The sequence below is a fragment of the Burkholderia sp. BCC1998 genome (assembly GCF_905339875.1).
In the GTDB taxonomy this organism is placed as follows: Bacteria; Pseudomonadota; Gammaproteobacteria; order Burkholderiales; family Burkholderiaceae; genus Burkholderia.
Map to the genome: position 1 here is coordinate 172,114 of NZ_CAJPHE010000003.1, position 327,831 is coordinate 499,944.

Genomic DNA, 327,831 nt, shown 5'->3' on the forward strand with positions numbered 1-327,831 from the left:
GTACGTTCTCGCACGTCGGCATCTATATCGGCGACAACAAGTTCGTGCATTCGCCGTCGACGGGCAGCACGATTCGCGTCGACGATCTCGACAGCGGCTACTGGGAAAAGCGTTTCACCGGTGCGCGCCGGCTCGAGTCGGAGTTCCCGATGAAGGCCGACGACCTGCGCCAGCGCGTGCGTGCCACGATCGGCGACGACGCGGCGAACGGCAGCAACTGACCGACGCTCGCCGGCGAACCGCCGGATCCAAAAAACCCTGTCACCGGAAGGCGGCAGGGTTTTTTGTTTTGGGGCGTGCGCCAAGCGGCTGGTGGCGGGGCCATCGTCGGTGGCGCGCTCGCTGTCGCGCGCCGCGCGCCGCGATGCGCCGCTTATGCCGCCGCGACGCCGCGGGCCGCCGCGAGCTTGCGCTGCAGCTCGGGCATGACGCGCGCGACGGCTTCCTCGCCCGCGAGGATCGCCGCGTTGCGCTGGTTGAAGTCGCTGCCGCCCATCGCCGCGAGGTTCGGGCGGATCACGACGTCCGCGTATTTGTCGAGCTCGTAGGTCTTGATCGTCTGGCCCATGATCGTGAAGGTCTGCAGCAGCATCTCGATCGGGTTGTTGGTCGCCGCGCCGTCCGGCCGCGACGAGATGTCGACCGCGATCACGAAGCTCGCGCCCATCTTGCGCGCGAACGACGCGGGCACCGGGCTCACGAGGCCGCCGTCGACGTATTCGCGGTTGCCGATCTTCACGGGCTCGAACACCGACGGCACGCTGCACGACGCGCGCACCGCGAGCCCCGTATTACCCTGCTGGAACAGGATCGGCTGGCCGTTCTGCAGGTCCGTCGCGACGATGCCGAGCGGCTTCGCCATCTTTTCGATCGGCCGGTTGTTGAGCGTCTTGTTCAGGAAGTTCTGCAGCGCCACGCCCTGCAGCAGCCCGCGCGAGCGGAACGGCAGCGCCCAGTCGCTGATCGCCGCCTGATCCATGTCGAGTGCGATCTTGTTGATCTGCAGCCCGCTCATCCCGGCGGCATAGAGCGCCCCGACCACCGAGCCCGCGCTCGTGCCCGCGACGATCTCGACCGGGATGCCGCGTGCCTCGAGCGCTTTCAGCACGCCGATGTGCGAGAAGCCGCGGGCGGCGCCGCCGCCGAGCGCGATGCCGATCTTCACGGGCTTCTCGCGCGACTGCGCGGGATTCGCGGCGTTGTCGGGGTGGGACTTGTCGCCGAACGACGTGCAGGCGGCGAGGCTGGCGGATGCGCAAGCGATCGTGAAGTGACGGCGCGACAGGCGAGGGGACGACATCGAATGGTTCTCCGGCGGCTTGGCGGCGGGCCGTGCGGCCCGCGGCGGCGATAGGTTCCGAGCGGCCGCGCGGCACAAACCGCGCGGCCGGCGCGGCGCCGGCTGGCGGCCGCGGCGCGCACATCATAAAGCAAGCGGCGCGCTTGGCGCGAAGGGCGGCGCGAGTATAATTCCGGCTTCTTTCCCGTTCCGGGCGCGGCCGGCCCCAGTGCTGTCCGGGCTGTCGCCGTCGATCCCGCGTCGAATCATTCATGCGCCCCAGGCGTTCGAGTTACCGTTTATGACCCGTCCTGTCCGTACCCGCTTCGCGCCGAGTCCCACCGGCTTCATCCACCTCGGCAACATCCGCTCCGCGCTCTATCCGTGGGCGTTCGCGCGCAAGATGAAAGGCACGTTCGTGCTGCGTATCGAGGATACCGACGTCGAGCGTTCGTCGCAGGAAGCCGTCGACGCGATCCTCGAGGGGATGCAGTGGCTCGGCCTGGATTTCGACGAAGGCCCGATCTACCAGATGCAGCGGATGGACCGCTACCGCGCGGTGCTCGCGCAGATGCTCGAGCAGGGCCTCGCGTACCCGTGCTACATGTCGGCCGAGGAGCTCGACGCGCTGCGCGAACGCCAGCGCGAGGCCGGCCTCAAGCCGCGCTACGACGGCACGTGGCGTCCGGAGCCGGGCAAGGTGCTGCCCGAGCCGCCGGCCGGCGTGAAGCCGGTGCTGCGGTTCCGCAACCCGCTGACCGGCACGGTCGTGTGGGACGACGCGGTGAAGGGGCGTGTCGAGATCTCGAACGAGGAACTCGACGACCTCGTGATCGCGCGCCCGGACGGCACGCCGATCTACAACTTCTGCGTGGTCGTGGACGACATGGACATGAACATCACGCACGTGATCCGTGGCGACGACCACGTGAACAACACGCCGCGCCAGATCAACATCCTGCGCGCGCTCGGCGGCGAGCCGCCCGTCTACGCGCACCTGCCGACCGTGCTGAACGAGCAGGGCGAGAAGATGAGCAAGCGGCATGGCGCGATGAGCGTGATGGCGTACCGCGACGCGGGCTTCCTGCCGGAGGCCGTCGTCAACTACCTCGCGCGCCTCGGCTGGTCGCACGGCGACGCGGAGATCTTCTCGCGCGAGCAGTTCGTCGAATGGTTCGACCTCGAGCATCTCGGCAAGTCGCCCGCGCAGTACGACCACAGCAAGCTGAGCTGGCTGAACGCCCATTACATCAAGGAAGCAGACAACGCGCGCCTCGCCGCGCTGGCGAAGCCGTTCCTCGACGCGCTCGGCATCGACGACGCGGCGATCGCGACGGGCCCCGCGCTCGATGCGGTGGTCGGCCTGATGAAGGACCGCGCGACGACGGTCAAGGAGATCGCCGAAGGCGCCGCGATGTTCTACCGCGTGCCGGCGCCGGATGCCGACGCGCTCGCGCAGCACGTGACCGATGCGGTGCGCCCGGCACTGGCCGATCTCGTCGCCGCGCTGAAGGCGGCCGACTGGACGAAGGAAGCGGTGTCCGCCGCGCTGAAGGCGACGCTCGGCGCGCACAAGCTGAAGATGCCGCAGCTCGCGATGCCGGTGCGCCTGCTGGTGGCGGGCACGACGCATACGCCGTCGATCGACGCGGTGCTCGTGCTGTTCGGTCGTGACGTCGTGGTGTCGCGTATCGAGGCCGCGCTGGCCTGAGGTTGGAGCGGATGCGAAGCCGCTCGCGCAGGGTGTCACGGCGGCTTCGCAAAAAATTTCGCTCGAATCGCAAAAAGGGTATTTACAAGTTCAAATTCGGTCCATATAATCTCATTTCTGTTCTGCAAGGGGGTATAGCTCAGCTGGGAGAGCGCTTGCATGGCATGCAAGAGGTCAGCGGTTCGATCCCGCTTACCTCCACCATCAGAGCGGAACGAATTGATTTGCGAAGCAGCGGTAGTAAGTAATAAATGCTTCACAAAATGATTTAAAGCAGTTAGAATTTCGGCCTTCGCTGTTGATGATGAGTGAATAGCGAAAGTCAGACAGATCTGAAAAGATCATGTCCCCTTCGTCTAGAGGCCTAGGACATCACCCTTTCACGGTGAGTACAGGGGTTCGAATCCCCTAGGGGACGCCAGATTCAGCGGCGTTTCATAGAAGTGTCGCGAGGCTTGCAGGAACGTAACCGACGTCCTGCAGGTAACGGTGCAGAAAGTTGGAGCGGTAGTTCAGTCGGTTAGAATACCGGCCTGTCACGCCGGGGGTCGCGGGTTCGAGTCCCGTCCGCTCCGCCAGAACGAAGCCCGTTCAAGACGTTTTTGAGCGGGCTTTTGTATTAAAGATGTAAGCAGTACGTTGTCCCCTTCGTCTAGAGGCCTAGGACATCACCCTTTCACGGTGAGTACAGGGGTTCGAATCCCCTAGGGGACGCCAGGATTCAGCGGCGTTTCGTAGTAGAAGTGTCGCAACGCTTGCAGGACGTGAACGAGGTCCTGCAGGTGAGAGTAAAGAAAGCTGGAGCGGTAGTTCAGTTGGTTAGAATACCGGCCTGTCACGCCGGGGGTCGCGGGTTCGAGCCCCGTCCGCTCCGCCAGAACAAAGCCCGTTCAAATGAACGTTTTGAGCGGGCTTTTGCGTTAAAGATGTAAGCAGTATGTTGTCCCCTTCGTCTAGAGGCCTAGGACATCACCCTTTCACGGTGAGTACAGGGGTTCGAATCCCCTAGGGGACGCCAGATTTCGGCGTCGTTCGAACAAACGATGCGCCGGCAGGAAGTAACCGACGCCTGCCAGGCAAGAAGCAAGACTGGAGCGGTAGTTCAGTCGGTTAGAATACCGGCCTGTCACGCCGGGGGTCGCGGGTTCGAGTCCCGTCCGCTCCGCCAAAAATGAAAAAGCCCGCCTTGTGCGGGCTTTTTCATTTGCGTCGTTGATCGTGCCCGCTCGCGGGCGCGTGACTGCGGAGCGGAGGAAGCCGCCTGCGCGGCTTCCGGCGGGACGCGAAGGGCTGCGCGTGCACGCGCAGCCGCGGCCTGCAGAATGTAGGCGAGTCCCGTCCGCTCCGCCAGAAAATGAAAAAGCCCGCCTCGTGCGGGCTTTTTCATTTGCGTCGCCGATCCGGCGCCACTACGAGAAATTCGCGATTGCATCCGCCCGCGACTGCGCTATCGTGGCGGAATGCGTTTTTGACCCCTGCGCGATGCTCGATCCGACCGACCTGCGATTGCTGTATCAGCTCCGGCCCGCGGAGCCTGGCGATTTTCCGTTTGCCGAGGCGCTGACGCACGGCAACATGGGCGGCTATTACAAGCGCCATGGGCTCGTCTGGCGCAGCGACCTGTTCTATGCGAGCTGGCGCGAATCCGAAAACTTCATCCTGGAAGCCGACGGCGAACGTATCGGCGTGCTGCGCGTGACCGAGGAGGGCGATTCGCTGCACATCCGCGATGTGCAGATCGCGGCCGGCCATCGCGGACAGGGCGCCGGCACCTACATGCTCGACATGTCGCATCGCTGGGCGCGCGCCCGCGGGCTGCACGAACTGCAGTTGCGTGTGTTCGTCGACAATCCGGCCGCGCGCCTCTACCTGCGGATGGGCTACCGCGTCACCGGGCCGAGGCTGGCCCAGCTCGGCTCGATTCGCCACATGGTGCGTCCGGTTTGAGCGCGTAACGGTTACCCACGCGGGGGCCACGCGGCGACGGTCAGCGGGCGGCGTCGATCGCGTCGTCGTCGGGGGCGTCGTCGATTGCGATGCCGTCTTCCGCGCCGCGATGCTCGTAGCCGCGCAGCATGAACGCGCGCGGGCTTTCGCCGAACGCGCGCCGGAACATCGCCGAAAACGCGCTCTGGCTCTGGTAGCCGAGTTCGCGGGCGATATGCGACAGCGGGCGCCCCTGGTTCAACAGCGGAATCGCGCGCGCGAGCAGCGCCTGCTGCCGCCACTGCGAAAAACTCACGCCCAGTTCCTGCTTGAACAGCCGCGAGATCGTGCGCGTGCTCGCACCGACCTCGCTCGCCCAGTGTTCGAGCGATTCCGCATGCGCCGGTTGCGCGAGCACCGCCTCGCACAGCATGCGCAGCCGCTTCTCGTCGGGCATCGGCACCGCGAGCGGCAGCGGTTCGGCGCGGCTCAGCTCGTCGAGCACGAGCCCGCACAGCAGCCGTTCGCGGGTGCCGCTCAGGTCGCGCGCGTCGAGCGCGACGATCAGTTCGCGCAGCAAGCCCGTCACCTCGACCACCCGGCATGCGTCGAGCCCGTCCGGCACGACCGACTCGTCGATGTACAGCGTGCGCAAGTACGCTTCCTCGACGATCACGACCTCGTGCGTGACGTGCGGCGGCACCCAGATCGCGCGGGACGGCGGCACCATCCACGTCGTCCCGGTCGTCGCGACGCGCAGCACGCCGCGCGATGCATACGCAAGTTGCGCCCACGCGTGCGTGTGCAGCGGGATCCGGCGGCCGGCGTCGACCTGCCGTGCCCGGACACGCATCGGGTGGACGCGGGTCGGCGCGAACTCGGGCGGGATGTCGATGACGTCGTACGGGTTCGATGCGTCGGCTTGGGGTGGCGGGTTCATGGACGATTCGGTCGGCGCGGCGGCGATGCCGTCATTTTAGAAGGCGCCGCGCAGGCGCATGCGGCGGTTTTTCGGCCGATAATGCACGGTTCAAATGAACTTTGTATGGGGCAGCACGTGTGCCGGCCGGCGCAAGCCCGGGCCAGCGTGATGCGTCGCGCCGACAAGAACCATCGTGCCGCCGGCGCGGTCTATCGATGCGGGCGCGTTTTCGCACAAGCAGCGCCCCGACGACGCCGGCGCCCGCGGCACGGCCGCGACGGCCCGGCACGGCAACACCTGAATCGAAGAGGAGGACCACGATGCGCCATGTATTCGTCTACGGCACGTTGAGAGCGGGGGAAGCCAACGACATCGGCCAGGCGGCCGCGCGGCACGGGATCGCCGCGCCGACGCTGCTCGGGGCGGCCGCACTGCCGGGCGAACTGTACGATTTCGGCACGTATCCGGGCATGGTGCCCGGGCCGGCCGGCCGGTCGCTCGTGTGGGGCGACGTCTACGAGATCGACGAGCGACTGGTGCCCGTGCTCGACGAGATCGAGCGCGTCTATCCGGGCGTCGACACGCTGTTCCGGCAGGAGCCGGTGACCGTCGAACTCGGCGGTCGTCCGTATGCGTGCGTCTACTATCCGGTCGCCGCGCATGCGGCAGCCGACCGTCCGCGCATCGCGTCGGGCGACTGGGTCCAGCACCGGCGCGAGCGGGAAGCCGCCGCCGCATCCGCATAGCGAACCCGCTGCGCAGCAAAGGAAAAGCGCCCCGCGGGGCGCTTTTTTCATGCCGCCGTGTCGTGCGACCGGCGGCGGGCAGGACCGGCGAGCCGGCCCGCGTCGTCAGATTTCCTCGTACAGCGGCAGCGTCAGGAATTCGGTGAAGCCTTCCGACGTCGACATCTGTTCGAAGATCGCCGCGGCACGCTCGTACGGCTGCGTGTTGCCGCCGACCGACCGCTTCACGTTGTCGAGCTCGGCCTTCGCGAATTCGCGCACGAGCTCGGCGGTGACCTTGCGGCCGTCGTCGAGCACGCCCTTCGGCGAGCGGATCCACTGCCACACCTGCGAGCGGGAGATCTCGGCGGTCGCCGCGTCTTCCATCAGGTTGTGGATCGGCACGCAGCCGTTGCCGTCGAGCCAGGCGCCGAGATAGTGGATGCCGACGTTGATGTTGTTGCGCAGGCCGGCTTCGGTGATCGGCGCTTCAGGCTGGAAGTCGAGCAGGTTCTTGCCTTCGATCTGCACGTCGTCGCGTTGCTTCGCGATCTGGTTCGGCTGGTCGCCGAGCACCTTGACGAATTCCTCCATCGCGATCGGCACGAGGCCCGGGTGCGCGACCCAGCCGCCGTCGTAGCCGTCGGTCGCGTCGCGCTGCTTGTCCGAGCGCACGCCGCCCATCGCCTTGTCGTTCGCTTCCGGATCGTTCTTGATCGGGATCAGCGCGCTCATTCCGCCGATCGCCGGCGCATTGCGCTTGTGACAGGTCTTCAGCAGCAGCAGCGCGTACGCGCGCATGAACGGCACCGTCATCGTGATCTTCGAGCGATCGGCCAGGCAGAAGTCGCGGTCGTTCTTGAACTTCTTGATCGCCGAGAAGATGTAGTCCCAGCGGCCGGCGTTCAGGCCTGAGCTGTGTTCGCGCAGTTCGTACAGGATCTCGTCCATCTCGAACGCGGCGAGGATCGTCTCGATCAGCACCGTCGCGCGGATCGTGCCGCGCGGCACGCCGACGGCCTCCTGTGCCGCGACGAAGATGTCGTTCCACAGGCGCGCTTCGAGATGGCTTTCCATCTTCGGGAGGTAGAAGTACGGGCCCGAGCCGCGCGCGATCAGTTCCTTCGCGTTGTGGAACAGGAACAGCGCGAAATCGAAGATGCCGCCGGACACGCGCTGGCCATCGACCGTCACGTGCTTCTCGTCGAGATGCCAGCCGCGCGGACGCACGATCAGCGTCGCGACCTTGTCGTTCAGCTGGTACGACTTGCCGTTCTGTTCGAGCGAGATCGTGCGGCGCACCGCGTCCTTCAGGTTGATCTGGCCGTCGATCTGGTTCGTCCAGCTCGGCGCGTTCGAATCCTCGAAGTCCGTCATGTACGAATCGGCGCCCGAGTTCAGCGCGTTGATGATCATCTTGCGCTCGACGGGGCCGGTGATCTCGACGCGGCGGCATTGCAGGTCGGCCGGCAGCGGCGCGACCTTCCAGTCGCCCTCGCGGATCGCCTTCGTGTCGGCCAGGAAATCGGGGCGCTCGCCGGCGTCGAGGCGCTTGGTGCGTTCGACGCGGGCCTGCAGCAGCGCCTGGCGGCGCGGCTCGAACGCGCGGTGCAGCGCCGCGACGAGCGCGAGTGCTTCAGGCGTCAGGATCGCTTCGTAACCCGGCTTGATTTCGCCGGTGATCGCCATGCCTTGCGGCAGCGTGATCGGGGTGCTCATGAGTCTCATCTCCTTGGTCGGTCAGTTGCGGTTTCGGTGAAGGGGGAAGGCGGCAGCGCAGCGAACGTCATGCGCCCGGGCCGGGGCGCGCGCGGTTCGCGGGTCTGCCGGACGGAGCCGGGGTGGCGAGGAATGCGAGCAGGTCGGCCATGCCGCTGCCGGTGCCGTCGGGCGGCGCGCCGAGTTCCTCGGCGGGCGCGCCCGTGCGGTTGAGCCAGAACGTCGTGTAGCCGAACCAGGCGGCCCCCGCGACGTCCCAGGCGTTCGACGACACGAACACGATGTCGCGCGGGTTCGCGCCGAACGCGGCGGTGCCGAGTGCGTACGCGACGGGGCTCGGCTTGTACGCGCGTACCGCGTCGGCCGACAGCACGCGATCGAACAGGCCGGTCATGCCGGCGCTCTTGATCGCGATGTCGAGCATCTCCGGGTTGCCGTTCGACAGGATCGCGAGCGGCGGGCGCGGGTCGAGCGCGCGCAGCTTGCGCAGCGCGGGCACCGTGTCGGGATAGGTGGACAGGCACGCGTATTCGTCCATCAGCCGCTTCTCGGCTGCGCTGTTCAGCGCGAGCCCGAGCCTGCGCGCGGCGAACCGCAGCGCGTCGAGCGTGATGTCGCGGAACGGGCGATAGCGGGCGCCGGACGGATCGGCGAGCGTGCGCAATTGCGAGTATTCGATTTGCTTGCGTCGCCACAGCCGCGACAACCGGTCCCCGTGACCGGGAAACATCTGCTCTGCCGCGGCCACGACCGCATGCACGTCGAACAACGTGCCGAATGCATCGAAGAGGATTGCGTCGGGAGAGGAGAGTGTCGTTGTGGCCGACATAGCCTTGCGCTCCAGTTTCAGAGGTCGGAAACGATTTTATTCGTGCTCGCCAGTGCTAAAAAAGACGCTAAACATCACTTGATCTTTTACTTTCATATACCTAATCTTGACCGCTCAAGCTATTTGAAGGGCGGGAACGCCGCCCTTGCGAGTCATGGACCGGTTCAAACAGATCGAAACGTTCGCCGCGGTCGCGGCGAAGGGCAGCCTGTCGGCGGCCGCGCATGCGGAAGGCGTCGCGCCGGCGATCATCGGCCGCCGCCTCGACGCGCTCGAGGAGCGGCTCGGCGTGAAGCTGCTGGTGCGGACCACGCGCAAGCTCACGCTGACCTTCGAGGGTTCGGCCTTCCTCGAGGATTGCCAGCGGATCATCAACGACATGCAGAACGCGGAGGCGAGCGTGTCCGCCGGCGGCGTGAAGGCGAGCGGCCACCTGCGCATTTCCGCGCCGGCCGGCTTCGGACGGCGCCACGTCGCGCCGCTCGTGCCCGAGTTCAGCGGCGCGCATCCGGACGTGTCGGTCACGCTCGACCTGTCCGACCGGATGGTCGACCTCGTCAACGAAGGGTTCGATTGCGCGGTGCGGCTCGGCGAGCTGCCCGATTCGTCGCTGGTGTCGCTGAAGCTCGGCGAGAACCGGCGCGTGTGCGTCGCGTCCCCCGCGTATCTCGCGCGGCGCGGCACGCCGGCCACGCTTGCGGAACTCGCGCGCCACAACTGCCTCGCGCTTGCCGCGAATGCGAACCAGCAGCGTGGCTGGGCGTTCCAGGAGGGCGACAAGGTGGTGTCGATCCGCGTGAACGGCACGATGGAATGCTCGGACGGCGCGGTGCTGCACGAATGGTGCCTCGCCGGCTACGGCCTGGCATGGCGATCGTGGTGGGAGGTCGGCGACGATATCGCGGCCGGCCGCCTCGTCACCGTGCTCGACGCATTCGCGGCGCCACCGATCGGCATCCACGCGGTGTTTCCGCAGCGCCGTCACCTGCCGCTGCGCGTGCGGCTGTTTCTCGATTACCTGAAACATACGTACGAACGGCCGGGGTATTGGGGCGAGTAGGGCGGGGGCGAGCAGGGCGCACCGGCCCGCGCGTTTCCGATATGAGGGCGAACCCGCTGCCGGCGCCGGTCGCCCGGTTTCGCGCACTACAATCGAAACTGGCATGCGCGACGCGCCGGAGCCGGCCCGCATGGGTTCGCGGTGCGCGCGGTGCGTCTGACGCAGGAGGGCGCGATGTTCCGGCACATCCTCGTTCCAACCGACGGTTCCGAACTGTCGCAGAAGGCGATCGACGGCGCGATCGACCTGGCGCGCGCGGTCGGCGCGCGGGTCACGGCCTATGCGTGCCTGCCGCAGTATCCGTACTCGCCGTTTTCCGAAGTGATCATCGAGCCGCCCGCCGATTTCCGGGCGCGCAGCGAGCGCGAGGCGCGCGCGCACCTGGACGACGTGCAGGCAGCCGCGAAGGCGGCCGGCGTCGATTGCGACAGCTGGACGAGCGTGCATCCGTCGCCGTACCTCGGCATCATCGAGGCGGCCGAACGTGGCGGCTGCGACGTGATCTTCATGGCGTCCCACGGACGCCGCGGGCTCGGCAGCCTGCTGATCGGCAGCGAAACGCAGCGCGTGCTGACCCATACGAAAATTCCGGTGATCGTCTATCGATAGACGCGGCGCCCGTCGTTCGTAGCCGCCCGGGCGACAGCACGGCGGCGCCGCTGAAAAAAGGGCGCGCCGGACGAAGCCGGCGCGCGTCGTTGCTGGCGGCCACTGGCCGCGCGCGACCGGTCGCGCGACGTCGATCGCGCGCCAGCCGTCTCCTCCCTGATTGTTGTCCGGTGCCGCCGATGCCGCGCCGTCGCGTGACGGGCCGGCATCGGCGTGACGCTTGCGCGCGTTACGCGACCTTCTTGCCGTCGAAGAACTGTTCGTCTTCGGTCGAGCCGTGCAGCGCGGTCGTCGAGGCTTCCCGCTCGACCGTCTGCGTGACCGCGTCGAAGTAGCCGGTGCCGACTTCGCGCTGGTGCTTGACGGCCGTGAAGCCCTTGTCGGCCGCCGCGAACTCGGCCTGCTGCAGTTCGACGAACGCGCTCATCTGCGTGCGGGCATAGCCGTGCGCGAGGTTGAACATCGAGTAGTTCAGCGCATGGAAGCCGGCCAGCGTGATGAACTGGAACTTGTAGCCCATCGCGCCGAGTTCCTTCTGGAACTTCGCGATCGTCGCGTCGTCGAGGTTCTTCTTCCAGTTGAACGACGGCGAGCAGTTGTACGACAGCATCTTTCCGGGGAACTGCTTGTGGATCGCTTCCGCGAATTTCTTCGCGTACTCGAGATCCGGCTTGCCCGTCTCGCACCAGACGAGGTCGGCGTACGGCGCATACGCGAGGCCGCGCGAGATCGCCTGCCCGATGCCCGGCTTCGTGCGGAAGAAGCCTTCGACCGTGCGCTCGCCCGTCAGGAACGGCTTGTCGTTGTCGTCGATGTCGGACGTGATCAGGTCCGCCGCTTCCGCGTCGGTCCGTGCGACCAGCAGGGTCGGCGTGCCCATCACGTCGGCCGCGAGACGCGCCGCCGACAGCTTCGCGACCGCTTCGCGGGTCGGCACCAGCACCTTGCCGCCCATGTGGCCGCACTTCTTTACCGACGCGAGCTGATCCTCGAAGTGCACGCCCGAGGCGCCGGCCTCGATCATCGCTTTCATCAGTTCGAACGCATTCAGCACGCCGCCGAAGCCGGCTTCCGCGTCCGCGACGATCGGCGCGAAGAAATCGACGTAGCCTTCGTCGCCCGGATTCTTGCCTTCCGACCACTGGATCTGGTCGGCGCGCGTCAGCGTGTTGTTGATGCGCTTGACGACGAGCGGCACCGAGTTCGCCGGGTACAGCGACTGGTCCGGGTACATTTCGCCCGCGACGTTCGCGTCGCCGGCCACTTGCCAGCCCGACAGGTAGATCGCCTTCAGGCCGGCCTTCACCTGCTGCATCGCCTGGTTGCCGGTCAGCGCACCGAGTGCGTTGACGAACGGCTCTTCGTTGATGAGGCGCCACAGCTTTTCCGCGCCGCGCTTGGCCAGCGTGTGCTCGACGGCGATCGAGCCGCGCAGGCGCACCACGTCCTCAGCCGTGTAGCTGCGCTTGATGCCCTTCCAGCGCGGATCGGTTTCCCATTGCTTTTGCAGTTCCTGTGCCTGTTGCTGTCGCGACATGATGAGCTCCTTGATGCGGTGTGTTGCCAGATCGGTCGAACCGGACGGTGCTGATGCTGTTCTCGAAGCGGGGCGCGGTGCGTGCCGCTTTGAGAAGTCTTGTATAAGAGTCTAGGCAAACCGATCCGAGTGAAACAGGGGCTATACCAGGAAGTTTGAAACTTTTTAATCGTTGTTAATCAATAACTTGCGTTTTGTGTTTCACAATGAGAAACGATCTTTCCCATCTCGCAATTGTAAGGTTGTGCCGCGCAGCATGATTTTTTACGACGCAAAAAAATTTTCCGCATCGTGAAATTTGGCGCGGGACGAAAAAAAACCGGCGCGGGTGCGCCGGTTTGCCGGATGGGCGGGCGGCCACGGGGGCCGCCGGGGCGTGCTTACGACGCCGAATTGCTGCGACGCGGGCCGCCGCTGCGCTGGCCGTCGCGACGCGGGCCGCCGTCACGGCTGCCGCCCGGCTTGCCGCTCCAGCCGCCGCCATTGCCGCCGCCGTAGCTGCGGCCGTTGCCGCCATGACCGCCGCCCGGCTTGCCGCCGAAACGACGACCGCCGTTACCGCCGCCCGGACGGCCGCGGCCGCCGGTGCCGCGATCGTTGCGCGGGGGTGCCTTGCGGGGCTCGAAGCCTTCGATCACGTTGACCGGCAGCGGCGAGCGCACGAAGCGCTCGATGCGCTTGAGCGCGCCTTGCTCGGCGTGGTGCACGAGGCTCACCGCGGTGCCCGAACGGCCGGCACGGCCCGTACGGCCGATACGGTGCACGTAGTCTTCCGCGAACTTCGGCAGGTCGTAGTTGAACACGTGCGTGATGCCCGGGATGTCGATGCCGCGGGCTGCGACGTCGGTCGCGACCAGCACGCGCACACGGCGCTCGCGCAGCGCACGGATCGTGCGGTTGCGTGCGCCCTGCGGCAGGTCGCCGTGCAGCGCGGCCGATTCGAAGCCGGCGTCGGCGAGACGGCCGGCGAGCTGGTCGGCATCGATCTTGGTCGCCGTGAAGATGATCGCCTGGTCGAGCGCGTCGTCGCGCAGCAGGTGATCGAGCAGGCGGTCCTTGTGGTCGCGGTCGTCGACGTAATGGACAGTCTGCGCGATGTTCGCGCGCGATTCGAGGCGCTGCTGGATCTCGATGCGTTCCGGATCCTTCAGCAGGCGGCTCGTCAGCGAACCGATCTTGCCGTCGAGCGTGGCCGAGAACAGCATCGTCTGGCGCGACTCGGGCGTCGCGGCGACGATCGTTTCGATGTCTTCGATGAAGCCCATGTCGAGCATGCGGTCGGCTTCGTCGAGCACGAGCATCTTCAGTTCGGACAGGTCGATGCGGCCGCGCTCGAGGTGATCGAGCAGACGGCCCGGCGTGGCGACCAGGATCTCGGGGTTCTTCGCGAGCAGCATCAGCTGCTGGCCGTAGGCGACGCCGCCGAGGATGCTGACCGTGCGCAGGCGCTTCAGGTGCTTGCCGTAGGTCGACGCGGCCGTGGTGACCTGCATCGCGAGCTCACGGGTCGGCGTCAGCACGAGCAGGCCCGGGCGGGCGACGGGCTGCGGGCGGCGCGCACGGCGGTCGCCCTGGTTCGGTTCGCGCGGCGCGCGCGGTTGCTGCGCCTGCGCCTTCTGGAGCTGCGCGAAACGTTCGATCGCGGGCAGCATGAATGCGGCCGTCTTGCCCGAACCGGTCGGGCTCGACACCAGCAGGTCCCGACCGGCGATGCCGGCCGGAATCGCGCGCTGCTGGACCGGCGTCGGCTTGGCGTAGCCGGCGGCCTGCAGCGCGGAGACGATCTCCGGCGACAACCCGAGCGACGCGAAAGTCGGCTCGTCCGACGCCGGTTCGACCGCGGCCGGTGCGGCGGCGTTCTCGAGACCGAGCGCCTGGTCGGCGATCGCGTTGAGCGGGCTGGAGTTGATGCTCGAAGTCATAACAATCCTTGAAACACAGTGGGTGAAACGTCGGCGCCAATCGCGCATACCCAAGTCGTCGGATTCAGCGAGCAAATCGGGAAACGGGTGCAATCCGCCGAACCGTCGGCGGATGAGGCATTAGAAGCTGTTTTGGGTGCGGCGCGCTTCTGGAGCGGGGGCCGCCAGCCTAGTTGACGACCGCGAGGGTCGAAGCAGGAGGGGACAGGTTCTAAACCGGATTGGAGCTTAACGCTACGAGGCGTCGGGCCGGAACGGCTTGCGAGCCGAGCGCGGGAGGTGACGCAGCCAGCATTATAGAGATATTTGCTGCGCTGCGCCACTGATTTGATTGCCTATTGATTGCCTGTCTCGGCAGGCGGGACAGATCAGGACGCCGTGCCGTTCTTCAGCGATTCGACGAGTTCGATGTATTGTTGCTTCGCCGCATCCTGGGTCGTGCCTTTCAGCGCTTCCCACGCGTCGTACTTGTACTTGCCGACGATGTCGGTGAAGCCCGGCTTGTCGCCGTGCGCGTCGCCGTCGGTCGCCTGCTTGAAGAGCGCATACAGGCGCAGCAGCGTCAGGTTGCCCGGTCGCTCGGTCAGTTGCTTGACGTCGACCTGGGCCTGGTCGAATTGGGCGGTGAGTTCGCTCATCGTGTGTCTCCGTAAGGGTTTCAGGTCGGGCGATCTTAACAAGCGCCGCGCCGCGCGGGGTCGAGCGATCCTTCCAAACCGCCGGCCGCGCGGCGCGCGCATCGCGATCGGGTCCGATCGCCCGTGGGAGCGGGGCGCCGCATTACAATGTCGGCCATGACGCAAACAGTGCTCCTCGCCATCGATACGTCGACCGAATACTGCTCGGTCGCGCTGCTGCGCTCGGCTTTCGCCGATGACGCCGTTTCCACCCCGCAAACCTGGGTCCGCCACGAGCTGACGGGCGCCGTGTCGAGCACGCGCGTGCTGCCGGCCATCCAGGAGCTCTTCGCCGAATCGGGCCTCACGTTCGCCGATTGCGACGCGATCGCGTTCGGCGCGGGCCCCGGCTCGTTCACCGGGCTGCGCACCGCGACCGGCATTACGCAGGGGCTCGCGTTCGGGCGCGGGCTGCCGGTCGTGCCGGTCAGCACGCTGCTCGCGTGCGCCGAGCACGCGCGGCTGCGCGCACCCGGCACGACGCGCGTGCTGGCCGCGCTCGACGCGCGGATGGACGAAGCGTACTGGGCCGACTTCGCATGGGACGAGCAGGCGGGCGACTGGCGCACGCTGCATCCGGCGTCGCTCGATGCACCGGGCGCCGTCGGCGTGCCCGACGCGCCGTTTACGCTCGCGGGCAACGCGGCCGCCGCGTTCGGCGCGCAACTGCCGGCGGCGGCGGCCGCGGCCGTGATCGACGGCGATGCGCTGCCGCATGCGCTGGCGGTCGCGCATGCCGGGCTGCGGGCGTTCCGCGCCGGCCGGACGGTGCCGGCCGACCAGGCCGCACCCGAATACGTGCGCGACAAGGTCGCGCAGACCACCGCCGAACGCATGGCCGCGCGTGCCGCGCAGACGGACGGAGCAAAAGGATGACGGGCGTCCTGTTGAGCGACCGCTATTTGTCGCCGATGACCGACACCGATCTCGACGAGGTCGTCGCGATCGAGCAGGTCGCGTACGAATTCCCGTGGAGCCGCGGCAATTTCCAGGATTCGTTGCGCAACGGCTATTTCGGCGTGTGCCTGCGGCACGTGACGGGCGCGCTCGTCGGCTATTGCGTGCTGATGCCGGTGATCGACGAAATGCACCTGCTGAACCTGTGCGTCGCGCCGGCCGCCCAGCAGTCGGGCGCGGGCCTCGCGCTGCTGCGCGAAGCCGTGCGCATCTCGCGCGCGGAGGGGCTCGACGGCGTGCTGCTCGAGGTGCGGCCGTCCAATCCGCGGGCGATCCATCTGTACGAGCGCTTCGGCTTCGTGACGATCGGCCGGCGCAAGAACTACTATCCGGCGCGGCATCGCAGCCGGGAGGACGCGATCGTGATGCGTCTGACGATGAACAAGGACGAAGGGGACGCGCATGGCGTGGGCTGAAGCAGCGCTTGAGGAAATGGGGCTCGCGCAGATCTGGGTGCGGCGCGGCTCGCGCGCGGAAGGCGCCGAAGCGGGTGGCGCGGCGGACGATGCGTCCGCCGTTGCGGCCGCAACCGTCGCGCCCGCGTCGCGGCCGACGTCGGAGCAGTCGCGTGACACGCAGGCGCCTGCACGCGTGTTCCCGCGCGGCGATATGCCGCTGGCGGATACGCCGCCCGCTGGGGGCGCCGCGCGCTCCGCGCCACCGGCTGCGGAAACGGGTAGCGGCGCGCGTGCCGCGATCGACGAAACGGGCGGCGGCGCGCGTGCCGCGATCGACGACGATCGCGCGTCCGCCGGGCCGGCATCGTCCACGGCCGCCGCCGCCGCGGACGACCTGCCGCCGCTCACCGAAGACGATTTCGCGTGGTTCGACGCGGCGCCGCCCGGCGATCCGCTGCCGCCGGCCGAAGCGCGTCCTGCTGCAACGCCGGTCGCGATGCTCGACTGGGATGCGCTCGCCGCACGCGTCGCCGGCTGCACGAGCTGCCGCCTGTGCGAGAAGCGCACCAATACCGTGTTCGGTGTCGGCGATCGGGAAGCGGACTGGATGCTGATCGGCGAAGCGCCGGGCGAGAACGAGGACAGGCAGGGCGAGCCGTTCGTCGGCCAGGCCGGCAAGCTGCTCGACAACATGCTGCAGTCGCTCGCGCTCAAGCGCGGCGACAACGTCTACATCGCGAACGTGATCAAGTGCCGCCCGCCCGGCAACCGCAATCCGGAACCGGACGAGGTCGCGCACTGCGAGCCGTACCTGCAGCGCCAGGTCGCGCTCGTGAAGCCGAAGCTGATCGTCGCGCTCGGCCGCTTCGCCGCGCAGACGCTGCTGAAGACGGACGCGAGCATCGCATCGCTGCGCGGCCGCGTGCACACATACGAAGGCGTGCCGGTGATCGTCACCTACCACCCGGCGTACCTGCTGCGCAGCCTGCAGGACAAGTCGAAGGCGTGGGCCGACCTGTGCCTGGCGCGCGATACGTTCCAGCGGGCGGAGGGCGCCGCCGCGCACGGGCCGGCCGGACAATGACGCGCGGCGCGGCGTTCGCGTTCGTCGATACGCTGCACGATGCCGCGGTCCGCGATCTGGGCTGGCTCCTCGCGAGCCCGAGCCTGCTCACTGCCGCGCCCGGCGCGCCGCTCGCGCATCCGTGGGCGGATGCGGTCGAGCGGGTGGCGGTCGAAGCGTGGCTCGTCGCGCTCGATGCCGCGCCCGAGCCGCTGCACCGCGCGCTCGACGGGCTGCGGCCCGTGCGACTCGGCCGTTATGCCGAATGCCTGCTGGAGTATTTCCTCACACACGGGCCGTCGCTGCGGCTCGTCGCCGCCAACCTGCCGCTGCGCAGCAACGGCAAGACGCTCGGCGAGGTCGATTTCCTCGTCGATGCGCCGGGCGGGCTGCGCCTGCACTGGGAACTCGCGGTCAAGTGCTATCTATGCGCGCCGGTCGACGGCGACGCGTCGCTCGCGGATTTCGTCGGGCCGAATCTCGTCGACCGCCTCGACCGCAAGCGCAGCCGGCTGCTCGAGCATCAACTGCGGCTGAGCGATCGCCACGGGTTCGCGCTGCTGGGCTACGGCGCGCCATCCGATGCGCAGATGTTCATCAAGGGCTGGCTGTTCTATCCGCACGGCGTGCCGCTGCCGCCGGTGGCCGCGGAAATCGCGGCCGATCATCCGCGCGGGTTCTGGCTCACGCACGCGCAGTGGCCGGCGTGGGCCACCGCGCAGCCCGACGGTGCGGCGTGGAACGTGCTGCCGCGGCTCGCATGGCTCGCGCCGCGGCGGGTGGCGGCCGACGCCGCGCCCGAACCGCTGGCGCGTTCGCTCGAATTGCCGTCCGCATTGACGGCGCGCCAGGCGCCCGCGCTGATCGGCGTCCATCGACAGGACGGCAACGGCGTATGGCGGGAGACGGCGCGTGGCTTCATCGTGCCGGACGACTGGCCCTCGCGTGCGCAGGCGTTCGCTGCCCAGGACCACTGACGCCGCGTCAGCCGGTGCTTACCACCAGCGATGGAAGTGATGGACGGGGCCGACGCCGTGGCCGACGTCGAGCTGGCCGCTCGCGGCGATCGCGCCGGTCAGGTAGGCCTTCGCTTCGCGCACCGCGCTGTCGAGATCGGGCCGCTGCGGCAGCAGCGCGGCGATCGCCGACGACAGCGTGCAGCCCGTGCCGTGCGTGTTGCTGACCGGCACGCGCGTGCCGTCGAACCGCACCGCATGCGCCGCATCGACGAGCCAGTCGGGGCTCGCGGCCGCGTCGGGCAGGTGGCCGCCCTTCATCAGCACGGCGCGCGCGCCGGTCTTCAGCAGTGCCTGGCCTTGCCGGACCATGTCGTCTTCGGTCATCGCGGGCGTGTCGCCGAGCAGGGCGGCCGCTTCGGGCAGGTTCGGCGTGACGACGGTCGCGAGCGGCAGCAGCGCGTCGCGCAACGCGTCGACCGCATCGGGTGCGAGCAGCGCGTGCGAACTCTTCGAAATCATCACCGTATCGAGCACGACGAAGCGCGGCGCATGGCGCCGCAGCGCGTCGGCGACCGCGTGCACGATCGCCGCGTTCGCGAGCATGCCGATCTTGACCGCGTCGATGCGGATGTCGTCGAACACCGCGTCGAGCTGCGCGGTCACGAACGCGGCGTCCGGCGCGTGCACGCCGGTCACGCCGCGCGTGTTCTGCGCGGTCAGCGCGGTGATCACGCTCGCGCCGTACGCGCCGAGCGCGGAGAAGGTCTTGAGATCGGCCTGGATGCCCGCGCCGCCGCCCGAGTCGGAGCCGGCGATCGTCAGGACGTTGGGTATCGGGTGCGTCATGATGGCAAGGCGCCGGTTCGAAGACCGGCGCCGACGGACGGAAACAGGAAGTGTAGCGTCAGTGCCGCGATTCGCCGATCAGCGCGACCGAGTCGAACTGACGCTGGTTCGCCTGGTGGCGGCGCATCACGAGCCACATCGTCAGGCACACGAACGTGCCGAACAGCACGATCACGACGCCGACCGGCACGTCGAGCCAGACCAGCACCGCGTACAGGCACAGCATCACGAGCACCGACAGGTTCTCGTTGAAGTTCTGCACCGCGATCGAATGGCCGGCCGACAGCAGCACGTGGCCGCGATGCTGCAGCAGCGCGTTCATCGGAACCACGAAGTAGCCGGACAGCGCGCCGACGCAGATCAGGAAGATGTACGCGACGATCAGGTACACGGGCAGGCGCAGGTGGCCGAAATGCACGGCCCAGTGCGCCGGGAACAGGTCGCGCGTGTAGAACGCCATCAGCATGACCGCGATACCCATGATGATGCCGACCGGCAGCACGCTGAGCGACTTCTTCAGCGGGATCCGCGCGGCGGCGGCGATCGCACCGCCCGCGACGCCGACCGCGACCACCGCCTGCAGGATCGCGCCTTCGGACAGCGACATGTTGAGCGACACTTCGGCCCACTTCAGCACGATGAACTGCAGCGTCGCGCCCGCGCCCCAGAACAGCGTCGTGACCGCGAGCGAGATCTGGCCGAGCTTGTCGCGCCAGAGCACCATGAAGCAGTCGGCGAAGTCGGTGAGGAGCTTGACCGGGCCGCGCTCCTGCTTCGGGTAGCGCGCGCCGGTATCGGGGATCCGCAGATTGAAGATGGCGGCGATCACGTAGATCGCCATGATGATCACCATCGCCGCTTCGGCGGGCGTGGCGATCCAGGCTGGCGTGTGCGCGATCACGTGCGACGCGATGTGCGGGCTGATCAGCGCGCCGCCGAGCACGGTGCCGAGGATGATCGAGCTGACGGTCGTGCCTTCGATCCAGCCGTTCGCGGCGACGAGCCGGTCGGCCGGCAGCAGCTCGGTCAGAATGCCGTACTTCGCGGGCGAGTAGGCCGCGGCGCCGAACCCGACGATGCCGTATGCGATCAGCGGATGGGCGCCGAGCAGCATGATCAGGCAGCCGACCACCTTGATCGAATTGGTGATGAACATCACGCGCCCCTTCGGACGCGAATCGGCGAACGCACCGACATAGGCCGCCAGCACCACATACGACAACACGAAGAACAGCTTGAGCAGCGGTGTCATCCAGTTGGGGGCGTGGAGGTCTTTCAGCAGGGCGATGGCGGCGATGAGAAGCGCATTGTCGGCCAGCGACGAGAAAAACTGCGCGGCCATGATGGTGTAAAAACCTTTTTTCATCTGATGCGATGCTTTCGTCGCTGCGGCAGGGCCGCGTAGGCCGCCTGGTATGCGATCGGCTTATTCCGTTCGAAATGGGTTGTGCGCACGGCTTTATAACACGAAAATACGGCAATTCGGACTAGCAAGATTCCCCGATCGTTCCGCAAATTGTCGGCTTCGGTGCTCAAAAGGCGCGGTAAGCTGATGATTCGCAAGCGTCTTTACGTAAATTTCCCATGCCGCGCCCGATCTCCGCCACCATCCACACCGCCGCCCTCGCGAACAATCTCTCCGTCGTCCGCCGCTTTGCCGGCCCGTCCAAGGTCTGGGCGGTCGTCAAGGCCAACGCGTACGGCCACGGTCTCGCGCGCGTGTTTCCCGGCCTGCGCGGCACCGACGGCTTCGGCCTGCTCGACCTCGACGAGGCCGTGAAGCTGCGCGAGCTCGGCTGGGCCGGCCCCATCCTGCTGCTCGAAGGGTTCTTCCGCTCGACCGACATCGACGTGATCGACCGCTACAGCCTCACGACCACCGTCCACAACGACGAGCAGATGCGGATGCTGGAGACGGCGCGGCTGTCGAAGCCCGTCAACGTGCAGCTCAAGATGAACAGCGGGATGAACCGGCTCGGCTACGTGCCGGAGAAGTACCGCGCCGCGTGGGAGCGCGCCCGTGCGTGCCCCGGCATCGGCCAGATCACGTTGATGACCCATTTTTCGGACGCCGACAACGAGCGCGGCGTCGCCGAGCAGCTCGCGACGTTCGAGCGCGGCGCGGCAAGCATCGCGGGCGGGCGCAGCCTCGCGAATTCGGCGGCCGTGCTGTGGCATCCGGATACGCACTTCGACTGGGTGCGGCCGGGGATCGTGCTGTACGGCGCATCGCCGTCGGGGCTGTCGTCCGATATCGCCGACACGGGCCTGAAGCCCGCGATGACGCTCGCCTCCGAGCTGATCGCCGTGCAGACGATCGCGAAGGGGCAGGCGATCGGCTATGGCTCGACGTTCTCCGCGCAAGCACAGATGCGCATCGGCGTCGTCGCGTGCGGCTATGCGGACGGCTATCCGCGCGTCGCACCCGAAGGCACGCCCGTGATCGTCGACGGCATCCGCACGCGGATCGTCGGCCGCGTGTCGATGGACATGATCACCGTCGACCTGACGCCGTGCCCGCAGGCCGGCGTCGGCGCGCGGGTCGAGCTGTGGGGCAACGCGCTGCCGATCGACGACGTCGCGCGCCATTGCGGGACCATCGGCTATGAACTGATGTGCGCGGTCGCCGCCCGCGTACCGGTGCGCGCGGAATAAGGGCAGCACGCGTGGCCAAACAGAAAACCGTCTACGTCTGCAGCGAGTGCGGCGGACAAACCCCGAAGTGGCAGGGGCAATGCCCGTCGTGCCAGGCCTGGAACACGCTCGTCGAATCGGTCGCCGAGTCGCCGGCCGCCCATCGCTTCCAGTCGCTCGCGAAACGCGCGCCCGTGCAGCGCCTCGTCGACATCGAGGCGGCCGACGTGCCGCGCTTCTCCACCGGCATCGGCGAATTCGATCGCGTGCTGGGCGGCGGGCTGGTCCCGGGCGGCGTCGTGCTGATCGGCGGCGATCCCGGCATCGGCAAGTCGACGCTGTTGCTGCAGTCGCTCGCGGACATCGCGAGCGAGCGGCGCGCACTCTATATCAGCGGCGAGGAATCGGCCGCGCAGATCGCGTTGCGCGCGCAACGGCTCGCGCTGCTCGACGGCGGCGCGCCGGCGGCCGAGCTGAAGCTGCTCGCCGAGATCCAGCTCGAGAAGATCCAGGCCGCGATCGACGCGGAACGGCCGGACGTCGCCGTCATCGACTCGATCCAGACCGTCTATTCCGAAGCGCTGACATCGGCGCCCGGCTCGGTCGCGCAGGTGCGCGAGTGCGCGGCGCAGCTCACGCGCATCGCGAAGCAGTCCGGCACCGCGATCATCATGGTCGGGCACGTGACGAAGGAGGGCAACCTCGCGGGCCCGCGCGTGCTCGAGCACATCGTCGACACGGTGCTGTACTTCGAGGGCGACACCCATTCGTCGTTCCGGCTCGTGCGCGCGTTCAAGAACCGCTTCGGCGCGGTCAACGAGCTCGGCGTGTTCGCGATGACCGAGCGCGGGCTGCGCGGCGTCGCGAACCCGTCCGCGCTGTTCCTGTCGCAGCACGAGCAGGTCGTGCCGGGTTCCTGCGTGCTCGTCACGCAGGAGGGCACGCGTCCGCTGCTCGTCGAGATCCAGGCGCTCGTCGATACGGCCCACGTGCCGAACCCGCGCCGGCTCGCGGTCGGCCTCGAGCAGAACCGGCTCGCGATGCTGCTCGCGGTGCTGCACCGGCACGCGGGCATCGCGTGTTTCGACCAAGACGTGTTCCTGAACGCGGTGGGCGGCGTGAAGATCACCGAGCCGGCCGCCGACCTCGCGGTGCTGCTCGCGATCCATTCGTCGATGCGCAACAAGGCGCTGCCGAAGGGCCTGATCGTGTTCGGCGAAGTGGGGCTGGCGGGCGAGATCCGGCCGTCGCCGCGCGGCCAGGAACGGCTGCGCGAGGCGGCGAAGCTCGGTTTCACCGCGGCGCTGATCCCGAAGGCGAATGCGCCGAAACAGCCGATCGAAGGACTGAACGTGATGGCCGTCGAGCGGATCGAGCAGGCGATCGACCGTGTGCGCGATCTCGAATAGCCGTGGCGGGCCAGCGCCGGCGTGCGCTGGCCCGCGGTGATCTGTCGCGTAATTGACTGTAATGAATATGTAGGCTGATGTAACCCGCCGGACATCGCTTTTCCCTATCCTTTGCCGGATCGTCGAACCGCACAATGCGAAGGGAACCTATGTTTAAACAGTATGGGGAAGCGCCGAGCGGACGCAGTTACAACCTGCGCGGCTGCCGTGTGTCGGAGCCGATCGTTCAGCCGTGGGGCGGCGGATGCCGGATCGTCGAATGGATCGACGACGAAGGGCGCCTGGCGCGCCGGGTCGTGTCCGAGGACGTGACGGAAGCGGAGGTCGCCGCGGCGATCCGCCGGCCGACCGAAGGGCGGCGTCACCTGATGGGCGATGACGAGCAGATGCCGCGCGATACGTTGCCGCGGCGTTGAGCGGTTGGCGCGGCCGGCACACGACCGACGCGATCACGTCGAACGCAACAATGACAAAGAGGCCGGGCCCGGGCGCCCGGCCTTGTCGTTTCCGCACCCGATGCGGCCGGGCGGGTTCGCAGGTCGTCGATCATAGACCGTGGATCGTGCCGAGGACGTCCGGCCGCCGCTGAAACGACCGGCCGACGGCGCCCGGCGCGCGTTCAGCCGATCTGCTCGAGTTCTTCCTGCACGGCGAGCCAGTCCGCCTCGACCGTTTCGAGCCGGGCATTGACCTCGCCCAGCTTGCGGATCGCTTCGGTCAGTTCCGTCTTGCGCGCGGCTTCGTAGCTCGCCGGATCGGCGACGAACGCGTCGAGGCGCGCCTTCTCCGCGTGCAGCGTTTCCATTTCCCTTTCGAGCTTCGTGATGCGGTTCTGCAGCGGTTTCTTCAGCTGCGACAGCCGCTGGCGCTCCTCGGCCGCCTGACGCTTCTGGTCCTTGCGGTTGACGCCCGGATCCGCGCCCGCTGCCGCCGCGCTGTCGGCCTTCGCGGCCGCGCGTTGCTCGGCCGCATGCTGCAGCAGCCAGTCGCGGTAATCGTCGAGGTCGCCGTCGAACGGCTGCAGCCGGTGCTTCGCGACGAGCATGAACTGGTCGGTGGTCGCGCGCAGCAGGTGGCGGTCGTGCGAGACGAGGATCAGCGTGCCTTCGAACTGCGCGAGCGCCATCGTCAGCGCGTGACGCGTCTCGAGGTCGAGGTGGTTGGTCGGCTCGTCGAGCAGCAGCAGGTTCGGTTTCTGCCAGATGATCAGCGCAAGCGCGAGCCGCGCCTTCTCGCCGCCCGAGAACGGGCCGACCGGGCTCGTCGCCATGTCGCCGGAGAAATTGAAGCCGCCGAGGAAGTCGCGCAGTTCCTGCTCGCGCGTATCGGGGGCGAGCCGTGCGAGATGCGCGAGCGGCGAATCGTCCTCGCGCAGGGTTTCGAGCTGGTGCTGCGCGAAATAGCCGATCGTCAGCCCCTTGCCGTCGCGCACGTGGCCCGACAGCGGCGCGAGCGTGCCGGCCAGCGTCTTGATCAGCGTCGACTTGCCCTGGCCGTTCGCGCCGAGCAGGCCGATGCGCTGGCCGTTCTGGATCGACAGCGCCACGCGTTCGACGATCGGGATGTCCGTGCCGTCCTCGGCGTGGTAGCCGCAGCGGACGTCTTCCATCACCATCATCGGGTTCGGCGCGGCGTCGGGCGTGCGGAACTCGAACGTGAACGGCGACGCGATGTGCGCGGGCGCGATCAGCTCCATCTTCTCGAGCGCCTTCATCCGGCTTTGCGCCTGCTTGGCCTTGGTCGCCTTGGCCTTGAAGCGGTCGACGAAGCTTTGCAGGTGCTCGATCGTCTTCTGCTGCTTTTCGTACGCGCTTTGCTGCAGCGCCAGCTGCTGCGCACGCAGCACTTCGAACTGCGAGTAATTGCCGCCGTAGCGCTTCACCTGGCGATTTTCCAGATGCAGCGTGACGTTGCAGATCGAGTCGAGGAATTCGCGGTCGTGCGAGATCACGACGAGCGTGCCGGCGTAGCGGTGCAGCCAGTCTTCGAGCCAGACGATCGCGTCGAGGTCGAGGTGGTTGGTCGGTTCGTCGAGCAGCAGCAGGTCGGAGCGGCACATCAGCGCCTGCGCGAGGTTCAGCCGCATGCGCCAGCCGCCGGAGAAGCTGGCGACCGATTCGCGCGTCTGCGCGAGCGTGAAGCCGAGGCCGAGCAGCAGCGCTTCGGCGCGCGCGGGGGCCGTATAGCCGTCGGCGTCGGCGAACGCCGCGTGCGCGTCGGCTTCGGCCGCGCCGTCGTGCGCGGCCGAGGCGGCGGCGATACGCGCCTCGATCTCGCGCAGCGCGGTGTCGCCGTCGAGCGTGTAGTCGAGCGCGGAGCGGTCGACGGCGGGCGTTTCCTGCGACACGTGGGCGATCCGCCACGACGGCGGCATCGCGAAATCGCCGCCGTCGGAATGCAGCTCGCCGCGCAGGACCGAGAAGAGCGTCGATTTGCCGGCGCCGTTCGCGCCGATCAGGCCGGCTTTCTCGCCGGGATTGAGCACGAACGAGGCCGACTCGAACAGCGGCTTGGTGCCGCGCGCAAGGCTGAACTGATTGAAACGGATCACGGCGGGAATGACTGACCAAAACCGCTATTCTAGACTGCGCGCGCGTCGCCCCGGATATCGGCCGTTCGGCAGGTGCCGCAACGACGCGATTTCGCCTAGACTCCACGTCGATACGGTTTCGTAAAAGGAGTGCCCGATGTCCACCCTGTATTCGTTCAGCGCAGAGACGCTCGCGGGCGCACCCGCGTCGCTCGACGCGTATCGCGGCAAGGTGCTGCTGATCGTCAATACCGCGAGCGAGTGCGGTTTCACGCCGCAGTACGCGGGCCTGCAGAAGCTGTATGAGCAGTACGCGGCCCGCGGTTTCTTCGTGCTCGGCTTCCCGTGCAACCAGTTCGGCAAGCAGGAGCCGGGCGACGCCACGCAGATCGGCGCGTTCTGCGAGCGCAACTACGGCGTCACGTTCCCGATGTTCGCGAAGATCGACGTGAAGGGCGACCACGCGCATCCGCTGTACCGCTACCTGACCGACGAGGCGCCCGGCATCCTCGGCCTCAAGGCGATCAAGTGGAATTTCACGAAATTCCTGATCGACCGCGACGGGCGGATCGTCAAGCGCTACGCGCCGTCGACGAAGCCCGAGGAAATCGCCGCGGATATCGACAAGCTGCTTTGACGGTTCGATGCGGCGAGCGGGCGGTTCGGATCGAGCCTGCCTGGGTCGCGCCGTGCGAAAGCATGCGCCGCCGGGCGGCGGCGCGGGGCCGGCGCTCGCGCAACTTCTACAGGATCGGCGCGAACAGGCGCGCGACGTGCATGGCGATACGCCGCCACGCGGGCGAGTGCCGATACTCGTTCGCATCGACTTCGTAGGCCAGCGCGAAATCGGCGTCGAGCATCGCTTCGACTTCGGCGGCGAACGCGCGGTCGACGGTCAGCACCATGATTTCGAAGTTCAGCCGGAACGAGCGGTTGTCGAGATTCGCGCTGCCGATGGCGGCCGCGACGCGGTCGATCAGCAGCACTTTCTGATGCAGGAAGCCGGGCCGGTAGCGAAACACCTTGACGCCAGCGTCGACGAGATCGCGCGCATAGAGCTTCGACGCCTCGAACACCACGTAGTGATCGCGCCGGCTCGGAATCAGGATGCGCACGTCGACGCCGCGCATCACCGCGAGCTTCAGCGCGGCGATCACCGCTTCGTCGGGCACGAGATACGGCGTCGTGATCCAGACCCGTTCGCGCGCGGCGTTGATCGCCTCGACGAAGAACAGCGAGCCGGTTTCCTGCTTGTCGGCCGGCCCCATCGGCACGGCGAGGCAATGCATCGCGTCGTCGGGCAGCGCCTCCGGCGGCGCGGCGAGCGGCGGCAGCGTCTGCGTGGCCCAGTGCCAGTCTTCGGCGAACACGTACTGGATGCTGGCAACCACCGGGCCGCGAATCTCGATATGGGTGTCGCGCCACGGCGACAGGCGCCGGTTCGCACCGAGATATTCGACGCCGACGTTGAGGCCGCCGACGAACGCGCGATTGCCGTCGACGACGACGATCTTGCGATGGTTGCGGAAGTTGAGCTGGAAGCGGTTGACGAACTTGCGGTGGGTCGCGAACGGATGGACCTCGACGCCGCCGCGGCGCAGCGAGTCGACGTAACCGCGCGGCAGGTCGAAGCTGCCGATGCTGTCGTACAGCAGGTAGCAGCGCACGCCGGCCGCCGTGCGGGCGAGCAGCGCGTCGCGCAGCATCTGGCCGAGCGCGTCGTCGCGCACGATGAAGAACTGGACGATCACGTAGTCGCGCGCGGCGTCGATCGCCGACAGGATCGCCGAGAAGGTTGCGTCGCCGTTCACGAGCGTGCGCACCGCATTGCCGCCGACGAACGGCATTCCGCCCAGCCGCGTGAGCGCGAGCACGGCGGCCCGGCCGATCGCGTCGGCGGCCTGCCCGTCGGTTGCGTCCGCAGCGGGCCATGGCGCGCGCGGTGCGTGCGTGCGCAGCGCTTCCATCTCGTGGCGCCGCGCGTCGACATAGCCGGAGAACTTGCTGCGGCCGAGGAACAGGTACGGGATGAGCGTCAGGTACGGCATCGCGGCGAGCGACACGGCCCATGCGATCGCGCCTTGCGACGTGCGGGTATTCATGAGCGCATGACACGCCGCGATGATCCCGAGCACATGGATGGCCAGGACCAGGGTGCCGAGATGTAGCCAGTCGAGGGTCATGGGCGCGTGACGGACTCCTGAAGTCGTGCGGCGCGACGGCCGCTTACGCGCATCTTACCCAACCGTGCGGGACAGCGGTGTGCCGTACCGCACGGTTCGGTCGCGGCGCGCCGTCAGGCCTTGCGCGGCAGGTCCGACGCCTGGATCAGGAACACGGCGTCGTCGCCCGCGCTGGTGGGCAGCCACGTGAGCTCGAGGCCGCCGAACGCGGCTTCGACGTGCTCGCGCTCGTTGCCGATCTCGACGACGAGCACGCCGTCGTCGTGCAGCCAGTTGTGCGCTTGCCCGATGATGCGCCGCACGATGTCCATCCCGTCGTCGCCGCCCGCGAGCGCCATTTCCGGCTCGTGCCGGTACTCGGGCGGGAGGGCCGCCATCGACGTCGCGTTCACGTACGGCGGGTTCGTCAGGATCACGTCGTAGCGCGTGTCGGGTTCGGCGCGGAACGCGGGCAGCGGCGTGTAGAGGTCGCCGCGATGCAGCGTGATGCGATCGTCGAGGCCATAGTCGCGCACGTTGATCTCGGCGACTTCGAGTGCCTTCTCGGACAGGTCGACCGCGTCGATCTCGGCATTCGGGAACGCGCTGGCCGCGAGGATCGCGAGGCAGCCGGAGCCGGTGCACAGCTCGAGCACAGCGCCGACCTGCTCGGGATCGGCGACATACGGCTGCAGCCCGTCGTCGAGCAGTTCGCCGATGAACGAGCGCGGCACGATCACGCGCTCGTCGACGTAGAAGCGGTGGCCGTGCATCCACGCTTCATGCGTGAGATACGCGGCCGGCACGCGGTCGGTCGCGCGTCGCTCGATCACTGCGAGCACGGCCGCGATTTCGTCGGGCAGCAGGCGGGCATCGAGGAACGGCTCGAGCGTGTCGAGCGGCAGGTCGAGCGTGTGGAGTACGAGGTAGGCGGCTTCGTCGTATGCGTTGTCCGAGCCGTGGCCGAACGCGAGCTTCGCCTTCGAGAAGCGCGTGACCGCATAGCGCAGCAGGTCGCGAACAGTTGCAAAAGGTGTCGTCATGCGAGGCTCCGTCAGGCGATCAGTTGTTCGAGCACGCGGCGGTACACGTTCTTCAGCGGGTCGACGAAGCGCACGTCGATGTGCTCGTCGATCTTGTGGATGCTGCCGTTCGGCGGACCGAACTCGATCACCTGCGGGCAGATGCGCGCGATGAAGCGCCCGTCGGACGTGCCGCCCGTCGTCGACAGCTCGGTCGTGAGGCCGGTCTCGGCGCGGATCGCGTTCTCCAGCGCGTTCGACAGGTCGCCGCGCGGCGTGAGGAACGGCAGGCCGCTCACCGACCACTTCAGCGAATATTCGAGGCCGTGCTTGTCGAGGATCGCATGCACGCGCGCCTGCAGGCCCTCGACGGTGCTCGCCGTCGAAAAGCGGAAGTTGAACATCAGGTCCGCGTGGCCGGGGATCACGTTGGTCGCACCGGTGCCTGCATGCAGGTTCGACACCTGCCAGGTGGTCGGCGGGAAGTATTCGTTGCCTTCGTCCCACTGTTCGGCGGCGAGCTCGGCGAGCGCCGGCGCGAGCAGGTGGATCGGGTTCTTCGCGAGGTGCGGGTACGCGATGTGGCCCTGCACGCCCTTGACGATCAGCTCGCCCGACATCGAGCCGCGGCGGCCGTTCTTCACGACGTCGCCGAGTTCGGCGGTCGACGTCGGCTCGCCGACGATGCAGTAGTCGAGACGTTCGCCGCGCGCTTCGAGCAGCTCGACGACTTTCACGGTGCCGTCGGTGGCCGGGCCTTCCTCGTCGCTCGTGATCAGGAACGCGATCGCGCCGCGGTGGCCGGGGTGGGCCGCGACGAATTCCTCGGAGGCGACGACGAACGCCGCGAGCGACGTCTTCATGTCGGCCGCGCCGCGGCCGTACAGCTTGCCGTCACGATGCGCGGGAATGAACGGCGGCGAGGTCCACTGCTCGAGCGGGCCGGTCGGCACGACGTCGGTGTGGCCCGCGAACGCGAGCAGCTTGCCGTCGCGGCCGTCGGCGCCGCGCTTGACGGCCCACAGGTTGGTCACGCCATGCGACGCGATGGTTTCGCATTCGAAGCCGAGTGCGGCGAGGCGCTCGGTCATGATCTGCTGGCAATGCTGGTCGTCGGGCGTGACGGACGCGCGGGCGATCAGCTGTTCGGTAAGGGCTAGGGTGGCGGACATGGTTCGGACCACTTTCGATAAAAAATGCCGGCGCGGTGGCCGGCAGCGATGAGGCGTCGTGTGCAGCGCGGGCGCCGCGCGGGCCGCCTAGGCGGCAAACAGCGCCGCGTACTGATCGGCCACGAAGCCGAGCGATTTCACGCGGCCGTTGACGACGAGCACGGGGCGCTTGATGACCGACGGCTTGTGGATCATCAGCGCAACCGCGCCGGACTTCGTTTCCGCAGCCGCCTTCATGGCGTCGTCCAGGCCGCGCCACGTCGTGCCGCGCTTGTTCACGAGCGCGTCGAGCGATACGTCCTTCAGCCAGTCTTCGACCAGCGGTGCGCTGACGCCGAGCTTCTTGAAGTCGTGGAACTCGAACTCGACGCCGTGATCGTCGAGCCACACGCGGGCCTTCTTCACGGTGTCGCAGTTCGGAATGCCGTAGACGACCACGGTGTGCGGCTTCGCCATCAGTCGCCTCGCAGCAGCTCGTTCAGTCCGACCTTCGCGCGGGTCTTCGCGTCGACCTTCTTCACGATCACCGCGCAGTACAGGCTGTGCGAGCCGTCCTTCGACGGCAGGTTGCCGGCGACGACGACCGAGCCCGCCGGGATGCGGCCGTAGCTGACTTCGCCCGTTTCGCGATCGTAGATCTTGGTGCTCTGGCCGAGGTACACGCCCATCGAGATCACCGAGTTCTCCTCGACGATCACGCCTTCGACGACTTCCGAGCGCGCGCCGATGAAGCAGTTGTCTTCGATGATGACCGGGTTGGCCTGCAGCGGCTCGAGCACGCCGCCGATGCCGACGCCGCCCGACAGGTGCACGTTCTTGCCGATCTGCGCGCACGAACCGACCGTCGCCCACGTGTCGACCATCGTGCCTTCGTCGACGTATGCGCCGATGTTGGTGTACGACGGCATCAGCACGACGTTCTTCGCGATGAACGAGCCGCGGCGCGCGATGGCCGGCGGCACGACGCGGAAGCCGCCCGCGGCGAAGTCTTCGGCCGTGTAGTTCGCGAACTTCGACGGCACCTTGTCGTAGAACTGCGAGTAGCCGCCCGCCGGCATCGGTGCGTTGTCCTCCAGGCGGAACGACAGCAGCACGGCCTTCTTCAGCCACTGATGGACGGTCCAGTTGCCGTCGATCTTCTCGGCGACGCGCAGTGCACCCTTGTCGAGCTGCTCGATCGCGTGAGCGACGGCTTCGCGGACGTCGGCGGGCGCGGCCTTCGGCGACAGCTCGGCGCGGTTTTCCCAGGCGGTATCGATGATTTGCTGAAGTTGTTGCGACATGTTCGTTTTCGCAGGAGATGAATGGAATTGATCGGGATGGACGTCTTACCGCGCGAGAGCCCGGCAGAAATCGACGATGCGTTGCGCGCCCTCGACGCATTCGGGGGTGCCCGCGACGAGCGCGATCCGGATGAAATCGCGGCCCGGATTGGTGCCGTGCGCATCGCGCGCGAGGTACGAGCCGGGCAGAACCGTCACATTATAGTCGGCGTACAGGCGGCGGGCGAACTCGGTGTCCGACAGGCCGGTGCGCGCGACGTTGGCCCACAGGTAGAACGCGGCGTCGGGCAGCTTCACGTCGATCACGTCGGCCAGCATCGGCGTGACCGTGCTGAACTTCTGCAGGTACAGCGCGCGGTTCTCGCGCACGTGCGCCTCGTCGTTCCACGCGGCGATGCTCGCGTGCTGCCAGACCGGCGACAGCGCGGCGCCGTGGTACGTGCGGTACAGCAGGAATTTTTTCAGCAGCGCGGCGTCGCCGGCGACGAAGCCCGAGCGCATGCCCGGCACGTTCGAGCGCTTCGACAGGCTCGACAGCATCACGAGCCGCTCGAAGCCGCGGCCGAGGCGGTGCGCGGCCTCGAGGCCGCCGAGCGGCGGCGCCGCTTCGTCGAAATAGATCTCCGAATAGCACTCGTCGGACGCGATCACGAAACCGTGGCGGTCGGACAGCGCGAACAGCTCGCGCCAGTCGTCGAGCGTCAGCACGGCGCCCGTCGGGTTGCCCGGCGAGCACACGTACAGCAGCTGGGTGCGCGCCCACACTTCATCGGGCACGGCCGCGTAGTCGCACGCGAAGTTGCGGAGCGGGTCGCTGTTCGCGAAATAGGGTTCGGCACCGGCCAGCAGCGCCGCGCCTTCGTAAATTTGATAGAACGGATTCGGACAGAGTACGATCGCCTTCTTGCCGTCCGCGCGCGGGCGCGCGTCGATCACCGTCTGCGCGAGCGAGAACAGCGCCTCGCGGGAGCCCGATACGGGCAGCACCTGCGTCGCCGGGTCGATTGCCGGCAGCCCGTAGCGGCGCTCGAGCCAGTGTGCGATCGACGTGCGCAGCGCGTCCGAGCCGGCCGTGGCCGGGTACGACGCGAGACCGTCGAGCGCGGCCACCACGGCGTCGCGGATCAGCGCCGGCGTCGGGTGCTTGGGCTCGCCGATGCCGAAGCTGATCGGTTTCAGGTCGCCGGAAGGCGTCACGTCCTTGAACAGGGCGCGCAGCTTTTCGAAGGGATAGGGCTGGAGCGAGTCGAGTCGAGGGTTCACGGGCGAAGCGGCCATCGCGGCCGGTTGGAGCGAAAGGGCGAAAGGGGCGGCGCGGGTGCCGCACGGCTGCGGGCGGGCGCCGACGGCGCGCGGCTCGCAGCGGACGATTATAACGTGACGCAATGCGGTCGCGGCCCGCCGGAACGGCGGCCGGGCCGCTCGAATAAAGGGTAGCGAATCAAATGAATAACGCGGTACGCGGCAGCCTGCCGACGCTGGCCATCCTGATCGGCGCGTCGGTATGGGGCCTGATCTGGTATCCGCTGCGGATTCTCGCGTCGCTCGGGCTCACCGGCACGCTGGCGAGCGCGCTGACGAGCGTGGTCGCGTTCCTGTTCGTGGTCGTCGTGCGGCACCGCACGATCGCCACGCTGCGCTGGCACTGGGTGCTGCCGGGCATCGCGATCACGGCGGGCGTGACCAATCTCGGTTTCGTGTGGGGCACGATCCACGGCGAAGTGCTGCGCGTGATGCTGCTGTTCTACCTGACCCCGGCATGGACCGCGATCTACGCGCATTTCCTGCTGCGCGAGCGGCTGACCTGGGCCGGCGCGGCGCTCGCGGCGCTGTCGATCGGCGGCGCGATGCTGATGCTGTGGTCGCCGCAGCTCGGCGTGCCGCTGCCGGCCAACCCGGCCGAATGGGCGGGGCTCGCGGCCGGCCTGAGTTTCGCGATGAGCAACGTGCTCGTGATCAAGGCGAGCCGCGAGCTGCCGGAGATGCGCGCCGAGATGCGTACGGCGACGCTGTTCGGCGGCGCGGCGGTGTTCGGCGCGGTCGCGTCGCTGTTCGAGGGGCTGCCGGCCGCGCCGGCGGGAAGCCAGCTCGGCGTCGCGGCAGCGATCATCGCCGCGATCGGCGTGACGATGGCCGCCAACAACCTGCTCGTGCAATACGGGCTCGCGCGCGTGCCGGCGAACCGCGCGTCGATCATCATGCTGTTCGAGATCGTGATCACCGCGCTGTCGGCATGGGTGTTCGCGAGCGAACTGCCGAGCGCGCGAGAGTGGGCGGGCGGCGCGTGCATCGTGCTGGCGACGTTGCTGTCGAGCCGGGTCCATCGTGCCGCGCCGGCAACGGGCAAACCCGGCGACGGGCGGGACGGCGCACGCGCGATGGTATGATGGAAGCCGTTTGCGGGGCCAACGCTTGAGATGCGCGCGGCCCCGCTTTTGAATTCCGGGGCGCATCGCGCACACGGGCCGTCCGGCCCCGCGCGTCGCGGCCCCGTCCGTTTCACCTCTTCTTCACATCCGATACCGCCGTGCGTCTGAGCTCGATCAAACTCGCTGGCTTCAAATCCTTTGTCGATCCCACGCATTTCCAGGTTCCGGGCCAGCTTGTCGGCGTGGTGGGCCCGAACGGGTGCGGCAAGTCCAACATCATCGATGCCGTGCGCTGGGTGCTCGGCGAGTCGCGCGCGTCCGAGTTGCGCGGCGAGTCGATGCAGGACGTGATCTTCAACGGCTCGACCGCCCGCAAGCCCGGCAGCCGGGCCAGCGTCGAACTGATCTTCGACAACTCCGACGGCCGCGCGGCCGGGCAGTGGGGCCAGTACGGCGAGATCGCCGTGAAGCGCGTGCTGACGCGCGACGGCACGTCGAGCTACTACATCAACAACCTGCCGGCGCGCCGCCGCGACATCCAGGACATCTTCCTCGGCACGGGCCTCGGGCCCCGCGCGTACGCGATCATCGGGCAGGGCATGATCGCGCGGATCATCGAGGCGAAGCCGGAAGAGCTGCGCGTGTTCCTCGAGGAAGCCGCGGGCGTGTCGAAGTACAAGGAACGCCGCCGCGAGACCGAGAACCGCCTGCACGACACGCGCGAGAACCTGACGCGCGTCGAGGACATCGTCCGCGAGCTCGGCGCGAACCTCGAGAAGCTCGAGGCGCAGGCGGTCGTCGCGACCAAGTACAAGGAACTCGTCGCCGACGGCGAGGAGAAGCAGCGCCTGTTGTGGCTGCTGCGCAAGAACGAGGCCGCGGGCGAGCAGCAGAAGCAGCAGCGCGCGATCGAGCAGGCGCAGATCGACCTCGAGGCGCAGACGGCGAAACTTCGCGAGGTCGAATCGCAGCTCGAGACGCTGCGGGTCGCGCATTACTCGGCGAGCGACGCGATGCAGGGCGCGCAGGGCGCGCTCTACGAGGCCAACGCCGAAGTGAGCCGCCTCGAGGCCGAGATCAAGTTCATCGTCGAATCGCGCAACCGCGTGCAGGCGCAGATCGCCGCGCTGAACGCGCAGCGCGAGCAATGGCGCGCGCAGGCCGAGAAGGCGCAGGACGAGCTCGAGGAAGCCGAAGAGGCGCGCGCGATGGCCGACGAGAAGGCCGCGCTCGCCGAAGACAACGCGGCCGCGAAACACGACGCGCTGCCGGCGCTCGAGGCGAAATGGCGCGATGCGCAGGCGCAGCTCAACGACGAGCGCGCGCGGATCGCGCAGACCGAACAGTCGCTGAAGCTCGAGGCTGCGCACCAGCGCAATGCCGACCAGCAGCTCCAGCAGCTTCAGCAGCGCCACGAGCGCCTGAAGTCCGAGGCGGGCGGGCTCGACGCGCCCGACGAGGCGCAGCTCGAAGAACTGCGCATGCAGCTCGCCGAGCAGGAAGAAATCCTCGCCGAAGCGCAGGCGCGCCTCGCCGATGCGCAGGAAACGGTACCGCGCCTCGACGGCGAGCGCCGCGCGGCCCAGGAGCGCGTGCAGGCCGAAAGCGCGCAGATCCACCAGCTCGAGGCGCGGCTCGCCGCGCTCAAGCAACTGCAGGAGAACGTGCAGACCGAAGGCAAGATCCAGCCGTGGCTGGACAAGCACGAGCTCGGCGCGCTGCCGCGTCTCTGGAAGAAGCTGCACGTCGAGGCCGGCTGGGAAGCGGCGCTCGAGGCCGTGCTGCGCGAGCGCCTGGCCGCGCTCGAAGTGTCGAATCTCGACTGGGTGAAGGCGTTCGCGACCGATGCGCCGCCCGCGAAGCTCGCGTTCTACGCGCCGCCCGTGGCCGGCGAGCCGCCGGCCGCCGCGGCCGGGCTGCGCCCGGTGCTGTCGCTCGTGCGCATCGACGATGCAGGCATCCGCGCGGTGCTGAACGACTGGCTCGGCAACGTGTACGTCGCCGACGACGTCGCGCAGGCACTCGCGACGCGCGCGCAACTGCCGGCCGGCGGCGCGTTCGTCGTGAAGGCCGGCCACATCGTCACGCGTGTCGGCGTGCAGCTGTACGCGGCCGATTCGGAGCAGGCCGGGATGCTGGCCCGCCAGCAGGAGATCGAGAACCTCACGCGCCAGGTGCGCGCGCAGGCGCTGCTCGCCGACGAGGCCCGCACGGCGGCGGTGCGCGCGGAAGCCGCACACACGCAGGCCACGCAGGCGCTCGGCGACGTGCGCGCGCAGGCCGAACGCGCGACCCAGCGCGTGCATGCATTGCAGATGGACGTGCTGAAGCTCGCCCAGGCGCATGAACGCTACACGCAGCGCAGCACGCAGATCCGCGAGGAACTCGAGGAGATCGGCGCGCAGATCGACGAGCAGCGCGCATTGCGCGCGGAATCGGAAGCGAACTTCGAGCGCTTCGACGGCGAACTCGCGGAGCTGCAGGCGCGCTTCGAGGACAACCAGCTCGCGTTCGAGGCGCTCGACGAATCGCTGACGCAGGCGCGCCAGGAAGCGCGCGACCTCGAGCGCGGCGCGAACGACGCGCGTTTCGCCGCGCGCAACGCGGTCACGCGCATCGACGAACTGAAGCGCAGCATCCAGGTCGCGCACGAGCAGAGCGAGCGCGTCGCCGCGTCGCTGGAAGACGCGCGCGCCGAACTCGAAACGATCAACGAGCAGACCGCGCACACGGGCCTGCAGGACGCGCTCGAAATTCGCGCGGTGAAGGAAGAGGCGCTGCAGGCTGCGCGGATCGAACTCGACGACCTGACCGCGAAGCTGCGCGCGTCGGACGAGCAGCGTCTCGTCGCCGAGCGTTCGCTGCAGCCGCTGCGCGACCGCATCACCGAGCTGCAGCTGAAGGAGCAGGCCGCGCGCCTGTCCGTCGAGCAGTTTGCCGAGCAGCTCGCGGCGGCCGAGGTCGACGAGGAAGCGCTGCGCGAGAAGCTGACGCCGGACCTGAAACCGTCGTACCTGCAGGGCGAGGTCACGCGCCTGAACAACGCGATCAACGCGCTGGGTCCGGTCAACATGGCCGCGCTCGACGAGCTGAAGGCCGCGAGCGAGCGCAAGGTGTTCCTCGATGCGCAGTCGGCCGACCTGACCGACGCGATCACGACGCTCGAGGATGCGATCCACAAGATCGACCAGGAAACCCGCACGCTGCTGCAGGGTACCTTCGACGAGGTCAACCGTCACTTCAGCGACCTGTTCCCGCGCCTGTTCGGCGGCGGCCAGGCGAAGCTGATCATGACGGGCGACGAAATCCTCGATGCGGGCGTGCAGGTGATGGCGCAGCCGCCGGGCAAGAAGAACGCGACCATCCACCTGCTGTCGGGCGGCGAAAAGGCGCTGACCGCCACCGCACTGGTGTTCGCGATGTTCCAGTTGAACCCGGCGCCGTTCTGTCTGCTCGACGAGGTCGACGCGCCGCTCGACGACGCGAACACCGAGCGTTTCGCGAATCTCGTGCGCGCGATGTCCGACAAGACGCAGTTCCTCTTCATCTCGCACAACAAGATCGCGATGGAGATGGCGCAGCAGCTGATCGGCGTGACGATGCAGGAGCAGGGCGTGTCGCGGATCGTCGCGGTGGACATGGAAACCGCCGCGGGTTTTGCCCAGAATTGACGTTTGAAGAAACCGGACCGCGTTCGCGCGGCGCATGGGCGCCCGTTCGCGGTTCCGACGAACAAGAATTGCTGATGGAGCGTGCATGGACGAGTTGACACTCGGTTTGATCGGCGCGGGCGCCGTCGTGGTGGGCGGCGTCGTGGTCTACAACGCGTGGCAGGGTGCGAAGGTGCGGCGCAGGATGCCGCGCCCGATGCCGGAAGAGGCGGTCGAGGCGATGAATCGCCCCGAGCGCGACGAAGAGCTGCCGTTCATCGAGCCGGTGCGCCAGCCCGCACGCCGCGAGCCCGCGGCGCCGGCACCGGCCGCCGCCGCCGCGAGCGCGCCGGTCGAAGCCGCGCGCGTCGAGCCGACCTTCGGCGGCGTGGCGCCTGCCGACACGCCGGCCGACCTGCAGGCCGAAGCCACCGGGGGCGACGCGCCGTCGGGGTCGACCGAGTCGGCCGAGCAGGCCGTCGACGATGCCGCCGCCGCCGCGCAGGAAGCGCCGGCCGCCGCCGCATCGCACGAACCGGCCGAACCCGTGCTGCCGGCCGCCACGACGATTTCGTCGGCGCCGCCCGCGATCGTCGACCGCCGGATCGACTGCATCGTGCCGATTCGCCTCGGCGCGCCGCTGCCGGGCGACAAGATCCTGCCGGCCGCGCAGCGGCTGCGCCGCGCGGGCAGCAAGCCCGTGCATATCGAAGGCAAGCCGGAAGGCGGCCAATGGGAGCTGCTGCAGAACGGCGTGCGCTATGAAGAGCTGCGCGCGGCCGCGCAGCTCGCGAACCGCAGCGGCGCGCTGAACGAGCTCGAATTCTCCGAGTTCGTGACGGGCGTCCAGCAGTTCGCCGACACGATCGACGGCGCACCGGAATTCCCCGACATGATGGAGACGGTCGCGATGGCGCGCGAACTCGACGGCTTTGCCGCGCAGTGCGACGCGCAGTTGTCGATCAACGTGATGTCGGACGGCGCGCCGTGGTCGGCGAACTACGTGCAGGCCGTCGCGTCCCAGGACGGGTTGCTGCTGTCGCGCGACGGCACGCGGTTCGTGAAGCTCGACGCGAAGCAGAACCCTGTGTTCATGCTGCAGTTCGGCGACACGAACTTCCTGCGCGACGACCTGACCTACAAGGGCGGCAACATGATCACGCTGGTGCTCGACGTGCCGGTCGCCGAAGAGGACATCCTGCCGTTCCGGCTGATGTGCGATTACGCGAAGTCGCTGTCCGAGCGGATCGGCGCGCGGGTCGTCGACGATTCGCGCCGGCCGCTGCCGGAATCGACGCTCGTCGCGATCGACCAGCAACTGATGAAGCTGTACGCGAAGCTCGAGGAAGCGGGCATCCCGGCCGGTTCGCCGGTCACGCGCCGTCTCTTCAGCCAGTAACGCGTTGCACGGGCGGCGGCCTGACGTGCCGTCGCCCGTCGGTCGCTGCTGCAGTGCACACACACCGCCTGGGTGCGCCGCAGCGGGCCTGCGCGGCATGCATCGCGCGCCCCCGTCGCGGCGTCATCGCGAGCCCCCGTCGCGGCGTCAAACTGAGATAATCGAACATCCGATTTTTCAGAACGAATCTGCCGCCAGCATGGCCCGAACCCAAGCCGAACCGCCAGCCAGCCAGCCCGACGCGCGTGCCGCGTGGCTGCGCGACCAACTCGAGCGGGCGAATTACGCCTATTACGTGCTCGACCAGCCGGACCTGCCCGACGCCGAATACGATCGGCTGTTCGGCGAGCTGCAGCAACTCGAAACCGATCATCCCGAACTCGTGACGCCCGATTCGCCGACGCAGCGCGTCGGCGGCGAAGTGGCGGGCGGTTTCACGCCGGTCGTCCACGACGCGCCGATGCTGTCGCTGAACAACGGTTTCGCCGACGAGGACATCGTCGCATTCGACAAGCGCGTCGCCGATGCGCTCGACAAGACGACCGATCTCGCCGGCTCGGTGACGGACCCGGTCGAATACGCGTGCGAGCTGAAGTTCGACGGGCTCGCGATCTCGCTGCGCTACGAGCGGGGCGTGTTCGTGCAGGCGTCGACGCGCGGCGACGGCACGACCGGCGAGGACGTGACCGAGAACGTCCGCACGATCCGCTCGATCCCGCTGAAGCTGAAGGGCAAGCATGTGCCGGCCGTGCTCGACGTGCGCGGCGAGGTGCTGATGTTCAAGCGTGATTTCGCACGCCTGAACGAACGCCAGCGCGCGGCCGAGCAGCGCGAATTCGCGAACCCGCGCAATGCGGCGGCCGGCAGCCTGCGCCAGCTCGACCCGAAGATCACCGCGCAGCGTCCGCTGTCGTTCTTCGCGTACGGGGTCGGCAGGCTCGACGGGATGCCGATGCCGGACACGCACAGCGCGCTGCTCGACTGGTACGAAACGCTCGGCCTGCCGGTGAACCGCGAACGCGCGGTCGTGCAGGGCGCCGATGGCCTGCTCGGCTTCTTCCGCAAGGTCGGCGAGAAGCGCGAGTCGCTGCCGTACGACATCGACGGCGTCGTCTACAAGGTGAACCGGCGCGACGAGCAGGACCGCCTCGGCTTCGTGTCGCGCGCACCACGCTTCGCGCTCGCGCACAAGTTCCCCGCGCAGGAAGCGCTGACGAAGCTGGTCGCGATCGACGTGCAGGTCGGCCGCACGGGCGCGATCACGCCGGTTGCGCGGCTCGAACCCGTGTTCGTCGGCGGCGCGACGGTGACCAACGCGACGCTGCACAACGAGGACGAAGTGCGCCGCAAGGACATCCGGATCGGCGATACCGTGATCGTGCGGCGCGCGGGCGACGTGATCCCCGAGGTCGTCGGTGCGTTGCTCGAGCGCCGGCCGGATGACGCGGCCGAGTTCGTGATGCCGACCGAGTGCCCGGTGTGCGGCTCGAAGATCGAGCGCCTGCCGGACGAGGCGATCGCACGCTGCACGGGCGGGCTGTTCTGCCCGGCTCAGCGCAAGCAGGCGCTGTGGCACTTCGCGCAGCGCCGCGCGCTCGACATCGACGGGCTCGGCGAGAAGATCATCGATCAGCTCGTCGAACTGAATCTCGTGCGCACGCCGGCCGACCTGTTCAATCTCGGTTTCGCGACGCTTGCTGAACTCGACCGGTTCGCGGAGAAGTCCGCGCAGAATCTGCTCGACTCGCTCGAGAAGGCGAAGCACACGACGCTCGCGCGCTTCATCTACGGGCTCGGGATCCGCCATGTCGGCGAATCGACCGCGAAGGATCTCGCGAAGCATTTCGGGTCGCTGACGCCGATCATGGACGCGTCGATCGAGGAACTGCTCGAAGTGAACGACGTCGGGCCGATCGTGGCCGAGTCGATTCACCAGTTCTTCGCGGAAGAGCACAACCGCACGGTGATCGAGCAATTGCGCGCGCCCGGCAAGGTCACGTGGCCCGAAGGCCCGCCCGCGCCGAAGGCGCCGCAGGGCGTGCTCGCTGGCAAGACGGTCGTGCTCACGGGCACGCTGCCGAACCTCACGCGCGACGCGGCGAAGGAGATGCTCGAAGCGGCCGGCGCGAAAGTCGCGGGCTCGGTATCGAAGAAGACGGATTATGTGGTCGCGGGCGCCGACGCCGGCAGCAAGCTCGTGAAGGCCGAGGAACTCGGCATCCCCGTGCTGGACGAAGACGGACTGCACCAACTCCTGGAGGGCAACACGCCATGATTCGCGAGATCCTGAAGATGGGCGATCCGCGCCTGCTCGAAGTCGCCAAGCCGGTCGAGCGGTTCGACACCCCCGAACTGCACGAGATCGTCGCGGACATGTTCGAGACGATGCATCACGCGAACGGCGCGGGGCTCGCCGCGCCGCAGATCGGCGTCGGGCTGCAGATCATCATCTTCGGCTTCGGCAGCAACAACCGTTATCCGGACGCACCGCCGGTGCCCGAGACCGTGCTGATCAACCCGAAGCTCGAGTACATGCCGCCGGACATGGAAGAGGGCTGGGAAGGCTGTCTGTCGGTGCCGGGCATGCGCGGCGTCGTCAGCCGCTACGCGAAGGTGCGTTACAGCGGCTTCGACCAGTTCGGCGCGAAGCTCGACCGTGTCGCGGAAGGCTTCCATGCGCGGGTCGTCCAGCACGAATACGATCACCTGATCGGCAAGCTGTATCCGATGCGGATCACCGACTTCACGCGCTTCGGCTTCACCGAGGTGCTGTTCCCGGGGCTCGATCCGGCCGCCGACGACTGACCTTGATGCGGCTGCGCGCGCCGCGTTGCGCGTGGTTTCGTACCGGATATGAAAAAGCCCGCTTGCGCGGGCTTGTTTCATGGTGCGGCACGCAGCGCGTGCCCGCTGTCAGAACGACTCGTCGGCCGACAGGTAGCGCCATTGCCCCTGCGGCAGCGCGCCGAGCATCACGCGGCCCATCCGCACGCGCTTCAGGCCGATCACTTCGAGACCGACCAGTTCGCACATGCGGCGGATCTGGCGCTTCTTGCCTTCACGCAGCACGAAACGCAGCTGTTCGCCGTTCTGCCAGCTGACCATCGCCGGCTTCAGCGGGACGCCGTCGAGTTCGAGGCCGTGGCGCAGCTTCGCGAGCGATTCCGCGGGGAAGTGCTGGTCGATGTCGATCAGCCGTTCGCCGAAGCGCACGCGCACCAGATACTCCTTGTCGATGTCCGACTGCTCGCCGATCAGCTGCTTCGCGATCACGCCATTCTGCGTCAGTACGAGCAGGCCGGTGGAGTCGATGTCGAGCCGGCCGGCCGGCGCGAGCGCGTGCAGGTGCTGCGGCGAGAAGCGCAGCGGCGAGCGGTCGCCGCTCCACTGGTTGGCGCGCGTGATCAGCACCGATGCCGGCTCATAGCCGTCTTCCGCCTGACCCGACACGTAGCCGACCGGCTTGTGCAGCAGGATCGTCACCTGCGCGGCCTGCGCGGCGCTCGCGCGCTCGTCGATCTCGATCTTCTGGTCCGGGCGGACCTTGGTGCCGAGCGTGTCGATGCGTTCGCCGTCGACGAGCACCCAGCCCTTTTCGATCCATTCGTCGGCTTCGCGGCGCGAGCACAGGCCGAGTTCGGACATGCGCTTCGACAGGCGCATCAGGCCGGTTTCGTCGCCGTGGTCGACGTCGGCCGCCGCGCGCTTGACCGGTTGCGCGGTCTTGACCGCACCGAACGAGCGGCGTTCGCCGTCGCGTGCGGGGCGCGCCGGGCGGTCGCCGAAGCTGCGCTTCGCGCCTTCGCCGGATGCCTTGTCGCGATAGGACGGGCGTTTGCCTTCATCGGCGCCTGCGCGGCGCGGGCGGGCGTCGTCATCACGACGCGGCGGGCGATCGGACGACGTGCGACGGTCGCCGAAGCTGCGTTTTGCGCCTTCGCCGGATGCGTTGTCGCGATAGGGCGCACGTGCGCCGCCTTCGCCACCCGCGCGACGCGGACGTGCATCGTCGTCGCGACGCGGCGGGCGATCGGACGACGTGCGACGGTCGCCGAAACTGCGTTTTGCGCCTTCGCCGGATGCGTTGTCGCGATAGGGCGCACGCGGGCCGCCTTCGCCACCCGCACGACGCGGACGTGCATCGTCGTCACGACGGGGCGGACGATCTGAAGACGTGCGACGGTCGCCGAAACTGCGCTTCGCCCCCTCGCCGGATGCGTTGTCGCGATACGGCGCACGCGGGCCGCCTTCGCCACCCGCGCGACGCGGACGTGCATCGTCATCGCGACGCGGCGGGCGATCGGACGACGTGCGACGGTCGCCGAAGCTGCGCTTTGCGCCTTCGCCGGACGCGTTGTCGCGATACGGCGCACGTGCGCCGCCTTCGCCACCTGCGCGACGCGGACGTGCATCATCATCGCGACGCGGCGGGCGATCCGACGACGTGCGACGGTCGCCGAAGCTGCGCTTCGCCCCTTCGCCGGCTGCGTTGTCGCGATACGGCGCGCGCGTGCCGCGTTCGGCACCGCCCTCACGCGGCGCACGCTTGGCCGGTGCGCGATCCGCGCCCGGGCGCTCGGCGCCTGCCGCGCCGCGCGGCTTGAACGAGCGTTCGCCGGCGGCGGCCGGCGCGGCCTTCTTCGGGCGCGCCGGCTTGTCGCCTGCGGGTAGCGCGGCGGGGCGCACCGCCTTGCGGGCGACGAGGCTGCCGGAGCGGACAGGGGCGCGGGTCGGCGACGCCGGCTTCGGATTCTTGACGGTTAATTTGGTGCGCATAAACGCTGGGATTCATTCAGACTGCGATCGCGCGCAGCAATTCGGTTTCGAGCTGGATCTGCAGGCGGTTGTCGGACAGGCCGGCACCGTCGAGCAGGAAGATGTCCTCGACGCGTTCGCCGAGCGTATTGATCCGCGCCGCGTGGACGCCGACCTGATGCTCGGCCAGGACGCGCGCGATCGAATAGAGAAGGCCCGGCCGGTCGTTGGCGGACACGGACAGGATGTAGTACTGGCCGCGCTCGTCGGCCCGGAGGTCGACGCGCGGCGTGATCGGAAACGTCCGCGACAACCGCGACAGGCGGCCCTTGGACGGCTCCGGCAGCGACGCGGTTTCGGCAAGGCGCGCCGCGAGTTGCTGTTCGACGAGATTCGCGATGTCGCGGTAGCGCACGTCGCGTTCGGTCTGCGTGACGATGAAGTTGTCGAGCGCATAGCCGTGCCGCGTCGTGCTGACGCGCGCATCGAGCACCGACAGCCCGTTGCGGTCGAAGTACGCGCAGATGCCCGCGAACAGGTCGGGGCGGTCCTTCACGTACACGAGCACCTGCAGCGCGTCGCCGATCGGCGACGGCCGCGCGCGCACGATCGCGGTCTCGGCGTTCACGTGCCGGTACAGCACGCGCGTCTGCCATGCGATGTCGGCCGCGTCGTGACGCAGGAAGAAGCCGACGTCGAGCTGGTCCCACAGCGCGCGGTGCGCGTCGTCGGGCACGGTCTCGAGGCGCAGCAGCGCGAGCGCCTGCTCCTGCCGCGACTTCAGTTCCGAATGCGCGTCGGGGTTCGCTCCGCCGAGCACCGCGAGCGTGATGCGGTACAGGTCCTCGAGCAGCTTGCCCTTCCACGTGTTCCACACCTTCGGGCTCGTGCCGCGGATATCGGCGACGGTCAGCAGGTAGAGCGCGGTGAGGTAGCGCTCGTTGCCGACGACTTCGGCGAAGCGCTTGATGACTTCCGGGTCGCTCGTGTCCTGCTTCTGCGCGACCTGGCTCATCGTCAGGTGATGCTGGACGAGCCACACGATCAGCGACGCGTCGTCGCCGGTGATCCCGTGCTCGCGGCAGAAGCGCCGCGCGTCGGCCATCCCGAGCGTCGAGTGGTCGCCGCCGCGGCCTTTCGCGATGTCGTGGAACAGCGCCGCGACGTATAGCACCCACGGGCGCTCGAAGTTGCCGATCAGCTGGCTGCAGAACGGGTACTCGTGCGCATGCTCGGCCACCGCGAAGCGGCGGATGTTGCGCAACACCATCAGGATATGCTGGTCGACCGTGTACACGTGGTACAGGTCGTGCTGCATCTGGCCGACGATGCGGCGGAAATTCAGCAGGTAGCGGCCGAGCACGCTCGTCTGGTTCATCAGCCGGAACGCATGCGTGATGCCTTCGGGCTGCTGCAGGATCTGCATGAACGTGCGGCGGTTCTGCGGATCGCGCCGCCACGTGTGGTTCATGATCTCGCGCGAGTTGTAGAGCGCGCGCAGCGTGCGGGCGGACAGGCCCTTCACGCCGCGGGTCGCCTCGTACAGCAGGAACGCCTCGAGGATCGCGTCGGGATGGCGTTCGAACACGCCGTCGTCGACGATCTCGAGCATGCCCTGCTTCTCGACGAAGCGATCGGGCGACAGCACGCGCGTGATGCCGCTCGTCGCGGGGAACAGCTGCGCCTCGATGTTCTGGATCAGGATCGTCGCCAGCTGCGTGACCGCTTTCGCGGCCCAGTAGTAGCGGCGCATCAGCTGCTCGCTCGCGCGCTTGGCCTGCGTCGGCCGGTAGCCGAAGCTCTCGGCGGCCTGCGTCTGCAGGTCGAACACGAGCATGTCCTGGCGGCGCCCGGCGATCACGTGCAGCCGCGCGCGCAGGGTCTTCAAGAATCCTTCGTTGCGGCGCAGCTCGCGCGCCTCGCGATCGGTGATGAGGCCGCGCGTGTCGAGCTCGCGCCAGCTGCTGCCGAAGCCGGCCGCGCGCGCGATCCACAGGATCGTCTGCAGGTCGCGCAGCCCGCCGGGGCTCTCCTTCACGTTCGGCTCGAGGCTGTACGGCGTGTCCTGGAACTTCGCGTGGCGCTGGCGCATCTCGAGCACCTTCGCGGTGAAGAAGGCGCGCGCGTCGAGCGCCTCGTGATACCGCACGGTGAAGCGTTCGAACAGCGCGGTGCCGCCGACAATGCGGCGCGCTTCGAGCAGCGAGGTCTGCACGGTGACGTCCTGCGACGCCTCCTCGATGCATTGCTCGACCGTGCGCACGCTGCTGCCGATCTCGAGGCCGAGATCCCACGCCATCCCGATGAAGCGCTCGATCCGCGCGTCGAGCGCCGGGTCGTGCGCATCGGGCAGCAGCACCAGGATGTCGACGTCGGAGTGGGGCGCGAGCTCGCCGCGCCCGTAACCGCCGACGGCGACGAGCGCGAGCGTCGCGGGCAGCCCGCAGTCGTCCCACACGCGCTTGAGCGCATCGTCGGTGAGTCTCGACAGCGCGTGCATCAGCGACGTGACGTTCGTCGCGCTGCGAAAGCGCTCGAGCAGGTCGGCCTTGGCGGCCTTGAATTCGGCGCGCCGCGACAGCGCTGCGGGCGAGGGGGCGGCGTGAGCGCTCATGGGCGGCCGTTCAGGTCAACAGGTGAGAGGTGGGCGGGGCGGGCGCGACGGCGCTCAGACCGCGGCGGCCGGTTGCGCGAACACCGGGCGTGCCGGCGTGCCGGCGGACACGGTCAGCACCTCGTAACCCGTTTCGGTGACGAGCACCGTGTGCTCCCATTGCGCGGACAGGCTGCGATCGCGCGTCTTGACCGTCCACTGGTCGGGCATCGTGCGGATGTCGCGCTTGCCGGCGTTGATCATCGGCTCGATCGTGAAGATCATCCCGGCCTTCAGCTCGATGCCGGTGCCCGGGCGCCCGTAGTGGACGACCTGCGGATCCTCGTGGAACACCGTGCCGATGCCGTGGCCGCAGTATTCGCGCACGACGCTGTAGCCCTGCGCTTCGGCATGCTTCTGGATCGCGTAGCCGATGTCGCCGAGGTGCGCGCCGGGCTTGACCTGGTCGATGCCGAGCCACATGCACTCGTAGGTGGTCTGCACGAGGCGCTTCGCGAGGATCGAGCCTTCGCCGACGATGAACATCCGGCTGGTGTCGCCGAAGTAGCCGTTCTTGATCACGGTGATGTCGATGTTCAGCGCGTCGCCGTTCTTGATCACCTTCTCGCCGGGAATGCCGTGGCAGATCACGTCGTTGACCGAGATGCAGGTGGCCTTCGGGTACGGCGGATAGCCGGGCGGCTGGTAGTTCAGCGGCGCGGGGATCGTGCCCTGCTCGTTGAGCATGAATTCGTGACAGAGCCGGTCGAGTTCGGCGGTCGTGATGCCCGCGACGACGTGCGGCGTGATGAAGTCGAGCACTTCGCTCGCGAGACGGCAGGCGACGCGCATCTCGGCGATGTCGTGTTCGTTTTTGAGCGTAATAGCCATCGAGGTATGCCTGGAATGCGGTGAATTGACGGATTATCGCACCTTATGGCGGGCCTCGCAGCCCCTGCCGGCGGTGCCGGTGCGGGTTTTCGCGGATTGTCCGGCCGGCTGCCGCGCGGCAAGCGAAAGTGGCGGGCGACTTGAGAGCCGACAAATCGGCGTGCTATACTCTTTGGCTAAGTCGACATCCAAATGCCGAACATGCCCCGATGTGGGGCGGTATCGCGACGGCATCAGGATGAAAGGCTTGCGGCACGGGCAGTTTCGCACGTGCCGAATCGCAAGCCGGCGCAACCAGGGTGCCGGCCGCGCGGAACGCGCGGCGGTACGGCAGCCGGCTTAAGACCCAACCCTCGTGGAGAATTTACATGGCAGTCACGATGCGCCAAATGCTGGAAGCGGGTGTCCACTTCGGTCACCAGACGCGCTTCTGGAACCCGAAGATGGCTCCGTTCATTTTCGGTCACCGCAACAAGATTCACATCATCAACCTCGAAAAGACGCTGCCGATGTTCACGGACGCACAGAAGTACGTGCGCCAGCTGGCAGCGAACCGCGGCACGATCCTGTTCGTCGGCACGAAGCGCCAGTCGCGTGACACGATCGCCCAGGAAGCGCAACGTGCGGGCATGCCGTACGTCAACGCACGCTGGCTCGGCGGCATGATGACCAACTTCAAGACGCTGAAGGTATCGATCAAGCGCCTGAAGGACATGGAAGCGGCAGTCGAGGCAGGCGAGCTCGAGAAGATGAGCAAGAAGGAAGCGCTGCTGTTCGAACGCGAAATCGCCAAGCTGCAGAAGTCGATCGGCGGTGTGAAGGACATGGGCGGCATTCCGGACGCAATCTTCGTCGTCGACGTCGGCTACCACAAGATCGCCGTCACGGAAGCGAACAAGCTGGGCGTGCCGGTCATCGCCGTGGTCGACACGAACCACTCGCCGGAAGGTGTGGACTACGTGATCCCGGGCAACGACGACTCGAGCAAGGCAGTCGCGCTGTACGCTGAAGGCGTGGCCGACGCGATCCTGGAAGGCCGTGCGAACGCGGTCAACGAAGTGGTCCAGGCAGCGCGTGGCGACGACGAGTACGTCGAGGAAAACGCGTAACTGGCCCCGAGCCGGCGCAAAAAGGGGGCTCTCAACAGGCCCCCTTTTTTTAAGCTTGTGCGCCGGACCTGATCGCGCCGAATCGGCGCGGGTCCGGAAACGATTTTCGGCCGTTCGCGTCCAAGCGGGCGGCGTTGTGAATACAGACTCAAGGAGCGAATGATGGCGGCAATTACCGCAAGCATGGTGGCAGAACTGCGCGCAAAGACCGACGCACCGATGATGGAGTGCAAGAAGGCGCTGACGGAAGCCGACGGCGACCTGGCCAAGGCTGAAGAGCTGCTGCGCGTCAAGCTCGGCAACAAGGCGAGCAAGGCGGCATCGCGCGTGACGGCAGAAGGCGTCGTCGCATCGTTCGTCGGCGGCAACGCGGGCGCGCTGGTCGAGCTGAACTGCGAAACCGACTTCGTCGCGAAGAACGACGACTTCCTCGCATTCTCGAAGACGGTCGCAGAACTCGTCGCGACGCAAAACCCGGCCGACGTGGCAGCGCTGTCGGCACTGCCGCTCGACGGTTCGACGGTCGACGCAGTCCGCCTGGCCCTGATCGGCAAGATCGGCGAGAACGTCTCGATCCGCCGTTTCGTCCGTTTCGAAACCGCGAACAAGATCGCAACGTACCTGCACGGCGCGCGTATCGGCGTGATCGTCGAGTACACGGGTGCGGAAGAGCAGGTCGGCAAGGACGTCGCGATGCACATCGCCGCGATGAAGCCGGTCGCCCTGTCGTCGGCCGACGTGCCGGCGGAACTGATCGAGACGGAACGCCGCGTCGCCGAGCAGAAGGCTGCCGAATCGGGCAAGCCGGCTGAAATCGTCGCGAAGATGGTCGACGGCAGCGTCCAGAAGTACCTGAAGGAAGTGTCGCTGCTGAACCAGACGTTCGTGAAGAACGACAAGCAGACGATCGAGCAGATGCTGAAGGCAGCGAACGCGACCGTGCAGAAGTTCGCGCTGTTCGTCGTCGGCGAAGGCATCGAGAAGCGCCAGGACGACTTCGCCGCCGAAGTGGCCGCGCAAGTCGCAGCAGCAAAGCAGCAGTAAGCAGTCAGGCAGTATCCGCGGCGGGCGTCCGCTCCGCCGCGGCCGGCGGCGCCGCCGGCCGGCCGGGAAACCCGGTCCGGTCGCCGGCGCTTGCCCGAATCAGTATTTCGCCCCTACAGTTCGTGGTTGTCATCCTCTCGTCGCTCGGAAGCCCCTATGTCCAATGCCTATAAACGCGTCCTCCTCAAACTCTCCGGCGAAGCGCTGATGGGCGACGATGCCTTCGGCATCAATCGCGCGACGATCGAACGGATGGTGGCGGATATCGCCGAAGTCGTGGGTCTCGGTACGCAACTCGCGGTCGTGATCGGCGGCGGTAACATTTTCCGCGGTGTCGCGGGCGGTGCGGCCGGCATGGACCGCGCGACGGCCGACTACATGGGGATGCTGGCGACGATGATGAACGCGCTGGCGCTGCAGGACGCGATGCGCCACGCCGGCATCGTCGCGCGCGTGCAGTCCGCGCTGCGCATGGATCAGGTCGTCGAGCCGTACATCCGGCCGCGCGCGATCCGCCAGCTCGAGGAAGGCAAGGTCGTGATCTTCGCGGCCGGCACGGGCAACCCGTTCTTCACGACGGACACGGCCGCCGCGCTGCGCGGTTCGGAAGTGGGCGCCGAGGTCGTTTTGAAGGCGACCAAGGTCGATGGCGTATATTCTGCCGATCCGAAGAAGGATCCGTCGGCCACGCGCTACACGACGATCAGCTTCGACGAGGCGATCAGCCGCAATCTGCAGGTGATGGACGCGACGGCCTTCGCGCTGTGCCGCGACCAGAAGCTGCCGATCCGCGTGTTTTCGATCAACAAGCCGGGCGCGCTCAAGCGCATCGTGCTGGGCGAGGACGAAGGTACGCTCGTCCACGTGTAAACTCCCGCGGATGCGGGCAAGCGGCGCGGGTCGCCGGCCGTGGTGCGTGGCGCACCGGGCGCGGCCCGCGTTCATTGAAGGTTGGAAGGTTCGGAGGTTGAAATGAGTGTCGCTGATGTCAAGAAGGGCGTAGAGCAGAAGATGCAGCGCTCGATCGAAGCGTTCAAGAACGATCTGGCGAAGATCCGTACGGGCCGTGCGCATACCGGTCTGCTCGATCACGTGCAGGTCGACTACTACGGTTCGATGGTGCCGATCTCGCAGGTTGCGAACCTGACGCTCGTCGACGCACGCACGATCGGCGTGCAGCCGTGGGAAAAGAACATGGTCGCGAAGGTCGAGAAGGCCATCCGCGAAGCCGATCTGGGCCTGAACCCGGCCACGGCCGGCGACCTGATCCGCGTGCCGATGCCCGCGCTGACGGAAGAGCGCCGCCGCGAGCTGACCAAGGTGGTCAAGAGCGAAGGCGAAACGGCCAAGGTCGCGATCCGCAACCTGCGCCGCGACGCGAACGAAGCGCTCAAGAAGCTCGTTAAGGACAAGGAAATCTCGGAAGACGACGAGCGCCGTGCGAGCGACGACGTGCAGAAGCTGACCGACAAGCACGTCGCCGAAGTCGACAAGCTCGTGCAGAGCAAGGAAGCCGAGATCATGACGGTCTGACGACCGTCCTCGCGCGCCGCCTTCTTCCCGCAACTGTCTCAACGGCCATGACCTATACCAGCTCTACCGTTCGCGTGCCTGACGTCGGCGCCGTGCCGCGTCATATCGCGATCATCATGGACGGCAACGGCCGTTGGGCGACCGAACGCCGCTTGCCGCGCGTCGCGGGGCACACCTGCGGCGTCGACGCCGTGCGGTCGGTGGTTGAAGGCTGCGCGCGCGCCGGCGTCGAATATCTGACGCTGTTCGCGTTCAGTTCGGAAAACTGGCGCCGGCCGAACGACGAAGTGTCGTTCCTGATGCGGCTGTTCATCACCGCGCTCGAGCGCGAGATCGGCAAGCTGCATGCGAACGGGATCCGCCTGCGCGTCGTGGGCGATCTCGAGCGTTTCGAGCCGCGCATCCGCGAACTGATCCGCCGCGCCGAAACCAAGACGGCGCGCAACACCCGCCTGACCCTGACGATCGCCGCGAACTACGGCGGCCGCTGGGACATCCTGCAGGCGACGAAGAAACTCGTCGAGCAGGCCGTGCGCGAGGGCCGCGAGGTCGAGGTGACCGAAGACGCGTTCGCGCCGCACCTGGCGATGGCCTATGCGCCGGAGCCCGATCTCTTCATCCGCACCGGCGGCGAGCAGCGCGTCAGCAATTTCCTGCTGTGGCAGCTCGCGTACGCCGAATTCTATTTCACCGACAAATACTGGCCGGATTTCGACGGCGCGGCGCTGGCCGACGCGATCGCGTCGTATACCGAGCGCGAGCGCCGTTTCGGGCGCACCAGCGCGCAGCTCGAACCGCAATCGCAGAACGCCGATTCCCTTTCATGCTGAAGACCCGTGTGATCACGGCGGTCGTGATGCTGGCCGTGTTGCTGCCGGTGACGCTGTTCGCGCCGCTCGCGGCCTTCGGCGCGCTGATCGGCGTCGTGCTCGTGTTCGCCGCGTGGGAATGGGCGCGCCTGCTGAAGCTCGGCGCGGCCGGTTCGGTCGTTTATGCGATCGTCGCCGCGCTGGCGCTCGCGGCGACCGCGCCGCTCGGCGTCGAGGCCGCTTCGTCCCGTCCCCTTTTCATGGCGGCCGGCGTGTTCTGGCTGCTGGTCGGCCCGTTCTCGCTGCGGCGCAAGCCGGAACTCGCGGGCGGCGTGTGGCGGCCGTTCCTGCTCGCGGCCGGGCTCGTGGTATTCGCGGCCTGCTGGCACGCGGTCGTCGCGGCGCGTGCGCAGGGCGTTCCGTTCGTGCTCTCGCTGCTGCTGGTCGTGTGGCTGGCCGATATTGGTGCATATTTCGCGGGCAAGGCCTTCGGAAAGCGTAAACTGGCCGTGACGATCAGCCCCGGGAAGAGCTGGGAAGGCGCGATCGGCGGCTGGCTCGCCGTGATGGTCGTCGCGGGAGCCGCGATGGCCGCGCACTGGTTCGAGCCGACCCTGTTTTCCGCATTCGCGACGCGCTACGGGATGCCCGGCGCGTGGGCCGCGCTGACGCTGCTGGTTGCGTACAGCGTGATCGGCGACCTGTTCGAGTCGCTGCTCAAGCGTCAGGCGGGCGTGAAGGATTCGAGCGGTCTGCTGCCCGGTCACGGCGGCGTGCTCGACCGCGTCGACGCGCTGCTGCCGGTGCTGCCGCTCGCAATGCTGCTGCTTGGTTAAACCACTATTTCTGTTATGCAAAAACGTCTGACACTGCTCGGTTCCACGGGCTCGATCGGAGACAGCACGCTCGACGTGGTCGCCCGCCATCCCGAGCGTTTCTCGGTCTATGCGTTGACCGCGCACCGCAATGGCGACAAGCTCGTCGAGCAGTGCCTGCGCTTCGCACCCGAAGTCGCGGTGGTCGGCGATGCGAACACGGCGGCACACGTCGAGGCGCAGCTGCGCGCGGCGGGCAACAAGACCACGGTGCTGTACGGGCCGCAGGCGCTCGTCGACGTGTCGAACAGCGACGGCTGCGACACGGTCGTCGCGGCGATCGTCGGCGCGGCCGGCCTCGCGCCGAGCCTGGCGGCCGCGCGCGCCGGCAAGCGCATCCTGCTCGCGAACAAGGAATCGCTCGTGATGTCGGGCGCGATCTTCATGGACGCCGTGCGCGACCATGGCGCGATCCTGCTGCCGGTCGACAGCGAACACAACGCGATCTTCCAGTGCATGCCGCGCGACGCGAACGAGCACGGCGGGATCTCGAAGATCATCCTGACCGCGTCGGGCGGCCCGTTCCGCACGCGCGAGCCGGCCACGCTCGTCGACGTGACGCCGGACGAGGCCTGCAAGCATCCGAACTGGGTGATGGGTCGCAAGATTTCCGTCGATTCCGCGACGATGATGAACAAGGGCCTCGAAGTGATCGAGGCGCACTGGATCTTCGGCCTGCCGGGCGACCGGATCGACGTGCTGATCCACCCGCAGAGCGTGATCCATTCGCTCGTGTCGTACCGCGACGGCTCGGTGCTCGCGCAGCTCGGCAACCCCGACATGCGTACGCCGATCGCGCACGCGCTGGCGTTCCCGGAGCGCGTCGACGCCGGTGTCGAGCAACTCGACCTCGCGCAGATCGCCCAGCTGTCGTTCGAGAAGCCCGACTACACGCGCTTCCCGTGCCTCGCGCTCGCGCTGAAGGCGCTCGAGGAGGGCGGCATCGCGAGCGCCGCGTTGAACGCGGCGAACGAAATCGCGGTCGAAGCGTTTCTCGAGCGCCGGATCGGCTTCATGGCGATCGCGGCGACGGTCGACGCGGTGCTCAACGCACTGCCGAACCGCAACCCGAACGGGCTCGACGACGTCCTTGCGGCGGATGCCGAGGCACGCCGCCTCGCCGCCGAGATCATTGCGAAAGCGCCTGCGCCACGCGTGGAGCGCACTGTCTGAATGAGGTGCTCATGAACGTGCTGGTCGAACTGATCGCGTTTGCGGTGGCGATCGGGGTGCTGGTCGTCGTGCATGAGTACGGACATTATCGCGTCGCGCGCTGGTGCGGCGTGAAGGTGCTGCGTTTCTCGATCGGCTTCGGCCAGCCCGTCGCGCGCTGGGTCAGCCGCAAGACGGGCACCGAATGGACGCTCTCCGCGCTGCCGCTTGGCGGCTACGTGAAGATGCTCGACGAGCGCGAGCCGGGGGCGGGCGTCAAACCCGAGGAGCTCGGCCAGGCGTTCAACCGGCAATCGGTGTTCAAGCGCATCGCGATCGTCGCCGCCGGCCCGATCGCGAACTTCCTGTTGGCAATCGTCCTGTTTTCCGCCGTATTCGCGACCGGCGTGACCGAGCCGGCCGCGGTGCTCGCGCCGCCGGCCGCCGGCACGGCGGCGGCCCGCGCGGGCTTCGACGGCAGCGAGACGATCGTATCGATCCGCGATGCGCAGGGCGGCGACGCCGTGCCGGTGCGCTCGTGGTCGGACCTGCGCTGGAAGTTGCTGGCCGCCGCGTTCGATCATCGCGAGGTCGTGCTCGGCGCGCGCGACGGCGGCGCGGCGACGTTCGACTTCCGCGTCGACCTGCGCAATGTTCCCGAAAGCGCGCTCGACGACGATTTCATGCTGCACCTGGGCTTCGAGACCGGCGGCGGCGCGCTGTCGGTGGCGTCGGTGCAGCCCGGCAGCGCGGCCGAGCAGGCGGGCCTGAAGGCCGGCGACAAGCTGCTCGCGCTCGACGGCAAGCCCATCGGCGGCGCCACGCGTTTCATCGACGCGGTGAAGCACCATGCGGGCCAGGCGGTCGAACTGCAGATCGAGCGTGGCGGTGCCTCCCGGACAGTGTCGATCGTGCCGAAGGCGCAGCGCGACGACGAAACGGGACAGCAGGTCGGTCGCATCGGCGCGGCGCTGTCGATGCACACGCCGTCGGTGGACGTTCGCTACGGGCCGATCGAGAGCCTGCGGCTCGGCGCGCACCGCACGTGGGACATCGCCGTTTACTCGCTGAGGATGTTCGGGCGGATGATCACGGGCGATGCGTCGCTGAAGAACCTGTCCGGCCCGGTGACGATTGCGGACTACGCGGGCAAGAGCGCGCGGCTCGGTCCGTCGGCCTTCCTGTCGTTCCTCGCCCTTGTCAGCATTAGCCTCGGGGTGCTGAACTTGCTGCCGATTCCCGTTTTGGACGGGGGGCATCTGTTATATTATCTGGTTGAAGCCGCGACCGGGAAAGCCGTATCGGAGCGCTGGCAGCTGATTCTGCAAAGAGCCGGGTTGATCTGCATCGTCGCGTTGTCGGCGATCGCGCTGTTCAACGACCTGGCTCGGTTAATCCATTTCTGAAGCGTCAGGCGGCGGCCAGTCGGCCGCCGCCTGATTTGATGCAGCTAAATATTGGGGATGCACGTTGTTCAAACCTCATCGCTTTGTACCTAAGACAGTTGCAGCGGCCGCGCTCGCCGCGCACGGCCTCGCGGCGCATGCAGCGGCACCGTTCGTGGTGCAAGACATCAAGATCGAGGGGTTGCAGCGCGTCGAAGCCGGTTCGGTGTTCGCCTACCTGCCGATCAAGCAGGGCGATACCTTCACCGACGACAAGGCATCCGAAGCAATCCGCGCGCTGTACGCGACGGGCTTCTTCAACGACGTGCGCATCGCCACCCAGGGCAACGTCGTGATCGTGCAGGTGCAGGAGCGTCCGGCCATCGCGTCGATCGACTTCACCGGCACGAAGGAATTCGACAAGGACAATCTGACGAAGGCGCTGCGCGCGGTGGGTCTGGCCGATGGCCGCTACTACGACAAGGCGCTCGTCGACAAGGCGGAGCAGGAGCTCAAGCGTCAGTACCTGACGCGCGGCTTCTATGCGGCCGAGGTCAAGACGACGATCACGCCGGTCGACGCGAACCGCGTGTCGATCCTGTTCGCGGTCGCCGAAGGCCCGAGCGCGAAGATCCGCCAGATCAACTTCATCGGCAACAAGGCGTTCAGCACCAGCACGCTGCGCGACGAAATGCAGCTGTCGACGCCGAACTGGTTCTCCTGGTACACGAAGAACGACCTGTACTCGAAGGAAAAGCTCACGGGCGACCTCGAGGCCGTGCGCTCGTACTACCTGAACCGCGGCTACCTCGAGTTCAACATCGAATCGACCCAGGTGTCGATCTCGCCCGACAAGAAGGACATGTACCTGACGGTCACGCTGCACGAAGGCGAGCCGTACACGGTGTCGGGCATCAAGCTGTCGGGCAACCTGCTCGATCGCGAAGCCGAACTGAACAAGCTGATCAAGATCAAGCCGGGCGATCGCTTCTCGGCCGAAAAGCTGCAGCAAACGACGAAGTCGATCGTCGACAAGCTCGGCGAATACGGCTACGCATTCGCGACCGTCAACGCGCAGCCGGACATCGACCAGGCGAACCACAAGGTGAACCTGAACCTCGTCGTCGATCCGAGCCGCCGCGTGTACGTGCGCCGCATCAACGTGGTCGGCAACACGCGCACGCGCGACGAAGTCGTGCGCCGCGAAATGCGCCAGCTCGAAAGCTCGTGGTTCGATTCGAACCGCCTCGCGCTGTCGAAGGACCGCGTGAACCGTCTCGGCTACTTCACCAACGTCGACGTGACGACGGTGCCGGTCGAAGGCACGAACGACCAGGTCGACGTGAACGTGAAGGTCGACGAAAAGCCGACCGGCGCGATCACGCTGGGCGCGGGCTTCTCGTCGACGGACAAGGTGGTGCTGTCGGCCGGCGTGTCGCAGGACAACGTGTTCGGCTCGGGCACGAGCCTGTCGGTGAACGTCAACACCGCGAAGAGCTACCGCACGCTGACCGTCACGCAGGTCGACCCGTATTTCACGGTCGACGGCATCAAGCGGATCACGGACGTCTACTACCGCACTTACCAGCCGCTCTACTATTCGACCAGCTCGAGCTTCCGGATCATCAGCGCGGGCGGCAACCTGAAGTTCGGCATCCCGTTCTCGGAAGTCGACACCGTCTACTTCGGCGCGGGCTTCGAGCAGAACCGTCTCGACGTCGACTCGAACACGCCGCAGAGCTACCAGGATTACGTGAACGAGTTCGGCCGCGTGTCGAACACGGTGCCGCTGACGGTGGCATGGTCGCGCGACGCGCGTGACAGCGCGCTGATCCCGAGCCGCGGCTACTTCACGCAGGCGAACGTCGAATACGGCGTGCCGGTCGGCAAGATCCAGTACTACAAGGCCGACCTGCAGGCGCAGTACTACTATTCGTTCTCGCGCGGCTTCATCCTGGGCCTGAACCTGCAAGGCGGCTACGGTAACGGCATCGGCAACCCGTACCCGATCTTCAAGAACTACTACGCGGGCGGTATCGGCTCCGTGCGTGGCTACGAGCCGAGCTCGCTGGGCCCGCGCGACACGAAGACGAACGACCCGATCGGCGGTTCGAAGATGGTGGTCGGCAACATCGAGCTGACGTTCCCGCTGCCGGGCACCGGCTACGACCGCACGCTGCGCGTGTTCACGTTCCTCGACGGCGGTAACGTGTGGGGCAACGCGCCGGGCGGCACGAGTACCGGCGCGAACGGCCTGCGTTACGGCTACGGTGTGGGTCTCGCGTGGATCTCGCCGATCGGCCCGCTGAAGCTGAGCCTCGGCTTCCCGCTGCAGAAGCACGAAGGCGACCAGTACCAGAAATTCCAGTTCCAGATCGGGACGGCGTTCTGATCGAACGCATGACAACAGTAACGAGAGGGTAATTTTGCTAACCGGTAAGTTTTCGAAACGAGTGATGTGTGCGCTGACCGTTGCGCTGGCCTTGGGCGCGGCGACGGCGCATGCTCAGGACGTCGCCCGCATCGCGGCGGTCAATTCGGATCGGATCCTGCGCGAGTCGGCGCCCGCCAAGGCGGCGCAGACGAAGCTCGAAGCCGAGTTCGCGAAGCGCGACAAGGATCTGCAGGACCTCGCGGCGCGCCTGAAGTCGATGTCCGACTCGCTGGACAAGAACGGTGCGTCGCTGTCGGCGGCCGACCGCGCGCAGAAGCAGCGCGATCTCGCGCAGCTCGACACCGACTTCCAGCGCAAGCAGCGCGAGTTTCGCGAAGACCTGAACCAGCGCCGCAACGAGGAGCTCGCGGCCGTGCTGGAGCGTGCGAACAAGGTCATCAAGCAGATCGCCGAGCAGCAGAATTACGACCTGATCGTGCAGGAAGCCGTGTACGTCAGCCCGCGCATCGACATCACCGACAAGGTGCTCAAGGCGCTCGCGTCCGGCTCGACGAACTGAACGGAGCAGACGACGAATGGCATTGACGCTTGAGGCACTCGTAACGCGGTTCGGCGGCGAGATCGCCGGCGACGCCCAGTGCAAGGTGGGCGGCCTCGCGCCGCTCGACCAGGCAGGCCCTCAGCAACTCGCGTTTCTCGCGAACCCGAAGTACCTGTCGCAGGTCGAGACGACCCGCGCCGGCGCGGTGCTGATCGCGCCGAAGGATCTCGAAAAGCTGGGCGCGGCCGCTGACGGCCGCAATTTCATCGTGACGCCGAATCCGTACGCGTACTTCGCGCGCGTCGCGCAGATGTTCATCGATCTCGCCACGCCGCCGCGCGCGGCCGGCGTGCATCCGAGCGCGACGATCGATCCGGCCGCGCAGGTCGCCGCGAGCGCCGTGATCGGCCCGCACGTGACGGTCGAGGCCGGCGCGGTGATCGAAGACGACGTGCAGCTGGACGCGAACGTGTTCGTCGGCCGCGGCACGACGATCGGCGCCGGCTCGCACCTGTATCCGAACGCGTCGGTGTACCACGGCTGCAAGATCGGCCCGCGCGCGATCATCCACGCGGGTGCCGTGATCGGTTCCGACGGCTTCGGCTTCGCGCCGGATTTCGTCGGCGACGGCGACGCGCGCACCGGCAGCTGGGTCAAGATTCCGCAGGTCGGCGGCGTGTCGATCGGCCCGGACGTCGAGATCGGCGCGAACACGACGATCGACCGCGGCGCGATGGCGGACACCGTCATCGAAGAATGCGTGAAGATCGACAACCAGGTGCAGATCGCACACAACTGCCGGATCGGCGCCTACACGGTGATCGCCGGCAAGGCGGGCATCGCGGGCAGCACGACGATCGGTCGCCACTGCATGATCGGCGGCGCGGCGGGGATCGCCGGCCACGTGACGCTTGGCGACTATGTCATCATCACGGCGAATTCGGGCGTGTCGAAGTCGCTGCCGAAGGCCGGCATCTATACGAGCGCGTTCCCGGCCGTCGACCACGGCGAATGGAACCGGAGCGCCGCGCTCGTGCGCAACCTCGACAAGCTGCGCGACCGCATCAAGGCGCTCGAAACCGCGCTGGCCGCCCAGGGCGGCACGCACGCCTGACCGACACCATGCGAGACCACGAACCGGGCACGGCCAGCGCATCCGGCCCGGTTTGCCAGACTGGGCCGTACGGCGGCCCGCTTCAGCCTTTGCATCACCACCGCGCAGCCTCTGCGTGAGACGAACCATCATGAGCACTGAAAAAATCAATCTCGACATCCACAAGATCCTCACGCTGCTGCCGCATCGCTACCCGATTCTGCTCGTCGATCGCGTGCTCGAACTCGAGCCGCACAAGGGGATCAAAGCGCTGAAGAACGTGTCGATCAACGAGCCGTTCTTCCAGGGGCATTTCCCGAAGCGGCCGGTGATGCCGGGTGTGCTGATCCTCGAGGCGCTCGCTCAGGCGGCCGCGCTGCTGACGTTCTCGGAAGAGCAGCCGAAGGATCCGGAAAACACGCTGTACTACTTCGTCGGGATCGACGGCGCGCGCTTCAAGCGCGTGGTCGAACCGGGCGACCAGCTGATTCTGAACGTGACGTTCGAACGTTACATCCGCGGCATCTGGAAGTTCAAGGCAGTGGCGGAAGTGGACGGCAAGGTGGCGGCGGAAGCCGAACTGATGTGCACGGTCAAGACGGCCGACGCGGCGCCCTGAGCGACGCGGCACGCATGGGTAACGTAACGCGGGCAACGCGACACATCACATCGAGAGGCAACGGCGCATGACCAGGATTCATCCTACCGCGATCGTCGAACCGGGCGCACAGATCGACGAGTCCGTCGAGATCGGGCCGTACGCGATCGTCGGGCCGCACGTCACGATCGGCGCGCGCACGACGATCGGCTCGCACAGCGTGATCGAAGGTCACACGACGCTCGGCGAGGACAACCGCATCGGCCATTACGCGTCGGTGGGCGGCCGTCCGCAGGACATGAAGTACAAGGACGAGCCGACGAAGCTCGTGATCGGCAACCGCAACACGATCCGCGAATTCACGACGATCCACACCGGCACCGTGCAGGACGTCGGCGTGACGACGCTCGGCGACGACAACTGGATCATGGCCTATGTGCACATCGGCCATGACTGCCGCGTCGGCAACAACGTGATCCTGTCGAGCAACGCGCAGATGGCCGGTCACGTCGAGATCGGCGACTTTGCGATCGTCGGCGGGATGTCGGGCGTGCACCAGTTCGTGCGCATCGGCGCGCACTCGATGCTGGGCGGCGCCTCGGCGCTCGTGCAGGACGTGCCGCCGTTCGTGATCGCGGCCGGCAACAAGGCCGAGCCGCACGGCATCAACGTCGAAGGCCTGCGCCGGCGCGGTTTCTCGCCCGACGCGATCTCGGCGCTGCGCAGCGCGTACCGCCTGCTGTACAAGAACGGCCTGTCGCTCGAGGAAGCGAAGGTGCAGTTGCGCGAGCTGGCGGCCGCGGGCGGCGAAGGCGACGCCGCGGTCACCGCGCTCGTCGAGTTCATCGACGCGTCCCAACGCGGCATCATCCGCTAAGCGATGTCGCTCCCGACCAATCAGCTCCGGCTCGCGATGGTGGCCGGCGAGCCGTCGGGCGACCTGCTCGCGGCGTCGCTGCTCGGCGGGCTTCAGGCGCGGCTGCCCGCATCGACCCGCTACTACGGGATCGGCGGGCAGCGGATGCTCGCGCACGGCTTCGACTCGCACTGGCAGATGGACAAGCTGACGGTGCGCGGCTACGTCGAGGCGCTGGGCCAGATTCCCGAGATCCTGCGGATTCGCGGCGAGCTGAAGCGCCAGCTGCTCGCGGAGCGGCCCGACGCCTTCATCGGCGTCGACGCGCCCGATTTCAACTTCAGCGTGGAGCAGGCCGCGCGCGACGCGGGCATCCCGTCGATCCACTTCGTGTGCCCGTCGATCTGGGCGTGGCGCGGCGGCCGGATCAAGAAGATCGCGAAGTCCGTCGACCACATGCTGTGCCTGTTCCCGTTCGAACCGGCGATCCTCGACAAGGCAGGCGTCGCGTCGACGTATGTCGGCCACCCGCTGGCCGACGAGATTCCGCTCGAGCCCGACACGCACGGCGCGCGCATCGCGCTCGGCCTGCCGGCCGAGGGCCCTGTGATCGCGGTGCTGCCGGGCAGCCGGCGCTCGGAGATCGGGCTGATCGGCCCGACGTTCTTCGCCGCGATGGCGCTGATGCAGCAGCGCGAGCCCGGCGTGCGGTTCGTGATGCCGGCGGCGACGCCCGCGCTGCGCGAACTGCTGCAGCCGCTCGTCGACGCCCATCCGCAACTCGCGCTGACGATCACCGACGGCCGCTCGCAGGTCGCGATGACGGCTGCCGACGCGATCCTCGTGAAGAGCGGCACCGTCACGCTGGAAGCCGCGCTGCTGAAGAAGCCGATGGTGATCTCGTACAAGGTGCCCTGGCTGACCGGGCAGATCATGCGCCGGCAGGGCTATCTGCCGTACGTCGGCTTGCCGAACATCCTGGCGGGGCGCTTCGTCGTGCCCGAGCTGCTGCAGCATTTCGCGACGCCCGAGGCGCTCGCCGATGCGACGCTCACGCAGCTGCGCGACGACGCGAACCGCCGCACGCTGACCGAAGTGTTTACCGAAATGCATCTCTCGCTGCGGCAGAACACGGCCGCGAAGGCGGCCGAAGCGGTCGTGCGCGTACTCGAGCAACGCAAGGGGCGCGCATGACGGCAGCCCGTGCACCACGCCGCCGCGCGTCGACCGACGTGCAGGGCGGCTTCGACTTCAGCCGGCCCGACGAGATCGTCTGCGGCGTCGACGAAGCGGGCCGCGGCCCGCTCGCGGGGCCGGTGGTCGCCGCCGCGGTGATCCTCGATCCCGCGCAGCCGATCGACGGGCTCGACGATTCGAAGGCGCTGTCCGCGAAAAAGCGCGACGCGCTGTACGACCTGATCGTCGCGCGCTCGCGCGCGTATTGCGTCGCGTCGGCCAGCGTCGACGAGATCGACACGCTCAACATCCTGCACGCGACGATGCTCGCGATGAAGCGGGCCGTCGAAGGCCTGTCGGTGCTGCCGACGCTCGCGCAGATCGACGGCAACCGCTGCCCGACGCTGATGGTGCGTGCCGAGGCGATCGTCAGCGGCGACGCGCTCGTGCCGAGCATCTCGGCCGCGTCGATCCTCGCGAAGGTCGCGCGTGACCGCATGCTCGTCGAGCTGCACGAACGCTTCCCGGTGTACGGGTTCAACGTGCATGCGGGCTACGGCACCGAGAAACATCTTGCCGCGCTGCGCGAGCACGGCCCGTGCGAAGCGCATCGGCGCTCGTTCGCACCCGTGCGCGCGGCACTCGACCTGATTCGATGAAAAGCATTACTTCCCGCGACAACCCGCTGTACAAGCGCCTGAAGGCGCTTGCGGGTTCGACGTCCCAGCAGCGCCGCGGCGGCCAGGCGCTGCTCGAAGGTTTTCACCTCGCCGGCGCGTATCTCGATACGGGCGCGATACCCGAGCTGTGCGTCGCCACCGAAGGCGCGCTCGCGCACGACGAAGCGCAGGCGATCATCGCGCGCGTCGACGCGCAGCGGGTCGTCACGCTGCCCGATGCGCTGTTCGGACAACTGTCGAACGTGGTCAGCGGCGTCGGTTTCCTGCTGCTCGTCGAGCGTCCCGCGCAGCCGCTGCCGGAGCGTGTCGCGCACACGTCGGTCGTGCTCGACGGCGTGCAGGACGCCGGCAACGTCGGCTCGATCCTGCGCAGCGCGGCCGCGGCCGGTGTGCGGCACGTGTTCTGCGCGCCGGGCACCGCCTATGCGTGGTCGTCGAAGGTGCTGCGCTCGGGAATGGGCGCGCACTTCCTGCTGTCGATCCACGAGGATGTCGAGGCCGGCGCGCTCGCCGAACGCCTCGACGTGCCGGTCGCGCTGACCGATTCGCACGGCGCGCAGGCGATCTACGACTGCGACCTGGCCGGCCCCGTCGCATGGGTGTTCGGCAACGAGGGCGCCGGCGTGTCGGCGTTCTGGCGCGACGTGGCCACGCATCGCGTGACGATCCCGCAACCGGGCGGCATGGAGTCGCTGAATGTGGCGGCAGCGGCGGCGGTGTGCCTGTTCGAGCAGGTGCGGCAGCAGCGGCCGCATGACATGACGACGTGACGCGCGGCGTTGCCCGCGCGGTATCCCGCAGCACGAAAAAAGGCCGCGTTCGACGCGGCCTTGTTGCTTCTGGCGACGGCGGCCCGGCGGCCGCCCGTGCGCCGGTCGTCAGTACGACTGCCGGTCGAGGCGGATTTCCTGCAGGATCGTCGTCGCGATCTCCTCGATCGACTTGTGCGTCGACGACAGCCACTTGATCCCTTCGCGGCGCATCATCGCCTCGGCCTCGTTGATCTCGTAGCGGCAATTCTCGGGCGCCGCGTACTTGCTGCCGGGGCGGCGCTCGTTGCGGATCTCCGACAGGCGCTGCGGATCGATCGACAGCCCGAACAGCTTGTCGCGATGCGGCGACAGCGCCGACGGCAGCTTGCCGCGCTCGAAGTCTTCCGGAATCAGCGGATAGTTGGCGGCCTTCACGCCGTACTGCATCGCGAGATACAGGCTCGTCGGCGTCTTGCCGCTGCGCGACACGCCGACCAGGATCACGTCGGCTTCCGACAGGTTGCGGTTCGACTGGCCGTCGTCATGCGCGAGCGAGAAGTTGATCGCCTCGATCCGCGTCTTGTATTCCTCGGTGTCGGCGTTCTGGTGGCCGCGGCCCATCGCGTGGCTCGACTTCAGCTCCAGTTCCTGCTCGAGCGGCTCGACGAAGCGCTGGAACATGTCCAGTACGAGCGCGTTCGAGCGCTTGACGATGTCGTTCGACTCGCTGTCGACGAGCGTCGTGAACACGATCGCGCGGCGGCCGTCGTGCACCGCGGCTTCGTTGATCTTCTCGACGGTCGAAAAGGCCTTGTCGAGCGAGTCGACGAACGGCACGCGCACGAGGCGGAATTTCTGGTCGAACTGGGAGAGGATCGAGTGCGCGAAGGTTTCGGCAGTGATCCCGGTGCCGTCGGAGACGATGAAAACGGTAGGCAGCATGAATCTGGGCGTCGAGCGTGAAGGGCGGTTGCGCGGGCGGCTGGAGGTCCGCCTCCAGGCACAGTGACAAGGTCGCGCCACATCCGGCAGCCGGCACGGTAGAATAGCGGCAACCTGTTGGATAAGCAATTGCGGGGGCGGGGTGCGAACGGCACGCCAGGCTTGCCGCGAACGTTCCAGAACTCCCGGCAAGTTCGGCGATTCGTCTGAATATATCGCCCTTCTGCCGGGATTTTTGCAAATCGGGTCGGAAGATTTCCCGCCTGCGATTGTTTCTCCAACAGGTTGCGCAAGACGCGCCGCGCCTTTTTGCAAGCGCCCGCGTCCGAGCCCACTTGCGCAATCGAGCATTTTTTTCACACTTAGGGGCTTGTATGACTAACGCAGCAAACGTCGCAAAGGACCAGGCGTATGTAATCCCGTTCGAGCAGTTGCGGATGACCGATGTGGAGATCGTGGGCGGCAAGAATGCGTCGCTCGGCGAGATGATCAGCCAGCTTTCCGAAGCAGGCGTTCGCGTCCCCACCGGTTTCGCCACGACCGCGCTCGCATTCCGCGATTTCCTCAAGCACAACGATCTGACCGATCGCATCGCCAAGCGCCTCGAGTCGCTCGACATCGACGACGTGAAGGCGCTCGCCGAAGCCGGTGCCGAAATCCGCAAGTGGATCGTCGACGCGCCGATGCAGGCACGTCTCGAGCAGGAAATCCGCGCACAGTTCGAAATCCTGAAGAACGGCTCGCCGGGCGAGCTGTCGTTCGCCGTGCGTTCGTCCGCGACCGCGGAAGACTTGCCCGACGCGTCGTTCGCCGGTCAGCAGGAGTCGTATCTGAACGTCGTCGGCATCGACGACGTGCTCGACCGTATGAAGCACGTGTTCGCGTCGCTGTACAACGACCGCGCGATCTCGTACCGCGTCCACAAGGGTTTCACGCACGCCGAAGTCGCGCTGTCGGCCGGTGTGCAGCGCATGGTCCGCTCGGACGTCGGCGCGGCCGGCGTGATGTTCACGATCGACACCGAATCGGGCTTCAAGGACGCCGTGTTCATCACGTCGAGCTACGGCCTGGGCGAAACCGTCGTGCAAGGCGCCGTGAACCCGGACGAGTTCTACGTGTTCAAGACGACGCTCGCACAGGACAAGTACCCGATCATCCGCCGCTCGATCGGCTCGAAGCTGATCAAGATGGAATTCACGCAGCCGGGCGAGCCGGGCCGCGTGAAGACGGTCGACGTGCCGCACGAGCAGCGCAACCGCTACTCGATCACCGACGAAGACGTGATCGAGCTCGCGAAGTACGCGGTCATCATCGAGAAGCACTACCAGCGTCCGATGGACATCGAGTGGGGCAAGGACGGCCGCGACGGCAAGATCTTCATCCTGCAGGCGCGTCCGGAAACGGTGAAGAGCCAGGCGAGCGGCAAGGCCGAGCAGCGCTTCAAGCTGAAGGGCCAGTCGCAGGTGCTGGCAACGGGCCGCGCGATCGGCCAGAAGATCGGCGCGGGCCCCGTGCGCGTGATCCAGGACCCGTCGGAAATGGAACGCGTGCAGCCGGGCGACGTGCTGGTGGCGGACATGACCGACCCGAACTGGGAGCCGGTGATGAAGCGTGCGGCGGCGATCGTCACGAACCGTGGCGGCCGCACCTGCCACGCGGCGATCATCGCGCGTGAGCTCGGCGTGCCGGCAGTGGTCGGCTGCGGCGACGCGACCGACATCCTGAAGGACGGCGCGCTCGTCACGGTGTCGTGCGCGGAAGGCGACGAAGGCAAGATCTACGACGGGCTGCTCGAGACGGAAGTCACCGAAGTGCAGCGCGGCGAACTGCCGGAAATCCCGGTCAAGATCATGATGAACGTCGGCAACCCACAGCTCGCGTTCGACTTCTCGCAACTGCCGAACGGTGGTGTTGGCCTCGCGCGTCTCGAGTTCATCATCAACAACAACATCGGCGTGCACCCGAAGGCGATCCTCGAGTACCCGAACATCGACCAGGACCTGAAGAAGGCGGTCGAGAGCGTCGCGCGCGGTCACGCGTCGCCGCGCCAGTTCTACGTCGACAAGCTGACGGAAGGCGTCGCGACGATCGCCGCGGCGTTCTATCCGAAGCCCGTGATCGTGCGTCTGTCCGACTTCAAGTCGAACGAGTACAAGAAGCTGATCGGCGGTTCGCGCTACGAGCCGGACGAGGAAAACCCGATGCTGGGCTTCCGCGGCGCGTCGCGTTACATCGCTGAGGATTTCGCGCAGGCGTTCGAGATGGAATGCCGTGCACTGAAGCGCGTGCGCGACGAGATGGGCCTGACCAACGTCGAGATCATGGTGCCGTTCGTGCGTACCGTGAAGCAGGCGGAGCGCGTCGTCGGCCTGCTCGAGAAGTTCGGCCTGAAGCGCGGTGAAAACGGCCTGCGCCTCGTGATGATGTGCGAAGTCCCGACCAACGCGATCCTCGCCGAAGAGTTCCTCGAGCACTTCGACGGTTTCTCGATCGGTTCGAACGACCTTACGCAGCTCACGCTCGGCCTCGACCGTGACTCGGGCATGGAACTGCTGGCCGTCGACTTCGACGAACGCGACCCGGCCGTCAAGTTCCTGCTCAAGCGCGCGATCGATACCTGCCGCAAGATGGGCAAGTACGTCGGTATCTGCGGCCAGGGCCCGTCCGATCACCCGGACTTCGCGCAATGGCTGACCGACGAAGGCATCGTGTCGATCTCGCTGAACCCGGACACGATCATCGATACGTGGCAGGCACTCGCCAACCGGAAGTAACGGTCGGTAACGCTTATTCGGCGCAAGCGCGGTACGCCGCGCTTGTGTTGAAGGCAAAATGCAAGGTTCGTGTTATAAACACCCCGGTAAGCGCCGGGGTGTTTTTTTTCGTCGGTACGCGCCGCGTTGCGTCATGCGTGTCGACCGCGACCCACGGGCGGGCGCGCAGCGAATATAGTGAGCAGCGGGGACGTTTTTCGGGAGACCACAATGATGTCGGGGCATCTGTTCTGGTGGGTCGGAGTCGGCGTGCTGGTCGTCGCCGAATTGCTGACCGGCACGTTCTATCTGCTGATGATCGCGCTCGGCTTTCTCGCGGGCGCGCTGCTGCAGCTCGCCGGTTTCGCACCGCACGTGCAGTTCGGTGCGGCCGCCGCGGTCGCGATCGTCGCGATGATCGTGCTGCGCCGCTCGGGGCTCGGGCGCAAGCAGAAACGCGACACGTCGACGAATCCGGACGTCAATCTCGATATCGGCGCGACCGTCACGGTCGACGCGTGGCATGACGGCCGCGCGCGCGTGCAGTATCGCGGCGCCGACTGGGACGTCGAACTCGCGGCCGGCGAGCGCGACGATGCACGCGTGTATCAGGTGCGTGCCGTGCGCGGCAACAGTCTCGTCGTCATCGCGAAACCCGCGGGCTGATCGTCCACTGATACAACAAGGAGGGAATATTTCATGGATTCGCTGATCATCTGGGTCGTCCTGCTCGTCATCGCCATCGTGATCGTGTCGAAGACGGTGAAGATCGTGCCGCAGCAGCATGCGTGGGTGCTCGAACGCTTCGGGCGCTATCACGCGACGCTGTCGCCCGGTCTCAATATCGTGCTGCCGTTCGTCGACCGGATCGCCTACCGGCACGTGCTGAAGGAAATCCCGCTCGACGTGCCGAGCCAGGTCTGCATCACGCGCGACAACACGCAGCTGCAGGTCGACGGCGTGTTGTACTTCCAGGTGACCGATCCGATGAAGGCGTCGTACGGGTCGAGCAACTTCGTGCTCGCGATCACTCAGCTCGCGCAGACGACGCTGCGCTCGGTGGTCGGCAAGCTCGAACTCGACAAGACCTTCGAGGAGCGCGACTTCATCAACCACAACATCGTGTCGGCGCTCGACCAGGCTGCCGCGAACTGGGGGGTGAAGGTGCTGCGCTACGAGATCAAGGACCTGACGCCGCCGAAGGAGATCCTCCATGCGATGCAGGCGCAGATCACCGCCGAGCGGGAAAAGCGCGCGCTGATCGCCGCCTCCGAAGGCCGCAAGCAGGAGCAGATCAACCTCGCGTCGGGCGCGCGCGAGGCGGCGATCCAGAAGTCGGAAGGCGAGCGGCAGGCCGCGATCAACCAGGCGCAGGGCGAGGCGGCCGCGATTCTCGCGGTGGCCGAGGCGAACGCGCAGGCCATCCAGAAGATCGCGAACGCGATCCAGTCGCAGGGCGGGATGGATGCGGTGAACCTGAAGGTCGCCGAGCAGTACGTCGGCGCGTTCTCGAACCTCGCGAAACAGGGCAATACGCTGATCGTGCCGGCGAACCTGTCGGATCTCGGCACCGCGATCGCGTCGGCGCTGACGATCGTCAAGAACGCGGCACCGGCGGCGAGCGGGCGGGGCTGAGCGGCAAGCGCGGGTTACGCGTGCCGGCGGTCGCCGCGAGCGTCGCCGGGTGCGCGCCGCTCGTGCGCTCGTCGTGCGCTCGTCGTGCGCCCGGCATGCGCCCGGCATGCGCCCGGCATGCGCCCGGTACGTGCCCGGTACGTGCCGGTCATGTGCTCGTCATGTGCTCGTCATGTGCTCGTCATGTGCTCGTCATGTGCCCGGCATGCGGCGAATCGTCGCGCGACCTCGGGCGCGATCACGCCCGCATGTCAGCAGCGCAGGCTGCGCAGCGCTCGTCCCGGAAGGCGAGCGGCGGTCCGGCCGCTGCTCATGCGCTTCGCATCGCACACAGCAACACGGCCCGCTTCGAGCGGGCCGTGTCGTTTGCGAGGCTGGCTTTCCTGAGCGTCAGGTGCCGGCGCGCATGATGCGCGCCTTTTCGCGTTCCCAGTCGCGCTTCTTCTCGGTTTCGCGCTTGTCGTGCAGCTTCTTGCCCTTCGCGAGCGCGATGTCGCATTTCACGCGACCGCCCTTGTAGTGGAAGTTCAGCGGCACGAGCGTGTAGCCACGCTGCTCGACCTTGCCGATCAGTTTCTTGATTTCGTCACGGTGCAGCAGCAGCTTGCGCGTGCGGACCGGATCGGGCTTGATGTGCGTCGAGGCTTCGGGCAGCGGGCTGATGTGGGTACCGATCAGGAAGATCTCGGCGTTCTTCACCACGACGTAGCCTTCCTTGATCTGGCCGCGCCCGGCGCGCAGCGCCTTGACTTCCCAGCCCTCGAGCACGAGCCCCGCCTCGTAGCGTTCCTCGATGTGATAATCGAAGTGCGCTTTCCTGTTGTCGATGATGCTCATGAAAGGATCGGGCCAACTCGTTTAAAATCACGATTTTAGCAAAGCAGGGCGGGAATCGCCCGGCTTGCGTTCTCACCTTGAGCGATGCCGCGCGATTTATGGCAGATGTCCAGAAAACCGTATTGATCCGTCATTCGGCGGAACAGATGTTCGACCTCGTCACCGACGTGGCCGATTACCCCAATTTCCTGCCCTGGTGCGGCGGCGTCGAGATCCGCCGTCAGGACGACAGCGGGATGGAAGCGCGCATCGACATCAACTTCAAGGGCATCAAGCAGCATTTCGCGACGCGCAACACGCAGCAGCGCCCGACGCGGATCGACATGGAGTTCGCGGACGGCCCGTTCCGGAAGTTCACGGGCTCGTGGCGCTTCATCCCGCTGCGCGCCGATGCATGCAAGATCGAATTCGCGCTGCACTACGAGTTCTCGAGCATCCTGCTCGAGAAGATCATCGGGCCGGTGTTCAGCCATATCGCGAACACGTTCGTCGATTCGTTCGTCAAGCGCGCCGACCAGCGCTACGGGAAAGGGTGACGCGATGCTGTCGATCGAAGTCTGCTACGCGCTGCCGGATCGCCAGACGCTGATTCCGGTGTCGCTGCCCGAAGGCGCGACCGTGCGCGCGGCGATCGACGCGAGCGGCGTGCTCGCGCTGCACCCGGAAATCGACCTCGCGCACACGAAAACCGGCATATTCGGCAAGCTCGCGCCGCTCGACGCACCACTCGCCGACCACGACCGCGTCGAGATCTACCGCCCGTTGATCGTCGATCCGAAGCTCGCGCGTCAGCGGCGCGTCGACAAGACCCGCCGCGAGGGCTCCGTCGAGGGCCGCAAGTGGATGCACAAGGACGCGCGCTGACGCGTCGCGTCGGCGTCGCTGCATCTTCTCCGTTCCGATTCGTCAGACCACGCGCGGCGGCGCTCAGTGCGCCGTGACGTTCGCGTTCACGGCCGTGCTGCCGGGCGTGTTGCCGCCCGCATGCGTGTCGTTGTGCCGGCGCACCGACCCGTAGACGCCCGCCAGCAGCAGGGCGAGCGCCACGATCTCGAGTACGCGCGGCATCCGCTGATCGTAGACGAACGCATAGAGCATCGCGAACACGGTTTCGAAGACGATCAGCTGGCCGGACAGCGTGAGCGGCAGCCGCTTCGACGCCGCGTTCCACAGTCCGTTGCCGAGCCACGACGCGCCGATCGCAAGCACGAGGTTCAGCAGCCAGAACAGGTGCCAGCGCGATGCCGGAACGGCGGCCTGCACCGTGCCGGCCGGCAGCGCGAGGATCGCGAGCCAGCAGAGGCCGCCGATCAGCCCCGTCACGACACCCCACAGCACCGACCACTCGTTGCCGCCGAAATGAGGGTGGCGCTGCAGGTAGCGCGTGTTCGCGACCGCGTACCAGGTCCAGCTTGCGAGCGCGCCGCTTGCGCACGCGATGCCCGCGAGCTTCTGGCCGAGCGTCGTTGCCTGCGCGGCTTCCGACGTGAAGAGGTCGACGTTGATGCAGACGATGCCCGCGATCACCAGCGCGAGCGGGGCGGCGAGGCGCCGCAGCGGCATCGCGCCGTGGTCGCCGAGGCCCGCGAGCGTGACGGTCACGGGCAGCACGCCGACGATCAGCGAGCTGGGAGCGATGCCGATCAGGTGCACGGCCCCGGACAGCAGCATGTAGTACGCAACGTTGCCGATCAGCGCGAGCTTCGCGAGCGCGACGAGGTCATCGCGGGTCAGCCGGGCGAGCAGCGAGCGGGCGGCCGGCAGGGCCGCCGCCAGCGACACGAGGCCGTACATCGCATAGCGGCCCGCGCTCAGCAGCAGCGGAGAGAAGTCGGTCATCAGCCGCGGCACGAGAAAGACCATGCCCCACAACGCGCCCGCGAGGACGCCATACACCACACCGCGCTGCATCGACTGCTCCGAACGAAAGACTGACGAGCGCGCATCTTAACGACGGCGGCGCGACCGCGTCTTGTTCATTCCTGCACTCGGGAGCGGGGTGGGGCAGGGATCGGCTGCAAGCGCCGCCGCGCCCCGGTCCTGTTTAACCGGGGGCTGCGGCGGGTCGCGTTGCCCTTCTACGATCGACTGATCAGCGCTCGACCGGCTCGGCCGCCGCCGCACCGTCGCCCGCCGCGCGTGCCCGCGCGGGGCGGCGCACGGCGCGCAGCTTGCCGCTGCTGCCACCGCCGCAGTAGAAGAGGTCGCGGCCGTCGGACTCCAGCCCCGACACGCCGACGCCGGGCGGCATGTCGACCTGTTCGAGCACTTGCCCGCTGCGCGGGTCGATCCGCCGCAACGCGCTCTCGTCCGCTTCCCAGGTGCCGTGCCACAGCTCGCCGTCGACCCACGTCACGCCGGTGACGAAGCGGTTCGATTCGATCGTGCGCAGCACGGCGCCCGATTGCGGATCCACCTGGTGAATCTTGCGTTCGCGGTACTGGCCGACCCACAGCGTGCCTTCCGCCCAGGCCAGCCCCGAATCGGCGCCGCCGCCGGGCGCGGGGATCGTCGCGAGCACGCGGCCGGAGTCGGGATCGATCTTCTCGATACGGTCCTCGACGATCTGGAACAGGTGGCGCCCGTCGAACGCGGTGCCTGCGTGCGCGGCGACGTCGAGTGCGCGCACGGTCGTGCCGCGCTCCGGGTCGAGCGCGTTCAGCTTGTCGCCGGACGCGAACCACACGTGCCGCCCGTCGAACGTGACGCCGTGTACGCCGTCGACGCCCGGAAACGGGCCGTATTCGCGGAGGATGTCTGCGGGGGAGCGTTTCATGTTTGTCACCTCGTCGTTGGTATCCCCATCCTAGTCGCCCGGCAGCGGCGCGGGGAGTAACAAGGTCGTCGCGAATCCGGGCAGCGGCGGCGTCATCCAGCGGCGCGCGCGACCGCGGCCGACCGCCTGCACCTTGTCCGCTTCGGCGAGCGCATCGAGCGCGCGCTGCACGGTGCGCTGGTTTGCGCCGAGTGCGAGCGCCAGCGCGGAGCTCGACCACGCCTCGCCGTCCGCGAGCAGCGCGAGCACGGCCGCGTGGCGGTCGTCGACCGGACGCGCGAGCACGACGGCCTCGTGCGGGCCGAGCGGTTCGAGCGCGAAGCCGCTCGGCGTCGCAGTGATGTTCGCGAGCGGCCGCAGCACCGCGCGCAAGCGGCCGATCTCGACGCGCAGGCGGGCGCGATGCGATTCGTCCGCGTGTCTCGCGCGAAACGCCGCGGCGACGAGCGCGTTTCTCGACACGTCGCCGGGCCACGCCTCGCCCAGTGCGCGGGCGAGCACGAACAGCACCGGGCGGCGTGCGAGCGACACGGTCGTGCGCGCGTCGCGCACCGCGTGGCGGCATGCATCGACGACCAGCGCGTTCGATGCCAGCAGCGCCTCGACCTCGTCGAGCAGCACGAGCCGCGACGCACCGCGCGCGATGAGTCGCGCGGCCGGCGTGTCGAGCATGCGGGCGGCCGTATCGACTTCGGCCGTCAGCGCGGCGATGCCGGCGTCCCGTGCGGCCGCGCGCGCACGGGCGAGCGCCAGGCGCGCCGCGTGCGGGCGGATGCGGCGCATCGCGATGCCGGCCGCGATCAGTTCGTGAGCCGCGCGCGATGCGGCGGGCAGCGGTGCGGGATCGAGGCTCGCGAGCCGCTGTTCGGCATCCCCGACGTGCCCGATCAGCAGCAGCCGGCGCACGCCGAGATAGCGCGCATGCGCGGCGTTCGTGCGGTCGCCGTGTGCGTCGAGCGTCGCGCAGGCGGCGTCGAGGGCGCGCGACGGCCAGCCGAGGTCGCGTGACGCCAGCGCGATCTCGGCCTCCGCGACGACACAGCGCGCCCGCGCGACGGCTTCCTTCGCGCCGAACGCGCGAGCCGCGCTGCGCACGAGCGCGCGTGCGCGCTCGAAATCGCCGAGCTGGGCCATCGCGATCCCGCGCAACGCGAGCGCCGGTGCGTCGTCGCGCAACGCGACGCGGTTCAGCGCGCCGAGCGGGTCGCCCGCCGCGAGCGCCCGCGCGGCGGCCGTGATCAGCGAATCCATCCGAATCCCGACACAGTTGTCACTCCCTCCGGTTCGACGCCCGGTCCTAATCTAGCACCACGCACACGGCAGATGCGCCGTGCCCGGATATCCATCGAAAGGAGGAACCCGTAATGACGAACCATCTCACCGGAACGCGCGCCGAATGGCTGGCTGCGCGCCGCGCGCTGCTCGATGCGGAAAAGGCGCTGACCCGGCAGGGCGACGAACTCGCGCGGCGGCGCCAGGCGCTGCCGTGGGTGCGCGTCGACAAGGCCTACCGGTTCGACACCGAACGCGGCCCGGCGACGCTCGACGATCTGTTCGGCGGCCGTTCGCAACTGCTCGTCTATCACTTCATGTTCGGCCCCGACTACAAGGCCGGCTGCCCGTCGTGCTCGGCGCTCGCCGACGGCTTCGACGGTTTCGCGGTCCACCTCGCGAACCACGACGTGACGCTCGCGGCGGTGTCGCGCGCGCCGCTTGCGAAGCTGCTGGGATACCGGCAGCGGATGGGCTGGCACTTTCCGTGGGCGTCGTCGGACGGCGGCGAGTTCAACTTCGACTTCAACGTGTCGTTCACCGAAGCGCAGCAGCGCGCCGGCGACGTCGAATACAACTATGCGCGGGCCGGCCACGCGATGGACATGGACCCGCCGCCCGCCGCGCTCGCCCAGTTCGCGGCGACGTGCGGCACCGACGCCGCGACGTACGCGCGCGACCGGCCGGGGATGAGCGCGTTCGTGCGCGAGGACGGCATCGTCTATCACACGTACTCGACGTACGCGCGCGGGCTCGACGGGCTGTGGGGAATGTACCAGTGGCTCGATCGCGCGCCGCTCGGGCGCAACGAGACGGGCGTGTGGTGGCGCCGTCACGATGAGTACGCACGCGGTTGAGCGCGGCCCGGCGCGCCGCGGGAGCGGGCGATGAGCACGGCGACGAAACGGGCTGCGGCCGCTGCAGCGGGCGGCGGCCGGCGGGTGTTCGGCGCCGCGCTCGTCGCGGTATGGGCCGCCGCGATCTGGGCGATGCTCGCGCAGCACGCATCGATGGACGCGATGGGCGGCATGCCGATGGCCGGCGGCTGGACGCTGTCGGCCGGGTGGCTCAGGCCGTGCGGATGGCAGGCAGGGCGCGCGTTCGCCGCATTCGCCGGGATGTGGGGCGCGATGACGGTGACGATGATGCTGCCGGTGCTGGCGCCGGTGCTCTGGCGATATCGGCAACGTCTCGGCGCGGTGGGCGACGCGCGTGCGGCATGGTTCGTCGCGGTCGCGGGCGCCGCGTATTTCTCCGTGTGGATGGCGCTCGGCGCGCTGGTGTTTCCGGTCGGCACTGCCTGGGCGGCGGCCGCCGCGCGGCTGCCCGCGCTCGCCGCCACGGTGCCGTTCGCGGCTGGCGCGATCGTGCTCGGCGCGGGCGTGCTGCAGTTTTCCGGCTGGAAGGCGCGCCGGCTCGCTTGCTCCCGACATGCACCGGACGACGCATGCGCGCCGCGGGCGGCAGCCCGCGCCGCAGTCGCGTGGCGGTACGGCGTGCGTACCGCGCTACGGTGCGGCGCCTGCTGCGGGAACCTGATGGCCGTCGCACTGGCGGCCGGCATGATGGACCTGCGCGTGATGGCCGTCGTGACCGTGGCGGTCGCCGCCGAGCGGCTGGCGCCGGCTGGCGTTCGCGTCGCGCGGATCGTCGGCGGTGTCGCGATCGGCGCCGGCGCGGCGATGATCGCGTGGGCCGCGGCCGGGCTGGCCTAGCGGCGCCCGGGGCTGCCGGCGCGCGTCGAACGGGGCCGGCGCAGGCACCGTCGGCAGGTCCGGCGTCGTACGGCAACGGCGGGCGATCGGCCCGATTCCGGCCGGCTGCGCGAATGGGCCGATGCGGGGGTGAAACGAAAGGCGATCGAAAACGAACCGAACGGCGATCCGAACGATTCGGCCCCCGACTGCCGGGAAACGGCTAACCCGTTGTTCGTGTTGTGAAAATTCGCAGCGCTTCGCGTATAATTCGCTTTTGCGCCCATAGGATTTGCCATGCGTCTGATCCAAAAAGCACTCACTTTCGATGATGTGCTCCTCGTTCCCGCCTTTTCCGACGTTCTCCCGCGCGACACCAGCCTGAAGACCAAGCTGACCCGCAACATCTCCCTGAACATGCCGCTCGTGTCCGCCGCGATGGACACGGTCACCGAAGGTCGCCTCGCGATCGCGATGGCGCAGCAGGGTGGTGTGGGCATCGTCCACAAGAACCTCACGCCGGCCGAGCAGGCTCGCGAAGTCGCGAAGGTCAAGCGTTTCGAATCGGGCGTCGTGCGCGACCCGATCACGGTTCCGCCGCAGATGAAGGTGCGCGACGTGATCGCGCTGTCGCGTCAGCATGGCATCTCGGGCTTCCCGGTCGTCGAAGGCCCGCAGCTCGTCGGCATCGTCACGAACCGCGACCTGCGTTTCGAATCGCGCCTCGACGAACCGGTCAAGTCGATCATGACGCCGCGCGAGCGTCTCGTCACCGTCAAGGAAGGCACGCCGCTCGCCGAAGCGAAGGCGCTGATGCACAGCCACCGCCTCGAGCGCGTGCTGGTCGTCAACGACGCGTTCGAACTGCGCGGCCTGATGACCGTGAAGGACATCACGAAGCAGACCGAACACCCGGATGCGTGCAAGGACGAACACGGCAAGCTGCGCGCAGGCGCGGCGGTCGGCGTCGGCCCGGACAACGAAGAGCGCGTCGAGCTGCTGGTGCAGGCCGGCGTCGACGTGATCGTCGTCGATACCGCGCACGGCCACAGCAAGGGCGTGCTCGAGCGCGTGCGCTGGGTCAAGCAGAACTTTCCGCACGTCGAGGTGATCGGCGGCAACATCGCGACGGCCGCCGCCGCGAAGGCGCTCGTCGAATACGGCGCGGACGCGGTCAAGGTCGGTATCGGCCCGGGCTCGATCTGCACGACGCGGATCGTCGCGGGCGTCGGCGTGCCGCAGATCAGCGCGATCGCGAACGTCGCGGAAGCGCTGAAGGGCACCGGCGTGCCGTGCATCGCCGACGGCGGCGTGCGTTTCTCGGGCGACGTGTCGAAGGCCCTCGCGGCCGGCGCGAACGCGGTGATGATGGGCAGCATGTTCGCGGGTACCGAAGAGGCGCCGGGCGACGTGTTCCTGTACCAGGGCCGCCAGTACAAGTCGTACCGCGGCATGGGTTCGGTCGGCGCGATGAAGGACGGCGCGGCGGACCGCTACTTCCAGGACAACTCGGCGAACATCGACAAGCTCGTGCCGGAAGGCATCGAGGGCCGCGTCGCGTACAAGGGTTCGGTCAACGCGATCCTGTTCCAGCTGGTCGGCGGCGTGCGCGCGAGCATGGGCTACTGCGGCTGCCGCACGATCGACGAACTGCACGACAAGGCCGAATTCGTCCAGATCACCGCGGCGGGCATGCGCGAGTCGCACGTGCACGACGTGCAGATCACGAAGGAAGCACCGAACTACCACGTGGACTGATCCGCCGATGAAACCGCTGCTGCGAGCCGTGCTGATCGTCGATGCCGTGCTGCTGCTGGCGTTCGGCGTGCTGTTCGTGCTGACGCCCTGGCAGGCGCTGTTCAACGCGCTGCAGCTGGCGAACATCCAGCCGGCGATGCTCGGCCAGGCGTTCGGCATCGCGCTGCTCGGCCTCGCGTGGCTCGCGTTTCATGCGGCGCTCAACGGCGATCTCACGGCGCCCGTCGCACGTGCGGTCGGCCATGTGAACTGGCTGATCGGCGTGCTGGCGGTCGTGTGGTCGTTCGGCACCGGCAACGGTCCCGCGCTCGCGGCCGCCGGCCGCGTGCTGTCGGCGATGGCCGGGGTCGCGCTGATCTTGCTGGGCCTCGGCGGCGTGCGGCTGGCATCGACCGTGCGGCGGCGCGAGAAGGCGGAAAGGGTGGAGCGGGCGCAGGCGCCCGACGCCCGGGACGCGAAGCGCCCGGCCGAACCGGCGGTGGCCTCTGCGCCGCGGCAGCGGGTCGAACCGGTCGTCAGCCGTCCGGCGGCGCCCTCGGCGCCGGCCGCGGCCACCACGTCGGCCGCATCCGACCGCGCGTCAGGCAGCGTCGCATTCGACGCCCGCCCGCCGTTGCAGGATTGACCGGCGATGCGTCGCGCGAGCCGCCTGCCGCCCGACGCCGCTGTCCATGCTTTTGACGCAGCGCTTCGTGCGCTGCTTTTCTTATTCTCTTCATCCCGTCCGCAGCCATGCACGACAAAATCCTGATTCTCGACTTCGGTTCGCAAGTCACCCAACTGATCGCGCGCCGCGTGCGCGAAGCGCACGTCTACTGCGAAATCCACCCGAACGACGTGTCCGACGACTTCGTCCGCGAGTTCGCGCCGAAGGCGGTGATCCTGTCGGGCAGCCACGCGAGCACGTACGAAGACCACCAGCTGCGCGCGCCGCAGGCCGTGTGGGATCTCGGCGTGCCGGTGCTCGGCATTTGCTACGGCATGCAGACGATGGCCGTGCAGCTCGGCGGGAAGGTCGAGTGGAGCGACCATCGCGAATTCGGCTATGCGGAAATGCGCGCGCACGGCCATACGCGCCTGCTCGATGGCATCGAGGATTTCAAGACGGACGAAGGCCACGGGATGCTGAAGGTCTGGATGAGCCACGGCGACAAGGTTGCCGAGCTGCCGCCGGGCTTCGCGCTGATGGCGTCGACGCCGAGCTGCCCGATCGCCGGCATGGCCGACGAGGCGCGCGGCTACTACGCGGTGCAGTTCCACCCGGAAGTCACGCACACGGTGAAGGGCCGCCAGATCATCGAACGCTTCGTGCTGCAGATCGCCGGCGCGAAGCCCGACTGGATCATGAAGAACCACATCGAGGAAGCAGTCGCGAAGATTCGCGAGCAGGTCGGTGACGAGGAAGTGATTCTCGGCCTGTCGGGCGGCGTCGATTCGAGCGTCGCGGCCGCGCTGATCCACCGCGCGATCGGCGACCAGCTGACCTGCGTGTTCGTCGACCACGGTCTGCTGCGCCTGAACGAAGGCCAGATGGTGCTCGACATGTTCGAGGGCCGCCTGCATGCGAAGGTCGTGCACGTCGACGCATCCGAGCAGTTCCTCGGCCACTTGGCCGGCGTGACCGATCCGGAAGCGAAGCGCAAGATCATCGGCCGCGAGTTCGTCGAGGTGTTCCAGGCCGAGGCGAAGAAGCTGTCGAAGGCGAAGTGGCTCGCGCAAGGCACGATCTACCCGGACGTGGTCGAGTCGGGCGGCACGAAGACGAAGAAGGCGACGACGATCAAGAGCCACCACAACGTCGGCGGCCTGCCGGAAACGCTCGGCCTGAAGCTGCTCGAGCCGCTGCGCGACCTGTTCAAGGACGAAGTGCGCGAACTCGGCGTCGCGCTCGGCCTGCCGCCGGAGATGGTGTACCGCCATCCGTTCCCGGGCCCGGGCCTCGGCGTGCGGATTCTCGGCGAAGTGAAGCGCGAATACGCGGACCTGCTGCGTCGCGCGGATGCGATCTTCATCGAGGAGTTGCGCGGCACGACCGCCACCGCGCAGGACGCGGCGGCGGGCCTGTGCGGCGAGGCCGACGTCGGCAAGACCTGGTACGACCTGACGAGCCAGGCGTTCGCGGTGTTCCTGCCGGTGAAGTCGGTCGGCGTGATGGGCGATGGCCGCACGTACGACTACGTGACGTCGCTGCGCGCGGTGCAGACCACCGACTTCATGACCGCGCACTGGGCGCACCTGCCGTACGCGCTGCTCGGCCGTGCGTCGAACCGGATCATCAACGAGGTGCGCGGGATCAACCGCGTGGTGTACGACATCTCGGGCAAGCCGCCGGCGACGATCGAGTGGGAGTGAGCGTCGGCGTCGAGGCGTGCCTCGATGACCCTCGATGACCGATAGCGGCATCGGATGATGCGCAACGCCCGGCAGGGGAACCTGCCGGGCGTTGTCGTTTGTGCGGTTGGCGGCCGTGATTCGATGGTCGCCGGTGCGCAGCGTTTTCCTTGCCTGCATGCCGGGTCCGGGCGCGGAGGTGCGGGACAGCCCGGCCGCTACAAGCGACGCGCCTGCATGTCGCGCGCTAGGGCAGCCGACGACCGCCGGCATCGATCATCCTGATCGAGCCCGAAGTCTGCCCCTCTCCTTGTCGAATGCTGAATTCGATGATGTCCTCGTAGAGTTCCTGTTGTCCGGCGGGCAGGACCGGCAGCAACGTCTCGCGCCGCTTGTCCGCATCGAACATCGATTCCACGAGCCATCCCGTCAGATAGAGCGCCGCCACGCAGCCGCCCGCCGTCGCAACATTGCCGTGGCACACGAGCGGCTGGTCCGGCACATGCAGCCCGCGATCCGTCAGCCCGTGTCGCGCGTCGGGGTGCGTCGTTGCGCGACGGTCCGGCAAAAGCCCGAGCCGCTCCAGGACGAAAGCGCCCGCGCAGATCGATCCGATGTATTGGCGCGCCGGATCGAGATCGAACGACGGCAGGAAATCCGGGCTCGCGAGCGCGGCCGGGATGCCCAGCCTGCCGCTCGAGAACAGCACGGCGTCGGCGCGATTGGCTTCCTCGAGCGGGCCGTGCACGGGGATGGCCAGACCATGCGCGGAACGCAGCAGCGGCTGCGCGCCGAGAATCCGGACACGCCAGTCCGCGGTGTTGCGGCCGAGGATGTCCCACATCAGGAACAGGTCGATGTCGGTGAACTGGTCGAATGCGACGAGAGCGATGTCTTTCAACGTGAACTCCGTGAGTCGTGGCGCCTTGCCGGAAGCGGTGGCGGCCGTGATAGAGTTCGCAGCCTATCTGCCCATGCCGCGCCATACACAGCCTGTATGGCGATACCGATGCGCACATTGACTCGAAACGACTGGATCGCCGCGGGCTTCGACGCCCTCGACGGGGAAGGGTATGCGGGGATTTCGGCCGAGCGTCTCGCACGACGGCTGAACGTGACCCGCGGCTCGTTCCATCACCACTTCCGGAATCGGGAGGACTTCGTCAGGACGTTGCTGACCGCGTGGGAGGACGATTACACCGCACGCATGCTCGCCTACGCGGCGGACGGCCGCGGCGCGGGCGACACGCTGACGCGCTACCTGCGCATCGCGGCGGAGAAGCGACCGGGGCGCGAAGTGGCGATCCGCGCCTGGGCAATGCAGGACGCGCTGGTCGCGGAATTCCAGCAGCGCGTCGATGCCACGCGTCTCGCATTCGCGCTCGAGACGTCCCGTCGGTGGGTCCCCATGCCGGGCGAAGCCGAGATCGTCGGGCAGGTCGCGCACCTGTGTCTGATCGGCGGCCAGCAGGCCGGACTGCGGCGCGATGCCGAGCGGTTCAACCACTTCATGCAGCGTGCGTTCGCGTTCGCCGAGCGCATGCTGCCACGCCGACGCGCGTAGCGGTGCGATGCCCGCGATGCCCGTGCTGCACGGATGGCTCGCGTATCGCAGAGCAGAAGGCGGGCGGGTGCTCCGTTGTAGCGTCGGTGGAAAGCGCGGCTTTCGATGCAGCGCAAGGCGACGTCACGCGCTGTCCCGATCCTGCTCAGTCTTGTCCGCCACTACGATAACGAAGATGAATCAGCGGATAAGGCCGCCCTTGTCCATCGAGCGCCGATCGCTCGCAGCGCTCGAATCCGAGCCGTTCGTAGAATCCCGCCGCCGCTTCGTTCTGCTCGTTGACGTCGGTCGACAGGTCGGGATGGCGTCCGAGGGCCGCTTCGACCAGCCGCCGCCCGACGCCCGCGCCATGGTGAGCGGGATCGACGAACAGTGCTTCCATGTGACTGCCGTCGAGCAGCATGAAGTCGACCGGACGATCGTGCTCGTCGACGGCCAGATCGAGCTTCGCCGACGGTCAGTTCGCGGGATGGCCGGATGCGGGCACGTCGGGCGCTGCGGCGCCCGCATCCGTCTCGTATGCGCCGAGTTCCGCCAGAAACGCCCACGGATAGATGCCGCGCGCGTGACCGTCGCCGAACAGCAGGCGGATGCCGTAGCCGGCCGCTTCCACGCCGTCCAGCGTCTGGTCGGGTGGCGCGTCGACCTGCCCGCCATCGAGTCGGATCTTCCGGCATGCGGCGCACGGGCAAGCGCTGCGCAAGCGCGCATAGCCGATGCGCTGCGTGTCGCCGTCCGGCCAGCACAGCGTCAATGCGCGGGCCGCATGATCGAGCAGGATCTCGGTCGGCGGCGTCATCGTGCATCTTCCCCGATCTGCGCGATCGCGATCCGCACGGCCTTGCGTACTTCGGGATCGCGATCGTCGAGCGCGTCGTGCAGCGCGGGCAGCGTCGCAGGATCGCGCAGTTCGCCGAGCGCGAGCGCGGCCTCCTTGCGCAGGTTGCTGATCGCGTGCGACAGCAGCGCGGCGACGGCCTGCGCCGCGGCGGCGTCGCGCAATTGCCCGAGTGCGCGCACCGCACGCAAGCGCACCTGCCAGTAATCGTCGTCGAGCGCGGCGACGAGCGGTGCGCGCGCGGCCGCGACACGCAGCTTGCCGAGCGTCGCGGCCGCCTCCTCGCGGACCTGCCATTCGGCGTCGCGCAGCGCCGCGAGCAAGGCGGTGACGACGGCCGTGTCGGCGGACGCCGCGAATCCGACCGCGCCGACCGCGATACGCCGTACGTCCGCATGCGTGTCGGTCGTGGCGATGCGTGCGAGCGGCGCCAGCGCGCGGGCGTCCTTGAGCCAGCCGAGCACGGCGACGGCCTCGGCGCGCACGGCCGACGCCGGCGCGTCGAGTGCGCGCAGCGCCGGCGCGAACGCGTCGGGGTCGCGCAGTTCACGCAGCGCGCGCAGCACGGCGCCGCGCACGAAGGGTTCGGCGTGCTCGACCCAGCGGCACAGCGCGGCGCCGGATGCGACGTCCTTCAGTTCGGACAGGCTGTGTGCGGCGGTCGCGCGCACGTCGTCGTCCGGATCGAGCAGCGCGCGGCACAGCGCGTCGACGACGTCGGGCTGCTCCCAGGCGGCGAGCATGCGCGCGGCTTCGCCGCGCACGTCGGCGGACGGATCGTCGCGCAGCGCGGCTACGAAGATCGGCACGAGATCGGGATCCTCGAGATCGGCGAGTTCGAGCAGCGCGATCCGGCGCACCGATGCATCGGGTGCGGCAACGCGCGCGACGAGCGCGGCATGGTCGGAAGCAGGGTTCATGTGTCGTGAGTCCGGTAGTGGGGAAGCGGCGCGCCACGTCAGCGCAACAGGTACGGGATGTCGACCTTGACCGCGCCGGTCGGGCAGTCGCGTTCGCACGGCATGCAGTACCAGCATTCGTCGAACTGCATGTAGGCCTTGCCCTTGGTCACGTCGATCGCGAGCAGGTCGAGCGGGCACACGTCGACGCAGACGGTGCAGCCCTTGTCGGCGATGCAGCGGTCCTCGTCGATCGTCACGGGCGCGCTGCTGCGCAGGAAGATGTCGTGCGGGGTATGGGGCACGGTAAGGCTCCTCGGAGTCAGAGGGCGGCCGCGTGTGCGGCCGGTTCGCGGATGCGCAGGTGCGCGTAGGCGCTGCGTTCGTCGTCGGCGAGCGGCACGACGTAGGGTTCGACCGGTCGTTTCTCGCTGCGCATCGTGCCGTCGGCACCCTTGCGCAGCCACGTGTGGCAGAACCACTCGGCATCGTTGCGATGCGGAAAGTCGACGCGATGGTGGTACAGCCCCCAGCGGCTCTCGGTGCGGAACAGCGACGCGCGCGCGGCCATTTCGGCGCAGTCGCGGATCGCGCGCACTTCGGCCGCGCGCATCAGTTCATGAGGGTGGCTCGCCTTGATTTCTTCGATATCCTCAGTAATGCCGTCAAAACGTTGCAGCCCGATTTCCATCTTGCGCGTCACCTTCGGCGGTTGCAGGTAATCGTTCACCATGCGGCGCAGCTTGTATTCGACCTGCGCCGGCGCGAGGCCGCGCTCGCGCGTGAGCGGCGCAAGCACGCGGGCGCGTTCGGCGGCGACCTGTTCGTCGTCCACCGGCGCGTGAGCGCGACCGGCCACGTAGTCGGCCGCGTTCTGTCCGGCGAACCAGCCGTAGGTGAATGCGCCGAGCATGTAGTTGTGCGGGACCGCCGCCATGTCGCCGGCCGCGTAGAGCCCCGGCACGGTCGTTTCCGCGCGGGCGTTCACATAGACGCCGGATGCGCTGTGGCCGCTGCAGAAGCCGATCTCGGAGATGTGCATCTCGACCATCTGGCGCCGGTAGTCGGTGCCGCGCCCCGCGTGAAAGCGGCCGCGGCTCGGCCGCTCGTTGGTGTGCAGGATCTGCTCGATGGTCTGGATCGTTTCCTCCGCGAGATGGTCGAGCTTCAGGAACACCGGGCCGTTGCCGCTTTGCAGTTCCTGGTAGAACTCCCACATCATCTGGCCGCTCCAGTAGTCGCACTCGATGAAGCGCTCGCCCTTGCCGTTCGCGGTGAAGCCGCCGAGCGGGCCCGTCACGTATGCGCAGGCCGGGCCGTTGTAGTCCTTGATCAGCGGATTGATCTGGAAGCACTCGAGGTTCGCGAGCGCCGCGCCCGCGTGGTACGCCATCGCGTAGCCGTCGCCCGCATTGGTCGGGTTCTCGTACGTGCCCATCAAGTAGCCGGACGCCGGCAGCCCGAGCCGGCCGGCCGCGCCGCAGCACAGGATCACGGCCTTCGCGCGGATCACGTGGAACTCGGCCGTGCGGCAGTCGAAGCCGAGCACGCCGCTCGCGCGGCCCTGCGCGTCGGTCAGCACGCGCGTCGCGACGATCCGGTTCGTGATCGCGATGCGCGCGCGCTTCAGCTGCCGGTACAGCACCTTCTTGATGTCGTGGCCTTCCGGCATCGGCAGCACGTACGAACCCATGTGGTGGACCTTCTTCACCGCGTAGTCACCGGTGCCGTCCTTCTCGAACTTCACGCCCCAGCGGTCGAGCTGCTCGATCGTCGCAAAGCTGTGCGTCGCATACGCGTACACGGCTTCCTGATCGACGATCCCGTCGTTGGCGATCGTGATCTCGCGCGTGTACTGCTCAGGTGTCGCGTGGCCCGGGATCACCGCGTTGTTCAGCCCGTCCATCCCCATCGAGATCGCGCCGCTGCGCTTCACGTTGGCCTTCTCCAGCAGCAGCACGCGCAGCGACGGGTCGCGCTCCTTCGCCTTGATCGCCGCCATCGGGCCGGCCGTGCCGCCGCCGACCACGACGATGTCGTATTCGAGTACATGGGTGTTCATTGAGGATTCCTTGCAGGTTGGCGGGTCTTCTGCCGGTCGATGCGCAGCCGGTACTGGAAGGCGTCGCCGCGGAAGTACAGGTGTTCGTAGTCGATCGGCGTGCCCGACGCGTCGTGCGTCAGGCGCTCGATCCGCAGCACGGGGCTGCTTTCCTCGACGCGCAGCGCGTCGACGATTTCATCGTCGGCGAGGATCGCGTCGATCGATACGTCGGCGTGGCCGAGCGGTACGCCGCAGTCGTTCTCGAGGATCAGGAAGATGTCGCGGGTCGCGAGATCGGCGCCGGCGAGCCGCTTGCCGAGCGCCTCGGGCACCCACGTCTGCTCGAGCGACACCGGCTCGCGGTTCAGCAGCCGGACGCGGTGGATCTCGACGAGCGGCGCGCCTTCCGGCACGTTCAGCTTCGTCGCGAGGTGCCGATCGGCCTTCACGGTGCGAAAGCTGCGCAGCTGGTTGACGATCTCGTAGCCCATCGACGACATCGCCTCGGCGAAGCCCTGCAGCGACGTCACGTTCTGGAACGCCTTCGGCTTCGACACGAACGTGCCCTTGCCGTGCAGCTTGAACAGCAGGCCTTCCTTCTGCAGGTCGCCGAGTGCCTGGCGCACCGTGATGCGGCTCACGTCGAACATCGCGCAGAGTTCATGCTCGGACGGCATCCGGCTGTGTGGTGCATAGGTGCCGTCGAGGATGCGCGTGCGCAGCGTGTCCTTGATCTGCACGTAGAGCGGCGCCGCCGACAGCGGCACGACGTTGGGTGGGGTCATCGTTCAACTTGTTATGACAAGACGGCTCGAGTGTAGTGAGCGCGCTCGCGCGTCCCAACCAACTATTTCTGATTTCGACTTTCCGATTCCGGAAAAGCGGGGCGGCGGCGACCCGCGCGAAAATAAAAAAGCGGGGCCCGGCATGAACCGCGCAAACGGCGCCGAATCCGCGCGGAGCCTGCTGCGGCGCAGCACAGCGGCAAGTCGCGGCGATCGGCACGCATGCGCGCCGATTCGGCCCCTAAAAACACAATATCGAGCATGCGTTCGAAGGGCCTGTCATACGCACGTCACCCTGCTAGAATTCGGCTGCCGCATTTGTTCCGATTGACTGATGAGATTGCTTGACGCACTGGTCGAACAACGCATTGCCGCCGCCGCCGCGCGGGGCGAGTTCGACGATTTGCCGGGTACCGGCGCGCCGCAGGCGCTGGATGACGACCTGCTCGTACCCGAGGAGGTGCGGGTGGCCAACCGTATCCTGAAGAATGCGGGCTTCGTGCCGCCGGCCGTCGAGCAACTGCGCGCGCTGCGCAACCTGCAGGACGAACTGCAGGCGGTCAGCGACCGCGCCGCGCGCTGCCGGCTGCAGGCGAAGATCCTCGCCCTCGACATGGCGCTCGAATCGCTGCGCGGCGGCCCGATGGTGATGCCGCGCGACTATTGCCGGCGCATCGCGGAACGTCTGTGCGAGCGCGGGCTCGACGACGCGCCCGCCGAAGCGGGGCCGATGTGAGCGCCGACGCGTTGCCCGACGCGGCAGCCGGACCGGCTGTCGTTCCCGATGCTCCTGTTCCCGAAGCCGCGCCGGTGTCGGCGCGCGACCTGCATTTCATGCGGCTCGCGCAAGCTGCCGCCGAAGAGGCGCGCGCGGCCGGCGAAGTGCCGGTCGGCGCGGTGCTCGTGCGCGGCGACGAAGTGATCGCACGCGGCTTCAACCATCCGATCGGCGGGCACGATCCGTCGGCCCACGCGGAAATGGCCGCGCTGCGCATGGCCGCGCAGCATCTGCAGAATTACCGGATGCCCGGCTGCGAGCTGTACGTGACGCTCGAGCCGTGCCTGATGTGCGCGGGCGCGATCATGCACGCGCGCATCGCGCGGGTCGTCTACGGCGCCGCCGACCCGAAGACGGGCGCGTGCGGCAGCGTGATCGACGCGTTCGCGAATCCGCAACTCAATCACCATACCGACGTGACCGGCGGCGTGCTCGCCGACGAGTGCGGCGCCGCGCTGAAATCGTTCTTCGCGGAGCGCCGTCGCGCGCTGCGGGAAGCACGGCTTGCCCGCGACGCCGCATCCGGCGCGTCGTAGCGCGCCCGCCGTGCCTGTCGCCCGGAGCGGGGCGGGCCGCGTAGTTCCGTGAACCGGAGACGGTTCGGACCCTCTAAGCAGGTTTGACGATCCCGATATCTTTCGCCATGTCCTTCCAGCCCGCCGCGTCCTACACCATCCGCCTGCTGGCGCCGTCCGGTTATCCGCACGACCCCGATGCGATCAACCGCGCGCTCGAGCGCCTGAGCGGCGCGCAGCAGCGCATCGAGAACATCGAGGCGACGCAGCGTCGCTTTCAGCGCTTCGGCGGCACCGACGGCGAGCGGGCCGGCGACCTGAACCGTCTCGCGGATCCGGAGCGCGCGCTGCCGGATATCGCGCTCGCGGTGCGCGGCGGCTACGGCGCCGCGCGCATCCTGCACGGGCTCGACTATCGCGGGCTCGAGCGTAGGCTGCGCGACCAGCCGATCGCGCTCGTCGGCCACAGCGACTTCACCGCGATCCAGCTCGCGCTGTACGCGAAGGCGCGCATCAAGACCTTCGGCGGCCCGATGCTGTCGGCCGACTTCGGCGCGGAAACGCCGAGCGATTTCACGATGCAGCACTTCTGGCGGACGCTGTCGCAGCCGACCACGACGATCGTCACCGAGGCGCCGCAAGTGCAGACCGTGAACGTGACGGGCACGCTGTGGGGCGGCAACCTCGCGATCCTCACGTCGCTCGTCGGCACGCCGTACATGCCCGACATCGAGGGCGGCATCCTGTTCATCGAGGACGTGAACGAGCAGCCGTTCCGGATCGAACGGATGATCTACCAACTGCATCTGTCGGGGCTGCTCGCGCGCCAGCAGGCGCTCGTGCTCGGCCAGTTCACGGGCGCGCGGCCGTTCGAGTACGACAACGGCTACGACATGCAGGCGATGATCGACCAGGTGCGCTCGGTGGTCGGCATTCCGGTCGTCACGGGGCTGCAGTTCGGTCACGTGCCCGACCTGCTGACGCTGCCGTTCGGCGCGCAGGCGCAGCTCGTCGCGAATGCGCACGGTTTCCGCCTCACGCTGTCGGACTATCCGCATCTCGGCTGAGGCGGGCGCGGACCATCGAAAGGCGGGGCTTCCCGCCTTTTTCTTTAAGTAAATGTGCAACTAACGGTCGGAAATTTTCATCGCCGCCGATCGGGTTGGTGTCGTGGCACGCACCATTTTTGTCAACAAAATGGCCGGGAGGGTATACACCGTGAGCCGCCATGGGCAAGCGCGAGAGGCTTGTCGTGCCTGGATATCGGGCGCAGCGCACCGCTCTGGCACAGGCCGATGCACACCGATTGTGCGCATTCTCCGAAAAGAATTGTTGACAATCTTTATGTCCGTCCTAGGATGAGGACCATCACACGATGCAGAACATGAACGACTCCGCTACCCATCCGTCCGGCGCCGCCGGTCCCGAAGCGATCGCCGAGCGGATCCGCACCGCGATCCTCGAGCATCGGCTCGCGCCCGGCGCGAAGCTGACGGAGGCGCAGCTCTGCGACGTGTTCGGCGTGAAGCGCGGGACGATCCGCCAGGCGCTTTCGCAGCTCGCGGCCGACAAGCTGGTCGATCTCGAGCCGAACCGCGGTGCGTTCGTCGCGAGCCCGACGCTGCAGGATGTGCACGAGGTGTTCGAGATGCGCCGGATCATCGAGCTGGCCGTCGTCGAGCGGCTCGCGACGGGGCCGGGCGCGAAGCGGTTGAAGGGCGTCGCCGCGCTGATCGACAGGGAACGCAAGGCGTTCGAGCGGCACGACTTCGCGGCGTGGATCCGCCTGTCGGGCGAATTCCATACGGCGCTCGCGGCGCTGACGGGCAACGCGACGCTCTGCGAGTGCCTCGACGGGCTCGTCGCACGCTCGACGCTGATGTCGGCGCTGTACGAATCGCACGGGCGCAGCCCGTGCTCGTGCGACGACCATGACGAGATCCTGACCGCGCTGGAAGCGGGCGATTCGAAGCGGGCGGTGACGCTGATGGCGCACCACCTGCAGCATGTCGAACTGAAGATGCTGGACCGGCCCGCGCAAGGGCAGGTCGATTTGCGCGAAGTGTTCGGCGGCGCCTGAGCGGCGACGCGAACCCGGCCGCGCGCCACACGACGAGAGCAATGCAGGCCGGCGGTTCGCGCCGCCGGCCGCCAGTCCGACTCCGGACGACGATCCGGAGCGATATCGATGACGGTGGAGCGGCTGCCAGGCCGCGTCAAGGAGAAGTCATGGCTCAGTTCAGTGTGGCGCACGACAGTGCGTATCCGGCGGAAGAAGGCGGCGAGGGCGGCGGCCCCGTGTTGCCGGACGGCTACAGCGAACGTTTGTACAACGAAGATTTGGCACCACTAAAGAATCAGACGTGGGGCTCGTACAACATCTTCGCGTTCTGGATGTCGGACGTGCACAGCGTCGGCGGCTACGTGTTCGCGGGCAGCCTGTTCGCGCTCGGGCTGACGAGCTGGCAGGTGCTGATCGCGCTGATCGTCGGCATCACGATCGTGAACCGGCTGTGCAACCTGATCGCGCGGCCGAGCCAGCAGATCGGCGTGCCGTATCCGGTCGCGTGCCGCGCGACCTTCGGCGTGCTCGGCGCGAACGTGCCGGCCGTGATCCGCGGGCTGATCGCGATCGCGTGGTACGGCATCCAGACCTATCTCGCGTCCAGCGCACTCGTGATCGTCGTGCTGAAGTTCTTTCCGCAATGGCTGCCGTACGCGGACGTCCATCGCTACGGCTTCCTCGGGCTGTCGGCGGTCGGCTGGGCCGGCTTCATGCTGCTGTGGGTGCTGCAGGCGCTCGTGTTCTGGAACGGGATGGAGACGATCAAGAAGTTCATCGACTTCGCGGGCCCGGCCGTCTACGTCGTGATGTTCATCCTGGCCGGCTACATGGTGTGGCGCGCGGGCTGGCGCAACATCGGCCTCAACCTCGGCGGCGTCAAGTATCACGGCGCGGAAGTGATTCCGGTGATGATCACGGCCGTGTCGCTCGTCGTGTCGTACTTCTCCGGGCCGATGCTCAATTTCGGCGACTTCTCGCGCTATTGCCGCTCGTTCGGCGACGTGAAGCGCGGCAACTTCTGGGGGCTGCCGGTCAACTTCCTCGCGTTCTCGCTCGTCACGGTGATCACCACCGCCGCGACGCTGCCGGTGTTCGGTGAACTGATCACCGATCCCGTCGAGACGGTCGGCCGCATCGACCATCCGACCGCGGTGATCCTCGGCGCGCTGACCTTCACGATCGCGACGATCGGCATCAACATCGTCGCGAACTTCGTGTCGCCCGCGTTCGACTTCTCGAACGTCGCGCCGCGGCTGATCAGCTGGCGCGCGGGCGGGATGCTCGCGGCCGTCGCGTCGATCTTCATCACGCCGTGGAACCTGTTCAACAACCCGGCCGTGATCCACTACACGCTCGACGTGCTCGGCGCGTTCATCGGCCCGCTGTACGGCGTGCTGATCGCCGACTTCTACCTCGTCAAGCGCGGCCGGCTCGTGCGCGACGACCTGTACACGATGTCGGAGCGCGGCACCTACTGGTACACCGGCGGCGTGAACCGCCGCGCGCTCGCCGCGCTGCTGCCGGCCGCGGTGATCGCCGTCGTCTGCGTGATGGTGCCGGGCTGGCAGGCCGCCGCGAACTTCTCGTGGTTCATCGGCGCGGGGCTCGGCTTCGTGTTCTACCGGCTGCTCGCGAGCACGAAGGCCTGAGGAGCGCGCGATGAAGATCAAGCTGATCAATCCGAACACGACGCAGCGGATGACCGACGCGATGGGCCGCTGCGCGCGCGAAGTCGCGGCGGCAGGCACTGAGATCATCGCGGTGAGCCCGCCGATGGGGCCGCCGTCGATCGAAGGCTATTACGACGAAGCACTCGCGACGCCCGGGCTGCTCGCCGAGATCGCGCAGGGCGAGCGTGACGGCTGCGATGCGTACGTGATCGCGTGTTTCGGCGACCCGGGCCTGTATGCGGCGCGCGAACTCGCGCGCGGGCCGGTGATCGGGATCGCCGAGGCGGCGATGCACGCGGCGAGCGTGCTCGCGCCGGGCTTCTCGGTCGTCACGACGCTCGCGCGCACTTGCGGGATGGCATGGCATCTCGCCGAGCGCTACGGGATGAAGCGGTTCTGCCGCAACGTGCGGGCGATCGACGTCGCGGTGCTCGAACTCGACCGGCCCGGTTCGGCCGCGCGGCGGATCATCGTCGACGAATGCCGGCGCGCGCTCGACGAGGACGGTGCCGACGCGATCGTCCTCGGCTGTGCCGGGATGGCCGAATTCGCGCACGAGATCGAGCAGCAGATCGGCGCGCCGGTCGTGGAAGGTGTCACGGCAGCCGTCAAGTGGGCCGAGGCGCTCGTCGCGCTGCGCCTCGCGACCGCGAAGCGCGGCGACTATGCGCGGCCGCTGCCGAAGCGCTACGACGGCGAATTCGCCCATTTCAGCCCGCCGGAGGGCGCGCCGGCCGCCGCCGCGGCGCGCAGCGGGAGCGCCGCACCGGAACCGGTCCCGCCTTTGCCGCAACCGCACATACACGCCGTCTGACCTGCACTATCTGCGCCGCTGTATGGGCGCGTATGAACCTTTTCGCTACACTGGGCCGTCATCGCATCGGCCCGTGCGGCCGGCCTCCGGCACCCGCGCGGGTCGATGCGAACCCATTATTTCAGCACGCTTTCGCGGCACTTCGAACCCATGTCACTCGATCCCAACTATCCTCGCGACCTGATCGGCTACGGCCGCCATCCCGTGCAGGCGAACTGGCCCGGGCGCGCCCGCGTCGCCGTGCAATTCGTCCTGAACTACGAGGAGGGCGGCGAGAATTGCGTGCTGCACGGCGATCCGGGCTCCGAGCAGTTCCTGTCCGAAATCGTCGGCGCGGCCGCCTATCCGGACCGCCACATGAGCATGGAGTCGATCTACGAGTACGGTTCGCGTGCGGGCGTGTGGCGCATCCTGCGCGAATTCGAGAAGCGCGGGCTGCCGCTGACGGTGTTCGGTGTCGGCATGGCGATCGAGCGTCATCCGGAACTCGCGCGTGCCTTTGTCGAGCTCGGCCATGAGATCGCGTGCCACGGCTGGCGCTGGATCCACTACCAGAGCATGACGCCCGAGCTCGAGGCCGAGCACATGCGCCTCGGGATGGAAGCGATCGAGCGCGTGACGGGCGAGCGTCCGCTCGGCTGGTACACCGGCCGCGACAGCCCGAACACGCACCGCCTCGTCGCGGAATACGGCGGCTTCCTGTACGACTCCGACAACTACGGCGACGACCTGCCGTTCTGGATGGATGTCGAGGTGTCGGGCGGCAGCACGTCGCCGCAGCTGATCGTTCCGTACACGCTCGATACGAACGACATGCGCTTCGCGACGCCGCAGGGCTTCAACACCGGCGACCACTTCTTCGAGTACCTGCGCGACGCGTTCGACGTGCTTTACGCGGAGGGCGACGACGCGCCGAAGATGCTGTCGATCGGCATGCACTGCCGGCTGCTCGGCCGGCCGGGGCGTTTCCGCGGGCTGCAGCGTTTCCTCGATCACATCGAGAAGCACGATCGCGTATGGGTGACGCGGCGTGTCGATATCGCGCGTCATTGGCGCGAACATCATCCGTACCAGCCCAGTCATCGAAACGAAGGGAAAGCATGAAGGCGATGCGTTACACGTTGGAGCAACTGAACACGATGGCGCCGAGCGCATTCGTCGCGGCGCTGTCGGGGATCTTCGAACATTCGCCGTGGGTGGCCGAGGTCGCCGCGGGCAAGCGGCCGTTCGCGAGCATCGACGCGCTGCACGAGACGATGTCGAACGCGGTGGAGACGGGCGGCGAAGTCCGCCAGCTCGCACTGATCAATGCCCACCCGGAGCTGGCCGGCAAGGCTGCCGTGCGCGGCGAGCTGACGGCCGAGTCGACGCGCGAGCAGAGCGGCGCGGGTCTCGACCAGTGCACGCAGGAAGAGTTCGACAAGCTGCTGACGCTGAACCGCACGTATCGCGAGAAGTTCGGTTTCCCGTTCATCCTCGCGGTGCGCGGCTATGACCGGCACGGCATCATCGCGAACTTCGAGTCGCGCGTGAATCATTCGCGCACCGAGGAGCTGCGTGCGAGCCTCGACCAGATCTACCGGATCGCGCGCTTTCGCCTCGACGACCTGATCGACGCCTGACACCTCACGACGGCCTGCTGCGTCGCAGCGGCCTGATCGCATCACTGAAACAAGGAAACATCATGGCTGTTCCGCTTCTCGATCCCGACGCACCCGACTTCACGCGGCGCTACGTGAACCTCGGCGACCCGCGTCTCGGTGCGCAGGCGCTCGAGGCCAGCGACGACTTCTTCGCGCCGAAGGAGCGGATGCTGAACCCCGAGCCGGCGGTGTTCATCCCCGGCAAGTACGACGACCACGGCAAGTGGATGGACGGCTGGGAGACGCGTCGCAAGCGCACGACGGGCTACGACTGGTGCATCGTCAAGCTCGCGCGTCCGGGCGTGATCAAGGGCTTCGACATCGACACGAGCCACTTCACCGGCAACTTCCCGCCGGCCGCGTCGATCGAGGCCGCGTACGTGGCCGACGGCGCGCCGACGCACGCGACCGAATGGGTCGAAATCGTGCCGTCGACGACGCTGCAAGGCAACAGCCACCACTACGTCGCGGCGAGCGACGCGCGCACGTTCACGCACCTGCGCGTGAACATCTATCCGGACGGCGGCATCGCGCGCCTGCGCGTGTACGGCCAGTCGCAGCTCGATTGGGCCGGCGCCAGCGCGACCGAGCAGTTCGACCTCGCGGCGATGGAGAACGGCGGTTACGTGGTGGCGGCGAACAACCAGCACTTCGGCGTTGCGTCGAACCTGCTGCTGCCGGGCCGCGGCGTGAACATGGGCGATGGTTGGGAAACCCGCCGTCGCCGCGAGCCGGGCAACGACTGGGCGATCATCGCGCTCGCGCAGCCGGGCGCGATCCGCAAGATCGAAGTCGATACCGCGTTCTTCAAGGGCAACTATCCGGACCGCTGCTCGATCCAGGCCGCGTACGTGTCGGGCGGTACCGACAGCTCGCTGATCACGCAGTCGATGTTCTGGCCGGTGCTGCTCGGCGAACAGAAGCTGCAGATGGACAAGCAGCACTATTTCGAACACGAGATCGCATCGCTGGGCCCGGTGACCCACGTGCGCCTGAACATCATTCCGGACGGCGGCGTATCGCGCCTGCGTCTGTGGGGGACGCTCGACAAATGAAGACGCTCGCAATCGAACCGCTGACCAAGGAAGCCTTCGCGGCGTTCGGCGACGTGATCGAAACCGAAGGCGCGAAGCAGATTCCGATCAATCTCGGCACGACGATCCGCTTTCACGATCTTGCGAAGGTCGACGTGAGCGACGAAGAAGGCCGCACGCTCGTCAACCTGTTCCGCGGCCAGCCGCGCACGCTGCCGTTCGAGGTGAAGATGCTCGAGCGCCATCCGCTCGGCAGCCAGGCGTTCGTGCCGCTGAACGACCAGCCGTATCTTGTCGTCGTCGCGCCGGCCGGCGATCTCGATCCGTCGAAGATCCGCGCGTTCGTGACGAGCGGCTGGCAGGGCGTCAATTATGCGAAGGGCGTGTGGCATCACCCGCTGATCGCGCTGGGCGGCGTCAGCGACTTCATCGTCGTCGATCGCGGCGGCGACGGGCTGAACCTGAACGAGCAGGACCTGCAGGAATCGCTGTGGCTCACCGAGGACGCGCTGGATGCGCTGACGGCCTGAGTCGCCGGCGTACTCGCGACTGACAGGCGGTTTGCCTACCTGCCGAAACCCGCGCAACGTGCGCGGGTTTTTTTACGTGCGGTCGCTTTCTCCCGACTCAGGTTGCGACGGCTTTGCGCGTGTCGCGCGAACCGCCGCCGCGACGCCGGTTCGAGACCGGCGCATGCTGCGCCATCAGGCTGTCGACCCAGTCGACGAAGACACGCAGCTTCGCGCTGACGTGGCGGTTCGGCGGGAACGCGACGTACATCGGCATCGGTTCGAGTTGCCATGGCTCGAACAGCGGCACCAGTTCGCCTCGTTCGCGATACGCGGCGGCCATGTAGTCGGGCAGCCACAGGATGCCGAGCCCCGCGAGACCGGCTTCGAGATACGCATTGCCGTCGTCGACCGCGAGCACGTAGCGTCCGCGTACGGTGATCTGCTCGCCGTCACGCTCCATCGCAAACGGCAACGCCTTGCCGGTGCGTGCCCACAGAAAGCCGACGATGCGGTGATGCGTGTCTTCGAGTTCGCCCGGATGCAGCGGTGTGCCGGCGCGCGCGAGATAGGCCGGCGACGCGTACACGCCGAGCCGAAGGTCGCCGACGCGACGCGCGACCAGCGAGCGGTCGGTCGGCTCGCCACCGCGCACGACGCAGTCGACGTTCTCGCCGATCACGTCGACCACGCGGTCGCTCACGCCCAGGTCGAGCTGGATGTCCGGATAACGCGCATGGAACACGGGCAGCGCGGGGATCAGTATCAGGCGCGCGAACGGGCTCGGCACGTCCACGCGCAGCCGCCCCCGTGGCGATGCCGACGCGGCGGACAGGCTCGTTTCGGCATCGTCCATGTCGGCCAGCAGGCGCACGACGCGGTCGTAATACGCGGCGCCGTCGGCCGTGACGACGACCTTGCGCGTCGTGCGGTTGAACAGCTTCACGCGCAGTCGCGCTTCGAGCTGCTGCACCAGTTGCGTGACGGTGGTGCGGCTCATGTGCAGCGTGTCGGCCGCCTTCGTGAAGCTGCCGGCTTCCACCACGCGGGCGAACGCCTGCATTGCGTCGAATCGATCCATCGGGTCAGGGCTCCGCGTTGCTCGGACATTGTTTGGAGGGCGCAAACAGTGTTGGACAAGGTTGCCGGTTTATCCCCCCGGCAATGGTCCTTAAAGTGCTTTCATCGTTGATACAGGGGCGGTTTCGCCCCGCAGACCGATGGAGGTGTTGAGTGACAAAGCGTAGCGTAGTTTTTCCGCCGGGTCGCCAGGCGCTGTACGACCGCAACCGCTATTCGCCGGCCGTGCGCTCGAACGGTTTCCTGTTCGTGTCCGGGCAGGTCGGCAGCCGCGACGACGGTTCGCCCGAGCCGGAACTGGCCGCGCAGGTCCGCCGCGCGTTCGACAACCTGAATGCGGTGCTGCGTGCGGCCGGTTGCACGTTCGACGATGTCGTCGACGTGACGGTGTTCCTCGTCAATCCGGAGGCGACGTTCGAGCGGATCTGGGAGATCGTCCCCGAATACTGGGGCGATGCGCCGCATCCGACGCTGACCGCCGTCGGCGTGACCTGGCTGTACGGCTTCCAGTTCGAGATCAAGGTGATCGCGCGGCTGCCGGAGACGGTCGACGGGTAGCCGGGCGTGCGCGTCACGGCGCGAGGGGCGGCTCCTGTTCATAGGCGCGATGCAGCAGCGCGGCGAGCGATGACGAATCGGGCAGCGTCGCCGTGCCGAGCCTGCGCACGGCGATACCCGGCGTCCACGAATTCATCACGACGGCGCCGGCCATCGACGGCAGGTCGGCCGGTGTCACTTCGCGGTCGTGCTGTGCGATGCCGAGGTGGGCCAGTTGCCGGCGCAGGATGCCCATCGTGACGCCGCCGAGCATGTCGGCCGCCGGCCACACGACCGAATCGCCGGTCCAGAACACCAGATTCCAGATCGAGCCTTCGCTGATGCGCCCCTGACGATCGATGAACGCCGCATCGTCGAAACCCTGCGCGACCGCACGGCGCAGGAAGTGTGTCTTCGCGACTTCGCCGACGTGCTTGATGCCAGGCAGCACGCGCTCGTGTTCGAACAGCGCGAAATCGAGCGGGCCGACCGGCCCCGACGACGGCGGGGCGGTGCGTACCAGCACGTCGAGCGCTTCGTCGTCGCGCGGCGCGACGAATTCGCCCGTCGTCGCATGGATCGTCGCGGTCAGCGACAGTGCCGACGGTGCACGATCGAGCGCGGCGCGCAGGAACGTGAGTATCCGCTCGTCGGGCAGTGCATGACTGAACAGCGCGTTCGACGCGTCGCGCAAGCGCGTGAGGTGCAGGTCGAGCCCGCGTACGCGGCCTTCGCGGATCTGCATCGCGGTGAAATGCGCGTGGCCCGCGAATGCTAGCGCGGCGAGCGCATCGGGTGTAGCGGCTACGCCGTTGATCTGGACTACGGACGGGAACGGTGCAGCGGACATCGGCGAATCTCCAGGTTGGCCGCGGGCACGGGGCGGCGCGCGGCATCTTCAAGAAAGCCTATTGTTTGCCGATTGATGGCGTCATGAAAAACGAGTAGTTTTGGAACCGTCATCAAATTCTTTTTGAAGATCGATGGAACGCATGTGGCCCGGTACGCGCGCGCTGAGGACGTTCGATGCGGCGGCGCGGCACCTGAATTTTTCGCGGGCGGCCGACGAGGTCGGACTGACGCCGGCAGCCGTCAGTCACCAGATCAGGGAGATCGAGGCGCAACTCGGCATGGAACTGTTCGTCCGCACGAGCCGCAGCATCCGGCTGACGCAGGCCGGCGCGTTGCTGGCCGCGGCCGCTGCGGATGCGCTGGCGGGCCTCCGGCACGCGACCGCACGGGCGCGGCGCCTCGCGCGCGAACAGACGGAACTGCGCGTGTCGGTCGGCGCGCGCTTCGCGACGCACTGGCTGCTGCCGCGCCTGCCGCGATTCAAGGCCGCGCATCCGGCGCTCGAACTGACGTTCGACATCACCGATCGCTTGCGCGATTTCGACGGCGACGATGTGGATGTCGCGATCCGCTTCGGCACCGGGCGTTATCGCGACGCGTATACGCAGCGCCTGTTCGGCACGTCGGTCGTCGCGATCGGCAGCCCCGCGCTGTTGTCGGTCGGCCCGCCGTTACGCAAGCCGCGCGACCTGCTGCGCCACACGCTGTGCCACGCCGACTGTGAAGTCGACGGCGTGGTCTGGCCGCGCTGGTCGGCCTGGATGGCGGCGGCCGGCATCGACGGTTTCGACGACAGCCGGTGTGTCGCGTTTCCGGATTCGAGCCATGTCGTGCAGGCCGTGATGGACGGTACGACGGTCGGGCTGGCGGAGCCGCACATGATCGCGCGTGATCTGGCGGACGGGCGCCTCGTGCGGTTGTTCGACGTGAACGTCGAGGTGGCGCCGGGGCTCGCGTATCACGTCGTGTATCCGGCGCACACGCAGGACGATTCACGTATCGTTGCATTGCGTGACTGGCTCGCGGACGAAGTGGCGATCGCGCATGCGTAGCGGTGGCGGCACGCATGCTATCGTGCCCGCATCGCCACCGCACGACGTCCGGTTCCGGGCGCGCCCCTCCGATGAGCCAACCTGAAAACGACCTCATGGTCCTGCTGCGCACGATGCAACCCGAACTGCATCCGGGCGCGTTCGCCTTTGTGTCGCTGCCGGCCGATGCAGATGTATCGTTGTCCGAAGTCATTGCGACGTTCCGCGAAGCGGAAGGGCTGACGGTCGTCGTCGACGAAGAAACAGCGGCACGTCGCGGCTGGCCAGTGCTGTTCCGCTCGGCATGGATCACGCTGACCGTGCACTCCGACCTCGCGGCCGTCGGCCTCACGGCTGCATTCGCGCGGGCGCTCGGCGCGGCCGGCATCAGCTGCAACGTGATGGCCGCCGCGTATCACGATCACGTCTTCGTGCCGTTCGACGACGGCCCGCGCGCGGTCGATGCGCTCGTCGCGCTGCAGCGCGACGCGATGCGCGGCTAGCGTACGACGCGCATTTCGCACCCGCAAAAAAACGGGCCCGTTTCCGGGCCCGCGAACGGAGAGGATCGCGCCGGCAATTGATAGCCGGCGCACCGCGGCTTACTTGACCGCGCCACCCTCGAACCAGGCGGCGAGCTTCACGCGCTCGTCGTCGGTCATGTGCGTGACGTTGCCGATCGGCATCGCCTTCAGGCGCACGGCTTGTTCGTAGATGCGCTGCGCGTTCTTCGACACTTCGTCCGGCGTGTCGAACATCACGCCGGCGGGTGCGCTGCCCATCAGCGTCGGCTTGGCCGAGTGGCACTCGACGCAGCGCTGCTGCAGGATCGGCATGATGTCGTTGATCACGATCTTCGGTGCGTTCGCCGCTTGCGCTTCCGGTGCGACCGGCTTCGGCATCGTCCACACCAGCGCGCCCGACAGCAGTGCGACGCCGCCGATCGGCAGGTACCACAGCTGCTTGCCGCGGTGACGCATCACGAAGAACTGACGGATCAGCGCGCCGGCCAGCATGATGAGCACGAGCACGACCCAGTTGAACTTGTTCGTGTACGTCATCGCATAGTGGTTCGACAGCATCGCGAACACGACCGGCAGCGTGAAGTACGTGTTGTGCACCGAGCGCTGCTTGCCGCGCTTGCCGTAGATCGGGTTCGGCTCCTCGCCCTTGAGCATCTTGTCGACCATTTTGCGCTGGCCGGGGATGATCACGAAGAACACGTTCGCCGACATGATCGTCGCGAGCATCGCGCCGACGATCAGGTACGCCGCACGGCCCGAGAAGATGTGGCACGCGAGGTACGCGGCGACGACGACGTAGAGGCCGACACAGATGCCCAGCACGCGATCGTTGGTGCCGAGGATGCGGCACAGCGAGTCGTAGACGATCCAGCCGGCCGCGAGGAAGCCGAGCGCTGCCGCGACGGCGACCACCGGGCCCATGTCGAGCACGCTCTTGTCGATCAGGTAGGTGTTCGGCGCGAGCAGGTACAGCACGAAGAACAGCGAGAAGCCCGACAGCCAGGTCGTGTACGACGGCCACTTCGACCAGTGCAGGTCATCCGGCATTTCCGGCGGGGCGACCGTGTACTTCTGCATGTTGTAGAAACCGCCGCCGTGGACGTGCCACAGTTCGCCGAACACGCCGCGCTTGCGCTGGTTCGCGTCGGTCGGCGGTTTCAGGCTGTTGTCGAGCGCGACGAAATAGAAGGACTCGCCGATCCACGCAATGGCGACGATGACGTGCAGCCATCGCAGCGCGAGGTTCAGCCAGTCGGTGATGAAGCCTTCCATGAAACTCCTCCAGACTCAGATCGTTGTCTTTGATGCGGGCGCCGATGCGTGTGTCAGCTGCCGCGATAGGTGCTGTACGACCACGGCGACACGAGCAGCGGCACGTGATAGTGCGATGCGGTGTCGGCGATGCCGAAGCGCAGCACGACGCGGTCGACGAAGCGCGGTTCGGGCACCTTCACGCCGAGCGACGCGAAGTAGTCGCCGGCATGGAACACGAGTTCGTATTCGCCGGCGGCGAGCGCGGCACCTTCGAGCAGGGGTTCGTCGCAGCGGCCGTCGCTATTGGTCAGCACGGTCTTGATCGCGCGGCGCGATTCGCCGTCCAGCGCGTAGAGGTCCACCTTGATGGCGGCGCCGGGGCGGCCGTGCGCCGTATCGAGTACGTGGGTAGTGAGCTTTCCCATTCGCAATTGTCCTTGTGTGAATGCGAGGTTCGGCGGCGACTCGATCCATGACTGTGCGGCGGATCGAGGCTCCACGTCACGTGGCTACATACCCGTCGGCGAGATTGAAGCGAGCGCCGTGCAGGCATTGTAAAAAGGTTCCCCGCGCAAATACGGGCGCGATATCAAAGATAATGCGCCGCGCATGAACCGCTGTCGACGGCGGGAAAAAACCCGCCGCGCCGCGCCCGGCGGGCCGCTGCACGGCCCGCGCGCGTACCATATCGAAACCGTGAAGCGCAGTATTCGGCGTCGCGCATTGTGCGGCGCGCGCGCATCGGCGATCCTCCCGCCGTGCGCGTCGGCCCGAGGCCGGTGCGCACCCCGAAGACGGCGAGCACGCCGGGTAACCGGGCCAGGGCGTTCGAACGGACGCAGGCACCGGGGCGTGCCGCGAATCAGCGTTCGAACGGCTTTGCGACCGCCCGAAAGGGCTGACCGACGCGGAGAACGCATGAATCCCGAGCAGCACTCCGGCGCGCACGCACGCGCGCCGCACCCATCCTCATCCCGCCCGAAAACCCTGCTGGTCAAGCACGCCGACGTGCTCGTGACCATGGACGACACGCGCCGCGAACTGCGCGACGCGGGGCTCTATATCGAAGACAACCGGATCGTCGCGGTCGGCCCGAGCGCCGAGCTGCCCGATACTGCGGACGAAGTGCTCGACCTGCGCGGCCACCTCGTGATCCCGGGGCTCGTGAACACGCACCATCACATGTACCAGAGCCTCACGCGCGCGGTGCCGGCCGCGCAGAACGCCGAGCTGTTCGGCTGGCTCACGAACCTGTACCGGATCTGGGCGCACCTGACGCCCGAGATGATCGAGGTGTCGACGCTGACCGCGATGGCCGAGCTGCTGCAGTCGGGCTGCACGACGTCGAGTGACCATCTGTACATCTATCCGAACGGCAGCCGGCTCGACGACAGCATCGGCGCCGCGCAGCGGATCGGCATGCGCTTTCACGCGAGCCGCGGCGCGATGAGCGTCGGCCAGCGCGACGGCGGGCTGCCGCCCGATTCGGTCGTCGAGCGCGAGCCCGACATCCTGCGCGATGCGCAGCGCCTGATCGAGACCTATCACGACGACGGCCGCTACGCGATGCTGCGGGTGGTCGTCGCGCCGTGCTCGCCGTTCTCGGTGAGCCGCGGCCTGATGCGCGACGCGGCCGTGCTGGCGCGCGACTACGGCGTGTCGCTCCACACGCACCTGGCCGAGAACGTCAACGACATCGCGTACAGCCGCGAGAAGTTCGGGATGACGCCTGCCGAATACGCGGAAGATCTCGGCTGGGTCGGTCACGACGTGTGGCACGCGCACTGCGTGCAGCTCGACGATGCGGGCATCGGCCTGTTCGCGCGCACCGGCACCGGCGTCGCGCACTGTCCGTGCTCGAACATGCGGCTCGCGTCGGGCATCGCGCCGGTGAGGAAGATGCGTCTCGCGGGCGTGCCGGTCGGCCTCGGCGTCGACGGTTCCGCGTCGAACGACGGCGCGCAGATGGTCGCGGAAGTGCGGCAGGCGCTGCTGCTGCAGCGGGTCGGTTTCGGGCCCGATGCGATGACCGCGCGCGAAGCGCTCGAGATCGCGACGCTCGGCGGCGCGAAGGTGCTGAACCGCGACGACATCGGCGCGCTGAAGCCCGGCATGGCCGCGGACTTCGCCGCGTTCGACCTGCGCCAGCCGCTGTTCGCGGGCGCGCTGCACGATCCGGTCGCGGCGCTCGTGTTCTGCGCGCCGTCGCAGACGGCGTACACGGTGGTGAACGGGAAGGTGGTGGTGCGGGAAGGGCGGCTCGCGACGCTCGACCTGCCGCCGGTCATCGAGCGCCACAACGCGCTGGCACAGGCACTCGTGGAGGCGTCGCGCTGACCGCGTCGGCGTGAGGTGAAGGCCGCGCCCGCACGGCGCGGATCGGGCGCGCGGCCGTGGCTACGGCTGAGGCTACGGCTACGGCTAAGGCTAAGGCTAAGGCTAAGGCTAAGGCTAAGGCTAAGGCTAAGGCTAAGGCTAAGGCTAAGGCTAAGGCTAAGGCTAAGGCTAAGGCTAAGGCTAAGGCTAAGGCTAAGGCTAAGGCTAAGGCTGAGGCTGAAGCTGAAGCTGAAGCCGCCAAGCGCCGCGCCGCGTGTCACACCGGCCCACCCCGCAATGGCGTGGCCGGCGCGCGCGTCGCATGCGCTTACGCCTCGATCAGCGTGCGGGTCGCTTCGGCGACGAGGCTGCGCAGCCAGCGCACCTCGTCGGAGTAGTGGCAGCGTTCGTGCCACAGCTGGTAATACTGCATCGGCGGGAAGTCGAGCGGTGCCGGCACGACCGACAGCGGCAGGAACTTCGCGTAGTGATCGGCGAACAGGCGCGTCGTCGTGAAGATCAGGTCGGACTTCACCAGCACGTACGGCGCGAGGTTGAAGTACGGCAGCGTGACGACCACGTGACGCTTGAGCCGTTCGCGCGCGAGATGCACGTCGATCGCGCCGCGCTGGCCGACCGAGTACGGCGTCGGCGCGAGATGCGGCGCGTTCAGGTACTGGTCGAGCGTGAGCCCGCCGCGCTTCGCGAACGGGTGGGTGTTGCTCATCAGGCAGACGATTTCGTCGACGAACAGGTTCGACAGGTGCAGCTGCTCGGGCGGCTCGGGCCAGTTGCCGACGACGATGTCGAGCTTGCCGTCTTCCAGCGCGAGCTCGTAATCGAACGCGGGGCCGAGCGAATGGAACTCGAGCGTCGCGTTCGGCGCCGCCTGGCGGAAGCGTTCGACGACGGTCGGCACGAACAGCACGTTCAGGTAGTCGGGGCAGCCGATCCGGTAGCAGCGGATCGACGTGGCCGGGTCGAAATTGTGCTGCTGGAACTTGATGCGCTCGATTTCACGCAGTGCGTTCTGCACCGGCTCGAGCAGGCGCAGCCCGTATTCGGTCGGGACCATGCCGGACTTGCCGCGCACCAGCAGCGGATCGCCGGTGATGTCGCGCAGGCGCCGCAGCGCGGCGCTGATCGCCGGTTGCGACTGGTTCAGTTTGACGGCCGCGCGCGTGACGCTGCGCTCCATCAACAAGGTGTGCAAAACGCGCAAGAGGTACGTGTCGATCGCCTCGCGTTGCTGACTCATGATTTCTCCGGTTTATATGGCTGGGCTGATCGATGGGGGAGGTGGGTATATGGTTTTTAATATGAACGAAAGTCAGCGTCAAGAGATGGATACCCGCAGACACCCGTCGCCGGGCCTCGCCAAGCGGGCTGAAGCGGGCTGAAAAGGGCCGAAGCGGGCTGAAAAGGGCCGAAGCGGGAACGGGTGAAGGGGGCGGAAGCGGGCGTGCGCGGTACCGCGCGGATGCGCATTGCACGCATCCGGTGGTCAGGGCACCGCGCGTGACACGCGGGCGTCAGTCGTCGATGCGCATGCCGACTTTCAGCGTGACCTGCCAGTGGATGACCTGGTCGCCTTCGATGTGGCCGCGCGTTTCGGTCACCTGGAACCAGTGCAGGTTGTGCAGCGTCTTGCCGGCTTTCGAGATCGCGTTGCGGATGGCGTCGTCGCACGATTGCCGCGACGAACCGGTCAGTTCGATCAGCTTGTAGACGTGGTCGCTCATGATGCGCTCCCTGGGATGTCGGTGTGTGTGCGGCCGGCGCAAGCGGCGGGCCCGAAGCGGCGCCGCGCGTGTCCGGCTTCTTGAGTGATAGGTATGATGGGCGGCAAGTGCAACCTCAATTGGAGACGAGGAAGATCGTGGAAGTCGGATTTTGCGGACCGGGATTGATGGGCGCGCCGATGATTCGGCATTTGCTGGCGGCGGGCCACCGGATCAGCGTATGGAACCGCACGCGCGGCAAGGCCGAGGCGCTTGAAAAGGACGGTGCGCAGGTGGTCGACACGCCGCGCGAACTGGCCGAGCGCGTCGACACGGTATTCGTGTGCGTGCTCGACGGCCGTGCGGTCGGCGACGTCGCGTTCGGCGAGCACGGGCTGTTTGCCGGCGATGCGCATGCACGCCGCCTGAAGCGCATCGTCGATCACTCGAGCATTCCGCCTGCCGCGACGCGCGACTACGCGGCGCGTGCCGCCGTGCTCGGCGTCGGCTGGATCGATGCGCCGGTGTCGGGCGGCGTGCCCGGCGCGCAGGCCGGCACGCTTGCGGTGATGGCGGGCGGCGGCGCGGCCGACCTCGCTGCGGTGCGATCGCTGATCGACACTTACGCGTCGCGCGTCACGCACATGGGCGACGCAGGCGCGGGCCAGACCGCGAAGCTGTGCAACCAGGCGATCGTCACCGCGACGGTGACCGCGATCGCGGAAGCGGTCGGCCTCGCGCAGGCGAGCGGCATCGACGCCGCGCGTCTGGCCGACGCGCTGGCGGGCGGCTGGGCCGATTCGGTGCTGCTGCAGACCTTCGTGCCGCGCATGACGTCAGGCGGTCACGCGCCGATCGGCGCGCTCAGTACGTTCCAGAAGGATGTCGATGCGATCGCCGACGCCGCGCGCGACACGGGTGCGGTGATGCCCGTATCGGCCACGGTGCAGCAGGTGCTGCGCCTGGGCGCTGCGCAGGGGCTTGCCGGCGCCGATTTCGCCGCGTTCATCGACATCGTCCGGCCCGGCAACGGGCGCGGGACGGCGCAGTGAGCGCGCCGCGACGCTGAAGCGGGAAGCTGAATGACCGATGGGCCGCCCGGAGGCGGCCCATCGTGTCGGTGTCGGTTCAGCCGAGGGAGCGCGGTGTCGTGTCGCCGGCGTTCTGGCGTCCCAGCCCGCCGCGCAGGCTCGCTTTCGTGCCTGCACCAAATTCGGGCAGGATGCGCGCGCGGGCGCGGCTCGCGAACACGAGGAAGCCGAAGCCGTTCGCCTCGTACCAGTACCCGCCGTTCTCGAGGCCGTCGAGCGGCTGTTCGAGTGCGTTGGCGATCGATTCGAGGCAGCGCTTGCGCAGTTCGGCGATGGCCGGATAGGGCGGCTGTGCGCCGCGCACGCTGCACAGAAGCACGTCGAGGCCGGGTAGCACGTGCGCATAGAGGACGGGTTCGTCCTGCGCACGGGCGCGGGCAATCTTGGTGTCGAGCTGCGCGAACGGTTTCGAATGGCGCAATACCGCGAGGAAGGACTCCTGGCCATCCTGTTGCGCACGTCGACGTTTTTTCGGGAAGGACATAAACACTCGCCTGAAAAACAATTGCAAGAAATGCGGCACTTTCATGCGACCCACTCCCGGCTATGTACGCCGCATGTCGATCCTTTATAGCACACGAAAATGCTGCACTCCGCACTCGTGCGGTACGACGATCAATGTCTCCCGTCGACCCGCATGCCACGATGATCGACACAGCCAGCGTCTTGGCGCCCGTACTGTCGTTTAGTCTCCATCATAGACCTGCTTTTCCCGCGCGTGCATTCGCGCGTCACAAAAAAGTGAGATAGGCGCTCGCACGACGGTGCACGATGCGTGCCCATGAAAAAGGCCCGCACATGGCGGGCCCGGCAGTCGCAGCGTGGCGCGGTGCTCAGCGTTGCTTGAGCGAATCGCGGATCTCGCGCAGCAGCACGATGTCTTCCGGCGTCGCGGCCGGCGCCGCTTCTTCCGGCTTGCGCAGCTTGTTGATGAATTTCACCATCAGGAAGATGATGAACGCGAGGATCACGAAGTTGATCGCCACGGTGATGAACGAGCCGTAGCCGAATGCGGCGACGCCCGCGGCCTGCAGGTCCTTGAACGAATCGGGATTACCCTTGAACGTCGGGGGGATGGTGCCGAGCAGAACGAACTTGTTCGAGAAATCCAGACCGCCCGTCAGCACGCCGATGACCGGCATGATGAGGTCTTTCACGACCGAGTCGACGATCTTCGAGAACGCGCCGCCGATGATCACGCCGACGGCGAGATCCATCACGTTGCCTTTGACGGCGAACTCCTTGAATTCCTTGATTATGCTCATGAGCGGCTTTCTCCTGGTTGGGCGAGAGGAGGCGTGCCGCGACGCGCAGGGCTGCGAAGCGTCTGATGGGTCGGATCGGGGGCACGCCGATGGCCGCATGATAGCGAACGTGCCCCATTGCCGGTAGCCCATCTTGAAATGATTAACAAATCACCGGGCCGGCGCGAGGAGAAATGAAAGAAAGCGCGGTGTCGGGCGCGGGCGCGGCGCGATGCGTCGACGCCCGCGCGAGCCATGCTCAGGTGTTGTCGTCGGTCCAGCCGTCGTCGTTGCTGCCGAGATCGACGCCGCCGCCGCCATTGCCGTCGCTCCAGTTCGAATCGTCGCCGCGGCCGAGGTCGAAGCCCGGATCGTTGTTCTCCTGGCGCCGGCGCTGGTCGTCGACGATCACGTCGCGTTCGACCACGCGTTCGCGGCCGCCGGACATCGCTTCGCCGAGCAGCACGCCGGTCAGCAGCCCGCCCATTCCGCTGCCGAAACCGCCGCCTTGCTGAACCACGACGGGCGGCTGTTGTTGCGGATACGGTTGCGGCGGATACGGCTGTTGCGGGTACGGTTGCTGCTGATACGGCTGCCCTTGCATGCCGGTCACGCGATCGGCTTCCTGCGCATACACGGAGCCGCTGCCGTTCGCGGGCGCAGCGGGCGGCGCGCTCGGATCGGGGCGGCCTTCGACGCGCGCCTTCACGCTCGCATGCCGCTGTTCGAGTTCGTCGATGCGATACGGCGGCACCGGGTTCTTGCCGTTCGACAGCGCTTCGACGAGCGCGCGTGCATCGGTCTCGATGCCTTCGAGTTCGCTGGTGAGCGCCGCGGCACCGGGCGCCGTCGACAGTTTCGCGTCGAGTTTCAGCGGACGGATGTCGTTCAGCACGTCGGTCGCGCGTTTCAACTGCGCGCGGCGTTCGTCGCCGGCACGGCTGTCGTCGGCCGAGCGTGCGCGCCGCAACGTCCAGCGCAGCACCAGCGCGATGACCGCGACGAGCAGCCCGAGGCCGATCCACATGCCGGTCGACGGACCGTGTTTCGCAACCGGCGCGGCAGGTGCGAGCGACGACTGCAACGAACCGGCCTGCGTGGCCGACGGTGCGTTGCCGCTCGCGCCGCTCACGCGCGCGGCGTCGGCGCGAATGCGCGATTCGGTCTGCGCGAAATGCGACGCGTCGGTGAAGCGCAGTTGCGGATCGAGCGACTTCGCCCGCTGCAGTTGCGCGAGCGCGTCGGACGCGCGGCCTTCGCGATCCAGCACCTGTGCGTACAGATAGCGCGCATGCGCATTGTTCGGATGGGCGTCGATGACTTGCGACAGCTGCGTGTCGGCGCGCTGCCAGTCACGTTGCGCGATCGACTGCTCGACTTGCTGCAGCGACGGAACCGCAAAGGCGGCGGACGACAGCAGCATCAGCGAGAAGCCGAGTGCGGCGAGAGATTTCTTCATGGTCGAACCGGGCGCGGGCGCCCGTCTCCTGACGATCGGTGCGCGCCGCGCGCCCGGCGGGCCGCGGCGCGGTTGCCTGCCGTTACTGCGCGGGCGTGTCGAGCTGCTTCTTCAGCGCGGCGAGGCGGTCCTCGACCGACGGGCCCTTGTTCAGCGCGGCGAGCTTGTCGTCGAGCGCCTTGCCGCTCGACGTGTCGGCCGAATTCAGGCGGGCGTCCGAGCGCGCATTCTGCAGCGCGACCTTGTCCTCGAGCTTCTGGAAGTCCTCGGACAGGTTCTTGCCGCCGATGCCGCCCAACGCGCTTGCCGCGACGTCCTTCGCCTGCGCGATTTCCTGCTTGGCCTGCAGGATGTTCGAGCGTGCGTTCAGGTCGTTGCGGCGCTGACGCATGTCGGCGATCTGCCCCTTCAGCTTGTCGACCGACGGCTCGAGCGTCGTCAGCTCCGCCGCGAGCGCATCGCGCTCGGCTTCGGCGTTCGACTGCGCGGCGAGCGCCTCGCGTGCGAGCGCTTCGTCGCCCGCCTGCAGCGCGCGCTTCGCGCCGTCCTCGTACTTCTTCACCTTGTCGTCGGCCGCATCGCGCTTGCTGCGCTGGGTCGCGACTTGTGCCTCGATCTCGATCAGCGAATTCTCGGCACGGCCGATGCTGTCGTCGAGCTCCCGCACGATCTGCCGTGCGTCGCGCGACGGATCCTGTACCGAGTCGGCCGCATCGTTCAGCAGGCCTTTGATCGTGCGCGAAACAGAGTCGAAAAGCGACATGAAATCCTCCGTGGTTGAAAGGTGCCGCGTCGGCGGCAATGCCCGTCGCGAATCGGTTCCGACCCGCGTGAGCCGGCGGATATTACACCGCCGGCCCCTTAAATACGGCTTAAGCGCCGGAGTTCAAGCGCCGTACGTGTGCAGGTTTCCACCTTTCGCATCTGAAAGAAACGCCGCGGCACGCACCGGGTCGCGAGTCCATGATAGGCGGAGCATGGCGCCAATACGTTCCGCAATTCACGCTTGTGCGGGAATTTTTACAAAAAATCGCGAAGCCGATCGGTCGATTTCATTAAAATGCGCTGTCACGTCGCGGGAACGGATCGCCGCGCGGCGGGGTCTGTCGACGTGACAGTTGCCACGATGCACCCACTCTGATTCATCCGCTTGCATTTTCCGCATGCGTCCGAGGGCGCCACGCCGCCCGCCATTCCGACATGCCAATCATCAAACGACCGTCTTCTCCTTCCGACCGGAACGAACCTCACTACACGTTGCGCCGTTCGCCGTCTGGAGCTTATTACCCCGATGACGACGAGCGCAGCGACGACCGGCGCGCGCAGCGCCGCGGCGGCGGGGACGGCGCGCGCCGCTCGTTCGGCTCGCGCGTCGCGCTGTGGTTCGTCGGCCTGATCGCGACGCTCGCGATCGTCGGTGCGCTGATCGTCGGCTACGCGCTCGTCGTGATGGCGCCGCAACTGCCGTCGCTCGATGCGCTGACCAACTACCAGCCGAAGGTGCCGCTGCGCGTGTTCAGCGCCGATCACGTGCTGATCGGCGAGTTCGGCGAGGAGCGCCGCAGCCTTGTGCGCTTCCAGGACATTCCCGACGTGATGAAGAAGGCGGTGCTCGCGATCGAGGACTACCGCTTCTACGAACACGGCGGCGTGGACTTCCTCGGCATCCTGCGCGCCGGCGTGGCCGACCTGATGCACGGTGGCGCGCGCCAGGGCGCGAGCACGATCACGATGCAGGTCGCGCGCAACTTCTTCCTGTCGAGCGAGAAGACGTATACGCGCAAGATCTACGAGATGCTGCTCGCGTACAAGATCGAGAAGGCGCTGACGAAGGACCAGATCCTCGAGCTGTACATGAACCAGATCTACCTGGGCCAGCGCTCGTACGGTTTCGCGGCCGCCGCGCGCGTGTATTTCGGCAAGGACCTGAAGGACATCACGCTCGCCGAGGCGGCGATGCTCGCGGGGCTGCCGAAGGCGCCGTCCGCGTACAACCCGGTCGTCAATCCGAAGCGCGCGAAGGTGCGCCAGGAGTACATCCTGAAGCGCATGCTCGAGATCGGCTACATCACGCAGCCGCAGTACGACCAGGCGGTGAAGGAAGAGATCCGCGTGCGCACGCCGGGCAACCAGTACGCGGTGCACGGCGAATACGTCGCCGAGATGGTGCGGCAGATGATGTACCAGCAGTACAAGGACGAAACCTATACGCGCGGGCTGACCGTCACGACGACGATCAACTCGGCCGACCAGGAAGCCGCGTACCAGGCCGTGCGCCGCGGCATTCTCGATTACGAGCGCCGCCACGGCTATCGCGGGCCGGAAGGCTCGATCAACCTGCCGGCGGCCGGCGACGATCGCGACGAGGCGATCGACGACGCGCTCGCCGATCACCCGGACAACGGCGACCTGCAGTCGGCGGTGGTGCTGTCGGCGTCGCCGAACGCGGTCGAGGTGCAGTTCGTCGGCGGCGCCACGACGACGATCGGCCCGGCCGGCCTGCGCTTCGTGTCGGCCGCGCTGAGCCCGCGCGCGAACGCGACGCTGCACATCAAGCCGGGCTCGATCGTGCGCGTGCTGAAGGACGGCAAGACGGGCTGGCAGATCGTGCAGCTGCCGCAGGTCGAAGGCGCGCTCGTCGCGATCGCGCCGCAGGACGGTGCGATCCGTTCGCTCGTCGGCGGCTTCGACTTCAACAAGAGCAAGTTCAACCACGTGACGCAGGCGTGGCGCCAGCCGGGTTCGTCGTTCAAGCCGTTCATTTATTCGGCGTCGCTCGACAAGGGCCTCGGGCCGGCGACGATCATCAACGATGCGCCGCTGTACTTCCCGCCGAGCGTGCCGGGCGGCACCGCGTGGGAACCGAAGGACGACGACCAGCCCGACGGCCCGATGTCGATGCGCACCGGCCTGCAGCGTTCGAAGAACCTCGTGTCGATCCGGATCCTCGCGTCGATCGGCACGCAGTACGCGCAGGAGTACGTGACGCAGCGCTTCGGCTTCGATCCGGCGAAGACGCCGCCGTACCTGCCGATGGCGCTCGGCGCCGGCCTCGTGACGCCGCTGCAGCTCGCGACCGGCTATGCGGTGTTCGCGAACGGCGGCTACAAGGTCGATCCGTACCTGATCGCCGAAGTCGACGACGCGCGCGGCCAGCCGCTGCAGAAATCGCAGCCGGTGATCGCGGGGGGCACCGCGCCGCGCACGATCGAAGGCCGCAACGCATACGTGATGAACAGCCTGCTGCACACGGTCGCGACGGCCGGCACGGGCGCGGGCACCAACGCGCTCGGCCGCAGCGACCTGCAGGGCAAGACGGGCACGACGAACGATGCGAAGGACGGCTGGTTCGCCGGCTACCAGCAGTCGCTCGTCGCGGTCGCGTGGATGGGCTTCGACCAGCCGAAGAGCCTCGGCAGCCGCGAATTCGGCGCGCAGCTCGCGTTGCCGATCTGGGTGAATTACATGCGCACCGCGCTGAACGGCGTGCCCGAGCAGCAGATGCCGATCCCGGACGGCCTGACCTCGATCGACGGCGAGCTGTACTACGCCGATCGCACGCCGGGCAACGGCTTCGTCGGCAGCGTGGACATCAACCCGGCCGCGAACGCGATCAGCGCGAACGACGCGCTCGGCTCGGCCGGCTCGGAGGGGCTCGCGCCGCCGCCCGTCACGCAGCAGGAGAAGCAGCAGATCATGGACATGTTCGAGAACAAGTAAGCGATACGCGGATGTGTCGCATGCGGCGGGCGCCTTCGGGCGCCCGTTTTCTTATGTGTCGTCGCGTTCGCGCGTCAGTCGGGAAGGACGAATCAGAACGACGCGCAGGCCGGTACGAGCGTGATGCCGACCGAGTCCTGCCGGAAGCGCTCGCGGTACGCGTGCCGGATCGCCGCGAGCCGCGCGTGCGTATCGGCAGTATCGTCGGCGACGATACGGATCACGAAACTCGCTTCGCCGATGATCCGGCCGGTGGCGCGGTCGCGCCATTGGCCGCGGGTGTCCCAGACCGTGAAACCGTCCGGAAAGCGCGGCGTGACGACCTCGGCAAGGAAGGCCGCGCGTTCCGTTTCGGTGACGGGGCCGCGTCCCGCGATATCGCGCCCGAACAGCAGGTCGGCCTGCAGCATCCGGTGCATGTCCGGCTGCAGGCAGCCAACGGAAGCGTCGACGACGGGCGAGGGCGGGGCCGCGCAACCGGCAAGCAGCGCGACCGCTGCAGCGCCGATCACCTGCCGCGTACGACGTGGCCACGTCGCGGGCCATGCGTTCGGCGGCGCTATCTGCCTATTTCGCGTCCGGCGCGCTTCGCGCGCGTAAAACGCTGCGCGCTCAACCACTTGCGTGCTTGTCCGGCGGGTTATCAACAGGGCTGTCAACATAAACTGGGGATAACCCTGAGTATCGTGCGCGGGTTCAGTGCTGCAGTTTTGCGTGCGCGAGATGCATGCCGAGCGTCGCGGGATCGGTGTTCGTGCCCGACAGCAGCACGCCGACCCGCTTGCCCTGCAGCGTTTCGCGCAGCGGGCCGAGCAGCGCCGCGAGCGCTGCCGCGCACGCCGGCTCGACCGACAGCTTCAGTTGCGAGAACAGGAACAGCATCGCCGCGCGCAGCGCGTCGTCGGACACCGTGACGATGCGGTCGACGTGGCGCCGGCACAGCTGGTAGCTGTACTCCTCGGTGTGCGGCGCCATCAGCGAGTCGGCGATGGTCTGCATCGCGCTCATCTGGATCGTGTGATTCGCCGCGAAGCTGCGGCTCATCGCGTCGGCGCCTTCCGGCTCGACGCCGTACACGTGCACGCGCGGATTCGCGAGCCGCAGCGCGGTCGCCATGCCGGCCGCGAGCCCGCCGCCGCCGATCGGCACGATCACCGCGTCGAGATCGGGCGTCTGCGTCGCCCATTCGTAGCCGAGCGTCGCGGTGCCGAGAATCGTGTGATAGCCATTGAACGGATGGATGAAGAAGCGACCTTCCTCGGCCTCGATCCGCCGCACGACGTCGAATGCCTGCGACGCGCTGCCGGCGAGCACGACTTCCGCGCGGTACTGCTTGCACTGCGCGATGCGCGCCGGGCTCGCGGTATGGAACATCACGACCTTCGCGCTGCTGCCGAGCCGCATCGCCGCATACGCGACGGCCGCCGCGTGATTGCCGGCCGACACGCACGTGACGCCGGCGTTCTTGCGCGCTTCGTCGAGGGCCAGCAGGTTCGTGAACGCACCGCGCGCCTTGAAGCTGCCGCTCACCTGCAGCAGCTCGAACTTGAAGTTGACGTGCGTGCCCTCGAGGGACGGCAGGTCGGCGCGCTCGAACACCGGCGTGCGCGCGACCCACGGCGACAACGCGAAATGCTGCGCGGCGATTTCGTCGAGCGTCGGAATCGGTTCGCCGTCGATCGTCGTATGGGCAGTGCGCTGTTGGTCAGTCGACATGACGTGGCGGGTGGCGGGAGTGGCCGGCCCGCACACGCAGGCCGGCGTGGCGGGAGCAGTCAGTGTGCGTCGACCGACATGCTGCGGATGAACTTGCGCAGGAACTGCTCGCAGGCGGCGAGCTGCGCGAGCTCGACATATTCGTTCGGCTTGTGCGCCTGTTCGATGTTGCCGGGCCCGCAGACGATGCTCGGGATGCCCGCGCGCTCGAACAGGCCGGCTTCCGTGCCGTAGGCGACCTTGCGCTTGTCCTGGTCGGCCGTCAGCGCGCGCACCAGCTGCGTGATCGCGGCCTGTTCGGTCGCGTCGAGCCCGGGCGCCGCGGCGATCTTCGAGAACTCGATCGCCGCGTTCGGATGCTCGCGAAGCATCTGCGGCAGCAGCGTTTCCCGCGCATACGCTTCGATGCGCGCGAAGATCTGCTCGGGATCGAGCGTCGGCAGGTTGCGGAACTCGAAGTCGAACCGGCATTCGGCCGGGACCGTGTTGATCGCGTTGCCGCCCTGGATCGTGCTCGTCTGCGCGGTCGTGAACGGCACGTCGTACAGCGCGTCGAACGGGCCTTCGGCGCGGAAGCGCTCGGCGATGTCGCGGATGTGGCAGATGAGGCGTGCCGCGTATTCGATCGCGTTCAGGCCCTTCGGCGTCAGCGACGAGTGCGCCGCGTGGCCGCGCACGCAGCAGCGGTACGCGTTGATGCCCTTGTGCGCGATGATCGGCCGCATGCTGGTCGGCTCGCCGACGATGCAGCCGGACGGCTTCACGCCGCGCTTGACCAGATCGGCGATCAGCAGCGGGGCGCCCGCGCAGCCGATTTCCTCGTCGTAGGAGAGCGCGAAATGGATCGGCTTCGCGAGCTTCGTCGCCTGCATCTCCGGCAGCAGCGCGAGCGCCGCGCCGATGAAGCCCTTCATGTCGCACGTGCCGCGGCCGTACAGGCGGCCGTCGCGCAACTCCGGCTCGAACGGGTTGCTGTCCCACTGCTGGCCGTCGACCGGCACGACGTCGGTGTGCCCCGACAGCACGATGCCGCCGTCGGTCGAGCCGTCGTGCGCGGGCACGGTCGCGAACAGGTTGGCCCAGCCTTCGCGCGGATCGTGCGTGAGCGTCGACTGGATGCCCTTCGCGGCGAGCGCGTCGCGCACCGTTTCGATCAGGCCGAGGTTCGGCACGCGGCTCGTCGTGTCCATCGACACCAGCTGCTTGATCCAGGGCAGGCTGACGAGCGAGGCGTCGCCTTCGGTTGCGGCGGACGGCGCCGGCGCGTCGAGAGTGGACATGGCAAAACTCCGTCTGAGGAATGGGAAAATCATACTCAAAAACGCGCCGGCCCGCCTTCGCCGGCCGCGATGCGGTGCAGCATCGCGGCCGTGCCGTCAGCGTGCGGCGCTCGCCGCGTCGGCGCGCGGGGCGAGCGCGCGCAGCGTTTCCTTGATCGTCGACACGCGGATCGCGAGATCGGGCGAGCGCGTCTCGATGCGCAGCTTGTCCTGGCCCGCGAGCTTGATGTGCCGGTGCTTCTGCACCATCTCGATGATCCGCATCGGATCGATCGGCGGGTTCGGCTCGAACTGCAGCCCGATCGCGGCCTCGCTCGCGTCGATCTTGACGATGCCAAGCGGCTTCGCGGCGAGCCGCAGCCGGTGCGTCTCGACGAGCGCGTGCGCCTGCGGCGGCAGCTTGCCGAAGCGGTCGATCAGCTCTTCCTGGATGCCGTCGATCGCGTCGCCGTGCTCGCAGTTCGCGAGCCGCTTGTACAGCGACAGCCGCTCCTGCACGTCCACGCAGTAGTCGGCCGGCAGGATCGCGGGCGCGTGCAGGTTGATTTCCGTCGTCGCGGCGAGCGGGGCGGTGAGGTCGGGTTCCTTGCCGTTCTTCAGCGCCTTCACGGCGTCGTTCAGCATGTCGGTATACAGCTGGAAGCCGATCTCGTGGATCTCGCCCGACTGCTTGTCGCCGAGCACCTCGCCGGTGCCGCGGATCTCGAGGTCGTGCATCGCGAGATAGAAGCCCGAACCGAGTTCCTCCATCTGCTGGATCGCCTCGAGGCGGCGCTGCGCCTGCTTGGTCAGCGACTGCGGGTCGTGGACCAGCAGGTATGCGTACGCCTGGTGGTGCGAACGGCCGACGCGGCCGCGCAGCTGGTGCAGCTGCGCGAGGCCGAACTTGTCGGCGCGGTGCATGATGATCGTGTTCGCGCTCGGCACGTCGATGCCGGTCTCGATGATCGTCGTGCACAGCAGCACGTTCGCACGCTGCGCGACGAAATCGCGCATCACGCGTTCGAGTTCGCGCTCGTGCATCTGGCCGTGCGCGATCACGATCCGCGCTTCGGGCACGAGCTCCTCGAGCATCGCCTTGCGGTTCTCGATCGTCTCGACCTCGTTGTGCAGGAAATACACCTGGCCGCCGCGCTTCAGCTCGCGCAGCATCGCCTCGCGGATCACGCTTTCCTCCTCGCGGCGCACGAAGGTCTTGATCGCGAGCCGCTTCTGCGGCGCGGTCGCGATCACCGAAAAATCGCGTAGCCCTTCGAGCGCCATCCCGAGCGTGCGCGGGATCGGCGTCGCGGTCAGCGTCAGCACGTCGACTTCCGCGCGCAGCGCCTTCAGCGCTTCCTTCTGGCGCACGCCGAAGCGGTGTTCCTCGTCGATGATCACGAGGCCGAGGCGCTTGAACTGCACGTCCGACGACAGCAGCTTGTGCGTGCCGATCACGATGTCGACGCTGCCTTCGTTGATCTGCGCGATCGCCGCGTTCACTTCCTTCGCGGTCTTGAAGCGCGACAGCTCGACGATGCGCACCGGCCAGTCGGCGAAGCGGTCGGCGAAGGTCTGCGTGTGCTGCTCGGCGAGCAGCGTGGTCGGCGACAGCAGCGCGACCTGCTTGCCGCCCATCACCGCGATGAACGCGGCGCGCAGCGCGACCTCGGTCTTGCCGAAGCCGACGTCGCCGCACACGAGGCGGTCCATCGGCTTGCCGCTCGTCATGTCGCCGATCACGGCCGCGATCGCCGCGGCCTGGTCGGGCGTTTCCTCGAACCCGAAGCTTTCCGCGAACTTCACGTAGTCGCGCGGCTCGAGCGCGAACGCGTGGCCCTCGCGGGCCGCGCGGCGCGCGTACAGGTTCAGCAGCTCGGCCGCCGTATCGCGGATCTGCTGCGCGGCCTTGCGCTTCGCGCGCTCCCACTGGCCCGAACCGAGCGCGTGCAGCGGCGCGCTGTCGGGATCGGCGCCGCTGTAGCGCGAGATCACGTGCAGCTGCGCGACCGGCACGTAGAGCTTGCTGTCGCCCGCGTATTCGAGATGCAGGAATTCGGTCTCGCCTTCACCGAGATCCATCGACACGAGGCCCATGTAGCGGCCGATGCCGTGCTGCGCATGCACGACCGGATCGCCGACCTTCAGCTCCGACAGGTCGCGCACCATCGCGTCGACGTTGCTCGCCTGTTCCTGGCGGCGGCGCCCGGCGCGGCGGCCGAGCGCGCCGTACAGCTCGGTCTCGGTGACGATCGCGTAGCCTTCGCCCGGCACCGCGAAGCCGCTCGCGAGCGGCGCGACGCCGAGCGCAAAGGGCGCGTCGCTTTCGAGCCAGCCCGCGAAGTGGTCGTTCGACGCCGGACGCAGGCGATGCTCGGCGAGCAGTTGCAGGATCGTTTCGCGGCGGCCGGCCGATTCGACCGTCAGCAGCACGCGCTTGCCCGACGATTCGACGAAGGTGCGCAGCGCGGCGAGCGGATCGTCGGCATGGCGATCGACCGTGAGCTCGGGCAGGCCCGTCGCCCAGCCGCCGGCCGGCTGCGCGGGCAGCACGACGCGCGCGAACGGCTTCGCGAACGCGAAGAAATCCTCGTCGGACAGGAACAGCCGCTGCGGCTCCAGGATCGGCCGCTCGCGGTCGTGCGCGAGGAACGCGTGACGCTGCTTCGTATCGGCCGTGAAGCGGCGGATCGACGCTTCGAGGTCGCCGGCGAACACGAGGTGCGCATCCTGCGGCAGGTAGTGAAACAGCGTGGCCGTCTCGTCGAAGAACAGCGGCAGGTAGTACTCGATGCCGGCCGACGGCACGCCGTTGCCGATGTCCTTGTAGATCGGCGCGCGGCTCGGGTCGCCTTCGAAGGTCTCGCGCCAGCGGCTGCGGAAGGCCGTGCGCGCCGCTTCGTCGAACGGAAACTCGCGGCCGGGCAGGAGGCGCACGTCGCGCACCGGATAGAGGCTGCGCTGCGTATCGGGATCGAACGCGCGGATCGAGTCGACCTGGTCGTCGAACAGGTCGATCCGGTACGGCAGCGGCGAGCCCATCGGGTACAGGTCGATCAGCGAGCCGCGCACGCAGTATTCGCCGGGCCGCACGACCTGGCTCACGTGCTCGTAGCCGGCCAGCGTGAGCTGCGCCTTCAGCTTCGCCTCGTCGAGCCGCTCGCCCTGCGCGAACGCGAACGTGTACGCGGCCATGAACGACGCGGGCGGCATCCGGTACAGCGCGGTGGTCGCGGGCACCAGCAGGATGTCGCAGCGGCCCTCGCCGAGGTCGTGCAGCGTCGCGAGCCGCTCGGAGACGAGATCCTGGTGCGGCGAGAACGTGTCGTACGGCAGCGTCTCCCAGTCCGGCAGCAGGCGCACGCGCGCCTCCGGCGAGAAGTAGCGGAGTTCCTGCGACAGCCGCTGCGCGTCGACCGCGTTCGCGCAGATCACCGCAAGGAGCGGGACCGCGTCGCGGTTGTCGGCGAGATAGCGGGCGATGGCGAGTGCGTCGGCGGAGCCGTGTGCGCCGTCGAAGGCGAACCGCTGGCCCGGCTTGACGCGGGCGACGGGCGAGGCGAACGGGGTGGAAGCGTTGTCTGGCATAGGGACGGCAGGGGTGGCGGGCACGGGCGCGACGCGGCGCGCCGGTCGAGACGAAAGACCTATTATAAAATCCGCTTCTCGATTTCATCTTTCCGGCGTTTCCCCTTCGTGACTCCCCGACTTTTCGCCCTGATTCCTTGCGCCGGCACGGGCAGCCGTTCCGGTTCGGCCGTGCCGAAGCAATACCGCACGCTGGCCGGCCGCGCGCTCCTGCATTACACGCTCGCCGCGTTCGACGCGTGCAGCGAATTCGCGCAGACGCTCGTCGTCCTCGCGCCCGACGACACGCACTTCGATGCGCGCCGCTTCGCGGGCCTGCGCTTCGCGGTGCGCCGCTGCGGCGGCGGCTCGCGGCAGGCGTCGGTGCTCAACGGGCTGCTCGAGCTGGCCGAATTCGGCGCGACCGAGCAGGACTGGGTGCTCGTGCACGACGCCGCGCGCCCCGGCATCACGCCCGAACTGATCCGCACGCTGGTCGCGACGCTGAAGGACGACCCGGTCGGCGGCATCGTCGCACTGCCGGTGGCCGATACGCTCAAGCGCGTGCCGGCCGGCGGCGACGCGATCGCGCGCACCGAGTCGCGCGACGCGCTGTGGCAGGCGCAGACGCCGCAGATGTTCCGCATCGGCATGCTGCGCGACGCGATCCTGCGCGCGCAGCGCGAAGGGCACGACCTGACCGACGAGGCCAGCGCGATCGAATGGGCCGGCCATACGCCGCGCGTCGTGCAGGGCAGCCTGCGCAACTTCAAGGTCACGTACCCGGAAGATTTCGCGCTCGCGGAAGCGATCCTCGCGCGCCCCGCGAACGCTTCCTGACTTTCACCTCATCTCAAACCGGATTACGCATGGACTTCAGAATCGGACAAGGCTACGACGTGCACCAGCTCGTCCCGGGGCGCCCCCTCATCATCGGCGGCGTGACGATTCCGTACGAGCGCGGCCTGCTCGGCCACTCGGACGCGGACGTGCTGCTGCACGCGATCACCGACGCGCTGTTCGGCGCGGCGGCGCTCGGCGACATCGGCCGCCATTTCTCCGACACCGACGCGGCGTTCAAGGGCGCGGACAGCCGCGTGCTGCTGCGCGAATGCGTCGCCCGCGTGAAGGCGGCCGGCTTCACGATCCAGAACGTCGACAGCACGGTGATCGCGCAGGCGCCGAAGCTCGCACCGCACATCGACGGGATGCGCGCGAACCTCGCGGCCGATCTCGGCCTGCCGCTCGAGCGCGTGAACGTGAAGGCGAAGACCAACGAGAAGCTCGGCTACCTCGGCCGCGGCGAGGGCATCGAGGCGCAGGCCGCCGCGCTGCTGGTGAAGCAGGGCGCGTGAGCGCCTGACGCCGGTCCGAAGCGGCGCGCAGGTTGCGCCGCCGGAATGAAAAATGCCACGCGCTTGCGTGGCATTTTCGTTTTGCGGCGCGATCCGGCGCGCTTGGCCGCCGTATCGCGCTGCCGCTTATTCGCCTTCGGCGGCGATCACCTGCGCGGCGGCGTTGATCACCGACGCGATGCGGCCGACGTCGCGCAGCTGCGTCGTCGTCATGCCTTGCTCGTTCTTCAGCAGCGCGTAGTGCGACTTCACGCAGAAGTGGCACTTGCCGACGATCGACGCGGCGAGCGCGTACATCTCGAAGCGGCGCTTGTCGACGCCGCCGTGCGACGCATACGCGCCCATCCGCAGCTCGGCGCGCTGCGTCTTCAGGTCGGCATCGTCGGCCATCTCGACATACGGATACCAGGTGTTGTTCATCCCCATCAGCGCGGCCGCCGTCAGCACGGCGTTCGTCTCTTCGGGCGACAGCACGCCGGCTTCGCGGATCGTCTTCACGAGCACGGTGCTCTTCGCCGCGACCGCCGCCGCCAGCGCGACGCCCACTGCATCGGTGCCTTCGAGCGACGAGCGCGAGATCGTGCCGTCGAGGTTCAGGCGAATGTCCTTCGCGTAGTCGGGGATACGTGCCTTAATCGAATCGATGAATTCCATTGATATCTCCTATGGGTTGGCCGTTAAAAAAGCCCGCAGGCAGGACGTGCGCCGCGGGCTTCGTGCATCGATGCGCTTACAGCGTTGCGCCGCCGACTGCACGGTTGCACGGGCACAGTTCGTCCGTTTGCAGGCCGTCCAGAATGCGCAGGACTTCTTCCGGGCTACGGCCGACGTTCAGGTTGTTCACCGAAACGTGCTGGATCGTGTTGTCCGGATCGACGATGAACGTTGCACGCAGGGCCACGCCGGCTTCCTTGTCGCGCACGCCGAGCTGGTCGATCAGCTCGCCCTTGACGTCGCCGAACGAGTAGTGGTTCAGCTTGTCGAGGTCCTTGTGCTCACGGCGCCATGCGAGCTTCACGAATTCGTTGTCCGAGCTGCCGCCGAGCAGGACGGCGTCGCGCTCTTCGAACTGCTTCGTCAGCTTCGCGAACTCGACGATTTCCGTCGGGCACACGAACGTGAAATCCTTCGGATAGAAGTAGATGATCTTCCACTTGCCCGGGAACGACGCTTCGGTGACGGTCTCGAACGCCGACTGGCCGTTTTCCTCGTGATTGTTGAAGCCCGGCTTCGCGGCTACGACGGTGAATGCTTCGAGTTTATCGCCCACGGTTTTCATGCGGATACTCCTGTGTGAGTTGGGAAGAAGACTGAGTCAAGCTACCTCGGTGCTGCAACGTTGATGTGACAGCATGGGTACGACTATAACACTATTAATAAGTCGCTTCAATAGTTTTTGACTAACGATTCCCATAGTTTTTTTCAACCGCGCCGATAGTGTGACGCGCAAGAAGCGTGCGCGAACGCGTCACGCCGTCGCACGCGCCTTGCCGGCGCCGGGGAATTCGAGCGTGACTTCGAGGCCCGCTTCGGGGCTGCGGTTGCGCAGGCGCAGCGCGCCGCGATAGCGGCCGACGAGGCGCAGCACGATCGCCATGCCGAGCCCCGTGCCGTCCGCCTTGGTGCGCGCCGTGTCGACGCGGTAGAACGGTCGCATCACGAGCGGCAGCTGATCCTCGGGGATGCCCGGGCCCTCGTCGCTCACCGACAGCTCGACACGCGCGTGCGTCACGCGCGTCTCGAGCGTGATGCGGGATACGCCGTCGTCGCGGCTCTGGCCGTATTTGCGCGCGTTCTCGACGAGGTTGCCGATCACGCGGCGCATGTCGGTTTCGTCGGCTTCGATCACGGCGGTCGGCGCGAGCCGCGTGCGGATCTCGACGCCGTCCTCGCCCGACACGCGCGCGGCGACTTCGTGCGCGATCGACGACAGGTCGACCGGCTCCGGCTTGCGCTGGGTCGGACGCGCGTAGTCGATGAAGGCCGCGATGATGCGATCCATCTGCTCGATGTCGTCGACCATCGCGTCCTTGGTCGCCTGGTCGGACGGGCTCATCTCGGTCTCGAGCCGCAGCCGCGCGAGCGGCGTGCGCAGGTCGTGCGAGATGCCCGCGAGCATCAGCGCGCGGTCGGCCTCGAGCTGTTCGAGGTCGCGCACCATCTGGTTGAAACTGCGGTTGGTGTCGGCCGCGACGCCCATCCCGCGCTCGGGCAGCAGCTCGGGCGTCTGGCCCGAGCCGATCTGCCGCGCGGCGAGCGCGAGCCGCGAGAACGGCCGGTTCACGAGGCTCGTGATGAACGCCGAGCCGAACAGCGACAGCGCGAGCGCGAACAGGCCCCAGCCGGCCCACTGCAGACCCGTGACGCTGTCGAGCTGGTCGCGGTCGAGCGCGACCCAGTAATCGTCGTCGTCGATCTTGAAGCTGATCCACACGCCGGGGATGTCGTTGACCGACTGCGCGATCACGGTATCGTCGCCGAGCCGGCTGCGGATGTCGTGTTCGATCAGGCGGTTCAGCGATTCGTCGGGCTGCAGCTTGAACTTGTCGGTCTTTTCGCGCGGGTACACGCGCACGCCCTCGTTGCTCTCGAGATCCTGCAGCAGCGCGCGCCGCAGATCGGGATCGGAATAGAGCAGGGCGGTGCGCGTGAGCTTCACGATCGCGACGAGCTGGAGCGCGACGCGCTGCGCGCGCGGCTCGCGCTCGATCACGCGAAAGCTCTGGAACCACGCAGCGAGACTGACCGAGATCAGCAGCGCGATCAGCAGGAAGGTGCGCCAGAACAGCCCGCCGAACGCGAGCTGCAGGAGGCGCCGGTCGATACGCATGGGACGGGCCGTGGACGGGCGAAACCGGAAAGAGAAAAGATCAGGCGGCGCCGTCCGGAATGAACACGTAGCCGAGGCCCCAGACGGTCTGGATGAAACGCGGGCTGCCCGGATCCGGTTCGATCAGCTTGCGCAGACGCGAGATCTGCACGTCGAGGCTGCGGTCGAACACTTCGTATTCACGGCCGCGGGCGAGCTCCATCAGCTTTTCGCGCGACAGCGGCTGGCGCGGGTGGCGCGCGAATACCTTCAGCACCGAGAATTCGCCGGTCGTCAGCGGAATTTCCTGGCCCGACTTCGTCAGCGTGCGCGTCGCGAGGTTCAGCGAGAACTCGCCGAACTCGAACACCTCGGTGGTTTCCGACGGTGCGCCCGGCAGTTCGGCCGGCGCCTGGCGGCGCAGCACCGCGTGAATGCGCGCGACGAGTTCGCGCGGGTTGAACGGTTTCGGCAGGTAGTCGTCGGCGCCCATCTCGAGGCCGACGATGCGGTCGACGTCTTCGCCCTTCGCGGTGAGCATGATGATCGGCGTGCGGTCGTTGCTGCCGCGCAGGCGGCGGCAGATCGACAGGCCGTCTTCACCCGGCAGCATCAGGTCGAGCACCAGCAGGTCGAAGCGCTCGCGCACCCAGAGCTTGTTCATCGCGGTCGCGTTCTCCGCGACGTACACGTTGAAACCCTGCTCGCCGAGATAGCGGCGCAGCAGATCGCGCAGGCGCGGGTCGTCGTCGACGACGAGAATCTTGGAGGGGTTTTTCGTTTCCATGAGCGGCATCTTATCGCGAATGGGAAATCACGCACGGTCGCGTATTTTCGCGCGTTACAGTCCGTTACAAAATTTACCCGTAGTGTCGCGCGGAGTAAAGGCAGGCTATAGAGATTCCTTTACTCGAAGCTGAAATTCGGTAGATACTCCCCTGCACTCCATCTTTCATCTTTGTACACCCGAATTCCGCAGGGTTTTTCAAGTACCAGAGGTAACCGGTTGCCGCGTGACGAAGGGAACAAATCGACCAAAGAAGCGAGGACGGTCATGCGATCTGCCCGGATTGCACTGATGCTGACGATCGCACTTGCCGGTCCATATGCGTCGAACTTCGCGTATGCGCAGCGCCCCGAGCAGGGCGCCTCGTCGCGCAAGCTGCCGCGCGGCAAAGCGCCGCAGCCCGACCGCGCCGCCGACATGGCGGTCCGTTCCGCCGTGCCTCCCGATCTCGATCAGCACCGTCGCGACGGGCACATGACGCCCGAGGAGCGCCACCTGCTGCGCCAGCACATCGAGGACGCCGTTCGCGAGCTGTACAAGCGCTGACACGCACGCGCGTTCGCACGGCGCGGAAAGATTCCGTAGCAATTTTTCGGTCAACTTTCGGATGCGTGCCGCCGTTGAACCCGCATCCGCACCGCCGGTGCGCTCCGGGAGTCCACGACGATGAAAGCGAACGCTGCCGCCCCGGCGCCGTCGCCTGCCATGCAGTCGCCGCTCGATGCCGACGACGCACTGTTTTTCCTCAGCCGCACCGGTTTCTCTCCCGCGCCCGCCGACGTCGCGCGCGTCGTCGGCATGACGCGCGCGCAGGTCGTGGCCGACACGCTCGGCAGCGTGCGGCGCGAGCCCGTGACGACGTGGCCCGACTGGATCGCCGAGCTGCCGCCGACGCGCGCGCAGCGTCAGGCGCTGACGCCCGACATGCGCCGCGACGAGCAGCGCGAGCGCAATGTCCGCTACGATGCGCTGCGCGCCGCGTGGGTCAACGAGATGATCGTCACGCCGTCGCCGCTCACCGAGCGCATGACGCTGTTCTGGCACGGGCACTTCACGTCCGGGCAGGACAAGGTCCCGTATCCGCAGACGATGGCCGCGCAGAATGCGCTGTTTCGCCGCGAGGCGCTCGGCAACTTCGGCACGCTGCTGCATGCGGTCGCGAAGGATCCGGCGATGCTTCAGTATCTCGACGGCGCGAGCAACCGCAAGGGCCGCCCGAACGAGAATTTCGCGCGCGAGGTAATGGAGCTGTTCACGCTCGGCGAAGGGCATTACTCGCAGCGCGACGTGACCGAAGCCGCGCGCGCGATGACCGGCTGGAGCGTCGATCCCGATACGCTGCGCTTCGTGGTGCGGCCCGAATGGCACGACGCGGGCGACAAGACGATCCTCGGCGAGACCGGTGCGTTCGACGGCGACGGGTTTCTCGACATCCTGCTGAAGCGGCCTGACACGGCAAGCTTCATCGCCGGCAAGCTGTGGCGCGAGTTCGTGTCCGATACGCCCGACGCCGGCGCGCTCGATGTCGTGGCCGAGCGGTTTCGCGCCAGCGGCTACGACATACGCGCGGCGCTCGCCGCGCTCTGGTCGACCGACGCATTCTGGGATCCGCGCAATCGCGGCGTGCTCGTGAAGTCGCCGGCCGAGTTCGTCGTCGGGTCGGTGCGGCTGTTCGACGTCGCGTACGGCGATCCGCAGATGCTCGCGAATACCGTGCGCACGCTCGGGCAGAACCTGTTCTATCCGCCGAACGTGAAGGGCTGGCCGGGCGGCGCGATGTGGATCAACAGCACCACGCTGCTGGCGCGCAAGCAGTTCGTCGAGCAGTTGTTCCGCGCGACCGAGACGGCCGGCATGCGCTCGCCCGCGCATGCGATGGCGCCGCCGTCGCCGAATGCGCGGGGGCAAGCGATACCGGTTGCGGACGCTGCGTCGGTTGCCGGCATGCGCGGCGCGCCGGTCAAACCCGCGCGCGGCGGCCTGCGATTCGACCTCGAACGCTGGCTCGCGCAGTATCGTGCGCGGCCGCAGGCGATTGCGGGATTGTCGACCGAGCTGCAGCTGCAGCATGCGGTGTTGCCGGTGTCGCCGGTCGCGGCGATCGATACGGACTCGACCGGCAGCGCGTATCTCGAGGCGCTGCTGATGGATCCTGCCTATCAACTGAAATGACTGAAACGACCGAAACGACGACGAACAGGCACGCTGCCGCGGTGGCCATACCGCACGGCGAGCCGAAGGATGCACGATGAACCGACGTGATTTTCTGACGCTGACCGGCGCCGCGGCCGCGGCGGGCGTGTCGTTGTGGCAGCCGCCCGCGCAGGCGGCATCGATGGTCGCGGCCGGGCGCCAGCCGGCGGCCGGTTACGCGAACGTGCTGATCCTCGTCGAGCTGAAGGGCGGCAACGACGGCCTCAACACGGTGGTGCCGTATGCGGATCCGCTTTACTACCAGTTCCGCCGCAGCATCGGCATCAAGCGCGACCAGGTGCTGCAGCTCGACGCGCAGACGGGGCTGCACCCGTCGCTCGCGCCGTTGATGCCGCTGTGGCGCGACGGACAGGTCGCGATCGTGCAGGGCGTCGGTTATCCGCAGCCGAACCTGTCGCATTTCCGCTCGATCGAGATCTGGGACACCGCGTCGCGCTCGGACCAGTACCTGCACGAAGGCTGGCTCACGCGCACGTTCGCGCAGGCGCCGGTGCCGCCCGGCTTCGCGGCGGACGGCGTCGTGCTCGGCAGTGCGGAGATGGGACCGCTCGCGAACGGCGCGCGCGCGATCGCGCTCGTCAATCCCGCGCAGTTCATCCGCGCGGCGCGGTTGGCCGAACCGTCGTCGCTGCGCGAACGGAACCCGGCGCTCGCGCACATCATCGAGGTCGAGAACGACATCGTGAAGGCGGCCGACCGGCTGCGCCCGCGCGGCGGGATGCGCGAGTTCAGGACGGCCTTTCCGGCCGGTACGTTCGGGACCTCGGTGAAGACCGCGATGCAGGTGCTCGCGGCATGCGAGGCGTCGGGACCCGGCGCGCAGGACGGCGTCGCGGTGCTGCGGCTCACGCTCAACGGTTTCGATACGCACCAGAACCAGCCGGGGCAGCAGGCGGCGTTGCTCAGGCAGCTCGCGGAAGGGATGAGTGCGATGCGCGGCGCGCTGGTCGAGCTCGGGCGCTGGAACCAGACGCTCGTGATGACGTATGCGGAATTCGGGCGGCGCGTGCGCGAGAACCAGAGCAACGGCACCGATCACGGTACCGCCGCGCCGCATTTCGTGATGGGCGGCCGCGTGGCCGGCGGGCTGTACGGCGCGACGCCGGCACTCGGGCATCTCGACGGCAACGGCAACCTGCCGGTCGCGGTCGATTTCCGCCAGCTCTATGCGACCGTGCTCGGGCCGTGGTGGGGGCTCGATGCGACGCACGTGCTGCAGCAGCGCTTCGAGACGCTGCCGCTGCTGAAGGTGTGAGGCGGTCGTGCGTGACGGGGCGGATCAGCGGCGGCGTGCGGCGCGCCACGCGATCCACAGCTTGCGGATCGGCGTCAGCGCGATACGCTGGTGCAGCACCTGGTAGCCGTCGCGCTCGATTTCGTCGAGCAGCGCGCCGGCCAGTGCGATCTGCGCACGCAGCGTGCGTTGCGCGCGGCGTTCGGACGCGGGGATCGCCGCGTCGGCGGCGGTGAGCGCTTCGCGCGCGCGGGCCGTCTGAAACTGCAGCAGCTCGCTGAAGGCCGGGCTGTAGCGGCGATTCAGCAGGTCGGCGGCGGTCACGTTGTAGCGTTGCAGTTCGTCGATCGGCAGATAGATGCGGCCGTGGCGCGCATCGTTGCCGAGTTCCTGCACGAATTGCGCGAGCATCAGCGCGTGGCCGGCCTGCGCGGCCCACGGTTGCGGTTCGGCCGGATTCGCGGCGCTTGCGCGCGCGACCAGCGACGCGAAGGTGCCGCCGACCTGCGTGATGTAGCGCTGCAGGTTCGCGAAATCCAGGTAACGCGCCTGTTCCAGATCCATCCCGTAACCGTTGACGAGCGTGCGCAGCGCGTCGGTTTCTGCGCCGATCGCCGGGTGGTGCTGCGCGAGCGCCTTCGTGACCGGGTGCGACGGTTCGCCGGCGGCGAGCGCCGCGAGTTCCTTGTGCCACCACGCGAGTTTCGTGTGTCCGACGGTCGGATCGCTGGTTTCCTTGACGGTTTCCTCGAGTTCGCGGCGCAGCGCGAACAGGGCCGTCAGGCGCGGTGCGGCGGCGAGCGGCGCCTGGCGCAGCGCGTAGTAGACGCTGGAGCCCGCGGGGGCGGCCTTTTGCTGACAGTAGTCGTCGAAGTTCACGGGTGGGGTCGTGGCGGAGGCGGGTTCGGGGGACGCGTGCCGGCGCGTGGCCGGCACGTCGAGCGCGGCATTCTAGCACCGCTGTCCGACGGGCGCCGGCGGGGCGAGACAATGCTGCGCAGATCGGGTAGAATCTCGCGCTCGCCTGATCGGGCGTGCCGGTTTTCGGGTTTTCGGGCCGGCATGACGCCCGGGCGCGTGGAGCACGCTTCTTGCGTGCCGCGCGGTCAGGCGACAGGAATGCGCGTGAGTGGCGAAATTGGTAGACGCACCAGGTTTAGGTCCTGACGCCCGCAAGGGTGTGCCGGTTCGAGTCCGGCCTCACGCACCACATATACTCCCAAGCAATCCCATGTTTGGCCAAAAAGCCCCGTCAGTCAAGCACTTACGGGGCTTTTTGTTGCCAGCGTTGCCCAGCGTTTCCCATTGACACCCACGGAACCCGGGGGCATCGTAGGGGGCAGTTTTCTCCGATCAGGGGCATCGAAATGCCCCCGTGCTCAAATGCCCCTTACCGATGTCGCTGTCCGTGCGGCCAAGCCCCGCGAAAAGTCCTACAAGCTCGCCGACGGCCAAGGCATGTACCTCGAGGTCATGCCGAACGGCTCGAAGTACTGGCGGTTGAAGTATCGCATCGACGGCAAGGAGAAACGGATGGCCCTCGGGGTCTATCCGGCGGTGACCTTGCTGTCCGCTCGGAAGGCCCGTGACGAGATTAAAGACCAGTTGCGCGGCGGCCTCGATCCATCGCATGAAAAGAAACGCGTGAAGGCGCAGCGCAGCCTTGACCGAGCGAACTCGTTCGAGCCGATCGCGCGGGAGTGGCATGAGCAGAAGAAGGGCGCCTGGAGCGTTCGGCACTCGGATCGCATCATGAAGCTGCTCGAGCGAGAGCTGTTTCCGGTGCTGGGCGCGCGACCGATCGCCGAGATCACGGCGCCCGAGTTGCTCGCTGTGATTCGAAAGATCGAGTCGCGCGACGCGATCGAACTCGCGCACAAGGCGATCCAGGCAACGAGTCAGATCTTCCGGTATGCGATTGCCACCGGCCGGGCGGAGCGCGACCCAGCCCCGGATCTCCGCGGCGCACTGAAGACCCGTGCCGTCGTGCACATGAAGCGTGTGAGCGAGGCCGAGCTGCCGGAGCTCATGCAGAAGATCAGCGCGTACGACGGCGACTACCGGACCCGCCTGGCGCTGCAGTTCATGGCGCTGACGTTCGTGCGTACGAGCGAACTCCGGTTCGCTGAGTGGACAGAGATCGACGAGAAGAAAAAGGAGTGGCGCATCCCTCCCGAGAAGATGAAGATGCGCTCGCCACACATCGTGCCACTGTCAAAGCAGGCGCTCGAGGTGATCGCGAAGCTGCGCGAACTGAACGGCCAAAGCCAGTTCGTGTTCCCCAGCCGTTCGAGCTCGAAGAAGCCGATGAGCGAGAACACGATCCTGTACGCGCTCTACCGGATGGGCTACCACTCGCGGATGACGGGGCACGGCTTCCGCGGCCTTGCGTCGACTATCCTCAATGAACATAGCTTCAACCGGGACTGGATCGAGCGCCAGCTGGCGCATAGTGAGCGCGACGGCGTTCGAGCGGCTTACAACCACGCCGAGTACCTGCCCGAGCGCCGGAAGATGATGCAGTGGTGGGGAGATTACTTGTCTGGACAATTGGATGGGCGAGACTGAGGCAGTGTCGTCTAGCCGACCAACGCAGGGTTATCCAGTGTGCTAATCTACCCTCGCTAGAGTTATCATCATTTGTAAAATTACAAGGTCATCACAACCATGTCCGACGTCACCAACGCTCCGATGCAGCCCGGTACCCCGCCTCCAGACGAGTTCTTGCGGAGGCTGTCGTCGGCGGGTGTGCCGCATCTTTATTGCAACGGATTTGGCATTGCATATTCGCCCAGCGATGCGACCATATTCCTGAATCTAAATGATAGTGTGGTCGGGCGTGTCAGTTTGTCGCATGAGACGCTGCGCAGCTTGGCGATAAAGCTACGAGAAGGGATCGACCAGTTTGAAAAGGCGGTGGGGATGTCCCTGCCATCATCAGATGAGCTGAGCGAACGCCTACAAGTCTCTGGGACTGCTACAAATCCGAGCTCAAAATGAATCTCTATTTTTTTGAGCACAGCGCGCCGACAGTGTCTGAGACGGCCTTGGCGGAGCGATTAGAGCGCCTCCGCTACGTTGAGGACAAGATTATTTCGTTCGCTAGGTTGCCAGATGGTTGGCATTTCGGTCGAGGTCGTGCACCGGCCAGCATGGCGTTGGTTGGTGCTCTTAACCTGGTGAAGGCCGGGGTAAGGAATGGCCTTTGGCGAGCGAATGCGTTTCCTGGTAGTGAGGGATCCGTCCTTGTTAGCTTCCGACATGGCGACAATCTTATTGAGACCGAGGTCGACGCACGGTATCAAGTGACGTTTAGTTACGACGTTGCGGACGATGAGATTGAGTTCGAAGAGGGGATGTCGGTATCGCAGGCTATCGACAAATTAGTAACGCACGCTAAAAAAATATGTACGTCCGCGCCCTACACCCTAAGCATTTCGACGAACTCGAAGGATGCTGGAATGGAATGGCTTTCGAGCCATCGAATGACGGCGGAACGTCTGTATTTTGCGCAAACTGCGCAGAGCAAGCGTCTGGAGGAATCTGCGATCATATCCGTCGGTTCTACGCCCTTCAATCCTCTGATCCAGCGATCTACTGGCGATTTACGGAACTGCCGGAGCGTACTGTGGCAGCATTCGAAAAATCGGAAGGAAACGATGACCCCTGCCATATGAACATTCGGTCGGCTGATGGGCAAGGGGTAAGCGGATTTAAGAAGCGCATTAAAAAGTATTTTAGAGAGGGGTTCGGATCAGCCTTTAATCAGTTTGTGTACTGTCATCCTGACGGTGATCGGCCGCCGACACTCGAAGAGCTGAAGGAGTTGGCCCGCGCAAGTTGAGCCGATAGCCTTAATGTGCACTGTTAAAGTTTCAGCCCCGCCACGAGCGGGGCTTTTCACATCAGCAGGGCATGCTCCGATTAACGCATCCCCGCGCGCTGCATCTCCTCGCGCAGCAGGTGCATCAGTCGATGCAACTGCCCCTGTGCGCCGGCTAGATCGCCCTTGTTGGCGACGTTCTTGTCGGTATACGTGTACCACTCCTCGACGCGCTCGAGCGATTTTCGAAGGGCGCGGATCTCGAGAATCAACCATCGGACTTGAAGGTCGGTGTACTGGCGCCATAGCGCGCGCAGTTCGTCCTCGGTCGGCGCGTCAAATTCCGGCACCGCCGGCCGCAGCTTGAACCGCGGATCTGTGAGCGGGACGCGGTTGCGGTCGATCCTGGTCGCTTCGATTGGCATGGATGTGACTAGGGCACTCGACCTTGGATCCTTGTCGAGCCAAAACTCAAATTCACGTTTCGTGAGCTCGATCGGGGTCCTCAGGCGGTTCTTGTCGCCCTGGAATCCGTACTCCCAAATGTAGGCCCACTGTGGCTTGATCACGGTTGAAATACTGTATAAAAACACAGTATATTTCGAGATAAGCTACTGCGGTCAAGACCAAAATTGGGGGAGACGGGCGATGTGCACGAACTACGTGGCCCCGGGCGAGGATCCCGGCCTCAGCGAGCTCCGGATCGACAGCTTCGTCGACCTGTACCGCTGGACGCCCTGGAAGCAGGAGATCTATCAGGACTATGACGCGCCTATCGTCGCGAGCATCGATGGACAGTTCACACCATTGATTGCCGGCTTCGGATTCTGGCCGCGAGCGCTACAGAAGGCGAACGTCGAGAAGGCGAAGGAGCAGGGCCGCAAGCCGCCGATCATCCGCAGCACGATGAACGTGCGCGACGACAACCTGGGCAAGTCCCCCTTGTATGGACCCTCATGGCGCGCCGGCAAGCGATGCCTCATCCCCGCCAAATGGATCTACGAACCGAATTGGGAGACCGGCAAGCACGTGCGCTACAGGATCGGTCTCACCGGCTGGCGGCCCTTGTGCGTCGCCGGCATCTGGCGCACGCTGCAGTATCCGGACGGCACCGAGAGGCACACGATGGCGATGATCACGGTCAACGCCGACGAGCACCCGATCATGAAGCACATGCACCGGCCGGGAGAGGAAAAACGGTCGGTCGTGATCTTGCGGGCGGACGACTGGGAGGAGTGGTTGACGACGTCGAACGTTGAGGCGGCGCGTGCGATGCTGCAACTGTATCCGGCGGGCGAAATGGCAGCCGAGCCATATCAAAATATTTTACCCGACAAGACTGCCTCATGACGCGGACGTCGCGATTGCGCTCGTATTTGCCAGTCGCCGTCGAACATAGATACTGCTGGGGCGCGGTCTATTTGTGCGGGCTCGTAATGGGCAACGGCACTATGAGTTGTCGGGAAAGCACTAGATCTCCAAGGTTGCGATGTCTTGATCCGCGTATAAGCTTGATAGGCCCGGGAAGGATTACCAGGCGTCCTTGCTGTATGGGGATCCACGAGTCAAAAACGAAAAAGGACAAAAAAATGAACCGCACCGCAATCGCTTTATCAGGGGTAGTGCTGGCACTCACAGCATGTACATCGGATCGCCCGCTCGTTTCCGGTCTTATGGTAACGGATCGAGGGTTTGTTACTACTGACGGAGGTGGGAAAGATACCGGTGATCGCAATACGACAATCGTTGCCTGGAATGCGAATAACAATGTTGCGCTGTTCGATGGGCATGGACAGGGATGCTTTGAAGCTGCCGCGGCCTTCAAGAGCCAGGATCGAGAGACAGGTTTGTCCGCAACGCTCCCGAAGCTGCTAGGTGAGAGTGGAGACATCAATGCGGTGAACCGAGTATTGGAAAATGTCAAACTGCTAAATGATAAGGATAACGCGGTAACGTTTCTGGACACGGCACTATCCAACATCTGCATCATCGCGATGAATCAGCTTAATCACAAGGTTGAAGGGACAGTGCTGAAGCGGGAAGATTTGATCGACCTGATCAAGTACTCGATCGACAATGCCGTAAAATTGGGCACGAAGCAGGCACAAGCGCAGGCCGACAGCCACCGGCTAACAGAGGGGCAAGTGCAACCCGGTAAGCAGCCCGATAAGCCGCAATCCCCCGCTGTTGCCACAACCGGGGGCACCAAGACTGTCGCGGGGAATTGAGTATCATTGGAGCACCGAGCCACTATTTTGGCTCGGTGCTCGGTTCACGTACTTTAAGGGCTTTGGTAGCTAATCGGGGACCCACTTCCTTCCGTGAAACGTCTCGTACTCCTTCACAGCGACAGCGCGCTGCTTGTCGATGTAGAGTGCGAGGTCCATGATGTAGACGCCTTTGGCAGTCTTCTGTGATTTGTCCATGCGCACGAGCGGGAGAGCGATGTCTCCGGCGGAGATCTTTCGCATGAGGTTGGGTAACGTGAGCGGCGCGAAATAGTCTCGGCATACATCCTCGATCGGGATAATCGCGCGCGCCCCATACTGCGCCATCAGCAAGAAGACAGTGTTCATAGATTGAGGCCCGGTAAAGTTGCTGTGCTGCCAGTCAATTCGATTGCGGCGGGCATGTCGCAGCCGCCAATGCGACAACTTCCGATGGAGAGTATTTCATGCATGGCGAACCCCTTGTATATCGCATCCATATCGCAATGGAGAAACTCGGTCTGTCTCGGGCAACAATCTACCGAATGGCCGCTCGAGGCGACCTGAAACTCATCAAGCTTGGTCGACGGGCAAGCGGGATCACTGCCGACAGCATCAAGGCGTTGATCGAGCGCGGGAGCGCTTCGTGACGGGCCACATGCGCTTGTCAGCATAGCCTATGCGGCGTCGGCGATACAGATCCACGTCAGGCGCCGCTAATCATTCTCTAGATCAAATTATCTCAGCAGACCTCATCAATTGGGATGGCTGCGTGGGAACCGTACAGTGCCATGAGAATGAAGGCGGTGTTCACGTTCAGTCCGTCTTCAGAGTGCCGTCCGGATTCAACTTCAATGTCCCGTCGGGATTGAGGGCCTTAGGATGCGATTTCGGCTTCGGAGGCGTTTCTATCTTCTTCTCTCCCGTGATTCTCACGCGTGCAATGATTGGGCGGCCGCGCGCGTTCACCCAGAAGGGGATCCCCGACGTCCGAAGCCATTCGACTTGCAACGCTTCTCGCGATTTGCCTCGGCGCCCGGTCAGAACGCCAGTCAGTTCACCGACCTCCTCGGCCGTGAGGAACAAGTCGCTCTTGGTTTCTTGCGTCGGCATTAGCATCTCCCAGTCTGTTGACCATATGTTCTCACCGTGGCGAACAGTTTACAAAATTCCCCTTGACCGAGGGTTTTCTCGGGGCTACTCTGGTTACATCGCTGAAACAACAGCGATCGGGTTTGGCGACCCGAGACGAAGGCGGACAAAACCGCCGCCCTAGGCGGTATTTTTTCGTCCGTTGTATCATTGCATCCATCCTCTATGGGCGGGCTGCAGTGGGGAGACCTTCGGGTCTGCCGGTTCCTTCGTTCCGGTTCGCCAACCTCGCTGTATGCCTGCCCACCACTCCGTTTGGCGACGGACAGGGCAGGTTCCTTAAACGAAGGAGCCATCATGTCTTCCAATGCATCTGCTCGCCCTCAGAGCACCCAAACCCTTATCGACCAGATCACGCGAGATGCACTGCGTAATGCAGCCCTCGCACATACCTATCAGGAATCGCTGGACATCACCGGCGCCGCGCTCGTTGCTATCGCTATGCTCGTCCGCATGGAGGCGCGTCATGGATAAGCGTCCATCTCTGACTGCAGATCGCTGGGTCGCTGTCGACGAACCGGAGTTCATTCGGGTAAGGACCGGCGCAATAAACGAGATAGCACGTGCGTCCCGGGCTATCGCCGCGATCGGTCGCATTCTTCACAACTCGATCAGCGATGACGATGACGGGATAGAGATCGCCAGCTTGGACAACTGGACAAAGCAAAACTTGGCTGGCGCAGTCGAATGCCTGAGCGATTTTATATATGACTTCGTCGAAGACGCGGGGTACACGGGCCGGGCCGAGGCGCAAGGTACTCGGGAGGAGCGCCATGACTGACATCGTGACCATCGAAGCCGCCGCGGCGGTGATCCTCAGGATTTGCGTGGATGAAGTTGACGTGCGGACGAAGCTCGAGCGTATCTCGTACGCGGCTGCGATCATCCAACGGGAAGCGATTGTAGGTCTTGCTCAACTCAATTCATCGACGGAGGTGGGGCATGGCTGAGATCATCCACATGCCGACGCGCCAACTTCGGAAAGGCCGACGCCGTGAGAAACCCATTCAGGGTGCCCCGTTGGCGGATGTCATCGATGGTATTGATTTCCGCGCGGCCAGCAAGCCGACGTACGAGGAGATCAAGGCATCGCTCGATAAACTTGCGTATCACCTCAAATGGGCGTCCAGAGCGGCGAAGGAGATATTCCCGGCATACGAATGATGCTGATTCGTCTTTGCGGTCTGTGATGACCGCGGTGCGAGGCCAAGGAGGACTCGATGAAATCGCTGTTTTTACTTATGGGTCAGTTCGACTGCAAATTGGTACTCTCGCTGGACGAAGTCTGCGAGGCGATCGGCTATGCGAAGCAGACTGCATACAATGAGATATGCGCCGGACGGTTCCCGATTCCTATGCAGAAGCGTGCGAATAAGTGGGTAGCGGATATTCGCGACGTTGCGCAATTTCTGGACGATGAGAGAGTGGCGGCCCGAGTGAAATTCGACGAGCTACGGGTCTCCCTTTCTCGGAGTGCTGGGCAGTTCTGACAATTGTTACAACCGCGCCTAGCCCGACGGGGCGAAAGCAGGGCACCCTTACCCTGTTGGCGCGGTTCCTCTCTTAGGGGTGCGCGAGGGCGCATATGAAGACATCGGAAACAAAGGACTTCGGGAAAATCACGCTTCGAGCAACCTACCGATCGAAAGAGTGGACTGCCCTTGTCAAATCCATCGTGAAAGCCGAAGGTGATTTGCAAACGGTGATGGACTCCCTGAACCACGACGAAGTGGAAAAATTCTATAAAGTCGTGGAAGGGAAGGCTCGGTGCAACACGTTCGAGTTAGTTATCGAAAAAACCGCAATCGACGGCTCTGACCGAAGCTCGGTATCGTTCAATAACGCATATGTACCTGATTTTATCACCGGGAGGTTAGAGACTTTTCCGGCAAACCTTCCTGAAGAAGACCGTCTTCGAATACTGGAGCAGACCGAGATCGTCGAGCTCAGCGAATGGCAAGTGAAAAGGGGGTATTGCTACCTTCTTGCTCGGGTGAATATTGAGGCGTCCAAGGACTGTGTGAAGAGACGCCGCTTCTCGTCGGCGATGAATTATCTGTGTCAGGCGCTAATGCAGATCGGCGCTGCCTCGGCAAAGGATCCGGCGGAAATTGAGAAGATGGTACGCAGTAGGAAAGGCCTCGAGGCAGCAAAAGCACGGCTCCTGAAAGACCCGAAGCAGTCGGACAAGAAGAAGGTCAGAGAATATTGGGATAGGTGGCAGAGGGAGCCAAATCTATACAAGAACCAAGATACGTTCGCTCGCGATATGCTGGAAAAGTTCGGCGAAGAAGAGGGGCGTGGCAATCTCACTAGCACCGCTACGATCATCAAAAAATGGATCCCGCAGTTCAGGGCTGATGCCCCTGAAAAGTAACTTATCGCGCTCAGTTACCACCCAACAAGCTGAGTGGTAACTGAGCATGCATGGTTCATTTATCAAAAGTCGAACGCGCTCTACCATCCGCTCATCGCCAATATCTACCAACGGTGAGCGAACGTGAAGAAGACAGCAGCGCCAGCCGATTCCGGCAAGCCGATCGAGCCGATCCTCCCGCGGGTCGGCCTCTCCAAATGGGCACAGATCGCGCCCTTTATTCCGATGTGCCGCGAGTCCTGGCGAAAGCTCGGGCTCGCCGGCAAGGCGCCCCAGCCCATCCGCATGAGCCGTACGCATTCCTGCTACAGCAACGCCGAAGTGCACCGGTGGTTGGCGGATCCGCTCGGCTACCGAGTTGATACTGGCCTCGGCGAGGCTGCTTAAGTGGCCTTGCGAGAATCAAAAAATGGAACCGATCATAGAGGGCAGTGAACTGCCGAAGATCGCCGAGAACACCAACAAGCCGACACCCGGACTGTTCGTGAACATGGTGATCTTCGCGAACAAGGTCATCAAGGTGTATCCGGCATTCCGTGAACTCTACGGAATGGAGAAAGTGATCGAGCAGGTGGTCGCGACCGTCGAGATGTTCAAGAACACCACGGTCTGGATCGGCTCCGTGACAGTTTCAAGATCATCGAAAGCACCGGTGTTTCGACTACTTCCAAGGCTTTCGCCCAGTTCCAGAAAGGCGTTGGCGGCTTTATTGGGCGCGCTTGGAGCACGCCAAGACGGCCTCCTTAACCTACATACCTGCTCGGGGCCAGCGTTTGAAGAGAAGATAATTTATCGTGGTCTGTGAGGTTGCTTGATCCAGACCACTATCACTCACCTTGGTTGACGGCGCTCGCATGTGCCGGAAATAGCCGGGAAACCGCGTTAGATTATGTCTGTCGACTGCCAATCGATGGACGAAGAGGGAAGCCCCGCTTGGGGAGAGTTGAGGTAAGCCGAACCCTCCGGCAAACCGAACCGGCTTGGCCGCCGGCAGCTTTCCCCAAGCGGGGTTTTTATTTGTCCGTTTAGGAATCCTTAATGGATTGTGGGCAGAGGTGGTGAGCATGAATCGTGTTGAATCTGACGTCGTTTTAAGTAATCCCCCGTGTCAGGGTTATCGATCCGTTTCGCGGAGCCGGTGGTTTGTTCGTCCGGATCTTCGACTCTGGTCCATCAACTTGCTCGAGGAAACCGAATTGACGGGCCAGCGCCGACATGACGCCGAGCGCGAGGCTCGCATTTCGCAGATTGGCCGCTTGATTGATTCCGATGCCGCCACGCCACTCTGGCAGCGCGTATGCAAGCACGCGATGTACAGCGAGATCCGCCTCGGGAGCGACGACCAGCGGGTCGCGATGGAGTTGGCGACCCTGGAGTCGATGCGATGAGCGTTCAGGCGATGACATGGGCCATCGAGCAACAGGACATTCGAGACGCCACCGCGCGTCACGTGTTGCTCTGTTTGGCGAACTACGCCGACGCAGACGGCAAGGCGGCATTCCCCTCGACGTCGAGGCTTGAAGCGGATACGGGCCTCTCCGAGAGCACGATCCGTCGGAAACTGGATGTCCTGGAGGAGTTGGGGCTGATCCAGAAAGGCAACCAGGCGATTGTTGCGGCATACATTGATCGCGGTGATCGGCGTCCGGTTTGCTACGACATGGTGATGAAAAAACGGGGTGGCGTCGTGACACCCGGTGACGAACGGGGTGTCACGGTGACGGGAACGGGGTGTCACGGTGACGCCAACGGGGTGTCATTGACGAGCGAACGGGGTGTCACGGTGACACCCAATCCGTCCTTAACCATCAATAAACCGTCAAAGAACCGTTCTAGTTCGTGCGATTCGAAATTCGATGAGGCGTGGCGGCAGTATCCGAAGCGTGAAGGCTCGAATTCGAAGCAGGCTGCGCTGCGGGCTTGGAACGCTCGGATCCGTGAAGGCATCGATCCGGGTGTGCTCGTAGCCGCGGTGGTCGCCTACGCTGCGGCGATGAAGACCGCCGGGAACATCGGTACGCCGTACGTGAAGCAGGCGTCGACGTTCTTCGGTCGTGATCGGCACTTCGAGGAATTCGCGAAACCCCAGGCAGTCGACGGAGAACTCTTCGACGGCGGCACGGCGGTTCCGTGGTGGAAGGCCGCGGGGTTCACGTACCAGTGGCAGGCAACCAACGCCGGCTGCAGCGAGCGCTCGGCGCACCTCTGGGCCAATGGGGTTCGGCAGGAGGCTCGGGCATGAACGCACGAGAACTCGCTGAGCTGATGGCGCAGAACGCGCAGGCCATCGCGGAGCACCTGCTGCCAAATGGCCGCAAGTCGGGCAAGGAATGGAAATCCGGCAGCACGGCGGGCGAGAAGGGGCAGAGCCTGTCGGTATGCCTCGGCGGCGCCAAGCGCGGCGTATGGAGGGATTTCGCAGGCGAGGAAGGCGGTGATCTGCTCGACCTCTGGTGTGCATGCCGGTCGATGTCAGTCGCAGATGCAATGCGCGAGGCGAAGCAGTTCCTCGGCGTACGGGATGACATGCCCAAACGGCAGGCACCGACGTACCAGCGTCCGGGCCGGCCGAAAGCCACGCGCCCGACTAGCTTGCTCGACGAATGGTTCGACGGTCGCGGCATCACGCCCGAAACCGTGAAGGCATTCCAGATCGCCGAGCAGTCCAACGGGCCGAAGACGCACATCGTCTTCCCGTACCTCCGCGGCGGCGAACTGATCAATGCCAAGTATCGGAACGTCGCGGACAAGAAGGACATGCGGCAGGAGGCCGGCGCTGAGCCGTGCCTGTTCGGCTGGAACCTGATCGACCCGGCCCAACGCGTCGTCGCCATCGCCGAGGGCGAGATCGATGCCATGACGCTGCACCAGGTCGGTATCCCGGCGCTGTCAGTCAACGCCGGTGCCGGCAACCACCAGTGGATCGACAGCGACTGGGAGCGGCTCGAGCGCTTCAGCGAGATTCTGCTCTGCTACGACAACGACGAAGCCGGCCGGAAGGGCGCTCAGGAGGTTGCAAACCGCCTCGGTATCGAGCGTTGCCGCGTCGTGTTCTTCGGCGAATCGAAGGACGCGAACGAATACCTGCTGTCCGGTGCTACGGCTGAGGATTTCCGCCGGTGCTGCGATCAGGCATCGGGCTTCGACCCGGACGAGCTCAAGTCGATTGAACGCTTCTGGTCGAACGTCAAATCGTTGTTCTATCCGGCGCACGAAGACGCGAATTTTCCATACCTGTCGTTCTGCGGTCGCAACGAACTCTGGTTCGAGTTCCGACCGGGCGAAGTGACGGTCTGGACGGGCATCAACGGGCATGGGAAGTCGCTGCTGCTGGGGCAGGTGCTTATCGGTCTGATGTGCCAGGGCGAGCGCGCGTGCGTCTTCTCGGGTGAGATGCGGCCGGAGATGCAGGGCAAGCGGCTCGCGAAGCAACTGGGCGGCCTCGATCGGCCGGCGCCGGAGTATCTCGACCACATGGGCGCGTGGCTGCGCGATCGGATGTGGGTCTTCGATCTCGTCGGGGTTGCGGCGATCGAACGCCTGGTGACGGTGTTCACGTACGGCTTCAAGCGCTACGGGATCCGCCACTTCGTGATCGACAGCCTGATGATGACCGACGTCCCGGAGGACGGCCACGGCGCCATGACGGCGCAGAAGGAAGCGATGCGTTTGCTCGCCAACTTCGCGCGCCAGTACAACGTCCACGTGCATCTCGTCGCTCACCCGCGCAAGGGCCAAGACGAAAAACGCAGTCCCGGAAAGATGGACGTCGGCGGCAGCGGGAAGATCACGGACGCCGCGGACAACGTGTTTTCCGTGTGGTCGGCACAGAAGGACCAGGACGACGAGAGCGTCGACGAACCGGACGCGTTCCTGACGCTACTGAAGGCACGGAACGGGGAAACGCAACGCCGGTCGCTCGCGCTGTTCTTCAATCGGGACTGCATGCAGTTCGGGCCGAGCGAGAGCCGTCGGCCGCACGTGTATCTGCCGTTCAGCCGTGCCGGCCAGGAGGTTGAGGCATGAAGCAGATCGAGCGAGACGGATCGGCGCAGCGCTGCATCTGCGAACTCCTCGCGCGACGCGGTCCGATGACGATCAACGAGATCGCCGACGTGCGTGGGATCCATCCGCGGGCGACGGCTCGTCAGCTCGATGCACTGGCCGAAGCGGGATTCGTTTCAGCATCTGGTTCGCCCAAACGCTACACCCGGACCGCAAAGCCGATCCCGGCCATTGTGCCGCTTACGCCGAAGTCCGCGCGTATCGCGGAGAGCAGGCGGCGCGACGCGGAGCGTGTTTCGATGCCGTTCCGGATTCCGGCGCCGACGGAACTCGATCGGGTGATGCTGTCCTGGGTCGGAGTAGAAGCATGATCTCGCTGCGCAACCTGTCCAATCCGGACCTCGTCGGCCACCGCATCTGCGAGCTGCTCGAGCAGCAGGGCATGCTGACCCAAGCGAGTCTCGGTTTGCAGATCGGCGTGCCCCGGGGGACGATCTCGAAATACCTCACAGCGCTGACTGACGAGGGCTATACGTACATCGCCAACTCCATCTCCTACGCAAAATCAAGCGGGGCACGAGGGATCAGACGCGGCGTAATCCTGCTCTACGCTCGGACGAAAAAGCCGCTGCCCACTGTTCTCGAAGATCGGGACGAGGTCACTCCGGCCGAACTGCACCGGATCATGTGCGGAATCGTTCAGCGCGGGAAACAGATTTAACGTGGACGCGTCTCCTTCACTACGGTGATTCGCCCGGCACGTCCGGGCATTCTTTTCTGGAATGCGCCTCGAATCCTCCATCTGCCCGCAATGCAAGCGCCTCTGGCGGCTGAACATCGTCGCCATGCTGCGTGAAGCGAAAGGGAAGAGATGGGTGTGTCGCGTCTGCCAGATCGCCAACGAAGCGGATGCCGCAAATAGGCAGCGCGGGATAGAAGAAACGTCCGACGGGGGCCCATTAGCCCAGGCCCGAACAACTGGTGTCGCGCCAGCTCGATAAACGTGGCTGAATGGCGGAGTAGCACCGCCAGGACCGACCGGAATGGCTGAACGCACCAAGGCGCAGCAGGTCGACCAAGCCGGATATACCCGCCGCGACCTAGCAACGCTTCAAAAAAAGCGGGTGGGAGGTTGCGCCCGTTGCAGGCGGTCAGACCGTTGTAGTAAGGTGCTCCGGCTCGCGGCAGTGCGAGCACTTTCGCAAAACGGAGACCAAATGAGTATCGATGTAGATAAGCAAGCGCAATTGGCAAGTTGGGTACATGACGTCAAATTTTCCGTGAAGGCTCTGAACGAAATCCTTGCGAAATCGCCGGAAGGTATTGATGTCAAGGTCTCAACAGGCGAAACCATCCTCGTGAAGGAAGGGGAGATCGTGGGCTTCCACGATGGAAAGACTGTTTGGCAAGTGAATGTCACTGCGACGAAAACCGAAACGCTGATCTAAGCGGATCTAGTGGACCGGCGCATACGCAATCGCGTCAACGCCGGTCGCTTCCATCCAGTCATCGCGATTCGCGAATCCAGCGAACTCCGCGCAGTAGTCAGCCAACTCTTCCACTGTCGGTGCAACGGACGAATCGAAGTAGCCGATCGGCGCTTCGTCTTCCGGCGTCAAGATGGCGTAGAGCATGTGATCCTCCTGTCTCTACTCATCTTAACGGCGTTACCCCCGCGAGGCTTGACGCGGGGAATCGAGAGTCAGGCTCCCGCTCCGAACTTTCGGCGGAGCGCGTCAAGCGTCGTGACCTTCAGTTCTTCAGCGTCCTTGTCAGTCGCCTCGCGATACTCGCGCTCCACCTTCGTTTGAAATCCGGCAGCAACTGGTGTGTCGCGTTTCTTCACGGCCAGGTCGTGTTCCGTAGTAAGCGCCTCTTGCACGGTCTCCCAAGCCTTCGGATTGTCCTTCAGCGCGGCAATGAGAGCGACTTCCAGGGCATTGATACGGGCGTGCAGGCGTTTGACGTCGTAATCCATTGTTGTGGTCTCCATGTGGTGGGCGACCGGCCGATCGCCACCCCAGACGGTAGCAGGTTTCGGATGTCGGCAGGCTGCGCGAAGACAATCCCTCGCGTGCGCGCACGTACACGCGTGGAAAGGCTCAGGAGAGGAGGAGGGGGAAGGGGGAAAGGCGGCGCAAGAAGGTGTCCTGCGTGCCTCAAAAACACTCGTTTCCTGCGTCTCTTAAATTCATTCAAATGCCTTTCCGGTAGATTAAAAAGCTTTCATGTTGCGGCGCGATCGCCGTGAACAGACTGACGCTAAACTTGGCGAAACGCATAAGTTGTTGATTATATTGAGTTGGTGCGCTGCACATAGATTTGACATAATGGGTGCTATCAGTCGAAACGGGGTATTATCAGCATCAAGTGAGATCGATTCTCATCTTTGCCTTACGAAATCCTAACTCTGGGACCACCCCAGGGCCCCACGGACGGGGTGACAAAATTTCGCGAACCCTCTCCCCAATCTGCGCACGGGAAAAACATTGATGATCCTCCGCGAGGAGGAATCTCATGGCCCTGACCAATGGAGCGTTGCTAACCGCTATCTCGGAGGACCGCGCGCTCGGCTCGGCTATGCTGTTCCCGCATCGGCATCCGCAGGCGTCGCCGGCGTTTCACGTCGAGGTCATGGACCTCTGGCGATGCGCCGACGAGTGGGTGCTGATTGAAGCGTTTCGGGAGGGTGCCAAGTCGACGCTGTCGGAAGAACATCTGCTCATCGAGGCGTGCTTCGGCAACTTCGGGTACTGCCTGATCATCGGCGAGACGTACACGAAGGCCTGCCAGCGTCTTGAGGCGATCAAGTTCGAGGCGACCCGAAACACGAAGCTGCAGGGCCTTTTCGGCCGGCTGAAGGAGTCAGGGAGGGTCTGGAACGAGCACCAGATGGAGCTTTCGAACGGTGTCTTGCTCGAGGCTCACGGCTGGGAGGAGGAATTCCGCGGCTTCAAGTGGCGCGACATCCGTCCTGACCGGGCGTACCTCGACGACATCGAGAACAAGGAGCGGGTCAAGGACAAGGCGGCGGTCGACGCGTCGATGCGCAAGCTCTACCTCGAACTGATCCCGGCGATGGACAAGGTCAAGGGCAAGATCCGGGTCACCGGCACGCCGCTGGCCGAGGACTGCATGATCACCCGGCTTCGCGATAACCCGGACTGGACGAGCCGGCGGTATCCGATCTGCAACGGCGACATCGACGATCCTGAAACGGTGGCAATGTGGCCCGAGCGCTATCCGATGGACTGGGTCCGCCGGAAGCGCGATGAGATGGAGCGGGCCGGGCAACTTCGGGGCTTCATGCAGGAGTACATGCTCATGGCGATCGGCTCGCAGGACAAGCCCTTCGAGAGTGAGCATATCCGGGAGTGCCCAGTCGACCCGGCGCCATGGCTACCGAAGGTCGTGATCACCGATCCGGCCCGGACCACGGACGTGAAGAAGAGCGACCGGACTGGCCGAGTAGTGGTCAGCCGTCTCGGCACGAAGATTTACGTCCATGCATCGTCGGGCGAGTTCTGGAAACCGGATGAGGTGATCGACGACGCCTTCAAGACATCCTCTCGCTATGGCGATGCGGCCGTCGCGATTGAGAAGAACTCCCTCGACGAGTGGCTGCTGCAGCCGATGCGCGCGGAGATGCTCCGCCGCGGCGTGACGCTGGCGCTTCGCCCGCTCACTGCACCCCAGGATCGAGACAAGGTGCAGTTCATCATGGGCATGCAGCCTTTCTTCGAGGCCGGCGACATCGTGCTGGTCGGCGGACATGGGCAACACCCGAAGCTCGTCGCCGAGATCCTGAATTTCCCCAGCGGGAAGCGCGACATCCTGAACGCCCTTGCGTACTTTCAGCGCGTGTTTTCGGGCTCTCCGGTGTACGAGGACTTCGGGCAGTGGAACATCGCGTCGGAGTACCAGCCGAGTCAGCAGCATCCCCTTGCCTTGGCGTTCAATTCGAACGGCACGGAGACAACCGCGGCCTTGGTTTGCATCGAGGGTCAGCGAATCGTCGTCGTGGCTGACTGGATCTCGCCAGTACCCCCCAAAGAAGCGGTATCCGACATCACGCAGCTCGTGCGTGCTGCGTTTCCACGCGCACGCGTGACGACATGGCTGCCGGCCGATGTGCTCGACCAGGCCGACCGCATGCCGATTGTGGCTGCCCTTCGCGCAGCGAACATGTACCCGATGCGCGGGGCATACGTGAACGTCTCGCGAGGTGCGCTTTCTCCGCTCATCCGCACCGAGGCCAAGGCTCGACGTCTGTTCCAGGTCGATCAGGACGGCGCGAAGCACACGCTGAACGCGATGGCCGGTGGCTACAACTACCCGGTCGATCGCGCGGGAAACCGGAATACGCTCCCCGAGACTGGTCCGCATCGTACCCTCGTCGAGGGACTCGAGGCGGCCGTGTACGTGATCTGCTCGCAGCAAGCGGACGTCCTGCCGGAAGGCGTGAACATGGGCGTCAACCCGCAGGGTGTGAGCTACCTGACCACTTTGCCGCGGAGATGACCATGGCAGTCGATCGAAACCATCACCACAAAGCACCGACGCAACGGCCGTCGGACTTCTACAAGGGCAAGCAGCAGGGTGGCGCGTACGGCAAGCCCGAGAAGGTCGGCGAGCGCATGCAGGGCGGTCCGATGCGCGAAAAGCTGTCGAAACCGGGTCTGTGATCGTGAAGGCTGATCCGAATCAGACTCTCGTTCCGGAAAACGAAGCCGGAATGGCCGTTCGGATGGTCGTTAAGGCCGACGAGTCAGACCGCTGGCTTGATTCGGTACCCGACCTTCTCCGTGAACATTTATTGCCGAAGATTCCTAAAGACGGGAAGTCCTACGTCGCGCGAATCGTATGGACGATCGGAGGGATGTGATGAAGAAGCGCCGCGAATATCTGGGCTCGCGCTCCGAGTCGCGCCCGATCGGTGACTTCTTCGCCGAGAAGACGGCGAAGAAACCGAACGCGGATGATCGGCCGAAGCGCACGCCGCGCGATCGCGGCACCGGCACTTCGCTCGAGCGCAAGCTCCGCGGCAAGGTGATCGGGTGACGCCATGACTCCGGAACAATTCTCCTACTGGATGCAGGGATTCGCCGAACTTTCCGGCGATGAACCCCCGACACCGGCGCAATGGAAATCCATTCGCGAACACCTGAAGACCGTTTTCGTCAAGGTGACGCCCCCGGTTCAAGCGCCATTGGGCGACCTCGCGAAATACCTGCAACAGCAGGGACGCGTCGTTACCACGTGCTGATCCATGGCCCGCTCGAAGAAGCCGAAGAAGCAGGACGACAAGCCCGCGGTCGAAACACTGGACGCGCGGGCGCTCGACGCTGAGAAGACGGGCGAAGAGATCGAGAACTGGGCCGACAAGCCCGATTCCGACGCCTACACCGAAGCGGCGAAGCTGTACCCGAAGATCGCGAAGTGCTACCAGAACAAGCAGGAGCAGATGGACCGCTGCGAGGAATACTGGTCCATCTATAACGCGCAGCCGGACGAGAATCAGCAGTATTCCGGCAACTCCCAATGCTACATCCCCGCCGTGCGCAACGCGGTCAACGCGCGCGTGAAGCGCACGATCGCGCAGCTCTTCCCAGTCAATCACAAGCACGTCGGCGCGACCGGCCCGGACGGCAACATCCCGTTCGCGCAGATCAGCCTGCTCGAGCATTACATCCGCTCGGCCGCGATCAAGGATGTCGTGCGTGCGGACTTGATCGCAGGCGATGTGACGGGGCAGTGGAATCTCTACGTTGACTGGTCGCGCACGCAGCGCCGGGTGACCGAGCTGATCAAGAAGCCGCCGATCCTTGAGGACCACGAACTCGGCGGGGAGGTCGAAGACCTCGCCGCGGACGAGGACGACTGGAGCTGGGAAAAGGAAGAGAAGGAAGTCACGACCGAAGGCCCGGACATCGTGCAGTTCGCGACCGAAGACCTGGCCGTCTACCCGCCGACCTGCAACGACATCGAGAAGGCCACCGCGACCGCGATCCGGCTGCGCCTGACGATCGACGCCGTCGAACGGTTCGTCGACGAGGGCATCTTCGTCGGCGTCGAGGCGAAGGAACTGATCGACAACCTCGCGAAGCCGGACGGCGGCCGCGAGAAGTACGTGCCGCCGAAGAAACGCACCGGCGATGCCGGGATCCGCACCGAAGGCACGTTCAAGTACGCGCTAATCTATGAGGTCCACACGAACCTGGATCTGGGCAACGGCAAGGAGCCGTGCTTCGTCTATTTCGCCGGCCAGGACGTGATCCTCGGGATCATCCGGAATCCGTTCTGGTCGGGCAAGCGGCCGATCATCTCGGCGCCGATCGAGCGCATCACGGGCTCGTTCTTCGGTATCTCGAAGATCGAGCCGGTCAAGTTCCTGCAGTGGAACCTGAACGACTTCTGGAACATGGGACAGGACTCGGCGCAGTACAGCCTGCTGCCGATCACCATGGTCGATCCGCTGTCGAACCCGAACTACCAGTCGATGGTGGTGGGGCTCGCTGCGGTGTGGCTGACCGACCCCAACAAGACGAAGTTCGCGAACTTCCCGGCGATCTACAAGGACGCGATCCCCCTCTGCGAGAACCTGAAGCAGCAGATCAACGAGTCGATGGACGTCAACGACGCCATGCTCGGGAAGATGCCGGCCGGCCGGAAGAACCAGGCGCAAATGGCTGCGATGGCGCAGCAGCAGGAATCGAACATCATCGACAACGCGAAGCGGTACGAGGAAGTGATCCTCAATCCGCTGGTCGAATGGATGTTCGAACTCGACCGGCAGTTCCGCACGGAAGAGCTGACCGTCGAGGTTCTCGGCGAGCTCGGCGCGCGTGCGAACCTGCAGACGATCCCGGTGCAGGCATTCGGCGAGCGCTATTTCTTCCGCTGGTGCGGCACGTCGTACCAACAGAACCTGCAGCGCATGCAGCAGATGATCGCGTGGATGAACGTCCTGCGCGGCATCCCGCCACAACAGCTCGACGGCCGGCGCCTGAATATCGGACCGATTCTCGAGTACGGCACGGAGCAGATCTTCGGGCCCGAAGTGGCGCCGCGCATCCTGATCGACGAGCGGAACCTGTTCCACCTCGATCCGCAGGACGAGAACCTGATGATGCACAACGGCCTGCCGGCCGAGATCCACCAAGCCGACGACGACCGCGCACACATCGCCGCGCACCTGCAGGCCGCGCAGCTCACCGGCGACGCGGCCGGTTTGTTCCGCGCACACATCCAGCAGCACCAGCAGGCAATGCAGGCGAAGCTCCAGGCGCAACAGGCACCGAAGCCGCCGCAGGGGCAACCCGGCGTGCCGGGCGGCGCGGGGCCGGGCGTTGCCGGCACGCCGCGCGCGGGCGCGCAGCCGGGGCAGCCGCGGCCGCAAGGTCCTGCCGGCATGATCCATCCCGACCAGATCGCCTCACCGATGGCGGGGCCGCGATGAAGCGTTTCGTGGCCCGGTGCACGCCGTGGGGAACCATCCAGACCGGCATCTTCTTCCGCTCGCTGTCGGCGATCGAGAAGGACGCCGTGCTCGCGCACGAGCGCGCGCACCTGATTCATCGCGACCCGCTGCGCCGGCTCTGGTGGCTGCTGACGCTTCAGCTGATCTTCCGCCCGGATTGGGTCTTCGCGCGCGTACGTGAGCAGGAGCTCGCCGCCGACCGGTACGTGAAGGAGCAGGGGATGGCGGCGGGACTGCGCATGTTCCTGCGCCGGCACCCGCATCCGGGCAGCGCGCTGCATCCGAGCTCACAGGAAAGGCTGGAGGCGCTCCATGTCTGATGCATTCCGGATTGTTCCCCCACTCATTCGCGCAGAGGGCAAGGACGCGCCGCCGGAAACCATCCAGGCAGCCGTGAATTCGTTGGCGCAGCAGACGACGGTCGCGCTCAACCTGCTGGGTACAGGTACCGGACCGATCTTCGGAGCAATCATGCTCGCGTGGTTCCAGAGCTTGCCGACGTCATTGCCGGCGCAGGCCGGCGTGCTCTGGAACAACGGCGGCACTCTCGCACTGTCGTGATCATGAAAAAATTCTTCGCTGCCGAACTGGCACTGCTCTTCGCCGCAACCGCCTTCGGCCAGAGCTATCCGAGTCCGACGTACAACAACGTCGCGATCAACGGTACCGCGACGATCCCGCACGCCGCGATTACGGGCGGCACGATCACTGGCTTGAGCTCGCCGATTCCGGTCGCATCGGGCGGCACGAACAGCGCTGTGGCCAGCGGCACGGCGCTCGACAACATCACGGGTTTTGCATCGACCGGCTTCATGAGCCGCACAGGCGCCGGCGCGTACAGCTTCACAGCGTCTACCGGGTCGGGATCCGTCGTGCTCGCCGCCTCGCCGACGATCGCCTCGCCGACTGTTACCGGCAGCTTCACGGCGACCGGACTTGTCACGCTTGCGGATCACGCGACACAAGCAGCGAACACGATCATCGGTAACGGTACCGGCTCGACAGCGAGCCCTACGGCGCTTGCGGTTCCTTCGTGCAGCGCGGCCACGAACGCCCTGGCCTGGACGAGCGGCAGCGGGTTCTCTTGCAATGCCAGCATCAACGCCGCGACGCTGGGCGGTGCGACGTTCGCCGCGCCAGGGCCGATCGGCTCGACGACACCCGGCACAGGGGCGTTCACGACGCTGTCCGCGTCGACCAGCAATCCGTCGCTGAACTTCCTTGCCACGGGCACGGGCGCCGTTGCGCGCAGCTACGCGAGCAAATTCGGCGACATCGTCTCGGCAGTCGACTTCGGTGCGGATCCGACTGGTGCAGCGGATTCCACCACGGCGATCAACAACGCGATTACGGCCGTGTCGTCCGCCGGCGGCACAGTGTACTTGCCCAACGGCACGTTCAAAATCACGGCGTCGATCGTCTTGCCGAACACGAATGCCTCGGTCAACCTGATCGGCAACGGGCTCGGGACGAAGATCGTCAATTCGAGCGGCACGAGCTTCGACATGATCACCTGGGCCAATCCGGGTGCCGGGAATCTGATCCAGACGTATGCGATCGTCGGAAACTTCCAGATCTCGCAGAGCGGCGCGACCGGGACGAGCGCGGAAATCAACACGCAATACGCCAGCTCCCTGACGCTGCAAAACATTCTCCTGGCCGGGATTGCCGCGACGGGGGACGGCATCAAGATTACCGGCAACGGGGCGACGGCTTCGCACGATATCCATATTCAAGGGATCAGCGGAACGTCGACCACCGGCAACTCGGTGATCCATATGACGTCGACGTCGAACGACATTAAGGTGTCGAACGTCATCTATGAAGGGCAGTTCCTCGTCAATTACGGGTTCTTGCTCGATAGCGGACTGGGCACGGTCCAGATCCAGGATGTGCATGTCAGTAATTTCAAGACGAACGTCTTCAGCGCCGGCACAGCAACGGGCCCGATTCAAGTAACGAACGCCGTTTTCGATAGCGCGAATGCGGATAACACCGTGCTGACTGGCACGACCAACAGCGCGTTTTCCAATGTGCGATTCATGGTTGGCGCCGCAACGTTCTCATCGCTTTCTCTCGTCAATGCGACCGGAAACCAGTTCACTGGCTGCATTTTCGATGCAGGCGGCTCGCCGGGTCCGGCGGCGTGGGGCATCAGGGAAAGTGGAACTTCTAATGGAAACCATTTCTCGCAGACGATTTTCGAGGGGTCGTTTTCCAGCGGGATTGCCACGTTGGTCGGTATCGATTCGACGGTGTCCCAATCAGGCATGGTCGGCATGCTGCACGGTAACGGCGCGATCACCGCGGGCGGCACACTGTACTTCGCGAACGGTGCCGCCAACAGCTCCGAAGCGTTGGCACAGATTCAGGCGCCGTACGCCGGCTATGTCCAGAAGGTGCTGATCGCGTCCACGAACGCCCCGGGCGCCAGCCAGACCTTTACCGCCACCGTGCGGAAGAACAGCGCCAATACCACGCTCACGGCCACTATCAGCGGTGGATCTTCGTTTGGCGCAACCGGGAACGGATTCATCGCTTTCAACGAGGGCGATCAGCTCGATGTGCAGGTCGTGGCGTCCGGGAGTGCCACAGCTAGCAATATCCGAGTGACGTTGGTGGTCGGTTATTGACCAATTTGGTTTCCTAGGGAAACCGGAATAAAAAGTGCGGAACCCTGATCAGGAGATCATCGTGCGCAAAACCATTCTGGCCCGTCTCGTCAGCCTCGTCTTCCCGGCCATCGGCCCCGGCCAGATCCCGAGCATTCAGGATGTCGGGGCGATGCCGGATCAGGTCAGCCTGACGAACGCGATTCTCGGCATCAACCCGTTGCAGGAAGCGATCTACAACACCGCCGCGAACACGACGGCGTTCACGGCAGCGGGCAGCCAGATCTCCGGCGCGGCTCAAACGTTCTTCAACCTGACCGGTACGCTCGCCGCGGGCCAGGCGCTCACGCTGCCGACGGTGGCGAACCTGATTGCCGCGCTTCCCGCTTCGGTGCAACAGAACCCGGTCGGTATCACGTGGCAGCTGCGCGTCATCAACAGCTCCGGCGGCGCATTCGCCTGGACGGTCACGACGAACACCGGCTGGACGCTGGGCGGCTCGATGGGCGTCAGCCAAAACACGTTCCGTGACTTTGTGATCACGATCACCAGCGCGACTACCGCGACGATCCAGTCGGTCGGTACGGGCACGCAATCGTAAGGGCGGCCATGAGCAAGCTCCTGCAGCGACTTCTCGGTTTTCTGTTTCCCGGCGTCGATGATGGTGATCCGTCGGACCCTGGTGCTGGCGCTGGGATCGACGGCGCTGATGCTGGTGGCGCTGGCGGCGGCGATCCTGGTGCTATCGATCCCGTTGATGCTGCTTCGGAAGAAGATTTCGAGTTCGATTTCGTCGAGCCGACAGCACCTACCCGCCGCGGGACGACGGACGCCGAACGACTCGCGGCGCTGGAAGCTGAAGTAGAACGCCGCGGCCGTGCGGTCGACACCGCGCGCGCACCGGCAGCACCGACGACGGATCGTGATTTCGAAGCCGAAGAAGCACGCCTGCGCGATCCGAATCTGGATCCGATGGAGCGCTGGCAGATCCAATCGAACCGCACGCTGCGCCAGAGCCAACAGGCCGCGCAAGCGGCGCTGTTTCAAGCGCAGGACCTTCGCGATCAGACGCTGTTCGAATCGAAGATCGCCAGCGATCCGCACCGAGCGCGCTATCGCGATCGCGTCGAAGCCGCGGTGCAGGAAGAGCGCCGCGCAGGCCGCAACGCCTCGCGCGAGGCCGTCTACTACTACATGCTCGGCAAGGACATCGCTGACGGCAAGCTGAAGCCGAAGGCGAAAGCGAAGACTCCCGCTGCGGACGTTCCGCGCGGCAAGCCGCCGGGTGTGCGCTCGAACGTGCCGCCGGCGCGCGGGCAAACCGAACACCAGAAGCGCGCCGCGCGGCTGGCCGACGTGAACATCTGACCAGCACGAGGACACCATGCTGACGAAAATTCTGGCCCTCCTGACGGGCCTCATGTTCCCCGGGGTGACGAACCAGTCGTCGAGCTTCACGGCTGACGTCGAAGCGTACATCCAGGAAGAGGTCGAGCCGCTCGCGCGCCGCCAGCTGGTTGCGTACCAGTTCGGCAAGCCGCTGAAACTCGACACGAACCGTGGCACGACGTACACCGCGTCGCGCTACCAGCGCTTGCCGCTGCCGTACGCGCCGCTGCAGGAAGGCGTCGCGCCCCCGGGTGAAGCGATGACGCTGCAACAGGTCAGCGCCACCGCGCAGCAGTGGGGCGACCGCGTCATCATCACCGACGTGGCGAACCTCACGATCAAGCACCCGCTGTTCCAGCAAGCGTGCGAACTGGTGTCGCTGCAGATGCCGGAAACGCTCGAGCGCAATACGCTCAACACGCTGCTGTCCGCGCCGCAGGTGAACTACGCCGGCGGTGCCGCAAACCGCGCTGCGCTGACCGCATCCAACGTGATGTCGCCGCACGAATCGAACCGCCTGTTCGCGTCGATGGCCGCGTACGGCGTGCCGCGCTTCAACGGCGACGAGCGCGAAGACATGATGATCGAGGCGGGCGCGTATCGCGACCCGTCCACGACGCCGCGCGTCAAGCAGCACTACGTCGCGCTGATCAGCCCGTTCTCGGCGCAGGACATGCGCGAGAACGCGTCGGTCCAGCAAGCCTGGGCCTACAGCGACGTCAATCGCCTGTACAACAACGAGCTGGGCGACTTCGGAGGCATCCGTTTCTGCGAAACGAACATGATGCCGTACTGGACGGGCGCGGCCGCAATCAACGGCTCCGCATCGACGTCCGGCGGGCAGCTGGCGACTGGCACGTACTACATCCAGGTGACGGCTGCGCCGGCGCTGACGTCGGTCGAGCAGACGATCTACCAGGTGTCGTCGTCGATCAGCGTCACGGGCCCGACCGGCTCGATCTCGGTGACGCTGCCGTCGTTCCCGAACTACGTGTTCAACGTGTACATCGGCACGACCACGAGCCCGGCGAACCTCGCCACGGCAATCGGCAACGGCGTGCCGGTGACCGGCGTGCTCGCGGGCCAGGCGACGCAGCTGCAGCCGAACCAGACGATCACGCTGACCGGCATTGGCGTTTCGCAGGTCCCGCCGGCCGCGCCGGCGACCGGCGTGTCGGTGTTCCCGGTGCTCTTCATCGGCAACCACAGCTACGGCCAGGTGCTGCTCGAGAACCCCGAGTTCCACTACCTGACCGGTGCCGACAAGTCGGATCCGCTGAACCAGACGCGAGTCGTGTCGTGGAAGGTGTTCTACGGCTCGATCCTGCTGAACACGGCCTTCCTGGCTCGCGTGGAATGCGGCTCCGCATTCGCGCCGGGTTACCAGGGCGGTACCGTGACCACGCCGTAATCGGAGCGGACATGGCGAACGAGTTCGTGAAGCAGATGCAGGTCGCGTCGATCACGCCGGGGGTGTTGCAGTTCAACGGCATCCAGCCGGCGGTGATCGCCCTGGCGGCGGTGGACGGAACGTGTTCGATGACGTTCACGACGAACATGGCCGACCCGCTTTCGCAATACGCGGTAGGCGCGATGTTGTGGGTGCGTATCGACGATACGCAGCCTTCGATGTCGACTCCCCCTGTCGGCCAGCCGGCGAGCGAAAACACTGCCGCTGTAATCACCGCGACCGTCGAGAACATCGGCGCGCCGCAAGCGCAATAAACCCGGAGAACATCAGATGGCCGCACGTAACTCGCAGGAGCCGGGAAAACCGGCTGCGGGGTCGGCTGACGCCGACGAATTGCTCGGTGGCGCCGCACCGGTCGAGGAAAGCCGCGAAGCGCTGCTCGAGCGCATCAAGGCGCTCGAAGCCGAAAACGCCAAGCTGGGCGCCGCGAAGGAGATCGCCGAGGAAGAATCGGCGCGCCTTTCCGCGCAGGCGCAGTCGTCGCTGCTGACGTCGGGCGTCGTCGAGCGTTTCGCAGGCAAAGCCGAGGACGGCGAGACGGATCTCTGGTGGTATCGCATCGATCTCGCGCCGTGCGGCGGCGAACACCTGAAGATCAACGGCACGCCGTACCTGCACGGCCACACGTACAAGTTCGACACGGACACCCTGCGCTCGATCAAGGAAATGGTCGCGCGTACCTGGGTGCACGAGAACGACATCAACGGCCACGCATTCAACCCGTACCGGCAGGCTCAGAACAAGGTGCTCGGAGGCGGCCCCGTGCCGGCCTGGGCTCGATCGTAATTCCCAACCCCCGAAAGGAAGACCATGTCGCAAGCCTCCCAGGAAGTTACGGCTGCAACGGTGATCGGCAACTTCACGATCACCCTCCCGGCGCCGAACCAGGCGCAGCTCTCGGCCAGCGGTTATCTGGTCGAGGGCGAATCGAAGGATTCCCTCGACAGCCGCATGGACCTGGTGCGCGAAGCGCTCCAGCGTCAGCAACGCATGCTCGAGATCCCGGTCCTCGAAGCCCACATCGAACAGTGGGAAAAAGCGCGTGACGACGTCGCGCGCGCGTATGCGGATCTGCTCGAGCGGCAGAACGCGAAGAGTTCCGGCAAGTCCGGGGCAAAGGCGCTGTCGAGTCAGGAGCAGGCGAACCTGAAGAACGCGCCGCAGCAGCTGAAGGGCATCGAGGCCGAGCTCGAGAAGGCGCGCAAGAAGGTCGCCGACGCCCGCGGAGGAGCGTGAAATGGCCTACCTCCAGGCCCAACAGATCGTCGCGCGCGCCTGCGCGATTGCGAAGGCGCCGGGCTGGCTTTCGCAGGGCGGCGTCTATCTGAACATGGTCCTGGAGGACCTCTGGCTGCATCGTGACCTGAAGATCAACCGGGTCACCGAATTCGTGACGGTCCAGGCGAACAACTACGGTCCGTTCGTCCTGCCGCTGAATTACCTGCGCACGTACGACCTGTTCTTCCAACAGAACAACCTGCCATATTTCCTGCACCCGATTTCACCGGAAGAGTGGGACCAGGAGTTCAAGGATCCGTCGATCGCGAACTATCCGTACGAGTTCATGACGCTGCTGTACGACGAGACGACGGCGCAGGCGAACAACTCGGCGGGCCAGCTCTTCATCTATCCGCAGTCGTCCGGGCAGATCGTCCTGACGCATCGGTACATGGTGAAGCAGCCGGACATCGCGACACCGGAAACGTCGACGACGATCCCCTGGTTCCCGGACCAGCACTACCTGATCAAGGCCACGGCGGCGGAACTGATGAGCGAGACGGACGATGCCCGTCAGGAATCGTTCCGCGCGCAGTGCGAGGCAATGCTGCGCACACACCTGATCATGGAAGGCGACGAGCAGCAGGTCGTCAAGTCGGTGCGGCTCGATCCGCGGCGCTTCCACACGAACCGCACGCTGAAGCCGACGAAGATCACGGACTAGGACCATGGCGATCCGCAACGCGAAGCCGGTCCGCTTCACGCCGAAAGGCCTGTGCGACGCGTTCGACGCGACGGACGCCTTCGCCGGCGCGTGCCAGCTCCTGAGCAACCTCGTATTCGACCAGGGTAACCCGGAAATCATTGTTGCGCGTCCGGGTGTGGGGAACGCTGCAACGACGTTCGGCAGCTTCACGACACCCACCTTCGTGTCCGTGCATACGGTGATCGGGAATGTCGCGTACGGCATGGTGTCGAGCGCGCGCAATCCCGGATTCGACGAGCCGTTCGCCTACAACCTAGCGACGAATTCGTTCATCACGATCAGTGGTGTCACGGCCGGCAACGTCCCGGCATCGCCGCCCACCAGCGGGGCATGGACGCCGCCCACTGTGGCGGTGGTGGGCACGAAGATCCTCATCACCCATCCCGGCTTCAGCGGCTCGGGGTCAAACTTTTTTGGCGTGGTCGATATCTCGACGCCGTCCGCCCCCGCGTGGTCGTCGTCGAACCTGGCCACGAACGGTTTGACCGGACTGCCGACGTCCGTCGCGAACTTCAACAACCGGGCGTACTTCGCGGTCGGGAACACGCTGCAATTCAGCGATGCGCTGAACCCGCTCACCCGCACGAACGCGTCCCAGTCCCTGACGATCGGCGACAGCACACCCGTCACCGCGCAGTCCGGCCTGCCGCTGCAGACGACATCGAGCGGCGTCATCGGCGCGCTGGTGGCATTCAAGCAGAACCAGATCTGGCAGATCACTGGCGACCCGACGACGAACAATCTGGCGCTGAATTACGTATCGTTGACGACGGGATGCATCGCGCCGCGCAGCATCGTCCAGGGACCGTTCGGGATTTTCTTCGCGGGCGTCGACGCACCCTACATCCTGAACTTCCTCGGCACGCTGGTGCCGCTGTCGAGCCGGCCGGGTACCGACTTTCCGGCGGATCTGCAGGTCCCGTTCCAGAACACCACGCAGCCGTCGCGCATCAGTGCATCGTTCGCCGGCAACATCTATCGCGTGTGTGTGCCGACGCTGATCCAGGGCCAGCAGCAGACGAACGACTATTGGTACGACATCCGTCGCAAGCGCTGGTCCGGGCCGCACAGCTTCATCTATGACTGCGCGTCGCAATACGGCGAATCGTTCGTCCTCTCGGGCGCCGGCCAAGGCGCCGCGCTGTTCGTCAGCACGACAATTCCCTCTGCGAACTCGAGCTATCTCGATGCCGGCACGCCGCTCCTTTGCCACCTGCGCTCGTCGGACTTTCCGAAGACCGGGCACATGCAGCAGCTGCAGGTCGTCGAATCGACGCTCGAGCTGGGGTCCACCGGCAACCAGGTCGTGTTCAACCTGACCGCGCTGAACGACCAGAACAACACGATCGCATCGGCTTACGTGAAGACGCCCGCGCAAGGCACCGTGTGGAACGCATTCACGTGGGGGCTAGCGAACTGGTCGTCCAACGCCAGCATTCCGCACGTCTATACGATCCCGTGGCCGATTGCGCTCGTGTTCCAGAAGATGTCGCTCGACGTGACAGTAACGCCGGTCAACGAGGTTCAGATCGGCACTTTCTTCGCCCGCTATCAGGACACGGGCTACACGAACCAGGGGTAAATCATGAGCGGCATCATCGGCACGCTACCCGCCAACCTGCAAAACGGAACGACCGCCGACGCGTCGCAGGTCATGACCGACCTGAACTTCATCGTCAACCAGGTGAACGCGAACGCGATGCCCATCGGCACGATCTCCCCTGGCTCGCTGGTCGGCGTCCAGATTCTGACCGCATCAGGTACCTATACACCGACGCCCGGTGCCACGAAGGCGTTCGTCGAAGCCGTGGGCGGTGGCGGTGCCGGCGGCGGTGCGGCGGCTACATCCTCCGGGCAGTGGGCGATCGGCGCCGGCGGATCCTCAGGGGCGTACGGGAAGATCTTCATCGCATCTGGGCTCGTGACGCAGACCGTAACGATCGGCGCCGGTGGCGTAGGCGCTTCCGGCTCGGTCGGCGGCAATGGAGCGCAGACGAGTTTTGGAGCCTTGCTGGTGTGCCCTGGTGGCCCCGGCGGTTCACCCGGCGGCGCTGTTGCGGCGGGGTCGACCAACGTATTCGCGGCGCAAACCGCAGGCGCGGCCGCGCCATCCGGCACTGGGCGCTTCCTGTTTTCGACGACGGGCGGTAACGGCGCTGCTGCGTTTTCGCTCCCGAGTAACGCAATCGGCGGAGACGGCGGTTCCAACCCCATCGGTCAGGGCGGCTCAGCATTCAATGTGTCGGCCGCGACCGGTTACGGCGCAGGCGGCCCGGGAGCGAACAACAGCATTGCGCAGCCGGCCAAGGCCGGCCTGAACGGAACTCCAGGGGTGGTCATCGTCTTCGAATTCGAATGACCGCGGGAAACAAAACCACAATTCGCACAACTATCGGGGAAAACATGGGAAACCGGACACTCACCGAAGACGACGTCAAGGCGATCGCCGAGCAGATCGAAAGCGGCATCACCCAGCGTTTCCAGCTCAACGTCGGCCGGGGCGTCCTCGGTCTGGCGTGGCGGGTTTTCATGTACGCCCTCGTCGCACTCGCTGCGTACGGCGCCGGTGGCGGGTTCAAGAAGTTTCTGTAGGAGAGTGAAATGAGCATCTGGACAAGCATCGAAAACGAGTTCAACGCGATTGTTGCGGACGCTCGTTCCATTCCGGAGAAGCTGGCAGCGTTGGTCGAACTGCACAGCAAGGCGCAAGGCCTCTCCGACATCGAGAACACGGTAACAGCCATCGTCGAGGACGCCGGCAAGGCGACCGCTGACAAGGTATCCGAGATCCTGCACGCGGTGGGGAAGCTGTGAACTACTCGCTGACGGGCAAGCAGCTGACGGAGCAATTCGAAGGCTGCGAGCTAACTGCCTACCAGGATCAGGTGGGCGTCTGGACGATTGGATACGGGCACACAGCCGGCGTGGCACCGGGCATGACCTGTACTCAGGACCAGGCCGCGGCTTGGCTCGACCAGGACGTCCAATGGGCCGTGAACGTCGTCAACCATGCTGTGACCGTTCCGGTTACGCAGGGTGAGTTCGACGCGATGGTCGACTTCGTCTTCAACCTGGGTTCCGGCAACTTCGAAAGCTCCACGCTGCTGAAGTTGCTGAACAGCGGTAATTACGACGGCGCCGCGGCGCAGTTCCCGCGCTGGGATCTGGCGGGCGGCAAGGTATCGGCCGGTCTGCTGCGCCGGCGCATGGCCGAACAGGCCGAATTCAACGGAAATGGAGGCGGCAATGGCCGTTGATCCGATTACCGCCGTGTCTGATTTGGCGACCAGCATCGTTCAACGGATCTGGCCGGACAAGACGCAGCAGGAACAGCAACAGCTCGCCGCCGTCCTCGCGATGGTGCAGGGGCAACTGCAGATCAACCAGGCAGAAGCGGCCAGTCCGAGCCCGTTCACTTCGGGCTGGCGACCGTACATCGGATGGGTGTGCGGTACCGGCTGCGCGTGGAACTGGATCGGTCTGCCGATCGCCAATTTCCTCGCGTCGGCAATCGGCCACCCGATCAATGTCGCGCCGGCCGACCTGACCCAGATGCTCCCACTGCTGATGGGCATGCTCGGCATGAGCGTGACACACGCATGGGAGAACGTGAAGGTGTCGCAGCGATGAACAACCTCGTCCGGATCGGCGCCGGCATCGACACTACGCCCCTGCTGCTCGCCATCGCGCGCCAGCCGGGGCTGTGGAATCGCCACACCGCGCGCACCACGGCCGAGGGCAGTCCGCACGTCGACGTTTCGGATATCTGGCTCCGGTACAACGACGAGAAGCCGTACAAGGCAGCCGGCGACTATACCGGGTTCAACGACGCGCACGACGCGATCTTCTACCCGGAATGGTATGCGCTGCCGCAGCTTCGGCCGATCGTATTCGGCCTGATGGCGCGCGTCGAAGGCACGCGCCTGGGCGGCATCCTGATCACGAAGCTGCCGGCCGGCAAGCGCATCCTGCCGCACGCGGATGACAGCTGGCACGTGCGCCACTTCAACACGAAGCTCTACGTCCCGCTGCAGACGAATCCGAAGTGCTGGAATCGCGTCGAGGACGAGCGCGTCGTGATGGCGCCGGGCGATGTCTGGTACTTCGACAACACGAAAGAGCATGAAGTGGTCAACGAGGGCGACGACGATCGGATCACGCTGATCGTGTCGATTCGGTGCGAGAAATGACCATCAAGCACCACTTCACGGCCGGCGGCGTGTACGCGCGCGAGCAGACGCTGCGCGCGGGCGAGGAAGTGCAGAAGCACGTGCACGACTACGATCACCTGAGCTACCTCGCACACGGTACGGCGATGCTCGATATCGAAGGCGAACTGCAGGTGCTGCACGGGCCGTGCATGCTCGAGGTGAAGGCTGGCCTCACGCACCGCATTACCGCGCTGACGAACCTGACGTGGCTTTGCATCCACGCTGAAAGCGTGGCGGATCCCGAAACGTTGAAGAAGGAGTGAGCCATGCCATTCGGAGCGATTGCAGGTGGCCTCGCCGCAGGGATCGGCGGCTCGCTCGTATCGGGCATGATGTCCCCCGGCACGTCGGGCGGCGGGGGCGGTTCCTACTACGTGCCGTCAGGCCTCCCGCAGGCCGATCTCGGCTGGCAGAACCTGCAGGCGCAGGCCTCGCAGAATCAGGCTGCGATCAGCAACCTGATGCCGTACTACCAGCAGGCACTGCAGAACGGGTATGCGTCGAGCAACCTGTACGGGCCGGCGTACCTGCAGCACGCGATTGACGCGGCTGGTCAGTACGGGAACGTCGGCAGTGCGCTGACGAACCTCGGCAACATGGATCTGGCCACGCAGCAACAGCTGCTCGGCGCGGGGCAGAACGTGTTCAACCTGGGCCTCGATCCTCAGAGCGCACTGTACGCTCGCACGCAGCAGCAGGTGCAGGATCAGGTCAACGCCAACAACTCGATGTACGGGCTCGGGCAGTCCGCCGCCGGCGCGGGCGTGGCGAACCAGGCCATGTCGAACTTCAACATCGACTGGCAGAATCAGCAGCTGCAGCGCGCGCTGTCCGGCCTGCAGGGCTACGCCGGCGCAGCGAATACGGCCGGCAGCTACGGACAGGCGGGCGCCAACGCGCTCAGCCAGGCGCCGCAGTACACGCTGCTCGCGGGCAGCCTGCCGTACGACACGTCCAACTCGATCGCGGCGTACCCGGGCAGTCTCGCGGCCACGTTCGCCTCGCAGGTGGAACAGGGCCCGCTGTCGTCGGCGCAGTCCCTGCAAGGGCAGATCATCCCGTACCTGAACTACGGCGCCGGCGCGCAATCGGTGCCGTTCCAGGCGCAGGCGCAGGGCGCCGGCGCGCTCGGCAGCCTGGTATCGCAGGGCATTTCGGGTCTGGGTAACTCGATCCAGAATGCCGGCGGCTTCGGCAACTTCTTCAACGGCACGACCGGCTCGTTCGGCGGTGGCGACTTCAGCGGCGCGTTCACGTCGAGCCCGTATTACTCGGGCGGCGGGAACTCGTACGGGTTCACGATGTGAGGTGAGATATGGCCGGACTCGCGGGGCTCCCTTACTTCCTCCAGTATCAACAGGCTGCGGAGCAGCAGGCCGCGCAACGCCAGCTGCGCATGCTTCAGCTCGCGCAGTTCCAGACGGAGCAGCAGGACCGTCAGCGTAAGCAGGCTGCGCTCGAGGCTGCCGGCAATGCGTTGCCGATGTTGCTTGGACAGCAGGGCCAACCCGCGCAGATGCCGCCCCCGCCGCAAGCGCCGAATCCCGGTCAACCGTCCATGCCCGCGCAACCGTCAATGGCGGGCCCGGCGCCGGGGCAGATGCCTCCGCTTCCGCCTGGCATGCCGCCGGGAATGGGAACCGGCGCGCCCGGCAAACCGCCACTGCCCGCGTTTCGGCCGATGCCGACGGCGGGGAGTCCTGCGCAGGCTACGCCACCGCAAATTCCCGCGCCGCCGTCGAATGCTCCGGGCCCGACTCAGCAAGCATCGGGACCGCTGTCGCTCGACGGCGCGATCAAGGTGCTGAAGGACCAAGGCTTGTCGGGTGCCGACCTGATGGCCGGCCTGCAGCAGCTGACGCCGATCCTCGACTCGCAGGCGAAACAGCAAGCCGCGCAGATCCAGCAACAGTTCCAGCATCAGTTGCAGATCGCGCAGCTGCAGGAACGTTACGATGCGCTGCGCCAACGCGCCGAGGACAACGCGCTGAACCGCGAAGACCGTCGGCAGGCACGCGCCGAGTCAAATGCGTTGCGCGCTGAATCCATCGCGCTGCGCCGGCAGTCGATCGCGATGGCCAACGGAGACGATGCGAAGTTTTCGCCGGAAGACCTGAAGTTCCTGGCGGAACAGGCACGCGCCGGCGACACGTCGGTCTACCAGAACCTCGGCCGTGGCGCGCAGGGCGCGAAGAACATCATCGCGCTGCGCCGTGAGGTGATGCGCCAGGAACGCGAGGCGGGCGGCACCGGCGCGGATATCGCCGCCGCGAACGCCGGCTTCCAGGGCGAGAAGGCGGCAGCGCGGACGGGTGCCACGCGCGCAGCGAACATCGGCATGGCCGTCGCAGAAGCGCAGAAGACCTTCCCGCTCGTGCGCGAAGCGTCGGCTGCGCTGCCGCGCACCGAGTTTCCGGGCGTGAACCGCGCGATGCAGGCGGCCCAAACGGGCACGGGCGACCCGCGCGTCGTTGCGCTCGGCACCGCGCTGAACACCTCGGTGAACGCCTATGCGCGTGCGATCAGTCCGACTGGCGTGCCCACGGTGTCCGACAAGGAGCATGCACGCGAACTGCTGTCCACCGCCAGCACGCCGGAGCAGCTCAACGCGGTGCTGTCGATGATGGAAAAGGAAATGTCCGCGGCGCGCCAGGCGCCGACCGAAGTGCAGGCGCAGCAGAAGGCTCGCATTTCCGGCCGCGGTGAAGGTGCGCCGGCGGTCGGCACGGTCGAGGGCGGTTACCGGTTCAAGGGCGGCGATCCGTCGAAGCAAAGCAACTGGGAGAAGATGTAATGGCCGGCCCGTGGGAAAAATACGCGCAGGACACTGCAGCTTCCGCTACGGGGCCGTGGGACAAGTACGGCGCTGCGCCGCGCGGTGCCGCCGGCGCGGTCGCACCTCTCGATCGCTTGCCGCCTGATGGACCGACGCCAGCTCCGGCATCGAAGCACGCCGATACCATCGCGGAGCGCCTGCTCGGTCTGGGAAAGAGCGCAGTCGGACTCGGCGAGGCCGGCCTGTCGGCCGCAACCGGCGCGCTGGCCGCGCCTGTGGGCGCCGCGTACGGTATCGGCAAGACGCTCACGAGCGGCAAGTACGGCACGCAGCAGGGCATCGAGGAAGGCGACCGGGCCGGCGCCGCGCTGGCCAGAAAGCTGTCGTATCAGCCGCGCACCGAGGCCGGCCGGGCCGACGTCGAGGCGCTTGGCCAGATGATGGACGCCAGCAAACTGGCCGGCCTGCCCGTCGAGGGGCCGATGCTCGCGCGGATCCCGGAAGTGCCACGCGGTGTGCTGGCCACCGGTGAAGGTGCGGCCGGCGCCGCCCGAGCTGGTGCGAACGCCGTCGGCCGCGGTGCCGCGCGCGCCGCTGCTCGAGCGCTGCCGGAAGTCGATCCGGAGACGCTGCGGCTCGCGCGCGAGGCGCACGAGATGGGATTCCGCTTCCGGCCGGACCAGATGTACGAGAACAAATTCGGGCGCATCGCCGGGCAGCTGTCGTCGGACGTGCCATTCTCCGGCGAGACGTCGGGCGCCAACCAGCGCGTATTCAACCAGCGCTTGATCCAGGCGATCGGTGGCGAAGGCGACAAGCTGACGCGCCAGGTGTACGCCAACGCGATGAAGAAGTCGGGGACCGAGATCGACGCGATCACGGCTGCGCACAGCATCCCGATCGACAACGCATTCCTGAATCGCCTGCAGCGCGCAAAGGGCAACCAGCTGCCGGAAGTGCAGGGCGTGATTCAGGGGTATATCGACGATCTCGAGGCCCTGGCCGGCCCCCGCCAGGCGCTCTCCGGTGGCGGGGCGACGTCGGCCGCGCGGCAGCTAGACGGAGCGAAGCTCCGGCCGTACCTGACCAAACTGAAGTCGACCATCCGCAGCACGTCCAACGGCGACCTGCGGCATGCGCTGAGCGACCTGCAGGGCGAAATCGAAGACGCGTTCCTGCCGCAGCTGTCGCCCGACGAGGCTGCGCGCTACGCCGCCGCGCGCCGTCAGTATGCGATGGGGAAGACGATCGAGCCGCTCGTGGCGAAGTCGCCCGGTGGCAACATCAGCCCGAAGGCGCTGATGGGCGCGGTCACGTCGAACGCGTACGGCAAGCGCGCGATGGCGATGGGCCAGGGCGGCGAACTCGGGAAACTGGCGGACATCGGCTCGCTGTTCCTGCGCGAGCCCGGGACGTCGAACACCGCCGAGCGTGGCATCGTGGCCGGCGTGCTGGGTGGCGCGGGGCTCGGCGTCAACCCCGCTGCCGCCGTGGCGCCATGGGCTGCCGCGAACCTGTACAACCGCGCCGGTCCTGCCATCACCGAACAACTCCTTCAGCGGCCGCCTGCCCCATGAGAATTCTCGCGATCGACGTCGGTTCGAACTGCCTCGACTGGCTGATGCGCTGCCAGGAGTGGGGGCACCAGGTCATCTGGTACGACAAGCCGCGCCCGGACGGCACCGACCGTCACGCGGGCGAAGGCATCGTGCCGAAGATCCGCGACTATGACGAGCTGCGCCGGAAGTGGCTCGGCTGGGCCGACCTGATCTACACGCCGGACAACGTCAGCTACCTCGAGATGCTCGAGCCGTACCGCCGGATCGGCTATCCGATCTACGGCTGCAACCTCGCGGCCGTCGAGTGGGAGCTCGACCGCGAGGTCGGGCAGAAGGTCATGGAAGAGTGCGGGATGCGCATCATCCCCGGCAAGACGTTTCACGACTACGAGTCCGCGATCGCCTACGTGAAGAAGCAGGGCAACGCGTTCGTGTCGAAACCGTCCGGTGATGGCGAGCGCGCGATGTCCTACGTTGCCGACAGCGCCGCGGACATGGTCTACATGCTCGGGCGCTGGAACAAGATCGACAAGTACCGCTCTGCGGCGCGCAAGGACGGCTTCATCCTGCAGGAGAAGATCAGCGGCATCGAGATGGCCGTGGGCGGCTTCTTCGGCCCGGACGGCTGGTCGCGCGGCTGGGTCGAGAACTGGGAAAACAAGAAGCTGATGAATGGCGACCTGGGCGTGAACACTGGCGAAATGGGCACCACGGTACGCGTCGTCCGGCAATCGAAGCTTGCCGACGAGGTGCTGAAGCCCGCCACGGAGCACCTGAAGCGGATCGGGTACGTCGGGTACGTCGACGTGAACTGCATGATCCCGACCGACGGGAAGGGCCCGTATCCGCTCGAGTGGACAATGCGCGACGGCTGGCCGATCCGCCACAACCTGACCGCGCTGATCGAGGGCGACCCCGCGCAGTGGATGGCCGACAAGATCCAGGGCCGCGACACGCTGAAGATCCGTATGGACGAGGTGTGCATCTCGGTGCTGATGGCGCTGCCCGACTTCCCGTACTCGAAGATCACGAACAAGGAGCTGTGCGGGATCCCGATCTACGGCGCCGAGGACATGGAGCACCTGCACTTCTCCGAGGTGATGATGGGCGTCGCGCCACGCGAGGTGAACGGCAAGGTCGTGGACTTGCCGGGGCCGGTGACAGCCGGCGACTACGTGCTGATTGCGACTGGTACCGGCGAGACGATCACCGGCGCGCGCCGCTCGGCGTACAGTGCCATCAAGAAGGTGAAGATCCCGAACAGTCCGTTCTACCGCACCGACATCGGTGTCGGTCGGCTGAAGAAGCAGCTGCCCGAGCTGCAGTCCATGGGTTACGCAAAAGGGCTGAGCTACTGAAATGAGACGCTCCATGCGCGCCGGCCTGATCTCCGAGGAATCGATCAAGACCGCCCTGACCGAAGCCAAGGGGGACATCTTCCTGGCTGCCTCGACGCTCGACTGCACCGCCCATGAGTTGGACGGGTACATACGTGCGTCCACCGAACTCCAAGGATTCGCCGCGGCAATCGAGAAGATCAAGGTCGATCCAGCTTATTCCCGCATGAGCAGCGAGCAGTTCGAGGCACGCATCGCAGATCTCTCGCGCGCATACAAGGTAGTCGGTCTCGAGGAGCTTCATGGCCTCGCGACGATGGATCACAAAGATAGCGCCGCGATGGCGAAGGTGAAGCTGCAAGCAGCAATTGCGCTCAGGGGCGGGGAGCAACGCGCAGTGGGAGACCGAGAAATCGACCTGGCGCTGTCCGAGTTGAACCAGCTCTACCACCAGAACGCACCACGGATCAAAGAGATCCGGCAGACGGTCGTCAAGCTTGAAGATGGTCGGGAAGCGACTCAACGAGTGATCGAACTTCGGCAAGATCAGCAATAGCGACTTTGCGCTTGCGCTCGAGGAACTCCCAGTCGGGTTCGTCGTTCCTGTAGACCTGCCACTTGGTCAACGAGATGTGTCCAAGGCGAACCATCTCCTTGATGGCGGCCTTGTGACCTTCCTCTCGGACAATTTTCTTCAGCTCCGTGCGGCCGCATCCGATCCAGCCCCATGCGGGCGACAAGCCGAGCGCGTCCGGTGCCAGCCGTGGACGCATTTCCCATTCCTCTACGGGCTTGAGGCTCTTGCGCATGTAGGTAGCGCGCTGACGCGGGATGCCAGTCTTGGACTCCAACTGATCATCGGTCATGCGCTGTCCTCGGCATGCGCTCCAAATCGTGCGCAGATCATCGACTCTCGGTGTTCGGAGGTCGATGCATTCCTCGTGCACGCGCCAGGTATGCGGGACTGGGATCACGGTGTATTCGGACGTATTCGCGTAGGAGCGTGTCAGCCTGTCCATGGTCATCGGGCATTCCACGAAGACGAGTACGTCAGCCGGGCCCGCACGGTCAGAATACGTGTAGCGATCCAGCAACACACCGCCGTTGTCTCGCCACCTCGCCAGCTGCCCATCGCTCGCACGATCCCACCATGCCCAGACGTAGACGGGGAGATCGGCGATCGATGCGCTCTTGAAGAATGCCGGCTTTATCGTGGTGTAACCGCGGTTCACGAGCACGTGAGTGAAGTCAGCGAACGCCTTGCGGATCGAGCCGGCAGTATCGGAGGTCGAATAGAGCTTCACTGCGTCGTCACTTCCGGAGGCCGCCTTGAGCTTGCGAAGCCGGGCAGGGCGCCTCCGGTGCTTCGCAAGGCCGGAGTGCTAGACCGACTTGTCCGCCGGCCGTCGCGTTGCGTGCTACTAGAGGACCGGGGTCGTCACCGCCGCCGCATGCGGCACATGCGAGCAGTACGGCAACAGCCAACGAAAAACGAAATGCCCCGACGAGGTTCTTTGCCATGACGATCTCCTTGCGCGATGATGGAAACCGCCGATTTGTTGTGCCGATGAGACACAAAATCGACAGGTTGAACGCAAGGGGGCATATGTGGGGGCATCCGAAAAAAACGAACTCGCAGAAACCCGATAGCAGAAAGGCAGAACGGTTCTAGTGTGGATCCGGCCTCACGCACCACGAAGTCGAACGGGCTCCGCCCAGGACCGTTCCAACAAAGCGCTGCCGGTCGGCTGACCGGCAGCGCTTTTTTGTTGATGACGATTTTCGCCGATACACGGCTCCTGTCCAGCGCACGGAAATTCGGGTCGCGTAGCGCGTATCATCTCTTCATTACAGTTCCTGTACGCGGCGTTCCCTGCCAAGGACCGTCCATGAAGAAGAACATCACACACACATCGATTGCCGTACTCACGCTCGCGCTGGCCGTACCGGCATCTGCCACGACGGCCGCCGACAACGTCGCGTGGAGCGCCAGACCCGTGCAGACCGGCGCAGCCTCCCCGGAGTGTTCGGCCTATTCGGGCCGGCTGATTTCGAGCGGGGTGTCGCTGTCGGGCGAAACCGTCCTGAAATCGGTCGGCACGGCGCTGCTCGGTTCCGCGCTGGGTTTCGCCAGCGGATATCAGGGCGCGGTTCCCAACCCGTGTCGACACGCCGGCTTGTGAGCGGCCGGGAGCGAACCGCCAATATTGCTACCGCATTTGATGAAAAGCGCCGCGCGTCCACCGACCGCGGCGCTTTGTCGTTCTGCGCGCGCCTAGTCCCAGAAACTCCGCACCGCGACCGCCACGATCACCGGCACCGAAAACACCAGCGGAATCGCGAAATACTGCGCTTCGCGATCGACGATCCAGCTATAGATCAACCACGCCACGCCGATCGCGAACGTGACGAGGCCGACCAGCACCGCGGCGATATTCAGGGCGAGCTTCGAAGGCTGGCGGCGCGCTTTGTCGTTGGTGTCGGGTTCGCGCGGAGACGATTTCATCTGAAGAGGGGCCCGGGCCCGGCAGGTGTAAAAGCACAGGAAACCCCATCCGCACCGATCGCGCAAGGGCCGGCCCCATCTCGTTGGTGAGCGCGCGTTACAACCCGAACGACACGGCCAGTTCGTCGAGCAGCTCGCGCTGGAACGTGACGAACCGCTCGCCCGGCTGCTGCGCAATCGCGAGGTCGAGCATCGGATCGGCGACCTCGGTGCGGATGCCGGCCAGTTCCTCGACGATCGCGAGTCCGCAGAACGGCACGTAAGCCTCCGAATAGCCGCCTTCGTGCACGATCACGAGCCGTCCGCCGCAGTGGCGCCGTGCCGCCTCCTTCACCGCCCGCGTCATGTACCGGTAACTGTCGGTATGCAACTGCATGCGCGCGAGCGGGTCGACCGCGCTGGCATCGAGACCGCTCGCGACGACGATCAGCTCCGGCCGGAACCGTTCCAGCGCCGGCAGCACGATCCGCTCGAACGCATGGCGATACGCGTCGTCGCCGCTGCCCGCGAGCAGCGGCACGTTCAGGTTCGCGCCGACGCCCGCGCCTTCGCCGCGCTCGTCGCCGCCGCTGTAGCCGGGCGGAAAGCAGCGGTCCTGGTGCAGCGAGATCGTCAGCGTGTCCGGATCGTCGTAGTAGATCGACTGCGTGCCGTTGCCGTGATGCACGTCCCAGTCGATCACCGCGACGCGCTCGATCGCATGCTTCGCGCGCGCGGCCTCGATCGCGATCGGGATGTTCGCGAGCAGGCAGAAGCCCATCGGGCGATCGCGCAGGCAGTGATGGCCGGGCGGGCGCGACAGCGAGAACGCGTTGGCCGCATGCCCGCCGACGACCGTGTCGAGCGCCGCGATCGCGAGGCCGGCGGACAGCGCGGCGATCTCGTAGCTCCCTTTGCCGAACGGCGCGAGATCGCCGAGGTCGCCGCCGTTCGCATCGCTGAGCGCGCGGAACGCGTCGAGATAGCTCGCCGGATGAATCCGCAGCAGATCGCCGGTGGTGGCCGGCGCGGCACCGCGCAGGTCGAGGTGAGCGGCAAGGCCCGACGCCTGCACGAGCGACAGGAAGCGCCGCTTCGAATCGGGCGATTCCGCGTAGCCGGCGCTCGATGGCGGCTGGACCCAGCCGCCGACCGGGAAGAACAGCGCGTGCGTGCCGCCGGTGTGCCAGAACGTGCGTTCGTCGGTGAAGAAGGCAGTGCGATTCATGGATGTGCTTGACCTGTCACGGTTGGGAGGAAATGGCAGCCGCGGCAATCCGCGCGCGGCGATCGATATGGCGCAGCGCGGCGAACGACGCGATCGCGACAGCAGTGGCGGCCGCGAACAGCGCGTGCATCGTGCCGCCGGCATCGAGCAACAGCCCGGCGAGCAGCGGGCCGGCCGCGAGGCCCGCACCGATCACGAAATTGAGCGTCGCGACGAGGCGCCCGGACGTATCGATCTGCGCGACGGTCGCGAGAATGAACGGCAGCACGAACGTCCACGCGAACTTGAACGCGAAGATCGCGGCGCCGTAGCCGCGCGCATGCGGCAGCGCGGCGAGTGCGACGAGCGACGCCGCGAGCAGCGCGTAGCCGGCGGCCAGCATCGTGCGCCGCGCAAGCCGGCCGCCCGCGCAGGATGCGAGCGCCGCGCCGGCAATCCCCATCACGCTCGCGATCGCGAGCACGTTGCCGGTCGATTGCGGATCGAGTCCGGCTTCCGCCGCCGCGCGGCTCGCGAAGGTCCACACGCTGCCGATCGCGAGATAGAACGTCAGCACCGCACCGATCGCGAGCGCGACGAAGCGCTGCGGCGTATTCGTCGCGGCGCCGCGCGCTGCCCGCGCCGACGCGCGCCGCGCACCGAGCGTCGCCGGAAAGCCGCGCGACAGCGGCGCGGCAAGCAGCGCGAGCACGGCCAGCGCGACGTACAGCGCGCGCAGCCCGAACCCGGCGAACACGTGCGGCAGCACGAACAGGCCGATCGCGCCGGCGATCAACTGGCCGACGACCCAGAGGCCGTACACGCGATCGCTGTTCTCGCTCGTGGCCGCACTGGTCATGCAGAGCACCATCAGCGAGCCGCCGCCGAGCGCGGTGACGGCACGCAGCGCGAGCAGCGTGACGAAGCCGGGCATCCACAGCGCGGTCAGGAGATTGCCCGCGCCGAACAGCGCGATCGCGCAGGCGGCAACGCGGCGCGCATCGACGCGGCCGAGCCACAGGTACGACGGCACGGTCGCGAGGCTGAACGCACCGAGTTCGACGAAGAAGTAGGTGCCGATCTGCGACGCGGACAGCCCGAGTTGCGTCGCCAACTGACCGGCAACGGCCGGCGCGACGAGCAGCAGCAGCGGCGTGATGGCCGCGAACACGACGAGGGCGACGAGCGTCGAGCGCGCGAACGGCGACGCGCGGCCGTCGGACGGCAGTGCGGCATCGGTGGAGCAAAGGGTTTTCATGGCGGGATCTCGCTGGACGGAATCAGAACAGGTGGTACATGCCGACCATCGCGCCGAACTGCGATGCGCCGGCGAGCGGCGTCGGGTCGTATTCGTAGACGGTCTGCGAACTCTGGCCGCTGTTGCGCGCATAACCGAGGTTCAGGTAGGCGACGGTGCGTTTCGACAGCGCGTAAGTGGTGCTCGCGATGAACAGCGTCGGGCGGCCGATCGCCGGCGTATGCGAATCGGTGTGGTAGACGCCCGCGTTCAGCCCGATTCCGCCCGACGTCAGGTAGCGCGCGCCGCCCCAGACGATCGTGCGCGCCGCATCGAGGTCGCCGGTCAGGCGTTCGACACCCGCGTAGACGGTGAGCGGCAGCGTCGCGAACGCATAACGCGCGGCGAGCGTGCCGAGCTCGCGGCGGCGCGCGGACGCGTCGTCAGCCGCCGACGCGTCGCCGTGCGCCTGATGCAGCACCGCGCTGACCGACAGCCCGTTGCTCGTGTACTGGCCGCCGAGTTCGAGCACGCGCCCGGCGCGCGTATTGCCCGCGACGCCAGCCGTCGCGGCGAGGGCCTCGACATCGAAGCCGGCGAACGCCGGCGACTGGTACTTGATCGAGTGGTCGATGAAGTTCGCGTTCATCGGCACGAGCACGCCCTGGCCGCTGTACGACGCGTACCACAGCGGGTCGTAGAACAGCGTCTTGTCGAACAGCACGCTGAACTGCCGGCCGAGCGTGAAGGTGCCGACGGGCCCCGCGATGCCGACGTACGCGCCGCGGAAGAACGCGTAGCCGGGGACGGTCGCGGTGCCGTCGTTGAGGTTGAGACCCTGTTCGAGCTTGAACAGCGCGCGCCAGCCGCCGCCGAGATCCTCGCTGCCCTTGAGCCCGACCTGCGACGGCAGGATGCCGTAGTTCTGCAACTGCACGGCCGCGTGCCGTCCGTCGGCATGCGTCAGGTACTGCACGCCGGCGTCGAGCGCGCCGTACAGCGTGAGGGTCGATTGCGCGTGCGCGGCGAGGCTGCACGCGGCGAGCGCAGCGGCGGCCGTCGCCGTGCGGATGAAGCGGGGTGTCATCACGTGGGGTTCTCCATACCGTCCTGCATCGTTTGTCGCTGGTGTTGTCGCGACGCAGTGTCCGCAGCGGGAAAACCGGCGAACAGTCGTGCAGATGAACGGTATGGAAAACCCGCGGTGCACGGCATGGACGCGCCGCGACGCCGCGGCGCGGCGTGCTGCGCGGCAGCAACGGGCGGCGTCCCGTTCAAATGGATGGGGCTGTCGTGTACTCCGGCGGCGGCGCCCGCCAAAAATGCCGGTCGCTATAATCGGCCGGTCTGCGTTGCGCGCATCAGCGGCCCGGTCGGGCAGGGGAGCGGAAGGTGAGGATCACGACGGATATCGGGCAGGATCTCGACGCGTTGCGCGACGTGCCGGCCGCGATCGTGCTCGACGAATCCGCCTGGCCGCCGCTGCCGCCGCGCCGCGCCGATTTCGACGGCGTGACGCGCGGCGACGCGGCGCGGCGCGAACTCGGCCTGATGCTGCTCGATCTGTACGCGCTCGCCGCGCAGTCGGGCATCGGCGAATTCGAGTGCCGCTTCTTTTCGCTGCTGCAGGGGCTCATCCCGTTCGACGCCGCGTGGACCGGCGTCGCGACGCACGTGCCGACCGGCCCCGTGATGCACAACAGTTTCCTGTACCGTCTGCCGCATGCGTTCTTCAGCGACTGGAAACGCGTGCGCGACTGCGATCCGCTCGCGCAGCGCACGCTGCTCGGCGCGCACGGTCGCGCGGTGCGACTGTCGGTCGTCGAGCCCGGGTTCGACGCGCGGTTTCGCGACTGGTGCGTGAAGTACGGGCTGGCGCAACTGATGTGCGTGTGTACGCTCGACCGCCGCTTCGGGCTGACGACGTTCATGTCGATCTACCGCCAGGGCCTGAACCGTCCGTTCAGCGACGACGACGCGAGCCGCTTCGAGGAAGTGATCCCGCATCTGGCGGCCGCGCTGACGATCAATCGCGCGGCGCAGCTCACGCGCGAGCGCGGCGACGCGGTGGCGCCGGCGGCGCGCGCGCTGTGCGACAACTTCGGCGTGCTGCATCACGCCGATCACGGCTTCGACGACGTGCTGCGCACCGAATGGCCGGCGTGGACGGGCCCGCGCGTACCGGAGCCGCTGGTCGCGCACGTGCGGCGCCAGTCGGGCCAGCCGTTCATCGGCGATGCGTTGCGCATCCGGTGCGTGCCCGTCGCGGGACTGTTCCAGATCGAGGCGCGGCCGCGCTCGCTGCTCGACCGGCTGAGTCCGCGCGAGCTGGCGGCGATCCGCTATTACGGTGCCGGCCGTTCGCACAAGGAGGTCGCGCAGCAGATGGCGATTTCGCCGACGACCGTGCGTCACTACCTGCGCTGCGCGTACCGCAAGCTCGGCATGCACGACAAGAGCCAGATCGCCGGCGTGCTCGGCGCGACGGGCGGCCCGACCGACGACGAGCCGGTGGAGGCGGGTGGCGCGGCGCGCTGAATCGTTCGTGCCGGCACAGGCATGCGGGTGCTGGCACGAATGGTTGTATCCGCAACCATTGGGCGTTATGCTCGTCAGCTCCCGGTAGACGGATTTCCATCATGAACGACACGAATTCAGGGTCGGTGCGCGCGGCGGTGGTCGGTGTCGGCGCGATCGGCGGGTTGCTCGCGGCCGCGCTGTCGCGGGCCGGCATGACGGTGAGCGCATTCGCGCGCGGTGCGACGCTCGATGCACTGGACACGCACGGCGTGCGCGTGATCGACGAGGCGGGCGTCATGTCGTCGGTCCCGGTGCGCGCGAGCGACGACGCGGCCGCGCTCGGCGTGCAGGACTACGTGGTGATCGCGCTGAAGGCGCAGGCGCTGCCGGCGCTGGCCGCGCGCATCGCGCCGCTGGTCGGGCCCGGCACGGTGATCGTCGCCGCGATGAACGGGCTGCCGTGGTGGTTCACGCACGGGCTCGCGGGCCCGCTCGACGGCGTGCCGCTCGACGCGATCGACCCGGCGGGTGCAGTCTCGGCGGCGTTGCCGCCCGCACAGGCGATCGGCTGCGTCGTGCACCTGTCGTCGAGCACCGATGCGCCGGGGGTCGTGCGCCGCGGCCGCGGCAACCGCCTGATCGTCGGCTCGCCCGATCACCGGCTCGCCGCGCCGACCGCGCGGTTCGCGGCGGCGCTCGCCGCGGGCGGCTTCGACGTCGAGTCGACGCCGGCGATCCGCACCGAGATCTGGGCGAAGCTGTGGGGCAACATGAACATGAATCCGTTGAGCGCGCTGACGGGTTCGACGGCCGAGCAGCTGCTCGACGATCCGTTCACGCGGGATCTCGCGTTGCGGATGATGGAGGAGGCGGCCGCGATCGGCGCGCAGCTCGGCCTCGATGCGGGGATGAGCGGGCCGGAGCGGATTGCCGTGACGCGCAAGCTCGGCGCGTTCAAGACATCGATGCTGCAGGATTTCGAGGCCGGGCGGCCGCTGGAAATCGGGCCGATCCTCGGTGTGTTTCCGGAGCTGGGGCGCAAGCTCGGCGTGCCGACGCCGTATTGCGACGCGGTGCTGGGGTTGCTGCGTCAGCGTGCGGCGAACAGCGGGCTGTAGCGGAGGGAGAGCGCGGCGGCGATGGCCGGCATGCAGGGAAGAATGACGAAACGGCGAGCGGTCGCCCGGTCCGCCGCCCACGCTTGCGCGACTCGGGCGGCCCGCGGGATTCATCCGAATAAATCCGGGTAAAGCGGCAGGCGCCTGAAACATGTGCGCGGCCGCAGCGATTGCAGCCCATGCCGCACCTTCGCGATACAAGCGCGGCACCGACTACGCCCGCCAAACGGTTCAGTCGTCGCGTTCGATCGCGTTCGCGACCACCTTGTCGAGCAGCCGCTCGAACGTCTGGCGCTCGCTGTCGGACAGGCACGCGAGCAAGCCTTCATTCCACTTGCGCACGATCGGCATGATCTTGCGATGCAGCGCGCGGCCGTCGGTGGTCAGCGCGATCAGCACGATCCGGCCATCCTCCTCGCTCGCGCTGCGCTCGAGCAGCCCCTGGCGCAGCAGCGCTTCCGCCGCGCGGCTCGCCTGGCTCTTGTCGAGATTGGTGTGGCGCGCGAGATCCATGATCGAAAACGGACCGAAGGCGCCGACGGCGGCGATCACGCGTGCCTCGGGCAGCGAGATGTCCAGCTTGTGCCGGTACACGTCGGCGATCCCGCGGTCGGACCGCTTCGCGAGCGCATGGAGGCGATAGGTCAGAAATTGATCGAGCCCGGCTTGTCGGCCTTTCATGTCGAATCCTGAAGAAAAAGGGCGGGCCCGATTGTTCCTGTATCGCGCGCTCGGGTCAACGGTCAGTGTGCGCCGTACTTCAGCCGTGTCAACTGTTCCGCTTCGTTCGCGAGCAGGTTCGCCGCGTCGCGGATCGCGACGTCGAGCGTGATCGGGCCGGGCGCCGGCGAGAAGCAGCCGGAAAAGTGTTCGGACAGGCGCGGCAGCGCGGCCGGGTCGACCGCGCCCGACAGCAGCGACGCGGGCACGCCTGCGACCCGCGCATGGCGGCACGCGATGAACGGCGCCTTGCCGTGCAGCGTCTGCACGTCGGAGCGGCCTTCGCCGGTGATCAGCCAGTCGGCGCCGGCCAGTGCCGCATCGAGCCCGACCTGCCGCGCGACGACTTCCGCGCCGGCTTCGAACTGCGCGCCGAGCATGTGCAGCGCGAAGCCGAGGCCGCCCGCGGCACCGGCACCGGCCAGGTCGCGGCAGCGCCGGTCGAGCGCGGTCTCGAGCAGGTCGGCGAAATGGCCGAGCGCGGCGTCGAGGGTCGCGACCTGCCCGGGCGTCACGCCCTTTTGCGGACCGAACACCGCGGTTGCGCCATGCGCGCCCGTCAGCGGGTTGTCGACGTCGGACATGCCGATGAATTCCGCGTCCTGCAGGCGCGGATCGAGCCCCGCCGCGTCGATCCGCGCGATGTCGGCGAGTCGTGCCGGGACGGGTTCGACCGGCTGGCCGGCCGCGTCGAAGCATTGCAGGCCGAGGCCCGCGAGCAACCCTGCGCCCGCGTCGTTGGTGCTGCTGCCGCCGAGCGCCACGAAGAAGCGGCGCACGCCCTCGTCGAGCAGCGTGCGGATCGCTTCGCCCATGCCGCGCGTGCTGCGCGCGTCGACCGGCACGCTCATGCCGACCGCATCGGTAATGCCGACGATCTCGGCCGTCTCGACGATCGCGGTGCGCGCGTCGATCACGCCGACCGCCGCATCGCGTGCGGCGAGCGACGCGCCGGCCACCTGCAGCGTGCGCCGCGTGCCGCCGCCCGCCAGCATCGCGTCGAGCGTGCCTTCGCCGCCGTCGGCCATCGGGCAGCAGCGCACGACCGCGTCGGGCCGGGCGCGGCGGATGCCGGTGGCGATCGCGTCCGCGACCTGCTCGGCGGAAAGCGAGCCTTTGAACGAATCGGGCGCGATGACGACGACAGGCGCGGACGGGTGTTGCGGCATGGTGTCTCCGGAAGGCGTGATTGGTGTGAAGAATGGCGGCCGCGGCCGCGGCGCACCTTCAATCGGAGCTTACAGGATGGCGGGCCCGCGGTGGATACGGCGTTTGGCATAGCGGCGATCCGCGCGCATTGCCGCGCGCGGGAGCGGGCGGCAATGCGGGTGCGCACGGTTGTCGTGCCGATCTGGCGGTATGAGGAAGATTGTTTGCTAGAATAGTCGATTCTTCCGGCCAAAGCCGTGCTCCGAGCCGCTTGCGCTAGCCATCCGGCGCGTGCAGGGATGGCGTGGCGCTCCGGCGCGGCGTGTGCGTGAGACGCACCTCACGCCGCAGGCAGGCACGGCAAGGAAAACCCGATTCGCTCGAATAATTTTAGGACGATTGAAGCCATGGCTAACGTTGTTGAGAACCTCGGCAAGCTTGAACGCCGCGTGACGATTTCCCTGCCGAAGGACACCGTGCAGAAGGAAATCGACGCCCGTATCCAGAAACTCGCGAAGAACGTTCGCATGCCGGGTTTCCGCCCGGGCAAGGTGCCGCTGAAGATGGTCGCCCAGCAATACTCGGGTCAGGTCGAGGCGGAAGTGCTGAGCGACAAGATCGGCCAGGAATTCTTCACGATCAGCCGCGCGGAAAACCTGCGCGTCGCCGGCCAGCCGAGCTTCGAGCCGAAGCAGGAACAGGCTGAAGACGCGTACGCGTTCGACGCGACGTTCGAGGTCTACCCGGAAGTGAAGATCGGCGATCTGGCGACGGCTGAAGTCGAGCGCTCGACGACGTCGATCGGCGACGCCGAAATCGACCGCACGCTGGACATCCTGCGCAAGCAGCGCGTGCACTACCACGCTCGCGGCGAAGCCGGCGAGCACGGCGACGGCGGTGAGGACACCGCAGCGAAGAACGGCGACCGCGTGACGGTCGACTTCGTCGGCAAGATCGACGACGTCGCGTTCCAGGGCGGCACGGCCGAAGACTTCCCGTTCGTGCTCGGCGAAGGCCGCATGCTGCCGGAATTCGAAACGGCGGCGCTCGGCCTGAAGGCCGGCGAACAGCGCACGTTCGAGCTGAAGTTCCCGGACGACTACCACGGCAAGGACGTGGCGGGCAAGACGGCGCAATTCACGGTCACGATGAAGAAGATCGAATGGCCGCACCTGCCGGAAATCGACGCCGAATTCGCGAAGTCGCTCGGCATCGAAGACGGCGACCTGACGAAGATGCGCGCCGAAATCAAGGAAAACCTCGAGCGCGAAGCGAAGCGTCGCACGCAAGCCATCGTCAAGAACCAGGTGATGGACGCGCTGCTGAAGATTTCCGAACTCGACGTGCCGAAGGCGCTGATCGAACAAGACCAGCAACGTCTCGTCGAAATGGCTCGCCAGGATCTGGCGCAGCGCGGCGTGCCGAACGCGAAGGACGCACCGATCCCGGCCGAGATGTTCGCCGAGCAGGCGGAGCGTCGCGTGAAGCTGGGTCTCGTGCTGGCGGAGCTCGTGAAGTCGAACGGCCTCGAAGCGAAGCCGGAACAGATCCGCGCGGAAGTCGACGAGTTCGCGAAGAGCTACGAAGACCCGAAGGAAGTGGTCCGCTGGTATTATTCGAACCAGCAGCGCCTCGCCGAGATGGAAGCGTTCGTCGTTGAAAGCAACGTCGTCGACTTCGTGCTGGGCAAGGCAAAGGTGACGGACAAGGAAGTGAGCTTCGAGGCACTCGCGAGCGCATCGGCGCAAGCGTAAGTGTTGCTCTAGCGGCGTGCCGGCTGTCGGAGCGACGGCCCGCACGCCGTTTTTACGTCAAGCGCACGGTTGCCATTAATATGGCGATTGAGCGGGCGGCTTCCCTCCGTTCAATTTTCCATTCGAACAAGGTTCATTGAATGATCACTCGCGCTGAATTGCTGGACATGCTTGCTTCGAACGCGCCGCAGGGTTTCGAGGCGCAAGCGCTGGGGCTGGTGCCGATCGTCGTCGAAACGAGCGGCCGCGGCGAGCGTTCGTACGATATCTATTCGCGTCTCCTGAAGGAGCGCCTGGTGTTCATGGTCGGCGAAGTGAACGACCAGACCGCCAACCTCGTGGTCGCGCAGTTGCTGTTCCTCGAGAGCGAGAATCCCGACAAGGACATCAGCCTCTACATCAACAGCCCGGGCGGCTCGGTGTCGGCCGGCATGGCGATCTACGACACGATGCAGTTCATCAAGCCGGACGTGTCGACGCTGTGCATGGGTCTCGCGGCCAGCATGGGCGCGTTCCTGCTCGCGTCGGGCGCGAAGGGCAAGCGCTTCGCGCTGCCGAACTCGCGCGTGATGATTCACCAGCCGCTCGGCGGCGCACGCGGCCAGGCGTCCGACATCGAGATCCAGGCACGCGAGATCCTCTACCTGAAGGAACGGCTGAACAACCTGCTCGCGCAGCATACGGGCCAGGACGTGGAGCGCATCGCGCGCGACACCGACCGTGATAACTTCATGTCGAGCGAGGACGCGAAGGCATACGGGCTGATCGATCAGGTGCTGCTGAAGCGCCCGTGAGCTTAAGTGGGGTGCCGACCCGATTTGCGCGGCGCCCCTGCAACGTCCCGAGTGCCCTGAGCATCTGCGGCAAGCGCATCCAGCCGACTCCGGTCGCGCCCTAGGCGCGGCGTTCGGAGCATTCGGCGTATCATGTCATCTACCTGTCCGGAGGCTCTACATTCATGGCGGACAAAAAAGGTTCGAACAGCGAGAAGCTGTTGTATTGCTCGTTTTGCGGGAAGAGCCAGCATGAGGTGAAGAAACTCATCGCGGGCCCGTCGGTATTCATCTGCGATGAGTGCATCGACCTCTGCAACGAGATCATTCGCGACGAGGCGGCTGCCGCCGGCGTCGAGGCCAGCCTGTCCCGGTCGGATCTGCCGAGCCCGCAGGAAATTCGCGACATCCTCGATCAGTACGTGATCGGCCAGGAGCGTGCGAAGAAGATCCTCGCGGTGGCCGTGTACAACCACTACAAGCGCCTGAAGCATCTCGACAAGAAGGACGACGTCGAGCTGTCGAAGAGCAACATCCTGCTGATCGGCCCGACGGGCTCCGGCAAGACGCTGCTCGCGCAGACGCTCGCGCGGTTGCTGAACGTGCCGTTCGTGATCGCCGATGCGACGACGCTGACCGAAGCCGGCTACGTCGGCGAGGACGTCGAGAACATCATCCAGAAGCTGTTGCAGAACTGCAACTACGAGGTCGACAAGGCCCAGCGCGGGATCGTCTACATCGACGAAATCGACAAGATCAGCCGCAAGTCGGACAACCCGTCGATCACGCGCGACGTGTCGGGCGAGGGCGTCCAGCAGGCGCTGCTGAAGCTCGTCGAGGGCACGATGGCGTCGGTGCCGCCGCAGGGCGGCCGCAAGCATCCGAACCAGGATTTCATCCAGGTCGACACGACCAACATCCTGTTCATCTGCGGCGGCGCGTTCGACGGCCTCGAGAAGGTGATCACCGATCGCACCGAAAAGACGGGCATCGGCTTCGGCGCGACGGTCAAGAGCAAGCAGGAACGGGACGCGGGCGAAGTGCTGCGCGAAACGGAACCGGAAGACCTGATCAAATTCGGTCTGATCCCCGAATTGATCGGCCGCCTGCCGGTGGTCGCGACGCTCGGCAAGCTCGATGAAGCCGCGTTGATGAAGATCCTCGTCGAGCCGAAGAACGCGCTCGTCAAGCAGTATCACAAGCTGTTCGCGATGGAGCGCGTCGAGCTGGAAATCCGGCCGGGCGCGCTGCAGGCAGTCGCCCGCAAGGCGATCCGCCGCAAGACCGGCGCGCGCGGCTTGCGTTCGATCATCGAACAGGCATTGCTCGACGTGATGTACGAGCTGCCGGCGATGAAAGGGGTCAGCAAGGTCATCATCGACGAGAACGTCATCGATGGCGACGGCAAACCCCTGCTGATCTATGAGGACACGCCGAAGGTGGCGGGTTCGAACTGACCGGCTTGCCGACGATGTTCTGCGAAAAAGGCCGTTCATGAGACCGTGGGCGGCTTTTTTTCGTTTATCTTGTGGGTAACTCTGACTCGACACGCGGTGGTTACTTTCTTACCGAATATTTCCCGCACTTGAAGGCTTGCAATTCGTTGTGGCGGCCTCAATTACCGAACAATTGATTCCACTCATGGGGAAATGAAATGTCAGGCACCCAACTTCTCCCGCCGGAACGCATCACGCTCCCGCTGCTGCCGCTGCGGGACGTCGTCGTTTTCCCGCACATGGTCATTCCGCTCTTCGTGGGCCGGCCGAAATCGATCAAGGCCCTCGAAGCAGCGATGGAAGGCGGCAAGCACATCATGCTCGTCGCCCAGAAAACCGCGGCCAAGGACGAACCGACCGAAAAGGACATGTACGAGGTCGGCTGTATCGCCAACATCCTGCAGATGCTGAAGCTGCCGGACGGCACCGTGAAGGTGCTCGTCGAAGGCCTGCAGCGCGCGAAGGCGTTGTCGATCGAAGAACAGGAGACGCAGTTCTCCTGCGAAGTGATGCCGCTCGAGCCCGATCACGCCGACAGCGCTGAAACGGAAGCGCTGCGCCGCGCGATCGTGTCGCAGTTCGACCAGTACGTGAAGCTGAACAAGAAGATCCCGCCGGAGATTCTCACGTCGCTGTCGGGCATCGACGAAGCCGGCCGTCTCGCGGACATGATCGCCGAGCGTCTGCCGCTGAAGCTCGACCAGAAGCAGCACATCCTCGAGATGTTCCCGGTCATCGAGCGCCTCGAGCACCTGCTCGCGCAGCTCGAAGCCGAGATCGACATCCTGCAGGTCGAGAAGCGCATCCGCGGGCGCGTGAAGCGCCAGATGGAAAAGAGCCAGCGCGAGTACTACCTGAACGAACAGGTCAAGGCGATCCAGAAGGAACTGGGCGAAGGCGAAGAGGGTGCGGATCTCGAGGAACTCGAGAAGCGCATCAACGCCGCGCGCATGCCGAAGGAAGCGAAGAAGAAGGCCGACGCCGAGCTCAAGAAGCTGAAGCTGATGTCGCCGATGTCGGCGGAAGCGACCGTCGTGCGCAACTACATCGACACGCTGATCGGCCTGCCGTGGCGCAAGAAGAGCAAGGTCAACAACGATCTGTCGAACGCCGAGCAGGTGCTCGACGAGGATCACTTCGGCCTCGAGAAGGTGAAGGAACGCATTCTCGAGTACCTCGCGGTGCAACAGCGCGTGGACAAGGTCAAGGCGCCGATCCTGTGCCTCGTCGGGCCTCCGGGCGTCGGCAAGACCTCGCTCGGCCAGTCGATCGCTCGCGCGACGAACCGCAAGTTCGTCCGGATGGCGCTCGGCGGCGTGCGTGACGAAGCCGAGATCCGCGGTCACCGCCGCACGTACATCGGCTCGATGCCGGGCAAGATCCTGCAGAGCCTCGCGAAGGTCGGCGTGCGCAATCCGCTCTTCCTGCTCGACGAAGTCGACAAGATGGGCATGGATTTCCGCGGCGATCCGTCGTCGGCGCTGCTCGAAGTGCTCGATCCGGAACAGAACCACACGTTCGCCGACCACTACATCGAGGTCGACTTCGACCTGTCGGACGTGATGTTCGTCGCGACGTCGAACTCGCTGAACATCCCGCCGCCGCTGCTCGACCGGATGGAAGTGATTCGTCTGTCGGGCTACACGGAAGACGAGAAGGTCAGCATCGCGCAGCGTTACCTGCTGCCGAAGCAGAAGAAGAACAACGGTCTGAAGGACGGCGAGATCGAGGTCACCGAGCAGGCGATCCGCGACATCATCCGCTACTACACGCGCGAAGCCGGTGTGCGTTCGCTCGAGCGGGAAGTGTCGAAGATCTGCCGCAAGGTCGTGAAGATGCTGCTGCTGAAGAAGGCATCGGGCGCGATCAAGGTCGACGGCGAGAACCTCGATACGTTCCTCGGCGTGCGCAAGTACGACTTCGGCCTCGCGGCGAAGGAAAACCAGGTCGGTCAGGTGACGGGCCTCGCGTGGACGGAAGTCGGCGGCGACCTGCTGACGATCGAAGCCGCGGTGATGCCGGGCAAGGGCAACGTGATTCGCACGGGCTCGCTCGGCGACGTGATGAAGGAGTCGGTCGAGGCCGCACGTTCGGTCGTGCGCTCGCGTTCGCGGCGTCTGGGCATCAAGGACGAAGCGTTCGAGAAGCAGGACATCCACATCCACGTGCCGGAAGGCGCGACGCCGAAGGACGGTCCGTCCGCCGGCGGTGCGATGACGACCGCGCTGGTGTCGGTGCTGACGGGCATTCCCGTGCGTGCCGATGTCGCGATGACGGGCGAGATCACGCTGCGTGGCGAAGTGCTGCCGATCGGCGGGCTGAAGGAAAAGCTGCTGGCTGCGCATCGCGGCGGCATCAAGCTCGTGCTGATCCCGGAAGAGAACGTGAAGGATCTCGCGGACATTCCGGACAACGTGAAGAACGCGATCGAGATCGTGCCGGTCCGCTGGATCGACAAGGTGCTCGAGCTCGCGCTCGAACGTACGCCGACCCCGCTGCCGCCGGAAGAAGAGGCGAAGGCTGCGGCACCGGTCGGCGAGGCGGCGAAGGATGCCGGCTCGACGGAAGTCGTGAAGCACTGAGAACCTGAACGCCGTCGCTGACGGTGGTTCGCGAAACCCGCGGCGAGTCCGCGGGTTTTTTTATGCGCGTCGGGATCGTGTGTAGCGCCGCGCGTTAAAATTTTTTGCGCATGGGCTTGGCAAAATGATCGGGGATGAATTAAAATTGCGGGCTCGCTGGTTGTTGATGCCGAAACGCAGATCGCAGCCAGAACGAATCGGAAACGGGTGCTTAGCTCAGCTGGTAGAGCGGCGCCCTTACAAGGCGTAGGTCGGGGGTTCGAACCCCTCAGCACCCACCAGTTTCACGATTCAGCCAGACCAAGGAGCGGTAGTTCAGTCGGTTAGAATACCGGCCTGTCACGCCGGGGGTCGCGGGTTCGAGTCCCGTCCGCTCCGCCAGAAAATGAGAAAGCCCGCCTCGTGCGGGCTTTTTCATTTGCGTCGTTGATCGCGCCCGCTCGCGGGCGCGTGACTGCGGAGTGGAGGAAGCCGCCTGCGCGGCTTCTGGCGGGACGCGAAGGGCTGCGCGTGCACGCGCAGCCGGGGCCTGCAGGATGTAGGCGAGTCCCGTCCGCTCCGCCAGAAAATGAAGAAGCCCGCCTCGTGCGGGCTTTTTCATTTACATCGTCGCTCACGCCCGCGCGTTGCGCACCTGCTTTTCTCCCGTGCCACCCCGTATGTTGTAATATCGGACGTTTTGTCCAATTTTCCCGTCACGCATGCTCGATTTCTTCCGTAATCACCAGCGCCTGATGATGGCGCTCCTGCTCCTGATCGTGTTGCCGGGGCTGGGTTTCGTCGGGATCCAAGGTTTCCGCGGCTTCTTCGACGACAGCGCGAACGTCGCGGCGATCAACGGGCACAAGATCACGCGGGTCGAATTCGACGGCGCGTTCCGTCAGCAGGTCGACCAGGCGCGCCAGGCGCTCGGCGGGCAGTTCGACATCAAGGCGTTCGACACGCCCGAACATCGCAAGCAAGTACTCGACGGCCTGATCCAGCAACGCGTGCTGGCCGACGAGACGCAACGCCTGCACCTGACCGCATCCGACAACGCCGTGCGCGATGCGCTGATGAGCGACCCGATGATCGCGTCGCTGAAGAAGCCCGACGGTTCGATCGACGTCGAACGCTATGCGCAACTGCTGTCGTTCCAGGGGATGACACCCGAGCAGTATCAGGAGCGCGTGCGCTACAGCCTCGCGCTGCAGCAGATTCCGGCGAGCATCATCGCGAGCGCGTTCACGCCGAAGGGCCCGGCGCAACGCCTGTCGGAGCTGGCCGCGCAGCAGCGCGAAGTGCAGGCGCTGGTGCTGAAGACGAGCGACTACGCGGCGAAGGTGCAGCCGACCGACGCACAGCTCGCCGCGTACTACGACGCGCACAAGCAAAGCTTCGCGACGCCGGAAACCGCGACGATCCAGTATCTCGTCTATTCGCCGGCCGCCGCTGCCGCGAGCGCGCAGCCGACCGAGGCGGACATCAAGAAGTTCTATGACGACAACCCGACGCACTTCCGCTCGGAAGCGCAGGTGCGCGTGAGCCACATCTTCATCGCCGCGGCGAGCAGCGCGAGCGCGGCCGACAAGGCAGCCGCGAAGGCGAAGGCCGAGCAGTTGCTGGCGGACGTGAAGGCGCATCCGGACCAGTTCGCGCAGATCGCGCAGAAGAGCTCGCAGGATGCACCGTCGGCCGCGAAGGGCGGCGATCTCGGCTTCATCACGCGCGGCTCGACGGCGGGCGGCAAGGCGTTCGACGATGCGGCGTTCGCGCTGAAGCAGGGCGACGTGAGCGGTGTCGTGCAATCGGATCTCGGCTTCCACATCCTGAAGGCGACGGAAGTGAAGCCGTCGGTGGTCAAGCCGTTCGCGGACGTGAAGGACCAGATCGCAATCGACCTGAAGCAGCAGTACGCAGCGAAGGCATTCACGGACAACGCGGAAGGCTTCACGTCGACCGTGTATGAAAAGGCGAAGACGCTGCAGCCGGCCGCCGACAAGTACAAGCTGACGATCCAGACGGCCACCGTCACGCCGACGCCGAATCCGCAGCTGCCGCCGACGAGCCCGCTGAACAATCCGAAGTTCCTCGCTGCCGTGTTCGCGAACGATTCGGTGAAGAGCCAGAACAACACGCAGGCGATCGACGTGGGCAACAACACGCTGATCTCGGCGCGCGTGACCGACTACAAGCCGGCTGCCGTGCCCGCGCTCGACGCGATCAAGGACGTCGTGCGTCAGAAGGTCGTTGCCGAGCAGGCTGCGGAACTCGCGAAGAAGGACGGTGCGGCGAAGCTGGCCGAGCTGCAGAAGTCGAAGTCGGCCGACGGCTTCGCGGCCGCACAGAAGGTGTCGCGCACGCAGTCGCAGGGCCTGACGCCGGCCGCGCTGAGCGCCGTCTACAAGGTCGATGCGAAGACGCTGCCGGCGTATGTCGGTGTCGACCTCGGTGCGGACGGCTATGCGATCTATCGCGTGAACACGGTGATCGCGGGTACGGCCGTCGATCCGCAGCAGCTCGCGGCCGCGCAGCAGCAGATGGCGCAGGTCGAAGCGCAAAGCGAAGGTGAAGCATATCTCGCCGCGCTGCGCGACCGCTCGAAGGTGAAGGTGTACGGCACCACGCAGAGCCAGTCGCAGGACGGCGGCAACTAAGCCACGACCCGGCGCCAACCAAGCGAAGCGCCGTTCACGGTTTCGCATGCAGCAACAGAAAGCCCCGCTTCGAGCGGGGCTTTTTGCTTTCCGGTGGTGGCGAGTCGCGAGGTCAGCCGCGCGGCTTGCCGAGCAGCGGTTTCAACGCCGGCCAGACGTTGTCGAGCAGGATGCCCTGCGCCTGCTGCGCAGGATGCATCTGATCCGGCTGGAACATCTCGGGCTTGTTCTCGATGCCGGCCAGCAGGAACGGCACGAGCGGTACGCCGAGTTCCTTCGACAGGCGCGTATAGACCGCATGGAACTTCTGCGTGTAGTCGGGCCCGTAGTTGGGCGGCACGTACATGCCGACCAGCACGACCTTCGCGCGCGCCTGCCGCGCATCGGCGATGATGTCGCGCAGGTTCTGCTCGGTCGTCGCGAGCGGCACGCCGCGCAGCGCATCGTTCGAGCCGAGCTCGACGACCACGATCGACGGTTTGAGCCGTTGCAGCACCGCGGGCAGTCGTGCGCGGCCGCCGCTCGTGGTGTCGCCGCTGACGCTTGCATTCGCGACGCTATAATCGATTCGCTCGGTCGCAAGCCGCTGCCGCAGCAGCGCAACCCAGCCGGTGTCGCGCGGCAGACCGTATTCGGCCGACAGGCTGTCGCCGAGCACGACGAGCGCGGGCTGGCCCGAGGTCGGGGCCGCCGCCGTCGCGGCGCGTGCGGGCATGGTTGTTGCGGCCAGGGTCCCCAGCAGTGCGGCGAGTGCCGCGCGCCTTTTCCAGCGGAATGTCGTGTCCATGTTCAAGATTACCGATCCGATCATCGAAGTCCATGACGTGTGCAAGCGGGTTGCCGATGCAACGGGCGAGCTGACGATCCTCGACGGCATCACGCTCGCCGTGCGGCCCGGCAGCAGCCTCGCGATCGTCGGCGCATCGGGGTCGGGCAAATCGACGCTGCTCGGCCTGCTTGCCGGGTTGGACAGCGCGACGAGCGGCACGGTTCGCCTGCTTGGCCGCGCGCTCGACCAGCTCGACGAGGACGAGCGTGCCGCGCTGCGCAACGGCGCGGTCGGGTTCGTGTTCCAGTCGTTCCAGTTGATGCCGCACCTGACGGCGCTCGAGAACGTGATGCTGCCGCTCGAACTGCAGGGCGGCATCAGTGCGCGCGACGCGGCCGATCGTGCCCGCGCGCTGCTCGTGCAGGTCGGTCTCGGCGAGCGTACCGCGCATTATCCGAAACTGCTGTCGGGCGGCGAGCAGCAGCGCGTCGCGCTCGCGCGCGCGTTCGTCACGCATCCGGCGATCCTGTTCGCCGACGAACCGACCGGCAGCCTCGATGCGGCCACGGGCCACGCGGTCATCGACCTGATGTTCGAGCTGAATCGCACGCACGGCGCGACGCTCGTGCTCGTCACGCACGATCCCGAGCTCGCGCGGCGCTGCGCGACGATGGTTACCATCGACGCCGGACGCATCGTCGCGCCGCACGCGGCATAGCACGGGACTGAATTCTAGCCGGCCGCACAGAGCGGATCGCCCGGTGCGGCCGGCATGCGTGCGACGCCGTCGCGTCAGCGCTTGAGCGCTGCCCGCGCGCGTTCGATCAGCGCGGTCGTCGACGAATCGTGCTTCGCGGGATCGACCGACTCGGCCGACAGGTCGGCTTCGACGACCTTGCCGAGAATCTTGCCGAGCTCCACGCCCCACTGGTCGAACGGATTGATGTCCCACACCGTCGCCTGCACCAGCACCTTGTGCTCGTAGAGCGCGATCAGCGCGCCGAGCGTGCGCGGCGTCAGCGCGTCCACCAGCAGCGTCGTCGTCGGACGGTTGCCGGGGAACGTCAGGTGCGGCGCGAGCGCTTCCTTGCCGGGGCCGGCGACCTGGCGCGCTTCGTCGAGCGTGCGGCCGAGCATCAGTGCTTCACTTTGCGCGAAGCAGTTCGCGAGCAGCTTCGGATGATGGCTCGCGAGCGGATGCTCGGGCGTCAGCACCGCGATGAAGTCGATCGGCACGATCGTCGGGCCCTGGTGCAGCATCTGGAAAAACGCGTGCTGGCCGTTGGTGCCCGGCTCGCCCCACGTGACGGCCGACGTCGGGTAATCGACGAACGTGCCGTCGAGACGCGCGGACTTGCCGTTGCTTTCCATCTCGAGCTGCTGGAGATACGACGGCAGGTAGTGCAGCGCTTCCGAATACGGCGCGACGAGGTAGCTCTGCGAGCCGAAGAAGTTGCGATACCAGATGCCGATCAGGCCGAGCAGCACCGGCAGGTTGCGCTCGAGCGGCGCTTCACGGAAATGGCGATCCATGTCGTTCGCGCCGGCGAGCAGTTCGTCGAACTGCTCGGGCCCGACCGCGATCATGATCGACAGGCCGACCGCCGACCACAGCGAATAGCGGCCACCGACCCAGTCCCACATTTCGAACACGTTGTCCGCGGCGATGCCGAACTTCACGACTTCGGCCGGGTTCGCCGACACGCCGACGAAGTGCTTCGCGAGCGCGTCCTCGGGGCAGCCGCGCGCGACGAACCAGTCGCGCAGCGAGCGTGCGTTCGTCATCGTCTCGAGCGTCGTGAAGGTCTTCGACACGATGATCGCGAGCGTTTCTTCCGGGTCGACCTGTTCGAGCACGCGCGCGAGATCGGCGCCGTCGACGTTCGACACGAAGTGCGTCGAGATGTCGGGCGTCGCGACATGGTGCAGCGCGTGCACGACCATCTTCGGCCCGAGATCCGAGCCGCCGATGCCGATGTTGATCACGTGGCGGATGCGCTTGCCGGTATAGCCGGTCCACGCGCCGCTGCGCACGGCGCGCGCGAAGCTCGCCATCTTCGCGCGCTCGGCGCTGACCTGCGCATGGAACGGCGCGTGCGGGTCCGTCGCGCGCAGCGCAGTGTGCAATGCGGCGCGGCCTTCGGTCGGGTTGACGATCTCGCCGGCGAACATCGCGTCGCGGCGCGCTTCGACGCCCGCTTCGCGGGCCAGCTGCACGAGCAGGCGCAGCGTGTCGTCGTTGATGCGGTTCTTCGAGAAGTCGGCCGCAAGGCCGCCGCCCGGGACCGTGAAGCGTTCGGCGCGGGTCGGCGCGCGGTCGTTTTCCGGCGCGAACCAGTCGCGCAGCCGTGCATGGCGGATTTGTTCGAAGTGGGATTGAAGGGCAGTCCAGGCGGGGAGCGAATTCAGCGTCATGGCGGTTCGAGTGAAGCGTGAATCGGGAGGAATGCCGCGCCGGCGCCTCGGGATCGGAAGGCCGGCGGACGAGCGGGCCCGCCGTGCGGCGGGGGCACTCAGTATAGCGGCGTTACATGTCGGCGCGCGGCGACGGGTAAAAAAGGCGATTGATCAGCGTGCGCACCATCGGCGCGAGTTCGCCCGCGGTGAGGCCGGCCGGCCCGGTGCCGTGCGCGGTCAGCGTATCGGCCGCGAGGCCGTGCAGGTAGACGCCCGCGAGTGCGGCCTCGTACGGCGCGACGCGCTGCGCGAGCAACGCGCCGATCAGGCCGCCGAGCACGTCGCCGGTGCCGCCGGTGGCGAGCGCCGCATTGCCGGTCGGGTTGATCGTCAGGCGGCCGTCGGGCGCGGCGATCACCGTGCCCGAACCCTTCAGTACGACGACGCTCGCGTAGCGCGTGGCGAGCGCCTGGGCCGCGGCCAGTCGATCGTGCTGTACCGACGCCGTGTCGCTGCCGAGCAGCCGCGCTGCCTCGAGCGGATGCGGTGTCAGCACGCACGCATTGCCGCGTGTGCCGCGGGCGGCCACGGCGGCCGCGAGGTCGGCGTGCGTCGCGACGAGGTTCAGCGCGTCGGCGTCGAGCAGCGTCACGGCATCGTGCGCGAGCACGTCGCGCACGAGGGTGGCTGCGGCCTCGCGCGTGCCGAGGCCGCAGCCTGCTGCGATCGCGGACATCGCGTCGAGGTCGAGGCCGTCCGCGGGATGCAGCATCAGTTCGGGAAACGGCGGGTCGTACGGCGGCGCGCCGGCGCCGAGAAAACCGACATGCACCTTGCCGGCGCCCGCGAACAGCGCGGCGCGCGCGGCGAGGATCGGCGCGCCGCACATGCCCGTGTCGCCGCCGAGCACCGCGAGGCTGCCGAACGTGCCCTTGTGCGACGCGAACGCGCGGGCGGGCAATGCGGCGGCGAATCGTGCCGGTGCATTCAGCACGATGGCCGGCGCGGCGGGTGGGGCGACGTCGAGCGACGCGATGTCGATCTGGCCGGCGAGGTCGCGGCCGTCGCCGGTGTAAAGGCCCGGTTTCGCGCCGATGAAGGTGAGCGTGTGCGTCGCGGCGACCGCGACGCCCGCGCCGACGATCCGGCCCGTGTCGCTGTCCAGTCCGCTCGGCACGTCGAGCGCGAGCACGCGGCCGCCGCTTCGGGCATGCGCGGCGATGCGCGCGGCCTGGGTGGCGAACGGACCGTCGAGCGCGCGACCGAGGCCGATGCCGAACAGTCCGTCGACGACCCAGGCGTAATCGTCGAGCGAGGCGGGCGGTTCGGTCGACAGCGGCACGCCGGCCGCGCGCGCGAGGCCGAGCGCCCATTGCGCATCGTCCGGCTTGACCGGTACGGGCATCCAGGCCTGCGTCGCGACCCCGAGCTGCTGCAGCTGCGCGGCGGCCACCAGCGCGTCGCCGCCGTTGTTGCCGGGGCCGACCGCGAACCAGACCGGGCGGTCGTCGCCGGCGACCCGTTCGGACAGCCAGCGCGCGGCGGCGGCGCCCGCGCGGCCCATCAGCGTGTGCGGCGGCAGTTCGGCGGTCGCGGCGGCCTCGGCCGCGCGCAGGTCGGCGACGCGCAGCAGCGCGAGCGGGACGGAGTCGGGAAGCGGGCGGGTATTCGTCATCGCGGGGTCATGGCGGCGGGAGGAAGCGCCCCGGGACGGGCCCGCGGCGGTCAGGTCGTGAAGCGCGCGGCGCTCAGCGCGGCGAGCGTGTCGGCGGGCCACTGCTGCGTGTCGCCGGCCAGACAGTCCGTCACCACTTTAGCAGACCCGCACGCGAGGCCCCAACCGGCCGGCCCGTGACCGAAATTGACGAACACGCGCGGATGCGGGGTCGGACCGACGACCGGCAGGCCGTCCGGCGACAGCAGTTGCGTGCCTTGCCACGACAGCGCGGCGGAAATCTTCGCGGCGCCCGGCACCCAGTCGTGGACGGCCTGGCCGAGCAGCGCGAGCGCGGCTTCGGACAGCGGCTCGGGGAGCGGCTTCGCGGTGTCGGCGAGACTTTGCAGCACGGCGCCGCCGCCGATGCGCAGCCGCTGGTGGGTGCGCGTGATCGAGATCCGCTTGATCGAATCGACGACGCTCAGGTGCGGCGCATGTTCTTCGTACGCGACCGGCGCGGTCAGCGTATGCGCGCGGACCGGGTGCAGCGGCAGCCGCCAGCCGAGCCGCTCCAGCAGCGGCAGGCTGCCGGCGCCGGCAGCGACCACGATCGCGTCGGCCGCCATCACGTCGACCTCGTGCGCCTTCTTCGCGTGCCGGCCGCCGGCCGGTGCGAGCTCAATCGCGGCGCGGCCGGCGTCGACGCGGATCGCCGCGACGTCCGCGCCGAAGCGGAACTGCACGCCGTGCTCGTCGAGCGTCTGCTTGACCAGTTTCGCGAACAGCGGGCAGTTTCCGGTGCGCTCGCTCTCGAGCAGCACGCCGCCGGCGAAGCCGGGCTCGGCCGGCACCGACGGCTCGAGCGCCGCGCATTCGTCGGCGGTGAGCACGCGGTACGGCTGGTCGAGCGCGCGCAGCAGGTCGAGCGCCGGCTGCAGCGCTTCCCAGTCGCGCGGGTCGCGCACGACGTGCAGGATCCCGGCTTTCTGCTCGAATTCGAGCTGGAAGCGCGCCTCGATGTCGGCGAGCGACTCGCGCGACGCGTCGATCAGCGGGCGCAGCCGTGCATACTGCGCGGTGAATGCATCGGGTTCGCGCAGCGCGGCGAGCTGCTTGACGAAGCGGCGCACGCCGCCGTTGAAGCCCGGCTTGTAGACGATGCCGGTGTCGCGCGGCTGGCGCTGGCGCATGAAGGTCGGGCCGAACCAGACGTCGAGCGGGCTCGGCAGCAGCGTGCCGCCGTCGCCGTAGGTCGCGCCCTGCGCGACGGTCGCGTGGCGTTCGACCACGCACACGCGATGGCCGGCCGCGCGCAGCTGGTAGGCGGTGGCGACGCCGCTGATTCCGCCGCCGATGACGATGACATCCATGGATTGCTTCGATGACGGGCGGCGCGCACGCCGCCCGGTGAGAATTCGCTGACGGGCCCCCGGCCCGGTGAACCGGGAATGATAGCGCCAAAATCACGCGAACCGGTGCCACGCAACCCCATCCGATTCCGCCGTCTTGCGCTCACCGGCCACCGCGGCCGCGCACGCCGGCCCGGCGGGCGGCCGGGCGCCGTGGATGCCGGTGCACCGTCGCGGTGCGTGACGGGTGCCGATCAGGGTGCCGATCAGCCGGTCAGGGATGACCGACTTCCGGGTATAATTACGGCCTTCCTTTCGCCCCACGTCGCCACCTCGCGCGACTCATCGACGTCAGTCCAGCCCATGGCTCACTTCTCGTGTTTTCCCGGCGCTTCGGCCCTCTCCGATTTCCGTCAAACCCGTCTGCTCGATACGCTCAAGCAAATCGACGCCAACATCGTCGCGGTACGCGGCCAGTTCCTGCACTTCGTCAATGCGGCCGAGCCGCTGTCGGCCGACGACAGCGCGCGCATCGACGCGCTGATGCACTACGGCGCGCCGTTCGAGCCGGCGGCCGAGAAGGGTACGACCGAGACCTTCGTCGTGCTGCCGCGCTTCGGCACCGTTTCGCCGTGGGCGAGCAAGGCGACCGACATCGCACAGCACTGCGGCCTCACGCAGGTGCGCCGCATCGAGCGCGGCGTCGAATTCACGGTCACGCTGAAGTCGGGCCTGCTCGGCGGCAAGAAGGCGCTGTCCGACGACGCGCGCGCCGCGGTGGCAGCCGCGCTGCATGACCGGATGACCGAAAGCGTGGTCGCCGCGCGCGACGACGCGAAGCACCTGTTCGACGAGCTGCCGGCCAAGCCGCTCGCGACCGTCGACGTGCTGGGCGTCGGCCGCGCCGCGCTCGAGCGCGCGAACGTCGAGCTGGGCCTCGCGCTCGCCGACGACGAGATCGACTACCTGGTCGACGCGTTCCGCAAGCTCGAACGCAACCCGACCGACGTCGAGCTGATGATGTTCGCGCAGGCGAACAGCGAGCACTGCCGCCACAAGATCTTCAACGCGAACTGGACGATCGACGGCGAAGCGCAGGACATGTCGCTGTTCGCGATGATCCGCAACACCGAGAAGCTGAGCCCGCAAGGCACGATCGTCGCGTATTCGGACAACTCGTCGATCATGGTCGGCGCCGAAGCCGAGCGCTGGTTCCCGCGCAACGCGGGCGCGGCCGGCGAGCCGGGCGAGCGCTACGGGCGCCACACCGAGCTCACGCACACGCTGATGAAGGTCGAGACGCACAACCACCCGACGGCGATCTCGCCGTTCCCGGGCGCGGCGACCGGCGCGGGCGGCGAGATCCGCGACGAAGGCGCGACGGGCCGAGGTGCGCGTCCGAAGGCCGGCCTCACGGGCTTCACGGTGTCGAACCTCGACCTGCCGGACGCACGCCAGTCGTGGGAGAACGCACGCGACGCGGCGCAGCCGGTGGCCGAGCGCAACCCGAACGAGCAGCACGGCCCGTATGGCCGTCCGGACCGCATCGCGTCGCCGCTGCAGATCATGATCGACGGCCCGCTCGGCGGCGCCGCGTTCAACAACGAATTCGGCCGGCCGAACCTCGGCGGCTATTTCCGCGTGTACGAGCAGAACGTCGGCGGGAAGGTGCACGGCTATCACAAGCCGATCATGATCGCGGGCGGCCTCGGCAACATCGCGGATCAGCACACGCACAAGCACGACGTGCCGGCCGGCTCGCTGCTGATCCAGATCGGCGGCCCCGGCATGCGGATCGGCATGGGCGGCGGCGCGGCGAGCTCGATGGCGACCGGCGCGAACACGGCCGAACTCGACTTCGACTCGGTGCAGCGCGGCAACCCGGAAATCGAGCGGCGCGCGCAGGAAGTGATCAACGGCTGCTGGCAGCTCGGCGCGGAAAACCCGATCCTGAGCATCCACGACGTCGGCGCGGGCGGCCTGTCGAACGCGTTCCCCGAGATCGTCGACGGCGCGGGCAAGGGCGCACGCTTCGAACTGCGCAAGGTCGCGCTCGAGGAATCGGGCCTGTCGCCGCGCGAAATCTGGTCGAACGAGGCGCAGGAGCGCTACGTGCTGGCGATCGCGCCGGCCGACCTGCCGCGCTTCGAGGCGATCTGCGCACGCGAGCGCTGCCCGTTCGCGGTGGTCGGTATCGCGACCGACGAACGCCAGCTGAAGCTCGTCGACGACGAAGCGACGGGCGTCGAGGAATACCCGGTCGACATGCCGATGGAAGTGCTGCTCGGCAAGCCGCCGCGCATGCACCGCGACGTCACGCGTGTCGCGACCGAGCGCGCGCCGGTCGACGTGACAGGCGTCGCGCTGTCGGAAATCGCGGTCGACGTGCTGAAGCACCCGACGGTCGGCAGCAAGTCGTTCCTGATCACGATCGGCGACCGTTCGGTCGGCGGCACGTCGGTGCGCGACCAGATGGTCGGCCCGTGGCAGGTGCCGGTGGCCGACTGCGCGGTGACCGCGCTCGACTACGCGGGCTTCAAGGGCGAGGCGATGACGATGGCCGAGCGCACGCCGCTCGCGGTGATCGACGCGCCGGCGTCGGGCCGCATGGCGGTCGGCGAGGCGATCACGAACATCGCGAGCGCGCCGATCGCGTCGCTCGACAAGCTGAAGCTGTCGGCGAACTGGATGGCCGCGTGCGGCACGGCCGGCGAGGACGCCGCGCTGTTCGACACGGTCAAGGCGATCGGCATGGAGCTGTGCCCGGCGCTCGGGATCGGCATCCCGGTCGGCAAGGACTCGCTGTCGATGAAGACCAAGTGGGACGAGCAGGGCGTCGCGAAGGAAGTCGTGTCGCCGGTGTCGCTGATCATCTCCGCGTTCGCGCCGGTCGAAGACGTGCGCCGTCACCTGACGCCGCAACTGCGCCGCATCGCCGACGCAGGCGACAGCGTGCTGATCGCGATCGATCTCGGCCGCGGCAAGAACCGCATGGGCGGCAGCATCTTCGCGCAGGTCACGCAGCAGGTCGGTGACACGACGCCGGACGTCGACGATCCGGAAGACCTGAAGCGCTTCTTCAACGCGATCCAGTCGCTCAACGCGCAAGGCAAGCTGCTCGCGTACCACGACCGCTCGGACGGCGGCCTGTGGGCGACGGTGTGCGAAATGGCGTTCGCGGGTCACGCGGGCGTGTCGCTGAACGTCGACATGCTGACCCTCGACCCGAATCACGAATCCGACTACGGCGACGCGAAGGACTGGGCGAAGCAGACGAGCGGCCGTCGCGAGGATCGCACGCTGCGCGCGCTGTTCTCGGAAGAACTCGGTGCCGTCGTGCAGGTGCGCGCGGCCGATCGCGACGCGGTGCTCGGCGCGCTGCGCGAGTTCGGCCTGTCGGCGTGCTCGCACGTGATCGGCACGGTCAACGATCGTGACGTGATCGAGGTGTACCGCGACGCGAAGAAGGTGTTCGACGCGCCGCGCGCGGAACTCCATCGCGCATGGGGCGAAGTGAGCTGGCGCATCGCGCGCCTGCGCGACAACCCCGCCTGCGCGGACGCCGAATACGACGCGCTGCTCGATGCGGCCGACCCGGGCATCTCGCCGGTGCTCACGTTCGATCCGGCCGACGACATCGCAGCACCGTTCATCGCGACGGGCGCGCGCCCGCGCGTCGCGATCCTGCGCGAGCAGGGCGTGAACTCGCACCTCGAAACGGCATACGCGTTCGACCGTGCGGGCTTCGACGCGCACGACGTGCACATGAGCGACCTGCTGGCCGGCCGCGCGACGCTCGCCGATTTCGCGGGCGCGGTGGCATGCGGCGGCTTCTCGTACGGCGACGTGCTGGGCGCGGGCGAAGGCTGGGCGAAGACGATCCGCTTCAACGCGAATCTCGCCGACATGTTCTCGGCCTTCTTCGCGCGCCCCGACACGTTCGCGCTCGGCATCTGCAACGGCTGCCAGATGCTGTCGAGCCTCGCATCGATGATCCCGGGCGCCGAAGCATGGCCGAAGTTCACGCGCAACAAGTCCGAGCAGTTCGAGGCGCGCTTCTCGTTCGTCGAAGTGGAGAAGTCGCCGTCGATCTTCTTCGCGGGGATGGAAGGCTCGCGGATTCCGGTGGCGGTCGCGCACGGCGAAGGCTATGCGGACTTCTCGCAGCAGGGCGACATCGACCGCGTCGCGGTCGCGATGCGCTACGTCGATCACCGCGGCGAAGCGACCGAGCGTTATCCGTTCAACCCGAACGGGTCGCCGGCCGGCATCACGTCGGTCACGACGGCCGACGGCCGCTTCTCGGTGCTGATGCCGCACATGGAGCGCGTGCACCGCACGGTCACGATGAGCTGGCATCCGGAAGGCTGGGGCGAGGCGAGCCCGTGGATGCGCGTGTTCCGCAACGCACGCCGCTGGATCGGCTGATGTTCGATCCGCACGCGCCGGTCGAGATCGTCACGCTGCGCGATGAGCGCGCGAGCGACGTCGAGGCGATCGGTCGCGTGATCGTGGCCGCGTTCGCGGACGCGCCGCAGCACAGCGCGTTCGAGCGGCGGATTGTCGACGCGTTGCGCGCGGATGGCGCGCTCGGCGTGTCGCTCGTCGCGGAGCGCGACGAGCGTGTGATCGGCCATGTCGCGTTCTCGCCGGTCTCGATCGGCGGCGAGCCGGCAGGCAGCCAGCAGTGGTACGGGCTCGCGCCGCTCGCGGTACTGCCCGAATGCCGGCGCCAGAGCATCGGCGCGGGGCTCGTGCGTGCGGGGCTCGACGCGTTGCGCCGGCTCGGCGCGCGCGGCTGCGTCGTGCTCGGTGATCCCGGGTACTACGCGCGTTTCGGTTTCGTGCCGTCCGGCGATCTCGTGTTCGCGGATGCGCCGCCCGAGCACTTCCTCGCATTGGCATTCGACGACGCCGCGCCGCGGCCATCGGGCGACGTCCGCTATCACGACGTGTTCCATCCGGTGTAACGGTTCGGTGCGCCGGCCGTGTGCGATCTCGCCGGACTCGACCGAATGAATTGAAAAGCCGCTTCGACGCGGCTTTTTCTTTGCGTAGCGCCGTTTTCGTCATCCATTTTTCCTGTCCCGCCCGCCGACCGGCGCAATCGCGCCGGCCAATCGCGCCGGCCAATCGCGTTTCAGTGATCCGGCACACGCAGCGGATCGTCCGCCCTTGCTACGGTGTCCGCGTCAACGGGAGTCATCGAAATGAATTCGGACAGCAACAGCGGCCGCGCAGGCGAGGCGCGTGCGCAACTGCACTCGATCCAGATCCTGCGGGCCGTTGCGGCGCTGCTGGTGGCGTTCTGGCATTTCGCCGCCGCGATGCCGCTCTATCACCCTGCGCCCGCATGGATCAACACGCGCAATTTCGCGGCGATCGGCAATGCGGGCGTCGACCTGTTCTTCGTGATCAGCGGCTTCATCATCTTGCATACGCATCGCCGCGATGCGGCCGGGTGGGCCGCGGCCGGCCGGTTCCTGAAGCGGCGGGTGCTGCGGATCTATCCGCTGTACTGGATGTGGACCACCGTGCTCGTGGCGATGTGGAGCGCGCATCTCGTGCTGAAGAGTCATCACGCGACGCTCCATTACCTGATCTGCTCGTACCTGTTGTGGCCGGCGGCGAATCCGGACGGTATCTGGCGGCCGTTTCTGGAGCAGGGCTGGACGCTCGGCTACGAGATCTACTTCTATTTCGCATTCGCCGTTGCGATCGCGCTCGGCTTGCGCCGCCTGCTGCTGCCGTTTCTCGCGTCCGCCTTCCTGACGGTCGGCGTGGCCTGCCACCTGCTCGGTGCGCCGACGTCGGTCACGATGCTGACCGGCGCGCAACTGATCGGCGAATTCCTGCTCGGCATCGTCGCGGCGATGGCGTATGCGGTCGTGCGTGATCGCTGGACGCCCGCCGCGATGCTGGCCGTCGGCCGGATGCTGGTCGTCGCGGGTGTGCTCGGGCTGCTCGGCGCGGCACTGGCCGGCGCGGACGGTGTCGGCAATCCGCCGATGGCGCTGTTCGTCGGTCATGCGCCGCGTGCGCTCGTCTACGGCGGTCCGGCGTTCCTGCTGGTGCTGGGCGCGGTGCTGATCGACCACGTGCGACCGGTCGTGGACAGCGCGCTGGTGTTGCTGGGCAACGCGTCGTATTCGATCTACCTGACGCACAACTTCGTCGTGGCGGCCGTCGCGACGGCGCTCAAGCACGGCGTGGGGCAGCAGGTCGGTGCGGACTGGATCGTCGCGGGCGGTCTCGCGCTCGTCGCCGTGGTTGGAGCAGGTGCGTATCGGCTGGTCGAACAGCCGGTACTCGGCGTGCTCGCGAGAACGTTCGCAACCGACCGGGCGCGTGCGCAATCGGCAGCGCCGGCGAAGGCGTAGCGCGATGTGCATGCGCTGGCGCTGACGTCGGGATCGGCGCGAGTGCGAGTGCCGGCACGGGCCGGCGATCGCGACACGAGCGACGATGGCAAAGCGTTGGTTGCGCGTCGGCACGCACCGCAAGCGCACATGAAAAAGGCCGCTCCAGGGAGCGGCCTTCGCGTGGGCGATCGTCGCCGACGTTACTGGATCTTCGCCTGCTGGCGCAGGCCTTCCTCGAACGCCTGCAGCTTCTGCTGCACGAGCTGCTGCGCGATCTGCGCCTTCACCTGGTCGAACGGCGGCGGGGCGATGTCGCGGACGTCGTCGACACGGATGATGTGCCAGCCGAACTGCGTCTTCACCGGCGCGTCGGTCATCTGGCCTTTCTGCAGCTTCTGCGCCGCGGCCGCGAATTCCGGCACGTACGCCTTCGGGTCGGACCAGTCGAGGTCGCCGCCGTTCTTGCCCGAGCCCGGATCCTTCGAGTATTGCTTCGCCAGGTCCTCGAACTTCGCGCCGCCCTTGATCTTCGCGATCAGGTCCTTCGCCTGCTGCTCGCTGTCGACGAGGATGTGGTGCAGGTGATACTCGCGGTTGCCGCCGGCACCCTTCACGAGGTCGTCATAACGCGCCTTCACTTCCGCGTCGGTCGGCTGGTTCTTCTTCAGGAAGCTCTCGATCATCGAGCGCAGCACGACCGTCTGCTGCGCGACGGCGACCTGCGCCTTCACGTCCGGGCGGTTCGGGATGCCTTCGCGGATCGCTTCCTGCATCAGGATTTCGCGGTTCACGAGTTCCTGGCGCACGGCCTGCTGCAGTTGCGGGCTGTCGGTCTGGCCTTGCTGGACGAGCTGCGCGACCATCGCATCGGCGCGCGACTTCGGAATCGGCGTGCCGTTGACGACGGCGATGTTCTGGGCGAATGCCGGTGCCGCTGCAAAAGCAGCCGCCGCGACCCACAGGCGGGGGGATTTCAGGATCATCGGGAATTCCTGTTGAGACTAGATTGAAGATTCGTTGAATTCTTCGGGCGTGTAAGCCACGATCGCGAGCGCGTGAATGCCGCGCTGCATCGCATCAGCGAGCGCATCATACACCAGCCGGTGGCGCGCGACGCGCGGCTTGCCCGCGAACGCGGCCGACACGATCGTGACCGTGAAGTGGCCGCCGGCAGCGGCGCCGGCGTGGCCCGCGTGCTGCGCGCTGTCGTCGCGCACCGCGAGCGACAGCGGCGCGAGCGCGGCGGTGAGGCGCGCTTCGATCAGCGCGATGCGTTCGTCGGGCGAGGCGTTGAGGAAAGCGTCGGTCATGTCATTCGTCCTTCAGGTACTTCGTGAGCCACAGGCTCTGCAGGATGATGAACACGACCATCGCGCCCGTCGTGCCGAACAGCTTGAAGTTCACCCACTGCGATTCGGTGTAGTTGTGCACCACGTACAGGTTCGCGACGCCGAGCACCGCGAAGAACAGCGCCCACGCGACGTTCAGCTTGTCCCACACGGGGTGCGGCAGCGTGAGCTGCTTGCCCATCATCTTCTCGATCAGGTTGTTGCCGAACGCATAGCGCGCGGCGAGCAGCCCGATCGCAAACAGCCAGTACAGCACAGTCGGTTTCCATTGAATGAATTTCTCGTCATGCAGGACGAGGGTAGCGCCGCCGAATACGACGATCACGCCGAGACTGACCCACAGCATCGTGTCGACCTTCCGGTGCCGGAAGGCGACCCACGCGACCTGGGCCAGCGTCGCGACGATCGCGACGGCGGTGGCGGTGAAGATGCCCCAGACCTTGAAGGCGGCGAAAAACAGGATGATCGGAAACAGATCGAACAGGAATTTCATGGCGCTCGCAGCTGCGTGAAAGGCCGCATCGCGCGGCCTTTCACCGTTGTGGGGACCCGCCGGGCGCCACCGTCCGGGATCGGGGCAGCCGGCAAGGCTGTCCGACCGATCCGTCCGGTGCCGCTCATTCGTTTTCGGGTCGGGACTCGAAGTTTAACGCAGCCGAATTGATGCAGTACCGCAAACCGGTCTTGTCGCGCGGGCCGTCCTCGAACACGTGGCCGAGATGCGCGCCGCAATGGTTGCAGCGGACCTCGACGCGCACCATTCCGTGCGAGCGGTCGATCTTCTCGTCGATCACCTCGCCGTTGAGCGGCTTGAAGTAGCTGGGCCAGCCGCAGCCCGAATGGAACTTGGCGCCGGATTCGAACAGCGGTGTGCTGCAGACGACGCACTTGTAGATGCCCACGTCCTCGGTGTCGGTGTATTCGCCGGTGAACGCGCGCTCGGTCGCCGCATGCTGCGTGACCTCGTACTGCATCGGCGTGAGCCGGCGGCGCAGTTCGGCGTCGTCCTTCTGGTATGGGAAGGTCTTGTCGTCGGAATCGTGTGACATGGGGGAGTTCTCCTGATCGGTCGGTCGGGTCGGTCGGGTCACGACGAGCAGCTCACTTCGAGCGACCCGGCCCAGTCGGGCGGCAATGCCGCATACGCTTCATGTTCCGGTTGTTCGTCGAACGGGCGGCGCAGCACCTGCGCGAGTCGTTCGACTTCGGAAAAATCCTTTTCCTTCGCGCGCCGGATCGCGACTTCGGCCAGATGGTTGCGCAGCACGTATTTCGGGTTCACGCGATTCATCGCGGCCGCGCGGGCCGCGTCGTCGCGCGTTTCCTCGGACAGCCGCGCGCGGTAGAGGTTCGCCCACGCGTCGAACGCGTCGCGATCGATGAACAGGTCGCGCACCGGCGCGTCGCGGCTCGCGTCGTGCTTCGAGATCTGCGCGAGGCGGCGGAACGTCAGCGTGAAGTCCGCATGGCTCGCGTGCATCGTTTCGAGCAGCTTGTTCGCGAGCTCGGCGTCGTTCTCGCGTTCGAGCTCGAGGCCGAGCTTCGCGCGCATCGCGCGCTCGAGCGCGGGGCCGAAGCGTTCCGGAAACTTCGCGAGCACGGCCTGCGCGTCGTCGACCGCGCGCTCGGCGCGCGCATCGTCGTCGGCGATGCCGTGCTGCAGCCCGATCAGCGGCAGCAGCGCCTGCGCGAGGCAGTAGCAGTTCCAGTGCGCGATGCGCGGCTGCATCCGGTACGCGTAGCGGCCGCTCGTGTCGGAGTGGTTGCAGATGTGGTTCGCGTCGAACGCGTCGACGAAGCCGAACGGGCCGTAGTCGATCGTCACGCCGAGGATCGACATGTTGTCGGTGTTCATCACGCCGTGACAGAAGCCGACCGCCTGCCACTGCGCGACGAGGTCGGCCGTGCGCAGCGTCGCGGCTTCGAGCAGCGCGAGGTACGGATCGTCGGCGTCACGGCATGCGGGATAGAAGCGCTCGATCACGTGATCGGCGAGCTGGCGCAGCAGGTCCGGGCGATCGTTCGAGAAGAAGTGCTCGAAGTGGCCGAAGCGCACGAAGCTCTCCGACACGCGCGTGACGACGGCCGACGTCTCGATCTCCTCGCGCACCACCGGCTGGTCGGAGCCGATCACCGTGAGCGCGCGGGTGGTCGGAATGCCGAGGTGATGCATCGCTTCCGAGCACAGGAATTCGCGGATCGACGAACGCAGCACCGCGCGGCCGTCGCCCATCCGTGAATACGGCGTGCGGCCGCCGCCCTTGATCTGCAGTTCGTAGCGCCGGCCGTCGGTGCCGGCGAGTTCGCCGATCGTCAGCGCGCGGCCGTCGCCGAGCTGGCCGGCCCACACGCCGAACTGGTGGCCGGAATACACCGACGCGTACGGCATCGCGCTCGCGGGCCAGTCGCGCGTCGGGTTGCCGGCGAACAGCTCGGCGAATCCGGGTTGGGCGGCGAGCGACGCCGGCAGGCCGAGCAGGCGCGCGACTTCGTCGGAAAAGCCGACGACGTACGGCGCGGGCAGCGGTGCTGCCGGCAGCCGCGTATGAAACGCGTCGCCGAGTGCGACGAACGCGCCGACGGCCGGCGCGCCGAGCGTGGCGGCGAGGTCGGGGAGAGTGTCAGCCGTAGCGGCTGCGCTTCGGGAAAACGACATGTTGAGCGCCTCTGGGTAAGCCGATATTGTAAGGCGGCGCCGCGCCGCCCGCATGGCGGCCCGCGCGCCTTGCGCCAGGCCGGTCCGGGCCGTGGACGGGTTGCAGGCTGGCGCATCGCTTCGAGGCTGGTCACCGATTCGCGTCCTTCCGGGAGAACAAGACGATGGGTAAGCCGTTGCTGGGCCAGATGATGGACATGCCGTTGCTGGTGTCGTCGCTTATCGCGCATGCCGCGCGTTATGCGGGCGACACGGAGATCGTGTCGCGGCGCGTGGAAGGCGACCTGCATCGCTACACGTACCGCGACTGCGAGCAGCGCGCGAAGCGCCTCGCGCAGGCGCTCGCACGGCTCGGCGTCGAAGCGGGCGAGCGCGTCGGCACGCTGGCCTGGAACGGCTACCGGCATCTGGAGGCGTACTACGGAATCGGCGGGATGGGCGCCGTGTGCCATACGATCAACCCGCGGCTCTTTCCCGAGCAGATCGCCTACATCGTCAATCACGCGGAAGACCGCTACGTCTTCTTCGACATCAATTTCGCGCCGCTCGTCGACGCGATCGCGCCGCAGTGCCCGCACGTGAAGGGCTGGATCGCGATGACGGATGCCGCGCACCTGCCGTCCGGCGCGACGCCGTACCTGTGCTACGAAACGCTCGTCGACGCCGAGGACGGCCGCTATGACTGGCCGCGCCTCGACGAACTGCAGGCGTCAGGCCTGTGCTACACGTCGGGCACGACCGGCAATCCGAAGGGCGTGCTGTATTCACATCGCTCGACGGTGCTGCACGCCTACGGCGCCGCGCTGCCCGACGCGATGAACCTGTCGGCGCTGGACGCGGTGTTGCCCGTCGTGCCGATGTTCCATGTGAACGCGTGGGGGCTGCCGTACGCGGTGCCGCTCACCGGCGGCAAGCTGGTGCTGCCCGGCAAGGACCTCGACGGCAAGTCGCTGTACGAACTGATGGAGGCCGAACGCGTGACGTTCTCCGCGGGCGTGCCGACCGTGTGGCTCGGGCTGCTGAACTACATGCGCGAGGCCGGCGTGCGCTTCTCGACGCTGAACCGCACGGTGATCGGCGGTTCGGCGTGCCCGCCCGCGATGCTGCGCACGTTCGAGGACGAATACGGCGTGCGCGTGATCCACGCGTGGGGAATGACCGAGCTGTCGCCGCTCGGCACGCTCGCGAAGCTCAACTGGGCGCAGTCGCAGCGGCCGCTCGACGTGCAGCGCCGGTTGCTGGAGAAGCAGGGGCGCGTGATCTGCGGTGTCGACATGCGGATCGTCGGCGACGACGGCCGCGAACTGCCGTGGGACGGCGTCGCGTTCGGCGAGCTGCAGGTGCGCGGGCCCTGGGTGATCGATCACTACTTCAAGGGCGATACGTCGCCGCTGTCGGACGGCTGGTTCCCGACCGGCGACGTCGCGACGATCGACCCCGACGGCTTCCTGCAGATCACCGACCGCAGCAAGGACGTGATCAAGTCCGGCGGCGAGTGGATCAGCTCGATCGACATCGAGAACGTCGCGATCGCGCACCCGGGCGTCGCCGAAGCCGCGTGCATCGCGTGCGCGCACCCGAAATGGACCGAGCGTCCGCTGCTCGTCGTGGTGCCGCGCGAGGGGGCGAACCTGACCCGCGACGCGCTGCTCGCGTTCTACGAAGGCAAGGTCGCGAAGTGGTGGGTGCCCGACGACGTCGTGTTCGTCGAATCGCTGCCGCACACCGCGACCGGCAAGCTGCAGAAGCTGAAGCTGCGCGAGACGTTCCGCGACTACGTGCTGCCGACGGCGCGCTGCGCACCGTAAGCCGCGGCCGCCGACGGCCCGCCGCGCGGTCGCCCGATCCGGCCCCCGGATCGGGAACAAATTCAAATTGAACGACCGTGCTTTTTCGTTGTATGCTGCCTCCGTTCGATCCGGACATGCGGCCGTTCGACCGCGCACAATGAAGCGCAGCCACCCCGGCGCGCGATGCATGGAGGCAGGCAGATGGCAGTGGATTACTCGACTCGCGACGGCGTGGCCGTCATCACGCTCAACAATCCGCCGGTCAACGGGCTCGGCCTGTCGACGCGCCAGGGCGTCATGGACGCGCTCGATCGTGCCGCGCAGGATCCGTCGGTCACGGCGATCGTGCTGACCGGCGCGGGCCGCGCGTTCTCGGGCGGCGCCGACATCACCGAATTCAATACCCCGAAGGCCCTGCAGGAGCCGACGCTGCACACCGTGATCCGCGCGGTGGAGGCGAGCGCGAAGCCGGTCGTCGCGGCGCTGCACAGCGTCGTGATGGGCGGCGGTCTCGAGCTCGCGCTCGGCGCGCACTATCGCGTCGCGGCGCCCGGCGCGCAGGTCGCGCTGCCCGAAGTGAAGCTCGGCCTGTTGCCGGGCGCGGGCGGCACGCAGCGGCTGCCGCGCGCGGTGGGCCTCGAAACCGCGCTGAACATGATCGTGTCGGGCGCGCCGGTGCCGTCGGAGCAGCTCGCGAACAGCGGGCTGTTCGACGCGATGGCCGACGGCGACCTGCTCGATGCGGCCGTCGCGTTCGCGCGCAAGGTCGGCGCGCAGCAGGGGCCGCATCCGCGCGTGCGCGATCGCAGGATCGTCCACGACAATGCCGCGGGCTTCATCCAGTTCGCGCGCAATTCCGCGCGGGCCGCCGCGCCGAATTTCCCCGCGCCGCACAAGTGCATCGACGCGATCGAGGCCGGCGTGCTGAACGGCTTCGACAAGGGCAGCGTCGCCGAACGCGACGGTTTCGTCGCGCTGATGATGACGCCGGAAAGCCGCGCGCTGCGGCACGCGTTCTTCGGCGAGCGCGCGGCGAGCAAGATTCCCGACGTGCCGGCCGATACGCCGGTGCGCGAGATCCGCCGCGTCGGCGTGATCGGCGCGGGCACGATGGGCGGCGGGATCGCGATGAACTTCGTCAACGCGGGCCTGCCCGTCACGGTGCTCGAGACGAAGCAGGACGCGCTCGACCGCGGCCTCGCCACGATCCGCAAGAACTACGACGCGCAGGTGAAGAAGGGCAAGCTCACGCAGCAGAAGCTCGACGCGCGCATGGCGCTGATCACGCCGACGCTGTCCTACGACGACCTGAAGGACGCGGACCTGATCGTCGAGGCCGTGTTCGAGGAACTCGGCGTGAAGGAGCAGGTGTTCGGCCGGCTCGATGCGGTGGCGAAGCCCGGTGCGATCCTCGCGTCGAACACGTCGACGCTCGATGTCGACAAGATCGCCGCGTTCACGAAGCGTCCGCAGGACGTGGTCGGCATGCACTTCTTCAGCCCGGCCAACGTGATGAAGCTGCTCGAGGTCGTGCGCGGCGCGCAGACCGCGAAGGACGTGCTCGCGACCGTGATGGCGGTCGCCAAGAAGATCCGCAAGACGGCGGTGGTGTCGGGCGTGTGCGACGGCTTCATCGGCAACCGGATGATCGAGCAATACATCCGCCAGGCGCTCTTCATGCTCGAGGAAGGCGCGCTGCCCGCACAGGTCGATCGCGCGATCGAGAAGTTCGGTTTCGCGATGGGCCCGTTCCGGATGAGCGACCTCGCCGGCAACGACATCGGCTGGGCGATCCGCAAGCGCCGCTACGTCGAGAAACCCGATCTGCACTACTCGAAGATCGCCGACCGCCTGTGCGAGCAGGGCCGTTTCGGCCAGAAGACGGGCGGCGGCTGGTACGACTACGTGCCGGGCGAGCGCAAGGCGAAGCCGTCGGCGCTCGTCGACGAGATGGTCGTCGCGTATTCGAAGGAGCGCGGCGTCGAGCGGCGCAAGATCGGCGACGACGAGATCGTCGAGCGGCTCGTGTTCGCGCTCGTCAACGAAGGCGCGAAGATCCTCGAGGAGAAGATCGCGTCGAAGGCGTCCGACATCGACATGGTCTATCTGACCGGCTACGGGTTCCCGCTGTGGCGGGGCGGCCCGATGCTGTATGCGGACATGGTTGGCCTCTACAACGTCGAGCGCGCGATCCGCCGCTATGCGGCCGCGCCGAACGGCGACGCGTGGCAGCTCGCGCCGTCGATCGTCGAGCTCGCCAGGGCCGGGCGCGGGTTCAACGGCTGACGGCCCGCGTGACCGCGCGGCCAGGCTTGCAAGGAGAAACGCAATGAAACGCACTGACGACGTGTTGCTCGTGATCGACGTGCAGTACGACTTCATGCCGGGCGGCGCACTCGCGGTGCCGGACGGCGACGCGGTCGTGCCGGTGATCAACGCGCTCGCGCAACGTTTCGACCAGGTCGTGCTGACGCAGGACTGGCACCCGGGCGAACACGTGTCGTTCGCGGCGAACCACCCGGGGCGCGAGCCGTTCTCGACGCTCGCGCTGCCGTACGGCGAGCAGGTGCTGTGGCCCGTGCACTGCGTGCAGGACACCGAAGGCGCGGCGCTGCATCGCGACCTCGACATTCCGCACGCGCGGCTCGTGATCCGCAAGGGCGGCGACGCGCAGGTCGACAGTTATTCCGCGTTCGTCGAAGCCGATCGCACGACCCGCACGGGGCTCGCCGGCTATCTGCGCGAGCTCGGCGCGAAGCGCGTGTGGTGCTGCGGGCTCGCGACCGACTATTGCGTCGCGTGGTCCGCGCTCGATGCGCGCGCGGCCGGCTTCGAGGCGGCCGTGATCAACGACGCATGCCGTGCGATCGACCTGAACGGGTCGCTCGCGCACGCATGGCAACAGATGCAGGCGGCGGGCGTCGCACATGTGACGTCCGCGGGCGCGCGCCCGACGGCGTAGCGCATTCCTATCCGATTCAGGACATGATGCAGGACCGAAGGAGACTCGCATGACCGAAGCCGTAATCGTATCGACCGCACGCACGCCGCTCGCGAAATCGTGGCGTGGCGCATTCAACATGACGCACGGCGCGACGCTCGGCGGCCACGTGGTTGCGGCCGCGCTCGAACGCGCGAAGCTGGACCCCGCGCGCATCGAGGATGTGATCATGGGCTGCGCGAACCCCGAAGGCGCGACCGGCGCGAACATCGCGCGGCAGATCGCGCTGCGCGCCGGACTGCCGGTGAGCGTGCCGGGGATGACGGTGAACCGTTTCTGCTCGTCCGGGCTGCAGACCATCGCGCTCGCCGCACAGCGGATCATCGCGGGCGAGGGCGACGTGTATGTCGCGGGCGGCGTCGAATCGATCTCGTGCGTGCAGAACGAGATGAACCGGCACATGATCCAGGAGGGCTGGCTCGTCGAGCACAAGCCGGAGATCTACTGGAACATGCTCCAGACGGCCGAGAACGTCGCAAAGCGCTACGGGATCGCGAAGGAGCGGCAGGACGAGTACGGCGTGCGCTCGCAACTGCGCGCCGCGGCCGCGCAGGAAGCCGGGCGCTTCAACGACGAGATCGTGCCGATCACCGTGCGGGCAGGCGTCGCCGACAAGGCGACGGGCCGGCTGTTCACGCAGGACGTGACGGTGTCGGCCGACGAGGGCATCCGGCCCGACACGACTCTCGAGGGCGTCGCGAAGATCCGTTCGGCCGTGCCGGGCGGCGTGATCACCGCGGGCAACGCGAGCCAGTTCTCGGACGGCGCGTCGGCGTGCGTGGTGATGAACGCGGATGTCGCGCAGCGCGAAGGGCTGCAGCCGCTCGGCGTGTTCCGCGGTTTCGCGGTCGCCGGTTGCGAGCCGGACGAGATGGGCATCGGCCCGGTGTTCGCGGTGCCGAAGCTGCTGAAGCAGGCGGGGCTGACGGTCGACGACATCGGCCTGTGGGAGCTGAACGAAGCGTTCGCGGTGCAAGTGCTGTACTGCCGTGACACGCTCGGGATTCCTGACGATCGCCTGAACGTGAACGGCGGCGCGATCGCGGTCGGCCATCCGTACGGCGTATCGGGTGCGCGCCTGACCGGCCATGCGCTGATCGAAGGCAAGCGGCGCGGCGTGAAATACGCGGTCGTCACGATGTGCATCGGCGGCGGGCAGGGGGCTGCCGGCCTGTTCGAAATCGTCTGATATTTGTGCGCAGGAGGGGCGGCCGCGGCTTTTGGGGGGACCGAAACCGCGGCCGCGATGCGAATCGGCGAAATCCGTGGGCGATTCGTAAGAAACAGGAAGCAAACGCCATGCATTCGATGCTGCCGTTTCCCCTTACTTGTCAAACGATTTGCCGCACCTATACTTGCTCTGACATTTGCCTTTCGGCGGGATGGGCCAACGCGTGCGTCGTACCGGCGCACGTGACGCGTTTCCGGTAGCCGGCGAAGACGATGCATCGCGCGTTTCCGGCACCGTGGGCGTTCGAACCACGCAGCAGACCGAAACGGGGACCAAATTGAGCACGACCTATGCAGCCGGGGAACCGCCGCGCGTCGTCAGCGCGGCCGCGAGGCTCTACGCGAAATGCCTGCTGGTCGGTTTTGCATTGCTGCCGGCCTATCTGATTGCCTATCTGTGGTTCTTCAGCGACCCGCACGTCGTGTTCGAGAACCACGCGTTCCATGAAATCGCGATCGCGGCCGCGACCCTCGAAGGCGCGTTCGTCACCTACGTGACGTGGGTGTGCTACCGGTCGTCCGGCGAGCCGCTGCTGCGCTGGCTGACGCTCGGCTTTCTCGGCTTCGCGATGATCTACGCGCTGCACGGTGCGTTCACCGGGATGGCGCACCACAACATCTGGCTGTTCCTGCTGTACGGGCCCGCCTCGCGCCTCGTGATGTCGATCCTGCTGCTGACCGGCCTGCTGTCGTATTCGCAGCCGCCCGATCGGGTGGAGAGGCGTACGCGCGCGCGCACGTGGCTGCCGTGGGTCGTGTTGTTCGTGACCATCAACGTGGCGGTTGCGTACATCGCCTATTCGCCCGTCGCCGGCGCGCCGGGTACGCGGCTGTCGATGGAAGGCGGCGCGCTGGTGTTTTCGCTGCTGAACGTCGGCGTGCTGCTCGCGCGGCGCATCCGGTCGCCGCTGATGGTGATCTACGGCGTGTCGATCATGGCCTTCGCGCTGTCGTCGCTCGCGTTCATCCTCGGCAAGCCGTGGAATCACATGTGGTGGCTCGCGCATGCGATCTTCGCGGGCGGGTTCTTCCTGCTCAGCTACGGCGTCGTGCAGGCGCTGCAGACGACGCGCTCGTTCTCGGCGATCTACAGCCAGGAAGACCTAATGAGCCGGCTGTCGGAATCGATGGCGCGCACCGAGAGTGCGTTGCAGGAACTGCGCCGCACGAACCAGAAGCTCGAATACATGGCCGCGACCGATCCGATGACGGGCGCGTCCAACCGCCGCCAGTTCATCGCGCAGGTCGAGCGCGAGATCGTGCGCGCGGAACGCGACGGCACGCCGTTTTGCCTGCTCGCGCTCGATCTCGACAACTTCAAGAACATCAACGATGCATACGGGCATCAGATCGGCGACGAGGTGCTGCGCGGCGTCGTGCGCCAGTGTCTCGAGGCGATACGTCCGGCCGGTGCGCTCGCGCGAGTCGGCGGCGAGGAGTTCATGGCGCTGTTGCCCGAGATGCCGCTCGAGGGTGCTCGCATGACGGCCGAGCGCGTGCGTTCGTCGATCGCGAGTTCGCCGTTCGGGCTGGATTTCAAGCGCGTGCAGGTGACGGTCAGTGTCGGCGTCGCGCAGTATGGGGTCGACGGCGGGACGGTCGATGCGTTGTTGCGCGCGGTCGATGAACGCTTGTATCAGGCGAAGCGGGACGGGCGCAATCGCGTGGTCGCGCACTGACGGACGAGCGCCGCGCATCCGGCGGCGTGGTGTGCTCGGATGCAGCGCAATGGCGGCGCGATGCGATGTCCGCGCGGTTTGCGTCCGGCCTGAATGAAGCCCCGTACGCGAATGTGCGTGCGGGGCTTTCGTTTCATTGGTGCATCGTCTGGCGAGCCGCGATGGCCGCCGCCTGCTGTGGCTGCGCATCCTTCATCCGCTCCATCGCCTGCCACCAGTACTTGCCGGTCCGCAGTTGCGGATCACGAATCGCGAGATACGTCGTACTCCACAGCTGCGCCGCATTGGCCTCGGTCGCGTCCGCGCTGCGCGTGCCGAACGCGTCGGTCTGATACCGGCCGTTCACGTACGACCACGTCCACATCTCCGACGTGCGCATGTCGCGCCCGTTCGAGATCACTTGCCAGATCGTCTGCCGTGCCTGCGTCAGCAGCGCGCGTGTCGTGTCCGACAGATCCTGGCGCGCGAGTTGCCGATCGAGCCCGGCGACCCACATCGCCTGCTGCCACGACCAGATCACGGTGCCGTGATACGCGGAACTCGTGAACTTCGGCCACAGTGCCTGGCTCGCATACGCCGGATTCGCGATCAGCATCCCGACATCGGTGACGAGCCCGGTCGGGAAGGGCCGCGTGACGTCGGCGACGATGCGCTGGAGTTCGTCGTCCGGCGGCGTGCCGAACAGCAGCGCGAAGCCGCCGTCGGAATTCATCACCGGAACCGGCGTGCCCTGCTGGTCGAGCGACAACGCGTAGAACGTGAGCGGCGCGCCCGGCGCGGTGCCGGCCGGTACGCCGGCGGACGGCGCATACGCCGACACGTCGGTCGTCGCCTGTGCGGCCGGCACGCTCACCTGGAACAGCGGCGGCGCCTGCCGTTCCCACGTGGCCGCTTCGGCCGCCGTGTTCGCGAGTGCCGCGCGTTGCCCGGCGTCCAGGTACGGATCGAGCAGGCCGCGCGTGAGGAACGCGTTCGCCGCGCGCAGCGCGGCCGGCACGAGCACCGCGTTCACGTCGTACGGATAGACACCGCCGCCGAGCCCGTCGGTGCTGTCGCGCCAGTTGCCGACGATCTCGCCGGGCCGCAGGTGGATCAGGTTCGCAACCGACGGCTGCTGCGCGAACGGCTGCGCGGTCGCCGCGACGTTCAGCAGGTTGACGACGAGCCGGCTGCCATTGGTCTGACCGTCGCCGCCGCGCTGCGCGAGATAGGCGGTCGCGCGCGCCTGGCCGCGCGTGTCGTCGATCAGCCACGCCGCCGCGATCGGCGCGAGCAGGTAGTCGCTGTCGATCATCTTGTAGTCGTAGGTCGGCGTCGCATCGTTCGGCCGGCCGTGCTTCGCGTTGTCGACCAGTGCGAATTCGCCGATGCCTTCCTCGTGCGCGACCTTGCCGTCGTTCGACAGGCGGCTCAGTACCGACGTCAGGCCGGCCTCGATCGCCGCCGGTTCGAGCACCGGCATCAGCATGCGCACCGAAATCAGCGTGTCGCGGCCGAAATACGTGTCGTACTGCCACGAGCCGGCCAGCAGCTTGTCGTGGAAGCTCAGGAATTCGAGCACGTTCTGGCTGACCGGGTCGGGATTCGCGGACGGGGCGAGCAGGTCGGCGCGCGTGATCGGCGACATCGGCGTCTCGCCCGACAGCGCGTCGACATGCAGCTTCAGCGCGCGCGTACCGGCCGCCGCGCGCAGCACCAGCTTGCCGTCCGCGGCCGTCGCGATGCTGCCGCCGTCCCGCGGCGTGATGCGCAGTGCGTAGCCGGGGGCGCGGTCGAGCCGGTCGCGCTGCCATTGCGCGGCGCTGCCCTGGATCGTCGGGGCGGTGACGATCTCCGGCGGAATCGTCGCGCCGCCGTTGAAGTCGCGCAGGAAGCGCACGTTGCTGAGCACGCCCTGGCGGATCGTCAGCGTGTCGGTGTCGACCGACACGTCGGCGCCGATGCCGTACAGCGGGCGGCCGTGCGGGTCGGGTGCCGACAGTGCGGACGGTGGCGTGTCGAGGCTCCAGTTCACCGGCTGCGCAGTGTCGTCGAACCACAGCCCGGTGCCGCTGTTGCCGGCCGGAAACACGACAAGCAGACGCGGCTTCGTCGACGAGCGCACCAGCAGATGGGCGGCGACCTTGTCCTGCCGGTAGAACGCGTTGATCTGCCCGCCGGCGTCCATGCGGAACGACAGTGCAGCGCTGGAAGAGGGCGGCGTGTCGTTCGAATGGACGTCGTCGTCGTTGCAGGCGGCCAGCAGGCCGGCGCAGACGAATCCCAGACACAGCGATTTCGTGAAGCGATGCACGTTCATGACGACCCTCCTGACGACTGCGATTTTTTATCGAAATGCCCGGATGAGCGGACGGCTCGATCCGCTTCGTTCTGCGTCGCAGGCATTCTGAAAATGCCCGGATTAATCGTGATGTGATGCTTGCGGGGCGAATTGAACCGTTTTTTAATCGGGGGGCGATAAAGGCTGAATATGGAAAACGATAGCCCACACCACCCGTTACGAAACGGGTGAAGTCGATGGAGAGCGCTTTCGGCAGGCGAAGGATGAGGCTCTGCCGGTGCTGGAAAAATCAGATGAAAGATGTTGTAGGGGATTCTAGATTTTCATGAAAGCCAAAGTCAATCAGGTTCGATCAATTTCGATGTGTTTTATTTGATTTTCGTAATTATTACCCGGTGAGCCGGTAAAAGATGCAATTCCGTCGAAATGAATAATGAATCTGGATAACGACCGGTCGATTGATCCGAAATGGCGCTTCAAATCGAAGATTAATCGGCAATGCTGGAACGCATGGCGACTGCAGTGTCGTCCGTCATGACCGTTGTGCGAAGGGATCGGTGGCGGGCGCGGCAATGGCCGATTCGAAGAATCGCGAAGCACAGGCCGTGAAAGTTGCCTTGATGGCCGGGCGTAGCCGCGCCTTTGACGGGTAACCACGAAGTTCGCGTTACCACGAGTTGTTGCACATTAGCGGTTGCGGCTTCGCGCGCTGGCCCGTCTTGGGGCCGGGCAAATCACCATACGATAGAGGGCACCTGACAACGGGTTTGCGCGCGGCTTGCCATGTAAGCGTCTTCGATCGTTGGTATTCGCGTGATCTCGTGCGGTATCACAGGAGCATCCACCGTTCATTTCGTTATGTGGGGCGACATGCGACTAGCTGATTTCATCCTGCGGAACATGGAGTCGATCCTGGTGCAGTGGGAAGCGTTTGCCGCCACGCTGTTACCGGCCGCAAAGGGCATGGACTCGTTCGCGCTACGCGACCATTCACGGCAGATCCTCGAGGCCGTGGCCAAGGACATCGGCACCCCGCAAACGCGGGACGAGCAACACGAAAAATCGCTCGGGCGCGCGCCCGAGCCGGTGAACGCCACGGAAACCGCCGCGCAGACGCATGCCGTGCTGCGCGCCCGAAGAGGTTTCAACATCAATCAACTGGCGGCCGAGTATCGGGCGCTGCGTGCGAGTGTGCTGCGCCTGTGGATCGACGAGTGCCAGCCGGGGCTGCCTCACATGGACGACATGATTCGTTTCAACGAGGCGATCGATCAGGCGCTCGCGGAATCAGTCGCTTTCTTTACCGAGCAGGTCGAGCAGGCTCGCAACTTGTTGTTGGGCATGCTGGGTCACGACATGCGCACGCCGCTGCAGACCATTCAGATCACGGCGACTTATCTGGCGGCGCTCAATGCGGGAGAGGAAGTATCGGAGGCCGCAGCCCGGCTGATCAGAAGCGGGGGGCGCATGCAAGGCCTCCTTGACGATCTCTGCGATTTCAATCGAACCCAGCTCGGGCTGGGCATCAACGTTGTTCCGCGCAATGTCGATCTCGCACGTGTGCTCGCCAATGTGGTCGACGAACTGCGGGCGGCTCATCCGGATCGGGAAATCGAGGTCGACGTAAGCGGCGACCTCCGGGGGGACTGGGACGATCAGCGCATGCAGCAATTGCTGAGTAATTTGGTGAGCAACGCGATCAAGTATGGCGCGTCCAAAACGCCGGTGCGGGTGACGGCGGTATCGGCTGACAAGGAAGTGCTCATCGAGGTTGGGAATAGAGGGCCGGCGATGGACCGACTCACGCTGGAGCGCATTTTCGACCCCCTTCAGCGCGGAGCCGACCAATCGGCAAGTGCGAGTGACGATGTCGGGTTGGGGCTCGGCTTGTACATCGCCAGCGAAATCGCAAAGGCACATCACGGCCGAATTGACGCGCGGTCCGATCCGACGGAAACAGTATTCGAGGTGCGCCTGCCGAGAGGCGCGTGAACCGTGGTTCGCGATGGCGGCCAGCCATGCGGGGCTTACAACCGGAATGCGGAGGGCGATTCGCCGATCGCGAATACGATTTCCTTTCCGGCAATCCCGTATCGATACCGTCAGCGCTTCTAGCCAGATGGGCGCATCTCAAGATGCCGTCCATTCGCGCCGGCAAGTTTGGTACGCTTGTCGGCTGCTTTCGCTAGCCGGATCGTGACGTCCGCACGTGGCACGGTGAAAAAGCGGGTATCGTGGTTGGAATCTTGAACTTGTACCGGCTTGGATACCCGCTTTTTTCCCGGCAGGGCGCGATTTCGACGAACGTGAGCGAACGATGAACAGGCTGTGTGATACCCGGCTGACAAGGTTCTGGGCGAACCGCCGAACCAACACGAACAGGAGCAACGCAAGTGATTAGACACATCGTCATGTGGAAGCTGAAGGAATCGGCCGAAGGCGGCACGCGCGCGCAGAACGCGCTGAAGCTGAAGGAAAAGCTCGAAGGCTGCCGCGACCTCGTACCGGGCATCCTGCAGCTCGACGTCGGCATCGCGACGCCGGGCCTCGAAGCGACGTCCGACGTCGTGCTCGTGTCCGATTTCACGGACCAGGCCGCGCTCGATGCGTATCAGGTGCACCCGGTTCACCAGGAAGTGAAGAAGTTCATCGTGGCGGTGGCCGAATCGCGCCAGTGCGTCGACTACCTGTCCGACAGCGCACGATGAGCGACGCGACATCCCCGGCGGCCGGCCCGTCGATCGAAAGCCCGTTCGTCGACCTGCTCGGCGTGCGGCTCGTGTCAGCGAAGGACGGTGCGAGCGAGATCGTGCTGCCGCTCGACGAGCGGCACATGAACACGTGGAGCATCGCGCACGGCGGCGTGACGATGACGCTGTCGGACATCGCGCTCGCGATGGCCGCGCGCAGCCTGACCGACGACGGCGTCGGCGTCGTCACGGTCGAGATGAAGGTGAACTTCATGCAGCCCGGGCGCGGCGAGTTGCGCGCATACGGACGCGTGATGCATCGTTCGACGACGATGGCGTATTGCGAAGGCGAAGTGCGCGACAGCGACGGCAACTTCGTCGCGAAGGCGCTCGGCACGTTCAAGTACATGCGGCGGCTCGCGGTGGGCCGCGACATCAAGCGGCAACGCACCCGCACCGCGCCGGATGCGCAGCCCGGCCCGAGCGACGCGTAAGCGCCCTCGACGAACGGCCCTGCCTTTTCACCGGCAGGGCCGTTTTGCGTGGCGGCCCGGCACCGCGCGGCGTGGCATCATGTGACGCTTGTCCGTTCACGGCGCCGTTCGCGCCGTCCTCACCGATGCCGCTGAATCCGAAGATTGCCCAGGTGCTCGACATGGTCGAGCGCGCGAAACGTCCGTCCTATCACCACCAGACGGCGCAGCAGGCGCGCGCCGCCTACGAGAAGAGCGCGCCGATCCTCGACGTCGCGCCGGCGCCGATGCATTCGGTCGAGGCCTGCGTCGTGCCGACACGCGACGGCCGCTCGATCGGCGCGCGGCTGTACCTTCCGGTCGAGCCGAGCCTCGCCGAACCGCTGCCGGCGCTCGTCTATTACCACGGCGGCGGCTTCACGGTCGGCAGCGTCGATACGCACGACGCGCTGTGCCGGATGTTCGCGCGCGACGCGCAGTGCGCGGTGCTGTCGGTCGGCTACCGGCTTGCGCCCGAACACCGGTTCCCGACCGCGGTGAACGACGCCGACGATGCATTGCGCTGGCTGCATCGCGAGGCCGCCGCATTCGGCATCGATGCGACGCGGCTCGCGGTCGGCGGCGACAGCGCGGGCGGCACGCTCGCGACGGTCTGCGCGGTGCTCGCGCGCGACGCGGGTATCGGGCTTGCGCTGCAACTGCTGATCTATCCGGGCGTGACGGGTCACCAGGACACCGAATCCCACGGACGGCTCGCGAACGGCTACCTGCTGACGCAGGACACGATCCAGTGGTTCTTCACGCAATACTTGCGCGATCGGTCCGACCGCGACGACTGGCGCTTCGCGCCGCTCGACGGCACGCGCGACGCGCCGTCGTTCGCCGGTGTCGCGCCGGCCTGGATCGCGACGGCCGAATACGATCCGCTGAGCGACGAGGGCGCCGCGTACGCGGACAAGCTGCGCGCGGCCGGCAATACGGTTACGCTGGTCTGCTATCCGGGGATGATCCACGAGTTCTTCAAGATGGGCGGCTACGTGCCGGAGGTGCGGGCCGCGCATGCCGACGCGGTGGCGGCGCTCAGGGCCGCATTCGACGACGTTTGACGGGGGCGGCGCCCGGCGCCGCGCGGAGGAAGCGATGACCGACGGCTGGGTGGAAACGGGCGACTGGGCCGTGCTGGGCGGCGATGCCGCACGGATTCGCGATGCGGTGTTCGTGCGCGAGCAGCGGATTCCGCCGGAATGGGAACTGGACGACGAGGATCCGCTGTCGTTGCACGCGGTTGCCTACCGGGTCGATGCGGCGACCGGCGCACGCCGCGCGGTCGCGACGGGACGGCTGCTGCGCACCGGCACGATCGGCCGCGTCGCGGTGCTGGCCGACGCGCGCGGGCAGGGCGCCGGATCGGCCGTGCTGCATGCGCTGCTGGATGCGGCGCGGCATCGCGGCGAGCCGGTCGTGCGGCTTTACGCGCAGGATGCCGCGGTGTCGTTCTACGTGCGGCACGGCTTCGCGGCAATCGGCGAGCCGTTCGTCGAAATCGGCGTGCCGCACGTCGAGATGGCGCGCGCGCCGTAGCGCCGCCCCCGCCGCTCCCGCCGCAGGCTCAGCGCGGCGGCGTCGCGTCGATGTCGAACGTGAACGCACGCTCGAAACTGCCCGGGCGAACGGTGCGGTGCGAGCCGTCGTCGTCGCAGCGTTCCTTGATGTCGACCGTCAGCCGTACACCTTCCTTCATCGTCACGCGCAGCGCGGTCGTGCCGCGCGTGCCGTATTCGGGTGTCTCGATGAACGCGGCCGACAGTGCGCGCTCGCGCTCGATCGGAATGCCGGTGTGCGGCAGCGCGTCGTCGTCCGCGACATGCGGATCGCGCATCAGCGCGATCAGCTCGTCGAGCGACGGGGCCGGGTTGTCGGTCAGCAGCGTGCCGAGTTCCGCGCGCTTGCGCACGACTTTGGGCCAGGGCGTATCGAGCCGGGCATTCGACAGCGCATGCACGCCGGCGGCGATCGCGACCGGCGCGGCGACGCGGGTTTCGCCTTCGGCCGCGCGGTTGCAGAACCACGCGAGCTCGCGCCGCTTCCAGTCGCCGACCAGCAGGTTGAAGCCGTTGTACACGGCCGCGTGCTCGGCCAGCTCGCCGAGATAGTCGAGCGGCGCGACGGACGGGCCGCGGAGGAAATCGGACACGAGCTTGCCGCGGGTCGGCGCGCCCGCGCGAATGTCGAACGGCGCGCGGTAATTGGTCAGCGCCGCGAAGCGGCCGTCGCGCGATACGCCGAGCCACGTGCCGCCGGCTTCGAGATCGCGGCCGGCCAGCACGCCCGGCACATCCTCCCACCACGAAAGCGGCGCACTCGTACGGCGAAAGAACTCATCGCGGTTGGCGGTCAGGGTAAAGACGGGACCGGCGGCGGCATCGGGCTGCCAGTCGAAGGCAATCAGACACATCGGGCGAATCTCTCGCAGGAAACATCGGGCGCCGGCTGCATCGTGCGAGCCGGCGTGCGACCGGGTTGTCAGTGCGTCACGCTTCCGTCGGCCACGCGTACGGCAGCGCGTCGAACGCGAGTGCCGGACCGTCGGCCGAACCGAGGTGCACGGTGCCGCTGTCGAGCGCGGCCAGCTTGATCTCGACCAGCGCGTCGACGCCGCCCGCGGGCGCGGCCGCCGCATTGACGATCATCCCGCACGGCTGGCCCGGGTCGTCGCTGTGGAACAGCTCGACGCCGGCATGCACGGTGTCGGTCTCGCCGGCGACGTGCGCGAGCGCGGTACGGCGCTTGATCGTGCCGCGGTACTGGCTGCGCGCGACGATTTCCTGGCCCGGGTAGCACCCCTTCCTGAAGTTAACGGCGCCGATCACGTCGAAGTTGACCATTTGCGGCACGAACTGTTCGACGGCCGGCTGCGTGATGCGCGGCTCGCCCGCGCGCACGTCGAGCCAGTCCCAAACGGCCGGCGACACGACCGGCAGCGTGCCGGCGAGCGCGGCGAGACGCGCGTCGACTTCCGCGCGCGGCCCGATCCACAGGTAGCGCTTGCGGCCGGCCGCGTCCGGGACGCGGATCAGCGCCCCGGCCGGGCCGTCGACCTTCACGTGCACGCCGTCCGGCAGCGCGTCGAAGATGCCCGACAGCGCTTCGCGCACGTCGCCCGCGAAGCCGACCACCGCGAGCGTGTCGCTCGCGTCCGTCAGTTTCGCCTTCGCGCGCAGCACGAACATCGACAGCCGTTTCTGCACGGCGGCCTGGACGTCCTTCGAGACGAGCAGGCGCACGCCGTGACCGGCGCGCCAGGCGAGGAACGACGCGAGCAGGCGCCCCTTCGGCGAGCAATAGCCGGACAGGCGCGCGCTCGCGGCATCGAGATGCTCGATGTCGTTGGTGAGCTGGGTGTGCAGGAACGTCGCGGCGTCGTCGCCGGCCACGTCGATCACGCCGAACTGCGCAAGCGGCATGCAGGCGCCCGGCGCGTCGAAATCGGCGGCGGACGGGCGGGGGAAAACGGGGAGCGAGACGGGTGCGGGCTGGGCAGCCGGTGAAGCGAATGGTGTGCTCATGGAATGAGGGAACAGTCAACCCTGACTTTGACGGAGGCGAGCAAGTATTATATGGGTCTTACCTGAGTCTCGTTTCCATGTCCCTACTGAAGAAATGCGCCGCGACGGTCGTGGCGCTGGCCGTCGTTGTGGCCGCTGCCGGCGCGGGCGGCGGGTATTACTGGGCGACCCGGCCGCTGCTGCTGGGCGCCGCAACGCTCGACGTCACGATCAAGCCGCGCAGCAGCGTGAAGAGCGTCGCGCTGCAGCTCAAGCACGGCGGCGTGCCGGTCGAGCCGTTCGGCTTCGTCGCGATGACGCGCCTGCTCGGGCTGTCGAGCCGGCTGAAGTCCGGCAACTACGAATTCAAGACCGGCATCACGCCGTACGACGTGCTGCAGAAGATCGCGCGCGGCGACGTGAACGAGTACGTCGCGACGGTGATCGAGGGCTGGACCTTCAAGCGGATGCGCGCGGAACTCGACGGCAATCCCGATCTCGCGCACGCGACGGCCGGCATGAGCGACGCCGAGCTGCTGCGCGCGATCGGCGCCCCCGACAACGCGATCCAGCGCGGCAGCGGCGAAGGGCTGTTCTTCCCCGACACCTACCTGTTCGACAAGGGCACGAGCGACCTGAACATCTACCGGCGTGCGTACCACCTGATGCAGACGCGCCTCGACGAAGCATGGGCCGCGCGCGCGCCGGGGCTGCCGTACAAGACGCCTTACGAAGCGCTGACGATCGCGTCGATCGTCGAAAAGGAAACGGGCCATGCGGCCGATCGCGCGTTCGTCGCGGCGGTGTTCGCGAACCGGCTGCGCATCGGGATGCCGCTGCAGACCGATCCATCGGTGATCTACGGCCTCGGCGACGCGTACGACGGCCGCCTGCGCAAGCGCGACCTGCAGGCCGACACTCCTTACAATACCTATACGCGCCGCGGCCTGCCGCCGACACCGATCGCGCTGCCGGGCGTCGCCTCGCTGCAGGCGGCGATCAATCCGGCGCCGACGAGCGCGCTCTATTTCGTCGCGAAGGGCGATGGCACGAGCGTGTTCTCGGACACGCTCGGCGATCACAACAAGGCCGTGGACAAGTACATACGAGGTCAATAATGCCGAGCGGTAAATTCATCACCTTCGAAGGCATCGACGGGGCGGGGAAGACCACCCACCTGCAATGGTTCTGCGAACGCCTCCAGGCGAGGCTGGCCGCGAGCGGCCGGCAGGTCGTCGTCACCCGCGAGCCGGGCGGCACGCAGCTCGGCGAGAAGCTGCGCGAGGTCCTGCTGAACCAGCCGATGGATCTCGAGACGGAGGCGCTGCTGATGTTCGCCGCGCGTCGCGAGCATCTCGCGCTCGTGATCGAGCCGGCGCTCGCGCGCGGCGACTGGGTCGTGTCCGACCGCTTCACCGACGCGACCTTCGCCTACCAGGGCGGCGGCCGCGGGCTGCCGCGCGACAAGCTCGAGACGCTCGAGCGCTGGGTGCAGGGCGGTTTCCAGCCCGACCTGACAGTGCTGTTCGACGTCGCGCCGCAGGTGGCGAGCGAGCGCCGCGGCGCCGCGCGCATGCCCGACAAGTTCGAAAGCGAATCGGACGCGTTTTTCTCGCGTACCCGCGCCGAATACCTGCGGCGCGCGGAAGAGGCGCCGCACCGCTTCGCGATCGTCGACGCGACGCAGACGATTCCCGAGATCCGCCAGCAGCTCGAACGCGTGCTGGCCGCGCTGTAACACGAAGGAACGCACCCCATGATCTATCCGTGGCAGACCGACGACTGGAACCGCCTGCAGCAACTGCGCGCGCAGTGGCCGCATGCGCTGCTGCTGCACGGCCAGGCCGGGATCGGCAAGCTGCAGTTCGCGCAGCATCTCGCGCAGGGCTTCCTGTGCGAGGCGCCGCAGCCGAACGGCGAGCCGTGCGGCACCTGCGCGGCCTGCACGTGGTTCGCGCAGGGCAACCATCCGGACTACCGGATCGTGCTGCCCGAGGCGCTCGCGGGCGAAGCGCCGGGCGCGGCCGACGACGCGAAGCCGGCCGACGCGGACGACGGCGGCAAGAAGACGCGCGCGCCGAGCAAGGAAATCAAGATCGAGCAGGTGCGTGCGCTGCTCGACTTCTGCGGGGTCGGTTCGCACCGCGGCGGCGCGCGCGTCGTCGTGCTGTATCCGGCCGAGGCGCTGAACGTCGCCGCGTCGAACGCGCTGCTGAAGACGCTGGAGGAGCCGCCGTCAGGCGTCGTGTTCCTGCTGGTGTCGGCGCGCATCGACCGGCTGCTGCCGACCATCATCAGCCGCTGCCGGCAGTGGCCGATGACCGTGCCGGCGCCCGACGCGGCCGCGGCGTGGCTGGCGGCGCAGGGCGTCGACGATGCGCGCGCGCTGCTCGCCGAAGCCGGCGGCGCGCCGCTCGCCGCGCTGGCGCTCGCGAGCGACGAGAACCGCCCGCTGCGCGATTTCACGCTCGGCCAGCTCGCCGCCGGCGCCGCGTGCGATCCGTTCGCGTGCGGCGAGACGCTGCAGAAGCTGCCGGTGCCGCTGGTGCTCGGCTGGCTGCAGCGCTGGCTGTACGATCTGCTCGCGCAGCGGATGGCGGGCGCGCCGCGCTACTTCCCGATGCAGGCGGCCGCGCTCGCGCGTTGCGCGGAAGCCGTCGACGCGAATGCGTTCGCACGCTTCATGAAGGCCGTGACGCGCCAGCGGACGGTCGAGAACCATCCGCTCAACGCCCGGCTCGTCTTCGAGGAACTGTTTCTCGGTTATCGGGAAATGTTCGCGTGAGCGCGTATTGTTTCCTTGAAGAGGGGAAACGGCTGCCGGCGAGCGCATGAGCGCCCGCCTTACGTATTCAGGAAACACGATGTTCGTCGATTCTCACTGCCACATCAATTTCAAGGGTCTCGCCGACCGCCTGCCGGCCGTGCTGGAGAACATGCGCGAGCACGACGTCACGCATGCGCTGTGCGTGTCGGTCGACTTCGAGACGCTGCCCGACGTGCTCGCGATCGCGCAGGCGCACGACAACGTGTACGCGTCGGTCGGCGTGCATCCGGACCACGAGGACGCACGCGAGCCGACGCTCGCGGAACTGATCGAGCTGGCCGCGCACCCGAAAGTCGTCGCGATCGGCGAGACGGGCCTCGACTACTACCGCCTCGAAGGCCGCTCGATCGCCGACATGGAATGGCAGCGCGAACGCTTTCGCACGCATATCCGCGCGGCGACCGCGACGATGAAGCCGCTGATCATCCATACGCGCTCGTCGTCGGAAGACACGCTGCGGATCATGGCCGAGGAACGCGCGGACGTGCCGGGCGGCGTGATGCACTGCTTCACCGAGCCGTGGCCCGTCGCCGAGCAGGCGCTCGCGCAGAACTTCCATATCTCGCTGTCGGGGATCGTCACGTTCAAGAACGCGACCGACGTGCAGGACGTCGCGCGGCGGGTGCCGCTCGAGCGGCTGCTGATCGAGACCGACTCGCCGTACCTCGCGCCGGTGCCGTATCGCGGCAAGCCGAATGAACCTGCGTACGTCAGCCATGTCGGACGCTTTATCGCATCCGAGCGCGGCATCCCCGTCGAGGCGCTGGCCGATGCGACGACCCAGAACTTTTTCCGGCTGTTCAAGATCGCCCGCTAACGACGCGCGCCCAGCCGACAACCCAGGGAAGGAGCCCACAACAATGACGAAGCCGACCACATACCTGCCCAAGCGCGCCCTCGTCGCCGCCGCGCTCGTCGCGAGCGGCCTGTTTGCCGCCGCCGGCGCGCATGCCGAGTCGCTCGACGCGATCGTCAAGGCGGTCAAGTTCGACGACATCGCCGACATCGGCAAGCAGCTCAAGAGCGGCAAGCTCGATCCGAACACGATCGCACCGAACGGTGACCCGCTGCTCGTGATCGCCGCGCGCGAGAAGTCCGACAAGGTCGCCGCGGCGCTCGCCACGACGCCGAACGTCGACCTCGAGAAGGAAGACAAGGCCGGCGAGAACGCGCTGATGCTCGCGTCGCTGAACGGCGACGTCGGGCTCGTCAAGCTGCTGATCGACAAGGGCGCGGAAGTCAGCAAGAAGGGCTGGGCGCCGCTGCACTACGCGGCCACCAACGGCCAGGACGAGGTCGTCAAGGTCCTGCTCGACCACGACGCGTATATCGACACCGCGTCGCCGAACGGCACGACGCCGCTGATGATGGCCGCGCGCGGCAACCACGCGTCGACGGTCAACCTGCTGCTCGACCAGGGCGCCGATCCGCAGGTGAAGAACCAGCTCGGCATCACCGCGCTCGAGTTCGCGCAGCACTACAAGGCGCCGGATGCGATCGACATCCTGAGCAAGCGGACGGTGCGCGTCGGTGCATCGGCGCCGGCAGATGCGCAAAAGAGTGCAAAATGACGGTTTCGGCGCGGTGGCGCAGCGCCCGGCCGGCCGGAATCCGGCCGGCAGCGGGCGTCCGGCCGCCGCGCCGGTCAGCGCAGCAAGCGGCCCGAGGCCGCATTGACATAAGGAACACCATGTTGCGGGCTATGTTTTGTGCCGCGGCGTTTGCCGTGCCGTTGTCGGCGGCGGCTTTCACGGGCGCGGATCTCGACCGGCTGTGCGCGAAGACGGACGTCAAGTCGCGGGCGTCGTGCGCGGCCTACATCGAAGGCGCTGCCGATGGCGTCTACAACACGATCGACGCGATCGGCGGCACCACCGGGCCGCGCGTCGGGCAGTATTTCTGCCTGCCGCCCGACATCCGGGCGCAGCAGATGACCGACGCGGTGCGCAAGTACATCGCGGAGAACCCGAAGCTGGCCGACTACAACGCGAGCACCGCGGTGTCGCTCGGTCTCGGCAAGGCATTCCCCTGCAAGGGCGGCAGTTGATCTGACACCGGGTCCGGGCGCGCGCTGCCCGGACGTCGCCGACGCATCCAGGACGAGGCCGCCGCGCCTCATAACCGAAGCATCCCGGGCGCCGATGAATTCAATCGAGGAATTGCAGCGCATCGCCGATGCGCCGTTGCATTCGTGGTCCGGCACGCTGATCGTGTCGGTCATGGTCGTGCTGGTCGTCGTGATCGTGCACCGTCTCGGCGCACGCATCGTCAAGCGCATCGCGCAGCCGTATCCGCTGATGAGCGTGATCCTGCGCTACATCGACAAACCTTCGCTCGTCACGCTCGCGCTGCTTGCGCTCGAATTCCTGTGGATCCAGACCGACGAAGGCATGTCGTTCGTGGGCGGGATGCGCGCCGCGGCCGCGGTCGGCTCCATCGTATCGCTGACCTGGCTGCTGGTGCGGCTCGCGGCCGGCGTCGGCGACGCGATCATCCAGGCCCATCCGATGGATGCGGCCGACAACCTCCACGCGCGGCGCGTCCACACGCAGGCCAAGGTGCTCGTGCGGACCGTCATGGTGCTGATCGTGGTCATCGGCACGGGCGCCGCGCTGATGACGTTCCCGAACGTGCGCCAGGTCGGTGCGAGCCTGCTGGCGTCGGCCGGCGTCGCCGGCCTCGTCGCCGGTATCGCCGCGCGGCCGGTGCTCGGCAACCTGATCGCCGGGCTGCAGATCGCGCTCACGCAGCCGATCCGGCTCGACGACGTCGTCGTGATCCAGGGCGAGTGGGGCCGCATCGAGGAAATCACCGGCTCGTTCGTGTCGGTGCGGCTGTGGGACCAGCGCAGGCTGGTCGTCCCGTTGCAGTGGATCATCGAAAACCCGTTCACGAACTGGACGCGCCACAGCTCGGAGATCATCGGCACGGTCTACCTGTCGGTCGACTACCGCACGCCGCTCGCGCCGCTGCGCGAGGAGCTCGCGCGGCTCGTCCATGCGGCGCCCGAGTGGGACGGCCGCGTGCAGGTGCTGCAGGTGACCGATGCCACCGAGCGCACGATGCAGTTGCGCGCGCTCGTCAGTGCGGCCGACTCGTCGGCGTGCTGGGATCTGCGTTGCCGCGTGCGCGAGGGTTTGATCGCGTACCTGCAGGCGCGTTTCCCGCAATGCCTGCCGCGCAGCCGGATGGAACTGTATCCGCACGATTCGGCGCCGGGCGAGCCGAGCCCCGAACGGCCGCACGCGCGGCCGCCCGCCGCCAGCACGGCGGCCAACACCGCGGCCGATCCGAAGGCCACCGAAGGCCGCTGAACGCGCGCCGGTACCTGCTGCCATCACCTCCATGACCGCGCTGAAGACGCTTGCCATCGCCAACTACCGCTCGCTGCGCGAGCTGATCGTGCCGCTCGCGGCGCTCACCGTCGTCACCGGGCCGAACGGCAGCGGCAAGTCGAGCGTGTACCGTGCGCTGCGGCTGCTTGCCGACACCGCGCAGGGCCGCGTGATTCCGTCGCTCGCGCGCGAAGGCGGGCTGCCGTCGACGCTGTGGGCCGGCCCCGAGCGCTTTTCGCGCGCGATGCTGAGCGGCGACACGCCGGTGACCGGCACGGTGCGCAACGGACCGGTGAGCCTCAAGCTCGGCTTCGCCGGCGACGATTTCGGTTACGCGATCGATCTCGGCCTGCCGGTGAAGAACGATGCGTCGATGTTTCGTCTCGATCCGGTCGTGAAGCGCGAATGCATCTGGGGCGGCGCGCTGCTGCGGCCGTCGACGCTGCTGGTCGACCGCCAGGGCGCGCAGATTCGCGCGCGCGGCGGGTCGGGCGACTGGCACACGGTGCCGCAGCCGGTCGCGAGCTTCGACAGCATGATGACCGAGTTCGCCGATCCGGTCGGCGCGCCGGAGATGATCGCGGTGCGCGAGCGGATCCGGTCGTGGCGCTTCTACGATCATTTCCGGACCGATGCGCAGGCGCCGGCCCGGCAGTCGCAGATCGGCACCCACACGCCGGTGCTGGCGGACGACGGCGCCGACCTGGCCGCCGCGCTGCAGACGATCCGCGAAATCGGGGATGCCGCCGCGCTCGACGCGGCGATCGACGACGCGTTCCCCGGCGCATCGATCGACATCGACAATCCGGGCGGGCGCGGCCGCTTCGACGTGCTGATGCGCCAGCCGGGGCTGCTGCGGCCGCTGTCGGCGGCCGAACTGTCGGACGGCACGCTGCGCTACCTGCTGCTCGCGGCCGCGCTGCTGACGCCGCGCCCGCCCGCGCTGATGGTGCTGAACGAACCGGAGACGAGCCTGCACCCCGATCTGCTGCCGGCGCTCGGCCGCCTGATCGCGCAGGCTGCGCAGCATTCGCAGGTGCTGGTCGTGTCGCACGCCGCGCGGCTCATCGCGACGCTCGAACGCGAGGCCGGCTGCGAGTCGCTGGTGCTCGACAAGCAGCTTGGCGCCACCGTGCTCGTCGATGCGGACACGCGCGACCTGCCGCCGTGGAAGTGGCCGTCGCGCTGACGGGCAACGCGGTGCGCGCGCGGCCGCGTCGGCGGCATGCCACCGGCAGCCCGCCGTCGGGCCCGCGGCGCGAATGTATCCTGTCTGTAACAACACCCATAAAATGAAAGCCCGGTGCTTCCGGGCATCGGGATCGCGAATAATAATGAGATATCCGGCCGGCGCGATGCCGGCCGTGCGCTGCACGGAGGGGGTTGTGCGCCAGCCCCCGTGCCGGCCGACCGAGGACACAGGAGACGTGGACCATGAGAATTGCCCAGATCGCCCCGCTGACCGAATCCGTGCCGCCGAAGCTGTACGGCGGCACGGAGCGCGTCGTGTCCTACATCACCGAGGCGCTCGTCGACCTCGGTCATGACGTGACGCTGTTCGCCAGCGGCGATTCGACGACCCGGGCCAGGCTCGAACCGGTATGGCCGCGCGCGCTGCGGCTCGATGCGTCGATCCGCGACCGCGTCGCACCGCACATGCTGCTGATGGAGACGGTCGCGCGCCGCGCGAAGGACTTCGACGTGCTCCATTTCCACATGGACTACTACTCGTTTTCGGTCTTCAACCGGCAGGACACGCCGTTCGTGACGACGCTGCACGGCCGGCTCGACCTGCCCGAGCAGCAGCCGGTGTTCGACACGTTCAACACCGCGCCGGTGATCTCGATCTCGAATTCGCAGCGCCAGCCGCTGCCGCAGGCGAAATGGCAGACGACCGTGTACCACGGGCTGCCCGACACGCTGTATCTGCCGCAACCCGTCGAGCCGCGCTATCTCGCGTTCCTCGGCCGCATCTCGCCGGAGAAGCGGGTCGACACCGCGATCCGCATCGCGCACCAGTGCGGGCTGCCGATCAGGATCGCCGCGAAGATCGACGCGGCGGACCAGGAGTACTTCGAACGGGAGATCAAGCCGCTGTTCGCACTGCCGCACGTCGAATACATCGGCGAGATCGCCGACCACGAGAAGGCAGAATTCCTGTCGGGCGCGCATGCGCTGCTGTTTCCGATCGACTGGCCGGAGCCGTTCGGGCTGGTGATGATCGAGGCGATGTCGTGCGGCACGCCGGTGATCGCGTTCAATCGCGGCGCGGTGCCGGAGGTGGTGGACGAGGGCGTGTCGGGCTTCATCGTCGAGGACGAGATCAGCGCGGTGGCCGCCGTGAACCGGCTGCACCTGCTGCCGCGCGCACGCGTGCGGCGGCGCTTCGAGGAGCGCTTCACGTCGCGGCGGATGGCGCAGCAGTACGTCGACGTGTACCAGTCGCTGATTCGTGCGCAAAAGCGCTCGCGCTTCAAGGTGATCGATTCGACGACCTGACGCGCGGCGGGTGCGGATAAAAGAACGGCGATGTCCGCGAGGACATCGCCGTTTGCACATCGCCCGCGCGCGGTGCGCACGGACGAGGACGCCGCGGCGTCAGATCTTCAGCTTCGTGACCTTCGTGCCGTTGATCGACACGTCGCCCATCAGGCCGGCGTTGGTCAGCACGATGACCTGGACCGGCGCGGTGGCCGTGTTGGAGTCGACCGCGCCGTTCGCGCCCATCTTCACGAGCGCGACCGATGCGCCGGCGCCGGCAGCCCAGCCGTCCGAGCCGCGGAATTCGTCGAGCGCTTCCTGCGTCATGAACAGGAACACGATCGCCTTCGACTGCGCACCGGCCTGCAGGCCGACCGACAGCGACGACGTGTTGTAGTAGCCGACCGTGCTGCCGCCGACGCGCAGCGCGCCGTTGCCCGACTGGCCGCCGACGATGAAGCCGGCCTGCAGCACGTCCGGGAACACGAGCACGCCGCGCGATTTCGCGACGAGTTCACGCGAACCCTTGACCGTGGAATACATGCGCGACAGCGTGGCGTCGACGCTCGAATCGATCGCCTGACGCTTCGACGCGTTGGTCGCGGCGTTGTCGGGCTTGTCGGGGGTAGTGGTGCAACCGGTGAGCGCAAGGCTGCCGACGACGAGCGCAGCGGCGGCTTTCAGCACAAGGTTCCGTTTTTGCATCGTTCTTCTCCATCGGATGACGTTCGGAGTGAGTCTCGCTCACGGAGCGGATCACGTCGGCAGTTATATCACAACGGATTACAACCCCATTTCGTGCGCGCATGAAAAGGCGCCGAATCGTTTTGCGGTGTCGCGGCGCACCAACGGACGGACCGGCGCGCGCACGGCGATATGTCGCTACATCGCGCGACGGCCGGGGTCGGTGGAAAGGCGGTGCGGGCAGGGGCAGGTCAGTGTGTGACGGGCGGCGCCGGCGGGGTCGGCGGCTTGATCGGCGGGCGCCGCAACGCGCGGCGGATCAGCGCGATCACGACCCCGCACGCGAACAGGAAGGCGGCCGGCACGACCCAGTAGCCGACGAACGCGTGCCACAGATAACCGGCGAGCGTGTTGCGGCGCACGACGTATTCGTCGCGGGCCGCCTGCTGGCGTGCCGCGTTGGCGGCCAGCACGTCGGCCGGGCAGCCGGCCGCGCGCGCCGCGTCAGGATCGCCGTGGCACTTCGCGGCGGCGCCGGCCGCCTGCTGCGCATCGGTGAGCTGCCAGGTGGTCAGCGCGAGTTGCAGGTCGGCCTTGTTGTACGCCATTTCCTCGCGGATCTCGCGCACGGCGACGATCGCGACGGGCACGGCCCAGAACACGATCACGATCAGCCAGCGGCGGAACCAGCGGTGTTGTCTCCATGCCATCCATGCCTCCGTTTGACGCGGTGTGCGCGTCCGTCTCGAGGGCGGCCCGATGGCGCTTCTTGTACTTGGGTGGGCCGCGTTGCAGCCATCATAGAAGAAATCGCGGCGAATTGCCGCACCATATGGCGGCATTTGTACGGCGTGCTGGGGAAGCGGGGCGGGCAGGCGGCGCAGCAGGTCGCGACGACGGCAGCGACGGTGCCGCCGGCCGGCGCGGCGACGCATTCCACGTCATCCCGTGCGTCGATGCGCGTGCAACGAAAACAAAAATGCCGCGCCCGCCGAAGCGGTGCGCGGCATTCGTGCGGGAGCGCGGGAACTCAGGCGGCCGGCTGGCTGCTCAGGCAGCTCTTCATGAACGCCTTGCGGTCGTCGCCCTTCTTGTCGGCGGCCTGCGTGTTGCACGCCTTCATCTTTTCCTGCTGCGACATCTTCTTCGCGGGCTTGGCCGACAGGCAGTCCTTCATGAACGCCTTGCGTTCATCGCCCGTCTTGCCGGCGGCCTGCGTGTTACAGGCCTTCATCTTGTCCTGCTGGCTGTTCGCCGCGAAAGCGGGGGAAGCCAGCATGCCGCCGAGAAGCACTGCGGCTACGAGCGATTGGATTTTCATTTCGACACTCCCATGGGGTGAATTGCGTTTTATATCGACGCCGTCACGAAGCCCGGCGCAACGGGAACAGGGCCACATCACGCCGCGCGCTCCGATTATGGCAAATCAATGTGAAAACACCAAAACGGCATTCCTATAACGCGGCGGGCGACGTGGCCGTTGACGGCGTGCGTCCCGCGGCGATCGGGACTAACCATGATGCGCAGCGTCCGGTGCCGGCCGTATCTACCGGATGCCGGCCGCGAGCCATTACAATCGCGGCCATGAATACTCCGAACCCCGCATCCCCTTCGTCCGCGCCGGCCCTGCCGCGCATCGCCGTACTCGCCACCGGCGGCACGATCGCCGGCGCCGCGCCCGACGCCGCCAGCACGGCCGGCTATCAGGCCGGCGCGCTCGGCGTCAATTTCCTGCTCGACGCGGTGCCGGCGCTCGCGTCGGTCGCGCGCATCGATGCCGAGCAGGTCGCCAGCATCGACAGCAAGGATCTCGCGCTGCCGCTGTGGAATACGCTCGCCGCGCGCATCGACGCGCTGATGGCCGATCCGGCGATCGACGGCATCGTGATCACCCACGGCACGGACACGCTCGAGGAAACCGCCTACGCGCTGCATCTGGTCGTGACCGGCGACAAGCCGGTCGTGCTGACGGCCGCGATGCGGCCGGCCACCGCGCTGTCGTCCGACGGCCCGCTGAACCTGCTGAACGCGGTGACCGTCGCCGCTCACCCGGCCGCGCGCGGGCAGGGCGTGCTCGTCGCGTTCAACAACCGGATCCACGGCGCGCGCGACGTCGTGAAGACGAGCACCTACGCGGTCGATGCGTTCCAGTCGCCGGAACTGGGCGCGCTCGGCTGGGTGCAGGACGGCCGCGTCGAATTCGCGCGCCGCGTGACGCGCGCGCCCGATGCGCGACTGGCGATCGCCGCGGCGTGGCCGCCGGTCGAAGTCGTCGCGAGCTATGCGGGCGTGACGCGCACGGCCGTCGATGCGCTCGTCGCGGCCGGCGTGCGCGGCCTCGTCGTCGCGGGCACCGGCAACGGGTCGATCCATGCGACGCTGCAGGCGGCGCTCGCCGATGCGGTGAAGGCGGGCGTCGCCGTGGTGCGTGCGTCGCGCGTCGGCTCGGGGCACGTGATGCGCAACGGCGCCGCGAACGACGACGCGCTCGGTTTCGTGAGCGCCGGGTCGCTGAGCCCGTTCAAGGCACGCGTGCTGCTGATGCTCGCGCTCGCGAACGGGATTCACGGGCGCGACGCGCTGCAACGCGCATTCGACACGCTGTGACCGCTGGCCGCCGATCGGGCGGCGCGCGGCGTGGATGAAAAAGCGGCGCCTCGTGAACGGTTTGCGCGGCGGATTCGACTGCTTGCCCCGCGGCGAGCCTGCAACCCTGATGCCAAAAAGACGAAACCCCACGCTCCGAAAAGCGTGGGGTTCGTCAGCAGTCCGGGCAGGCCGTTGGCCTGCCTTTTTTGCGTCAGTGCCGCGCGAATGCTCAGGACTGCGGCGGAATCACGAGCTTCTGGCCCGGATAGATCCGGTCCGGGCTCGACAGCATCGGCTTGTTCGCCTCGAAGATCGCCGGGTACTTGTTCGCGTCGCCGTACACTTCCTTCGCGATCGCCGACAGCGTGTCGCCCGGCTTCACGTCGTGGTACTGAACTTCCTGATCATCCGGCTGCAGGTCGTCGTCGTTGACGCCCGCGACGCCTTGCACGTTGCCGGCCGCGACCTTGACCTTCGCCTTCGTGTCGAGATCGGCGACGCTGCCCGACAGCGTGACGGTGCGCGACGCGCCGTCGAACGCGACGCTCAGGTTCGACGTGTCGAGACCTTGCGTGCCGATGTAGTTCTTGATCGCGTCGGCCGCGGTCTGGTTCGCGGCATTCGGATCTTCCGCTGCTTGCGCATCGGCGTGACCCAGCAGTTTTTCACCCGCCTCTTTGATAAACGAAAGAAGACCCATCGCTGCACTCCCTAGGTGGTTGAAAAGAAAACGCGCCGTGAAGTGGCGAAAAAAACACCGCGCTGGGCGCGCTCACCGGAGCGAGCGCCAAGCGCGGCGGTTTTCTCGAAAGGCGTGGCGAAAGTGTAGGCGTTCAGCGCGACGATTGCATGAAAAATCGCACGCTTGAACGTAAAGAAATGTAATACGCGAAATCCGACAGGCGGACACCCGACGACGACGTCTGACCGACCAAGGCTTCCCCGGCGCCGCCGGGTGCCGCTGCGGACCCCACCACGCCGCTCTCAGCCCAGAGCGGCGTTTTTCGCCCCGTCGCGCACGCGTTTCGGCGATACGCGGCGGGGCGCCCCACCGTGATGCGCGCATCGTCGCGCATCGATGCGACCGGCCGTGACCGGATCGCGTGTATTCGTCGCGCGCGTTCCGCCGTTGCAGCGAAACGCGCGCCGTTGCGTCCGCGTTACGCGGCCGGCGTCTGGCCGATCTCGAAGTTCGACATGATCTCGAGCGCACGCACGAGTGCCGAGTGATCCCATGCCTTGCCGCCGTGCGAGGCGCACACGCTGAACAGCTGCTGCGCGCTCGCCGTGTGCGGCAGCGCGAGGCCGAGCTTGCGCGCGCCGTCGAGCGCGAGGTTCAGGTCCTTCTGGTGCAGCTCGATGCGGAAGCCCGGATCGAACGTGCGCTTGGTCATGCGCGCGCCGTGTACTTCGAGGATGCGCGAGGCGGCGAAGCCGCCCATCAGCGCCTGGCGCACGCGCTCCGGATCGGCGCCCGAGCGTGCGGCGAACAGCAGCGCTTCGCCGACCGCCTCGATGTTCAGCGCGACGATGATCTGGTTCGCGACCTTGCAGGTCTGGCCCGCGCCGTTCTCGCCGACGAGCGTGATGTTCTTGCCCATCTTCTCGAACAGCGGCTTCGCGCGTTCGAACGCCTTCTCCGGGCCGCCGACCATGATCGTCAGCGTCGCTTCGCGCGCGCCGACTTCGCCGCCGGACACCGGCGCGTCGAGGTAGTCGCAGCCGAGCGCGTTGATCTGCTTCGCGAATTCCTGCGTGTCGAGCGGCGAGATCGAGCTCATGTCGATCACGAGCTTGCCGGCGCTCAGGCCCTTCGCGACGCCGTCGTCGGCGAACAGCACGTTACGCACGTCCGGCGTGTCCGGCACCATCGCGATGATGATGTCGGCGTGCTGCGCGACTTCGGTCGAGTTCGCGACGACCTTCGCACTCGCGCGCAGGTCGTCGGGGATCGGGAACGCACCGTTCACGACGAGCTGATGATCGCCCTTGAGCAGGTTGCGCGCCATGTGCGCGCCCATGATGCCGAGGCCGATGAAACCGATGGTTGCCATGTGAAAGTCTCCTATAGGGCTGAAAACGGGAAGAGCGGATCTCAGGCGGCGCGACGCGCCGAGCCCGGTGCGCAGCCGGCGACGCTTTGCAGCCAGCCGAGCCCTTCCGTCGTGGTGGTGCGGGGCTTGTATTCGCAGCCGACGTAGCCGGCATAGCCCAGCCGGTCGAGCAGCGCGAACAGGAACGCATAGTTGATCTCGCCCGTGCCCGGCTCGTTGCGGCCCGGGTTGTCCGCGAGCTGGACGTGGCCGATCGAGGCGAGGTTGCGTTCGATCGTCGCGGCCAGTTCGCCTTCCATGCGCTGCATGTGATAGATGTCGTACTGCAGGAACAGGTTGTCCGAGCCGACCGCGCGGATCACGTCGAGCCCTTCGGACGAGCGGTTCAGCGCGAAGCCCGGGATGTCGAAGCTGTTGCACGGCTCGACCAGCAGGCGGATGCCTTCGCGCTTCAGTGCGTCGGCGGCGAAGCGCAGGTTGTCGACGATCGTGACGAAGGTCTTGTCGCGCGCGGTGCTCGCCGACGGGATGCCGACGAGGCAGTTCAGTTGCGGCACCTTGAGCGCCTTCGCGTACTCGATCGCACGGCCGACACCTTCCTGGAACTCGCCGACACGATCGGGCAGGCACGCGATGCCGCGCTCGCCCTGGTCCCAGTTGCCGGCCGGCAGGTTGTGCAGCACGAGGCGCAGGCGGTGCGTCTCGAGCCGCTCGGCGAGTTCCTCTTTCGCGTACGGGTACGGGAACAGGAACTCGACGGCGTCGAAGCCCGCGTCCGCGGCCGCCTTGAAGCGGTCGAGGAACGGCACTTCGTTGAACAGCATGGTCAGGTTTGCAGCAAACTTCGGCATGAGCTAAGCCTCTTCGGTCGGTCAGTCAAAAAATGGCGTGCGGATCAGTCGAGCATCGAGATCGCGGTCGGTGCGTGCTCGGCCTTTTCGGCGAGCTCCTCGAATTCGTTGATCGCGTCGATTTCGGTGCCCATCGAGATGTTCGTCACGCGCTCGAGGATCACTTCGACGACCACCGGCACGCTGAATTCTTCCGCGAGCGTTTGCGCCTGGCGCAGCGCCGGCTCGATCTCTTCCGGCTTGAACACGCGCAGCGCCTTGCAGCCGAGGCCTTCGGCCACCGCCACGTGATCGACGCCATAGCCGTTCAGCTCCGGTGCGTTGACGTTGTCGAACGCGAGCTGCACGCAGTAGTCCATGTCGAACGCGCGCTGGGCCTGGCGGATCAGGCCGAGGTACGAGTTGTTCACGACGACGTGCACGTACGGCAGCTTGAATTGCGCGCCGGCGGCCAGTTCCTCGATCATGAACTGGAAGTCGTAGTCGCCCGACAGCGCGACGATCGGACGGCGCGGGTCGGCCGCACGCACGCCGAGCGCGGCGGGGATCGTCCAGCCGAGCGGGCCGGCCTGGCCGCAGTTGATCCAGTTGCGTGCCTTGAACACGTGCAGGAACTGCGCGGCTGCGATCTGCGACAGGCCGATCGTGCTGACGTAGCAGGTATCGCGGCCGAACACCTTGTTCATCTCTTCGTACACGCGCTGCGGCTTGACCGGCACGTTGTCGAAATGGGTCTTGCGCTGCAGCGTGCGCTTGCGTTCCTGGCACTCGGACACCCACGCGCTGCGGTCCTTCAGCTTGCCGGCGGCCTTCCATTCCTGCGCGACCGCGACGAACAGCTCGAGTGCGGCCTTCGCGTCGGACACGATGCCGAGATCCGGGCCGAACACGCGGCCGATCTGCGTCGGTTCGATGTCGACGTGCACGAACTTGCGGCCCTTCGTGTAGACCTCGACGCTGCCCGTGTGGCGGTTTGCCCAGCGGTTGCCGATGCCGAGCACGAAGTCGGACGCGAGCATCGTCGCGTTGCCGTAGCGATGCGACGTCTGCAGGCCGACCATGCCGGCCATCAGCGGGTGGTCGTCCGGAATCGCGCCCCACGACATCAGCGTCGGGATCACCGGCACGCCGATCGTTTCGGCGAATTGCACGAGCAGGTCTTCGGCCGCTGCGTTGAGCACGCCGCCGCCCGACACGATCAGCGGCTTGTCCGCGTCGTTGAGCATCGCGAGCGCCTTCTCGATCTGCGCGCGGGTCGCCGCGGGCTTGTAGACCGGCAGCGGTTCGTACGTGTCGATGTCGAACTCGATTTCGGCGAGCTGCACGTCGATCGGCAGGTCGACCAGCACCGGGCCCGGACGGCCCGAGCGCATCAGGTGGAACGCCTGCTGGAACACGCGCGGCACGAGCGCCGGCTCGCGCACGGTGACGGCCCACTTGGTGACGGGCTTCGCGATCGACTCGATGTCGACGGCCTGGAAGTCTTCCTTGTACAGGCGCGCACGCGGCGCCTGGCCCGTGATCGCGAGGATCGGAATCGAGTCGGCCGATGCCGAGTAGAGGCCGGTGATCATGTCGGTGCCGGCGGGGCCCGACGTGCCGATGCACACGCCGATGTTGCCCGGTGCGGCACGCGTGAAGCCTTCGGCCATGTGCGACGCGCCTTCGACGTGGCGCGCCAGCACGTGGCTGATGCCGCCCGACTTGCGCATCGCGGAATAGAACGGGTTGATTGCTGCGCCCGGCACGCCGAACGCGGTCTGGATGCCTTCCTTCTCGAGCACGAGTACGGCTGCGTCGACGGCTCTCATCTTGGCCATGAATGTCTCCTTGGATAGTTGGATCTTGCGAATCGGTCTGTTGGGAACACTTTAGGGACGCAAGAAAGGTTTGATAAGATCAGCCGAAGTCGCTTATTTCGAAACTAAAAGTATGGAATGACGGCCGGACGGGGCTTCCCGCCGGTGTCGGAGCCGGGACGGAGACGGGAAATGGATCGTTTCAAGCAGATCGAGACGTTCGTGCGGGTCGCGGACGCGGGCAGCCTCGCGGCGGCCGCGCTCGAGGAGGGCGTGTCGCCGGTGGTGCTCGGGCGGCGCATCGACGCGCTCGAGAAGCGCCTCGGCGTGAAGCTGATGTACCGCTCGACGCGCCGGCTGGTGGTCAGCGAGGAGGGCGCCGCGTTCCTCGAGCGCTGCCGCGGGCTGCTGTCCGAATGGGACCAGGCCGAGAACGAGCTGGCCGCCGGCCGGCGCGCGGTCAGCGGGCACCTGATCGTGTCCGCGCCGGCCGCGTTCGGCCGCAAGCACGTCGCGCCGCACGCACCCGGTTTCCTCGTCGACAAGCCGGAAATGCAGCTGTCGTTCAACCTGACCGACCGCGTCGTGGATCTCGTGCGCGAAGGCTACGACCTGTCGATCCGGATCGGCGGCTCGGTCGATCCGAACTTCGTCGCGGTGAAGCTCGCGTCGAACCGGCGCGTCGTGTGCGGCACACCCGCGTATTTCCGCAAGCACGGCCGGCCGAAGTCGCTCGACGACCTGCTGAAGCACAACTGTCTCGCGTTCAACCTGCAGGGCGGCCAGAACCGCGGCTGGTATTTCCAGCGCCACGGCAAGATCGTGACGATGCGGGTGGCCGGCAATCTCGACTGCAACGACGGCGAGCTGCTGCATCGCTGGGTCGCGGAAAGCCTCGGGCTCGGCTGGCGCTCGACCTGGGAAATCGCCGCGCAGCTCGAAACGGGTGAACTCGAAACCGTGCTCGACGAATTCGCGCTGCCGGACTACGACATCCTCGCGGTCTATCCGCAGCAGCGCTACGTGCCCGCGCGCGTGCGCTACTTCATCGACTACCTGCGCGAAGCGTATGCGCGCCCCGGCTACTGGAACAGCACGCCGTAACGGGCGCGGCGGTTTCCGGCATTTTTTTGCGCATCATCGGCTTCGTGCGGGAATAAACTCGACGCAGCGGCGGTAAGGTCATCGAGAGCGCCCGCTGCCGGTCTGTCCGGGCACCGGACGCGGAACGGGCGCGGCTTCGGCCGCCGGGACCAGGGAGGTCATGTGGGGCAAGCCGGACAGGCGGTCGACGAACGGGCGGAGGACGACGCGGTCGCGCGCGGCGAACGGTTTCGCGTGCTCGTGCTGCCGCATCTCGACGCCGCGTACAACCTCGCGCGCTGGCTGAGCGGCAATGCGGGCGACGCGGACGATGTCGTCCAGGACGCGTGCATGCGCGCGCTGCGTTTCGTCGACTCGTGCCGCGGCGACAACGCGCGGCCGTGGCTGCTGACGATCGTGCGCCACACCTGGTACACCGAGTGGCGCCGCCGCGCCCACGCGCACGAGGTCGCGCTGCCCGACACGCTCGACGACACGGAGGTGCCGGACGACTGGCAGCCGGCGACGGAGGATCCGCTCACGCACCTGTTGCGCGGCGAGAACGTTCGGCTGGTGAACGCGGCGCTCGCGAAGCTGCCGCCTGAATACCGCGAGGTGCTGGTGCTGCGCGAGATGGAGGATCTGAGCTATCGCGAGATCGCGGCGATCGCCGACGTACCGGTCGGCACCGTGATGTCGCGACTCGCGCGCGGCCGGCGTCGGCTCGCCGCGCTGCTGGCCGGCACGCAGGCGCCGGCACCCGAACCCGCGCCGGGACGTGCGTCGGCAAGCGGAACCGCATCGGAGGCGATCGATGGACTGTAACGAAGCGCGCGCTTTGCTGGACGCGGACGTCGACCGCGAGCTGTCGGCGCCCGATGCGTTGCGCGTCCAGCGGCATGTCGAAGGCTGCGACGCGTGCCGCCGCGAACGCGAGCGGATCGTCGCGCTCGGGCGCGCCGTGCGGCAGGCCGATTATCACCGCGCGCCGGAGGCGCTGCGCGCGAGCATCCTCGCGGCGCTGCCGGCGGCGGCCGGCGCGAACGCGCGCGGCCAGGCCCGCGTGGAACCGGCGCCGGACGACGCGGCGGCGCGGCCGCGGGCCCAGCCTCGGCCGACCGGTCGCCGCTGGTTCGCGTGGCTGGGCGGGCGCGGCGCGGCGGCTCGCCCGGCGTCGGCCGGACCGGGGGCGGGCGTCGCCGCGCTGCCCGGGCTCGGCTGGGGCGTCGCGCTGCTGGTCGCGCTCGCGGCGGCGGCCGGGATGGCGCTGTCCGCCCGCCACGCCGCAACCGACCAGACGGTCGACGAACTGGTCGCGAGCCACGTGCGCGCCGGCCTGTCGGCGCGCGACATCGACGTGATCTCGACCGACCGGCATACGGTCAAGCCTTGGTTCAACGGCCGGCTCGACTATGCGCCGCCGGTCGAGGACCTGTCGGCGAGCGGCTTCCCGCTCGCGGGCGGCCGGCTCGACTACGTCGGGCGGCGCCGCGTCGCGGTGCTCGTGTACCGATACCGGCAGCACGTGATCGACGTGTACGTGCAGCCGGCAGGCGTCGGGCGGGAGGCCGCGCCGTACGCGACCGTGTCGCAGGGCTACGCGCTCGACCGCTGGGAGGCGGCCGGGATGACGTGGTGGGCCGTGACCGACGCCGAGCCGTCGGCGCTGGCCGCGTTCAGGACGGCGCTCGACGCGCGGCTGGGCGGGGCGCGCGTCGAGTGACGGCGGGCCGCGTCGCCGGCCCGCAAGCGCGCGCCCGACACTCCGCCCCCATTTCAGAACGGTCGCGCCGACGGCGGCTTCAGCTGCCGGCGCCATTCAAGTCGTTGAAAACATGGCCGAATCCGGTCGGAAATCGTCGATCGGTATTGCACGCGCCCCGTATCCGGGTTAGAATCTTCGGCTTCTCACTTGCCACACCGGTTCAGACGCCCGGGTGGCTTTAATCCACAAGGAGTGTGTAATGCGTCATTACGAAATCGTATTCATCGTGCACCCCGATCAGAGCGAGCAAGTGCCCGCGATGATCGAGCGTTACAAGACCACGATCACGACGCACGGCGGCCAGATCCACCGTGTCGAAGACTGGGGCCGTCGCCAGCTGGCCTACATGATCGAGAAACTCGCGAAGGCTCACTACGTCTGCATGAACATCGAGTGCGACCAGACGACGCTCGACGAACTCGAACACGCGTTCAAGTTCAACGACGCCGTGCTGCGCCACCTCATCGTCAAGATGAAGAAGGCCGAGACCGGCCCGTCGCCGATGATGAAGGAAGTTCAGCGCGAAGAAGCCAAGAAGGCGGCTGCAGCTCAGCCGACCGAAGCGCAGGCTTAAGTTCGTCACTCATTAAGCCATCAAGGAGCGCGTCACTCACGTGAACAGGTTGCAATTGACGGCGAGCGTCGTCGAACGCGCACCGGTGCGATATACGCCGGCGGGTGTTCCGATCGCAAGCGCCACGTTGCATCACCGCACGGAAGTCGTCGAAGCAGGCATTCCCCGTCAGGTCGAAATGACGATCGAGGCGGTGGCGGCCGGTGAGGCGAGCGGCAAGCTGGAGCGTCGTGAAATGGGCGTCGAAACGCTGTTCACGGGCTTCCTGGCAAAGAAGAGCCGCAACGCGAGAACCTTGGTGTTTCACATCACTGCATTGCAGGACATAGGAAAGGACTGAAATCATGGCCCGCCCGACTGGTAAGAAATTCGACAAGCGTCGTCAGCAACAAAACCCGCTCTTCAAGCGCAAGAAGTTCTGCCGTTTCACGGCTGCCGGCGTCGAGCAGATCGACTACAAGGACACGGAAACGCTGAAGGACTTCATCGGCGAAAACGGCAAGATCACGCCGGCGCGTCTGACGGGTACGAAGGCGCACTATCAGCGTCAGCTCGACACGGCAATCAAGCGTGCGCGTTTCCTCGCGCTGCTGCCGTACACCGATCAGCACAAGGCGTAACTCGGCGACGCCATAAGGAGAATTCGAATGCAAATCATTCTGTTGGAAAAAGTCGCCAATCTGGGCAACCTCGGCGATATCGTCAAGGTCAAGGACGGTTACGCTCGCAACTTCCTGATCCCGAACCGCAAGGCTCGCCGTGCAACGAAGGAAGCGATCGCCGAATTCGAAGTTCGCCGCGCTGAACTCGAAAAGATCGCTGCTGAAAAGCTGGCGGCATCGCAGGCAGTCGGCGAGAAGCTGAACGGCCAGTCGTTCGAAATCACGCAGAAGTCGGGCGTTGACGGCCGTCTGTTCGGCTCGGTCACGAACGGCGACGTCGCGGAACTGCTGAAGAAGGCAGGTTTCGAAGTCGAGAAGCTGCAAGTTCGCATGCCGGAAGGCCCGCTGAAGATGATCGGCGAGCACGTCGTTCAGATCGCGCTGCACACGGACGTCGTCGTCGACGTCACGATCAACGTGATCGGCGACCACGCGTAAGCGTATGCAAGCTTTCCGGGCGGCTTCCGCCGTCCGGACAAGGGCAGGCGCCCGGGCAACCGGGGCCTGCCTTTTTTATTGCCCGATCGCCGGAGCGGTAGCGCTGCTGCGATCTATTCGCGATAATCCCAACCCATGAACGCGCCGCAAGATCCTCAAATCGAATCGCTGAAAGTCCCGCCGCATTCGGTCGAAGCCGAGCAGTCGGTGCTCGGCGGCCTGTTGCTCGACAACGCGGCATGGGACCGGATTGCCGATTTCCTGTCGCAGGGCGACTTCTATCGCTACGACCACCGGATCATCTACGAGCACATCGGCCGGCTGATCGCGTCGACGCGCCCGGCCGACGTCGTGACCGTGTACGAAGCGCTGACCACGTCCGGCAAGGCCGACGACGTCGGCGGCCTCGCGTACCTGAACGCCCTCGCGCAGAACACGCCGAGCGCCGCGAACATTCGCCGCTACGCGGAAATCGTGCGCGACCGCGCGGTGCTGCGCCGGCTCGTGTCGGTCGCGGACGAAATCTCGGCCGACGCGTTCAATCCGCAGGGCAAGGAAGTTCGCCAGCTGCTCGACGAGGCCGAGTCGAAGGTGTTCTCGATCGCCGAAGAGGGCGCGCGCGGCAACCAGGGCTTCCTCGAGATCGGGCCGCTGCTCACGCAGGTCGTCGAGCGCATCGACACGCTGTATCACACCGCGAACCCGAGTGACGTCACGGGCACGCCGACGGGCTTCGTCGACCTCGACCGGATGACGTCCGGGATGCACGGCGGCGAACTGATCATCGTGGCCGGAAGACCGTCAATGGGAAAAACGGCCTTTTCCATGAACATCGGCGAATACGTCGCCGTCGAGTACGGGCTGCCGGTCGCGGTGTTCTCGATGGAAATGCCGGGCACCCAGCTCGTGATGCGTATGCTCGGCTCGATCGGCCGGCTCGACCAGCACCGGATGCGTACCGGCCGGCTGACGGACGAGGACTGGCCGAAGCTGACGCACGCGGTGCAGAAGATGAGCGAGGCGCAGCTCTTCATCGACGAGACGGGCGGCCTGAACCCGATGGAATTGCGCTCGCGCGCGCGGCGTCTCGCACGTCAGTGCGGCAAGCTCGGCCTGATCATCGTCGACTACCTGCAGCTGATGTCGGGTTCGTCGCAGGGCGAGAACCGTGCGACCGAAATTTCCGAAATCTCGCGATCGCTGAAGAGCCTGGCAAAGGAGCTGGACGTGCCGGTGATCGCGCTGTCGCAGCTGAACCGCGGGCTGGAGCAGCGTCCGAACAAGCGTCCGGTGATGTCGGATTTGCGTGAATCGGGCGCAATCGAACAGGATGCGGACGTGATCCTGTTCATCTACCGTGACGAGGTCTACAACCCGGACAGCCCGGACAAGGGCACGGCCGAAATCATCATCGGCAAGCAGCGTAACGGCCCGATCGGACCCGTTCGGCTCACGTTTCTGGGTCAATACACGAAGTTCGACAACTTTGCGGGGGCGCAGAACTTCTACGGCGAGTAACACTTCTACGCCGGTTGTAAACCCTTATTTCGCCAAGCGTTGTATCCAATCCCGGCGCGCGCATATGCGCGCGTCGCGGCGCAACCGAAAACGGTACAATATCGCCCGTTTTCGTGACAGTCGTTTGACAATCTCTCAGGAATCCCATGTTCGGTCGATTCATGCCCACCGAGGGCAAGTTCTTTGAACTCTTCAACGCGCACGCGAAGCACATCGTTTCCGGTGGCCGCGAGCTCGAACTGCTGATCGACAATCTCGCCGACGCCGAGATTCACAAGCAAAACGTGCAGACCGCCGAGAAGGCCGCTGACAAGCTGACGCATGAAGCGATCGATCTGCTGCACAAGACCTTCATCACGCCGCTCGATCGCGACGAGATCCACAAGCTGATCACGACGATGGACGACATCCTCGACCTGATGGAAGACGTCGCGACGGCCGTGTCGCTGTACGACGTGCAGTCCGTCACGTCCGAGGCGAGCCAGCTCGCGCACATCGTCACGCAGTCGGCGCAGCACGTGCAGCAGGCCGTCGGATTGCTGTCCGACATGAAGCAGTCGGCACAGATCCTCAAGCAGTGCGAGGAAATCGACCGCTGGGAGTCGGAGGCCGATCGCGTGCTGCGCGCGGCGATGTCGAAGCTGTTCCGCGAGGAAGACGACGTGAAGACGCTCATCAAGCTGAAGGCGATCTACGAACTGCTCGAAGAGATCACCGACAAGTGCGAGGACGTCGCGAACATCATCGAAGGCATCGTGCTGGAAAACGCCTGAGCGGACCACGATGCATTCGATACAACTCGCCCTATGGATGGTCGCGACGCTGGTGCTCGTCGCGCTCGTATTCGACTTCATGAACGGCTTCCACGACGCGGCGAACTCGATCGCCACCGTCGTGTCGACCGGGGTGCTGAAGCCCCAGCAGGCCGTGGTGTTCGCGGCCGCGTTCAACGTCATCGCGTATTTCATCTTTCACCTGAAAGTCGCCCAGACTGTCGGTAAAGGCACGATCGATCCCGAGATCGTCGACCACTATGTCGTGTTCGGCGCGCTGGTCGGTGCGATCGGCTGGAACGTGATCACGTGGTACTACGGGATTCCGTCGAGCTCGTCGCACGCGCTGATCGGCGGCCTCGTCGGCGCGGCGCTCGCGAAGTCGGGCTGGAGCTCGCTGAACATCGACGGTCTGCTGAAGACGATTGCGTTCATCTTCATTTCGCCGCTGCTCGGCTTCATCCTCGGCTCGCTGTTCATGCTCGGCGTGTCGTGGCTGTATTTCCGCACCGCGCCCAGCAAGGTCGACCGGCGCTTCCGGCGGCTCCAGCTGCTGTCGGCCGGCCTGTACAGCCTGGGCCACGGCGGCAACGACGCACAGAAGACGATCGGCATCATCTGGATGCTGCTGATCGCGTCGGGCTATGCGTCGGCGACGTCCGATGCGCCGCCCGCGTGGGTGATCGGCGCGTGCTACCTGTCGATGGGGCTCGGCACGCTGTTCGGCGGCTGGCGCATCGTGCGCACGATGGGCCAGAAGATCACGAAGCTCAAGCCGGTCGGCGGTTTCTGTGCCGAAAGCGGCGGGGCGATCACGCTGTTCATCGCGTCGTTCCTCGGCATTCCGGTGTCGACCACGCACACGATCACCGGTGCGATCGTCGGTGTCGGCGCCACGCAGAAGCTGTCGGCCGTCCGCTGGGGCGTCGCCGGCAACATCGTCTGGGCGTGGGTGCTGACGCTGCCGGCGGCCGCGCTGTTCGCGGCCGGCGGATGGTGGCTCGGGCACCAGATCTTCTGATATCGACGCTGTCGGGTCGACACGCGCAATGCGCCGCACACCGAAAGGTTGCGGCGCATTTTCTTTGCGCGGTCGGGAAAGGGGCGGCGCACGGCGGGGCCACCGCCGGGGATGCGCCGGATCAGTAACTGCCGTTCGCGAAGCGGGCGATCGGATCGTCGGCGGTGGCGGTGCGCGGGCTGACCGGCGCGGATTGCGTCGAAGCGCGCAACACTTGCACGGGCTCGGTGTTGCGCAGCGACGGCGCGGCGGCCGCGGGCGGCGGTTCCGCGTCGAACGCGGCAGCCTGGGCGGCCGTCAGCGCGGTGGTCGGAATCTGCGTGCCGGTCTCGGTGGGGCCGGCCGGCCCCGGATTCGCCGTCGTGGCGGTCATGTCGCCATTCACGGACGTTGCCTGCTGCTGCGCGGTCAGCACGCGCGGCGGCGGTTCGTACGGATCGGCGGCGGGGGCGGTTGCCGCGGCCGTCGGAGCAACCGCCGCGGTCGAGACGACCGGAGCGGGCGACGGCGCGACGCCCGCCTGAGACGCGGCATACGCAGAGGCAGGCCGCCGCGACGCGGCTGCCGCGACGACAGGCGCCGCCGCCGGCGCATCGCGCCGAGCCTCGTAGGTCGGCGCATCGAACGGCCCGGGCGCACCGCGCGGCGGCGCGACGCGGCGAATGCCGTCGAAGCGCTTGGCCCAGTACGGGTTCGTCAGGTAGTCGAGCCGCACGGTGCCGCCGGTCGACGGCGCGTTGACGAAACGCAGCTTGCCGACATAGATGCCGACGTGCGAATGCGGGCGTCCGGTCGTATTGAAGAAGATCAGGTCGCCCGGCGCGACCTGGCCGGGGTCGATCGACACGCCGCGGCTGCTCATGTCGGCGGTCGTGCGCGGCAGGTCCACGTCGGCCGCGCGGCCGATCACGTAGCGCACCAGGCCGCTGCAGTCGAAGCCGCTCGTCGGCGTGTTGCCGCCCCAGCGGTACGGCACGCCGACGAGGCTCATCGCCTGGATCGAGATCTCTTCCTGGCCGACGCTGTGGTCGACGAATTTCGGGAAATTGGCGGGTGCCGGGAAGGCGCGCGGCGTCGTGATGTTCATGCCGGAGGTGCGCGAGGCCGACTGCGGCGGCACGCTGGAGCAGGCCGCGAGCAGTGAAACGACGGCGACGGGAACCCAGATTCGAAGCATGACAAGGCGGACGAGCGCAGCGCGCTCGCGAATCGTATGACAACAGACAGACCCGATGGTAGACGTTCCGGCGGGGCTTAGGCAACCATTCCTGAGAATTTACTTGAAGTTTCGCGTGTAAGTGAGGTGGTTGCGTAACGAAACATGACCAACGTTTCCGACCCCAAAAATGAAAACGGCGCTCCGGAAACCGGAGCGCCGCGTGGCGTCGGAGGCCGGCGGGCAGCCGGCGTATCGCGTTACAGGATGTCCGACGCGTAGTCGGCGAGCCGCGAGCGTTCGCCGCGTGCGAGCGTCACGTGGCCGCTGTGGCCCCAGCCCTTGAAGCGGTCGACGACGTAGGTCAGGCCCGAGCTGCCTTCGGTCAGGTAAGGCGTGTCGATCTGTGCGATGTTGCCGAGGCACACGATCTTCGTGCCCGGGCCCGCGCGCGTCACGAGCGTCTTCATCTGTTTCGGCGTCAGGTTCTGCGCTTCGTCGATGATCAGGTACTTGTCGACGAACGTGCGGCCGCGCATGAAGTTCATGCTCTTCACCTTCAGGCGCGAACGGATCAGCTCCTGCGTCGCCGCACGGCCCCATTCGCCGGCTGCGTCGTCGGTTTTCTGCAGCACTTCGAGGTTGTCGTCGAATGCACCCATCCACGGCTGCATCTTCTCTTCCTCGGTGCCGGGCAGGAAACCGATGTCCTCGCCGACGGGCACGGTCGCGCGCGTCACGATGATCTCGTTGTAGCGCTTGTCGTCGAGCACCTGCGCGAGGCCGGCCGCGAGCGCGACGAGCGTCTTGCCGGTGCCGGCCTGGCCGAGCAGCGTGACGAAGTCGATCTCGGGGTTCATCAGCAGGTTCAGCGCGAAGTTCTGCTCGCGGTTGCGCGCGGTGATGCCCCACACGTTGTTCTTGTGATGGCTGTAGTCGCGCAGCGTCTGCAGCAGCGCCGTCTTGCCGTTCAGCTCGCGCACGATCGCGTGGAACGTCGGCTCGCCGTTCTGCGGCTCGAGATAGACGAACTCGTTGACGAGCATCGACCCGCAGAGCGGGCCCGTCACGCGATAGTACGTGGTGCCCGTCTTCGTGTCCTGCCAGCTCTCCATCCCCTTCGCGTGTTTCGTCCAGAAGTCCTGCGGCAATTCGCGCACGCCGCTATAGAGGAGATCCTTGTCCTCGAGGACCTGGTCGTTGAAGTAGTCTTCCGCGGGCAGGCCGAGCGCATGCGCCTTGATGCGCATGTTGATGTCTTTCGACACCAGCACGACCTGGCGGTCCGGCCGGTCGCGCTGCAGCGCGCGCACGACGCCGAGGATCTGGTTGTCGGCCTTGCCTGCGGGCAGGCCTTCGACCGGCGCGATGTCCGCGAGCCTGGTCTGGAAGTAGAGGCGGCCGAGCGCCTCGCGGCTGCCGAGACGCGACAGCGGAATGCCGTCGGAGATCGGGCCGCCGTCGGCGACCAGCGCGTCGAGCGTGCGGCTCACCTGGCGCGCGTTACGCGCGACTTCGGACATCCCCTTCTTGTGGTTGTCGAGTTCCTCGAGCGTCATCATCGGCAGATAGACGTCGTGTTCCTCGAAGCGGAAGAGGCTGCTCGGGTCGTGCATCAGCACGTTCGTGTCGAGCACGAACAGCTTCTGCAATTCGGCTTCGGCCGGCTTGCGGCTGCGCGACTTCGTCGCGGCGCCGGCATCGCGTGCGCTCGCGGTGGTCGGCTTGCCGGCCGCGGGCTTGTCGTTGCGTGCGACGACCGGCGCGGCAGGGGCGGCGGGGGCCGCCGGTTCGACCGGTGCCGGCATCGGCTGCAGCAGCGCGGCCGTCTGTCTGGTCTTGCGACCGCGTGCGGGCGTGCCAGCGGCTTCTTGCGTCGACGCCGCGACGGCGCGCAGCGGCGCGGCCGTGTTCGCGGCTTCGGTCATCGGTTGGGCCACGCTGGCCGGGCCATATTCTCCGGCTGTGGAGGCGTCCCCTTCGGCGGATTTCTTCGCGGCTTTCGCGGGCCGCGCTTTCGCCTTGTATTCATCGGGCGGCAGCAGGCTGCCGAGCTTGCTGGGGGCAGTAGGCAAAGGCATGGTGTCCCTCGGGAGGAATCGTGTCGCATGGCGTGCGCCGCTGATCGCATCCTGCGTGACGTGGAAGGTGCATGCAGTTTGCGCGCGGTGGCGCACAGGAAATTCGTCTAGCCGGTTCGCCTAAGTGTCGATCAGCTCCTTGACGGGGTGAGGGGCCGGACCGAGAGCCGGCGCGCAGTCCATAAAAAAAGCCGCTGCCCCGTGGACCGGGACATGCGGCTGGCTGATACCGTCGTGATGCGCGTCAGGTGCCGGAAAGCATCGCAACGGGCACCGGCGCAGCTACGAGAAATATGGAGCGAACTGGCATTCATTGCGGCCCAATATAACGCGCCTCAAAGCGCTTGTACAGCACTTAGCACGTCGTCCACGTGACCGGGTACCTTGATGCCGCGCCATGCCTGGCGAAGCACACCGTCGGCGTCGATCAGGAACGTCGAACGCTCGATTCCGCGCACTTCCTTGCCATACATTTTCTTCATCTTGATGACATCGAACAGCGCGCACAGCGCCTCGTCGGCATCGGAAATCAGCGGGAACGGCAGTTCGAGCTTCGCCTTGAAATTGTCATGCGAGCGCAGGCTGTCGCGCGACACGCCGATCACTTCGGCGCCGGCCTTCTTGAACTTCGGATAGAGATCGCGGAACTGCAGGCCTTCGGTGGTGCAGCCCGGCGTGTTGTCCTTCGGATAGAAATACAGGACGAGCTTCTTGCCCTTGAGGTCGGACAGCGAAATGTCGCCGCCCGTCGCCGGTGCGGTGAAATCGGGAACTTGACGGTCAACTTCGACGGACACGTGTTTCTCCTGTTGTTATGGAAAGGCGCCGCTCGGGCGGCGCGGTTCGGCGGGGCGTCGCGGCGGCACGCCGCAAGGGCAGGCGGCGCGGGCGCGCGCGAACTCAGTCGGGCTGGACGATCAGCTCGCCGGAGCGGCCGGGAATCTCGCCCCACGTGACAGGGTACGATGGCAGCGAGTCGCGGTCCAGCGTCGCGTGGTAGTCGCCCATCGTCGCAAACGTATGGCCCTGTGCGCGCCAGCCGGCGAGCAGCTGCTCGAATACCGGTGCGAGCTTCTGGCCTTCCAGTTCCGCATGCAGCGTGAACACCTGGTCGTGCGGATTGGTTTCCGTGAACTTCAGGATGTGCGCGGCGACGTTGTGCGTGTCGATGCCGTCGATGCCGAGCACTTCGTCGAGGGTCGGCAACGTGGTCGGCATCTGCACGTGCGACAGCGTGCGGCCGCCGACCACGGGCAGATACGGCGAATGGCCGCGGCCGTCGGATGCGTAGCGCATCCCCCATGCGTCGATCTGCTCGAACGCCGCGTCGTTCATCTGCCAGCCGGCCGCGCCGTGCGTTGCGGGCGGCGCGCCGAAGACGTCGACGAAGCGCGCGTGGCTCTTCTGCATTTCACGCGCGGTCCAGTCGCGATCGCGCACGCGCACGTTGTCCTGCCAGTACACGTGATCCCACGTATGGATCCCGCATTCGAAGCCGGCCTCGTGGATCGCGCGCATGTCGGCGATCGCGCGGCGGCCGATGTCGGGGCCCGGCAGCAGCACCCCGTACATCAGCTGCTTCACGCCGTAGTGCTCGACCACCGACGTGCGCGACACCTTCTTCAGGAAGCCGGGGCGGAACACGCGCCGCAGCGCCCAGCCCGTGTGATCGGGCCCGAGGCTGAAGAGGAAGGTCGCGCGCGCGCTGAAGCGGTCGAAGATGCGCGCGAGGTTCGGCACGCCTTCGCGCGTGCCGCGCAGCGTGTCGACGTCGATCTTGAGGACGATACGAGCCAAGCGAGCGTCCCGTCAGTTCTGCTGCTCGACCAGCGCGCGCGCATCGGCGACATGGCCGCGATACGCTTCGAAGATCTTGCGCAGCGCGTCGTCGAACGTCGATTGCGGCGCCCAGGCGAGCTCCTGCATCGTGTTGTCGATCTTCGGCACGCGGTTCTGCACGTCCTGGTAGCCATTGCCGTAGTAGGCGCCCGACGTCGTTTCGACGAGTTGCACCTGCTTCGCGGAGCCGGCGTATTCCGGGTATTCGGCGGCCAGTTCGAGCATCTTGTGCGCGAGTTCGCGAACCGAGAAATTATTCTTCGGATTCCCGATGTTGTAGATCTTGCCCGACGCGACGCCGTTCTTGTTGTCGATGATCTTCATCAGCGCGCTGATGCCGTCGTCGATGTCGGTGAACGCGCGCTTCTGCGAGCCGCCGTCGACGAGGCTGATGTTCTCGCCGCGCACGATGTGGCCGAGGAACTGCGTGACGACGCGCGAGCTGCCTTCCTTCGGCGTGTAGATCGAGTCGAGGCCCGGGCCGATCCAGTTGAACGGACGGAACAGCGTGAAGTTCAGGCCTTCCATCCCGTAGCCCCAGATCACGCGGTCCATCAGCTGCTTCGAGCATGCGTAGATCCAGCGCGGCTTGTTGATCGGGCCGTAGGTGAGCGCCGATGCGTCCGGGTCGAACTGCTCGTCCGAGCACATGCCGTAGACCTCGGAGGTCGACGGGAACACGAGGTGCTTGCCGTACTTGACGGCCGAACGCACGATCGGCAGGTTCGCCTCGAAGTCGAGCTCGAACACGCGCAGCGGCTGCTGGACGTAGGTCGCGGGCGTCGCGATCGCGACGAGCGGCAGGATCACGTCGCACTTCTTCACGTGATACTCGACCCACTCCTTGTTGATCGTGATGTCGCCTTCGAAGAAGTGCATCCGCTCGTGGTTGACGAGGTCGCCCAGCCGATCGGTCTGCATGTCCATGCCGAACACTTCCCAATCGGTGGTTTCAAGAATGCGCTTCGACAGGTGATGGCCGATGAAGCCGTTCACACCCAGGATCAGGACTTTTTTTGCTTTCATGAATGACGGGAAGAATGAATGAACTGCGCGAATTCCGCGGGCGTCACGACGGTTTCGCTGCCGTCGCGCTGCTGCCACAGCTCGAGAATGGATAGGGCGCGGCTGTCGCCGCAGACGCCGAATAGCGCATTATCGCTTACGTGCAGGCCGGGCGGCAAATCCGCTGCGGCCGCGGCGGCGGCGCTGCCGGGCGCCGCGAGGCGCGCGCGGGCGATCACGAAACGCGTGCCGGCGACGTCGGTGAACGCGCCCGGATACGGGGGCGCGACCGCGCGTACCAGGTTGTAGACCTGCGCGGCCGGCTTCGACCAGTCGACGCGGCCGTCCTCCGGCTTGCGCCCGCCGTAGTAGCTGCCGTTTGCGAGATCGTTCGGCAGGTGCGGCGCCTCGCCCGCGAGCAGCGCGGGCAGCACGCGCCAGAGCGTCTGCTCGGCGGCGACCGTCACCTTGTCGAACACCTGCGCGGCCGTGTCGTCCGGCAGGATCGGCACCGCGGTCTGGCCGATGATCGCACCCGCATCGGGCTTCGCGGCCATCTCGTGCAGCGTCGCGCCGGTTTCCGTTTCGCCGTTCAGCACCGCCCAGTTGGTCGGTACCCGACCCCGGTATTTCGGCAGCAGCGAGCCGTGCATGTTGAACGCGCCGCGCGGCGCGATCGCGAGCAGGTCCACCGGCAGCATGTGGCGGTAGTAGAACGAGAAGATGAAGTCCGGCTGCGCGTCGGACACCGCGCGGCGCAGCGCCGGATCGGCGGGATCGGCCGGCGTGACGACCGGGATCCCGTGCTCGGCGGCGACGGACGCGACGCTGCCGAACCAGATGTTCTCGTTCGGGTTGTCCTCGTGCGTGACGACGAGCGCGACGTCGACGCCGCGTGCGAGCAGCACTTGCAGGCAGCGCACGCCGACGTTGTGATACGCGAAGACGACCGCGCGCGGCTTCATTGGCCGGCTCCCGTGCGGTTCGCGCCGGCCGGCACCGCCGGCATGCCGTCGTGCTGTTCGAGCACGGCCTGGATCAGGTAGCGCGGCCGTGCACGCACTTGCTGGTAGATGCGGCCGACGTATTCGCCGAGCAGGCCGAGCGCGAAGATGATCACGCCGAGCAGGAAGAACGTGATCGCGAACAGCGTGAACACGCCTTGCACTTCCGCGCCGACGATGAAGCGGCGCACGAGCAGCAGCACGAACAGCGCGGCGGAGCCGAGCGACAGGATCACGCCGATGAACGACAGCCACTGCAGCGGCACGACCGAGAAGCCCGTCACGAGGTCGAAGTTCAGCCGGATCAGGCTGTACAGCGAGTACTTCGACTCGCCCGCGAAGCGTTCCTCGTGCGCGACCTCGATTTCGGTCGGTTTCTGCGCGAACGTGTAGGCCAGCGCGGGGATGAACGTGTTGACTTCGCCGCACACGTTGATCGTGTCGATGATGCGGCGGCTGTACGCGCGCAGCATGCAGCCCTGGTCGGTCATCTTGATCCGGGTGATGCGCTCGCGCAGCCGGTTCATCATCTGCGACGCCTTGCGGCGCCACAGGCTGTCCTGACGCTGCTTGCGGATCGAGCCGACGTAGTCGTAGCCTTCGCGCATCTTCGCGATCAGCTTGCCGATTTCCTCGGGCGGGTTCTGCAGGTCGGCGTCGAGCGTGATGACGATCTCGCCGCGCGACTGCGCGAAGCCGGCGAGGATCGCCATGTGCTGGCCGTAGTTGCCGTTGAGCAGCACGACACGCGTCGTGTCGGGGCGCACGTGGAACTGGTCCGCCAGCATCGCGGCCGAGCGGTCGCGGCTGCCGTCGTTGATCAGGATCACTTCGTACGACGTGCCGAGTGCGTCGAGTGCCGGGTAGAGCCGCGCGAACAGCGCGGCCAGGCCGTCTTCCTCGTTGTACACGGGGATGATGACCGATACCTCCGGGTTCGCGGCCCCCGGATGCCCGGCGCGTGCTTCAAGGTGATTCATGTACGCTTATTTTCCGTATTGTTCGCAAATCTGGTTGATGGCGTCGGCCACGCGACGCACGTCGTCTTCCGTCATCTGCGTGAAGAGCGGCAGCGTGACGGTCGATGCGCCGTATCGTTCGGCGTGGGGGAACATGCCCTCCTTGAAGCCGCGCGCACGATACAGCGTGAAAAGATGGATGGCCGGATAGTGGACGCCCGTGCCGATGCCGCGCTCCTTCATCTGCGCCATGAAATCGGCGCGCGAGATCGACAGCCGGTCGAGCGGCAGCGTGACCTGGAACATGTGCCAGTTGCTGTTCTCGAAATCGGCGACGGGCAGGCCGAGCCCGAGCTGCACGGCCGCACCGCCGTCGAGCGCGGCGAAATACGCGCGCGCGAGTGCGCGGCGCTGCGCGGTGAAGCGCTCGAGGTGCGGCAGCTGGCCGAGGCCGACGCGCGCGGCGACGTCGGTCAGGTTGTACTTGCCGCCGAGCACGTCGCAGTCCATCCCGTCGAAGCCGGTGCGCGTGATGCCCTGCAGCCGGTACTTCTGCGCGAGCGTCGCCTCGTCCTCGTTGTTCAGCACGAGCGCGCCGCCTTCGATCGTCGTCAGGTTCTTGTTCGCGTGGAAGCTGAACGACACGATGTCGCCGATCGCGCCGATGCGCTTGCCTTGCCACGTCGAGCCGAGCGCCTGCGCGGCGTCCTCGATCACCCGCAGGTTGTGTGCGCGCGCAATCGCGTACAGGCGGTCCATGTCGACCGGCAGGCCGGCCAGGTAGACCGGGATGAGCGCCTTCGTGCGCGGCGTGATCGCCTGCTCGAGCTTGTCGAGGTCGATGTTGCGCGTGACGGGGTCGATGTCGGCGAACACGGGCGTCGCGCCCGTCTCGAGGATCACGTTGCTGGTCGATACCCACGACGCCGGCGTCGTGATCACCTCGTCGCCGGGGCCGACGCCCGCGATGCGCAGGCCGATCTCGAGCGTGCAGGTGCCCGAATTGAACGCGCGGACCGGACGGCCGCCGCAGTACTCGGACAGCGCGGCTTCGAACTTCTGGCTCTGCGGGCCGGTGGTGATCCAGCCCGAGCGCAGCACGTCGACGACGCCCTGGATGGTTTCCTCGTCGATTTCGGGGCGGGTGAACGGCAGGAACGGAGCGGTAGTCTGGCTCATGAACACTTTGCCTGTAATGGCGTGTAATAAAGGGGTCGGGCGATCCGGCCCGAAACCGGCATTAAACACCGGTTGCCGGATTCGTACCGTGATTTTTTGTAGGCGGACGCTTAATGCCCGCCGGGCCGGCCGGGCGCGCTCAACTGCGCGCGAGCACGAGCACGCCGATCAGGATGATGCCGATGCCGACCAGCCGCTGGACCGACAGCACCTCGCCGAACAGGTACCAGGCGGCGAACGCGTTGACCACGTAGCCGAGCGACAGCATCGGGTAGGCGATCGACACGTCGACCCGCGACAGCCCGACAATCCAGACGACGACGCTCAGCACGTAGCAGCCGAGGCCGCCGATGATCGGCAGCTGGGTCGCGATCTTCAGGCCGACCGGCAGGATGTTCGCACGGCTGAATTCGAAGTGTCCAACGGCGTTGACGCCGGCTTTCAGCAGAAGTTGCGCACAGGCGTTGAGCATCACGCCGGTGATGATGCAGACGAATGAAACGGGATTCATGCGGCGGGCGTCCTTACGATTGCGGTTTCTCGACGATCACGCGGCGGTTGTCGCGCGCGATCACGCGCATCGGCACGCCTTGCCTGACCAGCGTGTCGTACTGGCCGGGCGGCATGATCGCGAGCGCATGGGTGTCCTGCTTCCAGCGTTCGATCCATTGGTCGACGGTCGGGATCCACTTGTCCGGCTCGACCGAGATGCCGAATGCGAGCTCGTCCTGGCGCTGGACCATGATCGTCGTGTGGCCCATATAGAACGGGAACGTGTGATCGAGCATCTCGATCGAGTAGAACGGCGTGTCGGGCGGCAGCTTCGCCAGTTCGGCGCGCACGGCGGGCGCGAGCAGCGCGCCCGAGCTGTAGCGGCCGAATTCGTCGTGACCGGTGCCGCCGATCGTGCCGAACGCGAGCCACGCGGCGCCGAACGCGGTGATCGCGGCCGCGACGCCCACGCGGCGGTTCAGCCAGGCGGCCGCGAGCGTCAGCGCGCCCGCGACCGCGAGGCCCGCGTACAGCCACACCTGGAACGCGCGGTACAGCGCGTTCGGCGTGCGGGCGTCGCCCTGATACGCGAGGAAGATGATCCCGAACGCCGCGACGACGAAGAACACGAGGTAGCCGAGCAGGTGGCGGCGGAACCGGTCGGCGCTCATCAGCGGCAGGTACGCGCCGATGATCAGCGCGAGCGCCGGCGCGACCGGCAGCACGTACGAGATCAGTTTCGAGTGCGACGTGCTGAAGAACAGGAAGATGAACGCGCTCCAGATCAGCAGCACGAGCATCGGCGAGAAGCCGTTCGGCTGGCGCGGCATCCGCAGCGCATGGCGGATGCTCTGCCACGCGACCGACAGCCATGGCAGGAAGCCGACCAGCAGCACCGGCACGAAATAGTAGAACGGGCCCGGGCGGTTCTGTTCCGGGGTCAGGTAACGGCGGAACTGCTGGACGATGAAGAAGAAGTTGAAGAACTCGGGGTTGCGCTGCTGGACGAGCACGAACCACGGCGTGACGATCGCGAAGAAGATCACAAGGCCGCTGACCAGGTAGAGCCGCTTCCACAGCGCCCAGTCGCGGGCGATCAGCGTGTAGAGCACGAGCACGGCGCCGGGCAGGATCAGGCCGACGAGGCCCTTGGACAGTACGGCGAACGCCATCGCGGCCCAGCACGCCCACATCCAGCCGCGCACCGCGCCCGCCGGCAGCCCGGGCCGCTGCGCGAGCAGCAGCGAGCAGAGCGACAGCGCCATCCAGAACGCGAGCCCCATGTCGAGCGCGTTGAAATGGCCCATCAGGTTCCAGTACGGCGAGCACGCGAGCACGACGGCCGCGAGCAAGCCGGACAGCGGGTTGAACAGGCGCGCGCCCGTGAAGCCGACCAGCAGCACGCCGGCGAAGCTGGCGAGGCCCGTGTACAGGCGCGCCTGCCATTCGCCGATGCCGAACCAGGCGAACGTCAGCGCGTTCAGCCAGGTCTGCAGCGGCGGCTTCTCGAAATACTTGTAGCCGTTGTAGCGCGGCGTGATCCAGTCGCCGGTGACGAACATTTCCCGCGCCATTTCCGCGTAGCGGCCTTCGTCGCTCGGGATCAGGTGGCGCAGCCCGAGCGGTGCGAACCAGACGATCGCGAGCGCGACGAGCAGGAGGACGAGCGTGATGCGATTGAGCGGTAGCCTCGACGGCGTATCGTTCATGAATTTTCAGCCTGTTGGTTGTTGTAAGCGCCGCCGGCGGGTCGCGCCGGCGGCGGCCGGCTTGCCGGTTGCCGATCCGCGTGATGATCCGGGGATCGACCCGGTGTGCCGGCCCGAGTTTTACCGCATCGGGGATTAACGTTCAATTAAGAGCGCGGCGGCCACTTTGCGGCCCTCGGCCATCAGGATGTTGTAGGTCCGGCAGGCGGCTTGGAAATCCATCGTCTCGACGCCGATCCGCTTGGCCGTCAGCGCGGCCACGAGGCGCGGGTGCGGGAAGCGCAGCCGCGCGCCGCTGCCGAAGATCACGAGTTCGGGGGCCGGGTCGAGCAGCATCGCGAAATGCTCGGGCGCGAGCGCGTCGAACGCCGACACGGGCCAGTCCCGCACCGGTGCGCCGGGCAGCACGATGACGCTCCCTTCGTGGCGTTGGAGGTTGACGTCGACATAATCGGGGCCGTAGCCGGTGACGGTGTTGAGCGCGCCGCTCGTGTCCTGGTGCAGTTTCAAATCGGTATTCCGCGGTTCCGTGGAGGGAAGGTCTGGCAAGGGCCGCACGGGCCCGGGCGGCCGTTTCGCGACCGGCGCACGCGGGACGCCTGACGGCGCGGGCCCGGAGCGGCCATGGTGCATTGCGAAAGTTGGCCAAAATCCGCTAAATTATAACTTTTTGGTCGCCCCCGGGCGCCACTTGCATCGTGCGTCGCCACAAGCCGCGTCCGACTGCCCGCATTTTCCCCAGTCTAGACAGCGCGCATAGACCAGCCGCTCTCCAGTTTTGATCCCGTCCCCCGGCCGCAAGGCCAACCCAGGAACCGTGTCGTCGTGAAACCGATTCAGAAGTCGAACAAGCTGCTCAACGTCTGCTACGACATCCGTGGCCCGGTGCTCGAGCACGCGAAGCGCCTCGAGGAAGAAGGCCACCGCATCATCAAGCTGAACATCGGCAACCTCGCGCCGTTCGGTTTCGACGCGCCGGACGAAATCATCCAGGACATGATCCGCAACCTGCCGGCGTCGTCCGGCTATTCGGATTCGAAGGGTGTGTTCTCGGCCCGCAAGGCCGTGATGCACTACACGCAGCAAAAGGGCGTCGTCGGTGTCGGCCTCGACGACATCTACATCGGCAACGGCGCGTCCGAGCTGATCGTGATGGCGACCCAGGCGCTGCTGAACGACGGCGACGAAGTGCTGCTGCCGGCGCCCGACTACCCGCTGTGGACGGCCGCCGTGAGCCTGTCGGGCGGCACGCCCGTGCACTACGTGTGCGACGAGCAGAACGCGTGGATGCCCGACCTCGACGACATCCGCCGCAAGATCACGCCGAATACCAAGGCGATCGTCGTGATCAACCCGAACAACCCGACCGGCGCGCTTTATTCCGACGAATTGCTGCTCGAGCTGCTCGAGATCGCGCGTCAGCACGGGCTGATCGTGTTCGCCGACGAGGTCTACGACAAGATCGTCTACGACGGGCTCGAGCACACGGCGCTGGGCTCGCTGTCGGAAGACGTGATCACCGTCACGTTCAACAGCCTGTCGAAAAGCTATCGCTCGTGCGGCTACCGCGCGGGCTGGATGGCCGTGTCGGGCCTCGGCGGCGACAACCGCCGGCGCGCGAAGGATTACCTGGAAGGCCTCGGGATCCTGTCGTCGATGCGCCTGTGCGCGAACGTGCCCGGGCAGTTCGCGATCCAGACCGCGCTCGGCGGCTACCAGAGCATCAACGAGCTGATCGTGCCGAGCGGCCGCCTCTTCAAGCAGCGCGAACTCGCATACGACATGCTCACGTCGATTCCCGGCGTGACCTGCGTGAAGCCGCAGGCCGCGCTGTACATGTTCCCGCGCCTCGATCCGAAGCTTTATCCGATCCAGAACGACCAGCAGTTCATCCTCGACCTGTTGCTCGAGGAACGCGTGCTGCTCGTGCAGGGGACGGGCTTCAACTGGGCGGCGCCGGATCACTTCCGCGTGGTCTTCCTGCCGAACCTCGACGACCTGACCGATTCGATCAACCGGATCGCGCGCTTCCTCGACGGCTACCGCAAGCGTCATTCGGTCTGAGCGGACAGCGTCCCCCGGCATTCATTCAATTCTTACTCATCGATCACACGCAGCATGGAACCGATCAAAGTTGGCCTGTTGGGCTTCGGCACCGTCGGCAGCGGCACCTTCACGGTGCTGCACCGCAACCAGGAAGAAATCAAGCGACGCGCGGGGCGCGGCATCGAGATCGCGCGCATTGCCGTGCGCAATCCGGCCAAGGCGCAGGCCGCACTCGGCGGTAACGCCGGCGCCGCGCAGATCACCGACGATTTCAACGCGGTCGTCGACGATCCGTCGATCTCGATCATCGCCGAGATGATCGGCGGTACGGGCATCGCACGCGAGCTCGTGCTGCGCGCGATCGCGAACGGCAAGCACGTCGTGACGGCGAACAAGGCGCTGCTCGCGGTGCACGGCACCGAGATCTTCGAGGCCGCGCGCGAGAAGGGCGTGATGGTCGCGTTCGAGGCGGCCGTCGCCGGCGGCATCCCGATCATCAAGGCGCTGCGCGAAGGCCTGACCGCGAACCGCATCCAGTACATCGCCGGCATCATCAACGGCACGACGAACTACATCCTGTCGGAAATGCGCGACCGCGGCCTCGACTTCGCGACCGCGCTGAAGGCCGCGCAGGAGCTCGGCTATGCGGAAGCCGATCCGACCTTCGACATCGAAGGCGTCGACGCCGCGCACAAGGCGACCATCATGAGCGCGATCGCGTTCGGCGTGCCGGTCCAGTTCGACCGTGCCTACGTCGAAGGCATCAGCAAGCTCGACGCGACCGACATCCGCTACGCGGAAGAGCTCGGCTACCGGATCAAGCTGCTCGGCATCGCGCGCCGCGCCGAAAAGGGCATCGAGCTGCGCGTGCACCCGACGCTGATTCCGGAGAAGCGCCTGCTCGCGAACGTCGAGGGCGCGATGAACGCGGTCGTCGTGCACGGCGACGCGGTCGGCACGACGCTGTACTACGGCAAGGGCGCGGGCGCGGAACCGACCGCGTCGGCGGTCGTCGCGGATCTCGTCGACGTCACGCGCCTGCACACGGCCGACCCCGAGCATCGCGTGCCGCATCTCGCGTTCCAGCCGGACAGCCTGTCGAACACGCCGATCCTGCCGATCGAGGAAGTGACGAGCGGCTACTACCTGCGCCTGCGCGTGGCCGACCAGACCGGCGTGCTCGCGGACATCACGCGCATCCTCGCCGCCACGGGCATCTCGATCGACGCGCTGCTGCAGAAGGAATCGGAGCAGGTCGACGACGCGAACGGCGAAACCGACATCATCCTGATCACGCACGAGACGCTCGAGAAGCACGTGAACGCGGCGATCGCGCAGATCGAGAGCCTCGCGACGGTGGTCTCGAAGGTGACGAAGCTGCGCATGGAAGCGCTGAACTGAGGACCAGGAACGACATGAACTACATCTCCACGCGCGGCGCCGGCATCGGCGAGCGCCACACGTTCTCCGACATCCTGCTCGGCGGCCTTGCGAAGGACGGCGGGCTGTACCTGCCGGCCGAGTACCCGCAGGTGTCGGCCGACGAACTCGCGCGCTGGCGCACGCTGCCGTACGCGGATCTCGCGTTCGAGATCCTGTCGAAGTTCTGCGATGACGTGCCGGCCGACGACCTGCGCGCGATCACGCGCCGCACCTATACGGCCGCCGTATACAGCAACACGCGCCACGGCGAGAACGCGTCCGACATCACGCCGCTGAAGACGCTCGGCACCGAGAACGGCGCGGCGCTGTCGCTGCTCGAACTGTCGAACGGCCCGACGCTCGCGTTCAAGGACATGGCGATGCAGCTGCTCGGCAACCTGTTCGAGTACACGCTCGCGAAGCACGGCGAAGCGTTGAACATCCTCGGCGCGACGTCGGGCGACACCGGCAGCGCGGCCGAGTACGCGATGCGCGGCAAGGCAGGCGTGCGCGTGTTCATGCTGTCGCCGCACAAGAAGATGAGCGCGTTCCAGACCGCCCAGATGTTCAGCCTGCAGGATCCGAACATCTTCAACCTCGCGGTCGAAGGCGTGTTCGACGACTGCCAGGACATCGTGAAGGCCGTCTCGAACGATCACGCGTTCAAGGCGCAGCAGAAGATCGGCACGGTCAACTCGATCAACTGGGCGCGCGTCGTCGCGCAGGTCGTGTACTACTTCAAGGGCTATTTCGCGGCGACGACGTCGAACGACCAGCGCGTGTCGTTTACGGTGCCGTCGGGCAACTTCGGCAACGTCTGCGCGGGTCACATCGCGCGGATGATGGGCCTGCCGATCGCGAAGCTCGTGGTCGCCACCAACGAGAACGACGTGCTCGACGAGTTCTTCCGCACCGGCGCATACCGTGTGCGCAGCGCAGAAAACACCTATCACACGAGCAGCCCGAGCATGGACATCTCGAAGGCGTCGAACTTCGAGCGCTTCGTGTTCGACCTGCTCGGCCGCGATCCGGCCCGCGTGATGCAGCTGTTCCGCGACGTCGAGGAGAAGGGTGGTTTCGATCTCGCGGCGAGCGGCGATTTCGCGCGCGTCGCCGAGTTCGGCTTCGTGTCGGGCCGCAGCAGCCACACGGACCGTATCGCGACGATCCGCGACGTGTTCTCGCGCTACGACACGATGATCGATACGCACACGGCCGACGGCGTGAAGGTCGCGCGCGAGCATCTCGACGCGGGCGTGCCGATGGTCGTGCTCGAGACGGCCCAGCCGATCAAGTTCGGCGAGACGATCCGCGAAGCGCTCGATCGCGAGGCCGAGCGGCCGGCCGCATTCGACGGGCTCGAGGCGCTGCCGCAGCGTTTCGAGGTCGTGAAGGCCGACGCGCAGCAGGTGAAGGACTTCATCGTCGCGCATACGGGCGCGTAACGTAGCACTGGGGCAGCACCGTGCCGCGGGGTCGCAAGCCCGGCGGCGCAGCACGGCCGGAATGCCGATTCGTCGCACGGATCGGGGTTCCGGCCGTTTTGTTTGGGTTGGGCGGCGGCCGCGCACGGGCGCGCCGTCCGACGGCGCGCGAATCGAAACAAGTAAATCGAAACAAGTGCCAGTGCCGCGTGTTCGCGCCGATCACAGTTGCCGCATGTCCGGCATATCGCGCGTGGGCGCGACGGCGTCGCTACAATGACGTATTGACTCCAACGTTTCCCCGATTCCATCGATGTCGAATCCGAATCCCGCGGCGCCGCGCGCGCCGATGCTGTCGACCGCCGAGGCGCTGGCCGCGCTGCTCGAAGCCGCGAAGCCGTTGCCCGGCGCCGAAACCGTCGCCACGCTCGACGCGCTCGGCCGCGTGCTGGCGGCCGACGTGAGTTCGCCGCTCGACGTGCCGCCGATGCATACGAGCGCGATGGACGGCTACGCGGTGCGCGTCGCCGACCTGCTGCACGGCGAGCGGCGCCTGCCGGTGTCGCAGCGGATTCCGGCCGGCCATCCGGCCGCGCCGCTCGCGGCGGGCACGGCCGCGCGGATCTTCACCGGCGCGACGGTGCCGGCCGGCGCCGACGCCGTCGTGATGCAGGAACAGACGTCGGCCGACGGCGATGCGGTCGAGATCCTGCACACGCCGAAGGCCGGTGAATGGATCACCGCGCAGGGCGCGGACATCCGCCAGGGTTCGGTGATCCTGCCGGCCGGCACGCGGCTCACGCCGCAGGCGCTCGGGCTGGCCGCGTCGGTCGGCTGCGCGCAGCTGTCGGTCGCGCGGCGGATTCGCGTCGCGGTGTTCTTCACCGGCGACGAACTGACGATGCCGGGCGAGCCGCTGAAGCCCGGCGCGATCTACAACTCGAACCGCTTCACGCTGCGCGGGCTGCTCGAGCGGCTCGGCTGCCACGTGACCGACTACGGGATCGTGCCCGACTCGCTCGCCGCGACCCGCGACACGCTGCGCGAGGCCGCGCGCGATCACGACGTGATCCTGACAAGCGGCGGCGTATCGGTCGGCGACGAGGATCACGTGAAGCCGGCCGTCGAGGCCGAAGGGCGGCTCGCGCTGTGGCAGATCGCGATGAAGCCGGGCAAGCCGCTCGCGTTCGGCGCGGTGCGTCGCGGCGACGCGCGTCCCGACGCCCATTTCATCGGGCTGCCGGGCAACCCCGTGTCGAGCTTCGTCACGTTCCTGCTGTTCGTGCGGCCGTTCCTGCTGCGCCTGTCCGGCGTGCGCGACGTCGCGCCGCGCGCGCTGTCGCTGCGCGCGGACTTCTCGCAAGGCAAGGGCGACCGGCGCAACGAATTCCTGCGCGCGCGCGTCAACGCGGCCGGCGGCCTCGACCTGTTCCCGAACCAGAGCTCGGCGGTGTTGACGTCGACGGTCTGGGGCGACGGACTGATCGACAATCCGCCGCAGCACGCGATCAGCGCGGGCGAGACCGTGCGTTTCATTCCGTTTTCCGAACTGCTGTCGTAATACGACGGCTTCCCGACTTATGAAGATTCAGCTGAAATTCTTTGCAAGCGTGCGCGAGGCGCTGGGCGTGTCCGACGAGCAGGCCGACGTGCCGGACGGCGTGACGACCGTCGGCGACGTGCGCGCCTGGCTGCGCCTGCGTGGCGGCGCGTGGGCCGAAACGCTCGCCGAAGGGCGCGCGTTGCGCATGGCATGCAATCACGAGATGACCGATCCCGATACGCGGCTCACCGACGGTTGCGAGGTCGCGTTTTTTCCGCCGGTGACGGGCGGTTGAGCTTTGGATGGGACCGGAGTAGGTGCTAAAGCGCTAACTCTGGTCGACCGCGAAGCATGGGACTAGAGCAAGCACTAAAGCGCTAACTCTGGTCGACCGCAAAGCATGGGACCAGAGTAAGCGCTGAAGCGCTAACTCTGGTCGACAGAGGCAGATGATGGCAACGATACGAATCCAGACCGACGACTTCGACCTGAACACCGAAGTCGCGGCACTGCGCGCGCGCAACCCGAAGATCGGCGCGGTCGCATGCTTCGTCGGCACCGTGCGCGACCTGAACGAAGGCGATTCGGTCGCCGCGATGGAACTCGAGCACTATCCGGGGATGACCGAGAAGGCGCTCGAGAAGATCGCCGCCGAGGCCGGCCGGCGCTGGCCCGGGATCGACGTCGCAATCGTGCACCGCGTCGGCCGGCTGCTGCCGCTCGACCAGATCGTGATGGTCGCGACGGTCGCGTCGCATCGCGGCGACGCGTTCGCGTCGTGCGAATTCGTGATGGACTACCTGAAGACCGAGGCGCCGTTCTGGAAAAAGGAAACGACGCCGGACGGCGAGCGCTGGGTCGATGCCCGCAGTACCGACGATGCGGCGCTCGCGCGCTGGGGCGTCGAATCGGGTAACACGCCGCGTTGAGCGCGGCGTTCGCATTGTGCGGCGATGTGCCGCAGGCGCTCGAAGGTTCGAGCGCCGCGAATCGTCGTATCAGGCGTCCGGATCCGTGCCGCGTCCGATGATCCTCGCCGGAAACGGCTCGCCGCGGGCGCGTGACGGCAGCGCATGCGGATCGTCGCCCGTGTCGCGGCGGCGCGGCGCGATCGCGTCGAGCAGCGCCTGCTGCTCGGGCGGAATCGGGTAATCCCAGCCGAAGCGGCTCAACTGCAGGCTCTGCGCGATCCGCAGCGCGGGCTCCATGAAGCGGATGGCCGCGGGCGGCGTATAGCGCCCCTCGACGGTCTTCAGGAACAGCGACAGCCAGCGGCTGAAATGCGCGGGCTCGATCCCGTCGAGCGGCTGGTGCGCCTGCTGCACGTTGCCGCGATAGCCCTTGGTGCCGAGCACGAGGCTCGACCAGAAGCTCACCATCTTCGGCAGATGGTCGTCCCAGCGGCCGTCCAGCTTCGCGTCGAACACGGGGCCGAGCAGCGGATCGGCGCGCACGCGGTCGTAGAACGCGTACACGAGGTCGCGGATGTTGTCTTCGGTCGGTTCGGCGTCGCGCAGGCGGGCCGGAGCGGTATCGGGCGTGGCGGGCAGGGCGGTCATGGCAAAAAAGGGCCGGGAAATTCAGGGCATCGGTGACGTATCGGCGGAACGGCGGCGGGGGCAACGCGCAGGACGCCGACGGAATTTTGACGCAAAATAGCGTCCACCCCTGCCTGAAAAATGCGCAGATGTCATGCATCTTATTGCGCGCAGGCCGTCCCGGCAACCCGGCGTCGTCAGTGGCCTCGACAGCCGCCCCGGCGCGTGTTCCGATCGACCCGCTTCGCCCGAGCGGGGCACGATCGACGATTTTCCGTATCTGCTCATGAGACTCACCGACTACACCGACTACTCGCTGCGCGTCATGCTGTATCTCGCCGTGCGCGGCGAGGGGCTCGCGACGATCCAGGAGATCTCGGACGCCTACGGCATCTCGAAGAACCATCTGATGAAAGTCGTGCAGCAGCTCGGCGAGCTCGGCTGGGTCGACACCGTGCGCGGCCGCAACGGCGGGCTGCGGCTGTTCCCCGAATCGCTGAAGCTGACGGTCGGCCAGGTGGTGCGTGCGACCGAGAACGATTTCGCGCTGGTCGGCTGCTTCGTGGCCGACGGCGACGAGGCGCGCGGCTGCGTGATCGAGCCGCAATGCCGCCTGAAGGGTGTGCTGGCGGCCGCGCGCGACGCATTCTTTGCCGAGCTCGACCGCCACACGCTCGGCGAGCTGAGCGTGCCCGCGTCGCCGCTCGCCGCGCTGCTGGGCATTCGTCCGATCGCGCTGGTGCGCGCCGAACCGTCCGGGGATGACGCGCCGGCGGCCGCCGAATCGTCGTCGAGGGGCGACTGACACGCCGGCGCCATCCCCGCCGTCCGCGCTGCGGCCCGCCCACAGGCCGGCGGGTCGCCGCCCGGCGATTTTTGCGTTGAATCAACCCGAATTTCGCTTGAAACCCGTATAACCATCCTCATCTTGGTGTTAATCGAAAATTGGAGGTCTCACCAAATGAGAATCGACAAGCTCACCACCAAGTTCCAGGAAGCACTCTCTGACGCGCAAAGCCTCGCGGCTGGCCGCGACAATCAATACATCGAACCCGTTCACGTGCTGGCGGCGCTGGTCGCGCAGCAGGACGGCTCCGCCCGCTCGCTGATGTCGCGCGCGGGCGTTCACGTGCAGGCGCTGCAAGGCGCGCTGAACGAAGCCATTTCGCGGCTGCCGCAAGTGACGGGCACGGGCGGCGACATCCAGATCGGCCGCGAGCTGGCCGGGCTGCTGAACCAGGCCGACAAGGAAGCGCAGAAGCTCAACGACACGTTCATCGCGAGCGAGATGTTCCTGCTCGCCGTGTCCGACGACAAGGGCGAAGCCGGCAAGCTGGCCCGCCAGCACGGCCTCACGCGCAAGGCGCTCGAAGCCGCGATCGCCGCGGTGCGCGGCGGCTCGCAGGTGCACAGCCAGGACGCGGAAAGCCAGCGCGAGGCGCTGAAGAAATACACGGTCGACCTGACCGAGCGCGCCCGCGCGGGCAAGCTCGATCCGGTGATCGGCCGCGACGACGAAATCCGCCGTTCGATCCAGATCCTGCAGCGCCGCACCAAGAACAACCCGGTGCTGATCGGCGAGCCGGGCGTCGGCAAGACCGCGATCGTCGAAGGGCTCGCGCAGCGGATCGTCAACGGCGAAGTACCCGAGACGCTGAAGGGCAAGCGCGTGCTGTCGCTCGACATGGCCGCGCTGCTCGCCGGCGCGAAGTACCGCGGCGAGTTCGAGGAGCGCCTGAAGGCCGTGCTCAACGACATCGCGAAGGACGAAGGCCGGACGATCGTGTTCATCGACGAGATCCACACGATGGTCGGTGCCGGCAAGGCCGAAGGCGCGATGGACGCGGGCAACATGCTGAAGCCGGCGCTGTCGCGCGGCGAGCTGCACTGCATCGGCGCGACCACGCTCGACGAATACCGCAAGTACATCGAGAAGGATGCCGCGCTCGAGCGCCGCTTCCAGAAGGTGCTCGTCGACGAGCCGAGCGTCGAGGCGACGATCGCGATCCTGCGCGGGCTGCAGGAGAAGTACGAACTGCACCACGGCGTCGACATCACCGACCCGGCGATCGTCGCCGCGGCCGAGCTGTCGCATCGCTACATCACCGATCGTTTCCTGCCGGACAAGGCGATCGACCTGATCGACGAGGCTGCGTCGAAGATCAAGATGGAAATCGATTCGAAGCCCGAAGAGATGGACAAGCTCGATCGTCGTCTGATCCAGCTGAAGATCGAGCGCGAGGCCGTGAAGAAGGAGCAGGATGAAGCGTCGCAGAAGCGCCTGCAGCTGATCGAGGAAGAGATCGAACGCCTCGGCCGCGAGTACGCGGACCTGGAAGAGATCTGGACCGCCGAGAAGGCCGCGGTACAGGGCAGCGCACAGCTGAAGGAAGAGATCGAGAAGGTGCGCGCCGACATCGCGCGTCTGCAGCGTGACGGCAAGCTGGAGAAGGTCGCCGAGCTGCAGTACGGCAAGCTGCCGCAACTCGAGTCGCAACTGAAGCAGGTCACGCAGGCCGAAGAGCAGGAGCAGCACAACCCGACGCGTCCGCGTCTGCTGCGCACGCAGGTCGGCGCAGAGGAAATCGCGGAAGTCGTGTCGCGTTCGACCGGGATTCCCGTGTCGCGGATGATGCAGGGCGAACGCGAGAAGCTGCTGCACATCGAGGAAAAGCTGCACGAGCGCGTGGTCGGCCAGGACGAGGCGATCAGTGCGGTCGCGGATGCGATCCGCCGTTCGCGCGCGGGTCTCGCCGATCCGAACCGTCCGTACGGCTCGTTCCTGTTCCTCGGCCCGACGGGGGTCGGCAAGACCGAGCTGTGCAAGGCGCTGGCGTCGTTCCTGTTCGATTCCGAAGAGCACCTGATCCGCATCGACATGAGCGAGTTCATGGAGAAGCACAGCGTCGCGCGGCTGATCGGCGCGCCGCCGGGCTACGTCGGCTACGAGGAGGGCGGCTACCTGACGGAAGCCGTGCGCCGCAAGCCGTACAGCGTGATCCTGCTCGACGAGATCGAGAAGGCGCATCCGGACGTGTTCAACGTGCTGCTGCAGGTGCTCGACGACGGCCGCATGACCGACGGGCAGGGGCGTACGGTCGACTTCAAGAACACGGTGATCGTGATGACGTCGAACCTCGGCTCGCAGGTGATCCAGGCGATGACGGGTTCGCCGCAGGAAGAGATCAAGGACGCCGTGTGGCTCGAAGTGAAGCAGCACTTCCGTCCGGAGTTCCTGAACCGGATCGACGACGTCGTCGTGTTCCACGCGCTCGATCGCAGCAACATCGAGTCGATCGCGAAGATCCAGCTCGCGCGCTTGCACGACCGGCTCGCGAAGCTCGACATGGCGCTCGACGTGTCGCCGGCGGCGCTCGAACAGATCGCGAAGGTCGGCTACGATCCGGTGTTCGGCGCGCGGCCGCTGAAGCGCGCGATCCAGCAGGAGATCGAGAACCCGGTCGCGAAGCTGATCCTCGCGGGCCGCTTCGGTCCGAAGGACGTGATCCCGGTCGACGTCAACGACGGCCAGTTCGTGTTCGACCGCGTCGTGCACTGATCGCCGGCCATCGGCCGCGTGCCCGGTTCGCGCCGGGCACGCAAAAACAAACACCCCGCTCAGGCGGGGTGTTTGCATATGGGGCGGCCGAAACCGCTGCCGAGGCCGTCAGCCGGCGCGGCTCAGCCTTGCTTGTTGCCGCCGAACATGCCGGCGAGCTGCGTGAGCGTGCCGAGCACGTTCGACGTGTCGATCTGGCCGCCGGCCGGCACTTCGCCGTTCGGCGTCGCGCTGTTGACGACGTGCGGCAGCACCTGCGCGAGGATCGACGAGGCCTGGCCCGGATCGATGCCGATCTTGCTGGCGAGCGAACCGACGACGTCCGAGCCGAGCACGTTCTGCAGCGTGTCGGGCGAGATCGGCTGGTTTTCGCCGGTGCCGACCCACGAGCCGATCACGTCGCCGGCGCCGCCTTTCTGGAACTTCTCGATCAGGCCGTTCAGCCCGCCCGGCTGGTTGTTGATGAATTCGAGCGCGGTCGCGATCAGCGCGCTTTGCGAGTTGCCGCCGGCCTGGCCGCCGAGCAGACCGCCAACGATATCGAGGAGACCCATGGTTCTTCACCTTTACTGAAAAGGGCGCCGTGACGACGGCGCCCGTTGATCGAATGCCGCGCGCACGCCATCGCGCACGCGGCGCACATCAGGCGCCCGACGCCGCGGCGGCGGAGGCTGCCTTGTCCTTCTTGCTCTTCTTCTTCGAACCCTTCGTCGCCTTCGTGGACGACGCTGCGGCCGGCGCGCTCGCGCTCGCGCCCGCGTCGGCGGAGGCCGCCGCGGCTGCGGCCGCCTTGTCCTTCTTCGAGGCGCGCTTGCCCTTGGCCGGCTTGGTCGCCGCTTCCGGCGCGCTCGCGGCCGGTGCGGGTGCCGTCGCCGTCGTGCCGGCCGTCGCGGTCGTCGACGTCGGAGCGGTGCCTGCCGGCGTCGTGGCCGGCGTGGTCGACGGGGTCGTCGCGGCCGGCTTCGACAGCTTCACGCCCTTCGGCGGCGTCGACGAACCGCCGATCGTCAGGCCGTTTTCCTCGAGATGCCCGACCGACTTCGTGCCGAGACCCTTCACGCGGTTCGCGAGATCGTCCGCGTCCTTGAACGGGCCGTTCTTGGTGCGTTCGTCGATGATCGCCTTCGACTTCACGGGGCCGAGGCCCTTCACCGATTCGAGCGCGGCCTGGTCGGCCGTGTTGACTTCGACGGCCGCGGCGAGGCCGGCGGCAAGCGACAGCGATAGCGCGACGAACAGCATCAGCAGCTTTTTCAGCATGGCAAAGGCTCCCTGGTTCTGACGGATGAATGGCTGTTGCAACGGACGGCGGGGCGAGACCTGGCCGGGCGTCGCCGTTAAGCATAGGACAAATGCGTGCCCTTTTTGAGACAGGCTGACCGAATCTTGCTGAAGGCTTGCGTAGCTGTAAAGACGGAAAGCCGCGTCGGGCGGCGGTTTTGACCATTCTTTACGGTGTCCGCGGCGGGGATTCCAAATTGTTGTACTTGGCCGTGCGACAACGCTTGACTTAGAGTGAACTCTAACTCCTAACCTTGTTCCTGCCATGTCGAAAACCGTATCCAGACCTTCCGTCGCCGGTCCGCTCACGATCGGGCAAGTCGCCGAACTGACCGGCGTGTCGACGCATACGCTGCGGTATTACGAGCAGGCCGGCCTGCTGCGCGCGATTTCGCGCACGGCGGCCGGGCACCGGCTCTACGCGCCGGCCGATCTTGACTGGCTGGACTTCGTGATGCGCCTGAAGGCGACCGGCATGCCGATCGCGCAGATGCAGCAGTTCGCGGCGCTACGTGCGCAAGGCGAGTCGACGTTCGGTGCGCGGCGGCGCCTGCTGGCCGCGCATCGCGACGCGGTGCGCGCGCATATCGCGGAGCTGCAGGCGAGCCTCGACGCGATCGGCGACAAGATCACGTACTACGAGACGCAGGAACGCGAGACGGAACGACGGGCGAACCCTACTCACTCATTCTCGGAACAGGACGGACACCATGGAACGACTCGTTGAAGATCGCTACACGCGCGGCTGGAACAAGCTGAAGGAAATCGACGGCGAAGTGGGCGAACGCGTGATCGCGTCGCTTGCGCCGATCGCGCCGGACTTCGGGCGGCTGATCGTCGAATTCGGTTTCGGCGACATCTACAGCCGGCCGCAGCTCGACCTGAAAGCGCGCGAGATCGCGACGATCGCCGCGCTGGCCGCGCTCGGCAACGCGCAGCCGCAACTGAAGGTGCATGTCGAGGCGGCGCTGAACGTCGGCTGCACGCGCGACGAGATCGTCGAGGTGTTCATGCAGATGGCCGTCTACGCGGGTTTTCCGGCCGCCCTCAACGCGTTGTTCGCCGCGCACGAGGTGTTCACGCGGCGCGATGAAGCGGCCGGCCGGGACGGCGGCACGACCGAAGCGGTCGCGCACGCCGCGTGATGCGACGCGTGCCGACGCATCGCGCGAGCCCGATGCTTCAGAGGCGGTGCGGTGCGATGATCCGGTGTTTCGCGATCCGCCGGTACAACGTCGCGCGCGAGATGCCGAGCGCCTGTGCGGCAGCGTCCGGCCGCCAGCGATGCGCGGTGAGCGCCGCGACGATGCGGCCGCGTTCGTCGTCCGGCAGTGCGCCGGCCGGGCCCGCGCCGAGCTGCGCGGCGAGATCGGCCGGCAGGTCGCGCCGCGCCACGCGTGCGGCGTCGCACACCGCGCACGCATAGCGCAGCACGTTGCGCAGCTGCCGCACGTTGCCGGGCCACGGATACGCGGCGAGCTGCTCGGCGAGCGTCGCGTCGAGCGTGAGCACATGGCCGGTCGCCTGCGCTTCCTCGGCGAACACCGCGGCGATCACGTCGCTCACGTCCGCGCGCTCGCGCAGCGGCGGCAGTTCGAACGTCGCGCCGCTCAGCCGGTAATACAGATCCTCGCGGAACGTGCCGTCGGCCACCATCCGCGCGAGATCGCGGTGCGTCGCGCAGATCACGTCGAGATCGACGCGCACCGGCGTATCGCTGCCGAGCGGCACGACCTCGCCGTCGGCGAGCACGCGCAGCAGGCGCGTCTGCAGCGTGAGCGGCATGTCGCCGATTTCGTCGAGGAACAGCGTGCCGCCGTCGGCGAGCGCGATCTTGCCGCGCGCGCCGTGCTTGCGCGCACCGGTGAACGCACCGGCCGCATAGCCGAACAGCTCGCTTTCGATCAGCGCCTCGGGCAGCGCGCCGCAGTTGACCGCGACGAACGGCCGTGCGCGTCGCGCACCGGCGTCGTGGATCGCGCGGGCGAACACTTCCTTGCCCGCGCCGGTTTCGCCGAGCACGAGAATCGGCAGCCGCTTGCTCGCGACACGCAGCGCGAGTTCGGCCTGCTGCGCGACGCGCGCGTCGCTGCTGTGCAGGAACGGCGTCAGCGCGCCGACGTGGCGCTGCGCGGTGCCGGGGCGGCGCGATGCCGGGGCGGCCCGTGCCGTGCCGGTTTCGCGGCCGGCGCGCCGTAGCGGCGCGCGCAGCCGTGCATAGAGCGGGGCGCCGGTCGCGCGCAGCCGCAGCGCGACGATCGCGTCGAGCCGCGCGGCGTCGCGCAGCGGCATCTCGGTCGCATCGAAGATCTCGTCGATATGGCGCGGTTCGCGCAGCGCCGGCAGCGCGTCGCGCGCCGTCCGGTTCGCGGCGACGATATTGCCGCATTCGTCGAATGCGATCAGCCATTCGGGCTGCGCCTCGACGTAGTGACGATTCGGATGCCCGAACAATATCCAGTGCTGCGCGGTGCTGTGCACGAAGTAGCCATCCTCGATCAGCGCCGCGCTCTGCCGCACGAGCTGGTACACGAGACGCTGGCTGTCGCGGCCGTCCGGCGACTGGACGGCCGACGCATCGAGCACGCCGATCAGTTCGCCGCCCGGCGCGAAGATCGGGGCCGCGCTGCAGGTGAGCGTGGTGAACGCCGCGCGGAAGTGGTCGGTCTTGTGCACGGTGATCGGCGCGAGATCGGTCAGCACGCTCGCGACGCCGCAAGTGCCTTCCTCGCTTTCCGACCAGCACGAGCCGATGTGCAGCCCCGCATGACGGAAGTCGTTGCGGCGTTCGCGGTCGATCCGGTAATCGATCGTCACGCCGTGCGCGTCGGTCAGCATCACGCAGTAGTCCGCGACGCGAATCATGTCGTGCAGGCGCGTCAGGCACTGGCCCGATGCGCGCAGGAAGGCCTCCTCCTTGTCGCGCACCTCGCGCAGCTCGGCCGCGGTCAGCACGCGCGGGCCGATCGACGACGCCGGGTCGAGCGCGTAGCGCTCGAGCGAGCGCTGCCACGACGACACGAGACGCGCGGAATCGGCCGGCGCGGGCAGGCGTCCGGCGAGCGCGCCGAGCACACGGTCGGCGTGCTGGGCCTGGGGGACGGCATAAGGCATGATCGGCTCCGGTTCCGTACGGCGGGGAATTCGATGTTCTTGTAGCACATCCGCTTGCGCGGATCACATTGCATCGCAGCACGCGCGCGGCGTGAGACGTTCGTCTCAGCGGTATCTCAGCCGGTCTCGCGCGGCTGAGACGCGCGCGCAGGCCGCGCGCAACGGTGGGCCGGCGCACGGCGGTGCGCGCCGCGCCGCGAGCCGCGTGGCTTGCCGGCGAAATTGCGGTCCGGATGAAGGCGCCGAAACCGGCGCGCCAGGAGATCGACCGCGTGAGACGCACGGGCGGTTTCGCAGGGCGTCGGGCCGTCGCGGCAGCCGATGCCGATGCCAAGCGTACCCGCCGAGCCAGTCCGCACGCGGGTTTCGCGGTCATTGCACACACGGTGGCACGCCGCTTGCAGATGTCACGGGCAAGCCGGCGCAAGCGCGTCGGCGACGACGATCCGCTGCCCTCGATGACGGCGGACGACACATGCAAGGCCGGCGCGCGAGCGCCGGCCCACTGGATGGAGACAAGCCCGTGACGACGCCCGTGACCGTCGGCGTGATCGCGAACCCCGCATCGGGGCGCGACATTCGCCGCCTGACGACGCATGCATCCGTATTCCCGACGGCGGAAAAGGCCAACATGGTCGTGCGCCTGCTCGCCGGCCTCGGTGCGATGGGCGTCGAGCGCGTGCTGACCTTGCGCGACAAGACGGGCATCGCGACGCTGCTGATGCGTGCGCTCGATACGCATCGCGCGGTCGCGCCGCACGAGCGCTGGCCCGACGTCGAATTCGTCGACCTGCCGATCTCGGACACCGTCGCCGACACGCAGGCCGGTGCCGCCTACATGCGCCGGATGGAAGTCGCGCTGATCGTCGTGCTCGGCGGCGACGGCACGCATCGCGCGGTCGCCGCGCATTGCGGCGCGACGCCGCTCGTCGCGCTGTCCACCGGCACCAACAATGCGTTTCCCGAACATCGCGAAGCGACCGTCGCGGGCGTCGCGGCAGGACTCGCCGCGACCGGCGCCGTGCCGGCGGAGGTCGCGTTCACGCGCAACAAGCGGCTCGTCGTGCGCTGCGCGGCGGGCGCGAACGCGGGCCGCGAGGAGATCGCGCTCGTCGACGTGTGCGCGGCCCGCCAGCGCTTCATCGGTGCGCGCGCGATCTCGGGGCCCGACGACATCGACACGCTCTACCTGACGTTTGCGGAGCCGGATGGCATCGGCCTGTCCGCGCTCGGCGGCGCGTGGGCACCGCTCGAGCGCAGCGCGCCGCACGGGCTCGCGATGCGCTTCGCCGCCGACGGCAAGACCGCCGGCACGCCGCTCGTCGCGCCGATCGCACCCGGCCGCGTCGATCGTGTCGTGATGCGCAGCTGCGAGCGGCTCGAGCCGAATGCGTGGCAGACGATCCCGTTCGAGCACGGCACGCTCGCGTTCGACGGCGAGCGCGAGATCGAGGTCGCGCGCGGCGAGCGCTACGAGATCGCGCTCGACTGGCGCGGGCCGTTGACGGTCGATGTCGGCCGCACGCTGCGTTACGCGTCGTCGCGGCGGTTGTTGCGCGATGCCGGCGCGTGGCGTGGTTGAGCATCCGTCGTCCCGAACAGTATTTCGGCATCCATAACGATCATCAAGGAGACATTGCCATGAAAAACCCGCTCGAAGGACAGGTCGCCATCGTGACCGGCGGCGCGCGCGGCATCGGCCGCGGCATTGCGCTGACGCTCGCCGGCGCGGGCGCCGACATCCTGCTGGCCGATCTGCTCGACGACGCACTCGACGCGACCGCCCGCGAGGTGCGCGCGCTCGGCCGCCGCGCGGCGATCGCGAAGGTCGACGTCACGCAGGCCGCGCAGGTCGACGCGATGGTCGCGCAGGCGCGCGCCGAACTGGGCCGGCTCGACATCCTCGTGAATTGCGCGGGCGTGATCAGCATTCATCCGGTCGAGGCGCTGACCGAGCGCGACTGGGATTTCGTGATGGACGTGAACGCGAAGGGCACGTTCCTCGGTTGCCGCGCGGCGCTCCCGCATCTGAAGGCGCAGGGATGCGGCCGGATCATCAACGTCGCGTCGATCGCGGGCAAGGAAGGCTTTCCGAATCTCGCGCATTACAGCGCATCGAAATTCGCGGTCGTCGGCTTCACCAACGCGCTCGCGAAGGAGCTTGCGCGCGACGGGGTGACCGTCAACGCGATCTGCCCCGGCATCGTCCGTACCTACATGTGGGACCGGCTGTCCGACGAGTGGAAGACCGACGGCGAATCGGTCGAGGAATCGTGGCAGCGGCACCAGTTGACGCTGATCCCGCAGGGCCGCGCGCAGACGCCGGAAGACATGGGCCGGCTCGCGCTGTTCTTCGCGACGATGGACAACGTGACCGGCCAGGCCGTGAACGTCGACGGCGGCTTCACGTTCCATTGACGGCGCACGCCGTGCAATCCGTCGCCGGGGCGTTGCCGCGGCGGCATTCGCAGTCAGACCTATCCAGGAGACACACATGACCGTTTCGACACAGCTCAGCAGGGACACGCTGCTGGACGCCTACCGGCTGATGCGCACGATCCGCGAATTCGAGGAGCGCCTGCACGTCGAGTTCGCGACCGGTGAAATCCCCGGCTTCGTTCACCTGTACGCGGGCGAGGAGGCTTCCGCGGTCGGCACGATGCTGCATCTCGGACTTGCAGACTACGTCGCCACCACGCACCGCGGGCACGGCCACTGCATCGCGAAAGGCGTCGACGTGCACGGGATGATGGCCGAGATCTACGGCAAGAAGACGGGCGTCTGCCACGGCAAGGGCGGCTCGATGCACATCGCCGACCTGGCGATGGGGATGCTCGGCGCGAACGGGATCGTCGGCGCGGGCGGCCCGCTCGTGTGCGGCGCGGCGCTCGCGGCCAAGCACAAGAAGACCGGCGGCGTCGGCGTGTGCTTCTTCGGCGACGGCGCGTCGAACCAGGGCGTGATCTTCGAATCGATGAACCTCGCGTCGGTGTGGCGCCTGCCGGCGATCTTCGTGGCCGAGAACAATGGCTATGCGGAAGCGACGTCGTCGAGCTGGTCGGTCGCGACCGACAACATCGCCGACCGCGCGAACGGCTTCGGGATGCCGGGCGTGATCGTCGACGGCTTCGACTTCTTCGCGGTGCACGAGGCGCTCGGCGAAGCCGTCGCGCGCGCGCGCAACGGCGGCGGCCCGACGCTCGTCGAGGTGAAGTTCACGCGCTACTTCGGCCATTTCGAAGGCGATGCGCAGACCTACCGCGCGCCGGGCGAAGTGCAGAAGCTGCGCGACGAGAAGGATTGCCTGAAGCATTTCGAAGCGCGCGTCGTGCGTGCCGAGGTGCTGACGACCGACGATCTGCGCGCGGTCGATGCGCAGGTGAAGGCGCTGATCGACGATGCGGTCGCGCAGGCGAAGGCCGCGCCGCTGCCCGACGCGGCCGACCTGCTGACCGACGTGTACGTGTCGTACCCGTGAGCGCGCTCTGACATAGCCGCCGGCGGCCGGCGCAGCCGGCACGCCGAACCGAATATCCCAGGAGACAGACATGGCAAGGAAGATCACTTATTCGCAGGCGATCAACGAGGCGCTCGCGCAGGAAATGGCGCGCGACGACAGCGTGATCGTGATGGGCGAGGACAATGCGGGCGGCGCGGGTGCGCCGGGCGAGGACGACGCATGGGGCGGCGTGCTCGGCGTGACGAAGGGGCTGTTTCACAAGTTTCCGGGCCGCGTGCTCGATACGCCGCTGTCGGAAGGCGGCTACATCGGCGCGGCGGTCGGCGCGGCCGCGTGCGGGATGCGGCCCGTCGCGGAGCTGATGTTCATCGATTTCATGGGCGTGTGCTTCGACCAGATCTTCAACCAGGCCGCGAAATTCCGCTACATGTTCGGCGGCAAGGCCGTGACGCCGGTCGTGATCCGCGCGATGTACGGCGCGGGCCTGCGCGCGGCCGCGCAGCATTCGCAGATGCTCACGTCGCTGTTTACGCACATTCCGGGGCTGAAGGTCGTGTGCCCGTCGACGCCTTACGACGCGAAGGGGCTGCTGATCCAGTCGATCCGCGACAACGATCCCGTGATCTTCCTCGAACACAAGCTGCTTTACACGCGCGAAGGCGACGTACCTGAGGAATCCTATGCGATTCCGTTCGGCGAGGCGAACGTCGTGCGCGAAGGCGACGACGCGACGATCGTCACGTACGGCCGGATGGTGCATCTCGCGACCGACGCGGCCGCGAAGCTCGCGAAGGACGGCATTCACGTCGACGTGATCGACCTGCGTACGACGTCGCCGCTCGACGAGGAAACGATCCTCGAAAGCGCGGCACGCACCGGGCGCGTGGTGGTGGTCGATGAAGCGAACCCGCGCTGCTCGATCGCGACCGACATCGCCGCGCTCGTCGCACAGCGCGCATTCCGGACGCTCAAGGCGCCGATCGAGCTCGTCACCGCGCCGCATACGCCCGCGCCGTTCGCCGGCGTGCTGGAAGACCTTTACATCCCGTCCGCCGACGCGATCGCGCAGGCGGTACTCAAGACCAGGAGCTGACACGATGTCGATTCACATGATCACGATGCCCAAGTGGGGGCTGTCGATGGAGCAAGGGCAGGTCAACGGCTGGCTGAAGGCGATCGGCGAGCGCGTGACGAAGGGCGACGAAGTGCTCGACGTCGAGACCGACAAGATCTCGTCGGGCGTCGAGTGCGCGTTCGACGGCACGCTGCGCCGGCAGGTCGCGCAGGAGGGCGAGACGCTGCCGGTCGGCGCGCTGCTCGGCGTGGTGGCCGCGGCCGAGGCGAGCGATGCCGACATCGACGCGGCGATCGCCGAATTCCAGCGCGATTTCGTGCCGGCCGCGGCCGCCGACGACGCGGCCGGCCCGCAGCCCGAGAAGGCGCAGATCGGCGGACGCACGGTCCGGTTCCTGAAGCTCGGCGACGGCTCGGGCACGCCCGCCGTGCTGATCCACGGCTTCGGCGGCGACCTCAACAACTGGCTGTTCAACCACGCGGAGCTCGCCGCGCACCGGCCCGTCTGGGCGCTCGATCTGCCGGGGCATGGCGAGTCGGGCAAGGCAGTCGACACCGGCAGCCTCGACGAACTGGCCGATGCGGTGCTCGCGCTGCTCGATGCGCAGCACATCGAGCGCGCGCACCTGATCGGCCATTCGATGGGCGGCGCGGTGGCGATGACGTTGGCCGACAGCGCGCCGGAGCGCGTCGCATCGCTGACGCTGATCGCGAGTGCTGGGCTCGGCGCCGACATCAACCGCGATTACATCGACGGCTTCGTCGCCGGCAACAGCCGCAACACGCTGAAGCCGCACCTCGGCGCGCTGTTCGCGGACCACGCGCTCGTCACGCGGCAACTGGTCGAGGATCTCGTCAAGTACAAGCGGCTCGAAGGCGTGCAGGCCGCGCTGGAGAAGATCGCGAGCGCCGCGTTCGACGGTGCGGCCCAGCGGCGTGTGTTCCGCGACCGCGTCGGGGCGCTCGCGCCGCGCACGCTTGTGATCTGGGGCGAGCACGACCAGGTGATTCCGGCGCGGCACGCGCAGGGCTTGCCGGACGGCGTGCGTGCCGAGGTGATTGCCGGCAGCGGCCACATGGTGCAGATGGAGGCGGCTGCCGACGTGAACCGCCTGATCGTCGCGTTCCTCGGAGACTGACGATGACCGCCGCGCTCGAACGACCCAGCCTCACCGCGCTCGGCCAGCCGGGCGCGCGCAGTCGCGACAAGCTCGCGCGCATTCCGGTGCGCGTCGAGCCCGCGGGCGGCGCGGCGCTGCCGAAGCCGCCGTGGCTGCGGGCGCGGCCGATGATGAGCGGGGCGGTCGCCGACATGGCGGCCGTGCTGCGCGAGCATCGGCTGCATTCCGTCTGCGAGGAGGCGATGTGCCCGAACATCGGCGAATGCTTCGCGCAGCGCACCGCGACCTTCATGATCATGGGCGGGCTGTGCACGCGGCGCTGCCCGTTCTGCGACGTCGCGCACGGCCGTCCCGAGCCGCTCGATCCCGACGAGCCCGCGCGGCTCGCGGCCGCGGTCGCGGCGCTCGGGCTGCGCTACGTCGTGATCACGTCGGTCGATCGCGACGACCTGCGCGACGGCGGCGCCGCGCATTTTGCCGCCTGCATCGCGGCGGTGCGCGCGAGCGTGCCGGGCATCGGCGTCGAGGTGCTGACGCCCGATTTCCGCGGCCGCGTCGCGCGTGCGCTCGATGCGTTGTCGTCGGCGTGGCCGGACGTGTTCAATCACAACATCGAGACGGTGCCGTCGCTGTATCGGGCGGCGCGGCCGGGCGCCGACTATCGCGGCTCGCTCGAACTGCTCGCGCACGCGAAGGCCGCGCGGCCGACGCTCGTGACGAAATCGGGCTTGATGCTCGGGCTCGGCGAGTGCGACGACGAGGTGCGGGACACGCTGCGCGACCTGCGCGCGCACGAGGTCGACGTGCTGACGCTCGGCCAGTATCTCGCGCCGTCCGCGCACCATCTGCCGGTGCGACGCTACGTGAGCCCCGATGCGTTCGCCGCGTGGCGCGACGAGGGGCTGGCGCTCGGTTTCAGGGAAGTCGTTGCCGGACCGCTCGTGCGGTCCTCGTACCACGCGGCCGACGTGCTGGAGGACGCGTAGGCCGCACGCCGTGCGTCATGCGCCGTATGCGCCGACGGCCGGTTGCGCGTGGCTGACGTGGCGCAGGTAGAGCGCGAGGCCCGCGCCCGCCAGCATCAGGCTGATCGTGTTCGCGAACCAGAAGCCGCGCGCGCCGGTCAGCCAGGCGGGGGCGAGGCCGCCGACGTCGAAGCCGAGCACGTAGCCGCCGCCGAGTCCGACGCCCCACAGCGCGACCGCATAGATCACGGTCGGCACGACCGCGACCTTGTACGCGCGCAGCACGAAGGCGGACGTGATCTGCAGCGCGTCGAAGAAGTGGTAGCAGGTGACGATCGCGACCAGCGGCAGCGCGGCGGCGGCCACGGCCGGATTCGGCGTGTAACCGCTGACGATCAGCGGACGCAGCGTGAACACGAGCACGCCGTACGCGGCCGCGATCCCGCACGCGAGCATGACGCTGTGGCGGCCGAGCAGCCGCGCCTCGTCCGGGCGGCCGGCACCGAGCGCGCGGGCCACCAGCGTCGACGCCGCGACCCCGATCGACAGCGGCGTCATGTACAGCACCGCGCCGATGTTGCCGGCGATCTGGTGGCCGGCGAGCGTCGTCGTGCCGAACTGCGCGATGAAGAGCGCCATGCACGTGTACGACGTGACCTCGATCAGGTACGACAGGCCCATCGGCACGCCGAGCTTCAGGATCGCCTTCTGGCGCGCCCAGACGGGCCAGCAAAAGCGCGAGAAGATCGAAAGCGGCGAGAACACGTCGAGCTTCGCGAGCAGCGTGAAGCCGATCAGCGCGAGCGCCCAGTTGATCAGCGTACTGGCGAGCCCGCAACCGGGGCCGCCGAGGGCCGGCACGCCGAGCCCGCCGAAGATGAACCACACGTTGAGCGGAAACTTGAGCAGCAGCGCGCCGACCTGCAGGATCATCGCGAGGCGCGGCTTGCCGGCCGCGTTGGTCAGCGCGTTGTAGATCCGGAACACGAGGCTCGCCGGCAGGCCGTACGACAGGATTCGCAGGTAATCGACCGTGCGGTCGTGCAACGCGGACGGCGCGTGGGCGATGTGCAGCAGCGGTTCGGGAAAATGCAGCAGCAGGAAGCCGGGCACCGCGAGCATCAGCGCGAGCCACAGCGCCTGGCGGACTTCCTCGCCGATCTCGGCGTAGCGCCGCGCGCCGTACAGCTGCCCGGTGATCGGCTGCAGCGCGGACAGGATGCCCGTCAACCCGATGTAGACCGACACGTAGATCGACGAACCGAGCCCGAGCGCGGCGAGGTCGATGGCAGAGTAGCGGCCGACCATCGCCGTGTCGATCACGCCGAACGCGATGATCGCGAGCTGGCCGACGAGCACCGGCCACGCGAGGCCGACGATCCGGCGGATGTCGGCGAACATCGTCAATCGACCGCCCGGTGGCGTGGGCCACGGCGCTTGACGGGCGCCGCCGGCCGCTCGATGCGCTCGTACAGGCGGAAGCGCTCGTCGCGGTCGGCCACGCGGCGGCCTTCCCATACGAGGCGCCACACGTATTGCGACATCGCGCTCGGCTCGCCGAAGTCGGAGCGATCCTGGCGCAGGATCACGTCGCAGTCGCCCGAGAATTCGAAGTGCATGTCGCCGAAATACGCGAAGGTCGCGATCTGCGCATCGCCGAGCCGCACGGGCGAGATGCACTCATAGTCTTTCGGCAGGTGCGACGCGATCTGTTGCGCGACGTCGCTGTAGGTCCGGCCGTAGTTGACGATCGGCAGCCACAGCGTCATCAGCAGCACCCACATCAGCGTGGTGCCCGCACCCGACAGCACGACGCTGCGCCACAGCACCTTCGGCTGGCGCGACACGCGCCAGCGCGCGAGCAGGCACCAGCACACGGTGACGATCACCGCGCAGACGAACGACAGGATCTTGAAGTGCGGTTCGTAGCCCGGCACGAGGCGCGCGAGGTTGCGCGCGAGCGGATGCGGGAAGCCGGTGAGCGACGCGAGCCACACGAGCCACACGAAGGTGCCGAGGATCGTGAAGCTCAGCACCGCGAACCAGTCGAACGCGTTGATCGCGCCGCGCTTGAGGGTCGGCAGCGCGAAGGTGGCGAGCACCGCGAGCGGCGGCAGCAACAGCATGTACATGCGGTTCGACTGCTGGCTCTGCAGGATCACGAGCGCGACGAGCGGCACCACGACCGACAGTGGAATCGCGATGTGCGCGCGGCGGCGCATGCCGGCCCAGCTCCACCAGGCCCAGATCGCGAGCGGCCATGCGGGCCACGTAAACAGCGGCAGGTTCTTTGCCGCATACGCGAGCACCGCGGTCGGCGGGCCCGAGAAGCGCATCAGGCTGCCGTGGATCCACTGATTGAAGAACCATGCGGCGTCGTCCGGCGCTGCCTGGAAGGCGGCGAGCGGCCACAGCGCGAAGATCGCGGCCGCGAGCGGCAGGCCGATCAGCGGCAGGCGCAGGTTGCGCATCTCCGGCGTGACGAGCCACAGCGCGGCCGTGCCGGCGAGCAGCGCGATGACCAGCACCGGGTTGCCGGACAGCGCGACGAGGCCGATCGCGGCGCCCCACCACAGCGCACCCTGCAGCGGCTTGTCGATGCCGCGCACGATGCCGTACACGAACATCGCGATCCACGCGAACTGCGCGAGCTGCGGCGTCGTTTCGTGGCCGCGCTCCGCGAGCCCGAAGCATGCGACGAGGACCAGCAGCGCGCCGTCGGCGAGCGTGCGGCCGTAGTCGCGCGGCTCCGGCTCGCCGCCGAATGCGTACTTGAACGGTTGGACCTCCGCACGCCGGCCGAGCAGATAGGCCGCATACCAGACGAACGCGCACGCGACGCAGAACAGCACGCCCGTGTCGACGCGCGACGCGTTGCTCGCGTCGACCCACGGCGCCAGCGCGCGGATCGACAGCGCGCCGAGCCAGTAGGCGAGCGGCCCGTCGGTCGTGATGAACTTGCCGACGAGATTCGGCAGCAGCCAGTCGTGCCAGCCGCCGGTGGCCATCGTCCACATCACGCCGAAGCCCGCCGCGTCCTCGTTCTTCCACGGATCGCGGCCGAACAGGCCGAACGCCGCGTAGACGAGGCAGAGCGTGAGCAGCAGCCAGCGCGGCAGCGCGCGCGTGGCGGAGGCGGTGAGGCGAACGACAGGCTTCATGCAGATGAGCGATTTGTTATGAGCGGGCGGCCGGTGCGGTCATGCGCCGACGGCGCGGATTCGAGCATCCGGCATTGTAGACGCGCCGGCCGTTGCGCGTCAGACGATTGCCCGGCCGCCGTGCGGCGTTGTCCCGGCGAGCGGCGACAAAAAAGGGCAGCCTGGGCTGCCCTTTCGTGCGGTACCGGTGCGTTGCAACCACCGGAACGGTGCGAAGCTTACTTCGCCTTGCCGTTGGCGCGAACGCCGAACTTGTTCTTGAACTTCTCGACACGGCCTGCCGTGTCCATGATCTTTTGCTGACCCGTGTAGAACGAGTGCGATTCCGACGACACTTCGATCTTGGCGAGCGGGTAGGTCTTGCCTTCGTGTTCGATGGTTTCACGCGTCTGGATCGTCGAGCGCGTGATGAACTTGAAGCCGTTCGACATGTCTTGGAAGACGACTTCGCGGTAGTCCGGGTGAATGCCAGGTTTCATGATGTTCCTTGGTGAGAGCGGTAGCCAACCCGCCGCTTGCCGTGCCGGACCGCACGCATTTGCGCGATTTCAGCCGACGTCAAGCCCGGCGCGAGCCACTTGCCTAAGGTCGAAAAACGGCGATTATGCCAGAAAATCAGACGGTTGACGAATAATTTTCATCGCGTGTCGAGGGCGCCCGTGCGGGCCGGATCCTGCCGGTAATAGCGGGCGAGCAGCCGGTAGAGCTCCGGAAATTCGGACTCGAACGCGCGCGGTCGCACGAACAGCGCCTCGCTGCACACCGCGAAGAACTCCGACGGGTGATCGGCCGCATAGGGATCGATCAGCGAGTCGCGCTCGAAGCGCGCCCACGCGCGATCCGGCACCGCATCGACGCGCGCGCAGAACTGGTCGTACGCGTGCTCGAACACGTCGGCCCACGCCTGCGCGTCGAGGTGCGGCGCGTGCCAGCGGCGAAAGAGGGGCGGATAGCCGTCGGCCTCGCCGTTGACCATGTCGATCTTGTGCGCGAACTCGTGGATCACGACGTTGTACGCGTCGCGGCCGTCCGTCATCTGCGCGTCTTCCCACGACAGGATCACCGGCCCCCCTTCCCACGCTTCGCCGCTCGCGTCCTGCTCGACTTCATGGACGACGCCGTCGTCGTCCTGCACGGTCTTGCGGATCACGAATTCGCCCGGATACACGACGACGCCGACCCAGCCGTCATACAGCGACAGATCGAGATTCAGCACGGGCAGGCACGCCTGCGCGGCGATCGCGACGATCATTTCGTCGGTCAGCTCGAGCCCGTGCGCGGTCGAAAACGATTTCTTCGCGATGAACAGGCTCGTCAGCTCGCGCAGGCGGCCCAGGTCGGCGGGCGTCAGCGCAGCGAGGAACGGCAGGCGTGCGACGGTGTCCTGCCACAGCGCATCGGGAATCGGATGGCTGCGCAGCGCGCGGTCGCGGCGGCGATCGTCGAACCAGCGGGTCAGTTTCGAGAGCATGGAAGCAGCGCGGGGAAATCCAAAGCCTGTCTTTTAACTCAATCGATCTCTTTTTGCCATGCCGCGAACAGGCCGCCGACCAGCGCGACGCCCGCCAGGAAATAGAAGCCGTCGAGCGACGCGAGGAACGACGCCTGTTGCGCGACCATCCGCGCGATCGATGCGATCGCGAGGGCGTGCGCCTCGTTCAGTGCATGGCCGGCGGCCGCATAACCGCGCGTGAGGGCGTCGACGGTCTGCTGGAACAGCGGATCGAACACGTTCGCGCGCTCGACGAGCCGCGTCTGGTGCAGGGCCAGCCGGTGTTGCTCGACGATGATCACCGACGACGTCGCGAACGAGATCGTCAATTGCCGCACGATGTTCTTCAGCCGATAGCCGTGCGTGTACTCGTCGATCGCGAAGATGCGGAACGTCAGGTTCGCGACCGGCAGCACGATGAACAGCAGCAACAGCCCGCGCAGCAGCAGCGGGACGATCAGCGCGGCCTCGCCGACCTGGGGCGTCATCCGCGTCATCCACAGCGCGGCCGTGACCGCGATCGCGAACCCCGGCACGACGAACCACTTCTTGTGCGTGACGCGCTTCGCATGGCGCAGGTAGGCGAACAGCGCGGTGGCCGAGATCAGCGACATCGTGCCGACCAGGCGCCCGGCGTTCTCGACCGGATAACCGAGCCCGCCTTCGAGCAGGCGGGACGTCAGGTAGCTGAAGCCCGTCGACTCGTAGTAATAGAACATGTACAGCAGCAGCCCGACCTGGAACGTACGTTCGCGAAACGCGTGCAGCCGCACGAGCGGCGTCGGATGGTTCCACTGGTGATAGGCGAACCACGCGAGCGCGCCGAGGCCGGCGATCGTCAGCAGGATCAGCATCGGCGAGCCGCTGTAGAGCTGGTAGTGCACCTGCTGCAGCACGATCTGCAGCGCGCCTTGCGCGAGCGCGAACACGACGTATGGCCAGAAATGCCCGGAGCCGCGTTCGTCGTCGGGCGTCCTGCCGGAATCGGGGAGCGTGAGCAGCGCGAGGATCGCGAACGCGATGCCCGCGGGCGCGGTGCAGGCGAACAGCGCGCGCCACGTCGAATGTGCGACGAGCAGCCCGCCGACGATCGGCGCGAGCGCGCTGCCGAGCAGGATCATGATCAGGAACGCGCGCGTGGCGGGCGGCCGCTCCTGCGGCTTGAAGCTGACCTGGATCAGGATCCGGCAGGCACCCATCATCGGGCCGATGAAATAGCCCTGGAAGCCGCGCGCGAACGCGAGTTCGAGCGACGTGTCGGCGAGCGCGGCCGCGATCGCGCCGAACGAGAACATCAGCATGCAGCCGGCGACGTAGCGGCGATGCCCGAGCCGGTCGACCCACCATTGCTGCTGCAGGATGCCGAGCACGGCCGTGACCGCATACGCGCTCGACGACCACACGAGTTCGTCGGGCGATGCGTTGACGCCGCCCGCGATGTAGCTCGCGAAGAACGAGAAGGCCGCGTTGTCGAAATAGTCGATGCCGGTGACGAGCGCGAGCGCCCACGGGAACAGGTCCGCGCGCAGGTTCGCGCGGCTCCAGAGCGGCGAGCGACCCGGCGCGACGTTCATTCCCGGTCCTTGCGCGTACGCCGCGCGCCGGCCTCGGCCTGCCGTTGCGCGATCAGCGCGTCGGGGTTTTCGCCGGCGAGGCGCCGTTCGACGTAGTCGATGTCGTGCTGCAGTTCCTTGCGCAGCGCGACCGCTTCCTTCAACTCGCGCTGGACGGCCGCGATCCGCTCATCGAGCGTGTCGATCTGTTCGGCGAGCCCCGAGCGGATCTCGCGCAACGATGCGTCCGAATAGCGGCGCCGGCCGTCTCCTGTTTCTTCCAGCGGGCGCTTGAGCATCTCGGTGATGCCGTGCAGCGAAAAGCCGAGCGCGCGCAGCCGCAGGATGCGGGCGAAGCGTTCGAGATCGGCTTCGTCGTACAGGCGATAGCGGCCGCCGCTGCGCGACGGCGTGACGAGTCCGCGCTCTTCGTAGTACTTCAGCGTGCGCGGCGTGACGCCGAGCCGCGACGCGGCGTCGCTCACGGTCAGCAACGAGGGGGAGGCGTCGTTCGGCATCGGGGTGGCAGGGGCTTCGGTCGGGACGATGGCGCGATTATAGATCAACCTGTACGTTCACGTACAGGTTGGTGCGAAAAAACGGCCGCCGGGCGAAACGCGCGGGCGGCCGTTCGGTGCGGGGCGAGGGCGATCAGCCGCCGCGGCGCATCAGGTCGAAGAACTCGGAATTGCTCTTCGTCTGGCGGATCTTGTCGAGCAGGAACTCCATCGCCTCGACTTCGTCCATGTCGTGGATGAATTTGCGCAGCACCCAGATCTTTTGCAGGATCTCGGGCTTGATCAGCATTTCTTCGCGGCGCGTGCCCGACTTGTTCAGGTTGATCGACGGATAGACGCGCTTTTCCGCGAGACGGCGCTCGAGGTGCACTTCCATGTTGCCGGTGCCCTTGAACTCTTCGTAGATCACGTCGTCCATGCGGCTGCCGGTCTCGATCAGCGCGGTGCCGATGATCGTCAGCGAGCCGCCTTCCTCGATGTTGCGCGCGGCACCGAAGAAGCGCTTCGGACGCTGCAGCGCGTTCGCGTCGACACCGCCCGTCAGCACCTTGCCCGACGCCGGGATCACGGTGTTGTAGGCGCGGGCGAGACGCGTGATCGAGTCGAGCAGGATCACGACGTCGTGCTTCATTTCGACGAGGCGCTTGGCCTTCTCGATCACCATTTCGGCGACCTGCACGTGACGCGTGGCCGGTTCGTCGAACGTCGATGCGATCACTTCGCCGGCGACCGAGCGCTGCATTTCGGTCACTTCTTCGGGGCGCTCGTCGATCAGCAGCACGAACAGGATGACGTCCGGATGGTTCTGCTTGATCGCGTGTGCGATGTGCTGGAGCATCACGGTCTTGCCCGACTTCGGCGACGCGACGAGCAGGCCGCGCTGGCCCTTGCCGATCGGCGCGATCATGTCGATGATGCGGCCCGTGACGTTTTCTTCGCCGCGCATTTCGCGTTCGAGCGACAGCGGCTTGTTCGGGTGCAGCGGCGTGAGGTTCTCGAACATGATCTTGTGTTTCGAGGCCTCGGGCGGCTGCCCGTTGACTTTGTCGACCTTCACCAGCGCGAAGTAGCGCTCGCCGTCCTTCGGCGTGCGGACTTCACCTTCGATGGTGTCGCCGGTGTGCAGGTTGAAGCGGCGGATCTGCGACGGGCTGATGTAGATGTCGTCGGTGCTCGCGAGGTACGACATTTCCGGCGAGCGCAGGAAGCCGAAGCCGTCCGGCAGCACTTCGAGCGTACCGTCGCCGAAGATCGTCTCTCCCGTCTTGGCGCGCTTTTTGAGAATGGCGAACATCAGCTCCTGCTTGCGCAGGCGGTTCGCGTTTTCGATCTCCAGGCCATTGGCCATTTCGATCAGTTCGGACACGTGCAGAGACTTGAGCTCGGATAAATGCATACGGAGAACCCGCCAGGGAGGAGAAGCGACGAAAAGAAATAAGGGAGGAGGGGCGAGCGGAGGCGCTCTGAGACTTAATGCGTCTTGTAGACGTTTTTTGATTCTAGCATACGCCGATTCGCGCCTGAGCGGCCGATCGGCGGCTTGACGGCGGACGTGTTGTCGGTTGACAACACGTCCGCGGAACGGCCGGTATTACAGGTGGCTGTCCAGGAATGCGGTGAGTTGCGACTTCGACAGCGCACCGACCTTCTGTGCGGCGGCCGCGCCGTTCTTGAACAGGATCAGCGTCGGGATGCCGCGCACGCCGAATTTCGCAGGCGTTGCCTGGTTGTCGTCGACGTTGATCTTCGCGATCTGCAGCTTGTCGCCGTAGTCCTTCGCGACTTCGTCGAGGATCGGGGCGATCATCTTGCACGGGCCGCACCATTCGGCCCAGAAGTCGACGAGCACGGGCTTGTCGGATTTGACGACGTCCTGTTCGAACGATGCGTCGCTGATGTGTTTGATCTGTTCGCTCATTGGGTCAATACCTCTTACGGTTCGGGGACTGCCTGCTTGGCGCGTTGCGGCGCTCCGGCGGCCTGTCGGCTGCCGGCCGCTGCGGCAGGTCACTCCGCTCCCCGGAAGGAGGGGCGTAAGCGCTGCTTGGCGCGGCTCGCGGGTCGTTCGGGCGTCATATTAGCCTAAATTGCTATCTGCTGCGGGCGGCGATAGTAGCCGCTACGCGAGTAGGGGTACGACGCGCCGTTCGACCGTTGTGATCCGAACGTGGAGGCCGCCTCGCAAAATACAAGAGCCGCGGTCTCTATCGCGGAATCCGTCCACCTGTTCGCGCCTGTTCGCGCCGGATCGACGGGCCCGTACGCGCGCCGGTTCGCTCGATCGTGCGCATTGTTGCGAACAAACGGTCGCATTTGGCCGGAAGCGGTGATAGAATATGCCGTGACGGGCCTCCTCGCATGGTGGGGCGGTGAACCTGGTCAGGTCGGGAACGAAGCAGCCACAATCGTTTTCTGCCAGTGCCGAGGGTCGGGCTCGTCACCTTTCCTCTCGCCCCGTTCGCCGGGCGTTTTTTATTTCTGCGTCATTCTCCGTTTTACCTGCGTCTTGCTCGTTTTCCGCACCGTTTCGCGTGTCGGCGCGACGCAGCGTTACTGATACAATTTCCCGATGACCTATCAAGTTCTCGCACGCAAGTGGCGTCCGAAGGATTTCGCTTCGCTCGTCGGCCAGGAGCACGTCGTCAGGGCGCTCACGCACGCGCTCGACGGCGGGCGTCTCCATCACGCCTATCTGTTTACCGGAACCCGCGGCGTCGGCAAGACGACGCTGTCGCGGATCTTCGCGAAGGCGCTCAACTGTGAAACCGGCGTCACGTCGCAGCCGTGCGGCGTGTGCCGCGCGTGCCGCGAGATCGACGAAGGCCGCTTCGTTGACTACGTCGAAATGGATGCCGCGAGCAACCGCGGCGTCGACGAAATGGCCGCGCTGCTCGAGCGCGCGGTGTACGCGCCCGTCGATGCGCGCTTCAAGGTCTACATGATCGACGAAGTGCACATGCTGACGAACCACGCGTTCAACGCGATGCTGAAGACGCTCGAGGAGCCGCCGCCGCACGTCAAGTTCATCCTCGCGACCACCGATCCGCAAAAGATTCCCGTCACCGTGCTGTCGCGCTGCCTGCAGTTCAACCTGAAGCAGATGCCGGCCGGGCACATCGTGTCGCACCTCGAACGGATCCTCGGCGAAGAGCGGATCTCGTTCGAGCAGCAGGCGCTGCGTCTGCTCGCGCGCGCCGCGCAGGGCAGCATGCGCGATGCGCTGTCGCTGACCGACCAGGCGATCGCGTACTCGGCGAACGAAGTGACCGAATCGGCGGTGTCGGGCATGCTCGGCGCGCTCGACCAGACATACATGGTGCGCCTGCTCGATGCACTCGCGGCCGGCGCCGGCCCGGAGATCCTCGCGATCGCCGACGAGATGTCGCTGCGCAGCCTGTCCTTTTCCACCGCGCTGCAGGATCTCGCCAGCCTGCTGCACCGGATCGCCTGGGCGCAGTTCGCGCCGGGGTCGGTGCTCGACGAATGGCCGGAAGCGGCCGATCTGCGCCGCTTCGCGGAGACGCTGAGCCCCGAGCAGGTTCAGCTGTTCTATCAGATCGCGACGGTCGGGCGCGCGGAGCTCGGCCTTGCGCCGGACGAATACGCCGGCTTCACGATGACGTTGCTGCGGATGCTCGCGTTCGAGCCGGCCGTCGGCGCCGGCAGTGCGCCGGGCGGTCAGCCGGCCGTGCCGCGTGCCGTGCCTGCACCAGCATCCGCGCCGCGTGCGGCCGCTGCCGTTGCGTCGGCTGCGGCACCCAGGTCGTCGGCGCCGCAGCCGGCAGCCGTGGCGGCCGCACGTCCGCAAGCGGCTGCGCCCGCTGCGCGTCCGGCAGCGGTCCAGTCCGACGATGCGGCGATTGCGCCGGCAGTGAAGGCTGTTTCGACACCGGCATCTGAATCTGCATCCGCGGCAACATCGGCTGCGACCGCAGCGCCGGCCGCACCGCAGCCGCAAGCGATCCCGGCACCTCAGGCGGTACCGCCGAGCGATGCACCGCCGGCTGTCCGCAACGAACCTGAACCGCCGGTTGCCGCCGCCAAGCGCAACGACGAACCTGCGCTGCCTGCCGAACCGGCGCCGCGTGCTGCGCCGGCCGAACCCGCCGCGCGCCCGTCTGCCCGCGGCGGTGCGGCTGCCGCACTCGACGTGCTGCGCAACGCCGGCATGCGCGTGTCGTCCGACCGCGCGCGTGCGGGCGCCGCGCCCAAGCCGGCGGCGGCCCAGCCGGCCGCCGAAAAGCCGGCGGCATCGCGTCCTGCCGTGCAGGTACCGACGCCGCGCGCGCCGGCCCGCGCGCCGCAGGCTGCCGACACGCGCCAGGCCCCGCCGCCGTGGGAAGACATTCCGCCGGACGAATATGTGCCGCTCAGCGCCGACGAGATGTTCGGCGGTGCGGCGGACGACGGCTTCGTGCCCGTGTTCGACAGCGGCCCCGACGACGTGCGCATTGCGCCGAAGGCAGTGGAGTCCCGTCCGTCCGCACCGGTCGACACGCGCCCGCTGCCGCCCGCGATCGCGCTCGACCCGGTCGGCTTCGACGGCGAATGGCCGGCGCTGGCCGCGCGGTTGCCGCTGAAGGGCGTCGCGTATCAGCTTGCATTCAACAGCGAGCTGACGGCCGTCGACGCGACGACGTTGAAACTGTCCGTGCCGGTGCCGCAGTATGCGGACGCCGCTCAGGTCGCGAAACTGAAGGCGGCCCTGGCCGATGCGCTCGGCAAGGCCGTCGAGGTCGCGGTCGAGGTCGGGCCCGCGCGGCGCACCGCGGCGGCACTCGATGCGGCTGCACGTGCGGCACGCCAGCGCGAGGCAGAGCAGGACATCCATGGCGATCCGTTCGTCCAGCAGCTCGTGCGTGACTTCGGCGCGCGTATCGTCGAAGGCTCGGTGCGGCCGCTCGCCGATCCGGCGCCGGACGGCACGCCGCCGACGCTGCATTGAACGAATCGCACTGCGACAGGCACAATCACGCCCGCACACATTGACCGGCACGCGCCGCGTGCCGGTTTTCACACGATCAAGAAGGAGTATTCCCATGTTGAAAGGCAACCTCGCCGGACTGATGAAGCAAGCGCAGCAAATGCAGGAAAACATGAAGAAGATGCAGGAGCAGCTTGCGCAGATCGAAGTCGAAGGGCAGTCGGGTGCCGGCCTCGTCAAGGTGACGATGACCTGCCGCAACGAAGTGCGTCGCGTGGCGATCGACCCGAGCCTGCTCGCGGACGACAAGGACATGCTCGAGGATCTGGTCGCGGCCGCGTTCAACGATGCGGTGCGCAAGGCCGAAGCGACGTCGCAGGAAAAGATGAGCGGCATGACGTCGGGCCTGCCGCTGCCCCCGGGTTTCAAGCTGCCGTTCTGAGCGCAGCCTCCGTTCAGCTTTCAGCCGCCGTATGAAACAGCCGTCCGCCCTGTCCGCGCTCGTCGAAGCGTTGCGCGTATTGCCCGGCGTCGGGCCGAAATCCGCGCAACGCATGGCGTACCACCTGATGCAGCACGATCGGGAGGGCGCGGAACGGCTCGGCCGGTCGTTGCTGTTCGCGACCGAGCACCTGCAGCACTGCGAGAAGTGCAATACCTTCACGGAGGCGCAGATCTGCGAGGTGTGCAGCGACGAGGAGCGTGATCCGACGCTGCTGTGCGTCGTCGAGACGCCGGCCGACCAGATCATGCTCGAGCAGACGATGACGTACCGCGGGCTGTATTTCGTGCTGATGGGGCGGCTGAGCCCGCTCGACGGGATCGGCCCGAAGGAAATCCATTTCGACCGCCTCGTGCGGCGTGCGTCCGACGGTGTCGTCAAGGAGGTCGTGCTCGCGACCAACTTCACGAACGAGGGCGAAGCCACCGCGCACTACCTCGGCCAGACGCTGAAGGCGCGCGGGCTCGCGGTCACGCGCCTCGCGCGCGGCGTGCCGGTGGGCGGCGAACTCGAATACGTCGACGCGGGCACCATCGCCCGCGCGATGCTCGACCGCCGCACGATGTAAGCCGGGCGCCGCCGGCCGGCGGCGCCGTTCCTCATGCCAGGGAGACACATGAGCACCAGCCAGGGCCCGCTCGCGGGCGTCAAAGTGCTCGAATTCGGGACGCTGATCGCGGGGCCGTTCGCGTCGCGCCTCTTTGCCGAATTCGGCGCGGAAGTCATCAAGATCGAGGATCCGAACGGCGGCGACCCGCTGCGCAAGTGGCGCAAGCTGCATCCGGAGCAGGGCGGCACGTCGCTGTGGTGGTCGGTCCAGGCACGCAACAAGAAATCGGTCACCCTCAACCTGAAATCCGATGCCGGCAAGGCGATCGCGCGGCAACTCGCGCGCGAGGCCGACATCGTGATCGAAAACTTCCGCCCGGGCCTGCTCGAGAAGCTTGGGCTCGGCTACGACGTGCTGTCGGCCGACAACCCCGGGCTCGTGATGGTGCGCCTGTCCGGTTACGGGCAGACCGGCCCGTACCGCGACCGGCCCGGCTTCGGCGCGATCGCCGAATCGATGGGCGGCTTGCGCCACATCACCGGCTATCCCGATTTGCCGCCGCCGCGCATCGGCATCTCGATCGGCGACTCGATCGCCGCGCTGCACGGCGTGATCGGCGCGATGATGGCGCTCCACCACCGCAACGTGAACGGTGGCGCGGGGCAGGTGGTCGACGTTGCGCTGTACGAAGCGGTGTTCAACATGATGGAAAGCGTGGTGCCCGAGTACGGCGTGTACGGGATGGTGCGCGAGCGTACCGGCGCGTCGCTGCCGGGCATCGTGCCGTCGAACACCTACGCGTGCCGCGACGGCAGCATCGTGATCGGCGGCAACAGCGACCCGATCTTCAAGCGGCTGATGAAGGCGATCGAACGCGACGACCTCGCCGACGATCCCGCGCTCGCTCGCAACGACGGACGCGTGCCGCGCACGCAGGAGATCGACGACGCGATCGCCGCGTGGCTCGCGCCGCGCACGATCGACGACGCGCTGGCGGTGCTCAACGCGGCCGACGTGCCGGCCGGGCGCATCTACAGCGCCGCCGACATGTTCACCGATCCGCAGTTCATCGCGCGGCAGATGATCCAGCGTTTCAAGCTGGCCGACGGCACCGACATTCCGCTGCCGAACATCACGCCGAAGCTGTCCGGCACGCCGGGCGAAACACGCTGGCTCGGGCCGGAACTCGGCGAGCACACGGACGAGGTGCTGCACAGTCTCGGCTACGACGCGCAGGCGATCGCCGCGCTGCGCGAGGCCGGCGCGATCTGAGCGCCGCGCACTCGGCGCTGCGCGTCAGGTTTGCCGAACGGGCATCTCGTCACGGCGGCCCTTCGAGGGGAAAACCCGGGCGGCACCGCGTTTTCCCGAACCTGCAAACGCCGCCGCGCGATGCGACGGCGCACCGCGCGCGCGTCGTGCGTGCGGGCCTGTCCGCACCCGCCGGACTGTCGCTCTCGCGCCATCTTTCCTCGGTTACAATCGCCGGATGCGAATCCTACTCAGCAACGACGACGGCTATCTCGCCCCCGGTCTCGCCGCGCTCAGCGACGCGCTTCAGCCGCTTGCCGACCTCACGGTGATCGCGCCCGAGCAGAATTGCAGCGGCGCGTCGAATTCCCTGACGCTGTCGCGGCCGCTGTCGGTGCAGCGCGCGACGAATACGGGTTTCTTCTACGTGAACGGCACACCGACCGATTCGGTGCACGTCGCGCTGACCGGGATGGCCGACGCGCGGCCCGACCTCGTCGTGTCCGGGATCAACAACGGCCAGAACATGGGCGAAGACACGCTCTATTCAGGGACAGTTGCGGCCGCCACCGAAGGCATCATGTTCGGCGTGCCGGCCATCGCGTTTTCGCTGGCCGACAAGGGCTGGGCGCATCTGGCGGATGCGGCGCGCGTCGCCGCGGAAATCGTCGAGCACTTTCTCGCGCATCCGCTGCCCGGTCAGCCGCTGCTGAACGTCAATATTCCGAATCTGCCGTACGACGAACTGAAAGGCTGGCAGGTCACGCGCCTCGGCAAGCGTCACCCGTCCCAGCCGGTGATTCGCCAGACCGACCCGCGCGGCGAGCCGGTCTACTGGATCGGTGCCGCGGGTGCGGCGCTGGACGCGAGCGAAGGCACCGATTTCCACGCCGTCGCAAACGGTTTCGTCTCGATCACGCCGCTGCAGCTCGATCTCACGCATACGCAAATGCTGCCTGCAACGCGCGAATGGGCGCGCGCAGGAGGGCGTGCTTCATGAGCGGCGAGCGCGCGAAGCGGTTCCCGCTCGCGCTCGAAGATCTCAAGCGAGCGCCACGCAAATCGGACGGCCGGGCCGGTGAACGCCATGCGGCGAGCGCGGTGCCGAAGGCCGTCGACAAGCCCGCTGCCGTGCTGAAGCCGGTGGCGGTGAAGGCGGGCGTCGCGCGCACGGTGCCCGGTGCGGCCGCCGCGAAGCCGGCGAGCGCACCGAAGCCGACCGCGCTGAAGCCCGCGATGCCGAAGCCGGCGGCGCCGAGCGTCGCGCCGGCCGGTGCATTCGCGTTGACGTCGGAACGTGTGCGCGAGCGCATGGTCGAACGCCTGCGCGCGAACGGCGTGACCGACGCGCGCGTGCTGGATGCGATGGCCGCGGTGCCGCGCCACCTGTTCGTGGATCCCGGGCTCGCGACGCAGGCGTACGAGGATGCCGCGTTGCCTATCGGCCACCAGCAAACGATTTCAAAGCCGTCGGTCGTCGCGCGCATGATCGAGCTCGCGATGGCCGGCCGCACGCTCGAGCGCGTCCTCGAGATCGGCACCGGTTGCGGCTACCAGGCCGCGGTGCTGAGTCACGTGGCACGCGACGTGTATTCGATTGAACGCATCAAGCCGCTCTACGAGCGTGCGAAGCTGAACCTGCGGCCGCTGCGCGTGCCGAACATCCGTCTGCATTACGGCGACGGGCGTGTCGGCCTGCCGTCCGCGGGCCCGTTCGACGCGATCGTGATCGCGGCGGCGGGGCTCGACGTGCCGCAGGCGCTGCTCGAGCAGCTCGCGATCGGCGGGCGGCTCGTCGCGCCGGTCGGCGCGCAGAGCGGGCAGCCTCAGGTGCTCACGCTCGTCGAGCGCGTCGCGCACGCGCAATGGCGGGAGTCCCGGCTTGATCGCGTTTTCTTTGTCCCTTTAAAATCCGGAGTGATTTGAAACCGATGAGTATGTTGCGCGCGATGCAAAACAACCGAACCAGGGAACCGCTCACGTTCGCCCAGCGCGCGATCTGTGTGGCTGCGTTCTCCACGCTGCTGGCCGCCTGTGCGACGCGGCTCGACAACGCGCCCGTCGTCGACCGCTCCGGATCGCTCGGCACGACCGCCGCCGCGCAGCCCGCAGTGCCGCTCGGCCCGCCGCCGCCCGGCTTCTACCGTGTGAAACCGGGCGATACGCTGTACCGGATCGCGCTCGAGAACGGGCAGAACTATCGCGACATCGCCACCTGGAACAACCTGGCGAACCCGAATCAGATCGAAGTCGACCAGCTGCTGCGTGTCGCGCCGCCGGGCGGTGCCGCGCTTGCCGGCTCGCCGGCTGCCGCACCGATCACCGGCGCCGCCGTCGCGACCGCGCCGCTCAGCAGCGGTCCCGCGACGCCGGCCGCGGGCTCGTCGTCCGCGAGCACGCCGCCGGCTGCCGCCGCATCGAGCGACACGGCAGCCGCGCCGAGCGGCCCCGTGACGTTCGCATGGCCCGTGCGCGGTCCGGTGCTGAACGGTTTCGACGACGCGAAGAACAAGGGCGTCAATATCGGCGGCACGTCCGGCGAGGCCGTGAAGGCGGCGGCCGACGGCCGCGTCGTCTACTCGGGCAACGGCCTGCGTGGCTATGGCAACCTCATTATCATCAAACACGATGCAACTTACCTCACGGCGTATGCACACAATCGCGCTTTGATGGTAAAAGAGGGGGACGCGGTAACGAAGGGGCAGAAGATCGCCGAGATGGGTAATAGCGATGCCGACCGCGTGATGCTGCATTTCGAGGTTCGCCGGCAGGGTAAACCTGTCGATCCGCTGAAGTATTTGCCGCCTCAATAACCGAGACGACCATGCCGAAATCGAAGCGCCACGAGCCGCAAGCCGAATCTGAGAAGATCAGTCGTGCCACGCAAGCATCGGTGGAGCGAGCTGGCGCTTCGACGGACGACGAAGACGACGTCGCGGAAAACGAACGCGATCTCGAGGCACGCGACGCCGAAGCGGATGGCGACGACGAGCACGAAGGCCGGGCGGAAGCCGCGCCCGACGTCGACGATTTCCGCGCATTGCTGCAGGCCGAACTCACGGCCGACACGATCCAGCATTACCTGAACCGTATCAGCGTGAAGCCGCTCCTGACCGTCGAGGAGGAGCAGCGCTATTCGCGTCTTGCGAAGGCCGGCGAATTCGAGGCGCGGCAGGTGATGATCGAGCGCAACCTGCGTCTCGTCGTCAGTATCGCGAAGGGTTACCTGAACCGCGGCGTGCCGCTGCTCGACCTGATCGAGGAAGGCAACCTCGGCCTGATGCACGCGATCGAGAAATTCGATCCGACGCGTGGCTTTCGGTTCTCGACCTACGCGACGTGGTGGATCCGGCAGAGCATCGAACGGGCGATCATGAACCAGGCTCGCACCGTGCGTCTGCCCGTGCACGTGATCCGCGAACTGAACCAGGTGCTGCGCGCGAAGCGCCACCTCGAAAAGAATTCGATGTCGACGGGCGAGGCGGCCGAGCGCCGTGAAGCCAGCATCGACGACATCGCCTATCTCACCGGCAAGACCGCCGAGGAAGTCACCGACATCCTCGCGCTCAACGAGCACACCGCATCGCTCGACGCGCCGCTCGATCTCGATCCCGCGAGCAGCCTGCTCGACCTGCTGCCCGACGACCAGAGCCAGTCGCCCGACGCGGAGGTGCAGCACCGCGAACTCGAGACGCTCACGCGCGCATGGCTGTCGCGGCTGTCCGACAAGCATCGGCACGTGATCGAGCGCCGCTTCGGCCTGAACCACATCGAACCGGCCACGCTCGAGGAGCTGGCCGACGAGATGGGGCTCACGCGCGAGCGCGTGCGGCAGATCCAGCAGGAAGCGCTGGTGCGCCTCAAGCGGTTCTTTGCCTCCAACGGCGTGCGCAAGGACGCCGTTCTGTAACTGATGACACCGATTCTCGTTTTTGACATCGAGACCATTCCCGATGTCGACGGCATTCGCCGTCTTGAAGACCTGCCCGCGACACTGGACGATGCCGCGGTGGCCGAACATGCGTTCGCCGCGCGCCGCGAGAAGACCGGCAGCGATTTCCTGCCGCATCACCTGCAGCGCATCGCGGCGATCTCGTGCGTGTTCCGCGACAACAACGGTTTCCGCGTTCGGTCGTTGGGCACACCCCAGGACAATGAGGCGACGCTGGTCCAGTCGTTCTATCGCGTGATCGAGAAATACACGCCGCAGCTCGTGTCGTGGAACGGCGGCGGCTTCGATCTGCCGGTGCTCCATTACCGTGCGCTCGTACACGGGATCCCCGCGACGCGCTACTGGGATCTGGGCGAGGACGACCGCGAGTTCAAGTGGAACAACTACATCTCGCGTTATCACTCGCGGCACACCGACCTGATGGACGTGCTCGCGATGTATCAGGCGCGCGCGAATGCGCCGCTCGACGCGCTCGCGAAGCTGTGCGGCTTCCCGGGCAAGCTCGGAATGGACGGCAGCCAGGTGTGGCCGGCGTTCCAGGATGGCCGGATCGAGGAAATCCGCAACTATTGCGAAACGGACGTCGTCAATACCTACCTGCTGTATTGCCGGTTCCAGCTGATGCGCGGCGGCCTGACGCCGAGCGAATATGCGGACGAGATCCTGCTCGTGAAGAATTCGCTCGCGCAGGAGCCCGCGTCGCACTGGGCCGAATACCTGGCCGGTTTCGACGCGTGACGCGGGCGGCCCGCATGGCGGCCGCGATCAATTTCGATCGAGTTCGAGCACGACCGGCTGGTGGTCCGATTCGCGCGCGTCGCCGTCGATTTCGCAGCGCGTGACGCGCGGCAGCAGCGTATCGGTCACGAACACGAAGTCGCATGCGAGCGGCCCGTCGGACCATTGCGCCGTGTCGTAGACGCCGGCGGTCGGCGGCGGCGTGCGGCCCGGGTGCCGGGCGATCCACGCATCGACGAACGACGGTGCGTCGGCGATCGGCTCGAGCATGCGCCGGTACGCGTCGCTGCCGAACGCGCTGTTGAAGTCGCCGCAGAGGATGGCATCACGCGGCTGGACGGTCTCGCTGAACGGCCCCGTGGCATTTTCGGCCGGCGCAGGCTGGTCCGCATGCGCACACGCTTCGCGGTGCCGGGCGCGCAATGCGTCGACCTGCGCGAGTCGCTGGCGCGCCGAATAGAATTCCAGATGCGTCGTGACGACCCGCAGCCGACCCGACGGTAACACCAGTTCGACGTCGAGCGCGACGCGCGGCATGGAAGGCGCGTCGGCGTCTGCCGGCCACGGCAGCAATTGGCGCAGCACGCGCCCGATCGGCAGCCGGGTCGCGACCGCATTGCCGAACTGGCGGCGCGGTGCGCCGGGTTCGAGCGGCGGCAGGTCGGCGCCGACCGCTTCGACGATCGTATAACCGGGCAGCAACGCCGCCAGTTCGGCGAACTGGTCGGGGCCGGGCTGGCCGGGCAGTGCGCCGAAACCGCGCGTGACTTCCTGCAGGCACAGCACGTCGAAGTCGCCGAGCCGGCGAGCGGCGGCGATCGTGCGCGGCAGGTCGACGACGCCGTCCGCGTCCCGACCCCATTGGATGTTCCAGTCGATCAGTCGCATGGTCGAGTCTCCCGAATCTCCTGAGTCTGTTGCGAGCAGAACGTGTGCCGCCGGCTGATCTCGCGAGACGCCGCGCCTGCGGGCCGGCGGCCCGCAGGTCGTTTCCGCATGACGCGGCGCGGCAGAGGCGTCAGTATTGACGCTTGCGCCACGAAAGCGGGCGACGCGGGCTTTCGTCGTCTACAATCTCGCCTTCTTCAACGTTTTGTCAGGAAAAGCTGGTGTCCGAAGCCGTCCCCACTTCTGCGCGCAAATCGAAAAATGCGCCCGTCGCGCCCGGGCCTGCCCCGGTTCTCGAGATCGAATCGCTCGACATGGAAGCGCGCGGTGTCGGCCGCACGGCGACCGAGGACGGCACGCCGGGCAAGGTCATCTTCGTCGAGGGTGCGCTGCCCGGCGAGCGCGTGACCTATTCGAGCTACCGTCGCAAGCCGAGCTACGAGCAGGCGACCGTCGTCGACATTCTGCGCCCGAGCGTGCTGCGCACGCAGCCGAAGTGCGCATTCTTCGGCACCTGCGGCGGCTGCTCGATGCAGCACCTCGACATGCGCGCGCAGGTGGCGATCAAGCAGCGCGTGCTCGAGGACAACCTGTGGCACCTGTCGAAGCTGCGCGCCGAGACGATGTTCGCGCCGATCCACGGCCCGTCGTGGGGCTACCGGTACCGTGCGCGCCTGACCGTGCGCAACGTCGCGAAGAAGGGCGGCGTGCTGGTCGGGTTCCATGAAAAGAAGAGCAGCTATGTCGCCGACATGACGAGCTGCGAAGTGCTGCCGCCGCACGTGTCGGCGATGCTCGTGCCGCTGCGCCGGCTGGTCGAGGGGCTGTCGATCCGTGACCGGATGCCGCAGATCGAGCTCGCGGTCGGTTCGCAAGTCACGGCACTGGTGCTGCGCGTGCTGGAGCCGATCAATGCGGACGACGAAGCGCTGCTGCGCGCGTTCGCCGACGAGCACAAGGTGCAGTTCTGGCTGCAGCCGAAGGGCCCGGACACGGTGACGCCGTTCTATCCGCTCGACGTGCCGCTCGACTATACGCTGCCGGAGTTCGGCATCCGCATGCCGTTCAAGCCGACCGACTTCACGCAGGTCAACCATCAGATCAACCGCGTGCTGGTGGGGCGCGCGCTGCGCCTGCTCGCGCCGTCGCGTGACGATCGCGTGCTCGACCTGTTCTGCGGGATCGGCAACTTCACGCTGCCGCTCGCGCGGCTGTCGCGCGAGGTGATGGGCATCGAAGGCAGCGAGACGCTGACGACCCGCGCGCTCGCGAATGCGCGCGAGAACGGCGTCGACGGCCACACGACGTTCGCGTGCCGGAACCTGTTCGAGGTGACGGGCGACGACCTGCGTGCGCTCGGCGCCTTCGACAAGTTCCTGATCGACCCGCCGCGCGAAGGCGCGCTCGCGGTGTCGAAGGCGCTGGCCGAAATCGCGCAGAGCGGCGCAGGCCCGCTGCCGAAGCGCATCGTCTACGTGTCGTGCAACCCGTCGACGCTCGCACGCGACGCAGGCCTGCTCGTGCACGAGGCCGGCTACCGGCTGAAGGGCGCCGGCGTCGTGAACATGTTCCCGAATACGTCGCACGTCGAATCGATCGCGCTGTTCGAGCGCGACTGAGCGGGCGGCGGACGTAAAAAAACCGGCCCGACGGCCGGTTTTTTCATCGGGTACGGCGAACGTCAGTTGCGGTTGCCGCCGAAGATGCCGAGCAGCGCGAGCAGGTTCGTGAACACGTTGTACAGGTCGAGGTAGATCGCGAGCGTGGCCGAGATGTAGTTCGTCTCGCCGCCGTTCACGACGCGCTGGACGTCGAACAGCATGTAGGCCGAGAAGATCGCGATCGCGAGCACCGACACGGTGAGCATCAGCGCCGGCAGTTGCAGGAAGATGTTCGCGACCGACGCCAGCAGGATCACGATCACGCCCATGAACAGCCATTTGCCGAGCCCGGAGAAGTCGCGCTTGCTGACCGTGGCGATCGTCGCCATCGCGGCGAAGATGATGCCGGTGCCGCCGAACGCGAGCATGATCAGCGACGGGCCGTTCGAGAAGCCGAGGATGAAGCTCAGCAGGCGCGACAGCATCAGGCCCATGAAGAACGTGAAGCCGAGCAGCACGAACACGCCGGCCGCGCTGTTTTTCGTCCGCTCGATCGCGAACATGAAGCCGAACGCGATTGCGAAGAACGCGAGCAGGCTCATCATCGGGCTCGTGGCCGCGAACAGCGAGAATCCCGTCGCGACGCCGACCCATGCCCCCAGCACCGTCGGCACCATCGACAGCGCGAGCAGCCAGTACGTGTTCCGCAGCACGCGATTGCGAGCCTCCGCGGTGCTGACGGAGCCGCCGCGGCCGAAATTGTACGGATAGTCGTTCATGGTTTCTCCTAACATTGAACGCGTGGGCGTCCGGGGCCGGTTCGGCGCGCGCGGTGTGCGGCGCAGCAAACCGGAGCAGCTATGGCTAAGATACGTTCCGTGCCGCGAGGTTTCAATGCCGGGCGGCGCAAAAAACATATGGAATTGGAACCTTTCACTCGTGTAAGGGTTCAATCGCAATGATACACGGGATCGTGCTACAATAGCGGATTCATTTGAACCTGTAACTTCTTAATTTCTTGGAGTTTTTATGGCAATCGAGCGCACCCTGTCGATCATCAAGCCGGATGCGGTGGCAAAGAACGTGATCGGCCAGATCTACAGCCGTTTCGAAGGCGCCGGCCTGAAGATCGTCGCATCGCGCATGGCACACCTGTCGCGTGCGGACGCAGAGAAGTTCTACGCAGTTCACGCAGCACGTCCGTTCTTCAAGGACCTCGTCGATTTCATGATCTCGGGCCCGGTGATGATCCAGGTTCTGGAAGGTGAAGGCGCGATCCTGAAGAACCGCGACCTGATGGGCGCGACGGATCCGAAGAAGGCGGAAAAGGGCACGATCCGCGCCGACTTCGCCGACAGCATCGACGCGAACGCCGTGCACGGCTCGGACGCTGCCGAAACGGCTGCGGTCGAAATCGCGTTCTTCTTCCCGGAAATGAACGTCTACTCGCGCTAAGCCCTGGCTGGCAACAAGTAGGCAGGATTCAGCGCACGCGGCAAGGCAGCACATCATGACGAGCGAAACTTCCGTCAATCTTCTCGACTTCGATGCCGAGGGTCTTGTCGCGTACTGCGGCAGCCTCGGCGAGAAGCCGTTCCGCGCCAAGCAGTTGCAGCGCTGGATCCATCAGTACAACGCCGGCGATTTCGACGGCATGACCGATCTCGCGAAGTCCCTGAGAGAAAAGCTCAAGGGTCGCGCGTCGATCGTGATGCCCGATATCGTCAGCGATCACGTTTCCACCGACGGCACGCGCAAGTGGCTGATCGACGTCGGAAACGGCAATGCGGTCGAAACCGTTTTCATCCCGGAAGAGACGCGCGGCACGCTGTGCGTGTCGTCGCAGGCCGGGTGTGCGGTCAACTGCCGCTTCTGCTCGACGGGCAAGCAGGGCTTCTCCCGCAACCTGTCGACAGCCGAAATCATCGGTCAGCTCCGGATGGCCGAGTTTGCGCTGCGTGCGTCGCTGGGTCGCGCACCCGGTCCGAACGGCAAGGCCGAACGGGTCGTCACCAACGTGGTGATGATGGGCATGGGCGAGCCGCTGCTGAATTACAGCGCGGTCGTGCCCGCGATGCGGCTGATGCTCGACGATAACGCGTACGGCCTGTCGCGCCGCCGCGTCACGTTGTCGACGTCCGGCGTGGTGCCGATGATGGACCGCCTCGGCGCCGAATTGCCGGTCGCGCTCGCCGTTTCGCTGCACGCGCCGAACGATGCGCTGCGCGACGAACTGGTGCCGCTCAACAAGAAGCATCCGCTTCGCGAGCTGATGGCCGCGTGCCAGCGCTATCTGAAGGTCGCACCGCGCGACTTCATTACTTTCGAATACTGCATGCTCGACGGCGTCAACGACACCGAAGCGCATGCGCGCGAACTGCTGGCCGTCACGCGTGACGTCCCCTGCAAGTTCAACCTGATCCCGTTCAATCCGTTTCCGGAATCGGGCCTCATCCGCTCGAAGCCGGAGCAGATCAAGCGCTTTGCACAGGTCCTCATCGACGCGGGTGTCGTCACGACCGTGCGCAAGACGCGCGGCGACGACATCGACGCCGCGTGCGGCCAGCTGGCCGGCGCCGTGAAGGACCGCACGCGCCTGGCGGAGCGAACGGGCGCAGCAGCAAAAATCATCGAAGTTCGGGCGATCTGACGGGGACGCCTGGTCGGGGCCGCATGGGTGCGGATGCCTGGACTTCTTGCGGTACAACACGCGAATAGCGATCGGTCGCGGCGCCTCGGCGCCGCGCATGATGTGGACAGTTGCGGGAGCCGGCGGCGCCCGCCAGTGAAGAAGAATCGACGCGAGGACAAGGATGAGTGAGCCGCAGCCGACCAACGGCGCAGAGACGAATGCCGCGAAGCCGGCACCGGCGGGGCTTGAAACGCTGGCGGCCGTCGGCAGCCGGCTGGCGCAGCTCCGGGAGGCGAAGGGCTGGACGGTCGACGACGTGTCGGCGCGGCTCAAGGTCGCTCCGCAGAAGCTGCGTGCGCTGGAGGCCGGCGACATCAGTCATTTGCCCGGCGTGACGTTCGCGCTCGGCGTCGTGCGCAGCTACGCGAAGATGCTCGGCGTCGATCCGGAGCCGTTCGCCCATGCATTGCGCCGCGAGCGTGGCGTGCAGGAAGTCGATCTGTCGATGCCCGCGTCGTCGGGGACGGATCTGCCGCGCGGCCGCGTGTCGATTCCGCTTGGCGGGTCGTCGCACCATCATCCGTGGCTGTGGGGGACGGCGATCGTCGTCGTCGCGGTGATCGCGGTACTCATGTGGCACACTGGCGGCGATTCGTCGAGCTGGCTCGCGCGCTTCAAGGGCGGCGCCACGGAACACGCATCGGCGGCCAGCGCGCCGGCGGCGTCCTCCGTCGAAGCGGCAGCCGCGGGCGGCGCGTCGGCGGCAGCCGTCAACGAAGCCCCGGCGCAGGTTGCGGCATCCGCCGTGGCGCCGCAGGCCGTTGCGTCGGCTGCTCCGGCTCCGGCTCCGGCCCCGACGGCCGCCGTGCCCGCGTCGCAACCGGTCGTCGCGCCGGCCGCGGCGAGCAGCGCGGCCGTGCCGGCCCAGCCCGCGAGCGTCGCGGTCGCGGCAGGCCAGTCGACGGTCGAACTGAAGGTCAAGCAGGATTGCTGGTTCAGCGTGCGCGACAAGAGCGGCAAGGAACTGTTCTCGGCGCTGGTGCGGGCCGGCGAGACGAAGCAGGTCGCCGGCGACGGTCCGTTCAAGGTCACGATCGGCAACAAGGCAGGCCTTGATACGGTCGCGTTCGACGGAAAGCCGGTCGATCCGGCAAAATATTCGGCAGCGCGGGGTAACGTGGCGCGGTTCACGCTGCCCTGACGTCAAGCGCCGTGGCGCAGGCCTGTCCTGGACAGGCTGCGAGGGCACGGCGCTTTTTCAATTCATGCGCCGCCTCGCGGCGCATTCCGCGTAAATGGATCTATCGATGCAATCCGAAGCTCAATCCCCACGCAGCAGTCAGATTTGTTCAACCGAGCCGGTGTTCGGCGGGCATCAGCCGCGTCGCGTGTCGCATGCGGTGGATGTTCGTTGGGGCGGGCAGCTCGTGACGATCGGCGGTGATGCGCCGGTGCGCGTGCAGTCGATGACGAATACCGACACGGCCGACGCGATCGGCACGGCGATCCAGATCAAGGAACTCGCGAACGCGGGCTCCGAACTGGTGCGCATCACGGTCAATACGCCGGAGGCCGCGGCCGCCGTGCCGGCGATCCGCGAGCAGCTCGACCGGATGGGCGTGACCGTGCCGCTCGTCGGCGATTTCCACTACAACGGCCACCTGCTGCTGCGCGACTACCCGGGCTGCGCGGAGTCGCTGTCGAAGTACCGGATCAACCCGGGCAACGTCGGCCAGGGCGCGAAGCGCGACACGCAGTTCGCGCAGATGATCGAAGCCGCGGCGAAGTACGACAAGCCGGTGCGGATCGGCGTGAACTGGGGCAGCCTCGACCAGGATCTGCTCGCGCGCATGATGGACGAGAACGGCGCGCGCGCGCAGCCGTGGGATGCGCAGAGCGTGATGTACGAAGCGCTGATCCAGTCGGCGATCGGCTCGGCCGAGCGCGCGGTCGAGCTGGGCCTCGGCCGCGATCGCATCGTGCTGTCGTGCAAGGTCAGCGGCGTGCAGGACCTGATCGCCGTGTACCGCGAACTCGGCCGCCGCTGCGGCTTCGCGCTGCATCTCGGGCTGACCGAGGCCGGCATGGGCTCGAAGGGCATCGTCGCGTCGACGGCCGCGCTCGGCGTGCTGCTGCAGGAAGGGATCGGCGACACGATCCGCATTTCGCTGACGCCGGAACCGGGCGCGTCGCGCACGGGCGAAGTGATCGTCGGCCAGGAAATCCTGCAGACGATGGGCCTGCGCTCGTTCGCCCCGATGGTGATCGCGTGCCCGGGTTGCGGACGCACCACGAGCACGCTGTTCCAGGAACTCGCGATGCAGATCCAGACCTACCTGCGCGAGCAGATGCCGGTCTGGCGCAAGGAATATCCGGGCGTCGAGAAGATGAACGTCGCGGTGATGGGCTGCATCGTCAACGGCCCGGGCGAATCGAAGCACGCGAACATCGGCATCAGCCTGCCGGGTTCGGGCGAGAACCCGGCCGCGCCCGTCTTCATCGACGGCGAGAAGGTCAAGACGCTGCGCGGCGAGCGGATCGCCGAGGAATTCCAGCAGATCGTCAGCGACTACGTCGCACGCAATTACGGCCGTACCGAGGCCCTGAACTAAATTCGTCCACACACACGAACGATGACTGAACAGAAACGCAAGATCGAGAAGCTCACCGGCGTCAAGGGCATGAACGACATCCTCCCGCAGGATGCCGGCCTCTGGGAGTTCTTCGAAGCTACCGTGAAATCGCTGCTGCGCGCGTACGGCTACCAGAACATCCGCACGCCGATCGTCGAACACACGCAGCTCTTCACGCGCGGCATCGGCGAAGTCACGGACATCGTCGAGAAGGAGATGTACAGCTTCACCGATGCGCTGAACGGCGAGAACCTGACGATGCGCCCGGAGAACACCGCGGCGGTCGTGCGCGCGTCGATCGAGCACAACATGCTGTACGACGGCCCGAAGCGCCTGTGGTACATCGGCCCGATGTTCCGTCACGAGCGTCCGCAGCGCGGCCGCTACCGCCAGTTCCACCAGGTCGGCGTCGAGGCGCTCGGCTTCGCGGGCCCGGATGCGGATGCCGAGATCATCATGATGTGCCAGCGCCTGTGGGACGACCTCGGCCTGACCGGCATCAAGCTCGAGATCAACTCGCTCGGCCTCGCCGAAGAGCGTGCCGCGCACCGCGTCGAACTGATCAAGTATCTCGAGCAGTTCGCCGACGTGCTGGATGAGGACGCGAAGCGTCGCCTGTATACGAACCCGCTGCGCGTGCTCGACACGAAGAACCCGGCGCTGCAGGAAATCGCGCAGAACGCGCCGAAGCTGATCGACTTCCTCGGCGACGAGTCGCGTGCCCACTTCGAAGGGCTGCAGCGCCTGCTGCTCGCGAACAACATCCCGTTCAAGATCAACCCGCGTCTCGTGCGCGGCCTCGACTACTACAACCTGACCGTGTTCGAGTGGGTGACCGACAAGCTCGGCGCGCAGGGCACGGTCGCGGCCGGCGGCCGCTACGATCCGCTGATCGAGCAGCTCGGCGGCAAGCCGACCGCCGCGTGCGGCTGGGCGATGGGCATCGAGCGCATTCTCGAACTGCTGAAGGAAGAGGATCTCGCGCCCGAGCAGGAAGGTGTCGACGTGTACGTGGTGCACCAGGGCGAGACGGCGCGCGAACAGGCGTTCATCGCGGCCGAGCGTCTGCGCGATACGGGCCTCGACGTGATTTTCCACTGCAGCGCCGACGGCGGCCCGGCAAGCTTCAAGTCGCAGATGAAACGGGCCGATGCGAGCGGTGCCGCGTTCGCGGTGATCTTCGGCGAAGAAGAGGTCGCGAACGGCACGGTGGGCGTGAAAGCGCTGCGCGGCGCGGGCGAGGACGGGGAAAAGAACGTTCAGCAGACCGTACCGGTCGAAAGCTTGACCGAATTCCTAATCAATGCGATGGTTGCATCCGCCGAAGACGGCGACGACTGATCGCGCTGGCATTCGCTCGACAAGAAAAGCCTGAAATGGAAGGAATCGCTCGCCGATGAGTTATCACGACGAACAAGAATCGATTGAAAGTCTGAAGGCGTGGTGGGCCCGCTGGGGCAACCTCACGACGTGGATCGTGCTCGCGGCGCTCGTCGTCGCGGCCGGTTTCAACGGCTGGAACTACTGGCAGCGCCGTCAGGCCGCCGAGGCTTCCGGGTTGTACGAGCAGGTGCAGAAGGCCGCCGCCGCGAACGACAAGGCGACGATGGCCCGTGCGGCCGCCGACATGGAAGACAAGTTCGGCAGCACGCCGTATGCGCAGATGACCGCGCTCACGGCCGCGAAGACGTTGTACGCGGCCGGCGATGCCGCCGGCGCGAAGGCGCAGCTGCAATGGGCCGCCGATCACGCCAAGGACGACGAGTACAAGCAGATCGCGAAGCTGCGTCTCGCGTCGCTGCTGCTCGACGAGAAGGCGTACGACGCGGGCCTCGCGCTGCTGTCCGGCACGCCGGTGGATGCATTCAAGGGCCTCGTGGCCGATCGCCGCGGCGATCTGCTCGCGGCGCAAGGCAAGACCGACGATGCGCGCGCCGCGTACAAGCTCGCGCTCGCCGGCCTGTCGCAGGACGACCAGTCCGCGCGCCAGCTCGTGCAGTTCAAGCTCGATGCGCTCGGCGGCTGATCGCGGCCCCCTCAACCTCTTAACTCTGCTTCGCTAACCGATGAATTTGCTGAAACGTTACGCTGTGCCCGTAGCCTGCGCGGCGGCTGTCCTGGCATTGGCGGCCTGCTCGTCGTCGAAGGACGCGCGCCGCGTGCCGACGCCGCTCACCGAGTTCAAGCCCGTCTTGGACGTGCAACAGGTCTGGAAGGCGAGCGTCGGCAAGGGCGGGCGCTACCTGTTCTCGCCGGTGGCCGTGGGCGACGCCGTCTACGCGGCGGGCGAGAACGGTTCGGTCGAGAAGATCGACGCGAAGACGGGCCAGACGCTGTGGCGCTTGAAGGTCGGTTCGGACCTGTCGGCCGGGGTCGGCAGCGACGGCAACCTGACCGCCGTCGGCGCGCTCAAGGGCGGTGTGTTCGTGCTCGGCCCGGACGGCAAGCAGCTGTGGAAGACGAGCGTGCAGGGCGAGATCTTCTCGCCGCCGCTGGTCGGCAACGGCCTCGTGATCGTGCGCACGATCGACGGTCAGGTGATCGCGTTCAACGGGCAGACGGGCGAGCAGAAGTGGAACTACCGCAACCGCGCGGTGCCGCTGAACCTGCGCGTGTCGGCCGGCATGACGTTCGCGGGCGATGCGGCCGTGCTGGCGGGCTTCCCCGGCGGCGGTCTGGTCGCGATCAACCTGCAGACGGGCGAGCCGTTCTGGCAGACGCCCGTGTCGTTCCCGAAGGGCGTGACCGAAGTCGAGCGCATCAACGACGTCAGCGGTCCGCCGACGCTCGTCGGTGCCCAGGCGTGCGCGGTCACGTTCCAGGGCCAGCTCGGCTGCTTCGACGCGAACTCGGGCCGTCCGCTGTGGGAAAAGGCGTTCTCGAGCCGCAGCGGTCTCGCGCAGGATGATTCGGTCGTCGCCGGCGGCGACGACTGGTCGGTCGTGACGGCCTACGACGCGGCGAGCGGCAACCCGCTCTGGCGCAACGACAAGCTGAAGAGCCGCGACGTCGGCGTGCCGTACCTGCTCGGCCATGCGGTCGTGATGGGCGACTACAAGGGCTTCGTGCACTTCCTGTCGCGCGAGGACGGCAGCTTCATCGCCCGGATGAAGACGGACGGTAGCGCGATTACCGCGGCGCCGGTCCTGGCGGGCAATACGCTCGTCGTGCAGACCAAGGACGGTGGCCTGTACGGATTCCGTCCGCGCTGACGCGCACGCAACAGGCGCAATCGCGGCGCGGCGGGCCTGTCCCGCGCGCTGCGGTCGCGCGACATGAAGGCGGCCGGTGTCCCCGGCCGCTCGGTATTTGAAAGGCAGTTCGCAACGAAAGACGACGGCGCGCACCGCGCGCCCGGCGCGCGCATCCGGCGCGGCGCGAATTCGTGATATTTTCATTCAGCGCAGCCGCCCGCAGCAGCGGGCCTCCCGCTGCTGCGCATCACCGTAGAAAACACAGATGAAACCGGTCATTGCCCTCGTTGGGCGCCCCAATGTGGGGAAATCCACGCTGTTCAACCGGCTCACGCGCTCGCGCGATGCGCTGGTCGCCGACTTGCCGGGCCTGACGCGCGATCGCCATTACGGCGAAGGGCGCGTCGGCGCACGGCCGTACCTGGTCGTCGATACCGGCGGCTTCGAGCCCGTCGCGAAGGACGGCATCCTGCACGAGATGGCGCGCCAGACGCGGCAGGCCGTCGAGGAAGCGGACGTCGTCGTGTTCATCGTCGACGGTCGTAACGGGCTCGCGCCGCAGGACAAGTCGATCGCCGACTACCTGCGCAAGACCGGCCGGCCGATCTTCCTGGTCGTCAACAAGGCCGAGGGGATGAAGTACACGGCGGTCGCGACCGACTTCTACGAGCTCGGCCTCGGCGATCCGCGCGCGATCTCGGCCGCGCACGGCGACGGCGTGACCGACATGATCAACGAGGCGCTGGAAGTCGCGTACGCGGGCCAGCCCGAGGAAGCGGACGAGGACGACCCGTCGCGCGGCATCAAGATCGCGATCGTCGGCCGCCCGAACGTCGGCAAGTCGACGCTCGTGAACGCGCTGATCGGCGAGGACCGCGTGATCGCGTTCGACATGCCGGGCACGACGCGCGATTCGATCTACGTCGACTTCGAGCGTAACGGCAAGAAATACACGCTGATCGATACCGCGGGCCTGCGACGCCGGGGCAAGGTGTTCGAGGCGATCGAGAAGTTCTCGGTCGTGAAGACGCTGCAGTCGATCTCCGACGCGAACGTCGTCATTCTTCTGCTGGATGCGCAGCAGGACATTTCCGACCAGGACGCGCACATCGCCGGCTTCGTCGTCGAGCAGGGCCGCGCGCTCGTGATCGGCGTCAACAAGTGGGACGGTCTCGACGACCACGCGCGCGATCGCGCGAAAGCGGATTTGACCCGCAAGCTGAAATTCCTCGACTTCGCGAAGTCGCACTACATTTCGGCCGCCAAGAAGACCGGCATCGGCGCGCTGATGCGCTCGGTCGACGACGCGTACGCGGCGGCGATGGCGAAGCTGCCGACGCCGAAGCTCACGCGCGCGCTGATCGAGGCCGTCGAGTTCCAGCAGCCGCGTCGTCGCGGCCCGGTGCGTCCGAAGCTGCGCTACGCGCACCAGGGCGGCCAGAATCCGCCGCTGATCGTCATCCACGGCAACGCGCTCGACGCGGTGACGGAAACCTACAAGCGTTACCTCGAAAACCGATTCCGCGAAACTTTCTCACTGACCGGGACTCCATTGCGCATAGAGTTCCGTTCGTCGAACAACCCGTACGCGGACAAGGGCTGAAGCAGGTCCTGCAAGGGATAGGCCGCATGGCCTACGCCCGGGCGGGGCAGGCAAAATCAGCTATAGTGTAGCGATTGGCGCCGGATCTCTTTTTCTTCGTCGCCAATCCAGATCAACCTGCAAAAAAAGATGGAGTACGCCATGAGCAACAAAGGGCAATTGTTACAAGACCCGTTTTTGAACGCACTGCGCAAAGAGCACGTTCCCGTTTCGATCTATCTCGTCAACGGCATCAAGCTGCAAGGGAACATTGAATCGTTCGACCAGTACGTCGTGTTGCTCCGTAATACGGTGACCCAGATGGTCTACAAGCACGCCATCTCGACGGTCGTGCCGGCGCGCCCGGTGAATTTCCACCCGGACGCGGAAGCCTCGTCCTAACCCATCGCAGCGGCCGGCATCCGGTCGCCGCGAGCGACCGATGCCAGCCGCCTTATCTTGACACCCGATAATTTGATCAACGCAGCGCTCGTCGGCATCGACTTCGGCAAGACCGATTTCGAAGCCAGTCTCGAAGAACTCAGTCTTCTCGCCTCCAGTGCGGGGGCCCGTCCCGCCGTCACCCTCACAGGTCGTCGCGCCAGCCCCGATGCCAAGATGTTCATCGGCAGCGGCAAAGCCGAAGAATTGCGGCTTGCCTGCGACGCGCACAACGTCGAAATCGTCATCTTCAACCACGCACTGGCACCGGCCCAGCAACGCAATCTGGAGCAGGCGCTTAACAGGCGGGTGGTCGATCGCACGAGCCTCATCCTCGACATCTTCGCGCAGCGCGCCCGCAGTCACGAAGGCAAGCTGCAGGTCGAGCTCGCGCAGCTGCAATACCTGTCGACCCGGCTGATTCGCGCGTGGACCCACCTGGAGCGGCAAAAGGGCGGTATCGGCCTGCGCGGCCCCGGCGAAACCCAGCTCGAAACCGACCGCCGGCTGATCGGCGAGCGCATCAAGATGCTGAAGTCGCGGCTCGACCGGCTGCGCCGGCAGCACAGCACGCAGCGTCGCCAGCGCGCACGCAGCGGCACGATGTCGGTGTCGCTCGTCGGCTATACGAACGCGGGCAAGTCGACGCTGTTCAATGCGCTGACGAAAGCGCAGGCCTATGCGGCCGACCAGCTGTTCGCCACGCTCGATACGACGTCGCGACGCGTGTACCTCGGCGACGAGGCCGGTCAGATCGTCGTGTCCGATACGGTCGGGTTCATTCGCGAACTGCCTCACCAGCTGGTTGCCGCGTTCCGCGCGACCCTCGAGGAAACGATCCATGCGGATCTGCTGCTGCACGTGGTCGACGCATCGAGCGCGGTGCGGCTCGAACAGATCGAGCAGGTGAACGGCGTGCTGCACGAGATCGGCGCGGACACGATCCGGCAGGTGCTGGTGTTCAACAAGATCGATGCGGTGCCTGAGCTGGCGGCCCGCGGCGACGCGGTCGAGCGGGACGAGTATGGTAATATTTCGCGCGTCTTTTTGAGCGCACGCACCGGTCAGGGTCTTGACGCGTTGCGTGCCGCCATCGCCGAGATCGCCTCCGCGGAACACCTTACCGGCGCGACGTTACCCAACGTCGCGCTCGACGGCGCACCCGCTGAACCACACGAAGACCACACGATTTCCGAACACGGGCGCTAACCGGTCCCGGCCGGTTCGCCGGCGTCTAATCTGGTGAACAAACTCTGGTGAACGAATACAACGAGCGGAGTACCTGGCGGCGGATGCGCGCCTTGCTGTCGATCAACGATCCCCGCTGGGGGCGCGGCGAAGGCAAGGGCAACGACGGATCCCGTCCGCGTGTGAACGAATCGAAGCGTCCGCCCGGTGGCGACGGTGACGGTCCGCCCGATCTCGACGAGATGTGGCGCAACTTCAACCGGCGTCTGAGCGGCCTGTTCGGCGGCAAGGGCGGCAACGGCTTCCGGCCCGACAACGGCCGGGCCGCGCGTGTCGGCGTCGGCATCGTGATCGGCGTGCTGGTCGCGGTCTACGCGGGCAGCGGGCTGTTCGTCGTGCAGGAAGGCCAGACGGGCGTCGTGCTGCAGTTCGGCAAGCTGTCGGGCACGGTCGGCCAGGGCGTGCACTGGCGCGCGCCGTATCCGTTCGCGTCGCACGAGATCGTCGATACGTCGCAGGTCCGTTCGATCGAGATCGGCCGCAACAACGTCGTGCGTCTCGCGAACGTGAAGGAAGCGGCGATGCTGACGCGTGATGCCGACATCGTCGACGTGCGTTTCGTCGTCCAGTACCGGATCCGTTCGGCAACCGATTACCTGTTCCGCAGCGTCGATCCCGAGCGCAGCGTGTCGCAGGCCGCCCAGGCCGCGGTGCGCGCGATCGTCGGCACGCGCAGCGCGGCCGACATGCTGAACCAGGACCGCGACGCGCTGCGCGCGCAGCTGTCCGCCGCGATCCAGCGCGATCTCGATCGCTACCAGTCGGGGCTCGAGGTGACGGCCGTCACGATGCAGAGCGTCGCGGCGCCCGAGCAGACGCAGGCTGCGTACGCCGAAGTCGCGAAGGCGCGCGATGATCGCGAAGCCGCGAAGCGTGCCGCGCAGGCCTACGCGAACGATCTGCTGCCGAAGGCGCAGGGCGACGCCGCGAAACTTGCCGATGAAGCGAAGGCGTATGCCGATCGCGTGGTCACGCAGGCCGAAGGCGACGCCGACCGGTTCAAGCAGGTCTATGCACAGTATTCGAAGGCGCCCGCGGTGATCCGTGAGCGGATGTACCTCGAGACGATGCAGGAAATCTATTCGAACGCGACGAAGGTGTTCGTCGGCAACAAGGGCGGCAACAGCGTCGTGTACCTGCCGCTCGACAAGCTCGTCGAGCAGGGGCGACAAAACGCCGCAAATGCGACGAATGCGACGAATGCCGCGACGCCCGCCGGCGCATCCGCGCCCGACGCGATGTCGGCGCCGGCCGCCGCCGCGGCGAGCGCACCCGCGAGCGCGGCTTCGGCCGCGGCGGCGCCCGCACCGGGCAGCGACGTGCTGCGGTCGCGCGAAGCGTTCCGCAGCCGCTCGCGTGAAGACGATACGAAGTAACGGGGAGCGCAGAACATGAACCGAATCATTGCGTTCGTCGTCGCAATCGTGATCGCCGCTTTCGCGGCGTCGTCGACCGTCCTGACCGTCGATCCGCGCCATGCGGCCGTGCTGTCGGGCCGCGACGGCGCGCAACCCGAACTCGCGGGCCCCGGCATCCATTTCAAGCTGCCGCCGCCGCTGCAGACGGCGACGCTGATCGACACGCGCCTGCAATCGCTCGAGTCGTCGGATCCGCTGCAACTGGCGACCGAAGACAAGCACGACCTGCTCGTCGCGTATGCGGTCAAGTATCGGATCAGCGATCCGATGAAGTATTTCGCGGCGACGGGCGGTGACCCGGCGGCGGCCGCCGACCGCCTGGCCGGCGCGCTGAAGAGCGCACTCGGCGACGCGTTCGGCAAGCGCGCGCTCGACGACGCGCTCGGCGGGCAGCGCGAGATCGCCAATGCGGCGCGCGACGCGGTGCGCGCGACGGCATCGGGCTTCGGCGTCGACGTGGTCGACGTGCAGTTGACGCGCGTCGACTTGCCGGCTGCGCAGACGGATGCCGTCTATCAGCGGATGATTGCCGCGCTGCGCGACCAGGCTGCACAGGTGCGCGCGGATGGCGCCGCCGATGTCGAGCAGATCAAGGCCGACGCGGAACGCGAACAGCAGGCGGTGCTCGCGAATGCGTACAAGTCCGCGCAGACGATCAAGGGCGAGGGCGACGCGAAGGCCGCGTCGATCGCCGCCGATGCGTTCGGCCGCGATCCGCAGTTCTACCAGTTCTACGCGAGCCTGCAGGCTTACCGGAATACCTTCAAGCGCAACGACATCATCGTCGTCGACCCCGACAGCGAGTTTTTCCGTTTCATGCGCAGCCCGACGGGCGGTGCCGCACCGGCGGCACCCGCTCCCCGCAAACACTGACCTTGGGGCGCCGCGTCGAGCGGCGCCGTCGCTCGCATGGACCTGGCTGGCTCGTTGTTGCTCGCGGTAGCACTGATGCTGATCATCGAGGGGGCGTTCCCCTTCGTGTTTCCCGTCGCCTGGCGCGACACGTTTCGTAGAATAGCGGAGCGGCCGCCGCATCATATCCGGATCGGCGGGCTCATCGTGATGGCGCTCGGGCTCGTCCTGCTGCTGCTCGCCACCTGATCCGGACGGCGCACCCGCCGTTCGTTCCGCCCGATTGCCGATTTCCGATTCATTTCGCGGCGCGCATGTCGCGCCCTGTTTCCCGTCGTAGGACCGTACCGATGTCGACCTGGTTACTTCCCGAGAATATCGCCGACGTGCTGCCGTCGGAAGCGCGCAAGATCGAGGAGCTGCGCCGCAGGCTGCTCGACCGCTTCCGTTCGTACGGCTACGAAATGGTGATGCCGCCGTTGCTCGAATACCTCGAATCGCTGCTGACGAGCGGCGGCAACGACCTGCGCCTGCGCACCTTCAAGCTGGTCGACCAGCTGTCGGGCCGCACGCTCGGCCTGCGCGCGGACATCACGCCGCAAGTCGCGCGCATCGACGCGCACCTGCTGAACCGCCAGGGCGTGACGCGCCTCTGCTATGCCGGCCACGTGATGCATACGCGTCCGCGCGGGCTGCACGCGACGCGCGAACAGATCCAGATCGGCGCCGAAATCTACGGGCACGCCGGGCTGGAAGCCGATCTCGAGATCCAGCAGCTGATGCTCGACGCGCTACACCTCGCGGGGTTGTCGCGCATCCGCCTGGACCTGTGCCACGCGGGCGTGCTCGCGGCGCTGCTCGCGCGCGATGCGCAGGCTGCCGAGCGCGGCGAGGCGCTGTACGACGCGCTGTCGGGCAAGGACGTGCCGCTGCTGAACGAACTCACCGACGATCTCGGCGCCGACACGCGCGCGGCGCTGCGTGCGCTGCCGCATCTGTACGGCGACGCGAGCGTGCTCGACGAGGCGCGTGTGCGCCTGCCGGTGCTGCCCGAGATCACGCGTGCGCTCGACGATCTCGCGCAGCTTGCGGCGCAGGCAAGGGGCGTCGAGGTGGCGATCGATCTCGCCGACCTGCGCGGCTACGCGTACCACAGCGGCGCGATGTTTACGGCGTACATCGACGGCGTGCCGAACGCGATCGCGCGCGGCGGCCGGTACGACCACGTGGGCCAGGCCTACGGCCGCGCCCGCCCGGCGACGGGCTTCTCGCTCGACCTGCGCGAGCTCGCGCGGATTTCGCCGGTCGAGGCGCGCGGCACCGCGATTCTCGCGCCGTGGGCGCAGGACGACGCGCTGAGCGCGGCCGTGGCGGCGCTGCGCGACGCGGGCGAGGTCGTGATCCAGGCATTGCCGGGACACGACCACGTGCTCGACGAGTTCGCCTGCGACCGTTCGCTCGTCGAGCGTGACGGCGCGTGGGTGGTCGAACCCCGTTAAACAGGCGTTCGCGGGCCGTCGTTCGGCGTGCATATCGTTGAAGCGAAACGGAAAAATTCGGAATCGCCCGCGAACATAGGTAGAATACGTTTTTAACCAGCTAACGAATCAACATGTCTGCCAGCGCAGTGAACGTGACTCCCGGGCGCAATGTCGTCGTCGTGGGAACGCAATGGGGTGATGAAGGCAAGGGCAAGATCGTCGACTGGCTGACGGACCACGCTCAGGGCGTCGTGCGTTTCCAGGGCGGTCACAACGCCGGCCACACCCTCATCATCGGCGGCAAGAAAACCATCTTGCGCCTGATTCCGTCGGGCATCATGCGTGAAGGCGTCGCCTGCTACATCGGCAACGGCGTCGTCCTGTCCCCCGAGGCACTGTTCAAGGAAATCGGCGAGCTGGAAGAGGCCGGCGTGAACGTGCGCGATCGCCTGTTCATCTCCGAAGCCACGACGCTGATCCTGCCGTACCACATCGCGATCGACCAGGCGCGCGAAGCGCGCAAGGGCGCGGGCAAGATCGGTACGACCGGCCGCGGCATCGGCCCGGCGTATGAAGACAAGGTCGGCCGCCGCGCGCTGCGCGTGCAGGACCTGTTCGACGCGAAGACCTTCGCCGACCGCCTGCGCGAAAACCTCGATTTCCACAACTTCGTGCTGACCCAGTACCTGGGTGGCGCGGCCGTCGATTTCCAGGCCACGCTCGACACGATGCTCGGCTATGCCGATCGCCTGAAGCCGATGGTGGCCGACGTGTCGCGCCGCCTGTACGACGCGAACAACGCTGGTCAGAACCTGCTGTTCGAAGGCGCGCAAGGCACGCTGCTCGACATCGACCACGGCACCTATCCGTTCGTCACGTCGAGCAACTGCGTCGCGGGTGCCGCATCGGCCGGCGCCGGCGTCGGTCCGCAGAAGCTGAACTACATCCTCGGCATCACGAAGGCGTACTGCACGCGCGTCGGCTCGGGCCCGTTCCCGAGCGAACTGTACGACGCGGACAACCCGCAGCGCCAGGACCAGGTCGGCGTCACGCTCGCGAACGTCGGCAAGGAATTCGGCTCGGTCACCGGCCGTCCGCGCCGCACCGGCTGGCTCGACGCAGCGGCACTGCGCCGCTCGATCCAGATCAACGGCGTGTCGGGCCTGTGCATGACGAAGCTCGACGTGCTCGACGGCCTCGATGAAGTCAAGCTGTGCGTCGGCTACAAGATCGACGGCAAGGACGTGGACATCCTGCCGCGCGGTGCGGCCGACGTCGCGCGTTGCGAGCCCGTGTACGAAACGTTCGCCGGCTGGAAGGAAAGCACCGTCGGCATCAAGACGTGGGACGCGCTGCCGGCGAATGCGCAAGCCTACCTGACCCGCGTGCAGGAAGTGGCCGGCGTGCCGGTCGACATGGTTTCGACGGGGCCGGATCGCGACGAGACGATCCTGCTTCGCCATCCGTTCAAGGTGTAATTCTCAGCATGACGCAGCAAATCACGATGACGGCGGCAGACTTGATGACCGATCCGCGCAACGACGACAAGAACCTGTGGGTAGGCTGGGACGAATACCATCGTCTGATCGAGCTGCTCGCGCTGCAGGTGCATGAATCGGGCTGGAAATTCGACCAGATCCTGTGCCTTGCGCGCGGCGGTCTGCGCGTCGGCGACCAGCTGTCGCGCATCTACGACGTCCCGCTCGCGATCCTCGCGACGAGTTCGTACCGCGAAGCGGCCGGCACCGAGCAGGGCGAGCTCGACATCGCGCAGTACATCACGATGACGCGCGGCAGTCTCGCGGGCAACGTGCTGCTGGTCGACGATCTCGTCGATTCGGGCGTCACGCTCGCGCGCGTGCAGGAGCACCTGAAGGAGCGCTATCCGTCGGTCACGGCCGTGCGTTCGGCCGTGCTCTGGTACAAGGGCTGCTCGAAGGTCAAGCCGGACTATCACGCACAGTATCTGCCGACGAATCCGTGGATTCATCAGCCGTTCGAAGAGTGGGACACGGTTCGTCCGCACAACCTCGAGGCATGGATCAAGCGCGGTCGCGCGCAGCGCGACGGCTCGGGCGCGTAAGCGGCCGGCCGATCGAAGGAAAGCCTTGTACGGCGCCGCTTGCGGCGCCGTTTTTTATTGGCGCGCCGTGCCGGCGGGCACGGCGATCGGCGCGCGTGGTAGGCAGATGGCGCGGCCCCGGCTATGATGGCAGCCCTGCCACAGCTTGCGCAGGATTGCATGCGCAGCGTGGATCACGTGGTTTAAGGGCAACAAGGCAGGACGGTTTTTCAGGGGGGCGCGAGTAGAATAGCGCTCGTTTTGTCCGACCGGACCCGATTATTACGCTTCATATGAACGACACGATCCAGGCGACCGACGCAGCCCATGCGCATTCGACGCACCAACACTCGATGCGGGCGCTTGCGATAGCGGCCATCGGCGTCGTGTTCGGCGACATCGGCACGAGCCCGCTGTATTCGCTGAAGGAGGCGTTCAGCCCCGCACACGGCATTCCGCTCACGGAAGGCTCGATTCTCGGTGTGATCTCGCTGCTGTTCTGGGCGATCATCCTGGTGGTCGGCATCAAGTATCTGCTGTTCGTGATGCGGGCCGACAACAACGGCGAGGGTGGCGTGCTCGCGCTGATGGCACTGTCGCTGCGGCCGCTCGACTCGAAAACCCGCGTCGCGGGCGCGCTGATGGCGCTCGGGATCTTCGGCGCCTGCATGTTCTACGGCGACGCCGTGATCACGCCGGCGATTTCCGTGATGTCGGCGGTGGAAGGCCTCGAGATCGCGACGCCGCACCTGTCCCATCTCGTGATGCCGATCACGATCGTGATCCTGATCGCGCTGTTCTGGATCCAGCGTCACGGCACCGCGCTGGTCGGCAAGCTGTTCGGGCCGATCATGGTGCTGTGGTTCGTCGTGATCGCGGCACTCGGCGTGTATCACATCGTGCGCGTGCCGGGCATCATCGCGGCGATCAACCCGTATTACGCTGCGTCGTTCATGTCGGAGCACCTGCTGCAGGCCTACGTCGTGCTGGGTTCGGTCGTGCTGGTGTTGACCGGTGCGGAAGCGCTCTACGCGGACATGGGCCATTTCGGCGCGAAGCCGATCCGCCTCGCCGCGTACGGGCTCGTGATGCCGTCGCTCGTGCTGAACTATTTCGGCCAGGGCGCGCTGCTGATCCAGAATCCGAAGGCGATCGAGAACCCGTTCTTCCTGCTGGCGCCGGAGTGGGCGCTGCTGCCGCTCGTCGTGCTGTCGACGGTCGCGACCGTGATCGCTTCGCAGGCCGTGATTTCCGGCGCGTATTCGCTGACGTCGCAGGCGATCCAGCTCGGCTACGTGCCGCGCATGAAGGTGCTGCACACGTCCGAGCTGGCGATCGGCCAGATCTACGTGCCGGTCGTGAACTGGCTGCTGCTGTTCGTGATCCTCTGCATCGTGATCGGCTTCAAGAGCTCCGACAATCTCGCCGCCGCGTACGGCATCGCGGTGACGGCGACGATGGTGATCACGACCGTGCTCGCTGCCGTCGTGATGGTGAAGGTGTGGAACTGGAACCGGCTGCTCGTCGGCGGGATCATCGCCGTGTTCCTCGCGGTCGACCTGGGCTTTTTCGGCGCGAACCTGCTGAAGGTCGCGCAGGGCGGCTGGCTGCCGCTCGGCATCGGCGCGCTGCTGTTCTTCCTGCTGATGACCTGGTACAAGGGCCGCCATATCGTCAAGGAGCGCACGGCCGCCGACGGTATCCCGCTCGAGCCGTTCCTGCAGGGGCTGCTCGCGCATCCGCCTCACCGCGTGTCGGGTACCGCGATCTACCTGACCGGCAACGACAAGCTCGTGCCCGTCAGCCTGCTGCACAACCTGAAGCACAACAAGGTGCTGCACGAGCGGACCATTTTCCTGACGTTCGTCACACGCGACATTCCGTACGTGCGCGACGACAAGCGCCTGAGCTCGCGCGACGCGGGCGGCGGCCTGTACATCGTCAAGGCCCAGTACGGCTTCAACGAGACGCCGGACGTGAAGGCCGTGCTCGAGGAATTCGGCCGCACGCACGACATGACGTTCGAGCTGATGGACACGTCGTTCTTCCTCGCGCGCGAAACGGTCGTGCCGACGCATCTGCCCGGCATGTCGATCTGGCGCGAACGCGTGTTCGCATGGATGCACCAGAACGCGGCGAAGCCGACCGACTTCTTCTCGATCCCGGCGAACCGCGTCGTCGAGCTCGGTACCAAGATCGAGATCTGACCGGTGCGCGCAGTGGCCGCGCATGCAGCCCATGCCGATCTGGCTGCGCGCTCGCTGAAGCAATAAAAAACCCGCCTTTCGGCGGGTTTTTTTATACGTCAACAGCCTTCGCGTGCTCAGCGCTTCAGCTTCGCGAACGCCGCGGCCATCGCGCCGGCCGGTTCCGGTTCGCGCGAACGCTGCGGACGGGCGCTGCCGCCGCGGCCGGCGTTGCCGCGATCCTGGCCGCCGCGCGGCGCCATGCCGGGCGCGGCCGCTTCGTCGTCGAGGCGCATCGTCAGCGCAATGCGCTGACGCTTCACGTCGACGTCGAGCACCTTGACCTTGACGACCTGGCCGGCCTTCACGACTTCGTGCGGATCCTTGATGAACTTCGTCGACATCGCGGACACATGGACGAGGCCGTCCTGATGCACGCCGACATCCACGAACGCGCCGAATGCCGCGACGTTCGTCACGACCCCTTCGAGCAGCATGCCGGGCATCAGGTCGGAGACCTTCTCGACGCCGTCGCGGAACGTTGCCGTCTTGAATTCGGGACGCGGGTCACGACCCGGTTTTTCGAGTTCGGACAGGATGTCGCGCACGGTCGGCAGGCCGAAACGTTCGTCAACAAATTCGGCCGGCGACAGGCCGGCCAGCGCGTCGCGGCTGCCGAGCACGTCGTCGATCCGCTTGCTGATCTTCGCGAGGATGCGTTCGACGACCGGGTAGGCCTCCGGGTGGACCGACGAGCGATCGAGCGGATTCTCGCCGCCGTTGATGCGCAGGAAGCCGGCTGCCTGTTCGAAGGTCTTGTCGCCGAGGCGCGGCACCTTGCGCAGGTGGTCGCGCGACGGGAACGGCCCGTTCGCGTCGCGATAGTCGACGATGTTGCGTGCGAGCGTGGCGTTCAGGCCCGAGACGCGCGCGAGCAGCGCGACCGACGCGGTGTTCGCGTCGACGCCGACCGCGTTCACGCAATCCTCGACCACCGCGTCGAGCGAGCGGGCGAGTTCGCGCTGGTTCACGTCGTGCTGGTACTGACCGACGCCGATCGCTTTCGGCTCGATCTTCACGAGCTCGGCGAGCGGGTCCTGCAGGCGGCGGGCGATCGACACGGCGCCGCGCAGCGACACGTCGAGTTCCGGGAATTCCTTCGCGGCCAGCTCGGACGCCGAGTAGACCGACGCGCCGGCCTCCGACACGACGATCTTCTGCAGCCGCAGTTCGGGATGCTTCGAGATCAGCTCGCTCGCGAGCTTGTCGGTTTCGCGCGATGCGGTGCCGTTGCCGATGCTGATCAGCTCGGCCTGCGTCTGCGCGGCGATGCGCGCGAGCTTCGCGAGCGAGCCGTCCCAGTCGCGGCGCGGCTCGTGCGGGTAGATCGTATCGGTCGCGAGCAGCTTGCCGGTGCGATCGACCACGGCGACCTTCACGCCCGTGCGCAGGCCGGGGTCGAGACCGATCACGGCCTTCGGGCCGGCCGGCGCGGCCAGCAGCAGGTCCTTCAGGTTGCGGGCGAACACGCGGATCGCTTCGGCTTCCGCCGTTTCGCGCAGTTGCGTGAGCAGTTCGTTCTCGATGTGCGGCTGCACCTTCACGCGCCAGCACCAGCGGCACACGTCGGACAGCCACTTGTCGGCCGGGCGGCCCTGGTTCGCGATCCCGAAATGGCGCGCGATCATCGCTTCGCCGGGATGCGGGACCTGCGCGTCGAGTTCCTCGCCGAGGCCGAGCTTGACGGTCAGCACGCCGGCGTTGCGGCCGCGGAACAGCGCGAGCGCGCGGTGCGACGGCACGGTCCGGATCGTTTCCGCGTAGTCGTAGTAGTCGCGGAACTTCTCGCCTTCCTCGTTTTCCTTGCCTTCGACGACCGCCGACGACACGACGCCCTGGCTGTGCAGGTAGTCGCGCAGCTTGCCGAGCAGTTCGGCGGTTTCGCCGAATTGTTCCGACAGGATGTCGCGCGCGCCGTCGAGCGCGGCCTTCACGTCGGCGACGCCCTTGTCGGCATCGACGTAGGCGGCGGCTTCCGTCTGCGGGTCGAGCAGCGGATTCGCGAGCAGTGCCTGCGCGAGCGGCTCGAGGCCGGCTTCGCGGGCGATCTGCGCGCGCGTGCGGCGCTTCGGCTTGTACGGCAGATAAAGGTCTTCGAGCACCTGCTTGCTGTCGGCCGCGTCGATCGCGGCGCGCAGTTCGTCGGTCAGCTTGCCCTGTTCGTCGATGCTCGACAGGATCGCCGCGCGGCGATCCTCGAGCTCGCGCAGATACAGGAGGCGTTCCTCGAGCTGGCGCAGCTGCGTGTCGTCCAGGTTGCCGGTCACTTCCTTGCGGTACCGGGCAATGAACGGAACGGTCGAGCCTTCGTCGAGGAGTTGCACTGCCGCCGCGACCTGGCGCGGCTGGACGGACAGTTCGGTGGCGATGCGCTGTACGATCTTGAGTGCTACGGTTTCCGTCATGTCGTGGATGATCTGCCTGCTGAAATCGCGGCGCGGGCCGGCAGACCGCGCGGCGGGCTGCGAGACGGGCCCGCCGGACCAGATGCCGCGGGTGAGTGAAGCGGGGCATTTTGCCATAAATGGCGGAGCGTCCAGCCGGGGGTGATAGAATTTGACACATGTCCCGCAGCTTTCCTACGACGTTGCCAACTTCCCGCATTTCTCTCGTCGCGCTCGGCGCAGCGCTTGCCGCGGCTTTGTCCGCCGGGTCCACCGTCGCGTACGCACAGGCATCGGGCGCAACCGCGCCGGACGCCGCTGTCGCTGCGCCCGTTGCAGCCTCCGCCACGCAGGATTTCGACGCCCGTCAAAAAGTGCTCAATCAACGTTCCGCGGAAAACGATTATCGTTATGCCGTGGCGGAGCACGATTGCTACAGCAAGTTCTTCGTCAATCACTGTCTCGGCGTGGCGCGCGACCGGATGCGCGAGGAGCGGGCGAGCATCCGTCAGGAGCAGCTCGCGCTCGACGACGAGCAGCGCGCGGTGCGGGCGCAGCAACGCGACCAGCAGCAGGCGTTGAAGCAGGCGCAGAATGCGGCGGAAGCGCCGCAGCGCGCGGCGAACGATGCGGCGAACGCGGCTGCGTTCCGCGACAAGCAGGAGCAGAATGCATTGAAGCGGGCGCAGCGTGGCGCGGAAGGGCCGCAGCGCGCCGCGAACAAGCAGGCATACGACCAGAAGCAGGCGGATTTTCAGCACAAGCTCGACCAGGCGCGCCAGCAGGGCGCGCAGAAGGCGCAGGAGCGGGCGGACAACGCCGCGCGCTACGAGCAGAAGCAGAAGGAAGCCGCCCAGCACAAGGCCGATGTCGAACGGCGTCAGCAGGAAGCGGCCGACAAGGCCAAGCAGCAGCAACAGCAGGGGCAGTAACGTGTTGGATTGATCCGGAGTCAGTCTCGTGCGTGCCGGCACGCCAGTCGGCGCGCTGCTTCGATGAGGAGGCGCATATGCAAAACCGTCCCACGGAACAGCAGCAGGAATTGCACAACCGTTTGGCAGCATTGCAGGAGCAGCACCAGCAGCTCGCTCGGGAGATCGAGCTGAAGGAAGGACACTCCGACATCGACGACATCACGCTGCACCGGCTGAAGAAGGAAAAGCTGGCGGCCAAGGACAAAATCATTTTGCTGCAATCGCAGCTGGAACCGGATAAGCGCGCCTGAGCGCGGCCTGGCAAGCGCCGGCGCCGCCTGGGCGCTGGACACAGGAACGCTTGCCTTGAATTCACCGCTTGAAGCCAACCCCGATGCCCGGCGTGACGCGTCGTCCGCCGGGCGCGTTCGTGCGCCCGAAGGCACCTTCGAGCTGAGCCGCAAGCGCGTCGACGAACTCGACACGATTTTCGGCGAAGGCGGACTGCTTGCGCGCGCGCTGGACGGCTATCACCCGCGCCAGTCGCAGATCGAGATGGCGCGCGCGGTCGCGTCCGCGATGGAGGCGTCCGCGCGCCGGATGCCCGAGCCCGAAATCTTCGAGACCCGCAAGCGGCCGGCGCGCCGCCTCGGCGAAGGCGACCCGGCGGCCGAGTCCGCCGCGGACGGCGCAGCCGCCGACACCGACGCCGGCGACAACACGCTGATCGTCGAGGCCGGCACCGGTACCGGCAAGACCTATGCATACCTGGTGCCCGCGATGCTGTGGGGCGGCAAGGTGATCGTGTCGACCGGCACGAAGCACCTGCAGGACCAGCTGTTCCAGCGCGACATCCCGACGGTGCGCAACGCGCTCGCGGTGCCGGTGACGGTCGCGATGCTCAAGGGCCGCTCGAACTATCTGTGCCATTACTACCTGCAGCGCACGGCCGACAACGGCCGCCTGCCGTCGCGGCAGGACACCGCGTACCTGCAGGAAATCGTCCGGTTCGCGAAGATCACGAAGAGCGGCGACAAGGCCGAGCTCGCGAGCGTGCCGGAGACGGCGCCCGTGTGGTCGATGGTCACGTCGACGCGCGACAACTGCCTCGGCCAGGAGTGCCCGCATTACAAGGAATGTTTCGTGATGCAGGCGCGGCGCGAGGCGCAGCAGGCCGACGTCGTCGTCGTCAACCATCACCTGTTCTTCGCGGACATCATGCTGCGCGACACCGGGATGGCCGAACTGCTGCCGAACGCGAACACGGTGATCTTCGACGAAGCGCACCAGCTGCCGGAAACGGCCACGCTGTTCTTCGGCGAGACGCTGTCGACCACGCAAATCCTCGAACTCGCGCGCGACACGGTCGCCGAGGGCCTGAGCCATGCGCGCGATGCGGTCGAGTGGGTGAAGCTCGGCGGCGATCTCGAACGTGCGGCGCGCGACCTGCGCCTCGCGTTCGCGAACGACCAGATCGTGCGCATGTCGCTCGCGCAACTGGGTGACGATCATCCGATGTTCGGCGCGCTCGATGCGCTCGAAGTGGCGCTCGATGCGCTTGCCTCGGCGCTCGCGAGCCAGGCCGAACGGGCGGAATCGCTCGGCGCGTGCCTGCGGCGCGCCCGCGAGCTGCAGGACCTGCTCGCGGGTTGGGTCGCGCCCGGTGCGGCGGAAGCGGCCGCGAAGGCCGACGCCGCCGCAGCAGGCGACAAGGCGGGCGCCGACGACCCGAACGAGAAGGTGCGCTGGGTCGAGGTGTTCGCACATACCGTCCAGCTGCACGAAACGCCGCTGTCGGTCGCGCCGATTTTCGCGAAGCAGCGCGCCGGCGTGCCGCGCGCGTGGGTCTTTACGTCGGCGACGTTGTCGGTGCGCGGCGACTTCACGCACTACGCGGCCCAGATGGGGCTCAGCTCGCGGCGCTCGATGACGCTCGCGAGCCCGTTCGATTATCAGACGCAGGGCCTGCTGTACGTGCCGCGCAACCTGCCGCAGCCGTCGTCGCCGGCGTTTACCGACGCCGTGTTCGATGCCGCGCTGCCGGCGATCGAGGCGTCGGGCGGCGGCGTCTTCATGCTGTGCACGACGCTGCGCGCGGTCGACCGGATCGCGTCGAAGCTGCGCGACGTGATCGAGTCGCGCGGCTGGAACATGCCGCTGCTGGTGCAGGGCGACGCCAGCCGCACCGAGCTGCTCGACCGCTTCCGTTCGTACGGCAATGCGATCCTCGTCGGCAGCCAGAGCTTCTGGGAAGGCGTGGACGTGCGCGGCGACGCGCTGTCGCTCGTCGTGATCGACAAGCTGCCGTTCGCGCCGCCCGACGATCCGGTGCTGGCCGCGCGGCTCGACGCGCTGACCAAGAAGGGCTTGAGCCCGTTCGCGGTTCACCAGCTGCCGCAGGCCGTGATCACGCTGAAGCAGGGTGCGGGCCGCCTGATTCGCGCGGAGACCGATCGCGGCGTGCTGATGATCTGCGACACGCGGCTCGTCGACAAGCCTTACGGCCGCCGGATCTGGCAGAGCCTGCCGCCGTTCAAGCGCACCCGCGAGATCGCGGTCGTGCAGGACTTTTTCGACGAGCACCGCGCGGAAAAACGCGCATGACCGCACCGCCGCCTGCTACGGGCGGCACCAATAAAAAACCCGGCTCGATGGCCGGGTTTTTTATTGGTGCACGGGCGTCGCTCAGAACTGCCACCACGACTTCTTCGTGCCGGGGCGCGAGTGGCCGGTGATGTACGGGCTGTCCGGGAAAGTCCCCGCGAGCACGCGCTTCGTGTCTTCCGCGAGCTCCGGCTGGTTCAGCTTGCCGTACGACAGGATCATGATGTGCAGCGCGTCCTCGATCGCCGGCGCGCCCTTGTAGTCCTTGATCGCGAGCTGCGCGCGGTTGATCGCCGCGACATAGGCGCCGCGCCGATAGTAGTAGTCGGCCGCGTGCACTTCGTGCGACGCGAGCGCGTTGACGATGTAGCGCATCCGGGCGGCGGCGTCCGGCGCGTACTTGCTCTTCGGGTAGCGGTCGACGACGACCTTGAACGCGTCGTACGATTCGCGCAGTGCCTGCGGATCGCGCTCGCTCATGTCCTGGCCGGAGAAGCGGCCGAACAGGCCGAGATCGTCGTTGAAGTGGATCATCCCCTTCAGGTAGTACGCGTAGGGGATATCCGGGTGATCCGGGTGCAGCTGGATGAAGCGGTCGACGGCCTGGTCGGCGGCTGCCGCTTCGTTGTCCTTCCAGTTGCAGTACGCGACGTTGATCTGCGCCTGTTGCGCGAAATGGCCGAACGGATCGCGGCCTTGCAGCGATTCGAAATATTTCGCGCACTTGCCCCAGTCGCCGCCGGACAGTGCGTCCTGGGCCTCTGAGTATAATTTGTTGTTCGACCAGGTAGCCGTCTCGTCCTGCTTCTGCGGCAAGCCGTGGCAGCCGGCGATGAGGGCCGCGGCCGCTACCACCGCAGCTCGGGCGGCGACGGTTTTGGCCGTACGTTTGGTCGAATTCATCATGCTCGCATGTCCTAGCTTCAAGTCTCGGTGACCCAGTCTAAATGACCCGTTCAAGTTCGCAGAATGCCCCGCGGGGCAAGTCAAATCGCGAAGATTATAGCCCAAGCGATCGGCCCGCCGACGCTGCCTCGGGGGATTCCCCCGATGACGATCTGGCTGCAGGCGCGATGCAGCCGCCTGTGGTGCCGTCCGCGGCGGCCGACGAGGCGCCGCGCGTCGTCGAAGTGCCGCTGTCGCTGGCGGGTGAACGCCTCGACAAGGCGCTCGCCCAGCTGTTCCCCGAATTCTCCCGCAGCCGCCTGCAGAGCTGGATCGAGGCGCAACGCGTGCTGGTCGACGGCGCGCCGGCGAAGATCCGCCAGCCGGTGCCGCTCGGCGCCAGGATCGAGCTCGTGCCCGACCTGCTGCCGGAGCAGCTGGCGTTCACGCCGGAGCCGGTGCCGCTCGACGTGATCTACGAGGACGACGCGCTCGTCGTCATCAACAAGCCGGCGGGCCTCGTCGTCCACCCGGCTGCCGGCAACTGGAGCGGCACGATCCTCAACGGCCTGCTGCACCGCTACGGCGACGCGGCGGCCGGCCTGCCGCGCGCGGGCATCGTGCACCGGCTCGACAAGGAGACGTCCGGCCTGATGGTGGTTGCACGCACACTCGCCGCGCAGACCGACCTCGTGCGCCAGCTGCAGGCGCGTACGGTGAAGCGCCGCTATTTCGCGCTCGTGTGGGGCACGATGCCCGAGGACGGCACGATCGACGCGCCGATCGGCCGCGATCCGCGCGAGCGCACGCGCATGGCCGTCGTTACCGGCGCGTCGGGCAAGCCCGCGCGCACGCATTTCCGCACGGTTGACACATGCATGTGGCAACGTCAGCCGGTGTCCGCGATCCAGTGCGACCTCGAAACCGGCCGCACGCATCAGATCCGCGTGCACTGCTCGCATGTCGGGCATCCGCTGCTCGGCGATCCGGTGTACGGGCGCGCGCGCGGCAAGCGCTCGGTCGCGCCGCTGCCGGACGGGTTCGCGCGGCAGGCGCTGCATGCATGGCGGCTCGGCCTCGTGCATCCGGTCACGGGCAAGACGATGCAGTGGCGTTGTCCGTTGCCGGACGACATGAACGCGCTCGTCGCGGCGCTGGGCTTCGGGCAGGGCGACGAGGAATTCGACGATGAAGACGGTGTCTACGACGATGACGATTTCGCCGGCGATTATCGGGATCACGACGAGGATCACGACGACGATTACGACGATGAGGAGGAGTGAGTGCCGATGACGAATCTGGCGCCGTTGACGTGGCAGGACTGCGTGCAGCCCGACTGGCAGGTCGCGCCGCGCGTGCGTGCGCTGATCACGACGCGCGACGGCGGCGTGAGCGAAGGCCCGTACGGGCGCTGGCAGGACGGCGCCGCGTTGCCGGGCGGGATGAACCTCGGCCTGCATACCGGTGACGATCCGGCCCATGTCGCGGCGAATCGCGCGCGCCTGCTCGCGCTGGCGGGGCAGGCGCGCGCGGCATGGCTCGAGCAGGTTCACGGCGCGCAGGTCGTGCGTGCGGACGAGGTGATCGAGGCCGTGCCGGCTGCCTCGGCGCCCGTGCAGGCCGACGCGAGCGTGACCGACCGCACGGGGGCGGTCTGCGTCGTGATGGTCGCGGATTGCCTGCCGGTGCTGCTGTGCGATGCGCAGGGCCGGGCGGTGGGCGCCGCGCACGCAGGCTGGCGCGGGCTCGCGGCCGGCATCGTCGAGCAGACCGCGGCGCGCGTCGCGGCGCTCGCCGGCGGCGCGACGGATGCGCTGCATGCGTACCTCGGGCCCGCGATCGGCCCGCAGGCGTTCGAAGTCGGCGCCGACGTGCGCGAGGCGTTTCTCGACACCGCTCCGCAGTCGGAGCATGATGAGACGCGGCGAGCGTTCGTCGCGATCGACGGCGCGCCCGGCAAGTACCTCGCCGATCTCCATGCGCTCGCGCGCCTGCGTCTCGCGCGCGCAGGCGTGGCGCACGTGAGCGGCCGGCGCGCGTGCACGGTCACTGAACCCGCGCGCTTCTATTCGTACCGGCGCGATCGCGTGACGGGCCGCATGGCGGCGGCGATCTGGCTGGCCGATTGACGATTGACCGCGGCCCGCCGCGCGTGCTTGCGTGCGCGGTTTGCTGCGTTGCAAAATCGGGTTATCTTGATATTGGCGCGGCAATGCAGCGTTGCATGGACAACCGAATGAATAATCGCGAAGTCAAGTCAATCAAAATGTTTTATGTTTCGCCGGAAGCCTTGTCCCGCCTGTTGCGCGCGGATTATCTTCGAGCAGAAATGTTCAGCGGTTTGATGCAGCGCTTCACATGGGGAAAACGATAATGATAAAAATACCGCACTGCGGCAGAATCTGGAGACGCCTCTCCAGAGCATGACGGCCCGGCTCGCAACCGGCACGCCGCGCGCGAGCAGGATTTCACGATTGACGCTCACGAATCACCGGTAAGGCAGGTAATGACAGCATCGAAAAATTCGTCGACGTCCGCTCAGGCGGGCACTTCCACGGGCAGCACCGGATTCGGCCAGGCTGCCCAGCCGATGCAGCAGATGTTCGAGGCATGGCTGAACGCGTGGCGCGGTTTCGCCGATCCTGCGCGCGCCGCAACGGCGTCGACCAGCGCGAATCCATTCGCCGCATTCCAGTTCCCGACATCGGTGCCGTTCCAGATGCCGTCGATGCCCGATCTGGGCGCCTTCGGCGGCCTGGCGTCGCCGTTCGCGGGGCTGAAGCTGCCGGTAGCTGCGATCCCGCCCGAGCGGCTCCAGAAGTTGCAGGCCGACTATGCGCGCGACTGCATGACGCTGATGCAGCAGGCCGCCGCCGCGAAGCTCGAGTCGCCTGAACTGAAGGACCGCCGCTTCAGCGGGGATGCCTGGAAGGCGTCGCCCGCGCATGCATTCGCGGCCGCGTGGTACCTGCTCAACGCGCGCTACCTGCAGGAGCTGGCCGACGCGCTCGAGACCGACCCGAAGACGCGCGAACGCATCCGTTTCTCCGTTCAGCAATGGACGGCCGCCGCGGCGCCGAGCAACTTCCTCGCGCTCAATCCCGATGCACAGAAATCGATCCTCGAGACGCAGGGCGAAAGCCTGCGACAGGGGATGATGAACCTGCTCGGCGACCTGCAGCGCGGCAAAATTTCGCAGACCGACGAATCGCAGTTCGTGGTGGGCAAGAACCTCGGGTGTACCGAAGGCGCGGTCGTCTACGAGAACGACCTGATCCAGCTGATCCAGTACGCGCCGAAGACGGACAAGGTGTGCGAACGGCCGCTCCTGATCGTGCCGCCGTGCATCAACAAGTTCTACATCCTCGACCTGCAGCCCGAGAATTCGCTCGTCGCGCATGCGCTGTCGAGCGGTCATCAGGTGTTCCTCGTGTCGTGGCGCAACGCCGATGCGTCGGTCGCGCACAAGACGTGGGACGACTACATGAACGAAGGGCTGCTCGCGGCGATCGACGCCGTGCAGCAGGTCAGCGGCCGCGAGCAGATCAACACGCTCGGCTTCTGCGTCGGCGGCACGATGCTCGCGACCGCGCTGTCGGTGCTCGCCGCGCGCGGCGAACATCCGGCCGCGTCGATGACGCTGCTGACCGCGATGCTCGACTTCACCGACACCGGCATCCTCGACGTGTTCGTCGACGAGGCGCACGTGCAGATGCGCGAGCAGACCATCGGCGGCAAGAACGGCGCCGCGCCGGGGCTGATGCGTGGCGTCGAGTTCGCGAACACGTTCTCGTTCCTGCGGCCGAACGACCTCGTGTGGAACTACGTCGTCGACAACTACCTGAAGGGCCGCACGCCCGCCGCGTTCGACCTGCTGTACTGGAACAGCGACTCGACGAGCCTGCCGGGGCCGATGTACGCGTGGTACCTGCGCAATACCTATCTCGAGAACAAGCTCCGCGTGCCGGGTGCGCTGACGGTGTGCGGCGAATCCGTCGACCTGTCGCGCATCGACGTGCCGACCTTCATCTACGGGTCGCGCGAGGATCACATCGTGCCGTGGCAGACGGCCTACGCATCGACGTCGATCCTGACGGGCCCGCTGAAGTTTGTGCTCGGCGCGTCGGGTCACATCGCGGGCGTGATCAATCCGCCGGCGAAGAAGAAGCGCAGCTACTGGGTCAACGACAGCGACCTGCCCGCATCGGCGGACGACTGGTTTGCCGGTGCGACCGAGCAGCCCGGCAGCTGGTGGACGACCTGGGTCGAGTGGCTCGACCAGTACGGCGGCCGCAAGGTCGCGCCGCCCGCCAAGCCCGGGAGCGAGCAGTTCCCGGTGATCGAGCCGGCGCCGGGTCGCTACGTATTGCAGCGCGATTGACGAAAACCGGACAGCGGCGCACGCTGTCCGATGCACCGCAGTTTTTTTAACAGGGCCGGTAGCGATGCGCCGTGTCGTGCGGGCCCGGAGGAAACGGAA

The 327,831-nt window shown here is 66.8% G+C and carries 314 protein-coding genes, 10 tRNA genes, 1 other RNA gene and 3 pseudogenes (1 of these 328 only partly in view); 219 read left to right on the forward strand and 109 right to left on the reverse strand.

Annotation, left to right across the window (positions count from 1 at the left end):
* On the forward strand, positions 1-221 hold the end of the coding sequence (locus tag U5A56_RS06915; RefSeq protein WP_044847963.1) for a C40 family peptidase. It extends 454 nt beyond the left edge of the window; only the last 221 of its 675 coding nucleotides appear in the window; its start codon lies beyond the left edge, outside the window; its stop codon occupies positions 219-221.
* 152 nt (positions 222-373) lie between these two features.
* Here U5A56_RS06915 and U5A56_RS06920 read toward each other — a convergent pair whose 3' ends face one another.
* On the reverse strand, positions 374-1,300 hold the full coding sequence (locus tag U5A56_RS06920; protein WP_321921550.1) for a patatin-like phospholipase family protein: 927 nt from the start codon (positions 1,298-1,300) through the stop codon (positions 374-376).
* Positions 1,301-1,580: 280 nt separating this feature from the next.
* On the opposite strand from U5A56_RS06920, the gene gltX reads away from it, so the two are divergent.
* The 9 genes from gltX to U5A56_RS06965 all read left to right on the forward strand — a co-directional run bounded on the left by gltX (position 1,581) and on the right by U5A56_RS06965 (position 4,937).
* A complete protein-coding gene (gene gltX / locus U5A56_RS06925; RefSeq protein WP_124488272.1) occupies positions 1,581-2,990 on the forward strand; it encodes a glutamate--tRNA ligase in 1,410 nt (469 codons plus the stop codon).
* Between the two features lie 128 nt (positions 2,991-3,118).
* Positions 3,119-3,194 (forward strand) — tRNA-Ala (locus U5A56_RS06930).
* A 141-nt stretch (positions 3,195-3,335) separates the two neighbouring features.
* A tRNA-Glu gene (locus tag U5A56_RS06935) sits at positions 3,336-3,411 on the forward strand.
* Between the two features lie 80 nt (positions 3,412-3,491).
* Positions 3,492-3,568 (forward strand) — tRNA-Asp (locus tag U5A56_RS06940).
* A gap of 63 nt (positions 3,569-3,631) precedes the next feature.
* Positions 3,632-3,707, forward strand: a tRNA-Glu gene (locus U5A56_RS06945).
* A gap of 83 nt (positions 3,708-3,790) precedes the next feature.
* A tRNA-Asp gene (locus U5A56_RS06950) sits at positions 3,791-3,867 on the forward strand.
* Between the two features lie 65 nt (positions 3,868-3,932).
* Positions 3,933-4,008, forward strand: a tRNA-Glu gene (locus tag U5A56_RS06955).
* Positions 4,009-4,081: 73 nt separating this feature from the next.
* A tRNA-Asp gene (locus tag U5A56_RS06960) sits at positions 4,082-4,158 on the forward strand.
* Positions 4,159-4,472: 314 nt separating this feature from the next.
* Complete coding sequence (locus U5A56_RS06965; RefSeq protein WP_014896698.1) at positions 4,473-4,937, forward strand: GNAT family N-acetyltransferase; 465 nt, start codon at positions 4,473-4,475, stop codon at positions 4,935-4,937.
* 40 nt (positions 4,938-4,977) lie between these two features.
* Here U5A56_RS06965 and U5A56_RS06970 read toward each other — a convergent pair whose 3' ends face one another.
* Positions 4,978-5,856, reverse strand: a complete 879-nt coding sequence (locus tag U5A56_RS06970) for a helix-turn-helix transcriptional regulator (RefSeq protein WP_321921552.1) — start codon at positions 5,854-5,856, stop codon at positions 4,978-4,980.
* A gap of 302 nt (positions 5,857-6,158) precedes the next feature.
* Between U5A56_RS06970 and U5A56_RS06975 the strand changes: the two genes are divergently transcribed.
* Positions 6,159-6,584 (forward strand): gamma-glutamylcyclotransferase family protein, encoded by a 426-nt coding sequence (locus U5A56_RS06975; RefSeq protein ID WP_321921554.1) that lies wholly within the window; start codon positions 6,159-6,161, stop codon positions 6,582-6,584.
* A 105-nt stretch (positions 6,585-6,689) separates the two neighbouring features.
* Here the strand turns inward: U5A56_RS06975 and aceB are convergent, their stop codons facing one another.
* On the reverse strand, positions 6,690-8,282 hold the full coding sequence (aceB, locus tag U5A56_RS06980) for a malate synthase A (protein WP_321921556.1): 1,593 nt from the start codon (positions 8,280-8,282) through the stop codon (positions 6,690-6,692).
* Positions 8,283-8,349: 67 nt separating this feature from the next.
* Positions 8,350-9,111, reverse strand: a complete 762-nt coding sequence (locus U5A56_RS06985) for a haloacid dehalogenase type II (RefSeq protein WP_044847958.1) — start codon at positions 9,109-9,111, stop codon at positions 8,350-8,352.
* A gap of 154 nt (positions 9,112-9,265) precedes the next feature.
* Between U5A56_RS06985 and U5A56_RS06990 the strand changes: the two genes are divergently transcribed.
* On the forward strand, positions 9,266-10,171 hold the full coding sequence (locus U5A56_RS06990) for a LysR family transcriptional regulator (RefSeq protein WP_044847957.1): 906 nt from the start codon (positions 9,266-9,268) through the stop codon (positions 10,169-10,171).
* A 174-nt stretch (positions 10,172-10,345) separates the two neighbouring features.
* Positions 10,346-10,780: a universal stress protein gene (locus tag U5A56_RS06995; protein ID WP_044848000.1), complete on the forward strand. Its 435-nt coding sequence runs from the start codon at positions 10,346-10,348 to the stop codon at positions 10,778-10,780.
* A gap of 229 nt (positions 10,781-11,009) precedes the next feature.
* On the opposite strand, the gene aceA is transcribed toward U5A56_RS06995, so the two are convergent.
* From aceA to U5A56_RS07010, 3 genes are all read right to left on the reverse strand, one after another.
* Complete coding sequence (aceA, locus tag U5A56_RS07000) at positions 11,010-12,317, reverse strand: isocitrate lyase (protein ID WP_321921559.1); 1,308 nt, start codon at positions 12,315-12,317, stop codon at positions 11,010-11,012.
* A gap of 380 nt (positions 12,318-12,697) precedes the next feature.
* Positions 12,698-14,239, reverse strand: coding sequence for a DEAD/DEAH box helicase (locus U5A56_RS07005; RefSeq protein ID WP_044847955.1), 1,542 nt, complete (start codon positions 14,237-14,239; stop codon positions 12,698-12,700).
* 368 nt (positions 14,240-14,607) lie between these two features.
* The gene (locus U5A56_RS07010; protein ID WP_044847954.1) at positions 14,608-14,877 is read right to left on the reverse strand and encodes an acyl-CoA-binding protein; all 270 of its coding nucleotides are present in this window, start codon (positions 14,875-14,877) and stop codon (positions 14,608-14,610) included.
* A gap of 147 nt (positions 14,878-15,024) precedes the next feature.
* Between U5A56_RS07010 and tsaB the strand changes: the two genes are divergently transcribed.
* Genes tsaB through U5A56_RS07030 form a run of 4 tightly spaced genes read left to right on the forward strand, consistent with a single transcriptional unit; the run spans position 15,025 to position 18,311 of the window.
* Positions 15,025-15,792: a tRNA (adenosine(37)-N6)-threonylcarbamoyltransferase complex dimerization subunit type 1 TsaB gene (gene tsaB, locus U5A56_RS07015; RefSeq protein WP_044847953.1), complete on the forward strand. Its 768-nt coding sequence runs from the start codon at positions 15,025-15,027 to the stop codon at positions 15,790-15,792.
* Positions 15,789-16,289, forward strand: a complete 501-nt coding sequence (gene rimI, locus U5A56_RS07020; protein WP_321921561.1) for a ribosomal protein S18-alanine N-acetyltransferase — start codon at positions 15,789-15,791, stop codon at positions 16,287-16,289. Before tsaB ends, rimI begins: the two co-directional genes overlap by 4 nt.
* Positions 16,276-17,355: a uracil-DNA glycosylase gene (locus U5A56_RS07025; protein WP_321921563.1), complete on the forward strand. Its 1,080-nt coding sequence runs from the start codon at positions 16,276-16,278 to the stop codon at positions 17,353-17,355. Before rimI ends, U5A56_RS07025 begins: the two co-directional genes overlap by 14 nt.
* A complete protein-coding gene (locus U5A56_RS07030; RefSeq protein WP_321921565.1) occupies positions 17,352-18,311 on the forward strand; it encodes a DUF1853 family protein in 960 nt (319 codons plus the stop codon). The genes U5A56_RS07025 and U5A56_RS07030 overlap by 4 nt, the downstream gene beginning before the upstream one ends.
* Before the next feature lie 18 nt (positions 18,312-18,329).
* Here U5A56_RS07030 and thiD read toward each other — a convergent pair whose 3' ends face one another.
* Both thiD and lplT read right to left on the reverse strand, forming a co-directional pair.
* Entirely contained in the window at positions 18,330-19,139 is an 810-nt protein-coding gene (thiD, locus tag U5A56_RS07035; RefSeq protein ID WP_124486176.1) for a bifunctional hydroxymethylpyrimidine kinase/phosphomethylpyrimidine kinase, read from the reverse strand.
* A gap of 58 nt (positions 19,140-19,197) precedes the next feature.
* Positions 19,198-20,505 (reverse strand): lysophospholipid transporter LplT, encoded by a 1,308-nt coding sequence (gene lplT, locus U5A56_RS07040; RefSeq protein WP_044847948.1) that lies wholly within the window; start codon positions 20,503-20,505, stop codon positions 19,198-19,200.
* 218 nt (positions 20,506-20,723) lie between these two features.
* Here lplT and alr point away from each other — a divergent pair, with 218 nt between their 5' ends.
* The 3 genes from alr to U5A56_RS07055 all read left to right on the forward strand — a co-directional run bounded on the left by alr (position 20,724) and on the right by U5A56_RS07055 (position 23,598).
* Positions 20,724-21,794, forward strand: coding sequence for an alanine racemase (gene alr / locus U5A56_RS07045; protein WP_321921567.1), 1,071 nt, complete (start codon positions 20,724-20,726; stop codon positions 21,792-21,794).
* Between the two features lie 11 nt (positions 21,795-21,805).
* Positions 21,806-23,182 carry a DNA repair protein RadA gene (radA, locus tag U5A56_RS07050; RefSeq protein ID WP_044847946.1) on the forward strand — a complete coding sequence of 459 codons (1,377 nt, stop codon included), beginning with the start codon at positions 21,806-21,808 and terminating at the stop codon, positions 23,180-23,182.
* A 149-nt stretch (positions 23,183-23,331) separates the two neighbouring features.
* A complete protein-coding gene (locus U5A56_RS07055) occupies positions 23,332-23,598 on the forward strand; it encodes a DUF2866 domain-containing protein (RefSeq protein ID WP_044847945.1) in 267 nt (88 codons plus the stop codon).
* Positions 23,599-23,801: 203 nt separating this feature from the next.
* Here U5A56_RS07055 and U5A56_RS07060 read toward each other — a convergent pair whose 3' ends face one another.
* Positions 23,802-25,733, reverse strand: coding sequence for an ATP-binding cassette domain-containing protein (locus U5A56_RS07060; protein WP_044847944.1), 1,932 nt, complete (start codon positions 25,731-25,733; stop codon positions 23,802-23,804).
* Positions 25,734-25,869: 136 nt separating this feature from the next.
* Between U5A56_RS07060 and U5A56_RS07065 the strand changes: the two genes are divergently transcribed.
* Positions 25,870-26,349, forward strand: coding sequence for a glutathione peroxidase (locus U5A56_RS07065; RefSeq protein WP_321801211.1), 480 nt, complete (start codon positions 25,870-25,872; stop codon positions 26,347-26,349).
* Between the two features lie 106 nt (positions 26,350-26,455).
* Here U5A56_RS07065 and cls read toward each other — a convergent pair whose 3' ends face one another.
* The 6 genes from cls to dapC all read right to left on the reverse strand — a co-directional run bounded on the left by cls (position 26,456) and on the right by dapC (position 32,629).
* Positions 26,456-27,895 (reverse strand): cardiolipin synthase, encoded by a 1,440-nt coding sequence (cls, locus tag U5A56_RS07070; protein ID WP_321921569.1) that lies wholly within the window; start codon positions 27,893-27,895, stop codon positions 26,456-26,458.
* A 113-nt stretch (positions 27,896-28,008) separates the two neighbouring features.
* On the reverse strand, positions 28,009-28,917 hold the full coding sequence (gene prmB / locus U5A56_RS07075) for a 50S ribosomal protein L3 N(5)-glutamine methyltransferase (protein WP_124519992.1): 909 nt from the start codon (positions 28,915-28,917) through the stop codon (positions 28,009-28,011).
* Positions 28,918-28,928: 11 nt separating this feature from the next.
* On the reverse strand, positions 28,929-30,068 hold the full coding sequence (dapE, locus tag U5A56_RS07080) for a succinyl-diaminopimelate desuccinylase (RefSeq protein ID WP_124570241.1): 1,140 nt from the start codon (positions 30,066-30,068) through the stop codon (positions 28,929-28,931).
* Between the two features lie 87 nt (positions 30,069-30,155).
* Positions 30,156-30,524 carry an ArsC family reductase gene (locus tag U5A56_RS07085; protein WP_121859337.1) on the reverse strand — a complete coding sequence of 123 codons (369 nt, stop codon included), beginning with the start codon at positions 30,522-30,524 and terminating at the stop codon, positions 30,156-30,158.
* Positions 30,524-31,351, reverse strand: a complete 828-nt coding sequence (gene dapD / locus U5A56_RS07090) for a 2,3,4,5-tetrahydropyridine-2,6-dicarboxylate N-succinyltransferase (protein ID WP_006478479.1) — start codon at positions 31,349-31,351, stop codon at positions 30,524-30,526. The genes U5A56_RS07085 and dapD overlap by 1 nt, the downstream gene beginning before the upstream one ends.
* A gap of 45 nt (positions 31,352-31,396) precedes the next feature.
* Complete coding sequence (dapC, locus tag U5A56_RS07095; RefSeq protein ID WP_321921572.1) at positions 31,397-32,629, reverse strand: succinyldiaminopimelate transaminase; 1,233 nt, start codon at positions 32,627-32,629, stop codon at positions 31,397-31,399.
* A gap of 167 nt (positions 32,630-32,796) precedes the next feature.
* On the opposite strand from dapC, the gene U5A56_RS07100 reads away from it, so the two are divergent.
* From U5A56_RS07100 to def, 5 genes are all read left to right on the forward strand, one after another.
* A complete protein-coding gene (locus U5A56_RS07100) occupies positions 32,797-33,738 on the forward strand; it encodes a DMT family transporter (protein WP_321921573.1) in 942 nt (313 codons plus the stop codon).
* 140 nt (positions 33,739-33,878) lie between these two features.
* The gene (gene smc, locus U5A56_RS07105) at positions 33,879-37,391 is read left to right on the forward strand and encodes a chromosome segregation protein SMC (RefSeq protein ID WP_044847936.1); all 3,513 of its coding nucleotides are present in this window, start codon (positions 33,879-33,881) and stop codon (positions 37,389-37,391) included.
* A gap of 85 nt (positions 37,392-37,476) precedes the next feature.
* On the forward strand, positions 37,477-38,769 hold the full coding sequence (locus tag U5A56_RS07110; protein ID WP_124486184.1) for a cell division protein ZipA C-terminal FtsZ-binding domain-containing protein: 1,293 nt from the start codon (positions 37,477-37,479) through the stop codon (positions 38,767-38,769).
* A gap of 199 nt (positions 38,770-38,968) precedes the next feature.
* On the forward strand, positions 38,969-41,044 hold the full coding sequence (gene ligA, locus U5A56_RS07115) for an NAD-dependent DNA ligase LigA (protein ID WP_321921575.1): 2,076 nt from the start codon (positions 38,969-38,971) through the stop codon (positions 41,042-41,044).
* A complete protein-coding gene (gene def / locus U5A56_RS07120; RefSeq protein ID WP_044847933.1) occupies positions 41,041-41,574 on the forward strand; it encodes a peptide deformylase in 534 nt (177 codons plus the stop codon). Before ligA ends, def begins: the two co-directional genes overlap by 4 nt.
* A 108-nt stretch (positions 41,575-41,682) precedes the next feature.
* On the opposite strand, the gene U5A56_RS07125 is transcribed toward def, so the two are convergent.
* The 3 genes from U5A56_RS07125 to map are packed head-to-tail and all read right to left on the reverse strand — an operon-like array spanning position 41,683 to position 47,008.
* Positions 41,683-43,545: a pseudouridine synthase gene (locus U5A56_RS07125; RefSeq protein ID WP_321921576.1), complete on the reverse strand. Its 1,863-nt coding sequence runs from the start codon at positions 43,543-43,545 to the stop codon at positions 41,683-41,685.
* 16 nt (positions 43,546-43,561) lie between these two features.
* The gene (locus tag U5A56_RS07130) at positions 43,562-46,138 is read right to left on the reverse strand and encodes a [protein-PII] uridylyltransferase (protein ID WP_321801228.1); all 2,577 of its coding nucleotides are present in this window, start codon (positions 46,136-46,138) and stop codon (positions 43,562-43,564) included.
* A 54-nt stretch (positions 46,139-46,192) separates the two neighbouring features.
* On the reverse strand, positions 46,193-47,008 hold the full coding sequence (map, locus tag U5A56_RS07135; RefSeq protein ID WP_021159103.1) for a type I methionyl aminopeptidase: 816 nt from the start codon (positions 47,006-47,008) through the stop codon (positions 46,193-46,195).
* A gap of 368 nt (positions 47,009-47,376) precedes the next feature.
* On the opposite strand from map, the gene rpsB reads away from it, so the two are divergent.
* The 16 genes from rpsB (at position 47,377) to U5A56_RS07215 (ending at position 63,024) form a co-directional block, all read left to right on the forward strand.
* Positions 47,377-48,117 carry a 30S ribosomal protein S2 gene (gene rpsB / locus U5A56_RS07140; RefSeq protein WP_006483818.1) on the forward strand — a complete coding sequence of 247 codons (741 nt, stop codon included), beginning with the start codon at positions 47,377-47,379 and terminating at the stop codon, positions 48,115-48,117.
* Between the two features lie 162 nt (positions 48,118-48,279).
* Positions 48,280-49,161: a translation elongation factor Ts gene (tsf, locus tag U5A56_RS07145; protein WP_044843775.1), complete on the forward strand. Its 882-nt coding sequence runs from the start codon at positions 48,280-48,282 to the stop codon at positions 49,159-49,161.
* A gap of 156 nt (positions 49,162-49,317) precedes the next feature.
* Complete coding sequence (gene pyrH / locus U5A56_RS07150) at positions 49,318-50,031, forward strand: UMP kinase (RefSeq protein WP_011885142.1); 714 nt, start codon at positions 49,318-49,320, stop codon at positions 50,029-50,031.
* 102 nt (positions 50,032-50,133) lie between these two features.
* On the forward strand, positions 50,134-50,694 hold the full coding sequence (gene frr / locus U5A56_RS07155; protein ID WP_006752152.1) for a ribosome recycling factor: 561 nt from the start codon (positions 50,134-50,136) through the stop codon (positions 50,692-50,694).
* Positions 50,695-50,741: 47 nt separating this feature from the next.
* Positions 50,742-51,524, forward strand: coding sequence for a polyprenyl diphosphate synthase (gene uppS, locus U5A56_RS07160; protein WP_321921579.1), 783 nt, complete (start codon positions 50,742-50,744; stop codon positions 51,522-51,524).
* The gene (locus U5A56_RS07165; RefSeq protein ID WP_124486187.1) at positions 51,518-52,339 is read left to right on the forward strand and encodes a phosphatidate cytidylyltransferase; all 822 of its coding nucleotides are present in this window, start codon (positions 51,518-51,520) and stop codon (positions 52,337-52,339) included. The genes uppS and U5A56_RS07165 overlap by 7 nt, the downstream gene beginning before the upstream one ends.
* Positions 52,340-52,354: 15 nt before the next feature.
* The gene (locus U5A56_RS07170; protein ID WP_321921580.1) at positions 52,355-53,551 is read left to right on the forward strand and encodes a 1-deoxy-D-xylulose-5-phosphate reductoisomerase; all 1,197 of its coding nucleotides are present in this window, start codon (positions 52,355-52,357) and stop codon (positions 53,549-53,551) included.
* 11 nt (positions 53,552-53,562) lie between these two features.
* Positions 53,563-54,936, forward strand: a complete 1,374-nt coding sequence (gene rseP / locus U5A56_RS07175; protein WP_321921582.1) for an RIP metalloprotease RseP — start codon at positions 53,563-53,565, stop codon at positions 54,934-54,936.
* A gap of 64 nt (positions 54,937-55,000) precedes the next feature.
* The gene (bamA, locus tag U5A56_RS07180) at positions 55,001-57,307 is read left to right on the forward strand and encodes an outer membrane protein assembly factor BamA (RefSeq protein ID WP_044843770.1); all 2,307 of its coding nucleotides are present in this window, start codon (positions 55,001-55,003) and stop codon (positions 57,305-57,307) included.
* A gap of 64 nt (positions 57,308-57,371) precedes the next feature.
* Entirely contained in the window at positions 57,372-57,869 is a 498-nt protein-coding gene (locus U5A56_RS07185) for an OmpH family outer membrane protein (protein ID WP_040144479.1), read from the forward strand.
* 16 nt (positions 57,870-57,885) lie between these two features.
* Positions 57,886-58,965: a UDP-3-O-(3-hydroxymyristoyl)glucosamine N-acyltransferase gene (lpxD, locus tag U5A56_RS07190; RefSeq protein ID WP_321801239.1), complete on the forward strand. Its 1,080-nt coding sequence runs from the start codon at positions 57,886-57,888 to the stop codon at positions 58,963-58,965.
* A 130-nt stretch (positions 58,966-59,095) separates the two neighbouring features.
* Positions 59,096-59,563: a 3-hydroxyacyl-ACP dehydratase FabZ gene (fabZ, locus tag U5A56_RS07195; RefSeq protein WP_006402657.1), complete on the forward strand. Its 468-nt coding sequence runs from the start codon at positions 59,096-59,098 to the stop codon at positions 59,561-59,563.
* 67 nt (positions 59,564-59,630) lie between these two features.
* Positions 59,631-60,419 (forward strand): acyl-ACP--UDP-N-acetylglucosamine O-acyltransferase, encoded by a 789-nt coding sequence (lpxA, locus tag U5A56_RS07200; protein WP_044843768.1) that lies wholly within the window; start codon positions 59,631-59,633, stop codon positions 60,417-60,419.
* A 3-nt stretch (positions 60,420-60,422) separates the two neighbouring features.
* Complete coding sequence (gene lpxB, locus U5A56_RS07205) at positions 60,423-61,592, forward strand: lipid-A-disaccharide synthase (RefSeq protein ID WP_124486191.1); 1,170 nt, start codon at positions 60,423-60,425, stop codon at positions 61,590-61,592.
* Positions 61,589-62,233: a ribonuclease HII gene (gene rnhB / locus U5A56_RS07210; protein WP_044843766.1), complete on the forward strand. Its 645-nt coding sequence runs from the start codon at positions 61,589-61,591 to the stop codon at positions 62,231-62,233. Before lpxB ends, rnhB begins: the two co-directional genes overlap by 4 nt.
* Positions 62,230-63,024: an RNA methyltransferase gene (locus U5A56_RS07215; RefSeq protein WP_321921586.1), complete on the forward strand. Its 795-nt coding sequence runs from the start codon at positions 62,230-62,232 to the stop codon at positions 63,022-63,024. The genes rnhB and U5A56_RS07215 overlap by 4 nt, the downstream gene beginning before the upstream one ends.
* A 108-nt stretch (positions 63,025-63,132) precedes the next feature.
* On the opposite strand, the gene U5A56_RS07220 is transcribed toward U5A56_RS07215, so the two are convergent.
* Entirely contained in the window at positions 63,133-63,948 is an 816-nt protein-coding gene (locus U5A56_RS07220) for a pyruvate, water dikinase regulatory protein (RefSeq protein WP_044843764.1), read from the reverse strand.
* A gap of 374 nt (positions 63,949-64,322) precedes the next feature.
* Between U5A56_RS07220 and ppsA the strand changes: the two genes are divergently transcribed.
* The 3 genes from ppsA (at position 64,323) to U5A56_RS07235 (ending at position 68,336) form a co-directional block, all read left to right on the forward strand.
* Entirely contained in the window at positions 64,323-66,722 is a 2,400-nt protein-coding gene (gene ppsA / locus U5A56_RS07225) for a phosphoenolpyruvate synthase (RefSeq protein ID WP_321921588.1), read from the forward strand.
* Between the two features lie 210 nt (positions 66,723-66,932).
* Positions 66,933-67,367, forward strand: coding sequence for an NfeD family protein (locus U5A56_RS07230; RefSeq protein ID WP_321921590.1), 435 nt, complete (start codon positions 66,933-66,935; stop codon positions 67,365-67,367).
* 33 nt (positions 67,368-67,400) lie between these two features.
* Positions 67,401-68,336, forward strand: coding sequence for an SPFH domain-containing protein (locus U5A56_RS07235; RefSeq protein ID WP_044843761.1), 936 nt, complete (start codon positions 67,401-67,403; stop codon positions 68,334-68,336).
* 390 nt (positions 68,337-68,726) lie between these two features.
* On the opposite strand, the gene smpB is transcribed toward U5A56_RS07235, so the two are convergent.
* Positions 68,727-69,173, reverse strand: a complete 447-nt coding sequence (gene smpB, locus U5A56_RS07240) for an SsrA-binding protein SmpB (protein ID WP_050012888.1) — start codon at positions 69,171-69,173, stop codon at positions 68,727-68,729.
* A 98-nt stretch (positions 69,174-69,271) separates the two neighbouring features.
* Between smpB and U5A56_RS07245 the strand changes: the two genes are divergently transcribed.
* Together U5A56_RS07245 and U5A56_RS07250 are read left to right on the forward strand one after the other, a co-directional pair.
* On the forward strand, positions 69,272-69,709 hold the full coding sequence (locus U5A56_RS07245; protein ID WP_044843759.1) for a type II toxin-antitoxin system RatA family toxin: 438 nt from the start codon (positions 69,272-69,274) through the stop codon (positions 69,707-69,709).
* Between the two features lie 4 nt (positions 69,710-69,713).
* A complete protein-coding gene (locus tag U5A56_RS07250) occupies positions 69,714-70,037 on the forward strand; it encodes an RnfH family protein (protein WP_124520012.1) in 324 nt (107 codons plus the stop codon).
* A gap of 63 nt (positions 70,038-70,100) precedes the next feature.
* Here the strand turns inward: U5A56_RS07250 and U5A56_RS07255 are convergent, their stop codons facing one another.
* The 3 genes from U5A56_RS07255 to U5A56_RS07265 all read right to left on the reverse strand — a co-directional run bounded on the left by U5A56_RS07255 (position 70,101) and on the right by U5A56_RS07265 (position 73,200).
* A complete protein-coding gene (locus tag U5A56_RS07255; RefSeq protein WP_321921593.1) occupies positions 70,101-71,084 on the reverse strand; it encodes a DMT family transporter in 984 nt (327 codons plus the stop codon).
* 181 nt (positions 71,085-71,265) lie between these two features.
* Entirely contained in the window at positions 71,266-71,949 is a 684-nt protein-coding gene (locus U5A56_RS07260) for a glutamine cyclotransferase (RefSeq protein WP_321921595.1), read from the reverse strand.
* A gap of 30 nt (positions 71,950-71,979) precedes the next feature.
* The gene (locus U5A56_RS07265) at positions 71,980-73,200 is read right to left on the reverse strand and encodes a helix-turn-helix domain-containing protein (protein WP_321921596.1); all 1,221 of its coding nucleotides are present in this window, start codon (positions 73,198-73,200) and stop codon (positions 71,980-71,982) included.
* A gap of 113 nt (positions 73,201-73,313) precedes the next feature.
* On the opposite strand from U5A56_RS07265, the gene U5A56_RS07270 reads away from it, so the two are divergent.
* The 5 genes from U5A56_RS07270 (at position 73,314) to guaA (ending at position 79,025) form a co-directional block, all read left to right on the forward strand.
* On the forward strand, positions 73,314-74,078 hold the full coding sequence (locus tag U5A56_RS07270; RefSeq protein WP_321921598.1) for a DUF899 domain-containing protein: 765 nt from the start codon (positions 73,314-73,316) through the stop codon (positions 74,076-74,078).
* A gap of 30 nt (positions 74,079-74,108) precedes the next feature.
* Positions 74,109-74,936 (forward strand): DUF2182 domain-containing protein, encoded by an 828-nt coding sequence (locus tag U5A56_RS07275; RefSeq protein WP_321921600.1) that lies wholly within the window; start codon positions 74,109-74,111, stop codon positions 74,934-74,936.
* Between the two features lie 276 nt (positions 74,937-75,212).
* A complete protein-coding gene (guaB, locus tag U5A56_RS07280; RefSeq protein WP_059464274.1) occupies positions 75,213-76,673 on the forward strand; it encodes an IMP dehydrogenase in 1,461 nt (486 codons plus the stop codon).
* A 7-nt stretch (positions 76,674-76,680) separates the two neighbouring features.
* A complete protein-coding gene (locus U5A56_RS07285) occupies positions 76,681-77,298 on the forward strand; it encodes a hypothetical protein (RefSeq protein ID WP_044843751.1) in 618 nt (205 codons plus the stop codon).
* A 107-nt stretch (positions 77,299-77,405) separates the two neighbouring features.
* Entirely contained in the window at positions 77,406-79,025 is a 1,620-nt protein-coding gene (gene guaA, locus U5A56_RS07290; RefSeq protein ID WP_044843750.1) for a glutamine-hydrolyzing GMP synthase, read from the forward strand.
* 226 nt (positions 79,026-79,251) lie between these two features.
* Here guaA and U5A56_RS07295 read toward each other — a convergent pair whose 3' ends face one another.
* Positions 79,252-79,905, reverse strand: coding sequence for a DJ-1/PfpI family protein (locus U5A56_RS07295; RefSeq protein WP_321800811.1), 654 nt, complete (start codon positions 79,903-79,905; stop codon positions 79,252-79,254).
* A 108-nt stretch (positions 79,906-80,013) separates the two neighbouring features.
* On the opposite strand from U5A56_RS07295, the gene U5A56_RS07300 reads away from it, so the two are divergent.
* On the forward strand, positions 80,014-80,568 hold the full coding sequence (locus tag U5A56_RS07300) for a helix-turn-helix domain-containing protein (RefSeq protein WP_321921603.1): 555 nt from the start codon (positions 80,014-80,016) through the stop codon (positions 80,566-80,568).
* A 145-nt stretch (positions 80,569-80,713) separates the two neighbouring features.
* Here the strand turns inward: U5A56_RS07300 and U5A56_RS07305 are convergent.
* From U5A56_RS07305 to U5A56_RS07330, 6 genes and pseudogenes are all read right to left on the reverse strand, one after another.
* Positions 80,714-81,025: pseudogene (locus tag U5A56_RS07305) on the reverse strand (acetyltransferase); the annotation flags it as partial.
* Positions 81,026-81,367, reverse strand: a complete 342-nt coding sequence (locus U5A56_RS07310) for a gamma-butyrobetaine hydroxylase-like domain-containing protein (RefSeq protein ID WP_321921605.1) — start codon at positions 81,365-81,367, stop codon at positions 81,026-81,028. It abuts the pseudogene before it with no gap.
* Positions 81,364-82,326 carry a HEAT repeat domain-containing protein gene (locus U5A56_RS07315; protein ID WP_321921607.1) on the reverse strand — a complete coding sequence of 321 codons (963 nt, stop codon included), beginning with the start codon at positions 82,324-82,326 and terminating at the stop codon, positions 81,364-81,366. Before U5A56_RS07315 ends, U5A56_RS07310 begins: the two co-directional genes overlap by 4 nt.
* Before the next feature lie 38 nt (positions 82,327-82,364).
* Positions 82,365-82,610, reverse strand: a complete 246-nt coding sequence (locus tag U5A56_RS07320) for a ferredoxin family protein (RefSeq protein WP_006755644.1) — start codon at positions 82,608-82,610, stop codon at positions 82,365-82,367.
* 17 nt (positions 82,611-82,627) lie between these two features.
* Positions 82,628-84,367, reverse strand: a complete 1,740-nt coding sequence (locus U5A56_RS07325) for a fumarate reductase/succinate dehydrogenase flavoprotein subunit (RefSeq protein WP_321921610.1) — start codon at positions 84,365-84,367, stop codon at positions 82,628-82,630.
* The gene (locus U5A56_RS07330; protein WP_124666428.1) at positions 84,364-85,134 is read right to left on the reverse strand and encodes a GntR family transcriptional regulator; all 771 of its coding nucleotides are present in this window, start codon (positions 85,132-85,134) and stop codon (positions 84,364-84,366) included. The genes U5A56_RS07325 and U5A56_RS07330 overlap by 4 nt, the downstream gene beginning before the upstream one ends.
* Before the next feature lie 334 nt (positions 85,135-85,468).
* On the opposite strand from U5A56_RS07330, the gene U5A56_RS07335 reads away from it, so the two are divergent.
* The 10 genes from U5A56_RS07335 to U5A56_RS07380 all read left to right on the forward strand — a co-directional run bounded on the left by U5A56_RS07335 (position 85,469) and on the right by U5A56_RS07380 (position 94,183).
* Positions 85,469-85,870, forward strand: a complete 402-nt coding sequence (locus U5A56_RS07335; RefSeq protein WP_044843744.1) for a DnaJ family domain-containing protein — start codon at positions 85,469-85,471, stop codon at positions 85,868-85,870.
* Positions 85,867-86,448 carry a tRNA adenosine(34) deaminase TadA gene (tadA, locus tag U5A56_RS07340; protein ID WP_052664610.1) on the forward strand — a complete coding sequence of 194 codons (582 nt, stop codon included), beginning with the start codon at positions 85,867-85,869 and terminating at the stop codon, positions 86,446-86,448. Before U5A56_RS07335 ends, tadA begins: the two co-directional genes overlap by 4 nt.
* A gap of 107 nt (positions 86,449-86,555) precedes the next feature.
* Positions 86,556-87,494, forward strand: a complete 939-nt coding sequence (ldcA, locus tag U5A56_RS07345; RefSeq protein WP_044843743.1) for a muramoyltetrapeptide carboxypeptidase — start codon at positions 86,556-86,558, stop codon at positions 87,492-87,494.
* A gap of 308 nt (positions 87,495-87,802) precedes the next feature.
* The gene (locus U5A56_RS07350) at positions 87,803-88,507 is read left to right on the forward strand and encodes a GntR family transcriptional regulator (protein ID WP_321921613.1); all 705 of its coding nucleotides are present in this window, start codon (positions 87,803-87,805) and stop codon (positions 88,505-88,507) included.
* 149 nt (positions 88,508-88,656) lie between these two features.
* A complete protein-coding gene (locus U5A56_RS07355) occupies positions 88,657-90,141 on the forward strand; it encodes an NCS1 family nucleobase:cation symporter-1 (protein WP_124486209.1) in 1,485 nt (494 codons plus the stop codon).
* Positions 90,142-90,151: 10 nt separating this feature from the next.
* Positions 90,152-90,976 (forward strand): aspartate/glutamate racemase family protein, encoded by an 825-nt coding sequence (locus U5A56_RS07360; RefSeq protein ID WP_321921615.1) that lies wholly within the window; start codon positions 90,152-90,154, stop codon positions 90,974-90,976.
* A 150-nt stretch (positions 90,977-91,126) separates the two neighbouring features.
* Positions 91,127-92,080 carry an allantoinase PuuE gene (gene puuE / locus U5A56_RS07365; protein ID WP_124520036.1) on the forward strand — a complete coding sequence of 318 codons (954 nt, stop codon included), beginning with the start codon at positions 91,127-91,129 and terminating at the stop codon, positions 92,078-92,080.
* Positions 92,077-92,598: a 2-oxo-4-hydroxy-4-carboxy-5-ureidoimidazoline decarboxylase gene (uraD, locus tag U5A56_RS07370; protein ID WP_044843738.1), complete on the forward strand. Its 522-nt coding sequence runs from the start codon at positions 92,077-92,079 to the stop codon at positions 92,596-92,598. Before puuE ends, uraD begins: the two co-directional genes overlap by 4 nt.
* Before the next feature lie 62 nt (positions 92,599-92,660).
* Entirely contained in the window at positions 92,661-93,674 is a 1,014-nt protein-coding gene (gene alc / locus U5A56_RS07375) for an allantoicase (protein WP_321921617.1), read from the forward strand.
* Positions 93,671-94,183 (forward strand): ureidoglycolate lyase, encoded by a 513-nt coding sequence (locus U5A56_RS07380; protein WP_321921619.1) that lies wholly within the window; start codon positions 93,671-93,673, stop codon positions 94,181-94,183. Before alc ends, U5A56_RS07380 begins: the two co-directional genes overlap by 4 nt.
* A gap of 97 nt (positions 94,184-94,280) precedes the next feature.
* On the opposite strand, the gene U5A56_RS07385 is transcribed toward U5A56_RS07380, so the two are convergent.
* Positions 94,281-95,243: a LysR substrate-binding domain-containing protein gene (locus U5A56_RS07385; protein WP_321921621.1), complete on the reverse strand. Its 963-nt coding sequence runs from the start codon at positions 95,241-95,243 to the stop codon at positions 94,281-94,283.
* Positions 95,244-95,395: 152 nt separating this feature from the next.
* Between U5A56_RS07385 and U5A56_RS07390 the strand changes: the two genes are divergently transcribed.
* The gene (locus U5A56_RS07390; RefSeq protein WP_321921623.1) at positions 95,396-95,800 is read left to right on the forward strand and encodes a RidA family protein; all 405 of its coding nucleotides are present in this window, start codon (positions 95,396-95,398) and stop codon (positions 95,798-95,800) included.
* A gap of 13 nt (positions 95,801-95,813) precedes the next feature.
* Here the strand turns inward: U5A56_RS07390 and U5A56_RS07395 are convergent, their stop codons facing one another.
* Complete coding sequence (locus U5A56_RS07395) at positions 95,814-96,629, reverse strand: aminotransferase class IV family protein (protein WP_321921625.1); 816 nt, start codon at positions 96,627-96,629, stop codon at positions 95,814-95,816.
* Positions 96,630-96,762: 133 nt separating this feature from the next.
* Here U5A56_RS07395 and U5A56_RS07400 point away from each other — a divergent pair, with 133 nt between their 5' ends.
* Positions 96,763-97,683 carry a LysR substrate-binding domain-containing protein gene (locus U5A56_RS07400; protein ID WP_321800835.1) on the forward strand — a complete coding sequence of 307 codons (921 nt, stop codon included), beginning with the start codon at positions 96,763-96,765 and terminating at the stop codon, positions 97,681-97,683.
* 71 nt (positions 97,684-97,754) lie between these two features.
* Positions 97,755-98,165, forward strand: a complete 411-nt coding sequence (locus tag U5A56_RS07405) for an ACT domain-containing protein (protein ID WP_321921627.1) — start codon at positions 97,755-97,757, stop codon at positions 98,163-98,165.
* Positions 98,166-98,264: 99 nt separating this feature from the next.
* Here the strand turns inward: U5A56_RS07405 and U5A56_RS07410 are convergent, their stop codons facing one another.
* Together U5A56_RS07410 and uraH are read right to left on the reverse strand one after the other, a co-directional pair.
* The gene (locus U5A56_RS07410) at positions 98,265-99,458 is read right to left on the reverse strand and encodes a urate hydroxylase PuuD (protein ID WP_321921629.1); all 1,194 of its coding nucleotides are present in this window, start codon (positions 99,456-99,458) and stop codon (positions 98,265-98,267) included.
* A gap of 53 nt (positions 99,459-99,511) precedes the next feature.
* Positions 99,512-99,865, reverse strand: a complete 354-nt coding sequence (gene uraH, locus U5A56_RS07415; RefSeq protein WP_011657188.1) for a hydroxyisourate hydrolase — start codon at positions 99,863-99,865, stop codon at positions 99,512-99,514.
* A 493-nt stretch (positions 99,866-100,358) separates the two neighbouring features.
* Between uraH and U5A56_RS07420 the strand changes: the two genes are divergently transcribed.
* Positions 100,359-101,777, forward strand: a complete 1,419-nt coding sequence (locus U5A56_RS07420; protein ID WP_321921631.1) for an 8-oxoguanine deaminase — start codon at positions 100,359-100,361, stop codon at positions 101,775-101,777.
* Positions 101,778-102,084: 307 nt separating this feature from the next.
* On the opposite strand, the gene U5A56_RS07425 is transcribed toward U5A56_RS07420, so the two are convergent.
* The gene (locus U5A56_RS07425; protein ID WP_006762467.1) at positions 102,085-103,014 is read right to left on the reverse strand and encodes a LysR substrate-binding domain-containing protein; all 930 of its coding nucleotides are present in this window, start codon (positions 103,012-103,014) and stop codon (positions 102,085-102,087) included.
* A 274-nt stretch (positions 103,015-103,288) separates the two neighbouring features.
* Complete coding sequence (locus U5A56_RS07430; protein WP_006755984.1) at positions 103,289-103,498, reverse strand: dodecin; 210 nt, start codon at positions 103,496-103,498, stop codon at positions 103,289-103,291.
* Positions 103,499-103,635: 137 nt separating this feature from the next.
* Between U5A56_RS07430 and U5A56_RS07435 the strand changes: the two genes are divergently transcribed.
* On the forward strand, positions 103,636-104,529 hold the full coding sequence (locus tag U5A56_RS07435; RefSeq protein ID WP_321921634.1) for an NAD(P)-dependent oxidoreductase: 894 nt from the start codon (positions 103,636-103,638) through the stop codon (positions 104,527-104,529).
* Positions 104,530-104,605: 76 nt separating this feature from the next.
* Here the strand turns inward: U5A56_RS07435 and U5A56_RS07440 are convergent, their stop codons facing one another.
* The 4 genes from U5A56_RS07440 to U5A56_RS07455 all read right to left on the reverse strand — a co-directional run bounded on the left by U5A56_RS07440 (position 104,606) and on the right by U5A56_RS07455 (position 108,034).
* Entirely contained in the window at positions 104,606-105,052 is a 447-nt protein-coding gene (locus U5A56_RS07440) for a hypothetical protein (RefSeq protein ID WP_185500383.1), read from the reverse strand.
* 349 nt (positions 105,053-105,401) lie between these two features.
* Positions 105,402-105,833 carry a large conductance mechanosensitive channel protein MscL gene (mscL, locus tag U5A56_RS07445; protein WP_006760677.1) on the reverse strand — a complete coding sequence of 144 codons (432 nt, stop codon included), beginning with the start codon at positions 105,831-105,833 and terminating at the stop codon, positions 105,402-105,404.
* A gap of 238 nt (positions 105,834-106,071) precedes the next feature.
* On the reverse strand, positions 106,072-107,271 hold the full coding sequence (locus U5A56_RS07450) for a tetratricopeptide repeat protein (RefSeq protein ID WP_124520044.1): 1,200 nt from the start codon (positions 107,269-107,271) through the stop codon (positions 106,072-106,074).
* An 82-nt stretch (positions 107,272-107,353) separates the two neighbouring features.
* On the reverse strand, positions 107,354-108,034 hold the full coding sequence (locus tag U5A56_RS07455; protein ID WP_044843730.1) for a PspA/IM30 family protein: 681 nt from the start codon (positions 108,032-108,034) through the stop codon (positions 107,354-107,356).
* A gap of 437 nt (positions 108,035-108,471) precedes the next feature.
* Between U5A56_RS07455 and U5A56_RS07460 the strand changes: the two genes are divergently transcribed.
* On the forward strand, positions 108,472-110,991 hold the full coding sequence (locus U5A56_RS07460) for a penicillin-binding protein 1A (RefSeq protein WP_321921637.1): 2,520 nt from the start codon (positions 108,472-108,474) through the stop codon (positions 110,989-110,991).
* A gap of 92 nt (positions 110,992-111,083) precedes the next feature.
* Here U5A56_RS07460 and U5A56_RS07465 read toward each other — a convergent pair whose 3' ends face one another.
* From U5A56_RS07465 to mfd, 4 genes are all read right to left on the reverse strand, one after another.
* Positions 111,084-111,503 carry a DUF3574 domain-containing protein gene (locus tag U5A56_RS07465; RefSeq protein ID WP_321921852.1) on the reverse strand — a complete coding sequence of 140 codons (420 nt, stop codon included), beginning with the start codon at positions 111,501-111,503 and terminating at the stop codon, positions 111,084-111,086.
* Between the two features lie 184 nt (positions 111,504-111,687).
* Complete coding sequence (locus U5A56_RS07470) at positions 111,688-112,707, reverse strand: threonine/serine dehydratase (protein WP_044843727.1); 1,020 nt, start codon at positions 112,705-112,707, stop codon at positions 111,688-111,690.
* A gap of 59 nt (positions 112,708-112,766) precedes the next feature.
* Positions 112,767-113,987 carry an acetylornithine deacetylase gene (argE, locus tag U5A56_RS07475; protein ID WP_044843726.1) on the reverse strand — a complete coding sequence of 407 codons (1,221 nt, stop codon included), beginning with the start codon at positions 113,985-113,987 and terminating at the stop codon, positions 112,767-112,769.
* A 96-nt stretch (positions 113,988-114,083) separates the two neighbouring features.
* Positions 114,084-117,554 (reverse strand): transcription-repair coupling factor, encoded by a 3,471-nt coding sequence (gene mfd, locus U5A56_RS07480; protein WP_321921639.1) that lies wholly within the window; start codon positions 117,552-117,554, stop codon positions 114,084-114,086.
* Positions 117,555-117,662: 108 nt separating this feature from the next.
* Here mfd and ispD point away from each other — a divergent pair, with 108 nt between their 5' ends.
* Complete coding sequence (gene ispD / locus U5A56_RS07485) at positions 117,663-118,373, forward strand: 2-C-methyl-D-erythritol 4-phosphate cytidylyltransferase (protein WP_044843724.1); 711 nt, start codon at positions 117,663-117,665, stop codon at positions 118,371-118,373.
* Positions 118,374-118,402: 29 nt separating this feature from the next.
* Positions 118,403-118,888, forward strand: a complete 486-nt coding sequence (gene ispF, locus U5A56_RS07490; protein WP_044843723.1) for a 2-C-methyl-D-erythritol 2,4-cyclodiphosphate synthase — start codon at positions 118,403-118,405, stop codon at positions 118,886-118,888.
* A gap of 126 nt (positions 118,889-119,014) precedes the next feature.
* Here ispF and U5A56_RS07495 read toward each other — a convergent pair whose 3' ends face one another.
* From U5A56_RS07495 to ompR, 4 genes are all read right to left on the reverse strand, one after another.
* Complete coding sequence (locus U5A56_RS07495; protein ID WP_044843722.1) at positions 119,015-119,542, reverse strand: carboxymuconolactone decarboxylase family protein; 528 nt, start codon at positions 119,540-119,542, stop codon at positions 119,015-119,017.
* A gap of 76 nt (positions 119,543-119,618) precedes the next feature.
* Positions 119,619-120,167, reverse strand: coding sequence for a peroxiredoxin (locus U5A56_RS07500; RefSeq protein WP_006478563.1), 549 nt, complete (start codon positions 120,165-120,167; stop codon positions 119,619-119,621).
* A 189-nt stretch (positions 120,168-120,356) separates the two neighbouring features.
* Positions 120,357-121,718, reverse strand: coding sequence for an ATP-binding protein (locus tag U5A56_RS07505; RefSeq protein ID WP_044843721.1), 1,362 nt, complete (start codon positions 121,716-121,718; stop codon positions 120,357-120,359).
* Between the two features lie 40 nt (positions 121,719-121,758).
* Positions 121,759-122,493, reverse strand: a complete 735-nt coding sequence (gene ompR, locus U5A56_RS07510; RefSeq protein ID WP_004192636.1) for a two-component system response regulator OmpR — start codon at positions 122,491-122,493, stop codon at positions 121,759-121,761.
* Between the two features lie 258 nt (positions 122,494-122,751).
* On the opposite strand from ompR, the gene U5A56_RS07515 reads away from it, so the two are divergent.
* From U5A56_RS07515 to U5A56_RS07525, 3 genes are all read left to right on the forward strand, one after another.
* A complete protein-coding gene (locus U5A56_RS07515; RefSeq protein ID WP_124666474.1) occupies positions 122,752-123,030 on the forward strand; it encodes a hypothetical protein in 279 nt (92 codons plus the stop codon).
* Positions 123,031-123,150: 120 nt separating this feature from the next.
* Positions 123,151-124,656 carry a DUF1800 domain-containing protein gene (locus U5A56_RS07520; RefSeq protein WP_321921642.1) on the forward strand — a complete coding sequence of 502 codons (1,506 nt, stop codon included), beginning with the start codon at positions 123,151-123,153 and terminating at the stop codon, positions 124,654-124,656.
* 76 nt (positions 124,657-124,732) lie between these two features.
* Positions 124,733-125,953 (forward strand): DUF1501 domain-containing protein, encoded by a 1,221-nt coding sequence (locus U5A56_RS07525; protein WP_321921644.1) that lies wholly within the window; start codon positions 124,733-124,735, stop codon positions 125,951-125,953.
* A gap of 24 nt (positions 125,954-125,977) precedes the next feature.
* On the opposite strand, the gene hpnD is transcribed toward U5A56_RS07525, so the two are convergent.
* Positions 125,978-126,811, reverse strand: a complete 834-nt coding sequence (gene hpnD / locus U5A56_RS07530; protein ID WP_321921646.1) for a presqualene diphosphate synthase HpnD — start codon at positions 126,809-126,811, stop codon at positions 125,978-125,980.
* Between the two features lie 244 nt (positions 126,812-127,055).
* Here hpnD and U5A56_RS07535 point away from each other — a divergent pair.
* The 4 genes from U5A56_RS07535 (at position 127,056) to U5A56_RS07550 (ending at position 129,609) form a co-directional block, all read left to right on the forward strand.
* Positions 127,056-127,142 (forward strand) — tRNA-Leu (locus U5A56_RS07535).
* A gap of 173 nt (positions 127,143-127,315) precedes the next feature.
* Positions 127,316-128,500: a tyrosine-type recombinase/integrase gene (locus U5A56_RS07540; RefSeq protein ID WP_321921648.1), complete on the forward strand. Its 1,185-nt coding sequence runs from the start codon at positions 127,316-127,318 to the stop codon at positions 128,498-128,500.
* Positions 128,501-128,599: 99 nt separating this feature from the next.
* Positions 128,600-128,932, forward strand: coding sequence for a hypothetical protein (locus tag U5A56_RS07545; protein WP_321921650.1), 333 nt, complete (start codon positions 128,600-128,602; stop codon positions 128,930-128,932).
* Positions 128,929-129,609: a hypothetical protein gene (locus U5A56_RS07550; protein WP_155774367.1), complete on the forward strand. Its 681-nt coding sequence runs from the start codon at positions 128,929-128,931 to the stop codon at positions 129,607-129,609. Before U5A56_RS07545 ends, U5A56_RS07550 begins: the two co-directional genes overlap by 4 nt.
* Before the next feature lie 247 nt (positions 129,610-129,856).
* On the opposite strand, the gene U5A56_RS07555 is transcribed toward U5A56_RS07550, so the two are convergent.
* Positions 129,857-130,348, reverse strand: coding sequence for a hypothetical protein (locus tag U5A56_RS07555; RefSeq protein ID WP_321921654.1), 492 nt, complete (start codon positions 130,346-130,348; stop codon positions 129,857-129,859).
* Positions 130,349-130,403: 55 nt separating this feature from the next.
* Here U5A56_RS07555 and U5A56_RS07560 point away from each other — a divergent pair, with 55 nt between their 5' ends.
* Positions 130,404-131,105, forward strand: coding sequence for an SOS response-associated peptidase family protein (locus tag U5A56_RS07560; protein ID WP_321921656.1), 702 nt, complete (start codon positions 130,404-130,406; stop codon positions 131,103-131,105).
* 239 nt (positions 131,106-131,344) lie between these two features.
* Positions 131,345-131,983 (forward strand): hypothetical protein, encoded by a 639-nt coding sequence (locus tag U5A56_RS07565; RefSeq protein ID WP_321921658.1) that lies wholly within the window; start codon positions 131,345-131,347, stop codon positions 131,981-131,983.
* Positions 131,984-132,052: 69 nt separating this feature from the next.
* Here U5A56_RS07565 and U5A56_RS07570 read toward each other — a convergent pair whose 3' ends face one another.
* Entirely contained in the window at positions 132,053-132,331 is a 279-nt protein-coding gene (locus U5A56_RS07570) for a pyocin activator PrtN family protein (protein ID WP_321921660.1), read from the reverse strand.
* A gap of 98 nt (positions 132,332-132,429) precedes the next feature.
* On the opposite strand from U5A56_RS07570, the gene U5A56_RS07575 reads away from it, so the two are divergent.
* Entirely contained in the window at positions 132,430-132,612 is a 183-nt protein-coding gene (locus U5A56_RS07575) for a helix-turn-helix transcriptional regulator (protein WP_321921662.1), read from the forward strand.
* 166 nt (positions 132,613-132,778) lie between these two features.
* Here the strand turns inward: U5A56_RS07575 and U5A56_RS07580 are convergent, their stop codons facing one another.
* Entirely contained in the window at positions 132,779-133,075 is a 297-nt protein-coding gene (locus tag U5A56_RS07580) for a DUF4224 domain-containing protein (RefSeq protein ID WP_321921664.1), read from the reverse strand.
* A gap of 336 nt (positions 133,076-133,411) precedes the next feature.
* Here U5A56_RS07580 and U5A56_RS07585 point away from each other — a divergent pair, with 336 nt between their 5' ends.
* From U5A56_RS07585 to U5A56_RS07650, 14 genes and pseudogenes are all read left to right on the forward strand, one after another.
* On the forward strand, positions 133,412-133,588 hold the full coding sequence (locus U5A56_RS07585; protein ID WP_321921665.1) for a hypothetical protein: 177 nt from the start codon (positions 133,412-133,414) through the stop codon (positions 133,586-133,588).
* Positions 133,581-133,895: a hypothetical protein gene (locus tag U5A56_RS07590; protein ID WP_321921667.1), complete on the forward strand. Its 315-nt coding sequence runs from the start codon at positions 133,581-133,583 to the stop codon at positions 133,893-133,895. Before U5A56_RS07585 ends, U5A56_RS07590 begins: the two co-directional genes overlap by 8 nt.
* The gene (locus U5A56_RS07595; RefSeq protein WP_185500379.1) at positions 133,888-134,064 is read left to right on the forward strand and encodes a hypothetical protein; all 177 of its coding nucleotides are present in this window, start codon (positions 133,888-133,890) and stop codon (positions 134,062-134,064) included. The genes U5A56_RS07590 and U5A56_RS07595 overlap by 8 nt, the downstream gene beginning before the upstream one ends.
* Positions 134,057-134,278, forward strand: coding sequence for a hypothetical protein (locus U5A56_RS07600; RefSeq protein WP_321921670.1), 222 nt, complete (start codon positions 134,057-134,059; stop codon positions 134,276-134,278). The genes U5A56_RS07595 and U5A56_RS07600 overlap by 8 nt, the downstream gene beginning before the upstream one ends.
* Positions 134,279-134,334: 56 nt before the next feature.
* Positions 134,335-134,604, forward strand: a complete 270-nt coding sequence (locus U5A56_RS07605) for a helix-turn-helix transcriptional regulator (protein WP_321921672.1) — start codon at positions 134,335-134,337, stop codon at positions 134,602-134,604.
* A 95-nt stretch (positions 134,605-134,699) separates the two neighbouring features.
* Positions 134,700-135,491, forward strand: coding sequence for a hypothetical protein (locus tag U5A56_RS07610; protein WP_321921674.1), 792 nt, complete (start codon positions 134,700-134,702; stop codon positions 135,489-135,491).
* 123 nt (positions 135,492-135,614) lie between these two features.
* Positions 135,615-135,878 carry a transcriptional regulator gene (locus tag U5A56_RS07615; protein ID WP_321921676.1) on the forward strand — a complete coding sequence of 88 codons (264 nt, stop codon included), beginning with the start codon at positions 135,615-135,617 and terminating at the stop codon, positions 135,876-135,878.
* Positions 135,879-135,987: 109 nt separating this feature from the next.
* Positions 135,988-136,071 (forward strand): annotated as a pseudogene (locus U5A56_RS37130) (hypothetical protein); the annotation flags it as partial.
* A 598-nt stretch (positions 136,072-136,669) separates the two neighbouring features.
* A complete protein-coding gene (locus tag U5A56_RS07625; RefSeq protein WP_321921679.1) occupies positions 136,670-136,879 on the forward strand; it encodes a hypothetical protein in 210 nt (69 codons plus the stop codon).
* The gene (locus U5A56_RS07630; protein WP_321921681.1) at positions 136,876-137,733 is read left to right on the forward strand and encodes a helix-turn-helix domain-containing protein; all 858 of its coding nucleotides are present in this window, start codon (positions 136,876-136,878) and stop codon (positions 137,731-137,733) included. The genes U5A56_RS07625 and U5A56_RS07630 overlap by 4 nt, the downstream gene beginning before the upstream one ends.
* A 23-nt stretch (positions 137,734-137,756) precedes the next feature.
* Positions 137,757-139,517, forward strand: coding sequence for a toprim domain-containing protein (locus U5A56_RS07635; RefSeq protein ID WP_321921683.1), 1,761 nt, complete (start codon positions 137,757-137,759; stop codon positions 139,515-139,517).
* Complete coding sequence (locus U5A56_RS07640; protein ID WP_321921684.1) at positions 139,514-139,867, forward strand: helix-turn-helix domain-containing protein; 354 nt, start codon at positions 139,514-139,516, stop codon at positions 139,865-139,867. The genes U5A56_RS07635 and U5A56_RS07640 overlap by 4 nt, the downstream gene beginning before the upstream one ends.
* On the forward strand, positions 139,864-140,217 hold the full coding sequence (locus U5A56_RS07645) for a hypothetical protein (RefSeq protein ID WP_124573193.1): 354 nt from the start codon (positions 139,864-139,866) through the stop codon (positions 140,215-140,217). Before U5A56_RS07640 ends, U5A56_RS07645 begins: the two co-directional genes overlap by 4 nt.
* Positions 140,218-140,539: 322 nt before the next feature.
* Positions 140,540-140,944 carry a hypothetical protein gene (locus tag U5A56_RS07650; protein ID WP_321921687.1) on the forward strand — a complete coding sequence of 135 codons (405 nt, stop codon included), beginning with the start codon at positions 140,540-140,542 and terminating at the stop codon, positions 140,942-140,944.
* Between the two features lie 6 nt (positions 140,945-140,950).
* Here the strand turns inward: U5A56_RS07650 and U5A56_RS07655 are convergent, their stop codons facing one another.
* Together U5A56_RS07655 and U5A56_RS07660 are read right to left on the reverse strand one after the other, a co-directional pair.
* The gene (locus U5A56_RS07655) at positions 140,951-141,130 is read right to left on the reverse strand and encodes a beta-lactoglobulin I (protein ID WP_321921689.1); all 180 of its coding nucleotides are present in this window, start codon (positions 141,128-141,130) and stop codon (positions 140,951-140,953) included.
* A gap of 68 nt (positions 141,131-141,198) precedes the next feature.
* A complete protein-coding gene (locus U5A56_RS07660) occupies positions 141,199-141,474 on the reverse strand; it encodes a hypothetical protein (protein ID WP_321921691.1) in 276 nt (91 codons plus the stop codon).
* Positions 141,475-142,013: 539 nt separating this feature from the next.
* Between U5A56_RS07660 and U5A56_RS07665 the strand changes: the two genes are divergently transcribed.
* The 24 genes from U5A56_RS07665 (at position 142,014) to U5A56_RS07780 (ending at position 159,950) form a co-directional block, all read left to right on the forward strand.
* Entirely contained in the window at positions 142,014-144,017 is a 2,004-nt protein-coding gene (locus U5A56_RS07665) for a hypothetical protein (protein ID WP_321921692.1), read from the forward strand.
* 2 nt (positions 144,018-144,019) lie between these two features.
* Complete coding sequence (locus U5A56_RS07670; protein ID WP_185500380.1) at positions 144,020-144,181, forward strand: hypothetical protein; 162 nt, start codon at positions 144,020-144,022, stop codon at positions 144,179-144,181.
* 199 nt (positions 144,182-144,380) lie between these two features.
* Complete coding sequence (locus U5A56_RS07675; protein WP_321921695.1) at positions 144,381-144,557, forward strand: hypothetical protein; 177 nt, start codon at positions 144,381-144,383, stop codon at positions 144,555-144,557.
* 4 nt (positions 144,558-144,561) lie between these two features.
* The gene (locus tag U5A56_RS07680; RefSeq protein WP_321921696.1) at positions 144,562-144,762 is read left to right on the forward strand and encodes a hypothetical protein; all 201 of its coding nucleotides are present in this window, start codon (positions 144,562-144,564) and stop codon (positions 144,760-144,762) included.
* A gap of 3 nt (positions 144,763-144,765) precedes the next feature.
* Entirely contained in the window at positions 144,766-146,955 is a 2,190-nt protein-coding gene (locus U5A56_RS07685) for a hypothetical protein (protein ID WP_321921698.1), read from the forward strand.
* Entirely contained in the window at positions 146,952-147,296 is a 345-nt protein-coding gene (locus U5A56_RS07690) for a hypothetical protein (RefSeq protein WP_321921700.1), read from the forward strand. The genes U5A56_RS07685 and U5A56_RS07690 overlap by 4 nt, the downstream gene beginning before the upstream one ends.
* Positions 147,289-147,537: a hypothetical protein gene (locus tag U5A56_RS07695; protein ID WP_321921702.1), complete on the forward strand. Its 249-nt coding sequence runs from the start codon at positions 147,289-147,291 to the stop codon at positions 147,535-147,537. The genes U5A56_RS07690 and U5A56_RS07695 overlap by 8 nt, the downstream gene beginning before the upstream one ends.
* A 2-nt stretch (positions 147,538-147,539) precedes the next feature.
* Positions 147,540-149,609: a beta strand repeat-containing protein gene (locus U5A56_RS07700; protein WP_321921704.1), complete on the forward strand. Its 2,070-nt coding sequence runs from the start codon at positions 147,540-147,542 to the stop codon at positions 149,607-149,609.
* A gap of 61 nt (positions 149,610-149,670) precedes the next feature.
* Entirely contained in the window at positions 149,671-150,189 is a 519-nt protein-coding gene (locus U5A56_RS07705) for a hypothetical protein (RefSeq protein ID WP_321921706.1), read from the forward strand.
* Positions 150,190-150,197: 8 nt separating this feature from the next.
* Positions 150,198-150,956: a hypothetical protein gene (locus U5A56_RS07710; protein WP_321921708.1), complete on the forward strand. Its 759-nt coding sequence runs from the start codon at positions 150,198-150,200 to the stop codon at positions 150,954-150,956.
* Between the two features lie 16 nt (positions 150,957-150,972).
* Positions 150,973-152,388: a N4-gp56 family major capsid protein gene (locus U5A56_RS07715; RefSeq protein ID WP_321921710.1), complete on the forward strand. Its 1,416-nt coding sequence runs from the start codon at positions 150,973-150,975 to the stop codon at positions 152,386-152,388.
* Between the two features lie 26 nt (positions 152,389-152,414).
* Positions 152,415-152,702 (forward strand): hypothetical protein, encoded by a 288-nt coding sequence (locus U5A56_RS07720; protein WP_321921712.1) that lies wholly within the window; start codon positions 152,415-152,417, stop codon positions 152,700-152,702.
* A gap of 16 nt (positions 152,703-152,718) precedes the next feature.
* Positions 152,719-153,234, forward strand: a complete 516-nt coding sequence (locus U5A56_RS07725) for a hypothetical protein (RefSeq protein WP_321921713.1) — start codon at positions 152,719-152,721, stop codon at positions 153,232-153,234.
* Positions 153,235-153,258: 24 nt separating this feature from the next.
* Complete coding sequence (locus U5A56_RS07730; RefSeq protein ID WP_321921715.1) at positions 153,259-153,684, forward strand: hypothetical protein; 426 nt, start codon at positions 153,259-153,261, stop codon at positions 153,682-153,684.
* 1 nt (position 153,685) lies between these two features.
* On the forward strand, positions 153,686-154,390 hold the full coding sequence (locus tag U5A56_RS07735) for a hypothetical protein (RefSeq protein ID WP_321921717.1): 705 nt from the start codon (positions 153,686-153,688) through the stop codon (positions 154,388-154,390).
* Positions 154,391-154,394: 4 nt separating this feature from the next.
* Entirely contained in the window at positions 154,395-156,014 is a 1,620-nt protein-coding gene (locus U5A56_RS07740) for a hypothetical protein (protein WP_321921718.1), read from the forward strand.
* A gap of 3 nt (positions 156,015-156,017) precedes the next feature.
* Entirely contained in the window at positions 156,018-156,791 is a 774-nt protein-coding gene (locus tag U5A56_RS07745) for a hypothetical protein (protein ID WP_321921719.1), read from the forward strand.
* Positions 156,788-157,024 carry a hypothetical protein gene (locus tag U5A56_RS07750; protein ID WP_321921721.1) on the forward strand — a complete coding sequence of 79 codons (237 nt, stop codon included), beginning with the start codon at positions 156,788-156,790 and terminating at the stop codon, positions 157,022-157,024. The genes U5A56_RS07745 and U5A56_RS07750 overlap by 4 nt, the downstream gene beginning before the upstream one ends.
* 9 nt (positions 157,025-157,033) lie before the next feature.
* Positions 157,034-157,246, forward strand: coding sequence for a hypothetical protein (locus U5A56_RS07755; protein ID WP_321921723.1), 213 nt, complete (start codon positions 157,034-157,036; stop codon positions 157,244-157,246).
* Positions 157,243-157,689 carry a lysozyme gene (locus U5A56_RS07760; RefSeq protein ID WP_321921725.1) on the forward strand — a complete coding sequence of 149 codons (447 nt, stop codon included), beginning with the start codon at positions 157,243-157,245 and terminating at the stop codon, positions 157,687-157,689. The genes U5A56_RS07755 and U5A56_RS07760 overlap by 4 nt, the downstream gene beginning before the upstream one ends.
* A complete protein-coding gene (locus U5A56_RS07765) occupies positions 157,679-158,062 on the forward strand; it encodes a 3TM-type holin (RefSeq protein ID WP_321921727.1) in 384 nt (127 codons plus the stop codon). The genes U5A56_RS07760 and U5A56_RS07765 overlap by 11 nt, the downstream gene beginning before the upstream one ends.
* The gene (locus tag U5A56_RS07770) at positions 158,059-158,622 is read left to right on the forward strand and encodes an aspartyl/asparaginyl beta-hydroxylase domain-containing protein (protein ID WP_321921729.1); all 564 of its coding nucleotides are present in this window, start codon (positions 158,059-158,061) and stop codon (positions 158,620-158,622) included. Before U5A56_RS07765 ends, U5A56_RS07770 begins: the two co-directional genes overlap by 4 nt.
* Positions 158,619-158,906 (forward strand): cupin domain-containing protein, encoded by a 288-nt coding sequence (locus U5A56_RS07775; protein WP_321921731.1) that lies wholly within the window; start codon positions 158,619-158,621, stop codon positions 158,904-158,906. Before U5A56_RS07770 ends, U5A56_RS07775 begins: the two co-directional genes overlap by 4 nt.
* Before the next feature lie 3 nt (positions 158,907-158,909).
* The gene (locus U5A56_RS07780; protein ID WP_321921733.1) at positions 158,910-159,950 is read left to right on the forward strand and encodes a hypothetical protein; all 1,041 of its coding nucleotides are present in this window, start codon (positions 158,910-158,912) and stop codon (positions 159,948-159,950) included.
* Here the strand turns inward: U5A56_RS07780 and U5A56_RS07785 are convergent.
* Positions 159,911-160,150 carry a hypothetical protein gene (locus U5A56_RS07785; protein ID WP_321921735.1) on the reverse strand — a complete coding sequence of 80 codons (240 nt, stop codon included), beginning with the start codon at positions 160,148-160,150 and terminating at the stop codon, positions 159,911-159,913. The two genes, U5A56_RS07780 and U5A56_RS07785, sit on opposite strands and share 40 nt — an antisense overlap.
* A gap of 294 nt (positions 160,151-160,444) precedes the next feature.
* Here U5A56_RS07785 and U5A56_RS07790 point away from each other — a divergent pair, with 294 nt between their 5' ends.
* Genes U5A56_RS07790 through U5A56_RS07805 form a run of 4 tightly spaced genes read left to right on the forward strand, consistent with a single transcriptional unit; the run spans position 160,445 to position 164,871 of the window.
* Positions 160,445-161,437, forward strand: a complete 993-nt coding sequence (locus U5A56_RS07790; RefSeq protein WP_124573241.1) for a hypothetical protein — start codon at positions 160,445-160,447, stop codon at positions 161,435-161,437.
* Positions 161,437-162,996, forward strand: a complete 1,560-nt coding sequence (locus U5A56_RS07795) for a hypothetical protein (RefSeq protein ID WP_321921739.1) — start codon at positions 161,437-161,439, stop codon at positions 162,994-162,996. Before U5A56_RS07790 ends, U5A56_RS07795 begins: the two co-directional genes overlap by 1 nt.
* Positions 162,993-164,336, forward strand: coding sequence for a hypothetical protein (locus U5A56_RS07800; RefSeq protein WP_321921741.1), 1,344 nt, complete (start codon positions 162,993-162,995; stop codon positions 164,334-164,336). The genes U5A56_RS07795 and U5A56_RS07800 overlap by 4 nt, the downstream gene beginning before the upstream one ends.
* 13 nt (positions 164,337-164,349) lie before the next feature.
* Positions 164,350-164,871, forward strand: a complete 522-nt coding sequence (locus U5A56_RS07805; RefSeq protein ID WP_124573247.1) for a hypothetical protein — start codon at positions 164,350-164,352, stop codon at positions 164,869-164,871.
* On the opposite strand, the gene U5A56_RS07810 is transcribed toward U5A56_RS07805, so the two are convergent.
* Positions 164,807-165,619, reverse strand: a complete 813-nt coding sequence (locus tag U5A56_RS07810; protein ID WP_321921742.1) for a hypothetical protein — start codon at positions 165,617-165,619, stop codon at positions 164,807-164,809. The genes U5A56_RS07805 and U5A56_RS07810 overlap by 65 nt on opposite strands.
* A gap of 585 nt (positions 165,620-166,204) precedes the next feature.
* Here U5A56_RS07810 and U5A56_RS07815 point away from each other — a divergent pair.
* Positions 166,205-166,498 (forward strand): hypothetical protein, encoded by a 294-nt coding sequence (locus U5A56_RS07815; RefSeq protein ID WP_321921744.1) that lies wholly within the window; start codon positions 166,205-166,207, stop codon positions 166,496-166,498.
* Positions 166,499-166,590: 92 nt separating this feature from the next.
* Here U5A56_RS07815 and U5A56_RS07820 read toward each other — a convergent pair whose 3' ends face one another.
* The 4 genes from U5A56_RS07820 to U5A56_RS07835 all read right to left on the reverse strand — a co-directional run bounded on the left by U5A56_RS07820 (position 166,591) and on the right by U5A56_RS07835 (position 170,334).
* On the reverse strand, positions 166,591-166,821 hold the full coding sequence (locus U5A56_RS07820; protein ID WP_044843684.1) for a hypothetical protein: 231 nt from the start codon (positions 166,819-166,821) through the stop codon (positions 166,591-166,593).
* Positions 166,822-166,918: 97 nt separating this feature from the next.
* Positions 166,919-168,028 carry a class II histone deacetylase gene (locus tag U5A56_RS07825; protein WP_321921746.1) on the reverse strand — a complete coding sequence of 370 codons (1,110 nt, stop codon included), beginning with the start codon at positions 168,026-168,028 and terminating at the stop codon, positions 166,919-166,921.
* 16 nt (positions 168,029-168,044) lie between these two features.
* On the reverse strand, positions 168,045-169,265 hold the full coding sequence (locus U5A56_RS07830; protein WP_321921747.1) for an MFS transporter: 1,221 nt from the start codon (positions 169,263-169,265) through the stop codon (positions 168,045-168,047).
* Positions 169,266-169,287: 22 nt separating this feature from the next.
* A complete protein-coding gene (locus tag U5A56_RS07835) occupies positions 169,288-170,334 on the reverse strand; it encodes a porin (RefSeq protein ID WP_321921749.1) in 1,047 nt (348 codons plus the stop codon).
* A gap of 302 nt (positions 170,335-170,636) precedes the next feature.
* On the opposite strand from U5A56_RS07835, the gene U5A56_RS07840 reads away from it, so the two are divergent.
* Both U5A56_RS07840 and U5A56_RS07845 read left to right on the forward strand, forming a co-directional pair.
* Positions 170,637-171,782: a helix-turn-helix transcriptional regulator gene (locus U5A56_RS07840; protein WP_044843680.1), complete on the forward strand. Its 1,146-nt coding sequence runs from the start codon at positions 170,637-170,639 to the stop codon at positions 171,780-171,782.
* A gap of 101 nt (positions 171,783-171,883) precedes the next feature.
* The gene (locus tag U5A56_RS07845; RefSeq protein ID WP_321921751.1) at positions 171,884-172,882 is read left to right on the forward strand and encodes a 2-dehydropantoate 2-reductase; all 999 of its coding nucleotides are present in this window, start codon (positions 171,884-171,886) and stop codon (positions 172,880-172,882) included.
* Between the two features lie 231 nt (positions 172,883-173,113).
* Here the strand turns inward: U5A56_RS07845 and U5A56_RS07850 are convergent, their stop codons facing one another.
* Positions 173,114-173,563, reverse strand: coding sequence for a MarR family winged helix-turn-helix transcriptional regulator (locus U5A56_RS07850; RefSeq protein WP_044843678.1), 450 nt, complete (start codon positions 173,561-173,563; stop codon positions 173,114-173,116).
* Between the two features lie 62 nt (positions 173,564-173,625).
* Positions 173,626-174,771, reverse strand: coding sequence for a glycerate kinase (locus U5A56_RS07855; protein ID WP_321819626.1), 1,146 nt, complete (start codon positions 174,769-174,771; stop codon positions 173,626-173,628).
* Between the two features lie 387 nt (positions 174,772-175,158).
* Here U5A56_RS07855 and tig point away from each other — a divergent pair, with 387 nt between their 5' ends.
* The 7 genes from tig to U5A56_RS07890 all read left to right on the forward strand — a co-directional run bounded on the left by tig (position 175,159) and on the right by U5A56_RS07890 (position 183,992).
* On the forward strand, positions 175,159-176,505 hold the full coding sequence (gene tig / locus U5A56_RS07860) for a trigger factor (protein ID WP_044843676.1): 1,347 nt from the start codon (positions 175,159-175,161) through the stop codon (positions 176,503-176,505).
* Between the two features lie 140 nt (positions 176,506-176,645).
* A complete protein-coding gene (gene clpP, locus U5A56_RS07865; RefSeq protein ID WP_006496351.1) occupies positions 176,646-177,299 on the forward strand; it encodes an ATP-dependent Clp endopeptidase proteolytic subunit ClpP in 654 nt (217 codons plus the stop codon).
* 164 nt (positions 177,300-177,463) lie between these two features.
* Positions 177,464-178,735, forward strand: a complete 1,272-nt coding sequence (gene clpX, locus U5A56_RS07870; protein WP_006754177.1) for an ATP-dependent Clp protease ATP-binding subunit ClpX — start codon at positions 177,464-177,466, stop codon at positions 178,733-178,735.
* Positions 178,736-178,932: 197 nt separating this feature from the next.
* Positions 178,933-181,356 (forward strand): endopeptidase La, encoded by a 2,424-nt coding sequence (gene lon / locus U5A56_RS07875; protein WP_044843675.1) that lies wholly within the window; start codon positions 178,933-178,935, stop codon positions 181,354-181,356.
* A 205-nt stretch (positions 181,357-181,561) separates the two neighbouring features.
* Positions 181,562-181,637, forward strand: a tRNA-Val gene (locus U5A56_RS07880).
* A gap of 23 nt (positions 181,638-181,660) precedes the next feature.
* Positions 181,661-181,737 (forward strand) — tRNA-Asp (locus U5A56_RS07885).
* Between the two features lie 320 nt (positions 181,738-182,057).
* Positions 182,058-183,992 carry a SurA N-terminal domain-containing protein gene (locus U5A56_RS07890; RefSeq protein ID WP_321819627.1) on the forward strand — a complete coding sequence of 645 codons (1,935 nt, stop codon included), beginning with the start codon at positions 182,058-182,060 and terminating at the stop codon, positions 183,990-183,992.
* 112 nt (positions 183,993-184,104) lie between these two features.
* Here the strand turns inward: U5A56_RS07890 and U5A56_RS07895 are convergent, their stop codons facing one another.
* On the reverse strand, positions 184,105-184,779 hold the full coding sequence (locus U5A56_RS07895; protein WP_321800873.1) for an arylesterase: 675 nt from the start codon (positions 184,777-184,779) through the stop codon (positions 184,105-184,107).
* Here U5A56_RS07895 and U5A56_RS07900 point away from each other — a divergent pair.
* Entirely contained in the window at positions 184,778-185,479 is a 702-nt protein-coding gene (locus tag U5A56_RS07900) for an ABC transporter ATP-binding protein (RefSeq protein ID WP_044843672.1), read from the forward strand. The two genes, U5A56_RS07895 and U5A56_RS07900, sit on opposite strands and share 2 nt — an antisense overlap.
* A 74-nt stretch (positions 185,480-185,553) precedes the next feature.
* Here the strand turns inward: U5A56_RS07900 and pgi are convergent, their stop codons facing one another.
* The 3 genes from pgi to U5A56_RS07915 form a co-directional block, all read right to left on the reverse strand.
* Positions 185,554-187,176: a glucose-6-phosphate isomerase gene (gene pgi / locus U5A56_RS07905; protein ID WP_321921755.1), complete on the reverse strand. Its 1,623-nt coding sequence runs from the start codon at positions 187,174-187,176 to the stop codon at positions 185,554-185,556.
* Positions 187,177-187,288: 112 nt separating this feature from the next.
* Positions 187,289-188,833 carry an NAD(P)H-hydrate dehydratase gene (locus U5A56_RS07910; protein ID WP_321921757.1) on the reverse strand — a complete coding sequence of 515 codons (1,545 nt, stop codon included), beginning with the start codon at positions 188,831-188,833 and terminating at the stop codon, positions 187,289-187,291.
* A 50-nt stretch (positions 188,834-188,883) separates the two neighbouring features.
* Complete coding sequence (locus tag U5A56_RS07915) at positions 188,884-190,185, reverse strand: FAD-dependent oxidoreductase (RefSeq protein ID WP_321921758.1); 1,302 nt, start codon at positions 190,183-190,185, stop codon at positions 188,884-188,886.
* A gap of 342 nt (positions 190,186-190,527) precedes the next feature.
* Here U5A56_RS07915 and purL point away from each other — a divergent pair, with 342 nt between their 5' ends.
* The 3 genes from purL to U5A56_RS07930 all read left to right on the forward strand — a co-directional run bounded on the left by purL (position 190,528) and on the right by U5A56_RS07930 (position 196,544).
* The gene (gene purL / locus U5A56_RS07920) at positions 190,528-194,592 is read left to right on the forward strand and encodes a phosphoribosylformylglycinamidine synthase (protein WP_321921760.1); all 4,065 of its coding nucleotides are present in this window, start codon (positions 190,528-190,530) and stop codon (positions 194,590-194,592) included.
* A complete protein-coding gene (locus U5A56_RS07925) occupies positions 194,592-195,134 on the forward strand; it encodes an N-acetyltransferase (protein ID WP_321921761.1) in 543 nt (180 codons plus the stop codon). Before purL ends, U5A56_RS07925 begins: the two co-directional genes overlap by 1 nt.
* A gap of 240 nt (positions 195,135-195,374) precedes the next feature.
* The gene (locus tag U5A56_RS07930) at positions 195,375-196,544 is read left to right on the forward strand and encodes an acyltransferase (protein WP_321921762.1); all 1,170 of its coding nucleotides are present in this window, start codon (positions 195,375-195,377) and stop codon (positions 196,542-196,544) included.
* A gap of 182 nt (positions 196,545-196,726) precedes the next feature.
* Here U5A56_RS07930 and U5A56_RS07935 read toward each other — a convergent pair whose 3' ends face one another.
* The 5 genes from U5A56_RS07935 to U5A56_RS07955 all read right to left on the reverse strand — a co-directional run bounded on the left by U5A56_RS07935 (position 196,727) and on the right by U5A56_RS07955 (position 200,531).
* Complete coding sequence (locus U5A56_RS07935) at positions 196,727-197,509, reverse strand: peptidylprolyl isomerase (RefSeq protein WP_044843666.1); 783 nt, start codon at positions 197,507-197,509, stop codon at positions 196,727-196,729.
* Between the two features lie 18 nt (positions 197,510-197,527).
* Positions 197,528-197,836, reverse strand: a complete 309-nt coding sequence (locus tag U5A56_RS07940; protein WP_044843665.1) for a BolA family protein — start codon at positions 197,834-197,836, stop codon at positions 197,528-197,530.
* Position 197,837: 1 nt separating this feature from the next.
* Positions 197,838-198,368: a septation protein A gene (locus tag U5A56_RS07945; RefSeq protein WP_006753406.1), complete on the reverse strand. Its 531-nt coding sequence runs from the start codon at positions 198,366-198,368 to the stop codon at positions 197,838-197,840.
* Between the two features lie 124 nt (positions 198,369-198,492).
* A complete protein-coding gene (gene msrB, locus U5A56_RS07950) occupies positions 198,493-198,924 on the reverse strand; it encodes a peptide-methionine (R)-S-oxide reductase MsrB (protein ID WP_321921765.1) in 432 nt (143 codons plus the stop codon).
* Between the two features lie 38 nt (positions 198,925-198,962).
* Positions 198,963-200,531: a protein adenylyltransferase SelO gene (locus tag U5A56_RS07955; RefSeq protein ID WP_044843663.1), complete on the reverse strand. Its 1,569-nt coding sequence runs from the start codon at positions 200,529-200,531 to the stop codon at positions 198,963-198,965.
* Between the two features lie 164 nt (positions 200,532-200,695).
* On the opposite strand from U5A56_RS07955, the gene U5A56_RS07960 reads away from it, so the two are divergent.
* The 5 genes from U5A56_RS07960 to U5A56_RS07980 all read left to right on the forward strand — a co-directional run bounded on the left by U5A56_RS07960 (position 200,696) and on the right by U5A56_RS07980 (position 208,231).
* Positions 200,696-202,339: a 3-(methylthio)propionyl-CoA ligase gene (locus tag U5A56_RS07960; protein WP_321921767.1), complete on the forward strand. Its 1,644-nt coding sequence runs from the start codon at positions 200,696-200,698 to the stop codon at positions 202,337-202,339.
* Between the two features lie 183 nt (positions 202,340-202,522).
* Positions 202,523-204,607 carry a 3-hydroxyacyl-CoA dehydrogenase NAD-binding domain-containing protein gene (locus U5A56_RS07965; protein ID WP_321921769.1) on the forward strand — a complete coding sequence of 695 codons (2,085 nt, stop codon included), beginning with the start codon at positions 202,523-202,525 and terminating at the stop codon, positions 204,605-204,607.
* A gap of 43 nt (positions 204,608-204,650) precedes the next feature.
* Positions 204,651-205,283: a bifunctional nicotinamidase/pyrazinamidase gene (pncA, locus tag U5A56_RS07970; protein WP_321921771.1), complete on the forward strand. Its 633-nt coding sequence runs from the start codon at positions 204,651-204,653 to the stop codon at positions 205,281-205,283.
* Between the two features lie 49 nt (positions 205,284-205,332).
* A complete protein-coding gene (locus U5A56_RS07975) occupies positions 205,333-206,511 on the forward strand; it encodes an acetyl-CoA C-acyltransferase (protein ID WP_321921773.1) in 1,179 nt (392 codons plus the stop codon).
* Between the two features lie 319 nt (positions 206,512-206,830).
* On the forward strand, positions 206,831-208,231 hold the full coding sequence (locus U5A56_RS07980) for a sensor domain-containing diguanylate cyclase (protein WP_321921775.1): 1,401 nt from the start codon (positions 206,831-206,833) through the stop codon (positions 208,229-208,231).
* A 133-nt stretch (positions 208,232-208,364) separates the two neighbouring features.
* Here U5A56_RS07980 and U5A56_RS07985 read toward each other — a convergent pair whose 3' ends face one another.
* The gene (locus U5A56_RS07985; protein WP_321921854.1) at positions 208,365-210,524 is read right to left on the reverse strand and encodes a hypothetical protein; all 2,160 of its coding nucleotides are present in this window, start codon (positions 210,522-210,524) and stop codon (positions 208,365-208,367) included.
* A gap of 858 nt (positions 210,525-211,382) precedes the next feature.
* On the opposite strand from U5A56_RS07985, the gene U5A56_RS07990 reads away from it, so the two are divergent.
* The 5 genes from U5A56_RS07990 (at position 211,383) to U5A56_RS08010 (ending at position 215,256) form a co-directional block, all read left to right on the forward strand.
* Positions 211,383-212,504, forward strand: a complete 1,122-nt coding sequence (locus tag U5A56_RS07990) for a sensor histidine kinase (RefSeq protein ID WP_321921776.1) — start codon at positions 211,383-211,385, stop codon at positions 212,502-212,504.
* Between the two features lie 401 nt (positions 212,505-212,905).
* Positions 212,906-213,220, forward strand: coding sequence for a Dabb family protein (locus U5A56_RS07995; RefSeq protein ID WP_121858954.1), 315 nt, complete (start codon positions 212,906-212,908; stop codon positions 213,218-213,220).
* Positions 213,217-213,696, forward strand: a complete 480-nt coding sequence (locus U5A56_RS08000; protein WP_124570151.1) for a PaaI family thioesterase — start codon at positions 213,217-213,219, stop codon at positions 213,694-213,696. The genes U5A56_RS07995 and U5A56_RS08000 overlap by 4 nt, the downstream gene beginning before the upstream one ends.
* Before the next feature lie 125 nt (positions 213,697-213,821).
* Complete coding sequence (locus tag U5A56_RS08005) at positions 213,822-214,781, forward strand: alpha/beta hydrolase (RefSeq protein WP_257771434.1); 960 nt, start codon at positions 213,822-213,824, stop codon at positions 214,779-214,781.
* A 34-nt stretch (positions 214,782-214,815) separates the two neighbouring features.
* On the forward strand, positions 214,816-215,256 hold the full coding sequence (locus U5A56_RS08010; protein ID WP_044843655.1) for a GNAT family N-acetyltransferase: 441 nt from the start codon (positions 214,816-214,818) through the stop codon (positions 215,254-215,256).
* Positions 215,257-215,284: 28 nt separating this feature from the next.
* Here the strand turns inward: U5A56_RS08010 and U5A56_RS08015 are convergent, their stop codons facing one another.
* Together U5A56_RS08015 and U5A56_RS08020 are read right to left on the reverse strand one after the other, a co-directional pair.
* Complete coding sequence (locus tag U5A56_RS08015; protein WP_321921779.1) at positions 215,285-216,130, reverse strand: NRDE family protein; 846 nt, start codon at positions 216,128-216,130, stop codon at positions 215,285-215,287.
* Between the two features lie 76 nt (positions 216,131-216,206).
* Entirely contained in the window at positions 216,207-217,241 is a 1,035-nt protein-coding gene (locus tag U5A56_RS08020) for a folate-binding protein (RefSeq protein WP_321921781.1), read from the reverse strand.
* A gap of 77 nt (positions 217,242-217,318) precedes the next feature.
* Here U5A56_RS08020 and mltG point away from each other — a divergent pair, with 77 nt between their 5' ends.
* The 9 genes from mltG (at position 217,319) to U5A56_RS08065 (ending at position 225,881) form a co-directional block, all read left to right on the forward strand.
* The gene (gene mltG / locus U5A56_RS08025; RefSeq protein WP_044843652.1) at positions 217,319-218,338 is read left to right on the forward strand and encodes an endolytic transglycosylase MltG; all 1,020 of its coding nucleotides are present in this window, start codon (positions 217,319-217,321) and stop codon (positions 218,336-218,338) included.
* Complete coding sequence (tmk, locus tag U5A56_RS08030; protein ID WP_321921783.1) at positions 218,338-218,958, forward strand: dTMP kinase; 621 nt, start codon at positions 218,338-218,340, stop codon at positions 218,956-218,958. Before mltG ends, tmk begins: the two co-directional genes overlap by 1 nt.
* A gap of 18 nt (positions 218,959-218,976) precedes the next feature.
* Complete coding sequence (locus U5A56_RS08035) at positions 218,977-220,005, forward strand: DNA polymerase III subunit delta' (protein ID WP_044843650.1); 1,029 nt, start codon at positions 218,977-218,979, stop codon at positions 220,003-220,005.
* A 79-nt stretch (positions 220,006-220,084) separates the two neighbouring features.
* The gene (locus U5A56_RS08040) at positions 220,085-220,864 is read left to right on the forward strand and encodes a TatD family hydrolase (protein WP_124486262.1); all 780 of its coding nucleotides are present in this window, start codon (positions 220,085-220,087) and stop codon (positions 220,862-220,864) included.
* Positions 220,865-220,907: 43 nt separating this feature from the next.
* Positions 220,908-221,618, forward strand: a complete 711-nt coding sequence (locus U5A56_RS08045; RefSeq protein ID WP_321809175.1) for an ankyrin repeat domain-containing protein — start codon at positions 220,908-220,910, stop codon at positions 221,616-221,618.
* A gap of 119 nt (positions 221,619-221,737) precedes the next feature.
* The gene (locus tag U5A56_RS08050; protein WP_044843647.1) at positions 221,738-222,094 is read left to right on the forward strand and encodes a Rap1a/Tai family immunity protein; all 357 of its coding nucleotides are present in this window, start codon (positions 221,738-221,740) and stop codon (positions 222,092-222,094) included.
* A gap of 94 nt (positions 222,095-222,188) precedes the next feature.
* Positions 222,189-223,361: a mechanosensitive ion channel family protein gene (locus U5A56_RS08055; protein ID WP_044843646.1), complete on the forward strand. Its 1,173-nt coding sequence runs from the start codon at positions 222,189-222,191 to the stop codon at positions 223,359-223,361.
* Positions 223,362-223,392: 31 nt separating this feature from the next.
* Complete coding sequence (locus tag U5A56_RS08060; protein WP_321921787.1) at positions 223,393-224,571, forward strand: AAA family ATPase; 1,179 nt, start codon at positions 223,393-223,395, stop codon at positions 224,569-224,571.
* Between the two features lie 245 nt (positions 224,572-224,816).
* On the forward strand, positions 224,817-225,881 hold the full coding sequence (locus U5A56_RS08065) for a glycosyltransferase family 4 protein (protein WP_044843644.1): 1,065 nt from the start codon (positions 224,817-224,819) through the stop codon (positions 225,879-225,881).
* Between the two features lie 99 nt (positions 225,882-225,980).
* On the opposite strand, the gene U5A56_RS08070 is transcribed toward U5A56_RS08065, so the two are convergent.
* The 3 genes from U5A56_RS08070 to U5A56_RS08080 all read right to left on the reverse strand — a co-directional run bounded on the left by U5A56_RS08070 (position 225,981) and on the right by U5A56_RS08080 (position 227,868).
* Entirely contained in the window at positions 225,981-226,568 is a 588-nt protein-coding gene (locus U5A56_RS08070) for a YSC84-related protein (RefSeq protein WP_044843643.1), read from the reverse strand.
* 230 nt (positions 226,569-226,798) lie between these two features.
* Positions 226,799-227,257: a hypothetical protein gene (locus U5A56_RS08075; RefSeq protein ID WP_124833182.1), complete on the reverse strand. Its 459-nt coding sequence runs from the start codon at positions 227,255-227,257 to the stop codon at positions 226,799-226,801.
* Positions 227,258-227,577: 320 nt separating this feature from the next.
* On the reverse strand, positions 227,578-227,868 hold the full coding sequence (locus U5A56_RS08080; protein ID WP_044843641.1) for a PsiF family protein: 291 nt from the start codon (positions 227,866-227,868) through the stop codon (positions 227,578-227,580).
* Positions 227,869-228,131: 263 nt separating this feature from the next.
* On the opposite strand from U5A56_RS08080, the gene U5A56_RS08085 reads away from it, so the two are divergent.
* On the forward strand, positions 228,132-229,154 hold the full coding sequence (locus tag U5A56_RS08085) for an asparaginase (RefSeq protein WP_321921789.1): 1,023 nt from the start codon (positions 228,132-228,134) through the stop codon (positions 229,152-229,154).
* Between the two features lie 211 nt (positions 229,155-229,365).
* On the opposite strand, the gene lysM is transcribed toward U5A56_RS08085, so the two are convergent.
* From lysM to gcl, 4 genes are all read right to left on the reverse strand, one after another.
* Complete coding sequence (gene lysM / locus U5A56_RS08090) at positions 229,366-229,836, reverse strand: peptidoglycan-binding protein LysM (protein ID WP_044843639.1); 471 nt, start codon at positions 229,834-229,836, stop codon at positions 229,366-229,368.
* Positions 229,837-230,296: 460 nt separating this feature from the next.
* On the reverse strand, positions 230,297-231,190 hold the full coding sequence (locus tag U5A56_RS08095) for a 2-hydroxy-3-oxopropionate reductase (protein ID WP_321921791.1): 894 nt from the start codon (positions 231,188-231,190) through the stop codon (positions 230,297-230,299).
* A 41-nt stretch (positions 231,191-231,231) separates the two neighbouring features.
* The gene (gene hyi, locus U5A56_RS08100) at positions 231,232-232,041 is read right to left on the reverse strand and encodes a hydroxypyruvate isomerase (RefSeq protein ID WP_011657073.1); all 810 of its coding nucleotides are present in this window, start codon (positions 232,039-232,041) and stop codon (positions 231,232-231,234) included.
* 44 nt (positions 232,042-232,085) lie between these two features.
* Entirely contained in the window at positions 232,086-233,861 is a 1,776-nt protein-coding gene (gcl, locus tag U5A56_RS08105; protein ID WP_044843636.1) for a glyoxylate carboligase, read from the reverse strand.
* A gap of 171 nt (positions 233,862-234,032) precedes the next feature.
* On the opposite strand from gcl, the gene U5A56_RS08110 reads away from it, so the two are divergent.
* The 10 genes from U5A56_RS08110 (at position 234,033) to U5A56_RS08155 (ending at position 241,674) form a co-directional block, all read left to right on the forward strand.
* Positions 234,033-234,944: a LysR family transcriptional regulator gene (locus U5A56_RS08110; RefSeq protein WP_044843635.1), complete on the forward strand. Its 912-nt coding sequence runs from the start codon at positions 234,033-234,035 to the stop codon at positions 234,942-234,944.
* A gap of 162 nt (positions 234,945-235,106) precedes the next feature.
* Positions 235,107-235,748 (forward strand): RNA polymerase sigma factor, encoded by a 642-nt coding sequence (locus U5A56_RS08115; protein WP_044843634.1) that lies wholly within the window; start codon positions 235,107-235,109, stop codon positions 235,746-235,748.
* Entirely contained in the window at positions 235,738-236,646 is a 909-nt protein-coding gene (locus U5A56_RS08120; RefSeq protein WP_321921794.1) for an anti-sigma factor, read from the forward strand. Before U5A56_RS08115 ends, U5A56_RS08120 begins: the two co-directional genes overlap by 11 nt.
* A gap of 241 nt (positions 236,647-236,887) precedes the next feature.
* Entirely contained in the window at positions 236,888-237,262 is a 375-nt protein-coding gene (gene rpsF, locus U5A56_RS08125) for a 30S ribosomal protein S6 (protein ID WP_006755436.1), read from the forward strand.
* A 40-nt stretch (positions 237,263-237,302) separates the two neighbouring features.
* Positions 237,303-237,602 (forward strand): primosomal replication protein N, encoded by a 300-nt coding sequence (gene priB, locus U5A56_RS08130; protein WP_031399239.1) that lies wholly within the window; start codon positions 237,303-237,305, stop codon positions 237,600-237,602.
* Between the two features lie 4 nt (positions 237,603-237,606).
* Entirely contained in the window at positions 237,607-237,882 is a 276-nt protein-coding gene (gene rpsR / locus U5A56_RS08135; protein ID WP_004193360.1) for a 30S ribosomal protein S18, read from the forward strand.
* A 27-nt stretch (positions 237,883-237,909) separates the two neighbouring features.
* Positions 237,910-238,362 (forward strand): 50S ribosomal protein L9, encoded by a 453-nt coding sequence (gene rplI, locus U5A56_RS08140; protein ID WP_059449913.1) that lies wholly within the window; start codon positions 237,910-237,912, stop codon positions 238,360-238,362.
* Between the two features lie 135 nt (positions 238,363-238,497).
* The gene (locus U5A56_RS08145; RefSeq protein WP_044847233.1) at positions 238,498-239,880 is read left to right on the forward strand and encodes a replicative DNA helicase; all 1,383 of its coding nucleotides are present in this window, start codon (positions 238,498-238,500) and stop codon (positions 239,878-239,880) included.
* Positions 239,881-240,026: 146 nt separating this feature from the next.
* The gene (locus U5A56_RS08150; RefSeq protein WP_044847234.1) at positions 240,027-240,653 is read left to right on the forward strand and encodes a DUF47 domain-containing protein; all 627 of its coding nucleotides are present in this window, start codon (positions 240,027-240,029) and stop codon (positions 240,651-240,653) included.
* Positions 240,654-240,663: 10 nt separating this feature from the next.
* Positions 240,664-241,674, forward strand: coding sequence for an inorganic phosphate transporter (locus U5A56_RS08155; protein WP_044847235.1), 1,011 nt, complete (start codon positions 240,664-240,666; stop codon positions 241,672-241,674).
* Positions 241,675-241,795: 121 nt separating this feature from the next.
* On the opposite strand, the gene U5A56_RS08160 is transcribed toward U5A56_RS08155, so the two are convergent.
* Together U5A56_RS08160 and U5A56_RS08165 are read right to left on the reverse strand one after the other, a co-directional pair.
* Positions 241,796-242,851, reverse strand: a complete 1,056-nt coding sequence (locus U5A56_RS08160; RefSeq protein ID WP_321921796.1) for a C40 family peptidase — start codon at positions 242,849-242,851, stop codon at positions 241,796-241,798.
* Between the two features lie 239 nt (positions 242,852-243,090).
* A complete protein-coding gene (locus U5A56_RS08165; RefSeq protein ID WP_044847237.1) occupies positions 243,091-244,911 on the reverse strand; it encodes a PhoH family protein in 1,821 nt (606 codons plus the stop codon).
* Between U5A56_RS08165 and U5A56_RS08170 the strand changes: the two are divergent.
* Positions 244,861-245,054, forward strand: a pseudogene (locus tag U5A56_RS08170) (hypothetical protein). The gene U5A56_RS08165 and the pseudogene U5A56_RS08170 sit on opposite strands and share 51 nt — an antisense overlap.
* Before the next feature lie 192 nt (positions 245,055-245,246).
* Here U5A56_RS08170 and U5A56_RS08175 read toward each other — a convergent pair.
* The 9 genes from U5A56_RS08175 to U5A56_RS08215 form a co-directional block, all read right to left on the reverse strand.
* Positions 245,247-245,708 carry a peroxiredoxin gene (locus U5A56_RS08175; RefSeq protein WP_006756046.1) on the reverse strand — a complete coding sequence of 154 codons (462 nt, stop codon included), beginning with the start codon at positions 245,706-245,708 and terminating at the stop codon, positions 245,247-245,249.
* Between the two features lie 103 nt (positions 245,709-245,811).
* Positions 245,812-246,708 (reverse strand): polysaccharide deacetylase family protein, encoded by an 897-nt coding sequence (locus tag U5A56_RS08180; RefSeq protein ID WP_124486273.1) that lies wholly within the window; start codon positions 246,706-246,708, stop codon positions 245,812-245,814.
* Positions 246,709-246,720: 12 nt separating this feature from the next.
* On the reverse strand, positions 246,721-247,776 hold the full coding sequence (locus U5A56_RS08185; RefSeq protein WP_124486274.1) for a bifunctional UDP-4-keto-pentose/UDP-xylose synthase: 1,056 nt from the start codon (positions 247,774-247,776) through the stop codon (positions 246,721-246,723).
* Positions 247,773-248,720 (reverse strand): formyltransferase, encoded by a 948-nt coding sequence (locus U5A56_RS08190; RefSeq protein ID WP_321921799.1) that lies wholly within the window; start codon positions 248,718-248,720, stop codon positions 247,773-247,775. The genes U5A56_RS08185 and U5A56_RS08190 overlap by 4 nt, the downstream gene beginning before the upstream one ends.
* Positions 248,717-249,739, reverse strand: a complete 1,023-nt coding sequence (locus tag U5A56_RS08195) for a glycosyltransferase (protein WP_321921800.1) — start codon at positions 249,737-249,739, stop codon at positions 248,717-248,719. The genes U5A56_RS08190 and U5A56_RS08195 overlap by 4 nt, the downstream gene beginning before the upstream one ends.
* Before the next feature lie 6 nt (positions 249,740-249,745).
* Entirely contained in the window at positions 249,746-250,897 is a 1,152-nt protein-coding gene (locus U5A56_RS08200) for a DegT/DnrJ/EryC1/StrS family aminotransferase (RefSeq protein ID WP_044847241.1), read from the reverse strand.
* Between the two features lie 139 nt (positions 250,898-251,036).
* Positions 251,037-251,408 (reverse strand): EamA family transporter, encoded by a 372-nt coding sequence (locus U5A56_RS08205; RefSeq protein WP_044847242.1) that lies wholly within the window; start codon positions 251,406-251,408, stop codon positions 251,037-251,039.
* A gap of 13 nt (positions 251,409-251,421) precedes the next feature.
* On the reverse strand, positions 251,422-253,098 hold the full coding sequence (locus U5A56_RS08210) for a glycosyltransferase family 39 protein (RefSeq protein WP_124520207.1): 1,677 nt from the start codon (positions 253,096-253,098) through the stop codon (positions 251,422-251,424).
* Positions 253,099-253,233: 135 nt separating this feature from the next.
* On the reverse strand, positions 253,234-253,608 hold the full coding sequence (locus U5A56_RS08215; RefSeq protein WP_321921856.1) for an Mth938-like domain-containing protein: 375 nt from the start codon (positions 253,606-253,608) through the stop codon (positions 253,234-253,236).
* A 315-nt stretch (positions 253,609-253,923) separates the two neighbouring features.
* On the opposite strand from U5A56_RS08215, the gene U5A56_RS08220 reads away from it, so the two are divergent.
* The 6 genes from U5A56_RS08220 (at position 253,924) to U5A56_RS08245 (ending at position 260,462) form a co-directional block, all read left to right on the forward strand.
* Positions 253,924-255,162, forward strand: coding sequence for a pyridoxal phosphate-dependent aminotransferase (locus U5A56_RS08220; RefSeq protein ID WP_124486277.1), 1,239 nt, complete (start codon positions 253,924-253,926; stop codon positions 255,160-255,162).
* A gap of 54 nt (positions 255,163-255,216) precedes the next feature.
* The gene (locus tag U5A56_RS08225) at positions 255,217-256,545 is read left to right on the forward strand and encodes a homoserine dehydrogenase (RefSeq protein ID WP_044847245.1); all 1,329 of its coding nucleotides are present in this window, start codon (positions 255,217-255,219) and stop codon (positions 256,543-256,545) included.
* Between the two features lie 14 nt (positions 256,546-256,559).
* Positions 256,560-258,011, forward strand: coding sequence for a threonine synthase (gene thrC, locus U5A56_RS08230; protein ID WP_321921804.1), 1,452 nt, complete (start codon positions 256,560-256,562; stop codon positions 258,009-258,011).
* A gap of 292 nt (positions 258,012-258,303) precedes the next feature.
* The gene (gene glp, locus U5A56_RS08235; RefSeq protein ID WP_321921806.1) at positions 258,304-259,551 is read left to right on the forward strand and encodes a gephyrin-like molybdotransferase Glp; all 1,248 of its coding nucleotides are present in this window, start codon (positions 258,304-258,306) and stop codon (positions 259,549-259,551) included.
* A gap of 19 nt (positions 259,552-259,570) precedes the next feature.
* A complete protein-coding gene (moaD, locus tag U5A56_RS08240; protein ID WP_006758354.1) occupies positions 259,571-259,828 on the forward strand; it encodes a molybdopterin converting factor subunit 1 in 258 nt (85 codons plus the stop codon).
* Positions 259,829-259,985: 157 nt separating this feature from the next.
* A complete protein-coding gene (locus U5A56_RS08245; RefSeq protein WP_124486280.1) occupies positions 259,986-260,462 on the forward strand; it encodes a molybdenum cofactor biosynthesis protein MoaE in 477 nt (158 codons plus the stop codon).
* 69 nt (positions 260,463-260,531) lie between these two features.
* On the opposite strand, the gene U5A56_RS08250 is transcribed toward U5A56_RS08245, so the two are convergent.
* A complete protein-coding gene (locus U5A56_RS08250) occupies positions 260,532-261,092 on the reverse strand; it encodes a group III truncated hemoglobin (protein WP_321921807.1) in 561 nt (186 codons plus the stop codon).
* A 265-nt stretch (positions 261,093-261,357) separates the two neighbouring features.
* Between U5A56_RS08250 and U5A56_RS08255 the strand changes: the two genes are divergently transcribed.
* Together U5A56_RS08255 and clpB are read left to right on the forward strand one after the other, a co-directional pair.
* The gene (locus U5A56_RS08255; RefSeq protein ID WP_321809163.1) at positions 261,358-261,876 is read left to right on the forward strand and encodes an Rrf2 family transcriptional regulator; all 519 of its coding nucleotides are present in this window, start codon (positions 261,358-261,360) and stop codon (positions 261,874-261,876) included.
* 156 nt (positions 261,877-262,032) lie between these two features.
* The gene (gene clpB, locus U5A56_RS08260; RefSeq protein WP_321921809.1) at positions 262,033-264,630 is read left to right on the forward strand and encodes an ATP-dependent chaperone ClpB; all 2,598 of its coding nucleotides are present in this window, start codon (positions 262,033-262,035) and stop codon (positions 264,628-264,630) included.
* 122 nt (positions 264,631-264,752) lie between these two features.
* Here clpB and U5A56_RS08265 read toward each other — a convergent pair whose 3' ends face one another.
* Both U5A56_RS08265 and U5A56_RS08270 read right to left on the reverse strand, forming a co-directional pair.
* Positions 264,753-265,184, reverse strand: coding sequence for a YidB family protein (locus tag U5A56_RS08265; RefSeq protein ID WP_044847252.1), 432 nt, complete (start codon positions 265,182-265,184; stop codon positions 264,753-264,755).
* A gap of 88 nt (positions 265,185-265,272) precedes the next feature.
* Positions 265,273-265,890 (reverse strand): ComEA family DNA-binding protein, encoded by a 618-nt coding sequence (locus U5A56_RS08270; RefSeq protein ID WP_321921810.1) that lies wholly within the window; start codon positions 265,888-265,890, stop codon positions 265,273-265,275.
* 286 nt (positions 265,891-266,176) lie between these two features.
* Here U5A56_RS08270 and U5A56_RS08275 point away from each other — a divergent pair, with 286 nt between their 5' ends.
* Both U5A56_RS08275 and U5A56_RS08280 read left to right on the forward strand, forming a co-directional pair.
* The gene (locus U5A56_RS08275) at positions 266,177-266,638 is read left to right on the forward strand and encodes a MerR family transcriptional regulator (protein ID WP_321921812.1); all 462 of its coding nucleotides are present in this window, start codon (positions 266,177-266,179) and stop codon (positions 266,636-266,638) included.
* Complete coding sequence (locus U5A56_RS08280) at positions 266,622-267,056, forward strand: carboxymuconolactone decarboxylase family protein (RefSeq protein ID WP_321809159.1); 435 nt, start codon at positions 266,622-266,624, stop codon at positions 267,054-267,056. The genes U5A56_RS08275 and U5A56_RS08280 overlap by 17 nt, the downstream gene beginning before the upstream one ends.
* Before the next feature lie 37 nt (positions 267,057-267,093).
* On the opposite strand, the gene U5A56_RS08285 is transcribed toward U5A56_RS08280, so the two are convergent.
* Positions 267,094-269,025 carry a sigma-54-dependent Fis family transcriptional regulator gene (locus U5A56_RS08285; protein ID WP_321921814.1) on the reverse strand — a complete coding sequence of 644 codons (1,932 nt, stop codon included), beginning with the start codon at positions 269,023-269,025 and terminating at the stop codon, positions 267,094-267,096.
* A 523-nt stretch (positions 269,026-269,548) separates the two neighbouring features.
* On the opposite strand from U5A56_RS08285, the gene U5A56_RS08290 reads away from it, so the two are divergent.
* The 6 genes from U5A56_RS08290 to lipA all read left to right on the forward strand — a co-directional run bounded on the left by U5A56_RS08290 (position 269,549) and on the right by lipA (position 275,666).
* The gene (locus U5A56_RS08290; RefSeq protein WP_044847258.1) at positions 269,549-270,607 is read left to right on the forward strand and encodes an ATP-NAD kinase family protein; all 1,059 of its coding nucleotides are present in this window, start codon (positions 269,549-269,551) and stop codon (positions 270,605-270,607) included.
* Between the two features lie 59 nt (positions 270,608-270,666).
* The gene (locus U5A56_RS08295) at positions 270,667-271,443 is read left to right on the forward strand and encodes an SDR family NAD(P)-dependent oxidoreductase (protein WP_321921816.1); all 777 of its coding nucleotides are present in this window, start codon (positions 270,667-270,669) and stop codon (positions 271,441-271,443) included.
* Between the two features lie 76 nt (positions 271,444-271,519).
* Entirely contained in the window at positions 271,520-272,503 is a 984-nt protein-coding gene (locus U5A56_RS08300) for a thiamine pyrophosphate-dependent dehydrogenase E1 component subunit alpha (protein ID WP_044847260.1), read from the forward strand.
* 70 nt (positions 272,504-272,573) lie between these two features.
* Positions 272,574-273,578 (forward strand): alpha-ketoacid dehydrogenase subunit beta, encoded by a 1,005-nt coding sequence (locus U5A56_RS08305; RefSeq protein ID WP_044847261.1) that lies wholly within the window; start codon positions 272,574-272,576, stop codon positions 273,576-273,578.
* A 4-nt stretch (positions 273,579-273,582) separates the two neighbouring features.
* Positions 273,583-274,698, forward strand: a complete 1,116-nt coding sequence (locus U5A56_RS08310; RefSeq protein WP_321921818.1) for an acetoin dehydrogenase dihydrolipoyllysine-residue acetyltransferase subunit — start codon at positions 273,583-273,585, stop codon at positions 274,696-274,698.
* 2 nt (positions 274,699-274,700) lie between these two features.
* Positions 274,701-275,666, forward strand: coding sequence for a lipoyl synthase (gene lipA, locus U5A56_RS08315; RefSeq protein ID WP_321800987.1), 966 nt, complete (start codon positions 274,701-274,703; stop codon positions 275,664-275,666).
* 15 nt (positions 275,667-275,681) lie between these two features.
* On the opposite strand, the gene U5A56_RS08320 is transcribed toward lipA, so the two are convergent.
* The 8 genes from U5A56_RS08320 to trxA form a co-directional block, all read right to left on the reverse strand.
* A complete protein-coding gene (locus U5A56_RS08320; protein WP_321921820.1) occupies positions 275,682-277,046 on the reverse strand; it encodes an MATE family efflux transporter in 1,365 nt (454 codons plus the stop codon).
* A 2-nt stretch (positions 277,047-277,048) separates the two neighbouring features.
* Entirely contained in the window at positions 277,049-278,806 is a 1,758-nt protein-coding gene (locus U5A56_RS08325; protein ID WP_321809154.1) for a glycosyltransferase family 39 protein, read from the reverse strand.
* A gap of 218 nt (positions 278,807-279,024) precedes the next feature.
* Positions 279,025-279,285, reverse strand: a complete 261-nt coding sequence (locus U5A56_RS08330; RefSeq protein ID WP_044847266.1) for a type B 50S ribosomal protein L31 — start codon at positions 279,283-279,285, stop codon at positions 279,025-279,027.
* Between the two features lie 158 nt (positions 279,286-279,443).
* Entirely contained in the window at positions 279,444-280,277 is an 834-nt protein-coding gene (locus U5A56_RS08335; protein WP_321921823.1) for a M90 family metallopeptidase, read from the reverse strand.
* Between the two features lie 38 nt (positions 280,278-280,315).
* Entirely contained in the window at positions 280,316-281,872 is a 1,557-nt protein-coding gene (locus U5A56_RS08340) for an MFS transporter (protein WP_321921825.1), read from the reverse strand.
* Entirely contained in the window at positions 281,869-282,369 is a 501-nt protein-coding gene (locus U5A56_RS08345; RefSeq protein ID WP_044847269.1) for a MerR family transcriptional regulator, read from the reverse strand. Before U5A56_RS08345 ends, U5A56_RS08340 begins: the two co-directional genes overlap by 4 nt.
* A gap of 133 nt (positions 282,370-282,502) precedes the next feature.
* Positions 282,503-283,765: a transcription termination factor Rho gene (rho, locus tag U5A56_RS08350; protein ID WP_006478662.1), complete on the reverse strand. Its 1,263-nt coding sequence runs from the start codon at positions 283,763-283,765 to the stop codon at positions 282,503-282,505.
* Positions 283,766-283,960: 195 nt separating this feature from the next.
* On the reverse strand, positions 283,961-284,287 hold the full coding sequence (gene trxA, locus U5A56_RS08355; RefSeq protein WP_006402348.1) for a thioredoxin TrxA: 327 nt from the start codon (positions 284,285-284,287) through the stop codon (positions 283,961-283,963).
* A gap of 425 nt (positions 284,288-284,712) precedes the next feature.
* Here trxA and ffs point away from each other — a divergent pair.
* From ffs to U5A56_RS08405, 10 genes are all read left to right on the forward strand, one after another.
* Positions 284,713-284,811, forward strand: an RNA gene (gene ffs / locus U5A56_RS08360) — signal recognition particle sRNA small type.
* A 127-nt stretch (positions 284,812-284,938) separates the two neighbouring features.
* Positions 284,939-287,314, forward strand: coding sequence for a DNA polymerase III subunit gamma/tau (locus U5A56_RS08365; RefSeq protein WP_321921827.1), 2,376 nt, complete (start codon positions 284,939-284,941; stop codon positions 287,312-287,314).
* Positions 287,315-287,408: 94 nt separating this feature from the next.
* Positions 287,409-287,735, forward strand: coding sequence for a YbaB/EbfC family nucleoid-associated protein (locus U5A56_RS08370; protein WP_006755698.1), 327 nt, complete (start codon positions 287,409-287,411; stop codon positions 287,733-287,735).
* A 31-nt stretch (positions 287,736-287,766) separates the two neighbouring features.
* Positions 287,767-288,363 carry a recombination mediator RecR gene (gene recR / locus U5A56_RS08375; RefSeq protein WP_044847271.1) on the forward strand — a complete coding sequence of 199 codons (597 nt, stop codon included), beginning with the start codon at positions 287,767-287,769 and terminating at the stop codon, positions 288,361-288,363.
* Positions 288,364-288,411: 48 nt separating this feature from the next.
* On the forward strand, positions 288,412-289,617 hold the full coding sequence (locus U5A56_RS08380; RefSeq protein ID WP_044847272.1) for a CaiB/BaiF CoA transferase family protein: 1,206 nt from the start codon (positions 288,412-288,414) through the stop codon (positions 289,615-289,617).
* A gap of 217 nt (positions 289,618-289,834) precedes the next feature.
* Positions 289,835-290,596 carry a 5'/3'-nucleotidase SurE gene (gene surE, locus U5A56_RS08385; protein ID WP_124486298.1) on the forward strand — a complete coding sequence of 254 codons (762 nt, stop codon included), beginning with the start codon at positions 289,835-289,837 and terminating at the stop codon, positions 290,594-290,596.
* Positions 290,593-291,522 carry a protein-L-isoaspartate(D-aspartate) O-methyltransferase gene (locus U5A56_RS08390; protein ID WP_321821709.1) on the forward strand — a complete coding sequence of 310 codons (930 nt, stop codon included), beginning with the start codon at positions 290,593-290,595 and terminating at the stop codon, positions 291,520-291,522. Before surE ends, U5A56_RS08390 begins: the two co-directional genes overlap by 4 nt.
* Before the next feature lie 5 nt (positions 291,523-291,527).
* Positions 291,528-292,409, forward strand: a complete 882-nt coding sequence (locus U5A56_RS08395; protein WP_044848976.1) for a peptidoglycan DD-metalloendopeptidase family protein — start codon at positions 291,528-291,530, stop codon at positions 292,407-292,409.
* 11 nt (positions 292,410-292,420) lie between these two features.
* Positions 292,421-293,506, forward strand: coding sequence for an RNA polymerase sigma factor RpoS (gene rpoS, locus U5A56_RS08400; protein WP_040144287.1), 1,086 nt, complete (start codon positions 292,421-292,423; stop codon positions 293,504-293,506).
* A gap of 3 nt (positions 293,507-293,509) precedes the next feature.
* A complete protein-coding gene (locus tag U5A56_RS08405; protein WP_044848977.1) occupies positions 293,510-294,286 on the forward strand; it encodes a 3'-5' exonuclease in 777 nt (258 codons plus the stop codon).
* Between the two features lie 27 nt (positions 294,287-294,313).
* On the opposite strand, the gene U5A56_RS08410 is transcribed toward U5A56_RS08405, so the two are convergent.
* Positions 294,314-295,174: an endonuclease/exonuclease/phosphatase family protein gene (locus U5A56_RS08410; RefSeq protein ID WP_321921831.1), complete on the reverse strand. Its 861-nt coding sequence runs from the start codon at positions 295,172-295,174 to the stop codon at positions 294,314-294,316.
* Positions 295,175-295,395: 221 nt separating this feature from the next.
* On the opposite strand from U5A56_RS08410, the gene rlmD reads away from it, so the two are divergent.
* On the forward strand, positions 295,396-296,793 hold the full coding sequence (gene rlmD / locus U5A56_RS08415; protein ID WP_321921833.1) for a 23S rRNA (uracil(1939)-C(5))-methyltransferase RlmD: 1,398 nt from the start codon (positions 295,396-295,398) through the stop codon (positions 296,791-296,793).
* Between the two features lie 62 nt (positions 296,794-296,855).
* Here the strand turns inward: rlmD and U5A56_RS08420 are convergent, their stop codons facing one another.
* The gene (locus U5A56_RS08420) at positions 296,856-297,554 is read right to left on the reverse strand and encodes a Bax inhibitor-1/YccA family protein (protein ID WP_321921835.1); all 699 of its coding nucleotides are present in this window, start codon (positions 297,552-297,554) and stop codon (positions 296,856-296,858) included.
* A gap of 250 nt (positions 297,555-297,804) precedes the next feature.
* On the opposite strand from U5A56_RS08420, the gene ndk reads away from it, so the two are divergent.
* From ndk to U5A56_RS08505, 17 genes are all read left to right on the forward strand, one after another.
* Positions 297,805-298,230: a nucleoside-diphosphate kinase gene (gene ndk, locus U5A56_RS08425; RefSeq protein WP_006478674.1), complete on the forward strand. Its 426-nt coding sequence runs from the start codon at positions 297,805-297,807 to the stop codon at positions 298,228-298,230.
* A 55-nt stretch (positions 298,231-298,285) separates the two neighbouring features.
* The gene (gene rlmN, locus U5A56_RS08430; RefSeq protein ID WP_044848980.1) at positions 298,286-299,425 is read left to right on the forward strand and encodes a 23S rRNA (adenine(2503)-C(2))-methyltransferase RlmN; all 1,140 of its coding nucleotides are present in this window, start codon (positions 298,286-298,288) and stop codon (positions 299,423-299,425) included.
* A 163-nt stretch (positions 299,426-299,588) separates the two neighbouring features.
* Complete coding sequence (locus U5A56_RS08435) at positions 299,589-300,608, forward strand: helix-turn-helix domain-containing protein (protein WP_321921837.1); 1,020 nt, start codon at positions 299,589-299,591, stop codon at positions 300,606-300,608.
* Between the two features lie 106 nt (positions 300,609-300,714).
* Positions 300,715-302,019: a flavodoxin-dependent (E)-4-hydroxy-3-methylbut-2-enyl-diphosphate synthase gene (gene ispG / locus U5A56_RS08440; RefSeq protein ID WP_006483314.1), complete on the forward strand. Its 1,305-nt coding sequence runs from the start codon at positions 300,715-300,717 to the stop codon at positions 302,017-302,019.
* 21 nt (positions 302,020-302,040) lie between these two features.
* On the forward strand, positions 302,041-303,381 hold the full coding sequence (gene hisS / locus U5A56_RS08445; RefSeq protein WP_044848982.1) for a histidine--tRNA ligase: 1,341 nt from the start codon (positions 302,041-302,043) through the stop codon (positions 303,379-303,381).
* 55 nt (positions 303,382-303,436) lie between these two features.
* On the forward strand, positions 303,437-304,066 hold the full coding sequence (locus U5A56_RS08450; protein ID WP_044848983.1) for a tetratricopeptide repeat protein: 630 nt from the start codon (positions 303,437-303,439) through the stop codon (positions 304,064-304,066).
* Positions 304,067-304,106: 40 nt separating this feature from the next.
* Positions 304,107-305,252, forward strand: coding sequence for an outer membrane protein assembly factor BamB (bamB, locus tag U5A56_RS08455; protein ID WP_321921839.1), 1,146 nt, complete (start codon positions 304,107-304,109; stop codon positions 305,250-305,252).
* A gap of 247 nt (positions 305,253-305,499) precedes the next feature.
* Positions 305,500-306,837, forward strand: a complete 1,338-nt coding sequence (gene der / locus U5A56_RS08460; protein WP_044848985.1) for a ribosome biogenesis GTPase Der — start codon at positions 305,500-305,502, stop codon at positions 306,835-306,837.
* 141 nt (positions 306,838-306,978) lie between these two features.
* Positions 306,979-307,218: an RNA chaperone Hfq gene (hfq, locus tag U5A56_RS08465; protein WP_006399927.1), complete on the forward strand. Its 240-nt coding sequence runs from the start codon at positions 306,979-306,981 to the stop codon at positions 307,216-307,218.
* Positions 307,219-307,290: 72 nt separating this feature from the next.
* On the forward strand, positions 307,291-308,466 hold the full coding sequence (gene hflX / locus U5A56_RS08470; RefSeq protein ID WP_185500398.1) for a GTPase HflX: 1,176 nt from the start codon (positions 307,291-307,293) through the stop codon (positions 308,464-308,466).
* Positions 308,467-308,513: 47 nt separating this feature from the next.
* Positions 308,514-309,881, forward strand: coding sequence for an FtsH protease activity modulator HflK (gene hflK / locus U5A56_RS08475; RefSeq protein ID WP_321809145.1), 1,368 nt, complete (start codon positions 308,514-308,516; stop codon positions 309,879-309,881).
* A gap of 15 nt (positions 309,882-309,896) precedes the next feature.
* The gene (locus U5A56_RS08480; RefSeq protein WP_321921841.1) at positions 309,897-310,796 is read left to right on the forward strand and encodes a protease modulator HflC; all 900 of its coding nucleotides are present in this window, start codon (positions 309,897-309,899) and stop codon (positions 310,794-310,796) included.
* 36 nt (positions 310,797-310,832) lie between these two features.
* Complete coding sequence (locus U5A56_RS08485) at positions 310,833-311,024, forward strand: DUF2065 domain-containing protein (RefSeq protein ID WP_009687995.1); 192 nt, start codon at positions 310,833-310,835, stop codon at positions 311,022-311,024.
* Between the two features lie 101 nt (positions 311,025-311,125).
* A complete protein-coding gene (locus U5A56_RS08490; RefSeq protein WP_044848882.1) occupies positions 311,126-312,274 on the forward strand; it encodes an ATP phosphoribosyltransferase regulatory subunit in 1,149 nt (382 codons plus the stop codon).
* A gap of 113 nt (positions 312,275-312,387) precedes the next feature.
* Complete coding sequence (locus tag U5A56_RS08495; protein WP_044848883.1) at positions 312,388-313,734, forward strand: adenylosuccinate synthase; 1,347 nt, start codon at positions 312,388-312,390, stop codon at positions 313,732-313,734.
* 8 nt (positions 313,735-313,742) lie between these two features.
* Entirely contained in the window at positions 313,743-314,339 is a 597-nt protein-coding gene (locus U5A56_RS08500) for a phosphoribosyltransferase (protein WP_044848884.1), read from the forward strand.
* A gap of 272 nt (positions 314,340-314,611) precedes the next feature.
* Positions 314,612-316,525, forward strand: a complete 1,914-nt coding sequence (locus tag U5A56_RS08505) for a potassium transporter Kup (protein ID WP_321921844.1) — start codon at positions 314,612-314,614, stop codon at positions 316,523-316,525.
* A gap of 116 nt (positions 316,526-316,641) precedes the next feature.
* Here the strand turns inward: U5A56_RS08505 and U5A56_RS08510 are convergent, their stop codons facing one another.
* Complete coding sequence (locus tag U5A56_RS08510) at positions 316,642-318,969, reverse strand: Tex family protein (RefSeq protein ID WP_321809142.1); 2,328 nt, start codon at positions 318,967-318,969, stop codon at positions 316,642-316,644.
* 158 nt (positions 318,970-319,127) lie between these two features.
* On the opposite strand from U5A56_RS08510, the gene U5A56_RS08515 reads away from it, so the two are divergent.
* The 3 genes from U5A56_RS08515 to U5A56_RS08525 all read left to right on the forward strand — a co-directional run bounded on the left by U5A56_RS08515 (position 319,128) and on the right by U5A56_RS08525 (position 322,466).
* On the forward strand, positions 319,128-319,880 hold the full coding sequence (locus U5A56_RS08515) for a hypothetical protein (protein WP_044848887.1): 753 nt from the start codon (positions 319,128-319,130) through the stop codon (positions 319,878-319,880).
* 77 nt (positions 319,881-319,957) lie between these two features.
* Complete coding sequence (locus tag U5A56_RS08520; RefSeq protein WP_006755091.1) at positions 319,958-320,173, forward strand: YdcH family protein; 216 nt, start codon at positions 319,958-319,960, stop codon at positions 320,171-320,173.
* 55 nt (positions 320,174-320,228) lie between these two features.
* Positions 320,229-322,466 carry an ATP-dependent DNA helicase gene (locus U5A56_RS08525; protein WP_321921846.1) on the forward strand — a complete coding sequence of 746 codons (2,238 nt, stop codon included), beginning with the start codon at positions 320,229-320,231 and terminating at the stop codon, positions 322,464-322,466.
* 81 nt (positions 322,467-322,547) lie between these two features.
* Here U5A56_RS08525 and U5A56_RS08530 read toward each other — a convergent pair whose 3' ends face one another.
* Positions 322,548-323,372: an outer membrane protein assembly factor BamD gene (locus U5A56_RS08530; protein WP_044848889.1), complete on the reverse strand. Its 825-nt coding sequence runs from the start codon at positions 323,370-323,372 to the stop codon at positions 322,548-322,550.
* A 41-nt stretch (positions 323,373-323,413) separates the two neighbouring features.
* On the opposite strand from U5A56_RS08530, the gene U5A56_RS08535 reads away from it, so the two are divergent.
* The 4 genes from U5A56_RS08535 (at position 323,414) to phaC (ending at position 327,732) form a co-directional block, all read left to right on the forward strand.
* Entirely contained in the window at positions 323,414-324,634 is a 1,221-nt protein-coding gene (locus U5A56_RS08535; protein ID WP_124486310.1) for an RluA family pseudouridine synthase, read from the forward strand.
* A 6-nt stretch (positions 324,635-324,640) separates the two neighbouring features.
* On the forward strand, positions 324,641-325,480 hold the full coding sequence (pgeF, locus tag U5A56_RS08540) for a peptidoglycan editing factor PgeF (RefSeq protein WP_321921848.1): 840 nt from the start codon (positions 324,641-324,643) through the stop codon (positions 325,478-325,480).
* Positions 325,477-325,725, forward strand: coding sequence for a hypothetical protein (locus U5A56_RS08545; RefSeq protein WP_321921849.1), 249 nt, complete (start codon positions 325,477-325,479; stop codon positions 325,723-325,725). Before pgeF ends, U5A56_RS08545 begins: the two co-directional genes overlap by 4 nt.
* 132 nt (positions 325,726-325,857) lie before the next feature.
* Positions 325,858-327,732 (forward strand): class I poly(R)-hydroxyalkanoic acid synthase, encoded by a 1,875-nt coding sequence (gene phaC, locus U5A56_RS08550; protein ID WP_321921850.1) that lies wholly within the window; start codon positions 325,858-325,860, stop codon positions 327,730-327,732.
* Positions 327,733-327,831: the final 99 nt, after the last annotated feature.

Coding starts and splice junctions, on each gene's coding strand:
- U5A56_RS07990 (WP_321921776.1), top strand. CDS start 211,383: ATGCGACTAGCTGATTTCATCCTGCGGAACATGGAGTCGATCCTGGTG.
- U5A56_RS06965 (WP_014896698.1), top strand. CDS start 4,473: ATGCTCGATCCGACCGACCTGCGATTGCTGTATCAGCTCCGGCCCGCG.
- U5A56_RS08245 (WP_124486280.1), top strand. CDS start 259,986: ATGGCAACGATACGAATCCAGACCGACGACTTCGACCTGAACACCGAA.
- U5A56_RS08120 (WP_321921794.1), top strand. CDS start 235,738: ATGGACTGTAACGAAGCGCGCGCTTTGCTGGACGCGGACGTCGACCGC.
- U5A56_RS08225 (WP_044847245.1), top strand. CDS start 255,217: ATGGAACCGATCAAAGTTGGCCTGTTGGGCTTCGGCACCGTCGGCAGC.
- puuE (WP_124520036.1), top strand. CDS start 91,127: ATGTCACTCGATCCCAACTATCCTCGCGACCTGATCGGCTACGGCCGC.
- U5A56_RS08020 (WP_321921781.1), bottom strand. CDS start 217,241: ATGAGCACACCATTCGCTTCACCGGCTGCCCAGCCCGCACCCGTCTCG.
- U5A56_RS08305 (WP_044847261.1), top strand. CDS start 272,574: ATGGCAAGGAAGATCACTTATTCGCAGGCGATCAACGAGGCGCTCGCG.
- thrC (WP_321921804.1), top strand. CDS start 256,560: ATGAACTACATCTCCACGCGCGGCGCCGGCATCGGCGAGCGCCACACG.
- U5A56_RS07915 (WP_321921758.1), bottom strand. CDS start 190,185: ATGGATGTCATCGTCATCGGCGGCGGAATCAGCGGCGTCGCCACCGCC.
- U5A56_RS08195 (WP_321921800.1), bottom strand. CDS start 249,739: ATGAATCACCTTGAAGCACGCGCCGGGCATCCGGGGGCCGCGAACCCG.
- U5A56_RS08010 (WP_044843655.1), top strand. CDS start 214,816: ATGACCGACGGCTGGGTGGAAACGGGCGACTGGGCCGTGCTGGGCGGC.
- U5A56_RS08530 (WP_044848889.1), bottom strand. CDS start 323,372: ATGATGAATTCGACCAAACGTACGGCCAAAACCGTCGCCGCCCGAGCT.
- U5A56_RS06970 (WP_321921552.1), bottom strand. CDS start 5,856: ATGAACCCGCCACCCCAAGCCGACGCATCGAACCCGTACGACGTCATC.
- U5A56_RS07695 (WP_321921702.1), top strand. CDS start 147,289: ATGTCTGATGCATTCCGGATTGTTCCCCCACTCATTCGCGCAGAGGGC.
- U5A56_RS08410 (WP_321921831.1), bottom strand. CDS start 295,174: ATGCGACTGATCGACTGGAACATCCAATGGGGTCGGGACGCGGACGGC.
- dapE (WP_124570241.1), bottom strand. CDS start 30,068: ATGTCCGCCACCCTAGCCCTTACCGAACAGCTGATCGCCCGCGCGTCC.
- U5A56_RS07770 (WP_321921729.1), top strand. CDS start 158,059: ATGAACAACCTCGTCCGGATCGGCGCCGGCATCGACACTACGCCCCTG.
- U5A56_RS07235 (WP_044843761.1), top strand. CDS start 67,401: ATGGATTCGCTGATCATCTGGGTCGTCCTGCTCGTCATCGCCATCGTG.
- pyrH (WP_011885142.1), top strand. CDS start 49,318: ATGTCCAATGCCTATAAACGCGTCCTCCTCAAACTCTCCGGCGAAGCG.
- U5A56_RS07125 (WP_321921576.1), bottom strand. CDS start 43,545: ATGCGCACCAAATTAACCGTCAAGAATCCGAAGCCGGCGTCGCCGACC.
- U5A56_RS08265 (WP_044847252.1), bottom strand. CDS start 265,184: ATGGGTCTCCTCGATATCGTTGGCGGTCTGCTCGGCGGCCAGGCCGGC.
- U5A56_RS07735 (WP_321921717.1), top strand. CDS start 153,686: ATGGCCTACCTCCAGGCCCAACAGATCGTCGCGCGCGCCTGCGCGATT.
- U5A56_RS08370 (WP_006755698.1), top strand. CDS start 287,409: ATGTTGAAAGGCAACCTCGCCGGACTGATGAAGCAAGCGCAGCAAATG.
- dapD (WP_006478479.1), bottom strand. CDS start 31,351: ATGTCGCAACAACTTCAGCAAATCATCGATACCGCCTGGGAAAACCGC.
- clpX (WP_006754177.1), top strand. CDS start 177,464: ATGGCGGACAAAAAAGGTTCGAACAGCGAGAAGCTGTTGTATTGCTCG.
- pgi (WP_321921755.1), bottom strand. CDS start 187,176: ATGACGCTGAATTCGCTCCCCGCCTGGACTGCCCTTCAATCCCACTTC.
- fabZ (WP_006402657.1), top strand. CDS start 59,096: ATGAGCACTGAAAAAATCAATCTCGACATCCACAAGATCCTCACGCTG.
- U5A56_RS07745 (WP_321921719.1), top strand. CDS start 156,018: ATGAGCGGCATCATCGGCACGCTACCCGCCAACCTGCAAAACGGAACG.
- U5A56_RS07605 (WP_321921672.1), top strand. CDS start 134,335: ATGAAATCGCTGTTTTTACTTATGGGTCAGTTCGACTGCAAATTGGTA.
- U5A56_RS08340 (WP_321921825.1), bottom strand. CDS start 281,872: ATGAACGTCGCGCCGGGTCGCTCGCCGCTCTGGAGCCGCGCGAACCTG.
- U5A56_RS07730 (WP_321921715.1), top strand. CDS start 153,259: ATGTCGCAAGCCTCCCAGGAAGTTACGGCTGCAACGGTGATCGGCAAC.
- U5A56_RS07560 (WP_321921656.1), top strand. CDS start 130,404: ATGTGCACGAACTACGTGGCCCCGGGCGAGGATCCCGGCCTCAGCGAG.
- frr (WP_006752152.1), top strand. CDS start 50,134: ATGAGTGTCGCTGATGTCAAGAAGGGCGTAGAGCAGAAGATGCAGCGC.
- U5A56_RS08490 (WP_044848882.1), top strand. CDS start 311,126: ATGTCGACCTGGTTACTTCCCGAGAATATCGCCGACGTGCTGCCGTCG.
- U5A56_RS07765 (WP_321921727.1), top strand. CDS start 157,679: ATGGCCGTTGATCCGATTACCGCCGTGTCTGATTTGGCGACCAGCATC.
- recR (WP_044847271.1), top strand. CDS start 287,767: ATGAAACAGCCGTCCGCCCTGTCCGCGCTCGTCGAAGCGTTGCGCGTA.
- U5A56_RS07900 (WP_044843672.1), top strand. CDS start 184,778: ATGTTCAAGATTACCGATCCGATCATCGAAGTCCATGACGTGTGCAAG.
- U5A56_RS07685 (WP_321921698.1), top strand. CDS start 144,766: ATGGCCCGCTCGAAGAAGCCGAAGAAGCAGGACGACAAGCCCGCGGTC.
- U5A56_RS08270 (WP_321921810.1), bottom strand. CDS start 265,890: ATGCTGAAAAAGCTGCTGATGCTGTTCGTCGCGCTATCGCTGTCGCTT.
- lpxB (WP_124486191.1), top strand. CDS start 60,423: ATGTCGCTCCCGACCAATCAGCTCCGGCTCGCGATGGTGGCCGGCGAG.
- U5A56_RS08435 (WP_321921837.1), top strand. CDS start 299,589: ATGAGTGAGCCGCAGCCGACCAACGGCGCAGAGACGAATGCCGCGAAG.
- U5A56_RS08380 (WP_044847272.1), top strand. CDS start 288,412: ATGAGCACCAGCCAGGGCCCGCTCGCGGGCGTCAAAGTGCTCGAATTC.
- U5A56_RS07660 (WP_321921691.1), bottom strand. CDS start 141,474: ATGGATTACGACGTCAAACGCCTGCACGCCCGTATCAATGCCCTGGAA.
- U5A56_RS07775 (WP_321921731.1), top strand. CDS start 158,619: ATGACCATCAAGCACCACTTCACGGCCGGCGGCGTGTACGCGCGCGAG.
- argE (WP_044843726.1), bottom strand. CDS start 113,987: ATGTCCACTCTCGACGCGCCGGCGCCGTCCGCCGCAACCGAAGGCGAC.
- lon (WP_044843675.1), top strand. CDS start 178,933: ATGTCAGGCACCCAACTTCTCCCGCCGGAACGCATCACGCTCCCGCTG.
- U5A56_RS07890 (WP_321819627.1), top strand. CDS start 182,058: ATGCTCGATTTCTTCCGTAATCACCAGCGCCTGATGATGGCGCTCCTG.
- U5A56_RS08190 (WP_321921799.1), bottom strand. CDS start 248,720: ATGAAGCCGCGCGCGGTCGTCTTCGCGTATCACAACGTCGGCGTGCGC.
- U5A56_RS07645 (WP_124573193.1), top strand. CDS start 139,864: ATGATCTCGCTGCGCAACCTGTCCAATCCGGACCTCGTCGGCCACCGC.
- U5A56_RS07055 (WP_044847945.1), top strand. CDS start 23,332: ATGTTTAAACAGTATGGGGAAGCGCCGAGCGGACGCAGTTACAACCTG.
- U5A56_RS06995 (WP_044848000.1), top strand. CDS start 10,346: ATGTTCCGGCACATCCTCGTTCCAACCGACGGTTCCGAACTGTCGCAG.
- U5A56_RS07350 (WP_321921613.1), top strand. CDS start 87,803: ATGCAGAACATGAACGACTCCGCTACCCATCCGTCCGGCGCCGCCGGT.
- lplT (WP_044847948.1), bottom strand. CDS start 20,505: ATGAAAAAAGGTTTTTACACCATCATGGCCGCGCAGTTTTTCTCGTCG.
- U5A56_RS07545 (WP_321921650.1), top strand. CDS start 128,600: ATGTCCGACGTCACCAACGCTCCGATGCAGCCCGGTACCCCGCCTCCA.
- U5A56_RS07430 (WP_006755984.1), bottom strand. CDS start 103,498: ATGAGCGACCACGTCTACAAGCTGATCGAACTGACCGGTTCGTCGCGG.
- trxA (WP_006402348.1), bottom strand. CDS start 284,287: ATGAGCGAACAGATCAAACACATCAGCGACGCATCGTTCGAACAGGAC.
- U5A56_RS08285 (WP_321921814.1), bottom strand. CDS start 269,025: ATGCCTTATGCCGTCCCCCAGGCCCAGCACGCCGACCGTGTGCTCGGC.
- U5A56_RS07220 (WP_044843764.1), bottom strand. CDS start 63,948: ATGCTGCCTACCGTTTTCATCGTCTCCGACGGCACCGGGATCACTGCC.
- U5A56_RS08040 (WP_124486262.1), top strand. CDS start 220,085: ATGTTCGTCGATTCTCACTGCCACATCAATTTCAAGGGTCTCGCCGAC.
- U5A56_RS07635 (WP_321921683.1), top strand. CDS start 137,757: ATGGCGCAGAACGCGCAGGCCATCGCGGAGCACCTGCTGCCAAATGGC.
- U5A56_RS07855 (WP_321819626.1), bottom strand. CDS start 174,771: ATGCCGCAACACCCGTCCGCGCCTGTCGTCGTCATCGCGCCCGATTCG.
- U5A56_RS07110 (WP_124486184.1), top strand. CDS start 37,477: ATGGACGAGTTGACACTCGGTTTGATCGGCGCGGGCGCCGTCGTGGTG.
- U5A56_RS08330 (WP_044847266.1), bottom strand. CDS start 279,285: ATGAAACCTGGCATTCACCCGGACTACCGCGAAGTCGTCTTCCAAGAC.
- U5A56_RS07830 (WP_321921747.1), bottom strand. CDS start 169,265: ATGAAAACCCTTTGCTCCACCGATGCCGCACTGCCGTCCGACGGCCGC.
- U5A56_RS07285 (WP_044843751.1), top strand. CDS start 76,681: ATGAAACCGCTGCTGCGAGCCGTGCTGATCGTCGATGCCGTGCTGCTG.
- U5A56_RS07525 (WP_321921644.1), top strand. CDS start 124,733: ATGAACCGACGTGATTTTCTGACGCTGACCGGCGCCGCGGCCGCGGCG.
- U5A56_RS07315 (WP_321921607.1), bottom strand. CDS start 82,326: ATGAACCCTGCTTCCGACCATGCCGCGCTCGTCGCGCGCGTTGCCGCA.
- U5A56_RS07550 (WP_155774367.1), top strand. CDS start 128,929: ATGAATCTCTATTTTTTTGAGCACAGCGCGCCGACAGTGTCTGAGACG.
- U5A56_RS08485 (WP_009687995.1), top strand. CDS start 310,833: ATGGACCTGGCTGGCTCGTTGTTGCTCGCGGTAGCACTGATGCTGATC.
- U5A56_RS07755 (WP_321921723.1), top strand. CDS start 157,034: ATGAGCATCTGGACAAGCATCGAAAACGAGTTCAACGCGATTGTTGCG.
- U5A56_RS06990 (WP_044847957.1), top strand. CDS start 9,266: ATGGACCGGTTCAAACAGATCGAAACGTTCGCCGCGGTCGCGGCGAAG.
- U5A56_RS07955 (WP_044843663.1), bottom strand. CDS start 200,531: ATGTCGTTTTCCCGAAGCGCAGCCGCTACGGCTGACACTCTCCCCGAC.
- U5A56_RS07690 (WP_321921700.1), top strand. CDS start 146,952: ATGAAGCGTTTCGTGGCCCGGTGCACGCCGTGGGGAACCATCCAGACC.
- bamB (WP_321921839.1), top strand. CDS start 304,107: ATGAATTTGCTGAAACGTTACGCTGTGCCCGTAGCCTGCGCGGCGGCT.
- U5A56_RS08365 (WP_321921827.1), top strand. CDS start 284,939: ATGACCTATCAAGTTCTCGCACGCAAGTGGCGTCCGAAGGATTTCGCT.
- U5A56_RS08520 (WP_006755091.1), top strand. CDS start 319,958: ATGCAAAACCGTCCCACGGAACAGCAGCAGGAATTGCACAACCGTTTG.
- U5A56_RS07515 (WP_124666474.1), top strand. CDS start 122,752: ATGCGATCTGCCCGGATTGCACTGATGCTGACGATCGCACTTGCCGGT.
- lysM (WP_044843639.1), bottom strand. CDS start 229,836: ATGGGTCTTCTTTCGTTTATCAAAGAGGCGGGTGAAAAACTGCTGGGT.
- U5A56_RS07895 (WP_321800873.1), bottom strand. CDS start 184,779: ATGGACACGACATTCCGCTGGAAAAGGCGCGCGGCACTCGCCGCACTG.
- U5A56_RS07715 (WP_321921710.1), top strand. CDS start 150,973: ATGCTGACGAAAATTCTGGCCCTCCTGACGGGCCTCATGTTCCCCGGG.
- mfd (WP_321921639.1), bottom strand. CDS start 117,554: ATGCCAGACAACGCTTCCACCCCGTTCGCCTCGCCCGTCGCCCGCGTC.
- U5A56_RS07570 (WP_321921660.1), bottom strand. CDS start 132,331: ATGAACACTGTCTTCTTGCTGATGGCGCAGTATGGGGCGCGCGCGATT.
- U5A56_RS07030 (WP_321921565.1), top strand. CDS start 17,352: ATGACGCGCGGCGCGGCGTTCGCGTTCGTCGATACGCTGCACGATGCC.
- U5A56_RS08450 (WP_044848983.1), top strand. CDS start 303,437: ATGAGTTATCACGACGAACAAGAATCGATTGAAAGTCTGAAGGCGTGG.
- U5A56_RS07260 (WP_321921595.1), bottom strand. CDS start 71,949: ATGAAACGCTCCCCCGCAGACATCCTCCGCGAATACGGCCCGTTTCCG.
- U5A56_RS07440 (WP_185500383.1), bottom strand. CDS start 105,052: ATGTCCTTCCCGAAAAAACGTCGACGTGCGCAACAGGATGGCCAGGAG.
- clpP (WP_006496351.1), top strand. CDS start 176,646: ATGATCACTCGCGCTGAATTGCTGGACATGCTTGCTTCGAACGCGCCG.
- U5A56_RS08345 (WP_044847269.1), bottom strand. CDS start 282,369: ATGCCGAACGACGCCTCCCCCTCGTTGCTGACCGTGAGCGACGCCGCG.
- U5A56_RS07330 (WP_124666428.1), bottom strand. CDS start 85,134: ATGACCCCACCCAACGTCGTGCCGCTGTCGGCGGCGCCGCTCTACGTG.
- U5A56_RS08035 (WP_044843650.1), top strand. CDS start 218,977: ATGATCTATCCGTGGCAGACCGACGACTGGAACCGCCTGCAGCAACTG.
- U5A56_RS07825 (WP_321921746.1), bottom strand. CDS start 168,028: ATGAATCGCACTGCCTTCTTCACCGACGAACGCACGTTCTGGCACACC.
- U5A56_RS07255 (WP_321921593.1), bottom strand. CDS start 71,084: ATGCAGCGCGGTGTGGTGTATGGCGTCCTCGCGGGCGCGTTGTGGGGC.
- U5A56_RS07410 (WP_321921629.1), bottom strand. CDS start 99,458: ATGGAAGGCTTCATCACCGACTGGCTGAACCTCGCGCTGCGATGGCTG.
- U5A56_RS06920 (WP_321921550.1), bottom strand. CDS start 1,300: ATGTCGTCCCCTCGCCTGTCGCGCCGTCACTTCACGATCGCTTGCGCA.
- U5A56_RS07310 (WP_321921605.1), bottom strand. CDS start 81,367: ATGACGCCGCCGACCGAGATCCTGCTCGATCATGCGGCCCGCGCATTG.
- ligA (WP_321921575.1), top strand. CDS start 38,969: ATGGCCCGAACCCAAGCCGAACCGCCAGCCAGCCAGCCCGACGCGCGT.
- U5A56_RS07800 (WP_321921741.1), top strand. CDS start 162,993: ATGAGAATTCTCGCGATCGACGTCGGTTCGAACTGCCTCGACTGGCTG.
- tsaB (WP_044847953.1), top strand. CDS start 15,025: ATGTCGGCCATGACGCAAACAGTGCTCCTCGCCATCGATACGTCGACC.
- U5A56_RS07910 (WP_321921757.1), bottom strand. CDS start 188,833: ATGACGAATACCCGCCCGCTTCCCGACTCCGTCCCGCTCGCGCTGCTG.
- U5A56_RS07590 (WP_321921667.1), top strand. CDS start 133,581: ATGGATAAGCGTCCATCTCTGACTGCAGATCGCTGGGTCGCTGTCGAC.
- U5A56_RS08495 (WP_044848883.1), top strand. CDS start 312,388: ATGTCTGCCAGCGCAGTGAACGTGACTCCCGGGCGCAATGTCGTCGTC.
- U5A56_RS07815 (WP_321921744.1), top strand. CDS start 166,205: ATGAAGAAGAACATCACACACACATCGATTGCCGTACTCACGCTCGCG.
- rpsR (WP_004193360.1), top strand. CDS start 237,607: ATGGCCCGCCCGACTGGTAAGAAATTCGACAAGCGTCGTCAGCAACAA.
- phaC (WP_321921850.1), top strand. CDS start 325,858: ATGACAGCATCGAAAAATTCGTCGACGTCCGCTCAGGCGGGCACTTCC.
- U5A56_RS07500 (WP_006478563.1), bottom strand. CDS start 120,167: ATGAAAACCGTGGGCGATAAACTCGAAGCATTCACCGTCGTAGCCGCG.
- U5A56_RS08075 (WP_124833182.1), bottom strand. CDS start 227,257: ATGGCATGGAGACAACACCGCTGGTTCCGCCGCTGGCTGATCGTGATC.
- rplI (WP_059449913.1), top strand. CDS start 237,910: ATGCAAATCATTCTGTTGGAAAAAGTCGCCAATCTGGGCAACCTCGGC.
- aceA (WP_321921559.1), bottom strand. CDS start 12,317: ATGTCGCGACAGCAACAGGCACAGGAACTGCAAAAGCAATGGGAAACC.
- U5A56_RS07580 (WP_321921664.1), bottom strand. CDS start 133,075: ATGCCGACGCAAGAAACCAAGAGCGACTTGTTCCTCACGGCCGAGGAG.
- U5A56_RS08200 (WP_044847241.1), bottom strand. CDS start 250,897: ATGAGCCAGACTACCGCTCCGTTCCTGCCGTTCACCCGCCCCGAAATC.
- U5A56_RS08405 (WP_044848977.1), top strand. CDS start 293,510: ATGACACCGATTCTCGTTTTTGACATCGAGACCATTCCCGATGTCGAC.
- hyi (WP_011657073.1), bottom strand. CDS start 232,041: ATGCCGAAGTTTGCTGCAAACCTGACCATGCTGTTCAACGAAGTGCCG.
- U5A56_RS07925 (WP_321921761.1), top strand. CDS start 194,592: ATGTTCGATCCGCACGCGCCGGTCGAGATCGTCACGCTGCGCGATGAG.
- lpxD (WP_321801239.1), top strand. CDS start 57,886: ATGGCATTGACGCTTGAGGCACTCGTAACGCGGTTCGGCGGCGAGATC.
- U5A56_RS07245 (WP_044843759.1), top strand. CDS start 69,272: ATGGCAGATGTCCAGAAAACCGTATTGATCCGTCATTCGGCGGAACAG.
- U5A56_RS07595 (WP_185500379.1), top strand. CDS start 133,888: ATGACTGACATCGTGACCATCGAAGCCGCCGCGGCGGTGATCCTCAGG.
- U5A56_RS07965 (WP_321921769.1), top strand. CDS start 202,523: ATGGCAGTGGATTACTCGACTCGCGACGGCGTGGCCGTCATCACGCTC.
- U5A56_RS06975 (WP_321921554.1), top strand. CDS start 6,159: ATGCGCCATGTATTCGTCTACGGCACGTTGAGAGCGGGGGAAGCCAAC.
- guaB (WP_059464274.1), top strand. CDS start 75,213: ATGCGTCTGATCCAAAAAGCACTCACTTTCGATGATGTGCTCCTCGTT.
- U5A56_RS07250 (WP_124520012.1), top strand. CDS start 69,714: ATGCTGTCGATCGAAGTCTGCTACGCGCTGCCGGATCGCCAGACGCTG.
- U5A56_RS07740 (WP_321921718.1), top strand. CDS start 154,395: ATGGCGATCCGCAACGCGAAGCCGGTCCGCTTCACGCCGAAAGGCCTG.
- U5A56_RS07540 (WP_321921648.1), top strand. CDS start 127,316: ATGCCCCTTACCGATGTCGCTGTCCGTGCGGCCAAGCCCCGCGAAAAG.
- U5A56_RS08500 (WP_044848884.1), top strand. CDS start 313,743: ATGACGCAGCAAATCACGATGACGGCGGCAGACTTGATGACCGATCCG.
- tmk (WP_321921783.1), top strand. CDS start 218,338: ATGCCGAGCGGTAAATTCATCACCTTCGAAGGCATCGACGGGGCGGGG.
- U5A56_RS07300 (WP_321921603.1), top strand. CDS start 80,014: ATGCGCACATTGACTCGAAACGACTGGATCGCCGCGGGCTTCGACGCC.
- U5A56_RS07845 (WP_321921751.1), top strand. CDS start 171,884: ATGAACGACACGAATTCAGGGTCGGTGCGCGCGGCGGTGGTCGGTGTC.
- U5A56_RS07680 (WP_321921696.1), top strand. CDS start 144,562: ATGACTCCGGAACAATTCTCCTACTGGATGCAGGGATTCGCCGAACTT.
- pgeF (WP_321921848.1), top strand. CDS start 324,641: ATGACGAATCTGGCGCCGTTGACGTGGCAGGACTGCGTGCAGCCCGAC.
- U5A56_RS07275 (WP_321921600.1), top strand. CDS start 74,109: ATGAGCACGGCGACGAAACGGGCTGCGGCCGCTGCAGCGGGCGGCGGC.
- U5A56_RS07975 (WP_321921773.1), top strand. CDS start 205,333: ATGACCGAAGCCGTAATCGTATCGACCGCACGCACGCCGCTCGCGAAA.
- U5A56_RS07460 (WP_321921637.1), top strand. CDS start 108,472: ATGCCAATCATCAAACGACCGTCTTCTCCTTCCGACCGGAACGAACCT.
- U5A56_RS07495 (WP_044843722.1), bottom strand. CDS start 119,542: ATGGAATTCATCGATTCGATTAAGGCACGTATCCCCGACTACGCGAAG.
- thiD (WP_124486176.1), bottom strand. CDS start 19,139: ATGACGCACCCGATACCCAACGTCCTGACGATCGCCGGCTCCGACTCG.
- U5A56_RS07940 (WP_044843665.1), bottom strand. CDS start 197,836: ATGACCGACGCTTTCCTCAACGCCTCGCCCGACGAACGCATCGCGCTG.
- rimI (WP_321921561.1), top strand. CDS start 15,789: ATGACGGGCGTCCTGTTGAGCGACCGCTATTTGTCGCCGATGACCGAC.
- U5A56_RS07355 (WP_124486209.1), top strand. CDS start 88,657: ATGGCTCAGTTCAGTGTGGCGCACGACAGTGCGTATCCGGCGGAAGAA.
- clpB (WP_321921809.1), top strand. CDS start 262,033: ATGAGAATCGACAAGCTCACCACCAAGTTCCAGGAAGCACTCTCTGAC.
- U5A56_RS07400 (WP_321800835.1), top strand. CDS start 96,763: ATGGAACGCATGTGGCCCGGTACGCGCGCGCTGAGGACGTTCGATGCG.
- uraH (WP_011657188.1), bottom strand. CDS start 99,865: ATGGGAAAGCTCACTACCCACGTACTCGATACGGCGCACGGCCGCCCC.
- rnhB (WP_044843766.1), top strand. CDS start 61,589: ATGACGGCAGCCCGTGCACCACGCCGCCGCGCGTCGACCGACGTGCAG.
- cls (WP_321921569.1), bottom strand. CDS start 27,895: ATGACCCTCGACTGGCTACATCTCGGCACCCTGGTCCTGGCCATCCAT.
- U5A56_RS08280 (WP_321809159.1), top strand. CDS start 266,622: ATGGAACGACTCGTTGAAGATCGCTACACGCGCGGCTGGAACAAGCTG.
- U5A56_RS08095 (WP_321921791.1), bottom strand. CDS start 231,190: ATGGCAACCATCGGTTTCATCGGCCTCGGCATCATGGGCGCGCACATG.
- glp (WP_321921806.1), top strand. CDS start 258,304: ATGTCGAATCCGAATCCCGCGGCGCCGCGCGCGCCGATGCTGTCGACC.
- U5A56_RS07945 (WP_006753406.1), bottom strand. CDS start 198,368: ATGAAATTCCTGTTCGATCTGTTTCCGATCATCCTGTTTTTCGCCGCC.
- U5A56_RS07270 (WP_321921598.1), top strand. CDS start 73,314: ATGACGAACCATCTCACCGGAACGCGCGCCGAATGGCTGGCTGCGCGC.
- U5A56_RS07780 (WP_321921733.1), top strand. CDS start 158,910: ATGCCATTCGGAGCGATTGCAGGTGGCCTCGCCGCAGGGATCGGCGGC.
- U5A56_RS07385 (WP_321921621.1), bottom strand. CDS start 95,243: ATGGATCGATTCGACGCAATGCAGGCGTTCGCCCGCGTGGTGGAAGCC.
- U5A56_RS07325 (WP_321921610.1), bottom strand. CDS start 84,367: ATGAACACCCATGTACTCGAATACGACATCGTCGTGGTCGGCGGCGGC.
- U5A56_RS07230 (WP_321921590.1), top strand. CDS start 66,933: ATGATGTCGGGGCATCTGTTCTGGTGGGTCGGAGTCGGCGTGCTGGTC.
- U5A56_RS08480 (WP_321921841.1), top strand. CDS start 309,897: ATGAACCGAATCATTGCGTTCGTCGTCGCAATCGTGATCGCCGCTTTC.
- U5A56_RS07935 (WP_044843666.1), bottom strand. CDS start 197,509: ATGATCCTGAAATCCCCCCGCCTGTGGGTCGCGGCGGCTGCTTTTGCA.
- U5A56_RS08015 (WP_321921779.1), bottom strand. CDS start 216,130: ATGTGTCTGATTGCCTTCGACTGGCAGCCCGATGCCGCCGCCGGTCCC.
- U5A56_RS08110 (WP_044843635.1), top strand. CDS start 234,033: ATGGATCGTTTCAAGCAGATCGAGACGTTCGTGCGGGTCGCGGACGCG.
- U5A56_RS07010 (WP_044847954.1), bottom strand. CDS start 14,877: ATGAGCGAACTCACCGCCCAATTCGACCAGGCCCAGGTCGACGTCAAG.
- U5A56_RS07265 (WP_321921596.1), bottom strand. CDS start 73,200: ATGGATTCGCTGATCACGGCCGCCGCGCGGGCGCTCGCGGCGGGCGAC.
- lpxA (WP_044843768.1), top strand. CDS start 59,631: ATGACCAGGATTCATCCTACCGCGATCGTCGAACCGGGCGCACAGATC.
- U5A56_RS07425 (WP_006762467.1), bottom strand. CDS start 103,014: ATGAGTCAGCAACGCGAGGCGATCGACACGTACCTCTTGCGCGTTTTG.
- U5A56_RS07165 (WP_124486187.1), top strand. CDS start 51,518: ATGCTGAAGACCCGTGTGATCACGGCGGTCGTGATGCTGGCCGTGTTG.
- ompR (WP_004192636.1), bottom strand. CDS start 122,493: ATGCCGCTCATGGAAACGAAAAACCCCTCCAAGATTCTCGTCGTCGAC.
- U5A56_RS08145 (WP_044847233.1), top strand. CDS start 238,498: ATGAACGCGCCGCAAGATCCTCAAATCGAATCGCTGAAAGTCCCGCCG.
- msrB (WP_321921765.1), bottom strand. CDS start 198,924: ATGTCACACGATTCCGACGACAAGACCTTCCCATACCAGAAGGACGAC.
- U5A56_RS07585 (WP_321921665.1), top strand. CDS start 133,412: ATGTCTTCCAATGCATCTGCTCGCCCTCAGAGCACCCAAACCCTTATC.
- mscL (WP_006760677.1), bottom strand. CDS start 105,833: ATGAGCATAATCAAGGAATTCAAGGAGTTCGCCGTCAAAGGCAACGTG.
- uppS (WP_321921579.1), top strand. CDS start 50,742: ATGACCTATACCAGCTCTACCGTTCGCGTGCCTGACGTCGGCGCCGTG.
- U5A56_RS07600 (WP_321921670.1), top strand. CDS start 134,057: ATGGCTGAGATCATCCACATGCCGACGCGCCAACTTCGGAAAGGCCGA.
- map (WP_021159103.1), bottom strand. CDS start 47,008: ATGGCTATTACGCTCAAAAACGAACACGACATCGCCGAGATGCGCGTC.
- hisS (WP_044848982.1), top strand. CDS start 302,041: ATGACTGAACAGAAACGCAAGATCGAGAAGCTCACCGGCGTCAAGGGC.
- hfq (WP_006399927.1), top strand. CDS start 306,979: ATGAGCAACAAAGGGCAATTGTTACAAGACCCGTTTTTGAACGCACTG.
- U5A56_RS07655 (WP_321921689.1), bottom strand. CDS start 141,130: ATGCTCTACGCCATCTTGACGCCGGAAGACGAAGCGCCGATCGGCTAC.
- U5A56_RS08000 (WP_124570151.1), top strand. CDS start 213,217: ATGAGCGACGCGACATCCCCGGCGGCCGGCCCGTCGATCGAAAGCCCG.
- U5A56_RS08255 (WP_321809163.1), top strand. CDS start 261,358: ATGAGACTCACCGACTACACCGACTACTCGCTGCGCGTCATGCTGTAT.
- U5A56_RS08535 (WP_124486310.1), top strand. CDS start 323,414: ATGACCCGTTCAAGTTCGCAGAATGCCCCGCGGGGCAAGTCAAATCGC.
- U5A56_RS07650 (WP_321921687.1), top strand. CDS start 140,540: ATGGCTGAACGCACCAAGGCGCAGCAGGTCGACCAAGCCGGATATACC.
- tsf (WP_044843775.1), top strand. CDS start 48,280: ATGGCGGCAATTACCGCAAGCATGGTGGCAGAACTGCGCGCAAAGACC.
- rpsB (WP_006483818.1), top strand. CDS start 47,377: ATGGCAGTCACGATGCGCCAAATGCTGGAAGCGGGTGTCCACTTCGGT.
- pncA (WP_321921771.1), top strand. CDS start 204,651: ATGAAACGCACTGACGACGTGTTGCTCGTGATCGACGTGCAGTACGAC.
- U5A56_RS07820 (WP_044843684.1), bottom strand. CDS start 166,821: ATGAAATCGTCTCCGCGCGAACCCGACACCAACGACAAAGCGCGCCGC.
- U5A56_RS08515 (WP_044848887.1), top strand. CDS start 319,128: ATGTCCCGCAGCTTTCCTACGACGTTGCCAACTTCCCGCATTTCTCTC.
- U5A56_RS08300 (WP_044847260.1), top strand. CDS start 271,520: ATGACCGTTTCGACACAGCTCAGCAGGGACACGCTGCTGGACGCCTAC.
- U5A56_RS07505 (WP_044843721.1), bottom strand. CDS start 121,718: ATGCGTATCGACCGGCGCCTCCTGCAGCTCGCGTTCGGCGGGCTGTTC.
- U5A56_RS07725 (WP_321921713.1), top strand. CDS start 152,719: ATGGCCGCACGTAACTCGCAGGAGCCGGGAAAACCGGCTGCGGGGTCG.
- U5A56_RS08055 (WP_044843646.1), top strand. CDS start 222,189: ATGAATTCAATCGAGGAATTGCAGCGCATCGCCGATGCGCCGTTGCAT.
- U5A56_RS07065 (WP_321801211.1), top strand. CDS start 25,870: ATGTCCACCCTGTATTCGTTCAGCGCAGAGACGCTCGCGGGCGCACCC.
- U5A56_RS08050 (WP_044843647.1), top strand. CDS start 221,738: ATGTTGCGGGCTATGTTTTGTGCCGCGGCGTTTGCCGTGCCGTTGTCG.
- U5A56_RS07640 (WP_321921684.1), top strand. CDS start 139,514: ATGAAGCAGATCGAGCGAGACGGATCGGCGCAGCGCTGCATCTGCGAA.
- U5A56_RS08310 (WP_321921818.1), top strand. CDS start 273,583: ATGTCGATTCACATGATCACGATGCCCAAGTGGGGGCTGTCGATGGAG.
- alc (WP_321921617.1), top strand. CDS start 92,661: ATGGCTGTTCCGCTTCTCGATCCCGACGCACCCGACTTCACGCGGCGC.
- U5A56_RS07130 (WP_321801228.1), bottom strand. CDS start 46,138: ATGAGCGCTCACGCCGCCCCCTCGCCCGCAGCGCTGTCGCGGCGCGCC.
- U5A56_RS08185 (WP_124486274.1), bottom strand. CDS start 247,776: ATGAAAGCAAAAAAAGTCCTGATCCTGGGTGTGAACGGCTTCATCGGC.
- lipA (WP_321800987.1), top strand. CDS start 274,701: ATGACCGCCGCGCTCGAACGACCCAGCCTCACCGCGCTCGGCCAGCCG.
- U5A56_RS07750 (WP_321921721.1), top strand. CDS start 156,788: ATGACCGCGGGAAACAAAACCACAATTCGCACAACTATCGGGGAAAAC.
- U5A56_RS08155 (WP_044847235.1), top strand. CDS start 240,664: ATGCATTCGATACAACTCGCCCTATGGATGGTCGCGACGCTGGTGCTC.
- U5A56_RS07025 (WP_321921563.1), top strand. CDS start 16,276: ATGGCGTGGGCTGAAGCAGCGCTTGAGGAAATGGGGCTCGCGCAGATC.
- U5A56_RS07805 (WP_124573247.1), top strand. CDS start 164,350: ATGCGCGCCGGCCTGATCTCCGAGGAATCGATCAAGACCGCCCTGACC.
- U5A56_RS07565 (WP_321921658.1), top strand. CDS start 131,345: ATGAACCGCACCGCAATCGCTTTATCAGGGGTAGTGCTGGCACTCACA.
- U5A56_RS08390 (WP_321821709.1), top strand. CDS start 290,593: ATGAGCGGCGAGCGCGCGAAGCGGTTCCCGCTCGCGCTCGAAGATCTC.
- U5A56_RS07795 (WP_321921739.1), top strand. CDS start 161,437: ATGGCCGGCCCGTGGGAAAAATACGCGCAGGACACTGCAGCTTCCGCT.
- U5A56_RS08065 (WP_044843644.1), top strand. CDS start 224,817: ATGAGAATTGCCCAGATCGCCCCGCTGACCGAATCCGTGCCGCCGAAG.
- U5A56_RS08335 (WP_321921823.1), bottom strand. CDS start 280,277: ATGCTCTCGAAACTGACCCGCTGGTTCGACGATCGCCGCCGCGACCGC.
- def (WP_044847933.1), top strand. CDS start 41,041: ATGATTCGCGAGATCCTGAAGATGGGCGATCCGCGCCTGCTCGAAGTC.
- rho (WP_006478662.1), bottom strand. CDS start 283,765: ATGCATTTATCCGAGCTCAAGTCTCTGCACGTGTCCGAACTGATCGAA.
- U5A56_RS07450 (WP_124520044.1), bottom strand. CDS start 107,271: ATGAAGAAATCTCTCGCCGCACTCGGCTTCTCGCTGATGCTGCTGTCG.
- alr (WP_321921567.1), top strand. CDS start 20,724: ATGCCGCGCCCGATCTCCGCCACCATCCACACCGCCGCCCTCGCGAAC.
- U5A56_RS08395 (WP_044848976.1), top strand. CDS start 291,528: ATGAGTATGTTGCGCGCGATGCAAAACAACCGAACCAGGGAACCGCTC.
- U5A56_RS07420 (WP_321921631.1), top strand. CDS start 100,359: ATGAATCCCGAGCAGCACTCCGGCGCGCACGCACGCGCGCCGCACCCA.
- mltG (WP_044843652.1), top strand. CDS start 217,319: ATGTCCCTACTGAAGAAATGCGCCGCGACGGTCGTGGCGCTGGCCGTC.
- U5A56_RS07185 (WP_040144479.1), top strand. CDS start 57,372: ATGTGTGCGCTGACCGTTGCGCTGGCCTTGGGCGCGGCGACGGCGCAT.
- U5A56_RS08275 (WP_321921812.1), top strand. CDS start 266,177: ATGTCGAAAACCGTATCCAGACCTTCCGTCGCCGGTCCGCTCACGATC.
- U5A56_RS08420 (WP_321921835.1), bottom strand. CDS start 297,554: ATGAACGACTATCCGTACAATTTCGGCCGCGGCGGCTCCGTCAGCACC.
- ispG (WP_006483314.1), top strand. CDS start 300,715: ATGCAATCCGAAGCTCAATCCCCACGCAGCAGTCAGATTTGTTCAACC.
- U5A56_RS08045 (WP_321809175.1), top strand. CDS start 220,908: ATGACGAAGCCGACCACATACCTGCCCAAGCGCGCCCTCGTCGCCGCC.
- U5A56_RS07960 (WP_321921767.1), top strand. CDS start 200,696: ATGGGTAAGCCGTTGCTGGGCCAGATGATGGACATGCCGTTGCTGGTG.
- U5A56_RS08505 (WP_321921844.1), top strand. CDS start 314,612: ATGAACGACACGATCCAGGCGACCGACGCAGCCCATGCGCATTCGACG.
- U5A56_RS08085 (WP_321921789.1), top strand. CDS start 228,132: ATGAATACTCCGAACCCCGCATCCCCTTCGTCCGCGCCGGCCCTGCCG.
- U5A56_RS07850 (WP_044843678.1), bottom strand. CDS start 173,563: ATGAAAGGCCGACAAGCCGGGCTCGATCAATTTCTGACCTATCGCCTC.
- uraD (WP_044843738.1), top strand. CDS start 92,077: ATGAAGGCGATGCGTTACACGTTGGAGCAACTGAACACGATGGCGCCG.
- surE (WP_124486298.1), top strand. CDS start 289,835: ATGCGAATCCTACTCAGCAACGACGACGGCTATCTCGCCCCCGGTCTC.
- U5A56_RS08325 (WP_321809154.1), bottom strand. CDS start 278,806: ATGAAGCCTGTCGTTCGCCTCACCGCCTCCGCCACGCGCGCGCTGCCG.
- U5A56_RS07575 (WP_321921662.1), top strand. CDS start 132,430: ATGCATGGCGAACCCCTTGTATATCGCATCCATATCGCAATGGAGAAA.
- U5A56_RS08080 (WP_044843641.1), bottom strand. CDS start 227,868: ATGAAAATCCAATCGCTCGTAGCCGCAGTGCTTCTCGGCGGCATGCTG.
- U5A56_RS07710 (WP_321921708.1), top strand. CDS start 150,198: ATGAGCAAGCTCCTGCAGCGACTTCTCGGTTTTCTGTTTCCCGGCGTC.
- ispF (WP_044843723.1), top strand. CDS start 118,403: ATGGACTTCAGAATCGGACAAGGCTACGACGTGCACCAGCTCGTCCCG.
- U5A56_RS07670 (WP_185500380.1), top strand. CDS start 144,020: ATGGCAGTCGATCGAAACCATCACCACAAAGCACCGACGCAACGGCCG.
- tig (WP_044843676.1), top strand. CDS start 175,159: ATGGCTAACGTTGTTGAGAACCTCGGCAAGCTTGAACGCCGCGTGACG.
- dapC (WP_321921572.1), bottom strand. CDS start 32,629: ATGGCCGCTTCGCCCGTGAACCCTCGACTCGACTCGCTCCAGCCCTAT.
- U5A56_RS07395 (WP_321921625.1), bottom strand. CDS start 96,629: ATGTCCGCTGCACCGTTCCCGTCCGTAGTCCAGATCAACGGCGTAGCC.
- U5A56_RS08160 (WP_321921796.1), bottom strand. CDS start 242,851: ATGCTTCGAATCTGGGTTCCCGTCGCCGTCGTTTCACTGCTCGCGGCC.
- aceB (WP_321921556.1), bottom strand. CDS start 8,282: ATGAGCACCCCGATCACGCTGCCGCAAGGCATGGCGATCACCGGCGAA.
- rpsF (WP_006755436.1), top strand. CDS start 236,888: ATGCGTCATTACGAAATCGTATTCATCGTGCACCCCGATCAGAGCGAG.
- gltX (WP_124488272.1), top strand. CDS start 1,581: ATGACCCGTCCTGTCCGTACCCGCTTCGCGCCGAGTCCCACCGGCTTC.
- U5A56_RS07335 (WP_044843744.1), top strand. CDS start 85,469: ATGAGATTGCTTGACGCACTGGTCGAACAACGCATTGCCGCCGCCGCC.
- rlmN (WP_044848980.1), top strand. CDS start 298,286: ATGACGAGCGAAACTTCCGTCAATCTTCTCGACTTCGATGCCGAGGGT.
- guaA (WP_044843750.1), top strand. CDS start 77,406: ATGCACGACAAAATCCTGATTCTCGACTTCGGTTCGCAAGTCACCCAA.
- U5A56_RS07610 (WP_321921674.1), top strand. CDS start 134,700: ATGAAGACATCGGAAACAAAGGACTTCGGGAAAATCACGCTTCGAGCA.
- U5A56_RS07700 (WP_321921704.1), top strand. CDS start 147,540: ATGAAAAAATTCTTCGCTGCCGAACTGGCACTGCTCTTCGCCGCAACC.
- U5A56_RS07170 (WP_321921580.1), top strand. CDS start 52,355: ATGCAAAAACGTCTGACACTGCTCGGTTCCACGGGCTCGATCGGAGAC.
- rpoS (WP_040144287.1), top strand. CDS start 292,421: ATGCCGAAATCGAAGCGCCACGAGCCGCAAGCCGAATCTGAGAAGATC.
- U5A56_RS08070 (WP_044843643.1), bottom strand. CDS start 226,568: ATGCAAAAACGGAACCTTGTGCTGAAAGCCGCCGCTGCGCTCGTCGTC.
- U5A56_RS08320 (WP_321921820.1), bottom strand. CDS start 277,046: ATGTTCGCCGACATCCGCCGGATCGTCGGCCTCGCGTGGCCGGTGCTC.
- U5A56_RS07100 (WP_321921573.1), top strand. CDS start 32,797: ATGAATAACGCGGTACGCGGCAGCCTGCCGACGCTGGCCATCCTGATC.
- purL (WP_321921760.1), top strand. CDS start 190,528: ATGGCTCACTTCTCGTGTTTTCCCGGCGCTTCGGCCCTCTCCGATTTC.
- U5A56_RS08205 (WP_044847242.1), bottom strand. CDS start 251,408: ATGAATCCCGTTTCATTCGTCTGCATCATCACCGGCGTGATGCTCAAC.
- U5A56_RS07665 (WP_321921692.1), top strand. CDS start 142,014: ATGGCCCTGACCAATGGAGCGTTGCTAACCGCTATCTCGGAGGACCGC.
- U5A56_RS08165 (WP_044847237.1), bottom strand. CDS start 244,911: ATGCCTTTGCCTACTGCCCCCAGCAAGCTCGGCAGCCTGCTGCCGCCC.
- U5A56_RS08210 (WP_124520207.1), bottom strand. CDS start 253,098: ATGAACGATACGCCGTCGAGGCTACCGCTCAATCGCATCACGCTCGTC.
- U5A56_RS08150 (WP_044847234.1), top strand. CDS start 240,027: ATGTTCGGTCGATTCATGCCCACCGAGGGCAAGTTCTTTGAACTCTTC.
- U5A56_RS07085 (WP_121859337.1), bottom strand. CDS start 30,524: ATGGCGAAGCCGCACACCGTGGTCGTCTACGGCATTCCGAACTGCGAC.
- U5A56_RS07630 (WP_321921681.1), top strand. CDS start 136,876: ATGAGCGTTCAGGCGATGACATGGGCCATCGAGCAACAGGACATTCGA.
- U5A56_RS07215 (WP_321921586.1), top strand. CDS start 62,230: ATGAAAAGCATTACTTCCCGCGACAACCCGCTGTACAAGCGCCTGAAG.
- moaD (WP_006758354.1), top strand. CDS start 259,571: ATGAAGATTCAGCTGAAATTCTTTGCAAGCGTGCGCGAGGCGCTGGGC.
- U5A56_RS07470 (WP_044843727.1), bottom strand. CDS start 112,707: ATGTCGACTGACCAACAGCGCACTGCCCATACGACGATCGACGGCGAA.
- U5A56_RS07005 (WP_044847955.1), bottom strand. CDS start 14,239: ATGACTTCGAGCATCAACTCCAGCCCGCTCAACGCGATCGCCGACCAG.
- U5A56_RS08060 (WP_321921787.1), top strand. CDS start 223,393: ATGACCGCGCTGAAGACGCTTGCCATCGCCAACTACCGCTCGCTGCGC.
- U5A56_RS08295 (WP_321921816.1), top strand. CDS start 270,667: ATGAAAAACCCGCTCGAAGGACAGGTCGCCATCGTGACCGGCGGCGCG.
- gcl (WP_044843636.1), bottom strand. CDS start 233,861: ATGGCCAAGATGAGAGCCGTCGACGCAGCCGTACTCGTGCTCGAGAAG.
- U5A56_RS07930 (WP_321921762.1), top strand. CDS start 195,375: ATGAATTCGGACAGCAACAGCGGCCGCGCAGGCGAGGCGCGTGCGCAA.
- der (WP_044848985.1), top strand. CDS start 305,500: ATGAAACCGGTCATTGCCCTCGTTGGGCGCCCCAATGTGGGGAAATCC.
- U5A56_RS07360 (WP_321921615.1), top strand. CDS start 90,152: ATGAAGATCAAGCTGATCAATCCGAACACGACGCAGCGGATGACCGAC.
- U5A56_RS07455 (WP_044843730.1), bottom strand. CDS start 108,034: ATGTCGCTTTTCGACTCTGTTTCGCGCACGATCAAAGGCCTGCTGAAC.
- U5A56_RS07405 (WP_321921627.1), top strand. CDS start 97,755: ATGAGCCAACCTGAAAACGACCTCATGGTCCTGCTGCGCACGATGCAA.
- U5A56_RS07520 (WP_321921642.1), top strand. CDS start 123,151: ATGAAAGCGAACGCTGCCGCCCCGGCGCCGTCGCCTGCCATGCAGTCG.
- U5A56_RS08250 (WP_321921807.1), bottom strand. CDS start 261,092: ATGACCGCCCTGCCCGCCACGCCCGATACCGCTCCGGCCCGCCTGCGC.
- rseP (WP_321921582.1), top strand. CDS start 53,563: ATGAACGTGCTGGTCGAACTGATCGCGTTTGCGGTGGCGATCGGGGTG.
- ldcA (WP_044843743.1), top strand. CDS start 86,556: ATGTCCTTCCAGCCCGCCGCGTCCTACACCATCCGCCTGCTGGCGCCG.
- prmB (WP_124519992.1), bottom strand. CDS start 28,917: ATGACGACACCTTTTGCAACTGTTCGCGACCTGCTGCGCTATGCGGTC.
- ppsA (WP_321921588.1), top strand. CDS start 64,323: ATGACTAACGCAGCAAACGTCGCAAAGGACCAGGCGTATGTAATCCCG.
- ndk (WP_006478674.1), top strand. CDS start 297,805: ATGGCAATCGAGCGCACCCTGTCGATCATCAAGCCGGATGCGGTGGCA.
- U5A56_RS06985 (WP_044847958.1), bottom strand. CDS start 9,111: ATGTCGGCCACAACGACACTCTCCTCTCCCGACGCAATCCTCTTCGAT.
- smpB (WP_050012888.1), bottom strand. CDS start 69,173: ATGAGCATCATCGACAACAGGAAAGCGCACTTCGATTATCACATCGAG.
- U5A56_RS08510 (WP_321809142.1), bottom strand. CDS start 318,969: ATGACGGAAACCGTAGCACTCAAGATCGTACAGCGCATCGCCACCGAA.
- U5A56_RS08005 (WP_257771434.1), top strand. CDS start 213,822: ATGCCGCTGAATCCGAAGATTGCCCAGGTGCTCGACATGGTCGAGCGC.
- U5A56_RS07380 (WP_321921619.1), top strand. CDS start 93,671: ATGAAGACGCTCGCAATCGAACCGCTGACCAAGGAAGCCTTCGCGGCG.
- U5A56_RS07675 (WP_321921695.1), top strand. CDS start 144,381: ATGAAGAAGCGCCGCGAATATCTGGGCTCGCGCTCCGAGTCGCGCCCG.